Raw genomic sequence first — 461373 nt, 5'->3', positions numbered from 1 at the left:
CGCCCGCGCAGCACGGTTCCCGCCGCCACGGGTGAGCGAGCCTGCGTCTGGGTCTCGAGGGACCGCGTCGCTGCTGCCACGGGAGTGCCCGCAGCCTCGGTCCCCTCACCGAAGCCGTCGGCGAAGAGAGCGACGAGGCGCGCGACGACGCCCTCCGCGTCGGCCCCGGTCGCGGACAGCTCGATCTCGTCGCCGTGGCGAGCGCCGAGGATCAGCATTCGGGAGAGGCTCACGGCTGCGGCATCGGGTCCGTCCGGCAGCTTCCGGAGTCGCACGTCGGCGCCCACCGAGGTCTCGGCGATGAGAGCGGCCGGACGAGCGTGGATGCCGAGCGGATTCCGCACGGTCACCGTGCGTACGACGGCATCCGACCGGAGAGACGAGCCCTCGTCGAGGGACCTCGCATCGGCGACCGGACCGCTGTCGGCCTGACCGCCCTCGTCCGCGTCCGCCAACTGCCCGGTCTTCGCTCCGAGGGCGGCCGACGCCTCCTGGGCGACGACCTCGAGCGAACCGCCCGCCGCCGCCGACACGACCGCCGCGAGCAGACCTTCGACGAACGGTGCCGGAGCCAGACGCACGGGCACATCACTCATCCGGAGCTCGAGAGCGAGCTCCGCACTCAGCACGGCCGACCCCAGGTCCATCAGCACCAGCACGCCGTCGCACTCCGCCGCGAGTTCGTCGATCGCGGCCGCGACCGCGACCGCATCGGTCCCGAGGATCGGTGTGCCGTCGGGCTCAACGCCCGCGCCGGCGGCCACACGCACGCGCATCCCGTCGCCCTGCACCATCTGCAGGGCAAGCTCCAGCGCCGCCTCCCCGAGCCGTGCACTGTGGGAGACGGCGACGATGCCGATCATCAGGACGATTCCGCCGTCGCCTGCGCGAGGGTCTCGAAGAGAAGGGTCGTGGATGCCGATCCTGGATCGAGATGACCGGCGCTGCGTTCACCCAGATAGCTCGCGCGTCCCTTGCGGGCGACGAGCGGCAGGGTCGCATCTCGACCGACAGCCGCAGCCTGGGCGGCGGCCACGGTCGCCGCCGCGAGATCCGCTCCGCGGGCGACGGCCGCGTCGAGCGCGTCGACCGCCGGCGCCATCGCGTCGAACATGGTCTTGTCCCCCGCTTCGGCCTTGCCCCGAGCGACGATGCCGTCGAGCCCCGCCCGCAGCGAGGCTGCGAGCGCCGTCGCGTCGAGCTCGGTCACGGGCCCGGCGGCCATCCCCATGCGCAGGAACAACGTGCCGTACAGCGGACCGCTCGCGCCTCCGACCGAGCTCACGAGCGTCATGCCGACGCCCTTGAGCAGTTCGTCGACGGTGGCCGGCGTGCCCGCCTCGAGCTTCGCCACGACCGCATCCATCCCCCGAGCCATGTTCGCCCCGTGATCGGCGTCACCGATCGCTGAGTCGAGCTCTGTCAGCCAGTCCCGCTTGGCGGTGACGGCGTCGCGGAATCGGTGGATCCAGTCGACCAGTGCTGCGGTGTCGACGCTCGCCATCATGCTCCCCACCGCAGGCCGGGGGTGTTCACCGGAGCGTCCCACAGGCGCAGCAGCTCGTCGTCGGCCTTGAGCACCGTGAGCGAGCAGCCGGCCATGTCGAGCGAGGTGATGTAGTCGCCGACCAGGTTGCGGGCGATCTGCACTCCGGCCTTCTCGAGCAGCGGCACCACCTCGCCGTACATCAGGTACAGCTCGATCAGGGGCGAACCGCCCATGCCGTTGAGCATCACGATCGCCGGCCCTGCCGCGTCGAGGTCGGCGAGGATCGGTTCGACGAGCTGGCGGGCGATCTCGGATGCGGGTGCCAGAGGTTCACGGTGACGACCAGGCTCGCCGTGGATGCCGATGCCGATCTCCATCTGATCCTCCGGCAGATCGAACGTGGGCTTGCCGGCGGCGGGGACGGTGCAGCTCGTGAGCGCCATGCCCATCGAGCGGCCCTGGGCGTTGATCCGCTTCGCGAGCTCCACGACGGATGCGAGGTCCTGCCCCTCCTCCGCGGCCGCGCCGACGAGCTTCTCGAGAAGTACGGTCAGACCGACGCCGCGGCGCCCCGCCGTGTACAGCGAGTCCTGCACGGCGACGTCGTCGTCGACGATGACGGTGCCGACCTCGATGCCCTCCATCTCGGCGAGTTCGGCGGCCATCTCGAAGTTCAGCACGTCTCCCGTGTAGTTCTTCACGATGTGCAGCACCCCCGCGCCGCGATCGACGGCCTTGGTCGCGGCCTGCACGCGATCGGGGGTCGGCGAGGTGAAGACCTCACCCGCGACGGCGGCGTCGAGCATCCCCACTCCGACATACCCTCCGTGCAGCGGCTCATGGCCGGACCCACCGCCCGAGACCACCGCGACCTTGCCCGCGTCCTTCGGCGTCGCGCGGGTGATCACCTGGGTCTCGAAATCGACGGACAGCTCCGGATGCGCGAGGGCGACGCCCCGCAGCGATTCGGCCAGCACATCGGCGGGGTTGTTGATGAGCTTCTTCATCGTTCGATCTCCCTTGATCTCTGCGGTGGCGATCTTTCGCAATATTGGAAAGTTATTCGTCAATGTCGAATATGCTCGGGCGCAGTCGAGTTGTCAAGGTCCACTCAGACGACCGACGCGACCGCCCGGCTCGACGACGAACCGGAGGAGGAGGCCACTGTGATCCAGGCCATCGATCGCGCCGCCAAGGTGCTCGAGCTGCTGCAGGGCGCGCGCCACCTCGGCATCACCGATCTCTCCCTCGCCCTGGGTCTTCCCCCCTCGACCGTGCACGGGATCGTCAAGTCGCTGCGCGAGCACGGACTGGTCGCGAAAGAGCGCGGCGGGCAGCGCTACATGCTCGGGCCGACGCTGCTGCGGCTCAGCAACGTGTACCTCGACACCTTGGACGTCAGGGCGCGCGCCATGCGCTGGACGCAGGAGCTCGCCCGCCGGACGAACCTGCCGGTGCGCCTCGGGGCCCCGCACTTCCACGAGGTGCTGGTCATCCACCACGACCTGCGCCCGGACGACAGCCAGCAGATGCTCGAGACCGGCGTCGCGATCCCCGCGCATGCCTCGGCGATGGGCAAGGTGCTCCTCGCCCACGACCTCGGCTTCCAGCGCACGGTCTTCGAGCGTCCGCTGCGCAGCCTCACGGGCGACACGATCACCGACATCGCACGGCTGACCCTCGAGCTGCCCGCCATCGCCGAACGCGGCAGCGCCTCGGAGACCGATGAGGCGGTGCTCGGCGAGTCCTCGATCGCCGCCCCCGTCGCCGATGCCTCGAACGACATCGTCGCGGCGGTCGCGGTCGTGATGCCGACCTCGCACGCACCGGCCTCCGACGCCGTGCTCAACGCGCTCCGCGAGACCGCGCGCAACATCTCACGGGAGCTCGGCGCGACGTCATGGCCGCCGCGCGTCGCCCCCGCGGATGACTGAACGCCGCCGAGTGAGCGACGACGACCGGCCTACTCGGCCAGCAGCAGATCAGCCGCGCGCTCGCCGATCATGATCGAGGGCGCGTTGGTGTTGGCGCTGGGCACGAACGGCATCACCGAGGCATCCGCGACCCGGAGGCCTGCGATGCCCCTGACCCGCAGCTGCGGGTCGACCACCGCGAGCTCGTCGGTGCCCATACGGCACGTGCCGACCTGGTGGTGGTACGTGCCGACGGTCCGGCGGGCGAAATCGCGCAGCTCGTCACGGGTTGTGACACTCTCTCCGGGCGCGAACTCGGACGCGCGGAAGGGCGCGAACTCGTCGCGACCGCCGATCTCCCTGACGAGTTCGATCGCGTCGACCATCGCCTCGAGATCACGCTCATCGGCGAACACCTGCGGATCGACGAGGGGCGCCACCGACGGCTCGGCCGATGACAGACGGACGCTGCCGCGCGAGTGCGGCCGGACGATCCCCGCCGTGATCGTGTAGCCCTGCTCGGGTGCCGCTCCCCCATCCGTCGGATACGGCACATGGATGAAGAGCGGCTGGAGGTCGGGTGCATCGGAGTCGCTCACGATGCGGGAACGCGCGTACAGCTGGCTCTCGAGCAGGTTCCACTGCGGCGGGGCCACCGGGTCGAGGGCCTCGTACAGCACGCTGACCAGCAGGTGGTCGTGCAGGTTCTCCCCGACCCCGGGCACGTCGGCGACGACCTCGATGCCCAGCTGCTCGAGATCGCCTCGGGGTCCGATCCCCGAACGCAGCAGCACAGCGGGTGAGCCGATCGCGCCACCTGACAGCACGATCTCGCGCCGTGCCGTCGCCAGGTGGCGGACTCCGTCGACCTCGTATTCGACACCGACGGCCCGTCCCGCGTCGACGACGATCCGGTCGACCAGCGCGTTCGTGGTCACCGCCAGCGCCTCGTGCCCGAGGATCGGCGCCACGAAGGACTGCCAGGCCGATGCGCGCTTGCCGTCCTTGGTCGTCGTGTGGTTGAAGCCGGCCCCGTCGAGGCTGTCGCGATTGAAATCCTCGGTGCGCGGGATGCCGCTCGACACCGATGCCTCCACGAAGGCCGCCGCGAGCGGATGCCGGCTGTCGACGGGGATCCGCTCGACATGCAGCGGGCCACCGGCTCCGTGGAAGTCGTCCGCACCGTCGGCGTGGTCCTCGGACTTGCGGAAGTACGGCAGCACATCGTCCCACGACCAGCCGCTCGCGCCCTGGGCAGCCCAGCCGTCGTAGTCGCGGCGGTCGCCGCGCATGTAGATCATGCCGTTCAACGAGCTCGACCCTCCGAGCGTCTTCCCCCGCGGCCAGTACAGGACCCGTCCGTCGAGGTGTTCCTGCGGCGTGGTCATGACGGCCCAGTCGTTCGGAGACATGAGAAGCCCCGGCCACCCCTGGGGCGAGTGGATGTTCGGATCGCTGTCGACGGAGCCGGCTTCGATCACGTGCACGCTGTGCCCCGCATCCACGAGCCGGCGTGCGATCGCACTGCCTGCGGATCCCGCACCGATCACGACGTAGTCGGCCACTTCTGTGAGCTCGGTCATCACTCGTTCCTCTCTGAACGACAGACGTCTTCGTCTGCTCTCAGATCAGGATCGCCCTTCCGGAGCGCTTGCGACCGGCCACCGACGAACAGCGATATGCCGGATGCGCACGGATCCGTGGCACAGCGACCGCAGCAGCCCCCGGACTCAGTGCGCGACCGTGAGCGTCTGCGCGCGGTATTCGCTGGGCGTGATGCCGAACCGGGTGCGGAACGCTCGGGTGAACGCGGTCGCGTCGGTGAAGCCCCATCGCGCACCGATGGAGGAGATCTGCTGGGCGCTCTGCGTCGGGTTGCTCAGATCGCGCCTCGTGGCGTCGAGCCGACGATGCCGGATCCACGCGCTGACGGTGTCGTTCTTGCCCTCGAACAGCTTCTGCAGATAGCGCACCGAGATGTGGTGGGCCCTCGCGATCTCCGTGACGGTGAGTTCGGCATCGCCGAGGTGCTCCGCGATGTACAGCTCGATCCGGGTGAGCAGGGCTCGGCGTCCGACCTCCTCGCCACCGTCCAGCTCCAGCTCGAGCCGCTCGCCCAGAGCGGCGGTGAGCATGTCGAGCACCGCGTCCGACAACGGCATCCGATTCTGCAGTGTGCCGTTCTCGAGCGTCGCGTCATAGGCGCGCAGCATCGACGACGCGATCGCTCCGACGCCTTCGCGTCCGGAGAACCGCGAAGCGGTGAGGGCGCGCAGTCGTGCCCGATCGATGCGCAGAGTCTCGAGGGGGAACATCACCACGAGCATCCGGAACGGGCCGTCGAAGTCGAGCGCGTACGGTCTCGTCGTGTCGTAGACGGCGAAGTCTCCGGGCATCAGGATCGCCTCGCGACCGTCCTGACCGATCAGGCTGCGCCCCTGCAGCTGCACGCCGAGTTTGATGTGCCCAGGGTCGTCTCGGGCGATCTCCGCTCTCGTGCGACTCACGCGCACCGCTGATCCTGCGACGCTCGAGACCGACAGCGGGCCGACCGGCTGTGCGACGAGCTTGCCCTGGAAACCCGACCGCTCGGCCCGTTCGGACGACCAGGCCCGCAACGGCACGAAACTGCGGTTCACGGCATCCGTCCACATGTCGAACCGCTCGGCGGAGGGCACCGCACCGCAGTCGACGACGACTCTGCCAGCGACCGCATCGGGTGCGCGATCGTCCATTGGTCACTCCTCGCCTCATCGCGTGTCGGACAGCATACGCGCAATACATCGGCGCGAGTGGGGCTCAGCGGGACTGCAGTCCGTCCAGACTCACCCGCAGGATGTCCTCACCCAGCTCGTCGGGGTCGACGGGTCCACCGGGGCGGTACCACTCGACCACGGAGTTGATCATGCCGAAGATCAGCCTGGTGGCGACTGCGGCATCCACGTCGTCGCGGATCAGCCCTTCGGCCTGAGCCTCGGTGACGATGGCGGTGACCCTCTGATCGAAAGCGCGGCGACGGACGAGTGCGGACGTCTCGACGTCGCCGTTGCCACGGACGCGCAGCAGCAGCGTCACCGAGGGGAGCTTCTCGGTGAGCACATGCACCGCGCCGCGGATGATCGATCGCAGACGGTCGGAGGCGAGTGGATGCCGGGCTGTCGCGTCGTCGACGACGGCCTCGAGCGCGTCGAGGGCGTCGTTCAGTGCGAGTTCGAGGATCGCGGACTTCGATTCGAAGTGGTGGTAGAGCGCGGACTTGGTGAGCCCCAGCGTCGCGCTGAGGTCTGCGACACTCGTCGCGTCGTAGCCCTGCTCGTTGAACACCTTCACGGCGACCGCGAGCACCTGCTCACGGTCATAACCTGGCCGGCCGCGCTTGGGGGCCGGCGCATCGGATCGGGGCTGCGCCATGGGCCAAGTCTGTCATTCCCGGTGAGTTGCCATTCGCTCTGCGATCTGAGATCGTATTCCTGACCGATCGGTCTGAAATTATCGCCAGCGTTGGTGATCGAGAGGATGACGATGTCCGAGGCCTATCTCGTCGATGGCGTCCGCACCCCCGTCGGCCGGTACGGAGGCGCGCTCGCGTCCGTCCGCCCCGACGACCTCGCAGCCCTCGTGGTGGGTGAGACCGTCCGTCGGGCGGGCGTACCCGCCGAGGCGATCGACGAGGTCATCCTCGGAGCCGCGAACCAGGCCGGAGAAGACAACCGCAACGTGGCGCGCATGGCCGTGCTGCTCGCGGGTCTCCCCGATTCGATCCCCGGTCTGACCGTCAACCGCCTCTGCGCCTCCGGAATGTCGGCGATCGCACTCGCCGCGAACGCCGTGCGCGCGGGTGACGCAGACCTCATCGTCGCCGGCGGCGTCGAGTCCATGACCCGGGCACCCTGGGTGCAGGCGAAGCCGGAGCGCGCGTGGGCGAAACCCGGCGCCTCCTTCGACACGTCCATCGGCTGGCGGTTCACGAACCCGCGACTGAGCGCTCGGGACAAGGCGACCTTCTCGATGCCCGAGACGGCGGAAGAGGTCGCCCGCGTCGACGGGATCAGCCGTGGGGATGCCGACGCGTTCGCTCTTCTGAGCCATCAGCGGGCGATCGCCGCGATCGACGCCGGTCGGTTCGCCCCCGAGATCGTCGGAGTGGAGACGGGCCGCGGAGTCGTCGACACAGACGAAGGCCCCCGGCGCGACAGCACCCTCGATGCACTCACGGCCCTCCGCCCCGTCGTCGCCGGAGGCGAGGTCGTGACAGCCGGCAACTCCAGCTCACTGAACGACGGCTCCTCGGCGATCGTCGTGGCGAGCGCCGACGCTGTCGAGCGGCATGGACTGCGGCCTCGCGCGCGGATCGTCGCGTCGGCGACAGCCGCACTGGCTCCCGAGATCATGGGCCTCGGCCCGGTGCCGGCCACGCAGAAGGCGCTCGCGAAGGCGGGCCTGCAGATCGGCGACCTCGGAGCGGTCGAGCTGAACGAGGCCTTCGCCTCGCAGTCCCTCGCCTGCATCCGCCGCCTGGGGCTGGACCCCGCGATCGTCAACGCCGACGGCGGAGCCATCGCGCTGGGTCACCCGCTCGGCTCGAGCGGATCACGGCTCATCGTCACCCTGCTGGGCCGACTAGAACGCGAAGGGGCTCGATACGGACTCGCCACGATGTGCGTCGGCGTCGGGCAGGGCACGGCGATGATCGTGGAGCGTCTCCCGTGACCCTGCACATCGAGGAGCGCGACGACAGGGTCGTCGCCACGCTCGACCGCCCCGAGAAGCGCAATGCGATCGACCAGGAGACCATCGACGCCCTGCACGAGTTGTGCGCCGCGCTCGAGGCATCGCCGCGGACGCTCATCGTCACCGGCTCCGACGGGATCTTCGCGGCGGGCGCCGACATCGCCCAGCTGCGCGACCGCACCGCGGACGACGCCAGGCGCGGCATCAACGCGATGGCCTTCATCCGCGTGCGCGAACTGCCGATGCCGGTGATCGCGGCGATCGACGGCTATGCACTCGGGGGCGGCGCCGAACTCGCCTACGCGGCCGATATCCGCATCGCCACGCCGTCATTGCGCATCGGGAACCCCGAGACCGGACTCGGGATCATCGCCGCAGCAGGTGCGACATGGCGCCTGCCCGAGATCGTCGGCGACGCACGGGCGAGCGAACTGCTTCTCACCGGGCGCGCCCTCGACGCCGAGGAGGCGCTGCGGTGGGGGCTCGTCTCGTCGCTGCATCCCTCCGACGAGCTGCTTTCGGCGGCGCACGCGATCGCCGACCGCATCACGGCGAACGATCCGCTGGCGACGCAGCACACGAAACGCGCACTGCGCGCGCCGCGGGCACAGCATCCGGCGATCGAGTTCGAGCTGCAGGCCGAGCTGTTCGCGTCGCCCGAGAAGCATCGCCGCATGACCGCATTCCTCGAGAGGAAGAACCGATGAGCGAGACAGCGAAGGCACCGCGCGGGGTCGGGGTGCTCGGCGGGGGGCGCATGGGAGCCGGGATCGCCCACGCGTTCCTGCTCGCCGGCTCGCACGTGAGCGTGGTCGAGCGCGATGCGGCGAGCGCGGATGCGGCCCTGGCGCGCGTCAGCGACAGCATCCGCAGATCCGTCGAACGCGACCCCTCGCTGCAGGAGACAGAGATCATCGGGCGTCTCAGCGCAGGACGCGACATCGCGGCGTTCACCGACGTCGATCTCGTGATCGAGGCGGTGCCCGAGGATCGCGAACTCAAGGAGCAGGCCCTCGCCCGCGCCGAAGCGGCGATGCCCGCACATGCGACGCTGGCGAGCAACACGTCGTCGATCTCGATCGATGACCTGGCCGCGAACCGCGTGCACCCGGAGCTCTTCCTCGGCCTCCACTTCTTCAACCCGGTTCCCGCCTCCGCGCTGGTCGAGATCGTGCACGGAACAGCGACGGATGCCGCGGTGACCGACCTCGCCGGCCGGTGGGTGACGTCCCTCGGCAAGACGCCGATCGTGGTGAGAGACTCCCCCGGCTTCGCGTCCTCGCGACTGGGTGTGATGCTCGGCCTCGAGGCCATCCGGATGCTCGAGGAGGGCGTCGCGTCCGCGGCCGACATCGATGCGGCGATGACACTCGGGTACCGGCATCCGATGGGCCCGCTGCGCACCACCGACATCGTCGGGCTGGATGTGCGCCTGGGCATCGCGGAGGAGCTGGAACGTGCGCTCGGCGCCCGGTTCGCTCCACCGGATCTGCTGCGACGAATGGTCGCCGAGGGAAGACTCGGCCGCAAGAGCGGCGAAGGGTTCTACGCATGGAACGAGGAGAGATGACCGAGTATCTGCCGAGCTATGTCCAGGGCGAGTGGTGGACGCCGTCGTCGCCCGAACGCTCCACCGAGGTCCGCGATGCGTCCACGGGCGAGGTGGTCACACGCGTCTCGACCGAGGGCCTCGATCTCGCGGGCGCCCTGGAGCACGCACGCACGATCGGACAGCGGAGCCTCGGCGCGCTGACGTTCCACCAAAGAGCGGTGCTGCTCAAGCAGTTCGCTCTCGCCCTCACCGAGCGCAAGGACGAGCTGTACGCGCTGTCCTCTCGCACCGGTGCCACGAAGAACGACTCGTGGGTCGACATCGACGGCGGCATCGGGGTGCTGTTCTCCTACTCCGGCAAGGGGCGGCGCGAGCTGCCCAACAGCCGCGTGCACGTCGACGGCCCGGTCGAACCGCTCTCGAAGGACGGCTCGTTCCTCGGTCGCCACGTCTACACGACGCTGCCCGGCGTGGCCGTACAGATCAACGCGTTCAACTTCCCGGTGTGGGGATCGCTCGAGAAGTTCGCGCCGGCGTTCCTCGCGGGCATGCCGACCCTCGTGAAGCCCGCGACCCCCACGGGCTATCTCGCCGAGGCCATGGTGCGCATCCTCGTCGAATCCGGGTTGCTGCCGGACGGATCTCTGCAGCTGGTGAGCGGCAGTGTGCCCGACCTGTTCGAGAACCTGCGACTCGGCGACATCGTCGGCTTCACGGGCAGCGCGTCGACCGCGGAGAGTCTCAAGGCCCACCCGGCGGTGCAGACCGGCGGGGTGCGCTTCACGGCCGAGACCGACTCGATCAACGCCTCGGTGCTCGGCACGGACGCCGTCGCGGGCACGCCCGAGTTCGACGCGTACGTGCGCCAGCTCGTCACTGAGATGACGACCAAAGCCGGTCAGAAGTGCACGGCAATCCGCCGTGCGATCGTGCCGACCGGATCGGCGGACGCCGTGATCGCTGCGGTGCAGGCGCGCATCGCCGACAAGACCGTGCTGGGCGACCCGCGCACGGAGGGCGTCACCATGGGCCCTCTCGCCTCGATCGCGCAGCGCGACGAGGTGCTGCGCCAGGTGGGCAGGCTGCAGGCGGCGGGGGCGCAGATCGTCGTCGGCACGACGGATGCTCCCGAAGTTCGCCTCGCCGACGGCAGCACCGGCCTCGCCCCCGACGGCGCGTTCGTCTCGCCTCTGCTGCTGCGCTTCGACGACGCGCAGACCGAGGCGGCGCATTCGATCGAGGCCTTCGGTCCGGTGTCGTCGCTTCTCACGTACGACACCACCGCCGACGCCGCCGCGCTCGTCGCTCGGGGCGGCGGGTCGCTCGTCACCAGCATCGCGACGCACGACCCGGCGCAGGCAGTGGAACTGGCCACACGCATCGCGCCCTTCAACGGCCGCATGCTGCTGCTCGACCGCGACGACGCTCGATCGTCGACCGGTCATGGCTCACCGCTGCCCAACCTCGTGCACGGCGGCCCCGGCCGGGCAGGCGGCGGTGAGGAGCTCGGCGGCATCCGCGCCGTGCTCCATCACATGCAGCGCACCGCGGTGCAGGGGTCTCCCGAGATGCTCACCGCGCTGACCGGCGTGTGGCACGCGGGTGCTGCGGCGCGCAGCGACGGCCGGCATCCCTTCCGCAAGTCGCTTGCGGAGCTGCGGATCGGCGACCAGATCGTCTCGGCGTCGCGCGAGGTGACGCTGGCCGACATCGAGACGTTCGCGCACTTCACGGGTGACACGTTCTATGCGCACATGGACGAAGCCGCTGCTGCCGCGAACCCGTTCTTCCCCGGACGCGTGGCGCACGGCTACCTGCTCGTGTCCTGGGCGGCCGGCCTCTTCGTCGACCCGGAGCCCGGCCCCGTGCTCGCCAACTACGGCCTGGAGAACCTGCGGTTCATCACCCCCGTCTCCCCCGGCGACACGATCCGCGTCGAGCTCACGGCCAAGCAGATCACCCCGCGCGAGACCGACGAGTACGGCGAGGTGCGCTGGGATGCCGTGATCCGCAACCAGAGCGACGAGCTCGTGGCGACCTACGACGTGCTCACGCTGGTGAACAAGCAGCAGACGTCCGAGGGCGTGGCCGCATGAGACCGATGATGCAGCGCGACGCCGCCTCGGCGATGCTCGGCATGACCGTCGAACTCGACGCGCCGGGAGAGGCCGTCGTGTCGATGACGGTGCGAGACGACATGCTGAACGGCTTCGCGATCACGCATGGCGGTCTGGTGTTCACGCTCGCTGACACGGCCTTCGCGATCGCCTGCAATGAGGACGAGCGCGTCACCGTCGCCGGTGGCGCCGACATCACGTTCCTCAAGTCCACGACCGCGGGCCAGCGGCTGACGGCACGCGCCGTGCGTCGGGTCGTGAGTGGGCGCAACGGCCTCTACGACGTGACCGTGACCGACGAATCCGGCGACGTCGTCGCCGAGGTCCGAGGCCGCTCGCTCACGACGAACCGGTCGCAGGCGGGCTGACATCGTGCGGGAGGTCCTGCATGGTGAGGGCCGGAATCGGTGTGATCACGATTCCGGCCCCGGCCTGATTCCGCCCTGCGGTCTCCGCTCAGCGCTGGATGACCTTGGGGGCTGCGACCGCTTTGAGCCCCGCGACGCCGAACTCCTGCCCGTAACCGCTGGCCTTGATTCCGCCGAACGGCACGTGCGGGTTGATCGCTCCGTGCTGGTTGATCCACACGGTGCCGGCCTGCACCCGGCGGGCGACCTCGCTCGCCGCATCCGGGTCGTCCGACCAGACCGACGCACCGAGGCCCTGGGTCGAGTCGTTCGCGCGGCGAACGGCATCGTCGACGTCGGAGTACCGGATGACCGGGATGACCGGACCGAACTGCTCCTCGTCGACGAGGGCCGTTCCGTCGTCGATGTCGGCGACGACGGTGGTGCGGTAGAACAGCGGTCCGTGCTCGGGCGCGGGCTCTCCACCGGTGACGATCCGCGCACCGTGCTCCCTCGCGTCGTCGACGAGTCGGGCCACGATGTCGAACTGCTTCTCGTTCTGGAGCGGGCCGAGGACGTTCGCCTCGTCGAGCCCGTTGCCGAGCGGCATGGCGTCGGCCAGCTTCGCGAGCGTGTCCACGACCTCGTCGTACTGCGAGTCGTGCACGTAGAGCCGCTTGAGTGCGGCGCACGTCTGACCGGTGTTGATGAAGATCCCCCAGAACAGGTTCTCGGCGATCGCGGCGATGTCGGTACCCGGAAGGATGATGCCGGCGTCATTGCCGCCGAGCTCGAGGGTCAGTCTGGCGAGACTGTTCGCGGATGCCTCGACGATCCGGCGGCCCGTGGCCGTCGACCCGGTGAACATGATCTTGTCGAGGTCGGGGTGCGCGGCGATCGCCGCTCCCACCTCGCGGTCGCCCGAGATCACGGTCAGCACCCCGTCGGGCAGGTGCCGGTTGTAGATCGCGGCGAGCGCGAGCACCGAGAGGGGCGTGTACTCGCTGGGCTTGACCACCACCGTGTTGCCCATGCGCAGCGAAGGGGCGATCTGCCAGACCGTGATCATCATCGGCCAGTTCCACGGTCCGATGGCGCCGACCACTCCGAGCGGGTCGTAGTGCACCTCCGCCCGCGAGGCACCGGCTTCGAAGACGACCTCCGGCTCGAGGGGCGTGTCGGCGGCAGTGCGGGTCCAGGCCGAGCATGCCCCGACCTCGAAACGGGCATTCGGTCCGTTCAGCGGCTTGCCCTGCTCACGAGAGAGCAGCACGGCCAGCTCCTCGGCGCTCGCGTCGAGGTCGTCGGCGATCGCGGTGAGGATGCGGCTGCGTTCGGCGTGACCGAGCGCGGCCCACGCGGGCTGCGCGGAGCGGGCATTCACGATGGCGCGGTTCAGGTCGTCGACCGTATGCACGGGCGCATGGCCGATCACCTCACGGGTCGCGGCATCCGGGATGGGGCGGCCGACGCCCTCCGGCGCGGTGATGGACTCCAGGATCGTCGTCGTCGTGGTCACAGCATCCTCCTTGATCGCGGACAGCTCCGTCCGGTATCCGGAGCCTACGAGCGCCGGCGCGGGTCGGTACAGGCCCGGCGGCGCTTCGTGCACCCACGGCACAGGGCCGTACGCCTTCGGCAGATCGAGCCCTCGCGATCCGCGATCTGATGGAGAAGCCCCCCTTGCGACGAAGGAGTCGATGATGACCACGACAGACGCCCGCCCCGAGTTCGGAGCAGAGACGGAACTGCACTCACCCGAGGCGCTCGGCCGCCTGCAGTTGGAGCGTCTGCAGTGGACGGTGCACCACGCCTATGAGAACGTGCCGACCTATCGCCGCAAGTTCGACGAACACGGCGTGCACCCCGACGACATCCGCGCGCTCGACGATGTGCAGAAGCTTCCGTTCACCACCAAGGCCGACCTGCGCGAGAGCTACCCGTTCGGGATGTTCGCGGTGCCGATGGCCGACGTCCGCCGCGTCCATGCGTCGTCCGGTACGACGGGGCGTCCGACCGTGGTCGGATACACGGAGGGGGACCTCGGCCGATGGAGTGACCTGATCGCCCGGTCACTGCACGCCGCGGGCATCCGCGCCGGGATGAAGGTGCACAACGCGTACGGCTACGGGCTCTTCACGGGCGGACTCGGCGCGCACGCGGGTATCGAGCGTCTGGGCGCCACGGTGATCCCCGTGTCCGGCGGCCAGACGGCCCGGCAGGTGCAGCTGATCACCGACTTCGAGCCGGATGCCATCCTGTGCACGCCGAGCTACCTGCTCACGATCGCGGATGCGATGGAGGCGGCCGGGATCGACCCGAGGTCGACGTCGCTCCGAGTCGCGGTGCTCGGCGCCGAGCCGTGGACGAACGAGATGCGGCGGGAGATCGAGCGACGACTGAACATCGACGCGGTCGACATCTACGGGCTCAGCGAGGTCATGGGACCCGGTGTCGCGAGCGAGAGCGTGCTCACGAAGGACGGCCCGCACATCTGGGAGGACCACTTCCTGCCTGAGATCATCGACGGCGACACCGGCGGGCGGCTGGCGGATGGCGAGCTCGGCGAGCTGGTCTTCACCTCGCTCACCAAGGAGGCGTTCCCCGTCATCCGCTACCGCACGCGCGACCTGACCCGCCTGCTGCCCGGAACGACGTATCCCGCGCTGCGGCGCATCGAGAAGATCACCGGGCGCAACGACGACATGATCATCCTGCGCGGCGTGAACCTGTTCCCCACGCAGATCGAGGAGCTCGTGATGGGCATCGAGACGCTCACGCCGCACTTCGTGCTCGAGCTGCACCACGTCGCTCAGCTCGACACCATGACCGTGCGCATCGAGCGGCACCCGTCGTTGAGCGCCGAGGAGTGCGATGCCGCTGCCGCGGTGCTCCACCATCGCATCAAGATGCACATCGGCACGAGCGTCGATGTCAAGGTCGAGGAGCCCGGCACCCTGCCTCGGAGCGAGGGCAAGTACAAGCGCGTGTACGACCTGCGCTGAGATATAAATCGCTTATCCGCGATATCGCAGATAAGCGATATCATCGCTGCATGAGTCGCGCCGCCGAGCTGATCCGCTACGCCCGCCGCCAGAGCGGACTCACGCAGTCCGCTCTGGCTCGACTGGCCGGCGTGACACAGAGCGTCGTCAGCGAATATGAGACCGGCAGGCGCGAGCCGTCTTTCGACGCGGTCGACCGGCTGATCTCGGCCGCTGGGCTGATCGTCGAGGTCACCCCGCGCACTACGGAGGAGCAGAGCGCGCGCGACCGAGTGATCGCGCTGTCCGGTGAACTCCGGCGCGCACTCCTGCCGCTCGGGGTGCAGCGCATCCGCCTCTTCGGCAGCGTCGCTCGCGACGACGAGAGTGCGTCAAGTGACATCGATCTGGCCGTTGATGTCGCGTCGACCGTCGGCGTGTTCGATCTGCTGCGGATGCGGCGAGAGGCCGAGAAGGTACTCGGCCGACCGGTCGACCTCGTCCCCTCCGACGGCCTCAAACCCGCGGTGGCAGAAGCGGTCGAACGTGAAGCCGTCACGTTGTGAGCCGACACACGATCGAAAGGCTTCAGGACATCGAGGCCGCCTGTGACGCGATCGCTCGTTATGAGCGACGGATGGACAGCGATGACGAGATCGCGCACAGCTGTTCGGCGGATGAAGTCGAGAGAAACGGACGCATCGACGAAGCACTGACGGATGCTTCTGACACCGACCTCAGCCGCGGAGCGCGAGCACGAACGGAAGCACCTCGGTGGCACCGGCCTGACGGAGCGTGCGTGCAGCGACGGTGAGGGTCCACCGGCTGTCGGCCAGGTCGTCGACGAGGAGTACCGGGCCCTCGGGAATGTCGAGGCCCTGCGCGCTGAACCTGTCCCAGAGACCGGCGAGACGGAAGACGCTGTTGCCGCCGGGCTGCCCCGACGGTCCGCCGTTCACGAGATCGAGAGCGCCGAGGTACGGCAGTCGCCCGATCTCGGAGATCCCGCGGGCGAGAGAGTCGACCAGCAGCGGATGCGACCGCGACGGCATGGCGACCACCGCGACGGGGCGCTCCGTCCAGCCCCAGCCGGCGAGGACCCGCACACATCCCCCGAGCACCTGCGGCGTCACCGCGGCGTCGGGCGCTCCCGAGGCGAACAGCTCGCGCAGGGTGCCTCCCCAGCCGAGATCGGTCAGTCGCGCGAGAGCGCGCCCCTCTCCCGCCTGCTCACTCGCCGGGATGCGCCCCTTGACCGGGACGTCGAGCTTGTCGGCCCCTGTCGGCCAGGCGCGGCGCGGTTCGACGGGGACCCCGACGCGATCAAGCGACTCCGCCGCCTGAGAGGTGGCCGACTCTCCGATCTCGCTCGGGAACCAGATCCCCGCGCAGTTGTCGCACCGTCCACAGGGGGCAGCGGTGTCGTCGTCGAGTGAGCGCTGGAGGAACTCCATGCGGCATCCGTCGGTCTGCTCGTAGTCGATCATGTGCTGCTGCTCGGCGCGGCGCTCGGCGGCGATGCGCTCGTAGCGCTCGGCGTCGTACGTCCATGGCTGACCGGTCGCGACCCACCCGCCCTGCACCCGACGCACCGCACCGTCGACGTCGAGCACCTTGAGCAGCAGTTCGAGAGGGGTTCGCCGGATGTCGACCATCGCCTCGAGCGCCGGTGTGGAGATCGGCTGATCGCCGAGCGCCCCGATCACGCGTTCGGCCCGCTCGCGGTCGGGCATCGACGCGGTCGCGAAGTAGTGCCAGATGTCGCGATCTTCGACGCCCGGCAGCAGCAGGACGTCGGCGCTCTCGCTCGCGCGACCGGCACGGCCGACCTGCTGGTAGTAGGCCACCGGTGATGAGGGTGCCCCGAGGTGCAACACGAACCCGAGGTCGGGCTTGTCGAACCCCATGCCGAGTGCGCTCGTGGCGACGAGCGCCTTGACCTCGTTGCGCTTCAGCATCCCCTCGGACTCGGCGCGCTCGTCGGTGTCGGTCTGCCCTGTGTAAGCACGCACCTCATGACCGTGATCGCGCAGCAACCGCGCGGTGTCGACCGCGGCGGCGACGGTGAGCGTGTAGATGATGCCGGAGCCGGGCAGGTCGTCGATGTGGCTCAGCAACCACGCCAACCGGCTCGCCGAATCACGCAGCCGCAGCACACCGAGTCGCAGCGAGGTGCGCGCGAGCGGGCCTCGGATCGTCAGCACTTCGGGTCGGTCTTCCGTGGATTCCGCACCTCCGGTGCCGAGCTGCTCCGCGACATCCGCCACCACCCTGCTGTTCGCGGTCGCCGTGGTGGCGAGCACCGGGACCTGGGGAGGCATCTGCTCGATGAGGTCGCGCAAGCGCCGATAGTCGGGTCGGAAGTCGTGGCCCCAGTCACTGATGCAGTGCGCCTCATCGACGACCAGCATGCCGATCCGGCGCACGAGAGCGGGCAGCTGCTGCTCGCGGAAAGCGGGGTTGTTGAGTCGCTCGGGAGACACGAGCAGCACATCGACCTCGTCTCGGTCGAGCTGCTCCATCACTTCCGACCACTCATGCGCGTTGGTCGAGTTGATCGCGACGGCGCGAACCCCCGCACGCTCGGCCGCGGCGATCTGATCGCGCATCAGTGCGAGCAGCGGCGAGACCAGCACGGTGGGGCCGGCCCCCTGCCGCCGCAGGAGCAGCGTCGCGACGAAGTACACGGCCGACTTGCCCCACCCGGTGCGCTGCACGACGAGCGCGCGGCGCCGCCCCTCGACGAGGGCTTCGATCGCCTCATACTGCCCGTCGTGGAAGTCGGCATCGGGACGGCCGACCAGCTCGCGGAGCGCCGAGAGCGCAGCGGTGCGGGTGTCGACAGCGGCGGGGGAAGTCATGTCTCCACTGTGCCTCATGCCACCGACAGCCTGGCCCCGTTCATCCACAGCCGGATCCGCGCCCACCCTCGACGACGTCGTCTACCGTGGAGAGATGATCACCCGAGAACTGGCCGTATCCCTGCGCGACGCCGGTCTCGCGTGGCACCCGGCCGAGGGCGATCGGTTCCAGCTCGACCTTCCCGACGAGGTCGAACTCGAGGCCGAGGCCGACGTCTTCACGGTCAGTGAGATGACGATCGAGGCCCGTCAGACACCCAGCGGCACGGATCTGGCCTTCAACGGCACGACCGAGTGGGCTCTCGATGCCGTCACCCTCGCCGATGCGGTCTGGCTCCCCCGCGAGGACCAGCTGCGCGAGCTGCTGCGAGGCACCTTCCGCGCCCTGACCCGCGTCTCCGATGCGTTCGTCGTCGAGGTGGAGATCGCCGGAGAGACACTGCGGTTCGAGCATCCGGACCCCTCCGAGGCCTACGGTCGAGCGCTTCTCGACCTCGTCTCGCGCTCGCGCTGAGCGCCCCGCCTTGCGCGCCGACGACCTCCGTGTCAGAATTACCTAACGACCGGTCAGTAAAGAGGATCGGACACTGAGGAGTCGATGATGACCAGCCCCGCAGATCTCTCCCTCGTCGCAGACGAGCTCTCCGACGACGAGCGCCTGTTCGATGAGCTCATCGCGAACGAGCAGCGCATCGAGCCCCGCGACTGGATGCCCGACGCGTACCGCAAGACGCTGATCCGTCAGATCTCGCAGCACGCGCACTCCGAGATCATCGGCATGCAGCCGGAGGGCAACTGGATCACCCGGGCGCCGAGCCTCAAGCGCAAAGCGATCCTGATGGCGAAGGTGCAGGACGAGGCCGGTCACGGTCTCTACCTCTACTCCGCGGCGCAGACCCTCGGGATCACGCGCGACGAGATGATGGATCAGCTCATCAGCGGCAAGGCCAAGTACTCGTCGATCTTCAACTACCCCACTCCCACATGGGCCGACATGGGCGCGATCGGATGGCTCGTCGACGGCGCCGCGATCTGCAACCAGGTGCCGCTGTGCCGTGCGTCGTACGGCCCCTACGGACGCGCGATGGTGCGCGTCTGTAAAGAGGAGTCGTTCCACCAGCGCCAGGGTTTCGAGATCCTGCTCTCCCTGATGCAGGGCACCGACGAGCAGAGGCAGATGGCACAGGATGCCGTGAACCGCTGGTACTGGCCGAGCCTGGCGATGTTCGGTCCTCCCGATGACCAGTCGCCCAACTCCGCCCAGTCGATGAAGTGGAAGATCAAGCGCTTCACCAACGACGAGCTGCGCCAGCGGTTCGTCGGGATGGTGGTGCCGCAGGCCGAGATCCTCGGCGTGACCCTTCCCGACCCCGATCTGCGATTCGACGACGAGACCGGGCAGTACGTGATCGGCGAGATCGACTGGGACGAGTTCTTCGAGGTGCTGCGCGGCAACGGCCCGTGCAACGCCGAACGTCTCGAGCGCCGCCGTACGGCACACGAGGAGGGCGCGTGGGTACGCGAGGCCGCCGCCGAATATGCCCGCAAGCAGGCACTCAAGACGAAGGCGGTGGCGTGATGGCGACGCCGGGATCCGACGAACGCGAACCCTGGCCCCTCTGGGAGGTCTTCGTCCGCGCGAACCGCGGTCTGAGCCACGTCCATGTCGGGTCCCTGCACGCCCCGGATGCCGACATGGCCATCCGCAACGCACGCGACCTCTACACGCGCCGCGGCGAGGGCGTGTCGATCTGGGCCGTCCCGGCGGATGCGATCACCACCAGCGACCCCGATGCGAAGGGTGCCTACTTCGAGAGCCCCGCCGGCAAGAACTACCGGCATGCCGTCTACTACACGGCGTCCGAAGGGGTGCCGCACCTGTGAACGACATCCATGCAGACCTCCACGGTGACCTGCACGGGGACGTCTCGGTCGACGAGCTGCGACTGAGTGAGGAGCTCACCGGCACAGGCTCCGCCGCAGCATCCGCCGACGTCGCCGAGTACGCGCTGTGGCTCGGGGACGACGCCCTGATCCTCTCTCAGCAGCTCGGCGAATGGATCGCCCGCGCACCGGAGCTCGAAGAGGACGTCGCGCTCGGCAACATCGCCCTCGATCTGCTCGGCCACGCCCGCTCGTTCCTGCACTTCGCGGGGTCGTACGACGGACGCTCCGAAGACGACCTCGCCTACTTCCGCGACGAGCCCGAGTTCCGCAGCGCCTGGATCGTCGAGCAGCCCAACGGCGACTTCGCGCAGACCATCGCACGGCAGTTCATCGTGTCGACCTACATGTTCGAGCTCTACTCCGCCCTCCGGGCGAGCACGGACGAGACGTTCGCCGCGATCGCGGAGAAGTCCCTCAAAGAGGTCGACTACCACCGCGACCACGCTGTGCAGTGGGTGCTTCGCCTCGCCGGCGGCACCGACGAATCGAGGCGGCGGATCATCCGTGCGCTCGGCGATGTCTGGCCCTACGTCGACGAGCTCTTCCGCGACGAGCCCCTCATCGATCGCCTCGGCGATGCGGCTGTGCGGCCGTCGACTCTGCGCGCCGGTTTCGATGCGGTCGTCGACACCGTGTTCACCGAGGCGGAGCTCGAGGCGCCCACCGTCTCGGCATCGTCCGCCGGCGGCCGACGGGGAGCGCACGCGACACCCCTCGGCCACCTGCTCGCAGAGATGCAGGTGCTGGCCAGGCGCCACCCGGGAGCATCATGGTGACCGACATCCTGCGCCACGACACCGAGGCCGCCGCCTGGAGGATCGCCGCAGCCGTGGCAGACCCCGAGGTGCCGGTGCTCACGATCGAAGACCTCGGCGTGCTCCGGGCGGTCGCCGTCGACGGCGAGACCGTGCGAGTCGACATCACCCCGACGTACAGTGGATGCCCGGCGATGGACACGATCCGCGATGACGTCATCCTGGCGCTCACCGCGGCCGGATACGCACAGGTCGAGGTCCGTCTCGTGCTCTCCCCCGCCTGGACGACGGACTGGATGTCGGATGCCGGCAAACAGAAGCTGTCGCAATACGGCATCGCCCCGCCGTCTGGACGCTCAGCCATCTCCTCCGGCCCGATCCGCCTGGCGATCAGCGTGCGCTGCCCGCGGTGCGGCTCGCTCGACACCCGCGAGGTCTCGCGCTTCGGATCCACCTCGTGCAAGGCGCTCTTCGAATGCCGCGCCTGCCTCGAGCCCTTCGACCACTTCAAGGTGCACTGATGTCGCTGTTCGCTGTGTCCCGCCCCGCCCCGGCGGCGTCTCCGCACTCCGCCGCGTCGGCCACGAAGAAGCGCGCGCGCTTCCACACCTTGGCCGTCGAAGAGGTTCGCCCGCTCACCGACGACTCGGTCGAGGTGACCTTCACGGTTCCCGCCGCGCTGGCCGATGACTACGACCACCAGCCCGGACAGTACGTGGCGCTGCGCACGACCCTCGAGGGCACCGAGGTGCGCCGGTCGTACTCGCTGTGCCGCGCGCCCGAGCATCGCACGGACGAGCAGATCGCCGCCGGGATGCCGACTCGCCTCAGCGTCGCCGTGAAGCGCGACGAGGGCGGCCTGTTCTCCACCTGGGCGCAGACGGGCCTGCACCCGGGGTTCGAGATCGACGTGATGAGCCCGCAGGGCACGTTCACCTCGGGCCTCGACGACCTCGACCATCGCCACGTCGTCGGAATCGCCGCGGGCTCCGGCATCACGCCGCTCATGGCCCTCGCGCATACGGTGCTGACGCGCTCGGACACCTCCCGTTTCACGCTCCTCTACACGAACCGCTCGACGCTCGACGTGATGTTCCTCGAGGACCTCGCCGATCTGAAGGACCGCTATCCGACGCGCCTGACTCTGCACCACGTGCTCTCGCGTGAGCAGCGCACGGCTCCGGTGCTGTCCGGACGCATCGATGAAGAGAAGCTCCGCACCATCCTGGGGATGCTCATCGACCCGACCGATGTCGACGAGTGGTTCCTGTGCGGACCGCTCTCGCTCGTCGACCTGTGCCGCGAGGTGCTCGCCGACGTGGGAGTGCCCCGGGAGCACATCCGTTTCGAGCTCTTCACGACCGGCGATGAGCCGGTGCGTGCCGCACGCCCGGTCCAGGTGCGAGCAGGAGAGAAGACGATCCGGATCGAGGTGAACCTCGACGGCGTCTCCTCGACCGTCGAGAGTCCGGTCGACGCCCACGAGTCCGTGTTGAACGCCGCACTGCGGGTGCGCCCCGACGCCCCGTTCGCGTGCGCGGGCGGCGTCTGCGGCACGTGCCGCGCCCGCGTCATCGAGGGCAGCGTGACGATGACCGAGAACTACGCGCTCGAACCCGACGAGCTCGAACGTGGCTACGTCCTGACCTGCCAGTCCCACCCGACGAGCGACCGCGTCGTGGTCGACTACGACGTCTGAGGAGCATCCGATGATCGAGCTCACCATCGAGGACGACGTCGCGACGGTCGTCCTGAACGCACCGGCGAAGCTGAACTCGCTCGACGAGCAGGCGCTGCGCGATCTCGGGCGAGCCTACGACGAAGCCGATGCCGCGGGGGTGCGGGCGCTCGTGCTGCGCGGCGAGGGCCGGGCGTTCTGCGCCGGCCGTGACATTTCGGCGGTCGACCCGCGCGACGACGACGTCTCGGGCTACCTCGATGGCCTCGTCACGCCGCTGTTGCAGAGGATGTCTCGCTTCCCCGCGCCGACCTTCGCGGTCGCGCACGGCGCCTGCCTGGGCGTCGGACTCGGACTCCTGATCGCCACGGACGTCGTCTACGTCGCGGAGTCGGCGAAGATCGGTTCGCCGTTCGCCGCTCTGGGCGCCACGCTCGACTCCGGCGGTCATGCGCTCTTCGTCGAGCGGCTCGGCGCGCACAAGACGCTCGACCTCATCTACACGGGGCGGTTGATGAGCGGCTCCGAGGCCGTGGCGTCGGGGCTGTTCTCGCGAGTGCTCCCCGACGACGAGGTGCTGCAGACGACGACGGATGCCGCGGCGACCGCCGCTCGAGGGGCCACCGCAGCGTTCCTCGCGAGCAAGCAGCTGGTCGCGAGGATCCGCGACGAGCGGCTCGCCCTGTGGGACTCGATCGAGGTCGAGAACGCCGCGCAGGCCGCGCTCTGCGACACCGACGACTACCGCGAGGGCTTCGCGGCCTTCCAGGAGAAGCGGAAGCCGGAGTTCCGCGGGCGCTGAGTCCTCGCTGTTCTACTGCGACGGAGAGGGCGAAGGCAAGGGCTTCGCCGATGTCGGATGCCGGTGCCAGACTGCATCCATGTTGCTCTCGGAGCTCGTCTCCACCGCCGAAGAAGTCACCGCCACCTCATCACGTCTCGCCAAGATCGACGCGGTCTCGCGGCTGCTCGCACGAGCGGAGGCCGATGACGTCCCCGCCCTCGTCGGCCTGCTTCTCGCGACACCGCGTCAGGGCCGCCTGGGGGTGGGCTGGCGCGGGATCACCGCCCTCGACGTGCAGCACGCCGAGGGGTCGGCACTGTCGATCAGTGACGTCGATGCGGCCTTCGAGGCATTGGCCGGCTCATCGGGATCAGGGTCCGCAGCGGCCCGGACCGATCTGCTCTCGGCCCTCGCGGAGCGGGCCACCGCCGAGGAGTGGGACTTCCTGTCGCGCGCGATGCTCGGAGAACTGCGCACCGGCGCACTCGGCGGTGTCCTGCTCGACGCGATCGCCCGTGCCTCCGATCGCCCTGCGGCATCCGTGCGCCGTGCCGCGATGCTGTCCGGTGACCTGGGCGACACCGCGGTCCTCGCCCTCACCGGCACCGAGGCCGAGCTCGACGCGGTCGGCCTCGTGGTCGGACGCCCGGTGCTGCCGATGCTCGCCTCGACCGCCACGACCCCGACCGCTGCGCTCGAGATCACAGGCCCCGCCTCGGTCGAGTACAAACTCGACGGAGCGCGCATCCAGGTCCACCGCCACGGCGACGACGTGAGCGTCTACACCCGCAGCCTCGCCGACATCACGCACCGTGTGCCCGAGATCGTCGAGATCGTGCGCGGCCTTCCTGCGCACGACCTGATCCTCGATGGCGAGACGCTGTCGCTCGATGAGGACGGCGGCCCTCGCCCGTTCCAGGAGACCATGTCGCGGTTCGGAGCCGACGTCTCGCGCGACCTCGTGCTGCGGCCCTGGTTCTTCGACGTGCTGCATGTCGACGGTCGCGACCTGCTCGACGACCCCCTCTCCACCCGCCTGACCGAGCTGGAGAGTGTGGTGGGCGAATGGCGCATGCCGGGCATCGTGACAGACGATCCCGCAGCCGCCGAGCAGCTCTCCCGAGATGCTCTGGCAGCCGGGCACGAGGGAGTGCTCGTCAAGGGCGTCGACGCCCCCTACTCCGCGGGACGCCGCGGCAAGTCCTGGGTGAAAGTCAAACCCGTGCTGACCTACGACCTCGTCGTGCTCGCCGCCGAATGGGGTTCGGGTCGTCGCCAGGGGTGGCTGTCGAACCTCCACCTCGGCGCGCTCGATCCCGACGGGGAGTTCGGCGAGCCGGGCGGATTCGTGATGGTCGGCAAGACCTTCAAGGGACTCACCGACGATCTGCTGCGCTGGCAGACCGAGAATTTTCCTCCGCTCGAGACGCGGCGCACCCAGAGCACGGTGTTCCTGCGCCCCGAGTTCGTGGTCGAGATCGCCATCGACGGCGTCCAGCGATCACCCCGCTACCCCGGTGGCATCGCCCTGCGCTTCGCTCGTGTGAAGGGCTACCGACCTGACAAGACGCCGTCAGGCGCCGACACGATCCAGACGCTGCGCGCGCTGCTGCGAGGGTGAGACGAGCTCAGGCGCTCGGCGCGAGCCCGAGGTCCTCTTCGCGGACGGTGCCCTGGAACGACCACGGGAAGTTGATCCAGAGATCGGTGTCCTTCCACGCGTAGTCGGGCTGGATGATCGTCGACGGCTTGGTGTAGATGGTGACCGAGCGCACATCGGCACCCTTGTCCTTCAGCAGCTGCACGGCCAGGGCGAGGGTGCGCCCCGAATCGGCGACGTCGTCGACGAGCAGCACGCGCCGCCCGTCGAGGTAGGCCATGTCGAGCTCGGGCGGCAGCACCTCGGGCGCATCGAGCACCGTGCCGATGCCCGTGTAGAACTCGACGTTGATCGCGCCGCAGTTCTTCGCACCGAGGCCGTATGCGATCGCGCCGGCCGGCAGGAGTCCGCCGCGGGCGATCGCCACGACGACCTCGGGCATGAAGCCGCTGTCGAGGATGCTGCGCGCGAGGTCTCGCGTCGCGGATCCGAAGCCGTCCCAGGTGAGCGTCTCGCGCTCGATCGAAGCATCCGTCATCGTCTCATTCTTCCCCACTGCCGCACGCCGTCCGTCCACGTCGCGCAGATCACCCCAGGCGGGTGATCTCGACCGAGACGAAGAGCTCCGACGCACTGGGACCCGCGTACACACCGCGGAGCGGAGCGACGTCGGCGTAGTCGCGACCGTGCCCCACATAGACGTGCGACTCGCCCACCTCGACCAGGTTGGTCGGATCGTAGCCGCGCCATTCGCCGGAGTACCACTCCACCCAGGCATGCGACTCCCCCGTCACGGACTGCCCGATCGCCGCGGTCGGATCGGGGTGCAGATAGCCCGAGACGTACCGCGCCGGGATGCCTGCCGCCCGGAGCACCCCGAGCGCGACGTGCGCGATGTCCTGGCAGACGCCCGATCGCGTCGGCCACGCGTCACGAGCCGTGGAACTCACCCCGGTCACGCCGCTGCGGTACTCCATCGCCTCCCCCACCGTCTTGCAGATCTCGAACGCCGTCTCGTCGACCCCTCCGCCCTCGGCCTCGATCCGCAGAGCGAGGTCGCGCATCTCCTCATCCGGGTCGGTGGCCGGTGTCTGCGTCACGCATTCGGCCAGGGTCAGCGACTGCGGGATGCGCGCGGCGAGCTCGTCCCAGTCGATCCCGGCACCCGCGTGGGGCGACGGCCGGACATCGACCACACTGGTCGCCGTGACGGAGAGCTCCTGATGCGGAGTGAGCACCTCGAATGTCGAGACGCGCGTGTCCCAGTAGTCCGCATACGAGTGCTGCGTCGCGGTCGGGGAGATGTCGAGCGTCGCCTGCAGCACGAACTGGCCGTCACGGGAGTGTGGCAGCATCCGCGCCTCGTTGTACGAGGCCGTCGCCGGCTGCTCGTAGCGGAACCCCGTGCGGTGCACGATCCGGAGCCGGCTCACAGCGCCTCTCCGATCCACACCGGCATCGCGATCGACGGGAAGTACCGCTCCCTGATCGCGTCACTCGCCATCGACATCCCCACCTGGACCTCCTCCATGCTCTCGGACAGACGATGCACGGTGTCGCCGATCGGCCGGTACTCGAGCTCCGACCTCATACGACCGAGCACCCGGTGCGCGCGGTCCGGGGTTCCGAACGCACCCGCCGGATCGATCCCGCGCAGGCACTCCTCGGCCTGCAGGATGCTCGAGAGCACAGACCGCGGGAACAGCCGATCGACGAGCAGGAACTCCACTGCGGAGGCCGCGGTCGGTACGGCACGGTGACTGCGCAGATGGGCCTCGTACGCGCCGCAGCTGCGCAACAGCGTCGTCCAGCTGGGTCCACCGGCCTCCGTCAGCGACCGCGTGGCGAGGAGCCGAGCGGTCATGTCGGCGCGCTCGATAGACCGGCCGAGCACGAAGAAGTGCCACGCCTCATCCCTGCTCGTCGATGAATCCACGACCCCGAAGGCCAGCGCCGACCGGTCGCGCACCCACCGGAAGAACGGGTGCGTCTTGTCGGAGGCGATCCGCCGCGGCATCCGCGCGTTCGACTCGTTGAGCGTCTCCCAGAGATCCGTCGAGATGATCTCTCGCGCGCGGCGCGCATTCTCCCTCGCGGAGGCGATCGAATGCGCGATCGAGGCGGAGTGGTCCCGATCCAGTGCGAGCAGCCGCACCACATCGTCGCGGCTCAGCACCGCGTCGTCATCGGCCGTCGTGCCCATCACCGAGAGGAGCGCGCGGCAGGCGGTGTCCTCCTCCACCCACGGATCCTCGAGCAGCAGCTGCAGATGCACGTCGAGGATGCGCGCGGTGCCGTCCGCCCGCTCGACGTATCGCCCGATCCAGAACAGCGCCTCCGCGATGCGACTCAGCACGTCGCACCTCCCTGTTGCTGCTGCTGCTGCTGTTGCTGCTGGTGGTGACGCTGCTCGAGGTCCTCGTCCTGCGGAGACGAGAGGAACGGCTGGTGCGGCTCCTCCCGAGGCGGCGCCACGATCGCGATCGCCCCGGTGGCGAGCGACACCTCGTCGGCGGCGGGGTCGGCCTCCCCCGTCACCGTCGTCGTGGGCCCGGTGAAAAGAGACGGGTCGAGCACCCAGGTGTCCTTCGACCCTCCGCCCTGGCTCGAGTTCACGACCAACTGCCCCTCGGGCAGAGCCACGCGGGTGAGCCCGCCGGGGAGCACCCAGATGTCCTGCCCGTCGTTGACCGCGAACGGCCGCAGGTCGACGTGCCGCGGGCGGAACCCGTCCTCGACGAGCGTGGGGATCGTCGACAGCTGCACGACCGGCTGTGCGATCCATCCGCGCGGGTCCGCGAGCAGTGTCCTGCGGAGCGCCTCCAGTGTCTCGCGCGATGCGTCGGGCCCGACGACCAGGCCTTTGCCACCCGAGCCGTCGACCGGCTTCACGACGAGTTCATCGAGCCGATCCAGCACCTCCTCGAGAGCATCCGGCTCCTCGAGCCGCCAGGTGTCGACGTTCGGAAGCACCGGCTCCTCCCCCAGGTAGTAGCGGATCAGGTCGGGCACGTATGTGTAGACGAGCTTGTCGTCGGCGACGCCGTTGCCGACGGCGTTCGCGAGGGTCACGTTGCCGAGACGGGCGGCGAGCATCAGCCCCGGCGCCCCGAGCACGGAGTCCGGCCGGAACTGCTGGGGGTCGAGGAACTCATCGTCGACCCGGCGATAGATCACATCGACGCGGGTGGGGCCTGCCGTGGTGTGCATCCACACGCGACCGCCGGAGCAGAACAGGTCGCGCCCCTCGACCAGCTCGATGCCCATCATGCGGGCCAGCAGCGTGTGCTCGTAGTACGCCGAGTTGTGCACACCGGGCGTCAGCACCACGACCGTCGGATCATCGACGCCCGCGGGCGCGGCCGCGCGCAACGCCTGCAGGAGGTGGCCGGGATAGTCGACGACCGGTCGCACCCGCAGACTCGTGAACAGCTCGGGGAGCGTCTGGGCCATCACCCGTCGATTCGCGAGCACGTAGCTGACGCCGCTCGGTACGCGCACGTTGTCTTCGAGCACCCGCCACGCTCCCGCCTCATCGCGGATGACGTCGATGCCCGCGACGTGGATGCGGACGCCGTTCGCTCCCACGATCCCCGCGGCCTGCCGGTGGAAGTGCGACGACGAGCTGATCAGCGAGGCGGGGATCACGCCGTCCTGCACGGCGGTCTGCGGCCCGTAGACGTCGGCGAGGAACGCCTCGAGTGCGCGGACGCGCTGCTTCACGCCGGATTCGACCAGCGTCCAGTCGTCCGCGGCGATCACCCGCGGCACCACGTCGAGAGGGAACGGACGCTCCTCCCCGGCGAAATCGAACGTCACCCCCTGCGCGAGATACGAGCTGGCCAGTGCATCGGTTCGGGCCCGCAGCTCGGCATCGTCCATGCCGGCGAGCGCCGGATACATGTCCTTGTACGGGAGCCTCACGCCGCCTCCGTCGCGCAGGGCGTCCGCAGGGAACATCTCGTCCCACGGAGCAGCCCCCGCCCGCTCGGGTGATCGACGCGAGGTGTATCCGTTGAACAGCGACTCCATGACCGCATGTTTCCCTGTCACCGTTTCGGCGGTGTTACGCGCACGAGACGGAGCCGCGACAGCGACCGCGGCTGTAGGATCGACTCGTCCGGCGCACTCTGGTGCCGGTGCCTGAAAAAGAGGCACGAAGCACCCCACGATGACGCGGGGGCGAGACACATACGGAATCGCACGTTCTCCGTCCCTGTCTCGAAAGGCTTCCCCATGCCCACCGTCTCCGCGCACGTCGCCCTCACGCTCGCCCAGCACATCGACGCCGTCTTCGGCGTGATGGGCAACGGCAACGCCTACTTCCTCGATGCCATCGAGACGCAGACGGATGCGGTGTTCACCGCCGTCCGCCACGAACAGGGTGCGGTCGTGGCCGCCGACGCGCACTTCCGTGCGTCCGGACGCATCGCCGCAGGAACCTCGACCTACGGCGCAGGGTTCACCAATACGCTCACGGCACTCGCCGAGGCCGTGCAGGCCCATGTGCCGCTCGTGCTCGTGGTCGGCGACGAGCCGACCTCCGGCCCTCGCCCGTGGGACGTCGATCAGATCGCGCTGGCCTCTGCCGTCGGCGCCCGCACGTATACGGTCGGCCGAGCGGATGCCGCCGCGACCACCGTGATCGCGATCGAGCACGCGCTGACCTATCGAGTGCCGGTCGTGCTGGCCATCCCCTACGACGTGGCCGCCCTCGAGGCCGGCGCTGTGCCCGAGGCGCCGGCGCCCCGGCTCCCGGCGTCGCTCGCCCCTCGCGGCGAGTTCGCCGAGGGCACGCTGGGTGAGATCGCCGCAGCGCTGGCCGGGGCATCCCGCCCGTTCCTCCTCGCCGGTCGTGGCGCCTGGCTGGCCGGTGCCGGTGAGGCACTGGGCGAGCTCGCCCGCCTGACCGGTGCCCTCACCGCATCGTCCGCACTCGGTCGCGGGGTGTTCCCGGAGTCGCAGTACGACCTCGGAGTGACCGGGGGCTTCGGTGCCGACGGCGCCATGGAGCTGGTCCGCACCGCCGACGTCGCGGTCGTGTTCGGCGCATCCCTCAACCAGTTCACGATGCGCTTCGGAGAGCTCTTCGCGCCGGGCACCCGCGTGTTCCAGATCGACATCGCTCCGGCAGCCACGCACCCGCACGTCGGCGGCTTCGTCAGAGCGGATGCCCGTCTCGCCGCAGAGGATCTCGTCGCCCGGGTCGGCTCCGCCTCGCCGTCGGCACCGTGGCGCGAGACCGTCGACGTCGCCGCCGCCCGCACGTACGACGAGGGTGACGATCTCGCCGCCGACGGACGCCTCGACCCCCGATCCGCCGCACGCCGCATCGCCGAGCTGCTGCCGAGCGACCGCGTCGTCGTCTCCGACGGCGGGCACTTCATCGGCTGGGCGAACATGTACTGGCCGGTCGAGGCCCCCGACCGCATGATGATGGTCGGCACCGCGTTCCAGTCGATCGGACAGGGCTGGCCGAGTGTGGTCGGCGCGGCCCTCGCCCGCCGAGAGTCGACCGTCGTGCTGACGTCGGGCGATGGCGGCGGCCTGATGGCGATCGCCGACCTCGAGTCCGCCGTGCGCGCCGCCCAGGGCCGCGGCATCGCGGTGATCTGGAACGACGCGGCCTACGGTGCCGAGGTCAACCTCTACGGCCTCAAGGGGCTCGCCGAAGGCCCGATGCGCATCCCCGAGGTCGACTTCGCCGCGTTCGGCGCCGCTGTCGGCGCCGAGGGCGTCGTCGTGAAGACCCTTGCGGATCTCGACCGGCTGAGGACATGGGCCGACGAGGATGCCACGACGCGACGCTTCCTCCTGCTCGACCTCCGCATCTCGGGCGACGTCATCGCGCCGTACCAGCAGGAGATCATCCGCGTGAACTCGTGAGCGTCGTCACCCCCGCGCGCCACCTGCGTTAGCCTTCCGGGATGCCTGCCATCCGCAACATCGCCGTCGGTCTGCCCGTGAAAGACGGGCATGTGCTCGCCCTCGAAGGACACGACCGCTCGCGCGGACTCGACTTCCTCCGCGCGATCGGCGGCGGCATCGAGTTCGGCGAGACCGCGGCGGAAGCGCTCCGTCGAGAGTTCATGGAAGAGCTCGGCGTCTCGCTCCAGGATGCGGAGCCTCTCGGCGTCTTCGAGAACATCTTCACCTACGAGGGCGAACCCGGGCACGAGATCGCTCACGTCTTCGCAGTGACCTGTGCGGAGCTCGACGCCGTGCCTCTCGACGCCGAGCTCCGCATCCTCGATGAGGGCAGCCCGGTGCGCTGGGCGCCGATCGCCGACATCGAGTCCGGCATCCGCGTGCTGTTCCCGGTAGGCGCGCCCGAGGGGCTGCGCACGATCTCCGCACGCTGACGCTCCGCGCGCTGACCGCCGGCCGCCCGCCGCGTCAGGCCTGCGCGCTGTAGTCCGGCAACTCCTGCAGGGTCCAGGTGTTGCCGTCGGGGTCGTCGAACCAGACGAAGCGGCCCCAGCCCAGCTCTTCGACGCCCTTCGTCGTCACACCCACGGCCTCGAGTTGAGCCTTCGCCTCATCGGCGTTCGGCACCACCACCTGGATCGTCTTCTGCTGCCCGGGCTCGAGTGGAATCTCGAGCCCCGTGCCGAAGGCGATCGAGCAGGCCGAACCGGGCGGGGTCATCTGCACGAAACGCAGACCCTCATACGGCACCTGATCGTGGTCGGGGTTGAATCCGATCTTCGTGTAGAACTCCTTCGAGCGGTCGACATCGGTCACCGGCATGAAGATGAGCTCGATCTTCCAGGTCATCACACACTCCTCGTCGTGGGCGTCGGCGCCCATCGGCCCTCAGGCTACGCGGGACCTCCGACACCCACCAGGGCTCCCTCACCCGTTCGAGGCATCTCGCCTGATCGGCTTCGTCGCGTCACCTCGCTCGGGAGGAGAACTGCGCTTCGGGAGGAGGAATCTCGCCGAATCGTCCTCCCGAGCGCGCGTTCTCCTCCCGAACGGGCGAGGGATCCGCACGGCTTTCAGGACGCCGGCAGCAATGCTCCCTCGAAGAACGATGCCAGCTCATCGACGGCATCCAGCGGCAGGATCGCGGCGACGTACTGGTCGGGGCGCACCACCACGACGACACCGTCGCGCGAGAGCTCACGCGCCTCGAAGATGTCGGTCTCCGTCCACTTCGACGGGCCGGCGGCATAGACCTTCTCCCAGTCGGTGAGCCCGAGCGGACCGGTCTTCGGCTGGAACAGGGCGGGAGCCGACGTGACCTCGACCTGCTCATACGGCTGCTGGTAGATCGCCTTCACGTCGAAGACGGAATCCTGATCGGTATCCGCAGGCGTGAAGCGAGCGAGCACCGGCCCCGCCTCCGCAGCCCAGGTATCGAGCGTCGCGGCATCCCGACCGCCGAATGCGTACACGCGCCAGCGCCCGTCGGCCTTGGCATGGTGGCCGAGATGGATGACGTTGCCATCCCCCACCCGCACGACCTCGGCGGACTTGAAGCGCTTGCCAAGCGGGAAGCCTGCGGCGAGCGCCTGATGCGCGTCGGACCCCGTGATCATCGACGAGGTGTACTGCGTCATGAAGCCGGAGGGGAACTCCGCCGTGGCGAGGTAGTAGGTGGCGAGGTCGTTGGGATCGGTGATCTCAGAGGGCTTGCGCGCCATGAGCGTCGACCATTCGCGGTCGAAGTCGATGAGCTGCTGTGCGACCGGCCGACGCTCGGCGCCGTAGGTCGCGAGCAGAGCCTCGGGCGCCCGTCCGGTCAGGACGGATCCGAGCTTCCACCCGAGGTTGAAGCCGTCCTGCATCGAGACGTTCATGCCCTGGCCGGCCTTGGCGCTGTGGGTGTGGCAGGCATCGCCGGTGAGGAACACCCGCGGTGTGCGACCGGACTCGTCGATCACGTCGTCGAACCCGTCGGTGACGCGGTGGCCGACCTCGTACACGCTGTGCCAGGCGACCTCTTTCACATCCAGCGTGTAGGGGCTGAGGATCGCGTTCGCCTTGCGGATGATCTCCTCGATGGGCGTCTGACGCACACGGTGGTCATCGTCGTCCGCGACCTCGCCGAGGTCGATGTACATCCGGCTGAGGTAGCCGCCCTCGCGCGGGATGTGCAGGATGTTTCCCGCCTCCGAGTTGATGGCGCACTTGGTGCGCCAGTCGGGGAAGTCGGTGTTCACGAGCACATCCATGACGCCCCAGGCGTGCGCGGCGCTGCCGCCGACATGCGTCCGCCCGATCGCCTGGCGCACGCCGCTGCGTGCGCCGTCGCACCCCGCGACGTACTTGGCGCGGATCGTGCGCTCCTCTCCCGCGCGCTCCCCTGCGACGTAGCGCAGCGAGACCTCGACCGGGTACTCATCCTCGTCGTGCACCGTGAGGCCCACGAACTCGATGCCGTAGTCGGGGGCGATCCTGCCGGGCCCGTGCGCCGCGGCCTCGGCGAAGTAGTCGAGCACGCGCGCCTGGTTGACGATCAGGTGCGGGAACTCGCAGATGTCGTACGCGTAGTCAGCGGTGCGCGAGGTGCGCACGATCTCGCTCGGCGCATCGGGGTTCGGTCCCCAGAAGTTCATCCAGCCGATGTTGTACGCCTCGGCGATGATGCGCTCGGCGAAGCCGAAGGCCTGGAACGTCTCGACGCTGCGCGGTTGGATGCCGTCGGCCTGCCCGAGCACGAGTCGCCCGTCGCGCTTCTCGATGATCCGCGTGGAGACGCCGGGGTACTGCGACATCTGGGCGGCGAGCAGCATGCCCGCGGGTCCGGAGCCGACGATGAGGACGTCGATCTCGTCTGGCAGGTCTGCGGGGCGGTCTGTGCCGATACCCGCGGCATCCTTCACGCGGGGGTCTCCGGAGACATAACCGTGGTGGTGGAACTGCATCGTCGTCGATTCCTTCCGGACTTCTCTGTCAGGTGTTGCCATCGAACGAATCGTGTTCTATATTCGAACACAACGTTCTACTATTGAACACAGCTTAGAGACGCTCGTCTCGGAACGCAAGGGAGCCCCGCATGCCCGAAGGCACTCCGGCCTCGCAGACGCTCAGCCGCGGCATCCGGATCCTCGAGGTGCTGGCCGACGCGCGCGCTCCCCTCACGATCGACGAGATCGCCGCACGGCTCGACGTGCACCGCTCCATCGCCTACCGCCTACTGCGCACGCTGGAAGACCACCGGCTCATCGGCCGCGACGGCTCGGGCTCCGTCACTCTCGGCCCCCGTATGGCCGCCCTCGCGGCCGGCGTCGCCCACGATCTGCAGGCCGAGGCTCTCCCCGAGATCACCGCGATCGCGAACGAACTCGGCATGACCTGCTTCCTCGGCGTGCTCGACGGCGACGACTGCATCACGCTCGCGAGCATCGAGCCCCGCCACGCGATCGCGAGCGTCGCCCAGCGCCCCGGCGCGCGCCACTCCGTGACCGTCGGCGCACCGGGGAAGGCGATCCTGACGCAGCTCCACGCCGCCGAATGGCCGGCCGACGCGGGCAGCGCACTCCGAGCCGAGGTCGACGAAGCACGCACACGCGGATACGCGACGAGCCACGACGAGGTGATCCCCACCGTGCAGTCGGTCGCGGTCCCCCTCGTACTCCGCGGTCAGCGCCCCGCGGCGATCGCCGTCGTGCACGTCGCCACCGATCTCGACGACGCCGAGATCGCCGAGCGGCTCAGGCGTTCGGCATCCGCGATCCGCGACGCGCTCGAGGGCTGAGTCCCAGAAGACGAGAACGCACGCCCGCGCGGTGCGGACGTGCGTTCTCGATGCCTCAGCGCGATGCCTCAGCGCGGCGCTCGGGATAACAGCCGATATCAGGCCTTGGCGATGCCGTAGATCGGGCTCACCGACTGCTCCTCCTCATGGTCCGGTCCCAGCGGGATGCCCGAGCGGTCGCGCAGCAGCAGCGTGGCGATGAGGCCGATCACCGTCATACCGGCGAGGTACCAGGTGACCGCCTGCGTCGAGCCGGTCGCCTGCACGATCGCGGTCGCGATGGTCGGGGCGAACGCACCACCGGCGATCGCACCGATCGCGTACGAGATCGAGACACCCGAGAAGCGGATGCTGGCCGGGAAGAGCTCCGTGTAGAGCGCCGCCTGCGGGCCGTAGGTGAAGCCGAGGCCGATCGTGAGGATCGCGAGCCCCGCGAACAGCATCCCGATCTCTCCCGTGTTGACCAGCGGGAACAGCGTGAAGACACCCACGAGCTGCATGGCCCAGCCGATGATGTACGTGGTGCGGCGACCGATGCGGTCGGAGATCCACCCCGCCAGCAGCGTCGTGAGCAGCCACGTCACGGCGGAGCCGGCGACCGCCCAGAGCACGGCGCCCCGCTCGAGTCCGATCGGACCCTCGGGGTTGGTGGCGTACCCCTGGATGTAGCCGCCCGTCGTCATGTAACCGACGGCGTTGTTGCCCGCGAACACGAGAGCCGCGATGATCACGAGCAGCAGGTGCTTGCGGAACAGCTGCACGATCGGCATCTTCGCCTTCTCCTTGCGCTCGGCGAGCTCGGTGAAGACGGGGCTCTCCTCGACCTTGCGGCGCACGTAGTAGCCGACGAGGATCAGCACGACGCTGAGCAGGAACGGGATGCGCCACCCCCAGATCGCGAACTGCTCGCCGGGAGCGATCGCCGTCATCAGCGCCATGACGCCGGATGCGAGCAGCAGGCCGAGCGGCACGCCGATCTGCGGCGATGCACCGAAGATGCCTCGCTTGGTGCGCGGGGCGTGCTCGACGGCCATCAGCACCGCGCCGCCCCACTCGCCGCCGGCGGAGATGCCCTGGATGATGCGCAGCAGCACCAGCAGGATCGGCGCGGTGATGCCGATCGCGTCATAGGTCGGCAGGATTCCGATCAGCGCCGTCGCCGCGCCCATCAGGATCAGCGTCCACATGAGCACGGTCTTGCGTCCGAGCTTGTCCCCGAAGTGCCCGGCGAGGAAGGCTCCGAGCGGACGGAACAGGAAGCTCACACCGACGGTGGCGAAGGCGATGATGGCGCTGTTGGCGCCCAGCGGCTCGAAGAACAGCTGGCCGAAGACCAGGCCGACGGCCGTGGCGTAGATGAAGAAGTCGTACCACTCGACGGTGGTTCCGACGACGGTGGCGAACACGACACGGCGCCGATCGGCCGGGGTCGCGATGGTTCCGGTGGGTGTGAACCCAGCCTGTGACTGCCCACTCATAGGGGTGTCTCCTTTGGTTGTGACCGCATTGTCACGGCTCGCTCGCGAGATGATTTCGAGTTGCTTGCCGAGGGGTGACACGATGATATATGATTTCGAATACGACGCACAAGGCGTCGACCAAAGCGCGAGGAGGCGCACCGTGACGGCATCCATCACCCGCCCCGGAAAGATCATCGCGATCCACCTGAGCTACGCCTCACGTGCTGATCAGCGTGGCAGGCGACCCGCAGCCCCCTCCTATTTCTTCAAGCCGTCCAGCTCGGTCGGCGTCTCCGGCGGCACCGTCGAACGCCCCGCAGGCACCGAACTGCTCGCGTTCGAAGGTGAGATCGCCCTCGTCATCGGCACCGCTGCCCGTCGCGTCTCGCTCGACGATGCCTGGGATCACGTCGGGTGGGTCACCGCGTCGAACGATCTCGGGCTCTACGATCTGCGCGCCAACGACAAAGGATCCAACGTCCGGTCGAAGGGCGGCGACGGGTACACGCCCCTGGGCCCCGAGCTCATCGACGCTCGCACCGTCGATCCCACCGCACTCCGCATCCGCACCTGGGTCAACGGAGAGCTGCGGCAGGACGACACGACCGCCGGGCTGATCTTCCCGCTCGCCCAGCTCGTGGCCGATCTCTCCCAGCACTTCACCCTCGAGCCGGGCGACGTCATCCTGACCGGAACTCCCGCCGGGTCTTCTGTGATCGTCCCCGGCGACGTGGTCGAGATCGAGGTGGATGCTCCGGATGCAGCGGGCTCCCCCACCTCGGGCCGACTCGTGACGACCGTGACGCAGGGTGAGATCGCCTTCGATGCCGAGGTCGGATCGCTCCCCGCCGTCGACGATCTGCAGCGCACCGAGGCGTGGGGCTCCCGCGAGGAGGCCGGACTTCCCGCCGAATCGACCGCGCCCGCCCTCTCCCCCGAACTGCGCGCGAAGCTGATGGAGGCGCCGACCGCCGGCCTCTCGGCCCAGCTGCGCAAGCGCGGTCACCATTCGTGCTTCATCGACGGCGTCGCCGCGAACATCCCCGGCAGCAGGATCGTCGGCACCGCGAAGACGCTGCGCTTCGTTCCCTTCCGTGAAGATCTGTTCAAGACCCACGGCGGCGGTTACAACGCCCAGAAGCGCACCTTCGATGCCGTCGACGAGGGCGAGATCATCGTCATCGAGGCCAGGGGCGACGCGACGACCGGAACGCTCGGCGACATCCTCGCGCTGCGTGCTCGCGCCCGTGGCGCGGCCGGTGTCGTCACCGACGGCGGCGTGCGCGACTTCGACGCGGTCGCCGAGATCGGACTCCCGGTCTTCTCGCAGGGCGCGCACCCCTCGGTCCTCGGCCGCAAGCACGTGCCGTGGGATTCCGACATCACCATCTCGTGCGGCGGCGCGACCGTGCAGCCCGGCGACATCATCGTCGGCGACGGCGACGGTGTCGTCGTGATCCCGCCTGCTCTCGCCGAGCAGGTCGCGGACGACACTCTCGCGCAGGAGATCGAGGACGCCTGGATCGCCGAGCAGGTCGCCGCCGGTCACCCCGTCGACGGGCTGTTCCCGCTCAACGCCGCCTGGCGCGAGAAGTACGAGGCTTCGACCGGCGCGGCGTCCGACCGCGGAACGCGCGCATGACCACCGTCGCGAACGCAAGCAAGTCCGAGCAGGCGTACGCCTGGATCCGCTCCCGCATCTCGGGGCACGTCTTCGGACCGGGGTACCGGCTCGTGCTCGGCTCGCTCGCGGAGGAGCTCGGCATGAGCGTCGTACCCGTGCGCGAGGCCATCCGGCGCCTCGAGGCCGAGGGTCTCGTGACCTTCGAGCGCAACGTCGGCGCGCGCGTCACCCTCGTCGACGAGAGCGAGTACGCGCACACCATGCAGACGCTCGGGTTGGTCGAAGGCGCGGCGACCGCGCTCTCCGCGCCGCTCCTCGACGCTGCGGCGCTCGATGCGGCAGAGGCGGTCAACGAGCGGATGATCCGGATGCTCGATCACCTCGATCCCCACGCGTTCACGGAGCTCAACCGCCAGTTCCACTCGCTGCTCTTCGAGCCGTGCCCGAACCCGCACCTGCTCGACCTCGTGCACCGGGGCTGGGCGCGGCTGTCCGGCATCCGCGATTCCACCTTCGCGTATGTGCCGGGGCGCGCCCAGCACTCCGTCGAGGAGCACACCGAGATCCTCGAGCTGATCCGCGCGGGTGCAGACCCGCTCGACATCGAGCTCGCCGCCCGCAACCACCGTCTGCGCACGAGGGACGCCTTCCTCGATGCGCTTCACGCACGTTCTCATCACAACCCAGGAGACGAGTCATGACCGATTCCCGTATCCCCGCCGACCTGCCCGACCACATCCAGCACTACATCGACGGCGCGTTCGTCGACTCGGTCGACGGCGACACGTTCGATGTGCTCGACCCGGTGACGAACAAGACGTACACCACCGCCGCCGCCGGCAAGAAGGCCGACATCGAACTCGCCGTCGCCGCAGCGAAGCGCGCGTTCGACGAGGGCCCCTGGCCGCGCATGCTCCCCCGCGAGCGTTCGCGGGTGCTGCACCGGATCGCCGACCTCGTGGAGTCCCGCGATGCCCGTCTCGCCGAGCTCGAGTCGTACGACTCCGGCCTGCCGATCACGCAGGCTCTCGGCCAGGCCCGCCGTGCCGCCGAGAACTTCCGCTTCTTCGCCGACCTGATCGTCGCGCAGTCCGACGACGCCTTCAAGGTGCCCGGCAAGCAGATGAACTACGTCAACCGCAAGCCGATCGGCGTCGCCGGCCTCATCACGCCGTGGAACACGCCCTTCATGCTGGAGTCGTGGAAGCTCGGCCCCGCGCTCGCGACCGGCAACACGGTCGTGCTCAAGCCCGCCGAGTTCACCCCCCTCTCCGCCTCGCTCTGGGCCGGGATCTTCGAGGAGGCGGGGCTGCCTTCGGGCGTCTTCAACCTCGTGAACGGTCTCGGCGAGGACGCCGGAGACGCGCTCGTCAAGCATCCGGACGTCCCGCTCATCTCGTTCACGGGCGAGAGCTCGACCGGACAGCTGATCTTCGGCAACGCGGCTCCGTTCCTCAAGGGACTCTCGATGGAGCTCGGCGGCAAGTCGCCGGCCGTCGTGTTCGCCGACGCCGATCTCGAGGCCGCCGTCGACGCGACCATCTTCGGTGTCTTCTCGCTCAACGGCGAGCGCTGCACCGCAGGCTCCCGCATCCTCGTCGAGCGCTCGATCTACGAGGAGTTCGTCGAGCGCTACGCCGCGCAGGCGAAGCGTGTCACGGTGGGCTACCCGCACGACCCGGCCACCGAGGTCGGCGCGCTCGTGCACCCCGAGCACTACGACAAGGTGATGAGCTACGTCGAGATCGGCAAGACCGAGGGTCGCCTCGTCGCCGGCGGCGGACGCCCCGAAGGATTCGACGAGGGCAACTTCGTCGCCCCGACGGTGTTCGCAGACGTCTCCCCTGACGCCCGCATCTTCCAGGAGGAGATCTTCGGCCCGGTCGTCGCGATCACGCCGTTCGACTCCGACGATGAGGCGCTGGCCCTCGCGAACAACACGAAGTACGGCCTCGCCGCCTACATCTGGACGAACGACCTGAAGCGCGCGCACAACTTCGCGCAGTCCGTCGAGGCCGGCATGGTGTGGCTGAACAGCAACAACGTGCGCGACCTCCGCACCCCGTTCGGCGGCGTCAAGGCCTCGGGCCTCGGCCATGAGGGCGGCTACCGCTCGATCGACTTCTACACCGACCAGCAGAGCGTGCACATCACGCTCGGCGGTGCCCACAACCCGACCTTCGGCAAGAACTGAGCAAGGACCCTGCAATGACCGACAAGACTGCGAAGACGCTGACCTCATCGGGCTACTACGTGAGCCAGGAGGCTCCGATCCAGACCGACAACCCGGTGGCGACACCCGAGAGCACGCCCCCGGATGTACTCCGCTGCGCATACATGGAACTGGTCGTCACCGACCTCGCCGCCTCCCGGGTGTTCTACGTCGACGTCCTGGGCCTGTACGTGACGGAAGAGGACGACGAGGCGATCTACCTCCGCTCGACCGAGGAGTTCATCCACCACAACCTCGTGCTGCGCAAGGGACCGATCGCCGCGGTCGCCGCGTTCTCGTACCGCGTACGCTCGGCGGCCGACCTCGACCTCGCCGTCGCGTTCTACTCCGAGCTCGGCTGCGACGTGCGCCGCAACCCCGAGGGCTTCGTCAAGGGCGTCGGCGACTCGGTGCGTGTGGTCGACCCGCTGGGCTTCCCCATCGAGTTCTTCCACCAGTCCGACCACGTCGAGCGGATGTCGTGGCGCTACGACCTGCACATCCCCGGCGAGCTCGTGCGTCTCGACCACTTCAACCAGGTCACCCCCGACGTGCCCCGTGCGGTCAAGTTCATGCAGGATCTCGGGTTCCGCGTGACGGAGGACATCCAGGACGACGAGGGCACCGTGTACGCCGCGTGGATGCGCCGCAAGCCCACCGTGCACGACACCGCGATGACCGGCGGCGACGGGCCCCGCATGCACCACGTGTGCTTCGCCACCCATGAGAAGCACAACATCCTCGCGATCTGCGACAAGCTCGGCGCCCTCCGCCGCTCCGACGCGATCGAGCGCGGCCCCGGCCGCCACGGCGTCTCGAACGCCTTCTACCTGTACCTGCGCGATCCCGACGGCCACCGCGTCGAGGTCTACACGCAGGACTACTACACGGGCGACCCCGACAACCCCGTCATCACCTGGGACGTGCACGACAACCAGCGCCGCGACTGGTGGGGCAACCCGGTCGTGCCCTCGTGGTACACCGAGGCCTCGCTGGTGCTCGACCTCGACGGCAACCCGCAGCCGGTCGTGGCGCGCACCGACAGCTCCGAGATGGCCGTCACGATCGGCGCCGACGGTTTCTCGTACACACGGCCCGACGACGACGAGGCCATGCCCGAGTACAAGCAGGGCGAGTACAAGCTCGGCCACCAGCTCTGATCGATTCGCACGCAGGTCCAGACACAGAGGAGACACGGATGCTGTCCGCAGACACCGTCACGCAGATCGCCGAGGAACTCGCCGAGGCCGACCGGAGCCACTCCGTGATCCCTCGGATCACCGCGCGGTATCCGGAGGCGACGGTCGAGGACTCGTACGCGATCCAGGGCGTCTGGCGCGACTCACAGATCGCGGCCGGGCGCCGGCTGGTCGGCCGCAAGATCGGCCTGACCTCCAAGGCGATGCAGCAGGCCACGGGCATCACCGAGCCCGACTACGGCGTCATGTTCGACGACACCGTGTACGAGTCGGGAGCCGAGATCCCCGTCGATCACTTCTCGAACGTGCGCATCGAGGTCGAACTAGCCTTCGTGCTCAAGCATCCGCTGGAGGGCCCCGACTGCACTCTCGACGACGCCCTCGCGGCGATCGACTACGCGGTGCCGGCGCTCGAGGTGCTGAACTCGCACATCGAGCTCGAGGGGCGCACGATCGTCGACACGATCAGCGACAACGCCGCGTACGGCGCGATGGTGCTCGGAACCGTTCGCAAGCGCCCGGACGAGATCGACCTCCGCTGGGTGCCCGGCGTGCTGTCGCGCAACGGCGAGATCGAGGAGACCGGCGTCGCAGCCGGCGTGCTGGGGCACCCCGCCACCGGTGTGGCCTGGCTCGCGAACAAGTTCCACCAGCACGGCGCGCGTCTGGAGGCCGGGGAGATCATCCTGGCAGGATCGTTCACACGCCCGATGTGGGTGTCGCGCGGCGATCAGGTGCTGTGCGACTACGGACCGATGGGAACGATCGAATGCCGCTTCATCTGAGCCCCTCCTTCCGCGAGCAGCTCGCCACCTCCGACCGATCTCTGATCGGCATGTGGGCGTGCTCCGGCAGTCCTCTCGTGACGGAGGTGGCCGCGGGATCAGGCCTCGACTGGCTGCTGATCGACATGGAGCACTCGGCGAACACGCTCGAGTCGACCCAGCTGCAACTGCAGGTTGTCGCCGCGTATCCGATCACTCCGGTCGTGCGGGTGCCGTTCAATGACGCCGTCGCGATCAAGCAGGTCCTCGACCTCGGCGCACAGAACCTCATCGTGCCGATGGTCTCGTCCGCCGACGAGGCACTCGCCGCCGTCGCGGCGACCCGCTATCCGCCCGAGGGCGTGCGCGGAGTCGGCAGCGCCCTCGCCCGCAGTGCCCGCTGGAACCGCGTCGACGGCTACCTGCGGGACTCGGCGAAGCACACGTCCCTCACCGTGCAGATCGAGACGACGGCAGGAGTCGCCGCCGCCGGCGAGATCGCCGCGGTCGACGGCGTGGATGCGGTCTTCGTCGGCCCCTCCGACCTGTCGGCGTCGATGGGGCTGCTGGGTCAGCAGACGCACCCCGATGTCATCGCCGCCGTCGAGCGGGTCTTCGCTGCGGTGAAGGCTGCAGGCAAGCCCGTGGGCGTCAACGCCTTCGATCCGTCGGCAGCGGAGTCGTACATCGCAGCCGGGGCCGACTTCGTCGCCGTCGGCGCCGACGTGGCGATGCTCGCCCGAGCCTCCGAGGCCCTCGCCACGCGCTTCATCCCCGCCTCCGACGACACGGCCCGCGCCAGCTACTGACACCCTCGCCCCGCCTCACCGACGTGGGAGGATCGACGGATGCACACACGCGAGGCGCCGTCATGATCCGCGCCCTCGCGGCGATGCAGGACAAGGGATTCCGCTGGTTCTTCCTCGCCCGCGCGATCACGCTGATCGCCGGATCGATGTCGTCGATCGCCCTGGCCTTCGCGGTGCTCGAGATCGACAACGACGCCCGCTCCCTGTCGCTCGTACTCGCCGCCTTCACCGTCAGCAACATCGTCTTCCTCCTTTTCGGTGGAGTGATCGCGGATCGTCTGCCGCGCGCGCTCATCATCCAGTCCTGTTACGTCATCGACATCCTGACGGTCGGGGCGATGGCGGCGCTCCTGTTCAGCGGCACCGCCACGGTTCCCCTGCTGGCACTGCTGTCCGTCGTCAACGGCGCCTCCACGGCTTTCGTGCTGCCGGCGATGCAGGGGATCATCCCGCAGCTCACCTCGCCCGAGCATCTGCAACAGGCGAACGCGATGCTGTCATTCGTGCGCTCAGCGACCACGATTGGCGGCCCGATCATCGCCGGCATCGTGGTCGCCGCCGCCGGCCCCGCATGGGCGATGGTCGTGCAGGGGATCGGTTGGGTCGTCGCGATCCCCGTGCTGGCCCTGGTCAGACTCCCTCCTCCGGATCATGCCGGGGGCACGACGATGTTCCACGACCTCCGGGTCGGCTGGCGCGAGTTCTGGAGTCGCACCTGGTTGTGGGTGATCGTGCTCGCCTTCATGGTGATGAACGCGATCCACATCGGCGCCTGGGGCGTCGTCGGGCCGTACATCGCGAAGAACGACGAACGGCTCGGCATCGCCGGCTGGGGCTGGGTCGTCAGCGCCGAAGGCGTCGGCATCCTGCTGATGACCCTCGTCCTGATGTGGTTCCCGCTGAAGCGGCCACTGCGCTACGGGATGATCGGCATGGCCGCGTTCGCCATCCCCCTCACGACCCTCGGCGTGCACCCCGCCGTGATCCTGCTGGCCATCGCCGCCTTCATCGCCGGCGCGGGCGCAGAGGTCTTCAGCACGGGCTGGAACCTGGCGATGATGGAGAACATCCCGGGCGACAAGCTGTCACGAGTCTCGAGCTACGACATGCTCGGGAGCTACGTGGTGATGCCCATCGGCACCCTCGTCTACGGGTGGCTCATCACCCACAGCGACGTCACCACCGTGCTCGTCACATCGGGGATCCTCTATGCGGCGATCGCCGTGGTGACCCTGCTGGTGCCGAGCGTCTGGCGCATGGGACGCCCGGCCGACGCTGCGACCGAGCGCACGGAGTTGGCGGATTCATAGCAATCCGGGCGAGACTGGGCTCATGACCTTCGCCGCGCTCCAGCCGCTCGCAGACCGTGCCGCACTGTTCACCGCCCTTCGCCAGGATTCGCTGTCCACGGCTCTCGAGAGCCTCGGCGACAACCGCTGGGATGCCGACATGGCCGCGGGAACCCTCACCTTCACGTCGAACGACGACCCCTCGCGACAGCTCGCGACGCGCGCACACCTCGTCGCGACCATCGCCCCCGGGCCGCGCTCGCTGCTCTGGGCGTGGGCGCATCCGCAGGGAGACGCCGCCGGTGTCGCCGCGCAGCTGCGTGACTACGGCACCGAGCACGGCATTCCCGAACTCAGCCAGACCGAGCTCCCCTTTCCCGAAGACGCGGCCGGCGATGCCGAGTGGATCACGAAGGCCGCCCACACGGTCGGCGCGGTCGCCGTCGAGCTCACCGGTCGGGCGCCGTACTACCTCGCCCCGGTCGGCGGTGGCACGTACGCGGTGTTCCTGCTCGATGCGCCGCTCCCCCCGCTGACGGTCGCCTCCGCGGCCATCGTCCTCCCCCGCATCCTCTCGGGCCTGGCACTGCCCGACGCCCGCACCGCGGTCTGGGATGCCGCCCGCCTGGCCGGCTGGACACTCACCTGGACCGATGAGGCCTTCACGGGCGCCACGATCACCGACAGCACGGGCACGGCGACGTTCCGCTTCGACGAGCAGGCGCGCATCACCAACATCGAGAGCAGCCTGCACCCCCAGGGCTGATCCTCGTCGAAGACAGCGCGTCAGCGGCCCAGCCGCTGGCGCGCTGTCTTCGTTCCGGGCCCCACGGGTGCGTGCGTGGTGGCCGCCGCGAGTCCGAACGCCGGCATGTCGACGTACACGGCCTCGAGATCAGCGGTCGGGACCTGATACGTCTCGTGCCAGACACCCACGCTGCCTGTCCCCTGCAGCGTCTTCATGAAGTCGCGCCACGGCTGCAGGTGCGGCGCATCCCGGTCGGCGGCGAAGCGCTGCAGATGCTCGGGACTCTCCCAGTACGACAGCAGGATCGTCGTGCGGCCGAACCAGCTGTGGGCACCGAGCATGCCGGCATCCGCGTGCGTCGCGAGGTGACGCAGCATCGGCGGCATCTTGCTCGCGGTCCACATCACCCGGCCGATCTGCCACCACCTGTTCGCGCGCATCCCGATCAGGAACACGGTGACATCCGATCGGCCGGGGGCCGCGGTGAATCGGCCGGGAAAGACCTGCTGAGTCATGGCTCACTCCTTGGAACATAGTTATGTAACTGCGTTATGCAACAACGTTACGGTAAGCTCGATCCCATGGCAAGACCTCCTCTGTACGACGACGCGCTGCGTGACCGCCTCCTCGACGCGACCGCCATGATGGTCGACGAGAAGGGGCCTGAGCGGATCAGTCTCCGCGACATCGCGCAGAACGCGGGCACCTCGACCTCTGCCGTCTACTCCCTCTACGGCGGCAAGACCGAGCTTCTCGTCGCCGTGATCGAGCACGGCTTCGCATCGTTCGGCGACGCACAGGCAGCAGCAGAACCGCAGGGGCTGCGTACTCTGGGGCTCGCGTATCGGGAGTGGGCGATGGCCAACCCGGCGCTCTACCGCCTCATGTTCGGCGGCGGGGTGGCCACCGAAGACTGCCGCCCGGACGACGCGACCATGAGCACGGCGATGGCGCCCCTCGTGCGCGCGCTCGCGGCTCGGGTCGACGAGTCCGAGGTGATGGCCGCGGCACTCACCGTCTGGGCGCAGGTGCACGGTGCCGTGAGTCTCGAGCTCGCAGGCGTGACTCCCCCGATCGTGCCGTGGGACTCGGTGTACGGCGCTGTCGTGGATGCGGTCGAGCGCGCCTTCCCCGCACGCTGATCCGAAGGCGCTCGATCGAGAGGTGCCGCAGCGTCCAGGATTGTGGAATTCTGGTCGCATGAAGAACGGAATCGTCCGGTTCGCCGCCCTCTACGTGTTCGATGTCGCTGTGCTGCTGCTCATCGGCCTGTTGTCCGCCGGTGTCTCCGTCGGGTTCCACGCACTCTGGGCCGCTGTCATCCTGACTCTCGCCGCGCTGTTCGTGAAGCCGCTGCTCACCGGCGCCTTCCGCAAAGCCGCATCGAAGTCCGCGGCCGACCGCACGAAGACCGGCGAGAAGGTCGTGCAGTACGTCCTCGTCTACCTGGTCGAGCTGATCATCTGGGTGGCTGTCGTCTGGCTGAGCGGTGTGCGAGCCTCCGGCTTCTGGAGCTACGCGCTTCCTCCGCTGTTCCTGCTGTTCGGCTGGATGATCTACGACCAGGTCGACGACAGGCTGCGTGCGAAGGCCGGCGAGCTGTATGACGCCGTGCAGGGCAGAGTCTCGGGCAGGAAGGCCGCGCCCGCGTCGGCATCCGCCTCAACCTCCGCGGAGACGCCGGCCACCGCCGAGGCGCGTGAAGAACTCCAGGACGGGCTGACGCCGGAGCAGCGCCGGATGCTCGACGAGCTCGGCTGAACGCAGACGGTCCCGATCTGCGGACGTCGTCCCGATTCGTAGGCGAATCAGCGGGAGAGGTCAGCGGATCGGGACCGGATGCGCAGATCGGGACCGATGCTCGTCAGACGAGGCGTTCGGCCGCCTCGACCACGTTGGTCATGAGCAGTGCGACGGTCATCGGGCCGACGCCGCCGGGGTTCGGCGAGACCCAGCCCGCGACCTCTGCCACGTCGGGGTGCACGTCGCCGAAGACCAGGTTCTTGCCGGTCTCGGGATCGGTCTCGCGCGTCACACCCACATCGAGAACCGCGGCACCGGGCTTCACGTCCTCGGCGCGGATGAGGTGCTTCACGCCGGCCGCGGCGACGATCACGTCGGCCTCGCGCAGGTAGCGCGGCATGTCGACCGTGCCGGTGTGCGTCAGCGTGACCGTGGCGTTCAGGTCGCGGCGGGTCAGCAGCAGGCCGATGGAGCGACCGATGGTCACCCCTCGACCCACGACCACCACGTGCTTGCCCTTGAGGTCATAGTCATTGCGCAGCAGCAGCTCGATCACACCGCGCGGCGTGCACGGCAGCGGGGTGTGGATCGGGCTGTTGACGTTCAGCACGAGGCGGCCGAGGTTGGTCGGGTGCAGGCCGTCGGCATCCTTCGCCGGATCGATCCGCTCGAGGATCGCATCCGTGTCGATGTGCTTCGGCAGCGGCAGCTGCACGATGTAGCCGTGGCAGTCGGGGTCGGCGTTGAGCTCGTCGATCAGCGCCTCGACGTCAGCCTGGGTCGCATCGGCCGGCAGCTCGCGCTGGATCGAGTTCATCCCGATCGCCTCGGACTGACGGTGCTTCATGCCGACGTAGAGCTGGGATGCCGGATCGGCGCCGACGAGCACGGTCGCGATGCCCGGGACGATGCCCTTCGCCTTCAGCGCGGCGACCCGCTCGGTCAGCTCGGCCTTGATCGCAGCCGACGCCGCCTTGCCGTCGAGGATCGCAGCGGTCACTGCTGCAGGTCCGGGTAGAGCGGGAAGCCTGCGGCGAGCGCGTCGACGCGAGCGCGGAGGGCCTCGACGTCGGCACCCGGAAGCAGTGCGAGAGCGATCACGTCTGCGACCTCGGTGAACTCCGCGTCACCGAAGCCACGGGTCGCGAGCGCGGGCGTGCCGATGCGCAGCCCCGAGGTCACCATCGGCGGACGCGGGTCGTTCGGCACCGCGTTGCGGTTGACCGTGATGTGGATGTCGTGCAGCAGGTCTTCGGCCTGCTTGCCGTCGATCTCGGCCTCGCGAAGGTCGACGAGCACCAGGTGCACGTCGGTGCCGCCGGAACGGACTCCGATGCCGGCATCCTTCACGTCCTGCTGCGAGAGTCGCTCGGCGAGGATCGCCGCGCCGCGCAGGGTGCGCTCCTGGCGCTCCTTGAACTCGGGGGTGCCTGCGAGCTTGAACGCGGTCGCCTTGGCGGCGATCACGTGCATGAGGGGTCCGCCCTGCTGCCCGGGGAACACGGCCGTGTTGATCTTCTTCGCGAGGTCGGCGTCGTTCGTCAGGATGAAGCCCGAGCGGGGGCCGCCGATGGTCTTGTGCACGGTCGACGAGACGACGTGAGCGTGCGGCACCGGGTTCGGGTGCAGCCCGGCGGCGACGAGGCCGGCGAAGTGCGCCATGTCGACCCAGAGCAGCGCGCCGACCTCGTCGGCGATCGCACGGAAGGCGGCGAAGTCGAGCGTGCGGGGGTAGGCGGACCAGCCGGCGATGATGACCTTGGGCTTGTGCTCGATGGCGAGGCGACGCACCTCGTCCATGTCGATCGTCGAGGTCTCGGGGTCCACACCGTAGGCGACGATGTCGTAGAGACGGCCCGAGAAGTTGATCTTCATGCCGTGCGTCAGGTGACCGCCCTGGTCGAGCGCGAGCCCGAGAAGGGTGTCGCCGGGGCGCGCGATCGCGTGCAGCACGGCGGCGTTGGCGGATGCGCCGGAGTGCGGCTGGACGTTGGCGAACTCCGACCCGAACAGGTCCTTCGCACGCTGGATCGCGAGCTCCTCCGCGACGTCGACCTCTTCGCAGCCACCGTAGTAGCGGCGACCCGGGTAGCCCTCGGCGTACTTGTTGGTCAGCACGGAGCCCTGCGACTGCAGGACCGAGACGGGGACGAAGTTCTCGGATGCGATCATCTCGAGGAACGTCTGCTGGCGCTTGAGCTCACGATCGAGGACCTGAGCGATCTCGGGGTCGACCTCGGCGAGCGGGGCGTTGAAGTAACGGTCGGTCATGACATGCTCCTCTGACAACGGATTCGAAGGGGTATACCTATCGGCCCAGGCGCGCGGTCGAATTCCGTGGTCAGTCGCTCCCCGGTGGTAGTCCACCCAGACGCCAGTCGCGACGTGTGAAAGCATAGCCGATTTCCCTGTGCTCCCGGCGCGGCGCAGGGTAGGTTTTGTTCATGGTCCTTCCCCATTCCATGCCTCTCGTCCCCCTGCCCGCTTCCGTCGTCTCCGGCGAGGGCAGGATGCCCATCTCCGACAGCACCCGAGTCATCGGCGACTCCCCCTCCACGGCGCACCTGATCGACGCCGTGGCGCGGCGCACCGGTATCCGTCTCTCGCACGCCACCGCCACCGCCACCGGGGATGTCGTGATGCGGGTCGACCCGGCCTCCGCGGCGCCGGAGGGGTACACCCTCTCGATCGCGGATGCGGTCGAGATCGTCGGAGGTGACGAGGCGGGGCTCTTCTACGGCGTGCAGACTCTGCTGCAGCTGCTCCGCGAGGGTGATGACGGATGGGGAATCCTGCAAGCGGAGATCGCTGACGCGCCCCGGTTCGAGCGGCGCGGTGTGATGCTCGATGTCACGCGCCACTTCTTCGGCGTCGACGAGGTGAAGAAGTTCATCGACAGCACGAGCGCCCTGAAGTTCAATCACCTGCACCTGCACCTCACCGACGACCAGGGCTGGCGCATCCACATCGACTCGTGGCCGAAGCTGACCGAGCTCGCGTCGTCGACCGCATCGCTCGGCGACCGGGGTGGGTTCTACACGAAGGACGACTACCGCGAGATCGTCGCGTATGCCTCCCAGCACCACATGATCGTGATCCCCGAGATCGATCTGCCCGGTCACACTCACGCCATCGGCGTCGCCTACCCCGACCTCGTCGAGGCCCCGGTCATGAACGACAGCCTGATCGCCGAGTCGGCACGCCTCGGACAGCCGCTGCCCGTCGCCGGTGAGCCCTACCTCGGCTGGGGCGTGGGCCACTCGAGCGTTCGCATCCACGAGGAGCGCACCTACGAATTCGTCCGCGATGTCGTGAGGGAACTCGCAGAGATCACCCCGGGGCCGTACATCCACATCGGCGGAGACGAGTCGCTGGGCACTCCTCAGGCGGACTTCGATCTGTTCGTCGAGCGGGCGACCGCGATCGTGTTCGAGGAGGGCAAGATCCCGCTCGCCTGGCACGAGGTCGGCGCGGCGAAAGACATCGCCGAAGGGACCGTCGGGCAGTACTGGGGCAAGACGACACCCGAGGGCACGCATGCCGCAGAGGCCGCGCATTTCGTCGAGCGCGGCGGAGCGCTGATCATGTCGGCCGCCGACGCCGCATACCTCGACATGAAGTACACCGCCGAGTTCCCGCTCGGGCTCACGTGGGCGGCGATCATCGACGTCCGCTCGGCGTACGAGTGGGAGCCGACCCAGGTGCTCGACGTGCCCGACAGCGCGATCCTCGGTATCGAGGCGCCTCTGTGGAGTGAGACCACCCGCACGTTCAGCGATGTCGAGCAGCTGGTGTTCCCTCGCGCCGCGGCGCAGGCCGAGATCGCGTGGTCTCCTCGCAGCGCCCCGGAGCGCGAGTGGGAGTCATTCCGCGTCCGCCTCGGGTCGATGGCACCCCTGTGGAAGGCTGAGCACGTCGATTTCCACCCCGCAGAAGAGATCCCCTGGAGCGAGCGATGACACCCGACACGACGACGACGCGATCACTCGTCATCCACTCGGCACGGCTTGTCGACGACGGCACGATCGTCGAGGGTGCGTGGGTGCGGATCGAGCACGGCAGGGTCACCGCTCGCGGCGTGGGAGACACCTGGGCCCCGGCCGACGACATCGTCGACGCGACGGTCATCGCGGGGCCCGACGCTGTGCTCACCCCGGGCTTCATCGACATCCACGGGCACGGCGGCGCAGGCGCGTCGTTCGATGACGGGGTCGACGCGATCAGGACGGCGCGCGCGCTGCACCGCGAGCACGGCACCACCCGGGCGGTCGTCTCGCTGGTGACGGCACCCCTCGACGACCTCGCTCGACGAGTGGCCGACATCGCCGATCTGATGGAGACGGATGCCGACATCCTCGGCTCGCACCTCGAGGGGCCGTTCCTCGACCCGGCGCATCACGGCGCCCATGAGCCGACTCTGCTGCGCGACCCCGTCGCCGCCGACGTGTCACGCCTGCTCGAGTCAGGTCGCGGGACGATCCGCCAGGTGACGATCGCCCCGGAGTTGCCCGGCGGCCTCGACGCGATCCGACTCATCGTCGATGCGGGTGCCGCGGCCGCCGTCGGCCACACCAGCGCGGATGCCGCGATGGCCGTCGCCGCGTTCGAAGCCGGCGCTTCGGTACTGACCCACGCCTTCAACGCGATGCCCGGCATCCACCACCGCGCCCCGGGGCCTGTCCTGGCCGCTGCCGCAGATCACCGCGTGGTGCTCGAGGCGATCGCCGATGACGTGCACCTCGATCCGCACATCGTCAAGCTCGTCTTCGACTCCGCCCCCGGGCGCATCGCGCTCATCACCGACGCGATGGCGGCCGCCGGAAGCGCCGACGGGCACTACGACCTCGGAGCCGTCAGCGTGACGGTGAAGGACGGCATCGCGCGCGCGGACGACACCGGCTCGATCGCCGGATCGACCCTCACCCAGGATGTCGCTCTGCGCAGAGCGGTCGCTGCGGGTGCGACGCTGACCGAGGCGGTGCGGGCGCTCACCGAGACCCCGGCGCGCGCGATCGGCTATGCCGATCGTCTCGGCCGTCTCGACGACGGGTACGCCGGCGACGCCGTGCTGCTGGATGCGCAGCTGCGCGTCGTGCGCGTGTGGGTGGGCGACCGACCATAGGCGGACGCCGCGCGCGCATCGACGCGCAGCTCTGCGTTCTCCGGTCGCACTCTTCGTGGGTGAGGGGCCGCCGTTCCCCAGAGCGGCGGCCCCGTCACATTCCCCCCACGTCGAGAGCTGGCGGGCCGAGCGCTCCTCCCCCGAGGTGCCCGACCCGCCATGCCGGTGCACTTACCCCTTGCACCAGCGCCTGAGCTCCGCCCCCCGGTGGAGCTCGTCGGCTGTCTCTATGTGATGAGACGAAGGCACCCTCGATTCATTACGCGACTTCTCAGATTTTTTTCGAGAATGTTCGCCGTCGCGATTCGTTATCGCTCTGAACAGGGGTTTCTCGACAGCAGCCTCCGTGAACGAACTTTCCTTCAAGGGGTGGCGAGCCTGGGAGATTGGAGAGAGAATGGAGAAGGCGCGTGATGAAAATGGGGTTCACGCGTCTCTTCATGTGGAAGCGCACTCGCGCTCCGCGACAGATGGATGACTGTGGACCACGACGACATTTCGCACGACGAACCGATCGCAGACGCCGATCTCGTTCTGCGCACCCGCTCGGGTGACGCGGCGGCATTCGGCGAACTCTGGAGGCGGCACTATCCGTCCGGGATGTCCGTGGCCAGGTCGATCACGTCCTCCATCGACCCCGACGACCTCGTGCAGGAGTCGTACACGCGCATCTATCAGGCGATCATCAAGGGCGGCGGTCCGAACGGCTCGTTCCGCGCATACCTCTTCACGAGCATCCGCAACACCGCCGCCGCCTGGGGTCGCTCCCGCCGCGAGTCGGCCATCGACGAGCTCGACACCGTCGCCGACCCTGACAGCACCGAGCAGGCTGCCAGCGAGGCGCTCGATCGCAGCCTGACCGCTCAGGCGTTCCGCAGCCTCCCCTCCCGCTGGCAGGAGGTGCTCTGGTACACCGAGATCGAGCAGATGAAGCCGCAGGAAGCCGGGCCTCTTCTCGGCATGAAGGCCGGAGCCGTCTCACAGCTCGCGTTCCGTGCTCGCGAAGGACTTCGCGAGGCCTGGATCCAGGCCCATCTGCGCAGCGCCGCGGCCGGCTCCGACTGCCAGTGGAGCATCGAGCACCTCGGCGCGTACTCGCGCGGCAATCTCAGCACGCGCGACCACAAACGACTCGAACAGCACCTCGGCGAATGCGCCCGGTGCATGATCGTCGCCGCAGAGGCGAAGGACGTGTCGAAGCGACTGGCCCTCGTGCTTCTTCCGCTCGTGCTCGGCGTGGCAGGCTCCGCCGGTTACCTCGCGACTCTTCAGGGCAGCGGCACCCCGATCGTCGCTCTCGCGGCCATGCCTTCCGCTGTCACGCACGGCGCGGTCGTCGTCGCCGGTGGCGGCGCTGCGACCGGCGGCATCGCAGGCGCTGGTGCAGGCAGCACCGGAGGCGCAGCAGGTGGTTCGGCGGGCGGCGGAGCCGGCGGGACTGCGGGCGGTGGAATCCTGAGCGGCGTGGGCGCCCTCGTCGGCGTGGGCTCCGCAGCTCTCGTCGTCGCCGGCGTGGTCGCCGCGGCCACGATCATCCCCGGACTCGCGGGAGCCAATCCGGCGGCATCTCTGCCGAGCGCCGGCGACAGCGACTCCTCCTCGATCAGCTCCGACGTCGGACCCGACGCCTCGATGTCGGCTGACAAGCCGCTGATCATCGACGACACCAAGACAGAGGATGAGCCCGAGGCTCCTCCGGTCGAGGCGCCCGTCACTCCCGAGCCCGCAGAAGACACGGCACCCGCAATCGTTTCGCCCGCCGCGCCCGTCGAGACGGTGAAGCCCGCTCCCCCCGTCGATCCGGGCGGCGAGAACCCGGGTAACGGCGGCACCGACCCCGGCAACGGAGAGACCCCCGGCAACGGTGGCGAGACTCCCGGAGGCGGCGGCGAGAACCCGGGTGACGGCGGCGAGACCCCCGGAGGCGGCGGCGAGACCCCAGGAGGAGGCGGCACAGACCCGACAGAACCCGCTCTTCCCACCGGAACGCCCACTGTCACCGGCGCGTCCGCTTTTCTTGACGGGGCCGTTCTCCACTATTCGGTGTTCGTCACCGGAGACGCTGGCGCGACAGTGAGCGCGCTGCTGGACGGCAGCACCGACCGAAGCGGCTCGACGACTCTGTCCTCGCCACGAGCAGATGCGACCCTCGGTTATGGCGAGATCGATCTGCGCCCTTCACTGACCCAGCTCTGTTCCAACGCGACCGTCGACATCTTCTACAAGACGGAGACCGCGAGCGGTCCGTCGACATCGACCACGCTGTGGGATCTCGTCGACGTGCGCGAGTCGCTCGCCTTCAGTCTCCTGTGCCCACTCGTCGACGACGTCGCCGGCGACACCGGCACCACCCCGGCCGAGGAAGAGACCTCCGAGACCCCGGTCTCGGACCCCGCACCGGCTGCGGACACCCCCGCCGAGGTCGTCGAGGAGACGGCTCCCGTCGAGGAGACGACACCCGCACCCGTCGAGGAAACGGCACCCGTCGAGGAACCCGCTCCCGCTCCCGTCGAGACGACGGCTCCGTCCGAGCCCGCTGTCGTTCCCGACGCCGCGACCACCGTCGACGAGGCCGCTCCCGCACTCTGACGCGTCATCACGGCGAATAGACTGGATCCATGCCTCAGGATCCCGCTTCCGTCCCCGGCGTCGAGCGCCCGAAGATCGCTCCGCTCGACATCATCCGCTCGATCGTCCTGGTCGTCGCCGTGGGCAGCCTCGCGCTCTGGGGATTCTTCACGTGGCCGTTCCCCTGGAACATCGTCCTCGGCATCGGCACCCCGGTGGTCGTGATCCTGATCTGGGCTCTCTTCATCTCGCCTCGCGCTGTGCTGCGCCTGCACCCGTTCCTCCGCGCGGCCGTCGAACTGCTGATCTATGTCGGCGTCACGATCGCCTGGTGGCTCATGGACCAGCCGTTCATCGGCATCGCCTTCGCCGTGGTCGCCGTCGGCGCCGGTGTCGTCAGCGGACGGCGTCGCATCGCATGAGCGTGCTCGACCGGCTGACCACGGTTCTCGGCGCGCTCGTCGACACCGATCCTGCGTCGCTCGACGACGCCCGCGCTGATCAGTCAGGGCATGCCTCGACGGGCCGTCCGATCGCCGTCGTCCATGCCGAGACCGTCGAGCACGTCCAGTCCGTGATGCGCATCGCCTCCGAGACGCTCACGCCGGTCGTGGTGCGAGGGGCCGGCACCGGCCTCGCCGGTGCTGCCAACGGCGGCGCGGGCGAGATCGTCCTCTCCACCCGACGCATGACCGCGGTCCACGAGATCCGCGCCGACGACCTGCTCGCCGTGGTCGAACCCGGGATCCTGAACGCCGACCTGAACGACCTTCTCGCCGAGCACGGTCTGTGGTGGGCGCCCGACCCTGCGAGCCGGGCCATCTCGACCGTGGGCGGCAACATCGCCACCGGCGCGGGCGGTCTCCTCTGCGCGAAATACGGGGTGGTCCGCGATGCGGTGCTCGGCCTCGACCTCGTGCTCGCCGACGGCCGCCTGCTCCACCTCGGTCACCGCAGTGTCAAGGGCGTCACCGGACTCGACCTCACCTCGCTCGTGATCGGCTCGGAGGGAACCCTCGGCGTCGTCGTCGGTGCGACCCTGAAACTCCGCCGCCTCGTCGAAGGCACGACCTGCACGGTCACCGCGACGTTCCCCGACGTGCGCTCCGCAGCGGCGGCATCCGCCGCGGTGACGGCGTCGGGCGTCCAGCCCGCGATCATGGAGCTCATGGACGCGGCGAGCCTCGCCGCCGTCGCCGCGCTGCTCGATCTTCCCTCTCCCTCCGCGGGCAGCGCCCAGCTGACCATTCAGACCGACGGACCTGCGGCGATCACCGAGGCCGCCACGATCGAGTCGATCCTCACCGCGCACCACGGCGAGACCCAGGTCTCCCATGACCGCGAGGAGGGCGAGCGGCTGCTCGCCATCCGCCGTGCGATGCATCCGGCGATGTCCGCTCTCGGCACCACCCTCATCGAGGACGTCTCGGTGCCCCGCAGCGCCATGCCTGCGATGTTCGACGAGATCGCCCGTATCGAGAAAGCCCACTCGATGACCATCCCGACGGTCGCACACGCGGGCGACGGAAACCTGCACCCCAACTTCATCTTCGAGGGCGCGGAGCCTCCCGCAGAGGTCTGGGCGGCCGCAGACGAGCTGTTCCGCGCCGCGATCGCCCTGGGTGGCACACTCACAGGCGAGCACGGGATCGGGACCCTCAAGAGCCGCTGGCTGGCCGATGAACTCGGCGACGATCAGTGGGAGCTGCAGCGTCAGATCACCCGGGTCTTCGATCCGCACGGCATCCTCAACCCCGGCAAGGTCTTCGCGGTCGATGCCTGACATCCGGGTGAGTGCGGCGGTGATCGTCGACGACGCCGGCCGTGTTCTGGTGGTCCGCAAGCAGGGCACGACCCGCTTCATGCAGCCGGGCGGCAAGCCTGAACCGGGTGAGACCGCGTCGCAGACTCTGATCCGCGAGCTGCATGAAGAGCTCGGCCTTCGCCTCGACGAAGGCGACCTCGAGCCCCTGGGCACGTTCGTCTCCGAAGCCGCGAACGAACCCGGTCATCGGGTCGTGGCCGACGCGTTCTCAGTCTCGATCGCCGCTGCCGAGGTCGTCGTGCAGGCCGAGCTGGCAGAGCTGCGGTGGATCACCCCGGATGATGCCGAGACGCTGCCGCTGGCCCCGCTCAGCGTGGAGCACCTGCTCCCGATCGCGTGGCCCTCAGCCGGTCACTGACGGCCGAGGCCTCAGATCCCCTGCCACGCGGGCTTGTTCGCGTAGGTGTAGCGGTAGTAGTCGGCGAGCTTCAGGCGCGACGCAGCGGCCTCGTCGACCACGACGGTCGCGTGCGGGTGCAGCTGGATCGCGGATCCTGGGAGGATCGCCGAAAGCGGTCCCTCGACGGCATCCGCCACGGCCTGAGCCTTGCCCTCACCGAAGGCGAGCAGCACGAGGTGACGGGCGCGCAGGATCGTCCCCAGGCCCTGTGTGATGCAGTGGCGCGGCACGTCGTCGATCGAGTCGAAGAAGCGCGCGTTGTCTTCGCGGGTCTGCTCCGTGAGGGTCTTCACACGAGTGCGGGATGCGAAAGACGAACCGGGCTCGTTGAACCCGATGTGGCCATCGGTGCCGATGCCGAGGATCTGAAGGTCGACGCCGCCGGCCGCGTCGATCGCGTGCTCGTAATCGTCGCCCGCGTGCTGGATCGTGGCCTGCGCACCGTTGGGCACGTGGATGCGGGTCGGATCGAGGCCGAGAGGCTCGACGACCTCGCGAGTGATCACCGACCGGTAGCTCTCGGAGTGCGCAGGGTCGAGTCCGACGTACTCGTCGAGCGCGAAACCGCGCACCTGTGAGACGTCACGACCGGCGAGTCGGGCGCGCAGCGCCTGGTAGACCGGGAGCGGGGTCGACCCCGTCGCGAGACCGAGCACGGCGTCCGCACGAGCGTCGATCAGGTCGACGATCTCTGCGGCGACCAGGGCGCCCGCAGCTTCGGCGTTCTCGACGATGACGACTTCAGCCATGGGACACGATCTCCTTCGTGGGGGTGGTGGCGCCGACGACCGCCGCGCCGAAGGCGGCAGCGGGGGAACCGGCGGGGAGCAGTTCGATCCGCTCGTCGAGGTGCAGGGAACGCATGAACGCGGAGGCCTCGGCTCCGCTTCGGAGGGCGGCACGGATGCCGGCGTGGAGACGGTCACCGAGCGAGGTGAGCCCACCGCCGATGATGACGCGCTCGACATCCGCCGAGAGCACGAGCGCTCGCACCGCGGCAGCACCTCCGTGGAAGAGATCGGCACGGAGCGCCATCGCGTGCTCGTCGCCGGCGTCCGCGGAATCGAGGATGTCGCGCACCGGCAGCGCACCGGGTCGATCCCAGGCGCGTGCCAGCGCTCCTCCGCCGCAGAACGTCTCGATGCAGCCGCGTTGACCGCAGCCGCAGAGACGCCCGTTCGGATCGACCGAGAGATGCCCGACCTCGCCGGCGGTTCCTCGCGCTCCGCGCCAGATGGTGCCGTCCACGACGATTCCGGCCGCCACCCCGGTGCCGAGGTTCAGGTAGGCCATGGAGCCCTCGATGCCGCGCAGCACTGCGGCGCCGAGTGCGGCGGCCTTCACATCGTTCTCGACGCGCACGGGTATCCCGAGCTGACGACCGGCGAGTCCCGCGAGATCGAGCGACTCGACCCCGAGGTTCACCGCATGCAGCACTCGCCCCGTGTCGGCGTCGACGAGCCCCGGGATTCCGACACCCACCGACTCGATGGCCGAGCGGGTGAAACCGCCTTCGGCGGCCAGCGCGTCGACGGCCTCGACGACGCTGACGACGACCGCGTCCTCGCCCCATCCCGTCGGACGGCGAAGGCGTGCCAGGATCTCTCCCTCGGGCCCCACCGCCACCGCGTCGATCTTGGTGCCGCCGACGTCCAGGCCCACTCGAATCCGCCGACCGGCCAGGTCGACGTCGATCGCGGCCGTCATCGGATGATGCTCCTGCTCACGACGGGGGCCAGCTCGCGGGTCACGAGACGCCCAGCTGGCTGGAGAGGACCATCACCGCGGCGCCCCGCAGCACGATGTCGTCCTGATGGGTGCGCCGGATCAGTGCATCCTCGAAGACTCCCTCGAGCGTGCGCGCGTGAAGCGTCTCGACCGCCGCCTCGATGAGCACGCCGTCGAGCAGGTCGCCTGGTCCGGACAGCACCACCTCCGACAGGTCGAGTGCGGCCACGATCGGGGCGATCGCGATGCCCATCCGCGTGCCGGCGTCGCGCAGGATCTCGTCACGCGAAGTCGGCGCGGCATCGATCGCCGGGCGGAGCCGTGTCTCGCTCAGCCAAGCCTCGAGGCAGCCGTCCTTGCCGCAGGCGCAGCGGGGTCCTCCGTCGGTGCCGACCACGACGTGACCGATCTCACCGGCGGCGAATCGGCTGCCGAGCAGCGGCTGGCTGCCGGTGATGACGCCGGCGCCCACGCCTCGCCCGATCTTGATGAGCATGAAGTCGGCCTTGGCCTCACCGAACGTGTACTCGGCGAGCACGGCGGCGTTGGCGTCGTTGCGCACCAGCACGGGCAGGTCGAGATCGATCCCCAGCTTCGCCTCGAGCGGCAGGTTGCTCCACCCGAGGTTGGGCGAGCTGAGCACGACGCCGTCGGGGCGCACGACACCGGGAGTGCCGATCCCGACGCCGAGGACGGGCTGCGTCGCGGTCGCCGCGAGGGCGCGGGCGAGCTCGAGAGTCGCGGCGTATGCGGCGTCTCCGTCAGCCGTCTCGGGGCGTGGGACCTCCCGTCGCTCGAGCACATCGCCGTCGAGGCTCAGCAGAGCTCCGACGAAGGCGTGGGGTCCGGAGAGGTCGAGACCGATGATCTGGTGGCCGACGCGGTCGATGTCGATGAGGATGGGCGGCTTGCCCGGTCCGACCGTCTCACGCACTCCCATCTCGATCACGATGCCGTCGGCGATGAACTCCGCGACGAGGTCGGATATGGTGACGCGGGTCAGCCCGGTCTCCCGCGAGAGATCGGCGCGGCTCATCGCCCCCGAGTGGTACAGCGTCTGCAGCACGAGTGCGCGATTGTGACCGCGCGCGTGCTCCGGGAGGACCTTCGAACGGGAACGCAGATGGCGCCCGGGGCCGAAGGCGTGTGAGCTCGCACCGACGAAGTCTGGCGACGTCGATGAACGCGATTCATCCGATACGGACATGTTTGTTAGTAGACCTTACGAACAAAAATTACGCAACCCCTGCCCGCAGTGGCGCGGGGAGGGTTACCGAAACGTTACATCAGGATGAGGGCGACTCGGCCGCGGCGGGCGACCGCTCCCTCAGACGGGTGACGAGGCCGGCGACGATCTCCTCGCGCGCCTCCCTCGTCAGAGGCTTGCCTGGTACCCCGGGCCGTCGCTGCACAGGCGTCGGACCGTCGAGAGGACGATACCGCACCCCCGCATCCGCGAGCCGTCGAAGGTGCACGGGCAGCCGACGCGCGAACCCGTCGAACGGCGGAGGGTCACCTCCGTCCCACAGCCGCTCCGCGATCGCGGCGAGCCGCGGGAACAGCGCGAAATCGACCCGATCGCGGGTCGGCAGGTGCTCGGTCCAGACGTTGGCCTGTCCGCCGGAGGCGCCGTCCTCGACGCGCAGCGTGTACGCGCGTTCGATCGGCAGCGGCGGTCCGACCCGGATCGGCTCCTCGGCGGAATCCGCCTGCGGGTAATCGAGGTACACCTCGAGGTCCGGGCATGCGATCACCGGGATGCCACGTCGCAGCGCCTCCCGCATCGCGACGGGCCCGCGCCAGGCGAGGATCTCCACGCCGTCGGGCACATCCCCCTCGAGCACCTCGTCCCAGGCGAGAGCCGTGCGCCCGCGGGCGCGCACGTGCGCGACGAAGTGCGACGTGAACCACGGCTGCACGTCATGCGGGGTCGCGAGGCCGAGCTCGCGCATCCGCTCCCCCGCCGCGGCACTCCGTTCCCACTCGATCACGGGCACCTCGTCGCCACCGATCCCGATCCACGGCGAGTCGAAGAGATCGACCAGGGCGTCGATCGCGGCCCGACCGAACGCGAGAGCCGCATCCGTCGGGGCCAGTGTCCGCGGGTTCACGCCGAAGCGCTCCCACGGCGCGGTGACACGCTCTCCGACATCGGTGTTGCCGAGCTCCGGATAGGCGGCGAGGCCGGCCTGGATGTGTCCCGGCAGTTCGACCTCCGGCACGATCGTGACGAACCGGTCGGCGGCATAGGCGACGAGATCGCGCACCTCGGCGTCGGTGTAGTACCCCTCGTGGACGCCGGGCAGCACCGTGGCGAGCGGCCCGTGTCCGAGCTGCGTCGACTCGCGGCGTGCACCGATCTCGGTCAGCCGCGGATACCCGGGGACGGCGAAGCGCCACCCCTGGTCGTCGGTGAGGTGCAGGTGCAGAACCGTGAGATGGTGATCGGCGAGCTGATCGACCAGTCGCCGCAGGTCGGCGACCGGGCGGAAGTGCCTGGCGACGTCCAGCATCACCCCGCGCCATCCGTGGGCGGGAGCACTCTGCCAGGTCCCTGCGGGAATGCGTGCGCGAGCGACGCCCGGCTCGCGCAGCTGGCGCAGCACCGTGACGCCGCGGAAGACACCGGCAGGGCTCGCTCCACTGACGTCGATCCCCGTTGCGGACGCGGAGATCCGATACGCCTCTGATCCGACGCGTCCGGCGGCGAAAGGCTCGGCCACGAGGGACTCGTCGATCCGCAGCGAGATCGCTGGCCCCGACGCGTCGCCCGCGGAGACGCTTCCCAGACGCGACGCCGTCGTGGCGAGCACCGCAGGCGCGATGATCGGGGTGTCGTCGGTCCACTCGAACGGCGGCGCGGCCGGGTCGATCTCGAACGGAGCGAACGGCACTGTCGCACGATGCGCGGGAGGCGTCCTCCGCAACGCACGCCCTGGAGTGGCCCCCGTGACCGCTCCGTCGATCACGACCGGTACACCGTCGACCAGAACCTCGGCGATCCCGATCGGCGCAGCGTGGGGTGATTCGAAGGTCGCGCCCGCCGCGATGGTCTCGGGATCGAACAGCACCAGATCCGCGGTCGCCCCCTCGCGGATGACGCCACGAGGCGCGTCTCCTCGATCGAGGCCGAGCCGTGCGGCCGGCGTGCCCGACAGGTGCCTGACGGCCTCCTCGAGCGTGAGGACACCGAGGTCGCGCACGTAGTGTCCGAGATAACGAGGAAACGTGCCGCGGCCACGCGGATGCGGTCGAGCGCCGATCAGGATCCCGTCGCTGCCTCCGCTGTGGCGGGGGTGGCGCATGATGGCTCGGACGTTGTCCTCGTCGCCGATGTGCATGAGGATGCCGGTCGCACCGGCATCCGCGAGGATCGTGTCGAGGACCACGTCCACCGCGCGCCTGCCCGACGTGGCAGCGATCTCGGCGACTGTGCGTCCCACGAGATCCGCGAGAGCCGGATCGGCCGTTCCGGAGATCTGGATCGCTTCCCAATCGGCCCGCTCGCCGTGGAAGCCGTCGCAGCCGATCTCCTCCAACTCGACGCGCACGAGCTCGCGCCCCTCGGCGTCGAGTGCGGCGATCGAGCCCAGCAGATCACCTCTCTCAGCCAGCCTGCTGGGCAGTAGGGCCGCGAGTGTCGTCGCGCCCGGAAGATACGGATACGTGTCGAGGGTGACATCCACGCCGTCGTCGATGGCGGCGTCGACGAGCGCGAGCAGTTCGTCGGCGCGACCGCGGTTCGGCACGAAGTTCATGGTCGCGTGCGTGAGATGGATGGGGCATCCGGTCCGTCGACCGATGTCGAGCGCCTCGCGGTAGGCATCCAGTGCTGCCCCTCCGTAGCTGCGCGTGTGCGGCGCCCAGTATCCGCCCCGCTCGGCGACGACGCGACACAGCGCTTCGAGCTCGGCGGTGTCGGCGTACATCCCCGGCGTGTAGGTCAGTCCGCTCGACATCCCGAAGGCGCCGGCGTCCATCGCCGCGCCAAGGATGTCGGACATCGCGGCGATCTCATCGTTCGTCGCCGCACGGTTCTCGTGTCCGACCACCATCATCCGTAGGTTGCCCTGAGGTACCAGCACCGCCGCATTGACGACCGACACCGCGTCGATGGCGGTGAGGAGATCGTCGACCGTGCGCCACGGAACCTCATCGGGCGTGCCGTTCCAGCCCGCGATCTGCGCAGGGATGACCGTCGCTGTGGCATCGTCGAGAGGCGCGTAGCCCAGGCCGTCCTGCCCCAGCACCTCAGTGGTCACGCCCTGTCGGATCTTCGCCTCGTGCCTCGCACCCTGAAGGACCGCCAGCTCGCTGTGCGCGTGCATGTCGATGAACCCCGGCGCGAGCACCAGGCCCGTGGCGACGACCTCGACCGCCGCCGCCGGAAGCTCGAGCACGCTCTCGTCGCCCTCGCGGATCACCGCGACGACGCGCGCGCCTTCGACGGCGACATCGGCGATGAACCGGTCGACGCCCGTCCCGTCGACAACGGTGGCGCCCCGGTACACCCGCACCGGCTTCTCCGCACTCAGAAGCACGTGGCCACCGCCCCGAGCACTCGGGGATCCGTGGCATCCGGGTCGTCGATGATCGCGACCACCCGCCACTTGTCGAAGGCCGTGCACGGGTGCGAGAGTCCCAGACGCACGACGTCTCCCGGGGCGACGGAGGCCCCGGGGGCGAGGCTGAGGAAGGCGTGCTGATCGTTCAGTGCCGTGATCTCGCCGTCGACGCTCTGCGGAATCGGCAGATCGAGGTCGAACGGCACATCTCGCCGCCCCGCGTCGAGGAGAGCGAGCCCCTGCTCCGGCTGGGACACGACTCGCGACCACGCGTGCATCGCCGACCGAAGCGGAGCCGTCGAGGTCAGCGGACCGAACGGCGACATGCGCGAATAGAAGCCGTCGTCGTGGATCTGGAAGGCTCCCGACCGCAGCACGATGTCGGCGTCATCGCGGTGCGGGGCCAGAATCGCCGCCGCACGATCGGGGAAGGAGCTGCCACCGGCGCTGAGCACAGGTCGGACTCCGCCCGGATATGCGAGTCGTTCGTGAAGCGCGACGAGCGTCTGCAGATAGGCGTCGACGGCCTCGACGGACGCATCGCTGCGGTCAGGTCCGAAGGGGCCTTCATATCCCGTGACACCGGCGAGCCGGAGTCCGGGTGACGCGAGGATCGAGCGCGCGATGCGCTCCCCCTCCTCGATCGTGCGCGCTCCGGTACGGCCTCCGGCCCCGCCCATCTCGACGAGGACGTCGAGCGGTCTCGTCGCTCCGGCGAGCGCTCCGGCCAGGATCTCGACGGTCGCCACGGAATCGGCCCAGCAGAGGATCCGCAGTTCTGCGTCTGCGGCGAGCAGATCCGCCAGATGATGCGCTGCCGCCGTGTCGGTGACGGCGTTCGCGATCAGGACGGTGGAGACGCCCGCGTCCACGGCCACCTCGGCCTGCCAGGGCGTCGCGACAGAGATGCCCCAGGCTCCTGCGTCGAGCAGACGCTGCCAGAGCGCGGGCGCCATCGTGGTCTTGCCATGCGGTGCCAGAAGCACCCCGTGCGACGCCGCCCACCCGAAGACCGTCGACTCGTTGTGCGCGAGGGCCGACTCGTGGACGGTCAGCACCGGCGTCACCAGATCGGAGAGGTGCAGATCAGCGCCCGGCACCTCCGAGAGGCGCATCCCCGACGCATGCGCGGGGAAGCCCTTGGTCCAGGCGCCGAGTACAGGATCCGGGATTTGTAGAGGCATCTAACAAGGCTACTAGGCTGGTCGCATGACTGCGAAGATCCGCGTTTCGACCGACGCCGCCCCCGCTCCCGCCCACACGTTCTCGCAGGGCATCCGCAAGGGCCCGATCGTGCAGGTGTCCGGTCAGGGACCGGTCGACCCGCAGACCAACGAGTACCTCTTCCCAGGTGATGTCGCCGCCCAGACCACGCGCACCCTCGAGAACGTCAAGGCGATCGTCGAAGCCTCCGGCGCGACCTTCGACGACGTCGTGATGCTGCGCGTGTACCTCACCACGCGCGAGGACTTCTCGATCATGAACGACGCGTACGGCGCGTTCGTCACGGCTCACACCACCGACGGGGTGCCGTTGCCGTCGCGCACCACCGTGTTCACCGGTCTCCCCCGCGAGGAGATGCTCGTCGAGATCGACGGACTCGCTGTCGTCACCGACTGAACCGATCGGCGCGTCGATGCTCTGACGACCGTTGCCTCCCCGTTACCTGCGATCGCGTAGCATATCGCTAAGGGCACGCGAGAAACCGGGGGGTGATGTTCGTGACCGATCTGATCTCAGCGCAGGATGCGAAGACCGAGAAGCTGACCGAGGCGACCGCCTCCGGTGACCAGCTCACTGCCGTCGCGCCCACCCACTCAGGAGACGCCCCCACCGACTCCATGCCGCCCGACAGCGGCGACCCGGAGCTCGCCTGGGCGCCGATCGAGCCCGCGCCCAAGAAGAAGCGCCTCGGACTCTGGATCGGCCTGGGCGTCGGTGCCGTCGCACTCGGCGCCGGTGCCGCATCGATGATCCTGATCGCCCCCGGAACGACCGTCGCGGGAATCCCGGTCGGGTGGCTCACGCCCGGCGCCGCCGCCGAGGTCATCGACGCGCATGTCGCCGAGACCGAGGTCACGCTCACCGGAGCGGGTGACGACGTCGTGCTCTCCGGCGCCGACCTCGGCGCCACGATCGATGCCCGCGGGCTCGCCGACGAGGCCTTCGCCGAGCGTCCCCTCTGGAACATCGGCTCCTGGATGGGCGAACCGGTCTCGGGCGACATCACGCTCGACCCCGCCACGGCCGAGTCGGCGCTGCGTGCCGCCGTGCCGTCGAGCTTCGACGACCCAGTGGATGCCGGAGTCGTCTTCGATGCGAAGAGCGCGACGTTCGTCGTCACGCCGTCCGAACCCGGAACGGCCGTCGACGTCGACGCGCTCACCGCCGCGATCGTCGACACGGTCGCCGACGGCGGAAAGACCCTCGAGTTCCCCGGTGGACCCGCCGAAGCCGCCCCCGCCGTCACCGACGAGGCTGCCACCACCCTGGCCACGTCGATCAACACCATGCTCGGCACGATGGGCTTCTACATCGGCGACGAGCGAACGGTTCCCGTCGCCCCCGCTGTCGCGGCGACCTGGTTCACGGTGATCGACGACGACGGTGAACTTCGCATCCAAGCCGACGAGACGGCGATCCAGACGACTGTCGACACGCTCGCAGCCTCTGTCGACCGGGCCCCGGTCAATGCGACCAACATCGTCGACTCGGCAGGCAACATCCTTCGCACCGAGACCGCCGGGGTCAACGGCCGCGCACTGGGCGACACCTCGAACCTCGCAGCTGACGTCGCCTCGAGCATCGAGGGCGGCGAGGGCGCGTTCCCGATCGAGGTCGCGGAGACCAAGTTCGAGTCCGTCAACCTGCTGCGCAAGATCGACGTGAACCTGAGCCGCCAGACGGCGACGCTCTACGAGAACGGCGCGGTCGTGCGGTCGTGGGCGATCTCCTCGGGCAAGAGCGCGACCCCCACGGACGCCGGCAACTTCAAGGTCTACGCGCACGTGCGCGAGCAGACCATGAAGAGCCGCGAGCCGGACGGTTCGATCACCGAGACGCCGAACGTCCCCTGGGTCACGTACTTCAACGGCGACGAGGGATTCCACGGAACCTACTGGCACAACGACTTCGGCACCCCGCGCAGCCACGGCTGCGTGAACATGCCGATCGATGTCGCCCGGTACGTCTACGAGTGGTCCCCCGTGGGCCTCGAGGTCTCGGTGCACTACTGATCACGACCCCTGCGCAGACAACGCGGGGTACGGAAGAGGGGCCGGATGCTTTCGCATCCGGCCCCTCTTCTCGTCGGTATCAGTTCAGAGCGTCGACGATGCCGTTCAGCGTCGCGGACGGGCGCATCACGGCCTCCACGAGCGCGTCGTCGGGACGGTAGTAGCCGCCGATCTCGACGGCCTTGCCCTGCACGGCGTTGAGCTCGGAGACGATCTTCTCCTCGTTCTCGCCGAGCGTGGCCGCGATCGGAGCGAACGCCGCTGCGAGGTCGGCATCCTTCGTCTGCGTCGCCAGCTCCTGCGCCCAGTACAGGCCGAGGTAGAAGTGGCTGCCACGATTGTCGATGGTTCCGAGCGCACGGCCGGGCGAACGATCCTCTTCGAGGAAGGTTCCGGTCGCGGCATCCAGCGTCTCCGCCAGGACACGCGCCTTCTCGTTGCCGGTGCGGTCGGCGAAGTGCTCGAGCGACGCGGCGAGAGCGAAGAACTCGCCCAGCGAGTCCCAGCGCAGGTAGTTCTCCTCGACGAGCTGCTGCACGTGCTTGGGCGCGGAGCCGCCGGCGCCGGTCTCGAACAGACCTCCGCCCGCGAGCAGCGGAACGATCGAGAGCATCTTGGCGCTCGTGCCGACCTCGAGGATCGGGAACAGGTCGGTGAGGTAGTCGCGCAGCACGTTGCCCGTCACCGAGATGGTGTCGAGGCCGTGACGCATGCGCGCGAGCGTGTAGCGCGTCGCCTCTTCCGGAGCCAGGATCGTGATCGTGAGGCCCTTGATGTCGAGCGTCGCGAGCCCCTGGTGCACCTTGGCGATGATCTGCGCGTCGTGCGAGCGGTTGGCGTCGAGCCAGAACACCGCAGGGTCTCCCGTGGCGCGTGCGCGGGACACTGCCAGCCTGACCCAGTCCATGACCGGGATGTGCTTGGTCTGGGTCGCCCGCCAGATGTCGCCGGCGCCGACCTCGTGCTCGATGAGCACGGTGCCCTCGCTGTCGAGCACCTGGACGGTGCCCGCGGCGGCGATCTCGAACGTCTTGTCGTGGCTGCCGTACTCCTCGGCCGCCTGCGCCATCAGCCCCACGTTGGGGACGGTGCCGATGGTGGCGGGGTCGAGCGGGCCGTTCGCGATCACGTCGTCGATGACGGCCTGGTAGACGCTCGCGTACGAGGAGTCGGGGATGACCGCGAGGGTGTCGGCCTCGCCGCCGTCCTTGCCCCACAGCTTGCCGCCGTTGCGCACGAGCGCGGGCATCGAGGCGTCGACGATCACGTCGCTCGGGACGTGCAGGTTCGTGGTGCCCTTGTCGGAGTTCACGTACGACAGACGCGGCCCCTCGGCGATGGCCTTGTCGAACGCGGCCGCGATCTCGTCGCCACCGGCGATGCCGCCGAGACCTGCGAGGATCGAGCCGAGACCGTCATTGGCGTTGAGGCCTGCGGCGGCGAGCTTGTCTCCGTACTGCGCGAACACGTCCTTGAAGAACGCGCGCACCACATGCCCGAAGATGATCGGGTCGCTGACCTTCATCATCGTGGCCTTGAGATGCACCGAGTAGAGGACGTCATCCTTCTTCGCGGTCTCGAGCGTCTCCGCGAGGAAGGCGTCGAGGTGCTCGGCCGAGAGGAACGTGGCGTCGATGATCTCGCGCGGCAGGACCTTCAGGCCCTCCTTGAGGACCGTCACGGTGCCGTCTGCGGCTGTGTGACGGAAGCTCAGCACGTCGTCGTGTGCGGCGACCCAGGAGCGCTCGTTGTGCTTGAAGTCGTCGTGGCCGAGTGTGGCGACGCGAGTCTTCGACCCTTCGGCGAAGGGCTTGTTGCGGTGCGGGTGCTTCTTGGCGTAGTTCTTCACGGCGAGGGGTGCACGACGATCGCTGTTGCCCTCGCGGAGCACCGGGTTGACCGCGGATCCCTTGATGCGGTCGTAGCGCGCGCGGACGTCCTTCTCCTCGAGCGAGGACGGCTCGTCCGGGAAGTCCGGGATGTCGTAGCCCTGCGACTGCAGCTCGGCGATCGCGCCCTTGAGCTGCGGGATCGAGGCCGAGATGTTCGGCAGCTTGATGATGTTCGCCTCGGGGAGCGTGGCGAGTCCGCCGAGTTCGGCGAGGGAGTCGCCGACCTGCTGCTCCGGCGTGAGCTTCTGCGGGAACGCTGCGAGGATGCGTCCGCCGAGCGAGATGTCGCGGGTCTCGACCTCGATACCCGCCTGGCCGGTGTAGGCCTTGATGATCGGCAGGAAGGAAGCCGTGGCGAGAGCCGGAGCCTCGTCCGTGTAGGTGTAGATGATGGCGTCGTCGGTCACCAGGAGGTTCTCCGTTCGCGAGGGCATATTTGTCTCGATACCAAGATACCTGAGGCGCTCCCGACGCATGTCCGCCGACAGGTCGGGCTCGCATCGACTTCCGGCATTCCACACGCGACGACCCCTGACGAAAGTCGACGTTTCCGCACAGGTGACCACCGGAGGGGTTAGCCTGTGACTATGTCCGAACTGCGCATGGTCGAACTCTCCGCTGCGACGATCGTCGCCGTGAACAACCTGTCGCTCAAGCCCGGACAGGAGCAGTTCCTCGCTCCGGTGTCCTACGGGATCGCCGCGACCGTCATCAATCCGCAGACCTCCTGGCAGCGGGTCGTCCTCGACGAGGATCACGTCGTCGGGTTCGTCAGCGCCAACTTCGATGCGGAGGCTCCTGAGGAGCACTTCCGGTCGGTGCTGTGGCGCATCAACGTCGATGCCGAGGGCCAGGGCAAGGGTGTCGGCCGCTTCGCGGTCGAGAGCCTGCTCGAAGAGGCGCGCGCCCGCGGCTTCGACCACGTCAACGTCATCTACGAGGCCGGTGAAGACGGCCCGGAGGCGTTCTTCCTCCGCGTCGGCTTCACTCCGGTCGGCGAGACCGAGTACTCCGAAGTCATCGCCCAGATCCGCATCACTTCGTAGACCGGCGGCGGGGTCCCGAATCCCCTCCCCCATCGAGGCCCCGTCGCCCTGACCGGTCGGTCATGGGAACGCTCCCGCGCACGGAAGACGCATTTGTTGCGATCGACCACAAAAAGGTTGCGTTCACCGGTCGAGCCTGTCTATCATCGCTTTCAGAGGCGCGGAGCGAAGCGCTTCGACGATGCACCCGATAGCGACGATGGAGTCCTGATGACGACGATCCACCAGGTGGCCGAGGCCGCCGGAGTGTCGATCAGCACCGTCTCCTACGCGCTGAGCGGCAAACGTCCGGTGTCCGAGAAGACGCGTCGCCGCATCGAGGACGCCGTGAAGACACTGGGCTACGAGCCCGACGCGGGAGCGCGGATGCTCGCGGGTCGCCGCACGAACATCTTCGGACTGACCGAGCCCCTGCGCGCCGACACCCACGCGCCCACGCACATGGCGTTCGTGCTCGCGACAGCGGTGGCCGCTCGCCGCCGCGGGTACGACATCCTCCTCCTCACAGACGAGCAGGCCTCCGAGGGCATGAACCGCGTCGCCGCGAGCAACCTGGTCGACGCCATCCTCGTGCTCGACGTCGCCCCCGACGACGAGCGGGCCGACATCGCGCGCTCGGTGCACTCCCCCACGGTCTTCATCGGCATCCCCGACGATGCGCACGGCCTCACGTGCGTCGACCTCGACTTCGAAGCCGCAGGGCACATCGCCGTGGATCGACTCGCGGATGCCGGTCACACCGCCGTGACGCTGCTCGGACAGACCGAGGTCTCGTACCGCAGATCGAACTTCCCCCGCCGCCTCCTCCGCGGCGTGCAGGATCGGGCCGAGACACGAGGCCTCACCCTCGAATGGGCGACGACCGGCGTGACGACGACCGATGCATCCGCCGTGCGCTCAGCCGCGGAGCGGGCGCTGGAGCGCGGCGATCGAGCATTCATCGTGCATGCCGTCGGCGACGTGCACGAGGCGCTTCTCGAGACCCTCGCCGCCCGCGGACTGACCGTCGGCTCCGATGTCTCGGTGATCTCGGCCGCTGCCTCTTTCGACACCGCCGCGCTGCCCGTGCCGATCGACACCATCCCCCTCGTGCCGCAGCAGTCGTGCGAGCTCGCCGTCGATCTCGCCGTGCGGCATCTCGATGAGCCGGGCATGCCCGCCCGCATCCACCTCATTCCTCCCGAGTACCACTCCGCCGGCTCCGTCACCCCTGCTCGGGAGTGACCGCGGGCGGACATCTCTTCCGCATGGTCGGAGTCGAAACGCTTCGACGATGACCGACTCACAACTGAACAGACCGACCCACCGATGTGTCCGGCCTCAGGGCCACCGAGAAAGGAGTGCCGACGATGGCACGCAACATCCGCAGGACGAAGACGTTGGCGGCTCTGGCCGCCCTCACCGTGACGGGCATCGCACTGAGCGGCTGCACCGCCGGCTCCGCCGACGAGGGCGGAGACGGCCAGACGCTCAAGCTCTGGCACTACGAGGGCGCCGACAGCGCGATGGGCAAAGCCTGGGCCGAGGCGATCTCCATCTTCGAGGAGGAGACGGGCGCCAAGGTCGAGTTCGAGGAGAAGTCCTTCGAGCAGATCCAGAAGACCGCCAGCCAGGTGCTCGACACCGATGCCGCACCCGACCTCATGGAGTTCAACAAGGGCAACGCGACCGCCGGCTTCCTGGCATCGACCGGGTTGATCTCCGACATCTCCGACGCCGTCGACGAGTACGGCTGGGACGAGAAGCTCGCGCCGTCGCTGCAGACGACCGCGAAGTACTCCGAAGACGGCGTCATGGGCGGCGACACCTGGTTCGGCGTTCCGAACTACGGCGAGTTCGTCGGCGTCTACTACAACGAGGATGCCTTCGCCGCGGCGGGGCTCGAGATCCCCACGACCTACGACGAGTTCGTCGACGTCCTCGACGCGTTCGTGGCGAAGGGCATCACACCTCTCGCCGAGGCCGGCGCCGAGTATCCCCTCGGCCAGCTCTGGTACCAGCTCGCGCTGCTCGAGGGCGACCGCAGCTTCGTCGACTCGTACCAGCTCTACGACGGAGAGGTCGACTGGCAGGGTGCCGAAGTCACCTCGGCGACCGAGACCCTCCAGGAGTACGTCGACAAGGGCTACATCGCCTCGGACGTCTCGTCGGTGAAGGCCGAAGACGCGGGCGTCTCGTTCATCAACGGCACCTCGCCGATCTTCGTGTCGGGCTCATGGTGGTTCGGTCGCTTCGTCTCCGAGGCCACGGGCTTCGACTGGACGATGACCGCCTTCCCCGGAGCAGACCTCTCTCTCGGCTCGTCGGGCAACCTGTGGGTCGTACCCGAGAACGCCGCGAACAAGGAACTCGCCTATGAGTTCATCGACATCACGATGCGCCCCGAGATCCAGGCGATCATCGGCAACAACGGCGGTCTGCCCGTGGCCGCGGAGACTGCGGACATCACCGACGAGAAGAGCGCGGCCCTGATCGAGACGTTCAACGGCGTCCTCGAGGCCGACGGTCTCGCGTTCTACCCGGACTGGCCCGCCCCCGGCTTCTACGACGTGATCGTGCAGGAGCTGCAGGGCCTCATCACCGGTTCGCAGGATGCCGAGTCCACCAACAAGAACCTCGGCGAACAGTACGACGAGGGCACCTCGGAATTCCGTTGATCCACTCGCGGGGGCGGCAGCCGAACAGCGCCGCCCCCGCATCCTCCTGGAGGTGAACATGTCACTCGCCACACGCCGCGAGAGCCGCACCGCGCTGCCGCCCGAAGAGCCGTCGATCCCGCAGCGCAGCGGCGGGACCGGAGCGTACTGGATGTACCTGCTGCCCGGCTTCGTGCTGCTGCTCGTCGTCGTCATCGTCCCGCTCATCTGGAACGTGTACCTGACCTTCACGAAGTGGAAGGGTGTGCGCACGCCGGAGTTCATCGGACTCGAGAACTGGCAGAAGATCCTCACCGACAGCGACTTCTGGACCTCGTTCACGAACTCCGTGTGGATGATCATCGCCATGGTCGTCGTCCCGACGATCGTGGGACTGATCGTCGCCGCACTCCTCTTCGACGTCGTCGGTCGCAAGTTCGGCGGCAAGATCGGCAGCTTCCTGCGCGCCACGTACTACCTCCCGCAGATCCTCCCGATCGCGGTCGCCGGCATCGTGATCGGCTGGATCGTCCGACCGGGCGGCGACGGCGCCCTCAACCAGATCCTCGCGTGGTTCGGCATCCCCGCCTATGACTGGCTCGGCCAGATGCCGTCGGCCCTGATCGTGCTGATGGTCGTCATGGTGTGGGTGCAGCTCGGCTACCCCGTGGTCGTCTTCATGGCGGCGCTGCAGCGGGTCGACCCCGAGCTGTACGAGGCCGCGGAGCTCGACGGAGCCAACTGGTTCCAGCGGTTCACCGCGATCACCATGAGCATCATCCGTCCAGAGATCTTCGTCGTCACCCTGACCTGCACGATCGCCGCTCTGAAGGTGTTCGGCCCGGTCTACATCATCACGCGCGGTGGCCCTGCGGGCGCGACTCTCGTTCCCGCCTACTACGCGTACCAGGAGTTCTTCACGAAGCGGAACGTGGGCTATGGAGCGACGATCGCGACGGTCCTCACGATCGTCGTGGTGATCGTGTCGATCATCTTCATCCGCGTGCAGAACTCCCTCGAGCGCAAGGAAAGGGCGGGTCTGTGATGCACGCCACCACTGCCATCGTCACCGGCAAGCCGCAGAAGACCCGCCCCCGCGGCGGCATGACCAAGAAGCGCCCGGTCGACTGGCTGATGCTGGCGCTCGTGGTGATAGGCGCGCTCCTCGTGATCGCCCCGTTCTACCTGGTGCTCGTGAACTCGTTCAAGTCGCCGGTGGACTATGCGACCTCGGGTCCGCTGGCCTTCCCCGAGACCCTCGACTTCGGCGGGATCATCAAGTTCTGGGAGCGGGTGAACTTCCCCGAGAAGGTGTGGAACTCGATCTTCATCGCCGGCATCGTCTCGGTGCTCGCGGTGGTCATCTCGATGCTGAACGCCTTCGCGATCGGCATCGGACGGGTGCGCGGGCGGAGTTGGATCGTGCTGCTGTTCCTGCTCGCGAACCTCCTGCCGCAGGAGGCTCTGCTCTACCCGCTGTACTACATGTTCAAGTCGGTCGGACTCTACGACAACGTGTGGTCGGTCATCATCGTGTTCACCGTCATCCAGGCGGCTTTCGGAACCTACCTTCTGTCGTCGGTGTACGGCACGTTCCCGAAGGAGATCCTCGAGGCGGCATCCCTCGACGGCGCGAGCCGCTGGCAGATCCTCTGGCGGGTCGTCTTCCCGATCAGCCGCCCGACGCTGTCGGTGCTGCTCATCTTCTTCTTCATCTGGACGTGGAACGAGTTCCTCATCCCCCTGACGTTCCTCGCCTCGAACGCCAACCAGACCGTCCCCGTGGCGATCAGCGTGCTGCAGGGCGATCGTCTGATGGATGTGACCACCACGAGCGCGTCTGCGCTTCTGGGCATCATCCCCACGCTCATCTTCTTCCTCATCTTCCAGCGCACACTCACGCGCGGCATCACGGCAGGAGCAGTCAAGTAATGAAGTTCACCGACGGGTTCTGGCAACTGCGTCCGGGCGTCACCGCGCTGTATGCGCAGGAGGCCTACGACATCGCAGAGACCAGCGACACCCCCGACGGGCCGGGAATCGTCGTCACGGCGCCGACCATGGCCATCACCAAGCGCGGCGACACCCTGAACCGCCCGGTGCTCACGACGACGCTGTCGTCTCCTGCCGAGGGCATCGTCCGAGTGCGGATCGCCCATCACGAGGGCGTGCGGTGGCACGGCGGCTTCGGGCTCTCCGGAGTCAATTCGGGGCGTGCGACCGTGTCGCTGTCGCCGACTGGAGGAGTCCTCGATGCGGGATCGCTCGTGGCGCGCATCGCTCCCGGAGCACCCTGGGATCTCTCCTTCGAGGTCGACGGGCGCCGCGTCACGGGAAGCGGTCATAAGGCGCAGGGGTACATCCGGCTCGCTCCCGACGCCCAGGTGGATGCCGGCATCGTCGACAACGCTCGTCAGGGCGGCACCGCGCCGACCGCATCGACCTTCGTGCACGAGCAGCTCGAGCTCGGCGTCGGTGAACTGATCTACGGTCTCGGCGAGCGCTTCGGACCACTGGTGAAGAACGGTCAGTCCGTCGACATCTGGAACGCCGACGGCGGCACGTCGAGCGAGCAGGCGTACAAGAGCATCCCGTTCCACCTGTCGAACCGCGGCTACGGCGTGCTGGTCAACGACCCCGGTCATGTGGCGTACGAGATCGGGTCGGAATCCGTCGAGCGGGTGCAGTTCTCGGTCTCAGGCGAAGTGCTCGAATACTTCGTGATCGCGGGCCCCACGCCGAAGGACGTGCTGGGTCGCTACACCGCGTTGACCGGACGCCCGCCCGTGGTGCCCGCGTGGTCATACGGGCTGTGGCTGTCGACGAGCTTCACGACCGACTACGACGAGAAGACCGTGAACTCGTTCATCGACGAGATGGCCGCGCACGAGCTGCCCGTCTCCGTCTTCCACTTCGACTGCTTCTGGATGCGCGAGTTCAACTGGTGCGACTTCGAGTGGGACCCCCGGGTGTTCCCCGACCCCGAGGGCATGCTCTCGCGACTGCACGAGAAGGACCTGCGGGTGTGCGTCTGGATCAACCCGTACATCGCGCAGCGCTCTCCCCTGTTCCGTGAGGCGGCCGAGCAGGGGTTCCTCGTGCGGCGGGCCGACGGCTCCGTCTGGCAGTGGGACCTGTGGCAGGCGGGCATGGGGCTCGTCGACTTCACCAACCCGGATGCCACCGAGTGGTACCAGGGGCATCTGCGCCGCCTGATCGACCAGGGTGTCGACTGCTTCAAGACCGACTTCGGCGAGCGCATCCCGACCGAGGTGGTGTGGGCCGACGGCTCCGATCCGGAGCGGATGCACAACCTCTACACCGACCTCTACAACCGGGCCGTGCACGACGTGCTCACCGACGCGCGAGGAGCCGACGATGCCGTGCTCTTCGCCCGCTCGGCCACGGCGGGCGGGCAGAGCATGCCGGTGCACTGGGGCGGCGACTCGACCTCGACCTACACCTCGATGGCCGAGACGCTGCGTGGCGGGCTCTCACTCGCTCTCACAGGATTCGCGTTCTGGAGTCACGACATCGGCGGGTTCGAGGGAACCCCGGATGCCGGTGTCTTCAAGCGCTGGACCGCGTTCGGACTGCTCGGCTCGCACTCGCGGTTCCACGGCTCGAGCTCGTACCGCGTGCCGTGGATGTTCGACGAGGAAGCCGTCGACGTCACGCGCCGGTTCACGCACCTCAAGATGCGGCTCATGCCGTACCTCTACCAGCAGGGCATCGACGCGTCGCGCACGGGCGTGCCTCTGATGCGGCCGATGCAGCTGGAGTTTCCCGACGACCCCGCGGTCGGATATCTGGACCGCCAGTACATGCTCGGCTCGAGCCTGCTCGTCGCGCCCGTGTTCTCCGAAGACGGGGCCGTGGAGTTCTACCTGCCCGAAGGTGAATGGACCTCGCTCCTCACGGGCGAGACCGTGGTCGGCGGCGGGTGGCGCCGGGAGGTGCACGGCTTCGACTCCCTGCCGCTGTATGTGCGCCCCGGCACCGTGCTCCCGTGGGGCGCACGCTCCGACAAGCCCGACTACGACTATCACGACGGTCTGGAGCTGCGGGTCTTCCCCGGCGGGACAGGCTCCGCGACGGTGACCGTGACCGGACCGGACGGCGTCGTGAAGGACTACACGGCGAACCTGTCGGAGGTGACCGGATGAGCATCCTCTCCTCCGCAGGCGACCACCGCGGCTCTGGCCTCGTCCTCCCTGAGGGCTTCGTCTTCGGCTCGGCGACCGCGTCGTACCAGATCGAGGGGGCCGCCTCAGAGGACGGCAGGACGCCGTCGATCTGGGATACGTTCAGCCGGACTCCGGGCAAGGTGTGGAACGGCGACACCGGCGATGTGGCGTGCGACCACTACCACCGCGTGGAGCAGGACCTCGATCTGATGAGCGATCTCGGTCTGGAGGCCTACCGCTTCTCCATGGCCTGGCCGCGGATCGTCCCGACCGCAGACGGAGGGATGAATCAGGCCGGCATCGACTTCTACTCTCGATTGGTCGACGGGCTGCTCGACCGTGGCATCCGTCCGGTGGCGACGCTGTACCACTGGGATCTGCCTCAGTATCTCGAAGACGCGGGCGGGTGGACCTCCCGCGCCACCACCGACGCGTTCGAGCGGTACGCCGAGATCATGGGCGCAGCACTCGGCGACCGCGTGCAGACCTGGACCACCCTGAACGAACCGTGGTGCTCGGCGTACCTCGGCTACGGGCAGGGCGGTCACGCACCCGGTCGCCGTGAACCGGCATCCGCCCTCGCGGCCGTCCATCACCTCAACCTCGCTCACGGACGCGCGCTGCAGGCACTGCGCGCGACGTCGACGGGCGATCCCGACTACTCGGTCACGCTCAACTTCCACGTGCTCCGGGGCCAGGGCGATGGAGCGGACGAAGCGATGAGACGCATCGACGCTCTCGCCAATCGAGCCTTCACGCACCCGATGCTCCGCGGCGAGTATCCGGCGGACCTTCTCGACGACACCGCATCGGTCACCGACTGGTCGTTCGTGCAGGAGGGCGACCTCGCCACGGTGAACCAGCCGGTCGACGTGCTCGGCGTCAACTACTACTCCACCGCGACCGTGCGACTGTGGGACGGACTCTCGGAGAAGCAGCAGAATGACGGGCACAAAGGTGCGGCCGGCGGCACCGCCTGGCCGGGCAGCGATCAGCTGGTCGAGTTCGTCGAACAGCCCGGTCCGTACACGGCGATGGGGTGGAACATCGCACCGGAGGGCCTGGAGGAGCTGCTCGTCTCCCTGTCGGAGCAGTTCCCGGAGCAGCCGTTGATGGTCACCGAGAACGGTGCGGCGTTCGACGACGAGGTCGCCGACGACGGCGCGGTCCACGACCCCGAGCGCACCGACTACCTGCGCCGGCACTTCACCGCAGCGCATCGTGCACTCGAACACGGCGTCGACCTGCGCGGCTACTTCGTGTGGTCGCTGCTCGACAACTTCGAGTGGGGATACGGCTACGCCAAGCGATTCGGCATCGTGCGGGTCGACTTCGACACCCTCGAGCGCACCGTGAAGGACTCCGGGCACTGGTACCGCGAGCTCATCGCCTCACGCACGATCGGGGCCTGACGCCCCGTCACGAGCAGGACTGACCGCCGTCTTCTCTTCGGAGACGGCGGTCAGTGCTTGTCGGGGCGCTTGCGTGCGTTCCAGGCGGCGAGGGCGGATGCCGCGGCGCCCGCGGCACGATCGATGGCGTCGGTGGAGCGGCTGATCATGTCCTGCGCCGCATCCTGCCAGGCTGACGACGGCTGGGGCGCCTCGCCCGCCTGGACCCTCGCCGAATGCTCGGCGGCCTCGAAGGCGCGCTCGAGGTCGGCGACGGCATCGCGGTAGGCGGCGTAGTCCGTGGCACTGACTCGGCCCGTGGCCGCCCTGCGAACCTCGACCGCGTGCCCGGCAGCGCGCAGATACTCGGCCGTCGCCGGCTGCTTGACGTCGGTCATCGCCGGGTACGCGATCTGGAGCCCTGCGTCGGTCTCATACCGCATCCAGCGCACGACGATCGCGTCATGCTGCGCCTGCAGCCTTTCGAGCGGTCGAGGGGCGGATGCCGCAGGGATCGCCGCGCGCGCAGCGCTGAGCCGCACCTGCTTGGCGCGCACATCGGCGTTCGCGGCCTTGGCGTCGTTCTCCTTGGCGCGGAGCATTCTCTTGGCCCCGGCGACCTGTTCGGGTGTCGCGCGCCGCGCGCTGCGCTCGGCGGAGATCCGAGCGACGTCAGCCCTCGCCAGCTTCACGGCCATCCGTCGTTCGACCGCTGTCTGCTGCGCGGCCTTCAGATCGTGCCGGGCGGCGTCGTACTCGAGCCGGCGGCCGCTCTTCGTGCTGCGGCGACGGAGTCCGACCGCGCCGGCGACGGCTCCCCCGGCGGCGACGGGCGCGATCCACCACAACTCGACGGCGAGCAGCAGCGGGTCCATACTCCGATGCTACCCAGGCCGAGGCGTCACCGCTTCGGCATGCCGGCAGGCGAACGACCGAGGCCACGACCGATGATCGGTCGTGGCCTCGGTGTCAGGCGCCGGCTCGGGAGCCGGCCGATTCACACCAGGGTCTGCTGCCAGGCGGCATGCAGCTGGGCGAACTTGCCCGTGCCGCTGATCAGCGTCTCGGGGGTGTCGTCCTCGATGATCGCGCCGTGCTCCATGACCAGCACACGGTCGGCGATCGCGACCGTCGACAGACGGTGCGCGATGATGATCGCCGTGCGGTCCTTCAGCAGGGTCTGCAGAGCATCCTGGATCAGACGCTCCGAGGGGATGTCGAGCGATGCCGTGGCCTCGTCGAGGATCAGCACCGCCGGGTCGGCGAGGAAGGCGCGGGCGAAGGAGATCAGCTGACGCTGACCCGCCGACACGCGACCGCCGCGCTTGTTCACATCGGTGCCGTAGCCGTCGGGCAGCGACGAGATGAACTCGTCGGCGCCCACCGCGCGTGCCGCCGCCCTGATCTCGTCGAGCGACGCATCCGGCTTGCCGAGTGCGATGTTGTCGGCGACCGTGCCGCTGAAGAGGTACGCCTCCTGCGTCACCATGACGATGGCGCGGCGGAGATCCTTCGGATGCAGGTTGCGCAGATCGACGCGGTCGAGCGTGACCCTTCCGATCGACGGGTCGTAGAAGCGCGAGATCAGCTTCGCCAGGGTCGATTTGCCCGCCCCGGTCGTGCCGACGAGAGCGATCGTCTGACCCGCGGGGATGTCGAGCGAGAAGTTCGGCAGGATCGTCTTCTCGCCGTTGTACCCGAAGGTCACCTCGTCGAACTCGATGTGTCCGCGCGACTCCCACAGGTCCACGGGCTTCTCGGGGTCCGGAACCGTCGGCACCTCTTCGAGCACGCCGGACACCTTCTCCAGCGCCGCGGTCGCGGACTGGTAGGAGTTCAGGAACATCGCGATCTCCTGCATGGGTGCGAAGAAGTTGCGCACGTACAGGACCGCCGACAGCAGCACACCGACCGTGAGAGCACCCTCGGAGACACGGATGCCGCCCCACAGCACGACGATGCCGAGCACGAGTGCCGCGACGCCCATCAGGCCGGGCTCGAACGTGCCGAAGAGCAGCATCGAACGGCGGTTGACGTCTCGGTAGTCTCCTGCGATCTTCTGGAATGCGACGTCGTTGCGCGGCTCCTTGCGGAAGGCCTTCACGGCGCGGATGCCCGTCATCGTCTCGACGAACTGCACGATCACCTTGGCGCTGATCACGCGAGATTCGCGATAGACGAGCTGCGAGCGCGAGTAGAACCAGCGCATCAGGAAGAACAGCGGAATACCGCCGATCGCCAGGATGAGACCCGACTGCCAGTCCCACACGCACAGGGCGATGAAGGTGAAGAGTCCGAACAGCACCCCGGAGACGAGCTCGTTGAGACCGCCGTCGAGGAGCTCCCTGATCGAATCGAGGTCGCTCGTCTGCCGCGAGATGATGCGGCCCGAGGTGTACGACTCGTGGAACTCCAGGCTCAGGCGCTGGGTGTGCAGGAAGATCCGCTTGCGGAGGTCCAGCAGCACGGCCTGCGTGAGCTTGGCCGCGATGATCACGTACCAGGCGATCATCGCCGCGGCCACGGCACCCGCGAGCAGGTAGATGCCGCCGATCATGAAGGTCGGCATCCAGTCGGCACGCTCGAGCACGGCGGGGAGCGCACGGTCGAGACCGATGCTGATCAGGATCGGCCCCGCCACCTGCAGGGCGGTCGAGATCACCAGCACGACCGCGGCGAGTGCGATCCTCGGCTTCAGCGGCTGGACGAGCGAGCCCAGCAGGTGCAGCGACCGGCGACGGATCGCCCTGCTCTCCTCCTTGGTGTAGCGGGAGCGGTCTTCGTCCTGGGTTCCGGTGATGGCGGAGCTCATCGCTGCACCTCCTTCTCGGTGATGATGTCTTCGTCGGCGGACTCCTCGCGGATCCCGGCCTGGACTGCGGCGTCGATCTCGTCGATCTCGTCGTCTTCGTCGCGGATGATCGGGATCGCGCCGGTGCGCGCGGCCTCTTCCGCCTCGAGGCTCGAGATGACGTGACGGTAGTGGCGACTCGTCTTGAGCAGCTCGGTGTGGGTGCCGACGGCAGTGACCCGGCCCGCTTCGAGCAGCGCCACGCGGTCGGCGAGCGCCACGGTCGACGGACGGTGGGCCACGATCATCGCCGTGGTGTCGGCGAGCACGTGACGCAGAGCCTCTTCGACGAGCGCCTCGGTGTCGACGTCGAGTGCCGAGAGCGGGTCGTCGAGAACCAGCACCTTCGGGTTGGCCGCGACGGCTCGGGCGAGCGCCAGACGCTGACGCTGACCGCCCGAGAGGCTGAGCCCCTCCTCACCGATGACCGTCTCGACACCGTCGGGAAGAGAGTCCACGAACGCCGCCTGGGCGACGTCGAGCGCCTCGCGCAGCACACGCTCGGCCTCGTCGCTGTGCACGTCGAGGTCCGCTCGTCCGAGGAGCACGTTCTCGCGCACGGTCGCCGAGAACAGCGTCGCGTCTTCGAAGGCCATGGCGATGTGCTGGCGCAACTCGGCGAGCGGGAGGTCGCGCACGTCGACCCCGTCGAGCGTGACGCGGCCGCCGGTCACGTCGTACAGACGCGTCGGCAGCGTGGTCAGCGTGGTCTTGCCGCTGCCGGTGAGGCCGACGAGCGCCATGGTCTCGCCAGGGCGCAGCACCAGGTCGATGCCGTCGAGCAGGTCGCGCTCGTGCGCTCCCGCATCCTGGTAGCGGAAGTGCGCGCCCTCGAATGCGAGCTCGCCCCGGGGCTCCGCGATGTGCACGGGGTTCTCGGGATCGGTGATCGAGTTGGTCTCCGAGTAGATGTCGAACACGCGGTCTGTCGCCGTGCGCGCGTCGAGCATGAACGAGAACAGGAAACCGATCGACTCGATCGGCCACCGCAGCACGACGGCCATCGCGAAGAACGCGAACAGCTGCGCCTGATCGATCTCGCCCTGCGAGATCAGCCAGATACCGGACATCAGGCTCAGGCCGAAGGCGATCTGCGGCATGAGGTCGAGCCAGAACCAGATCGACGCGATCGCGCCGGCTTTGCTCATCTCGGTCTCGCGCAGTGTCTCGGCCTGGCGGCTGAAGCGGCTGAGCGCGTGCTTGCCGCGGCCGAACGCCTTGAGCACGCGGATGCCGTGCACGCTCTCCTCGACGCTGGTGGCGAGGTCACCCGCCTGGTCCTGGCTGCGACGCGTGAGCGCGCCGTAGCGCTTCTCGAACAGGTATCCGCGGATCCACAGCGGGATCGCGGTCACGATGAAGATGACACCCAGCAGCCAGTGCCAGCGGAACAGCAGCACCGAGCCGATCACGATCGTGAGGATGTTGACCACCAGCAGCACGAGCCCGAACGCCAGCCACCGGCGGATGAGGCCGATGTCCTGCATCATGCGGCTCAACAGCTGACCCGACTGCCAGCGGTCGTGGAACGAGACCGGGAGGGTCTGCAGGCGTGAGTAGAGCTCGGTGCGCATCTTGTACTCGACCTGCGTCGCGGGGTTGAGCACGAACTGACGGCGCAGCCACACCATCAGGGCCTCACCGAGCGCGAGGCCGAAGACGGCGAGGGCACCCCAGGCGATGCCCTCGAGGGCACCGGCCTGAACCGGTCCGCGGATGATCTGTTCGAGCACGATCGGGATCATCAGGGCGATGATCGCCGCGACCAGGGCACTCGCGGCGCCGCCGGCGAGCCTCCAGATGACCGGCTTGACGAAGGGCTTCAGGCGCCACAGTGCGGCGGGAGTGGAGAGAGCGGAGGACGGTGAGGCGTTCTGCGATGAAGGCGAGGAAGACATGTCTCTCAGACGAGTTTCGTATGGGGAAGCGGTTGCTGAAGGGGGCGGACGCGCGAAAGGACTCTCGGAGTCCTGCGTCCGGTGCAGTCGTGCGTGCGGAAAGAGCTCTAGCGGAGCGGGCGCACCGGGGTCGAGCCGAGAGCGGCGATCTGCACAGCGGCGATCGATGTCATGGTGTCCTCCTCAGGGGCTCGGCTGTGTCGTCCGGTCGGTGCGACAGCCCACCAGCCTATTCCTGTGAACCAGCTGACCGCAAGAGAGATTCCCGATTCAGCGAACTCCTGCCTCGCGCGCCAGGAGACTCGCCTTCACCTCGAGGCCCCAGGCGAAGCCGCCGAGCGTGCCGTCACTGCGCAGCACGCGGTGGCAGGGAACGAACAGTGCCGGGGCGTTACGCGCGCAGATCGATGCCGCGGCACGGACCGCGCGGGGGTTGCCGAGACGTGCGGCGAACGACGTGTACGTCAGCGGCTCCCCCGGTTCGATCTCGCGCAGCGCCGCCCACCCGGCCAGTTGCAGGGGCGTGCCGGTCTGCGCCACCGCGACCGTGTCGATCGCCGACAGATCGCCCTCGTAGAAGGCACGCACCGCGACGGCCGCCTCGGTCTCGCTCTCGCTGACCTCCGCCGGCCGCGCGGCCGCCGAGAGACGACCGGCGATCGCCGCCTGGTCGCTGGTCCACCCGGACGAGAGCACGCGCTGCCGGTCGTCGGCGAGGATCGTGAAGGGGCCGTCGGGGGTGTCGATTGTCTGGATGAGAGCGGTCATGACTTCTCCTTCGAAACGGCAGTCGCGACAGCGGTCGCGCTCGTGGTGGTGGATGCTCGTGTCGGTCGCGGCGGCGCCGCCCGCCAGAGGTGGGCGCTGAGGTAACTGCGCCACGGCGCCGCACGCTCGGCCCAGGCCACCAGCGGTGCCGGATCGCTGGGAAGGCCGGACGCCGCGGCGCCCGCCCGCAGCGCGACGTCACCGGGGAGCAGGATGTCGGGGTCGCCGAGCACGCGCATCCGCACGTAGTCGGCCGTCCAGGGGCCGATGCCGGGCATCGCGAGGAGGGCCGCGCGCTGCTCGACCCCGTCGTCTCCGACGGTGAGCGGCAGAGAGCCGTCGCAGAGCGCGGATGCTGCTCCGACGATCGCGCGGATGCGGGCGCCGGGCCCTCGGAGCACCTCTGCGCCGCGCTCGGCGATCGCAGACATCGTGGGGAAGAGCAGACCGTGCTCGGTCCGCTCCCCCAGTGCGTCGGTGAGCGCCGAGAGCGCGGTGCGCGCGGCCACGACCGTGATCTGCTGGCCGATCATCGCGCGGATCAGCATCTCGTGCGGATCGGCTGCCCCCGGCACGCGGATGCCGGGCGTGCGGGCGACGAGTGGAGCGATCTCGGGGTGCGCGCTCAGCGCCTGATCGACGGCGAGGGGGTCGGCGTCGAGGTCGAAGATGCGCCGTGCGGTCGAGACGAGCGGGGCGAGGTCTCCGAGCTGTGTCACCCGTGCGCGCAGGTGGAGGCGCGCGGATGCATCCTGACTCACCTCGAACCAGGCGGGGCCTCCCGCCATCCGCAGGTGCCGCGAGAACGACGTGTCGGTGACCTCTTCGACTCCGGTCACGGCGCGGGCAGACATCCACTGGAAGATTCCGGATGCGTCGAGCGGGCCGCGATACGGCAGGACGAGGTCGATCGATCCGGGGACAGCGGATGCCGGCATCCGCCGTCGGGCCCTGAGCTCACCCGGCGTGAGCCCGAACACCTCGCGGATCGTGTCGTTGCACTGCCGGATGCTCGCGAAGCCGGCCGAGAAGGCGACATCGGAGACGGGCATCTCGGTGCCGACGAGCAGCATCCGCGCGGTATGCGCTCGGTGCGCCCTGGCAAGGGCGAGAGGGCCGGCTCCGAGCTCGGTCGACAGCAGTCGGGTGAGGTGGCGCGTGGAGTATCCGAGGCGCTGGGCGAGCCCCGACACCCCCTCGCGCTCGACCACACCCGAGGCGATCAGCCGCATCGCCCGCGCGGCGACGTCGCTGCGAAGATCCCACGCCGGCGACCCGGGAGCAGCCTCCGGAAGACACCGCTTGCACGCGCGATACCCCGCCTCGTGGGCCGCGGCGCTGGTCGGATAGAACGTGACGTTCTGGGGCTTGGGCGTGCGCGCGGGGCAGCTCGGACGGCAGTAGATGCCGGTGGAGCGCACAGCCGTCACGAACTGGCCGTCGAAGCGGGTGTCGCGCGCACTGATCGCGCGATACCGCTCGTCGAAGTCGGTCACGGGGAAGCTCATGCCTCCACTCTGTCACGCGCCTCCGACACCGACTGGCGGAAATCGGACATCGCGGTGGAGCCGCAGGAACCGGTGCGCGGGCTCTGATCGGACGACGAGACCCCCTCCCGCTGAACACAGCAGAAGGGGGTCTCGTCGGTGATCGGCTCGGGATCGAGCGCGGCTCAGTGGAAGAAGTGACGCTCTCCGGTGAAGAACATCGTGACGCCGGCCTTGCGCGCGGCATCCACGACCTCTTCATCGCGCACCGATCCGCCAGGCTGCACGATCGCGGTGACGCCCGCATCGATGAGCACCTGGGCGCCGTCGGCGAAGGGGAAGAACGCGTCGGACGATGCGACGGATCCTGCGGCCCGGTCGCCGGCGCGCTCGACCGCGAGGCGGCACGAGTCGACACGATTGACCTGGCCCATGCCGACGCCGACCGTGGCGTTGTCCTTCGCGAGGACGATCGCGTTCGACTTCACGGCGCGGCAGGCCTTCCACGCGAAGATGAGGTTCTCCATCTCCTCGTCGCTCGGACGCTCACCCGAGACGAGCTCCCAGTTCTTCGCGACCGACACGATGTCGTCGGGGAACCGGTCGGCGTCCTGCAGCAGCAGGCCGCCCGAGACCAGACGCACGTCCATGCGCTCCTGCTGCCAGTCCTCGGGGAGCTGCAGCAGACGCAGGTTCTTCTTCGCCTTGAAGACCTCGAGAGCGGCCGGCTCGAACGACGGCGCGACGATGACCTCGGTGAAGATGTCCTTGAGGTTCTCGGCCATCTTGAGCGTCACGGTGCCGTTCGCGGCGATCACTCCGCCGTACGCCGACACCGGGTCGCACTCGTGGGCGCGGATGTGCGCGCTCGCGATCGGGTCGAGGGCGTTGGGTGCGGTGGTCGCGATACCGCACGGGTTCGCGTGCTTGATGATCGCCACTGCGGGCTTCACCATGTCGTAGGCGGCGCGCAGCGCGGCATCCGCATCGACGTAGTTGTTGTACGACATCTCCTTGCCCTGCAGCTGCGTGGCCTGGGCGATGCCGTGACCACCGACGCGCGTGTAGATCGCGCCGCGCTGGTGCGAGTTCTCGCCGTAGCGCAGCGTCGCGAGGCGCTCGGCCTGGATCGTGAGGTGCGTGGGCAGGTCTTCGCCGTCGCCCAGCGTGCCCTCGGCGAACCACGCGGCGACCGCCGTGTCGTAGGCGGCCGTGTGCGCGAAGGCGCGTGCGGCGAGCTCGCGGCGCTGCGTCAGGGTCGTGCCGCCGTTCTCGATCGCGGTGATGATGCCCTGGTACGACTGGGGCGAGACGACGATCGCGACGTTCGCGTGGTTCTTCGCCGCGGCACGCACCATGGCGGGGCCGCCGATGTCGATCTGCTCGACGACGTCGTCACCCTCGGCACCCGAGGCGACCGTCTCGACGAACGGGTAGAGGTTCACGACGACGAGCTCGAACGGCTCGATGTCGAGGTCGGCGAGCTGACGCTCGTGGTCCTCGAGGCGGAGGTCGGCGAGCAGACCGCCGTGGATCTTCGGGTGCAGCGTCTTGACGCGGCCGTCGAGCATCTCGGCGACACCGGTGACGGCGGCGACGTCGGTGACCTCGTATCCGGCCTCGCGGATCGTGGATGCGGTCGAGCCGGTCGAGACGATCTGCACACCCGCCTCGGAGAGGGACTTCGCGAGCACGAGCAGATCGGTCTTGTCGCTGACCGAGACGAGTGCGCGACGCACCGGGACGGTGTCGCGATCGCGGTACAGCGAGTGGTCGTGGCGGGGGCCGGCCATGATGGGCTCCTTCGTGCGAGGGTGGCGTGCGTGGATCGGGTCAGGGTGCGGACGACAGAGAGAGCTCGCCGGTCGCGATGCGGCGCACCACGTCGATGAGCAGTCGGCGTTCGACGGGCTTGATGCGCTCGTGCAGGCTGTGCTCTGTGTCTCCGTCGAGGACCTGCACGCGCTCCTGCGCCAGGATCGGCCCGGTGTCGACGCCGTCGTCGACGACGATCACACTGGCACCGGTCTCGGAGACACCCGCGGCGAGCGCATCGCGCACGCCATGGGCTCCGGGGAACTCCGGCAGGTACGCGGGATGCGTGTTGATCAGGCGGGGCGCGAGTTCCGCGACGAGTCCGGCGGGGAGCAGACGCATCAGGCCGCTGAGCACGACGAGGTCGGCATTCCAGACGGCGAGCTGACGTCCGAGCTCTTCACCCCACGACTCGCGCGACTCGTGCTCATGCCACGGAACCGTGAAGCTCGGGATGCCGAACTCCTCGGCGTGAGCGAGGCCGTCGGCTTCGCGATCGGCACCGACGACCACCACCCGCGCAGGAAAATCGGGGTGACGAGCGGCCTCGAGGAGGGCGCGAAGGTTCGAGCCGGTGCCCGAGATGAGAACGGCGACCGTGAGCACGCGCCCAGTCTACCGGGGCCGCAGCGGCGCCCCGACCCGCATGTCAGCGGAGCGGATCGCCGGGGTCCCGCGTCGGGAGCCGGAAGCCGCCGTCGTCTCCGAGAGGGGCGGTGTCGAAGGCGGAGGGTGTCGCCGGCCACGTCGTCGCGGCGGGCACACGATCGCCCCGGGCGTCGACGGAGAGCTCGGATGCGGTCATCTCGGCGACCCATCGATCGGTGCGCTCTTCGGCGAGCTCGTCACGGTGCCGAGGCGACAGCAGCAGGATCGCCGCACCGAGCAGCACCTCGCCGCCCAAGGAGAGCGCGAACGGGAGCACAGCGGGTCCGGCCTCGGCCAGACGGCCGGGGCCCATCGATCCGCCGCCGAGCAGTGCCGCAAGGGCGGCGACCGCGGCCGTCAGAAGGCCGATCCCCGCGGCGATCGCCGCACGAGGCCCCGTGCCGAGGGGCGTACCCTCCCACACGAGGCGGGAGCGCACGGCCCAGCCTGCGAACGCGCCGGCTCCGATCGGCAGGATGATCACGATCAGCATCCAGATAGAAGCGCTCTCGGGCAGCAGGCCGAGCACCGGGATCCCCGGGACCACGCCGAGCTGCGTGCCGGCAGGAGAGACGGCGGTGCCGACGCCGACGGCGAATCCGGGGCCGGCGAGCCAGGATGCCGCCCAGACGATGATCGTCGGCAGATAGGCGAGGTGCCCGAGCGTGATGACACCGGCCCCGAGGGCGTCGACGCGCGCGGCCTGGAACAGGGCGACCACCTCGCCGCCGCGGAACAGGGTCATGACGGCCACGGCGAGAGCCGAGACGGCGGTCACTCCGACGACGGCGAACGCCGCCCCGCGCACGGCGGCGCTCGGCACAGGACCCCAGTCGCCCCACGAGTCGACGACGTCGTGCACCCGATCGAGGAACCCGCCGTCGCCGTCCTCCCACGCGATGCGCACGGCACCGCAGACGGCGCCGACCAGGTAGACGGCGGTCGGCAGGAGGATGGCCGGCACGAGGGCGGTCTGAGCCGCCGAGAGGTCCGACGTCAGCGCCACGCCGGTCGCGATCACGCCGAAGGCGAGCGCACCCGAGAGCGCACCGAGCATCCATGCGCCCGCGCGTGCCGCGCGTGCACCGGAGCGTGCCGCGAAGAGCAGGGTGAACAGCAGGAACGCGAGCGGAGTCACGGAGAGCGTGAAGGCGGCCGCGTCCGGGGCGATGCCCGCGGCTCGGAGCACCCCGGTCGTGATGTCGACGTCGACGGGCACACCGTGGCCGAACTGCCACAGCGTCCCGGTGAGGGGCCAGAGGGCTCCCCAGTCCGCCGTCGCGCCGAAGGCGAGCGTCCACAGCAGCGTCAACGGGGCCAGGAGTACGACGAGGCCCACCGCCGCAGCGATGGCGGCGTCGAAGGCGGCGAGGAGCGCGACGAGGAGGCGTTGCATATCGAATCGAGACTACGACGAGAAGCCTGTGGACGCCTGGGGGCGCGCGCGGTGCGAGCGACACGATATCGTCTCCTGCGGAGGTTTCCCGATGACAACTGCCCCGTCCCCCACCACGTCCAAGGCCGAACCCACGAGTTCCTTGGACCGCTTCTTCGAGATCAGCAAGCGCGGATCCACGATCGGCACCGAGATCCGAGGGGGTCTGGTGACCTTCGTCACGATGGCCTACATCGTGATCCTCAACCCGATCATCCTGTCGACGCCCGACGTCGACGGCAACACCCTCGCCGGCACCGCCGTGGCCGCCGCCACCGCGCTGACCGCCGGTGTGATGACGATCCTGTTCGGTCTGATCACCCGCCTGCCGTTCGCCTTCGCCGCAGGCCTCGGCATCAACGCATTCATCGCATTCTCGGTGGTCGGCACGGTGACCTGGCCCGAGGCCATGGCCCTCGTGATGATCAACGGTGTGATCATCGTCCTCCTCGCGGCCACCGGGCTGCGGAAGATGATCTTCGACGCCGTGCCCGTGCAGCTCAAGCTGGCGATCACCGTCGGCATCGGCCTGTTCATCGCCTTCATCGGCTTCGTGAACGCCGGCTTCGTCACCGCCACCGGCAACGCGTCGCCGCCCGTCGACCTCGGCATCGGCGGCTCGGTCGCCTCGATCCCCACCCTGCTCTTCGTGATCACCCTTCTGCTCGGCGGAGTGCTCACCGCGCTGCGCGTGAAGGGCGCGATCCTCATCGCTCTCGTCGGCGGAACCGTGCTCGGCGCGATCGCGAACCTGATCTGGCCGTTCGGTCTCGACTTCGGCTTCACCGGCGCGATCGTCGGGCTTCCCGATCTCAGCCTCATCGGTCAGGTCGACTTCGGATTCGACCTGCAGAAGGTCAGCGTCGTCGCCCTCGTGATGTTCGTCTTCACCCTGCTGTTCTCGAACTTCTTCGACGCGATGGGCACCATGACGGGCCTGGCGAAGGAGGCCGACCTGGCCGACGAGAAGGGCGACTTCCCCCGCATCAAGTCGGCCCTGATCGTCGAGGGCATCGGCGCGATCGCCGGTGGTGGCACCTCATCGTCGTCGGCGACCGTGTTCGTCGAGTCCGGCGCCGGCATCGGCGAGGGCGCGCGCACGGGCTTCGCGACCGTCATCACGGGTGCCATGTTCCTCGTCGCGATGTTCTTCACGCCGCTCACCTCGCTCGTCCCGGGTGCTGTCGCAGCCGCCGCTCTCGTGCTGGTCGGTGCGCTCATGCTCGCGCAGATCAAGAACATCGATCTGAGCGACTTCCGTGTGCTGCTGCCGGTGTTCCTCACCGCCACCGTCATGCCGATGACCTACTCGATCGCCAACGGCATCGGGGCGGGCTTCATCAGCTGGATCGTCGTGAACGCGTTCTCCGGACGCGCCAAGACCATCCACCCGCTGCTCTGGGCGGTCGGTGTCGGCTTCGTGATCTTCTTCGCCCGCGGGCCGATCGAAGCGCTGTTCGGCGTCGCCTGAGCGACGACCAGACGACAGAGGGGCGGATGCGAGCTGCATCCGCCCCTCTGTCGTGTGCGGGACCCGTGGCGCCGCCCCTCGCGCAGTGCTAGACCGGAAGCACCCGAGGAGAGCAGGCACCGATGTCCGCGTCCACTGTCGCAGGCCGATACGTCACCGACGGCGGCCTCGAGACCGATCTGATCTTCCACCACGGCATCGATCTTCCCGACTTCGCCGCTTTCGTGCTGGTCGATCAGGATGACGGCCGCAGACTTCTGCGGGAGTACTACCGCCGGTACGTCGACATCGCCCGGGCGCACGATGCTCCGCTGCGCCTCGAGACGCCCACCTGGCGAGCCAGCGCCGACTGGGGCGCTCGGCTCGGGTACGACGCCGATGCGCTGCGCCGGGTCAACGTCGAGGCGGTGAGGCTGCTGCAGCAGATCGCTGATGAATCCGGTCTGCCTGCGGTGCGGATCGTGGGCCTGCTCGGCCCTCGGGGCGACGGCTACCGTTCGGGCGCGTGGGACCCCGCGACGGGGCCCGACGACGCCTACCGTTACCACCGCGCCCAGGTGCGGGCTCTCGCTGAGGCGGGAGTGGATGTGATCGCGGCGTACACCCTCAACGACGCGGCGGAGGCGCGCGGTGTCGTCCGCGCCGCGCGTGAGGCCGGCGTGGAGGTCGAGATCTCGTTCACGGTCGAGACCGACGGGCTGCTCGCGTCGGGTCGCACTCTCGCCGACACGATCGCGGAGGTCGATGCGACGGACGCCCCGGAGGCCTACTTCCTCAACTGCGCCCATCCCGACCACTTCGATCGTGCGGTGGATGCCGAGACGGCTCGGCGGATCGTCGGCATCCGCCCCAACGCCTCCCGCCTGTCGCACGCAGAGCTCGACGAGTCCGAGACCCTCGACGACGGCGACCCGGTCGAGCTGGCCGAGCGTGTGGCCGCGCTCTTCGAGCGGATGCCGTCGGTGCGGGTCATCGGAGGATGCTGCGGGACGGACTCACGGCACGTCGCGGCGATGTGGGAGCGACTCGGCGAGAACTCCGGCCGGGCATGAAAGAAGGCCCCGGAGTGGAGTCCAGGGCCTTCTCTTCGAGTATAGCGCTTAGAGCGACTCGACGATCTCACGCATCAGAGCGGCGGTCTCGGACGGCGTCTTGCCGACCTTGACACCGGCGGCCTCGAGGGCCTCCTTCTTCGCCTGAGCGGTACCGGCGGAGCCGGAGACGATCGCACCGGCGTGACCCATGGTCTTGCCTTCGGGAGCCGTGAAGCCCGCGACGTAGCCGACGACCGGCTTGGTGACGTGCGCCTTGATGTAGTCGGCCGCGCGCTCCTCGGCGTCGCCGCCGATCTCACCGATCATCACGATCGCCTTGGTCTCGGGGTCGGCCTCGAACGCGGCGAGCGCGTCGATGTGCGTCGTGCCGATGACGGGGTCGCCGCCGATGCCGATGGCGGTCGAGAAGCCCAGGTCGCGCAGCTCGAACATCATCTGGTACGTCAGGGTGCCCGACTTCGACACGAGGCCGATCGGGCCCTTGCCCGTGATGTTCGCCGGCGTGATGCCGACGAGCGCCTCACCGGGGGTGATGATGCCGGGGCAGTTCGGTCCGATGATGCGGGTCGTGTTGCCCTTGCTCTGCGCGTAGGCCCATGCCTCGGCCGAGTCGCCCACGGGGACGCCCTCCGTGATGACGACGAGCAGCGGGATCTCGGCGTCGATGGCCTCGATCATCGCGTCCTTCGTGAACGCGCCCGGCACGAAGGCGATCGACACGTCTGCGCCGGTCTCCTTCATGGCCTCGGCGACCGAGGCGAAGACGGGGAGCTCGACGGCGTTGCCGTCCTTGTCGGTGTGCGAGACCGTGGTGCCGGCCTTGCGGGCGTTCACGCCACCGACGACCTGGGTGCCGGCCTTCAGCATGAGTGCCGTGTGCTTGGTGCCCTCGCCGCCGGTGATGCCCTGGACGATGACCTTGGAGTCCTTGTTGAGGTAGATCGACATTTCTCTAGTCCTTGTGTCTCTCTGCGATCAGGCGTTGGCGAGTTCGGCGGCCTTGTCGGCGCCCTCGTCCATGGTGCTGGCGAGCGTGACGAGCGGGTGCGCGTACTCGGCGAGGATCGCGCGACCCTCGTCGACGCGGTTGCCGTCGAGGCGCACGACGAGCGGCTTGGAGGCCGCGCTGCCGAGGGTCTCGAGAGCGCCCTTGATTCCGTTGGCGACGGCGTCGCACGCCGTGATGCCGCCGAAGACGTTGACGAACACGCTCTTGACCTGCGGGTCGCCGAGGATGACGTCGAGGCCTGCGGCCATGACCTCAGCCGAGGCGCCGCCGCCGATGTCGAGGAAGTTGGCGGGCTTGACGCCGTTGTGGTTCTCACCGGCGTAGGCGACGACGTCGAGCGTCGACATGACGAGTCCTGCACCGTTGCCGATGATTCCGACCTCGCCGTCGAGCTTGACGTAGTTCAGGCCGCTCTTCTTGGCCTTGGCCTCGAGCGGGTCGGCTGCGTCCTTGTCTTCGAGCGCCTCGTGCTCCGGGTGACGGATCTCGGAGGCGTTGTCGTCGAGCGTGACCTTGCCGTCGAGGGCGATGATGTCGCCGTCTTCGGTGCGGACCAGCGGGTTGACCTCGACGAGAGTCGCGTCCTCGCCCTTGTAGACGTCGAAGAGCTTGACGAAGACGTCGGAGACCTTCTCGATCAGGTCTTCGGGGAAGTTGGCGGCGCGAGCGATCTCGACCGCCTTCTGCTTGTCGATACCCGTCAGCGGGTTGACCTCGACGCGCGCGAGCGCCTCGGGACGCTCGACCGCGAGCTCTTCGATCTCCATGCCGCCCTCGACCGAGCAGAGGCTCAGGTAAGAACGGTTGGCACGATCGAGCAGCACGGAGAAGTAGAACTCCTCGGCGATGCGCGCACCCTGCGCGACCATGACGCGCTTGACGATGTGGCCCTTGATGTCGAGACCGAGGATCGCCTTCGCGGCCTCGTAAGCCTCTTCGGGGGTCTTCGCGACCTTGACGCCGCCGGCCTTGCCACGACCACCGGTCTTGACCTGGGCCTTGACGACGACGACGCCGCCGATCTTCTCAGCGGCTGCCTTCACCTCCTCAGGGGTGTCGGCGACGATGCCGGCGAGGACCGGCACTCCGTACTTCTCGAAAACGTCTCGTGCCTGGTACTCGTACAGATCCACTGTGGTTCCTTCACTGGGCTGCTGTCTGGTAATTCTCTCGATGTCGAGACATCGACCAGTCGCCCAGCCTACTACCTCGAACTGAAAGCTCCCGGCGGCCCCAAGGCCGCCGGGAGCGCATATCGGTATGGCGACGGGGTCAGCCGAGCATGTCGCGACTGCCCGTCGCGACACCACGTCCGCGTCTTCTGCGGATGACGAGGATGAGCGTCACCGCCACGACGACCACGACCGCCCCACCACCTGCGAGCGCCCACGGCAGCACTCCCGGCCCGGCGTTGGCCTGCGCATTCGGCGCCTCGGATGCAGACGGCTCCGGCGCCGAATAGACCTCGTCGAACGTCGGCGACTGGCCGTCGGTGAACAGGGGATTCTCGTCCGGATACTGCGCTGGGTCCTCCTGCACCAACCGGGTCGCATTCGCGATCCCGTGGCCGAAGGTTCTGGTCCATTCGAGCTCATGCGGGGTCGATCCCGTGTTCCGGATCAGCGACTGCAGGAGCTGGGATGCGGTGGCGTCCGGCCACTTCTCTTTCGCGAGCGCCAGTAGCCCAGCGACGATGGGGGTGGCGGCAGAATTCCCCGACCATGTCGACATCCCCCAGGTCCTGTCCCATCCGAGTCCCGCCAGGTCGACCCCCGGAGCGACGATGTCGACGTCGTCGTTCGTCATGGGTGAGCCGTCGCGTCGTGTGGCCGCGTGCGCCATGGCGTCCACTGAAGCGACGTTCACGACGCCGTTGACTTCGCCGAGCTCGCCCTCCCACACGGAGTCGGCGTTCGGCAGGCCGGCCACGACCAGCACGCCCCCTCGCAAGGCCTCGGCCACAGCGTCGGCGGCAGGCTGGGACAGTTCATCCGCCAGACGCGTGTTTCCTCCGGACATCGAGACGATGTCAGCCCCCTCGGCGATCGCGTCGGCGACCGCAGCCGGGAAGGCGTTGCCGTCGCAGGAAGCCTGGAGCGCACCGTAGTAAAGGATCCGCGCACCGGGGGCGATTCCGACCGGGCCGCTGCCGCTGTCGGACGACCCGTTCCCGACGATCAGCGACGTGACGGAAGTACCGTGGCTCGACGCCTCGAACGCCGTCGGCACCGATGCGACCGGATCAGGGCACTGCGCAAGCTGCCGCACCTCGATGTCAGCGCCCCGAAGTGTTGCGACATCCGGGCTGATGCCAGCGTCGAGCACAGCGATCGTCACGCCCTCCCCCGTGATCCCGGCATCATGGATCGCCTGGATCTTCATCGCATCCACGTACCAGAGCGGACCCCCAGCCGAGAAGTCCTGCGCTACCGCCGCACTCGGCACCAGCACGACTCCCAGCACACACACCACCGCGGCAACCCGAGCAGTCCATCTACGCAACATCATCGCCAACCACTTCCCTACGTCCACGTCTTCCGCGAAGGACGACGATCAGAGTCACCGCCACGACGACCACGACGACCCCACCACCTGCAAGCAACCACGGCAGCACTTGCGGCCCGGCGCCGGCCTGCGCCTCCGGCATCTCGGATGCAGACGGCTCCGGCGCCGAGTAGACCTCGTCGAGTGTCGGCGCCTGTCCATCGGTGAACAGGGGGTTCTCGTCCGGATACTGCGCCGGGTCCTCCTCCAGCAGGCGGGTCGCGTTCACCGTCCCGTGGCCGAACGTGTTCGACCACTGCAGCTCATGAGGAGCAGACCCCGTGTTGCGGATCAAGGACTGCAGGAGCTGTGATGCGGTCGCGTCCGGCCATTTCTCCTTCGCCAGCGCGAGGAGCCCAGCGACGATGGGCGTGGCTGCGGAGTTGCCGGACCATGTGGACATCCCCCACGTTCGATCCCAACCCACGCCAGCAACGTCGACCCCCGGGGCCACGACATCGACGTCGTCGTTCATCATGTCCGAGCCGTCCCGTGCCTTAGCCGCCTGAGCAGTGGCATCCACGGAGGCCACGTTCACCACGCCGTTGATCTTCCCGAGCTCTCCTTCCCACACCGAGTCCACGTTGGGGAGACTCGCCACCACAAGGACGCCAGCTCGCAGCGCGGCTGCTACACCGTCGGCGGATTCCTGCGAGAGCTCTTCGACCAGTCGCCCGTTACCGCCGGACATGGTCACGATGTCTGCTCCCTGAGCGACCGCGTCGTCGAGCGCTGCCGGGAACGGATTTCCCTCGCATCCCTCCTGAAGCGAGCCGTAGTAGAGGATGCGGGCTCCAGGCGCGATTCCGACGGGCCCCTCCCCGCTGTCAGAAGTGCCATTCCCGACGATCAGCGACGCGACCGACGTGCCGTGCCGGAGTGCTTCGAAGTCCGATGCCGCCGCCGCGAGTGGATCCGGGCAGGCGTCGAGCTGCCGCACTTCTACCTCGGCCCCCTGAAGGTTCGCGATCTCCGGGTTGAGTGCGCCGTCGAACACCGCGATCGTCACGCCCTCCCCCGTGATCCCGGCGTCATGGATCGCCTGAATCTTCATCGCATCCATGTACCAGAGCGGCCCACCGCCCGAGAAGTCCTGCGCCGCCGCCGCACTCGGCACCAGCACGACTCCCAGCACACACACCACCGCGGCAACCCGAGCAGTCCATCTACGCAGCACCATCGTCATTCATCCCCCCTGGACGCATACCCGCTCATCGTAGACGCAACGTCGGCGGTGCTCGAAGCCGAGGTCTAGGCTCGTCCCATGCACGAATCCGCAGAACTGCGCACCGGCGTCGTGGCCGCTGCACTCGAGCTCTTCGCATCACAGGGCTTCGACCAGACCTCCGTCGAGCAGATCGCGAAGGCCGCGGGGGTCTCGCGTTCGACATTCTTCCGCCAGTTCGGCGGCAAAGAGGATGTCGTCTTCGCCGACCACGAGGTGCTGCTCGAGCAGCTGCGGTCATTCCTCGCCGAGGGGCACGACGATCCCTGGGGTGCAGTGTGCGCGGCATCTGAGTCGGTCTTCGCCCACTTCGCGCACGACCCGGAGCTCGCGCGTCGCCGCTATCAGATCGTCCGCCAGGTGCCCGTGCTCCGTGAGCGCGAGATCATCACCGTGTTCCGCTACGAGCGGCTGTTCGACGACTACCTGCGCAGTTCGCTTCCCGGCATCGATCCTCTGGATGCGGTCGGATTCTCCGCCCTCGTCACCGCCGTGCACAACCACGTTCTGCGCCAGCTGCTGCGCGGCAAGAAGAAGGTGCCGCTCTCGACGCTGCAGACGGCCCTCGCCGATGTCCGCCGCCGATACGGCGTGCCCTCCGAAGCAGTCGCCGAGGCGCCGGACGATGTCGTCGTCGCGGTGTTCCCCCGTTCGATGCCGATCGCCGAGGTCACCCGGCGCCTGCGCACGCAACTCGACTGATTCGCCACCCGACCGAGGCGCAACCCGCCTGACTCGCAGGTCCTCTGACCGCGCGCGGGCTTCGTCGCATCCGGAGTCGTGGAACCGAGTATCGAGGAGTACGATACTTGGTGCCACGAAGGAGTCACCATGAGCACCGCAGCCTCCCCCTTCCCCGGCGAGCGCGTCTCGTCGTACGACGTCACCGGACGACAGGACAGCGACTACTACGCCGTCTTCGCCGACATCCCCGACGCCGACCGCTCGGCCTGGGACCGCGCGAAGGCGTACATCGACGAGGTCGGGCCGCAGATGGCGGATGCCTGGGATCGCGCCGAGTACCCTCTCGACGCCGCCCGCCGCATGGGCGAGATGGATCTCGTCGTCGACGGCATCGAGCATCCGTCGCTGACCCGACTCTCTCCCCTCGCCGCCGGCCTCGTGAACATGGAGATCTCGCGCGGCGACGGGTCGCTCGGCACCGTGCTCGCCGTGCAGGGCGGTCTGGCGCTGCGCACCCTCGCGCTCTTCGGTTCGGATGAGCAGCAGGAGAAGTGGCTGACCGCTCTCGCCGACGGCTCGGTCTTCGGCTCCTTCGCCCTCACCGAGCCCGACCATGGGTCGGATTCCGTCTCGCTCGAGACGGTGGCCAGGCGCGACGGCGACGAATGGGTCATCCGTGGCGCGAAGAAGTGGATCGGCAACGGCGCCTCCGGCGGCATCACCTTCGTGTGGGCGCGCGTCGACGACGAGACCGCGGCAGAGCACGGCGCCGTGCGCTGCTTCCTCGTCGAGCAGGAGACACCCGGATACACGGGGACGCCGATCCGCGGCAAGGCGTCGCTGCGCGCCATCCACCAGGCGCACATCGTCTTCGACGACGTGCGCGTGCCGCTGAACTCCGTACTGCCGAGGACGAAGAGCTTCAAGGACGCCTCGATCGTGCTCTATGCGACCCGCTCGGGCGTGGCCTGGTCCGCGCTCGGTCACGCGACCGCCTGCTACGAGGCCGCCCTCGCCTACTCGAAGGAGCGCATCCAGTTCGGCAAGCCGCTGGCGAAGTTCCAGATGGTGCAGGAGCGGCTCACGCACATGCTCGAGGACCTCACCGCGATGCAGCTCTACTGCCGCCGCCTCGCCGACCTCGAGACCGCGGGCGAGCTCCGGCCCACGCAGGCATCGCTGGCGAAGTTCCACAACACGCGTGCCGCACGGCGCGTGGCGTCCGTCGCCCGTGACCTGCTCGGAGGCAACGGCATCCTGCTCGAGAACGGCGTGATGCAGCACATGGCCGACATCGAGGCGATCCACACCTACGAGGGCACCGAGAGCGTGCAGGCCCTGCTGCTCGGACGCGACATCACCGGGATGAGCGCCTTCGCCTGACCGGCCGGGCGGGTACGACGATCAGTCGCAGCCGCAGCCGCCGGCGGGCGTCTTCACCATGAAGCAGACGTCGCACACGCCGTAGTCGCGCTCGACGAACTTCGGGGTCCGCTGCACCTTCGGCGCCGCGGCGACGCGCGGCGTGGTCGACCGCTTGGCCTTGACGGGCGCGATGGGGCGGAACTCGCTCGGGTGCGTCACGTAGAAGAACGGTGCGCGGCCCTCGCTCGGCTGCAGACGCAGGGGCGTCGAGCCGATGACGACGACCTCGTCTTCCGTGAAACCGTTGGTGTAGGTCTTGCCGATGTGCAGGGCCGCGCCCTCACCACGGCGGATCGCCTCGATGTAGCGGCCTCGGTCGATGTAGGAGGAGATGCGGACGGCATCCATGATCGCGGTGATGAACTCGTGGTTCTCGACGGCGATGCGGTGCGCGCGGAGCGCCTCCGCGAGGGTGCGATACGGACGGGAGTTGCCTGTGGGGGTCGGGCCCTGAACTTCATTCATCTCCTCAAGGATCTCACGCCCAGACATGGAAGACTGGCCGCATGGCACGCGCGACGATCATCGGTTCCGGCCCGAACGGCCTCGCCGCCGCCGTGGCCCTCTCTCGCGCCGGCTACGAGGTGCGCGTCCTCGAGGCGGCGAGCACCATCGGCGGCGGTGTGCGCACCGCCGAATCCACGCTCCCCGGCTTCCGACACGACGTCTGCGCGGCCGTGCATCCGGCAGCGCTGTCGTCGCCCTTCTTCCAGGCTTTCGGCCTCGCAGAGCGGATCGAGTGGATCACCCCCGACATCTCGTACGCGCATCCTCTCGACGACGGTCGTGCCGGCATCGCCTGGCGCGACATCGAGCGCACCGCCGCGGGCCTCGGCGTCGACGAGCAGGCGTGGCTCTCACTGCTGCGTCCGCTGAGCACCCACGTCGAGGGTGTCGTCGACTTCACGGGCAACCAGATGCTCCGTGTTCCCCGCGAGCCGATCACAGCGCTGCGCTTCGCACTGCGGATGCTCGACCAGGGCACGCCGCTCGCCAGGCGCTCGTTCCGCACCGACGAGGCTGCCGGTCTGATGTCGGGGGTCCTGGCCCACGCCAACACCCCTCTCCCCTCGCTCGCTGGGGCGGCGGCGGGTCTGCTGCTGGCCGCACAGGCGCACGCCGGCGGATGGATGTACCCGCGCGGCGGAGCCCAGCGAATCGCCGACAGCATGGTTGCCGACATCGAGGCGCACGGTGGGTCCGTCGAGTCCGGCGCGCACGTCACGGACCTGAGTGCGCTCGACTGGGGCGACCCCGCCCGTGGCGACCTGCTGCTGCTGAACACCTCGCCGCGTCTGGCCCTCACCCACCCCGACATCCCCGCCGGATACGCGCGAGCGATCCGCGGGTACCGCTACGGCCCGGCCGCCGCCAAGGTCGACTTCGCGCTCGACGGCCCCATCCCCTGGACGAACCCGGATGTCGCACAGTCGCCGACCGTGCACATCGGCGGAACCGCGGCCGAGGTCTGGGAGAGCGAGAATGCGGTCGCCCGTGGCCGGATCAGCGATCGGCCGTATGCGCTCACCGTGCAGCCGTCGGTCTTCGACCCCAGCAGGGCACCGGAGGGCAAAGCCGTGCTGTGGGCCTACATCCATGTGCCGCAGAACTCCGACCTCGACGCGACGGAGCTGATCACCCGTCAGGTCGAGCGGTTCGCCCCCGGATTCCGCGACCTGATCCTGGCGCACCACTCGGTACCCGCCTCGTCTCGCGAGGCGATCAACCCGTCGGAGATCGGCGGAGACATCCTCGGCGGCGCCTTCACGATCCCGCAGGCGCTGCGCAGGCCGGTGCTCGGCCCCGCGCCCTGGCGCACGCCGATGCGCGGCGTGTACCTCGCCTCGGCCTCGACGCCGCCCGGCCCCGGCGTGAACGGCATGGCAGGGTGGCACGCCGCACGCACCGCGTTGAAGGATGCGGGCACCCGCGTGACCCTCGACGACCTCTTCTCCTGACGAACGTTCGCGAGCGACACCCCCTTCTGCCGCAGCGCTGGCACCGCCAGGATGGACCCATGCGCTACGACATCCCCTCCCCCATGCTGGCGAAGGCGGCAGCATCCGTCCCCGACCCCGCGAAGACGACGGGCGGGCTGCTGTTCGAGCCGAAGTGGGACGGATTCCGCGGACTGATCTCGTGGGACGGCGAGACCGTCGAGATCGGATCGCGCGGGGCGAAGCCTCTGACCCGGTACTTTCCCGAGCTCGTCGAGGCGATCCCCAGAGTGCTGCCGGGACCCTGCCTGCTCGACGGCGAGATCGTGGTCGCCACCGGACCCGACGGCGCGCAGCGCCTCGACTGGGAGGCACTGAGCCAGCGCATCCACCCCGCCGCGTCACGGGTCGCCAAGCTCGCCGACGAGACCCCGGCGATGTTCATCGCGTTCGATCTGCTCGCCCTCGGCGACGAGGATCTACTGAGCGCCCCGTTCGCCGAGCGACGCGCGCGCCTCGAGTCGCTCATGGCCGATGTCGAGCATCCGCTGCACATCACCCGCACCACCCGCGACCGCGACGCCGCCGTGCGCTGGCTCGCGGAGTTCGAAGGAGCAGGGCTCGACGGCGTCGTCGCGAAGCCCCTCGATCAGCCGTACGCCCCGGGCAAGCGCACTCTCATCAAGATCAAGCACGCGCGCACCGCCGACGTCGTCGCCCTCGGCTACCGCATCCACAAGTCGGGCTCCGGCGTCGGTTCGCTGCTCGTCGGCCTGTACGACTCCGACGGCACGCTGCGGCAGGTCGGCGGCGTCGCGGCATGGAGCGACGCGCGGCGCAGGGAGCTCATCGACGAACTCGCGCCGCTCGTGGAACGCGACGACGACGGCGACGCTGTCACAGGCGAAGGTGAGCGCTCGCGTTTCAGTGGCTCGAAGGACGTGTCGTTCGTGCGGCTTCGCCCCGAGCTCGTGCTCGAGGTGCGCTACGACCAGCTCGAAGGAGCCCGTTTCCGCCACACCGTGCAGTTCGAGCGCTGGCGTCCCGACCGCGACGCGCGCTCGTGCACGTACGATCAGCTCGACACCGTCGACGGGTACGACCTCGCCGACGTCATCGGCTGACGGTCACTCGTCGACCGGGTCGCCGTTCTCGTCCCAGTTCGCGGCGACCTTCTTGCTGGGCTGCACGCGTGGGGGCTCGCCCGGCATCTTGGGGAACTCGGGCGGGAACGACAGCTCGCCGAGCCCGGCCTCCCTGTCGCGCTCCCACCAGTCGAGCAGGGTGTCGATGCGGCCGGGCGCGCTCTGCTTCCCGGCCCACGGATCCCCGACCTCTGCGAGCCGCTTCGGGATGCTGCGGACCGTGAACGCCTGCGGGTCGAGGCCGTCGAGCTCCTCCCAGTGCACGGGCGTCGACACGGTCGCCTCGGGGAGGGCGCGGGGACTGTATGCGCCGGCCATCGTGCGATCACGGTTCGCCTGGTTGAAGTCGATGAAGATGCGCTCTCCTCGTTCCTCCTTCCACCAGTTCATCGTGACCTGTTCGGGCATCCGCCGCTCCAGCTCGCGCCCGGCCGCGATCACCGCGTGGCGGACGTCGAGGAACTCATGGGTCGGCTCGATCGGGGCGAAGACATGCAGCCCGCGGTTGCCGCTCGTCTTCACGAACGCCTCCAGCCCCACCTCGCGCAGCACCTCGCGCAGCGCGTGCGCGGCCGGGATCGCGTCGGCGAACCCGGTGCCCGGTTGAGGGTCGAGGTCGATCCGCAGCTCGACGGGGTTGTCGGGGTCGGAGGCGAGGGACGCCCACGGATGGAACACGATCGTGTTCATCTGCGCCGCCCAGACGATCGCGCTCGGGCGGTTGAGCACGATCTGCGGATGCCGTCGCCCGCTGTTGTACGTGACCGTCACCGCATCGACGTAGTCGGGCGTGCCCTTGGGCGGGTTCTTGGAGAAGAAACCCTCGCTGCCCATGCCGTCTCGGAACCTCTCGAGAGAGACCGGTCGATTGCCGTTCGCCTCGAGGAAGGGTGCGCCGACGAGCTGGAAGTACTCCGCGAGCTCGGCCTTGGTGATGCCGACCTTCGGCCACACGACCTTGTTCGGGCTCGAGAGCACGACCTCGCGCTCACCGTCCGGATCGACGACGGTCAGGGTCACGCGTTCTGAGGCCATGCTCCGACCCTAGGGCGCACGTGCGACGCGCGGAAGACCGTCAGGCGTCGAGGTCGACGGCCAGGATGAGCACCGAGGTCAGGGCGTCGCGCTCGACGACGATGCTCGGCCCCGCGGGGTCGATGATGACGCCCGCCATGTCGAGGTGACTCGAGAGCAGTTTGGCCAGCTGCTCGGGTTCGAAGGGCAGCGGGCGATCACCGCGGCCGAGCGCAAGCACCTCCAACGGGTGCGAGAAGAGCTGCAGGAATCGCTTGCCTTCGGGCGTCTGCGCCTCGGCGATGCCCACCTGTCCGCTGCCGTCGCCCTCGTTGACGGCGACCCACATGCGCTTCGTGGCGAGCGCCTCGCCGACCTTGGCCGCGGTGTCCTGCTCACGGGGCGCGGCGATGAGCGACTTGACCGTCATGTCGACGTCGGCCTGCTCGAGCGCCTTCTGCAGCAGCTCGGTGGGGAACACCACACGGTGCGGGGCCGACGCGTTGTCGACGATGAGACCCGCGAACTCCCCCGCGACGACCTGCTGCAGCACGGAGGTGGTCGGCTGCGCGACGGCGGACGTCGCGGCCGGGTCCTTCTCGAGCTGCACGGAGTCGCGGACGGCGGCGGCCGAGCTGAAGGCGAGCATGAACTGACGGTCGCCGTCTCGGACGACGGCGACGGCCAGGGGCTTGCCCTCGCTGATCTGGGCACGGGCGTCGCCGTTCACGCGGATGTACAGGTGCGCCTGCAGCGCCTGGCGCAGCACGCCGAGCAGCTGCTCGTTCGTGGCCCCCTGCTCGACCTGCTTGAGCGACTCGCGCAGCAGGACGTTGTCTTTCATGCCCGCGACCGTCTCGGTCTGCTCCGGCGGCAGTGTCGGGCCCAGCGGGAGGCGGCGCTCGGGCTCCGGCGCCGGGGCAGCCGCAGGCGCCGCCGGAGCAACCGGGGCTGTGGTCGCGGCGGGGGAAGCGGGAGACGCGTCGGTGCTCGGGAGCGAGACCTCGGGGCCTGCCTCGGCACCCACACCACGGAACGCCTGCACGGAGATCCCGATGGTCGGGGCGGCCTCGGCGGCCTCTGTCGCTTCGGACGCGGCACCCGTCTCTTCGGGAGCGTCGACGGCCGACCCCTCGGACTCGGTCTGGGTCTCGATCTGGTCGGCGACGGCGTCGTCAGCGGACTTCTTGCGGCGGGAGAACAGGGCCATATCAGCCAGCCTAACCCGCGAACCCGCTCAGATCTTCTCGATCGGCGCGACCTTGATCAGGAGCTTCTTCTGTCCTGCCGAATCGAAGCGCACATGCGCGATGCGCTTCGCGCCCTCGCCCGTGACCGCGTCGACGCGCCCCTCCCCGAAATCGGAGTGCCGGATGCGATCGCCCGTGGCCAGCTCGAGATCGCCGTTGTCGCGCATCTTCGCCGTCACCCGGTTGGGGAACTTGTCCATCGCGGTCGACAGCGGCTTGAGCGAGTCGCGTCCTGGGAGCTGCGTGACCGCGAAACGGTCGCCCGAGCCCGAGCCCGACCCGCCGAATCCTCCGGCGCGGCGCGCGTTGAGCGCGCGCGACTGCATTCCCCCACGCGAGTTCACATCGCCCGGCGACTGCCGCCAGTCGATGAGCCCCGCGGGGATCTCCTGCAGGAACCGGCTGGGCATCGCGACCGAGACCTCGCCGAACTGGGCGCGGGTCATCGCGAGAGACAGGTGCAGGCGCTTGCGCGCACGCGTGATGCCGACGTAGAAGAGTCGACGCTCCTCCTGCGGACCACCGGGCTCGCCCGCCGAGATGCGGTGCGGAATCAGATCCTCTTCGACGCCCGTGACGAAGACGGCGTCGTACTCGAGGCCCTTCGCCGTGTGCATCGTCATCATCGAGACCGAGCCGGACTCGTCATCGAGGTCGTCGGCGTCCGAGACGAGCGCGACCTCGGTGAGGAAGTCGACGATCGTTCCGTCGGGGTTGTTGCGGGCGAAGTCGCGCGCCACGGCGACGAACTCGTCGAGGTTCTCGACACGCGCCTCGTCCTGAGGGTCACGGCTCGCGCGCAGTGCGTCGAGGTACCCGCTCTTGGACAGAAGAACGTTCAGCCCGTCGGCGACCGCCGTCGGCGCGGGCACCTCACCGGAGGCGGGGAGCATGATCTCGGTCGCCTCGGCGAGCACCGCGTCGAGCTGAGCGATCCCGGCCTGGATCTTCGGACCGAAGCCGAGCTGATCGGGCACGGACAGCGCCTGGCGGAAGGTGATGCCGTGTTCCTCGGCGAAGCGCGCGATCGTGGTCTCGGTGACGTCGCCGATACCGCGTTTCGGCTTGTTGAGGATGCGCCGCACAGCCATCTCGTCTGCGGGGTTCGACACCGCGACGAGGTAGGCGAGCGCATCCTTGATCTCGGCGCGATCGTAGAACTTCGTGCCGCCCATGATCTTGTAGGGCACGGCCGAGCGGATGAAGATCTCCTCGAGCGCACGGGACTGCGAATTGGTGCGGTAGAAGACAGCCATCTCGGAGTACGGCATGCCCGACCGGCGCAGGGCCTCGACCTCGTCGGCGACGAACTGGGCCTCGTCGTGCTGCGAGTACCCGGTGAAGCCGACGATCATGTCGCCGTCGCCCTTGTCGCTCCAGAGCTTCTTGTCCTTGCGATCGAAGTTGTTGCCGATCACCGAGTTCGCAGCCGAGAGGATGTTCTGGGTCGAACGGTAGTTCTGCTCGAGGAGCACCACGCGGGCTCCGGGGAAGTCCCGCTCGAACTCGCTGATGTTGCGGATGTCGGCGCCGCGGAACGCGTAGATCGACTGATCGGAGTCGCCGACCACCGTGAGCGACGCGCCCTCGAGCTCGGGGGTCGTCTCGGGCTCGAAGATCATCATGCCGTTCGAGGCATATGGGTCGGGGGCGTCGCCCGACACCGGCCGGGTGAGCTCATGGATCAGCGCGTACTGGGCGTGGTTCGTGTCCTGGTACTCGTCGACCAGGATGTGGCGGAAACGCCGGCGGTAGGTGTCGGCGACCTGCGGGAACGCGCGGAACAGGTAGACCGTCTGTCCGATCAGGTCGTCGAAGTCGAACGCGTTGGCCTTCTGCAGCTGGCGCTGGTAGTCGGCGAACAGCTCGACGAAGATCCGCTCCGCCGGGTCGCTCATGTTGGCCTGGCGCGCATAGGCATCGGCATCCGACAGGTCGTTCTTGAGCTTCGAGATACGGGACTGCACGGACGCGGGGGTCAGACCGTAGGCGTCCGCCTCGTGCTCCTTGACGAGACGCTTGATGAGCGCACGCGAGTCGCCGGAGTCGTAGATCGTGAACGACTTGGTGAACCCGAACTGCTGGGCCTCTCGGCGCAGGATGCGCACGCAGGCGGAGTGGAAGGTCGAGATCCACATGCCTCTCGCCGCATCGCCGACGATCGCCTCGACGCGCTCTCGCATCTCGCCCGCCGCCTTGTTGGTGAAGGTGATGGCGAGGATCTGGCTCGGCCAGGCCTCTCGCGCACGCAGCAGCGAGGCGATGCGGCGGGTGAGCACGCTCGTCTTTCCCGACCCTGCTCCCGCGACGATGAGCAGCGCGGGGCCGCGATAGGTCACGGCTTCGAGCTGCTGAGGGTTGAGGCCGGCGAGAAGGTCGTCCTGCCCCTGTTCCCCAGTGGGGCGAGGGCCGACGGATCCGGGGACGATGAGGGGGGCTTCGGTCATGGCCTTATGAGTCTAAGCCGCGCCACCGACACCGACCGCGGGTGAGCGTCTCGTCCGCGAGCGCTCAGCATGTCGAGGCCCGCCCGGCGACGAGAGAGGATGCACGATTCCCCGCGCATCCTCCCCGTCGTCGTGTCGGAGGGGTCCGACTCAGAGGGTGCTCCTGCGTCGACGGACGATCAGCCCGCCGGCGACGATCAGCATCAGCGCGAGGGCGATCAGCGCAGCAGGCACGTCCGCGCCCGTCGCGGCGAGTCCGCCGGGTTCGGTGATGCGGATGTCGGCCCAGCCGATCAGGTCGCCCGTCGCGGAGTAGACCGCGATCCGATGAGCGCCGAGCGCGGCATCCGTCGGGATCGTCACCGTGAGCGCGCCGGATGCGGTTGCCGAGCCGGATACGAGCTGCACAGGGTCGGAGTACATCCAGACCGAGATCTCGTCACCGGCGCTGTCACCGCCCGCCGTCACCGTGACCTGCGATCCGCGCGCCGCGACCGCCGGGTTCACCGTGACGCCGTTGCGGTTGCCGTCGGTGAGCGCACTGCCGGGAAGCGCCGGATTCTCCCCCGGGTTCTCTCCCGGGTTCTCTCCCGGGTTCTCGCCGGGGTTCTCTCCCGTTGCTCCCGGAAGGGTCCCGACCCGCAAGGCCTCGGATGCGAAGCCGTCGGCGAACCACCACACCGGGCGCTGACCCCCGACCGAGAGCGAGGCAGGAGCGGTGGCGAAGCCCTCGTTGTTGATGTCGGGCATTCCCGCAGGGCGGGCGAAGTGCGCGATGCCGGGCGTCGCCGTGCCGTTCAGCGTGATCTGTGCGGACTGCCCGTGGCATCCGTCGTCGCAGACGGCCCAGAGCACGTCGAGCACACTGTCGTAGTCGAGGGCCATGACCCCCGCGAGACCTGGTGCGATCTCCGACACGAGCGTCGCCGCGCCGTCGGAACCGAGCGCGAACGCATAGACGTGTCCGTTGTCCTCGACCGCGACGAAGAACAGCCCGTCGCCGTGCCCGGCGTAGTCCGCCGAGTCGTAGGCCGCGCCCGTGTTGGTGTCGAAGAGTGCGCCGTCGAGTGCACTGTCGGGCACCCACTGCACGGCCTCCATGCCGAGGTTCGCACCCACCGCGGGCAGCAGCGAGGTGAGGTCCCACTCCTGCTGCGCGACGAGGTCGCCGTTGCCGGCTTCGGGGTCGACCCTGAGAACCGTGTTCTGGTTGACGCCCTTGGCGCTGTTGTCGCGCTCGGAGGCGACGTACACGAAGCCGTCACCGTCGACCGTGATTCCCTCGGTGTCGGGCCCCGCAGCGCCCGGGTTCGCCGCATCCCGCTGGAATCGCACGCGCTTGCCCGACTCCCACCCGTCGATCTGAGAGAACGACCCGTCTGCGTGAGCCTCGAGCTTCCAGATGCGTCCCTCACCGTTGTCGACCGCCCAGAGGAACGAGCCGTCTGCCGTCTCCTGCACGTCGAGACCGGAGCTGTCCTCGAGGAAGGTCGGCACGGTGTCGAGCACGCGGACGTCGGCAGAACCCGGCCACGTCGAGACCGCGATCTCGCCGGCGCAGACGTTCGCCGCACCCTTCGTGCTCTCCGCGGTCACGGCGAAGGCGCCGGTGATGTCGGGGCAGCGCCCCCACGTGGTCGCCGCATGCCCCGCGCCCCAGGTGGTGGAGTCGACGAGCAGGTCGCCGTCGAACACGCGCACGGTGTCGCCGTCGAACACGCGCACGGTGTCGCCGTCGCCGAGGCCGAAGCCGAGATCGGCGCCCTCGATGACGAGGTATCCGCCCGCGGCGATCGTGGTGGCGGCCGGGATGACGTACGAGTGGGTGTCGTCGTCGTCCTTCACGACCACTCCCGCGACGTCGAGGACCGACGAGGTCGGGTTGACGAGCTCGATCCAGTCGCCGGGCGATCCACCGTCGGACTCGACCTCGTTGATGCGCACCGGGTTGCCGCATGCGTTGCGCTGGCCCTTGGTCGAGACCGCGATGTCGACGAAGTCGCCGCTGCCGTCCGCGCAGCGCGCGAGGACGCCCGCCGCATGCGCCGCGTACACGTGCTCGTCGACGACGTTCAGGTTGGCGTCGCGCAGGGTGACCGTGTCGCCGTTGCCCAGGCCGAACACGAAGTCCTTCGGCTGGTCGAAGACGAAGTAGGCGCCGGGTGCGAGCACGGTGCCCGCGGGGAGCGGTGTCGTCTCGGCGGCGTGGCCGACGGGGTCGCCGTCCATCACGGTCCAGCCCGAGAGGTCGACAGCAGTGCTGCCGGCGTTGACGACCTCGACCCAGTCGGTCACGTCGCCATTGGACTCGATCTCGTTGATCACGACATCGGGCATGACGCAGGAGTTCGCCGCCCCCGGAGTCGAGTACGCGAGCACGAAGGCTCCCTCGCCGTCGGGGCAGCGCGCGAGCGTCGCGGCGATCACGTCGCCGTCGATCGCGGCGTGCCCGCTCCACGGGAGCGTGTCGTCGATCTGCACGCCGGCCTCATCGAAGAGACGGATGCGGTCGGCGCTGCCGATTCCGATCGGATCGCGGAACGCGGTCTCGACGCCGTCTACCAGTCCGATCGAGCCTTCCTCGACGACGAGGAACTCGCCCGCGGCGATCTCGGTGCCCGGCAGGAACTGCCAGCGGTGGTCGTCGGAGTTGTCGCGGATCTCGTATCCCGAGATGTCGAGAGCGGCATCGCCCGCGTTGTAGAACTCGACCCAGTCCGCCGGCTGCGAGTCCACCTCGTTGATGACGATGCTGCCGCCGAGCGGGTTGTCGGCCGCGAACACGTTCGCCGCGCCCTTCGTCGACTCGGACGTCTCCGCCCATTCCAGGGTGCCCTCGACCTCGCGCGCACCCCACGTGACCGCAGCGTGAGCCGCCCACGATGTCTCGTCGACGAGCGCGGTGCTCGGGTCGAACAGGCGCACCTGGTCTTCCTTGCCGAGTCCGAAGGTGAAACCGTCGCCTCCCGCCGCCACCTGGTCGAGCACGAGGTAGGCGCCGGGCTCGACGATCGTCCCCTCGGGGAACGTGTAGGACTCGTCCTCACCGTTGTCCTTGACGACGTAGCCGCTGAGGTCGACCGCGACGTCCGACGTGTTGACGAACTCGATCCAGTCCCCGGGTGTGCCCCCGTTGGACTCGACTTCATTGATGCGGACACCGGATTCGGCGCCGGTGGCGGCGAGCGGAACGGCGAGCAGAGCGGCGGCGCTGAGCGCGCACACCGTCGTGATCGCAGCCGCGGAGTGCAGGCGGGACATGGGGCTCCTGAGGAAGGCAGACGGGTATCACCCCACACCACCGATTCCGCATGGCGTCCCGACGTCTCCCCGGTGCACGGACGGTGAACGGCGAGTGGCCGTTCACCGTCCGCCGTCCACCGGCATCCGCTCAGGCGATGCGCGTCCCCGGGGGCAGCCGCGTGGCGGGAGTCCGGGTGCGCGACCAGGCCCCGGCGAACAGCGCGCCGGCGATCACGATCTGCACCCCCAGGCCCACGAACCAGCTCGGCACCGTGCTGTCGATGATCTCCTGCGGGGTCGGATAGTCGTACGGATCGGACGAGCACTCGTCCCAGCGCTGATCGATCGGGGATTGCTGCGCGCTGCGCACGCCGAGCTTGATCTGACCGAACATGTCGACGGGGTAGCCCTCCGGGCTGAACTCCGTCGGCGTCGCATCGGCGAGCACCACGAAGGGGTTCGCCGCGAGCACCCACCAGACGAGGTCGAAGCGGGGCACCTCGGTCGTGTAGGTGTCCCACGACTCGCAGTCGACGTTTCCCACATCGTCGTACGGCCGGCTGTACTGCGTCGTCTCGGTGCGGATCGCCATGCCGCCGAGCGCGAAGACGATCAGGGTTCCGATCGTGAGTCCGGCGACCACGAGGTACGTGGTCGCGACCGAGAACAGAGGGCGAGCGATCAGACCGCTGAGACCCACCCCGATCGCTGCGACGATGATGATCTCGACCACGAGCACGAGCAGCGACACGAGCAGCACGAGCGGGTTCGATCCTCCCCCGAGCAGCGAGATCGCCAGGAACGGGATCGCGACGATCAGGAAGGCGAAGCCGGTCGCCACGGCAGCGACGAGCTTGCCGAGCATGATGTCGCCGGTCGAGACCGCAGTCACCTGCACGGCTGCGAGGGTCGCCGCCTCGCGGTCGCCGTTGATGGCGTTTCCGCTCAGCGTGGGCGAGACGAGCGCGACCAGGAGGAGCACCATGTTCACGACGATCGAGAACACGCCGGCGCCGATGAACTCACCCCAGGCGTAGACCGCGAAGGAGAGCGCCGTCACACCGATCAGGACGACGGCGAAGACACCGAGCAGGATGTACCAGCCGACGCTGCGCAGCCGCTGGGTCAGCTCGAGACGGGCGATGATGCGGATGTTCGTGAGGCTCATGCTCCCGCCTCCTCGGCGCTCGGAACGGCGGGCGGGGGCGGCGGTGCCGTCGGTGGTGCGGTTGGCGCCGCAGATGCCGGTGGCGCCGAGGCGGCTGCGGCGGCCGCCGCCGCAGCCTGGTGGTTCAGGGCGAGGAACGTGTGCTCGAGCGCGCTCTGCGCCGGCGCGAACTCCGACACCCTGAGTCCTGCGTGCACCAGGGCGTGCAGACCGAGCGCGGCCGCATCCTCGGTCTCGAAGCCGACGAGCACTCCTCCACGGTCAGCACCGAGCGACTCGACGGGGATGCCGAGCGTCTGCGCCACCTGCCAGGAGTCCGCGTTCTGCCGCGCAGCATCCGCCCCCACGAGCCGGATCCGCCAGGCCCGACCCGTCGCCTGCGCGGGAGCGGCATCGACGACCGAACCCGCGACGAGGAAGACGGCGTCGTCGACGACCTCCTCCAGCTCCGAGAGGATGTGGCTGGAGATCAGCACCGTGCGCCCCTCTGCGGCGAATCGTCTCAGCAGCACCCGCAGCTGGATGCGCGCCTCGGGGTCGAGCCCCGACGCCGGCTCATCGAGCAGCAGCACCTGCGGATCATGCACGAGCGCGCGGGCGAGGCCGAGCTTCTGCTTCTGGCCGCGGGAGAGCACCTTCGCAGGCGAGTCGGCGAGAGCACCGAGATCCACCAGTTCGAGCAGATGCGATGCTCTGGCTGCGGCCTCCGCCGGCGGGATGCCGTACAGCCGCGCCGTCGTCGTGATCGTCTCGCGAGCGGTCAGCGAGGGCCAGGCGCCGAGCGAGTCCGGCATCCAGCCGAGCAGCCGCCGAGCAGCGAGCGGGTCCTCAGACGGATCCACCCCGCCGATGCGGATGGTGCCGGCGTCGGGAGCCAGCAGAGACGCGAGCATGAGCAGCAGCGTCGTCTTGCCTGCGCCGTTGGGGCCCACGAGTCCGGTCACCCGCCCCGGTTCCGCCCGTAATGTCGCGGCTCGCACCGCGTGGACGCTCCCGAAGGATCTGCTGACGCTGTCGACGATGATTCCGGTCATGCGGTCAGTCTGGCATCGACAGCGGCCCGATCCCGGGAGGCCGAAACGGATCCACGGCGAACCGGCAGATGCTCAGGCGACGGTGCGAGGATCGTGTCGTGCGCACGATCCTGAACATCATCTGGCTCATCTTCGCCGGACTCGGCCTCTTCCTCGGGTACATGCTCGCGGGAATCCTGCTGTGCATCCCGATCGTGACGATCCCGTGGGCGATCGCGTCGTTCCGCATCGCCCGCTACGCGATCTGGCCGTTCGGGCGCGAGATCGTGAGCAAGCCCACCTCGGGCGTCGGGTCCTTCCTCGGCAACGTCCTCTGGGTGATCCTGGCCGGCTGGTGGCTCGCCATCGGACACATCGTCTCGGGCCTCGCGCTGTGCGTCACGATCATCGGCATCCCGATGGGCATCGCCGACTTCAAGATGGTCCCCGTCTCGCTGATGCCGCTCGGCAAGGAGATCGTGTCGCGCAAGGGCGCGTTCGATCGCACCCTCTGACGGATCGCACCGTCCGACCTAGACTGGCCGGAATGGATGCAGACCGCCTGATCGCCTGGGACGAGGAACTGCGTCGGGCCCACACCCGACTCCGAGCGGCCCTGGAGGCGACGCGAGCGGCTCTCGACGAGGGCGACGACCGCCCGGATGCCGCCTCCGATCTCGCCCTCTTCTGCATCGGCTTCTGCTCCGCGCTCGACGGCCACCATCTGAGCGAGGACCGTGCCCTGTTCCCGGCCCTGCGTGCGGAGCACCCCGAACTCGGCGACGTGATCGACAAGCTCATGCAGGATCACTCGATGCTCGCGCACCTGCTCGGCGCGCTGCGGACCGCCGTCGAGGACGGCGAGAGGGCCGAGACGATCGAACGACATCTCGGCGGTGTCGCCGCGATCATGGAGTCGCACTTCCGATTCGAGGAGCGCGAGATCCTGGCCCCGCTGCGCGCACTGCATCTCGATCGCGCGGTGCCGGACGTGCTCGGCCCGCTCTGAGCACCCCGCTCAGTCTCGGAAGAACCCGACACCGAGATCCGGATGGTCGACGAACACCCCGTCGACCCCGGTGCGCGCGATGACTCCCCACTCGGCCTCGTAGTCGCCGTACGCGCTCTTGCCCCCACCCGCACGGAACTCCGACGCCAGGAACCTGTTCTCGGGCCGACATGTCCACGTGAAGACCGTGAGCCCCCTGGCATGGGCGTCTTCGACGATCGTGTTGCCCCGCGCGAGGAGCATCCGCTTGTCGACGCTGATGCCGTCGACAAGCCCCGCCCACCCGTCGAGGCCCTGGGCGGTGACGGCGTCCTTGTACGTCTGCCCCTTCGACCCGTGTGCGACGAAGAGGTCGTAGGGTCGCCCCGCGGCCTCGATCAGGTAGACGTAGGATGCCGCGACACCGCGTTCCTTGAGCTGCGCGAGCACCGTGGATTCGAACGACTCCACGATCAGCGGCAGCTCTCCGTTCGCCCACCCCGCGGCGCGCAGATCACGGTCGATGAGCGGCGCGAGGTCCAGGCCGACGCTCGCGAAGTACGTCGCGTGCTTGACCTCGAGCACGACGCCGATCTCACGGCCGTACTCGACAGACCCCGCTCGCACGATGTCGAGCACGTCGATGAGACGGAGGATCCCCTGCGACCCGTTGAAACTCGCACTCGACGCTCGCACCTCGGGGAGACGTTCGCGACTGCGCAGCGTCGCGAGCTCGTCCCACGTGAAGTCCTCGGTGAACCAGCCGGTGAGCGCCTCGCCGTCGACGCGCTTGGTCGTCTTGCGCTCGGCGAACTCCGGGTGCTCGGAGACATCCGTCGTACCCGAGATCTCGTTCTCATGCCGCACGACGAGCACGCCGTCCTTCGTCGCCACCACATCGGGTTCGACCGCATCCACCCCCATCGCGAGGGCGAGCTCGTAGGAGGAGCGACTGTGTTCGGGACGGTAACCGGGCGCACCGCGGTGCCCGATCACGAGAGGCGATTTCCTGGGCACGCTCTCAGCGTAGGACACCCTGATGAACCGGCATTCCGGCTATCGTTGAGGAAAGAGACCTACAACCCACTTTGGAGTGAGGCCCACATGAGCAACTTCGCCTTCAACAACCCGGCGTTCCAGCAGCAGGATCCGCGCAACGTCGCGACCTACCCGGGTGCGCCGCAGGGCGCTCAGGGCGCACAGGCCGCGTCGTTCCAGCACGGCACGATGGACGCTGCTGCGAACGCACAGCTGGAGGGCATGTACGCCGCTCCGCCCGCCGGCGCCATCGAGACCGACCGCATGTCCGTCGAGGACACCGTCTGGAAGACCGCCGGACTCTTCGGAATCCTTCTCGTCACCGCGGCCATCGGATGGTTCGTGACGCTCGGCGGCGTCGCGGCACCCGAGCAGAACCCCTACAACCAGTTCCAGCCGAACATGCTGCCGTGGATCGTCGGTGCACTCGGTGGCTTCGTGCTCGCGATGGTCATCTCGTTCACGTCACGCAAGAAGGTGCGCCCCGCGCTGATCTTCGCGTACGCCGCCTTCGAGGGTCTCTTCATCGGTGGCATCTCGGCGTTCTTCGAGGTGCTGTACCCCGGCATCGTCTTCCAGGCCACCCTCGCCACCGTCTCGGTGGTCGGCGTGACTCTGGCACTCTTCGCGAGCGGCAAGATCCGTGCGTCGAAGAAGGCCACCAAGATCTTCATGATCGCCATGATCGGCTACCTCGTCTTCTCGCTGCTCAACGTGGTCCTCACCTGGACCGGCGTCCTCGGCGAGGGAGCGGCCTTCGGTCTGCTCAGCAAGGTCGAGATCCTCGGCATCCCGCTGGGTCTCATCATCGGCGTTCTCGTGGTCATCATGGCCGCGTACTCGCTGGTGCTCGACTTCGACCAGATCCAGCAGGGCGTGCGCAACGGCGCTCCCCGCAAGTACGGCTGGCTCGGCGCCTTCGGCATCATGGTCACGGTCGTCTGGCTCTACGTCGAAATCCTGCGCATCATCGCGATCGCCCGCGGCAACAACTGACCCCCGGTCGATCGAAGAGGCCCGTTTCCTTCCGGAGGCGGGCCTCTTTGCATACTCGAAGGCCTCAGCGCAAGGGGTTGGCTGATAATCAGCTGGGAGGGCACAGTGGATCACACGAGCCCTGGCACCCTGGGGCTCACGAAACAAAGGAGCTGAACATGAGCTTTCTCGGATTCCTTCTTCTCGGCCTGATCGCCGGAGCCATCGCGAAGCTGATCCTTCCCGGCAAGCAGGGCGGCGGATGGTTCATCACCCTCCTGCTCGGCGTCGTGGGCGCGCTGCTCGGAGGATGGCTCGGAAGCCTGATCCTGAACCGTCCCCTCACGGAGTTCTGGGACCTCGGCACGTGGCTCCTCGCCATCGGCGGCTCGATCATCGTGCTGCTGATCTACGGCCTGGTCGTCAACCGCGGCAGCAAGGCCCGCAGCTGACCACATCGCGCACCGCGCGGTGAACAGAACCGCCCTCGTTCGAAGCACTGCTTCGAACGGGGGCGGTTCTTCGTGCGTCTGCCGTCAGCGCGCCGCGGCCTTGGCCTCGAGGAGCGCGCGTTCGCGATCGTTGCCCGCGAGGGCGGCGGCGACGGCGAACTCGCTGCGGGCCTCCTCGTCGCGTCCGAGCCGGAGCAGCATCTCGCCCCGCGTCGCGGGCAGCAGGTGATAGCCGGCGAGAGCTCCCGAGGCGGCGAGCTGATCGATGATCTGCAGAGCGGATGCCGGACCTGTCGCCATCGCCACGGCTGCGGCGCGGTTGAGCTCGACCACAGGTGACGGCGCGATGCGGCCGAGCGCCTCGTACAGCACCACGATGCGGTCCCAGTCGGTCTCGTCGACGGATGCCGCGAGCGCGTGGCACTCGGCGATCGCCGCCTGCAGGCCGTAGGGGCCGCGACCGGCGCCGAGCGAATCCGCGGTCGCCAGGGCGGCACGCCCACGTGCGATACGGCTGCGATCCCAGCGGCGCCGGTCCTGGTCGGCGAGCAGCACGGGTTGGCCGTGCGCATCGACGCGAGCGGGGAACCGGGTGGCGGTCAGCTCCATGAGCGCGAGGAGGCTGTGCACGTCGCGCTCTCGGGGCATCAGCGCCGCGAGCACGCGCGTGAGTCGGATCGCCTCGAGACTCAGCTCGGGGCGCATCCAGTCCGGACCGCTGCTGGCCGCGTGCCCCTCGTTGAAGATCAGGTACAACACACCGAGGATCGCGCCGAGTCGCGCGGTGTGCTCGTCGCGGGGAGGCATCTCGAAGGGCACGTGCGCTGCCGCGAGGGTCTTCTTCGCGCGGACGATGCGCTGCTGCACCGTGGCTGTCGGCACGAGGAACGCCCGAGCGATCTCCTCGCTCGACAGGCCGCCCACCACCCGCAGCGTCAGCGCTACCTGCGCCTCTCGCGAGAGCACGGGGTGACACGCGATGAAGATCAGCCGGAGCACGTCGTCGTCGACGGCATCCGGGTCCCACGGGGCGGCATCTGCGGCCTCGGCCTGCTCGCGCTCCAGGTCGTGGGCGAGCACAGCCATCCGGTCGTCCAGCCGCTCGCGGCGGCGCCAGCCGTCGATCGCCTTGCGCTTCGCGACGGCCGTGAGCCACGCGGCGCCGTTGCGGGGCACTCCATCGATCGGCCATTGCCGCAGAGCATCCAGCAGCGCCTCCTGCGCGAGGTCCTCGGCGAGGCCGAAGTCACCGACCGTCCTCGTCAGGGTGCCGACGATCTTCGCGGACTCGATGCGCCACACGGCCGCGACGGCGCGCTCTGCGGCACCCGTGTCGGATGCGGAGCGCGCCGTCTCGCTGTCGTGAGTCATCTCAGGCCCCTCCGAACTGTGCCTGAACGAGTGACGGTGGGCTCCGGTCATCCCGCGTCCAGAGATATGGCTTCTCCACCGCGGACTTCGCTAGGTCTGCTGGCCAAACCGGGTGCCCCGCCTGTCGCGCGGAGCCTCATCGGGAGTCCGAGTCCGAGTCCGAATCCTCCGTGCGCATCATCATCTGCAGTGTTTCAGGAAGCAATTCCAGCCGCCTGGCTGTCTGCTCTGCCCCTTTGGAACTGATCCCGTTCGTTCGAAGCTCAAACGCCAGCGTCGCCTTGACGAGTGCCATCGAGATCGCCCGTTCACCCGACGTGCCTTCGTCACCTCGCAGTTCCGCCAAGTACGCAGCACCTCTGCGCAGGTCTTCCGTCCTCTGGTTTCGATCGAACCGTGCTTTGAGAACCTGCTCTCTCACGAGCGCTGTGTCCCATCGGAGCTTCCTTGCATCTTGGAACTGTTTGACGACCCAGACGAGACTCACGACGCCACCTACCGCCAGCGGCGCGACCTCGAGAATCCACTCCAGCGGATTCCGGTAGTGAAGCTCGCGCGACCGTGATCTGATCTCCTCCCGTTCCCCGAGTCCCGCCAAGACCAACGGCACCGCTGTCACGGCGCGGGCGAGAGCTACGCCGGGCTTCTCAGTCCCGTTCAAGGCCGCTTGATGCATCGCGTGGCCCAACTCATCGACATCCGCCACGCGGATTCCCCATCGATCGAGTTCGCTCTCCAGTTGAGTCACCGTGAGATCCGCGTTCGAGGAGAGGGAGCTCTGGAGCTGACCAAGCGCCTGGCCCAGCAGACCGATCGCTGCGAACGACTGGACCGTCAGCGCCAGATTCTCGACGACCGATGCCAGGTGAATTGAGTCCACACTAGGGCCGAGGTCGGCCTCGATGAACAGTTCGGGCGTGCGCTGCCGCCGCTCCGTGTCTAGAGTCGTACTCAACTGAAGGCTCCGATCTCTGATGTGATAGCTGAAATGAACTGCAGAATACACGGTTCAATGACAGCGGCATCTTCGTAAGCAGTAAGCGATGAGGTGACGGTGGATATCCGATGATCGAGATCTCAGCCGAAGTGCGTCAGGTACTCGGGGACATCGTTGCAGATCGCATCAAGTCTGACCATGTCGACGCGATTTGCGACGTCGATGGCACGAGGGTGTCCAGCGAGCGAGGCGACGATATCGCGGTAATCGTCCATTGCTACCTCGACGAGACGATCGTGCGATTCGCACACGCAACCTGCGCGTTCTCAGAAGCTCTCTACTACTCAACTGCAGCGGCACCGATGAGCTTCGAGGATGTCCGGGTCTCCGCGGTCCTTCTGCCCGGTGCGGGCGGCTACCGCGCCGCAGTGATCATCGCTCCTCAGTCCCTGCAACGCGAATACCTGCCGTCCGGCGACTCGATGTCGCTGATCATGAACGTGTTCTTATCGTTAGGCATGGAACTGACTGGGAAACTTGGCGCGTCCGGCCCTCTCCTCTCCGACTGCGTTACCGTGATAAACCCATCACGCGCGTCAGGACGAATCGTCGGCCCAGAGGTAGGCCTCGACGTGCTTGAGTCTTTCGAATGGGCAAATCCCGAATGGCCGACGATCGCCGCGAGATCAGGCGAAATGACATTGTTCGTAACCGATGCAAATCTCGACGACATTGTTCAGGACGATCGGCAGGTGATCTTCCAAGTGCTCAACAACGCGGCCAAGCAGGGACGCGTTGCTGTCGCTCGACTCTCGGTGAAGATCGACTTCGAGCGAACGGTGCAGAGCGAAGTCGACAGCGTGATCGCGGCTGCCCACGATCTCGCCGACACCCTCGATTCATTTACCCGGCGGCGTGCGCCTTCGCTGGTCGCCGGCGACCTTCTGTTCGGGCACCGGCTTGCAACGAAGCCCGCTCTCTTACCTGTACGGATCGACTCCTTCGCGGTGCTGATCATCGACCTCAACGACCCGGACGAGTCGAGAGCTCGCTATTCGTTGGGCCTCATGCGCGATGCCGGCTTCCCTGATAACTCCGGGATCGACAACGATGACCTCATCCAGCCTGGCCCAGGGTGGTCAGCCGTCCTCTGGCCTTCACAGGTGCACATTTTCGCGCCGGGCCTCGATCAGCGGAAGCACGCGCTCCTGTTCGCATCGTTCGACGGAGTCGATGAAAAGTGGTTCGAGGCCGCGCGCCGATCGATGGCGTTCGCGATCATCGTTGGAAATCACATAGTCGACGCGGGTATGGATGAGCAGACCCTGATCGACCAACTGCGGTCCGGCGCCTGGCTTGGCGCTGCAATGCCCATACTGCCGTCGAGGTGACGCGCTCTGCGGCACCCGTGTCGGATGCGGAGCGCGCCGTCTCGCTGTCGTGAGTCATCTCACTGCTGGGCGCGACGCGCCTCTTCCTCCTCGCGCCAGCCCTTCTCCTTCTCGATCCACTCGTTGTCGGCCGGGAAGTCGGACTCGTCGGTCACTCGACGCACCTCGAGGAACGACCCCTTGCCGAGCGGTGCCCGGCTCGCCCACTCCGCCGCCTCTTCGCGACTGGACACCTCGAGGATCCAGAAGCCGTTGAACAGCTCCTTCGTCTCTCCGTAGGGCCCGTCGGTGATGAGCGGCGTCTCGGCGCTGAAGTCGACCACGAAGCCCTCGGCCGCGTCGCTGAGGCCCTCGCCCGCAGCCAGCACGCCGGCCTTGATCATCGACTCGTTGTAGGCGCCCATGGCCGCGATGACCTCTTCGAACGGCATCTCCTTGTATGCCTCGACTGCTTCGTCGTTCGAGCGCATGATCAGCATGTACTTCATGATGTTCTCCTTGGTGGGTGGGGCCGCTTCTCGACCCTCTCATTGAAGACGTCGAACGAGAACACCCCGGATCGACACGCTCGTCGAAGTTTCTCGAGATTCTTTCCGGCCGGGTCAGCCGAGCTCGTCGATCGCCGCCCGGATCGCGTCGGCGGAGGCCTGCAGCAGCCCTCGTTCGTGCTCGCTCATGGGCGTCTCCGCCAGCGGCACCGCACCCGCCGCACCCACGACCGACGGCACCGACAAGGCGACTCCCTGCAGACCGTATTCGCCGTCGAGCACCGTCGCGACCGGGAGCACGGCGCGCTCATCGTGCAGCACGGCCTCGGCGATGCGGGCGCAGCTGACACCGATCGCGAGGTTCGTCGCCCCCTTGCCGCGGATCACGGCGTAGGCGGCATCGCGCACCTCGATCGCGATGCGGTCGAGTTCCTCGACCGTGAACGGCTCCTCGGCGGGCCAGTCGAGAATGGGGACGGAGCCGATCGTGGCGTTCGACCACAGGGGGAACTCCGTGTCGCCGTGCTCGCCCACGATGTCGGCGTGCACGCTCGCAGTGCTCACGTTCGCCCGATGCGCGAGGCGCCAGCGCAGCCGCGAGGTGTCGAGCACGGTGCCCGACCCGAACACCCGATGGGGCGGGAGACCCGAGACGCGCTGCGCGACGACCGTCATCACATCGGCGGGGTTGGTGACGATGATGAAGACCGCGTCCGGGGCACGCTCGACGAGCTGCGGCATGAGCTTCTCGAGTAGACGAGCGTTGATCCCGGAAAGCTCCATGCGGGTCTGCCCCGGCTGCTGCTTGGCCCCCGCGGTCACCACGATCACGTCGCTGCCCTCGACGACGGAGAGATCGGAACCGCCGCTCACGGCCGCTGAGGTGAACTGCGTGCCGTGGGCGAGATCGAGCACCTCGGCATCCACCTTGTCTGTGGCGATGTCGTAGAGCGCGACCTCGGCCGCACTCCCCCGGATCAGCGCCGCATATGCGACGCTCACCCCCACGCTGCCCGCACCGATAACCGTGATCTTCGTCCGCGCCTTGGTCATAGGCTCATCCTGCCCGAAATACCGCGAACGGGCACGGACCGTGATGGTCCGTGCCCGTTCGAGGTCACCGCGGCGGGATCACTCCCACTCGCCCGCTGGCGCGTTCGAGTGCCACGCAGTGCCTAGGCGAGTGGGAGCTCCTGCGTCACTCCCACTCGATGGTTCCCGGCGGCTTCGAGGTCACGTCGAGCACGACGCGGTTGACGTCGCGGACGCCGTTGGTGATGCGGTTGGAGATCTTCGACAGCACGTCGTAGGGCAGGCGCGTCCAGTCGGCGGTCATGGCGTCTTCGCTCGACACCGGACGCAGCACGATCGGGTGGCCGTACGTGCGACCGTCGCCCTGGACGCCGACCGAGCGGACGTCGGCGAGCAGCACGACCGGGCACTGCCAGATGTCCTGATCGAGGCCTGCCTTGGTGAGCTCCTCGCGAGCGATCGCGTCGGCCTCGCGGAGGATCTCGAGGCGATCCTGCGTGACCTCTCCGATGATGCGGATGCCGAGGCCGGGCCCGGGGAACGGCTGACGCCCGACGATGGCCTCGGGGATGCCGAGCTCGCGGCCGATCGCACGCACCTCGTCCTTGAACAGGGCGCGGAGCGGCTCGATCAGCTCGAAGTCGAGGTCGTCGGGGAGACCGCCCACGTTGTGGTGCGACTTGATGTTCGCAGTGCCCGCGCCGCCGCCGGACTCGACGACGTCGGGGTACAGCGTGCCCTGCACGAGGAACTTGACCGGAGCGCCGCCCGAGGCCTTGGCCTCGGCGACGAGGTCGAGCTGCACCTTCTCGAACGCGCGGATGAATTCGCGCCCGATGATCTTGCGCTTCTCCTCGGGGTCGGTGACCCCCTCGAGGTGGCCGAGGAAGGTGTCGGCCGCGTCGACGGTGATCAGTCGCACACCGGTGGACTCGACATAGTCCTTCTCGACCTGCTCGCGCTCGCCCTTGCGCAGCAGACCATGGTCGACGAACACCGCAGTGAGCTGGTCGCCGATGGCCTTGTGCACGAGAGCCGTCGAGACGGCCGAGTCGACGCCACCCGAGAGTGCGGAGATGACGCGGGCGTCACCGACCTGCTCGCGGATGCGCTCGATCTGCTCGGCGATCACGTTGCCGCTGTTCCAGTCGGAGGCGAGCCCCGCACCCTTGTGCAGGAAGTTCTCCAGCACCTGCTGACCGTGGTCGGAGTGCTTGACCTCGGGGTGCCACTGCACTCCGTAGAAGCCGCGCTCCTCGTTCGCGAAGGCGGCGACCTTGGTGGCGTCGGTCGTGGCGAGCACATCGAAGCCCTCCGGGGCCTTGGCGACCTGATCACCGTGGCTCATCCAGACGTTCTGCTCTGCCGGCTGGCCGCCGAGCAGGGTTCCGCCGTCACCCGAGATGACGGCATCCGTCGCGCCGTACTCGCGGAGGCCGGTGTTCGCGACCTCGCCACCGAGGGTCTGCGCCATGTACTGGAAGCCGTAGCAGATGCCTAGCGTGGGAACGCCCAGGTCGAAGACCGCGGGGTCGAGGCGCGGAGCGCCCTCCTCGTACACCGACGACGGACCACCCGAGAGGATGATCGCGACCGGGTTCTTCTCGGCGATCTCGGCGGCCGTGGCGGTGTGCGGCACGATCTCGCTGTAGACACCGGCCTCACGCACTCGACGGGCGATCAGCTGCGCGTACTGCGCGCCGAAATCGACGACGAGCGCGGGGCGCTGCTGGGTCTCGGACTGTTCGGTCACCGGACACCTTCCGTGGCAGGGGCGGAGGCCTCGGAGGCCTCCCTCGAAGCGAGGTAGGCCTTGACGTCGCGAGCGACGATGGCCTCCATGAAGAACGACAGCAGCGGAATCACGCCGCCGAGCGCGAGCAGGATGAAGCGCAGGAAAGGCCAGCGCATCAGGCTCCACATGCGGAAGCACGCGAAGAGGTAGACGACGTAGAACCAGCCGTGCGCCACGAGGATCGAGAGCGAGATGTTGAGTCCGTCGCCGGTCGATTCGAGGCCCTCAGGGCCCTCGACGACGGGAGCGAACCACAGCAGGCCGCCGGATCCTCCCGCGAAGAGCTCGAGTCGGATCGGCGTGTACTTCAGCACCATCTCGGCGACCAGCAGGAGCAGCATGACTCCGGTGATGATCGACGCGACCTGGTAGAACTTCAGCGCACCACGGATCGCCGGAAAGCTGGCGACTTTCGGTTCGGGCATGACTCCAGTCTAGCCGGGGAGAATCCGCGTCGATTCCGGCCTCAGGGCGCCGGCGGACGTGCGACGAGCAGCTCACCCGCGCCTGTCGCCTCGAGTGCTCCGGCCGCGTGGGGCACGAGCAGGGTCGAGCCGCTGCGGAGTCGCTGCGCTCCGATCTCGGCCTCCCCCTCATTCACGATCACGATCGAGAAGCCCTGATCGACGGTCGCTGTCCCGTGCAGAGGGATGCGCTCGAGTCGGAAGTACTCATCAGCTGCCTCGGGGAAGGCCGATCCGGACTCGGGGGCGGTGGAGATGAGTGCGGCGAGGGTGCTGGCCGATCGTGCGCGGGTGGTCACCGCGGCGAGCGCGAGGTCGAAGCCGAGCCCGAGATGGCCGACCGCCGCGCCGTCGATCGCGAAGCCTCCCCACTCGAGCAGGATCGACAGATCTTCCGGCTGTTGCAGCTCGAGCAGCAGCACGCCCGCACCGATCGCGTGCAGCTCGCCCGGCGGCACCCACACCACGTCTCCCGCAGCGACCTCGACCTCGTGCAGCAGACCGAGCAGCGTCGTCGCATCCTGTCGCTCGACGAGGGTCGCCAGATCGTCTGCCTCGACATCCTGTCGAAGGCCGACGTGCACGGTGCCGCCCTGCAGGATGTACCAGGCCTCGGCCTTGCCGTGCGCTCGGCCGAGGTGCGTCGCCGCGAAGTCGTCGTGCGGGTGCGCGTGCACGGGCAGTCGCTGACCGGCATCCAGCAGCTTGACCAGGAGTCTCGTGTCGGCACCCCACCGTGCGACGTGCTCGTCGCCGAGCCAGGCGACCGGATCCCGCACGATCGCGTCACGAAGCACTCGCCCGTCGGGAAGCGTGGTGAGACCGAGCTCGGGTTCGCCGTTGACGGTGGTCGTCGAGCCGATCCAGTCCTCGGGTTCGCGGGGCTCGGCGGCGTCTTCGCCGCGGAAGGCGCTGATGCGCGCACCACCGCGGTAGAAGCGCTCGGCCGGTCTGTTTGAGGGCAACAGGACGGGGTTCATGCGTTCTCCTTCGAGAGCACGGCGCCGGCGAGGAAGCCGCCGACGAATGTGTCGCCGAGACCGACCGTGGTCGGCGTGGGGACATCGAGCGAGAACGCCGCGACGCCGACGGCACCGGGGAGCGCGGCCTCGACCGCGACGACGAGGGCCTCCCCTCCCCCGTGACGAGGCATCGCGGCCGTGTCATCGATGTCGGCCGAGGTGAGGGCGTCGCCCACGCGGTAACGGGTGGCGGCGACGCGCACGGCGGAGTCGAGCGCGGAGCGGTGGCGGCCGGCGTCCGGCCCCACCGCGATCGCCCAGTAGCGCGTGTGCACGACCAGCGCCCGCGCGGGGATGATCGTCTGAACCTCGCGAAGCGCGCGGATGACGTCGGCCGTATCGAGCAGGTTGACCGCGCGCCCGAGGTACTCCTGCAGCTCGTCCTCGTTCATGCCGTAGACGTCGATCTGCGGGAGCAGGCGTCGTCGCACCGTGTCGGCGAAGTCGCGGGTGTAGAAGCCCGCATCCTCGTAGTAGACGAGAGCGTCGGCGGGGAGGCTCTGCATCGCCCGATGCACCTCGGCGAGTCTGAGCTCGAGCAGGTCGTGATCCTGCATCGTGTTGAATCCCGAGACGAGGAACACCCCGGCGCCGGACAGGGACGCGGGCAGTTCGGCCGAGAGCAGCATCCGCCGGTTCGGCGGATCGTTCGCGAAGATCAGCCGGTTGGGCGCGGGCGAGAGCACATCGCCGTCGGTGAGCCGCACGTGCGCGCCGACCGGGTACTGCACGATCAGGTGCGGGTCGAGGGTGTCCTCGGTCGCCGAGCAGATGTACGAGATCGTGTCGGGCAGCAGCCGCCGGACGTTGTCGTCGATGCTCACGAGGTGTTGGGTGCTCGGGAGCCCGAGGGCGTCGAGCACGAGGCCCGCCCGCACCCCGGTGCCACCGAGAGTGATCGCGTAGTCGAAATGCGAGACGAAGTCCTCGATCACCTCGGACGAGGCGACGAATCGCTCCGCCCCCGTGCCCGAGGCGACGAATGCGAGCACTGCCACCAGCAGCGAGCGTTCGTCGACGATCGGCGCCGTGGTCGTGAGCTCGTGGCGCCGCACGCCGTGCGCATGCGCCAGCGTGTCGAACACCGATGAGTCCCACCTGAGCTCATAGTCGACGGTGCCGCCGAGTCCGAGTACGAGCGTTCTGTCCACGTCGCCGATCATCCTCTGATTGTCCGCAGTTCAGTACAGCGAGGCCTTGCCGTCTGCCCCGAACAGATCGATCTTCTCGGCAGCGGTCACCTTCATCGCCTCGAGCGCCGCCGGCTGGATCGCGTTCGGCTCGCGCAGACGCTCATCGGTGCCGAGCACCTCGCGCATGCGGTTGTGGTACGAGACCTTGATGTCACTGGAGATGTTGATCTTGTTGACGCCCAGCTCGACCGCTCGGCGGAGCTCCGCATCCGGGTTCGACGATCCGCCGTGCAGCACGAGGGGGATGCCGATCGCGGCCTTGATCTCCTCGAGCAGATCGTGGCGCAGCTCGGGGTTCTTGTCGCTCGGGTAGAGGCCGTGCGAGGTGCCGATCGCGATCGCGAGGCTGTCGACCCCGGTCTCCTCGACGAAGCGCACCGCGTCGGCGGGGTTCGTGTAGATGATCTCGGCTGCACCCGACTCGCCGTAGCTGTCGTTCGCGCCGATCGTGCCGAGTTCGCCCTCGACCTGGATGCCGACCGCATGAGCTGCGTCGACGACCTTGCGGGTGAGCGCCACGTTCTCGTCGAACGGCAGCAACGAGGCGTCGATCATGACCGAGGTGAAGCCGGCCTTGATGGCCGTGATGATCTGCTCGTAGCTTCCGCCGTGGTCCCAGTGGATCGCGACGGGCACGCTCGAACGGTGCGCACGCGAGTGCATCGCGGCGATCAGATCGGTGGTGATGTGGGAGACCTCGTCGGGGTGGATCGCGATGATGACCGGAGCGGCCTTCTCTTCACTGATGTCCATGATGCCGTTGAACATCGCCCAGTCGCTGATGTTGAACGCCGGGATGGCGAAGTTGTTCTCGTTGGCGACATCGAGGATGGATTTGCCGGTGTAGAGCACTTGATTCTCCTGTTTCGTGGTGGTCGTTGATCCGTCGGCGCTGCGTCAGCTCTTCACGGACCCCGCCGTGAGACCGCTGATGAAGTACCGCTGGAAGAAGAGGAAGAGGATGAGCACGGGGATGGACCCGAGCACGCTCATCGCCATGATCTGGTTCCACTCGTACGAGTGCTGGCCCATGAGCAGCTGGATGCCGATGGGCACCGTGCGCATGTCGATCGTGCGGGTGAGGGTGAGCGCGAACAGGTACTCGTTCCACGCGATCATGAAGGTGTAGATGCCGACGGAGACGATGCCGGGGATCGAGATCGGCACCAGGATGCGCCACAGGGCGGTCATGGACCCGGCGCCGTCGACGCGGACGGCCTCGTCGAGCTCCTTCGGCAGGGTGTTGAAGTAGCCGGTCATCATGATGATCGCGTAGGGCAGCGTGAACACCATGTAGGTGAGGATTAGCCCGAGGTACGAGTTGTAGAGGCCGAGCGCGACCATCAGCCCGAAGTACGGGATCAGCAGCGTGATCGGCGGCACGGCCTGCACGCTGACGATCACGACGTTCAGGATGCGCTTGCCGCGGAAGTCGAAGCGGCTGAACGCGTAGGCCGCCTGGATCGCCACGAGCAGGGTCAGGATCGTCACGGAGCCGGCGACGACGTAGCTGTTCAGGAAGAACCGCATCGTCTCGGGGTTCGTGAAGATCGCGACGTACGCGTCGAACGAGAACGTGTCGGTGACGAGTCGCGGCGGGAGCTCGAAGATCTGGGTGTTCGACTTGAACGAGCTCGACAGCATCCAGAGCACGGGGCCTGCGGCGAAGACGGCACCGAGGATGAGGCCGATCATCACGCCGGTCTTGGCGACGCGACGCTGGTTCTGCACGGTGAGAGCCATGATCAGTCCCTCGCTTTCTGGTGACGGACGTAGAAGACGGCGAGCACCATCGACATGAGCAGGACCAGCACCGCGGAGGTCGCCGCGAGCGAGAAGTCGTACTTGGCGAAGGCGAGCTTGTAGGTGAAGGTGCTGAGCACCTCGGTCACGTCGATCGGTCCGCCACCGGTGGTCATCCAGATGAGGGCGAACTGCTGCGAGGTCCAGATCAGGTCGAGCAGCACGAGGCTGACGATGATCGGTCGGAGCTGCGGGACCGTGACGTTCCAGAACCGCTGCACGGCACCCGCGCCGTCGACCGTGGCCGCCTCGTTCAGCTCGTTCGGGATGCCCTGGAGGCCCGCGAGCAGGCTCACCATGAAGAAGGGGTAGCCGGCCCAGATGTTGATGAAGATGATGGTCCCGAGCGCGAGCTGCGGTGACGCGAGCCACTCGATGTCGGTGTTGAGCAAGAAGTTCACGACGCCGTTCGGCGCGAGGAGCATGCGCCACAGGACGGCGATCACCGCCACGGTGAACAGCCACGGCAGGACGTACAGGGCCCGGAAGAAGGAGCGCGAGAAGCGGCCGAGCAGCGGGCTGTTGAGCATCATCGCGAAGGCGAGTCCGAGCACCAGGTGCGCGACCACGCTGGTCACCGTGAACAGGATCGTGTTGCCGGTGGCTTTCCAGAACCGGGGGTCCGAGAGGATCTCGACGTAGTTGCCGATGCCGATGAACTCGGGCGACTTGTTCAGGATCACGTTGTCCTGGAACGAATACCCGATCACCATGACGATCGGCACGATCATCAGGACGAAGAGCAGGATGATCGTCGGCGAGAGGAAGGCGTACGACTCGGTGGTCTTGCGCAGCTGCCGCCTGCGACGCGACATCGAGACCCCGGTGACGATCACCTCGGTGTCGTCGGATGTTCTCAGACTCATGGGAAGCGTGGCTCCTTGGTTGGTCGGGTGCCGCACCGCATCGGTCGCGATGCGGCACCCCGTTCATTCGGGAAGCGGGAGATCAGAACTCCGCTTTCCAGCTCTCCTGCGCCTTCTTGAGCGCGTCGTCGATCGACTGCTGACCGTCGAAGGCCGACTGCAGCTGCTCGCCGAGCTGACGCATCAGGTCCTCCGCCACGGGGAGTCCGGTGAACTCGTTCGCCGGGTATCCCGCCTGGTAGATGTCGAACGCCTGCTTGAACAGCTCGTCGTCGTTCACGAAGTCGGGAACGGACTTCGAGTTGCCGGGGAAGGCCTTGGCCATCGTCGAGAGCTCCGAGTTGGTCTGCTCGCTCATCAGGAACTCGACGAGCTTGAACGCGGCATCCTTGTGCTCCGAGTTCTCGGCGACGCCGATGCCCCAGGATGCGTACGGGATGCCCCGTTCGCCGTCGTAGCCGTCCTCGGCGGGAAGCGCCGAGATCGAGAACTTCAGGTCGGGGTTCGTCTCACGGATCAGGTTGATGTGCGCGAGCGAGTCGATCATCATGCCGACGCGACCGTTGGTGAACTCCTCGACCTTGTCCTGCTCCTTCATGGTGAAGGAGCCCGAGGCGATCGAGCCGTCATCCCACATGTCGCCGATGAAATCGACGGCCGAGGTGACGTCGTCGTTCGTCAGGTCGGGCTGGCCGTCCTTGAGCATCGAGCCGCCCGATGCCCAGACCCACGACATGACATCGTTCTGCACGCCGTTCGGTGCCTCCAGCGAGAGCGGGAGCACCCAGCCCGAGACGTCGCCGCCGAGAGCCGAGACCTTCGATGCGGCGTCCGCGAACTCCGAGCGGGTGGTGGGAGGTGCGGTGACGCCGGCGTCGGCCAGCAGGGTGTCGTTCGTGAACATCGGGTAGACGAAGTTCACGACCGGGATCATGTAGGTGCTGCCGTCGACCTGGATCTGGCTCGCCAGCTCACTGTCGTCGTAGTCGTTCTCCTTCATCAGAGCGGTGAGGTCGGCGATCACGCCCTGCGAGGCGAAGTCGTTCACCCACGCACCGTCGAGGCCGACGACGTCCGGCATGGTTCCGGATGCCGCTCCTGCGAACAGCTGCTCCTTGGTCGATGCATACGGTCCGCTCACGAGCTTGACCGTGATGCCCGGGTTGGCGTCTTCGAACTCGTCGATGAGCGCCCGGAACTCACCGTCGGGGAGCTCGGGCTCCCACCACTGTGCGAACTCGATGGTGACGTCTCCGCCATCCCCTCCATCGGTTCCGCTGTCGCCAGCCGCGCAACCTGCCACGGCCAGGACTGTCACGGCTGCTGTCGCTGCGCCGGCGAGCTTCAGAATGCGTCGCCCTCGCCCCACTGTGATCATCACTTCTCCTCTTCGAGATCGTGCCGCACACGCGCTTCGATGCTTGTTCGTGCGGTTTTAAGCCATGTTATGCCGACATTTGCGAGAACGTCAAGCACATATCTGCGTTTGTTCCTACATGTAACTACAGATTTGATGACTGTATCCCTGTTTTCCCGGCGAGAACCAAGTTGGTCATACCGAGATCTCGGATGCTGTTATCTGCTGAAGTCTGCCGACTTCTCTGCCGACATGTGCTAGAGATGTGTGCATGGAAGCATCTGCACCGTCGCCGAAGCGCCGACTCCCCGCTGGTCGGAAGGCCGATCTCGCCGCCTATGTCGAGCAGGTGGGAGAGGTGACCGTCGGAGGTCTCGCCGAGCACTTCAGCGTCTCCATCGACACGATCCGCCGCGATCTCGACCAGCTCGACCGCGAGGGCGTCGTCATCCGCACCCACGGCGGCGCCGTCAGCGCCGAGGGTCAGCTCAAAGACCGCGCGCTCGATGTGCGACTCCGGATGCAGATCGAGGAGAAGGAGAAGATCGCCCGCCTCGCCGCGGGGCTGATCGACGACGGCGCGGTCGTGATGCTCAACGCGGGGACGACCACCCTGGCTCTCGCCCGTGCTCTCCGCAATCACCGCGATCTGACGATCGCCACGAACAATCTCCGCATCCCTGCGGAGATCTCGCCCTCCGCCTTCCGCGACCTGTATGTCTTCGGCGGAGCCGTCAGGGCGATCACGCAGGCCACGACCGGACCCGTCACGTTCACGATGACCCCCGGTGGCCCGGAGGTCGACATCCGCTGCGATCTCGCGCTGATCGCCGTCGGAGCGATCGACGAGGCGGGGTTCTCGACGTCGAACATGGGCGACGCGAACATGATGTCCGAGATGATCCAGCGTGCCGAGCGCACGGCGATCCTCGCCGACTCCTCGAAGTTCGGTCGCCGCCTGTTCGCGCAGGTCACGACTCTGGACCGTGCGGACTACCTGGTGACGGACACTCCCCCGGAATCGGCGTTCGCGACCGCTCTCGCGCAGGCCGAGGTCGAGGTCATCTCCGCCTGACGCGGCGATCGCTCGCACGCACGACGAAGGCCGCCGGGATGTCTCCCGGCGGCCTTCGCCTCTGTCATGCCTGCGTCACACGCCCGATGGCGTCAGAACCACCCGTTGAGGAGGTCCCACAGCCAGTCGAGGATGCCACCGATGATGCCACCGATCCCGCCTGCGCGGTTCACGGTGACGGTGGCCGTGGCCGCGTCTCCGTCGGCCTGCGCGACCGCGACCGTGTACTTGCCCGGCTGCGTGCCCTTCGGCACGGTGACCGATGTCGAGAAGGTGCCGTCGGCCTTGACCTTGACGGTGCCGACCTCGGTGGCCGCACCCTTCTTGGGCCGCAGCTCGACGGTCACCGTCTCGCCGGGCTCGTAGCCCTCACCGGTGATCTTCAGCTTCTTGCCCGCGGTCACCTTCGAGGACCCGAGGTCGATGGAACCCGCGAACTCCGCCGGCTCCTCCCCCGCGATCGTGAACGGCACCTGCACCGTCGTCCCGGTCCCGGCCACGGCCACGGTGAGCAGCTGCTCCCCATAGACGCCCGAGGGAACCGTGAAGGTGAGCGACGCGCGACCGGCCTCGTCGGTGGCGTCGACGATCGTCGGGTCGACGGCACCGGCGGCGAGCTGCGTGTCACCGAGCGACAGCGTCACCTGGCCGGGAGCTTGCTCCCCCGCGCTGAAAGCCAACGAAGAGAGCGCTACGGTCACCTGGTCGCCGGCGCTGTAGCCGTCGGCATCCGGTGCGCTGACCGAGACACCCACCGCGCGCTGGGCGAGGTCGGGGGTCGCGGTCTTGTTCGCGTCGAACCAGTCGACCATGGACTGCAGGTCGATCTTGCCGGTGTCGCGCTTGCCCGTGCCCTCCTTGAAGGTGAGGAAGTTGTCTCCACCCGCCGCGAGGAACGAGTTGGCCGCCACCGTGTAGTTCGCCGCCGGGTCGATCGCGGTTCCGTTGAGCGTGATCGAGGTGACCCGTGAGCCCTGTGCGGCTGCGGGGTCGTACGTGTAGACGAGCCCCTCCGACACACCGAGCTTGAGGAACGGACGCGCGGAGCCTGCCGGCTGCCACTGCTCCTCGAGCACGCCCTTCAGCTGCGCGCCGGTGAGCGTCAGCGTCACGAGCGTGTTGGCGAACGGCTGCACCGTCGCCGCCTCGCGGTACGTGACGTTGCCGTTCGGGTCGCTGGCGTTCGACGAGGCGTACGTGAGGTTGGCACGGATGCCACCCGGGTTCATCAGCGCGATGTCCGCGCCGGTGGACCACTTCTGCACGTCGGCGACGAAGTTGCCGATGGTGGACTCGCCACCGCGGTTCTCCGACCCGTTCGCCTGGCGAGCGCGGTTGAAGTCGGCGGTGATGTCGCCGACCTTCACCGCTCCGAGCACATCGGCCTCCGCCTTCGCCTTGGCGACGATGTCGGCGACCTCAGGAACGGCCGGGTAGAGCGGCTTGCCGGCCGCGGTGAGGGGCTTGATCTCGTTCGTGATCGAGATGAGCTCCTTCGTCTTCGGGTCGACCTGGAGGTTCATGAGACCCAGGTTCTCGCCGTACTGCCCTGCCGAGACGACCGGTCGGCCGTCGATGACGTGGTTGTACGCGAGGTGGGTGTGCGCCGACACGATCGCGTCGACGTCGTCATCCACTCCGTAGACGATCTCGCCGAGGGGCGAGTCCGGAGTGATGCTCGACAGCTCGACGCTGGATGCGCCCTCGTGGACGAGGAGGATGACGACATCCGCCTCGCCGTTGGAGGGGTCTCCGTCGCGCAGGTCGTCGGCGACGGCGTTCACCGAGTCGGCGATGCTGCGGACCTCGAGGTCGGCGATGCCCTCGGGAGACACGAGCGAGTCGAGGTCCTCCGTGACGGCGCCGACGAAACCGACGCGCACGCCGTCGAGCTCCTTGACCCAGGCCGGGGCGAGCGCAGGCTCTCCGGTCTCGGTCACGAACACGTTCGACGAGATGTACTCCCAGTCCGCGCGGTCCTGCACACGGTCGCGCAGATCCTCCCAGCCCTGGTCGAACTCGTGGTTTCCTGCCGCGCTGACGTCGAGACCGGCGGCGTTGAGCGCGTCGATCGTCGGGTTGTCGTCGTTGATGAACGAGGTGAACGTCGAGGCGCCGATCAGGTCACCGGCTCCGGCGAAGATCGTGTTCGGGTTCTCCTCGCGGAACTGCTTCACGGCTCCGGCCACCACGGCGGCACCGGCGGCAGCGCCGTCGGCTTCGATCCGGCCGTGGAAGTCGTTGATCGTGACGATGTCGATGCTGACCGGCGGGATCTCGGACGCGACACCGACGATGATCGGGTCGTGATCGCTGGAGCGGAACGGCGTGCCCGCGTCGGTGGCGCCGAACGCGTATCCGCGGTCGCTCCACTCGGGCGAGTTGATGCTCCACACGCCTGCTCCGGTGATCGATGCGGCGAGCGACGGGGATGCCAGCACGTGGTCGAGCGAGCCGAGCTCACCGTCGAACGTGTAGGTGTGCTGCTCGGGGGCCTTCTCCCGAGCGACGTCGCTCCACCCCGCGGTCGTGAAGACCTCGATCGGGTCTTCCTTCGCGTAGGCGTTGAAGTCGCCGATCAGCAGGATGTCGCTGCTGCCGGTCGACTCTTCGATCTCTTCGGTGAAGCCCTTGAGCGAGTTCGCCTGCTTCACGCGGTCGGCGTTGAAGAAGCCCTGGCCGTCGGCCGGCTCCGCGCCGCCGCCCTCGGGTGCCGACTTCGACTTGAAGTGGTTCGCCACGACGGTGACGACGCGTCCGTCGATGTCGAACGCCTGCGCGATCGGCTCGCGGGCGTTGCCCCAGACGGTCTCGTCGGTCACGGTCAGGCTGTCGCCCACCGTCTCGACGGCATCCTTCTTGTAGATGATCGCGCTGGTGATGTAGTCCGTGGTCGCCGAGTCGTTCAGCTCGTCGGGGGTGCGGACGTAGTCCCACTCCTCGCTGCCCAGAGCGTCGTTGAGTCCGTCGACCAGATCGGCCAGCGCCTCGTCGAGCGAGCCGCCGAGCTTGATCGAGTTCTCGATCTCCATGAGCGAGACGATCTCCGCGTCCAGCCCGTTGATGGCCGCGACGATCTTGGACTTCTGGATCTCGAACTGGGCCGCGTTCGCGGCGCCCCGAGCGTTCGAGTTCTCGCTCTTGAGCGTCGTGAAGTAGTTGAACACGTTGAACGACGCGACCTGCACGTCGCCGCCCACGTCGGGTGCCGAGTCGGTGCGGGGGTTCGTCGCGGCGAAGCCGACCTTCAGGTCGTCGGACGAGGTGCTGTCGATCGGCACGACCGGCTGCAGACGCCAGTCGTCGAAGCCGTACTGCAGCACGTATCCGCTGTCGCTGAAGTCGACCGTGTCGCCGTTGCGGACGACGAGGTCCTTCGTGAAGTAGGGCTGGTCGTTCGGGTGACCGCTGTTCGTGACCTGGATCGACCAGCCGTCATCGAGGAGGATGCGGTTCGCGCGGTTCGCCGCAGCGATCGCCTTCGCCTCGTCGCCGGGACGCACGGTCTCGGTGTTCTTGACGTTGAGGTCGGCACCGGCGTTCAGCCAGAGTGCTCCGAAGTTGTAGAGCTGGTGGCTCGACGCGACGCGGTACGTGCCGGCGGGTGCGACGTACATGTTCTCGTACTGCTCGCGGTCCGCGCCCTCGACCGTGTCGGGAAGCGGCGTGAGCGCGGGGACCCCGACGCCCGCCTGCACCACCGAGACGCCGGAGAGTGCGGTCGGGTTGATCTGGGTCTGGCCGAAGTACTCGCTGACCGAGCCCGTGACCGAGACGAGATCGCCGATCTCGAGCGTGGGCGCGAGCGCGTTCAGGAAGACGAAGACGCCGTCGGATGCGCCGGGGGTGGCGTCGTTCTCTCCGCCCGACCCCTCAGTCTGGATGACGATGCCCTTGTAGCCGCCGGTGCGGTAGTCGGCCGTGACGACGCCCTCGACCGTGACGGTCTGGCCGTTGAGCGGCGAGACATCGCCCGTGCCCTGGACCTCGGCGATGGACACCTCGGTCGGGTCGGTGCCGGGGTCGGTACCCGGGTCGGTGCCGCCGGTGTTCTGAGGCGTGATGGTCGCCGAGAGGCTGAAGTCCGCCTTGTTGTCGTCGGTGTCCTTGCCGTCGGTGCGGTTGAGCGACTTGACGTCGGTGTTGCCGGTGGGCGGCGTCGCCGCCGCGGTCTCGAAGGTGTTCGAGGTGCCGTAGCCGAGCACGTCGATGACGCCGTCGACGCCGGTGACGGAGCCCGGAGTCAGCGCGACCGCTGCGGTGCCGTCGACGAGCGCGAGGGTGCCGTTGGTGCCGCTCGGGTTGAGGGTGCTCACCGCATCCGCGGTCGGCAGGGCGGCGCCGTTCGCGCCGTTGCTGCCTGCCTGCACGAGGTAGTGGCCGCCGGCCGGGATGACGCCGGTGAGCGGCGCGACGCCGTTGGAGTTGCCCGTTCCCGTCGCCGAGCGGTACTGCAGCGACATGCCGTCGAGCGTGACGGGCGATGCGGTGGGGTTGTAGAGCTCCACGAACTTGTTCGTGAAGGCTGCTCCGGCACTGCCCCCGGAGAGGTAGGCCTCGTTGATGACGACCCCCGTCCCGGAGACGTCGGCGGATGCGGGAGCCGCGATCAGGGCGCTGGCGCCCAGAGCGGCGACGCAGGTGGCGGCGAGGACGCCGAGACGCCCCCGACTTCTGCGAGCTGACCCGGGAACCTCGTGGTTCGCGGCGTCGGGAGCGGACATCATCTGTGTTGTCTCCTCGGGTATCGTCTGGCGACGGCTCTCGTGAAACCGTGGCTGCGCGCTCTCAGCTGACGCACATGTGAGCGAGCATACGGAGGCCCTCAGACAACCTCAACGGAGTTTTCCGATTGGTAACCAAGCCCTCACCGAACGTCGGAAACCACCCCTGACGAAGGTGGAATACCGTGGGCGTCAGCGCTCGGATGCGCATCGCTCCACGCGCAGGCGCGCGCGACGGGTCAGGCGGTCTCGGCCGCGGCGGCGTCTTCGAACTCCTCGACCTCGCGCTCCCAGGCGTCCTTCGCGAGTCGATACCAGAGGTAGAACGCGAACCCGGCGAAGATCGCCCACTCCACCGCATAGAAGATGTTGAGCCAGTTCACCGGAGACTGCTCCTCGGGCGCCGGAGACGAGATGTCGGCGAGTCCGGCCGATGCCGTCGTCGACGCCAGGTACGGCCGGTACACATCGAGCTGATCGACGTCGTGCCAGTGGCTCAGCAGGGCGGCGGTCGACATGCGGTCCATGCGCTGAGGGTCGTCCTTGGGCGGCGCCGACGGCCCTTCGTCCGAGATCAGACGCCCGGTGATCGAGGCTTCCGCCTCGCCGGCGTTCAGCTTCTCCACGGCGTCATCCGCGACGGACCGGTCGGCGGTCCATCCGATCGCGACGGCGATCGAGGTGCGCTCCGCGACGCGCAGCTGACCCGTGACCCAGTAGCCTTCGACATCGTCGTTGAACCGGCTGGACACCACGAGGAAGTCATCCGGAATCCAGGTTCCCGACGTCTCGACCTTCTGTCCGACGAGCGGCTCGGGCAGATACGCGCCCGGTTCGACCACGTCGGTCAGCGGACGCACCTGCTCGGTCGCTCCGGCGGGCGGCGGATCGGTCTCGATCGCACGCTCCAACTGCCACTGGCCGAGCCAGGCGAACACGCCGGCGACGACCAGGCACAGCACGAGCATCCCGATCCAGCGTCCCCGGAGCATGACCTCGCGAAGGGTCGGCGGGAACAGTACGGGAGAAGTCACGGTGTCGAGCGGAGCCTCAGGCCTCGTAGGGTGCGAGCACGACCTCGACCCGCTGGAACTCCTTGAGATCGGAGTATCCGGTGGTGGCCATCGACTTGCGCAGCGCCCCGATGAGGTTCGCCGTGCCGTCGGCGACGGGAGCCGGACCGTAGAGGATCTCCTCGAGGGTGCCGATGCCGCCGACCTCGACGCGACGACCGCGCGGGAGCTTCGGGTGGTGGGACTCGGGGCCCCAGTGGAATCCGCGGCCGGGCGCGTCGGTGGCGCGGGCGAGCGCGACGCCGAGCATGACGGCGTCAGCACCCATCGCGAGCGCCTTGACGATGTCGCCGGACGTGCCGACCCCACCGTCGGCGATGACGTGCACGTAGCGTCCGCCGGACTCGTCGAGGTAGTCGCGACGCGCAGCCGCGACGTCGGAGACGGCCGTCGCCATCGGAGCGTGGATGCCGAGCGTGGCACGGGTGGTCGATGCCGCTCCCCCACCGAAGCCGACGAGCACGCCGGCGGCACCGGTGCGCATCAGGTGCAGCGCGGCCGTGTAGGTGGCTGCGCCGCCGACGATCACCGGCACGTCGAGGTCGTAGATGAACTTCTTGAGGTTCAGCGGCTCGTCGACGCTCGACACGTGCTCTGCCGAGACCGTCGTGCCGCGGATGACGAACAGGTCGACACCGGCTGCGGCCACGGTGTCGTAGAACTCCTGTGTGCGCTGCGGAGTCAGCGAGCCGGCGACAGTGACGCCGGCCTCGCGGATCTCGGCGAGGCGCTGCGTGATGAGGGCGGGCTTGATCGGCTCGGCGTACAGCTGCTGCATGCGCGCCGTCGCCTTGCTCTCATCGAGACCGGCGATCTCGGCCAGCAGCGGCTCGGGGTTCTCGTAGCGGGTCCACAGACCCTCGAGGTCGAGCACGCCCAGACCGCCGAGCTGCCCCAGCATGATCGCCGTCTGCGGGCTCACGACGGAATCCATCGGAGCGCCCAGCACCGGGATGCCGAAACCGAAGGCGTCGATCGTCCAGGCGGTCGACACATCCTCCGGGTTGCGCGTGCGCCGGGACGGCACCACCGCGATGTCGTCGAACGTGTACGCGCGTCGCGCGCGCTTGCCTCGGCCGAGCTCGATCTCCATGGTCACCCCTCCAGACTACCGGGCGCGCGCGGAGGTGCCGACGGCTGGGAGACTGGAACCGAGATCGGGAGGCAGTATGTCGGTGGATGCCGTGGAAGTCGCCGTCGTCGGAGGCGGCGTGATGGGACTCGCCACAGCCTGGGAACTGACCAGGCGAGGCCACCGACCGGTGGTCTTCGAGCGCTTCGCCCGCGGGCACCGAGAAGGAGCCTCGCACGGTGCGACGCGCAACTTCAACAACGCCTACGACGAGGAGCACTACCTCGACCTCCTCGTCCGCGCACGAGAGGGATGGGAGGCGCTCGGCCCCGTCGACGGCGAGCCGCTGCTTCGTCTGCACGGCCTGGTCACGCACGGCGACGTCGATGTCGCCGCGATCGAACGCCGCCTCCATGAGCGAGGCATCCACGCCGAGATCCTTCCGCCGACCGAAGCCGCATCGCGCTGGTCGGGCATGCGATTCGACGGCCCGGTGCTGTACTCCCGCGACGCCGGCGTCGCCCGGGCATCCGCGGCACTGGAAGAACTCGAGAAGCGCATCGTCGCCGCCGGTGGCGAGGTCCGCTGGCAGACCCCGGTGACACGGATCGACGAGACCGACGCCGGCGTCGAACTGCTCCTCGGCGAGCGCCGCGTGCGCGCCGACGTCGCCGTCGTCACGGTGGGTGCATGGACCGAGAAGATGCTCCCCGGCATCGGGCTTCCCCGGCTCGAGGTCACCGAGGAGACGCCTGCCCACTTCCTGCCCGTGGACGGATCCGCCTGGCCGTCGTTCAACCACTACGTCGACACCGACCGCTATCCGGCGACGGTCTACGGCATGCCGACGCCGGGTGAGGGCGTCAAGGTCGGGTTCCACCGGGTCGGCGATGCCGTCGACCCTGATGCGCGCCCGCACCGGACGACCCATGCCGAGGCGCTGGCCGACTACGTGCGCGAGTGGATGCCGGGCCTCGACCCGGCATCCGCCTCGCCGATCAGCTGCACCTACACCTCGACCGACGACAGCGCCTTCGTGCTCGACCGGCGGGGACGGATCGTGGTGGGAGCGGGCTTCTCGGGGCACGGGTTCAAGTTCGCCCCGGGCGTCGGCGCCACGCTGGCCGATCTCGCGCTCGACCCGGCCGCGCACGCCGCCGCAGCGTTCCGGCTCGCCTGACGCCGGACGCGCTCAGAACGACCGATCTCAGCGGGCGCGTGCGACCCGGCGCTCGTCCCACACGGGAGCATCCGCCTCGTACACCTCCCCGTCCGACCCGAACACGAGGAATCGGTCGAACGAGCGCGCGAACCAGCGGTCGTGCGTGACCGCGAGCACAGTGCCCTCGAAGCGCACGAGTGCCTCTTCGAGAGCCTCGGCCGACTCGATGTCGAGGTTGTCGGTCGGCTCATCGAGCAGCAGCAGTGTCGCACCCGAGAGCTCGAGAAGAAGCACCTGGAAGCGGGCCTGCTGCCCACCCGACAGCGACTCGAACGTCTGCTGCGCCTGCCGCACGAGCCCGTAGCGGTCCAGCGCCGAGCTCGCGGCATCCCTCGGCATCCCCGCCCGACGTTCGTCACCGCGGTGCAGGATCTCGAGCAGCGTGCGCCCCACGAACTCCGGGTGCGCGTGCGTCTGCGCGAACAGCCCGGGGACGACTCTGGCACCGAGGATCGCGCGGCCGGCGTGAGCGACCTCCGCCAGCTGCTCACCCGTCGAGGTCACATGACCGAGTGTCGAGTCGGGGTCGCTTCCGCCGCGGGCCAGCAGGCGCAGGAAGTGGGACTTTCCGGACCCGTTGGACCCCAGTACGGCGACGCGGTCGCCGTACCAGACCTCTGCGTCGAAGGGCCGCATCAGTCCCGTGAGCTCCAACCGCTCCGCGACGACGGCCCGCTTGCCGGTGCGCGACCCCCGGAGGCGCATGTCGAACTCCTGTGCGGGTGGTCGTTCCTCGGGCGGTCCCGCCTCCTCGAACTTGCGGAGACGGGTCTGGGCCGCCTGATACCTCGAGGCGAACCCGTCGTTCGCCGACGCCTTGACCTTGAGATTCGCGACGAGGACGCGCAGCTTCTCGTGCTGCTCGTCCCACCTCCGACGCAGTTCGTCGAGGCGGTCCATCCGGTCGCTGCGCGCCTGGTGGCACGTCGCGAAGCCTCCGCCGTGCACCCATGCCGACGCCCCGGCCCCGCCCGGTTCGAGAGTGACGAGCCGGTCGACCGCGCGCGCCAGGAGCTCGCGGTCGTGCGACACGAGGAGAACCGTCTTCGGCGTCTGCCGCAGCTGATCCTCGAGCCAGCGCTTGGTCGGCACGTCGAGATAGTTGTCGGGCTCGTCGAGAAGGAGAACCTCGTCGGGGCCGCGCAGCAGCGCTTCCAGAGCGAGGCGTTTCTGCTCGCCTCCCGAGAGCGTGGTCAGCTCGCGGAAGCGCGCCCGGTCGTAGGGAACGCCGAGGGCCGCGACCGTGCACTGGTCCCACACCGTCTCGTGCTCGTAGCCGCCCGCGTCGGCGTACTCGGCGATCGCCGTCGCATACGCCATCTGCGTGTCGTGCTCGTCGCGCTCGATCAGCGCGTTCTCGGCTGATTCGAGCACTTCCGCCGCCTGCCTGATGCGCCGAGGGGCGACACGCACCAACAGCTCGTGCACGGTCTGCCCCGGCTCTCCGTGCCCGACGAACTGGTCCATGACGCCGAGTCCACCGTCGATCGTCACGACTCCGGCATCGGCAGCCTGCTCGCCGCGGATGATGCGGAGCAGCGTCGTCTTGCCCGCCCCGTTGGGGCCGATGAGCGCGCTCGTCGACCCCGATCCGACGCGGAACGTCGCGTCATCCAGCAACGGCCTGCCGTCCGGCAGGGTCAGTGAGACCCCGGCTACATCTATATATCCCACCGTGCGTGGCCGTCCTTCCGCCCGCATGGCGAGCCGACCAGGCTATCAGGTCGCAGCCCGGCAGACGGTCGCGGTCAGCGGACGACCTGGATGGCCTCGGTGCGCGCGGCGGCGGGAAGGAGCATCCGGAACTCGGTGCCGACGCCCTCCCTGCTCGTCACATCCATCGTGCCGCCGTGGGCCAGCACGATCGCGCGGGTGATCGTGAGCCCGAGCCCCACCCCGGGCACCGCGTTCTGCGTCGCCGTCGATGCGCGGAAGAAGCGTGTGAACAGCATCCCCTGCTCGTCCTCCGGGATGCCGACACCCGTGTCGCGGACGGCGAACTCAACGCCTCCGTCATGCATCCGCACGCTCGCGGTGACCCGCCCCCCTGATCCGGTGAACTTGAGCGCGTTCGAGAGCAGGTTGTCGAGCGCCTGACCGATCCGTCCCGAGTCGACCGACAGGTGCACAGGAGCCGTCGGGACCTCGGCGATGATCTCGATCCCCTCGCGCTGCGCATGGGGTCCGGCGGATTCCACGGCGTTGCGCACGAGCTCGACGACGTCGGCGTCCCGACGCTCGAGCGGGAACCTCCCCGATTCGACCTGAGCGGTGAAGAGGAGGTCTCCCACGAGGTTGAGCAGTCGTTGCGCGTTGCGCTCGATGATGCCGACGAACTCCTGCTGATCGGTCGTGAGGGGCTGCCCCGGGTCGTTCTGGAGCAGATCGAGGAATCCGATGATCGCGCTCAGAGGCGTGCGCAGCTCATGCGAGATCATGCCGACGAACTCGTCCTTCATGCGGGCGACCTCGACCGCCCGGGTCTCATCGGTGATCACGAGCAGGTACCCGTGTCGCGAGCCGTCGGAATCCTGGTACGGCGACACGGTGACCCGCGCCGGGACCGTCGACCCGCCGGTCGTCATGACGTCGATGTGCGAGTCGACCGACAGACCGGAATCGGCCTCGTCGAACAGTGCACGCAATCCGGGGTGCAGTCGATCCTCAGTCTCCACTGCCCCCTTCGGGGCGAACTGCGCGAGAGCGTTCGGTTCGAAGAATCGGTCGACGCGCACCTCGGCCAGCGCGTCGCGCACGGGCATGCCCAGCAACCGCACCGCCCCGGGGTTCCATGCGCTGATCGTGCCGCAGTTGTCGGTGGCGATGACCGCCTGACCGGTGATCGAGTTCCACAGACTCGTGAACGACTCAGACAGCGCTCGGTACTGCTGCTCGCTGGCGCTGAGCTTCTCGAGCATCGCCTGATTGGCGACGAGGGCGGCGGTCCGCTCGGCGACGAGAGCCTCGGCCTGCGACGTGCGCAGCCTCTGGAGCCGGGACAGCTCGTTCACGATCGCGCCCACCGTGGCGAACACGAGAGGACCGATGATGCCGCGCAGCCAGGCGGCCGAGTCCTCCGGCGGATCGATGATGTTCGGCATCAGGAGCGCGATCGACGTGAAGATGCCGACGAGGAAGACCTGTCTGCGTCCGGGAGCGGCCGCGATCCAGATCACCGGAAGCAGCACGAGCGAGGAGAAGAGCGACGTCGCTCCTCCGGTGCCCGCACGCAGCGCGCCGATCCCGATAATGCTGACGATCGGGATCAGCATCGTCACCCAGCCGTCGTACACGCCGCGAACGGAGAGGACGCCGGCCAGCGCGGTGACCGCCGCGACCGCGAGGATGCCGGTGATCGCGACGACCGCGTCGGTGACGGGGACCCCTGGGATCGCCCACATCAGCAGCGCCGCGATCCCGACCGCGATCGCCGTGGGGCCCTGCTTCATCAGCGGAGTGGGATTGTCGAAGTACTTACGCCATCCCCGCTCCATCGACGCCTGGACGACGTTCGTCGTGGTCATCGCGCCACGCCTCGGAGCAGTCGGCGGAGGTCCGCTCCGACGATCGGCTTCGGCAACGCCGCATCGGCATCCGGATAGTCGGCGACATCGAGCACAGAACTCACGATCAGGAAGCAGTCCGGAAATCTCGCCTGCACGAGGCGTGCGCACTCCTCACCCGTGATTCCGGGAAGCAGGAGGTCGACGACGGCCACGGACGGGCTGATCGTCGGGAACGCCGCGATGGCCGATTCCGCATCGATCGCTGCGAACACGTCGAACCCCTCGCGATCCAGGTACCGCTGGAGGAGGTCCATCTGATCCGCGCTGTCCTCGACGACGAGAGCCAGCGGCCGCCCGCTCATCGCAGGAACAGCTCTCTCACGATGACGACGACGACGACGATTCCGAGAGCGAGAAGCGCCTGGGGTACGAGGCGCTTCTCGCGACGGGCGTCCGTCGCGATCTCCTCCTGCTCCGCCTGGGGTGAGGGTGTGGCGGTCATGAGTCGACCCGTCCGATCTTCTCGGTCTTGATCCATGCGGCGTCAGCGCGACGCCACTCTTTGATGTACGAATCGACGGTGATGGCGCAGAGCAATGACCCGTAGCCGCACACGTAGAGGAGGAGCCCGGCGAAGAAGCGTCCGGCCGGCAGGGGTTCCACGGCACGGGCGAGCCAGATCCCGAGCATCGAGATCGGCCCCCACAGGTAGAAGATCACGGCCCACAGGAAGCGCGTCTGGTCCGTGACCGCGAGACCGAGCTCTTGCAGGCCGCTCTCGAACAACCACGGGAAGAGGGCGATCGCCATCAGGATCAGGGCGCCGAGCCCCGGGAACATGAGTGCCTCACGCCACGATTGACGACCGATCCGCGGATCCAGCTGCACCGAGTAGAGCATGGAGAACAGGTAGATGCACGCGGCGGAGATCCACATGAAACGGAACACGAAATCGGCGATGTCGCTGTGCAGCACGAGCAGGGCGAGCATCCCCGCGGCGGCGAGGACCATGAAGGCCGGCAGGAGCAGGATCGTGAACCAGGCGAGTCCGAAGGAGAAGCTTCCCAGGTTGTGCGCGCGGCTGGGTCGGAACCACAGCTTCCGATAGATCGACGTCAGCTGCACATTGCCTCGCGCCCAGCGCAGACGCTGCTTCCAGAGGCTGTCGATCGTGCGAGGCTCTTCGGCGAGCACGACGGCATGCGGTTCGAAGACCATGCGTCGGCCGGCCAGCTGCCCCTCGAACGTGGTCATGGTGTCCTCGGCGAGCGTGCCCGTCGGGATCCTCCCGCCGATCGCCTCGAGGTTGGCCCGCGAGTGCAACTGCGCCCCTCCGGCGAGACAGGCGATCGCGCCTCCCACGTTCTGCACGCGACGCGCGGACAGCTGTCCGATCACGTACTCGATCGCGATGAACCGGGTCAGGTAGTTGCGATCGCGACTGCCCTCGGCGATGTACGCCGTGACCGCGCCGACCTTCTCGTCGGCGAGGTGCCTGCTCATCTTGCGCAGCGAGTCGCGCGCGAAGATCACGTCGGCATCCATGATCAGCACGGCCTCGGTCCACTCGTCCGCGAGCACGATCTCGAGTCCGTGGTTGAGCGTGTGCGCCTTGCCCTGACCGCCCTGCTCGCGGCGCAGGTGCACGACCCGACCCGGATGCGCGTCGACCTTCGCCGCCACCACGGAGGGCGTGTCGTCGGTCGACGCATCGTCGATCACGAAGATCTTCAGACGATCGGCCGGGTACTCGAGCTGCATCAGCCGCTCGATCGCCGGACCGAGCACGAGCCCCTCGTTCCAGGCGGGGATCAGCACGGCGACCCGCGGATGGTGCGGCGCCGCCTTGCCGTAGTGGTTGCGGAACGCGTGCAGGGGCAGCGCGAGGAACTGAAGACCCGTGTTGATCACCGGCAGGGTGCCGACGAGCACGCAGAGCAAGAGGATGACGACGACTATGGTCTCGACCAGATTCAGCTCGGGCATCAGCGCGACTTCCGCTGCGAGAGGAGCTCGGCCACGCGCGCATAGCGCCCGACCTCGGAGGCGACGTGGCTGTCCGTGGATGCCACGAGCTCGGCACCCGCATCGTGCAGGGCGTCGAGCAGCAACGGCCCGGGGCAGCCCCACTTCTCGTTCACCTCGACCAGCGTGTGAGTCTCGGCTGCGGTCTTCGCCCACGCGGCCACCCGCTCGGCACCGAGGTCGTCTTCGGACACACCGATCTTGGGGAGGATCGAGAAGCAGTGGGCGAGCTGGTTGCCCGGATGACGGCGCATCCCGGCGTCCAGCGCCGAGACCAGCTGGTCGAGCACGTCGTCCGGCGCCCAGCCGTCCGCGATCCGCTCACGCACCGCGGTCGGGCCGAGCGGACCGTCGACGCCGGGGAACTGGTGGTCGGCGATGAGGATGCGGTCGATCCCTGCCGGGAGGTGGGGGATGTCGAGCTCGCCCGACGCGTCGAGGATCTTGGCCTCGACGCCCGTCAGGATCGTGAGTCCGTCGGGCACCTGCAGCTCGCCCACGGCGGCGAGGTAATCGGGAACCCAGGTCGTCGACCGGCGCACGTGATCGACGAGGCGGAGGGTCATGAGCCCTGCCGCCGCGGCGGCGGCCACGTTCTCGGCGAGGGTCGAGACGGCGTCGTCCGAGAACGTCGAATGGACGTGGTGATCGCCGCGCAGCAGGGGGTCGCTCACAGCTCCTCCTGATGCCCGGCGTGCTCCGACACGAGCACCTCGTCGACCTCGACGATGACGTCCTCGAGGAAGCGCACCGAGGCGATCTCACGGAAGGCGATCGACGACGGCAGCTCCCTGCCGAGGAACAGATCCGCGACGAGCGAGGGGATGTCGACGCCCGCCGCGATGGTGAGCGGCAGCGCCCCGGGGAACCGTGGGTTCACCTCGAGCAGCACGGCCCGCCCCTCGCGGTCACGGCGGAGCTGGACGTTCGCGACGCCGACGAGACCGATCGCCTTCGCGACGGCCGCGGCGGTCTCCTCGAGCTCGGGGTCGTGCACGGTGCGACCGGCGATGGCCACGCCCGAATCGACCCTCGCACGGGTGCGGGGCACCGCGGCGATCACCTCACCGGCAGCATCCGCGATCACGTCGACCGAGTACTCCTCGCCGGGGAGGTAATCCTGGACGATCAGGCCCTCGTCCAGCGGCAGCGCCTCGAGGGCCGCGCGATCGGGAACCAGGCGGATGCCCCGGCTGCCCGCGCCCTGACGAGGCTTGGCGAAGACGGGGAACTCCCAGTCGACGGCCACGGCGTCGGCGCCTGCGAGCACCGTGCGCGGGGTGCGACCTGTGGCCTCGCAGCGCTCGGCGAGCAGCAGCTTGTCGAGCGCGACCGACAGCGTGTCCTGGGAAGGAGCCGCGAGCACGGCGGGGGCGAGCTCGTCGCGGCGTCCGGCCAGCGCGATCAGTTCGACGTCGACCGTCGAGATCACCAGATCGAGTCGGTCCTCGGCCACCATCCGCGAGATCGCCGGCACGAAGTCCTCGTCTCGCCCCGGCGGTACGAGACGGCGATGCGTGGAGGGCACCAGGTAGATGCCACTCGCCCAGCCGTCCATATCGGCGGCGAAGACCTCGAGGTCGGAGCGACGCAGGAGAGAGCGGATCACGGCGACTCCGGCGGGCCCTCCCGCACCGGTCACCAGTACGCGTGCAGTCATCAGCTCTCCCGTCGTGCGAGCTCGTGGGCTCCGATGAACTCGGCGGTCTCGCGTACGACCTCGAGCGGCTCGACGGCCACGCCCCCGCCGAAGCGCGACCAGTACCGGGCGGTGGCGGTCACGAAGTCGGGCTCGAGATAGTCGCGCATCGCGGTCTGCGAGGCGAAGCACTCGAGCAGTCGGAGCTTCTGAGGGAGATCCTGGTCGATCCGCACGAACCGGGTCGGGCGGAAGTCGATCGTCGACGAGGGGCTCTGATAGCAGGCGACCGTTCCGACACGTCGGGTGGCGGCGATCGTCGCCTCGCTCACGGCCCGGTGGTCCTGATGACGGTCGTGGCTGGAGTGCGTGTAGACGATCGTCGGGCGCACCTCCTGCACGACCTCCTCGATCAGCCGCACCGTCGCGCCGCCTCCGGAGATCTCGGTGTCGACGAGATCCTTGAGGAAGAGGCGTGCCCCCAGCATGTCGGCCGAAGCGAGCGACTCATGCTGACGGCTCTCGGCGTCTCCCCCGCGCGAGCCGCGCGAGAGGGTGAGCACGGTGATCGAGTCGCCTGCACGCGCGTGAGCGGCGAGGATGCCACCGACGCCGATCTCGACGTCGTCCGGATGGGCGCCGATGGCGAGGATCACCTCCGGCGACCGGTTTGCCTCTCGCCTGGCGCGTCCCTCGGCTGCGAGTCGCGAGACCGCCTCGACCAGGCGCGCGTTGTCGAGCGGCTTGGTCAGGAACTCGTCAGCCTGCGCTCGCAGCGCCGAGACCGCGTACTCGACCGAGACGTGCGCGGTCATCACGATGACCGGGACCAGAGGGTCCTTCCGCCGGAGTTCCGCGAGAAGCTCGAGGCCGTCGAGGCCGGGCATCTCGATGTCGGTGACGACCACGTCGGGTGTGAAGCGTGTGAGGCGCTCGACGGCGGAGAGACCGTCTTGCGCGACCACGACCTCACAGCCGGCTCGTCTTTCGAGCACGGTCTTGACGAGGAGGGCGACGTCCGGGTCGTCGTCGACGACCAGGACGCGGGGTGCATCCTGAGGCATATCTGCAGCTCTCAATGGGGAGGTTCCCTGCCGGTCATGCTCCGGCATGCAGCTCCCGGCGCCCTTCGCGTCTGGAGCTCGAGGAAAATCGAGCGGGTATCTCTAAATACTGGCATACCGAATCGCCACCCAGTGCGCCGGGATTCCGCGCGCCCCGGTCGTGTCAGGATGCGGTCCGCGCAGCCCGCTTCTGCTCCTGGAACACGCGGATCGCCTCGTACCTCTCCGCCGAGCGTGAACGACGCTTGGTCGCCTCGTCCTCGCGGTTCTTGCGCGGCGCCGTGGTCGTCAGATCGTCGACGAGCGCTCTCGTGGCGCGAGCGATCTCCTCGACGGCGCGATCGAACACGGCCTGGTTCGCGCGGGACGGCGTCGTCGTCCCGGCGATCTTGCGCACGAACTGCAGGGCGGCGTCATGGCACTCATGGTCCGTGGCGGCGGGCTCGAGGTTGTTCAGGGGAACGATGTTGCGGCACATACCGGCACGGTACGCCGTGATGCGGGCATCCGGAAGGCCGCGAACACTGGATGGCGCGCACACCACGCCTCTCACTACGCTCGGCTACGAGTGCGGCCACCCCAGCGACCGCGCACCCCAGATCGGAGCGACACCATGACGAACCCGCCCTCTCCCGGCGACGCGCAGTACACGCCGCCCGCAGACCCGGCCACGAACCCCGCGGCGTATCCGGTCGCGGGGCCCGGCTACGCCACTCCGCCCGCCGCAGCGCCCGGGAACGGACTCGCGATCGCCGGACTCGTCCTGGCATTCGTGATCGCCCCACTCGGCCTCATCCTGAGCATCGTGGCGGCCGTCAAGCTCGGCAAAGCAGGTGCACCGAAGGGGATCGCGATCGCGGGCATCATCATCGGCGCGATCATCACCGTGATCGCGGTGATCGGCCTCGTGCTGCTCGTGACGGTGTTCGCGAACCTCTTCTCGATGTGCGCGGAACTCGGTCCCGGCGTGTGGCAGGTCGACGGAGTCACCTACACCTGCAACTGAACGCGCAGACGACGAAGGGGCCGGATGCGGATGCATCCGGCCCCTTCGTCGATCATGCTCAGCGCTTGTAGTTGGGCGCCTCGACGACGATCTGCACGTCGTGCGGGTGCGACTCCTTGAGCCCGGCGGCTGTGATCCGCACGAAGCGGCCACGCTCCTTGAGCTCCTCGATGGTGCGTGCGCCGACGTAGAACATCGACTGACGCAGTCCGCCGACCAGCTGGTACGCGACGGCCGACACGGGGCCGCGATAGGGAACCTGGCCCTCGATGCCCTCGGGGATCAGCTTGTCGTCGCTGGGGACGTCGGCCTGGAAGTAGCGGTCCTTCGAGTACGAGGTCTGCTTGCCACGGGTCTGCATGGCTCCGAGCGAACCCATGCCGCGGTACTGCTTGAACTGCTTGCCCGACTGGAAGACGATCTCGCCCGGCGACTCGTCGGTTCCGGCGAGGAGCGAACCGAGCATGACCGCATCTGCTCCGGCGACGAGCGCCTTGGCGATGTCGCCCGAGTACTGGAGCCCTCCGTCGGCGATCACCGGCACGCCGGCGGGGCGCGCGGCGAGCGACGCCTCGTAGACGGCGGTGACCTGCGGCACGCCGACGCCCGCGACGACGCGCGTGGTGCAGATCGAGCCGGGGCCCACGCCCACCTTGACGGCGTCGACGCCCGCGTCGACGAGCGCCTGGGCACCCTCGCGGGTCGCGACGTTGCCGCCGATGACGTCGATGTGCGCGAAGCTCTCGTCGGCCTTGAGGCGCTTGACCAGTTCGATCACGCCCTGCGACTGCCCGTTCGCGGTGTCGACCACGAGCACGTCGACGCCGGCGTCGCGGAGTGCCTCCGCGCGCTCCCAGGCGTCGCCGAAGAATCCGATGGCCGCGCCGACGCGCAGACGCCCCTGGTCGTCCTTCGTGGCGAGCGGGTACTTCTCGCTCTTGTCGAAGTCCTTGATGGTGATGAGGCCGGCGAGCTTGCCGTCCTCATCGATGAGCGGGAGCTTCTCGACCCGGTGGTGGGCGAAGAGCGCGATGACCTCGCCGGCGGCCACGCCGACGGGAGCGGTCACGAGACCCTCGGAGGTCATGACGTCCTTCACGAAGGTGGTCTGACGCTCGAAGCCCGAGACGAAGCGCATGTCGCGGTTGGTGATGATGCCCACGAGGCGTCCGTCGGCGTCGACCACGGGGAGGCCCGAGATGCGGTACTTGGCGCAGAGCGCGTCGACCTCTTCGACGGTCGCATCCGGCGTCGTCGTGATCGGGTCGGTGATCATGCCCGACTCGCTGCGCTTGACGCGATCGACGTGCGCGGCCTGGTCGGCGATCGACAGGTTGCGGTGCAGGATGCCGATGCCTCCCTCACGGGCCATCGCGATGGCCATGCGCGACTCGGTGACCGTGTCCATGGCGCTGGAGAGCAGCGGAGTCGCGACCGAGATCCGGCGAGTGATCCGCGACGAGGTGTCGGCCTCGCTGGGGATGACGTCGGTGTGCCCCGGAAGGAGCAGCACATCGTCGTAGGTGAGTCCGACGAAGCCGAAGGGGTCGTGCTGGTCCATGGATAGTCCTCCTGCGGGCGCGATCTGGGCGAGGGTGTACCAATTCTAAGCGTGGGGAGGCTGAGGAAATTCCCGGCGTCCGCCTCGGAAGAGCCTGCGCCGGGCTGCTCGGAGCGCGGCGTTTCGCAACTTCGTGATGGGATCGTTCTCACCGTGAGCAGATCGTGCCTTGGTTGAAACAGAGCCGACACATTACGCTCATACCGTCGTACATCAAGGCCGATGAACAACTCCGTCATGGCCTGTGTACTGGGCTGGAGGTTCTGTGCGTCCGACGATCTCGGCGAATCGAAGCGGAATGCGGTGGGTCATCATCCTGCTGGCGTCGCTCCTCGCCATCGCTTTCCTGTGGTTGCAGCCTCCGTCGGCGGCTTCCGCCGAAGAGACCGACGACGGCCAGGAGATCACAGACTTCTACTTCGCCGGTGTCATCACCTTCGACGACACCCCCGTCGAAGACGTCGTGATGACGATCAAGGGCAACGGTTTCGAGGGCGAGACGAAGACGGATGCCGAGGGCAAGTGGCGTCTGTACGTTCCCGAGAAGGAGACCTACACGCTCACCGTCGATGAGGAGACCCTCCCCGACGGTGTGATCGTCGACGCAGCGCAGCTGCCGGAGGGCACTCAGCCGATCTCGGGCACCACGGCCTCGTTCGAGGTCGAGTTCGGCCTGACCGGCACGAAGATCATGAACCTCTTCCTCGGCGAGGGCGAGCGCATGACGACATCGTTCATCGACCAGCTGGCCTCGCGCCTGGTGGGTGGACTCAACTTCGGCCTCCTGCTGGCTCTCGCATCGATGGGCGCGGCACTCATCTACGGAACGACCCGCCTGTCGAACTTCGCCCACGCCGAGATGGTCACGTGGGGCGGCCTGGTCGCCCTGGTGACGACGAGCTTCTGGCACCTCCCCCTCTGGCTGGGCATCATCGCGGCCGTGGTCGGCGGTGGCCTCTTCGGCTGGGCTCTGGACGCCGGCATCTGGCGTCCGCTCCGACGACGCGGCCTCGGAGTCGTGCAGCTCATGATCGTCAGCATCGGACTCTCGCTCGCCCTCCGGTACGCGTTCCAGTACCTGATCGGCGGCGGTACCCGCCAGCTCCCCGGCGCGAGCCCCGAGCCGTTCCGCTTCGGGCCGATCTCGCTCTCGTACATCGACATGATCGGCATGGGCGTGAGCATCGTCGTGATCGTCGGCGTCGCCTTCTTCCTCACCCGCACACGCATCGGCAAGGCCACCAGGGCGATCTCCGACAACCCGCAGCTGGCTGCGGCATCGGGCATCGACGTCGACAAGGTGGTCCGCTACGTCTGGATCCTCGCCGGAACGCTCGCTGCGATCTCCGGCATCCTGTGGGCGTACTTCCGCCCCGGCGTGAAGTGGGACATGGGCATGCAGATGCTGCTGCTCATCTTCGCCGCCATCACGCTCGGCGGACTCGGCACCGCGTTCGGAGCCCTCGTCGGCTCGCTCATCGTCGGCATCGCGGTCGAGATCTCGACCCTCTGGATCCCGTCCGACCTCAAGTACGCGAGCGCGCTCGTCGTGCTCATCGTGATCCTCCTCGTGCGACCCCAGGGTCTGCTCGGACGCAAGGAAAGGTTGGGCTGATCATGGACTTCGGAAGCATCTTCTCCAATACCGCGGTCTATCTCATCAGCCCGGTCACCATCGCCTATGCGCTGGCGGCGACCGGTCTGGCCGTGCACTTCGGATACGTGGGACTCCTCAACTTCGGTATGGCCGCCTTCATGGCCATCGGCGGGTACGGCTACGCCATCTCGGTCCTGACCTTCGGTCTTCCCTGGTGGATCGGCATGCTGATCGGGCTCCTGGGCGGCGCGTTCTTCGCGGTGCTCCTCGGCATCCCGACGCTGCGGCTGCGTGCCGACTACCTCGCGATCGCGACGATCGCGGCCGGTGAGATCGTGCGCTTGCTGTTCACCACTCAGATCTTCGACGAGTACACCAACTCGGCCGACGGTCTCGCGCAGTTCAACGGCGGATTCCGCGACGCCAACCCGTTCCCCCCTGGCACCTACGGCTTCGGTCCGTGGGTGCTCAGCGCGAACGACCTGTGGAACCGCGTCTTCGGGGTGATCGTGCTCGCCATCGCGATCCTGCTCGTATGGTCGCTGATGCGCAGCCCCTGGGGCCGTGTACTCAAAGGCATCCGTGAAGACGAGGACGCCGTGCGGTCGCTCGGCAAGAACGTCTTCGCCTACAAGATGCAGGCGCTCGTGGTCGGTGGCATCATCGGCGCAGCGGGTGGGATCGTCTTCGTCCTCCCCTCGGCCGTGGTCCCCGGCAGCTACACGACGTCGCTCACGTTCTTCCTGTGGACGGTGCTGCTCCTCGGTGGAGCGGCGACGGTCTTCGGCCCGACGCTCGGCGCGATCCTGTTCTGGGTCGTGTTCGCGTTCATGGCGAACCTGCTGCCGTCGATGGCCAAGGCGGGCATCCTGCCCATGTCCGACAGCCAGGCCTCGACCCTCGTGTTCATCTTCGTCGGCATCGCCCTGATGCTGCTCGTGATCTTCCGTCCTCAGGGCATCCTCGGCGACAAGAGGGAGATGACCTTTGTCAATTGAACCCACCCCCGACGAGAACGTCGAGACGGCGCCCCAGACCGGGAGCGTCCGTCGTCCGAAGACCACCGGTCTCGCGAAGGGACCGGCGGCCCCCGGAGTGCCGAAGGTCGATCCGATCCTCGTGGCCGACGCCGTGCAGCGGCGGTTCGGCGGCCTGACCGCCGTCGACGTCGATCACGTCGAGATCCCCCGCGGGGCGATCACTGCCCTGATCGGCCCGAACGGCGCGGGCAAGACCACCCTGTTCAACCTGCTCTGCGGATTCGACAAGCCCAACAGCGGCACGTGGTCGTTCGACGGGAAGAATCTCTCCGGCGTCCCCTCCTTCAAGGTGGCGCGGATGGGGCAGGTGCGCACGTTCCAGCTGACGAAGTCGCTGTCGCTGCTCACGGTGCTCGAGAACATGAAGCTCGGTGCTCCCGGCCAGCGCGGCGAGGGCTTCTGGTCGAGCCTGTTCCCGTTCCTGTGGCGCAAGCAGGATCAGGAGATCGAGGTGAAGGCGCGCGAGCTGCTCGCCCGCTTCAAGCTCGATGCGAAGGAGAAGGACTTCGCCGCATCGCTCTCGGGAGGTCAGCGCAAGCTGCTCGAGATGGCGAGGGCGCTCATGAGCGACCCGACGCTGGTGATGCTCGATGAGCCGATGGCCGGCGTGAACCCGGCCCTCACGCAGTCGCTCCTCGACCACATCCTCGATCTCAAGGGCCTCGGCATGACGGTGCTGTTCGTCGAGCACGACATGCACATGGTCCGCCACATCGCCGACTGGGTCGTCGTGATGGCGGAGGGTCGCGTCGTCGCCGAGGGTCCGCCCGATGAGGTCATGGAGGACCCTGCCGTGGTCGACGCCTACCTCGGCGCCCACCAGGACCTCGACCTCGGGGCCGTCACCGGTCGCATCCCCGTGATCGAGAACGCCGCCGCGGCGAAGCTCCGCGAGCAGATCGAAGCAGAGGCAGAGGCGGAACTCGAAGCGACGAGCACCGCCGATCCCGATCAGAAGGGCAACGCATGAGCGCCGACATCTCCGCAGGATCCACGCCGTCGACCGATGACGTCGTCGTCGAGCTCAAGGACGTCCACGCCGGCTACCTGCCAGGGGTGAACATCCTGAACGGCGCCAACCTCGTCGCGCGCCAGGGTGAGCTGATCGGCATCATCGGTCCCAACGGCGCGGGCAAGTCGACGCTGCTGAAGTCGATCTTCGGCATGGTCAACGTGCGAAGCGGCGACATCACCGTCAACGGCGAGAGCATCGTCGGGTTGAAGGCGGACAAGCTCGTCAAGCGCGGCGTCGCCTTCGTGCCGCAGACGAACAACGTGTTCCCGTCGCTCTCGATCGAGGAGAACCTGCAGATGGGGCTCTACCAGAACCCCAAGATCTACACCGAGCGGCTCGAGTTCGTCACCGGCATCTTCGCCGAGCTCGGCAAGCGGCTGAAGCAGCGGGCAGGCTCGCTGTCCGGCGGTGAACGCCAGATGGTGGCGATGTCTCGGGCGCTCATGATGGACCCGTCGGTGCTGCTCCTGGACGAGCCCTCGGCGGGCCTCTCCCCCGTGCGTCAGGACGACGCGTTCATCCGCGTCTCCGACATCAACAAGGCGGGCGTCACAACGATCATGGTCGAGCAGAACGCTCGTCGCTGCCTGCAGATCTGCGACCGCGGCTACGTGCTCGACCAGGGCAAAGACGCCTACGAGGGCACAGGACGCGACCTGCTGAACGATCCGAAGGTCATCGGCCTCTACCTCGGCACGCTCGGCACCGACGCCGCCTGAACTGCATACACAGAGAGGGGCGGATGCTGCGGCATCCGCCCCTCTCTCGTGCCCGAGCGCCGCGCCCGCACCGCACAGTGGACGGCACCTCAAGGAGCCCGGGCACGACGAAGGCCCCGGATGCTGCATCCGGGGCCTTCGCTCGTGATCAGTTGGTGCGGGTGATCAGGTTGTCGGCGCTGTACTTGTACGTGCCGATCGAGGCTCCCTGCGGGTCACCGTTCTCATCGAACGTGATCTCGCCGGAGTAGCCGTCGTAGTCGGCCGTGCCGCCGTCGTTGATGATCTTGGCGCAGTCGGCGAAGCTGGTGCACTTCTCTCCGTCGCCCGAGCCGCCCGAGACCTCTTCCATCTTGGCCGCGATGTCCGCGCCCTCGGTGGAGCCTGCTGCGAGCGAGGCGAGTGCCACGAGCACGACGGCGTCGTAGGCCTCGGCCGCGTACGTGAAGTCGTTCACCTCGGGGTTGCCCTCACCCGTCCAGAACGTCTGCAGACGACCGGTGAAGTCATCCTCGAGCGCCGGGCCCGGCTTGGTGCCCTGTGCGCCCTCGAGCGAGAACGGGAAGTTCGTGTCGGGCGAGGAGCCGTAGTCCGACAGGTTTCCGTCGACGAGGTACCACTTGTCCGGCGTGATGCCGGCGTTGACCAGCAGCGGGGCGATGGTCTTGAACTGGTCGAACGAGACGATCGCGACGGCGTCGGGGTTCTGAGCCTTGATGGTCTCGACCTGTGCGTCGAACTGACCGTCACCGACGTTGTACGACGCGTCGGCGACGACCTCGCCACCGGCGCCCTCGAACGTCGACTTGATGTTGTCGAAGAGGCCGGTGCCGTAGGCGTCGTTCTGGTAGATGACGCCGAGGGTCTTGTGGCCGTCCTCGGCGATCAGGTTGCCGAGCACCTCGCCCTGCAGCAGGTCGCTGGGGGCGGTGCGGAAGTACAGGCCGTTGTCGTCCCAGTCGGTGAAGTCCGGACCGGTGTTCGAGGCGGAGATCTGCAGGATTCCTGCGCTGACGTTTCCGTCGAGGATCAGGCGGGAGACGCCCGATGCCGCTGCGCCGACGATCGCGGAGACGCCTGCACCCTGGAGCTTGGTGATCGAGGTCTCGTACGCCTTGGTGTCGGTGTCGCCCTCGTCTTCGGCGGTCAGATTGATCGTGACGCCTGCATCGGCCTCGTTGACCTCGCTGACCGCGAGTCCGACGCCGGATTCCATGGGCGGGCCCAGGAACGACAGCGAACCGGTCTGCGGCAGCAGAGAGCCGAGCTCGAGGGTGAGGTCGGCGGCGGGCTTGCCGCCGTCGGACGGCTCGTCCGAGGGGGTGCTGCTACAGCCTGCGACGACGATCGCCGAGACGCTCAGCAGCGCGACTCCGGCGAGAATCTTGGCGCTGCGCGAGCGCGTGAATGCGGTCATGATGCTCCCTTGCGTGACTGGCCGTGGATTGTGACCACGGTCGGGTGCTCTAACACTAGGACCGAAAAGCTTCGCGTAGGGGTCGCCGATGTTTCGGTGCGTTAACGATCCGACACCGAGTTCCCGCAGGCTGATCCGGCCCTTCAGCCGAGACTCGTGTGAGCGCTCCTACGCCCTCGCCGAGCGGCGAGCACCAGGTCGACCACGAACACCGCGATGGCGATCCAGACGATGACGAATCCGATCCATCGCTCGATCGGCATGGGCTCCCCGAGCACGGCGGCGCCGATGATGAACTGCATCACCGGAGTGACGAACTGGATCATGCCGATCACGGTGAGGTTGATGCGTCTGGTGCCGGCAGCGAAGAGCAGCAGCGGCACCGCGGTGGCGACGCCGGCGAAGGCCAGGAGCACGGCATGCCATGTGCCGTTGGCGCCCATCGTGATGCCCTCGGGAGTCGTGGCGACGAGGATCAGCTGCACCACGGCGATCGGGATGAGCCAGAACGACTCGAGAGTGAGCCCGCTGATCGCATCGACCGACGGACCGATCTTCTTCTTGATGAGTCCGTACACGCCGAACGACGCCGTGAGCGACAGGGCGATCCACGGGAAGGACCGGTAGAAGAGGACGATCACGATCACCGCGACGGCGGCGATGCCGATCGCGGCCCACTGGAGCCTGCGGATCCGTTCCTTGAGCACGAAGACGCCCAGCAGCACGGTGGCGATCGGGTTGATGAAGTAGCCGAGGCTGGTCTCGACGACGTGACCGGTGAGGGTGCCGATCAGGAAGACCTGCCAGTTGACGTAGATGAGCACTCCGGCCAGTGCCGTCCACCCGAGCAGTCTCGGCTGCCGGATGATCGCGCCGATCGCCTTCCACCCGCGGGTGATCGTCAGCAGGAGGATGCAGAAGACGAACGACAGCAGCACGCGCCAGGCGACGACCTCCCAGGGTCCGGTCGGCACGAGCAGCAGGAAGTAGAGCGGCAGCACACCCCACAGCAGATACGCCCCGCCTGCATACGCGACCCCCGCGGTCTGCGTGGCTCTGGTGGTGGCAGCGTTCGTCAGGGTCACCGCACAACACTATTCCCAGGCCGACAGCCCGCCGTGCGACCGACGAGCTCCCCGCGGGTGAATGGCAGGAAACGGTCGACACCTGGCAGAGATGCAGAAAGGACCCGGATGCATGATGCATCCGGGTCCTTCCGAAGACGTTGTCTCAGCGGACGACGACTGCGAGCACGTCGCGAGCCGACAGGACGAGGAACTCGTCTGCGCCGAACTTCACCTCGGTGCCGCCGTACTTGCTGTACAGCACGCGGTCGCCCACGGCGACGTCGAGCGGGACGCGGTTGCCGTTGTCATCGATGCGGCCGGGGCCCACGGCCACGACCTCGCCCTCCTGGGGCTTCTCCTTGGCGGTGTCGGGGATGACCAGGCCACTCGCGGTGGTCTGCTCGGCCTCGACCTGCTTGATGACGATGCGGTCCTCGAGCGGCTTGATGGAAACCGACACGGTCTACCTCTTCTTTCTTGACGCTGACAGGAAGACTTTTTCGCACTCTCAACCCGAGAGTGCTAACAGTCAGTCTAGGGCGTGAGCTGGCACTCATGCAATGCGAGTGCCAATCGACGACAACCTGGGCCGCCTAAGCTGGGCGGGTGGAGATGTCCGAGCTGCGTGCCCTGCTCACCCCCGAAGGCCTCGACCTGCTGGACTCGCTCGGCCCCGTCGAGCAGGTCGCCGACGTGGCTCGTGCGGTGTCCCGGCTGCGCGCCGCCGGCCACTCTCCCGACCTCGTCTCGGCCGTGGTCGGACAGGCGCATCTGCGCGCCAAGGCGAAGGGCAAGTTCGGCGACTTCGCGGCCAGGATGCTGTTCACCCGCGCCGGTCTCGAGCAGGCGACGCGCCTCGGCGTCGCCGCGCGTCATGCTCAGCGGATCCGCCGAGCCGGGCTCACGAGCGTCGCCGACCTCGGATGCGGCATCGGCGGCGACGCGCTCGCCTTCGCGGGCGCGGGGCTCGACGTGCTCGCCGTCGACGCCGACGACGTGACTGCGGCGATCGCGGCGTACAACCTCGCCCCCTTCGGCGACAGCGCGGTGGTGAGACAGGGCACCGCGGAGGAGGCCGTGCCGACCGACGAGAGAGCGATCTGGATGGATCCCGCCCGTCGCACCTCGGGGCACAGCGAGACGAAGAGGGTCTCTTCCGAGGACTACTCACCGTCGCTCGACTGGGCGTTCGAGGTCGCCTCCCGCCGACCGACGGGCATCAAGCTCGGCCCGGGCCATGACCGCGATTCGCTTCCTTCCGACGCCGAGGCCCAGTGGGTCAGCGCCGAGGGCAGCGTCGTCGAACTCGTACTCTGGACCGGAGCGCTGGCCCGCGACGGTGTCCGCCGGGCAGCGCTCGTCATCCGCGGAGACCGCTCGCACGAACTCACGGCGGGGGCGGACGCGCTCGACGCTCCGGTGCGCGACCTCGGCGGCTTCCTCCATGAACCCGACGGAGCGGTCATCCGCGCGCGGCTCATCGGAGACGTCGCTCGAAGCCTGGATGCGGGGATGCTCGACGAGCGCATCGCATATCTGACCTCGGACGCCGCGCTCACGAGTCCCTTCGTGCAGTCGTTCCGGGTGCGCGAGACGATGCCCGCGAATCCGAAGGCGATCAGTGCTGTGCTCAAGGCCCACAGCATCGGAACGCTGGAGATCAAGAAGCGCGGGATGGACATCGATCCTGCCGCGTTCCGGAAGAAGCTGACCCTCAAGGGCGACCAGACGGCGACGTTGATCCTGACCCGCATCGGCGATCAGCGGCGGGCGATCCTGGCTGACCGGGTTCCGGCAGCGGACTAGCCGTTCATCCCTCGTCCTCGGAGGGGACCTCGACCTGGATCGGGTCCTGGTACTCCCCGCCGAGTTCCAGCGTCTCCCCGGGCTTCACGGTGGTATCCGTCGGGGACACCTGCCCAGGTGGCAGGTCGCCCGTGATCATGAGGTAAGGCGTCCCGTTCGGAGTGAACTCCAGCCGGATGCTCCACGGTTCGGTGGCGGCCGAACCGTCGGCCCAGTCTCCCTCGATGGCGATGCCGTCGCCGGAGGTCTGCGCCTCGCCCGCCGTCTTGCACGTGATCGCACCGAAGTGGTCCACGATGAGGCAGTCCGACGGGTCGCCGTCCTCGATCTTCTGTCCGAACCACACCGGAGCATCCTCGACGTAGCCCACGATCGAGACCGTGTACTCCTCGAACCCCTGACCGAGGAGCTCCTCCGCGCGATCCCTCTCGGCACCGGAGAACTGCGACAGCCAGTCCTGACCCCCGCTGTTCCACCGCTGAACGATCGCCAGGATCTCGCCCGTCGTCGCCCGCGCCGCCGATGCCCACACCTGGTCCGCGGATCCGTCATCGGCGGTTTCCGCCGTCACGCTCACACCGATCCCGTTGCCGTTGTCGAGGTCCTCGGCGGGCTGGCATTGGCTCGCCGACTTGTCTGCGGCGTCGAGGGTGAGGCAGATGGTCTTGCCGTCCTGCTTGGTCGCGAACCAGACGAGGGCATCCTCGTCTCGACCGATCGCACGGAGCGTGCCGGGGTCGAAGTCGCCGTCGCTCTGCAGCTGGGCCCGACGCTCCTGCTGCTCGGCCGTGAGGACGATGCCATCGCCTCCCCGACCGAAGAGTGCCCAGCCGGCGCCGAGACCGATCAGGACCAGCGCGACGGCAGCCGCGGCCACGAGCTTCCAGTGCTGTCGGACCGACCCACGCAGACCCGGTGAGGGGTGCGACTCGCCGTCGCTCGCGGCCGTTCCCGGATCCGCGGCGTCCCCGGAACCCCAGATCGTCCGATCCGCTCCCTCGACGCCGGACGCATCCGCGCGCGAATCGCCCTCTAACGCGACATCCCCGGCAGGAGGAATCTCCGCCGAGATCGGCGTCTCCGGGTCCGGCGGCGTCCCCGCCTCCACCCGAGACGATTCGAGCTCGCGCAGCCGCGCTGCATCCACCTCGGTCAGGCCGCCGTCTCGCCCGTACGCCTTCATCTGGAGGGCACGGAGCTCTGCGGCATCAGTCTCCTGAAGCATCCTCGCCTCCCAGCCCCTTCGTCACGGTCAGGTACTGCTGACCGTAGCCGAACCGGTACTCGTACCGGGTCGACTCTCCGTCCTTCGAGATGTCGAGCGTGAGGGTGCGATCGGCATCCGTCAGCATCAGGCTGTCGTCGCAGGACATCGGCGGATCGGGCATCGACCCGTCGAAGGCGAGGCAGTAGCGCTGGTCCTCCTTGTCCACTCCCACCCAGATCGGCACACCGTCGTCGTATCCCGCGACCATGATCGAGCGGCGATCCCAGCCGGTCTCCGTGGCGAGGGACGCCGCGGTGGATGCCTCTTCGGGGCTCGCGAACATCGTGGTCGACTGCGGGACCGTGATGTAGCTGCGAGCGATGACAGCCGGTTCGCCGTCGGCCGTCAGGAACATCTGGGCGTCGACGTCGTAGTTCTGGGTGTCGTCGACGACCTTCACGAGCGTCGCGCTGACGCCCTGGATCAGCGCCTGCTCACGGGTCGTGCATGCGGGAGCGGTCTGATCGCCGTCGCCGAGGACCAGGCACACGTCGGCTCCGTCCTTCTTCGTCGCGAACCAGATGACGACACCCTCCTCCTCGTCGATCGCGCGCAAGGATCCCGGGTCGAAGTCACCCGACGCGAGGATCGCGTCATGCCATCCCCGCTGCTCCGCGCTCAGCTGCATCGGCGCCGCACCACGATCCCAGAACAGCGACCAGCCGAGAGCGAGACCGATCAGCACGAAGGCGACGACGATGACCGACACGAGGCGCCAATGCCTCCGCAGTGTCGTCAGCGCGGATTCACGGTGCGGCGGTGGCGCATCACCGCTCTCGGCGACCTGCGAGTCGGCGGCGGCGGGCTGCGCGGCAGGAAGATCGACCGGATGCTGCGGCACCTGCGGAGCATCCGGAGCCTCCACCGCCGAGGGCGATCCGCTCTCCCCCGCTCGCGCATGCTCGAGCTCCTGCAGACGCGCGGCCTCGGATTCGCTGAGCGCCCCGGCACGCCCGTAGGCACGCACCTGCAGGGCCCGGAGCTCGACCACGTCGTCGGCGTCCGGCATCGGCTACCCGAGCCTCTCGAACTGCATGCCGGCCCACACCAGCCATCCGAGACTGTAGACGGTCGCGCACAGGCCGAGGACGAGCGCCCAGCGCGCGATCGCGCGGCTCTCGACCGGCCGCCGCAGCGACATGATCGACGCGATCACGGCGACGACCGCGATCGGAATGCCCCAGCCCACGAAGAACGAGGACGCCAGAGCCACGATCGCGGCCATGAGCGCCCACGGCGCGAGTCGGGTGTCATCGACGGCGGAGGCCCCGGTCGCCGGTTCCCAGTCCGCATCGTGCGCGACGTCGTCTGCCACCGGACCGCTGACGATGACGGGTTCGATCCCGACCGGCCCCGTGGGGAGCTTCGTGTAGCCGTCTCGTCGGGCTCCCGGGATGCGTGCCGATCCGGCGGGATGCTCGACCTCGCCGCTCGGCCCTTCGATGCTCGGGTTCGGGAGGGCAGGACGCGACACTCCGTCGACGCCGGCGCCGTCGGGGCGGGGAGAACGGGGCACGTCGCTCATCACATCACCGCGACGCGTTCATCGACCTGGATCTCAGTGACAGGCAGAGTGGAGTCCGCGCCGAAGGCGAGCGTCGACGGACGACGACCCGACGAGATCAGCTCGGCCGCGAGAGCCGCGATCATCGCCCCGTTGTCGGTGCACAGCGACAGCGGCGGAATGCGCACGGTGACCCCTGCGGCCTCCGCCCTGGCCAACGCCACCTCACGAAGCCGTCGGTTCGCGATGACGCCGCCGCCGAGGAGCAGCCGCGGGACGCCGAGGTCGGCACACGCAGCGAGCGCCTTGGTCACCAGCACGTCGACCACGGCCTCCCGGAAGCTGGCGGCGACGTCGGCGACGGGAACGGGAACCCCGTCGGCCTCGCAGCGCTCGACCCACCGCGCCACGGCCGTCTTGAGCCCGGAGAACGAGAAGTCGTAGCGGTGCTTCGCCAGGTCCGAAGCCCGCGAGAGGCCGCGGGGGAAGCGGATCGCGTTCGGGTCGCCGTCGAGTGCGGCGCGGTCGATCTCCGGTCCTCCCGGATACGGCAGAGACAGCAGGCGGGCGACCTTGTCGAACGCCTCACCGGCCGCGTCGTCCATGGTCTCGCCGAGCATCTCGACATCGGTGGTGAGGTCGCGCACGTGGAGAAGCGACGTGTGCCCGCCCGAGACCAGCAGTGCGATCGTCGGGTACTCCAGCGGCTCGGACTCGGGAGTCAGGATGTCTGCCGCGATGTGGCCCACCAGGTGATTCACCGCGTAGAGCGGCTTGTCGAGAGCCACAGCGAGACCCTTGGCTGCGCCGACGCCGACCATCAACGCACCCGCAAGGCCTGGGCCGCTCGTCACCGCCACCGCATCGAGATCCGCCAGCCGCACACCGGCTTCGGCGAGCGCGACATCGATCGACGGCTGCAGCGCCTCGAGGTGCGCGCGGGCGGCGACCTCGGGCACGACGCCTCCGTAGCGGGCGTGCTCGTCCATGCTCGACGCGATCGTGTTCGACAGCAGCGTGCGTCCGCGGACGATCCCGATGCCGGTCTCGTCGCAGCTCGTCTCGATGCCCAGCACCAGGGGCTCAGTCATGCGGTCGCCTCCTTCGCGGCATCCGTGACAGGCTCGTCGCGGTGAGCGGATCGAGGATGCTGCAGTGCGAGTCGCATCACGATCGCATCGATGTCATCGGGCTGGTAATACCTCGGACGACGCCCGATCTCCTCGAATCCCTCGGAGAGGTACAGCCCCTCGGCACTCGGGTTGTCGGCGCGGACCTCGAGGAACACCTCGCGCGCTCCGCGCTCTGCCGCGGTGTCGAGCAGCCCCCGAAGGAGCGCACGGCCTCGACCTGCACCGCGGTGCTCCGCGTCGAAGGCGATGGTCTGGATGTCGGCGTCGCGAGAGCCCTCGAGAGCTCGGACTCCCCCGTAGCCGATGATCGCGCCGTCGAGCTCGTCGACCAGGTATCGACCATGCGGGCTGGCGAGTTCCAGGGCCATGGCCTCGGCACTCCACGCGTCGGTGGGAAAGGAGCGATGCTCTATCGCCATGATCGCGTCGAGATCGTCCGGCGTCGCCACTCGGAGAGTCATCGCCCCACCTTCTTCGGAGCGCCCGGAACAGTGACATCAGGTTGCCGCAGGTACAGCGGCTCGTCACCGGCGAGAACGCGCCCCGCGGCGACGGCTCTCCCCCCGACACGGGCGAGATCGACGGCGGAGAGCGTCTCGATATCGATACGCCGGATGCCGTCGAGACGGTCGTCCGCGTCGACTCGGGGCACGAGCACGGTGTCGCGGGTCACGAGCGGGATGCCGTCGGCATCCGTCCCGTCGAACACCGTGATGGCCACCTCACGACGACGCGCGTCGGTGACGATCGCGAACGGCCCCGTGACGGCATCCTGTTCGATCGCGGTGAGGGCGGGCGCGAAGTGGCTCGGCACCGGGACGACCGCGATTCCGCGACCCAGCGCGAACGCGCGTGCCGTCGCGATGCCGATGCGGAGCCCCGTGAACGGACCGGGACCCATCCCTGCGACGACGTGCGTGACCGGCTGCGAGCCCGCGGCGTCGAGCGCCCCTACGAGCAAGTCGCCGATGACCTCCGCATGACCGAGCGGGTCAGCGGCCGATGCGTCGGAGCGACGGGTGCCGTCGTCGTCGATGAGCGAGACGGCGGTGCCCAGGGAGGTGTCGACGGCGAGGATCACCCCTCCAGGGTAGTCGGCCTTCCACCCGCGATCGCTGAGCGTCCGCTCCGCGTGATGGTGACATGCCGCGGTGCGTCGGCATCGAGCTCAGAGGGGTCGAGGTCGTCGTCGCCGCCGACCGGGCGCTCGAACTCGATGTCCCACCAGGTCTCGGCGAGGTCCTCGGCCATCCCGCGCCCCCACTCGATCACGACGACCGAGCGGGCGAGGTCCAGATCGAGGTCGTCGAGCTCGGCCCCCGAGCCGAGACGGTAGGCGTCGACATGGACCAGCGGCGCCCGCCCCACCAGCGACGGATGCGTTCGTGCGATCACGAAGGTGGGACTCTGCACCGGGCCACGAACGCCGAGGCCCTCGGCGAGCCCTCGCGTGAACGTGGTCTTGCCTGCGCCCAGCGGGCCGGTGAGGATCAGCAGGTCGCCCGGTTCGAGCTGCTCGCCGATACGGAAGCCAAGCTTCTCCATCGCCTCGGACGTCTCGATCTCACGGTGCCCGAGGAATGCGGGGTCGACGCTCATGCCGACCTCCGCGGCACGCGTGCGCCGATGCGGGTGACGATCTCGTAGTTGATGGTCGAAGCGGCGTTCGCCCATTCCGCGGCGGACGGCACACCGAGGGTCGAGTCACCGAACAGCACGACCTCGTCGCCGATCGACACGGGCGCGTCTCCGACATCGACCACGAACTGGTCCATGGCGATCCTGCCGACGTTGGTGTACCGGCGGCCGCCGATCGACACCGGCAGGCGGCCGGAGGCGTGTCGCGGAACCCCGTCGGCATAGCCGAGTGGCACGAGCACGAGGGTCGTGTCGTGGGGTGCACGGTGATCGTAGCCGTACGAGACTCCCGTGCCGGCGGGCACCCGGCGCACGGCGGCGATCGCGCCGCGCAGCGTCATGGCGGGGCGCAGTCCGAGTTCGGCCGACGAGCGGTCGTCGAACGGGGAGAGTCCGTAGATGCCGACGCCGATGCGCACGGCATCCAGCCGCATCTCGGGCAGGTCGATCGCTGCGGCAGTCGCCGCGATGTGCCGGATCTCGGGGTGGATGCCGAAGGATGCCGCAGCCGCGACGCCCTCTTCGAACTTCGCGAGCGCCTCGCGATCGTCCTGAGCGGAGGTGTTCGAGAGGTGGCTGAAGAGTCCGATGATCCGCAACCGGCCGATGCGCTCGAGTCGGGCCGCTTCCGCGAGCACTCGCCTCCAGTCGGCCGGTGCGATGCCGTTGCGCGAGAGCCCGGTCTCGAACTTGAGATGGACGCCCACCGGACGATCGACTGACGCCGCGGCGCCAGCTGCCTCGAGCTGGTCGAACGACGAGATGCCGACCTCGATGTCGTGCTCGGCTGCCTGGTCGAACCGCTCACCCGGCGCGTGCAACCACGCGACGATCGGTGCCGTGATTCCCTGCCGACGCAGGTCGAGCGCTTCCGGGATCTCGGCCACCCCGAGGCGCGTCGCACCGCCGGCGAGTGCGGCGACAGCGGCGGGAGCCGCGCCGTGACCATAGGCGTTCGCCTTGACCACCGCGATGACCTGCACTCCGGTCAGGCGACGGAAATGGCGGACGTTGTCGGTGATCGCATCCAGGTCGATGCGCGCCTCGCGGAACGGAACGGTCACAGCGGCTCTCCTTCGGCGACGACGAATGCGGCGGCGAGCCCTGCGTCGTGGGTGAGTGTGAGGTGGAGTCGAGTGATGCCCCGCGCGGCGACGACCTCGGCGGTGGTACCCGACAACACGAAGTGCGGACGCCCCGACGCCTCCGAGGCGATCTCGATCTCGATCCAGTGGACGCCGTCGGAACCGCCGAGAGTCTTGATCAGGGCCTCCTTCGCGGCATAGCGCGCCGCGAGGGAAGGCAGCCGCAGCGACCGCTCCCCCGGCGCGAAGAGGCGCTCCCGAAGCCGTGGCGTGCGCTCGAGCGTCCGCTCGAACCGCGGGATGTCCACGAGGTCGATGCCGGTCCCGATGATCACCCGTTCAGCCTAGTCGCGGCGGATGGACCGTTCGGCTGGGCTCGCCCCGCGCCTCCCCCGGCCACACCTCTCCGCCTCCCCGACTCCCGCTCCCGCTCCCGCTCCCCTCCCGCCCAATACCCCGACTCCCCGACTCCCACCCCCTCCCGCCCAATACCCCGACTCCGCGGCGCTTCGTCATATGCATGCCGAGATCACATACGTACGCTCGGATCCCAGTTTTCGACCTGCATCCGTCGTTCGAGCATGCATTTGTGCGGGTGACTTCGACTGCACACTCATCGTGACGTCGGCAGTCTTCCCCAACGCGCGGGTTTCTGCCATCCGGCGACACCACAGGCGTCGGATGCTCGGAGCATGATCGAACCGGCGGAGCTCCTCCACGTTCTCGGCGGAATCGCGCGCGGGCGGCATCTACAGCAGTTCGGATCGACCCGCGCTCAACTCTCTGTTGCCGCGCGCGCCGGCACCATCAACCGAGTCCGCCAGGGGGTCTACGCTCTGGCGACCACAGATCCGAAAGTCGTCGCCGCGGCGGCGCATGGCGGATCTCTCACGTGTGCGGATGCGCTCCGCGCGCACGGCGTCTGGGTGCTCCCGAGCGTCGATGCGATCGTGCATGTGTGGTTGGGCGGCTCCGGGCGCAGGCATCCGCATACCCCCTGCGAATGCATCCCGCATCACTCTCCCGGCACCGCGGGAGTCGGGCTGGCTCCGGTCGCGTCGGCTCTCGTGCATGCATACAGATGCCTCGATCAGGAGGCGTTCTTCGCGGCGTACGAGTCCGCGTGGAACCTGCGCCTGCTCTCCGCGCACGATCGCAAGAGGATCAGACGCGAGTTGCCGAAGTCAGCCCACAGGCTCCTCGATCTCGCACGTCCCGATGCCGAGAGCGGACTCGAATCGATCCTCCGACTGAGACTGCATCTGCTCGGGATACACCTCGACTGCCAGGTCGTCATCGAGGGTGTCGGTCGCGTGGACTTCGTGGCTGCGCGACGGGTGATCATCGAAGTCGACGGTCGACTCAACCACGAAGGCCCCGAGATGCGGCACAAGGATCTGACGAGGGATGCCGCGGCATCCCGCCTCGGATTCGAGACGCTCCGCTTCGACTACGCCATGATCATGCACGACTGGGACGCCGTCGCTCGCGCTGTCATCGCGGCGATCGCCCGGGCGCGCGGGCGCGCGGATGATGTGTCGCACAAACGCAGGTCGAGAAAACAGATGCATGCCCAGATCGCTCATCTGGGCATGCATCTGTGATTCTGACTTGCAGGTGTGCTGACCTGCCCCTGTGCAGGGGGGCTGAGAGCCAGCCGAGGACTACTCGACGGTGACGGACTTCGCGAGGTTTCGCGGCTGGTCGACGTCGAGCCCCTTGGCCGTGGCGAGGGCCATGGCGAAGATCTGCAGCGGCACGACCGCGAGCAGCGGCTCGAACATCGCGCCGGCGAGCGGGATGCGGATGACCTCGTCGGCGAACGGCAGCACCGCGGCGTCGCCCTCTTCGGCCACGACGATCACACGAGCGCCGCGGGCGCGGATCTCCTGGATGTTCGAGACGACCTTCGAGTGCACGACAGCCGAGTGGCGGGGCGACGGCACGAGCACGAACACGGGCTGACCCGGCTCGATCAGCGCGATCGGACCGTGCTTCAGCTCACCGGCGGCGAAGCCCTCGGCGTGGATGTACGAGATCTCCTTGAGCTTCAGTGCGCCCTCGAGGGCGATGGGGAAGCCGACGTGACGGCCGAGGAAGAGCACCGAGCGGGTGTCGGCCATCCAGCCGGCGAGCTGAGTGACGTGCTCCTGCTCGCTCTCGAGCACCTTGGCGATCTTCTCGGGCAGGGCGGCGAGCTCGGCGACGTCGGCGGACGCATCCGCGACGGATCCGCGGACGCGGCCCATGTGGAGTCCGAGAAGGAGCAGAGCCGTGATCTGGGCCGAAAACGCCTTGGTCGAGGCCACAGCGACTTCGGGGCCGGCGTGCGTGTAGACCACGGCATCCGACTCGCGAGGGATGGTCGCACCCTGCGTGTTGCAGATCGAGAGCGTGCGCGCGCCGCGCTCGCTGGCGTACTTCACGGCCATCAGCGTGTCCATGGTCTCGCCGGACTGGCTGATGGACACGACGAGCGTGTCGTCGCCGATCACCGGGTCGCGGTAGCGGAACTCGTGGGCGAGCTCGACGTCGACGGGGATCCGCGCCCACTGCTCGATCGCATACTTGCCGACGAGGGCGGAGTACGCGGCCGTGCCGCACGCGGTGATGATGATGCGGTTGATGCCGAGGAACAGCTCGTCGAGGCCGTCCAGCTCGGGGATCACGACCTGATCGCCCTGGATACGACCACGGATCGTGTTGGCGACCGCCTCGGGCTGCTCCGCGACCTCCTTGGCCATGAAGCTCGACCAGCCACCCTTCTCGGCAGCTGCGGCGTCCCACGAGACGTCGAACGGCTCGGCCTCGACGGGGGTGCCGGCGAAGTCGGTGACGGTGACGGCATCCGGGGTGATCGAGACGATCTGGTCCTGGCCGATCGCGAGCGCCTTGCGGGTGTACTCGATGAATGCGGCGACGTCGGAGCCGAGGAAGTTCTCGCCCTCGCCGAGGCCGATCACGAGCGGCGAGTTGCGGCGGGCTCCCACGACGAGGCCCGGGTGGTCCTGATGCATCGCGAGCAGAGTGAACGCGCCCTCGAGACGGTTGACGACGCCACGGAACGCGAGCTGAAGGTCACCGCCGTTGTTGCGGTACTCACGGCCGAGCAGCGCGGCCGCGACCTCGGTGTCGGTCTCGCTGCGGAAGCTCACACCGTCGGCGAGCAGCTCGTCGCGCAGCGCGGCGAAGTTCTCGATGATGCCGTTGTGGATCAGCGCGAGCTTGTCGTCATCCGCGAGGTGCGGGTGCGCGTTCTCGTCCGTCGGTCCACCGTGCGTCGCCCAGCGGGTGTGCCCGATGCCCGTGTTGCCGTCCGCGAGGGCTGCATCCTTGAGCGAGTCGCGCAGCACGGCGAGCTTGCCCGCCTTCTTGCGCATGCCCAGGGCCCCGTCGCCGTCGATGACGGCGACACCTGCGGAGTCATATCCGCGGTACTCGAGCCGAGCGAGGCCGGCGAGCAGGATGTCCTGGCTGGGCCGCGGGCCCACGTATCCGACGATTCCACACATGTGGTCAAGGATAAGCCGGGCATTTTGCGAAGGTTCCGAACGAACTCGCCGCGCCCGTCAGAGCTTGCGCAGCAGCACACTCTCGACGCTGTGATCGACGCCCTTGTTGAGCACGAGTCGTGCCCGATGCTTGGTCGGCATCACGTTCTCGACCAGGTTCGGCATGTTGATCTCGTTCCAGTAGCCGAGCGCCGTAGTGATCGCCTCCTGGTCGGTGAGATGCGCGAACACATTGAAGTACGAGGAGGGATTCGAGAATGCCCCCTCACGCAGGGCGAGGAACCGATCGACGTACCACTTCTCGATGTGCGCGGTGTCGGCGTCGACGAAGATCGAGAAGTCGAAGAGGTCGCTCACCGCGACGTCGTTGGGCGCGGGCGGCGGCTGGAGGACGTTCAGTCCCTCGACGATGACGACGTCCGGCCGCCGCACCACCACGTGCGCGTCGGGGACGATGTCGTACCGCATGTGCGAGTAGAAGGGGGCCCGCACCTCGGGCGCACCGCTCTTCACCTCGGTGAGGAACTCGAGCAGCGCGCGACGGTCGTAGGACTCGGGGAACCCCTTCCGGTCCATCAGCCCCCGGCGCTCGAGCTCCGCGTTCGAATGCAGGAACCCGTCGGTCGTGACGAGCTCGACGCGCGGAGTGCCGGGCCAGCGGCTCATCAGCTCCCGCAGCAGACGGGCGATGGTCGACTTGCCGACGGCGACCGAGCCTGCGACCCCGACGACGAACGGCGTCGTGGTGTCGTCCTCCTGGAGGAACGAGCTCGTGGCGGCCCCGAGGCGCTTGGTCGCCGTCGCGTACAGGCTGAGCAGACGACTGAGAGGCAGGTACACCTCACGCACCTCGGTGAGGTCGAGTCGGTCTCCGATGCCGCGAAGCTCGACGACCTCGGTCTCGGTGAGCGGCTGATCGAGGCCGGCTGCCAGTCGCGCCCATTCGTCGCGACCGATCTCTCGGTACGGAGACAGCGGCAGCGTGGGATCGGCGGTGGTCACGCATACATCGTAACGGCGCGCGAGTAGTCTCTATCCGTGCGCCTGGGAGTCCTCGACATCGGTTCGAACACCGTCCATATGCTCGCCGCCGACGTTCGACCCGGCGGCCGACCTCTGGCGACGACCAGCGACCGCACGGTTCTGCGGCTGATGCGGTACCTCGTGGACGACGGATCCATCTCGGAGGAGGGCGTGGTCGCCCTCGAAACGGCCGTTCGCCGGGCACGAGAGGTCGCCGAGTCCGAGAAGGTCGACGAACTCCTCGCCACCGCCACGAGCGCTGTGCGGGACGCTGCCGAGGTGATCGCTCGGATCGAGGCGGCGCTCGGTCAGCCGCTCCAGGTGCTCGACGGCGAGACCGAGGCCGAACTGACGTTCCTCGCCGTGCGGCGCTGGTTCGGCTGGTCCGCGGGCCAGCTCCTGTTGCTCGACATCGGTGGTGGATCCCTCGAGGTCGCGGCGGGTGGCGACGAGCTGCCGGATGCTGCGGCATCCGTCCCGCTCGGTGCCGGACGCATGACCGTGCAGTTCCTGCCGAACGACCCGCCGGGCGAAGACGACGTCGAGCGGCTCCGCGATCATGCGAGCGCGACGCTCGCCGAGGTGCTCCCCCGCTTCACCGCTCTTCCTTCGCCCGACCACGTGGTCGGCTCATCGAAGGCCATCCGCTCGTTGGCCAAGCTCGCCGGCTATCCCGTGCCCGGCTGGTCGGGCATCCAGCGCATGGTGCTGCCACGTGCGTCACTCGGCTCGTGGATCCCGCGACTCGCGCGCCTGCCCGCATCGGCGCGACAGGAGCTTCCCGGAATCACGGCCGATCGCACGTTCCAGATCGTCGCCGCAGCGGTCTCGCTGCACACCGCCATGACCGCGCTCGACGTCGACGAGCTCGAGGTGTCGCCCTGGGCGCTGCGCGAGGGCGTGCTGCTGCGATACATCGAGCAGTTCGACGGGAACGCGCCGCGCGGCTGACCGAGAAGACGGTGCCGCGCGGCGCGAGCCGTGGTTCAGGTGGTTCAGAGAGCGAGGCGCTCGCGCACCACGTCGACCAGACGATCGGCGTAGGCCTGGGCGGAGTCGGCGTCTGCCGCCTCGACCATGACGCGTACGAGCGGCTCCGTGCCGGACTTGCGCAGGAGCACGCGGCCGGTGTCGCCCAGCTCGGCCACGACCTCGGCGACGGCCGCCTGGACGACCGGGTCGCCGTCGACGGCGTCCTTGTCGACGTCGCGGACGTTGATGAGCACCTGCGGGTACACCGTCATGACGCTCGCGAGCTCGGCGATCGTCTTGTTCTGACGAGCCATCTCGGCGACGAGGTGGAGACCCGTGAGAAGGCCGTCGCCCGTTGTCGCGTACTCGCTCATGATCACATGCCCGGACTGCTCGCCACCGAGGGCGTAGCCACCCGCGTTCATGTCCTCGAGGACATACCGGTCGCCGACCGCGGTCTGCCTGACGGTGATGCCGTGCTCGCGCATCGCGACGTGCAGGCCGAGGTTGCTCATCACGGTGGCGACGAGGGTGTCGTCGGTCAGATGACCGCGCTCCTTCATGGAGACCGCGATGATGGCCATGATCTGGTCACCGTCGATGACCTTGCCCTGCGCATCGACCGCGAGGCACCGATCGGCGTCACCGTCGTGGGCGATGCCGATGTCGGCGCCGAGGCGCACGACAGTCTCGGCGAGCTGGTCGAGGTGCGTCGATCCGACGCCGTCGTTAATGTTCCATCCGTCGGGATCGGCACCGATGACGGTCACGTCGGCACCGGCGTCGCGGAACGTCTCGGGTGAGACTCCGGAGGCCGCGCCGTGCGCGCAGTCGAGGACGACCTTGAGGCCGTTCAGGCGGTTCGGGAGCGAGCCGAGGAGGTGCACGACATAGCGGTCCTCAGCGTCGGAGAACCGGATGATCCTGCCCACGCCCGCGCCGGTGGGGCGGAGCTTCTCGCCCGCCATCGCCTCTTCGATGCGCTGCTCGACGACGTCTGGCAGCTTGACGCCGCCACGCGCGAAGATCTTGATCCCGTTGTCGGGTGCGGCGTTGTGCGACGCCGAGATCATGACGCCGAAGTCGGCGTCACGATCGGCGACGAGGAACGCGAGCGCCGGCGTCGGGATGACCCCTGCCTCGAGCACGTCGACTCCGGAGGATGCGAGCCCTGCGGAGACGGCAGCGGTGAGGAAGTGACCGGAGACCCGAGGGTCGCGGGCCACCACCGCGGTGAGTCGCTTGCCTTCGGCTTTGCGAGCCTCCGCAGTACGGCCCTGGCCCAGGACGACAGCAGTCGCCTGGGCCAGGGTGAGCGCGAGGTCGGCGGTGAGGATGCCATTGGCAAGCCCTCGCACGCCGTCCGTGCCAAAGATCGGCATCGGAGCAGCGGACCTTAACGCTTCGAGTACTGAGGCGCCTTACGGGCCTTCTTGAGTCCAGCCTTCTTGCGCTCCTTCACGCGAGCGTCGCGCGAGAGGAAGCCGGCCTTCTTCAGGGTCGGACGGTTGTTCTCCTCGTCGATGCCGTTGAGCGAACGAGCGATGCCGAGGCGCAGTGCACCGGCCTGGCCCGAGGGGCCACCACCCGAGATGCGCGCGATGACGTCGTAGCCGCCGGCGAGGTTGAGGATCGTGAACGGGTCGTTGATCAGCTGCTGGTGCAGCTTGTTCGGGAAGTAGTCCTCGAGCGTGCGGCCGTTGACCGTGATCGTTCCCGAGCCGGGGACGAGACGCACGCGGGCGATGGCCTGCTTGCGACGGCCGACAGCGGCACCCGGGACGCTCAGCACGGGGCGGGGAGCCGCCTCGACTGCGTCGGTCTCGGGAGTCGACGTCGAGAAGTTCTGGGGGTTTTCGGTGGTGTCCTGGATGTCAGCCACGAGTATGTCCTTAAGTCTTTACGGCGCTTACTGGGCGACCTGGTCGAGGGTGTACGTCTTCGGCTGCTGAGCCGCGTGCGGGTGCTCTGCACCGACGTAGACCTTGAGCTTCGACAGCTGCTGACGGCCGATGCTGTTCTTGGGGAGCATGCCACGGATGGCCTTCTCCACAGCGCGGACCGGGTTCTTCTCCATGAGCTCGGCGTAGGTGACCGACTTCAGGCCGCCCGGGTAACCCGAGTGGCGGTAAGCCAGCTTCTTCTGGAGCTTCTGACCGGTGAGCGCGACCTTGTCGGCGTTCACGATGATGACGAAGTCACCCGAGTCGATGTGGTTTGCGAAGGTGGGCTTGTGCTTGCCACGCAGGAGCGTAGCGGCGTGCGAAGCCAGGCGGCCGAGAACGACGTCAGTGGCGTCGATGACGACCCAGTCACGCTGGACCTCGCCGGCCTTCGGAGTGTAAGTGCGCGTCACGATAGTGCTGCTTTCTTGTTCGAACGGAGAAGTTCGTGAATCCCACTCCGGGGTGGTTCTTCCCTAGAGGGAGGAACACGCCAGTGGAGGGCTCACGTTCGCGGCACTCGGCAGTCGAGTACCAAAGAGACAGCCTACGCCATTCCGGTCGTTCTCCCAAACCGGGCGGCGGCCGCGGGTCAGTCGAACCGGGTCGTCACCAGGATCGGCCGGTGATCGCTGAGCCCCTGGGGAAGGGTCGTGACCCGCTGGATCTCGAAACCCACCGATGTGGCGAAGTCGTAGTGACCGCGGAACACGCGGTACCGCGTGTAGGTGTGATCGTCGCTCATCGTGAGCGCGTAGCCGTGCTCGCGCACGGTCTTGCCCAGGTTCTCCTTGAAGACCGGGTAGTTGTAGTCGCCCACCATCAGCTGGGGCAACCCTTCGCCGAGCGTCGCGAGCTCGGTGAGCGCCGCCCGGATCTGATGGCGACGCAGCGAGTTCAGCGCTGTCAGGGGCGCCGCGTGGAACGACGCCGCGATGAAGTCCCGCCCCGCGTCGATGTCGTGGAGTCTCGCACCCAGCACACGCTCATGGGCGGGCTTGGCGATGCGGTCGTGGAGCGACTTCTTCAGTTCGATCGTGCGGATCCCCTGCAGATGGAACTCGCTCGCCCGATAGAACATCGCGAGTCCCAGCCGGTTGCCCTGCGTCGCATCCGCGAGCGTGAGGTCGCCGATGGTCTCGGGCAGGTCGGCGACATCGCACTCCTGGAGGCACAGGATGTCGGGATCGTGCTCGGAGGCGAGCACCGAGAGCTCCCCCGCTGCTCGGTGCTTCTGCAGGTTGTACGAGATGACCTTCATTCCACCTCACGGTAGTGCGTCAGCCTTGGATTCCGGTGGCAATCGTCCGTCCGTCCGGTGAACGCGCCGCAGCGGCGGCTCACTCGTCGTACCCCCAGCGGATCCCGATGACCCCAGGACCGAAACCGTGTCGCGCGAGATGGACGGAGCCGCCTCGCACGGAGCGCATCGACGACACGTACTCGTCGTCGGTCTCGATGTACTCCTCGCACCAGCTCGGCAGGGCGTCGGGATGGAATCGCACCCAGATGAGCGCCTCGCGCGCCGGCCGAGACGTGGCGTGCCACGCGGACTGCCTCGGCGGGTATCCGGCGGGGAAGGTCTCGGTGAACTCGAACAGCGTCGTCGCACCGGTCTCGATCGGCTCGTCGAGCGCGATCACGACTCCCGACAGCAGACGGCCCGGATGCTGGTACGCGCGGTCGACATGCCCGCCGACGACATCGGAGATCACCGACATCGCATCGGTCTCGATCGGAGCGACGTCGATGAGCGGCAGCTCGGAGATCGTCCCCTTCGTCGACTGCACGAGGGAGCGCATGATGATTTTCTCGACGGATCCCGCGGCCCCGACCGACACGGTCACGTGCGTGGAGAGATCGCGAAGCGCATCCTGCGGGGCCGCGCGCAGCTCCCGCAGCGTCTCCTCGGTCTCCCGCTGCTCCCGCTCCTCGTCGAAGGGCAGCCGCGGCGGCGCCACGGTGCCCAGTCGAGCCGACGCCCGGAGCAGACCGCCCAGATGCCCGCGATGCAGACCGAGGCGATCCTCTATGCCGTCGACGACACTCAGCGACTGCGGCCCTTCCGGCTGCCGATCGCCGGAGCGCCAGTAGCTCAGCGTCGCCATGGACACCGGGTTGCCGTCGTCGATCAGCTGGCTCCGCAGCCGCGCGAGGGTGACGCCCCGTTCGGAGATCGCCGCACGGAGCGCCGCGGCGAACGCGCCGCCCTGCTCATCGATCCGCTCCGTCACAGTTCCCCCGCCGCAGTGTGAACCTGCCCTCCGTAATATCAGCATACGATCCAGCAGCGCCTCCCCTCGGCCTGTGGATCGTCACCACCGCGTCGGTCTGGGGCCCGTCGTGGCGGCACTCCCGCATCGTGGCCGCCTTCGGGGGAAGGCGGCCACGAATGGGTCAGCGTCGTCGGCGGCGGCGCTTCCGTGCGCCCGTGCTCATCTCGTCGCCGATGGGCCCGACATCGCCCGGGAACAGCGTGTCCCTCGCGAGCTGTCGCTCTGTGCGACTGCGTGGAGCATCCGCCCAACCGACGACGAAACCGAGGGCGATCAGCACGACGGCGGCGAGGAGCACCGCCCGCGCGTCCATGGCCACCCACTCCGCCCAGAGCGACCCGGTGCCCACCACCGCCGCACCGGCGCCCGCGGCCGACAGACCCATCTGCAGGCGCACCATCGACCGGTTGCCCGAGAGCAGAGGATCTACCAGAGTCACGTCGACGCGGCGAGGCATGCCGTCCGACACCCACCGCGTCAGTGCGCGCTCCCTCCGGAACTGCAGCACGATGCCGCCGGTCCAGGCGAGGATGCCGAGCACGGCACAGATCGCGATCGCAGCCCCGCTGCTCAGGCTCAGCACATCGATGCCGTTCTCGATCGGCTCGTTCCAGTAGACCGGATCACAGGTGCGGCACTGCTGGCGCATGAAGACCGAGAGCATGAACGCCGCGAGCGAGACGAGCGTCGCGGTCAGCAGCACGTTCGCGATCCGAGCGATGGTTCGCGCGGTCGGAACCGAGAGCCAGCGGGGCACGACAGCGCGCATCGCGGCCTCCCGCCGATCCGCATCTGCTCTCTGCGCTCGCGGCACGAGCCGCTTCCACCGGGTCCACAGCTCACCCACACGAGCGGCGTCGCGCTCGACCATTCGTCGGCCGAGTCGCCGCACCGCCTCGGCTCCGGAGGCCAGCACGGCGATCACGAGGAGCGCGACCCAGCTCACCGCATCCTCGCGAAGGTCCTCGGTGAAGAACACCCCCAACGCGAAGAGTCCGCCGAGCCCCGCCAGGCACCAGAACAGAACCGCACCCGTCGTCTGCAGCAGGTCGGCCGGCGCGTTCTGGAGTTCGAGTCTCAGGGTTCGCTGCGGCACGGCATCCGGATTCCGTTGCGCGGCCGCCTCGACCGCGCGGAGTGCCGCGAAGCGCTCGGCGACCACGACGAAGGGCACGGCGATCGCCAACACGGCGGCGGCGACGAGGAACACCCCCATGCTCGCGCGGAAGAGGGGATCGAGGTCGACCTGCCAGTACAGGGATGACAGGGCCTCCTCCCCCACGATCCCGATCACGATGATGCCCACGAACGTGAAAGCCGTGCCGGCGATCAGGCCCACGCAGGTGTCGAGCAGAGCACGCCAGAACGCCCATCCACGCGATGAGACCTCGACGATCGTCGCCGTGGACGCGTTCATGCGCTCGTGCTGTCGCGGCGAGCGCGCGTCTGCTCCGCTCGGGTCGCGAGCAGCTCGTCGGCGGGGTATCCGACCTGGGTGAGCGTCAGCCCCCGTGCCGCCAGCACCTTGAACTCGCTGGTCCTCGTGAGTGCGTCGCGCAACACGGTCAGGTCGTCGACATCGAGGCGGCCCTCGCCCACCGCGGCGCACGCGCCCACCAGCGCACGCACCATGCTGTGGCAGAAGGCATCGGCCTTCACCTCGGCGACGAGCACGCCTTCGGCATCTCGCGACCAGCGATAGTCCAGCAGCGTCCTGATCGTCGTCGCCTCGTCGCGCGGCTTGCAGTAGGCCGCGAAGTCGTGGAGTCCGATGAGCGTGCGCGCTGCGGCATCCATCGCTTGGCCGTCGAGTACCCCGCGGTGCGTCGTCGTGTCGTGTCGGCGGACCGGGTCGTACCCCGACGCCTCGTCGGCGAGCCGGTAGCGGTAGCGGCGCCAGACGGCGGAGAAGCGGGCGTCGAATCCTTCAGGGGCGATCGACGAACGCGTCACGGTCGCATCGGGATACGCACCGAGCACCCCGCGCATGCGGCGAGCGATGGATGCCGCCGGGTCCTGCGGAGTGCGGCCCTGCCGAGATTCGATGCGTGCCCACTGCTCGTCGTCGAGATCGACGTGCGCGACCTGCCCCTGCGCGTGCACGCCCGCATCCGTGCGCCCGGCGACGACGAACTGCACGTCGGATCCGACGATGCGCGCGAGCGCCGCTTCGAGAGTCCCCTGCACGGTGCGCAGGGTGGGCTGCTTGGCCCACCCACGGAAGTGGGTGCCGTCGTAGGCGATGTCGAGCCGGATGCGCACGGATAAAGCCTAGGGCGTACCCGTGCGCCGCCCGATCCCGATCAGATGCCGCCGTCGATCGAGCGGATGAAGTCACCCGGCTCGTCAGGCACCATGACCTGCGTGTCGCGGTTGAGGCTCTCGCCTCGGAAGAACCGCTTCGAACGCGGGAACAGGTACCAGACGAACATCAGCACCAGGCCGATGGCCAGTGAGCCGATGCCGATCACGAAGGTGCCGCCGATTCCGAAGAGCACGGTGTAGCCGTAGTCGACGTCCCACATGTCGATCGCCGACTGCACGAATGCACCCGTGAGCATGAGCCCGCCGAGGAGCGGGAAGAGCCCCTTGAAGAAGAAGTCCCGCGCAGAGGTGGTGAGGTCCTTGCGGAAGTACCACACGCACGCGAAGCCGGTGATGGCGTAGTAGAACGCGATCGCGAGCCCGAGCGACAGGATCGAGTCCTGCAGGATGTTGTCGCTGATCAGGGTCATCCCGACGTAGTAGGCGGACGCGACGACGCCCATGACGATCGTCGAGAACGACGGCGTCTTGAAGGTCGGGTGCACGTCCTTGAACTTCGCGGGCAGAGCACGGTAGACGCCCATCGCGAGGGTGCCGCGCGCCGTCGGGAGGATCGTCGTCTGGGTCGAGGAGACCGCCGAGATGATCACGGCGACGACCAGCATCCAGCCGAAGGGTCCGAGCAGGCCGTCCTTGATGGCGAGGAAGAAGTCGTCGGCGTTCGCCTCGTTGCCGAGCCCGGTGCCGGTCTCGCCGAGGCCGGCGTACATCATGGCGGCGATCGTCACGCCGACGTAGGTGAAGAGCAGGATGACGGTCGTCAGCAGTGCGGCCCGCCCCGGGATGCGCTTCGGGTCTTTGGTCTCTTCATTCAGCGCCAGGCAGGTGTCCCAGCCCCAGTAGATGAAGAGGGCGAGCAGGATCGACTCGGTGAAGCCCGACCAGGACGTGAAGCCGAACGGGTTCAGCCACTCGAGGTCGAACGGGGTCGGGTTCGGCGCCGTCCCGGCGAAGAACTGCCAGAGCGCCGCCACCACGAAGATCGCGAGAGCGAGGTACTGGATGCCGAGCAGGATGTTCTGGATGCGCTCGCCGATCTCGACACCGCGCCAGCTCACCCACGTCATCGAGGCGATGAAGAGAACCGCGACGAGGATGATGCGCCAGTCGTTGTTCTCGAGGTCGAACCCGATCAGCGACCAGAAGTACACCGACGCGATCTGGGCGAGGTTGGCGAGCACGACCATGCCGGCGACGGCCACGCCCCAGCCGCCCATCCAGCCGACCCACGGACCGAACGCCTTCGTGCCCCAGGTGAATGTCGTGCCGCAGTCGGGCACGGCGTTGTTCAGCTCACGGTAGGCGAAGGCGATCAGCAGCATCGGCACGAACGCGATGATGAACGCGATCGGCGCCTGCGCTCCGACGGCGAGCACCACGAACCCGAGCGTGGCGACGAGCGAGTACACCGGCGCGGTGGACGCGAGACCGATGACCGTGGACCCCCACAGCCCCAGCGAACCGGTTGCGAGCCCCTTGCCGTCGGGGCGTTCCAGATGGATCGGCGTCGTAGCTGACATGCTCAGAAGATACGGCCACTACGGTTATCGCGTCAATCCTTTTCTCGGACCGACGGATTTCGTGGAGACGAGTCGTTGTCAACAACGGAATCCGTTGACCTATCGTCGAGCGGTCATCCCGTCGGCATGATCGGCCACCCACTCGACGAGCGGCAGCATCCGCTCCATCAGATCGCGGCCGAGCGGCGTCAGGCTGTACTCCACGTGCGGGGGCACGGTCGGGAACGATTCGCGGTGCACGAGTCCGTCATCAGCGAGGGTGCGGAGAGTCGAGGCCAGCATCTTCTCGCTGATACCGCCCACCTCGCGTCGCAGCTCGCCCCAGCGGCGCGTCCCGTCGGAGAGAGACGAGAGCACGAGCACACCCCACTTGCTCATGACGTGGTCGAGGATCACGCGGGTGCTGCATCCGGGCTCGAAGATCTGCGGGGTGGACTCCCTGATCTGCGCATAACTAACCTTCATGTACGTACCTTACTTCAAAGTGGGTACCGGTGGTCTGGAATGTTCCACTCCTACCCGACGGTTGTGGGTCATGTCACCTACGAAAGGACACCCCATGACCATCCTCGTCACCGGCGCGACCGGCAATCTCGGACGCCTCGTCATCGCAAGCCTCCTCGAGCGCGGCACGGACCCGCAGTCGATCGTCGCGGGTGCTCGTGACGTCACCAAGGCCGAGGGGCTGGGCGTGCGAGTCGCTCGCCTCGACTACACCGACCCCTCGTCGATCACGGCGGCACTCGACGGCGTCGACTCCGTCCTCCTGATCTCGGGTTCGGAGGTCGGACAGCGCGTCGCCCAGCACGAGGCCGTCATCGACGCCGCGAAGCAGGCCGGCGTCACGAAGTTCGTCTACACCAGCGCGCCGAAGGCGACGACGAGCGACCTGGTCCTCGCTCCCGAGCACAAGGCCACCGAGGAGCTCATCCAGGCCTCCGGGCTCCCGTCCGTGATCCTCCGCAACAACTGGTACACCGAGAACTACGCCGCAGACCTGGCCCGCGCCGCCGAGACGGGAGTCCTCGCCGCAGGCGTCGGCGACGGGCGAGTCGCCTCTGCGAGCCGCAGGGACTTCGCGGATGCCGCAGCCGTGGTGCTTCTCGAAGACGGCCACATCGGCGAGGTCTACGAGCTGGGCGGCGACGTCGCCTGGAACTACGCCGACCTGGCCGCGGCGATCGCGGAGATCTCCGGGCGCGACGTGACCTACCAGCCGCTGACTGCTGACGAGCAGCGCGCCGGCCTCCTGGCGGCGGGCCTCGACGAGGGCACCGCCGGCTTCGTGGTCGCCCTGGACGCCGGCATCGGCTCCGGCGCACTCGCCGACACCGACGGTACGCTCGCGCGCCTCATCGGCCGCCCGACCACGCCGCTCGTCGACGGCCTGCGCTCGATCGCCTGACCCCTCACCACCAGAACGCCAAGAGGCGCCGATCTTCACCCAAGATCGGCGCCTCTGCGTGCTCACGCGGACTCAGTCCGACGATGCCTCCCGAGGATGGACATACGCGATGGTGAGCACGATGTCGGCGAGCGCCAGGCCGTCAGCGGTGAGGGTCCGCTCGACCACCGCACGCACCTCGCGGAGCGTGGCGACGGCGCCCGCCGAGTATTCGATCCCGAGCGATGCTTCGACCTGCGCGGCATCGCCGGAGATCCGCACCGCGACGAGGGGTTCGTCGGAGCGGTTGATGCCGAGCGCGACCGCGCTCGTGCCGACGAGATTCGAGATCAGCGAACCTGCGCGATAGAGGCTGCGAACGCCCGTCGTCGCGAGCACCGCCGCCTCCACGCGCTCCGCGAGTCCCTCGTGGGTCACTGGGTTCGTCATGACTTCTCCTCGGTCGAGTCGCTGACCCTCTGGACATCACGCACCGTGATGTCGATCCCGGTCAGGGCGAGGTCGGTGTGCCGGTGCACCCGCTCACCCACCTCCTGCCGCAGCCGTTCGACGGCCGCGGGGATCGATTCGCCGTACAGGGTGTTGACCTCGATGGTGATCCGAATGGGCGCGCCCGCCGTCGTGACATCGCCCTCGAGCGTCGAGTGACCGACGAGGATGCCGGGAACCGCGTTCTCGGCAGAGCGGATCAGGCCGCGAACGGCTCCCTCGGTGATCCCGAAGTCGACACCCGCCTCTGCCTCCTCGAACGGGATGCGGCGACCGGCACGGGCATCCAGGGCGATCCCGCTGAGGATGCGGTCGACCCAGCTGTCGTCGACCTCGGGCATCGCCGCGGTATCCGCCTCCATCAGCTGCCCACCCAACCCGCGCAGACGTTCGAGCGCGTCGAGCGCGAGCTGACACCCGGGCGAACCCTCGATGTCAAGGTCGAGAGGCAGACGCCCTGCCTCGAGGTAGTCGGTCAGCTCCTCGAGCGTGTGTCCATCGAGATCACTCGGTTCGAGACCGAGCTGACGCACGTCGGGAGTCTCCTGCTCTTCAGTCATCGCCACGCCTCCATCCGCACGATCATGAACTTTCGGGCTCGGGCGAGCAGGCCTCGAGCGGTCGAGACGGAGATGCCCAGTTCCGCGGCGATCTCGTCGTAGGAGTATCCGCCCATCTCGCGGAGCACCCAGCACTCGCGCTGTGCGGCGGGAAGCTCCTGCAGAGCGGCTCCCAGGGCCGCGACACCCTCACGCGCCTCCACGACCCGTGCAGGCGAGTCCTTCGAGGGGGCCGCCTGCTCCATGTCATCCACGTCGAGTGTCGGGCGCAACGCCCGAATGCGATCCACGGCCTTGCGGCTCACGATCCTCATCAGCCAGCTCTTGACCTTCGCGGGGTCGTCGAGTTCCGAGAACCGCTGCCACGCGGTGACGAACGTCTCCTGCACGATGTCGTCGACGTCGGCGGAAGCGTTCAGCATCCGGTGCGTGTATGCGCGCATCATCGGCGTGTACCTGCGGACGAGCACCGCGAACGCGGCGACGTCGCCGTCCATCGCGCGTCCGGCGACGATCCGGTCGTCAGCCTGCTCGAGAGCAGAGCGAAATGGTTCCCCAGCCATGCGCGGACTCCTTTTTCCATGCCCCCGAATAGATTCGGAGCGAACCCGAGATCGGATGGGATGCCCGATCCGATCTCGAGTTCATGAGGTGCTGATCCGATCACTCGTCCAGACCTCGAGGGGTCACAGGACACGAGCCTCCGCACCGCCGTCGACGTCAACGTCATCGGCCGGCTCGTCGTCGGCCGGGATGTGCACGTCGTTGATGGTCACATTCACCTCGACGGCCTGCTTGCCGACGTACTCGGCCATCGCAAGGGAGATGGCGGCTCGGACCTCGTCGGCGACCTTGTGCAGCGCGGCCGGGTACTCGGCGACGATCGTGACGTCGACGGCGACCTGAGTTTCGCCGACCTCGACACTGACGCCCTGAGAGAGATCGGTGGAGTTGAGCGCGTCGCGGATGGCGCCCACCGCGCGAGCCGCTCCCCCACCGAGAGCATGGACACCCGGCACCTCCCGAGCGGCGATGCCCGCGATCTTCGCGACGACACCGTTCTCGATGACCGTCTGGCCCGTCGACGGCGCTGCCGTCTCGGTCGCTGCGACCTGAGCCTTCGACCCGGTGCTGTTCGTCACGTTCGCCATGGTGCGCTCCTTCATCCGAATGTCCGCCCCGTCGGGGGCGGGTCGCAGTGCCGCGACACCACTAAGACGGATGCTACGAACCATTCGTCACAAAGTGCTCCGAGATTTCTTCACAGTGCACTCTTAGGTTCAGAGTGCAATATTGCACTCTATGAGCCAGAGTGCAGATTCATTGCGGGGCCAGCGCAAGCGCGAGACATCGCGCGCGCTGACCGAGGCCGCCCGACGGTTGACCGCTGAACACGGGTTCGCCGGCTTCACGGTCGAGGAGCTGTGCACCGAGGTCGGCGTCTCGCGACGGACGTTCTTCAACTACTTCGAGAGCAAGGAGAACGCCGTCTTCGGCTTCGCCGCGATCGACCCCCGTCAGGAGGCACTCGAAGAGGACTTCGTGGCCCGTGCCGGTGACCTGCTCGACGACTTCATCGAGCTGACCATTGCTCGGTTCGACCTGTTCAATCCGCTCGACGACGCCCCCGCCATGTTCGCGATCATCGAGCAGGAGCCGCGCCTCATCAAGGCGGCGTTCGAGCAGATCGCCAAGAACGAACGTCGTGACATGGCGCTGATCGTCCGGCGAACAGGCGGCGGCGCCGGCGCCGAACTGCGCGCCGAGGTACTCGTCCATTCGGTCGGTGCACTGGTGCGCCTGAGCATGGACCAGCTGCTCCACCACCACTCGACCGACTCCTTCAGCGATCTCGTCAGCCGTCGGCTCGAAGTCGCTCGCACCGTGTACGCACCATCACAGAAAGCCGACTGAATGTCCGCCACCGCCACCAAGGATGCGCCCTTCCTGCTCACGAAGCGGCGCATCTGGATCATCTTCAGCGCCCTGATCGCGGGCATGCTGCTCTCCAGCCTCGACCAGACGATCGTCTCGACCGCGATGCCGACGATCGTCGGCCAGCTCGGCGGCGTCGACCACCAGGTCTGGATCACCACCGCCTACCTACTCGCGACCACCATCGTCATGCCGATCTACGGCAAGTTCGGCGATGTGCTGGGCCGCCGCAATCTCTTCCTCGTCGCGATCGCCCTGTTCACTCTCGCCTCCGTCGGATGCGCCTTCGCCACGGACTTCTGGATGTTCGTCATCTTCCGCGCCCTTCAGGGGCTCGGCGGCGGCGGACTGATGATCCTGTCGCAGGCGATCATCGCCGACATCGTCCCGGCCAACGAGCGTGGCAAGTACATGGGACCGCTCGGCGCCGTGTTCGGCCTGTCGGCTGTCGCCGGCCCCCTCCTCGGCGGCTTCTTCGTCGACCACCTCACCTGGCAGTGGGCGTTCTACATCAACATCCCGGTGGGTATCGCGGCGTTCATCATCGCCCTCGTGGCGCTCAAGCTGCCGAGCAAGAAGGCTCAGAAGCCGATCGACATCTTCGGCGTGATCTTCCTCTCGATCGCCACCACGTGCCTGATCTTCTTCACCGACTTCGGCGGCGACAAGGAGTTCGGCTGGGATTCGCTGGCCACCTGGGCCTGGGGTGCGGGGCTCATCGTCGCGGCCACCGCCTTCGTCATCACGGAGTCGAAGGTGCAGGACCCGATCATCCCGTTGAGCCTGTTCCGCAACCCGATCTTCGTGAACGCGACCGCGATCGGTCTCGTGCTCGGAATCGGCATGTTCGCCGCGATCGGGTTCGTGCCCACGTTCCTGCAGATGTCTTCCGGAACATCCGCGGCAGCATCCGGACTGCTGATGATCCCGATGATGGTGGGCCTGATCGGAACCTCGATCTTCTCGGGCATCGCGATCTCGAAGACCGGGAAGTACAAGATCTATCCGATCGTGGGCACGATCCTCACCGGCATCGCGATGGTCTCGATGACCACGCTGTCGGCCGAGACTCCGATCTGGCTGATCTGCACGTTCCTCTTCGTGTTCGGCGCAGGACTCGGCCTCATCATGCAGGTCGTCGTCCTGGTCGTGCAGAACGCGGTCCCGTCCGGCGAGATCGGCACGGCCACCAGCACGAACAACTACTTCCGCGAGGTCGGCGCATCGCTCGGCACCGCGGTGTTCGGCACGATCTTCACGACGCGCCTCACCGAGAACCTGCTCGGTGTGTTCGCGGACGCAGGCGCCTCACCGGACGCCGCATCGCAGGCCGCGTCGACGATCGACCCCGCGACGCTCAGCTCGCTGCCCGATGAGGTGCGAGACGGCATCGTGACGGCCTACGCGGATGCTCTCGCACCCGTGTTCTGGTACCTCGTGCCGTTCATCGTGCTCGCACTCGTGCTGTCGCTGTTCCTCAAGCAGATCCCCCTCTCGGATCAGGCCGGACTCGTCGCCCGGGGCGAGGCGATCAGCGGCGAAGAGGCCGAGCGTCTGGAGGCCGAGCAGCGCGGCCCCTCTGGACGACGGACTGACGCCGCGCCTGACGACGAGGACAGCGTCTCGGCCGGCCGGAGCGACGCCCCGCCCACCATGCGGTGACCCACTGGCACAGACCACGGGCCCGCTCCTCGGATGAGGAGCGGGCCCGTGGCGTCTGCGCGATCAGGGAAGGTCGCCGACCTCGAGCTCATCGGGGTGATCCGCGTTGTCGCCGTCGGCCTTCTGATCCTCTCCAGGGGTCGCGGGGTCGACCTCGGGATCCGGGTCGTTCGTCACGAAGTCGGCGTCCACGCCGACCGCTTCGATCCCGGAGCCTGATTCCGGTGTTGCCTGAGGGTCTGACATGTTCGCTCCGATCGTCTGTTGCAGCAAAGGACGTTCAGTCTCGCCGCCGCGCGAGTCGGACGGCATCCCCTTGACAGGGGATCGACCTTGCGGGGGTCTCGCCATGTCGACGATGACCATGCGACCATCGGACCATGAACGACACCCCGCTGGCCCTTCCGACCCTCATGGGCGAACGAACGCGCCTTCGAGAGTGGCGCCCGGAAGACGTCGCCGTCGTGCAGGAGGCATCCGGCGACTCCCTGATCCCGCTCGTCACGACTGTTCCGCGCACCAGAGGTGAGGCGGAGGCTCTGTCATTCATCGGTCGCCAACACGATCGACTCAAGTCCGGAGCTGGCTATGCGTTCGCCATCGCCGACCTCGAAGACCGCGCGGTCGGGCACATCGGCCTCTTTTTCGCCGCCGGCGCTCGCGCGAGCGTGGGCTACTGGATCGCTTCGTCGCACCGTCGCCGTGGGTATGCGCGCGATGCGCTGGTCACCGTGACGGCGTGGGCGATCAGACTTCAGCAACTGGATCGCGTCGAACTGTACATCGAGCCCGGTAATCACGGCTCCTTGCGCGTGGCAGCGCAGGCCGGTTACAAGCGTGAGGCTCTCCTGCGAGCCTGGATGCGGATCGACGGGCGACCCCGCGATATGTACATGTACTCGAAGCTCACCGAGCGCGCTCTGACTTCCTCGGACCGAAGCTGACAGCGGGAACGCAAAAACCCCCGGGAATCCCGGGGGTTTTCATCTGTAGCAGGAGCGGGGCTTGAACCCGCGACCTCACGATTATGAGTCGTGCGCTCTGACCAGCTGAGCTACCCTGCCACACCGCATCCGCATCGCAGATACGAACGCTGTGAGCCCCGAGTCAGGATTGAACTGACGACCCCTTCCTTACCATGGAAGTGCTCTGCCACTGAGCTATCGGGGCGTGCTGCCCCTCGCGGGGCAACCACACGAGAATACCATCACTGTGGCGTCCTCATGAAATCGAGGCGGGTCAGTACGAGTACCGGCCCGCGTTCTCGCGCAACCACGGCAGCGGATCGATCGTGCTGCCGTTGATGATGATCTCGAAATGCAGGTGAGCGCCGTACGAGCGACCGGTGTTACCCGTGTGCCCGACGATGTCGCCGACCTTGACGGTCTGCCCCGCCTTGACCTGGAGCGAGCCGTACTGCATGTGCGAGTAGTGGCTCGTGATGACCTGTCCATCGATCACGTGATCGATGTAGACGGTCACGCCGTAGGCGCCGCCCTGCTCGGTCGCGATGCGCACGACGCCATCCGCGATCGCCTGGATGGGTGCACCCTCGCCCGGGACGAAGTCGATTCCCTCGTGCAGACGGCCCCAGCGCATTCCGTAGCCCGAGCTCATGCCCACGCCGACCTTGAAGGGCCACTGGATGGCGGCCTCGGGGTCGTTGGTGAAGACCTCGTTGGAGTAGTTGATGCCCTCTTCCGACGCCACCTGGATCAGCGAGACGGTCGAGAAGCTGTCCGAGCGCGCGAGCGACTCGTTCTGCACATCGGACGAGGTGACGAACGCCTGGATCTCGTCGTCCGCCTCACCTGCGGCAGCCGATCCGGATGCGGCGACGAGAGACGTCGCTCCGACGGACTGCGCGCCCTGGACAGCAGCAACGGCTTCGGCGGGGAGCGTCATGCCCACGGCGAGGAGTCCTGCGATGCTCATCACGCCGACGGTCGCGCCGACGGCGAGGAACTTGCGGGCCTTCGGGCGGCGACGGGCAATGTGCTCGGCCGGCGCCTCGTCTGCGGCCGTTGCCTCGGGAGCGGGCTCGGTGACCGTGACGGTCTCGGTCGTGACGGCGCGGAACGCACGGGATGCGGACTCGAAAGCGTCGCCGACCGGTGCGTCCGCCTGAGCGGCGTCGCCTGCCTCAGCGAACACGGGCTCGGCGTGCGACTGCTCGGCGGCGTCGACGGACGGCTCAGCGACTTCCGTCGGGTCGATCACGTCGGTCGAATCAGAGGCAGCGGATGCCGCGGCGACTGCGGTCGCAGCGATGAAGACCTCTGCGGTGTTCAGTCGCTGACGAGCGGCGCGGCGCGAAAAGGGGGCTTCCGGGGTGGCCGGTGCGGCTTCGGAGACGGCTTCCGTCACTCCTGCCGCAGAGGCCTCGAAGGCCGCAGTGCGGGGACGGCTGGAGCGGCGCGTGGGCGCAGAGGCAGCCTGTGAATTCTCGAAGGGCAAAGCAGATTCTCTCGGGTTAAACGTCAAGCTCGGGGGCGCTTACAAAGTTCATCGATTCGGGCCGATGAAAGTAACGATCGGATAAACCCTAGCCTGCTCGACCTGGGAATGCCATGAATTCGTCACGTTTCATCTCGAAGAATCTCGAGGATGCGGTCGTGGACCCGGGTACCACCGGCGACGACCATGGGTCTCGGCGACGCGGTGTCGATGAGCGAGACCCGACCACCGGCTTCGCTGACGAGCAGTGCTCCTGCCGCATGATCCCAGGGCTTGAGCCCGCGCTCGAAGTATCCGTCCAGACGCCCGGCCGCGACGAAGGCGAGGTCCAGCGCTGCGGATCCGGCCCGACGAAGATCCCTCGCGATCGGCATGATCGCTCGAACGGTCGCGAGGTCGCCGTCATGCGTCGCCGGGTCGTACCCGAACCCGGTCGCCAGCAGCGCACCCGCGGGCGTCTCGGACGTGACCGCGAGCCGCTGCTCGCCGAGGAACGCGCCATGGCCCCGCGCGGCGGTGAACGTCTCTCCCGATGCGGGCGCGTAGACGGCTGCGGCGAGAGCGTTCCACTCCCCCGGCACGGCGGTGCCGCTCACGGCTGCGATGCTCACCGCATAGGAGGGGATGCCGTAGGCGTAGTTCACCGTTCCGTCGATCGGATCGACGACCCAGGTGATCCCCGTCTCTCCGGGATCGGCCTCGGACTCCTCACCGAGGAACCCGTCTCCCGGCCGGGCGGCCTGCAGGCGCGCACGGATGAGTGCCTCGACCTCGCGATCGGCATCGGTCACGATGTCGGCGAGTGTCGACTTCGTCGCTGCGAGGTGCACGCCCTCGGCGCGCCTCGTGCGTGCCAGGTCGCCGGCCTCGCGCGCGATCAGCGATGCGAGGTGGGCGAGTTCGAGCTCGAGGCTCACTGCGGCGGGTACGGCGGAGCCGGCGGGTACGTGGCCGGAGCCTGCGGATACGCGGTCGGAGCCTGCGGCGCGGGTGGGACGGCGGGGCCCTGCGCGTAGGGTTCGGGAGCGACCGGGAACGGAGCTGCCGGGAACTGCTGGGACGCCGGCGCGGCCGGCAACGCCGCCTGCTGCGGCGCCGACGGGTGTCCGGTGTAGTAGGCGTTCCAGTCCGGTGAGCCGTCGGGCAGGACGGGAAGCGGCGTGATGCCGTCGGCGTAGGACGGCCATGCGGGAGCCGCCGCGATTCCCTGCGCCGCCGCGGCCGCTGCGGGCTTGCGCGGAGCGAACAGCGCGTTCAGCAGGGGGATCAGCGTCGTTCCGACTGCCGCAAGGATCGTGAGCGCGACGACGATGCGCCAGTAGAGCTCTCCGTACTCGAACGTGTTCGGGAACGTGAGGAAGAACACGAGCATGCCCACGAGGCCGGCGAGGAACGCGACCGTGGCGATGTAGATGATACGCGTGAACGTCGTCACGTGACGCTGTGCTGCCGGAGTGAACAGCCGCACGTGCAGCAGCGCGAGCTGAAGGATGCCGACGACCAGCAGAAGCTGGAAGAAACGCTCCGCGCCCGTGAAGTACTGGTTGTCTTCGGGAAGCCAGATCTTCACCGCGCCGACCAGAAGGGCCACGATCCATGTGACCATGCTCGCCAGCGCGAGCCAGTCGGGACGATTCGGCGCCAGGCCCGCTTCGAGGATCGCGATCCCGGCGAAGGCCGCGAGCAGCAGGATCGTCAGGAAGGCGCGACCGATCAGGCCGTCCTGGTCGCCGACGAGCACCCACACGACGCAGACGAGCGCGGCAGCGATGAGCGCACCGATGGCGATCCAGATCGCCCCTCGGATCAGGAGGGACATGTTCTTCTTCTCGACCAGCGCCGACGGCTGCTGGGCGATCTCCGGCTGGGACATCGCATTCCTCTCGTTGAGCGGCGTTGCGTTCATCCTTGCACGCGGCGAGGGACGAGCCGGGTCGACGTCGCGAGCGGTGGACACATGAACCGCGTCAGGGGCGCTGCTGTGATCAGCTCTTCCGTGCCGACGAGGCCGCGAACGCGGCGATCCGGGCCTGCGCGTCGGGGGTCGCCATCGACGCCCCGATCGAGCGAGCCTCCTCGCTCAGCTGTGCGGCGAACGTGCGCTCGGGCTGCGAGCGCACGAGCCGCTTGGCGTGCCCGTATGCCTCGGCGGCCCCGGCGAGCCAGAAGCGGGCGACCTCTTCGGCTCGCGCGCGCACCTTCTCTGCTTCGTCCGACGAGTCGACCCCTTCGACGGCCTCCGCGACGAGCCCCCACTCGACGGCCTCTGCGGCCGAGAGCAGGCGATCCTGCAGCACGAGCTGAAGGGCCCGACGCTGCCCGATCGCGCGGGCGAGCTGTGCCGAGACGGAGAGATCAGGGGTGAGGCCGATGTTCGCATACAGACTGCCCAGGCGAGAGCGCGAGCCGACGACGGCGTAGTCGCTGCTGAGCAGGATGCCGAGGCCGCCCCCGGCCGTCGTGCCGTGGGCCGCCGCGACGACGGGCACCGCGGACTCGGTCAGCGACCGGATGCCCGCGTTGATGACCTCGGCGAGCGCGGTGATCTCGTCGCCCGATCCCATGGTCGTCGCCATCTCGATGACATCGCCGCCCGCGCAGAACGCCAGGCCCGCGGCATCCACCACGATCGCCTTCACGTCGGCCCGCGATGTCGCCTCCGCCGTCGCGTCACGCCACGCGTGGGCGAGATCAGCATTGAAGGCGTTGAGTCGCGCAGGGCGGTTCAGCGTGAGCCGGGCCAACCCCTCATCGACGGAAAACAGGATGGCATCGCTCATGGCTTCTCCTTCGAGCACAGGACGGATGCCCTCAGGGTAATCGCGATCAGGGTTCGTCCCGCACCCGCTTGGCGAAAGCCTCCATACGCCGCCTGGTGCCGTCGAGTCGCATGTCCACCTGTCCGGGTGCCAGCACCTCGTTGGGAGCGAGCGGGTGAGCGAGCCTCACATTCTCGTGGCACGAGAGGTCAGCGCAGATGTAGGTTCCCACAGAATCCCCTCGCGCCCCGGCGCCGCCCGCCCGCCGGGCGGAGAAGAGAGCCACCTGGTTGCCGGGCTGCATCGTGTGGCAGATGTTGCACATGCCCGCCCGGCCCCGGCCGGGATCCGAGACCCGCAGCACGAAGCCCGAGATCTCACCCTCGTGCTGGGTGAGGATGTAGCCGCGTCGACCGGCACTGGGGTCGCGCCAGGCGAAGAAGTCCAGATAGTCCCAGTCGATCAGGACGAAGTCGTGCGGCATCTCCATGACCCGCAGCTCATCCTCGTCCGCGTTGAGAAAGGACGCACGGATGTCTGCCTCGGTGAGCGCTCGCATCCGTCCAGTCTATGAACACCACGGGTCACCGGCGTCGGTGGTCCGCGACTACTCGGCGGCGCGCTGCATCGCCTCGTCCGCCTCCGAGACGATGTTCCGCATCGCGGTCGCCGCGGCATCCCCGTCACCGCTCGCCACCGCGAACGCGACATCGCGATGCCACTGGACCGCGCTCTGGTTCGCCACATGCGGCATCAGATCGTGCGCAGTCCTGCCGCGGAGGACCGCTTCGACCATGCCACCGAGAGCGGCGAGCATCCCGTTGCCCGAAGACTCGAGCAGCAACCGGTGGAAGCGGATGTCGGCGGTGAGGTAGCGTTCACGATCGGCGTCGTGGTCCTCCTGCCCCATCGCGACCACGAGTGACACGAGATCGACCTTCTGCTCGGAGGTCGCCGTGCCTGCGGCGAGCCTCGCAGCCAGGGGCTCGATCACCGAACGCAGCTGGCTGAGCTCGCGGAGCTGCGCGTCTCGCCCGGGCCCCGCCAGCGTCCAGGCGATCACCTCCGGCGCGTACACGTTCCATTCCGATCGAGGACGCACTTCGACGCCCGACTTGCGGCGCACCCAGACCAGCCCGAAGGACTCGAGAACACGCACGGCCTCGCGTGCGGCGGAGCGCGAGACTCCGCGCTCCTGGGCGAGTTCGACCGTGAGCATCCGCGAGCCCGGGGCATGCACGCCGTCGACGATGGCTCGACCGAGCTCCGCGACGAGGGAGTCGTGAACGGGGCTTCCGGCGCTGGAGACGGTCATATGTCGAGTATGCCCGCGCCGACCTCGTCACGCGGTACGTCTCACACCTTTGTTTCGATTATGTTGCGCATGACGTGCTATGCGTGCTTATTATGTACGGCATAAGGTCGTAAACCACGCCCGGATCAAGGAAGCTCATGGCACTCTTCACCCCCGCCGCTGACGCGCTCATGACGGCCGTCACCGACGCCGCAGCACCCGACCGCCCCGCGGGCCAGCTCATCACCGCCGCCGTGATCGGCATCGCAGTGATCATCGTCCTCATCACGTGGGTCAAGCTGCATCCGTTCCTGTCGCTCACGATCGGTGCACTCGCCACCGGCGCGATCGCCGGCATGGACATCGCCGCCTCCGTCACCAGCTTCTCGACCGGATTCGGCACGACCATGGGCGGCGTCGGCATCCTGATCGCGCTCGGAGCGATCTACGGCAAGCTCCTCGCCGATTCGGGCGGAGCCGACCGCATCGTCGACACTCTCGTCAGCCGGGCCAGCGCACGCTCCCTCCCCTGGGTGATGGGCCTCATCGGCGCCGTCATCGGGCTGCCGATGTTCTTCGAGGTCGGTCTCGTCCTGCTCGTACCGGTCATCATCCTCGTCGCGCGTCGCTCCGGCGCTCCCCTGATGCGCATCGCGATCCCGACACTCGCCGGGCTCTCGGCGATGCACGGACTCGTCCCGCCGCACCCAGGACCGCTCGCCGCCATCGACGCGCTCGGTGCCAACCTCGGCCTCACCCTCGCGTTCGGCGTCATCGTCGCGATCCCCGCCGTGATCATCTCCGGCCCCCTGTTCGCGCGGTTCGCGGCCCGCTGGGTCGACGTCCCCGTTCCTGAACTGTTCGTGACCGAAGAGGACGAGGGCGTCGACCAGCGTCGCCGCCCGTCGTTCGGCGCCACGCTCTTCAGCATCCTGCTCCCCGTGTTCCTCATGCTGGCGAAGGCCGTCGCCGACATCTCGGCCGCCGGATCCGACGCCCCCTGGAAGGTCGCCCTCGACTTCCTCGGCACACCCGTCATCGCACTGCTGATCGCCGTGCTCGCCGGATTCTTCATCCTCGGCCGCGGAGCCGGCTTCGACCGCACGAAGATCAACGACATCGTCGGCTCCTCGCTGGGCCCGATCGCCGGCATCCTGCTGATCGTCGGCGCCGGTGGCGGTTTCAAGCAGGTGCTGGTCGACACCGGCATCGGCGACGTGATCGCGCAGTTCGTCTCGGGCTCGTCGGTCTCCGTCCTGATCCTCGCCTGGCTGGTCGCCGTGGTCATCCGCGTCGCCACAGGATCTGCGACCGTGGCGACCATCACCGCCGCCGGCATCCTGCAGCCGCTCACCGAGACACTCGACTCCCCCATGGTCGCGCTGCTCGTGCTGGCGATCGGCTCGGGATCCGTGTTCCTCTCTCACGTCAACGACGCGGGGTTCTGGCTCATCAAGGAGTACTTCGGTCTCAGCATCCCGCAAACGCTGAAGTCCTGGACGGTGCTCGAGTGCCTGATCTCCGTCACGGGCCTTGCCGGCGTCCTCGTCCTGAGCATCTTCGTCTGAGCGCGCCATGATGATGTCCGTCAACGCTCCCGTCCTCGTCTTCATGGGCGTCGCCAGCACCGGCAAGTCCACGGTCGCCGCGATGCTCGCCGGCCGCCTCGGCTGGGCCTTCGAAGAGGGCGACGACCTGCACCCCGAGGCCAACGTCGCCAAGATGGCGGCGGGTCATGCGCTCAACGACGACGACCGCTGGCCCTGGCTCGACCGCATCGCCGAGTGGATCGACGAGCGCATCGAGGCCGGCGAACCCGGCATCGTCACGTGCTCGGCCCTGAAGCGCAGCTATCGTGACGTGCTGCGCCGCGATGCGGTCACGTTCGTCCACTTCGCCGGCGAACGAGAGCTGATCCTCGATCGGATGCTGCGCCGCCAGGGCCACTTCATGCCCGCGACGCTGCTCGACTCGCAGTTCGCGACGCTCGAAGCGCTCGGAGACGACGAGAGGTCGATCGAGATCGACATCGCTCTGACGCCCGCCGAGCAGGCGGCGCAGATCGCCTCGCGGCTGCGCCTGCATCCCGACTACTGATCGCTGCGGCGTCCGCGGAAGACGGCGAAGAACTCAGCCGAGCTCTCCTGACCCGTACGGCCGCACGGGCTGCTGCTTCTGGAACTCGTACTCGCCGCCCTGGCGTCCGCCGAAGGGGCGGCCGTGGTCGGCGAACTCCTCGCGGTAGTAGGCGAGCCGCCACGTTCCGATCTCGATCCGAGAACCGGTCCGAAGGATTCTGGCATCATCCTTGCTGTGCGGCAGGTTGGGGCGCCCGCCTCCGGTCGCGGCGAACGAGTACAGCACGTACTCGTCATCGTCGTTGTGCCGGATCTCGGCGTGACGCGCTTCCAGTCCCTCCAGGCGGAGATCCGCCTCAGGTCCGGACCCGAGGACGGTGCTTCCGGGGAGGAGGTCGAACTCTCGCGGCCTGCTGAAGTTCCAGTCACCTGAGCCGACCGCGAAGATCAACCGAGGGCGACCGGACCCGGGGAGGTAGTGGGTCGTCGTGACCCGCCGACGAACCCGCCTAGACACGGTGGGCACAAGGGGGAACAGCGTGGGCGGCGGCATCGGAAGCCGGAAGCCGTCGCCACCGTCGCGGTGGGATGCCTCGGACAGGAGGGTCGAGAGATGTCCGAGCTTGATGTGCGGCGAGCCGACGATCGCCCGCCCGACAGGACCAGGCTTCACGTCGCCGAACTGGACGAGAGTCCCCCGCGGACCTTCCACACGCACGGCGATTCCGCGCCGCGCGAGTCCGTCGGCGAGAGGGCCGAGCTCAGCCAGATCATGTCGGCTCATGCCGCCCAGACCCGGACTGGACTCGAAGGTCACGACGACCTCCGTACCCGCAGCGCGGACGCTGAACCGCGTCGGGGGGCCGCCGTCAGCGGCAGCCTGCTCCACATTCAGGTCGATATCGAGACGGAGCATCGGAGTGGGTCTTCCTCAGCGCGAGCCAGAGTCACCGGAGGCGCTGTCACTGGTCGTGACCCGCAGTGTGCCGTTGAACTTCCACGTCGCGCGCGGCGCATCCGGCCCGATGTCGCGGGGAACCTCGACGGTCATGTCGTCGAACGTGTAGTTGACGGCCGCACCTCTACCGGTGAGGTACGCCCACATCTCCCGCCCGAGGTCTGTCCAATCCGTGATCGATGCACCGGTGGGCCCGGATGTCGAGTCGAACAGTTCCGCAGGTTCGTTCGGATCGCTCATGGCGTGCTCCTTCGCTCGGTCCATGTCTGTGAGTCAGATTATGCGCCTGCATATTCCGGCTGTCCAGATATATCTGAACTCCGTCTAGAAATAGACGTCGACGCTGTCGGCGACTCGACACCGGATCGAGTCGGGCGACTACTCGATGCCGCAACGAGAAAGGCCCCGATCGCCGCGTGTCCGCGGGTATCGAGGCCTTCGTTCTGGTGGCGAGTGAGGGATTCGAACCCCCGAATGCAATGCAGTCTGATTTACAGTCAGATCCCTTTGGCCGCTTGGGTAACTCGCCAGAGCGCACCCGTCCGACTTCGACAGCCAACCGGGGGCACGATAGATAATCATACCTGCGAACGGCAGGCGCGAGAAATCGAGATGTCAGCTGCCGAAGACGCCTCTGTCGGCGTCCGTCAGAGACTCCGGAGTGCGCAGCAGACCGCCCTCCGCTCGGCACGTCGCCGCGGCCACATCCATCGCACGATCGAGCAGGCCCTGCCATCCCTCCGCATCCGTCGGCACGCCTTCAGCGAGCCCCGCCGCCACGGCTGCGAGCGTCGCGTCCCCGGCGCCGACCGTGTCGACCACGCGCCCGGGGAGCGCTGAGATGGGGGCTGTGACGACACCGGCATCCGACTCGAGTGCGGCGCCGTCAGCACCTGCTGTCGCGAGGACCGCGCCGACCCCGAGCCCGCGCAGTCGAGCACGGAGCGCGTCGAGGTCGCCGTCGTACAGCAGGGTCGCGTCATCTGCGCCCACCTTGACGATCGCCGCCCCTGCGGCCGCACGCTCGAAGCCCCGCACGAACTCCTCACGGTCACTGAGCATGCCTGAGCGTGGGTTGGGGTCGATGGCGAGACGAGCGTCGCCCGCGGCGGCGATGAGAGCGTCGACCTCTGCCGGCACATCGAACGGGAAGCAGCTGACAGCCACCAGACCGGCATCGGCCATAGCCCGCGCGGCCTCGGCGGAGTAGCGGATGCTGCGCTGCTGCGCCGCCTGATTGAAGACGTACACGGGCTCGCCGTCGGCTCCTCGCTGCACGATCGCCCGCGAGGAGCCGAGCGGAGCCTCACTCGCGATCAGACGGACGTCATGGTCCACGAGGTATTCGCGGATGTGCGCGCCCGCCTCATCGTCGCCGACCATCGCGATCAGCGTGGTCGGTACGCCGAGTCGTCGAAGCCCGACGGCCACGTTCAACGCGGCGCCACCGACGAGCTCGCGCACTCCGGCATCGTCACGGATCTCATCGATCAACGCGTCTCCGACGACGACGGCACCGGACGCACGGGAGGATTCAACGCTCATTCCGCCGACACTACCGCGCACACGACATCTTCGGCGCCGCGGTCTGCCTCTATCGCGCGGGTACTACCGACCATTACGGTGAGCGCATGAACGCGCGACTCGCCACCGGCGCTGGGGCCGTCTTGCTCATCGCACTGCTGACCGCCTGCGGTCCCGGCGGTTCCGGGGCCGATGGGCAGGGCACGTCGCCCAGCCCTTCCGTGACCTCGACGGCGGATGCGACGGCCGAACCCTCTCCGTCGCCCTCCCCCACTCCCACGACGGCGCCGATCACGCTGCCGACCGACTGCCGAGCGATCCTCTCGGACGACGTCCTCGCGCAGCTCGACGGAGTGCCGCTGAATGACGCGGCCTTCGGCCCCTCAGGAGTCGGCGATGACGGCAGCCTCACCTGCATCTGGGCCGACCCTGCAGCCGACACCACACGACTCGTCACGACCATCTCGCTCATGAACCGCGGTCCCGCCCTCGACATGCTCAACGCGCTCGTCGCCGACGAGGGCTTCACCTGCTTCACGCCGGACGACGGCACACGCTGCGAGAAGACCTGGCAGAACACGGAGTACCCCGTGACCGACGGCCGCACGCTGTTCTGGCGCGACGACGTGCTGATCGACTCCCAGTACTCGAACCTCGCCCCCGAGGGCTACACGTCGAGCATCATCGCCCACCTGTTCGACTGACGCGCCGCAGTCACCGCCGACCGGCCGCCTCCCCGGCATCCGGGCACGAAGAAGGCCCCGGGCGAATCACCCGGGGCCTTCTCACTCACTCAGTACGTCAGTTGTACGTACCCGGCGTGATGTCGTCCGTCGAGAACGCGTCGAAGTCGACGTAACCGAAGTCGCCGTCAGCGTACGCACCGTCGGATGCGAAGATCCGGTTCGGGTAGCGCTCGCTCTTGGCTTCTTCCGTCGCCTCGACCGTGACGTCGCGGTACTTCGAGAGACCGGTTCCGGCGGGGATGAGCTTTCCGATGATGACGTTCTCCTTGAGACCGACCAGCGGGTCGCGCTTGCCCTGCATCGCAGCCTCGGTGAGCACGCGGGTCGTCTCCTGGAAGGAGGCGGCCGACAGCCACGACTCCGTCGCGAGCGACGCCTTCGTGATACCCATCAGCTCCGAACGGCCCGACGCGGGGCGCTTGCCCTCTGCCACAGCCTCGCGGTTGATCGCCTGGTAGCGCTTGAGGTCGACCATCTCACCCGGGAGCAGGGTCGTGTCGGCGTGATCGACGACGGTGACCTTGCGGAGCATCTGACGGACGATGACCTCGATGTGCTTGTCGTGGATCGGCACACCCTGCGAGCGGTACACGCCCTGCACGCCGCCGACGAGGTAACGCTGCACCTCGCGGGCACCCATGACACGCATGACCTCCTTGGGGTCGAGCGTTCCGACCAGCAGAGGCTGACCGACGCTGACGTGCTGACCGTCCTCGACCAGAAGCGTCGCACGCTTCAGAACCGGGTAGATCACCTCTTCGTCACCGTTGTCGGGCGTCAGGATGAGCTTCTTCGCCTTGTCGGTCTCGTCGATCGTGATGCGACCGTCGGCCTCTGCGATGGGCGACGCAGCCTTGGGGGTACGCGCCTCGAAGAGCTCCTGCACACGGGGCAGACCCTGCGTGATGTCATCGGCCGAAGCCGAACCACCGGTGTGGAAGGTACGCATCGTCAGCTGGGTACCGGGCTCACCGATCGACTGGGCCGCGATGATGCCGACGGCCTCGCCGATGTCGACGGTCTTACCCGTCGCGAGCGAACGTCCGTAGCACTGCGCGCAGACACCGACGGCGGAGTCGCAGGTCAGGACCGAGCGCACCTTGATGCTCTCGACGCCCAGGGCGACCAGCTTGTCGATGAGCACGTCACCCACGTCGTCGCCGGCAGAGGCGAGGACCTCGCCCTTGCTGTCGACCACGTCGGAGGCCAGCGTACGAGCGAACACCGAGTTCTCGACGTTCGCGTCACGCACCAGCTCGCCCTGCGAGTTCGGAGCGGCGATCGGGAGCTCGAGGCCCTTCGACGTGCCGCAGTCCTCTTCGCGGATGATGACGTCCTGCGAGACATCCACCAGACGACGGGTCAGGTAACCCGAGTCGGCGGTACGCAGAGCGGTGTCAGCCAGACCCTTACGGGTACCGTGCGTCGCGATGAAGTACTCCGCCACCGACAGACCCTCGCGGTACGAGGAGATGATCGGACGCGGGATGATCTCACCCTTGGGGTTGTTCACCAGACCACGCATACCGGCGATGTTCCGGATCTGCAGCCAGTTACCACGGGCGCCCGACGACACCATGCGGTTGATGGTGTTGTCCTCGGGGAAGTTCGCCTTCATCGCGGCCTGGACCTCGTCGGTCGCCTCGGTCCAGATCTTGATGAGCTCCTGGCGACGCTCCGTGTCGGTCGTCAGACCCTTCTCGTACTGAGACTGGACCTTCGAGGCCTGCTTCTCGTAACCGGCGACGATCTCGGCCTTGTTCGGCGGCGTGAGGATGTCGCTCAGCGCGACGGTCACACCCGAACGAGTGGCCCAGTAGAAGCCGGCGTCCTTGATGCGGTCCAGCGACGCAGCCGTCTCGACCTTGGGGTACTCCTCGGCCAGCTTGTTGACGATCTGCGACAGCTTGTTCTTGTCAGCCTGCTCGCGGACGAACGGGTAGCCCTTCGGCAGCGTGTCGTTGAAGATCGCCTGTCCGAGCGACGCGTCGACGAGACCGTGGCGCTCGTAGCCCTCGGGCGCTTCGCCCTCGAGGAACGTCAGACCCGGGATGCGGATGCGGACCTTGGCCTGCAGGTCGAGGGTGCCCTCGTCCTTGGCCAGGATCGCCTCGCCCACCGAACCGAATGCACGGCCCTCACCGGCTGCGCCCGCCTTGACCGTGGTCAGGTGGTGCAGACCGATGATCATGTCCTGCGAAGGCAGGGTGACCGGGCGTCCGTCGGACGGCTTCAGGATGTTGTTCGACGCGAGCATCAGCACGCGGGCCTCGGCCTGAGCCTCGACCGACAGCGGCAGGTGGACGGCCATCTGGTCACCGTCGAAGTCGGCGTTGAACGCCGCGCAGACGAGCGGGTGCAGCTGGATGGCCTTGCCCTCGACGAGCTGAGGCTCGAACGCCTGGATGCCCAGACGGTGCAGCGTGGGTGCACGGTTGAGCAGCACGGGACGCTCGCGGATGATCTCCTCGAGCACGTCCCAGACCTCGGGACGGGTGCGCTCGACGGCGCGCTTGGCCGCCTTGATGTTCTGCGAGTGACCGAGGTCGATCAGGCGCTTGATCACGAACGGCTTGAAGAGCTCCAGAGCCATCTGCTTGGGCAGACCGCACTGGTGCAGCTTCAGCTGCGGGCCGACGATGATGACCGAACGGCCCGAGTAGTCGACGCGCTTGCCGAGCAGGTTCTGGCGGAAACGACCCTGCTTACCCTTCAGCATGTCGCTGAGGGACTTCAGGGCGCGGTTGCCGGTACCGGTGACGGGACGACCACGGCGACCGTTGTCGAACAGTGCGTCGACGGCCTCCTGCAGCATCCGCTTCTCGTTGTTGACGATGATCTCGGGGGCACCGAGGTCGATCAGACGACGAAGACGGTTGTTGCGGTTGATCACACGACGGTAGAGGTCGTTGAGGTCGGAGGTCGCGAAGCGGCCACCGTCGAGCTGCACCATCGGGCGCAGCTCCGGCGGGATGACCGGAACGACGTCGAGGACCATGGCGGCCGGGCTCATGCCGGTCTCCAGGAACGAGTTGACGACCTTCAGGCGCTTGATCGCACGGATCTTGCGCTGGCCCTTGCCCTCGGAGATCTGCAGGTGCAGGCTCTCCGCCTCGGCGGCCAGGTCGAACGCCGCGAGGCGACGCTGGATCGACTCGGCGCCCATGTAGGCCTCGAAGTACTGACCGAAACGGTCCTGCAGCTCGTGGAAGACGTCATCCTCGGGGCGCAGTGCACCGACCTCGAGGGTGCGGAAGTCTTCCCACACGCGCTCGAGCTTGGCGATCGCCTCGTCGGCACCCTTGCGGATGAGCGACATCTCCTTCTCGCCGGCGTCCTTGACCTTCTTCTTCGCGTCGGCCTTGGCGCCCTCTGCCTCGAGGGAAGCGAGCTCCTCCTCCAGGCGTGCCAGGCGCTCGGCGATCTTCGCGTCGCGGCGGTCTCCGAGCGTCTTCAGCTCGAGGCGGATGTTGTTCTCCTGCGTGCCCAGGTCGCGGTGACGAGCATCCTCGTCGACCGAGATGACCATGTACGCGGCGAAGTAGATGACCTTCTCGAGGTCCTTCGGCGCCATGTCGAGCAGGTAGCCCAGACGCGAGGGAACACCCTTGAAGTACCAGATGTGGGTGACGGGAGCGGCGAGCTCGATGTGACCCATGCGCTCACGACGGACCGAGGACTTGGTGACCTCGACGCCGCAGCGCTCGCAGACGATGCCCTTGAAGCGGACACGCTTGTACTTGCCGCAGGCGCACTCCCAGTCGCGGGACGGGCCGAAGATCTGCTCTCCGAAGAGACCGTCCTTCTCCGGCTTCAGGGTGCGGTAGTTGATGGTTTCAGGCTTCTTGACCTCGCCGTAGGACCAGGCGCGGATGTGATCCGCGGTGGCCAGGCCGATGCGAAGCTCATCGAAAGTGTTTGACTCGAGCACAAATTCTCCTGTGTAGGAATTCTTCTGAAGAAATCGGGGAGGTGGGCCGCCGCCGGAGCTGCACGCTCAGGCGGCGGCCTGAACCTTAGATCTCGTCGATCGAGGCGGCCTCGAAGCGGCTGGAGATGTTGATGCCGAGCTCTTCCGCAGCGCGGAAGGCCTCGTCGTCCGTGTCGCGGAGGTTGACCAGCGTGCCGTCGGCCGAGAGGACCTCGACGTTCAGGCAGAGCGACTGCATCTCCTTCATGAGCACCTTGAAGGACTCGGGGATGCCGGGCTCCTGGATGTTCTCGCCCTTGACGATGGCCTCGTACACCTTGACGCGGCCGAGGATGTCATCGGACTTGATCGTGAGGAGCTCCTGGAGCGCGTAAGCGGCACCGTAGGCCTCGAGGGCCCACACCTCCATCTCACCGAATCGCTGGCCACCGAACTGCGCCTTACCACCGAGCGGCTGCTGGGTGATCATCGAGTACGGACCAGTCGAACGCGCGTGGATCTTGTCGTCGACCAGGTGGTGGAGCTTCAGGATGTACATGTAGCCCACCGAGATCGGCGCCGGGAACGGCTCGCCGGAGCGGCCGTCGAACATCTGGGCCTTTCCGCTGGAGTCGATCAGACGGATGCCGTCGCGGGTCGGGATGGTGGAGTCGAGGAGACCTGCGATCTCCTCCTCGCTCGCTCCGTCGAACACCGGGGTCGCGACCTTGGTGCCGGGGGCGGCTTCGAAGGCATCCTTCGGGAGCTTGGTAGCCCACTCCGGGGTTCCCTCGACCTTCCAACCCTGCTTCGCGATCCACCCGAGGTGGGTCTCGAGCACCTGACCGAAGTTCATTCGACCCGGGATACCCAGCGGGTTCAGCACGATGTCGACCGGCGTTCCGTCCGCGAGGAACGGCATGTCCTCGATCGGGAGGATCTTCGCGATGACACCCTTGTTGCCGTGACGACCGGCGAGCTTGTCACCCTCGGTGATCTTGCGCTTCTGGGCGATGTAGACCACGACGCGGCGGTTGACGCCGGAGCCGAGCTCGTCGTCACCGTCTTCGGCGTTGAACTCCTTGACGGCGATGATCGTGCCCTGCTCACCGTGGGGCACCTTCAGAGAGGTGTCACGGACCTCGCGGCTCTTCTCGTTGAAGATCGCGCGGAGCAGACGCTCCTCAGCCGACAGCTCGGTCTCACCCTTCGGCGTGACCTTGCCGACGAGGATGTCGCCGGGGCGGACCTCGGCACCGATGCGGATGATGCCGCGCTCGTCGAGATCCTTGAGCAGCTCGGGGCTGACGTTGGGGAGGTCACGGGTGATCTCCTCCTTGCCCAGCTTCGTGTCGCGGGCGTCGACCTCGTACTCCTCGATGTGGATCGACGAGAGGGTGTCGTCCTTCACCAGGTCCTGGCTCAGGATGATCGCGTCCTCGAAGTTGTAGCCCTCCCACGTCATGAACGCGACGAGGAGGTTCTTTCCGAGTGCCAGTTCGCCGTTCTCGGTGGCGGGGCCATCGGCGATGACCTCTCCGACCTCGACGCGGTCGCCCTCGTTGACGACGACCTTCTGGTTGTAGGACGTGCCCTGGTTCGAGCGGTCGAACTTGCGCAGGTGGTAGTCCTGCGTGCCACCCTCGTCGAGCATGACCGTGACGCGGTCTGCGGAGACCTCGGAGACGACACCCGGCTTCTCGGCCGTGAGCACGTCTCCGGCGTCGATGGCGGTGTAGCCCTCCATACCGGTTCCGACGAGCGGCGAGTCGCTGCGGAGCAGCGGCACAGCCTGACGCTGCATGTTGGCACCCATGAGGGCGCGCTGTGCGTCGTCGTGCTCGAGGAACGGCACGAGCGAGGTCGCGACCGACACCATCTGGCGCGGCGAGACGTCGATGTAGCCGATCTCCTCCGGGAGGAAGAGGTCGACCTCACCGCTGCCGCCCTTGGGGCGTGCGAGGACGTGGCTCTCGCGGAAGCGACCGTTCTTGTCGAGCGGGGCGTTGGCCTGCGCGATGTTGAAGTCGACCTCTTCGGAAGCGGTCAGGTAGTCGATGTGCTCGGTGACGACGCCACCCTCGACCTTGCGGTACGGGGTCTCGATGAAACCGAACGAGTTGATGCGCGCGAAGGTCGCGAGAGCACCGATCAGACCGATGTTCGGGCCTTCAGGCGTCTCGATCGGGCACATGCGGCCGTAGTGCGACGGGTGGACGTCACGGACCTCGACACCGGCGCGGTCACGGCTCAGACCACCGGGTCCGAGGGCCGAGAGACGACGCTTGTTGGTCAGACCCGCGAGCGGGTTGTTCTGGTCCATGAACTGCGACAGCTGCGACGTTCCGAAGAACTCCTTGATCGCGGCGACGACGGGGCGCACGTTGATCAGGGTCTGCGGCGTGATCGCCTCGATGTCCTGCGTGGTCATGCGCTCGCGGACGACGCGCTCCATGCGGGAGAGACCGGTGCGGACCTGGTTCTGGATCAGCTCGCCGACCGCGCGGATGCGACGGTTGCCGAAGTTGTCGATGTCGTCGGTCGCGATCCGGATCTCGGCCTTCTTGCCCGAGCGGATGCCGGGGAAGGTCTCCTCGGTGCCTGCGTGCAGGCGGACGAGGTACTTGATCGTCGCGACGATGTCCTGAACCGTGAGGACGGAGTCGGTCAGCGGGGCGTCGAGGCCCAGCTTGTGGTTGATCTTGTAACGACCCACCTTCGCCAGGTCGTAGCGCTTCGGGTTGAAGTAGAAGTTGTCGAGGAGCGCACGCGCGGCCTCGGCGGCCACCTGCTCGCCCGGACGCAGCTTGCGGTAGATGTCGCGGAGCGCATCTTCCTTGGTGACGATCGTGTCCTTCGCGAGCGTCTCCTCGATGGAGGTGTAGCCGGCGAACTCCGCGAGGATCTCCTCGCTGGTCATGCCCAGCGCCTTGAGGAACACGGTGACGGACTGCTTGCGCTTGCGGTCGACGCGGACGCCGACCTGGTCGCGCTTGTCGATCTCGAACTCGAGCCATGCACCACGGCTCGGGATGACGCGCGCCGACACGATGTCCTTGTCGGACGTCTTGTCGGGGGTCTTGTCGAAGTAGACACCGGGCGAACGCACGAGCTGCGAGACGACGACGCGCTCGGAACCGTTGATGATGAACGTTCCCTTGCCGGTCTGAAGCGGGAAGTCGCCCATGAAGACCGTCTGGGTCTTGATCTCACCCGTGAGGTGGTTCATGAACTCGGCCTCGACGTACAGCGGAGCAGCGTAGGTCTTGCCGCGCTCCTTGCACTCCTCGATCGAGTACTTCTCCGGCTCGAGGTACGGGTTCGTGAACGACAGCTGCATCGTCTCGCCGAGGTCCTCGATCGGAGAGATCTCCTCGAAGATCTCGCCGAGACCGCTGTTCTCGTTCACGTCGGTGCGGCCGGCCTTCTTGGCCTCTGCGACGCGAGCCTTCCAGTCGTCGTTGCCGACGAGCCAGCCGAAGGATTCGGTCTGCAGAGCGAGAAGGTCAGGGACCGTCAGCGTGTCGGAGATCTTGGCGAACGAAAGACGGGATGCTCCGCGTCCGTTCTTAGTGGTGGTGGTGGTGGATGCGTTGCGAGCAGCAGCCAAGGGAATAACCTCCGTGAGCCCCGCAGGGCTTCTCGATTCCTTTGTCGTCAGGTGAGTGTGCGCCCGTTTGCTCAACGAGATGCCGACCACCATATGAGGGCACGGAGAAGCGAGCGCAACTACCAACTATACGCGCGATCTTGCGACATGGCAAGCTCGATCCTTGACCTTCTTCGGATGCTGCGGTATTGGCATCCGAAGAAGGTCGACCGGATCGCCTCAGGAGGCGATGTTGAGCTCGTTCCCGGGGATCGACGCCAGCAGACGTCGCGTGTACGGATCGCGTGGGTTCGTGAAGATCTCCTCCGACGAGGCCGCCTCCACGAGCGATCCGTCCTTCATCACGCACACGTAGTCGCTGATGAGGCGCACCACAGCCAGGTCATGCGAGATGAACAGGTAGCTGAGTCCGTACTCGCGCTGCAGGTCTCCGAGCAGGTTCAGGATCTGGTCCTGCACGAGCACGTCGAGAGCCGACACCGGTTCGTCGCACACGATGAGCTCGGGCGACAGCGCGAGCGCACGGGCGATCGCGACGCGCTGGCGCTGACCGCCGGAGAGCTCCGACGGGTAGCGCCGGAGCATCGACTGCGGCAGCGCCACATCGTCGAGCAGCTGGCGTACGCGCTTGCGGCGGTCGGCACCGCTCCCCCGCTTGTAGAAGTCGAGCGGCTCGGCGATCAGTCGCTCGATCGTGAACATCGGGTTCAGACTCGAGTACGGATCCTGGAAGATCGGCTGCACCTTCTGGCGGAAGTCGCGCGTCTCGGCCTTGGTGAGCGAGGCGACGTCCTTGCCCTCGTAGCGGATCAGCCCGCTGGTCGGCTCGATGATCTTCAGCAGCATCCGCGCCGTCGTCGTCTTGCCCGACCCCGACTCACCCACGATCGCGACCGTCTCACCGCGCGGGATCGCGAGAGACACGTCGTTCACGGCGACGAAGTCCTCCTTCTGCCCGCGCACCGGATACACCTTGGTGAGGTGCTCGAACTCGACGATGTTGTCGGCGGCGGTCGCGGTGCCCGGAGCCTCGGCGTCCGCAGACCCCTCGGCATCCGACGACGCAGCCTGCCTGTCCTCCACGCGGAAGGCCTCGGGCCGAAGACGCGCTGCAGCCACCGACGGCGCCGCCTGCACGAGAGACTGCGTGTACGGATGCTGGGGATCCTCGAGGATCTGCTTCGCGGGCCCCTGCTCGACGACCTTGCCGCGGTGCATCACGATGACCCGCTCGGCCCGTTCGGCCGCGAGGCCCAGATCGTGAGTGATGAGCAGCACGGCGGTGCCGAGCTCCCGCGTCATCTCACCGATCTGATCGAGGATCGTCTGCTGCACCGTGACGTCGAGCGCGCTCGTCGGCTCATCGGCGATCAGCAGACGCGGCTTGCACGCCAGACCGATCGCGATCAGAGCGCGTTGGCGCATACCGCCCGAGAACTCGTGCGGATACTGCTTCGCGCGGCGTTCCGGATCCGGCAGCCCCGCGGCGGTGAGGGCCTCGACGACCTTCTGCTGCACGTTCTGCCGTGTGGCGAGTCCGTGCGCGAGCAGCGTCTCGGCCACCTGAGTGCCGATCTTGGCGACCGGGTTGAGGTTCGACATCGGATCCTGCGGCACGAGCCCGATGTCGCGACCACGGATCATCCGCAGCTCGTTCTCCGGGGCGTGGGCGATCTCGCGACCGTCGAGGCGGATGCTGCCGGCAGCCACGCGCCCGCCGCCGGCGAGCAGGCCGATGATCGCCATCGCGGTCGTCGACTTGCCCGACCCCGACTCCCCCACGATCGCGACGGTCTGCCCCGGTGCGATCTCGAGGTCGACGCCCTCGACCGCGTGCACGACGCCGTCCATGGTGGCGAAGTCGACGGCGAGGCCCTCGACCGACAGCAGCGGTGCGTTCGGCACCTGGTTCTCTTTCGCAGCGCTCATCGTGCTCTCGTCCTCGGGTCCATGGCCTCGCGCAGCGCTTCACCGAACAGGGTGAAGCCGAGCGCGGTGACCGCGATGCAGATACCTGGCAGGAATGCCAACCACGGTGCGATGGCGAGTTCCGCCTGCGCGTATGTGAGCATGCGCCCCCACTCGGCCGTCTCGGGGCGACCGCCGCCGAGACCGAGGAACGACAGCGCCGCCGCATCGATGACGGCGGTGGCGAGCGTGAGTGTCCCCTGCACGATCACCGGGCCGATGGCGTTGGGCAGCACGTGCGACATCGTGATCTGGCCTCGACCGAGACCCAGGGTCTGGGCCGACAGCACGTAGTCGCTGGATCGCTGCTGCAGCATCGACGCGCGCAGCAGTCGGGCGAAGATCGGCACCTGCGAGGCACCGATCGCGATCATCACCGCGAACGGCGTCTGACCGAGGATCGCCGCGATCGAGACGGCCAGCAGCAGGTTCGGGACCGACAGGATGATGTCGACGATGCGCATGATCACCGTGTCGACCCAGCCGCCGAAGGTGCCGGCCAGAAGCCCCAGCACCATGCCGCCGACGAGACCCAGCGCCGTCGAGATGACGCCGACGAGCAGTGACGCCTGGGCACCCCAGATGAGCTTGGAGAGTACGTCGCCGCCGAAGCGGTCGAGGCCGAGCGGGAATCCGGGCAGCTCCCCTGGTCCGGGGATGTACGTCGGCGTGATGTACTTCGCCCCGGGCAGGGCCGTCTCGGGGTACGGGGCCAGAACCGGTGCGAGTGCCGCCACCAGAAGGAAGGCGAGCACGATGCCCGCGCCGATCCAGGCGGTGGGGTTGCGCCGGAGACGTCGGAACACGTCTCGCCAGAAGCCTCCCGGTCCGTCCTTCAGATCGGATTGGGCGATGGCGACGGTGTCGATGATCCCGCCGCCCTGTGCGGGTGGGAGTGCGACGCTCATGACGTCACCTCTTTTCGGAGAACGATCTTGCAGAGGCCGAGACGGGACATCACTGCACCCTCACTCTCGGATCGATGAAGCTGTACGACACGTCGACCGCGAGGTTGATCAGCGCGTACGCGATGGCGATGAAGATGATGAAGCCCTGCAGCACCGGGAAGTCCCTGGTGAAGATCGCTCGGGCCAGGAAAGAGCCGATCCCGGGGAACGCGAAGACGGTCTCGGTGAGCACGGCACCCGAGATCAGGAGTCCGGTCTGCAGGCCGATCGTCGTGATGACGGGCAGCATCGCGTTGCGCAGGATGAACCTGTTGCGCAGCGTCGACGATCCGACGCCCTTGGCTCGACCGGTGCGCACGTAGTCGGCGTTCTGCACCTCCAGGACACTGGCCCTGGTGATGCGGACGATGATGGCGAGCGGGATCGTTCCGAGTGCGAGGGCGGGAAGCACCAGGTGCAGCAACGCGTCCCACGACGCATCGAACTCCCCGGTGATGATCCCGTCCCACACGTAGAACCCCGTGGGATGCGTCGCGTCTATTCGCGGGTTCTGCCGGCCGTCGGACGGCAGCCAGCCCAGCTGCACCGCGAAGACGTACTTCAGGATGAACGCCAGGAAGAACACCGGGATCGTGATGCCGATCAGGCTCATGACCACGGAGGCGTGGTCGGTGAACTTGCCGTGGCGGCGGGCCGCCCAGTATCCGAGCGGTATCCCGACGCCGATCGCGAAGATGAGCGCCAGGACGCTCAGCTCGATCGTCGCGGGGAAGCGCCGGAAGAACTCCTCCGTCACGGGTCGGTTCGTCTGGATCGACGTTCCGAAGTCACCCTGAAGGAGTCGTCCGACCCAGATGAAGTACTGCTCGATGAGTGGCTTGTTGAAGCCGTAGAGCTCGTTGACCCTGGCGATGGCATCCGGAGTCGCCTTCTCACCGAGAAGTGCGACGGCGGGGCCGCCCGGCAGGGCCCTGACCCAGGCGAACAGCAGGATGCTGAGGCCGATCAGGGTGGGGATGAGGAAAAGCAGTCGCCTGCCGATGGTACGTAGCAAGAGGTCTCCGTTGATCAGAAGGTACGCCGGTCCCGGGCCCCCGCGACGAGCGCGGAGACCCGGGTGGGCATCTCAGTCGGTCAGACCTACTTGGTGAGGACGATGTCCGTGAAGACCTCGTCGTTCACCGGGCTGGCGGGGTAGCTCTTCACACGCGGGTCGAACGCCAGTGTGGGCGCCGGGTGCGCGAGCGGGACGCCCGGGATGAACTGCGCGACCATCTCGTTGATCTCCTCGTAGAGCGCGGTCTGGTCCTCGAGGTTCGAGACGCCGCGCGCTTCGTTGAGCTTCTGGAACAGCTCGGGGTTGTCGAAGCCCCACTCCGAGCTCTTCTGGCCGAAGAAGACGCCGACGAAGTTGTCGGTGTCGTTGTAGTCGCCGGTCCAGCCGAGCAGGTGGATGCCGTGGTCGGACGTGCCGGTGGTGCGGTCGAGGTACTCCACCCACTCCTCCGAGACCGGGGTGGTCTCGACGCCGACCTCGGAGAGCTGCGACGACAGCACCGTGAAGATCTGCTCGGGGTCCGGCATGTACGGACGGGAGACGTTGACCGGGTAGTTGAAGGTCAGCTTCAGCGGGTTCGACTCGTCGTACCCTGCCTCGGCGAGCAGTTCCTTGGCCTTCTCGGGGTCGTAGTCGTAGGTCGTGACGTCGGGGTTGTAGCCGTTGACGACCTCGGGAACGAACTCGATCGCCTTCTGCGTGCCCTCGGGGAGCACCTGGCTGATCAGCGCGTCTTTGTCGACCGCGTACGAGAGCGCTTCGCGGACCTTCGGGTCCTGCAGCTCAGGCACGGCCTGGTTGAACGCCAGGTAGAGGATCGTGAACGGAGGGCGCGACACCATGGTGAAGCCGTCGTCCTCGAGCGCCTTGGTGTCGGCGGGTCCGACGAGGTCGTACCCGTCGATCGAGCCGGACTCGAGAGCCTGGCGACGAGCGGTCGGGTCGTCGATCGTGCGGAAGATGATCTCGTCGATCTGTCCGGCGTCGCCCCAGTAGTCGTCGTAGGCCTTCAGCGTGACCTGCTCGCCCGGCGCCCACTCGTCGAACTGGTAGGGGCCGGTGCCGACCGGGTGACCCATCGCGTACTCGGAGAGCACGGGAGCCTCGGCCGAGCCGCTGACGTCATCGGCACCGAACTCCTGCAAGGCCGACGGGCTCTGCATCGAGAACGACGGAAGCGAGAGCGACGCGACGAAACCGGCGAACGGCTTGTTCAGCTCGATCGTGACCGAGAGGTCGCCGTCAGGCGTGCAGGACTTGTACACGGCATCCGCCGCGTTCTCCTTGTAGCCCTTGAAGAGCTTGTTGTAGTAGTAGCCGAAGGCTTCGGAGGCCGCGAGGCCCGTCCAGTTGTACCAGCGGTCGAAGTTCGCGCACACGGCCTCGGCGTTGAACGGGGTGCCGTCGTGGAAGGTGACGTCCTTCTTCAGCTCGAAGGTGTGGCTCATGCCGTCTTCGGACGATTCCCACGACTCGGCGAGGAGCGGAGCGGGGTCGGCCGTGCCGGGCTCGGTGCCCACGAGTCCCTCGAACATCTGTCGGGAGACGCGGAAGCTCTCACCGTCCTGGGCGAATGCCGGGTCGAGGCTGGCGGGATCCGACGATGCGGCGAACACGAACGTGCCGTCGACATCTCCGGATGCCTCTCCGCCGTCGTCGCCGCGCTCGCTGGCGACGCATCCCGAGAGGACCAGCGCGGCGAGCGCTGCTCCCGTGACGGCGATGAGACCTCGCCGACGCATGACTTCATGGTGCATTGTGTGACCTTCCTGTCGAGCGCTGCAGTGCGCGTTCCGGAGGCGTCGTCGACTCCGGAAACGGTGATGCCTCGACGCTACCCAGTGGGCATACCGATGCAAAACACTTCCAGGTTGCATTCCGGTATCGGAAGTTCCCCCCTCCGACCGATCCGGTAATGTCCAGAACGTGCCCGACACTTCCGCTCTCGCCGTCTGCGTCGGCGAAGGTCTGGTCTCCTTCGTCCCCGCCACGGCCGGCCCCCTCGAAGAAGCGCGGACGTTCCACCGCTCACTGGCCGGAGCGGAGTGGAACACGGCGATCGCGCTGGCTTCGGCCGGCATCCGCACCGCTGTCGTATCGAGGGTCGGTGACGACGGATTCGGACGCTTCCTCACCGCCGAGCTGCGTCAGCACGGGGTCGACGGCCGCGGCATCGAGATCGACCCGGATGCTCCCACCGGCCTCTATGTGAAGGAGCTTTCGTCGGGTCCCGACGGCTCGATCGACGGGACGATGCACTACTACCGCTCGGGTTCCGCGGCCTCGGCGATGTCGCCCGACACCTTCGAGTCGTCCCCCGCATCCGACCTGCTCGCCGAGTCCGCGCTGGTGCACACCTCGGGCATCACCCCCGCGCTCTCCGACTCGACGAGGGCTGCGCAGGATGCCCTGTTCGATGCACCGCGCGAGGGCCGCCTGATCAGCTTCGATGTGAACTGGCGGCCCGCACTGTGGCGAGGTCGAGAGGATGAGGGGCGCGCAGTGATCGCGTCCTATGCCCGCCGCGCCGACATCGTGTTCTGCACGCAGCCCGATGCCGAGGCCGTGTTCGGCACGGCCGACCCCGATCGCCTGCGCGAGCTGTTCCCCGAAGCGCGGTATCTGATCGCCACGAGCCGGTCCGGCGCCGTGTCCTTCGACGGGTCCGAGCGCACCGAGAGCGAGGCACTCGATGTGCCGGTCGTCGAGTCGATCGGCGCGGGAGATGCGTTCGCCGCCGGCTTCCTCGCCGGCATCCTCACCGGACTGTCACTCACGGGCAGCCTCGCCCGGGCTCATCGGATCGCCACGCGGGCGCTGATCAGCACCCGCGATCACGTGGTCTGACACGGGACCCCGCACGACAGCGCGGGGGTGTTCTCAGCGACGTCGTCTCGAGGCCGCCGCATCGTGCGTCAGCTGCAGCGGGATCACGACAGGCTCTCCCCTGTGCTGCACGACACGCACGAACAGGATGTCGACGAGGGCGAGCTGCGCGATGCGACTCGACATCGCCGCCATGCGGAACGGCGACTCCTGCGCGTAGGTGAGCAGCACGAGATCAGCCGCGAGGGCGAGCGTCGAGTCGGGCGCGCTGGTGACCGCGACCGACAGCGCACCGGCGTCGCGGGCGACCTCCACGGCACGAACGACCTCGTGGGTCTCCCCGCTGTGCGAGAAGGCGATCACCACATCCTCTGGCGTGCGCAGCGACGCGGTGGTCAGCGCGAGGTGCGGATCGGCCGAGTGCGCGACGGAGCATCCGATGCGGGCCAGCTTCTGCTGGAGGTCCTGCGCCGTGAGGGACGACGCCGCCTGACCGAACAGATCGACATGCCGCGCGGCGACCAGCGCGAGGGCGACACGGTCGAGGGAGGCGGCATCGAGGCCGAGCGCGGTCTTCTCGATCGCGTCGATCTCCTGTGCGGCGAGCTTGGCGGCGATCGCGGCCGGCTCGTCATCCGGATCGATCGCCGTGGTGTCGAGTCCGAAGCGTGCCTGCTGCGCCTGCGCGAGTGTCACCGTGCGGGCGACGGCGACCCTGAGCTCGCGATACCCGCTGAAGCCGAGGGACTGCGCGAACCTCGCCACCGTCGAGAGCGACGTGTGGCAGAGCTGGGCGAGGTCGTTGATCGCGAGGTCCACGACGAGCGTGGGGTCGCCGAGTATCGTCTCCGCGACTCGTGCCTCTGCGGCACTCAGGCGGGGAACGGATCGGCGCACCAGCGCGAGAACGTCTGCGTCCACGGTGTCATCCTGCCTCAGTCGGCCGGATCTGTGTCGGGGCGTGACGTCACATCGTCGTGGACCGAGCTCGCGATCAGTCGCTCGCGTGCCGCACGCGCGCCGATCAGGCTGGCCGCTCCGACCTCGACGACCGGTACGGCCAAGAGGCGCTGCGGTGCGAGTCCGACGTTGACGACGACCGCGCCGGGGTCCCGCGTCGCCGCTCGGTCGACCAGGGCACGTTGGGCCTCGTCCGCGTCGGCGCGGTCGATCAGGATCACCGTGAGTCCGTCGTCGTCGACGGCGGCGTCCAGAGCGGCATCCTGCTCTGCGAGCGGGGCACGGGCCACGTCGACGCGCACGCGATATCCGTCGCCGGCGAGCGCCTCGGCGACGTACGCGGACGCGCTGTCGACCGCGAGCGTGGATCGGCGCCGCGCATCGACCACGGCCAGCGCCTCGGCATCCGCGGTCGCACCCGTCACCGCGCGCCCGACGATCTCGCTCGCGTCGAAGTCGGACGGAGCGTCGGCCGAACCGGCGCGCCTGCGCAGCGTCGCAGCCAGCACTCCGACGCGGCGTGCCGCCTCCTCGACACGTGCGCGAGACAGCGTGCCGTCGCGCAGGGCGGCCACGATCCCGTCACGCGCCTCGTGGAAGTCGCGCTGGTCCTGATCGGGGAGAGTCGCCTCGCCGCGATTGGTGGGGTTTCCGATGCACAGCAGGTCGGCGCCGGCGGCGAGGGCCTTCGCTGCCCCCGCTCCGATGCCGACGGTCTCGCGGATCGCCGCCATGTCGAGGGCGTCCGTGATGATCACGCCGTCGAAGCCCCAGTCGCGCAGCATCCCGAGCACGCGGGCGTTGAGCGTCGCGGGCTGCGGTCCCCAGGCGGGGACGACGATGTGCGCGGTCATGATCGAATCGACGCCTGCGGCCACAGCCGCTCGGAAGGGCTCGAGGTGAACCCTCTCGAATTCCTCGATGTCGAGAGAGATCTCCGGCAGCGCGTGGTGCGAGTCCAGATGGGTGTCGCCGTGACCGGGGAAGTGCTTGACGCAGGCCGCCGCAGCACCGCTCTGGATGCCGTCGACGGCCGCCAGCACGTGTCGCGAGACGACCGCCTCGTCGCTGCCGAACGAACGGACACCGATCACCGGGTTGCGCGGGTCGGTGTTCACATCGGCGACCGGGCCGAGCACCACGTTGCCGCCGATCGCCGCGACACGTCGAGCGAGCTCCGCGCCCGACGCTCTCGTCGCCTCGACGTCGTCGACGATGCCCAGCTGAGCCGCGCCCGGGAGCGTCGACCCGGTGGCGGACTCGAGGCGGGTGACGTTGCCGCCCTCCTCGTCGATGCCGATCAGGGCGTCGGGGTTCGCGCGAAGGATCCGAGCACTCAACTCGGACAGCTCGTCGCCGATGTTCTGGCCGAAGTAGACCACACCGGCGAGGCCGGCCTCGAGCTCTGCGACGAGCCATTGCGGAGCCTCGGTTCCGAGGAACCCGGGCCACAGCACCGCATTCGCGAGTCGTTCGAGCTCGTCGGTCATCCCTTCACCGCTCCTGCCACCATGCCGGCCGAGAGCCGACGCTGCACGATCACGAAGAAGATCATGACGGGGATCGTGATGATCGTCGACGCGGCCATGATGCTGCCCCAGTCGTTGGAGTGCAGGCCGAAGAACGACTTGAGACCGATCGACACCGTGTACTGGTCGGTCGCGCTGCCGAGGATCGTCATCGCGAAGATGAACTCGTTCCAGGCCGTGATGAAGCTGAAGATACTGGTCGCGACCAGACCAGGCATCACGAGCGGCAGCAGGATCGAGCGGAACATCCGCCACCAGCTGGCACCGTCGATGTACGCGGCCTCCTCGAGCTCCACCGGGACGGCGGCGACGAATCCGCGCAGCATCCAGATTCCGAACGCGAGCGAGAGGGCGACGTAGACGACCATCAGACCCAGGATGCTGTTGAGCAGTCCGAGGCTCTTCACCTGGAGGAACAGCGGGATCACGAGGGCTTCGAGCGGCACCATCTGCACGACGAGGATCATCATGAGGATCGTGGTGCGGAACTTGAAGCGGAAGCGAGCGACCGCGACGGCAGCGAGCAGACACACCAGAGCGCTGACGAGGACCGTGACGAGAGCCACGATCGCGGAGTTGCGCAGGTAGGTGCCGAAACCGCCGTCGGTGAGCACGAACGCGAAGTTGTCGAATGTGAACTCCTGCGGCAGCAGGGACTGTCCTCCGCTGGACGCCTTGGCGTCGAGTGCGCTGGAGACCATCCAGTACACGGGGAAGAGCGTGAAGATCAGCACGGCCGCGATCGCGATACCGGTGCCGACCCGCGACATGACAGACGGGCGGGGGTTCACAGCTCGTCCTCCTTCATGAGGGAGCGGATGTACACGATCGTGATGCCGATCAGGACGAGGGTGAGGAGCACGGCGAGCGCGGCACCGAACCCGTAGCGGTTCTGCCCGAAGGACTCGACGTACGACCAGACTCCGAGGTTCAGCACGGATCGGTTGCCGCCGCCTCCGCCGGGCATCAGGTAGACCTGCGCGAAGACCTTGAAGTCCCAGATCGTCGACAGGATGATCACGACCGAGAAGACGGGCTTGAGGGTCGGGAAGATGATCTTCCAGAAGCGCATCCAGGCGTTGGCGCCGTCGAGGGCCGCCGCCTCGAGCATCTCCTTCGAGACGCCGAGGAGACCGGCGAGGACCGTGATGGCGACGAACGGGAAGCCATGGTGCACGACGTTCAGCAGCACGATCGCGTAGAACGACCACTGGTTGGTGAACCAGTTCACCGGGTCGTCCATCAGGCCGAGATCCTGCAGGACGGTGTTGAAGATGCCACGGTCGGCGTCGAAGATGAACGTCCAGACGTAGGTTCCGGTGACGGCGGGCATCGCCCAGGCCACCATGATGCAGCTCGAGACGATGGTTCGCCAGACCGGGCCCAGCTTCGCGAGCAGCAGGGCGACGAGCGTGCCGACGGCGACGGTGACGAACACCGCGACGGCTGCGAAGCCGACCGTGTTCGGGAGCACGACCGTCCAGAGTGTCGGGTTGGTGAGCGCCTCGACGTAGTTGTCGATGCCGATCCAGTTGTTCTCACCGGTGTTGATCTCGCGCAGGCCGTAGTCCTGCAGCGAGAAGATGAAGACCTGGATGAGCGGCCAAAGCATGAGCACCGCGAGGATGACCAGCCCGGGAGCGAGAAGGAGCCAGGGGCGGGCCGTGAGCAGCGAGAGTCCTCGCTTGCGCGGCCGGCCACCGGCCACGGAGGCGGAGGTGGACTCCGCCTTCGTGGCCGGCAGTGGCGCTTGCACCATCGACATGAAGGGATACAGCCTTACTTGTTGAGCAGCTCGGTCATCTCAGCAGCGGCATCCTTGGTCGCCGTGTCGACGTCCTTCTGCCCGCTGAGGATGGCCTGGATCATCGAGTTGGTCGTCTTCTTCGCCTGGACCGCACCGAAGTTCGGGGTGACCGGCACGGATGCGCCACCCTCGACCATCTGCTGCGCGAACGGAGCGACGAGCGGGTCGGTCGAGGCCAGTGCCTCTTCCATCGCGGACTGGACGCCCGGGAAGTATCCGGTCTCGTCGGCCCACTTCTCGGCGAACTCGCCCGTGGTCATGAGCTTGACGAACTCCCACGCGAGGTCGGCGTTCTTGGTGGTGTTGAAGACCGAGAGGTGCGAGCCGCCGAGCACGGACGGAGCGATGCCGCCGTCTTCGCCGGGGATCACTGCAGCGCCGATCTTGCCCTCGAGGTCGGGGTTCGCCTCGATGAGGGCCTTGGGGGTCCACGAGCCGGAGAGCATCATGGCGACGTTGCCCTGCGTGAACGAGTCACGGAGGTCGGTCTCCTTCCAGGTGGTCGCACCGGCGGACGAGAAGCCGTGCTCGGTCGCGAGACCGGTGTAGAACTCGATGCCGGCACGCGACTCATCGCTGTCGAGCTCGCTCGTCCAGGTCTTGCCGTCGAGAGTCGCGATCTCGCCGCCCGCACCCCAGACCCAGGGGTAGACCTGGAACTCGGCGTCGCCCGCGACGGGGAAGGGCAGCATGTCGGGCTTGGCTGCCTTGATGGCCTCGCCCGCGGTGACGATGTCGTCCCACGTCTTGGGAGCCTCGAGACCGAGCTCCTCGAAGACGTCGGTGCGGTAGACGATCGAACGCACTCCGGCGTACCACGGCATGCCGTAAAGCTTCTCGTCGTAGGTGCCGGCGACGGCGAGGCCCTCGACCAGGTCGTCGCGCAGGCCCTTCTCACCGTCGACGTACTCGTCGAGCTCCTCGAGCGCGCCTGCGTCGGCGAACTCGGCGGTCCAGGTCGTGCCGGTCTCGGCGATGTCGGGCGTAGTGCCACCGGCGATCGACGTGACGAAGCGGTCGTGGGCGTCGGCCCACTGGATCTCCTCGATCTTGACCGTGGCTCCGGTCTCGTCTTCGAAGGCGTCCGATACCTCGTCGTAGAACGCGCTCGCGTCGGGGTTGGTGCCCTTCATGATCCAGACGGTGAGCTCCTGGCCCTCTCCGTCGACGGCTCCACCGTTGTCTGCGCCGCCGGCGCAGGCCGCCAGCCCCAGGGTGGCCACGGCGCCGAGCGCCACGGCCGGAAGAATGCGCTTGTGCATCAGGGTTCTCCTCTTTGAACGTCCTGGCGGCATCGGGTGCCTACCACGTAGGAAAAAGTATTCATCACTAACTAATTCCCTGCAAGTTATTCTCAGAAACGTCATGCGGCCGTAACATCGCCATCCCCGGGTAGGCTCGCCGCATGCCAGGGCCTCTCGACGACCCGAAGCGCGCAACGGTCGCGCGCCATGCCGATCTGCCGACACCCAGCGCGCTGTCGACCTTCCTCAAGCTGTTGGCGGTGGCTCTCGGCGTGCTCTTGGTCTCCTCCGTCGCGGTCGCGAGCTTCATCGTGATCGACGTGCTCAACCGGGTCGGAGAGGGGGCGGTCGCTCTCGAGGATGACGCCGAGATCGCTCCCCCGTCACTGGGCGCCTACCCGAGCGACAAGGCCTTCAGCATACTCATCGTCGGCACCGACGAGTGCGGCGAGATCTCCACGCAGCTGCTCGGCGAGCGTTGCGAGAAGGCGGACGGCGGCAGCCGCAATGACGTGAACCTGCTCGTGCACGTGTCGGCCGCACCGCGCAACGTCACGGTCGTGTCCTTCCCGCGAGACCTGATGGTCGAGGTGCCGGAGTGCACGCGAGAAGACGGATCGACGGCGTCAGCCATGTCGAAGGCTCCGCTCAACTCGCTCTTCGACCACGCGGGCATCTCGTGCGTCGCGAAGACCATCAGCGACCTCAGCGAGCTCCCGATCGAGTTCGCCGCCAAGATCAGCTTCGACGGCGTGATCTCGATCACCGACGCGATCGGCGGCGTCGAGGTGTGCGTCGCGGGCGACGGGATCCACGACTCGAAGGCGGGCATCGATCTGCCCGTCGGCACCCACACCGTCTCCGGTGCGAGCGCACTGGCGTTCATCCGTACGCGTCACGGAGTCGGCGACGAGAGCGACCTCGCCCGCATCTCGAACCAGCAGCAGTACATGTCGCGACTCGCGAAGAAGATACTGAGCGCCGAGACTCTGACCGACCCTGCCAAGGTGCTGCGGCTGATGAACACCGTCGCCGACAACATCGTGCCGAGCGAGTCGTTGAGCAACCCGCTGACGCTGACTCAGCTCGCCCTCGCCCTGAAGGACGTGCGTTTCTCGGACTTCGTGTTCGCGCAATACCCGAACCTGGACGACCCCGACAACCCCGGCATCAAGGTCGTGCCGAACTACGATGCCGCCGCCCCGCTGTGGGCCGCGCTCGTCGCCGGGGAGCCCATCGCGCTCTCGGGCGATGTCTCCACTCACCGGAGCGTGGAGCTCGCGACCCCCGCCCCGTCCGAGGGCACGACGGAGACACCCGCGCCCACCGCGACGCCCGAGACGCGGGCGACGCTGCCTCCGGAGATCTCGGGGCAGAGCGTCGACCAGGACACCTGCTCGGTCGGCAACCAGGCGAAGTGAGCGCGTAGTCTCGGAGCATGGGCAGGACGCGAGCGCGAGACACCGAGCATCCTCAGGCCAGACTCGACCACGGCGGCGTCGCGCGGATCATCCCGTCGGAGTTCACCAGCGGATTCGAGCTCATCGTCGACGACACCCCGCAGTCGCACGTCGACCTGGATGACCCGACGCACCTGCATTTCGAGTACATCGTGCGCATGGGCGCCGTGATCGACCAGCTGCCCGCCGGTCCCCTCACCGTCGTGCATCTGGGTGCCGGCGCCCTGACGATCCCCCGCTACATCGACGCGACGAGACCGGGGTCTCGACAGCAGGTCATCGAGCTCGAGGCTCCGTTGGTGACGCTCGTGCGGGAGCATCTGCCGCTTCCCAAGGGCGCGGCGATCCGATTGCGGATCGGCGACGCGCGTGAGGGCATCACACGACTGCCCCCGGCCATCGTCGGCAGCTGCGATCTGGTCGTCTCCGACGTCTACTCCGGCGCTCGGACCCCCGCGCACCTCACGAGCCTGGAGTTCTACCACGAGCTCTCCGCACTCCTCTCCCCCGGCGGCGTGCTGCTCGTGAACGTCGCCGACGGCCCCGGCCTGGCCTTCGCACGACGTCAGGTCGCGACGATCGCAGAGGTACTCCCCGAGATCGGCGTGCTCGCCGACACCCAGGTGCTCAAGGGGCGCCGCTTCGGCAACCTCGTGATCGCGGCTTCGGCCGCCCCGCTCCCCACCGAATGGCTCCCGCGGATGCTGGCCGCCGGTCCGCATCCGGCGAAGATCGCCCAGGGCGCAGAGGTGACGGCGTTCGTCCAGGGTGCGCGGGTGGTGACGGACGCGGATGCCGTGGCGTCACCGCGTCCGGATGCATCGCTGTTCCTGCGCTGAAGGCACGGATCCGGTTCCGGATGCGGAGCCCGTGGGGCGTGCCGCCCCGACGACGAGACGGTCGCGAGGCACACTGGACGGGGGACGCTGCGGAAGGAGAGCAATGAGTTTCATCCAGGGATACGACCAGGAGAGCCTTCGCGAGCTGGTCGACCTCGACGAGTGTTCGGCACGACTGGAGGAGATCGAGAACCAGCGGAGCCTTCCGGCGCTGCTCGAACGGGTCTGGCTCCTCAAGGTGCTGGATCGACTCGACGAAGCTCTGCCGCTGGCCGATGAAGCCGTGCGCCAGTCTCGTATGGCGGGCACCCGCAAGGACGTCCTCCGAGCACGGGTCCTGCACGCGACCGTCCTCCAGCACCGCGGCGCCCACGCCGCCGCCGAGCAGGAGCTCGCCACGTGCGCCGCCGAGGCCGAAGGGCAGCGCTGGGCGTCGATCGCCGCGTTCGCCCACCACCACCACGGTAAGAACGCCTACGAAGCCGGCGACTACGAGACGGCCCGCGAGAGCTTCAAACAGTCTCTGTTCCTGCGTCGGGAAGCCGGAGCCCAGGATCGTGAGCTCGAGACCGTGCTCCTCGCGATCGAGGCCGCCGAGCGACGGCGCACATCGCAGCTGGTCGCCGGCTGACGCGCCCCTGCCCGCGATGTCGGCGGCATGGCTTAGCCTGATCGCATGGCCGAACTTGACCGTGTGCGCGTCTGGGGCGAAGCACTGATCACGATGCATCTCGACGACAGCTGGTCGTTCGACTTCGACCATGCGAAACGTCGTGCGGGGCAGTGCGACTATTCGAAGAAGCGCATCACAGTGTCGCGGTATCTGGCTGCGCGGTTCGACGACGACGAGATCCACCAGGTGCTGCTGCACGAGGTCGCGCACGCACTGGCCGGGCACGAGGCGGCGCACGGCTCCGCGTGGAAGCGTGTGGCCCGCGATCTCGGCTACGTGGGCGGAACCACGCACCACGGCGAGACGGCCGTGGAACTCGCCCCGTGGGTGGGGCGGTGCCCGTCGGGCCACGTCACCTACCGCCATCGGCGCCCGTCGCGTGCGACCTCGTGCGCACGCTGCTCACGCTCGTACGACGCTCGCTACCTGTTCGACTGGACCCGACGCGAGATCAGCGCCGACACCCGGCTCGCCGCCCAGATGTCACGCTGACCCGATCGGGGTCAGCGCGTCGGGGTCAGCGCGTGTGGGGGTCGGAATCCGGAACGGCGTCGGGCCCGGATGCGTCGGGCGACTGCTCCGCGGCATCCTCCGACGAGGCGACCACACCGTCGTCGATCCGCTCGCCGCCTGCCGCCTCGGCCGCATCCGCGCCGCCGCTCTGCCGCTCGCGATGGGCACGCCGACGCAGCAGCGCCGCCACGGCCCGCCAGCCGACGAGGAAGATCCCGAGCACGAGCGTCGCCACGATGATGAACGCCACCTGCGCGGTGTCTCCCGAGACGACCCGCAGCAGCATCCCTCCGACGACCGTGACAGCCCAGACGACCGCGCCCCAGCCGAGTGACCACGGCCGACGCGGTCTGCCCGGAAGCAGAGCGGCGACGAGATGGCCGAGCAGGAGGGCGACGATGAACGGCCAGGCCGTGAGCAGGAAGCCACCGGGATCCTCGTCGTGCGATGCACGACCGATCACGGCGAACACGAGCACCAGCACGGCGTCGAGGACGAGAGCGGGGACGAACCTCATCTCACGACCCTACGTCGGAGCGTTCGAATAGTCCGTCGGATGCCCGGCCTGTTGCCGAGTACACGATGACCGCTCAGCCGAAGGCGACGAAGACGCCCTCACGGAGCACGGGGACGACATCATGCGCGTCGAGCTCGGCGGCACCGGCGGGCGTCACCGGGAGGAGACCCGCAGCCGTGATCCGCTCGGTCGCGGCGACTCCGTCGGCGATCTCGCGCGCTGATCCGCTGGCGTTGATCATGTGACGCAGGGCGCGCCGGAGCGCGCGGAACCCTTCGGCGGCGACGGCGGCGTCGGGTGCGGTGTGGTCGATGCCCAGATCGGTCAGCGCGGCGACGATCGCGCCCGCGCCGAGCTGGTCCTCCACCGCAAAGCGCACGGCCCCGGCAGCGTCGGCCTCCCCCGCGGCGATCACGGCGACCGAGGTCCGCGCCTGTCTGCGCTCCTGCAGCTCGGCGATCGCTCGTGCCACCGCCGAGGCGTTGCGGAGGCATCCGAGAAGGACCACCGAATCCTTCGCAGCGGCGGCGACCGCTGCACCGTTGCGCGACCAGCGCTCGGCATCGTCGAGCGAGACCGAGGCGCCGGATGCGACGGCATCCGCAACGGTCGACGAGAACCGCAGGACGTCGACCACCACGACGACGTCGGCGGGCGCGAGACGCCCGAGTCCCTCGACACCCCACTCGAGGCGCACCTGATACGTGGACTGATCGAACGGAGACGGCATCCGTCCAGCCTAGGACGAGCCCGTGCACGACCATGCCCCGATGACGGCACGTGTCATCGGGGCGTGGGTGACGGCGAACGGATCAGTCCGCGGCGAGCGCCTCCACAGGCACCACACGGGTGGCGAGCCTGGTCGGAGCGGCGGCCGCGACCAGGGTGAGCACGGCGGTCGCGACGACGATGATCACGATGGGCAGCCACGGCACGTGCGGCGCGACGAGGCCCGCCGGTTCGAAGTCCGGAAGCGTCGGCGTGGAGCCGAGCAGCGACTGCGCGGCGATCCACCCGTAGACCGTCCCGAGCACGAGACCGGTCAGAGTGGCCGCCACCGTGATGTGCGCGGCCTCGAGCAGCACCATGCGGCGCACCTGGCCGTTGGACAGACCGATGGAGCGCAGCAGTCCGAGCTCGCGACGGCGCTGGACGACTCCGATCGTCAGCAGGTTGACCAGGCCGACCGCCGCGATCACCGCAGACACGGCGACGAGCACCATCATCACCGCGGCGAAGGCGTCGAACGGCGTGAAGAACTCGGCCGGCGTCTCGCCGTCGACCTGACTGATCAGCATCTGCTTGACCGATTCGAGCGCGACGGCGAACATCGTGACCAGGGTGACCCCCATGACCACGCCGATGGCCATGCGCGACGAGCGCTCGGGGTAGCGCAGCGCGTTCTCGGCGGCGAGCCGGGCGGTGGCGCTCGACCCGAACATCCGCCCCACCAGTCGCAGCACGGGAGGCATGAACAGCACCGCTCCGAGCGCGAGCCCGGTGAACGACAGCAGCCCGCCGACGAACGCGACGACGACACCGAGCGGATGCACCAGCCCCACGACGACACCGGCCGCGAGCAGGAGCGCCCCGGCCACGAGCAGCACCCAGGCACCGACGTGACGGCCTGCGCGCGAGACCTCGTCGTGCGTGCGCTCGACCGAGCCGCCGATCGCCTGCAGCGGCGTGACGTCGAGCACCCGGCGCGACCCCGCCCAGGCAGCAGCCCAGGTCGTGAGGGCGACGCCGACAGCCGGCAGAGCGATGAAGGGCTGTGCGAGCGAGAAGCCCTCGGGAACGTTCGCGATCAGCTGGGAGCCGATCTGCACGCCGACCGCGGCGATCAGGAGACCGGCCAGCAGCCCCAGTGCGGCACCGATGACGCCGACGACGAATCCCTGCGTGCCCACCTCCGCGCGCTGTGACCGAGCGGTCGCACCGATCAGGCGCATGAGCGCGATCTGACGTGTGCGGCCGGCGATGATCGTCGAGAACGTGTTGGCGGTGACGATCGCCGCGACGTACATCGCGACTCCCGTGAGAAGGACGGAGAGCAGGCCGACGATGAAGGCGAGGGTCTCGCTGTCGCCGATGAACGGGTCGGCCTGCAGCACGGCGCCGAGGTACGCGGTGGTCTCGACCAGCACGACTCCGAAAGCGGCCGAGAGAGCGGCGACGAGGATGCTGGCGCCCATGCCCCGGTCACGCAACCATCCCAGGCGCGGTCCCGTCGCCGCGGTCTGCGGGACGACCGTGCGGATCGGGGATTCGACGGCGGTCATGCCGCCACCTCGGCAGCGAGCATGTAGGCCGAGATCTCCTCGGCGCTCTGACGGGGGTGGTCGGCGACGATGCGTCCGTCGCCGAGGAACAGCACCCGATCCGCGTGACTTGCCGCGATCGCGTCGTGGGTGACCATCGCGATGGACTGCCCGTGCTCGCGGCTCGCGGCGGCGAGCAGCTGCAGCACCTCTCGCCCGGTCTTCGAGTCGAGGTTCCCGGTCGGCTCATCGGCGAACACGAGGTCGGGCGCCGTCGCCAACGCCCGCGCGATCGCGACACGCTGCTGCTGGCCGCCCGAGAGCTGATGCGGACGATGCTGCAGCCGCGAGCCGAGCCCGAGGGTCTCGATCAGACCGTCGATGCGGGCCTTCTCGATCGCGCTCGGGCGCCGCCCGTCGAGTTCGAACGGCAGCATGATGTTGCCGTGCGCCGTGAGAGTGGGCACGAGGTTGAAGGCCTGGAAGATGAACCCGACGCGACGGCGTCGCAGGATCGTCAGATCGAGGTCGCCGAGGCCCGTGATCTCGGTGTCGCCGATCCACGCTCGCCCCTGCGTCGGGCTGTCGAGCCCCGCCATGATGTGCATCAGCGTGGATTTGCCCGAGCCGGAGGGGCCCATGATCGCGGTGAACTGACCGCGGCGGATGCCGACGCTGACGTCGTCGAGCGCGCGGACGGTGCTTTCGCCTGCGCCGTAGGTCTTGTCGAGGTGCTGGACGCGGGCCGCGAGGCCGAGGTCTGTGGTCGTGATCTCCATGCCTTCGACGCTACGGAGCACGACCACGCTGCCGCGTCGCCCTGACGGCGCATCCGTGTACATCGCAAGGATGATCTCGAGACGACGCGTGTCGTGTTCAGGCGAGTCCGTGCTCGAACGCGAACACCACGAGCTGCACTCGATCACGCAGCGTCAGCTTGGTGAGGATGCGGCTGATGTGGGTCTTCACGGTGGCCTCGCTGAGGTACTCACGGGCGGCGATCTCGGAGTTGGACAGGCCCCTCGCCGCCAGGGCGAAGATCTCGCGCTCTCGATCGGTCAGCGCCTCGAACTGCGCCGGCACCGGCTTCGGCGCCTCGGCGAAGTGCGCGAACAGCTCGCGGGTCGCGGATGCCGCGATGACGCTCGACCCCGAATGGACGGTGCGGATCGCGGCGAGCAGGAACTCGGGATCCGCGTCCTTCAGCAGGAAGCCGCTGGCGCCCTGCCGGATCGCGCGGGCCGCCGCCTCATCGAGGTCGAACGTCGTCAGCATCACGATACGAGGAGGGTCGGGCTGGGTCAGGATCTCGGCCGTCGCGGTGAGTCCGTCCATCACCGGCATCCTGATGTCCATCAGAACCACATCGGGGCGGGTCGCGCGGACGAGCTCGATCGCCTCCCGTCCGTCTCCGGCTTCGCCGACGACATCGATGTCGGGCTGAGAGGCGAGCAGCATCCGGATGCCGGCGCGGAACAGCGCCTGATCGTCGACGAGGACGACTCTGATCATTCGGCTTCTCCGATCGGGAGCGACGCTCGGACCACGAACTGCACGCCCTGGCGCTCCGCCTGCAGGCTACCGCCGACCAGCTGCGCACGTTCCCGCATACCGATCAGGCCGTGCCCACCGCCGGACTGCGTCTGCTCGCGGCCGACGGTGTTGCGCACCTGGATGTCGACGCGCTCGGGAAGCCAGGCGAGGTGCACGTCGACGGCACCGTCGCCGTGCCGGATGGCGTTGGTGAGCGCCTCCTGCAGGATCCGGTAGACCGCGAGCTGAATCGCTCCGGGCGGTTCGCCGGGTGGTGTGGGGTCGACCGTGATGCGCGGCTCGATGCCCGCCTGCCGCACCTGCGCGAACAGGGCTTCGAGGTCGGCGAGAGTGGGCTGGGGGCCGTCGCCCTGACGGTGGCGCAGCTGGGTGAGCAACAGCCGGACATCGCTCAACGCGCCACGGGCCGTCTGCGCGATCGTGCCCAGCGCTTCGGTGGCCACCTCCGGCTTCGCGGCCGCGGCATACCGGGCGCCGTCGGCCTGTGCGATCACCACGGCCAGCGAGTGCGCGACGATGTCGTGCATGTCACGGGCGATTCGCACACGCTCCTGCTCTTCGGCAGCGAGCGACTCCGCCTGCAGCTGAGCCGATCGGGTGCTCCGCGCCCGCAGCACCACGCGCCACAGCAACCCGCACACCCAGGCGAATCCGAGCGCGAGCACGGAGACCGCGAGGAGCAGCGTGCCGGTGGTCAGCTGGTCCCACCCGCTGGCACCGGAAGCGACCCCGGTGACGACGACCAGGAAGCCGGCCGCGACGAACCCACCGAAGAGCGCTGATCCGAACCCCCACCACAGCACGGCCCGTGAGCCCCAGGCGGCGGTCGCGTACAGCACGAGAAGGATCGCGAGGTCGATGGGCAGGGGGCCGTATCCGGCGAGCATCTGGACGATCGCACCCGCCCAGGCCGCGGCGAGCGCGAGCCCCGGCGCGAGCCTGCCGATCGCCACGCCGCCGAACATCAGGATGCCCGGCACCACGACCGCCACGACCGCCATCCCGTCGACACCCTCGCCCAGGGCCCCCGGGCCGTAGAACACGATCGAGAACGGGGTCAGGATGACGAAGAGCAGCGCCGCCCCGACGATGTCGAGGATCAGCGCCGTGCGGGAGAGCGGGCGGATCACTCCTCCACGCTACGCGGCACGGCTTCCGCCCCGCATCCGCCTGCAGATGTATCCACCGGGTGGATCAGGCGCGCGCGATGATCTCTCCGTGCGGCACGAGATACCAGCCGTCGCCGTCATCGGCCCAGCGCTTCCAGGCGTCGCTGATCGCCTGCAGGTCTGCGGACGTCGCCATGTCGCTGTCGACCAGCTGCCGGGCGAGCGCGGACTCGAGGATGCGGTCGGCCCACATGCCGCCCCACCAGGCGCGGTCCTCCGGTGTCGCGTACGTCCAGTTCGAGGTCGTCGCCGTGACGTCGTCGAATCCGGCTGCCCGCGCCCAGGCGAGCAGGCGCCGCCCTGCATCGGGCTCGCCGCCGTTCGCTCGCGCCGCCCGTCGGTAGAGGTCGAGCCACCGGTCGAGTTCCGGGAGCACCGGGAACCAGATGAAGCCTGCGTAGTCGGCGTCGCGCACGGCGACGATCCCGCCGGGTGCCGTCACCCGACGCATCTCCCGGAGTGCCTGCACCGGATCGCCGACGTGCTGCAGCACCTGGTGCGCGTGCACGATGTCGAAGCTGTCGTCGGCGAAGCTCAGTGAGTGCACGTCCTCGACGCAGAAGTCGAGGTTCGTGAGCCCCTTGCTCGCCGCGAGATCGCGCGACAGCGAGAGGGCGTTCTCGTCGATCTCGGTCGCCGTGACGTGACCGACGACGCCGGCGAAGTCGACCGTGATGCTGCCGGGGCCCGCTCCGACATCGAGGAGTCGTGCGCCCGCGGTGAGGTGCGGTCGCAGGTACTCCGCCGAGTTCGCGATGGTGCGGCTGCTGTGTGAGCGGAGGACGGTCTCGTGATGTCCGTGCGTGTAGGTGGCCATGCCCCACTCTGGCAGGAGAGTTCCCGCCGCGGCGAATCGACCGTCAGTGCAGTTCTGCGACAGCTCGCCTGATGGACTCGCGGTCAGGTTTTCCTGACGAGAGCACGTCGAGCTCGTCGACGAGGATCAGCCGCGCGGGTCGGGCGTGCTTGCCCAGCTCTTCCGCGACCACGTCACGCGCGTGCGACAGCTGCTCGGACTCGCTGCGCCGCAGCGCCTCACCTCGAGGCGCCACGATCACCGATGCCTCGCCCCAGCGCTCGTCCTCGACACCCACCACGACCGCTCCCGTGAGACCGGGGATGCGGCGCACGAGCCTCTCGACCCGGTCGAGGGAGACATTGATGCCGCCGGAGACGATCACGTTGTCCGCGCGGCCGTGCACCCGCACCACGCCGTCGTCGAGGAGCCCGAGATCACCCGTGTGGTACCAGCGGATGCCGTGCTCGTCGCGCGAGAAGTTCTTCGCCGTGAGCTCTCCGTCGCCCAGGTACCCGTCGGCGAGCATCGGGCCCGCGATGCGCAGCTCGCCGTCGACGGTGCGCGCGCCGACGGTGTCGAGCGGCACGCCGTCGTACACGCATCCTCCGCTGGTCTCTGTGGATCCGTACGTGCGCACGAGGCGGACTCCGAGATCTGCGGCGCGATCGCGCAACGGCTCCGGCAGCGCCTGCCCTCCGACGAGGATCGCACGGTACGCCCGCAGGGCGGCGAGCACAGGGCCGTCATCCGCCGCATCGAGCAGTGTCGAGAGCTGCGCGGGGACGAGAGACGTGTAGAGGTCGGGGATCGAGCCTGATGCCGCGGACGACGGACGGAGCATAGACAGGGTCGACTCCGCGAAGGATGCGGGTGAGAACCGGCCGCTCAGCGCGACCGGATGCGTGCCCGCGACCAGCGACCGCACGATGACCTGGAGTCCCGCGACGTAGCCCGCGGGCAGAGCGAGCAGCCAGCGGCCGGCGCCGATCCTCGCTGCCGTGGCGTCCGCGCTCGCGCGCAGAGCCTCGCCGCTCAGGGCGACCCGCTTGGGGATGCCGCTCGACCCCGAGGTCGCGATCACGACCGCAGTGCCCTCGGGCACCCAACTCGGGGCGTCGCCGAGCATGCCGAATCCCAGCGCAGGCCCGCCGTCGAGCGCGCGCTCGAGAGCGTCGCGGAGCTCGGCCGGATCCTCGGCATCCGTCGATCTCAACGCGACCATGTGATTCCCGTTCCGCTCCGCAGTGTCAGGCGTTCAGTAGTGCCAGGGGAAGGACGTCCAGTCCGGATCCCGCTTCTCGAGGAACGAGTCGCGCCCCTCCACAGCCTCGTCGGTGCCGTAGGCGAGACGCGTGGCCTCACCCGCGAACACCTGCTGGCCGACGAGCCCGTCATCGACCGCGTTGAAGGCGAACTTCAGCATCCGGATGGCGGTCGGCGACTTGGTGAGAACGGTGCGCGCCATCTTCAGCGCCTCGCGCTCGAGCTCGGCGTGCGGCACGACGCGGTTCACCGCACCGGCCTCGTAAGCACGCTGCGCCGAGTACTCCTCGGCGAGGAAGAACACCTCTCGCGCGAACTTCTGCCCGGTCTGCCGCGCCATGTAGGCCGAGCCGTAGCCGGCGTCGAAGCTGCCCACGTCGGCGTCGGTCTGCTTGAACCGCGCCTCCTCGGCCGACGCGATCGTGAGATCGCACACGACGTGCAGCGAGTGTCCGCCGCCTGCCGCCCACCCAGGGACGACCGCGATGACGACCTTGGGCATGAAGCGGATGAGTCGCTGCACCTCGAGGATGTGCAGTCGGCCGGCTCGCGCCGGGTCGTGCACGGTCGTCTCATCGTCGGAGTACTTGTAGCCGTCGCGTCCGCGGATGCGCTGATCGCCCCCGGAGCAGAAGGCCCAGCCGCCGTCCTTCGGGCTCGGGCCGTTGCCCGTCAGCAGCACGGCTCCGATACGGGGGTTCTGCCTCGCGTCATCGAGCGCACGGTACAGCTCGTCGACCGTGTGCGGTCGGAAGGCGTTGCGCACCTCAGGACGGTTGAACGCGATCCGCGCGACTCCGCCGTCGGTGCTCACGTGGGCGGTGATGTCGGTGTAGTCCTCGGCCCCGGGCGCGAGCACCCATTCGTCCGGGTCGAACAGGTCTGAGACGAATGCGCTGGTCACAGCATCCAGCCTATTCCCGACGAGGTTGCAGACGCAGACGGCGCCGCCTGCGAGAGCAAGTACCGTGGGCGCATGGCCATCGAGATCTCGCGCATCGACCCTCTGCACGATGCCGACGTGGACGCGTGGTGGAATGCGTACGCGACCGCCGAGCGTGCCGACCGCGGCACGGATGCCGTCGTCTGGTCGCTCTCCGAATGCCGCAGCGAGCTGCAGCAGGAATCCGCCGTGGTCGATCGGCGCGCATACCTGCTGCGCGCCGACGATCAAGTGGTCGGCTCCGCGAGCCTCGCGCTGCCACTCAAGGACAACACGCACGTCGCGCACCTCGCGGTCAGCGTGCCGCCGCGCCACAGACGGCGCGGCATCGGCTCGGAGGCGCTGGCGTTCCTCGAGGGCGAAGCCGTGGCATCCGGCCGCACCACGGCACACGGATCGACTTCCTGGCCCTACGAGCGCGGTTCGGAGGGGACTGGGTCGCCCGGGCGCGAGTTCGCCCGAGCCCGCGGATACGCGCTCGCCCTCGGCGACGTGCAGAGCCGACTCGTCCTGCCCGTCGAGCCCTCGCTGCTCGACCGCATCGAGGCCGAGATCGCCGGCTCCACCGAGGGATATGAGATCCGCAGCTGGGTCGGCCGGATCCCCGACGAAGTCGTGGAACGCTGGACGATCCTCGACGCCACGCTCGAGACCGAGGCACCGACCGGCGACCTCGACATCGAACCGCAGAAGCCCGACGTCGACAGCATCCGCGAGAGCGAAGATCTGATCGAGCGACAGCGGCGCCTCTCGTTCGGGACCATCGCCCTCGCCCCGGACGGCGGTGCGGCCGCATACTCCCAGCTCGTCGTCTCCGCCGATGACGGAAACGCGTACCAGTGGGGAACTCTCGTGCGCGCGGCGGATCGCGGGCATCGTCTCGGCATGGCCGTGAAGGTCACCAATCTGCGGACGCTGCACCGCGAGGCGCCCCGGACGACAGCGGTCTACACCTACAACGCCGAATCGAACGCGCACATGCTCGCCGTCAACACGCTGCTCGGCTTCCTGCCCAGCGAGCGACTCGGCGAACTGCAGAAGCGACTGATCTGACTCACTGCCTTCGGCACGGCGGATGCCATCGGCGAGCGGGCACGGAGCAGAATGAGCACATGCTCCCACCGCTCGCAGACCTGCTCAGCTCGGCCCGGGTCGTCTCCCTGCCCATGCACACCCGATTCCGCGGTGTCGACACCCGCGAGGCGCTGCTCGTCGAGGGACCGCAGGGGTGGGCGGAGTTCTCGCCGTTCCTCGAATACGAGGACGCCGAGGCGGCGACCTGGCTCGCCGCGGCGATCGACTTCGCCTGGAGACCGCAGCCCGAACCTCTCCGCGAGCGGATCGGGGTCAACGCCACGATCCCTGCGATCGACGCCTCCCGGGTCGCCGAGGTGCTGGCGCGATTCGCCGGCTGCCGCACCGCCAAGGTCAAGGTCGCCGAACCCGGGCAGACTCTCGCCGACGACATCGCACGGGTGCGAGCGGTGCGCGAGGCCATGGGGCCCGAGGGCCGCATCCGCGTCGACGCCAACGGACTGTGGAACGTCGATGAGGCCGAGCACGCGGTGCACGCGCTCAACGAGTTCGACCTCGAGTACGTCGAGCAGCCGTGCGCCACGGTGCCCGAGCTCGCCGAGCTGCGCACGCGGGTGAAGTACATGGGCATCCCGGTCGCCGCCGATGAGAGCATCCGCAAGTCGTCCGACCCGCTCGCCGTCGCTCGCGAGAAGGCCGCCGACCTGCTCGTGATCAAGGCCCAGCCGCTCGGCGGCATCACGCACGCACTGCAGATCGTCACGGCCGCCGGCCTGCCCGTGGTCGTCTCGAGCGCGCTCGACACCGCGATCGGGCTGTCGCAGGGCGCGGCGCTCGCTGCGGCCCTGCCGACCCTCGACTACGACTGCGGCCTCGGCACCGCGTCGCTCTTCCTCGACGACGTCGCCGACCTCCGTCCGGTCGACGGATCGATCCCCGCGGCGCGGGTCACGCCCGATGAGGCGGCGCTCACCCGCCTCGCGGCATCGAGCGACCGCCGCGACTGGTGGCTCGAACGCCTCGCGCGGTGCTACGCCGTGCTCGACGCACGCTGATCGACGCTCATCTGCATGCCGAGAACACGGATGCAGGTCGAAACGGGCCCTTTCGGCATGCAGGTGTGATCTCGGCATGCATCTGCGGGTCCCGGGTCACTCGGCGAGCAGCAGCTGCACGAGCCTGCCCAGCTCCTCGCTGCCGGAGTGGCGCAGCTGATCGGAGTCCTGCCCGGCCATCGCGCCGCGAACGGTCATGCCCTCCCAGATGATCATGAGCATGCGCGCGGCCTCTTCGGCCGGAACCTTCAGCTCGAGCGAGCTCACCGAGACGATGTCGGTGATGATCGTCGCGATGCTCGAGACCATCTCGCGCTCCTGCACGAGGTAGGCGGCGCCGAACTGCGCGTCCCGCAGAGCGCGGATGCGGATCTCGCTCATGAGCATCACGCCGAGGCGGTCGTCGCCGCCGGCATCCATGATCTGCTGCACCAGCTCGACCGGGTCGCATCCTTCGGAGAGACCGCCGTCCGCGGCGATCTCCTCGACACGGGCGCGCACGGCACTGACGCGCTGCTCTGCGACGCTCCCGGCGAGCATCAGGAACAGCTCGTCCTTCGACTCGAAGTTCGAATAGAACGCGCCGCGTGTGAACCCGGCGCGGTCGCAGACCGCTTCCACGGATGCTCCGTCGAGGCCGACCTCGGCGAAGACCTGGGCTGCGGCATCCAGAAGCCTGGCTCGCGTGTTCTCGCGACTGCGGGTGGCGGGCGTCGTCATCGAATCCTCCTGCCTCTCATTCTCACACCCCGTACACAGACTCCGGGGCTCGGATCACCTTACGATACATCTATGTATTGGATACACCTGTGTATCCAGCCCGCATTCCCTGAGGAGTTCCGTGTCCACCCTCCTGTCTTCGCTCGGCCGCTGGTCGTACCGCCACCCGTGGCGCGTCCTCGTCTCCTGGCTCCTCGCGCTCGGCATCGCCGGGGCCGGCGCGCTCGTGCTCGGAGCGGGCACCGACAACTCCTTCTCGATCCCCGGAACCGAGTCCCAGGCCGGTCTCGAGCAGCTCAACCGGTCGTTCCCTCAGGTCAGCGGAACCAGTGCGCAGATCATCGTGGTCGCGGCTGACGGCGACTCCATCACCGACGACGCCTATCGGAACGACATCGAGGATGCCGTCGCCGAGCTCGCCGATCTCGACGACTCCGTGCTCTCGGCCACGTCGCCGTTCGATGAGATGGTCAGCGGCATGATCAACGACGACGAGACCGCCGGGATCATCCGCATGCAGTTCGACGGCCAGGCGAGCGACGTGTCGGACAAGACGCAGGACGACCTCCGGGCGGTCGTCTCCGATCTCGCCGACGAGCTCCCCGCAGGCTCCCAGACCGCGCTCGGCGGCGACCTCTTCGCGACGTCGGTCCCCGGAGTCACCCTCACCGAGGCCGTGGGTCTCCTCATCGCCCTGCTCGTGCTCATCGTGACGTTCCGCTCGTTCGTCGTCGCAGGGCTGCCGCTCCTCACCGCCATCCTCGGTGTGGGCATCTCGATGGCCGGCATCTTCGCGGCCACCGCCTTCGCCACCGTCTCGTCGACGACTCCCCTGCTCGCGCTCATGCTCGGGCTCGCGGTCGGCATCGACTATGCGCTGTTCATCATGGCCAGACATCAGGATCAGGTCCGCGAGGGTGTCGACCCCGAGGAGTCGACGGCCCGCGCCGTGGGCACCGCAGGCTCGGCCGTCGTGTTCGCCGGCGTCACGGTGCTCATCGCCCTGATCGGCCTCGGCTTCGCAGGCATCCCGTTCCTCACGACCATGGGCATCGCCGCATCGGCGGCCGTCGCCGTCGCCGTCGCGATCGCGGTCACCCTCACTCCTGCTCTGCTCGGCTTCATGAAGGGCCGCGTCGCAGGGCGCCCTCGCAAGGCACCGAAGGCGAAAGAGGGAAAGCCTGCTCCCGCCCCTCGCCGCCGCTTCAGCGAGCGCTGGGTGACCGGAGTGACCAAGCGCCCGATCCTCGTCTCTCTCGCCGTCGTCATCGGTCTCGGCATCGTCGCGGTGCCGGCGCTGAGCCTGAACCTCGCCCTGCCCAACGCCGGCGTGCTCCCCAAGGACTCCGAGGCCCGTCAGAGCTACGACCTCGTCGGCGAGGAGTTCGGCCCCGGTTTCAACGGCCCGCTGATCCTGACCGGCACGATCGTCACGTCCACCGATCCGGTGACCCTGATGGACGATCTCGGCGACGCAGTGGCCAAGATCGACGGCGTGAAGGAGGTCGCCCTCTCGACCCCGAACGAGACGGCCGACACCGGCATCGTGCAGATCATTCCCGAGACGGCGGCCGACGACCCGGCGACCGCGGATCTCGTGCGCGAGCTGCGATCGCACCACGACGAGTGGCTCGACGAGTTCGGCATCGACCTGAAGGTCACCGGTTTCACCGCCGTGGGGATCGACATCTCCGATCAGCTCGGAAACGCCCTGCTCCCCTTCGGCATCTTCGTGATCGGCCTGTCGCTGGTCCTGCTCACGATCGTGTTCCGCTCGCTCTGGGTGCCGATCACCGCCGCCGCCGGCTACCTGCTGTCGATCGTCGCCGGATTCGGCGTCGTCGGTGCGGTGTTCGAGTGGGGCTGGTTCGCCGATCTCCTGCACGTCGCGAAGGTCGGTCCGATCATCAGCTTCATGCCGATCATCCTGATGGGCGTGCTGTTCGGCCTCGCGATGGACTACCAGGTCTTCCTCGTGTCGCGCATGCGAGAGGACTTCGTGCACGACCCCGAGGGGAAGAGCCCCGATCGGGCGACCCGTCGCGCCGCTGCTCTGCGTGCCGTGCGCAGCGGCTTCACCGGATCGGCCAAGGTCGTGACGGCAGCCGGACTCATCATGTTCGCGGTGTTCGTGGCGTTCGTGCCCGAGGGCGACTCGTCGCTCAAGCCGATCGCGCTGGGCCTCGCCGCGGGTATCGCGATCGACGCGTTCCTCGTGAGAATGACGCTCATCCCCGCGCTGATGGCGATCCTCGGCGAGCGCGCCTGGGAGATCCCGGCGTGGCTGGAGAAGATCCTGCCCAGCGTCGACATCGAGGGCGAGGCGGTCGAGCGCGAGCGCCATCTGGCCGCGTGGCCCGGAGACGACTCGGTCGTCGCGGCCGACGACCTGACGATCGCGGATGCCGGCATCGACGGGCTCCACGTCCGCCTCGCTCCGGGTGCGGCCGCGGTGTTGACCGGATCATCACCCGGCGCGCTGCGCGCCCTGTCTCTGAGCATCGCAGGCCGCGTGACACCCGACGACGGTCGCCTCCGGGTGGCGGGCCACCTGCTTCCCGGCCGCGCCGCCTGGGTGCGCGCGCATGTCGGTGCGGTGATGATCACGGATGCGGGCGATCTGTCGACCGATCTGTCCGAGGCTCTGCGAGGACGCCCCGCCCTCGTCGTGATCGACGGCATCGATCGCCTGGCGCCCTCCGAGCGCGACCAGCTCGCCGCCCGCCTGCGCGATGCGCGCCGCTCGACCGCGGTGCTGCTGACCGCGCTCACTCCCGAGATCGCCCTCGATGTGCTCACGGACGCCGGGCGTGGCCCCGCGGACGTGATCGCCATCGACGCACCCGCCGCACTCGCTTCCGCGCCCCACAGCGCCGACGAATCCTCCGAATCGACCGAGGTGACCGCATGACCCTCCCCATCGAGCGCGCACGCTCACGCAAGCCCATCACGTGGCTGACCATCCTCGGCATCCTGATGCTGCCCGCGGCTGTCGGCGGCATCCTGGTCGCCGCGTTGCAGAATCCGACCGAGCGACTCGACTCGATGACCGCTGCGATCGTCAACCTCGACGAACCCGTCGAGATCGATGGACAGCTCACCCCCCTCGGACGCCAGCTCGCCTCTGGTCTCGTCGAGGGCTCGGACGACCTCGACTCGAACCTCACCTGGGTGATCTCGAACGAGGACGACGCTGCCGAGGGACTCGCCGACGGCTCCTACCAGGCGGTCATCACGATCCCCGAGGACTTCTCGGCGGCCGCGACCTCCGCGGGTCAGGCGATCTCGGACGGCGGTGGCGACGCCGAGCAGGCGACCATCAAGGTCACCACCCCCGATGACGGGCTCGTCGCCGACGACCTCATCACGAGCCAGATCGCGAACGTCGCGGCCTCGAGCATGGGCACGCTTCTCTCGGAGGCGACGACCGAGAACATCCTGGTGGGCTTCACGACGATCGGCGACCAGATCGGCGACGCGGCGGACGGAGCCGTGAAGCTGGCCAGCGGAGCACGGGATGCCGCGACGGGCGCCGCAGCCATCCCGGACGGGGCCACACAGCTGGCGTCGGGTGCCGCCGAACTCGGAACGGGAGCCTCGTCGCTCGCATCCGGTCTCGACACCCTCGCTTCGAAGACGCGCGATGCCGCCGGCGGCGCATCCACTCTCGGTCAGGGCCTGACCGACGGTGCGGCGGCGTTGAGCGACCAGGCGGAACAGATGCCGGCACTCGTCGGGGCCATCAAGACCGGTACCGCCTCGGCGACGGATGCGGGGACGAAGTCTGCCGCCCTGGCGCAGAAGCTCGGTGAGATGGCCGCGAGTTGCGACCCTGCCGTGTCGGGGGATCTCTGCGCAGAGCTGGCGACCGAGGCCGCGAACGCGGCGGCCGTCGCGAAGTCGGCGGGAACCGCCTCGGGCTACCTCACGAAGGTCGCGCCGAACATCGCGACCCTTCCCTCCGCATTCACCACTCTCGCCACGCAGATGGGCCAGGCAGGAGCCGGCGCGACGACGCTCGCCGACGGTCTGAGGCAGCTCGCCTCGGAGGGACTGGACCAGTCCGCCGCCGGTGCGCGTGCGCTGTCGACCGGAGCCGACCAGCTCTCCAGCGGTGCGACCGAACTCGCGACCGGCGCCACGGAACTCTCGACAGGGCTCGACACCCTCGCCACGGGAACCGGCGACCTCGCGGGTGGCCTGCGCACGGCATCCGATTCGCTCCCCTCGTTCAGCGACTCGGAGTCGACCTCACTCGCGTCTGTCATCGCCGACCCGGTCGCGTCGAAGGGCGCCGACGGCACGACGATCTTCGGCCCCACCGCGATCCCGCTTCTCGCCGCCGTCGTGCTGTGGTTCGGCGCTCTCGCCTCGTTCCTCGTGATGCGCGCCCACACCGCCCGCACACTGACGTCACGCCGCTCGTCGGCCGGACTCGCGCTGCGCGCGTTCGCGCCCGCCGCGGCGATCGGTGCGGCCCAGGGTCTGCTGGTCTCGCTCATCGTGCAGATCGTGGCGAGCTACGACGCCGGCACCTGGTGGGCGTTCGCGGGCATCGCCGTGCTCGCGGGCATCGTCTTCGCCGCCGTGAACCAGGCCCTGGTCGCGGTGTTCGGTGGCATCGGACGCTGGATCAGCGCGCTCGTCGGCGTACTCGCGATCGCGACCGGCCTGATCTCGACGGTGCCAGGGTGGCTCGCCGACCTCGGTGCGGCGTTGCCGACCGCTCCGGCCTTCACCGGGCTGATCGCCGCGAACGGAGGCGCCGCCGCCGGACTCATCGTGTGGGGCGTGCTGTCGCTCGTCGCGACGACACTGGCGGTCACGCTGCGGCGCACGACCTCGACGAAAGCGGCCCTCGCGACCGCCTGAGCATCCCGACCTCGGCTCCGATTCCGTGCCCGCTCGAGACGCCACGGTCAGCGCGCACCTGTCGACGCACGTACGATCAGGAGATGCGCCGCCCGTTCATGTCCTCGCCCGCCCAGCTCGCATCGCTGGAAGGGCAGCAGTACCTCGTGCTGCGCCCGACCAGAGCCGTCTCCGACGTCTACCGAGCGGAACAGAGATCTGCGCTCGGGCGGATGGATGCTCCGCACCCGCACACCGAGCACGTCACGCTGCGCGCCTTCCACGAACCCGAGCGACGTGAAGAGCTCCTCACGCTGATCCGTGAGTGGGCGGTGGCGCAGCGCCCCGTCGAGGTCATCGCGGAAGCCGTCGACGTGTTCCCGACCCCCTGGCAGACCGTGATTCTGCGGCTCACGCGCACGTCATCCCTCGTGTCCGCGTATGCGAACCTCAGCACGGCACTCGAGACCACCGACTTCCGTCGCCTCGACGAGCGCAGCACCGCCGAATGGACGTTCCACCTCTCGGTGATCTACGCGAAGACCCTGTCGGTCGCAGCCTGGACCGAGCTGTCGCACAAGTCGCGCCGATCGCTCAGCAAGCGCCCCGCAGAGACCATCTCCGAGGCGGAGTTCGTCTGGTACGAAGACGGCGTCGAGCACGCCGAGGTCATCCCCTTCGGACTGCGCTCGTTCCGCTGAACGTGCTCGGGCGGTCTAGCTCAGGCCCGAATAGGCGTGCAGTCCCTTGAAGAAGACGTTCACGATCGTGAAGTTGAACATCACGGCCGAGAAGCCGACGATCGCGAGCCATGCTGACGGGTTGCCGCGCCAGCCACGGGTCGCACGTGCGTGGATGTACCCGGCGTAGAGCACCCAGATCACGAACGTCCAGGTCTCCTTGACGTCGAAGCCCCAGAAGCGGCTCCAGGCGTAGTAGGCCCAGATCGACCCGGCGATGAGCGTGAACGTCCAGAGGATGAACCCGATGATCGTGAACCGGTAGGCCATGCTCTCGAGACGCTCGGAGCCGGGGAAGGTGCGGAGGAATCCGGGCCCCGTCTTCTCGGCGCCCTCGGAGATCAGACGCTCACGGCGGGACTGCATCAGCTGGATCACCGACAGGGAGAAGGCGAGTGCGAAGAACGCGGTGCCGAGCGACGCGACGAAGACGTGGATGACGAGCCACACGCTCTTGAGAGGGTCCATCAGCGGCGAGACGTCGACGTAGAAGTTCGTGGCGGCGAGCCCGAGCAGGATCACGACGAGCCCGGTGATGAACGTGCCGAGGAAGCGCAGATCGACGCGCGTCAGCACCACGAGGAACACCGCGACGATCAGAAGCGTGCCCATCATCGCGAATTCGTACAGGTTGGCCCAGGGCACACGACCGGCGGCGAAACCACGGGTGAGCGTGGCCGCGAGGTGGAAGACGAAGGCCAGAGCGGTCAGCGAGGTGCCGATCCGGGCCATCACGAAACGCTGCGGTGCGGCGTCGGATGCCGTCGAGGCACCCTTGGCCGCCTTGCCCCCTCGGGCTCCGGAGCCGGCACCGACGAGTTCGAACTCGCGGACGCTCGCCGCATCGGCCGACAACTGCGACCGGCGGGCGAGATCGAAGGCGAAGGCCACGAAGGCCGCCGCGTAGATCGCGATCGCCGTCCACAGCAGGATCGGCGAGATCACTTCGAGGTCGAACATGATGTCAGTCTACTTTCGGGATGTCGGATGCGGGGCGGTCGGGATCGCCCTCGGAGTCGGTGTCAGGGGTGCCGTCGGGCTCGGTCTCAGCGGCACGAGGCGCGGCGGGCGCGGCGACGTCAGCGGCCGCGGACTCGTCGGCATCCTCGTCCTCGGGTATCGCCTCGGTGACCCCGGCGGCGTCCAGCAGCCGGGCGTGACCCGCCACCAGATCGTCGACGGCCGATGCGAGCGTCGGATCCTCGCCGCGGGCGAGACCGGCGTACTCGAACGAGACGACTCCGTCTGCGGCGGTCGCCTTGACCCAGACGCGGCGACGAGGGATGAAGAGAGCGAGCATCAGGCCGCCGAGGGCGAGCAGCGCGAAGCCGAGCACCCACGGCCCGGAGGCGTCGCGGTGGATCTGCAGCGACGCGAAGCGCTTGACCGACTGCGAGGCGTCGGTGGCCCCGGCCGGCGACTCATCGTCGAAGGTGACGGTGCCCATGCCGTTCGGCAGGTCGGCGGTCTGGCCGGGTGTCAGCTCGATCGACTCGAGATCGGTCGTGCGTCCGGTGACCTTGGTCATGCCGGTCGTGTCGAGCACGTAGACCGACCGCGGGATGCCCTCGTTGATGCCGAGGTCTCCCGTGTAGACGTCGAGCGTGAGCGTCGGGTTGGTCAGTTCGGGGAAGCCCGAGAAGAAGGCGCCCGTGTCGAGCACTGCGGTGGTCGGGTAGAAGAAGCCGACGAGGCCGACCTGCTCGCTGAGGCCGTCGGGGATCTTGATGACGCCGAGCGAGGTCATGTTGTTGTCCTGCGGCAGGAACGGGGTGCTGTTGGTGAACACCACCTCGCCGTCGGGGTCGCGCACGGTGATGGTCGGCGCGTAGCCGTTGCCGAGCAGGAACACGTTGTCGTCGGCGACCGCCAGCGGCTCGTTCACCTTGACCGCCCCGGTGCGCTCCTCGCCGTTCTCCTGGACGGTGACGTTGGCCGAGAAGTTGCCCGCCTGCCCCGATCCGGCTTCGCCGAACGGCTGGTACGTGACGTCGAAGCTGTCAAGACGCATCGAGTACGGAGCGAGGGCACCGTCGCCGACGAAACGTCCGCGATTCATCGAGTCGTAGTCGAGCAGGGTGTTGGCGAAGGTCTCACCCTCGACCAGCACGCGCTGACCCGTGTAGGCGAATCCGCCGCCCACGCCGACCGTGATCAGCACGCCGACCAGAGCCAGGTGGAAGAGCAGGTTGCCGGTCTCGCGCCAGTAGCCGCGCTCTGCCGAGACCGAGGACGACCGCTTGTCGTCGTAGCGCTCGACCCGGTATCCGAGCGCCTTGAGCTGCTTCTGGGCGATGTCGATCGACGCGGCCGCGTCAGCGGGAGCATCCGTCGAGGTGCGCTCGAGCGCGCGGAAGTCGGCGAGCCGCTTCAGCCGCGCAGGGGTGCGAGGCGGTCGGGCCTGCAGGGCCTTGGCATGGTGGCGGATGCGCGGGATGACGCAGCCGACCAGCGAGGCGAACAGCAGCAGGTAGATCGCCGAGAACCACGGCGACAGGTAGACGTCGAACATCTTCAGCCCGTCGAGCACGGGGAAGAGATCGGGGTTGTCGCGCTCCCACTGCGTGACGCCGTTGGGGTCGGCCATCCGCTGCGGGAAGATCGAGCCGGGGATCGCCGCGATCGCGAGCACGAGGAGCAGGATCAGCGCGGTGCGCATCGAGGTCAGCTGACGCCATCCCCAGCGCAGCCAGCCCACGAAGCCGAGGCGCGGCTGGGTGATCGACTCTTCGCCGTCGACGTGGTCTGACGGTCGGAGCGGATCGCTGGACCTGTCGGTAGTGCTGCTCACGTCATCCTTCCGATGCGTCTTCTTCTGATCAGAGCGGGAGGACGACACTGTTCATCACCGCCGTCAGTCGCGACATGATGTCGGTCCAGAGCCCGGTCACCATCAGCAGGCCGAGCACGATCAGCAGCACGCCGCCGATGACGTTGACCACGCGGATGTGACGGCGCAGGAAACCGATGGCCTTGGTCGCCCATCCGAAGCCGAGAGCGACCAGGAGGAAGGGGATGCCGAGGCCGAGCGAGTACGCGAGGCCCAGCAGGCCGGCACGCACCGGGTCTCCCTGGTTGAACGAGAGGGCGAAGATCGCGGTGAGAGTCGGGCCGAGGCAGGGCGCCCAACCGATGCCGAGCGCGATGCCCAGCAGCGGTGCGCCGATCAGCCCGGCCTTCGAGTCGACGTGGAAGCGCAGCTCGCGCTGGGCGAAGCCGAACAGGCCGAGGAACACGAGGCCCATCAGGATGATCACGCCGCCGAGGATGCGCGTCACCAGCTCACCCCACTGCAGCAGGAAGACGTTGGCGAGCCCGCCGAGTGCTGTCAGCGAGACGAACACGAGGCTGAACCCGAGGATGAAGAGGAGGACGCCGAGCACGAGTCGGCTGCGAGGAGGGGCCTCGACCGTCGCGACGGCGGTGCCGTCCGTGGTGGTCGCCGCACGGCGCGGAGTGACAGCTCCCCCGAGGAACCCGAGGTAACCGGGCACCAGCGGCAGCACACAGGGCGACAGGAAAGACACGAGGCCGGCGAGCATCGCGACGGGGATCGCGAGCCACAGGGCTCCCGATCCGATGATGGCTTCGGGGTTCACGCCGCTCCCGCGAGACTCACGAGTCCTCCGCGAGCGCGTCCTTGACGAGCGTCGAGAGGATCGAGGTGCCGTCGATGGGGCCGATGATGCGGGCCGCGACCCGGCCCTGCTTGTCGAGCACGAGCGTGGTCGGCGTCGCCTGGATCGGAACCGATGCCGCGAACGCGAGCTTCGCCTCGGCGGTGTCGACGTCGATCAGGCTGGGGTAGGTCACGCCGAACTCAGCGGAGAAGGCCTTGGCGGTGTCGGCCTGATCGCGGGTGTTGATGCCGAGGAAGGCGACGTCGTCGCCGCCCTGGTCCTGCCATACGCTCTCGAGATCCTTCGCCTCGACGCGGCACGGCGCGCATCCGGCGTACCAGAAGTTGACGACCGTGACCTTGCCCTCGAGCTCGGCGCTGCTGAAGTCCTCGCCGTCCTCGGTGACACCGCCGAACTCTCCGACGGGCTCGCCACGATCGGCGACAGGGATCTCGACGATCGCTCCGTCTGCCGCCACGTAGCCAGGGTTGTCTCCGCTGAGGAACGAGTCGTTCACAGGATCGGGAGCGCAGGCGCTCAGACCGATGGCGAGCACCGCGGCGAGCGCGGCACCGACCGCGCGGCGAGAATGCCGGATGCGGGAGGAGCGGCCGCTGCGGACCGGAAGAACCGTCGAGACGCGTGGCACGATTCCCAGTTTACGCAGGGGTTCCTATGCGTGGGCCGGGCGCCGCAGGGCGGTAGAACGCGCCCCGCCATGGCATGACGCGAGACCACTCAGCGTTGGACCGGGTCGACTCTCAGCGTGTCATCCGCGGCGTGCAGATCATGCATCCTCAGCGCCCCCTCCCAGTCCCCCGGATGCTGACAGGCAGCCGCTCCTGTCTTCAAGGCACGGTCGAGCGCTTCGCTCACCGTCGCATGGTTCAGGCGTGCGGAGATGTACCCAGCGACGAAGGCGTCGCCAGCTCCTACAGTGTCGATGACGCGGGCTGGCTGGGCGGGTCTTTCGAGCCAGGCTCCGTCTGCAAGAACACCCGCACCGCGATCTCCGAGCTTGACGACCACTTCGCCCGGACCCTGCGCCGCGATCTGGGCAGCAAGCTGGTGAGGAGTGGAGTCGTCCGGAGCGGTCACCATAGCCCGCAGTTCGTCGTCGCCGCCAAACACGACGGACGCGGTGGCGGCGACTCTTCGGTACCAGGGCGCAGCGTCCGAGTATCCCCAGAGACTTGCCCTGTGATTGACATCGAACGATATTGAGACGTCGTTTTCCACGGCAACCTGCACGGCATGAAGGATCGCGTCGCGAGCGGAACCCGAGATGCCCAGCGCGATGCCGGTGATATGCAGCCAGGAGGCCGATGAAATATCGAGTCGAGACACATCCGCTACTTCTAGCCGACTGCCAGCACTTCCTTCGCGGTAAAAGCGAACAGTGGTGCGACCGGGGCGCGAAGAGTCCTTCAACATGAGCGCAGTCGGCGCGGCGGCGTCCTGGATCGCTGCGGTATGCACGCCCTCGGCGCGCAGCTCACGCACGATACGTCGCCCCAGTTCGTCTTCCCCGACACGTCCAAGCCAGGCGACGTCGATCCCGAGACGGGCGAGTCCGATGGCGACGTTCGCTTCAGCTCCGCCAGTAGCGATGCGAGCGTGTTCTGCTCGGTCTAATCCGTCAGGACCCGCCGTGCTGAACAATCCCAGCGCTTCGCCGAGTGTGACTACCCGTGGTGCGCTCATCTATGGGTCCGAGCGGACGCGACGGCGGTCAGAGCTACCTGAGCACGCGTGGCGAGTTCGCGAAGGTCGCCGCCAACCAAGCTATCCCCGAGGAGCGGCCCGCCAAGGCTGACCGCGACGGCCCCCGCTCCGATCCAGTAGGGGATGTCATCAAGGCCGACTCCCCCGGAAGGCATGATCGTGAGCTCAGGGAACGGCCCTGCGAGTTGACGCAGGTAGTCGGCTCCGACCGTCGCCGCGGGGAAGATCTTGACCGCTGAGGCACCAGCCGCCCAGACGGCATGCACTTCCGTGGGGGTGAAGGCACCGGGAATGATAGGCGTGCCACGACGGATGGCAGCGTCGACGAGCTGCGGGTCAGCGATGGGCGTGACAATGAACTCTGCACCTGCATCGATTGCGGCGTTGACGTGAGCACCGGTCAGCGCGGTGCCGACGCCGATAGTTGCCTCCGGGAGATGGGCACGGAGATACGGAAGGGCGCGGAGGGTTCCGGGAGTCGTCAGAGTGAGTTCGATGGCGTTGATGCCTTCGTTCATGAGTATTTGGCATGCTGCCAAGTACGCATCGGCGTCCGGCGCACGGAGGACGGCAACGATTCCATCGCGCTCGATGACGTGGGGGAGGGCAAGACGGGCGGTCATCGGGCCCCTCGAGCAGACTCGATGAGTTGCAGGCCTCGAATGCTGTCAGCTGGATCGACGGGGAGGGGCCGACCCGCAGTGAGTGCCTCGAGGAGCAGCGCGTAGAACGCGCGATGCTCGCCCGCACACAACGGCAGGGGCTGGTCGCCGTCGGCGGTGCTGAGGGTGGCGACGCGTCCATCGTCGTGTACCCCGAACCCCGCCTCGGTCGGGTGCATCCCGGCGATGGCCTGCTGTTCTTGCGGGTCGAGCCCATGGGACTCGAAGACACCAGTCGAGCCGACGACGCGGAACCGCGGCCGGTTGGACGGTGCGATGGCACTCATCCACAGGCGCGAGCGAACGCCCGATGCATGAGTGAGCGAGACGAACGCGTCGTCGTCAGCACCCCCGCCGCGGCGGTTATCGAGTTCGCCGTGCACGTCGATGACATCGCCGAAGAGCATGAGCGCCTGGTCGATGAGGTGCGGTCCGAGGTCGAAGAGGATCCCGCCGCCCTGTTCGGGGGAGGCTGTGTCTTTCCAACGGGCGCCTAGCTCCGGTGCCCACCACTCGAAAGCAGAATCGAACTGGTGGATATCGCCGAGAGCGCCCTCAGCGATGACCTCTCGCAGCGTGAGGAAGTCGCCGTCCCAGCGCCGGTTCTGAAACACCGTGAGAAGCACGCCAGCGCGTTCGGCATCGTCGACGATCGCTCGTGCGTCGTCGACCGAGGTGGCGAGCGGCTTGTCGAGCACGACGGGAATGCCGGCGTCGACCGCGCGTCGCGCGAAGGGCACGTGGGTCTCGTTCGGGCTGGTGACGACGAGGAGGTCAAAGCCTCCTGCGGCGAAGAGCGCATCCACGTCGTCGAACACGGCGGCACGCGGATAGCGCCCCTGCGCGTGCTGTGAGCGGTCGGGGTTCGAGGTGACGATGGCCGACACCTCGAGTCCTTCCGTGGCGTCGATGAGGGGGCCGTGGAAGACGCGTCCCCCGGTGCCGTAGCCGATGATGGCGGTGCGGATCGTCATGATGTCTTTCTCAGCGGGGGCCGGCGAGGTCTGCGGGCAGGTCGGCGACGATGCGGTCGACCTCTGCGAAGAGTTCGTCGGAGATGTCCTGGGTGATGGCGGCGACGCTTTCGTCAATGCGCTCGGGACGAGAGACGCCGACGATGGTCGTGGCGATGCGCGGGTCGCGGGCGGAGAACTGCAGTGCGGCCGCTGCGAGGGTGACGTCGGCGTCGGCGCAGAGCTGTTCGATGCGACGGATGGCGGCCAGGAGCTCTTCGGGTGCCTCGCGGTACCCGTAGCGTGACGAGGAGCCTGCACCGGTGGCGAGAATGCCACCTCCGAGCACAGCGGCGTTGACGACGCCCATGCCGCGCTCCACGGCGGTGTCGATCATCCGATCCGCCCGTCGGTTGACCAGCGTGAAGCGGTTGTGCGTGAGCAGGACGTCGAAGAAGCCGGTCTCGACGTACTCGGTGATGATGGTCGTGTCGCCACCGGCGACGCCGATGGCCCCCGCGATGCCCTCGTCCTTGAGCGCCCGCACGACCTCGACCGCACCACCGGGTGCAGTCGCCTCGGAGAACGTCGTGTTCTCGGGGTCGTGAAGGTAGAGGAGGGGCACGCGGTCCACGCCGAGCCGTTCGAGGCTGCCCTCGATGGCGCGACGCATCTGGGCGCCTGAGAAGTCGCCGGTTGTGAGGTCGCGCGTGACCTTCGTTGCCAGCACGAAGTCGTCGGGCACACCGCCGATCTGCGCGATGGCTTTGCCGATGCGGCGCTCCGACTCCCCGTCGCTGTAGGCGCAGGACGTGTCGATGGAGCGGATCGGGCCGGTGAGCGCGGCCAGCGCGGTGGCGATTCCCTGCTCCTCCGCGACGTCGTAGCCGAAGTTCTTCGGCATCGACCCGAGTGGGGCGCCGCCGACAGTGAGCGGGGTGATCTGCAGTCCTGTGCCTCCGAGGGCGCGCAGGTTCCATTCCATGGGTCAGTGCTCCTTGATGTTCCAGTCGAAGAAATCCTCGGCGCCCGGCTCGAGGTGCGCGGTCGCGGCTTCGCGGTCGAAGTCGACGCCGAGTCCCGGTCGGTCGCCGACGCGGACGTGACCGTCGACCACGATGGTGTCGTCGAAGCCGTCGAGGATGTCGTACCACCAGGCATCCGCTGACACCGGGTATTCGAAGGCGATGAGGTTGTCGGGCAGAGTCGCGGAGAGCTGGATGAGCGCCGCGAGGCCGAGGAGTCCGCTGCTCACACCGTGCGGGGCGACCTGTACGCCGTGCAGGTCGGCGTACTCGGCGATCCACTTGAACTCCGCGAGCCCGCCGACGTCTCCGGGGTCCGGGCCGATGATTCGGACGGCGCGCTGTTCGATGAGCTCCCGGAAGTTCTGTCGCAGATACAGCTGCTCTCCCGTATGCGTCGGTACCGTCGTTGCGGTCGTCACCTCGCGATAGCCCGCGACATCGTTCCAGGGTACGAAGTCGCCGGTGAGCAGGTCCTCCGCCCACGCGATGTCGAAGGGCTCGAGGGCGCGCAGCAGGGTGATGGCATCGGGTACCGTGAACCCAGGCCCCATGTCGAGCGCGAGGCGGCGGTGCGGGCCGATGACGTCCTTCATCGCCGCGACGCAGTCGACGATGTGCCCGATGCCATGCGGGGTGAGGGACCCACGATTCGGGTGCAGAGGTCCCTCACGCAGCTCGCCGTAAAGGAAATCGGGCGTGTTCGGCGCCATGAAGCCGTGCAGTCCGACGCCTTCCTTGAAGATCGAGAATCCCTCAGGCGAGTCGACCATGAACTGCATCGACGCGGCGTAGTCCTCCGGCGTGTGGTTGCCGAGCGTCGTGCGGATGCCGCCGTTGTAAACGCGGATGCGGTCGCGCACCTTGCCGCCGAGGAGCCGGTGGATGGGCACTCCGAGCGCGCGCCCGGCGATGTCCCACAGCGCGATCTCGATGGCGCTGACCACGGCGCCCCAGGGCTTGGACGCCCCGTAGCGGCGGATGCGGATCATGCACCGCTCCACCTCGGTCGGGTCTTGCCCGATGAGCAGGGACCGGTAGAGGTCGACAGATCCGGCGACCGCGCGCGGCTTGGAGAACTCGATCTCGGCGAAGCCGTCGATGCCCTCGTCGGTGAGGACGCGGATGATCGGGCTGCGGCCGATGCGGGCACAGCGGATGTCGACGATCTTCATCCCTTGACCGCCCCTCCGGTGAGTCCGCCGACGAAGTAGCGCTGCAGAGCGATGAACGCGATGACGAGGGGCACGGTGAGCACGACGGATGCCGCCATAGTGGCGCCCCAGTCGACGCTGAACTCGTTCGCGAACTCGGTGAGCGCGACGGGTGCAGTGCGCGCCGCGGTGGAGCTCGTCATCACCGAGGCGAAGAGGAACTCGTGCCAGGACTGCAGGAAGGCGAACATGCCGGCGGCGACGAGTCCCGGCGCGCAGATCGGCAGGGTGATGTAGGTGACCGCGTCGAAACGGCTGCCACCGTCGATCTGCGCGGCCTCTTCGAGATCGACCGGGATGGCCGCGATCTGGTTGCGGACCATCCACGTCACGAGCGGCACTGTGATGGCGAGGTGCGCGAACGCGAGGCCGATGGTGGTGTCGAGCAGTTGCATCGACGACACGATCTGGTACAGCGGCAGTAGGACGACGGTCAGCGGCACGACCTGGCCCAGCAGGATGAACAGCGCCATCGGGCGGGCGCCGCGGAACTTGAACCGCGCGAGCGCGTAACCGGCGCTGAAGCAGAAGATCAGGGTCGCTGCCGCGACGAGGAGCCCGACGACGATGGAGTTCAGGAGCGCTCCTGGCATGTTGGATGCCGTGAACACGGTGACGAAGTTGTCCCAGGTCCACACGTCCGGAAGGAGACGGGTGGGGACCTGGAAGATCTCGTCGCGGGGCTTGAACGAGGTGAAGACCATGACGACGACGGGTGCGAGCGACCAGACGAGGATCAGGGCGAGGATGAACCAGACGCCGATGACGGCGAATGGGCGGGCGAGGGCGCGATTCTTCATGACTGCTCCTCGATGTCGGTGCGCATCGTTCGTGCGAAAAGGACGGCGAACACCGCACCGATGATGAGCTGGACGAATGCGACGGCATAGACGAGGGTCTGGTCGCCCTGCTGGAAGGCCTGATAGAGCAGGATCGGCAGGATCGTCGAAGCTCCCGCCGGTCCACCGCTCGTGGTGACGTAGATGATCGTGAACGAGTTGAGCGCCCAGATCGCGAGGGTCAGGATGCAGATTCCGGTGGTCGTGCGGATCGCGGGAAGGATGATGTGCCACAGGATCGTGGCGCTGCCGGCACCGTCGAGCCGGGCCGCCTCGTAGCGCTCCTCGGGTATGCCGGTGAGCGCGGCCGAGACCATGAGCATGACGAATGGTGCGGTCACCCAGATCTGGATGAGAGCCACGGCGATGAGCACGATGTCGGGGTTGGAGAGCCACCGCACCGGGGAATCGATCAGGCCGACATCGAGAAGTGTCTGATTGAGGATGCCGTAGTCCGTGGAGAGCGTCCATCGCCACACGGTCGCGGCGACGACACCCGGGATGATCCAGGGGATCATGACGAGACCTCGCCACAGTCCGACGAGCCGCAGGTGCTTCGACTGGAGCACGAGAGCACCGAGGTAGCCGATGACGATCCCGCCGATCACCGACCCCACAGTCCACACCAGGGTGTTCCACATCACCGGCCCGATGTTGGGCGCGGCGAACAGTCGGACAAGACCCTCTCCCCCGTCCGCGATGACCCGTACGATGGTGGTGCCGATCGGCACCACCATCAGCACGACGGTCAGCACGAGCGCAGGGAGCATGAGGGCCACCGGGCGGCCGGACCGGCGGCGTGCCCCGGTCGTCCCCGTGATGATGCTCTGCGTCGACATCTTCTCTGCTATCTGTCTCGGGTATTACTCGGCGAACGCCTGGTCGACGATCTGCTGGATGTCGGAGGCGGCCTGCTCAGCTGTCTTGCGGCCGAGGGCGACCTCCTGGATCTGGTCGTGCACGGCCTGCACCGAACCGGTCCAGCGCGGATCGTTCGGGGCGGGCACCGAATGCTCCGCGAGCTGCTCGGCATACGCGACCCGCTCGGGCGTCTGGAACTTCTCGTCCTCCGAGGCGCTGATGCGGGCGGGGAAGGTCAGGGTGAGCGCGGCCATGCTCTCGGGCTCGGCGAGGAAGGCGACGAAGTCCTTCGCGGCATCGAGATGCGCGCTCTTCGCCGGAACGAGGTGGGCCCAGCCGACGCCGAGGGCCGTGCCCGCCCCGTCCAGGCCGGGAAGCACTGCGGTGGCGATGGGGGCGCCCTGTGCCTGGGCCTCCGCCACGTCGAACACACCACCGGGGTACATCGCCACGCGACCCTGGAGGAACAGTTCACGGATCGCCGTGTTGTCGAGTTCGAATGAACTCGGGCTCGCCCAGCCGTCCAGGACCGATCCGCCGATCATCTCGACTGCCGCCTGGGTCGAGTCCTCGCTGAGTTCCGGTGCGCCGTCGACGATGTCGGCGCCGTCGGAGACCGCGAACTCGAGGAATCGCAGCGTGAGATCGCTCGGCTCACCCTGCATCGGCCACGCCGTCCCCACGACATCCCCCGAGGTGAGCATCTTGGCATCCTCCACGAACTCGTCCCAGGTCGCGGGCGGAGCGTCGATGCCGGCCGCCGCGAACAGCTCGGGGTTGTAGATGAGGGCGTTGGTCGCCCACCGGTACGGCATCGCGTAGGTCTTGCCGTCGAAGGTCAGGGCGTCGACGAGACCGGGCGCGAAGTCGTCGGTCGGGATGTCGGCGCCGAACAGGCCGCTCAGGTCCGCGAGCTGTTCTTTATCGGCGTAGGTGCGCACGCGCGAGATCGACTCGGTGATCACGTCGGGGACGTTGCCCGAGTCCAGGGCGACCGCGGTGCGGTTTGCGACCGTGTCGCCGGTGGTCTGGACGATCTCGACGCTCACGTCCGGGTTGTCCGCTTCGTAGGCGGCGACGAGCTCCACCGCTGCGTCGTAATCCCAGTCCGGAACCCACCAGGTGACGACGTTCTCGTCGCCGCCAGAGTTGTTGACGACGTTCACGACGACGGTCGCTGCGATTGCTGCGACGGCGACGCCGGCGACACCCAGGAGGATTCCTGTCCGCGGCTTGATTGCCATGTTCTGCTCCATTGCTCGAAACGAGCCCCTCGGGTGGGGCTGACAAGTCAATGATGCAATTGGTAATTACAGGATGTCAACTCCGGGTGTGTTGCACTTCGACATCGAGGCGACTCAGATCGCCCCGATGGAAGCCTGCGAACCGCTCTACAGCGCGACCGGATTCGTCGAAGGACACGCTCCTCATCGCGAGGATCGGCGAGCCGAGATCGACACGCAGCGCGTCGGCGACCTGCTGAGATGCCAGCTCCGCGACGAAGGAGCGCCGCGCCCGGTCGAAAGTGACACCGAACTCGCGCTCCAGGATCCCGAACAGCGATACGTCCTCGAGCGGCACGTCGAGCAGAGGGCGTCCGATGTCGAGCGGCAGGTGGGTGCGCGTGAACGCCCAGGGCACTCCGTCAACTTCGCGGATGCGCTCTATCTCGACGACCTCTGCCCCCTCATCGAGGCTCAAGTCGTCGGCGATGCGCGGCGGCGCAGGCACGATCCCCCGGCGGATGACTCGAGAGTGCTGATGACCTTCTTCGCTCTGGATGTCCTCAAATGTTCCGACGAGCGCCCCACCGAATCCGGCTGACGACCGCCGATCCGCCAGAAAAGTGCCGCGCCCCTTCTCTCGACTGATGACGCCTTCATGCTCCAACTCGAGAAGGGTCTGGCGCACCACGGTGCGCGACACGTCATAGGTGTCACAGAGCTCTCGCTCGGTGGGGATGCGATCCCCTGGCTCGAGTCCTCGCGCGGCGATGTCGGCGAGCATCAGCGATTTCAGCTGAGAGTAAAACGGCACCGGTGAGCGCCGGTCGATCGTCATGACATCATCGCGCATGGCAGAACCCTATGGCCTCTCCGTCTCGCCACGGAGCACGTCCAGCGCTGACATCGCAAGATCATGGTCCCCCTCGGGCGAGGTGACGATACCGGAGACCGTCACGATGCCCACGACGCTGCCCGCGATGAAGAGGGGAACCGCGCCGCCCGCGACGGCGAACTCGGTGGGATCCAACCAGTCGGGCACTCGGCCGGACTGCCGCTGACGCAGGAGGAACTCATAACTCGGAACCTCATGTCGTACGGCGGTGTGCACTTTGCGACGAACCCAATCGTCATGCTCTGCAGTAGTGCCCGAAAGCGCCGCATGGAACACGATCTGCTCCCCACGCCGGACATCGACCACAACGGACAGACCCTGGTCCTCCGCCAGCTGCAGGGCCCGCTGACCCACAGCGATGGCCTGGTCGTGCGCAAAACGCGAGAACTCAAGCGCTTTCCGCTGACCTCGCACGCGCGTCAGCTCGCTGCTAACGAAGGACTCGTCCATACCACTCCTGTCATTGGTAATGACAGGATACCCTCAAACATGTCCTGTCATTCCACGTACCACTGACGAGAGCGGCACGACCGAAGAGGCACCATTGTTCGGCCTTCGGTCCCATATCGAAAGCATCGCCCGATGACAGCCGAACTCTGCGAAGGCGCCAGTGGTCGGGCGACCTTTCTCAGGTGAGGGCGATGCGGTCGCGGCTCAGAAGCGCGCCATGACGTCCTCGACCCCGGCTCGGAAGCGCGGGCACGTCGCGATGTCATGGGATCGACAATTCATCGCGTGTTCAGCCATCGCCCGCGAGCGTCGCATGTCTTCCATGCGTCGGTCAAGGTCATCGAGATGCTTCCGCAGAATTTCGTGCCGCTCCCTGGCACCGTCGTTGAGCATGACCCCGACCTGCTCCAGCGACATCCCCGCACCCTTGCTCCGCTGGATGACTGCGATTCGAACGATCTGGTCTTCGTCGTATTGCCGCCGCCCACTGCCATCCCGCTCTGGCGACAGCAAGCCCACGGTCTCCCAGTGCCGGAGGACGTTGGTCGGTAGCCCCATCACACGAGCCACGTCGCCTATGCTCATGATCTTCACGCGCGCCGACCGCCAGCTCCGCGAACAGGCCACAGCGGGATATCCAGCCCCTTTTCAAGCCGCACAATTGTTCGCAAATCAGGCCAGCAAACCCCAGTCAGGATGTTCCGGATCGTTCCCTCATCAGCGCCGGCGATGTCGGCGGCCTTCCGTACGCTGCGATAGGGGATCGCGTCTGGCACTCGGAGAGCCAACAGTCGTGCGGCCTCCCCGTCACCGTCCGCCGACGGCGAGTCCGGCCAAGAAGGAGACAGATCGGCGGGAGTAGCGCACTGCGACTCAGGTATGACACTTTCCCATGGAGAGTGTCGAAACAACGGAATGACGATTGATGCATCGAAGCGGCCCGCGACCTCGCCGACGGACCACGGATTCTCGAGGCTTGACTTCATGTTGACATGAAGTCACAGACTGGGGACGAACGCAAGCGCGACCCCTCGGAAGGACCCCACATGTACGACGCGATCGTGATCGGCGCAGGCCCCGCCGGCCTGCAGGTGGCACTCACACTCGGGCGGATGCACCGGAGCACACTGCTGCTCGACTCCGGCGAGTACCGCAACGGCACCGTGCTGCACATGCACAACGTGGTCGCGAACGACGGCACTCCGCCCGCGGAGTTCCGTGCGACGGCCAAGGCACAGCTCGCCGAGTACTCCGACGTCGAGATCCGCGACGTCGGCGCCCGGACCGTCACCGCGACCGAGGGCGGCTACGCCGTCTCACTCGCCGACGGGGATGCGGTCGATGCGCGCCACGTGATCCTCGCCACGGGCGTGGCCGACGATCTTCCGTCCGTCGACGGGCTGCAGGAGCTGTGGGGCACGAAGGCGTTCAGCTGCCCGTTCTGCGACGGCCACGAGCACGCGGGCCGGTCCATCGGCATCCTCGGACCCGCTCCCCGCGCCGAGCACCTGATCGGCCTCCTCGGCCGGATCGTCTCGGACATCACCGTCTTCCCCGTGGAGGCCGCCTTCACCGCCGACGAAGCCCGGACGCTCGAAGAGTCGGGCGCGCGAGTCAGCCCGGAGCCCGTGACCGCGGTCGCCCCGGATGCCGACGGCGTGCGCGTCACCACGGCATCCACTGAGCACTCCGTCGCCGGCGTGTTCGTCGCTGCCGCCTCCCTGCGGCACCGCGCACCGTTCGCCGATCAGCTCGGTCTGCAGATGCTGCCGTCCGGGTCGATCGAGATCGACGAGTTCGGTCGCACGTCGTTGCCTGGGATCTTCGCCGCGGGAGACCTCGCGCACCGCGCATCCCTGCCCGGTCCGATGGCCTCCGTACTGCTGGCCGCCGCGGCAGGTCAGATGGCGGCGGTCGGGGTCATCCAGTCGCTGATGACCTGACCCCCTGAAATGCTTCGAATCGCGCAATTGGCAAATATCGAGAAGCAGAATCTGCCAGGTGCGCGATTCGAAGGCGGAGGCGAACGCGAAGGAGGTCAGACCGCTCCCACGTCGACCGCGCCGCCGGTCGCCGCCGGCTCCGCGTACGCGACCTCGCGCCACACATCGCCGACGAGCTCGAACGACGTGACGCTCGAGAGAGCGCAGCGCCGCGTGCGCGGATCGTGTCGGAGCGGCAGACCCGCGACCCGAAGATGGGTGATCCAGATCGGCGCCTGGTGCGACACCATGACGACATCACCGCCGTCCGCCGCCTTCCAGGCCTCGCCCATGGCCCCCAGCATCCGCTCGGCGATCGACGTGTACGGCTCGCCCCAGCTGGGAAGAGCCGGCTGCCGCAGATGCCACCAGTTGAGCGGGTTCATCAGCGAGCGCCGCATCTGCGTGCCCTCGAACACGTTCGTCGGCTCGATGATGCGGATGTCGATCTCGGGCACCAGATCGAATCCGGACGCGAAAGGCTCCGCTGACTCCTGCGCGCGCTCCAACGGCGAGGAGTACAGCGCGGCCACCGGCCTGTCGAGAGAGGCGACATGATCGGCGGCCGCCTGCGCCATCTTCCGACCAGCCCTGCTCAGGTGGTAGTCCGGTAGGCGACCGTAGAGGACGCGCTTCGGGTTGTGGACCTCGCCGTGACGGACAAGGTGCAGTCGTGACGCCGCCACGTCAGATCTGACGGTAGCGGGAGCTGCCGAAGCCGATGATCAGATACCCGATGTACTGGAAGACGAACAGGAGGAAGAACGAGAAGAGTCCGCCCTTGCCGAAACGCTCGCCGAGCTTGATCGCGACGACGATCCCGAAGATGAAACCCACGATCGGGATGAGGTAGAGCAGCGCGAGCCACCCGGACATGCCGGCGATCTTCACGAGGAACACCACGTTCACGATCGGGATGATCGCGAGGATGCCGGGGTACCCCGCCTTCGTGAACACCTTCCACAGGCCGATGACGACGAGCACGTAGAAGACGAGGGCGATGAGGCCCGTCGTGCCCGAGAAGATCGAGGCGTACAGATCCGAGATGCCGTTGGAGTCCATGGTGACCCTTTCGCTGGTCGAGCGGCTGTCGTGGCGATCCTACTGAGCGATATGCCGCGGGCGGAGGAGGCGGCACCTGCCCACGTAGAATGGGCGGGTTCACCATTTCCCAGATCAGGAGGAATCCTCCGTGCTTCGCACCCACTCGGCAGGCTCACTGCGAGCCGAGCATATCGGTCAGACCGTCACCCTCTCGGGTTGGGTCGATCGCCGTCGTGATCACGGAGGAGTCGCGTTCATCGATCTTCGGGATGCGTCGGGCATCGCCCAGGTCGTCATCCGCGATGAAGAGGTCGCGCACCCGCTGCGCAACGAGTTCGTCCTCAAGGTCACCGGCGAGGTGTCCCGTCGCCCCGAGGGCAACGCGAACCCGAACCTGCCGACCGGCGACATCGAGCTCATCGCGGCCGACGTCGAGGTGCTGAACGAGTCCGCTCCTCTGCCGTTCCAGGTGTCGACCGCCGTCGCCGACACCGAGACGGTCGGTGAAGAGGCCCGCCTCAAGTACCGCTATCTCGACCTGCGTCGCCCCGCCGCGGCATCCGCTCTGCGTCTGCGCTCGAACGTCTACAAGGCCGTCCGCGACGTGCTGCACGGCGAGGACTTCACCGAGGTCGAGACGCCGACCCTCACGCGCTCCACGCCCGAGGGCGCCCGCGACTTCGTCGTGCCCGCTCGCCTGCACCCCGGTAGCTGGTACGCGCTGCCGCAGTCGCCGCAGCTGTTCAAGCAGCTGCTCATGGTCGGCGGCGTCGAGAAGTACTACCAGATCGCTCGCTGTTACCGCGATGAGGACTTCCGCGCCGACCGTCAGCCGGAGTTCACGCAGCTCGACATCGAGATGAGCTTCGTCGACCAGGAAGACGTCATCACGCTGATGGAGTCGCTCATCCAGGCGATGTGGAAGACCATCGGCGTCGAGGTGCAGACCCCGCTTCCGCGCCTGACCTACGCCGACGCCATGGCGAAGTACGGCTCCGACAAGCCCGACCTGCGGTTCGGACTCGAGCTCGTCGAGGCCACCGAGTACTTCGCGAACACCCCGTTCCGCGTCTTCCAGGCCGAGTATGTCGGTGCCGTCGTCATGCCGGGTGGCGCGAGCCAGCCCCGCAAGCAGCTCGACGCATGGCAGGACTGGGCCAAGCAGCGCGGCGCCCGCGGCCTCGCGTACGTGCTCTTCAACGAGGACGGTTCGCTCGGCGGCCCCGCCGCCAAGAACCTGTCCGAAGCCGAGCAGGCGGGTCTCGCAGAGTTCGTCGGCGCGGCCGCGGGTGACTGCGTGTTCTTCGCCGCAGGGTCGACGAAGGAGAGCCGTGCGCTCCTCGGTGCTGCTCGCGTCGAGATCGGTCGCCGCCTGGGTTACCTGAACCCCGACGAGTTCGCGTTCACGTGGGTCGTCGACGCACCGATGTTCGAGCCTGCGGCGGATGCCGTCGCATCCGGTGACGTCGCTGTGGGCGCCGGCGCCTGGACCGCCGTGCACCACGCGTTCACCGGCCCGAAGCCGGAGTTCCAGGACACGTTCGACACCGACCCCGGTTCGGCCCTGGCCTACGCGTACGACATCGTGTGCAACGGCTCGGAGCTCGGCGGCGGATCGATCCGCATCCACCGTGAAGACGTGCAGAAGCGCGTGTTCGAGGTCATGGGCATCAGCGACGAGGTCGCGCAGGAGCAGTTCGGCTTCCTGCTCGACGCGTTCAAGTTCGGCGCCCCGCCTCACGGTGGGATCGCGCTCGGCATGGACCGCGTGCTCCAGCACCTGTCGAAGACCGAGTCGATCCGCGACGTCATCGCGTTCCCGAAGTCGGGCAACGGCTTCGACCCGCTGACTGCGGCCCCTGCTCCGATCACCGCGGAGCAGCGCGCCGAGGCCGGGGTGGACTTCGAGCCCGAAGACGACGAGGCCTGACCTTCGCATCATGAGGCCCTCTCCTGCTCCGCAGGAGGGGGCCTTCGCGTCGGAGGCGCGATCGCGGGACGGATGCTCAGCGCAGGGCGGCGAGCGCCGGCGCGATGTTCTCGTTCCATACGTCGACGCCGAGCTTCGCGATGAGGGCGACCACCACGACGAGGAACACGACGCGGATGAAGGTCGTGCCCCGCGAGATCGCCATGCGCGAGCCGAGATAGCTGCCCGCGACGTTGGCGACCGCGAGGATGCCGCCGAGCAGCCACAGCACGGCGCCGTGGGGGATGAAGAGCAGCAGAGCGCCGGTGTTCGTGGCGAGGTTCACGATCTTCGCCTTCGCGCTCGCCTGCAGGAAGTCGTAGCCCAGCAGCGCGACGAGCGAGATCACCAGGAACGTGCCGGTGCCCGGCCCGATCAGCCCGTCGTAGAACCCGATCACGAGACCTGACAGCCCCGCCATCACGTGATGCTTGTGACCGCTGAAGCGCAGCCGCGTCGCGGCCCCCATCTGCGGTCGAAAGGCGGTGAGGAGCGCGACGGCGAGCAGAGCGACCACGATGATCGGCTTGAACGCGGCAGCGGGCAGCACGGTGGCGACGGCGGCTCCGCCGAAAGATCCGACGAGCGCGATCGCGGCCATCGGCAGAGCGGTGCGGATGTCGGGTTTCGCGCGTCGATAGTAGGTGACGCTGCTCGTGGCGGTGCCGAAGACGGAAGCGAGCTTGTTCGTCGCGAGCGCCTGGATCGGTGAGATGCCGGGGATCAGCAGCAGGGCGGGAAGCTGCAGCAGCCCCCCACCGCCGACGACGGCATCGATCCAGCCCGCCGCGAACGCCGCGACGACCACGAGGATCAGCGTGCCCCAGGTGAGCTGCTCGAGCCCGAGCACACTGCCGATGTCCATCCGTCCAGGATGTCAGACTGAAGACATGCTCGACGCTCTCCCCCTGTCCTCCTCCATCGACTCCCGAGCGGGCGCCGCGTCCTTGCGCCGAGCGGTGGCCGCAGATGCGGATGCCATCATCGGCCTGTTGTCGGATGACCCCATCAGCGCCGCGCGGGGCGACGTCGCCTCCGCTGAGGACCGCCCTGCGTACGCATCCGCGCTCGACGAGATCCTCGCCGATCCGTCGAACGATCTGCTCGTGGTCGAGTTGGACGGAGTCGTCGTCGGCACTCTGCAGCTCACCTCGATCCCCGGAATGGCCCGACGGGGCGCGAAGCGGCTTCTCGTCGAGGCCGTGCGGGTCCGCAGCGACCTGCGCTCGTCAGGCATCGGATCAGCCGTGATGCGCTGGGTCTCCGATCACGCCGCGCCGGCGCTGGGCGCCGCGATGGTGCAGCTCACCTCGGATGCCGCCCGCACTGACGCCCACCGGTTCTACGAACGTCTCGGCTACGTCGGCTCGCACGTCGGTTTCAAATACACCCTGCCGCACGGCTGAGTGCCCTGCGCCGACCCGCCACACCCCGGACACCTCGCGTTCACCCGCGCCGGGATCATCGGCAACCCGCGGCTCATAGTGTCCTCTCGCAACCCGAATCCGGCTCACAGCGCCGGGCACCGAGAGGACCCTGATGACGAACTTCCACCGCCGCGCGCGCATCGGCGCCGGCATCGCCCTGTTCACCACCGCCGCGCTCGGCCTCACCGCCTGCGCCACCGGTTCTGAGGCGCCCGCTGCCGGCAGCGAGGCGGTCGACGCCGCCGCTGCGACCTCGGTCGAGGACTTCGGCACGTTCGCCGATCTCGAGGAGGCCGCGAAGGCCGAAGGCCAGCTCAACGTCATCGCGCTTCCGCGCGACTGGGCGAACTACGGCGAGATCCTCGACCTGTTCGCCGAGAAGTACCCCGAGATCACGATCAACGAGGCCTCCCCCGACGTCTCGAGCGCTGAGGAGATCCAGGCCGCGAAGACCAACGAGGGCCTCGACACGGCACCCGACGTGTTCGACCTCGGCCTGACCGTCGCGCTGCAGAACACCGACGTGTTCGCGCCGTACCAGGTGCAGACGTGGGACGAGATCCCCGACGCACTCAAGGAGAAGACCGGCCTCTTCGTCGGCGACTACGGCGGATACATGTCGATCGGCTACGACTCCTCGAAGTTCGACGCCCCCGAGTCGCTCGACGACCTGAAGGACGCCGCGTACAAGGGCGCCGTCGCCATCAACGGCGACCCGACGCAGGCCGGTGCGGCCTTCGCCGCCGTCGGTCTCGCCACGGTGCAGTCCGACGGGTCCCTCGACGACTTCCAGCCGGGCATCGACTTCTTCTCCGACCTGCAGAAGGCCGGCAACCTGCTCAAGGTCGACGTCACCACGGCGACCGTCGCGAGCGGCGAGACCCCCGTCGTCTTCGACTGGGATTACCTGAACGCCGCTCACGCCCAGGGCGACGACGGCAACAAGGACTGGAAGGTCGTCGTCCTCGACGGCACCGGCTACGCCGGCTACTACAACCAGGCGATCAACAAGGATGCCCCGAACCCGGCCGCCGCACGCCTGTGGCAGGAGTTCCTGTACAGCGACGAGGTGCAGAACCTGTGGCTCAAGGGCGGCGCCCGCCCGGCTCGCATGGAGGCCATGACCGAGGCCGGCACGATCGACGCCGACCTCGCAGCGGCCCTTCCCGAGGTCCCGAGCGAGACGGTCGTCCCGACCGAAGAGCAGTCGACGAACGCCGGCACGCTTCTCGGCGAGAAGTGGGCAGCGGCGGTCCAGTGACCATTGCCACCGCAGCGGGGGCGGATGCGTCGGCATCCGCCCCCGTCTCCCCCGCAGCGCACAGCGCTGGGCCCGCGAACTCCTCGCGGGCCCAGCGCTCCGCGCCGTCCGTCGCGTGGCTCGGCCTCGTGCCGTTCGCCGCGTATGTGCTGCTCTTCCTCGCGGTGCCGACCGTGCTCGCGATCGGCTCCGGCTTCTTCACGAAGGACGGGACGTTCACATGGTCGAATGTCTCCGCTCTCGGGGATCCCGTCGTCCTCAACACCTTCGCGAATTCCGCCGGAGTGTCCCTGCTGACCGCCGTGATCGGCGCCGTCGTCGGTGCCCTGGTCTGCTACGCACTGCTCGGCATGAATCCCGACGGCGCCGTGCGCTCGACGGTGGATGCCGCGGCCGGCGTGCTCGCCCAGTTCGGCGGCGTCATGCTCGCCTTCGCCTTCATCGCCACGATCGGCATCCAGGGCGTGCTCAAGCTGTTCCTCCAGGACACCTTCGGCATCGACATCTTCGCGAACGGCACCTGGCTCTACGAGCTCCCCGGTCTGATCCTTCCGTACATCTACTTCCAGATCCCGCTGATGGTCATCACGTTCATGCCCGCCCTCGCCGCGCTCAAGCCCCAGTGGGCCGAGGCGAACCTCACACTCGGCGGCACGCGCTCGAGCTTCTGGCTGCGCATCGGCATCCCGGTGCTCGCCCCCTCGTTCCTCGCCAGCCTGCTGCTGCTGTTCGCGAACGCATTCTCGTCGTACGCGACCGCCGCAGCCCTCGCCAGCCAGGGCGCGCAGATCGTGCCTCTGCAGATCCGCGCCGCGCTCACGAGCGAGACCGTGCTCGGCCGTGAGAATCTCGCCGGTGCCCTCGCGCTCGGCATGATCGTGATCGTCGGAGTCGTCATGGCCCTGTACTCGCTCGTCCAGCGCCGGGCAGCGAGGTGGCAGTCGTGAACCGCCTCGCCCCCTCCCCCGTCACCCGCTGGGTCATCGGCATCCTGGTCGGCGCATTCTTCGCGATCCCGCTGATCTCGACCTTCCTGTACACGCTGCGCCAGACCGACGGGACCCTCGGCTTCGAGCGCTGGGTCGCGCTGTTCGATCCGGCGAAGTCGGCAGCGATCAAGCCGATCTGGATGGGTCTCGGCAACTCGCTCATCCTCGCCGTGGTCACGGTCGCCATCGTGCTCCTGCTGCTCGCCCCGACCATGATCCTGGTGAACCTGCGCTTCGCGAAGCTCAAGCCGCTCTTCGAGTTCGCGGTGCTGCTGCCGATCTCGATCCCGGCCATCGTGCTGGTCGTCGGCCTCGCGCCGATCTACCTGCAGATCGGTCGCTCCCTCGGCACCGGCACCTGGACTCTGGCCTTCGCCTACGGCATCACCGTGCTGCCGTTCGCGTACCGGTCGATCCAGGCGTCGATCGACGCCGCCGACCTGCGCACCCTCGCAGAGGCCGCACGCTCGCTCGGGGCGAGCTGGCCGACGGTGGTGCTCAAGGTGCTCGCCCCGAACCTGCGCCAGGGCCTGCTCGCTGCCTCGCTGATCTCGATCGCGGTCGTGCTCGGCGAGTTCACGATCGCCTCGCTCCTGAACCGCCAGGTGTTCCAGACCGCCATGGTCGTCGTCCAGAAGCAGGACCCGTACGCGCCGGCGATCTTCACCCTGCTGGCGCTGCTGTTCGTCTTCCTGCTGCTCCTCGTCATCGGCCGCGTCGCCCGCGGCACCGGAAAGGCCCGCTCATGACCCTCCCCCAGACCGCCGACAACATGCTGCTCGCCGAGGCCGGTGAGGGCACGCGGGTGCAGCTTCAGGACATCGTGAAGAGTTACTCCGGCACCACCGTGCTGCACGGTGTCGACCTCGACATCGCGCCCGGTGAGTTCGTCTCGCTGCTCGGCCCGTCCGGATGCGGCAAGACCACGCTGCTTCGGGTGTTGGCAGGGCTCGAAGGCCTCGACAGCGGCGCCGTGCTCCTCGACGGCGGCGACGTCTCGCGGGTCCCGACGAACAAGCGCGACATCGGGATGGTCTTCCAGTCGTACTCGCTGTTCCCTCATCTGCGCGTCGCGGAGAACACCGCTTTCGGTCTGCGTCGCCGCGGCGTGGGCAAGGCTGAGGCGGCGAAGCGGGCACTCGACGCTCTCGCGCTCGTGGGTCTCGCCGACTTCGCCGACCGCTTCCCGCATCAGCTGTCGGGCGGACAACAGCAGCGTGTGGCACTCGCCCGCGCCTTGGTCACCGAGCCGAAGGTGCTGCTGCTCGACGAGCCGCTGTCGGCACTCGACGCGAAGGTACGCGTACAGCTGCGGGACGAGATCCGCCGCATCCAGCTGCGACTCGGCATCACCACCGTGTTCGTGACGCACGACCAGGAGGAGGCGCTGGCCGTCTCCGACAGGATCGCGGTGATGAACTCCGGGCGGATCGAGCAGATCGGCACGCCCGAGCAGCTCTACACGACGCCGTCGACCGCAGGGGTCGCCGCGTTCGTCGGCCTGTCGAGCGTGGTGTCGGGCGTCGCCGAGGGCGACCACGTCGTCGTCTGGGGGCAGCGCCTGCCTCTGCAGTCTCCGGCCGACGGTCCCGTCGACGTCTACCTTCGCCCCGAGAACGTGCACTTCGCCTCGGAGGCGGATGCCGCGACCGACGCACTCGTGCAGGAGAGCACGTTCCTGGGCAGCATGCGCCGCACGCTCGTGCGCACCGAGTCGGGCGAGCTCGTGCGTCTGCAGCACGCACCCGGCATCCACCCGGCGTTCGGCGACCGGGTGCGGATCGCCGTCGCGCCCGAGCCCGTGGCAGTGCACCCTCGGGGCTGAACCGCCCTCTTTCCCTGAGCCAGTACTCCGGGATACCGTGAACCCGAGGGCGTCGCTCCCTCGACTCCTGAGAGAAAGGACGCCTCATGGCAGGCAAGTTCGAGCTGTACACCGACAAGTCCGGCGAGTACCGGTTCCGCCTCAAGTCCGGCAACGGCGAGGTCATCGCGATCAGCGAGGGCTACTCCTCGAAGGCCGCCGCGCTGAACGGCATCGACTCGGTGCGCCGCAACGCCGCCGATGCCGAGGTCGTCGAGGCCTGACGCCGCCACCCGACACTCCACACAGCGACCCCCTCCTGCTGATTCAGCAGGAGGGGGTCGCTGTATGAAGAGATCGGACGATCAGAGCACGCGGGCCAGGAAGTCCTGGGTACGCGGATGCTGCGGGTTGGCGAGCACCTCGCGCGGGTCGCCCTCTTCGACGATGTGACCGCCGTCCATGAAGATCAGACGTGACCCGACCTCGCGGGCGAAGCCCATCTCGTGCGTGACCACGAGCATGGTCATGCCCTCGTCCGCGAGCGAGCGCATGACCTGCAGCACCTCGCCGACGAGTTCGGGGTCGAGCGCCGAGGTGGGCTCGTCGAACAGCATCATGTCGGGGTTCATGCAGAGTGCGCGCGCGATCGCGACGCGCTGCTGCTGTCCGCCGGACAGGTGGCCCGGGAAGGCGTCGGCCTTCTCGGCGAGCCCGACACGACCCAGCATCTCCTTCGCGATCCGCTCGGCCTCGGCCTTGGAGCGCTTCTTCACGCGCTGCTGCGCGATCATGAGGTTGCCCATCACGTCGAGGTGCGGGAACAGGTTGAAGCTCTGGAACACCATGCCGATGCGCGTGCGCACCCGGTCGATGTCGACGTCGGGGTCGGTGATGTCGATGCCCTCGATGAGCACCTTGCCGCCCGTCGGCTCCTCGAGCAGGTTCACCGAACGCAGCAGCGTCGACTTTCCCGAACCCGACGGGCCGATGATGCAGACGACCTCGCCCTTTGTGACGGTGAGGTCGATGCCCTTGAGTACCTCGTTGTCGCCGAAGCTCTTCACGAGCCCCTGCAGATCGATCGCAGGAGCGTGGACATCAATCAGATCGGTGATCATCGCTGCTTCGCCATCCGTCGTTCCAGGTACGCGCTGAAGCGCGTGAGGGGGATCGTCACGATCAGGTAGAGGATCGCCGCCATGATCAGCGGCGTCGCGTTCGTGTTCTGCGTCGCGGCGTCACGGGCGAAGTTGGTGAGCTCCTTCGACCAGATGAACGTCCCGGCCACGAACAGCAGCGAGGTGTCCTTCAGCAGCAACACGAACTCGTTCGTGAGCGGCGGGATGATGATGCGGAACCCCTGCGGCACGATGATCCAGAACGTGGTCTTCATCGGAGACATGCCGAGCGAACGAGCCGCCTCCGTCTGCCCCTTGGGAACCGCCTGGATGCCTGCCCTGATCGTCTCGGCCATGTAGGCCGACGCCACCAGGATGAGACCGACGAGTCCGAGTACGACCGGGCCGCCGAGGTCACGCCCCGAGATACCCAGCGCGATCGGAAGGATGAATGCGACGCCGAAGATCGTGAGGATCGCGGGAAGCCCGCGGAACAGCTCGATCCAGGCCGTGGCGATCCACCGGAACGGCCCGATGCTCGACAGCTTCAGCAGTGCGAGCACGACTCCCAGCAGAAGACCGGCCACGAATGCGACCGCCGTGAACCACAGCGTGTTGACGAGTGCGGTCGTGATGATCCCGGGGAACATCTTGGCCGCGATCTCGGGGTTGAAGAACAGCGGACCGATCTTCGCCCAGTCGGTGCTGACCGCCGCCCAGACGACGATGGCGATCAGCACCGCATAGACGGTGTACCGATACAGCTTGCTTTTCGTGGTGCGCCTCAACGCCATTGTCAAGGTCTCCCTGCTCTACGTCGCTCGCCGATTACTTCGCGGTGAAGTAGTTGTCGTAGATGGTCTGGTAGTCGCCGCTGTCGCGCAGGTCCTGCAGCGCGCCGTCGATCGCCTCGCGCAGCGTGTCCTTCTCGCCCTTCGCGAATGCGAAGCCGTAGGACTCCCCGGTCTCGTACTCCTCGACGATCTTGTAGGCGCTGTCGGCCTTCTCATGCTCGAGGTTCACCGGCTGGTCCTGCAGGATCGCGTCGATCTGACCGGCCTGCATCGCGGGCCACAGTTCGCCGTCGGACGGGTACTGCACGAGCTCGGCGCCCTTGGCGTTCTCGGTCGCGTAGGCCTCGCCCGTGGTGCCCTGCTGCACGCCGACGTTCTTGCCCGACAGGTCGTCGATCGACTTGATGCCCGAGTCCGTGCGCACGAGGAGAGACTGCAGCGACTCGTAGTACGGCTCGGAGAAGTCGATGTTCGCCTTGCGCTCGTCGGTGATCGTCATCGCGGATGCGCCCACGTCGCAGGTGCCTGCGGCGAGCGTGGTCCCAGACTGCAGCGCGTCGAAGCCGACGTCCTGCACGGAGAGCTTGAGGTCGAGCTCCTTCGCGATCGCGTCGAGCAGATCGATGTCGAAACCGGTGTACTCACCGTTGTCTCCCTCGAACTCGAACGGCGCATAGGGGATGTCGGAGCAGACCGTCAGGGTACCTGCCTCGACGAGGTCGTACTCGTCGCCGGCCGCCGGCTCACCGGATCCGCCGCTTCCTGCTCCGCCTGCACAGCCCGCGAGAGCGAGGGTGGCGGTCGCGGCGAGCGCGATCCCGGCGATGATGTTGCGACGCTGCATGTCAGCTCCTGAAGGACGAGGGTGTGATCCCCACGGACGGGTAGGAGAACATCTAAACATGCGCCCACAGGCCGAACAGGCCGTGGGTGGCCCTCCGCGGATCACATTTGTGTTGCAAGTGTGACCGAATATGACGGCCGTGTTACAGGTCAGACCTCGAAGTCGACGGCCACCCGCGAGGCGACCACGGAACGCACGTATCCGACGACCTCTTCATGCGCAGGGTGCACCTGGTACTCCTCGAGCGCGGCGAGGGAGTCGACGTCCGCGACGAGGGTGACGTCCCAGTTGGCATCGGGATAGGCGACATTCGCACCGGCAGAGATCGAGCGCAGCTGCGGCACGACTCCGTCGAGGGCGTTCAGTCGACGGGCGACCTCGGCGGCCTGCTCGGCGCGCTCCTCGGCATCTTCTGCGGCGAGCTTCCAGGTGACGACGTGACGGATCATGCTTGTTCCTTCTTCAGTGCGTCGTCGAGCACGGCCGCGTCGAGCGCTTCGCGCAGGCGGTCGGCCGACAGACGCCAGTGCGCGTGCAGGTCTCCGTCGATCAGCACGACGGGGATCTTCTCCCACCACAGCTCATACAGAGCGGGGTCGTCCTGGATCGACGCCTCGACGATCTCGATGCGCTCTGCAGCGGCATCCGGCATCTCGGCGACGACCGCGTCGATGATCTCGGATGCCACGTCGCACAGATGGCAGTCGGGCTTGCCGATGAGGGTCAGCGTTGTCACGCCGACGGCAACTCGACAGCGCGACCCTGGGCGATCCACTCTCCTGTGCCGCCCTCGACGTTCGTCGCGTCGTAGCCACGCGACTCGAGCGCCTCGACGACGCGGGCCGAGCGGCCGCCGGCCTGGCAGATCACGTCGAACGACTCGGCCGGAAGCTCTTCCAGACGGTTGCCGATCTCGGACATCGGGATGTTGACGGCTCCGGGCACGTGGCCTGCGGCGAACTCGCTCACCTCTCGCACATCGATGAGCGGGGTGTTCGAGCGCTCGGCGAGCTCGGTGACGGTGATCGACTTCATGGCGTGCTCCTGCGACGAGGGGGAATCCGGGGGTAGAGACACAAAGCGCCCGTCCGGAGACAGGCGCTCGTGTCTGGTCGCTTACTTCTTGTTGCGACGCTGGTGGCGAGTCTTACGAAGCAGCTTGCGGTGCTTCTTCTTCGCCATGCGCTTGCGGCGCTTCTTGATGACAGAACCCACGGAAACCTCACTAAGTCAGTGGCTGGGTGTCGTCGGTGACGGACACCCGGGTACGGGCACGGAAAAATGCCTCGGATCAGTCTAGCAAACTGAACGGGCCTCTCTGTCACCGTACCGGTGAAGTGCGAGACACGCACATCGCAGAGCTAACCCACGTCGGCGATGGGACGCTGCAGTGCGTCGGCGACCGCGGACTCCGGCACTCGGAAACTGCGACCGAAGCGGATGGCGGGCAGCTCCCCAGCGTGCACCATCCGATACACGGTCATCTTGGACACGCGCATGAGTTCGGCGACCTCAGCCACCGTCAGGAACCGGACATCAGGAACCTCGGGCATCCCACGTACCCCTTTCTGGATTTGAGCACACTCTATGGGGAACCTGGGACGCGTGTAAACCCATGTGGCCTGTGTGATCAGTGAGCATCCGCGACGGGAGTCCCAGCGGAGACATAGGATGTATGCCGCATCCGCTCAGACTGCTCTGAGAAGGTGAGCCCAAGACTCACGATGGCACCATCCGAGTCGACGCGGGCTGGGGCCCGCGGCTTCGCCCCTGACGAGAGCCCCCCGATCGTCAGGGGCGACGTGTGTCCGGGCTCGGAGTCAGCCCCCGAGGCGCTTGAGAGCGTTCGCCACGACGTGCTTCGCGGATGCCGCGGCGCGACCCACGACCTCTGCAGCGTGCGCAGCGCCGTCGGGCAGCGGCTGCCCGGGGTAGTCGATGTCGGGCGCGTCGTCGCCGTACGCGTCCATCAGGAACGGCACGAGCCAGTCGTCCACGACCTCGAGAGGCTCCACGGCGAGACTGTAGAAACGGCGCTGGCCATCCTCACGCACGCTGACGAGCTCTGCCTCGCGCAGCACCTTCAGGTGCTTCGAGACGGTGGGCTGGCTGATGCCCAGGTCGGCGACGATGTGGCTGACGCTGGTGCCGGCATCCCCTTCGGTGGTGCGACGCAGGAGGAGCTGGAGGATGTCTCGCCTCGTACCGTCTGCGATCACGTCGAAGATGTCCGTCATGTGATCAGGGTAGTCGTCCCCGGCACGGAGTACCATGACGAAGGCTCGGCGATCGGCGTCGTGCGTCCGCGGATCGCGCGGCAGGAGAACGAAGGGGGACGCGATGTCGGGCATCGTTTCGGCGTCGTCTCCTCGACAGCGGCTCCAGAACGCCGCCTCCTGGGGCAAGCACATCATCACGTCGTCGCCCTCTCGGTTCGCGATCGTCATCTTCGCGCTCCTCATCCTCGTCTTCACCGTGCTGCTGTCGCTGCCGATCGCCTCCGCCGACCGCACGGTCACGCCACTCGCCGATGCGCTGTTCACCGCGGTGTCCACGATCTGCGTCACGGGCCTCTCCACCGTCGACATGGCCACGCACTGGTCGCCGTTCGGTCACGTGCTGATCTTCGTCGGCGTGAACATCGGCGCGCTCGGTGTGCTCACGCTCGCATCTCTGATGGGCATGCTCATCTCCAAGCGACTGGGTCTTCGAGCGAAGCTCATGGCCGCCGGCGACACGAACCCCATGCGGGCCCATGGCGGCGTGGTCAACGAGAGCCAGACCGTGCGCCTCGGCGAGGTCGGCCAGCTTCTCACGACGGTGGCCGTCTCGGCGCTCATCATCGAGGGGGCACTCGCGATCCTCCTCTACCCCGCCCTCGTGATGGCCGGAGTCGAGCCCATCGCCGCCCTGTGGGAGGCGCCGTACTTCGCCGCGATGGCGTTCACGAACACGGGCTTCGCCCCCAATGCCGGCGGCGTGGCCGTGTTCGCCGACGACTACCTCGTCCTGTCGCTGCTGATGGTCGGAGTGTTCCTCGGCAGCATCGGCTTCCCGGTGATCTACACCCTCGCCAAGCACGTCTGGCACGTGAAGAAGTGGTCGCTGCACACCAAGCTCACGCTCGTCACCACCGTTCTCCTGTTCGTGCTCGGAGCCGCCGTCTTCCTGATTCTCGAATACGCCAACCCGAAGACGTTCGGATCGATGGATGCCGCGGACACCACGTTCCAGGCCTTCTTCCTCTCGGCGATGACGCGGTCCGGCGGCTTCAACGTCATCGAGATGGACGACCTCAACGGATCGTCGCTGCTCGCCGCCAGCATGCTGATGTTCGTCGGCGGCGGCTCGGCCTCGACCGCCGGTGGAATCAAGGTCACGACGCTCGCCGTGCTCGCCATCGCCGTGTGGTCGGAGGCGAAGGGGCGCCAGTCGGTCGAGGCGTTCGGCCGCCGCATCCCGAGCGACGTGCAGCGCGTCGCCCTCAGCGTCGTGGCGTGGGGCGCGACCATCGTCGCGCTGTCGACCATCATCATCTCCCAGATCACCAAGGCCGACATCAGTCACGTGCTCTTCGACGTGATATCGGCGTTCGGCACCGTCGGACTGTCGACCGGTCTCACCGCAGAGCTCCCCGACTCCGCGACCTACGTCCTCGCGACCACCATCTTCATGGGGCGCGTTGGTACAGTGACTCTCGCCGCGGCCGTCGCCGCGACATCGCGAACGCAGTACTACTCACTGCCCGTGGAAAGGCCGATCGTTGGTTGAAGTCCTCCGGGGCGACGCGCCCGTCCTCGTCATCGGTCTCGGCCGGTTCGGCGCCGCCTGTGCGGGCGAACTCGACCGCCTCGACCGCGAGGTGCTCGCGATCGACGACAACCTCGAGCTCGTGCAGAAGTGGTCGGATCGCGTCACGCACACCGTGCAGGCCGACGCGAAGAACATCGACGCGCTGCGCCAGATCGGTGCGCAGGACTTCCAGGTGGCCGTCGTCGCCGTCGGCTCCTCGATCGAGGCATCGGTGCTGATCACGGCGAACCTCGTCGACCTCAAGGTCCCGCAGATCTGGGCGAAGGCCGTCTCGCAGTCGCACGGCAAGATCCTCGCCCGCGTCGGCGCGAACCACGTGATCTACCCCGAACGCGAGGCCGGCGAGCGCGTCGCACACCTCGTCTCGGGGCGGATGCTCGATTTCATCCGCTTCGACGACGACTTCGTGCTGGCCAAGATGTACCCGCCGAAGTTCATCCGCGGCGTCGGCCTGAACGAGTCGGGCGTGCGCAGCAAGTACAAGGTCACGGTCGTCGGCGTGAAGAGCCCTGGCAAACCGTTCCGCTACGCCGAGGCGAACACGATCGTCACCAACCACGACCTGATCATCGTGTCGGGCACCAACAGCGACATCGAGCGTTTCGCCGCCCTCGACCGCTGAGCGGCATCCGCTCGCGCGTCAGGCGTCGATGTCGAGGGTGATCTCGACGACGTCGTCGATCGTGACGCCCTCGCGGTCCTGCAGAGCCTTCTTGATCGGCACGATGTACCCGCCGTCCTTCGGCCAGAGCGCGGTCGTCAGCGTCGTGCTCCCGATCGTCACGGACGCGGGGATCATGCCCCACCCGTAGGTGACGACGCTCGCGACGTCGCCGATCATCTCGCTCTCGGCGGGCGGCACGGTGACGAAGTGGAACGGCGCGGGGCCGCGCCAGAACCAGATCTCTCCCGAGAACCGCAGCTGCATGTCAGGCTCCGGCCGCCAGTTCCTTCGCCCGAGCGAGAGCCGCAGCCGCGGCATCCGCGAACGTGCGCTCGAGGTGCGCCTCCTGCAACACGGCGACGGCCCGCTCCGTGGTGCCCTTCGGGCTCGTGACGCGGCGACGGAGCTCGGAGGGCTCCTCCCCCGATGCGTCGAGAAGTGCGGTGGCTCCGATGAAGGTCTGCTCGACCATGGTGCGTGCGTCGGTCTCGCTGAAGCCCATCCCGACGGCGGCCTTCGTGAGCTCCTCGATCAGCAGGTAGACGTAGGCCGGGCCCGAACCCGAGATGGTCGAGAGCGCGTCGATCTGCGACTCCGGCACCTCGACGACCGCACCGACCGTCTCGAACAGAGAGTGCACGAGTGCGAGATCTTCAGCGGATGCCGCCGCACCGGCCGCGAGCCCGGTGACTCCCTTGCCCACCGTCGACGGGGTGTTCGGCATCGATCGGATGACCCGGACGTCGGCGCCGAGGTTGTCGGCGAAGGTCTGGAGGGTGACGCCCGCGGCGAGGCTCAGGACGATCGCATCGTCGGCGAGGTGCGGCCCGATCTCACGGAGCAGATCCGGCACCATCGCCGGCTTCACCCCGATGAGCACGATGCGAGCCTCCGACACCGCATCGGCGTTGCCGTCGGCGGCCTCCGACAGGGCGATGCTCGTCACGCCGTCGAGGTCGGCGAACGCCGCGGCCTTCTCGGGGGTGCGGTTCGTCGCCGTGATGCCTCCGTCGACGCGGATGCCGGACGCGACCACCCCTCGGAGGATCGCACCGCCCATAGAACCGGCACCGAGGAACGCGAGAGCGGGGAGAGAGTCAGCCATGTCGTCATCCTACGGCGGGCGTACCCGGCGTCAGCGGGGTAGTCGATCTAGACTCGTCGCATGAGTGCATCGGGCGGAAGCAAGGCGATCATCGCGGCATTCCTGGCGAACCTGGGCATCGCCCTGGCGAAGTTCCTCGCGTGGGCGCTCTCGGGGTCGGCATCCATGCTCGCCGAGGCCATCCACTCGGTCGCCGACTCCGGAAACCAGCTGCTGCTCATGCTGGGCGGGCGGAAGGCGAAGCGGGAAGCCGATCGGGCTCACCCGTTCGGCTACGGGCGCGAGCGCTATGTCTACGCGTTCGTGGTCTCGATCATCCTGTTCTCGGTCGGCGGCCTGTTCGCGATCTACGAGGCGATCGACAAGCTCACCCACCCTCACGAGCTCGACAAGACGTGGTGGTGGCTCCCGATCGTCGTGCTGGTGGTCGCGATCGGCCTGGAGTCGTTCTCGCTGCGTACCGCGGTGAAGGAGAGCAACCTGGTCCGTGACAAGGACCAGTCCTGGGTGTCGTTCGTCCGGCGCGCGAAGGCACCCGAGCTGCCGGTCGTGCTGCTCGAGGATGTCGGGGCCCTCACCGGACTCACGTTCGCACTGCTCGGCGTGGGCCTGACCGTGATCACCGGAAACCCGGTCTTCGATGCACTCGGCACGCTGATGATCGGCATCCTGCTCGTGGTCATCGCGATCGTGCTCGGGGTCGAGACCAAGAGCCTCCTCGTGGGCGAGGGAGCGACCTCGGCCGATCACGACCGCATCGTCGACGCGATCAACGCCGGCGACGAGATCGAGAAGATCATCCACATGAAGACCCTGTATCTCGGACCCGATGAGCTGATGGTCGCGGCGAAGATCGCCCTGAACGCCGACAAGCCCCTGCGTGAGGCGGCGGTGGACATCGATGCGATCGAGGCACGGATCCGTGAGGCGCTGCCGATCGCGCGGGTCATCTACATCGAGCCGGACGTATACCGACCGTCGCTCGACCCCGAGCCCTCGACCGACGTCTTCGTGCTCAAGTCCTCGGACTGACGCTCGTCCTGCCTGCTCACCGGCGCTGCTCGAAGAAGTCCCGCAGCAGCGCCGTGGCGGCGTCCGCCTCGACGCCGCCGACGACCTCGGCGCGATACGGCAGCCGCCTGTCGCGAAGCACGTCGTACATCGATCCCGCAGCACCTGCTTTGTCGTCCCATGCCCCGAACACGACTCGACCGATGCGCGCCTGCAGGATCGCCCCCGCGCACATGAGGCAGGGCTCGAGAGTCACGACCAGAGTGTGGCCGTCGAGATTCCACGAACCGACGGATGCCGCTGCTCCCCGCAGCGCCTCGACCTCGGCGTGACCTGTCGGGTCGTGCGTCGCCTCGCGGTTGTTGCGCCCCTCGGCGACGATGCGCCCGTCCGCATCGAGCACGACCGCACCGACGGGGATCTCGGATGCCGCCGCGGCATCTGCCGCGAGCTCGAGTGCGCGAGCCATCGCGGTGCGGTCGGCAGCGGTCATGGGTCGAGCCTACGACAGCGCGGCCGCGCCGCCACGGGGCCGTCCCGCGGATCCGATGTCGTGCGAGGGCGTCCGGCGCATTAGCCTGTATCCATGCGTGTCCACGTCGCCGACCACCCTCTCGTCACTCACAAGCTCTCGGTCCTGCGCGACCACCGCACACCGTCGCCCGTCTTCCGTCAGCTGACCGAGGAGCTCGTGACCCTCCTCGCGTACGAGGCGACCCGCAATGTGAAGGTCAGCCCCATCGAGATCACCACGCCGGTGACGAAGACGATGGGTGTGAAGATCTCCGAACCCCGACCGATCGTGGTGCCCATCCTGCGCGCAGGACTCGGCATGCTCGAGGGCCTCGTGAAGCTGCTGCCGACCGCAGAGGTCGGCTTCCTCGGGATGGTCCGAGACGAGACGACCTTCGAGCCGACGACATACGCCGAGCGCCTTCCCGACGACCTGAGCGACCGCCAGTGCTTCGCGATCGACCCGATGCTCGCGACCGGCGGCTCTCTCGCCGCTGCGATCCAGTTCCTCTTCGACCGAGGAGCCAAGGACGTCACGGCGATCTGCCTGCTGGGCACGCCCGAGGGTGTCGCCGCGATCGAGGCGCTCGTCGGCGACCGCGATGTCACACTCGTGCTCGGAGCTCTCGACGAGCGCCTGAACGAGAAGGGCTACATCGTCCCGGGTCTCGGCGACGCCGGAGACCGCCTGTACGGCACGGTCTGAGGGTCTCGCGCCGTCGTTCGCGACCGGAGTGTCCCTCAGCCACGCTCACACCTTCAGCAGGTACGCGCGTTCGTCTCCGTAATGCGTGAAGCCGGCCCGAGCGAGGATCGGCGCAGACGTCGCCGTGCGTCCTTTGACGAGCGCGGTGGTCGCCCCGAATGACGCGCTCACGCGAAGGCGCTCGGCGAGGACGGCGCGATAGGTGCCTCGACCACGGGCGCTCTCGAGGGTGGCGGCGCCCCAGAGTCGAGAGAATCCGTCGACGACCGTGCACCCTCCGGTGCTCACCGCCCGACCGTCGAGGCGAGCGAGCACACGGACCTGCGTTCCGGCGTGGAGCGTCGAGGTCACCTCGTCGAGCTCCGTCTTGAGCCCATCGTCGTCGAGTGGCTGCTGCTGCCACACGGGGACGTTGATCGCGTCGACCTCGCGCACCTGATCGAGCGTGCACACGACCTCTGCCCTCACGTCGTCGGGGACGTCGACCGAGAGAGCGTCGATCGAGCGCGCGAACACGGCCACCGTGTCGATGTGCTCGGCTCCGCGACGACGAAGAGCGTCTTCGACGTCGGGTGCGTCCGAGGCGTTGGTCCAGAACCGCAGCTCGGATTCTCCCCACGAACGCGTGCGTTCGACGGCGCGCTCCACGACGGCGACCGCATCGGCGTCGGAGGCGACCTGCGATCCTCGCACGCCCCCACCGAATCGCTCGGGGTACCGCACCAGCTGGAGATCGGCCTTCTCATGCTCGCTGTCGCGAGGGAACCACACCCACGCGGCCGAAGCACGGAGGATCTCGTCCGTCGTGTGCATCGTCTTCCTCTCCGTCACGCGGCGCCCGGTTCAGCCTGCGGCGCCGACCAGTCGGGCGAAGGCGCTGAGACGCGCCACGCCCTCAGGCGTGCGAGGCAGATCGTCGAGGAGCGCCGGCGAGTGGATCAGGTACGCCGCGACCTGCGCTCTCGAGATCGCGACGTTCAGCCTGTTCTGCAGCAGCAGGAACTCGGGGCCGCGCGGGGCGTCTCGGCCGCTGGATGCTGCGAGCGAGGTGATCGAGACCACCGCCTCCTTGCCCTGGAAGTTGTCGACGGTGCCGACGGGCACATCCGGAAACCCTGCTGCCGCGAGTGCGTCGAGAACCAACTGACGCTGCGCGTTGTAGGGCGCGACGACGATGATGTCGCTCTGCGCGAGCGGCCGTGTCGTGGCATCCGCGTCGTTGTCGGTGAAGGGTCGGCCGACGAGGTCTCGCACCAGCGAGACGACCTCCGCCGCCTCCTCGGGAGACTGCGTGGCGTTGCCGCGATGACGCAGCGGGGCGACATGCAATCCCGGGTCGATTCCCTCGAGCGATCTCAGCTCGGTTCCCGGCGCTGACGCCAGCTGGCCGGCGTAGGCGAGTGCCGAGACGGGTGCCGCGACGAACGGGTGCATGCGCCACGACCGTGCGAGGAAGTAGCCGTGATCGGGCTTGACGACCGCGTCGCCGTCCATGACCCACCCCAGGGCCGAGGTGTCGACTGGTTCGGGGTGCGCACCCTGACTCACCTGCGGAAGCTGCTGCGGGTCGCCGAGCAGCAGCAGGCGCTTGGCTCCGGCCGCGACGGCGATGGTCGAGGCGAGGGAGAACTGCCCGGCCTCGTCGATCACGAGCAGGTCGAGGCCGGCTCGGTCGACGCGCGACGTGTTGCTGAAGTCCCAGGCGGTTCCTCCGACGACCGCGCCGTGATCGGTGTGCTCGCCGAGGAAGGACGCCATGCCGTTCTTGGGTATCACCGTGTACGACGGGTCGATCGAGGGGTCCTTCGGCGCTTTCGCCACCTGCGCCGCGGGCACGCCGTCTGCGACCACCCGCTCGAGCAGGTTCTCGATGATCGCGTGCGATTGCGCCACCACACCGACGGTGAAGCCGTGGTCGTTGACGAGGCGTGCGATCACCTGGGAGCCCGTGTAAGTCTTGCCCGTGCCCGGAGGGCCCTGCACCGCGAGATAGCTGCGATCGAGGTCGAGGATGCCGCGCACGATCGCGTCGATCGTGTCGTCGTCGTTCGCCGGAAGCGCGTCTCCCGATATCGTGCGCGGCGGGATGCGGCGCAGGATGTCGGTCGCGGCGTCATGCGGGAAGCCCGGTGCGGCGGCGTGCACGGTGTCGGCCCACTCGTCGATCGCGCCCTGCAGCGAGACGACGCGCGGAGGTGCGGCGGGTGTCAGGGCGAGCGGCAGCTCGTCCCAGGTCTGCCCCTGAATCGCCGTCTCGGTGATCAGATAGCCGTCGTCGAGCACCTCGGCGACCGTCACGGTGTGCGGCACGTGCACGGCACGCGAGGGAAACTCGGTGTCGAACGGGGCGGGCACCGCATAGAGCGCGAACGGCTGAGAGCCGGCACCGAGCGTGGTGCCCGGCGACACCTCACCGCGCACCTCGATGTCGCGTGACATCACACGACGCCCCTCCGCGACGCTCCAGTCGCGCCGAACGGTCGACGTGGTGCTGTCGATCCGCACCACGTCGCGCGTGGCGTCCCACATCGTCACGGGCTCACGCAGCCGCTGGAAGTGCGACACCCAGAAGCTCTTCGCCTCGCGGGGGAAGTAGTCGATCGCAGCGGCCGCGATGCGATGCACCTGCCCGTCTCCGCCTGCATCGACGGCACGTTCGGCATCGCTGAGCAGCGCGACCGACCGCGGCGAGGGCTCGTAGATCACCTCGTCGGCCTGATCGGGCGGTGCGGGGTTCACCCCCTCCTTCTTCGCGATCTCGATCAGCCAGTTGCGCAAGCGCCGCGTCGACACGCAGTCATACCGGTTGTAGTCGGCGAGATCGGCGAACACCGCATCAGCCTCGGTCTGCTCCCCCGCTGCGGCCAGTTCCTTCGCGGCGACGTACTGGACGATCGAGTCATCGCCCTTCTGCACATCGCTCGTGCGCACATCGTCGCCCATGTACAGCGGCTCGAGCTTCTTGATCGAGTACGACCTCGACCCCACCCGCACGGTGCGCAGCACCAGCGGATACAGGTCGACGAACACGCCCTCGCGCAGCAGCCGGTCGATCTCCCCCTCGCGCACTCCGTGCCGAGCCGCCATCGCGACCAGGTGCGAGGTCTCGTAGGGCGCGTAGTGGTAGATGTGCATCCCGGGATGAGCGGCGCGCCGCACCGCGACGAAGTCGAGGAACCGCTCGAACGCCTCACGCTCGGCGGCGAAGTCGTGCGCCCAGAGCGCGGTGTACTGGTCGGCGTTGTCGACCCATCCGAACAGGTAGTCGATCCCCCAATGCGCGGCGCCGTCCGGCGCGGGCTCGGTGTAGAGCGGGTCGCCCTCGAAGTCGAAGAAGATGTCGCCGTGACTCGGAACCGGCAGCGTATGGATCGCCGCCGCGTAGTGCACGTCGTATGTCGTGGCGCCCTCGGCATCCGCCCTCAGCTGCAGCTGCGCCTGCGCGCGCAGCGTCTCGAAGGTGTCGACGTTCATGCCTTCCGGCGCAACCGCTGCGGCGGCCAGCGCGTCGATCGTCTCGATGCCGGCCGCGCGCAGCCGAGCGCGCTGCACGGGCCGCATGCGCGCGACCATGAGCAGATCACGGTGGGCGATCACCTGCTCTTCACAGGTGGCGCAGCGACCGCATGCCACGATCTCGAGGTCGCCGCGGTCGTCGCCCCACGCCAGGGCCGTGTCGGGCGAGGGGTCATCGATCCTGCGGTCGGCGATGAGCGCTCGCAGACGAGCCCTTCTGACCTGGAAGAGCGGAAGCAGGTCGTCGACGGCATGCGTGCTGATCGAACCGTCGCCGAGGATGAGGTCGACCTCGTCGGAGCGAGGGATCGCCAGTCGGTCGAGCTGGTCGACGTATGCCGCGAGCTGCATGAGAGCCGTGACCCGAGCCTTGCGCGCGAGCTTGGAGTCCTGCACCCGCCAGCGCCCGTCGTCGTCTCGCTTCAGGAAGTCGGCGAACCCGACGAACTCGGGTGTCGCGAATGCCGCCTGGAACACGACCACCGCGTCGGACTCCAGTGCGCGCACCGTCTCGTCGACAGCGGCCGCGAGGGCCTCGGCATCGACCGACGACACCTTCTCGATGCGGTGCACCCGATCGTCGCCCAGGTCGTCGATGTACCGCGCGAGGACGTTCTGCTCGTGGACGTCTCCGAGCAGCGCGGCGCGCGCGAGAGTCGCGTCTTCAGGCTCTTCGACGGCCGGCACCCGGCCGAGCTTGGCGTCGATCGCGCGACACCAGGCGAACTCGCATTCGGCGGCGGCCTTGAGGTCGCTGGCGCTCCAGATGACGCGCTGCGCCTGGGTGTCGATCCGCACGATGCTCCCGTTCTCTCGGATGCTTCGACACTAGCCGCGGCATCCGACACGGGCTCACCGTGCGGGCCGTGTCAGCGCCACCAGGTGTCGTCGGGAGTGACCGGAAGGTGACGCTTGTGCTGGGTCGCGAGGTAGCGCGATTCGATGCGCCCCGCGACCTCGGGGTCGACGGATCGCCCCTCGAGGAAGTCGTCGATCTGCTCGTACGTGAGCCCCAGCTCGTCCTCGTCGGCTCGGCCGGGCTGGCCGTCGAGGAGGTCGGCCGTCGGCACCTTGTACGCGAGCCGATCGGGCGCTCCGAGCAGGAGGAGCAGCGAGCGCCCCTGGCGCTTGCTGAGGCCCGACAGCGGAAGGATGTCGGCCGCGCCGTCACCGAACTTCGTGTAGAAGCCCGTGACCGCCTCAGCCGCATGGTCGGTGCCGATGACGATGAGACCGTCGTGCCCGGCGAGCGCGTACTGCGTCACCATGCGCACGCGCGCCTTGATGTTTCCGCGGTTGAAGTCGCTGATGTCGCTCGTGACGGCGAACTCGATGTCCTCCTCGACGCCGTCGACGCCGTTCTGGATGTTCACCTCGACCGAGGCGTCCGGTGCGATGAACTCGAGCGCGGCCTCGGCATCCGCCGCATCCTTCTGCACCCGGTACGGCAGGCGCACCGCGAGGAACTTCGCCTCTCCGCCCTCGGCGCGCACGCGCTCGACCGCGAGCTGCGCCAGGCGACCGGCGAGGGTCGAATCCTGCCCGCCGGAGATCCCGAGCACGAAGCCCTTCGCTCCTGTCGTGCGCAGATAGTCGACGAGGAACCCCACCCGGCGCTCCACCTCGACTTCGGGGTCGATCTCGGACTTCACACCGAGTGCTTCAGAGATCTGCTGCTGCAGGGTCATGTCTTCCTCCGGTCTGGCCGACGTCAGTATCCTCCCCCAGTGTTACATCGAGATGACGTCGACGGCGCGCGGTCGGCTCCGCGGCGGTCGATCCACCTGAGAGGATGGCGGGGTGAAACTTCTCGTCGCAGCCATGGCCTCCGAACTCGCAGCGTTCCCCGAGGAGCTCGAGGGGTTCGACCAGCTCGTGACCGGCGAGGGCAAGATGCAGGCCGTGTTCGCGCTGACGCGTGCGCTCGATGCCAAGGAGTACTCCGAGGTGGTGGTCGTCGGGACCGCCGGCGGCATCGACCCTGAACTCGACGCGACCGCGCATGAGATCGGCAGCGCACTGCAGCACGACGTGTTCGACCTCGACGGTGTCGCAGGTCAGCATGTGTCTCTGCCCGCTCGCGTGTCGACCGGCCGCGAGGGCGTGCTGATCGCGACCGGCGACAGTTTCGTCGGAGATGCCGGGATCACCGCCGTCATCCGACCGTCCGGCGCAGGCCTGGTCGACATGGAGACCTATGCGTACATCTGGGTCGCGCAGCAGTTCGGTGTGCCGATCCGCGCGTTCCGTGCGATCTCCGACCGGGCCGAAGACGGCGCACTGGTCGACTTCCGCGAGGCGATCGCGCGGTGCAGCGTGCAGCTGCGAGAGGTGATCCGCCGGGAGTACGGCGTCTGAGGATGATGGCACGCTGACCGAGGGGCGGCGAGGATGGCGCGGACCTCAGCGTGATTCGATGACGCTCGGCCCCTCCGACGTCGCACGCACTCGGAGCTGCGCCGGTATTTGCTCCTGCATCGCCTCGACGTGACTGATCACGCCCACCGTGCGGCCGCCCTGCCTGAGCTCGTCGAGCGTGCGCATCGCGATGTCGAGTGTGTCGCCGTCGAGGGACCCGAACCCCTCGTCGATGAACAGCGTGTCGAGACGGATGCCGCCCGCACGCGCCGTGACGACCTCGGCGAGACCGAGTGCCAGCGCGAGTGAGCTGAGGAACGTCTCTCCGCCGGAGAGCGACTGCGCAGGGCGCGTCTGTCCGGTGAAGGCGTCGAACACGACGATGCCCAGGCCCGACGCCGCTCCGCGCGCGGCGAGGGCGTCGGAGTGCCGGAGCTGATAGCGCCCGGTCGACATGTCACCGAGGCGACGGTTCGCGGCGTCGACGATCTCTTCGAGTTCGGCAGCGAGGACGAACGTCTCGAGGGTCATCTTGCGAGTGTTCGCCCCGCGGCCCGCGATGGTGTCGGCCAGTCCTCGAAGGATCTCGAAGTCGGCGGAGTCGCCTGCGACGCGCGCGTGCTCGGCGGCGGCAGAATCGATGATCGCGGTGAGCTGGTCGGCCACGCCCGCGGCTCTCCCGGCGTCGTCGACCGCCGTCGTCCACCTCTGACGTGCGGCCCGTGATTCGTGCTCCGCGGGTTCGAGGTCGATCGGCTCCTCGGGAAGCGTGCGGAGCTCGAGATCGAGAAGGATCGCCCGCTCCTTCTCGCGTTGCACCGCGTGCGTGGTGATCCGGTTCTCGAGTGCGGTCATCGCGGCCGCGGATCGCAGGGCCGCCTCTGCATCCGCAGCGTCGTCGAAGACCGATGCCTCGAGCGCGGCGTCCTGTTCGGCCCTCGCCGCCGTCGCGGTCTCGGCTCTGCGCACCGTTTCCGCAGACGTCTCGACCAGTGAGACGGCCGCACCGATCTCGGCGGTCGTCGCGGCCAGCCGGTCTGCCACCGAGGAGAACTCGCCCCGGGCTTCGGCGACCGCCGCGCGCGTCTCGGACACTCGCTGTGCGAGCAGCACCTGTGTCTCGCGGGCCGTGGCGAGAGCCGTGGCATCGGCGTCGTGTTCGGCGTCGAGTCGGTGGATGCGCTCGATCAGCGTGTCGCGCACCTCGTCGAGCCTTCGCATCTGCTCGATCGCGGCGATGCCCTGCGCATGCTCGTCCGTCGCGAGCGAGAGCTCAGCACCCGCGGACTCAGCATCTCTGCCATCTGCCCTCGTCACGGCCGCGGCGAGCTCGGCGCGCAACGTCGAGACGAGCTCCGACGCCTCTCGTTCGCCCCGGGCGAGGCGGTCGCGTTCGGACTCCGCCTCATCGATGTCATCCGCGGAGACGGGATCTGCATGGACGGCCGGCGCCGGATGCTCGCGCGAACCGCAGACCGGACACGCGTCGCCCTCGCGCAAGGCGGTGGCCAGCTCACCGGCGAAACCGTCGAGTCGACGCTGTCGCAGCCGCGCGAGCAGCGACTGCGCGGAGGCCAGCGAGGCGCTCGCGTCGGCGAGCGCCCGTTCCGCCGCGATGCGGTCGACCTCGAGCCGGGCCACCTCGAGCGCAGCCGCATGGCGTGCGGCTGCGGCGTTTCGCGCCGTGGCCAGGTCGTTCGTGCGGTCGGCGACCCGGCGCGCCTCGTCGCGCTCACGAGTGAGCTCGTCGAGCTGCGCGGGAAGCGCCGCACGCTCGGCCGCGCCCGCCTCGACGCGAATCTTCGCCTCCGTCAGCACATCGACGGCTGCGGCGAGCTCCGCGTCGAGCCCTGGGGCCGACCTCTCCAGCTCCGCCGCCCGCTCCCATGCCCCCGTCAGCTTCGTGCGTTCGGCAGCCCAGACGGCAAGGTCACCGACGTCGATTCCGTGCGATTCCCAGGCGGCTCGAGCCCGTGCCTCCGCCTCGACCGCAGCGTCGAGCGCGGCACCCGCCTTGACCGCCGCGTCGATCGGGCCGCGCAGCACGTCGGCCGCTCTGGCGTTCTCCCACTCCATGCGTGCGTCGCGGATCGACGGCTCCTCGGCCTCGAGGCGCGCGAGTGCGAGTCTGGCGCGGTCTCGCTCGACCTGCGCGCGCTGCTCGTCACGCAGCGTCGCAAGCGCCGCATCGGCCTCGACGGAGCGCCTCTCGGCATCGAGGCGCTCAGCCGCCCGCCGCTCGGCGCGATAGTCCGCGCGCGCCTTCGCCTGTCTCAAGCCGTCGAGACGCTCGTCGGTGGTCGCCACCGCACCCGGCTCTTCGGTGCTGACCTCGCCGTCCGGCGAGTCGACGGCGCCAGGACCGAGCTCGGCCTTCGACACGAGCCGCTCGCCCTCGTCGAGCCTCGCCGAGACGGTCGCCAGTCGTGCGCCCAGCGCGTGTTCCGTGGCCTTGCGTCGCTCATCGAATCGGGCTTGCACGTCTTCGAAGCGCTCCGTACCGAAAAGACGCCGCAGCAGCGCCTGCCGATCTTTGCTTCCTGCGAGCAGGAACTCCGAGAAGCGGTTCTGAGCGAGCAGGATCACCTGGAGGAACTGCTCACGACTCAGCTGCAGGATCTCATCGAGCTCGTAGGCGGCTTCGCGCTCTTTCGCGGCCATCCCCACCCATTCCCCGCCGACGAGCGTGTCGAGCTGCACGGCGGCGGGCTGCACCGTCAGGCCTCCGCCGCGCTTCTTGGGCCGCTCGTACTCGGGCGACCGAGTGACACGGTAGCGTCCTGCCGAGGTGCTGAACTCGACCACGACCTCCGTCACATCGTCGGGTTCGCAGTGATCGCTGCGGAGCCGCTTCTCGCCCCCCTCGTATCGCGGCACCCCGCCGTAGAGTCCGAAGCACACGGCATCGAGGATGCTCGATTTTCCGGCGCCGGTGCGCCCGGCGATCAGGAAGATGCCGTCGTCGGCGAATGCGTCGAAATCCACGACCTGACGGTCACGGAAGGGGCCGAATCCCTCGACCTGGAGTCGGTGCAGCTGCATCAGCGCACCGTCTTCGCTGTCAGAGCGTGGCCATGGCGAATCATCACCGGACTAGATCAGCGCTTCTGCGCGCACGCGGTCGTCGAGCACCTCGCGGATCAGCTCGCCCTCGCGCGCACTCGGACCGTGCCCTGATCGGACATGCTCGAGGAAGGCTTCAATGCGCTCGGGGTCGGTGACCGCACCGCGGAGTCGCTCGACGTAGGAGCGTTCGATCCGCTCCGCCGTCTCGGACGGCTGGTGCTGCACCATCGCGCAGTGCGGATACCGGTCGCGGAGTCGACGCATCGGTTCGGTCTGAGCGAGCGCGTCGGTGTACACCGCGCACACCCAGTCGCCTGCGTGCGCCGCCACGTTCTCGTCGGACAGGATCTCGTCGAGCATGCCGGTGAGCGTGACCAGCCGACGAGGGACGGGCAGGTCGAGCCAGTCGATCGAGGCGAGCCCGGCCGCGTCGAGCTCGACGAGCCATGATCCGCGCGGCTTGCTCTTCTCGCCGAAGCTGTAGTGCAGGGGTGCCCCCGAATAGCGCACGCGGTCGCTGATCTGCTGGCGCCCGTGGATGTGACCGAGGGCGACGTAGTCCGGCCCGTCGAAGACCGACAGCGGAACGACGTCGAGCCCGCCCTGGCGGACCTCGCGCTCCAGGCCCAGAGTCGCGTCGACCCCCGCCGCGAAGCAGTGCGCGATCGCGACGGATCGACCGGGGTGCTCCCCCATACCGGCACGGACGAGATCCATCGCATGCGCGAGCGTCTGCGCCTGGGTGCGCAGCTCGACCCCGCTCCAGTGCTGACGCACGATCGCGGGCTCGAGGTACGGGATGCCGTAGAAGTGCACCGGCCCGTCGGCATCCGCCAGCGTCACCGGTGTGCCGATCGCGAGTGGGTCGGTGAGGACATGGATGCCGTCGCGCAGCAGACGCGCCTGGAATCCGAGGCGAGCGGCGGAGTCATGGTTGCCGCTCGTGACGATCACCCGCGCGCCCGTCTCGTGCAGCGCGACCAGGGCGTCGCCGAGCAGCGTGTACGCAGCGCCCGCCGGCGTCGCGGAGTCGAAGACGTCACCCGCGACGATCACGACGTCGACCGCGTTCTCCCGCACCTGCTCGGTGAGCGCCCCGAGCACCTCGGCCAGCGCGTCCATGGTCGAGTTGCCATGGAAGGTGCGGCCGATGTGCCAGTCGGAGGTGTGCAGGATGCGCATACTCACACGGTACGAAGCCCCACCGACATTCGGTCCGAGGCGTGCCGCGGCATCCGTTCCTGACGCCGGATCCGACCGGATCGCGAGCGGAACGGACGCCGCGAGCGCCTCAGTGCGCGCCGACCGCCATTCCCGGCTGCGCCGGCATCAGTTCGTCCTTCGTGCCGCGCACCATGACGGCGGCGATCACGGCGGCCACGACCATGAGGATCGACGCGACGATGAAGATCCAGCCGTACGCCTCGGTGAGCTGCCACGGCGTGAGGTCCGCCTGCGCGTGCCCGCCCACCGAAGCCGCGTACACCGCGGTGAACACCGACAGGCCGATCGATCCGCCGATCTGCATCGCGGAGTTGGCGACGGCCGATGCGACGCCCGCATCGTGCGGTGCCACTCCCGTCAGGGCGAGGTTCTGCAGCGGGATGAACACGAAGCCCATGCCCACTCCGAGGAGCACGAGCGCCGGGGCGATCTGCACGATGTACGCCCCGTCCGGGGTGATTCCCGAAAGCAGGAACAGACCGGCCGCGGCGATCAGCGGCCCCACGATCAGCATCGGACGCGGGCCGATCACGGTGAGGAGCTTCGTCGCGACGGGGGCGATGATCATCGTGGCGATCGGCAGCGGAAGAGTCGCTGCGCCCGCCGGGAGTGCGCCCATGCCGAGCACGAACTGGAGGTGGAACGTCAGGTAGAGCGTCGCACCGATCATGATCGCTCCGGCGACTCCCTGGATCAGGAACGCACCGCCGCGCACGCGGTCCGCGACCACTCGCAGCGGCAGCAGCGGCTGCGAGACCCGACTCTCGACCCACACGAACACGCCGAGCAGCACCACGCCGAGCGCGAGGAACGTGATCGTCAGAGGGTCTCCCCAGCCGTTCTCCGCGAGGCTAAATCCGTACACGAGAGCTCCGAGTCCGAGGGTCACGGTGATCGCACCCCAGACGTCGTAGCGGTTGTCGCCCTCGGCGCGACTCTCGGTGAGGAAGAGCGCACCGCCGACGAGACCGACGGCGACGAAGAAGAGGTTGACCAGCAGGCACCAGCGCCAGTCGGTGAACTCGGTGAGGAATCCGCCCAGCAGCAGTCCGATCGCGGCGCCCGTTCCCGCGACCGTTCCGAAGACCGCGAACGCGGTGTTGCGCTCGCGTCCGGACGGGAAGGTGACGGTCAACAGAGCGAGCGCCGCCGGGGCGAGGAGCGCGGCGAACACGCCCTGCAGACCGCGCGCGAGGATGAGCTCCCATCCCTGCTGCGCGAGACCGCCGAAGAGGGATGCCGCGCCGAACCCGACCATGCCGATCATGAACGTGCGCTTGCGCCCGAGGTAGTCGGCGATGCGACCGCCGAGCAGCAGCAACGCTCCGAACGCGAGGGCGTAGGCGGTGACGACCCACTGCCGTTGGCCGTCGCTGAGGCCGAGATCGGCCTGGGCCCGCGGGAGGGCGATGCTGACGATGGTGCCGTCGAGGACGACGATCAGCTGCGTGAGAGAGATGACGGCGAGCGCCCACCACTTGGTCTGGGGGCGGGCGCGCAACGACGATGACATGGAAGAACCTCCGGTGTCGGGAACGATGCCGGAGGTTTCGAGCCTCGGACCAGCGCGCTGAGAGCGCCTGACCACCTCAGCCGACGGGGCTGAGCAGAAGATCCATGTTACCCGAGGTGAGGCTGTGTGAGTACGAGCGGAAGGTCCCCTGACCCACCCTCGTCACGATGATCGGCACGTGGTGATGCGAGATGCGCGATGCGCGATCACATGTGCGGGGTGCGGGGCTACGCGATGCGAATCTGGGCTGCCCTCCGCCCGACATGTGCCGGAATTGCCCCTCCGGCTGGGGTTGTGCCCGCCTCGTCGTGACTACCGACTTCCGCTCTTCACTCCTTCAGGTCGTGCAGCCAGTTCGCCTGCTGGATCCGATTGTCGAGTTCGCGCAGCTCCTGCGCAACCGCATCCGCGCGCGAGCGCAGGTCGGCCACGGGGAGCGCGGAGATCTGCCGCAGCTCCGACCGCATCTGCCGGAGGAACTGGTCGTTCGCGCCGGATGCCGCAGCGGCGGCGTCCGCGAGCAGCGAATGCTGCAGACGGAGCACATCACGCGCGGCGAGCGCATCCGTCATCGTCCCGTCCGCGCCGAGGTCGAGCCGCGAGTTCGTTGCGTTGATCCGTCTGATCAGGTCGCGGAGCTGCTCCAGGGCGGCGTCAGCTTCGACGAGCAGAGCCGACGCATCCTCCGCCGGTTCCTCGCCTTCCTGATAGCGGGCGTTCGCGGTGATGCGCGCGCGCAGCTGCTCGATGCGGCGCTGCAGATCGGCGCGGGCAGTGAGGGCCTCTGCGAGTTTCATGCCTTCATCCTGGCAGGACGCCGCGCCGTAACACAGCGTCACACGATCAAGATCAGCGCGAACGCAGAAGCGTCGCGTGTTCAGGGTGTGCAGAGAACCAGTCCGAGACGTACCAGCAGACGGCGTCGACCTTGCGATCGCCTCGCGCCTCGATGTCGGCGACAGCACCCTCGACGACCGTGCCCGCGTAGCCGTGACCGCGGAAAGTCGGGATTGTGAACGCTCTCGTGAGCGCGATCGTGCGTCCGTCGTCACGGTAGTCGAGCACGCTGACGAGCTGGCCGTCTCGCGTCAGCGTGTACCGCGATGCGTCCTTCTCGTCGGTCAGGATGAAGCCGGAGGCGAGGGTCGAGGTGGTCACCCGAACCACGTTACGCCCGCACCTGGCACCGACGGCCGTTTTGACACGCGCGGACTTCTTCCGACATAATCCCCCCATGACTACCAACGCAAGCCCTTTGTCCGCCCAGGAGGCGAACAGGACTGCCGGGATGATGATGCCCGGTCGCGTTGGCATGTGTTGCCGAATGTGTCGCTGAACGAACAGCCACTCCGTCTGACCTGACTTCTCGCGATCTGCGAGGTACAGGTCTTCGAGCATCCACCCTTTGCTCGCTCTTCCGGCTCGCCCGGTCATTCATGCAACGCATCAGAGCCTCTCTCCGGCTCACGTCCTGAGGACTTCATCATCATGTCGAACATCGCACTTCTCGAGCGTCCCGCCGCCACCTCCGCCGTCCGCACCGTGTCTTCGGAGCCCGCGGCCGCGCAGCTCGATGCTGATCTTCCCGCCGTGCGCTCGCCCCGCGGCTTCGCCCTCTACGTCGGACTCGACGAGATCAAGGCGGCCGAGGCCGGCGTCAGCCTTCCGCTTCTCGTCGACGCTCTGCGTCGCACCCTCGCCGAACTGGCACCCGGTGCCGAGACCCACGCCACCGTCGCCCTCGCACCGCACGGGTCCGGAGGCCGTGACCTCGACGTCGTCCGCCTCGCACTGCACGAGCCCGGCGCGATCGCCCGCACCAAGGCCGCGGCCGAGGAGGAGACCACCGACGAAGAAGGCGGCGTCGTCGTCGACATCTCGCGCAAGCGCGTCCTGATCGACGGAGAGTCCGCGGCGTTCACCTACAAGGAGTTCGAGCTGCTGCAGTACCTCGTGCTCCGCGAGGGACGCACGATCGAGCGCAGCGAGCTCGTCTCGGCGCTGTGGCAGGCGCAGGACGACGAGACCCCGGGTGAGCGCACCATCGACGTGCACGTGCGGCGCCTTCGCGCCAAGCTCGGCCGCTACGAGGACATCGTGCGCACCGTGCGTGGCATCGGCTACCGCTTCGACCGTCACGCCGACGTCGTCATCCGCTACGGCCACGGCACGCCTTCGCCCGACCGCTTCTGATCCGAGTGTCAGCCCCGCCACGTATGGTGGGCGCATGACCCTGACCGCGGATGCTGGAGCTGCGGACGCAGCACCGCAGAGCCCACCGCGGACGACCGTCTACCGCCCGGTCGCGCCGGTCGATCTGCGCGCCACGGTGGGGATGCTTCGCCGTGGTCCCGGCGACCCGACCATGGTGTACGACGGCCCCGTCATCTGGCGCGCGTTGCGCACACCCCTGGGTCCGACGACGCTCGCGCTCCGCGCGCACGGCGACGAGATCAGGGCGACCGCGTGGGGAGCAGGAGCCGAGCATGCTCTCGACAGCGTGCCCGCCCTCTGCGGTGCCGACGACGACCCCTCAGGTTTCGACCCGTCGCCTCATCCGTTCATCGCCGAGGTGGCCCGCCGCACGCGCGGATTGCGTCTCGCCCGCACCGGTGTCGTGTTCGACGCTCTCGCGTGCGCGATCATCGAGCAGAAGGTCACGGGTCTCGAGGCCTTCCGCGCCTGGCGACAGCTCGTCACGAAGTTCGGCGAACGTGCGCCGGGGCCGTCGCCGAGACCGATGTACACCGCGCCGACGGCCGCGGAGTGGCGCCGCATCCCCTCGTGGGACTGGCATCGCGTCGCGGTGCAGCCGCCGCAGTCGAAGACGATCGTGCGAGTGGCCGAACGCGCCGACAGCATTTCCCGTGCCCTGTTGGCCGCCGCAACCGGCGACGACCGAGACCGCGTGCTGACGAGCTTCCCCGGCGTGGGGCTGTGGACCTCGGCCGAGACCCGCATCCGAGCCCTCGGCGACCCCGATGCGGTGAGCGTCGGCGACTACCACCTCGCCCACGAGGTCGGCTACGCACTCACGGGTCATCGCACCGACGACGACGGGATGCTCGAGCTCCTCGAGCCGTGGGCCGGGCACCGGCAGCGGGTCATCCGGCTGATCTTCGCGAGCGGAGTCAGCGAGCCGCGCCGCGGACCGCGCCTCTCCCCCGAAGACCACCGCGGTCGCTGACCCGCGCGCCGGAACAGGATCGCCTCTAGGCTGAGGCCATGTCCCGCCGCACCCTCCGCTTCCTCGTCACCGCCGGGCTCCTCATCCTCGGCATCGTGATCGGCCTGATCTTCCAGAACGTGTGGCTCGGCATCCTGCTGGCCGCGATCGTCTGGCTCGGCTGGTTCATCGGCTACGAATCCCGCCGCGGCCGCAACGCGGGTGTCAACGACGAGGACCACGGCATCGAGCTCTGAGCGCCTGCGAGATTGATCGCATGGCGCTTCTCGATCACCTGGGCATCACCGTCGGCGACCTCGAGCGCGGGCGCGCACAGTTCCACCCCGTGCTCACCGCTCTCGGGTACGAATTCGGGTCCGAAGCCGAGGGCGGGATCTCGTGGCACCACGGCGAGGAGACGGAGATCATCGTCTTCGCCCCGCGCGAAGAGCGTGGCGGTCCGCACGTGCACGGTCGCGTCGGATGGCAGCACCTCGCGTTCGCGGTCGAGTCCCGCGACGAGGTCGACCGCCTGCACGCCGTCGCGGTCGCCGCGGGGTGGACCGTGGTGCGCGAGCCCAAGATCTACGAGCGGTTCAGCGAGACTTATTACGCCTCGTTCGTCGAGGACGACAGCGGCATCCGCGTCGAGTTCATGCACAACCCGCCGCGCGTCTCCGCTTGACTCCCGGGCGTGTCGCGCCCTAGTGTGGCAAAGCTGTGCCGATCGCGCACAGCATTCACGCCGAGGAGACGACGGATGACCGCCCTGCGGAACTTCCCCTTCACCGCGGTCTTGCCGCTTCAGTCGAAGCGCAATGACCGCTACGAGTCGTACCCTCCGGCGCGCGCCGTGTGACAGCATCCGCTGTCCTCATGCCCCGCACCGTCAGGTTCGGGGCATTTCTGTTTCTCACGAGATCCCCGACCTGTGGCTGAACATCACATAAGGAAAGGAATCATGGAGAGGCTCTCCACACGGCTGCTCTCGTGGGCGTCGCTGATCGACGAGAAGACGCTCGATCAGGCGATCACCACCGCGCGCATGCCGTTCATCCACCCGCACCTGGCGCTCATGCCCGATGCGCATCTCGGCAAGGGGGCGACGGTCGGCTCGGTCATCCCGACGCTCGGCGCGATCATCCCCGCCGCCGTCGGCGTCGACATCGGCTGCGGCATGATCGCCGTCCGCACCCAGTTCACGAAGGACGACCTCGCCGGTCGCGATCTCGCCGAGCTGCGCGAGCAGATCGAGCGCGCGATCCCGCTGTCGGCCGGACGTTACAACAACAAGGTGGTCGCGACCGCCGAGCCCCGCATCGCGGAGCTCGAGGCGCTCGCCGAGACGAACGGTTTCGACCCGGAGTCGTACGCGAAGAACTGGCGACTGCAGCTCGGGACCCTCGGCTCGGGAAACCACTTCATCGAGGTCTCGGTGGATGAGCTCGACCGGGTGTGGCTGTTCCTGCACTCCGGATCGCGGGGCGTCGGCAACAAGATCGCCGGCCACCACATCACCGTCGCGCAGAGAGCGGCGAAGCAGTGGTGGATCGAGCTGCCCGACCCCGACCTGGCGTACCTCGTCGAGGGGACTCCCGAGTTCACGCGGTATATCCGCGAGCTGCGGTGGGCACAGCGCTTCGCTCTGCTCAACCGCGAGGAGATGATGGATCGGGTCGCTCGGCAGCTGTCGGAGTTCCTCGGAACGCCGGTGGACGAGCAGGAGCGCATCAACTGCCACCACAACTTCACCGAGTCCGAGAGGCACTTCGGCAAGCAGGTGTGGGTGTCGCGGAAGGGTGCGATCCAGGCGGATGCCGGTCGTCCCGGGCTCATCCCCGGCTCGATGGGAACCGCGTCGTACGTGGTCGAGGGGCTCGGCGACCCCCAGTCGCTGAACTCGTCACCGCACGGCGCGGGTCGTGAATACTCACGGTCTGCGGCACGGCGCACCTTCTCGCACGAGCAGCTGCGCGAGGCGATGACGGGGATCGAGTTCCGCGACACGGACGCGTTCATCGACGAGATCCCCCAGGCGTACAAGCCGATCGATCAGGTGATGGCGGATGCCGCGAGCCTGGTCGAGATCAGGCACACGCTGCGTCAGCTCGTCAACGTCAAGGGCGATTGAGTGGAGGGAGGAGCCGGCGGACCATGTCCGTCGGCTCCTCCTGCACATCCGTCCCGTCGCGAGAGTTCTCCCCGCACGACGGGATGGCGGCATACAGCCGACCGATTCGGGTTTCCTCCCTGGAAGGATGCGAGGATGACACGGTGCACCTCATGAACGACGCTCAGATCTGGACGATGATCGGCTCTTTCATTGCGCTCATGCTCAGCATGATGACCGTCGTCTCGACCCTGTTCATCCGCGTCGTCCGCACCGAGATCGGCGGCCTCCGCAACGAGATGAACGCCCAGATCGGCGGTCTCCGAGGAGAGATGAACGCTCGCTTCGACACCGTGAACACGCGCATCGACGGACTCGACCGCGACATGCAGGCCGTCGTCAAGCGCACCTTCGGCCTCGACCGCGACTGACGTCAGACCACCGGGGCGGTCACCGCCTCGGCATCCGTCCGGTCGGTGAACGCCTCCTTCGGCACGAAGACGAGAATGGCGGCCGCGACGAGTGCGGTGACGCCGCAGACCACCCAGACGGTGATGTACCCCGCGAACGATCCGGCGGTGCCCTCGACTGCGCCGCTCGCGCCGTTCAGGAGCGCGATCCCGAAGACGCACGAGGCGATCGCCCCACCGACCGTCTTCACGGAGTTCGTGAGTCCGGTCGCGACGCCCGTCTGCGTGGCGGGAGCCGCCGAGGCCGCGGCGGCCGGAAGAGCCGCCACGAGTGCCCCGGATCCGAGTCCGACGACGACCATGTTCGTCACGACCTGCAGGTACGAGTCGTGGAAAGGAAGGAACAGCAGGAACCCGATGCCCACCAGCAGGGATGCGCCCATCAGCGTGATCCGCGGAGTGAGGAGGCGGGCGAACACCGGGAAGAGCAGCGCACCCGCGATCATCGCGATCAGATACAGGCCGATGATCAGCGAGGTCGCGAAGCCTGTCGTTCCGAGTCCATAGCCGTACACGCCCGGGTTGGTGCGAGCGAAGGTCGACAGCGGCGCCTGCGCGCCCAGGACGCTCACGCCGAACAGTCCGGCGGTCAGGAACACGGGGCCGAGCGCCGGCGAACGGAACATGCGCACGTCGATGAGCGGATCGTCGCAGCGGAGCTCCCAGAGCACGAACGGGATGACGAGCAGAAGACCGAGGACGACGACGGCCCACGACCACGGGTTGACCAGCCCGCCCTCGAGGCGCAGCAGGCTGAGTCCACCGGTGAAGCAGATGAGCGCCATCGAGATGAGGACGACACCGACCGTGTCGAAGACACCGCCGGTCGGATCGGGCGACTCCTTGACCCCGAACAGGATCACGAAGAAGCACACGACGATGAGCACGGCGGGGATCAGGAGCACGACCGTGAGGGGCAGCACATCGATGAGCGCGCCACCCACCAGAGCGCCGATGATCGCTCCGCCCTCGAGCGCCGCCACCAGGAGCCCCGCGGCCTTCGCCGTGATCGACGAGCGCCCTTCCATGCGACGCGAGCGCGACCAGATCAGGGCGATCTCGAGTGGCAGCCACACGACGTAGAAGCCCATCAGCGTCCAGCCGATGAGGAACACGGGGAACGAGTCGGTGAAGGGCAGGACGAGCGCCGCCGCAGCGGTCAACGCGGTCGAGATCAACAGCATCCGCTTGTGGCCGACCATGTCGCCGAGCTTCGCGAACGCGGGCACGACGAGAGCCGACAGCATGAGCTGCGTGCCCTCGAGCCAGTTGACGTCGGCATCGTGGATGCCGAGGTGCCGCGCGATGTCGGTGAGCATGGGCGTGTAGTAGCCCTGCAGGACACCGCTGGTGAATTCGACGAAGGCCAGGAACCCGACGACTGTCGCCAGGGTGCCCAGAGTCCGACTGCGCGTCATCGCGGCTCCTCGAGAAAAAGGCTGATCCGAGCGTTCAGGCGCCCGGACAAGGGTGAGATCACCCTAGCCGCTCGAGGAGAGCGCGATGGAACCGCTCCCCCCGCTCGAGAGCGGCGATCTCGACGTTCTCATCGACGCCGTGGATCGACGCCCGTTGCGCGTTCGACATGTCGAGCGGCGCGAAGCGATAGACGGCGGGCGCGAACCGGTGGAAGTGACGCGAATCCGTCGCCGCCATCATCACGTACGGCACTGCGGGGACGCCGGGGTGCGAGACCGCGAGCGCGTCCGCGAGCAGAGCGAACTGGACGTTGTCGGTCGAGGACTCGGGAGACGGCTCGCTCGCCTCCTCGACGATCACGCTCACGAGCGGATCCCGGATGCGTCGGCGCACCCGGAGCACTGTCTGCTGCGTCGTCTCGCCCAGCGCGATCCGCAGGTTCACGGTCGCCGTCGCCTGCGAGGGCAGGACGTTCGCCGCCGTTCCTCCCGACTGCATCGTGGGCGCGACGGTCGTGCGCACCAGCGCGGCCGGCTCGCCGCCGAGCGCCGCGAAGACCTGCCCGGTGAGGAACGGCGCGGATCCGAGCAGACGGAGAAGGTGCCGAGCGGGCCCGGGGGTCTGAGCGCCGAGCTGGGACAGCATCCGTCCGATGGCTTTGGAGGCCCGAGGACGGAACGTGGTGGGACCGAGCCGGTCGACCGCGCGTGCCACTCGGCGCACCGCAGTCAGCGCCGGGGGCGCCGATGCGTGACCGCCCTCGCCGCGCGCCGAGAGCGTGAGCGTCATGACGCCCTTCTCCCCCACGCCGATCATGGCGGCGCGTCCGGGGACGAAAGGCAGCGGAGCATCGACGACCGCACCGCCCTCATCGACGACCAGCCACGGGACGATGCCGCGGTCACGGAGCACCCGCGCGATCTCCTCCGCCGCTCGCCCGTAGGTCTCCTCGTTCCCGCCGAAGGACAGATAGACGTCGCGAGCCGGGACGAAGCCGTCGGCGAGCAGGTTCTCGACCGCCTCGAGCACGACGATCAGCGGCCCCTTGTCGTCGAGCGCCCCGCGCCCGTACACGACGCCGCCTGAGACGACCCCGGCGAACGGCGGATGCGTCCACGCGTCGCTCTCGTCGACCGGCACCACGTCATAGTGAGCCATCAGCACGACGGGCCCGTCGGACGCGGGACCGCTGCCCGCCCAGTGGAACAGGAGCCCGAAGTCGGTGTGCCGCTCGAGCGTCAGCTTCTCGTGCACGAGCGGGTAGAGGTCGGCGATCAGCGTGACGAAGTCCTCGAACGGCCCGGGTCCGCGCTCCTCGAGCTCGGCCGAGACCGTCGGCAACTGGATCATCTGCGAGAGGCGCTCGGCGATTCCGGGGCGAGGTTCGGTCACGTCGGCCATCGTAGCGCCGGCCCTCCGACGCATCCGCGGGGGCACTCCGGTCGCAGTTCGTGCCGTGCGCCGCCGAGTCGCGCGGCACGAACTGCGACCCGAACGATGCGGCCGAGTCATGAGGGGTGCGTGAGCCGCGAGACAATGGAGGGATGAGTCTGTTCGCCCTCGCCCCCAAGCGCGGTCCGCGCTGGCACCTGGCGACGCAGGCCGCGCTCGGAATCGCCGTCCCGATCGCGGTCATGACCCTTCTGGGCGAACCGTCGCTCGGCTACATCGCGGCATCCGGCGCCTTCACCGTCCTGTTCGCCGGCACAGCGCCCGTCCTCGACCGGGCGAGGATCCTGCCGTTCGTCGCGGCGGGCCTGATCGTCAGCGCCGCCCTCGGCGTCGCAGCCTCTGCGAACGCCTGGCTCGTGAGCATCGGGGTCGTCGTGGTCGCGATCGCCAGTGCGGCGCTCGCATTCGGGTTCCGCCTCGGCCCGCCCGGTCCTCTGTTCTTCGTGCTGGTCTTCGGCCTCTCCGCCCACGTCATCGCCAGTTCGCCGATCGCACCGCTCGTCTACATCGCAGCGCTCGCGGCAGGCTGTCTGTTCTCGTATCTGGTCGCGATGGCGCCACTGCTGCGTCCTCGTACACGCGCGATGAGCGCCCGACCGCTCCGTGAGCTGCTGCCCGGCCCCGCCTTCACCGCCGATTCGCGCATGCTGCTCCTGCGGGTCGCCATCGTCGCGGTCATCGGAGTGCTGCTCGGCCTGGTGATCGACCCGACGCGGACATACTGGATCGTCGGCTCCGCCGTCGCCGTGATCGGCGTCGCCGCCGCGCGTCGCGCCGCCGTGCAGCGCGGACTGCACCGCATGCTCGGCACCGTCGTCGGCGCCGGTGTGTATGCCCTCCTGGCGCTGCTGCATCCGTCCGGGCTGTGGCTGGCGCTGCTGCTGGGCGCACTGCAGTTCACGATCGAGCTCGTCGTCGTTCGTCACTACGCCTTGGCGCTCGTCTTCATCACCCCGCTGGTGCTGCTGCTCACGGGCGCCGCGACCGGGGACATCGGATCGATGGACGTCGCGTTCGAGCGCATCGTGGACACCATCGTCGGGGCGGCTCTCGGTGCCGCATCGGGCCTGCTCCACCCGCGCGCCGACACGAAGACCGACTGACTCTCGACGCCGGCCGAGGCGCGGGCCATACTCACACCATGAGCCGCGCACCCGAGATCGACGACTACCACGGCAGACTCGCACCCGAGGACAGGGAGATCTGCGATGTACTCGCCGCCGAGATCGAGCAGGGACTCCCCGAGGCCTCGGGCAAGGTGTGGCACGCGCATCCGGTGTGGTTCCTCGACGGCAACCCTATCGTCGGCTACCACCGACTGAAGGATGCCGTCCGCCTGATGTTCTGGAGCGGACAGTCATTCGCCGGCGACGGCTTGACCGCGTCAGGGACGTTCCAGGCTGCGGAGGCGAGGTACCTCGACGCCACCGAGGTCGACACCGCTGCGCTCGCCGGCTGGCTCGCCGAATCGCGCCTGATCCAGTGGGACTACGAGCACATCCGCACGAACCGCGGGCTCGTCAAGCGCACCGAGTTCTGAGCATCTCGGGGAACATCCGGGTCACTCCGCCGGTTGCATCAGGAAGACCGAGAGGGGCCCAATGGAACTGACGCTCGTCACCTCCGCATTCTGCGGAGCCTGCTCACGCACCCGCGCGGTGCTCACCGACGCCGCACGATTCCTCCCGGATGCCACCATCACCGAGATCGACGTCGCGCGCGAGCCCGACGCCGCCGAGGCGCTCGACATCCGCTTCACCCCGACCGTCATCATCCGCGACGTCTCGGGCACCGAGGTCTTCCGCGCCGAGGGTGTTCCGACCGTGCCCCAGGTGCTCACGGCGGCGGTGAAAGCGCTCCCCGTCTGAGCCGCAGCGCACGCTCTTGCGGATGTCCGACCCCCGGCGAAGAATGAGCGTGCAGCGGGGTCGACGGCGACTCCGCATCACATCACTGGGGGCAGTCATGGCGAATCTCAACCCGTATCTCTCGTTCCGCACCGAGGCGCGGCAGGCGATGGAGTTCTATCAGGGCGTGCTCGGCGGTGAGCTCGTCATCAACGTGTTCGGCGAGTTCCCCGACATGGTCCAGAACCCCGATCAGAAGGATCTCGTGATGCACGCACAGCTCACCACGCCCGACGGGCTTGTACTCATGGCGTCGGACACCCCCGACGGCATCCCGTTCGAACCGCCCCAGGGATTCTCGGTGTCGCTCAGCGGCAACACGCAGGAGCGCACCCAGGAGGTCTGGGACGCCCTGGCCGACGGCGCGGCGATCACGATGCCGCTCGACACCCCGCCGTGGGGCGGCACCTTCGGAATGCTCGTCGACCGGTTCGGCGTGCCGTGGATGCTGCACGGCGACCCGGCCTGACCTGCTGCCGACCCGGCCCGATCCAGTGAACGCGAGACCCCTCCTGCCGTGATCGGCAGGAGGGGTCTCGATGGTCGCTGTTGCGGTGTCGACTCAGCGCAGCGCCTTGGCCTCGATGAAAGCACGGAGTTCGTGCTCGTCATCGGCCATCTCGGTCGTGCGCTGCGGGGCGTCGAGCATCGCGCGCAGCTCGGACGAGTACTCCAGCTCGACGCCGATCGCCTCGCGGATCGTCTCGGCGAACTTCTGCGGCTTCGCGGTCTCGAGCACGAGCATCGGCACTCCGGGCTCGAGGTACTCGCGGGCGACCTTGACCCCGTCCGCGGTGTGCGGATCGACGATGTCGCCCGAGGCGTCGTAGACCGCCTTGATGGTCGCGAGCCGATCGGCGTGGGTGGAGGTTCCGCTGACGATGCCGAACTCCTCGACGAAGCGCTCGAGATCCGCGGTGAAGTCGAAGTAGCCCTGCGTGTCGAGCTCCTGCCAGGCGCTCACGACGCGAGCGGCATCGCGGCCGACGAGCTCGAAGATGAAGCGCTCGAGGTTCGACGCCTTCGAGATGTCCATCGACGGGCTCGATGTGGCGAGGGTCTGAGCGGCGCTGCGGGGTCGGTAGACACCGGTGCGGAAGAACTCGTCGAGGACGTTGTTCTCGTTCGCGGCGAGCACGAGACGACGGATCGGAAGACCCATCTGCTTCGCGAAGAAGCCCGAGAGGATGTTGCCGAAGTTGCCCGACGGCACCGTGAAGGAGACCTCTGTCCAGCCGCCGGCATCCGTCGCGCGCAGCCATGCCCAGAAGTAGTAGACGACCTGAGCGGTGATGCGGGCGAGGTTGATGGAGTTGACGGCACCGAGGTGCTGGGCGCGCTTGAAGTCCAGATCGCCCGCGAGATGCTTGACGAGGTTCTGGCAGTCGTCGAAGACGCCGTCGACGACGATGTTGTGGATGTTCTCGTCATCGAGCGAGAACATCTGGGCACGCTGGAAGGCGCTCATGCGCCCCTTGGGAGACAGCATGAAGACCGAGATGCGGTCCTTGCCGCGCAGAGCGTGCTCGGCAGCAGAGCCGGTGTCGCCCGAGGTCGCACCGAGGATGTTGAGCACCGAGCCCTTGCGCTCCAGGGCGTATTCGACGACCTGGCCGAGGAACTGCATGGCCATGTCCTTGAAAGCCAGAGTCGGTCCTTCAGACAGCCCCACGAGGGTGAGGTCGTCATCGATGGACCGCAGCGGAACGACCTCTTCGGGGAACGGCTCGTACGCGGCAGCGGTCATGCGTGCGAGGTCGACCCGCGGGATGTCGGTCGCGAAGAGAGCCAGCACCTCCGTCGCCAGCTGTGGGTACGTCAGCGCACGCCAGCGCTCGAGGGTCTCGCCGTCGACCGTGGGCATCGTCTCGGGAACAGCCAGACCACCGTCGGGCGCGAGCCCTTCGAGCAGGGTCTCGCAGTACGGCATCGGCGTCATGCCGCCACGGGTGGAGATGTACTGCACGGGTGCTCCTCGGTTCGGAATCGGCACGGGACTTCCATTGTCGCAGGTGGCCGGGAGCTGATTTCACGAAGAGCGGCGGCCCGCTCGATCAGAACAGGGATGCGGGCAGCGCGCCCTCATGCTCGAGCAACCAGCGCTTGGTCGCGAGCCCCTGGCCCGGGGCACCTCCGGAATAGCCGCCCAACCCGTCGCCCGCGACGACACGATGACATGGCACGATGATCGGCACGGGATTCGCGCCCATGATCGCCCCGATCCCCCGCGCGGGAACCTCGGTGCCGCTGCGTCGAGCGAGACCGCCGTAGGTCAGCGTCTCGCCATGCCCGACGGTCTCGTGGAGCGCCATCAGCACCGCGCGGGTGGTGTCTGTCTGCCGCCCGAGATCGACGGGCAGGTCAAACTCCCGCAGCGCTCCGCCGAAGTACGCGGCCAGCTGATCGAGCGCCTCCGTGAGGAGAGGATCAGGCTCGGTATCCGTGTCGGGCGGCGGATCAGACCTCCAGGTGACCCGTCGGATCGCGGTCCCGTCACTGACGACGCCGATCTCACCGACGGGAGACAGCACGGTTCCGAACGAGGACATGGCGAGAGGCTACCGCGCCCAGGGGAAGTCATCCGTGGACCTAGCGCCTTTGACGCGCGGAGGCAATGGTATTCCGCTTCCGGTTCTCACCTCTTAGCGTGGAGTCCATCAACAGAATCAGGAGCCCTCATGACTGCGAAGACCCATACCGCGCATGACCACCAGCCCGTAGAAGGCCAGGCTCCCGCGAAAGCACCGACGCCGGTCGAGCCCCTGTACGAACGCGTCGACCTCGACCGCTATGCCGTCCTCCACGAGGGCCCGGTAGGCTACGTGGAACACGTGCATCCTGTGTTCGTCTGCTACGTCGGACACCCCTATCACCAGGCCGATGAGGTCGCCCAGGTGCATGACTTCCATGACGCGGTGAAGACCGTGCTGCACCGCGCCGTCGCGACTCGGCGCGCTCTGTGAGCCACGACGTCTGGCCCGGTTCGCCGTATCCACTCGGGGCCACCTTCGACGGACAGGGCACGAACTTCGCGCTGTTCAGCGAAGGCGCCGAGAAGGTCGAGCTGTGCCTCTTCGACGACGACGGCGCCGAGGAGCGCGTGCTTCTCGAAGAGGTCGACGCATTCGTGTGGCACGGCTACCTGCCGTCGGTGCAGCCGGGGCAGCTCTACGGATACCGCGTGCATGGCCCGTACGACCCCACCCAGGGCCAGCGGTTCAACCCGAACAAGCTCCTGCTCGACCCGTACGCCAAATCGGTGGCGGGGAGCATCGACTGGGGCCAGCCGCTCTTCGGCTACGACTTCGGCGACCCTGATTCGCGCAACGACGAGGACTCTGCCGCGACGATGGTCAAAGGCGTCGTCATCAACCCCTTCTTCGAGTGGGCAGGCGACCGCCTGCCCAAGATCCCGTACGCGCAGACGGTGATCTACGAGGCGCACGTCAAGGGCCTCACCGAGCGGCATCCCGACGTCCCAGAGGAGCTGCGCGGTACCTACGCGGCGATCGCGCACCCCTCGGTCATCGACCATCTCGTGCACCTCGGAGTGACCGCGATCGAGCTGATGCCGGTGCACCAGTTCGTCTACGACTCGACACTCCTCGAGAAGGGGCTGACGAACTACTGGGGCTACAACACCCTCGCGTTCTTCGCGCCGCACAACGACTACGCCTCGAGCGGGCAGCACGGTCAGCAGGTGCAGGAGTTCAAGGCGATGGTGCGCGCTCTGCACGCGGCGGGCATCGAGGTCATCCTCGACGTGGTCTACAACCACACCGCCGAGGGCAACCACATGGGCCCGATGCTCTCGATGAGGGGCATCGACAACGAGGCGTACTACCGCCTCGAAGAGGACCGCCGCTACTACACCGACTACACCGGGACCGGGAACAGCCTCAACGCGGGCAACCCCCATGCGCTGCAGCTGATCATGGACTCCCTGCGGTACTGGGTCACCGAGATGCATGTCGACGGCTTCCGCTTCGACCTCGCCTCGACCCTCGCGCGCGAGTTCTACGACGTGGACCGGCTCGCGGCCTTCTTCGAGCTGGTGCAGCAGGATCCGATCGTCTCCCAGGTGAAGCTCATCGCCGAGCCGTGGGACGTCGGTCCCGGCGGATACCAGGTGGGCAACTTCCCTCCGCAGTGGACGGAATGGAACGGCAAGTACCGCGACACCGTGCGCGACTTCTGGCGCGGAGAACCGCAGGCTCTCGGCGAGTTCGCCTCGCGCCTCACGGGCTCGGCCGACCTGTACGAGCACTCCGGTCGGCGTCCGGTGGCATCCATCAACTTCGTCACGGCCCACGACGGCTTCACGCTGCGCGACCTCGTCTCGTACAACGAGAAGCAGAACGACGCGAACGGCGAGGACAACAACGACGGAGAATCGCACAACCGCTCCGAGAACAACGGAGTGGAGGGGCCGACCGACGACGAGGCCGTGAACCGCATCCGCGCACGACAGCAGCGCAACTTCCTGGCGACGCTGCTGCTGTCGCAGGGCGTGCCGATGATCGCCCACGGCGACGAGCTCGGCCGCACCCAGGACGGCAACAACAACGGCTACGCCCAGGACAACGAGCTGACCTGGGTCGACTGGGATGCGGCGGATCGCCCGCTGATCGAGTTCACCGCGGCCGTCGCCAGACTCCGCCGCTCGCATCCGACCTTCCGGCGCAGTCGCTTCTTCGACGGGCGCCCTGTGCGCTCCGACGACGGCGAGCGCGTCCCCGACGTCGTGTGGCTGCGACCCGACGGACGTCGCATGGAACCGGAGGATTGGGACTCCGGCTTCGGTCTCGCGATCGGGATGTTCCTCAACGGGCAGGGTATCCGCGAGAAGGACCGCCGCGGCCGGCCCGTCGCAGATCAGAACTTCCTCGTCTACTTCCACAGCGGTGCGGAGGCGATCGACGCCGTGCTTCCGGATGACCGGCACGGACGCGCCTGGGAGGTGGCGATCGACACCGCCTCCGACCGGGCGGGTGGTGAGCCGCTCGACGCGGGAGCGCCCGTGACTCTCGAGGCGCACTCCCTGCTGGTGCTGCGCGAGGTCGACCAGACCGAGGTGCCGACGGACGACTCCGTCGAGGCCTCCCTGCGTATCCAGACCGAGCGCGCCGAGACGCCCTCACCCGCACCGAGCCCGGAGCTGCCTCGATGACCCAGCGCCCACGGTCGACGTATCGCCTGCAGATCCGCGCCGGGTTCACTCTCGACGACGCCGCGGCGGTGACCGAGTACCTCGCCGATCTCGGCGTGTCCTGGGCGTACCTCTCGCCGCTGCTCGCAGCGGTGCCGGGGTCTGATCACGGATACGACGTCGTCGACCACTCGCGGGTCGACGACGCTCGCGGCGGCCCCGAGGGCCTGGAGCGCTTCGCCGCCGCCGCGCGCGCGGCCGGACTCGGCATCCTGGTCGACATCGTGCCGAACCACGTCGGAGTGGCGATCCCGCGCGCCAACCTCTGGTGGTGGGACATGCTGCGGCTCGGTGCCGCATCACGTCACGCCGTGGCCTTCGACGTCGACAAGCGTGTCGCCGAGGGACGTGTGCGGCTGCCGATCCTGGGGTCGACGCCCACCGAGGCCCTCGCCGCGGGAGAGATCGTCATCGACACGACCCCCGCCGACGATGCGCCGGACGGGACCCTGAGCTACTTCGATCATGTGCTGCCTCTGGCTCCCGGGACGGGAGCTCTGGCCGACGACCTTCCGGCTCTCCTCGACGCCCAGCACTACGAACTGCGCTTCTGGGAAGACCAGAACACCGACCTCGACTATCGCCGCTTCTTCGCGGTGTCAGAGCTCGCGGGCATCCGCGTCGAGCTCCCCGATGTCTTCGACGAGTCGCACCGGGAGATCGCCCGGTGGATCACCGACGGGCTCGCCGACGGACTCCGGGTGGATCACCCGGACGGGTTGGCGCACCCCGGAGACTATCTGGAGCATCTCGCCGACGTGACCGGCGCCGCCTACACCCTGGTCGAGAAGATCCTGGAGCCCGGGGAGGAGCTGCCCTCCTGGTGGCGAACCGACGGCACGACCGGCTACGACGCTCTGGTCGAGATCGACAGGGTCCTGATCGACCAGAACGGCGTCGACGAACTCGACGCCCTCGATGCCCACCTGCGTGCGGAGACCGGTCTGCCCGCCGCGCAGTCGTGGCACGACCTGATCCTCACCACCAAGCGGAAGATCGCGGACGAGCTGCTGCAGTCCGAGATCCGCCGACTGGTGCGCGCGCTGCCGTTCGGCATCGTCGGAGCGGAGGATGCTCTGACCGAGATCGTCGCGAGCTTCCCCGTGTACCGCGCGTATCTGCCGGCGGGGCGCGAACACCTGCAGCACGCGATCGACGACGCCGCCCGCCGACGGCCCGATCTCGCCGAGTCGATCGCCGAACTCGCGCCGCTGCTCTTCGACACGACGCTCGAGGTGGCTGAGCGGTTCCCGCAGGTCACCGGAGCGGTGATGGCGAAGGGCGTGGAAGACACCGCGTTCTACCGTTTCACCCGACTGGGAACGCTGACCGAGGTCGGCGGCGACCCCTCGATCGGCTCGATCTCAGTCGATGCGTTCCATGACGCCCAACGCTCGCGACTCGCCTCCTGGCCGCACTCGATGACCACGCTGTCGACGCACGACACGAAGCGCTCCGAGGACGTCCGTGCCCGACTGTCGGTGCTCGCGGAGGTCCCGGAGCGCTGGTCCGAGACTCTGACGGAGCTCCGTGCCGTCGCCTCGACCGGGCACGGCCCTCTCGACGCGCTGCTCTGGCAGGCAGCTGTGGGTGCGTGGCCGATCTCGACCGAACGGCTGACCGCGTACGGACTGAAGGCCGCTCGTGAGGCGGCCGAGGCCACCGGATGGCAGCATCCCGACGCCGCGTTCGAGAAGGGCGTCACGGCGATCGCCGAGGCTGCCAACGGACCCGCACGCGAGATCGTCGAGCGCTTCGTGGCCGAGATCGTCACCCCCGGCCGCATCAACTCGCTGTCCGCGAAGCTGCTCCAGCTCGCGGCGCCCGGTGTTCCCGACGTGTATCAGGGCACCGAGCTGTGGGACCACTCGCTGGTCGACCCCGACAACCGTCGACCGGTCGACTTCGCCGAGCGAGCCGCGCTGCTGCGCCTCCTGGACGAGGACGCCGCCCAGGGCATCCTCCCTCCGATCGACGACTCGGGCCTCGCGAAGATGCTCATCACCTCGAGAACCCTGCGGCTGCGGCGCGATCACGCAGACCTCTTCGACCGGTACCGTGCCGCGGGCGTCGCCGGCGAGGCGTCCGACCATGCGATCGCGATGGATCGAGGCGGCGTGATCGCCGTCGCCACTCGACTGCCGGTGGGTCTGGCGCGGCGAGGCGGTTGGGGCGACACCGTCCTGATGCATCGTGATCTGCCCTCGGTGGATGTCCTGACCGGTCGGAAGATCGACGGCGGCCCCGTCCGACTCACCGACCTGCTCGACACCTATCCGGTGGCGCTCCTGGTGGAGGATCGGTGATCCCTGTCTGGGCGCCGCGCGCGCAGAGCGTGCGCCTGCGTCGGCTGACCCCTGCCTGCGTGCTCATCTCGGAGCACGACATGACGCCTGCCGAATCGGATCCCGGCTGGTGGCGGACCGACGTGGCCATGTCAGAGGGCGAGCGGTACGGCTTCCTCCTCGACGGCAGCCACGATCTGCGACCGGATCCCCGATCGCGGCGACAGCCGCGCGGCGTGCACGGACCATCCGCCCTGTTCGACGCCTCGCGCTTCGAGTGGACCGACACGAGCTGGACGGGGCGGCCGCTGGACGGCGCGGTCATCTACGAACTGCATGTGGGCACGTTCACTCCCGATGGCACCCTCGACGCACTGATCGGGCGCCTCGATCACCTGGTCGGGCTCGGGATCACGCACATCGAGCTGCTTCCGGTCAACGCGGTCAGCGGCGAGTGGAACTGGGGCTACGACGGCGTGCTCTGGTACGCGGTGCACGAGGGCTACGGCGGCCCCGCCGGCTACCAGCGCCTCGTGGATGCCGCGCACGCCCGCGGCCTCGCAGTGATCCAGGACGTGGTCTACAACCACCTGGGCCCGAGCGGCAACTACCTGCCCGAGTTCGGGCCGTACCTGCGTGACGGCGAGCACACCGCGTGGGGCGACTCGGTGAACCTCGACGAGTCGGCGGTGCGCGAGTACATCATCGAGAACGCACTGATGTGGCTGCGCGACTTCCACGTCGACGGGCTGCGTCTCGATGCCGTGCATGCGCTCCAGGACGAGCGCACGCCGCACATCCTGCAGGAGCTCGCCGAACGCGTCGACGCGCTCTCCGCTCGGCTCGAACGACCGCTCAGCCTGATCGCGGAGTCCGACCTGAACGACCCGACCCTCATCCTTCCGCGCGACGCCGGCGGGTACGGACTCACGGCGCAGTGGTCGGACGACTGGCATCACGCCGTCCATGTGGCCCTCACCGGTGAAACCGACGGCTACTACGAGGACTTCGCCGCACCGGACGCCATGGTCAAGGTCTCCGAGGGCGGCTTCTTCCACGACGGCACGTACTCGTCGTTCCGCGGTCGCGCTCACGGCGCTCCCCTGCCTGCGAGCGTCCCCGCCTGGCGCCTCGTCACCTTCGCGCAGGATCACGACCAGATCGGCAACCGTGCTGCCGGTGACCGCCTCTCGGCGTCGCTGTCGCCCGGCCGTCTCGCGGTCGCCGCAGTGCTCACTTTGACCGCCCCGGGCACACCCATGCTGTTCATGGGCGAGGAGTGGGGAGCGTCGACGCCCTGGCAGTTCTTCACCTCGCACAAGGAACCGGAGCTCGCCCGGGCCACCGCCGAGGGGCGCATCGCCGAGTTCGCCCGTATGGGCTGGGACCCGTCGCTGGTGCCCGATCCACAGGATCCGGCGACGTTCGAGCGCTCGCACCTCGACTGGAGCGAGGTCTTGACTCCGGCGCACGCCGAGCTGCTCGATCTCTACCGCCGCCTGATCTCACTGCGGCAGGAGCGCGCCGAATTCACTGACCCCGACATGGCGCACACGACCGTCACCGTCTCGCACCGGGATGCAGCTCCGGATGCGCGGGCGTACCGCATCGATCGCGGGCACCTCTCCGTGCTCGTGAACCTCACCGGCGAGGAGGTCGAGTTCGAGCTGGAGCCCGACGCCCGGGTGCTGCTCGAGACGGCCCCCGGCCGGATCGGCGCGCGGATGATCGCGCTCTCGCCCGAGTCGGCCGTGATCGTCGGCCCCGCCGACTGATCGGGGCGGCTCGTCTCTGCGGAGCTCACGCCGCGGCGAGCGCCTTCGCGAAGCAGAGCGAGAGATCGCTGCCGATGTAGTGCCCGTAGAGCGGGATCGGGGCGTAGCCCTCCCGTTCGTAGAAGCGCACCGCATCGGGCTGAGCCGTGCCGGTCTCGAGCACCAGGAGACGCAGGCCGAGCTCGCCGGCGGCCCCTTCGAGAGCCCTCAGCAGCGCGGTGGCTGCTCCCGTGCCACGCGCCTGCGGGGCGGCGTACATCCGTTTGATCTCGGCGACACCGTCGCTGAGCGCCTCGTCGTCGAGCAGCCGCAGTCCACCGCACACGATCGCCTCTCCGTGCGCGTCGCGCGCGAGCAGGAAGACCGGCACGTCGTCTGCCGAGGGAACGATCCCCGGCTCGTGATCATCGCTGCCGTAGCGAGCGTCGAGCTCGACCCTCTGAGCCGCGCGAAGCCGCTCGGCATCCGGATGCGTCCAGGCCACGCGCTCGATCGTCACGCTCATGCTGCTCGTCTCCTCGTTCTCGGCGTCCGTCGCCTGTGCCACGGTACCGAGCGGACGTTTCGCCGATGTTGCCGACGCTCGATTCAGATTTCGCTGAGTTCATCATCGGCTGTACTGTGATGACCGTGACTCTCACGGCTTCGCCCACCCACACCGCAGCACTCGCCCGGCTGGGGCACGCTCTGTCGGATTCGACGCGCGCGGCCATCCTGCTGGCGCTCCGCGACGATCCCGCGTATCCCTCCGATCTCGCGGAGCAGCTCGGTGTCAGTCGACAGCTCCTGTCGAATCATCTCTCGTGCCTTCGCGGCTGCGGACTGGTCGAGAGCGTTCCGGACGGGCGACGCAGCAGGTACCAGCTGGCGGACCCCCATCTCTCGCCGGCCCTCGACGCACTGCTGCAGGTCGTGCTGATCGTCGAACCCGACTGCTGCGACGGAGAAGGATGCACCTGCTGATGACGACGACCGCACTCACTCCCGCACGCCGCGCGACGCTCCATCGCCGCATCCGGCTCATCGTGGCATTCACCATCGCGTACAACCTGATCGAGGCGGTGGTCGCGATCACGGCCGGGTCGGTCGCATCCTCCGCGGCTCTGATCGGATTCGGGCTCGACTCGAGCATCGAGGTGCTGTCGGCCGCGGCGGTCGCCTGGCAGTTCACCCGACGCGACCCCGAACGATGGGAGAAGCCCACACTGCGGGTGATCGCCGTCGCCTTCTTCGCCCTCGCGATCTACGTCGCGGCATCGTCGGCACTCTCGCTGATCAGCGGCGATCGCCCCGCGCACAGCACCGTCGGACTCGTCCTGACCGCGCTCAGCGTCGTCATCATGCCCCTCGTGTCCCTCGCGGAGCGGCGCGCCGGGCAGGAGGTCGGCTCGGCCACGGCCATCGCCGATTCGAAGCAGACGCTGATCTGCACGTATCTGTCAGCTGCGGTGCTGATCGGCCTCGCCCTCAACAGCCTGTTCGGCTGGTGGTGGGCGGATGCCGTCGCCGGACTCGTCATCGCGTTCTTCGCCATACGCGAAGGCGTGGAGGCGTGGAAGGGCGACGCCTGCGCGACATCCGTCGGCATGATCCTGGAAGACGAGCACGACCACGAGCACGACCACCACGACCACCACGACCACCACGAAGGCCGCTGACGACGCGGTCTGCGGAGATTTCCGCCACCCGCGTCACGATCCTGCGATCTGCGGGTCTTGCATGTGAGACGTGGAGTGAGGCTGGGGGTAAGCGCTCGCTCCACGTCCGGGCCGCGCTCTCCCCTTTTCCGCGTGGCTCGCGGGTGGGGCCACCTCCCACGGCCTCACCCGCCCTCCGTCTCCCGGCTCGGGCGCAGCGCTCTCGCGTTCAGATCCAGCCGCGCTCTTCGGCGAGGAGCACCGCCTGCTGCCTGGTTCCGACCGACAGCTTCGCGAGCACCGCGGAGATGTGGTTCCGCACCGTGCCGGGCGCCAGCGACAGCGTTTTCGCGATCTGCCCTGTCGTCTGGCCTCGGCGGCCCGCCCGCAGCACGTCGAGTTCACGATCGGTCAACGGCGACCGCTCGTCGCTGAGCGCATCCGCCGCGATCTCCGGGTCCACATAGCGCGCGCCCGCCGCAACCCTGCGGATCACGTCGGCGACCTGATCGGCTCCACGGGACTTGGGCAGGAAACCCGAGACCCCCGAGGCGAGCGCCCGCCTCAGCACGCCGGGCCGGGCATGACGGGTCACGACGACGCAGCGGGTGGGGATGGACCTGTTCAGCCTCTCGGCGACCTCGACGCCGTCGAGCCCCGGCATCTCGAGGTCGAGCAGGCACACGTCGGGCATCAACCGCAGCGCCTCGGCCACCGCCTGCTCGCCGTCGGCGCATTCCGCGACGACCTCGATGTCGCCCTCGAGTCTCAGCAGCGCGGCGAGCGCCGAACGGATCATCCCCTCGTCATCGGCCAGAAGCACGCGGATCATCGTGAACCTCCTCGAGCGAACGACGCATCGTCGCCCGCCGGCACGGTCACCACGACGACGAAATCGCCTCCCGCCGCATGCACATCCGACGTGCCACCCACCTCCGCGATGCGGCGCCGCACTCCGTCGAGCCCCGAGCCGACAGACTCGGCGACGACCTCGACGCTCATGTCGTTCACGACCTCGTAGCGCCACCCCTCGGGCACCCTGGTGAGGGTGAGCCGCGCGTGGCGTCCGCCGCCGTGGCGCAGCACGTTGGTGGTCGTCTCTCGGATCACGGGACCCAGAGCGGATGCCGGTGCGTCATCGGCATCCGTAGCGATCTCTGCCTCCACCTCGAGTCCGGCAGCGCTGAGCAGGTCTCGAGCGTTGGCCACCTCGTCGCCCAGCGGCACCGAGCGGAACCGTGTCGCGAGATCGCGCGTGCCCTGCCGCGCCTCGTCGACGCTCACCCGGGCGGCCTGCAGCTGCTCGAGGGCAGCCTCGGCATCGCGCCCCATGAGTCGCTCGGCGAGTTCGAGCTGCAGCGCGATCACCTGGAGATGATGCCCTTGGAGGTCGTGCACATCGGTGGCGACCCGCAGACGTTCCTGGGTCGCCGCGAGCCGCGCCTCCGATGCCCTCGCTCGATCGAGTGTGACGAGCACGTCCCACCACCAGAGCGAACTCACCGACATCGCGGGGATGAGAATGGCATACAGAGCGGGCAGCCATCCGGGCGCACCGGGCTCCATCGCGCCGCGGGCCCCGTCGATGAACGCGAGCGCGAAGAGCAGCGCGGTCGTCAGGACCACGATCCGCAGCCGCACTCCGCGCGGCCAGTTGAGGAGCACGACCGACTGCGCGATCGGCATGAGCGCGAGCAGCCAGCTGTCTGCCACGATCCCGGCCAGTGCGCCGTACCCCGTGGCGACGAGCAGCGGAGGGACGATGCGCGCCCACGGGATGCCCGGCTCGGCGTCGACGCGGTGCCGGTAGGCCCAGAGAAGGATCATGGTCGACAGCCACCAGACGATGCCACCGAGGCCGACGACCACCGGTGCGATCGCGTCTCCGGGTGCAGCGAACGCCTCGAGTGTCCACACCAGCACGAGGAAGAGCTCGAGGAACACCACGGCGGAGAACGTGTACCACCAGGTGGCGGTGATCCCGCGGGCGAGCTGACGGGCTCCGAGCGACGGATCGCCGAGCGGCTCGACGACCGAGGAAGGGCTGTGCATGCCCCCACCATACGGGCGTGACAGATGTCACGGATGCGGCGGGTGAAGCACCCGGAAAAGAGTGACGGCTCGACACTGCCGCTCTGCGAGGGGACGCGATGAACTGGATCCATCGCGTCGGGGACTCCGGCGCTCACACCGTCAGGAGCACTCCATGAACCTCATCGAGACCTTCCAGGGCTTCGTCGCCCAGGTGCCCGAACTCGTCCAGCCGCTCATCGTCGCCCTGGCCGGGGCCATCCCCTTCATCGAGGGAGAGGGCGCCGTGTCGATCGGCATCATCGGCGGCATCCACCCCGTCGTCGCCGCCATCGCGGCGATGGTGGGCAACTTCCTCTGCGTGGCCGTGCTGGCGATCGCCAGCTCAGGGGCCCGCACCGCGATCGTGAACCGCAGTCGCAGCCGCGAGGCGGTGCTCGCCGGCACGAGCGGCGGCGTCGAGTCGGTCCCCGCGGAGTCCGAGCGCGGCGGCGCACGCAGGGAGAAGTTCCAGAGGGCGTTCGAGCGCTACGGCGTTCCCGGGGTGAGCCTGCTCGGCCCGCTGCTGCTGCCGACCCAGTTCACCGCCACGATGCTCGCCGCCGCCGGCGTCGGCAAGGTGCGCATCCTCATCTGGCAGGCCGTCGCGATCATCGGCTGGACCACCATCGTCGCCGTGATCGTGGGCAGCGCGGTCTACGCGATCCGCTGATCTCGTCACCGCACCGACAGCGGGTGGTCACCACAGGGTGACCACCCGCTGTCGGGTTCGTGCTGCGGTCAGCGGCGTGCGGCGCTCGACCTCCGCTTCGCGGCGATCCCGGTCGCGAGCCCTCCGCCGACGATCAGGGCGACCGCGAGAGCCAGGAATCCGGAACCGTTGTCACCGCCGGTCAGTGCCAGCGACCCGGGCACCGTGACGGGCGTCGGCGTCGGCGTCGGCGTCGGAACGTTCGCGGGTGTCGGCGCCGGAGTGGGCTTCACGACAGGAGTCGGGTTGGCGACGTTCGTGAGCGTGAGAGTCACCCCCGCAGCGGATCCGGGTGTCACCTCGTAGGTGCCGTTCCCCGCATCGACCACCCCGTCGCCGGAGATGCTCCAGGCACCCCAGGTCACGCCCGAAATGACGGGAAGGTCGATCTCCTCGATCACGAAGGTCGATCCGAGGGGCGCACGATCACTCACCACCGCCTGCCCGACCGGGACGACCATGGTCTTCGCCGGAGCATCCGCTCCCTTGATGGAGTACTTCACGGTGTAGGTCGCGGTGCGCGCCGCGTCGGCCTGCGCCCCCGTGAGCGTCTTCGAGATCCCGAAGGTCGTGTAGACGACTCCGCTGCCGTCTCCTCCGCCGGATTCGGTGACCGTGTGGGTCGCAGACGTCTCCACCGTGTCGACGATCGCGTGATTGCCGAACACCTCGCCCTTCACCACCGGACCGTCGGCCTGCGTGTAGTACAGGAGCTCGTAAGCGAAGCCACCGGCCGGCAGACCTGATGCCGCGAAGTCGAATGAGCCGCCGTCGTCTGCGACGGTCATCTGGTACTTCGCGGGGTCGACGACCGTCCAGTCGCCGACCAGCACCCCGTTCGCGACCGCACGCTGGCTGAGACGCACGTCACCGGTGTAGTGGTGCCCCGTGAGTCCTGCGTCGAGGGTGTCCGCGATCGTGAAGGTTCCGTCGTGGACGAAGCCGCTCGGGATCCCCACGACCCACTTGAGCAGCCCATCGGTCGCCGTCGCATCGCCGTACTTGTAGGGCTGCTCCTCTTCCGCGGGGTTCACCGGGACGACGCCGCCGTCGCCCGGAAGGTCGACGATCTCGATGGTGTCGCCGAGGTCGAACGAGACCGTCTCGGACGTGGTGCTCTGCGAGGCGGTCGCCTGCATCCAGAACGATCCGCGGACGTCCTCCTTGCCGTTGACGGCATCGGTCAGAGTGCACACCAGATCAGGACCCTGTCCGGCAGCGACCGTGCAGTTCGCCATGATCTCGCCGGTCACCGGATCGGTGATCGTGAAGACCCCCGCCGCCTGTCTGCTGAACTCGTCCGGCAGTGTCATACCGAAGGTCTCACCCGCCTGAGCTCCCGCAGGAACCGCCCACTCACCGGTGATCCGCACGGTCTGCCACTGCCCCAGCGGCCCGTCGCCGTGCTGATTCTCGAGCGCCACGGCGCTGATGGCTCCGGGGTAGGTCACCGTGGGTGCTGCCGCAGCCGGCGACGCGGCCCCGAGCATCCCCACGACCGCCACGACCATCCCCACGATGATCGAGACGACTCGCCCCCGAAGCGCCTTCTTCTCTCCGCCGATCGCCGTTCCTCGGCCGATCGTCGTTCCGTGCGCGCGCACGGCAATGTTCTCCCCGGTCATCGTCATCCCCAGTCCGATTTCGAGTCGCTCCCAGTCGCGACTCATCTAAGAGATCAGAGAAAGGCCGGATGATTACGCGATTACCGGAATACAGTGCCGATATTCCAGTACTGCGTCGTCCACGAGGGGGTGCTCGCGCGGCGTCGTGGACCCGCTACGTCACCGCGTCTGTGCGGGCGCCGGCGCGGTGCGCGAGACTCCCACGCGTTCGAGACGCGCGACCAGACGTGCGGAGAGGAATGCGCCGGCCCAGGATGCGACGATCCGCGCGAGCAGCGTCAGGGCGACGACGACAGGGCCGAGATGGTCGAGAGACATCACGGGCAGGGAGACGACGAACAGGGCGGTGCCGACGACCAGTCCCACGACGACAGCATCCTTGCGCTCACTCCATGCCCGGCGTCGCGCCACCGTCAGGGCGATGTCGAACAGAGCGCCCGCCGCCATGAGCGGCACGGCCAGAAGCCACCCGATCGCTGTGAAGGGGCCGCAGACGAGCGCGGTCAGACCGGCCGCCAGCGTCGCTCCCCAGCCGATGCCGGTGAACCTCCGAGCCGCGAAGATCATCAGGGTCTGCACCCCGGCGACAAGCGCGTACGCCGGCGGGAACCACGCGGCGATGTGCGGGGTGATCGGTGCGATCGCGATCACGATCACGGCCTGGACGGCCGAGAACGCCGCGACCTGGAGGTACGCCCTGGTGCTCGGCGCTCCGCGACGGTCGGGGGCCTCGTCGGCGGAGGTCTGCATACACCGATATTACGGCTGCGAAAGCATCCACGGCACACGCAAGTCCCCCGGTCGGTGTCGACCGGGGGACTTCCGCTCAGGCCGCTTCGGGTCAGTCCTGAACCTGCCGGCGACGCCGCACCGCGACGAGGGCGCCACCCGCGATGAGCAGGCAGAGCGCGAGGATCGCGGCCCCCCACGCGAGCGTGCCGCCCGTGACCGCGAGCCCTGCCCCCTCGGGCGATTCGGCCGTGACCACGTCATCGATCCGCGCCGTCGACGGATCCGACGAGACCGCCGTGCCGTCGGGGGCGATGCTCTTGGCACTCGCCGTGTTGATCAGAGCGCTGCCGTCGAGGTCTGCCGCGGTCACTGTGTATGTCGCGGAGCAGACCACGACCTCCCCGGGAAGCAGCACCTCATCCGTCGGGCACGCGACCACGGGGTCGTCACCGTGACCGGTGAAGGAGTCCTCGCTCACCGTCACCGCCCGTGCCGTGGTGTTGCCCGTGTTCGTGATCGTGAACGTGTAGCTCACGATCTGACCCGCCTCGCTCACCGTGGTGGCGTCGGTGCTCTTCGCGAGCGAGAGGCTCGGGTTCGCCGGCGCCGGCAGCTCGACGGTCGAGGGCGTCGAGGTCGGCGGCTCGGTGCCCTCGGGCCCTGATCCGGTCACGGTCGCCGTGTTCGCCAGCTCGCCGGCATCCACGTCGTCCTGCGTCACGGTGTAGTCGAGCGAGCAGATCAGCTGGTCGCCGGGTGCGAGCGGATCGTCGCTCTCGCACGTCAGGTCGCCCAGATCACCCGTTCCGGTGAACGTTCCCTCGACCACCTGAGCATCGGAGACCGTGACGTTCCCGGCGTTCGTGACCACGAACGAGTACGTGATCACATCGCCCGCCCGGATGTCCTCCGGATCGGCGACGTCGGCCGACTTCACCAGCGAGAGCTCCGGCTGGCGCTCGACGGCGACGAGCGCTGTCGATTCCTCCGAGCTCACGTCCGCACCCGAGCCGGATGCCGTGGCCGTCGCGGTGTTCGAGATCTCCCCCGCGTCGACGTCCGCCTGAGTCAGCGCATACCTGACGTCGCAGGTCGCGTCCTCGCCCGGAGCGAGGGTCGCTCCGCAGTCCGGGGTCACCAGAGCACCCGTCCCGGAGAACGCCGTCTCGGCGATCGCAAGCCCCGTCAGGGTGACGTTGCCCGAGTTCGTGACGTGGAAGCTGTAGACGACCTCGTCGCCCGCCGCATCCGCGTCCTGTGGTGCGACCGTCTTCTCGAGGATGAGCTCGGGCGCCTGAGCCGCTGCCACAGTCACGGTCGATGGGTCGGAGAGAACCGCGCCGCCCGCTCCGGTCTCGGCCGAGGCCGCCGCCGTGTTGGCGATCGATCCGCGATCGACGTCCGCCTGGGTCACCTCGTAGTCCGAGGTGCAGGTGGTGGACTCCGCCGGCGCGAGCTCGGACACCGGGCAGGCGATGCTGCTCAGGGCTCCCGACCCGGTGAAGACACGCTCGGCGATCTCCATGTTCTCGACCACGACGTTGCCGGTGTTCGTGACCAGGAACGAGAAGGTCATCGCGTCGCCGACCTCGCTGTACGAGGTGACATCGGCCGTCTTCACCACCGAGAGCGCGGGCGCGGCGTTCGCGACGACCCGAGCGGTCGACTCCTCCGACTCGACCGTCTCATCGGCGGTGTCGAGCGCGATCGCGCGAGCGGTGTTCTCGAGCCCGCCGTCGTTCATGTCGGCCTGCGTGACCGTGTAGTCGGCCGAGCACACGAGCTGCTGTCCGGGCGCGAGGCTGTCGGACGGGCAGGAGACGACCGGAGTGCCGCCGCTGCCGCTGAAGCCGGTCTCCTCGACGTCGACGTCATGGAGCGTGACGTTGCCGCCGTTGCGCACGGTGAACGTGTAGGTCACGACGTCGCCTGCCGCGTTCACGAACCCCGTGCTCGCGGTCTTCGTCAAGGTCAGGCTCGCGTCGGCCACCTGCGGGGTGCGGACGGTCGACTCCTCCGAAGTGACTGCGCCATCGGGGCCGCTCCCCGACGCTTGGGCCGTGTTGGTGAGCGACCCGGCATCGACGTCGTCCTGGGTGAGTGTGTAGGTCGCCGTGCAGGTGACCTGCTCGGTCGGCGCCAGCGCATCTGCAGGGCAGTCGATCGCAGACAGCGCATCGGACCCGGTGAAGGCCATCTCGTCGACGGTGATGTCGGTCACCGGCACGTTGCCGGTGTTGGTCACGACGAACGAGTAGGTGATCTCCTGCCCCGCATCGTACGCCGCGGCACCCGAGGGCGACGCGGACTTCACGAGACCGAGCGAGGCGACCTGGTCGACCTCGACGGTCGCGGTCGAGGTGGGCGACGCGACGGATGCGCCTGCCGGGTCCTTTGCCGAGGCGGTCGCGGTGTTCTCGATCGAGCCTGCCGTGAGATCCGCCTGAGTCACCGGATACGAGGCCGTGCACTCGGCGGATGCGCCGGGCGCCAGCGGCGCGGTCGGGCACGAGATCGCCGACAGCGAGCCGCTGCCACTGAAGCCCGTCTCATCGATCGCGAGGCTCCGCAGTGTCACATTGCCCGAGTTGGTCACGGCGAAGATGTAGTCGATCACATCGCCCACCGAGTCGACCGTCGCCTGTTCCGCGGTCTTCGACAGTGTCAGCGCTCCGTTCTGCGCGGCGGTCACCTTCACGACGCCCGTGCTGTTGCTGAGAGCGGGTCCCGTCGGCGGCGTTCCCGTGGCGGTGGCCTGGTCCGAGACCGAACCGTGGTCGAGGTCTGCCTGCGTCGTGACATATGTCGCGGTGAAGACCGCCGACTGACCGGCTGCGAGAGTCGTCGATGCGCCCGAGCACGTACCGGCCGGTGTCGTGAGCGACGAGCACACCGGCGTCGGCGCGACGCTCGACATTGCCGAGTTCAGCAGCGCGTCGGTGACCCGCACGTCGCTCAGCGTCACCGCGGTGTTGTTCGTCACCGTGAAGGTGAAGACGACGGGCTGCCCGACGGCATCCACCGTCGTGCGGTCCGCGGTCTTCGTGATGGCGGGATGCGCGCTCTGCGCCTGGAGCCCGGTGAGGGATGACTCGGCCTTGCCGACGAGAGCATCACCGGCCGTGACGTTCGTGCCGATGCTGTTCCAGGCGACGTTGCCCGCGGCCGACGCCGGCGTGCTCACCGAGTAGGTCGCCGAGAAGCTCGAGCCGACGCGGATGTTGCCGCTGTAGACGAACTTGAGAGCGGTGACGCTCGCAAGCGAGCCCGGTGCCGTGGTGGTCCAGTCGTCGACGCATCCCGCGTTCGGGGTCAGCACTTCGGGTCGGCACGGGTTCGTGGCCCGCGAGTACGCGACGGTCAGTCCGGTGGGAAGCGCGTCGATGTCGGTCAGCGTCACGGCGAACTGCGATCCGCGCGGTGCCGTCGACGATGCGCGGGTGTCTCCGATGCGGGGCAGCAGGTCGTACATGACCGGGTTCGCCAGGGTCGACTCGCCCGTGTTCTTGAACGTGACCGTGTAGGACGCCTGTCCCCCGTCGACGCTCACATGACCGGTGCCTCCGCCGCCGATCGGCGCGGCGTCGAGATTGCCCTGCACGGTCTTGTCGACCGTGAACCCGGGGTTGATCGCGGCGATCTGGATGTTGCTCGAGTAGCCGCAGTAGTTGTTCGCGATGGGTGAGGCGTTCGCACGCAGGTCTGCCGTGCCGAACGGGTACATCGGCGCCGGTTCGATGTGCGCGCTCACGTAGTTGTTGAAGTAGCACTGGGCGATCGGCGCACCGTAGCCGACCGTGATGTCGCTCGTGTAGGTCCCCGCGCATCCGGGCTCCAGAGCGAGCGTGGAGAGCGTCGTGGCGGATCGGATGTTGTAGTACCCGGGGACCGTCACGACACCTGCGGGAATGGTCCATCGCACGAGGGTTCGCCCGGTGCCGTTGTAGTTCTGGGTCGTGGTCGGAGCGACCGCCGACGACGTGTGTGTCTTGCCGCCACTGCCGTTCGGGTTGAGAGAAGCGAAGCTGAAGGCCGTCGTCGCCGGAGTCACCGTCACTGCGCCCGCGGGCGCCAGGTAGTCGATGTACACCGCGTTGGAGGGAGCCGTCGGCATCTCGATGCGGTTGCTGTACGCGCCGTTGGTGCTGCTGTTCAGACTGACGGTCGCGTTGCAGGTCGCTCCGACCTGAGACGTCGTCAGCCCGGGGTAGATGAAGGCGGCGTCGTTCGCCGGGGGCATCTCCACCTGGAGGCGCGAGGTCGCCTTCTGCGCGGCGACGATCGGGGTGCTGAGATCCTCCGACAGATACGGCGTCGACGACACCTGGTTCGTCAGCACCGCAGGTGCGGGCACACCGCTCGCGGCGTAGCCGAGGATGCGCAGTCTCATGGTCGCCGCGGTGTTCGTGCCCTGCGCCGCGAACGGCGGGACGTCGATCTGAGCGACCGCGGGGGTCGTCGGGACGACCCACCCTCGGCCCGCCGTGTAGGGAATGCTGGCGCTGGATCCGTCGGTGCGGATCACGGTGATCGCGTCTGCGGTCGTCACGGTGAACCCGAACGGGACGACGAGCGTGGGGACGAAGCCGGGGTTCTGACAGTAGGCCCCCACGGCGTTGGACGAGTAGTTGTTGTTCGCCCCGTTCGTGAGACACGGCATAGGGTCCTCGATGTCGTAGGACACTCCTGCGTTCGTCGTCGCAGGCACAGTGTTCATCGTGATGTCGTAGTAGGCGGACGCTCCGGTGCGGTCCCAGTCGCCCGGGTAGGTGTGCGAGGCGCGAGTGCCGGCGTCGGCCGCGGTGAAGTACCCGATGTTGCTCATGGTCGAGGGGGCGGTCGTCGATTTGGCGACGGTGGTCGCCAGCGTGATGACCGGGCTGCACACGCGCGTTGACGTGGCCGATCCGGGGGTGCCGTCGATGTACGTCCACGACGCGGTCGACGAGTTGCAGACCTGGCTTCCCACAGGGTTCGGCACGCCGTTCGTCGCCGCCTTGCCCGACACGTAGATGGTGATCATGTTGCCGTTGTTCAGCGGCGGGTTTCCGCAGGCGGTGCCTGTGGGGTCGGAGTACGAGAAGACCCGCGTCGCCGGGTCGTACGAGACCGTGCCGGGGACACCGGTGCGCAGGCGGTAGGACTGGTACTCGAAGTTGCTGGGGAGCGTGCTGGACATCCTGATGGCCGAGACCCCGATGTCGCCCGTGTATGCACCGTTGAGACCGCAGTACAGGGTGACCGTGTACTCGAAGGGCAAGCCGGAGATGACTCGGGCCGGGGTGCCGTTGGTGAGGCTCACGTTGTAACCGGCCGTGATGGTGTGGGTCAGCGGCGTCGCCGTGCTCGAGTCGGAGTTGGAGCTGGCGAGGGTCGGTGTGATCGTGGCGACGGTGTTGTTCAGCGTCTTGTACTCGGGGGCCGTGACCGTGAAGGTGCACTGCTTCGAACCGGTCGGCAGGGTGCCGTAGGTGAACACCACTTGCCCCGCCGTCACGGTCTTGGTGACGCCCGCGCACGAGCTGTTCCCGATCCACGGACCGAAATCGGTGATCGAGGGGGTCCCGGTGATCGTGGTGGTGGGGATCGTCACCGTCGAGTTCGTGCAGCCGCCGTCGGTGCTGCAGCTCACCGTCATGGTGAACGTGGTCGCGGTGCCGCTCTTCGCGGTGGCAGCCGCCGAAGTCAGGGTGATCGCTGTCGCCGCGGCCATCGCGGGAGCGGGTGTCAGGGTCGCGAAGGCGACGATCAGAGCGGCGAGGAGTCCCACCCATCCGGTGCGACGACGAACTCCCTCGATGGAGAGGTCGCGCCTCTTCCTGCGCTGCCGCTGCGCGCGGCGGATGACTGATTCGGCCACGGCCGTGTCCCCTCTCGATGCTGCTCGGGGCGCGCGGACCGCACCTCCCCCGGGCGAAACGTTATCGGCGGAGATACTCCGAAATATCGGTTTTCACCCCGCTTTCACCCCGGGCAGCGCGCGGCCCTGTGCAGCGAGGGGACGATCACTCCGAAGGGGCCAGGAGATGGCGTTCGAGGGCGACCGCGATCGCATCCTCGCGGTTCGAGACCCCGAGCTTGCGATAGATGCTGCGCACCTGCGACTTCACGGTGTTCGACGACACGACCAACGCCGCAGCGATCTCGGAGATCGACGCCGTGTGCACGAGCTGCGCGAGCACGGCGAGCTCGCGCCTGCTGAGCATCCCACCCGGCTCGACGTCCGGGAGCAGAGAGCGGAGGGAGGAGTCGGACGCCACGTGGGCGAACCCCGCCTCGCCCAGAGCCTCGAGCACGCGCTCAAGATCAGAGGGCGGGAGCAGAGCGAGAGGAAGACGCAGCTGTGATCGATCGAGGAGTGCCCCCAGCCTTTGCACGACACCGGCCCGCCGCGGCGTCGGCGAGATCCGCAGCAGCACGGCCGCGTCGATCGCGGCCGCCTCGGCCGACTGCCTGGTCGAGAGGTGCTCGGCCGCGATCGCACGCAGCTCGGTGAGGGCTGTCCCGGTCTGACCGAGCGACAGGGCGATCCGCGCGCGCTCGATCCGGGCGGTGGCCTCGTCGGGAACGTCGCGCTTGAGGACGCCGGCGGCTCCGTCCGGATTGCCGAGCGCGAGCTGCAGCAGCGAGCGGATGCGTGCGAGACGCGCCCTGGCCCGGTGCGATCCCTCGGCGCCTCGGAACTCCACCATCTCGTCGAGCTCCGCCAGACCGCGTCCGGGGTGTCCCTCGACGAGCGCGGTCAGAGCCTGCGTCTCGACGATCGTCGTCCAGTGCTCGTTCGCGTGCCGTCCCGTCGTGGTGGCGAGGAGACGATCGAGCTGACTCCGCGCCGTCTGCGCGTCGAAGCCCTCGAGCGCGATCGCCGCCTCTGCGAGCCGGTAGAAGACACCGGAATAGGAGTTGCGCTGCGTGTCGGACCACGGGCCTGTGCGGGCGTACTCCAGGTGTTCCCGAGCATGGGCGAGGTCTCCGCGCAGAGCATGGATGCCGCACAGCAGCGCCAGCGCTCCCATGCCGTTCGACGGCGCGGTCGTGGGCGCTTCGGCCAGCCCGAGGGCTGCCGCGTGCAAGGCCTCGCTCGTGAGACCGCCGTGGTGGAACGAGACGCCGAGCACGGCGAAGATCCGAGGCAGCTCGGTGATCGACGCGCGATCGTCGTCGCTCAGGGCGTGGGCGAGCTCCATCGCGGCCCGTGCTGCGTTCACTGACAGATTCGTGCGGCCGAGCAGGCGGAACGCGGCCGACTCGGACGAGCGGATCATCAGGCGATCGACGGGGTTGAGCTCGGTGTTGCGCCCCGACCTCGCCGCCCGGACCGCCATGATGAAGTACCTCAGCGCCCGGAGCCGGTGGAATCGCGTCTGGTTCAGCAGGATGCCGAACTCCATCGCGAGCAGCGGCTCGCCGCGCAATGCACTTGGCGGAACTCGGTCGAGGAGCTCACGGGCGGCATCCGCCGCGTCGGGGCCTGCGAGCACGAACCATCCGTCGCGCACGGCACTCGTGGCAGCCGGCCAGTCGGCAGCTTCGATCGCCTGCTCCAGAGCGTGCAGTGGGGAAATGCGTCCGACCGAAGGGGCGTCGGTTGCATCGTTCAAGATGGCCTCCCGGCATCGAGCTCGATGATCACCAGGACTCGAGGGGTGTTCCCCAACACCGGGCTTCCGACCTGCATCCGCGTGCTGCGACGGCGGACAATCGCAATCCTAGAGCTGCTTCCCCACGCCCCAGGCCATCATGACGCTGAGCGCGATCTCCCGGTGTCTCAGCGCACTGCGCCCGTCGTCAGACCGCCGACGAGCCAGCGCTGGAAGAACACCGCGGCGGCGAAGACCGGGATCACGCCGATGAACGACGCGGCCGCGATCTTGCCGAAGTGCGGCGTGCGATGAACGGTCGGCCCCCGGACTTCGTCTGGGTTGTCGGAGAATCGAAGGCTCCCGCGGCGAGCGCTCTGCCCGTCTGACCACGCAGTGATATATGCAAAATTAATACTTTAGAATTGATGCGCGGTCGTTCGTCCTGTCGACGGGCGCCGTGTGCGATGCCGCTCGGTGCGCACTCGACGACATCTGACGCGGAGGTCTTCATGCCCGTACCCACATCGTCGAAGCCCGAGCTCAAGCGCCGACTGCTGAAGGACGAGGCGTACGACGCGATCCGCGACGCGATCATGGACGGCTCCTTCCAACCGGGCGAGCACCTCGAAGACGTCGCCCTGCAGGAGTGGCTGGGCATCTCGCGCACTCCCATCCGCGATGCGCTGATGAACCTGCAGCGAGACGGCCTCGTCGAGATCGTTCCCCAGGCGCACACGAAGGTGGTCGACGCGCACCCCGAGGTGGTCGAAGCCAACATCCAGACGCTCGGCGTCGTGCTCGGCGGTGTCGTGCGCGTCACTGTGCCGACCCTCGATCCGGCGGCGATCCCCAGGCTCCTGTCGGTGGTCGCCGACGCACGCGACGCCGTGACCGCGCGGAACGCTCGAGCGCACATGGATGCCGCGCTCCGGATCTACAGCACCATGATCGGACTGTGCCCGAACACCGTGCTCAAGGGCGTCGCCGTCGAGACCGTCGCTCGGCTGACCTTCCAAGTGCAGCTCACCATCGACTCCCGTGAGCCCAACTGGGATCTCCTCGCCGACTGCTGGCAGCGCTTCGACGCCGCGATCACCGCCCAAGACCCGATCACGGCCGAGCTCGCCTTCGAGGAGTTGCACCGTCTGCCGCTCCCCTACGCGACACAGTGGGCTCCGGCGACCTGGGCGAAGAAGTAGCCGCCGGCCTCCTCGGCGTCGGCGTCGGCGTCCGTCTCTTTCGTTCTGCCCGTCGACCACCGCGCATTCGCGGGCCTCTTCACCGCCCGACCTGGTCGTGAGGCGTCACCGGGTCAGGAGCTCGTCGGTGTCGACTCAAGGGTGACGACGAGTTTCTGCGCGGACACGCCGGCGCGAAGCGTGTCGATCGCTCCCTGAACCGCAGGGAGCCCCTCCCCCGCGATGCGGGGTCTCGGATACGCACGATGACGGCCTGAGGCGAGCGCTGCGCCGAGGTAGTCTCCCCAGACGGCGGGGCCGACGAGAGACGTCGCGATAGCGCTCCCCCAGATGAACGAGGCTCGGATCCCTCGGGCTCGGCTGCGCAGTTGCAGCATCGCCGTTCGCGTTCCCAGGCGCAGGAACAGGCGCATCCGGGTCAGGGAGAGGCCAGGTCGACGGGGCTGTTCGTAGAAGGAGACAGGAGGGCTCGCCATCGCGATCCGCGTGGCGCCTGTCGCGCGCGCGATACGCAGACAGGGTTCTGCCGACCCGACTGCGACGGCGAGAATGCCCGCGATGACGGATCCGTTCGCCGCCTCGACGATCCGGTCGGCTGCCTCCGGATCGTGGTAGTCGAATGCGGCCTCTGCGCCGAGTTGGCTCATCCGGTCGTGATTATGGGCGGACGCCGTCGTGATGACGCGGTAGCCGGCAGCTCGAGCCAGTTGGATCGCGTTGCCGCCGACAGCGGTCGCACCGCCCCACACCACGACGATCTCATCGCGTGGTGCGGAGTTCGCGAGGCCTGAGTAGTCCAGGCCGAGCTGCTCGCTCTCGAAGAGACCGGCGGCCGCTGTCGACACGGCCAGGGGCAACACGGCGGCTTCCTCGAAGGGCAAGGTGTCGGGCAGAGCGGCGGCGAGGGCCGCATCGACGGCGACGTAGGCCTGGAACCCGCTCTCGGAGATCGCGTCCCGGCCCTTCTCCAGACCGATCGCGTACGCGACGATGCGATCGCCGACGGAGAAGTTCGTCACCTCGGCGCCGACCCCGACCACGACGCCCGCGACGTCTTCTCCGAGGATCACCGGGTAGCGCAACCATCCGTACATGACGGCACCGTTGGACTGGATGATCGCATCGAGAGGATTCACCGCGACCGCCCGCACCTCGACGAGCAGCCGTCCGGGCTCGAGCTCGGGCATCGGTGCGTCTCGGACCACCAGGTCGGCGTAGGGGGAATCGATCCACGCCGCAGTGTTGACTCTCATATCCGTCCGCTCTTCGCAATCGATGACATCTCGTGTCATCACTGTACACCTGACGACACGTTGTGACATCATGGTCAGATGCCACGATGGTCACCGGACGCTGCACTGCGGCTCGAAGCTGCGGCGATACTCCTCTTCGAAGGACAGGGGTTCTCGGCGACGACGGTTCCGCAGATCGCCGAAGCGGCCGGTTTGACCACTCGGACGTTCTTCCGGCACTTCGCGGACAAGCGCGATGTCCTGTTCCTGCGCGATCGCGAGTTTCCGCACGCGATCAGCGACTTCATGGCGGCGGCCCCACCCGAGAGTTCGGCGCCGGCCACGGTGCGGGCCGGCCTCAGTGCGGCGGCTCGTGGCATCCAGGACTGGCGGCAACCGATCGCACGTCGTCGCAAGGTCGTCCACAGCGAGCCTGCGTTGCACGAGCGTGAGCTTCTCCAACGCCAGCATCTCGCCCGCGCGATCGAGCAATCCCTGCGTCAGCGCGGCATCGACCCTCGGCAATCGCACACGCTGGCAGCTGTAGCAGTGACGTGCTTCGACCTGGCGATGGAGCGGTGGCTCGAAGGGCCACCCGAGCTCTTGTTCGAGGAGTGCGTGACGTCCGCGTGGAACGACATCCGCGACTGCGTCGACGGGTGATCCGACTGTCCGATCACGGACCCCGAACATTTTCGTGACCAAACCGTTGCATTCGTTATCTCGCCGTTATAGAGTGATCGCACGGTGAATGTTTGCTGTGGCATACACCGCATGTGATTGCAGGACACTCTTGGTGCAAGGGACAAGGGCCGGTCGGGAGCCTCTCCGACCGGCCCTTTACTGTTGCCGTAATCTGTTCTCCATGACCGATCGCAAGCTCGCCCTCGAGGCATGGGAGAGCCTGTTCCGCGCGCAGCACGAGCTGTTCACCGAGATGAACGCCGACTTCGAGGACACGGATCTCGGTCAGGCCGAGTACGACGTGCTGCTCACGGTCACCCGCTCCCCCGGCATGTCGGCGCGACTGCGCGATGTGACGGCGAACATGCTCATCAGCCAGCCGAGCGTCTCGCGCCTGATCGACCGCATGGTCTCCCGCGGCCTGGTCTCGAAGTGCCCCGACCCGGACGACGGGCGCGGCGCTCTGATCACGGCGACCGAGGCAGGCGCGAGGGAGTTCCGCAGCGTCGCCACCGTTCATGGTCGATCGATCGCCAAGCGCATGTCTGTGCTCGACGACGCCGAGCTGAAGACGCTCCACGACTTGGCTGAGAAGCTCCGCGGTCGCTGACCCTTTCCCCGGTGCCGCAGTTCCCGAGACGGGGATTCGTGCCCCCGACGGCTCCTGCGCTTTTCTGGCAGGGTGGAGCGTGAACGCCCGCGCGGCCGCGCCGGCATCCAAGACCGCCCCCTCGGGGGGAACCAGGGAGGTCATCCATGGAGATCGCCGGAATCGTCGGCATCCTCGTCATCGTCGGAATCGCAGTCGTCGCCGCCGTCGTCGTCCTGCTCATCCTGCTGCTGTTCGCACGCAGCTGGATCAAGGTCGCGCGTGCCGATGAGGCGCTCGTCATCTCGGGACGCAAGCAGAAGGTGCAGCGCGCCGTCATCGCCGCCGACGGCACGACCAGAGACGAGATGTCGGAGTCGCCCGTCACGGTCATCGTGAACGGCAAGTCGCTGGTGAACCCCATCACGCAGCGCCACGAGATCATCTCGCTGCGCTCGCGTCAGGTCTCACTCAACGCCGAGGCCCAGTCGCTCGACAGCGTCACGCTCAACGTCGACGGCGTCGCGATCGTGAAGATCGGCTCAGACCCCATCCTCGTGCGCCGCGCCGCCGAGCGTTTCGCCTCGCAGGACAAGGCCATCGAGCAGTTCACCACCGAGCAGCTCGAGGGTGCGCTCCGCGGCATCGTCGCGACCCTCTCGGTCGTCGAGCTCATGCGAGAGCGCAAGAAGTTCTCCGACCAGATCGCCGCCGACGTCTCGCAGGAGCTCGCCGAGCAGGGTCTGATCCTCGACTCGTTCCAGATCAAGGGCATCACCGACAAGGTCGGGTACATCCAGTCGCTCGGAGCTCCCGAGATCCAGGCGAAGCGTCAGTCGGCGGAGATCTCGCAGACCAACGCCGACCGTGCGATCAACCAGAAGAACATCGCCAACCAGGAAGCCAACCTGGTCGAGCAGACCGCTCTCGACACCAACACCGCCAACGCCAACGCCGGCATCGGCCGTGCGCGCGCCGAGGCCGAGCAGGCCGAGAACCTGGCCCGCGAGCAGGCTCAGCAGGCCGTTCTGCAGCAGCAGGCCGAGAACCGTCAGGCTCAGCTCGACGCCGACGTCAAGCGCGTCGCCGACGCCCAGCGGTACGAGGCCGAGACCCGCGCACAGGCCGAGCTCTACACCCGTGAGCGTGCGGCCGAGGCCGGCGCGATCGAGCAGGTCAAGCAGGCCGAGGCCCGCACTCGCATCGCCGAGCAGCAGGCACAGGCCGACAAGGCCAAGGCCGACGGTGAGGCCGCAGCCGCGATCGCCCGTGCGACCGGTGAGGCCGACGCGCTGCGCGCCCAGGCCGAGGCGGAGTCCGAGGCCCGTCGTCTGCGTGCGAACGCCGAAGCCGACGCCATCCGCGCCGAGGGTGAGGCGCGAGCCGCAGCCGTCGAGGCCGAGGCGAAGGCCATCGCGTCGAACCAGGATGCATTCCTGTCGCAGCGCGTGCTCGATGTGCTGCCGTCGATCATGGCGGAGTTCTCGAAGGGGTACGCCGCGATCGGCAACGTGTCGATCATCGGCGGCTCGAGCGAGGACGGCGCATCGAACGTCGTCGGCGCCGACAGCGCGAAGGCGCTGAAGTCGGTGTTCGACAGCGTCAGCTCGGCCACCGGGCTCGACCTCGCGTCGATCATCCAGGGCCAGGCCGTCGGTCGCGGCATCGGGGAGGGCGTCGCTTCGGCATCCGCGCCCGCTGCTCCGACGACGCGCCGCTCGGCCCCGACCACCCCGCCGCCGCCGGCCCCGCCGGCTCCCGCAGCGGAGTAGTCAGCACACAGAACACAGCGGATGCCGCGGCCGGATCGGTCGCGGCATCCGTCGTCTCCGGCATCGTGGAGAACAGGCAGACTGGACGGATGACGCCCGCCCCCGCCTTCGACCTCGCCACCATCGGCGCAGGCTTGTCGTTCGCGGCCGCCCTGGACGAACTCTCCGGAGCGCTCGATGCCAGTCGGTCGGTGGTGGTGAGCGCTCCCCCCGGGACGGGGAAGACCACGCTCGTGCCGCCGCTCGTCGCTTCGAGGATGACGGGTCGAGTGATCGTCACCCAGCCCCGCCGCGTCGCCGCCCGAGCGGCCGCCCGGCGACTCGCTCACCTCGACGGCACACCGCTCGGCACCCGGGTGGGCTTCACCGTCCGCGGCGAGCGCTCCGCAGGACGCGAGACACGGGTCGAGTTCGTCACGGCCGGAGTGCTGCTGCGGCGCATGCTCGACGACCCGGGTCTCGACGGGGTGGGCGCCGTGATCATCGACGAGGTGCACGAGCGGGCACTCGAGACCGACCTGCTGATCGGCCTGCTCTCGGAGGTGCGCGAGCTGCGCGACGACCTCACGGTCATCGCCATGTCGGCGACCCTCGATGCGCCTCGCATCTCGGCCGTCCTCGGCACGGACGAGTACCCCGCACCGATCATCGACCACGACGTCCCCGCCTTCCCGCTCACCGAACGCTGGGCTCCGAGTCCCGTGCCCCGACTGGACGAGCGCGGGGTCACCTGGGGGTTCCTCGACCACGTCGCCGCGACCACGGCATCCGCCGCCCGGGAGCTCATCAGCGACGCCCCCGAGGCCGACGTGCTGGTGTTCGCACCGGGCGCTCGTGAGGTGTCGGAGATCGCGCGCCGCATCCGCGACACGAACGGCGCGTTCGACGTGCGCGAGCTGCACGGGCAGATCCCGGCCGCTGAGCAGGATGCCGTGATCCGAGGCCGCGCACCGGACGCTCCTGCGCGCATCATCGTCACGACGTCGCTCGCCGAGTCCTCGCTCACGGTGCCGGGCGTACGTCTGGTCGTCGACAGCTGCCTGTCGCGGCAGCCGCAGCGCGACGCCGCCCGCGGGATGACGGGCCTGGTGACCGCCGCCGCCTCCCGCTCGTCGTGTGTGCAGCGTGCGGGGCGCGCCACCCGCCAGGGCCCCGGCACGGTGATCCGCTGCGCCGACGAGCGCACCTATGCGGCGGCTCCTGCGCGTCCCGCTCCCGAGATCGCGGTGACCGACCTCGCGGATGCCACCCTGCTGCTCGCCTGCTGGGGTGCCCCTGGCGGCGCCGGTCTGCGGATGATCGACCCGCTGCCCGCTCAGAACCTGGCCGATGCGACCGAGGTGCTGCGCAGTCTCGGAGCGATCGACGACGAGGGGCGCGCCACCGCGGAGGGCCGCATCCTGGCTCGTATCCCTACCGATCCGCGGCTCGCCCGCGCTCTGCGCGACGGCAGCCCCGTGGTCGGGACTCGACTCGCCGCCGAGGTCGTCGCTCTCCTGGGTGGCGACCTGCGCATCGCCGAAGCCGACATCGCCCAGGCGATCATCGCGCTGCGAGGCGGTCGCGCCCCTGATGCCCGCCGCTGGCGCACCGATGCCGATCGTCTCGAGCGCATGGTCGCGGCGACGCCGGGCGCGCGCTCGGGCCTCGATGGGGTCGGCCTCGTGATCGCGCTGGCCTTCCCCGAGCGGATAGCCCACCGCGTCGAACGCACCGCCGAGGGTGCGACGTTCCTGCTGGCATCCGGCACCCGCGCAGGAGTGCGTGGACCGCTCGCGGCGGTCGAGTGGCTCGCTGTCGCCGACGTCGCGCGCGCCTCGGCCCGTGCGGCAGCGGGATCCGGCGCGATCATCCGATCCGCGGCTGTGCTCACCGAGACGCAGATCGAGAGCGCCGCGAGTCACCTCATGACCGACCGCGTCGAGGCACAGTTCGCCGCGGGCCGCGTCCAGGCGCGACGCGAACGACGCCTCGGTGCGATCCTGCGCTCCTCGTCACCGGTGCGCGCATCGGCCCAGGAGGGGCGGGATGCCGTGCGCCGGGCGATCCGACGAGATGGCCTCGGCATGCTGTCGTGGTCCGAAGGCGCCGACGGCCTCCGTCGCCGTCTGGCTCTGGTGAGACGAGAATTCGGCGATCCCTGGCCCGATGTCTCGGATACCGGGCTCACCGAGGCGGTCGATGTCTGGCTGGCGCCGGAGCTCGATGCCCTCGCGGGTGGCGCGCCCGCGAGCCGGCTGGATCTGACGTCGGCTCTTCGCCGACTGCTCCCCTGGCCTGACGCGACGCGCCTCGACGAGCTCGTTCCCGACCGGCTGGAGGTGCCCACCGGCTCCCGCATCCGCATCGACTACCCGCCACACGACGATGCGACCGCGCGTCCTGTCGTCGCAGTGAAGCTGCAGGAGTGCTTCGGCTGGGCGGAGACCCCGCGGCTGGTCGACGGTCGCGTGCCGGTGCTGTTCCACCTGCTGTCTCCCGCAGGGCGTCCGCTCGCGGTCACCGACGACCTCGCCTCGTTCTGGTCGGGCCCGTACTCCCAGGTGCGCGCCGAGATGCGCGGACGCTACCCGAAGCATCCGTGGCCGGAGGACCCCTGGGCCGCGGTGCCGACCAGGCACACCAAGAACCGCTCCGCGCGCTGAGTGGTTCTCGAGCAGGTCTCAGGGTGTGCGGCGCCGCAGAGTCAGCGACGCGAGCACGAGCGCGCCGACCCCGAACGCGACGACCACCAGTAGCGGTCCGTAGACGTCCCACCCGTCGTCGCCTGCGGTCACTGCGTTGATCGTGTCGATCGCGTAGCTCAGAGGCAGCCAGTCCGAGATCGCGTGCAGCACGTCGGGCATCTGGTCGCGCGGCATGAAGAGCCCGCCGAGGATGATCTGCGGGAAGACCAGCAGGGGCATGAACTGCACGGCCTGGAACTCTGTCTGGGCGAACGCGCTCGCAAGCAGACCGAGCGCCGTGCCGAGAAGCGCGTCGACCACCGCGACGAGTCCGAGCTGCCACAGTTCGCCCTCGACGTCGAGACCACACACTCCGACCGCGAACGACACGGTGATCACGGCCTGCAGCAGCGCCATGAGGCCGAACGCCAGGGCGTACCCGAGGATGAAGTCGGCCTTGCCCAGGGGCGTCGTCATCAGCCGCTCGAGCGTGCACGAACGCCGCTCTCGCAGAGTCGTGATCGACGTGATCAGGAACATCACGATGAAGGGGAACAGTGCGAGGATCGCACCGCCGAACTGATCGAACACTCCGTCCTGGTCGCTGAACAACCAGGCGAAGAGACCCACGAGCAGGCTCGGGGCGATGAGCATCAGAGCGATCGAGCGTGGGTCGTGGCGCAGCTGGCCGAGTACCCGTGCGGCGGTCGCGAGCATCCGTCGGCCGTTCATTGCGCCGTCCCCCGTCGCTCGCGCCGTGTGGCGGGCGGTGCATGGCCCTCGTGCTCACGGCTGTCTCGTTCGATCAGGGCGAGAAACGCCGCATCGGGGTCTGCGGTGCCGGTGTCAGCGAGCAGCGCGGAAGGATTCGTGTCGGCGATGATGCGCCCGCTCCTCATCAGCACGAGTCGATCGCACCGCAGCGCCTCGTCCATCACATGGCTCGACACGATCATCGTGACTCCGCGTTCAGCGAGCCCTCGGAACAGGTCCCAGAGCTCGACACGCAGCACCGGATCGAGGCCGACGGTCGGCTCGTCGAGCACGATGAGCTCCGGCGTGCCGATGAGGGCCATCGCCAGCGAGATCCGCGTGGTCTGACCCCCGCTGAGCGATTCGACGAGCTGACCGGCCTGCGCGCCGAGCCCGACCTCCTCGATGACCCGGTCGACATCGCCCTTCGGCGCCTTCAGCACCGCGGCGAGATACGAGAGGTTCTGTCGCACGGTGAGGTCGCCGTACACGGCCGCGCCCTGCGTGCCGTACGCCACCCGGTGTCGCAGCTGTCGAGAGCCGCCGGGCTCCCCCAGCACTGTCACCGTGCCGTCGGCGATCCGCTGCACCCCGACGATCGAGCGCATGAGCGTCGTCTTGCCGCACCCGGACGGCCCCAGCAGGCCCGTGATCTCACCGCGCGGGATCGTCAGGTCGATGCCGTCGAACACCGCGGTCTTCCCCCGGCGCACACGGAGTCCCGTGATCTCCACCGCCGTGTTATTCATCATGTGATGAATTATGCGCGCGGAGGTGACGGAGGTCAATGGGTTCGCGGTGCGTTCATGCGTGCCGGGCACAGCTCCCATCGGCACGCTCGCGGACAGAGCGGGACGGACCGTGGAATCGCGGGTGTCCGGACTACTCGAACAGGTAGCGCTGCACCGTGGGGCCGACGTGCGAGACGATGTCGTCGACGGATGCCGTGGCGATCGGCGCGAGCTTCAGCACGTACCGGGTGAGCAGCAGACCAGCGATCTGCGAGGCGACGAGGGTGGCGCGCAGATCGGCATCCGCGACCCCGATCGACTTCGCGATCTTGCCGATGAGCTCGCGCGCGAGAAACTCTGCCAGCAGCGGCGTCGTGAGCCGGCTGCCGATCGCGGTGCGGATGAGCATGACTCCGCGGCGGCGGATGTCCGGCTGCTCGAACGCCTCGAGCACGTAGCGCACGAGACGCTCCCCGACGGCGTCACGCGGACCCGCCACGATGGCGGGCACGTCGATGTCGGGGCGCAGCGGGATCCCGACCGCCTCGGCGAACAGGTCGGCCTTGGTGCCGAAGTAGTGGTGTACGAGAGCGGAGTCGACGTCGGCGCGGGTGGCGATCGAACGGATCGTCGAGCCGTCGTAGCCGTGCTCGCCGAACTCGTCGACGGCGGCGGCGATGATGCGTTCGCGTGAGTCGGAGACGCCGCGGGGACGCCCGCGCTTCTTCGGCACACGCTGCTCGGTCATGGCGCCAGCCTACGACGACGACCAGGCGGCGTCGTCAGTCGAGCAGATGCCGCAGGTACCGAGGTGGGTCCTGCAGGAACGAGCGCCAGTGGTTCACCAGCTCGAGATCGTTCCACTCTGCCGGGCGGATGCCCCACTCGCCGACCTCGAGGATCTGTGCACCGGGAAGTGCGGCGAGCACCGGCGAGTGCGTGGCGCACAGCACCTGCCCTCCGTCGTCGACGATCCGCTGCATCACAGCGATCAGCGCGAGCGTCGACTGGAACGACAGCGCGGCCTCGGGCTCGTCGAGACAGTAGAAACCGGGCGAGTCGAAACGGCTGTCGAGCAGCGCGAGGAAGGACTCCCCGTGGCTCATCTCGTGGAACGGCACGTCGCCACTCGGCGACGGATTCTCTTCGAGGTACGTGTAGAACGAGTGCATCGTCTCGGCCCGCAGGAAGAAGCCCCACCGATCGGCACCGACGCCTCGCTGCAATCGCAGCCACTCCGACAGGGGCGATTCGGTGGCTCGCGTGCTGTGCCTGGCGAAGCGCGAGCCGCCCTCGGGCGAGAGGCCGTAGGCGATCGCGATGCCCTCGACGATCGTCGACTTGCCGCTGCCGTTCTCGCCGACCAGAAACGTCACGCCGGGAGACAGTTCCATCCCCTCGCGCAGCACCTGGGCGACGGCGGGGATGCTCGTGGGCCAGAGCCGACCGGGCTCGGGAGCGTCGTCATTCGCGCTCACCGCCACGACCGGCTGCTCGCGCCGCCGACGACTGCCCGGTGTCCAGATCGATTCCATGCTCGCCTCCCTCTGCAGAAGGCTAGCCGCGGTCGCCGACACGGCCGCGGAGCCGTCGGCTCAGCACTCGATGACGTTGACCGCGAGGCCGCCCTCACTGGTCTCCTTGTACTTCGTCGACATGTCGATGCCGGTCTGACGCATGGTCTCGACGACGGCGTCCAGCGAGACGTAGTGACTGCCGTCGCCGCGAAGGGCGAGGCGTGTCGCCGTGACCGCGGTCGAGGCGGCGATCGCGTTGCGCTCGATGCACGGGATCTGCACGAGACCGCCGATGGGGTCGCACGTGAGTCCGAGGTGGTGCTCCATCGCGATCTCGGCGGCGTTCTCGATCTGCCGATTCGTGCCGCCCATCACGGCGGTCAGGCCGCCGGCGGCCATCGCGCACGCCGAGCCGACCTCGGCCTGGCATCCGCCCTCCGCCCCCGAGATCGACGCGTTCGCCTTGAACAGGGAACCCAGCGCGGTGGCGGTCAGCAGGAAGCGCCGGATGCCGCGGCGTCGGTTCGCCTCGGCGACCGCGTCGGGGTCGTCGATCGCTCCGACCGCGACGAGCGACGCCTCCGCGCCGAAGCCGAGCAACGCGCTCCCGACGAGCTCGCCGTACGGGGTGACCGCATTGCCGGCTCCGAGGCCGGAATCGGCCAGGAACCGCCACCAGTACATCGCGACGGCGGGAAGGATGCCGGCGGCGCCGTTCGTCGGCGCCGTGACGACCCGCCCACCGGCCGCGTTCTCTTCGTTGACGGCGAGCGCGAAGGCCCCCAGCCACTCGCCGGGAAGTTCGCGATGCCCACCGGCCTCGGCCTCTTCGAGCTGACCGCGGATCGCGCTCGCGCGGCGCTTGACCTTGAGCATCCCGGGGAGCACGCCGTCGGAGTGCAGGCCGTTGTCGACGCAGGAGGCCATCGCATCCCAGATCGCGTCGAGTCCCGCGGCGACGTCCTCTTCCGAGCGCTGCGCGGTCTCGTTCAGGCGGGCGATCTCAGCGATCGACAGCCCGTGTTCGTCGCACAGCGCGAGCAGCGATGCGGCGTCCGCATACGAGTACGGCAGCGGAGCCGTCGAGATCGCCGCCTCCTCACCATCGCGACGGATGAACCCGCCGCCGACGGAGTAGTAGGTCTCCTCCGCCACGATCTGCCCGTCGGCATCCCCTGCGACGAGCGTCATGGCGTTGGGGTGGCCGGGCAGGCGGGTGCGCGGCTCGAACACGATGTCGGTCTTGGAGAACGGGATCTCGTGCACGCCGTCGATCCGTACAGTCGCCCCCTCGCGCAGATCGGTCCAGGCGGAGCGCACCTCCGACGGATCGCAGGTCTCGGGAGCGAGTCCGCGGAGTCCCGCGACGACGGCATCGGGCGTTCCGTGTCCGATTCCCGTGGCTCCGAGGGAGCCGTAGAGGGTGCAGCTCACGCGTGCGACGCGTGTGATCGCTCCGGTCGACCGCAGGCGGTGGGCGAACTCGAGAGCGGCCCGCATCGGCCCGACCGTGTGGGAACTCGAGGGGCCCACTCCGATGGAGAAGAGATCGAAGGCCGAGACGTACGCTGTCACCTCCCCAGCGTACGTCGTGAACCGTCGTACAGACGATCCCGACGCCGCCGTCAAGCCCCTTCATCCCCGCGCGTCGACGCCTCAAGCTGGTGACGCACTCGATGCGAAAGGGACGATCATGACGAACAGCACACCCGCCCAGGACCCGACGGCAGACCTCGACCCCGAGGCCCAGACGCCGACCCCGACCCCGTCGTCCGGCGACGCCGGGGAGTTCAAGACCCCGGGGCAGAGCACGGACGCACCCGCAGAGGCCGAGTCGCCCGAAGACGCCGATCCGTCGGAGATCCCCGCCGACGACGAGCTCGAAGAGCCCAGCACCGAGAAGGACCCGTCGGAGGAGCCGAAGGCCCCGACACGCAACGACCCCGAGCCCGACCATGAAGCGGTCGGGATCGGGGTCATCGACGGTCCGGAGACCGACGAGGGCGACTGAGCGACTCCTACCCCGCTCCCGCCGCGAGCCCTGCCGCCGGAGGGCGATCACGTCGACAGGGCCCGCGCCGGGAGCGGGGGCGGATGCCGACTACTACTCGACGAGCTTGCCCTCGGTGTCGACCTCGCGCATGAGCTCCGCGATCTCCGCGGGGATCTCGGGGATCGGCTCGTGCGTCACTCCGCCGGTGGGCGACCACACCAGGTTGACCTGCAGCGTGGGGTCGGTGTCGGGGTAGTCGCTGCGGTTGTGGCATCCGCGTGTCTCCCGACGTTCCAGCGCCGCCTCGATCGTGGCGCGGGCGGCGAGCACCGACGCTTTGAGATCGAAAGCGTGGGCGAGGTCCTGGAACCCGGCGATGTCGGGGTGGATGCCGATGTCCTCCATCCGCCCCTCGATCATGTCGAGGTCGGCGAGGCCCGCTCGCAGTCCCTCCTCGGAACGCACCACGCCCGCGTGCTGGGTCATGGTGTTGCGGATCGCGCGTTGCAAGGCCCTCACGTTCTCACGACCGTCCGCGGCGAGCAGGTCGTCGATCTCGGCGCGGGCCTGAGCCACGGCATCCGCCGACCGGCGCTGGGCGTCGAGACCCGCCGCATGTTCCATCGCGGCCTGACCGACGATGCGGCCGTAGACGAGCAGCTCGATCAGTGAGTTGCCGCCGAGCCTGTTCGCCCCGTGCAGTCCGCTGGAGGCCTCGCCGATCGCATAGAGCCCGTCGACATCGGTCTGGTGGTCCTCCGGACGCACCCACACACCACCCATCGAGTAGTGCGCGGTGGGCGCGATCTCGATCGGATCGGTGGTGATGTCGAGCATCTGCAGCTCCATCATCGTCTGGTAGACGCGGGGCAGCCGGGTCATGATCGTCTCGCGCGGCAGGTGCGAGACGTCGAGCCAGACGCCGCCGTTCTCGGTGCCTCGCCCCTCGGCGATCTCCGTATACGCGGCGAGCGCGACGCGGTCGCGGGTCGACAGCTCCATGCGCTCGGGGTCGTACTTCGACATGAACCGCTCGCCGAGCGCATTGCGCAGGATGCCGCCCTCACCGCGCGCCGCCTCGGAGATGAGGGTGCCTGCGGCGTTCTCGGGCTCGATGATGCCTGACGGGTGGAACTGCACGAGCTCGGGGTCACGCAGTCGCGCACCGGCCTCGACCGCGAGGCGGAACGAGTCGCCGGTGTTCTCGTCGCGGCGAGACGACGTCCGGCGCCAGATGCGGTTGTGTCCGCCGGCCGCGAGGATCACGGCATCCGCGTGGATCAGGTAGCGCGTGCCGTCGGACTGGTCGAACCCGTAGGCGCCGAACACGACGTTGTCGCGCACGAGCAGGCGCGTGATGTACACGTGGTCGAGGATCGGCACCTCGAGCTGTTCGGCCTTGGCCACGAGCGTGCGCTGGATCTCGAGGCCGGTGTAGTCACCGGCGAACGCGGTGCGACGGAAGGTGTGCGCTCCGAAGAACCGCTGCGAGATGCGGCCGTCGTCTTCTCGGGCGAAGTCCATGCCCCAGCGTTCGAGGTCGCGGATGCCGCGCTCGGCGCCCTGCGTCACGATCTCGACCGTGTGGGGGTTGGCGAGCAGGTAGCTCTCCTTGATGGTGTCGGCGGCGTGCTGCTGCCAGCTGTCGCCTTCGTCCATGGTTCCGAGAGCGGCGTTGATGCCGCCGGCGGCAAGAGAGGTGTGGGCATCCTGTCGGGGGCGTTTGCCGACGGCGAGGACGTCGATGCCGTGTTCGGCGATCTCGATCGCCGCGCGCAGCCCGGATCCGCCGGTCCCGATGACGAGGACCGTGGTGGAGATCTGACGTTCGCGAGTACTCATGCATTTCACGCTAGTTAGGGCGTCCTAATAACTCCAATGCATAGTTCTACTGGAATCGATAGACTGCAGACATGAACCTCGAGCAGCTCCGCGGGTTCGTCGAGGTCGCCCGCCTCGGCCATTTCACCCGCGCCTCCGAGTCGCTGCACCTCGCGCAGCCATCGCTGAGTCGGCAGATCTCGACGCTCGAGCGCGAGCTCGGCGCCGAGCTCTTCCACCGCGCGCGCGGGCACATCGCGCTCACGGCAGCGGGCGAGGCGCTGCTCCCCCGCGCCCAGCGGATGCTCGCCGAGGCAGAGGCCATCCGTGACGAGATGGGTGAGCTCGCGGGGCTCCGTCGGGGGCGTGTGCGGCTCGGTGCTCCGCCGACCCTCTGCATCAGCCTCGTCGCCGAGGCGATCAGCGCGTTCCACGCGGCCCACCCCGGTGTCGACCTGCACCTCGACGAGAGCGGGTCACGGCTGCTGGTCGACCAGCTCGCGGTCGGCGCCGTCGACATCGCACTGATCACCGAGTCGACGGGCCCGCCCCCGTCGGGGTTCAGTCTCACGCGCATGCCTCTGCTCACCGAGGAACTGGTCGTGGTCTCCGCGGCATCCCAGCCTCCCGTCGCGATCACGCCCGCGATCGGTCTCGAGCATCTCGCCACGCTCCCACTGATCGCCCTCGACGAGACCTACGAGCTGCGCGCGACCACCGACGCCGCGTTCCGCTCGGCGGGCATCACCCCGAATCACGTCCTGGAGGGGGCGGAGATGGATGCCGTGCTTCGCTTCGTCGAACGCGGGGTGGGCGTGGCCGTGGTTCCGGCGATGGTGCTGTTCGACCAGCCGGCGCTCCGCTCGGTGCGACTCACGCATCCGATGATGAGGCGCACCGTGAGTCTCGCGCATCGCGCGGATGTCACTCCTGCGGTCGCCGTCGCCGCGATGCGCGATGTGATCCTCACCACCGCCGCCGACTACGCGCGACGAGACCCCGCGATCACCAGCCTGCTCGACTGATCCGACTCAGGCGTCCTCGTATTCGTCGGGCGACCACTCCTCTCGCCACTCGATGATCGGGCGATCGCCGGCGAAACGGATCGGCAGCCAGACGTAGTCGGCGATCGAGGTGTCGACGTAGGCGAACTCCTCCATCGGCTCATCGCCGTCCCTCCCCGGTGCGAAGTGCTCGATGAATGCCTGACGAGCGCGATCGCCGTGCTCGAGGTATCGCGGGAGCCAACGGTCGGCGATCGCGATGTAGAGGTCCTTCTTGCCCGGGTGGCGGAACACCGACGAGATCTGCGAATGGAACGACGTGCGCGAATCATCGTCGGGGTGCAGGTCGCCGAGCACCTCGAACGGGCCGTGATAGCTGCGCGAGACCGCCGATTCCGAGGGGTTCGGGTAATACCCGGTCGTGCCGGAGGTCAGCAGATAGTGCAGGCCGCCCCTCTGGAAATGGGCGGGCGCCTCTCGCACGAAGGGAGGCTGCGGCTGGGGGAAGTGCGTCGAGTAGTACCCGGTGACGTCGGTGTAGTCGCTGGTGAGATCGGCGCAGATCATCTCGGAGTGCACCCGCTCGAAGTAGTAGTACCCCTTGCCGTCGTGCGGGTCGACGACCAGATCGAAGTCGCCGGCGCTCATGTCGAGGGGTCGCAGCCAGGTGCGCTGGATCTCGTACGGACCGAGGATGCTGTCGGCGGTGAGTACCGTCGAGCGCTGCACCGACCCCTTCGTCATCACCTTCACCCAGCACACGAACTTTCCGGTCTCGGCGTTGAAGATGATGTGCGGACGATCGAGGCCCTGCGCCGGATGCAGCGGCGAGGACTCGTCATCCTCGTCGGGCGGGATGATGACACCGCGGTCGTCCCAGTTGACGAGGTCGGTCGACGAGTAGCACCGCACGCCCCAGTGCCAGACGCCGCTGCCGGGGGTGGAGAACTCCTTGTTCTCGCCGTACCAGTAGTGCACGCCGTCGACCGTGAGGACGGATCCGCCATGCGCATGGATGCGCTCGCCCTTCGTGTCGAGCCACACCTGCCCCGGTCGGATGTGCTGCTGCGTCATGCTGCTCCCTCAGTCTCGAGGACGGGTTCGGGTCGGCGCCAGCCGAAGAACGGGCGCTCGGGGTCGTCGTCGACGGACCGGAATGTGGTGGTGAACGAGTGTCGGCCGGGGCCGACGGGAACCTGCTCATCCGACCCCGGCAGCACCAGCACGCCGGCGGAGGCCGCAGGCACCTCGAGCTCGATCGACAGCTTCTCGCCCTCGCGCTTCCACGAGATCGACGCAGCACCTCGCACGCTGTCGTACCGGGCACTCGCGTGGTCGAGACCTCCACCGGGCCGCGGCTCGAAGCGGATGCGCTCCCAGCCCGGCGCATCGGCTGCGAGCCCCGCCACCGCACGGTGGAGGAAGTCCGCGACGGCACCGAGCGCGTAGTGGTTGAAGGACGTCATGTCACCGGGGTTGATCGACCCGTCGGGGAGCATGCTGTCCCATCGCTCCCAGATCGTCGTCGCCCCCATGCTGACCGGGTACAGCCACGAGGGCAGCTCGTCCTGCAGCAGCAGGTGATAGGCGTAGTCCATGCCCCCGGCGCGCACGAGCGCATCGCAGATGATCGGCGTCCCGACGAACCCCGTCGAGATGTGGAACCCGCCGGCACCGACCAACTCCTGCAGCCGGGCTCCGGCACGGACCACCTGCTCGTCGTTCTCGAGCAGGTCGAAGACCAGCGCGACGGCGATGGAGGTGGGGGTGTCGCTGACGACGCGTCCGGTGTCGCTGAGGAACTCGTTCTGGAACGCCCGTGCCGCGCGATCGGCGATCGCGCGATAGTGCGCGGCATCCGCCGTCTCGCCGAGCAGCGCTGCCGTGTCCGCCACGATGCGCGCCGTACGCACGTGATATGCGGTCGCGACCAGGTACTTGTCGGTGTGCGACTTGCCCGGGTCCTCGGGCGGCGCGGTCGGGTCGAGCCAGTCTCCCAGCTGGAAGCCGGTGTTCCAGAGTCCGGTGTGGCCGGTGAGGTCGTCGACGAGGTCGACCCAGCCGCGCATGCTGGCGTACTGGTCGGCGAGGATGCGCAGATCGCCGTCGTTGCGATACATCTCCCACGGCACGATCACGGCCGCGTCGCCCCAGGCAGCGGTGGGGAAGTTCGGGAAGCCGCACTCCACCCAGGGCACGAAGTTGGGCACGTGCCCCTGGTCGGCCTGCTCGAATGCGAGGTCGCGCAGCCATCCGGTGAGGGTGCCATGCGCGGCGAACAGCCGAAGAGCCGTCGGTGCGAACACCTGGATGTCGCCCGTCCACCCCACCCGCTCGTCACGCTGCGGGCAGTCGGTCGGCAGATCGACGAAGTTGTCGCGCATGCTCCAGACGACGTTGGAGTGTAGCCGGTCAAGTCCCTCATTCGACGACTCGAACCACCCCGTGCGGCGCATTCCGGTGTGGATCACGACCGCTTCGACGTCTCCGTCGCGCAGTTCGCCCGGCCAGTTCTCGAGCTCGGCGTACTGGAATCCATGGATCGTGAACCGAGGACTGTAGATCTCCTCGCCGATCCCCGCGGCCGTGTAGCTATCGACCGAGGTCGCCGCGCGCAGCGGGCGGGTGCCGAGCTCTCCGTTCTCGATCACCTCCGCGTGGTGCAGCGTCACCGTGTGCCCGGCATCCGCTCGGACCCGGATGCGCAGGACGCCCGAGATGTTCTGACCGAAATCGAGGCGGATGCGCCCGCTCGGCTGGCGTGTGATCGCCGCCGGCCGAAGGGTCTCGGTCTCCTGCACGGGCAGCGCGGTGGGCGGTTCGATCGCCGCACGGAAGTCGGTTCGGGGCAGCGTGACCGCCGGCGTCCAGCCCGAGGCGTCGAACTCCGGTGCGGACCATCCGTCCTGCGCGAGCCGGGCGTCGAAGGCCTCCCCCTCGTACAGACCGACCGAGGTGATCGGCGACGGCGCTGCACTCCAGGTGAGCGGCACGTGATGTGTCGTGCCGTCTGCCGTGGTGACCTCGAGCTGCGCGAGCAGGGCGACGTCGGATCCGTAGATGTCCCAGACCCCGCCGTCGAAGCCGATGTGACCTCGGTACCAGCCGTCGGCGAGCCAGGCGCCGAGCACGTTCTCGCCACCGCGCAACGCCGCGGTCACGTCGTGCGTCTGATAGCGGACGCGGTGGCTGTAGCTCGTCCACCCCGGCGCCAGCACGTCGTCGCCGATGCGCTCTCCGTTGACCTCGAGCTCATAGACGCCGTGCGCGGTCGAGTAGACCCGCGCCCGTGCGATGTCCTCGGGCAGCGCCCCCTCGGCGATGACGGCCCGCAACAGGTATGCCGGCCGGGGCGAGTCACGGTCGGCTGCGACCGACGGCGACACGAAGTCCACCTGCCAGTCATCGCCGAGACCGGCCTCGATCCTCATCGGCTCGCTCCAGGACTCGGCGTCCGAGGCGCGGATACGCAGTTCGCCTCCGTCTCGCGGAGCCAGGGGTGCGAAAGGCCATGCGATGAGCTGGGTCGTCGTGACCTGCGCGGTCTGTGCCGCGCCGCCCTCGAGGGTGAACTCCACCTCGAACGCCGACGCCACGGCATCCGCCACGAAGGATATCCGCGGTTCAGCCTCTCCGATCCCGACGGTTGCCCCGCCTCGCCTGTTCTCCAGCCAGATCTCGATGATGTTCGTCATGTCAGCCCTTCACCGATCCTGCGGTCAGGCCCTTCATGACCTGCTGGTTGAGGAACACGTAGATGAGCAGTGTTCCGAGCACGTTGACCGAGATCGCGGCGAAGGTCGGTCCGTACTGCACAGCCCCGTACTCCCCCGTGAAGTTGAGCAGTCCGACCTGGATCGTGCGCAGATCGCTGCTGTTGGTGAACGTCAGCGCGATCAGCAGGTCGTTCCAGAGGAAGAAGAACTGCACGAGCCCGATGGTGAACAGCGCGTTCTTGACCAGAGGGAGCCCGATCGAGAAGAACGACCGGAAGATCGACGCTCCGTCGAGCGTCGACGCCTCGAAGATCTCGCGAGGCACCGACCGGAAGAACGTCGCCATCATGAACACGGTCAACGGCATGCCCAACGCCACATAGGTGATGATGAGCGGCCACAGCGTGCCGGTCATGTTCGTGCGGAAGTAGATCGTGAACAGCGGGAGCAGGATCATCTGCGCGGGCACCATGATGCCGGCGAGGAACAGCAGCAGCACGGTGCCCCTGCCCTTCCAGACCATGACCTCGAGTGCGAAGCCGGCCGCGGTTCCGAACACCAGGATGATCGCGAGCGACGGGAACACCGCGATCACGCTGTTGACGATGTACTTGCCGAACTCGCCGGTGGTGAACACCTCGATGTAGTTGACGATGTCCCACGACTGCGGCAGGGCCCAGAACGGCTCGTTGAGGAACTCGCTCTGGGTCTTGAACGATCCGAGGAGCATCCAGAGGATCGGGTAGACCTCGACGATCAGCAGAACGGCGATGAGCAGGCGGATCGGGAGCCGACGCAAGAAGTCGCGGACGCCCCGTCTGTTCGGGTCGACGTCGCGTCGGGTGGGCAGCGGGGTGCCTGTGACGATGGCGGTCGTAGCGCTCACTGGTTCAGTCCTTCGTCAGGTCGCGGCGGGTGGAGCGGAAGATGAAGACCGTGAACAGCAGGCACAGGATCGTCAGCATGAGCGCGATCGTGCTGCCGTACCCGTAGTCGCCGTAGGCGAAAGAGGTGCGGAACATGTACAGGGTCAGCGGCGTGGTGGCGTTGCCCGGCCCGCCGTTGGTCAAGGCCACGACGGTGTCGAACACCTTGAGCGTGCCGTTGATGCTGAAGATGATCGACGACAGCAGCACCGGGAGCGACAGGGGCAGGACGATGGTGCGGATGAGCTTCCACCCGGATGCTCCGTCGATGCGTGCCGATTCGATGAGCTCGTCGGGGATGTCGACGAGGCCCGCATACAGCAGCACCGCGTAGAAGCCCATGGACCGCCAGAGGTCCATGGCGATGATGACCCAGAAGGATGCGTCGGGGGTGCCGAACCAGTCGAGGTTCTGGACGCCGAGGATGCCGAGGAACGAGTTCACCGGTCCGACGGTCGGCGCCGCCTCGAACAGGCGCTGGAACAGCAGCGCGACCGCCACCGTGGGCAGCACGACGGGGAAGAACACGATCGTGCGGATGAGGCCCGACCCCTTGCGGAGCCAGAAGACGTACATCAGGGAGAGCAGGTACCCCACGATCACCTGCAGCGCGGTGAGGATGAGCGCGTACCTCAACGTGAAGAGGATCGCGTCCCATGCGGCGGGGTCCTGGAAGAACTTGATGAAGTTGTCGAAGCCGTTGAATGTGAAGCCGGTGATGGGGTTGCCGTCCTGCACGGTGTAGAACAGCGACCACACGATCGGGACGAGCATGACGAGCGAGTAGACGAGCAGCGCGGGTCCGAGGAGGACGAAGATGGCGCGCTTGTCACCGAGGACTTTGTGCATGGTGGATCTCCTGATGCGACCAGAGCGATCCCGGGGCGAGCGATCGCCCGCCCCGGGAGAGGTCAGCCTTCGTCGTTGGCTGCCTGGACGAGCTTCATGAACTCTTCGCCGGACAGGCTGCCGTTGGCGAGGCCCGCACCGTTGTTCTGGCTGATGCCGGTGGCCTTGGGCGTGAAGAGCGCTTCGAACCACAGGACGCTCGAGGGTGCGTTCGCGATCTCCTCCTGCACGATCTTGGTCGTCTCGGGAAGATCTGCCGGCGGGTTGTCGACCACGAAGCCCGAGACCACGCCGCTCTCGTTCAGCGCGGTGTCACCGTATCCTTCAGCGATGCACTTCAGCCACGCGGCCGAGTCATCGTCGTAGTTCTTCTCGGCGAACATCACCGGGATGCCGACGTTCGCCGGGATCTCGTCGATGCTGCCCTTTCCGCCCTCGACGTCGGGGAAGCGGGCGAAGCCGATGTTGTCGGCTCCGATCTGGTTCTGCTCTTCGTCGTTGAAGTTCGCGAGAGCCCAGCTGCCCATGTAGAAGAAGGCGGCCTTGCCCGTGAGGAACAGGTTCATCGAGGCGTTGTAGTCGATCGATCCGACCGCGTCACCGAAGAATCCGTCCTTGCCGAGTTCGGCGACGGCATCGGCCGCGGCGACGTACTCGGGGTCGGTGAGTTTGGCGTCGCCGTCGGCGACCTTCTGCAGGGCGTCTGCGCCGAGCGTGCGGAAGATGTAGTCGCCGACGAGGCGGGTGACGGGCCAGCCGTCCTTGCCTGCCGTCGCGAACGGCTGCACACCGGCATCCTTCAGCGTCGAGGCGGCGTCGACGAGGTCGTCCCACGTCTCGGGAACCTCGACGCCGTTGTCGGCGAGGAGCTCCTTGTTGTACCAGAAGCCCTCGATGTTGAACTCGGTCGGCAGCGCGTAGAGCGCACCGTCGCCGTAGAGGGCCTTGACCGTGGATTCGGCTGCGGGCACGAGTCGGTCCGAGACGCCGAGGTCATCGAGCGCCTTCGAGAGGTCGAGCACCTTGCCCCCGTCGATGAACTCCGACATGAGCGCCGGGGTGCCGGCGGCCATCTGCATGTCCGAGAGACCGTCCTGGCTGGCGAGCAGCTGCAGCTGCTGGTCCCACTGGGTGCCCGAGATGTCGTCGGACGTCAGCGGCGCTGCCTCATCGGCGGCCTTGCACTGGTCGCCGGCGAGGCTCTCGAGCGTGTTGATGATCGTGGTGTTCTCGGTCTGACCGAGGTAGGTGAACTCTCCGTCACCGGCGCCCGACTCCGATGACCCCGAGCCTCCTGAGCAGGCCGAGAGTGCGAGAGCACCGACGCCGATGAGCGCGATTGCGGGGGCCAGGCGACGGGCGCGCCTCATTGCTGTGGTCACTGTTCCTCCTTGAAGAGCGACGCCTCTTTTGAAGCGCTTCATTCACACCATGCCATACGAAAAAAGGGCATGTCAAGACCGTTACGAATCAGAAATGAAGCGCTTCATGACATCGGATGCTCTAGAGTTGAAGAACCAGGTCATGGCGACGACGCCGAGGAGGATGACGTGACCGACACTCCCCCGTCAGGGCGCACGAAGCCCAGCATGGCGGACGTGGCTGCCCACGCAGGGGTCGCCCTCGGCACCGTCTCCAACACCCTGAACAACCCCGAGAAGGTGCGCGAAGCGACGCGACGCAGGGTGCTCTCATCGATCGCCGAGCTCGGCTTCGTGCGCAACGATGCCGCGCGGTCGCTGGCTGCGGGCAACAGCACGTCTGTCGGCCTCGTGCTCGCCGACCTCGGGAACTCGTTCTTCGTCGACATCGCCCGGGGCGCCGAACGCGCCCTGCGACGCCACAAGATGGACGTCCTCATCGTCAACTCGGACGTCGACCCCGATCGCGAGATCCACAATCTCGAGCTGCTCGATCGCTCACGTGTCGCCGGCATCATCCTCGCTCCTCTCGACACGGCCCTCGCGAAGTCGCCGCATCCGGCGAACCGCACGACACCGACAGTGCTGGCGAACTTCGAGTCCCCCTCGCTCGCGTACCCCGGGGTCATCGTGGACGAACGCCACGGCGGCGCACTGGCGGCCTCGCATCTGATCGCCCTCGGTCGACGGCGGCTGCTGTTCGTCGGCGGGCCCCGATTCCTCACGGCGGTCAACCAGCGCTGGGAGGGCGCGGAGCAGGCCACGGCCGCGCATCCGGACGCGTCGATCGACATCCTCGAGACCCGAGGAGTGAACATCCGTCACGGCCGGGATGCCGGGCGGCAGATCCTGGAGCGCGGTGCGGGAACATACGATGCGATCGTCGCGGCATCCGACCTCGTCGCGATCGGCCTCATCCAGATCCTCAACGAGGTGCCGGGCTTCTCGGTACCCGGCGACATCGCCATCACCGGCTACGACAACAACCACTTCGCGTCTGAGAGCGCCATCCCGATCAGCACGGTGAGCCAGCCCGGCGAGGAGATGGGCGCCGTCGCCGCAGACCTGCTGCTCGAGCGCATCGCCAACCCGGGCGCCCCGTCACGCAGCGTGACGCTCGAGCCTCGCCTGCTCCCCCGTACGTCCACCCTCGGCGAGATGTGGCGCAGGGACTGACCCGAGCGCCGACGCACCCGTTGCGAAGGAGAACTCTCTTAACAATGGAGGACTCCTGGCGAGAGGTCCTTCGCTGCGCGTCTTCTCCTTCGCTCCGTGCGCGCCGGATGCAGTCGAGCACTCCGCAAGAAACGCAAAACCCCCGCCGCTTTCGCGACGGGGGTTTCAGCTGATGTGCGCCCGAAGGGACTCGAACCCCTAACCTTCTGATCCGTAGTCAGATGCTCTATCCATTGAGCTACGGGCGCTCCTGGACCGCTCAGCGGGCCGTGGAACAGCCTATAACAGTCACCACTCGAATGCGAATCGAGCAGGTCACTCGTCGTGTTCGGCGGCCTTCTGCTTCTTCTTCCGCTTCGCCTTCGCACGCTGCAGGGACGACAGAGCCTGCAGGTCGACGAGCCGAAGAGCCTGCATCCGGGCCTCGCGCATGCGATCGTAGTCGGGGTCCTGGTCGGGACGCATGCCCTCGACGCGGAGCCGACGATCGAGGTTGTGGCGCACGTCGGCCCAGGCGCCCTCTCGGGCCTCCTCCACGATGGCACGCAACGCGGCTTCGTTCTCCATCGTCTCGCGCAGCTTCGTCGCGACGCCGCGCGACTGCTTGGCCCGGCGTCGGAGGTTGCGCACATCGCGGTCACGGTAGTCGTGCGTTCCCGAAGGGTCGGAGTGGCGACCGCGAGCGCGCTTGCGCAGCTCCGTCAGGTTGCGCTCGACCTCTTCGGACTCCTCGGCCATCGCCCGCAGCGCTTCGCGCGCATCGGCGACGTACTTGTCGGTGTCGAACACGCCGTTCTCGGCGATCGTGCCGATGAGGATGTGATTCTTCACGGCGAGGCGCGCGGCAGCGGTCGCGATCGCAACGCCTTCGGCGATGGCATCCGCAGTTCGTCCCACCGCTACCTCCTCTCTTCGAGCGTACCGGTATCGCTCCCCGATGCAGTGGGCCAGAATGGATCGGAATCGGGTCGCACAGACCTGCTCGATCACCTGCGGCACTCCCGGTCGCCGCCAGGAGGAGTGCAATGACGCGTCTCACCCTCACCGGAAGCACCACGGTCATCACGGGAGCCGCGAGCGGAATGGGCGCCGAGATCGCCCGGATCCTCGCCGCGGACGGTGTGCACCTCGCGCTGATCGACCACAACGCCGAGGCGCTCGGGATGCTGGTGGCAGAGCTCGCCGGTGCCACGGTCACCACGCACATCGTCGACCTCCGAGACGATGAGGCCGTGTTCGCGACCGCTCGAGAGATCATCGCGTCGCATCCGCGCATCAACGCGCTGATCACCTGTGCCGGCTCGTCGATGCTCGGCACCCTCGAGCAGCTGACGATGGAGGAGATGCGCTGGTTGACCGACGTGAACCTGTGGGGCACCGTCTCGATCACGAAGGCGCTGCTGCCCGCGCTGCGCACCGCGCCCGCCGCGCACGTCACCCACCTCGCGAGCGTGTACGCCCTGGCGGCTCCTGCGGGGCGGATCCCCTACGCGCTGACCAAGTACGCGGTGAGAGGCTTCTCGGAGGCGCTCAGGCACGAGCTCGAGGGCACGTCGGTCACGGTCGGCGCCGTCTACCCGGCCGGCGTGCGTACGGGCATCATCCTGCACGGACGGTATGCCGCGGCGATCGATCCCGCCGTGGCGGCGAGAGCGGCAGCCGCGCAGGCGGCGATGTACCACACCGAGCCGGTGGATGCCGCAGCCCTCATCGTTCGCGCGACCGAACGACGCCGGGCTCGCACGATGGTCGGCAGGGAGGCTCGACTCGTCGACGTGTTGGTGCGGCTCGCGCCGGCGGGCTACTGGCGCGTGATGCGTCGCCCGCTGCGAGAGGCGATCGACACCACGACTCCGGCCCGGTGACTCACCTGACCGACCCGACCCAGATCGCCGACGCCCACGTCTGTTGGTCGCCGTCGCATCCGACCGCACCGGGGAACCCTCTGACCACGGCCATGCAGTTGGCGAGGAACTCGGGGTCGCCTCCGAAGAGCGAGCCGTACGTCCCCGACGACGTGAGGGCTCCCCAGACGCGGAACTGGTAGATGTGGGCGAGCTCGTGCGCCATAGCCCATCTCAGCCGCTCGGGGCTCCAGTCCACGATGTCGGCCCGGTATTTGATGTACCCGTTGCTGTTGGCGCAGGCGGGAGCGGATCCCCCTGCGCACGAGGCTGATTCGTAGAGCCCCACGCCTGTGCCGCCGACCACGTCGAGAGCGGCACGCACCCTCGCGTATCCGTCGGGTCCGCTCGACGACCAGGCCGGCCCTGCGGGCGCGGCGTACTGCGCCGCCTCCCAGGTGGTCACGTCGTCGCCGACCTTGTCGATGAGCGCATGGACGGTGGCGGTCGCCGCGATCACGGTGGCCGGGCTCTTCCGCTCATCGAGCACGGTCTGCTGGGCCGACAGTGCCGCAGCCCGATGCGCGGCGGTGTCGACCTTGCCGTCGGCGGCCGCGATCGCGGCGCTGAGCGCGTCGATCTCGTCGACGAAGGCAGGACGCACCGCGAGCACCGCCGCACGATCGTCCGTCTCCTTCTCCGCGATGTCGATCGCTCCCTCGAGGTGATCGGTGCGCATCTGGGCCGAACGGGTCGACTGCGACAGGCTCTGCAGCTCGGCGATCGCGGCAGCTCTGTCTTCGTCGAGAGCCGCGGCACGCCCCACGACGCCCGAGGCGAGGAGCACGGCCGCGACCACGCTGACCGAGAACACCCTCCGGATCACGACTGTCGCCTCATCGCAGGAAGCCCGTCGTGTCGGAGAGTTCGGTCTCCTGCTCGGCGATGGTCGCACGCAGAGCGGTCAGCTTCTCGGCGAGCAGGTAGTTGGCGTCGCGGGTCGCGTCGAGGTTCTCCTCGGCCCGCGTGACGGCTGCTCGCACCTCGTCGAGGGAGTCGACCCGTTGCTGGTCGGCGACCACGACGAGCACCGTTCCGCCGATCAGCAGCAGCCCCCCGGTGACGACAGCGACAGCCCTCATATCGCTCCCCAGAACAAGACGATTATCCGGAACGATTCCGTAGGCTCAATATATCCCCGCGACAGGGGCCTTTCTAGCGCACCATCTCGCCCGCCGCGCTCCGGAAACGACGAAGCCGGAGACTGTTGAGAACGACGAACACGCTCGAGAACGCCATCGCCGCGCCGGCGAGCATGGGGTTCAGCAGACCCAGCGCCGCGAGCGGGATCGCCGCGACGTTGTAGGCGAGTGCCCAGAAGAGGTTGCCGCGGATCGTGCCGAGGGTCCGCCTCGCCAGGCGGATCGCGTCGACCGCCCCCCAGAGGTCACCTCTCACGAGCGTGAGGTCTGATGCCTCGATCGCGGCGTCGGTTCCGGTGCCCATCGCGATCCCGAGATCAGACTGTGCGAGGGCCGCCGCGTCGTTGACGCCGTCGCCGACCATGGCGACGACGGCACCGCGTGCCTGCAGAACGGTGATCACCTCGACCTTGCCCTCGGGAAGGACTCCTGCGCGCACCTCGTCGATGCCCACCACGCCGGCGATGCTCCGCGCCGCGCGCTCGTTGTCGCCGGTGAGCAGCACCGGACGAAGCCCGAGCTCCCGCAGCGCGGCGATCGCGTCGGCACTGGTCGGCTTCACCTGATCCGCGACCACGAGGACACCGCGCACGCGGCCGTCCCACGCCACCACCACGGCAGTGCGTGCGTTCGCCTCCGCGCTGTCGAAGGCGGAAGCGAGCTCCCCGTCGAGGCGCAGCGCCCAGTCCTCCAGGAGCGAGGGGCGACCGGCGATCACCGCCCGCGAATCCACGATGCCGGTCACACCTCGGCCCGGAAGATTGCGGAAGTCCGCGACGGCGGGCAGGTCGCCGAGGCGCTCGGTGGCGCCCCGCACGATCGCCTGCGCGATGGGATGCTCGGATGCCTCTTCGACCGCGGCCGCGTAGCGGAGAACGTCGGAGGAGTCCTCCCCGTCCGCGACGATGATGTCCACGAGTGTCATCCGCCCCGTGGTCACAGTGCCGGTCTTGTCGAGCACGATCGTGTCGACGCGTCTGGTCGACTCGAGCACCTCCGGTCCCTTGATGAGCACACCGAGCTGGGCACCTCGACCGGTGCCGACGAGCAGTGCCATCGGCGTCGCCAGACCGAGGGCGCAGGGGCACGCGATGATCAGGACCGCCACGGCTGCGGTGAACGCGGCAGCCGCACCGCCGCCGACCAGCAGCCACACCACCAGGGTGAGGGCCGAGATGGCGAACACGATCGGCACGAACACCGCCGAGAGCCGGTCGGCGAGACGCTGGGCCTCGGCCTTGCCCGATTGGGCCTCTTCGACGAGGCGTGCCATGCGAGCGAGCTGGGTGTCGGCACCGACCCGTGTCGCGGCGACGACCAGGCGTCCACCCACGTTCACGGTGGCGCCGGTGACCGAATCCCCGGCTCGCACTTCGACCGGGACCGATTCGCCCGTGAGCATCGAGGCATCGACCGCAGACGACCCCTCTCGCACGATCCCGTCGGTCGCGATCTTCTCGCCGGGTCGGACGACGAACAGCTCCCCCACTGCGAGCCGCTCGAGCGGCATCCGCTCTTCGCGCCCGTCGCGCAGGACCGAGACGTCCTTGGCGCCGAGCTCGCCCAGAGCGCGGAGAGCCGCTCCGGCACGACGCTTCGAGCGCTGCTCGAGGAACCGGCCGAGCAGGAGGAACATCGTCACGCCCGCGGCCACCTCGAGGTAGATGCTGCCGAGGCCGTCGCCGCGTTCGATCGTGAATCGGAACGGATGGGTCATCCCCCACATGCCCGCGGTGCCGAAGAACAGCGCATACAGCGACCACAGATAGGCCGCTCCGACACCGACCGAGATGAGCGTGTCCATCGTGACGGCCCGGTGGCGCGCGTTCAGCACCGCCGCCCGGTGGAACGGCCAGGCCGCCCAGGTGACGACCGGCGTGGCGAGGGCGAGCGACACCCACTGCCACCCCGGGAACTGCAGTGGCTCCGCCATCGCGAGCACGATCACCGGAACCGCGAGCACGGCCGCGACGATCAGGCGGAGCCGCAGGAGGCGGTAGGCGGGATCGACGTCGGGCGCGTCGTCCTCGCGCGGGAGTGCCGCTGCGTATCCGGTACGGACGACCTCCGAGATGAGGTCTTCGACGGCGATGCCGGGCGCGACCTCGACGTGCGCCTTCTCCGTCGCGTAGTTGACGGTCGCAGCCACACCCTCCATGCGGTTGAGTCGCTTCTCGATGCGCGAGGCGCACGACGCGCACGTCATGCCCTCGATCTCGAGGTCGTACGACACCGCCTCGGCTGACATGATCGCCCCTCAGGCGCGGACGGCGCTGTAGCCGGCCTCATCGACGGCGGCGAACACAGCGGCGTCGTCGAGCTCGGTGGCCGATGTCACGACCAGGCTGCCCGACGCGGCGCTGACCTCGATGCCGGTCACACCGTCGAGCTTCGCGACCTCGCTGCGGACCGAGCCCTCGCAGTGCCCGCAGGTCATACCGGTGACGGAGTAGGTGGTGGTGCTCATCAGTGCGTTCCCTCTCGACTGTTCCTGACAGAGTCAGATACCCCCCTGGGGTATCTCTCTCGTCACAACAGTACCCCGCGTCGGGGTATTCCTCAACGCGGGGATGCCTCAGATCGAGTACGTGGGCGAGGCAAGACGACGCTCAGCCGCCGCCTGGCCACTCGCGAGGTGGCGCGGAATCAGCCAGCGCAGCTTCTCGACATCGCGCGCGACGACCGCCTCGAGGATCACCCGATGCTCGTCCGCCATGGCGAGAAGGTCATCGTGCTGTCCGAAGAGCCACCGAAGGCGCGTGACGAACACGCCGATCAGCTCACCGAGCATCTCGTTGCCCGCGAGCTCGGCCGAGATCTCGTGGAACTCCCCTGCCGCGATCCGCGCCGCCTCGACATCCCCCGCCTTCGACGCCGCGAGTTCACGCTCGTACGACGCCTGCAGCCGTGCGATCCCCGCATCGTCGTGACGTTCGGCCGCGAAGACGAAGATCAGGGTCTCGATCGCCTCGCGCACCTCGCCGAAGTCCTGGATGTCACGGTGCGTGAACTCGCGCACGACGGCCCAGGTGCGCGGCCTCGCGACGACCACTCCCTCGCCGACCAGCGTGCGGATCGCTTCGCGCACGGGCAGCCGCGACACGTTGAGCTCCGCTGCGATATCGCGTTCGACAAGCCGGGATCCGGGCACACGACGCCCGAGGATGATGTCATCACGCAGAATGCGCGTCACCCTCACCGACTCGAGTTCGCCGGCAGTCCCCACCCCCGCCATACCGAGATTGTCCCACCCGGAGAGCGGATCGACAAGTTTTGGTATCCCAACGGGGGATTTATTTCGTCTGCGCACCACTCACGCGCGGACGAGACAGAAGAGGGCGCGGATGCCGCAGCATCCGCGCCCAGTCCGCCTACGCTCAGGGCAGGCGGTTCGCGATGGCGAGGTTCGCGGTGAGCTCCTCCGCGGTCTGCTTCACGACGTAGGCGGGACGATCACGCTCGACGCGCCAGGACTCGCTGAGCGGACCGACGTTGACCGTGTCGAAGCCGACCTCGTCGTAGAAGCGCGTGACGAAATCGACAGCCTCGGCGTCATCGCCCGCGGTCGCGAGCGCGCGGCGCCCCTCGGTTCCGGCCGGGGTGCCGTCGGTCGTGATGTCGGCCGCGTAGATGTGGTTGAAGGCCTTGGCGATCCGCGACGTCGGCAGCTGCTTCTGCAGGAGCTCCGAGGTCGTCGTCTCCCCCTTGTCGAGGGCGTCAATGTGACCGTCGCGCTCGAAGTAGTAGTTGTTCGTGTCCAGCACGATCTTGCCGGCGAGCTCCTCCACGGGGAGAGCGTCGATCTTGCCGAGCGGCACCGTGACGACGGCGACATCACCCGCCGCAGCGGCCTCCGCGGCCGTCGCCGCCTTCGCCCGCGGGCCGAGCTCGTCGACGAGACCTGCCAGTGTCTCCGGGCCGCGCGAGTTGGCGATCACCACGTCGTAGCCGTTCGCGACCGCGACGCGCGCGACCTGGCTGCCGATGTGTCCTGCACCGATGATTCCGAGAGTTGTCATGCTCGGGGCAACGCCTGGGCGACGGGGCTATTCCCTCCGTGACGCTGCGAGTCGCACGATCAGACGGTGAGGAGGAAGCGCTCCTCGACGCGGCGATACCCCAGACTCTCGTAGAGCCGGATGGCGCCGGTGTTGAAGCCGAAGACATGCAGGCCGATCGAGTCCGCACCGAGCCGACGGGCCTCCCGCTCGGCCGCATGCATGACGTCGCGACCGTACCCTCTGCGGCGATGCCCCTCGGCGATCTCGATGTCGAGGATGAAGGCGTGCGGGCGTCCGGCACGAGCTCGGACACCGATCCAGAGCACCCCGACCTCATCGCCGTCGACCTCGGCGACGAACAGCTCCTGCCCCTCCGACGCGACTCCGTCAGGGAGTTCGAGCTGCATCTGTCGGTGCGACTCGACCGCCGCATCCTCCTCCGAGTATCGGCCTGATGCGGCGAGATCCGCGGCGAAGGCGGCTTCGGATGCCACGGCGAAGCTCGTGAAGCGCTCCGCGGTCATCGGGCTCACGACCACACGCGAGCGCCCCTCGCGCGACGGGAGCGGTTCGAGGAGCATCTGGATCGAGGCGACCTCGAATCCACCGCTCTCGACGAACGCGCGGCTCTCACTGTCGGAGGCGTAGACGCCCATGCTGATCCGCGTGACCTGCTGTGTACGGGCGAGGGTCCGCAGTTCCGCGAGCAGTCGGCCGCGCTGTGCTTCGCTCGGGCTGACGCCGAAAGCGAGATCCACGAGGAACAGCACGCCGTTGTTCGCGGCCAGCCAGGCCGTGCCCAGAGCGACTCCGTCGTCCTCGATCTCCAGGATCAGCGACGTCGGCGTCTCGTGGCCCTCCGCGAGCAGCTCGCCGACGAACTCATCGACACGGGCCGCAGCGTCTTCGCCGACGAGCATCCCCGACTCCCGCCTGAGCGCGATCAGTCGCACGCGAGTGGTCGCGAGCCAGTCGTCGAAACGGTCGGCAGGCAGAGGAGTCAGAAGAAGCGGCATGGTTCCATCCTGCACCTCACCGCGGACGACCCATGCCTCGCCTTCACGCCTTGTGCAGCGCGTCCTCCACGGCGACCCAGGCGAGCATCGCGCACTTCACGCGGGCCACGTACTTCGAGACTCCACCCAGGGCTGCGACGTCGCCGAGCAGCTCCTCGTCCGGCTCGATCTTGCCTCGCGAGCGCATGGCCTCGCGGAACGCCGCGATCCGCACCTCGAGATCCTCGACCGTCAGCCCCTCGGCGAGCTCGGCGAGAAGCGACGCGGATGCCTGTGAGATGGCGCAGCCGTGGCCCTCCCACGCGATCGCCTCGATGCTGCCGTCGCCGGCGCGATGCACCTGCAGGGTGACCTCGTCACCGCAGGTCGGGTTCACCTGGTGCGACTGCGCCGCGACCTCGCCGCGGAGCCCGAACCCGTGCGGGGTGCGGGAGTGGTCGAGGATGAGTTCCTGGTACAGGTTCTGCAGGTCGCTCATGCGCCCCTCCGGAAGAAGTCGATGGCACCCTGAACGCCGTCGAGCACGGCGTCGATCTCGGCATCGGTCGTGTACAGATACGTGCTCGCCCTGGTCGACGAGGTGACACCGAGGCGTCGGTGCAGCGGCTGGGCGCAGTGGTGCCCGACTCGCACGGCGATGCCGCGGTCGTCGAGGAACTGGCCGAGGTCATGCGAGTGGATGCCGTCGACGTCGAAACTCGCGAGCCCCACGCGCGGCAGGTCGATGCCGGCTCCGAGCACGCGGACGCCGTCGATGGCGCTCAGTCCCTCGACGAGACGCGCCCCGAAGGCGGCCTCGTGCGCGGCGATGCGCGGCATCCCCACCGCCGTCAGGTAGTCGATGGCCGCGGCGAGCGCGATCGCCTGCGACACCCGCTGGGTGCCGGCTTCGAATCGCTGCGGCGGTGGCAGGTACGACGCCTCCGTCGTGGTGACGGTGGTGATCATCGAGCCGCCGGTGAGGAACGGCGGCATGGCCTCGAGCAGCTCGCGGCGGCCGTAGAGTGCACCGATGCCGGTCGGCCCGAGCATCTTGTGCCCGGAGAGCACGGCGAAGTCGACATCGAGAGCCCGGACGTCGAGCGGCAGATGGGGAGCCGACTGGCAGGCGTCGAGCACGACGAACGCGCCGACGGCGCGCGCCAGGGCGACGAGCTGCTCGACGGGGTTGATCACGCCGAGCACGTTCGACACGTGGGTGAACGCGACGAGCTTGGTGCGCGCGGTGATGAGCTCGGCAGCGGCGTCGAGACGCAGCGCACCGTCGTCGTCGAGCGGGATCACCCGCAGGGTCGCCCCGGTGCGCGCCGCGAGCTCCTGCCACGGGATGAGGTTGGCGTGGTGCTCCATCTCAGTCGTGACGATCTCGTCGCCCTCGCGCAGGCGCAGTCGCTCGGCAGCCGCTCCGCCTCGTCCGAGCGACGCGTTGGAGATCGAGTAGGCGACGAGGTTCAACGCCTCTGTGGCATTCGAGGTCCAGACGATCTCGCCCTCGTCGGCGCCGATGAACCGGGCGACGGTGGCACGGGCATCCTCGAAGACCTCTGTGGCCTCTGCGGCGAGCGTGTGCGCCCCGCGGTGCACCGCCGCGTTGAGCGTCGTCGCGAACTGGCGTTCGGCATCGAGCACCGCGAACGGACGCTGCGATGTGGCGCCGGAATCGAGGTACGAGAGAGGATGCCCGTTGACCTCGACCTGCAGGATCGGGAAGTCCTCGCGCAGCCGCCGCACCTCGCGATCCGTCAGAGGAGCGTCGCTCGGCGGGGCGACCTGATCGGAATCGCGGGGAGTGCTCATCGTTCAAGCTTCTCATCTGGCGCGGGCTGCGGGGTCACGGCGGAGCGACCCCGCAGCTCATGGAGAGACGAGGATGCGGTCGACCTCGGCCACCCCGAGGGCTCCGGTCACGGGGTCGACGTATCGCACCGTGACCCGATGGAGCCCGGGCCTGACGTCGAGGAGTGTCGCGACCGTGGACGCGTCGGACAGCAGCACCGTCGATGCGGCGCCGCCGTCGAGCGAGACCGAGACCGTCGCGCCGACGATGCCCTGCACGACGAGCGCGAGATCGTCATGCTCGCCGTCACCGTCGATATCCGTGCGGGCGAGGAACCCATTCGAATGATCGGCGAGCACCGGGGTGTCGAAGCCGATCGGCCCGATCGGGTCGCTGACGGTGACCTCCCCGGTGACCGGCGCCGTGTGACGCACGGAGACGGACATGTCCTGGTGCAGCGCGTCGGCGTCGGGCACGACCGAGAACGTGCCCGCCTCGTCCACGATCGCGGTCGCGACGACGAGACCCCCCTCGTCGATGATCGCGATCTGCGCACCGGGGGTACCGGATCCGGTGATGGGAGGGATGTCTGTCGATCCGGGCGCGATGATCCAGGAGATCGTCACCGGCACCTCGTCGATCGGCTCGACGACGGGCGGGGCCGCCGGGGGACGCACCTGCGGACGCGAACGTGGTTCGAGCGGAGTCGTCGCCTCATCGATCTGCGGAGAGGGTGCAGGCTCGACGACCGAGTCCGGCGCGGGCTCCGCCGGCGATTCCGGGAGCGTCTGCGCGTCCGGGTCGGTCGCGGGCGGAGCAACGGGAATGACCGGGACCGTGGGCACGACCGGCGCCTCCTGCGAGACGGGTGTCGAGATCGGTGCCGGCGACTCGACGACGAGCGCGGGGGCTCCGTCGGCTGCCGGGGTCTCGCTCGGTGCGAGTTGAGCGGCGACCGCGACGATCGCGGCCGCAACCGTCACGACGACGACCGTGCCCCCCACGACGAGCCATGGCATCGCGCCCCTGGGCATGGCTCCGGCAACGACCGCGGCCGAGGCGGGCGCCGGGGATGCCGCCGAGTATGCCGCGGCGGCAGGGCCGCCGATGATCGCCGGCAACAGCACGGCGCGCAGCTTCGATGACGCCTGGGCGACCTCCGCGCTCGCCATCGTGCACCGACGGCAGCTCTCGAGATGCGACTCGAACCGTGCGCGATCCGCACGCGCGACGTGCCGCTTGCGGCCCTGAGCGACGATGCGCTCGCAGGTCCAGCGGCACTCGGCCTCGCGCCCGGGCTCTTTGATGTGCGCATGCAGCCAGGCGACCTTGAATCCCTCGCGGGCTCGTGTCGCGAGCACGGAGACGGCGTTCGGGGTCATCCCCATGAGCGGCGCGATCTCGCGGGGCTTCATGCCCTCGACCTCGAGGTACCACAGCAGCGTGCGCCACCGCTCGGGGAGGTCCTTGAACGCCGAGGTCAGCAGTGCGCGGTCGGAGAGGAGATCGAGGGAGTCTTCCGTGTCGTCGACCGGGAGCTCATCGATGTAGTCGAGGGCCAGATCCTTCTGCTTCCCTCCCCACGTGGCGGCCGCGCTGCGTACGGCGGCGAAGAGATACGGGCGGAACGCCTCGGTCGGGCCGCCGCCGTTGCGGATGGCACTGAAGGTCTTCGCGAACGCCTCGCTGACCAGATCGTCGGGGTCGATCGAGCTCGTGATCGAGCGGGCCGCTCTCAACGCTGCGGGCGAATGACGATCCCACAGCACCCCGTAGGCACGGCTGTCGCCCGCTCTGGTCGCCCTGACGAGGTCGTCGTCGCTCGTATCCGGGTCGATGCGTGTGCGCACGTCGACAGGCGTCGCCGCGCTCATCATCGCGCCCCTTCCGGCGCCGGTTCCCCCGCGCCGAACGCAGCGGCCCCTGCGACGGTGCTCACTGCGACGCCTCGATCGCTGCGACCGCGGCCTCGAGACGCAGCCCCGTCGAATCCACGAGGGTGCAGGGCATCTCGTCGACGCGCGTCACACCGAGGAAGCCCATGACCGTCAGGAGCTCGTCGTGGAGCACCTCGAACGCGCGATCGACCCCGGCCTGGCCCGCCGCCGCCAATCCGAGCGCGAACGGGCGACCGGCCGCGGCGGCGTCGGCCCCGAGGGACAGCGCCTTCGCGATGTCGGATCCTCGTCGTACGCCGCCGTCGACGATCACCGCCGCCCGTCCGTCGACCGCATCGACGACCCCTGGGAGTGCCTCGATCGTGGCCTGCTGGCTGTCGAACTGTCGACCTCCGTGGTTCGAGACGAAGACCCCGTCGGCGCCGTGCTCGATCGCGAGGCGCGAGTCCTCGGGTGTCATGACGCCCTTGACGACGATGTTCCCCGTCCAGCTGCTGCGAAGTCGGGCGATGTCATCCCACGTCGCCGTCTGGTTCTCGTTGCGCTCCATCCACGCCTCCATCTCGCGCATGCGGATGGCCCTCCCGTCGATGCGGTAGTTCCCCCACGTCATAGAACGCCCGAGGAGCCAGCGCAAGACCCAGCCGGGGTGGAGCGCCGTGTTGACGACGTCGCGCAGGGGCGGCCGTGGCGGCATCCCCGTCCCATGCCTGAGGTCTCGGTCGCGCTTGCTCGACACGGCCACGTCTCCGGCGACCACGAGCGTGTCGATTCCCAGCACCTGGGCACGATCGATGTGACGTCTGGTCTCTGCGGCATCGTTCCAGAAGGCGATCTGAGCCCACACGCGCCCCGGCGCGGCATCGGTCACCTCTTCGAGCGAGCAGCCGGACCACGGACTGTGCACGAAGACACTTCCTGCGGTCGCGGCTGCCCGCGCGATGGCCACGTCGGCGTCGGGGTGGCACACCGTCAGGAGACCCATGGGGGAGACGACCAGGGGAAGGTCGAGTCGGGTTCCGAGGATGCTGGTCGTCGCGTGGCGCTGCGAGGTGTCGACGAGCACCCGCTGGGTGAGCAGGTGGGCGTCGAGTGCCTCACGATTGCGTCGAAGGGTGAGCTCGTCCAGAGCCCCGCCTTCGATGAAGTCGAACACCATGGCCGGCAGCCGTCGGCGGGCGCGGTTCCTGAGGTCTTCGATGCTGTGGATGTTGTGCACGTCGTGCTCCTGTGAGGTATGGGTCAGTGCAGGATTCGGGAGAGGAACGCCTGGGTGCGCTCGTGCTGCGGTCGAGCGAGGACCTCGTCGGGCGCTCCGCTCTCGACGACGACCCCGTCGGCCATGAAGACGACCTGATCGCTGACCTCTCGGGCGAAGCCGAGCTCGTGAGTGACGACCATCATCGTCATGCCCTCATCGGCGAGGTCGCGCATGACGGCGAGGACTTCTCCGACCAGTTCGGGGTCGAGTGCCGAGGTCGGTTCGTCGAAGAGCATCAGCTTCGGCTTCATCGCGAGCGCCCTGGCGATCGCGATGCGCTGCTGCTGTCCGCCCGAGAGCTCCTGCGGGTACGACACCGCCTTGTCGGCCAGACCGACCCGCTCGAGGAGCACCATCGCCTCGTTCACGACGTCAGCGCGCGGACGCCCCAGCACCTGGGTCGGCCCCTCGATCACGTTCTCGAGCACGGTGCGGTGCGGGAAGAGGTTGAATCGCTGGAACACCATTCCGGTGTGACGCCTCGTCTTCGCGATCGCGGACTCCTTGGCCTCGAGCAGCCGCCCACGATGGCGCGTGGCCCCGACGAGCTCGCCGTCGACGAGGATGATGCCCGCGTCCACGGTCTCGAGCCGGTTCACGCATCGCAGCAGCGTGGTCTTGCCCGACCCGCTGGGGCCGATCAGGCACGTCACCGACCCCGTGGGGATCTGCAGCGAGACGTCCTTGAGCACGGTGTTGTGGCCGAAGGCCTTGCGCACCCCGCGGATCTCGACCATGTTGCGCGTCATGCGACCGGCTCCTTCGTCTTCTTGACCCGCACGACCCGCCGCGGTGTGAAGCCTCGCCCGTATCGCTCCTCGAGCCGGGACTGCACGATGCTGAGCACGGTGGTCAGCACCAGATACCAGATGCATGCGACGAGAAGCAGCGGGATGACCTCGTAGTTGAGGGAGTAGATGGACTGCACCGCGTACAGCAGATCGGAGATCGCGAGCACACTGACGAGCGACGTGCCCTTCAGCATCGAGATCACCTGGTTGCCCGTGGGCGGGATGACCACCCGCATCGCCTGCGGCAGCACCACACGGCGCAGCAGCTTCGATCGGGTCATGCCGAGCGCTCGTCCCGCATCCAGCTGGCCCTCGTCGACCGACGAGATGCCACTGCGGATGATCTCGGCCATATACGCCGCCTCGTTCAAGGACAGCCCCAGCAGGGCCGCGCCGAGCGGGGTGATCAGGACGTTGGCCGACCCCAGGACGATGCTCGGGCCGCCGAACGGCAGGCCGAAGGCGATGACCGGGTAGAGGGCTGCGATGTTGTACCAGAAGATGAGCTGAACCAGCAGCGGGGTGCCGCGGAAGAACCAGACGTAGACACCGCTCACCCCGGCGAACACGGGGTTGCCCGAGACCCGCATGATGGCGAGGACCACACCGAGGATGATGCCTGCCGTCATCGAGACGACCGTCAGGATGAGGGTCAGCAGCATGCCCTGCAGCACCTGCGGATCGAAGAGGTAGGCGCCCACGACGGGCCAGCCGAACCGCGGATTCGTGGCGACGTCGATCAGGAAGAAGACGACGAAGAGGCAGAACAGAGCGCCACCGATGAGGATGCCGAACCGGCGCCTCTTGTGGACCTCCAGCGAGGTGAGCGTGCGCTGAAGCCCGGTGACATCGCCTGCGGGCTCTCCCCCCGGGGAGGCACCCTGATCGATCGTGGTCATCGGGTCAGCCCTGCGCCACGTTGACACGGGCGTCGGTGACGGCCATCGACTCGAGGCCGTAGTCGGCGAGGAGCTTCTCGTACTCGGGCGAGGCGATGACCGCGTCGAGAGCGGCGGCGATCGCATCGAGAGTGCCCGCGTCGTGGGGGATGCCGACGGCGACGGGCGCGAAGTCGTTCTCGTCTCCGACCTCGAGCTTCGAGTCCTGCGACACGGCGTACCCGAGGATCGGCGAATCCGCGTAGACGACATCGGCACGGTCGCTCAACAGCGCCGAGACGGCCTGCCTCGTGTCCTGGAACTGCAGGATGTCGAGCGGCTTCTCCCCCGCATCCTGGCAGGCCTGGTCGAGGCCGGGGACGTTCACGGTGAGCTGATACGACCCCTTGAGCACAGCCACGCGTTTGCCGCAGAGCCCGTCGAAGGAGAGGTCCTGAGGATTGCCCGTGGGCACGGCGAGCGCGCTTCCCATCTGCACGTAGTCGACGAAGTCGAGCTGCTTCATGCGCTCCTCCGTCGGCGTCATGGATGACACGGTGAGGTCGTAGCGACCGGCGCTCATGCCGGGGATGATCGTGTCGAACGTGGTCACATCGATCTCGAGATCGAGGCCGAGCGCCCCGGCGATCAGTCGCGCGATGTCCGGGTTGATCCCCGTCATCTCCTGCGTGCCCTCGCGATAGAACTGCGTGGGCGGCTCGTTCGTCGGGATGGCGACACGCAGCGTCCCCCCGTCCTGCAGGGCGTCCGGAAGGAGCGCGACGGCGTCGGCGACCGGCTTCATCGTGATCTCGTCCGCGGGCGGCTCGGTCGTGCCCTGTGCCGCGCAGCCGCCGAGCAGGATCGCCGCGCCGAGCATGGCGACGGTCGTCATCGACCGGCGCCGGAAAGCGTGAGTGCTGTTCATAGGAGTGTCCTGTCGGGGCGACGGTGCCCGGAGTCCATCGGCACGGGAAATGCGAGCGATGGTCGGATTTCTCACGAGGTGCCCCTTCGACCTCGTACTCTCAGTCTTACGGGCAACCGATCTGACCGATATGTAGATTGCTATGAGAGTTGCCTTCCTCGAATGGAGAAGTTTCCATGGATGTACCTTTGGATCCTCCCGACGACAGTTCACCGACATTGCGCGATGCCCTGCTCGTCGGCGACGGTGCTCTCTCGTCGTCGTCCGGCGACGCCGAGGCCACCGCGACCACGTTCACCGGGGTGGACTTCTACGATCCGGCGGTCGACGTGGCCGACTATCGCGATCGCATCGTGCTCGCGGCCGGGGTGGCCCCGACCGATCTGCCTGCGCTGGCCACCGCTCTCGCTGCCGCAGGGGCTGCCGCGCTGGTCGCCCGCCGCACGGAGGACGCGACCCCGTCCGGCGAGCACCCCGACTGGGAGCGTTCCCTCCCCGTGCTCCGCCACCTCGACGGCGACTGGGCACAGCTCGCGGACATCCTCAGATCGCTGCTCAGCGCCCACTCGATCGGGCATGTCACCGGAGTGCGGATGGGCGACCTCTTCGGCCTCGCCAATGCACTCGCGACTCTGGCGGACGGCGCGGTCAGCGTCGTCGACGCCACCGGTCAGGTCGTCGGCTACTCCACACACAGCGAACAGCCCATCGACGACGTCAGGAGACGCACGACACTGCTGCTGCAGGAGGAGATCCCCATCTCGTCCGACGTCGAGTACCAGTCGCTGCTTCGCGCTCACGATGCCCGGCACTTCCCGTCCGACACCGATCAGTTCGGCCGGGTCGGCATCGCCGTGCGGGCGTCCGGTGAGCTCCTCGGCTCTCTGTGGGTGATCCAGGTCGATCCGTCGCTCTCGGCGCGCACCCAGCGACTGCTCGAGGAGATGGAGCCGATCGCCGCGCAGCACCTGCTTCGGGCCCGGGAGGACGCCGCCGATCGAGATCAACGCAATTCGAGCCTCCTGCGCACTCTTCTCGAAGACGAACGCCACGCCCGCAGCGCGGCGTCGCAGCTGCTCATCCGCCCCGAGGCCGGCTGCACGATCGTGTGCTTCCGGGTGGACACGTTCGACGGGGTCGATGCGATGCGCGGCCTGCACCGTCTGCTGCATCTGGCGACCAGCGTGTCGAGCGCCGCCTTCCCCGGCTCGCACAGCGCCGTCATCGGAACGCAGGTGGTGACTCTGATCCCCGGATCGATCGCGGCGCGAGCCCACACGTTCGCCCACTCGGTCATCCGCACCGACGCCGCGCTGCTCGCCGGGATCGGCACCCGCGCGTACGACATCAACGGCATCGCCAGGTCCCACCGCGAGGCGGGCGCCACCGCAGGCGTACTGATGGCCTCGCCGATATCGGGTGATCGACACAGGCAGGTCCGCATCGCCACGTTCCACGAGATGCGCGACCGCCTGGCGATCCTGCAGGTCACCGACCTGATCGAAGGACTCGACGCGGCCGTCGGCGACTCCGCGAGCATCCTCGCCGAGCACGATGCCGCGCAGGGAACCGACCTCTCTCGGACCATGCGCATCTACCTCGATCATCTCGGCAGCGTTCGGGAGACGGCCACCGCTCTGCACGTTCACCAGAACACCGTGCGGTATCGCCTCGACGTCGTGCGCAACGACCTGGGGATCGATCTCGATTCGCCGGATACGCGCCTGTGGCTGTGGCTGCGACTGTCCGTCGCGTCGCGCGGATCCGCCTGATGCATCATCCGACGGCCTCCGGCAACGAGACCGTCACTCCGGAGCGCCCCGTCGACGGGTCGACGTACCGGGCCGCGACGATGGGCGCTGCGACACCCAGGTCGACCCGCCCGGACGCCGCGGTCGCCGGAGGCATCAGGATCACCTGCGACCGCCCCTGCGCGTCGAAGAACTCGACCCAGGCTCCGCGCTCTGCACGGAGGCTCAGACAGGCCCCGCCGAGTTCGGATGGCAGCCGACACAGGTCGGGGTCGCCGATCGCCACGTCCGGGACCGCGAACACCAGCGGGCCCATGCCGTCTGCCCACTCGGTCATCCCGGTGCGCGGGTCATGCTGCTGCACCCGCACGGTCATTCCCTGATGCACGCGATCGCCCGACACATCGAGCACGAACTCGCCGTCGTCATCGACCGTCGCGGCGTCGAGGGGCTCGCCGTTCTCGTCGAACGCCGTGATGCGCGACCCCGGAGTACCCGTCCCCTCGATGCGAGGGGGCACTCGCGTGCCAGCGGGGATCGACCGCGTGATGCCGAAGACGTGGCCGTCGAGGGACGAGGCGTCGACGTTCGAGTCGGTGCCGGTACCGGTACCGGTGCCGGTGCCGGTGCCGGTGCCGGTGCCGGTGCCGGTGCCGGTGCCGGGCGACGATGATCCGCCCGGCTCCGTCGTGAGCTCCGACGCCACGGGCCCGGGCGACGCCACCGGAGCCGGCGATGCGGGTGCGCCGCCGAGATCGGGATCGCCGCGCATGACCAGGACCGACGATACGTCGCGGGTGTCCGGCGTGTCCGGCATCACGGGAGACGGGGAGGGAAGCGGTGTGACCTCGGCCGGATCCGGAGCGTGGCCGCCCGCGGGATGCTCCTCGGCCGGCAGCTGCGTCTCGATGATCGACGAGGCATCACCGGTCGCCTCGGGGGCGGGCACGACGAGCAGCGCGCCGGCGACGACGACCGCCCCGGCCGCGACCACCGTGGCGGCGACGAGAGCCGCCCACCCACCCACCGACACGGCGACGGATGCGGCAACATGCGAGGCGAGGCCGACGCCCTCGGTCAGCGCCGTGACGGTGGGTATCGACAGGGCGTGCGCGGCCGACGCGGACGAGCCTGACGTCACGAGCTCCGACCACGGCTCCGCATCCGGGAAGTCGTCCGCCGACGCCGCGTCGTAGTCGGGGTACAGCCCCGCCGCGACTCCACCCAGGAGAGCCGCGGGAAGAACCGTGCGGAGCCGCTGAGACACCGTGTCGATCTCGGCCGCGACGAGCTGACATCCACGGCAGGTGCTCATGTGCGCCCGGAATCGAACGGCGTCGTCACCACGCAGACGACGCTCTCGCTGCGTCACGACTCGCTCGCAGAACCAGCGGCAGTCGTCGGAACGCGAAGGGTCGTGGATGTGCGCCTCCAACCACGCCCGGCGGAAGCTGTCGCGGGCACGGAGCGCGAGCGCCGACACCGCATTCGGTGTGATTCCCATGAGCGGCGCGAGTTCGCGTGGCTTCATGCCCTCGACCTCGAGATACCAGAGCAGCGTCCGGTGCCGAGCCGACAGCGTGCCGAAGACGGCCGCGACGCTCGACCGCTCGGAGATCCGCTCGATCGGGTCGTTGCCTTCGGGAGCCAGCTCGAGCTCTGACACGACCTCGATCGAGAGCATCCCCGCCCCTCTCGACCATCGAGCGGCGGTGTTGCGCAGCGTCGCGAGGAGGTAAGGGCGGAAGGCGTCGCTCGGGCCGCCACCCGCCTTCGTCACCCGCAGGATCGACGCGAACGCCTCGCTCACGAGGTCGTCGGGATCCGCGGAGGGAGAGATGGCGCGGGCGGCACGACGGGCGGCGGCCACGTGTCGCCGCCACAGGAGCGCGAAGTCCCCGATGTCGCCACCGCGCACGGCGCTGATGATCTCATCGTCAGCCGGTTCGGTCGGCAGTTCGTCGTCACCGTCGAGGGGGGTCGTATGGTTCATGCTGCTCCGGAGAGAAGGGGCATCCACCGAGAGGCCGGCGCCTTCGTGGCGGGTGAGGGACGAGGCTTTGGGGGTGCCTCGTCCCTCCGACTCTCGTAAGGGTCGATTCCGCAGTGCGTGAGTCGGCCGGGGAGTGGACGAGTCTCGCGAAGCGGCGCGTCGGCCGGGAAACCGACGCAAGGCCGATGGCCATACTTACAAGACCCTAACGACCGAGAATCGTGACGAATCGCCCGGAAATTCGCTGCGCCGGGGTTCATCAGCCGGCGTCGGACGGCGTGCCCACGGGCGCGAGGGCGAGGAAGCGCATCTTGTTCTCGCCGTAGAAGCAGGTCTGCACCATGAACTCGCCGGACATTCCGACCAGCTCTTCGACATTCGACCATTTGGGCGTGTGCCGCTCCTCTACGACCTCGTAGACGACGTCGGAACCGTCGACCCTGACACGCTGACCGATCTCCCACCCGAGGATGACGTCGCCCCCGCAGTTGTTGTGCGCGGCGAAGAGAGGTGGGACGCCGTCGATCCGGTAGCTGATCATCTCGGTGAACGTGCCGTCGCAGTGGTCCAACTCGACCATGCCGCCTTCTGCGCCGAGCCGGATCACCGGCAGCTCATCGGGGGCGAAGATCTGCTGCAGCTGCTTCTGCACGCTGACCTTGATGTCTCCGGTCACCCTGTCGACCATGGCGGGCGCGAAGATCGACGCGGTGAGGAAGGCGATCCCGACACCGACGAGCAGGATGCTGCATGCGAGCAGTCCCACCCGTCGTCGGCGCCGTCGCGGCACGGGTTCCGGCTCGGAGATCGGAGCCCGACCGACGCTTCCGTCGACTCGGCTCGCTTCGGCGTCCTCCGCAGGCATGCGGGCCGTCACCATGCCGTCCGTCACGATGCGGGCCGTCACGATGCCGGCATTCCCTCGACGTGGGTCGCGCGGCGCCGCGAGCGCCGATCGCGAGGACGACGCGGCATGACGATGATGGCCGTGAGGGCAGGAACCCCGACGACGAGCAGCGCCCACCACGGGAACCCCGCCGGCCCGGTCGCGTCGTCGATCGTGGTGACGGCCGATGCGTCGGAGGGGGCGTCGACGCGCTCCGCGCGCACCAGCAGGCGGTGCGTGTTGACCCCGGTGGGGGTGCATGTCACGAGCGTGAGGTAGTCCTTGCCCGGCACCTGGCGGAGCGCCTCGGTGTCGTCCGGAAGCACGGTCATGGTCTGGTCGACCTCGTAGTAGAGGTCTTCGCCCAGGGTCGTGACGACGATGACGTCGCCCTCGACGAGTTCGTCGATGTCATCGAACAGGGTCGCCTGCACGAACCCGTTGTGTCCGGTGAGCACCGTGTGCGTCCCCGGTCCGCCGACGGGGAGCGACGATCCGTAGAGATGGCCCACCCCTCGTGCGAGGGTGTCTTCGCTCGTTCCGTGGAAGATCGGCAGGTCGACGTGGATCTTGGGGATCCGCACACGCGCCATCGCGTCGGTGCCGTCGGGGTTCAGGGTGTCGAAGTAGGCAGCGGCTCCCTCGCCGATCGCGGTCTGCTGGCCGTCGGCTCCGAGCGCGTACGGATCGCGCAGCGGCCCGGTCGGAAGGTTCTCGTTGTAGGTCTTCGCATCCGCGAGCATCCGCGTGATCGCCTCGTCGGGGACCTGCTCGACGGACTGCACGTACCCGTCGACGTCGGTGTCGTGACTCCATGCCGAGAACCATGACGCAGCAGTCGGGTAGACCAGCACGACGATTCCGATCGTGGCGATGAGCATGACGATCGTCTGGCTCCACCCCCAGCGCGCGCGCCGCGCGCGGACACGTGCGGGAGGCGTCGTGCGGGCATCCGGAGCGGATGCGTCGATGAGGGTCATGCGGAGCTCTCCGAGTGAATGAGAAGTGGAGGTGGGGCGGATGTGTGCGGATGTGGTGCGGACACGAATGGGCCGTGCGGGGGAAGGGACCTCAACACCTCCCCCGCACGGCCGGTCTTCGGCTTACGCCTCGGCGTTCGCCTTGCGACGGCTGCGGATAGCGAGGAGCACGGCTCCGGCCAGGAGCAGGATGCCACCGGCGAGGAACAGGGTCGTTCCGGCGCCACCGGTCAGCGGGAGCTTGAAGCCCGCGTTCGAGGGGACGTTGACGACCTCGAGGTCGACTCCGACGGCCGTGGTGGCCGCGGTGACGGTGAACTCGATCGGCGCTGCGAGCAGCTCGAATCCGTCAGGTGCGACGGTCTCGGCGAGCCAGTAGGTCTGGTATCCGTCGTCGCCGACGGCGACAGCGGCGTTGTCGGCCCAGTCGGAGTAGCGCAGACCCGAGATGGTCACGGTGCCGTCAGCGGCGACCGCGAAGTCGGTCGATCCGCCGAGTGCGATGGCGTTGGTGCCGTCGATCGCGTCCTGCTGCGTCGGGTACACCGAGAACACCGCACCGGTCAGCGGAGCGCCGGCCTTGTCGGTCTTCTCGACCGTGATGTCGCCCCACTTGGTGATGACCTCAGGGGTGACCGTGGGGCCGCCGGGCTGGCCCGGGGCGACCGTGTAGGAGCCGAGGTTCGGGTACAGCACCGCGGTGTTGGCGATCTCGCCGACCGTGTTGACCTCGGCCGTGAGCACGACCTGCACCTGGGTGGTCGGGTGAGCGGCGAGGACAGCGAGGCCCGACGCGGTGAACTCGACGGTGACGGCGTTCGTCGCGGCATCGTGCACGACCGTGTAGTCGGTCGCTGCCAGCGGGGTGCCGTCGACGAGCGTGACGGCTGCGCTGACGTAGTCGAGCTTGGCATCGAGCGTGTCGACGATCTTGTAGCCGTCGATCGTCGCGACGTTCGGGATGTCGGTCGTGATCGTGTAGTCGATGTCGTCGCCGAGCTTGACGTCTTCTGAGTCCTCGACCGTCTTGGTCGCGCTGGTCAGAGCGTTCTTCGGGTACACGTGCACGTCGTAGAGCCAGTTGTCGTCAGACGCCGGGTCGGTCAGCGGCACCGTGACGAGGAACGGGGCGACCGCGGTCGATCCGCTCAGCGGTGCCGTCTCGACCACGAAGTACAGACCGAGGTCGAGGTTCGCGAGGGCGATCTCGCCGTTCGCGTCGGTCAGGGTCTGACCGCCGACGGCACTGGCCGTGTAGCCGGCCGCCGTGATGTCGGCGACGCTGTCGGGAGCGAGGTCTGCGAGGTCGTTCGCGTCGACCCATCCCTGGTTGCTCGTGAGGTCGATCGTGTCGACCTTGTAGACCGTGAAGCCGACGCCGGGCAGAGGAGCCAGGGCGACGTTCTGCTCGGTGCCGTCGTTCGGAAGACCGGTCGGCGTCTCGGGAGCCTCGAACTTGTGGATCGTCAGCGAGCCGGTGGCGTCGGGGTCGACGAGGTTCGGGGTCGCAGCGCTCGCCGGTGCGGCCAGGGTCAGGGCGGCGACGCCTGCGACGAGCAGGCCTGCCGGGACGCGGGAGCCGCGCCAGGTGTTCGGATTGTTCACTGTGTCTCTCTCTCGGTGGCCAGGTCGCCCTGGCGGTTTCAGGTGATGGGGGTCAGGAGGTGCAGATCAGCTCTGCGGGTCGTGCGCATCGGCGCGGGCATGACGACGACGGATCCGGAAGGCGAGTCCGCCGGCGATGAGCACGGTCAGGGAACCGGCGAGGATGTAGGGCAGCGGCCCCGTCCCTCCGGTGGTCGGCAGGTTCATCGCCGGCACGTCGTGCACGGTGATGATCTGGCCCGCAGCGGTCACGGCGGCGTCGCCACCCGAGACGATGCTCACGGTGCGGTCGGCGTTGATGATGAACTTCACCGGAGCTGCGAGCAGGCTGAATCCGTCTGGTGCGGTCAGCTCGCTCAGCCAGTACGTGCCCGCCGGGATGCTGTCGATCTGGAACAGTCCGGTCTCGACGTCCTTGATCGTGAACGGGAGGGCGGCGCCCGGGGCTCCGTTCGCGTCTGCGAGCACCGCGAACGAGGATCCGTCCATCCGCACCCACGTGTCGGCGGAGGATTCGCCGACCTTCTCGATCTTCAGCGGGATGCGGAAGGGCTCGATGGGGGTCTGGGTGCTGTCGTCGTTCGACCGAACCGGTCCGCCGTCGGGGTCCTTGCCCGTCGAGTAGGCCGTGTTGACGACCTTCTTCGCGTCGACGTCGGCCTGGGTGATGACGTAGGGCGCGTTGGCGACGCAGTGCGCGATCTGGGTCGGCGCGATCGTGGTCGGAGTGCAGGTGACGGTGATGTTCCGCTGCGTGAGCCGGTCGTCGATCACGGTGATGTTCGCGACCGTCACGTTGCCGGTGTTGGTCACGTCGAAGGCGTACATGATGTGATCACCGAGCCCGGTCACTCCGTCGTGGTCGACGTCGACGACCGACGCGGTCTTGTCGAGCACGATGGTGGGAGTCCATACGGCCGGGATGATCTCGTCATCCGTGTCGGTGACATCGGGCCCGACCGCCGGTGTTCCGGTGGCGCGTGCGACGTTGGTCAGCGGTGCGTTGTCGAGGTCGGTCTGCTGCACCACGTAGGTCGCCGTGCAGGTCATCGTGGCCCCGCTGGCGAGCGTGGATCCCTGTGCCGGGGTGCACGACAGCGTCGTCATGTCGCCGACACCCGAGAAAGCGTCCTCGGTGATGCGCACGTTGCTGAGGTTCGTGTTGAGCGTCGTATTGGTCGCGGCTTTGGGAGTCGTGTTGGTCGCCACGAAGGAGTAGGTGATGACGTCCCCGACCTTGCTGTACACCTTGTCCGGGTCGGTGTCGCTGGTGACGGCGACACCGTTGACCGCGGTGATGCGCTTGACGATGTCGATCGACGGCTGGATCACCTCGAGCGACGCGTTGGCCGGCGGGTTGAGGTTCGTGGTGATGTTCGCCGGACCGTTGATGTACGTGCCGTTGACCGTCGAGGTCACATCGACCGTGATCGTGCAGGAGGCCGCGCCGAGCGCGAGGTCACCGCCGGTGACCGAGACCGAGGTTCCACCGGCCGGGGCTGTCACCGCGTACGCCGCGCCCGCGCGCTGCACGCAGGTGCCACCGACGTTGGGCGCTGCGGCGATCTTGAGGTTCGCCGGCAGCGCGTCGGTGATGAACCAGTCGGTCTTGGCCATCAGGTCGCTCGTGTTGGTGACGGTCAGCGTCATCTTCGACGTCGCGCCGTTCAGGATCACGGTCGGGCTGAACGACTTGTCGAGCTGGGGCGTGACGTCCACGATCTGCGGGAGATCGAAGGCCACGTCGTTGCCGTTTCCGGTCGCGGTCGCGTTGTAGAGCTCGAGGCCGAGGTTGGCGGAGGTGCCGACCGGCACCATGTATGCCGCCGACTGCAGCTTCGCGGTCTGCGTCTGCCACGGCGTCGGGGACGCGGGGTTGCAGGGGTTCAGGCCGGAGCTCAGGACGAGCGGGCTCCCGTTGACGATGAGACTGAAGCGCTCGCTCGGTCCGGCGGCCGGGCAGTTCACCGCGGCGAAGTACGCCGAGACGGCGTAGTAGTGCCCACCCACCGCCGGGATGGTGTTCACGGTGCGGAACTGGGTGCCCGCGGCGATGACGCCGGTCGTCGCGTTCGTGTACGACGTGAGCACCTGGTTCGTCGTGGCCTGGGCGGCCGTCTGCCCCTGTGCCACGCCGAGCGCGGTGGCCATCTGCTGAAGAGAGGGCCACGTCGTACCGACGTTGTTGAGGCAGCCGAGGTCGGTGAGGGGCGCGGTGGGGGTGACGCTGCTCATGACCCAGCCGTCGCACTGGTTGCCGGCCGGCAGGTACTGCGTCGAGGCGGTGTACGTCGAGTTGGCCGCCGCAGCGCCGCCGGTGTAGTTGAGCAGGCTGATGGCGGCGAGAGATGCGTTCTGGTTCGAGAAGTTCTCGGTGTACACCGGCGTTCCCGCCTGCGGGGTGCCGGGAGTCCCGGGAACGGTGGCCGCAGCCGTGATGCCCGTGTTCGGAGCCAGCGTGCCTCCTGCGACGAGCACACCGGCGACGGCGAGCACGCCGAGAAGGCGTGTGAACGCCCGTCGGCGCGGCACGGCCGCTGTGCGCGACGAGCTGGGCGTCGTGCGGTGAAGTGAGCGAATGCTCATGTGTGTCCCAATCCCGGTACGCCGGACGCGCCACCGCGTACGGCGAAGCGACGTCGGCGTGAGCCTTGTCCCCGAAGTTCTTGTGTTGTCCCCAGTGCGATACAGGCAACAGAGGCTGCCCGTCACATACCCAGACCCCGGCGCGGAGCTTTCATGACGGTCCCGCCGAAACTTTTTCGGATCGGCTCGGTGGGAGCTGCCCTAGGCTCGCAGCATGTTCAGCGTCGAGACCCTCACGACCTTCGTCGTCGCGGCGTTCATCATGGTCGTGATCCCGGGTCCGACCGTGCTGTTCACGATCGGGCGAGCGATGTCCCTCGGCAGGCTCGGCGGGTTCCTCAGCATCGTGGGCACGGCGATCGGGTCGATCGTGCTGGTCGTCGCCGTCGCGCTGGGCGTGGGCACCGTCGTCGCGCAGTCGGTCGTGCTCTTCACGATCGTGAAGGTGCTCGGCGCCGGCTACCTGATCTACCTCGGCATCCAGGCCATCCGGCATCGGCGGGACGCCGCCGAGGCGATGACCGGGCCCGTGCCGCGAAGGTCAGGCCCTCGTCTGCTGGTCGAGGGGTTCGTCGTCGGGGTCACCAACCCCAAGTCGATCGCGTTCTTCCTCGCGATCCTTCCTCAGTTCGTCGACCTGCACGCAGGGTCGGTGCCGATGCAGCTCTTCGTGCTCGGGGCGATCGTCGTCATGATCGGCGTCGCCTGCGATGCGCTCTGGGTGTTGCTGGCGAGCGCCGCGCGCGAGTGGTTCGGTCGATCCCCGCGCCGCATCGAGGCGATGAGCGCCACGGGTGGCGGGCTCATGATCGGACTCGGTGTGTTCCTGCTGGTGTGGAGCGAGAAGCCTGCGAGTGCCTGAGGCCTCGCGTCACATCCGCGCGAAGCGCGCGCGGACGATCGAGAAGACGCCGTAGACGGCGAGGCCCACACCGACCAGCCACAGCAGAGGTTCACCGAGGGGCAGATCGGTGATGCTGCGCAGCGCGCCGTCGAGGCCCGCCGCCTTGTCGGGGTCCTGAGTCCAGGCCGCGACGACGAAGAGCGAGCCGGTCACCATGATCGCGATCCCCTTCGCGATGTAGCCGACGCTGCCGAGCGCGACGATGCCGACGCGAGACGGCCCCGCCGGTATGTCCATGGTCTTCTCGAAGCCGCGCGTGCATCCGATCACGAAGAACCCCGCGCCCGCTCCGGCGACACTGAGGCCGAGGATGACGAGCAGGACGATTCCGCCCGGCGCGGCGAGTATCGCTCTGCTGAGGGTCTGCATCGTCTGCTCGGATTCGATGTTTCCTCCGAAGGCGAACACGAGTGCGAGCCCGGCGATCACGAGGTAGGCGGCGGCGATGCCGAGCATCTTCAGTCGCAGCCCCCAGCGGCGGGCGTCGTCTCGGTTGGCGGAGAGCAGTCCGCTCGTGACCTCCCACACCGCCAGCGCGATCAATCCCGCAGCCACTCCACCCAGCAGCAGTCCGCCGACGGGTGTGGACCGGATCACCTGCATCGCGCCGTCCTGATCGGCATCCCCTCCTCCGCCCGTGGCGATGGAGACGGCGAGGGCTCCGATGATGATGTGGACGAGCCCGACGACCACGAACCCCGCGCGAGCCGTGCGTCGGAAGCCGTCAGAACGCTGCGCCGTGCGTGCGACGTCTTTCGGGGTGCCCATCCTCGAAGGATATCGCCGGACGCGAACCGCCCCGTGGGGGTTGCGCCGACGCGCGGCAGGTCAGCCGATGCGCGCGACGGGCTGCCGAAGGATGGTGCGGAGCTTCGCCGGTTCGACCCGACGGACATCGCTGAGGTAGATCTCGTGATGCAGCCCCGTCATGCCGAGGCCGCTGCTGGGGATGAAGCGATGGTGCAGATCGTCGAGCACAGGAGCCTCGTCGTCGTACGAGCCGACGTGCAGGGTCTGCACACAGAGTCCCTCGTGGAGGGTCTCGAGGCGCACCGATCGCAGAGCCGGAGAATCCTGCTTCTTCTTCGCGAGCTTCGCGGCCACGGCATCGACGGCGTCATCGAACATGACGCGCGTGACGTGGTCGGGGACCATGATCATCAGCGTCCACATCCACTCGGACTTGTCTCGCCTCGTGGTGAACGACTCCATGTCGGGTGCGTGCCACAGTCCTTCCAACGGCATCACGACGGTGTCGATCCCGAGCTGCTTCCTGCTCTCGAACTTGAGCGTGTAGGCGAGGGGGAACAGCGCCGTGACGGCATCCGAATAGGCCGTCGCCGTATTCGGATCTCCCGCGCCGTCGATCATCAGGTACTGCATCGCCGGGACCTCGAGGATGCGGAACTCGCCCTTCTTCGCGCGATACGCATCCAGCGACTTCTTCGGATCGACCGCGGTCATCCCCGTGTCCTCTCTCCACCCTGAGGCGGCGCGTGGCCGCCCGCACAGTGTCGCACGTCCGGCGGACATCGGGTGGGTGATGCGCGTCACGACGCCTCACCCACCCGATCACGGTCAGTCCTGCTCGACGGCGAGCCAGAGCTCGCACGCCGCGTGCGTGCCCGTGAACTCGAGGTACCGGACGATCGAGGGGCCCGGTCGGAGCCTCCACGGGTTCGACGGGAACCATTCGGTCGCCGTCGCCGCCCAGAGATCCTGCAGGGTCTCGGGGAACGGGCCGGACGCGGCGAAGACCGCCCAGTGACCGGCATCGACCCGGAGGATGTCGAGGTCATCGGGAACCGCAGCCGTCGGATGCACGGAGACTCCGTGCAGATAGGTCAGCTCCGTGCCTTCGGCCGCATCCGGTTCAAGGTCGCCGGTGACAGCGAGGATCCCCGCGGGCTCTCGGTCGCTCAGGTGCTTGAGCCTGACGTGCTCCTCCGGCGCGATCGAGGCGATGTGAGCCTGGATGTGCGGGTTGACTCCGACATGGATCAGGGGGACTCGTGCGGCATGCCCCACGAGCACGAGCTCAGGCATGGTGGTGATGGTGACGTCCATCGGGGTACTCCCTTCGACGCTCAGGCGGAACCGGAGCGTGGGTTGTGTGCGGAGAGGACCCCCGTCCCGGCGTGCGTCGGCGGTGCTGATCCCGTGCACAGCACGGAACGCGCGGCCGAACGCCTCGGTCGAGCTGTAGCCATGGCGCACGGCGACGTCGAGCATGTTCGGCGCACCCGAGACGAGTTCGGCTCCCGCAAGCGTCATCCGACGGCGTCGGACGTATTCCGACAGCGGCATGCCGGCCAGGGCCGAGAACATGCGCCGAAGGTGATACTCGGTCGTGCCGTGCGTGCGGGCGAACTCGGCGACGTCGATCTCCGACACCTCCGCCTCCACGAGATCGACCAGGGCGTTGAGCATTCCGATCATGAGGTCCTCCTTTCCCCACCATCGTCCGTCGAGCGCGTCCCGCACCACCCGATCATCCGCGTCGGATGCGATCAGTCGCGGCGACGGATCAGCCGCGCTCCCCCGGATCGGCCAGCAGCTCGGCGAACGCCAGTTCGGCCGCACCGATGAGGAGCCGGTCGGCACCGAGCGCTGCCGCGCGGATCTCGAGCCCCTCGACACTCTCCGACATCGCGAGCATGCCGACGTCGGCGGTGATCTGCTCGGTGCGCAGGTCGGCGATCGTGGCGAGGAATCCGCCGAGCACGACGAGCGCCGGGTTGAGCACGTTCACCGCGTTGGCCAGTGCACTTGCGAGCACGTGCGCCTGCCGGGTGACCTCGTCGGCCACCGCGGACGACTCCGACGAGGTCAGCTCGGCGTCGAGCGTCTCGTCGTCGGCGGCGTCGAGGCCGACGGCTTCGAGCAGCAGCCGACGGCTCACCTCGGTCTCGAGCACGCCGTCGGCGGTACGACGGTCGTCGTCCGCCGAGATGCGCGGACGATTCTGCCCGAACTCCCCCGCATACCCTCCTGCCCCCGCGACCGGGCGTCCGTGGATGATGAGGCCGCCACCGATGCCCGAGGCCCCGCCGTTGAGGTAGACGATGTCGTCGATTCCCCGGCCCGCGCCGTAGCGGTGCTCTGCGATCACCCCGAGGGTCGCGTCGTTGTCGACGTAGGTCGGCGCTGCGGTCGCGGTGCGTACGAGGTCGGCGAGAGGCACGTCGCGCCACTCCAGGTGCGGGGCGTTGCGGACGACGCCGTCCGAAGTCCGGACGAGACCGGGCACGGCGATGCCCACCGCCTCGATTCGTGCATCCGCGAGCACCCCCTGCCGCCATGCGTCGATACGCGATGCGATCGTCTGCGTCACCTCACCGGGCGAGGGCACGCTCGCGTTCGGCAGTCGCTCGCGCACCAGGATGCTGCGGTCGAGGCCGACCGCGGCGATCTCGACGGCATCCACCTCGGGGTTCACCGCGATCGCGACGACTCGCGCGGATGCGGTCACCACGGGCGAGGGGCGCCCCACGCGGCCGGGGAGATCAGGCACCCGTTCGTCGACGAGACCACGTCTGACCAGCTCGGCGACCAGATCGGCGATCGTCGACCGGTTGAGCCCGGTCGCTTCGGTCAGCGCCGCCCGCGACTGCGCGCCGTCTTCGTGCACGAGCCGCAGGATGCGGGCGAGATTGTGCGGGCGGGTGCCCAGCGCGGGGCTCGGCGGTGTCGGCATCCCTTCACTGTAAGGGGTGGACGCATCTTCTGTCATGAGATATGTTGTCAATCACAACTTATCCGCGAACTGCACAGGAGCAGCCATGCCAACCCCTACCCGTGACGACAAGTTCTCCTTCGGCCTCTGGACGATCGGATACAACGGAGCCGACCCGTTCGGCGGCCCGACCCGCCCCGCCCTCGACGTCGTGCACGCGGTCGAGAAGCTCGCCGAGCTCGGCGCCTACGGCCTGACCTTCCACGACGACGACCTGTTCGCGTTCGGTTCGACCGACGCCGAGCGCCAGACGCAGATCGACCGCCTCAAGGGCGCGCTCGCCGACACCGGCCTGGTCGTGCCGATGGTGACCACCAACCTGTTCAGCGCACCGATCTTCAAGGACGGCGGCTTCACCTCGAACGACCGCGACGTGCGTCGCTACGCGCTGCGCAAGGTCTTCCGCCAGCTCGACCTCGGCGCCGAGCTGGGTGCGCAGACATTCGTCATGTGGGGCGGCCGCGAGGGCGCCGAATACGACTCCGCCAAGGACATCCGTCAGGCCCTCGAGCGCTACCGCGAGGCCGTGAACCTGCTCGGCGACTACGTCACCGACAAGGGCTACGACATCCGCTTCGCGATCGAGCCCAAGCCGAACGAGCCCCGAGGCGACATCCTGCTGCCGACGCTCGGCCACGCGATCGCGTTCATCGACTCGCTCGAGCGCCCCGAGCTCGTCGGCGTGAACCCCGAGGTCGGTCACGAGCAGATGGCGGGGCTCAACTTCACCGCCGGCATCGCGCAGGCGCTCTTCCACGGCAAGCTCTTCCACATCGATCTCAACGGTCAGCGCGGCATCAAGTACGACCAGGACCTCGTCTTCGGTCACGGCGACCTGCACAACGCCTTCTCGCTCGTGGACCTGCTCGAGAACGGCGGACCCGGCGGCGTGCCCGCCTACGACGGCCCCCGCCACTTCGACTACAAGCCCAGCCGCACGGAAGACGAGAAGGGCGTCTGGGACTCGGCGGCCGCGAACATGCGCACCTACCTGCTGCTGAAGGAGCGGGCGGCGGCGTTCCGCGCCGACCCCGAGGTGCAGGAGGCGCTCGCCGCCGCCCGGGTCGACGAGCTCTCGACGCCGACCCTCAACCCCGGCGAGTCCTACGACGACTTCCTCGCCGACCGCTCGGCGTACGAGGAGTTCGACGCGAACTCGTACTTCGGAGGCAAGGGCTTCGGCTTCGTCCGACTGCAGCAGCTCGCGACCGAGCACCTGCTCGGCGTCCGCTGATCGTCATGCCGCTGGTTCTCGGGGTCGACTCGTCGACCCAGTCCTGCAAGGTCGTGGTCGTCGACACGTCGACCGGAGCGGTCGTCCGCTCCGGCCGCGCGTCGCATCCCGACGGGACGTCCGTCGACCCCGAGTCCTGGTGGCGCGCGCTGAGCGCGGCGATCGCTGAGGCAGGGTCGCTCGACGACATCGCGGCGTGGTCGATCGGCGGTCAGCAGCACGGCCTCGTCGCACTCGACGAGACGGGCGCCGTGATCCGCGACGCTCTGCTGTGGAACGACACCCGGTCGGCCGGAGCGGCGCAGGATCTGATCGACGAATTCGGTGCCGAGGAGCTGGCTGCCCGCACGGGGCTCGTGCCCGTGGCATCCTTCACGATCACGAAGCTGCGCTGGCTTCGCGACCACGAGCCCGAGAATGCCGCGCGGGTCGCCGCGGTGGCGCTGCCGCACGACTGGCTGACCTGGCGGCTGCGCGGCTTCGGACCCGAGAATCCCGCCCTCGACGAGCTGGTCACGGACCGGTCGGATGCGTCGGGAACCGGATACTGGAATCCCGCGACCGGAGAGTACGACCGTGAGCTCCTGGCCGCCGCCCTGGGCCACGACGCCGTCCTCCCCCGCGTGCTCGCGCACGACGAGGCGGTGACGGATGCGGCCGGGCGACGCGTCGGCACGGGAGCGGGCGACAACGCGGCAGCAGCCCTGGGACTCGGAGCCGTGCCGGGCGACGTCGTCGTGTCGATCGGCACATCGGGAACCGTGTGCGCCGTCAGCACGACGGCGATCGCAGACCCGACCGGAACCGTGGCCGGCTTCGCCGACGCCTCGGGCAACTTTCTTCCGCTGGTCGCGACGCTCAACGCGGCTCGAGTGGTCGACGTCACGGCTGCGCTGCTCGGGGTCACGCACGATGAGTTCAGCGCTCTCGCCCTGCGGTCGACTCCCGGTGCTGACGGGCTGACGCTGCTCCCCTACTTCGAGGGCGAGCGCACGCCCAATCTGCCGGATGCCACGGCATCCCTCACGGGCATGACACTCGCGTCGACGACCAGGGAGAACCTCGCCCGCGCCGCCGTCGAGGGGATGCTGCGGGGCCTCGGCGCCGGACTCGACGCGCTCCGCGACCTCGGCATCCCGCTCGAGCGCGCCCTGCTGATCGGCGGCGGCGCGCAATCGGAAGCCGTACGTCGGATCGCACCGGAGATCCTCGGTCTCACGGTCGAGGTCCCGGAGCCCGGCGAGTACGTGGCCCTCGGCGCCGCGCGTCAGGCGACCCAGCTCGTCGGCTGACCGGCTCGTCGCGCGGCAGACACCCGCTCGGGAGGAGGACTGCGCTTCGGGAGGAGCGATGCACAGCATCCGTCCTCCCGAAGCGTCGTTCTCCTCCCGAGCAGGTGAAGGCGGATGCCGTCAGCCGGCGAGCACCCGCGCATCGCGCTGTGCGATGATGCTGAGCTCCGCCGCCGTGAAAGCGTGCGCCTGGGTCATCGCGTTCTCGGTGCGATCGAGGCAGTCTCGGATCAGCTGCCCGAAGAAGGGATACCCCGTCTGACCGGTCGCATCGAACCGGAACTGACCGTCCTGATTGACGAGCAGCACCTGCCCTCCCCCGGTGTCGGTCGTGATGTCGACGTACTTGCGCAGTTCGATGTAGCCGTCGGTGCCGAGCAGCACGGTGCGGCCGTCGCCGAACACGTCGAGCCCCGCCGGGGTGAACCAGTCCACTCGCACATATCCGGTGGTGCCGTTGTCGAGCACCACGTGCGCATCTCCGAAGTCCTGCAGCCCGGGAGTCTCGGGGTGCGCGTAGTTGGCGACCGTCGAACTGACGATCTCTCCGTCGGTCGCGCCGGTGTAATAGAGCATCTGCTCGAAGTTGTGGCTGCCGATGTCGCAGATGATGCCGCCGTACTGTTGGGGATCGTAGAACCAGTCGGGGCGCCCGGTGCCGATGCGGTGCGGCCCGAAAGAGGCCACCTGCAGAACGGTGCCGATCGCACCCTGCTCGATCAGCTGGCCCGCGAGGATCGCCGCCTCGGAGTGCACCCGCTCGCCGTAGTACACGGCGAATTTGCGGCCGGTGCGCTCGACGGCGTCACGAGCAGCCGTGAGGTCGTCGATCGTCGTGATCGCCGGCTTGTCGGCGAAGAAATCCTTGCCCGCATCGAGCACGCGCACCCCGAGCGGCGCTCGCTGATTCGCGATCGATGCACTCGCGACGAGCTGCACCTCGGGGTCGTCGAGCACCTCCTGCTCGCTCGCGGCCGGGCGGGCCTGCGGGAACCGTGCGACGAAGTCCGCGACCTTCGCGGGATCGTCGTCGAAGACGAGCGAGAGGGTCGCGCCGGCGTCGATGAGCTGCTCGACCATCCCGTGGATGTGTCCGTGCGCCAGCCCCACGGCTGCGAAGACGAACTCGCCGGGGCCGACGACCGGTTCGGGCAGCGGATCGAAGGTGTACGTGCGGGTCATCGGTCAGTCTCCTCGTCGGTCACGTCATAGGTTCGCAGGCGTCCGCACATGCCGAATCCGCGCTCCCCCACCGAGGGTAGGGCCTGGTGGACCCGGGCGCCGGCGAGGTGCGTCACAGAACCGGATGCCACCGCTTCGGCGAGCGCGAGCGACTGCTCGGCCTGGGCGAGCGGACGCTCTCGCACGAGATCGCCCCAGGCTTCGGCACGATCACGCACGAGCGCACCGGCCGCAGCGCGGAAGGCGTCGAGCGCGGCACGGTCGCCGGCGACGACCGCATCACGCAGAGTCTCGAACCCGGTCACGGCGAGATCGCGGCGTGCGGATGCTCGCTCTGCGCGCCCGTCTTCGGCTCCGAGTGACGCCGCTGCCGCATAGGCATCCGGGGCGGCCACGATCTCTGCAGGGAAGGTCATCACGGCATCGCCCGCCTCGGGCAGCCCGGCATTGCTCATCAACACGACGACGCGCAGGTCGCCGCGGTTCACCGCACGGTGGATGGTGCCGGGGGTGAACCAGACGACCGCTCCCGCCGACAACGGCGTCTCTCGGAAGCCGTCGCCATCGATGGTCTGCAGCGCGCCCTCCCCCGAGATCACCACGTACGCCTCGGTCGAGACGAGGTGCATGTGGGGGCTGCCTCCGCAGATGCCGTCGGGTGCGGCATCCGTGTAGACGTCGAGATGAGACAGCGAGGTGCCGCCGGGGAACGAGGATGCGGTCACGATGCCGCCTCGATCAGTGAGGCCTTCTTCTCGAAGAAGTGCGGTGCGTTCGCCACGAGCTGGCCGGCCCGGTAGTACGGGTCGGACGCCGAGATCGGGAGGGAGACGAACTGCCTCTCGAACCCGGCTTTGTAGATGGCCGTGACGACCTCGACCGCGTTGCGTCCGTCGTGCCCGCCGGCGATGGGCGACCTGCCGTCGCGGATCGCGCCGAGCAGGTCGCCGATCTGCCCCTCGTGCCCGAGATGAGCAAGAGGAGTGCGGTCGGCGACGAGCGCCTCGATGCGCGCCACCACCTCAGGATCGCCACCCTGCTCCGGAAAGCCGTCGGCGCGAGCGCGCTCTGCGACGACCGAGAACGGCTGCGAGACCCGAGCATTCGCGCCCTGGATCACGATCGCCTGCTCCTGTCCGTGGTGCACGACCGAGCTGGTCAGCTGCGCGAGGCCCCGGTCGTAGCGGAACACAGCGACCGAGAGGTCTTCCACCTCGGCGTTGTCGTGCTGCGCGTTGGCCAGCATCGCGGTGATCTCGGTGGGACTGCCGAGCAGCCACAGCAGCAGGTCGATGTGGTGGATGGCGTGGTTGAGAGTGCATCCCCCGCCCTCTTTCTCCCATGTCCCTCGCCACCACAGGTCGTAGTAGGGCAGCCCCCGCCACCACGCCGAATCGACGCGGACGTGCGAGATCGACCCGAGCAGCCCCGAATCGACGACGTCCTTCAGGGTTGCGAGGTCGTCGCGGAACCGGTTCTGCGCGACGACCGAGAGCACTCGTCCCGAGCGCTCCTGCGCCGCGAGCATCGCATCGCACTCTTCGAGCGACGGGGCCATGGGCTTCTCGACCAGCACGTCGATGCCGGCGTCGAGGGCGGCGATCGCGAGGGCCGCGTGCGTCGAGGGCGGGGTGGCGACGCTCACGAGGTCGACCAGACCCGAGGCGATCATGGCGAGCGGGTCATCGAATGCCGCGGCTGCGAGCTCGAAGGTCTCAGCCTTCTGCGCCGCCTTGCCGGCGACCACGTCGGCCAGCGCGACGATCTCGCACTCGCCCGGGAAGGCGAGGTATCCGTTGATGTGCGCGTCGGCGATCCCGCCGGTGCCGATGATTCCGACCCTGAGCATCTTCTGCCTCCTCGATGAGGTGTTACTACGTATTACTAAGACGTAGTAGATACTATCGAGGGAGACACCGGCCACGTCAACCCCCGAGAGGATGGATGCCATGGAGAAGCGCCCGACGAGCCATGACGTCGCCCATCTGGCCGGGGTGTCGCAGTCCACCGTGTCGTTCGTCTTCACCGGCCGCGCCGGGATCTCGGAAGCGACGCGTGAGAAAGTCCTGCGCGCGGCATCCGAGCTCAACTACCGGCCCAACCTCGCCGCACGATCGATGCGCACGCAACGCACCGGTCGCCTCGCTGTCGTCGTGCCGATCACCACGATGAATCCGCTCACTCTGCTGTCGGGCGCGATCGCCGCTGCCCGCGACGAGGGGTACGTCGTCGAAGTGGTGACCCTGCCCGACGACGCGGCAGAACGCGTCGAGCGTCTGGCCGAGGTCGTCGACTCGGGGCAGTACGAGGGCGTGCTCGGCTTCACCCCACTGCCCTTCACCGACACGACGGGCGGCGGGCCGATCGTGCTCTCGGTGGGCGAGTTCGACGACGCCATGCACATGACAGGCGAGTTCACCGACTCGCGCCCAATCGTCGAGATGATCGAGCGGCTCGCCGCCCAGGGGCACCGGCGCTTCATCCACCTCGCCGGCGCTGAGGACTTCCCCTCTGCCCGAGCCCGCAGAGACGCCTACCTCGCGACGATCGATCGACTCGGACTCGAGTCCCTCGGCGTGACCGGCGGCGACTGGAGCGGGAAGGCGGGAGAGGATGCCATCGACGCACTGCCCGACGACACTCCCCCGCTCGCCGTGATCGCCGCGAACGATGTCATCGCCACGGGCGCCATCCGAGCCGCCACGCGCCGCGGATGGAGGCTCCCGCAGGAGGTCGCCGTGACAGGGTGGGACGACCACCACCAGAGCGCGTTCCTCGTCCCGTCGCTCACGAGCGTCGTGCAGGACCGCGAACGCCTCGGTGCGTACTCGATGCAGCGGCTCATCGCCGCCGTGCGGGGCAGCGAGCCACCCCGGAAACCCGACGGCCTGCTCACGATCGTGTGGCGTGAGTCGACCGAATCCCCTCAACGACCAGCGTGAAAGCGGAGTCCCCATGAAGATCCTGATCCCGAACACCATCGACCTGCCGGTCACCGCCGACGTCGAGACCGTCGTCTACGACATCGATGCCGCGATCCCCGCCGAGCACCGCGACGCCGGGGTGCTGGTCGTCTGGCACAACTCGTCGGCCTGGCTGCAGGATGCTGCCCGCGCGCTGCCGAAACTCAGGCTCGTGCAGGCGCTCGCCTCGGGTGCCGATGCGGTTCTGAGCGCCGGGTTCGGTGACGAGGTGCGGATCTGCTCGGGTCGCTCGCTGCACGACGGACCGGTCGCGGAGCACGCGCTGGCGCTGATCCTGAGCGCGGTGCGGCGTCTCGACCGTCTGCACGACGCGCAGCGCGACCACCGCTGGGACGACGACTTCAACGACGCGCAGAGCGCGCCCGACACGCAGCGTTCATACACGCTCGCCGGCGCGCGGGTGACGATCTGGGGCTTCGGCTCGATCGCCTCGACGCTCGCGCCGTTCCTCACGGCCCTGGGCGCCGATGTCCAGGGCATCGCCCGCACGGCAGGCACCCGGTCGGGCTACCCGGTGCACGCGGATGCCGATGCCTCGGCGATCCTCGCGAAGACCGATGTGCTCGTGTCGATCCTCCCCGCGACGGCCGAGACCACCGACCTGTTCGATGCTGAGGTCTTCGGCGCGCTCAAGCCCGGCGCTGCGTTCGTGAACGTCGGCCGCGGTGCGACGGTCGACGAGGGCGCGCTGATCGACGCACTGGCCTCGGGGCGGCTGCGGGCGGCCGCGATCGACGTCACAGAGTCCGAGCCGCTTCCGGCATCCGATCCGCTGTGGGATGCGCCGAACCTGCTGATCACGCCGCACATCGCCGGCAACCGCCCCGTCGGCGCCGCACAGTTGGTCGACCAGAACGTCACCCGGCTCGCCGCCGGAGACGACCTCGTCAATCAGGTGCACCCATAGGGTCTGGACACCGCGCGACGAGCGGCGCATGCTGAACGCATGACCGCCTTTCAGACCACGCACGCGTTCAGCGGATTCAGCGTCGACGACATCGACGCGGCCCGCTCCTTCTACGGCGACACCCTCGGGTTCGACGTCACGACCAATGCCATGGGCTTCCTCGACATCCATCTGCCCGACGGCGGATCGATCCTCGTCTACGCCAAGCCGAACCACACCCCGGCGAGCTTCACGATCCTGAACTTCCCCGTCGACGACATCGACGCAGCCGTCGACGAGCTCAACGGACGCGGCGTCGTGACGAAGATCTACGACGACTCGGAGTTCGCCACCGACGAGAAGGGGATCCTCCGCGGCGGGCCGGATCGAGGACCCGACATCGCGTGGTTCACCGACCCTGCGGGCAATGTGCTCGCGGTGATGTCCGCCGCCTGAGCAGACCAAAAGAGCGGAAGGCCCTTCCCACCATCTTCGGGACCGGGGCCTTCTGGGCAGTCAGGATGCCTGGGCGAGTTTGCGGATCCAGTCCGGCGTCTCGGCCTTGAGTCGTTTGTCTGCACGCATTCGAATCGTGGCAGCAAGCTGTCGCTCGACCTCAGAGGGAACCGGCCGTCCAGCTCGCTTTTCGAACTCACTTTTCGTCATCCGTCTCCTCCTTCGCTTCTTGATCCGAGTATGACTCATCCAGGCAGCGATCTCCAGATTCTGTCGATGTGCCCGCCACTGCGCCGATATCTCCCAGATCGTCGCTTTCGGCACCATCCCCGAACAGGTCCAAAGTGTTCGCGTCGACGATCCGTCTGACCAGTTCCTGTTCGCCCCTGCGGGCCAGTCGGCTCTGCTGCAGCGCTGCGATGGCGGCCAAGCCGGTGATTCGCTCCCGCTGTGAACTGTTCGACCCGGTGTAGAGATTCAATGCCCATTCGATGCGCTGCCACCATGCGTTCAAACGTGCCTGATGCCTGGCGCCGGCGAACGCAAGCGTGGCAGCGATGACGGCCGCGAAGCCGGCGAAACCGGGGCTCTTCATCCATTCGCTGATCCAGCGCCAACCGTCGCCGTTCACCAGAGAACGACGCCCTCCCACCAGTCGGCGATACCCATGGACGCGACCGTACCTGCAGCATCCGACACGGCGCTCGGTGCCGGCGTGCTCGCGGTGATGTCCGCCGCCTGAGCAGCGCCGTCAGGCGAGCAGGCGGTCGAACAGCGCGTCCATGGCGGGGTCTACGCGCTGCAGCTCGGGGTGCGCATCGTGCCAGTCGATGATCTCCCGCGCCGCGGTGTGCAGGGGGACGACCGGGTTGAAGTCGGGCACGACTCGACGGATCTTCGTGTTGTCGAAGATGACCGAGTGCGCCATGTCGCCGGTGAGCTGACCGGCGCGCTCGGGCGCGGCAGCCTCGATCGCCGCGCTCGTCGCGTATCGGATCTTCGGCTCGGCGCCCGCCGCTCGTCCGAGGATCGAGTAGATCTCGTTCCAGGTGTAGACGAAGTCGCTGGTGATCTGGAAGGTGTCACCGTATGCCAGGGGGTTGCCGAGGAGTCCGGCGAAGCCCACCGCGAAGTCGCTCGAATGCGTGAGCGTCCACAGCGAGGTGCCGTCGCCGTGCACGATGATCTCCTCACCGCGGCGGATGCGGTCGATCGCCGTCCACCCGCCGAAGGCCGGGATCGTCCATCTGTCGTATGTGTGCGAAGGACGCAGCACCGTGACCGGGAACCCGCGCTCACGATACGCGGCGGAGAGCAGGTCTTCGCAGGCGATCTTGTCGCGCGAGTACTGCCAGTGCGGGTTGCGCAGCGGCGTGGACTCGGTGATCGGCAGGCGCGCGACCGGCTTCTGATACGCGGATGCCGAGCTGATGAAGACGTACTGACCCGTGCGTCCCTCGAACCGGTCGATGTCGCGCTGCACCTGCTCGGGGGTGAAGGCGATCATGTCGGCGACCACATCGAACTCACGACCGGCGAGAGCAGCGTCGACCGCCGCGGCATCCGACACATCCGCCGTCAGCACCTCGACGCCCGGGGCGGGCTCACGGCGCGACTGCCCTCGATTCAACAGCGTGACCTCCATCCCCCGAGATGCGGCGAGCGCACTCGCCGCCGAGGAGATGATTCCGGTCCCACCGATGAACAACACCTTCGTCGCAGTCATGCATGCGACTCTATCGAGGCGTCAGGCGGCGGGCTCCACATCCCGAAGACGGGACGGAGCTGATCTCGAGACAGCAGCCGAGGACTCCGCGAGATGCTCGAAGAGCGTGCGAACGGCCGCCTCGGTGAGGTCCGGATCCGCTGCCCGCATCGCGTGCCCGACGGCTTCGGCCGCGCGGAACGGCGCCGGCGTCGACTCGTCTCGGCCTGCGACCTCGCCGAACTGCAGCGCGCACTGGGCCAGGATCGTCGTCTCGACGAGGTGGATGGCCCGCCGCGGATGCTCCATGAGGTCGGCCACGGCGGTGAGAAAAGCGATCACCGCGGCGTTACGGCCATCGACCCCGTCAGCCTCGCCGATCTCCTCGGCACAGGCCACGAGATCCGACAGCCCTTCTGATGAGATCGTCGGCAGGATCGCCTTCAGCGCCGTGCCGGCCAGCACGCCCGCGTAACCGATGGCCGCGCGCGACTCGTCCGCGGTGAAGTCCGCGACCTTCGTGTAGCGGGCGGGAGTGACCTCCACCAGTCCGATGTCGCGAAGCCGGATGATCGCTTCGCGGATCGGGTTCAGCGACATGTGAAGCTCCTCGGCGAAGCGCGCCGTGTTGAGCCTGTCGCCCGGCGAGTACTCGCCTCGGAGGATCGCCGCGAGGATGTGGTGGAAAGCCAGCTCGGGCAGCGGAAGCGGGCTGCGGTGAATCCACTGGCGCGCACGTAACTCGGCGTCTGCGACTGTCATCGGTACTCCCCAGGTCGGTTCCGGGTGCTCCCTGAAGTCAGGTGCCCCGATAACCAGACGCGGCAACGCCCCGATTCATTACGCGAAGCCCGCAGAAAAGTCCTGCCGCACGCTCTGACGAGACGAGCGTGCGGCAGGACTCGCCGCGGCATCCGACGCGCGGATGCCGATCAGACGACGGTCGCGCCGGGCGTGGCCGCGAACTCCTCGAGGGCGGAGATGACGTCGACCGAGAGCACGACCTGGCTCGCGGCGACGGCGTCATCGATCTGACCGGTGCGCGATGCGCCGATGATCGCGGTCGTCACCACCGGGTCGCGCAGCACCCACGCGACGGCGAGCTGCGGGATCGAGAGGCCCGCCTCCTTCGCGACGCGGTCGATACCGCGGATGCGCTCGAGGTAGCTGTCGGTGAGCGCCGATCCGTTGAGGAAGTGGCTGTTGGCCGCGCGCGAGTCGGCAGGCACGTCGCCGTCGATGTACTTCGCCGTGAGGAGGCCCTGCGCGAGCGGCGAGAACACCGCGCTGCCGACCTGCAGCTCACGCAGCGCCGGGAACAGCTCGGCCTCGGGCGTGCGGTCGAACAGCGAGTAACGGGGCTGGTGCAGCAGCAGCTTCACTCCCTGCTCGGCGAGAAGCTCGTATGCCCGACGGGCGAGCTCAGCCGGGTAGTTCGAGATGCCGACGTACAGCGCCTTGCCGCTGCGCACGATGTCGGCGAGTGCCGTGACCGTCTCTTCGAGAGGCGTCTCGGGGTCGGGGCGGTGGGAGTAGAACACGTCGACGTAGTCGGTGTTCATGCGCGTGAGGCTCTGCTCGAGCGAGCGCGTGAGGTACTTGCGGGATCCGCCGTCACCGAACGGCCCCGGCCACATGTCGTATCCGGCCTTGGTCGTCACGAACAGCTCGTCGCGGTAGCGCGCCAGGCCGCTGTCGAGCACCGCTCCGAACGTCGACTCGGCCGAACCGTAGGGCGGGCCGTAGTTGTTGGCGAGGTCGATGTGCACGACGCCGCGGTCGAAGGCGTGCAGCACGATCTCACGCTGGCTGTCGAAGGTGCGGTCGCGACCGAAGTTCTGCCACAGCCCCAACGAGACCTTGGGCAGCTGCACGCCGCTCGCCCCGGCGCGTTGGAACGGGACGTCGGTGTAGCGGGTGGATGCGGCGTCGTAGGCCTGCGTCAGGCGGGGGTCATCAGCGGCGATGGGCATGGAGGATGCTCCTAAGTGCGAGACGGGGGAAGGGCTTCAGGATAACGCTTGCCACGACCTAGACGGCCACGCGTCGCGATCTGCGATCGTCACGGCGCCGGGCCGAGATCGTCGGGTCGGACAGCCCGCTGTCAAGGACTCCGACGAAGTCCGACGGGCCGGGTAGCGTGGCGCAGTGTCGGCGATCGTCGCATCCACCCCGCGGTCCGCGGGAAACGAGAAGAGGTCCATGATGGGCGGGACCCCACCGTCGAAGCTCTCGGGCACGTCGAACGCCATCGTCGTGACCGGCGCACGTGTGCACAATCTTCGCGACGTGAGCGTCGGGATCCCCCGCGACGCCCTCGTCGCGTTCACGGGCGTCTCGGGCTCGGGCAAGAGTTCCCTCGCGTTCGGCACCCTGTACGCCGAGGCCCAGCGTCGATACTTCGAGTCGGTCGCGCCCTATGCGCGGCGCCTGATGAGCCAGGTCGACATCCCCGACGTCGATGCCATCGCGGGGCTGCCGCCTGCGGTCGCCCTCCCCCAGCAGCGCACCGCCGGCAGTGCTCGGTCGACCGTCGGCAGCGCCACGTCGATCGGCAACGTCGTGCGCATGCTGTTCTCGCGCGTCGGGACGTACCCGCCGGGGGCGGAACCGCTGTTCGCCGAGGACTTCTCGGCGAACACCGTCCAGGGCGCGTGCCCTCGGTGCCACGGGATCGGGCAGGTCTACGACGTACCTCTGCACCTCATGGTCCCCGACGAGTCGCTGACGATCCGCGACCGTGCTCTCGACGCCTGGCCGAGGGCATGGCACGGCAAACAGCTCATCGACAGCCTGATCTCTCTCGGTTACGACATCGACATCCCCTGGCGCGATCTGCCCGAGGAGCAGCGTGAGTGGGTGCTGTACACCGAGGAATCCCCTCAGGTTCCGGTGTTCACCGACCGTGGTCCGGCGCAGGTGCGCAAGGCCGTCGCGGCCGGGATCGAGCCGTCATACATGAGCACGTTCGTCGGCGTGAAGCGGTACGTGCTCAACACCTTCGCCCACTCGAAGAGCGCGAAGATGCGCGAGAAGGCGGCGAGCTTCATGGTCAGCGTCCGGTGTCCGATGTGCAATGGACGGCGGCTGAAGCCCGAGGCTCTCGCCGTGACGTTTGCGGGTCTCGACATCACAGAGATGGCCGGGCTGCCGCTCGCCGATCTCGCGACTCTGCTCGAGACAGCCCTCGACCCGTCCGGCGACCAGTCGAGTGCCGGCGGGCCTGCTGGCGAGGCGCTCTCACCCGAGAAGCGCCTCGCGGCGCACCGGCTGGTCGACGAGCTGCGCGATCGGGTCTCGCCCATCGTCGAGCTCGGTCTGGGCTACCTCTCGCTCGACCGTTCGACGCCCACGCTCTCCTCAGGCGAACTGCAGCGCATGCGGCTCGCCACCCAGGTGCTCTCGCAGCTGTTCGGGGTCATGTTCGTGCTCGACGAGCCGTCTGCCGGGCTGCATCCCGCCGACGGCGAAGCGCTCGTGCGCATCCTCCGCTCGCTCAGAGACTCGGGCAACACGGTGTTCTTCGTCGAGCACTCCCTCGACGTGATCCGGCATGCGGACTGGATCGTCGACATCGGCCCCGGTGCGGGAGCGACCGGGGGCGAGATCGTCTACTCCGGGCCGATCGACGGGCTCCGAGAAGCCGAACGCTCCCAGACACGGCGATACCTGTTCGCCGACGACCCGCGCACCGAGCAGCCGGCGACACCGAAGCCTGCCGCTCGCGAGCCGGATGGCGAGCTCGTACTCACCGATGTCTCGCGCAACAACCTCCGTAGCGTGTCGGTGTCGATCCCCCTCGGCTGCCTCACCGCCGTCACAGGTGTCTCAGGCTCGGGCAAGTCGTCTCTCGTCACCCAGGCCCTTCCCGACCTGCTGCAGAGGAGCCTGTCCAGCGAGGTGGACAGCGCGTCGGTCGACGCGTCGGAAGGCGCGCAGAGCACGACAGCGGACCCACTGTTCACCTCGCCGACGAGCGAGACGACGGGGCGTGCGTCCGGCCCCGCCGGCCGGGTGCGTCGCGTCGTGCAGGTCAGTCAGAAGCCGATCGGTCGCACGTCACGATCGAACGTGGCGACGTACACGGGGCTCTTCGACCGCGTGCGCGCTCTGTTCGCCGCGACTCCGGAGGCGCGCCGGCGGCGCTACGCCGCGAGCCGGTTCTCGTTCAACCTCCCGAGCGGACGATGCCCCACCTGCAAGGGCGAGGGCACGGTCGAGGTGGAGCTGCTCTTCCTCCCCACCGTCCATGCCCCGTGCAGCACGTGCGGCGGCACGCGCTACAACCCGGAGACCCTCGAGATCGAACTCCACGGGCACACGATCGCCGAGGTCCTCGCCCTGAGCGTGAACGACGCGCGTGTTCTGTTCGACGACGACGCCGACGTCGCGCGACACCTCGACGCCCTGCTCGACGTGGGACTCGGGTACCTGCCGCTGGGCCAGTCGGCGACGGAGCTCTCCGGCGGCGAGGCGCAGCGCGTGAAGCTGGCGTCAGAGCTCCGGCGTGCGCAGCACGGAGACACCCTCTATCTGCTCGACGAGCCCACCTCCGGGCTGCATCCGTCCGACACCGATCGGCTGCTCGTCCACCTTCAGCACCTGGTCGATGCCGGCAACACGGTCGTGATGGTCGAGCACGACATGCGCGTCGTCGCGCAGGCCGACTGGGTGATCGACATGGGGCCCGGAGCCGGAGACCTCGGCGGTGCTGTCGTGGCCGAGGGAACTCCTCGGGCCGTCGCCTCGGCGAGCGACAGCACGACGGCGTCGTACCTTGCGGATGCCCTCACCGCGCAGGAGATCCGGATCACCTCCTGAACGCAGAAAATCCCTGCCGGAGCAGGGATTCATACTGCGGAGACGAGGGGATTTGAACCCCTGGTCCCCGTGAGGGGACTCCACCTTAGCAGGGTGGTGCACTCGGCCGGACTATGCGACGTCTCCAGGCATCCGACTCGTGAAGAGCGGATGCACCTTGCAAGCATAACGGGTTCCCGTGGCTGGAACGAATCGTGAACCGGCAGTCACGAATCCGACCTCAGGCTCCGCCGGAGCTGGACTCCCGCACGACGAGCTCGGGCTGGAATCGCACGCGCCGGTCGTGTTCGACGCCGTCGAGCTCCTTGAGCAGCAGATCCACCCCGGTCCAGCCGAGCAGCCGAGCCGGCTGCCTCACCGAGCTCAACGGCACGACGGTCGCCGAGGCGAAGTCGATGTCGTCATAGCCGACCATGGCGATGTCGTCGGGCACGCGGATCGCGGAGCCGAAGCTGAATGCCTGGAGAAGTCCGACGGCCAGGAGGTCGTTCGCGGCGAAGACGGCGTCCGGTCGCGCGTCAGCGGGCCGTGCCGCGATGGCCTCACCCGCAGCCCTCCCCTGAAGGACCGTGAGGGCAGTCTGCTCGAAGACCTCGAGCGTCACCTCGGGGTGCGCGGCGACGGCCGCCTGCACACCGCGAAGACGATCCGCGACCTGGTGCACCGACTGCGGTCCACCGACGAACGCCAGTCGGCGTCGTCCGGATGCGAGCAGGTGCTCGGCGGCGAGTCGGCCGCCCTCGACGTCGTCGACCGAGACCGATGGAAGAAGCCCCTCCTCCACCTCGCGGTCGACGAGGATCACCGGCATGCCACCCGCGGCGAAGCGGTGCACGGCCGAGAGGTCGTCGGAGGCGGGCGTCAGCAGCACGCCGTTCACCCGCTGCTCCTGGAACAGCTCGAGATGCGCCAGCTGGCGCTCATCCCGCTCGTCGCTGTTGCCGAGCAACACGGTCATGCCGGCATCCGCTGCTCTGTCTTCCGCCCCGCGCACCACCTCGGCGAAGAACGGGTTTCCGATGTCGGGCACGACGAGTCCGATGCTGCGGCTGCGGCCTGCTCGCAGCTGCCTGGCCGCGTCGTTGCGCACGAAGCCGAGCTCCTGGATGACCCGCTGCACGCGCTCGACCGTCTTGGCCGAGACGCGTTCCGGCTGGTTGAGCACGTTCGAGACGGTGCCGACCGAGACGCCGGCCGCAGCCGCGACGTCTTTCACCCCTACCGCCATGGCGTGCCTCCGTCCGTCCGCGCGTGCGCCAACGACTACCTTCTCATCCCGCGCGGTTCTCTCCACGCCTGCGACGCGCGGGCACGGCGACCACGGCGAGCGCCGCGCACCCGATTCCGGCGATGAACAGGGGCGCGAGCGCCCAGGTCACGACTCCGGTGAAGACCGCGGCGGCCGCGATGTACGCGGCGCCGGCGGCATCCGCCCTGATGGCTCCGGGCACCGCACGCACGGCGTCCTTCCATCCGAGCGTCGGCGACCAGGCACCTGCGGCGAGCAGCACGGCGACGGCGAGAGCGAGCAGCCCCGCCCAGCCGACGACCGCGATGGCCTCACCACCGGGCAGCGCACCCGACCCCGCGAGCACGACGTCGATCGTGAGCACCGTCGCGATCAGCGCAGCCGGCACACCGACGGCGAGCGACGGCAGGATGCCGGCGCGCACGTCCTCCCAGAACAGCGCGGTGCGCGAGTCCTCGGCCGCGACGAAGCGCCGCAGATGACGGATGCCGGCGGCCAGCGCGATCGGCAGGGTGACGACGCCCAGGGCGATGATCGTCATGAGCAGCCCGACCGTGAGCACCTCGCCGAACAGACCGAACTTCGCCGTCGCGCCGGGGTTCACCCCGGGTTCGACGCCGGCGACCGTGGGGCCGGCGCCGGAGCGCGCCTCACGCTTCGCCGCCCGGTGGGCCCGACGGTCTGCGCTGATCACCGACATGACTAACCCTTCAGTCCCTGGGTGGCGACACCGTCGACGAGGAAGCGCTGGAAGACCACGAAGAACAGCAGCACCGGCAGCAGCGCGACGAACGAGGCCGTGACCGTCGCGCCGTAGTCGGACGACGAGGTCTGGTCGTTGTAGAGACGCAGCGCGATCGGCAGCGGGTAGTTCTCGGGGCTCGTCAGGTAGAGCAGCGGGCCGAGGAAGTCGTTCCACGCCCAGATGAACGAGAAGATCGCGCAGGTGATCAGCGCCGGCTTGATGAGCGGGAGGATGATCGACCAGAAGATCCGCAGATGCCCCGCACCGTCGATGCGGGCCGCCTCGTCCATGTCGCGCGGCATCTGACGGATGAACTGCACGAGCAGGAAGACGAAGAACGCCTCGGTGGCGAGGAACTTCGGCAGGATCAGCGGGATGAACGTGTCGACCCAGCCGAGCTGATTGAAGATGATGTACTGCGGGATGATCACGACGTGGAACGGCAGCAGCAGCGTGCCGATCATCGCGGCGAACAGCACACCCAGACCCTTGAACTGCACGCGGGCGAACGCGTACGCCGCGAGCGCCGACGAGAGCACCGTGCCGACGACCGCGGAGACCGCGAGGATCAGCGAGTTCAGGAAGAAGCGCCACATCGGCACTCCGGCGATGCCCTCCATCACCTTGCCGTAGTTCTCGACGGTCGGCGCCTGCGGGAACAGACCGGGGTTCTGACCGAACTCGGAGTTCGGCTTGAACGTCGACAGGAACAGCCATAGCAGCGGATAGAGGACCACTGCGGTGAGCACGATCAGACCGATGAACCAGATGACGGTCTGCCAGGTCTTGCGCTTGATCCTGCGCCGAGGCGTGGAGGCGGATGCAGTGACGACGGCCTCGGTGGTGGGGGTGGTGATGCTCATTTGTCGTCTCCCGAGTAGTGCACCCACGACCTCTGGGTGCGGAAGAGGATGAAGGCGATGATCGCGACGACGACCAGCAGTACCCAGGCGATCGCCGCGGCGTAGCCCATCTGTCCGTCGGAGAATCCGCGCTTGTACAGGTACACGGTGATGAAGTTCGTCATGCCGGCGGGACCGCCGGTGCCGTTCGAGATGATGTACGCCGAGGCGAACACCTGGAAGGCGCCGATCAGACCGAGCAGCAGGTTGAAGAACATCACCGGCGAGAGCATGGGGATGGTCACCGCGCGGAACCGGCGGTAGGCGTTCGCGCCGTCCATCTCGGCCGCCTCATACAGCTCCTTGGGGATCTGCTTGAGACCGGCGAGGAAGATCACCATCGTGGCGCCGAACTGCCACACCGCGAGCAGGATCATCATCGGGAGCACGAGGCTCGGGTTTCCGATCCACCCTCCGAGGTCGACGCCGAAGATCTGCAGGCCGCTGTCGACCGGGCCGTCGGTGGAGAACATCGCTCGCCACACGATCGCGACCGAGACCGAACCGCCGATGAGCGACGGGGCGTAGAACGCCGAGCGGAAGAAGCCCGCACCCTTGTCGCGGTAGTTCAGGAGCATCGCGACCGCGAGCGCCGCGGCGAGGGTGATCGGGGTGCCGATGAACACGTAGACCAGGGTGATCTGCGCCGACTGGATGAAGTTCGGATCGCTCGTGAAGAGACGGATGTAGTTGTCCAGGCCGATCCACTTGGGCGGCTGGAAGATGTTGTACTTCGTGAAGGACAGGTACAGGGAGTACACCATCGGCACGCCGGTCAGCCCGAAGAAGCCGATCAGCCATGGGGTGAGGAACGCATAGCCGGTCGCGGTCTCGCGACGCAGACGCGCGCGCTGGCCGGGCCGTGCGGGCTCGTTCTCGGGGCGGCGGCCGCTGCGCAGCGCCCGCCCTCGCCCGGACTTCTTGCCCGTGACGATCGTCCTGGTCGCCGTCGTGCTCATGACAGCTCCTTCCGAAGTGGGTGGGGTGCGGTGGGCCGGGCGGACATCGCCCGGCCCACCGACGGAATCACTGGTTGAGGACGACGTCCATCTCGGAGAAGAACTGCTTCACGGCCTCGTCGACCGTCGTCGTGCCGAAGTTCAGCTCGGTGCCCAGCACGCGGAACTTCTCCTCGAGGGTGCCGTAGCCGACGATCGGCACGGGCGGGGCGTCGCCGAGACGGTCGGCGATGGAGTCCTCGTAGTCCTTGACGAGCTGGCTCATCGGGTCGAGGTCGGCCGCCTCAAGAGCGGTCTCGGATGCCGGGAGACCACGGTTCGTGCCGAAGATCTCACCGGACTCGGGCGAGTTGACCAGGAAGTTGACGAGCGTCGCCGCCGCCTCCGGGTGCTTGGTCTTGGCAGAGATCGTGTGGAGCATCGACGGCTTCAGGTAGAGGTCCTTCGCGCCGTCCTTGGTGACGGGAGGAGCCACGAGGCCGAGCTCGGTGTAGTTCTCGCCGAGGTTGGCGAGGTAGCCGGCACCGAAATTGTCCCAGGTCAGCTCGCTGGCGTTCTTCGCCGCATCGAAGGCACTGAGCGGGTTGAGCTCCTCGACCGTCTGCTGTGGAACCACAGCACCGTCGCGGATGTCGTCGCCGGACTCCCAGAACTCCTTCAGACGGTCTTCGTCGAAGCCGGGGGTGCCGTCCTCGTCGAACAGGTTCTTGCCCTCGCTGCGCAGCTGGATCTCGAAGTTCTGGATGCGGCCGGTCCAGTCCGACCCGCCCCAGAACGCGCCGCCGCTGGCGTCGGTGACCTCGCCGATCCACTCGTCGTAGTCTTCCCAGTCGCCGCCGGCGAACTCCTCGACGCCCGCGGTCTCGAGGAGCGCCGGGTTCGTGAACATGCCCCACGCGTTGGTGGAGGTCGCGATGCCGTAGGTCGTGTCGTCGACGACGCCGATGCCGAGGATCTTCTCGGGCAGCGGGTCGGTCTCGATGACGGATCCGAGGTAGGGCTCGAGGTCGAGCAGCAGGCCGTTCTCGGAGTACTGACGCAGGTACGAGTAGTCGAACTGCATCACGTCGGGGAGTCCGCCACCGGCGGCCTCGGTCTGGCGCTTCTCCCAGAACTCCGGGAACCCGAGGAAGGTCGCGTTGACCGTGATGTTCGGGTACTCCTCGTTGAACGCCTCGATCGCCTTGTTGTACAGGTCGGCGCGGACGTCGTTGCCCCAGAAAGCGAGGTCGAGCGTGACCTTCTCATCCGGGTCGTAGGTGGCCCCTGCCTCGGGGGTTCCGCCGGCGCAGCCGGCGAGCACCAGCGCTGCGCTGGTGGCGACGGCCGCTGCGGCCGCCAGACGCTTCTTGCTGAACATCGTTGTCCTCTCTGGTGAACGTCCTCGTTCGGCAGTGCCGCGGAACGCCTGTGTCCATGTGGTGCGGGATGCGATCTCCGAAGTGCGGGGAAAACGCTTACCTGCACGCTAATCCAGATTGAAACGTTTCGCAACCGGCAATTCTCACCAGGATTACATCGATTACCGTCCGGGTTTCCAGTCTTCCACGACCAGGTTCCCGGCATCGACGTCGAGACCCAACCGATATACCGCCGCGCGCCGCTGCTCCCCTGTCGCCGCGTGCACGGGAGCGTCATGGGCGGTGCCGAAGAAGTAGAACCACAGCTCATCACCGTCGCGCACATGAGCGCCGTGGTTGCCGTGCCCTCCGCCGGGAAGGTCGGCGAGGATGACAGCATCCTCTCCGCCCTGACGCACCCAGCCGATGCCATCATCCGAGCGATACACGCCCATGCCGCGCCACTCGTCGACGATCATCCACCAGAAGCCACCGAGCTCGAACACGGTCGGGCCCTCGTGCGGTCGCCCACCGACGGCCACGCCGTCGAGACTCCACTCACCGAGGTCGGCGGATGACGCGACCATCGTGACCGAGTCCGCCGCCTCGTCCTTGTACCAGAGCCGCCAGAGCCCGTCAGGCGTGCGAGCGACGGCCGCGTCGATCACGCGGTCGCTGCTCAGCGCCAGCGCGCCGCGACGGCTCCAGTGGCGAAGGTCGTCCGAGACGTACTCGACGATCTCGCGCACGAACCCGGGCCACCGGTCGGGGATGCCGTCGATCTCGGTCAGGTACATCCGCCACCGCGCGCCGTCCCAGACGACCTCGGGAGCCCAGTGCGTGCGGTCGACTTCGGCCGGCGGCGGCCCGGACTCCAGGACGAGGCCGGATGCGGCGGGCTCGAGAGTCCCGTCGTACGTCCACTCCACGCCGTCGGCGGAGGTGGCGACACCGATCCTGCTGCCGTGGATCCACGAGACACCGGGGCCCGAGTCCTCGAGGCTCGCCCGTCGCTGCGTGTAGAACATCCACCAGAGGCCGTCCGCGTCGATCACGACACGCGGATCCGTCGCGCCGTCGTAGACGGGGTCGCGGTAGAGCTCGATCATCGGCGCAGGTCTGCGACCGGGCTCGCGAAACCTGCCCGATGCGTCGGGTGAGCGGCCAGCAGCTCGGGCGTGATCACCGCGCCGTCAGCTGCGGCCGACGCGTAGATCCCCGCCACGATCTCGAGCGATCGGGAGGGAGCATCCGCGGTCGACGGCAGGGACCCGCCGTCGAGCAGAGCGTCGAACACGTCGCGCAGCAGCGGTTCGTGGTCGCTGCGCTCCTCGGCATCCGGGAACACCCACCCCTCGGCCTCGGCCTCGAACCCTGGGGCCGGGGTGATCCGCCAGTTCTCATGCCCGTGTCCGTAGACATGGTCGACGGTGATCGTGGCCTTCTGCGTGTCGATGCGGATCGAGCTCGTCTCTCGAGGCGACACCGCGCTCGTGACGACCTGCGCGACCACGCCCTGCTCGAACACGATCGTGGCGGTCGAGACGTCCTCGGTCTCGGTCTCGCGGTCGAGCCGCCAGAGCCGGCCCTGCACCGACGACCAGTCGCCCAGCAGATGCGCGAGCAGGTCGATCTGATGGATGCCATGGCCGAGCGTCGTGCCGCCACCCTCGGTCTCCCACTTGCCCCGCCATGGGACGGCGAAGTAGTCGGCGCCACGGAACCACAGCGTCTGGCACACCGCGACCAGCGGACGACCGAGCGCGCCGCTCTGCAGCAGCCCCCGGACGTGTGCGGCGGCCGTGCCTGTGCGCTGCTGGAACACGACGGCGAGCTGCCTGTCGGCCGCGAGAGCGCCCGCGCGCATCTCGTCGAGTTCATCGAGGGAGGGTGCCGGTGGCTTCTCGACGATCACGTGGGCTTCCGCGGCGAACGCGGCCAGCGACTGCGCCCGGTGCGGTGCGGGAGGCGTGCAGATGAGGACCACGTCGGGGTGCTCGGCGGCGAGCATCTCCTCGAGATCGCCGTAGGCCGCGGCGATGTCGTATCGGCCGGCGAACTCCTGGGCCTTCTCGAGGCTGAGGTCGGCCACGGCGACGAGCTCGGCTCGCGGATACGCGGCGACTGCGCGGGCGTGCGAGTTCGCGACGGATCCGGTACCCACCAGGGCAGCGCGAAGGGTCTTCTCGGAAGTCATCGGTCCTCCTCAGGACGGTGAGTCGGTGTCATCTCAGGCCGTTCTGCACCAGGTGCAGCCGAGCGTAGCGCCCGTCGGCGGCGAGCAGTTCGTCGTGCGAGCCCTGTTCGACGATGCGTCCGTGTTCGAGGACGATGATGCGGTCGGCCTGACGGATCGTCGACAGGCGGTGGGCGACGACCAGGGTCGTGCGCCCGCGCATGAGCCGTTCGAGAGCCTCCTTCACGAGCCCCTCGGACTCGGGGTCGAGGGCGCTCGTCGCTTCGTCGAGCAGCAGGATCCTGGGGTCTCGCACCAGTGCGCGGGCGATCGCCAGTCGCTGACGCTGCCCACCCGAGAGCCGTGCCCCTCGCTCGCCGACGACCGTGTCCCACCCGTGAGGCTGCTCGCTGACGAACTCCCACGCGTTGGCATCCCGCAACGCCTGCTCGACCCGATCCGGAGTGACGTCGGGCATGCCGTAGGCGATGTTCTCGAAGACCGACCCCTCGAACAGCACCGACTCCTGAGGGACGACCGAGATGGATCGACGCACCGTCCGGAGGTCGAGCTCCTGCATGTCCTGCTTGTCGAGCATGATCCGGCCGCTCGTCGGTCGGACGAAGCCGAGCACGAGGTTGAGGAGCGTCGACTTGCCCGACCCCGATGACCCGACGAAGGCGACCGTCTCCCCCGGCGCGATGCGCAGGTCGATCTCGAACAGGGCATCGTCCTCGGCATCCGCGTATCGATGGGTCGCCGACTCGAGCACGATCTCGCCGGTGACGGCCGCGACCGTGCGCTTGCCGGAGTTCTGCTCGACGTCGGGCTCCTGCAGCACCTCGGCGATCGAACGGACGGACTCGAGACCGCGGGCACCGACGGGGATGAGCATGAGCAGCTGCGTGAGTCCGCCGGTCAGCAGCGTGAAATAGCTCGAGAGCATCACGACCTCACCGGGCGTGATGGGCAGGAAACCCGTGAGCGCACACACGGCGGCGAGCATGAGGCACGCGACCCCGAGCAGCTGCATCGCGACCCACGAGATCGAGGCGACGCGGCCGTTGAGAAGATCGAGGTCGAGGCCCGCCCGGCGCACTCCGTCGGCGCCGCCCGCGACTCGCGTGATCGCCGTCTCCTCGAGGCCGTGGGCCCGGGTCACCGGGATCAGCGAGGCCATCTCGCCGACGCGCGCCGACAGCGTCTCGATCTCTCGGCGGAACACCTCGTTGCGGCGCTTCGAGCGGTTGCGCATGCCGTAGCGGATGCCGATCGCGATGGGCACGGCGAGAGCATAGACGGGCAGGAACTGCGGCACCGTGACCGCCGTCATGGCGAGCGCTCCGAGCATGACCATGGTCGACGAGAGCAGTGGATGCGTGACCTGCTGCAGCATGAGCTCGACGTTCTCGACGTCACGCACGACCTTGGTCTGCACGATCGATGAGCTCATGCGCGTGTGATAACCGATCGACAGGCTCTGCAGGCGGGCGGTGAGGGCGTTGCGCAGATCGGCGCCGAGGTCGCGCACCACGGTCATGAAGTTGCGCGTGTAGATGATGTGGTTCGGATAGTTCTGGAGCAGGAGGACGGCGGCGAGCGCGAACCACCAGAGCACCTCGGTGACGTCGCCCTTGCTCGCCACGACATCGATGATCGCGGCGGTGATCACCGGCAGGAACCACAGCGGGATCTCCTTCACCGCGAACGCGGTGATCGCGAACGTGAGGCGCCAGGGGCGGCGCGCGACGAGACGCAACACAGAACGGGTCGGGTGCTGACCGTCGATGAGCGCGGCCGGGTGGGAAAGCGCTTTCTGTGTCATGGTCCTATCGTAGAGTCACCATCGTCGCCAGGGAAGCGTGACGACCTGATCCGGCCGGGAGCACACACATGACCTTCGACGCAGCGTTCGACTGGGCCCGCCGCCACGTGGATGCGGAGAGGCTGCCCACCGCCGTCGTCGGTATCGCGACGGCCGACGGCATCGTCGGCCTCGACGGGTTCGGCGCCGCCACGGATGCCGTCTACCCGCTGTTCTCGATCACGAAGGTCCTCACGGGCATCACCGCAGCGAGGGCGATCGAGCGCGGCCGGCTCACCCCGAACACTCCGTTGACCGACGCACTCCCCGACTTCGGGTCGTCTCGCGATGACATCGTGCGGCTGTGGCATCTCGCCTCGCACACGTCGGGAATCTCCGAGCCGGCACTCGACACGGCGCTGTCGCTGCGCCACGAACTGCTCACCCGCGGGCGGGACTTCGCGGCGGGAACCGCGTCGCGCTATTCGACACTCGCCTTCGAGGGCATCGCGGCACTGATCGAGCATGCGACGGACACGACCTGGGATGACGGCACTCTCGAGTGGGCCGCGCAGATCGGCGCGATCGGCCTGACCCTCGACACCGCGGAGTCGATCGGAGTGCCGGATGCCGCGTCGGGAGGCCTCGACCTCGACCGGTTCCACGCGACGCGGGCCCCGGGTGCGGGCCTGCTCGGCAGAGCCGAGGACCTGCTGCACCTCGGCACCGAGCTGCTGCGCATCGACAAGGGCGGCCGCAACGGCATCCTCTCTCCGGCCGGTCTCGCCATGATGCGGCGTCCGCTTACGGGCGACATCCCCCGCCTCGACCCGTACCCCGACGAGCGCGGTCAGGACTGGGGCTTCACGTTCAATCTGCGCTCCCGCGCCCCCGGGCTCGTCGACCGCGACGTCTTCGGCCACGGCGGCTGGGCCGGCACCGAGTTCTGGGTGCACCCCGGTGCCGGAGTGGCCTGGGTGCTGCTCACCAACGCCGCCGTCCGCCCCGGTGTCGACGCCGACGAGCTCGACAACGCGGTGATCAGCGCGCTCTAGCGCGTCCCGCCCGCAGGACGGTCGGCACCCGCGCGAGCCTCCGGGCTCCCATCCGAGAGCCGCCCTGAAACGTCTCAAGAAAGTTCTTGCCACTGCGTCCGGCCGCATGCAAGGATCGGTGCCAACCCTCGGGAATACGTTTTCCGGGGCAATTCGGATCCATCAATCGGCCGAGACGCAGTGGTCTCTTCGCCTCGGCTCCCCCTTTTGATATCCGCACCGACGCGGGTCTCTCAGTCGTACCCCTTAGCCAGTGATGTCCAAGGAGGAACCGTGGAGCATTCCACCCGTTCTGCACGAAAGTCCCGTCCGTTCTCGCGCCTGCGCGCAGGGTTCGCCGCCGCCACGATCGCCGCCGTGATCGGGGCGACCATGACCGCCGTCCCGGCGTCGGCCGCACTCGAACCGGCCGCCGACGGCGCCTGGCGCTTCGACTTCGGCACGGCCACGAGCCCGGTCGCCGAAGGATACGAGCCGGTGCTCACGACCTCGCTCTACACCGCCGCATCCGGGTGGGGGGTGACGGTTCCCGGCGGTGTCGCCCTGTTCGCCCGTGACCGCACCGGCAACCGCACTCCGGCAGACCCGGTCGCCGAGGACTTCGTCGCGGGGACCTCGTGGGGCTTCCTGATCGACAGCGTGCCCGCCGGCGAGTACGACGTGACCGTGACGATCGGCGACGCCCTCGCGACCGCGTCGAGCACCAACGCCACGCTCACGCTCGAGGGGGTCGCGCAGACTCGACTGCTCTCTTCCAAAGGCGGCTCCGCCACCGAGACGTTCCGCACGAAGGTCGAGGACGGCCAGCTGACCGTGGGCTTCACGGGAAGCGGCCTCGGGGCCTACGTCAACGGACTCGTCGTCGCCCCGGTGCTCCCGGCCGTCCCGGCCGAGCTCGCGGTGGCCAAGGTCGCCTGGAACACGGTCGATCTCTCCTGGGCTCCCGCGGATGGCGCCACCTCGTATCGCGTGCTCCGAGCCGATGTCGACGGCGATTCGGTCGGCGACTTCAGTCGGATCGCCGAGATCGAGACGACGACGTTCTCCGACACCGCAGTCGCCGAGGGCGACTCCTTCGCCTACGCGCTGGAAGCCGTCAACTCCTACGGGCTCGTGTCCGCCCGCACCGCCGAGGTGCGCAGCGGCGCGATCCCGGCTCTCGCCCCGCCGGCGGCGCCTGAAGGACTCGCCGTCGCGCAGGTGACCAAGGAGAGCGTCGCACTGACCTGGACCGCGACGCCGAACGCCGACGAGTACGTCGTCGAGAGGGCGGGCGCCGACGGTCCCTTCGCCGCCGTCGCCACGGTGTCCGCTCCCGCATTCACCGACACGGTCGACACGTCCGAGAAGTGGTCGTACCGCGTCATCGCACGCAATGCGGCCGGTGCCTCCGATGCATCCGTCACCGTCGACTCCGCGGTCTACGCGGCGCCGGCGCCCCTGCCCACCGGCGACCGGATCGTCTTCGACTTCGGCCCCGGCGCCCTCGCCGACGGCGCCGTCGGCGTCACCTCGACGGTCGGGTTCTCCGACGAATGGGGATACGGCTTCAGTACCGCTCCGACCTCCGCCGAACCCGATGTCGATCGTGGCGGCGACGACCCGCTGCGGGGAGACCACGTCGCAGCGCAGGGAGGCACCTTCGAGGTGCAGCTCGGGGCGGGCGACTACCTCGTCACCGTCATCGCGGGCGACCGCAGCGCGGCGAGCGAGATCGCGATCACCGCGGAGGGCATCGCCAAAGTGCAGACCACGGCCAAGCCCGCAGGTGAGTATCTCGAGATGGCCTTTCCGATCGCTCTCATCGACGGGCGTCTGACCCTGCAGGTCGGCGGCTCGGCGGCAGCGCTCGACGCGCTCACCATCACGCGCCAGACGAGCCGGGTGCCCGGGGCGCTGCCGACGGTGTACCTCGCCGGTGACTCGACCGTGCAGACGTACACCGACACGTTCGCGCCGCAGGCGGGCTGGGGTCAGATGATCGACCGCTTCTTCGCGGATGACGTCGCGTTCGCGAACCACGCGATCGGCGGACGGTCGTCGAAGAACTTCATCACGCAGGGCCGCCTCGACGAGATCCTGCGCGGAATCCGCCCCGGCGACTATCTGTTCGTGCAGTTCGGGCACAATGACGCGACTCAGGGCGTCGACGACCGCTACGCGTCTCCCTCCGACTACAAGGAGTACCTGCGCAGCTATGTGCAGGGGGCCCGCCAGCGCGGCGCCACCCCCGTGCTCGTGACCCCGGTCTCTCGCCGCAGCTTCAATGCCGAGACGGGTGCTGCCAACGTGAGCTTCCCCGAGTACGTGGCCAAGATGATCGAGCTCGCGCACGAAGAGGGCGTCTCGCTCGTCGACCTGTCGGCGTCGAGCCGTGCCTACCTCGACGAGATCGGCCCGGAGGCCGCGAAGTCGGTGTTCCTCTGGGTCGATCCGGGCATCTTCCCCGGACGCCCGTCCGGCACCCAGGACGACACGCACTTCCAGGACTACGGTGCGATCCAGATGGCTCGTCTGATCGCCCAGGATGTCGCCGCGCTCGACGACCCCCTCGCCGCGAAGGTCGTCGACGTCGAGCCGCCCGCCGCGGTGCCGGCCGCACCCGCGAATCTCGTGGCCGGCTCCATCTCGAATGCCGGTGCCGTGCTGCAGTGGAATGCGTCTTCGGGCTCAGACATCTACCGCATCGAACGCCAGGCCACCGCCGACCCCGAGCAGGTCTGGTCGTTGGTGACCACGACCACGCAGACGAGCGCCATCGTGCAGGGCCTCGCCGAGGGCACGGGGTACCGCTATCGCGTGTTCGCGGTGAACGGCCGGGGTGTCTCGGACGCGTCGAACACCGTGAGCTTCTCGACCAAGCAGGCGAAGTGGAAGTTCGACTTCCAGCTCACCGGCGGTGTCGTGATGCCGGGCTACACCGAGGTGAACCCCGACGACGGGTACACGGATGACGCCGGATTCGGGTTCGCGACCCCGCTCGCCGCGAACGCCGGGCGCGACCGCGGGACCGCGGGTGGCGCGAGCGACCTCGAGCGGGACTTCATCCTCCCCGGGGACTCGAGCGAGTTCCTCCTCGACGTGCCGAACGGCACCTACTCGGTCAAGACCTACTCGGGCGACTGGATCGGCTCCACCCGGACCAACTTCGACATCGAGGGCAAGGCCTTCGGAACGGGCAATGCGGGCTCCGGCTCGGTGAATTCATCGGTCCGCGGCCCTGTGCTCGTCACCGACGGTCAGCTCACGGTGCGGGTGCACGGTGCCGCCGCAGGAACACGCCTCAACGGCATCGAGGTGACCCCGATCCTGCTGGGCCCGGCGGGGCTCGAGGTGACGGACGTGGACGCGGATCCTGCGGCGCCGACCGTCTCCCTCGCCTGGGCGGCCGAGCCGGGGATGAGCTGGAAGGTGTACCGCACCTCGGCGTTCGACAGGTCGTCGACCCTCGTCGGCGAGACGACGACGGCCTCGTTCGTCGATGCCGGCGCCCGCCTGGGACTCGACTACGTCTATCACGTCACCGCTGTCGACCAGACCGGACTCGAGTCGGTGCCCTCGGCATCCGTCGACGTCTCGCTGGTGGACTCGGCGGTCGACGTGCCGTCGGCGCCCACCGCGCTCGCGGTCGACCGGCTCGAGAAGCGCGAGGTCGAGATCTCGTGGGCGCAGCCGAGCACCGCCGTGTACACGATGGTCTTCCGATCCGAGATCGAGGGGGAGCGCGGTGAACTCGCCGGCTTCGCCAGCGCGAACCGCTTCGTCGACACCGACGTGCTGACCACGATCCCGTATCACTACACGGCTGTCGCGGTGAACGCCGGTGGTGCAGGACCCGACTCCGCGCAGCTGAGCACGGAGGCGGCCACCGTGCTGCAGCGGCAGGCCGAGTATCTCGACCGTGCCCCCGCGGCAGTGCAGACGGACGACGGCGTGCTGGTCAGCTGGCGCATGCTCGGCACCGACCCGGATGCGATCGCCTTCCATGTCTACCGTGACGGCACCCGCATCACGGACGAGCCGATCACCGACTCGACCAACCTCCTCGACGCCGACGGCTCGGGCGACTCGACGTACTTCGTCACGAGCCTCATCGACGATCGCGAGGTCACGGTGACGGACGAGTTCGGAGTGCAGGACGGCGACCACCTCTCGATCCCTCTCGACAAGCCTGCCGACGCGTACACGAAGGACGGACAGCCGTACTCGTACCGCGCCAACGACGCGAGCGTCGGCGACCTCGACGGCGATGGGCAGTACGAGATCCTCGTCAAGTGGGACCCCTCGAACTCGAAGGACAACTCGCAGTCGGGTTACACCGGCAACGTGTACCTCGACGCCTACCGTCTCGACGGCACGCGCCTGTGGCGCATCGACCTGGGCGTGAACATCCGGGCGGGCGCCCACTACACGCAGTTCCAGGTGTTCGACTACGACGGCGACGGTCGCGCCGAGGTGATCATGAAGACCGCCGACGGCACGATCGACGGCGTGGGACAGCCCATCGGCAACGCGAGCGCCGACCACCGCAACAGCACGGGCTACGTGCTGACCGGGCCCGAGTACCTCACCGTCTTCCACGGCCTGACGGGGGCTGCGGTCGACACCGTGGACTACGTGCCGGCCCGAGGTGACGTCGGATCGTGGGGCGACACCTACGGCAACCGGGTCGACCGGTTCCTCGCGGCGACTGCGTACCTCGACGGCGAGCACCCGAGCGCGATCTTCAGCCGTGGGTACTACACCCGCGCCGTGATGGCCGCGTACGACTTCGACGGCACGACGCTCACGCAGCGCTGGGTGCTCGACTCGAACGAGGCCGGCAACGAGGGCTTCTACGGGATGGGCAACCACAACCTGTCGGTCGCCGACGTCGACGGCGACCAGAAGGACGAGATCGTGTACGGATCAGCCACGGTCGACGACGACGGCACGCTCCTGTATTCGACAGGGCTCGGTCACGGCGACGCGATCCATGTCTCGGATCTCGTTCCGTCGAACCCCGGCCTCGAGGTGTTCGCCGCGCACGAGGAGATGAAAGCCTCGGGCAACTCCGGCGCGACGATGCGCGATGCCCGCACGGGTGAGGTGCTGTGGTCGATTCCCGCGTCCAAGGACACCGGCCGCGCCGCCTCCGGCGACATCGATCCCCGGCATGAGGGCGCCGAAGGCTGGGCGATCGGCGGTGACGCCGCGTGGAACTCCCCCGTCGGCCAGCTGCGGTCGTCCTCGGGTGAGCTCATCGGCGAGCGCATCCCCGCGGCGAACTTCCTCGCCTGGTTCGACGCAGACCCGCTGCGGGAGATCGTCGACCACGACTGGAACGCCGAGACGTCCACAGGCGTGCCGACCGTGTCGAAGTGGAATTGGGAGACTGAGTCGAGCGACGTCATCCTGGAGGCCGACGGGGCGCTCTCCAACAACAGCACCAAGGGGACGCCGAACCTGCAGGCGGACCTCTTCGGCGACTGGCGGGAGGAGATCGCCTGGCGCTCCGACGACTCGACCGAGCTCCGGGTCTACTCGACCATCGACGAGACGGATCTGCGCCTGCGGACCCTGATGCACGACCCCGTGTACCGGCTCTCGGTCGCCTGGCAGAACACCGGCTACAACCAGCCGCCGCAGACGAGCTTCTTCCTCGGCGAGGGCATGGAACAGCCGCCGGCTCCGCGCATCGCGGTCACCGGTGACCCGTCGGGGGCAGTCGACCAGACGGCTCCCGTCATCTCGGGGCTGCCGGCGGACGGCACCCTGCTCCCCAGCACCTCGACGTTCACGGTCGACGTGACCGCCGAGGATCCGGAGTCGGGCGTGCGCACACTCGACATCACGTTCGACGGCGAACCCATCGCGCCGGGACAGAGCATCGATCTGGCCGACCTCGCCGGAACGCACACCGTCACGGTCAACGCGGTCAACCACGACGGCCTGGTCACCCGTGCCGAGGCTCAGATCCTGGTCTACGACGACGAACGCCCTGCGGCGAAGCCCGCCCGAGGCACGCTGTCGACGGACTCGGGCTGGGACACCGGTCTGCACGACGGTGAGTTCACCGTGTCGATGAACCTCTGGCACGGTGTGAACGGCGCGGTGTTCCGGCTCTACGAGAACGGGACGCTGATAGCGACGAAGCTGCTCGACGCCGATTCGCCGAAGGCCCAGCTCACCACGGTCGCGGTGAGCGGCAGAGCGAACGGCACCTACGTCTACACGGGCGACCTGATCAATGCGAAGGGGACGACAGCGACGACATCCGTCACGGTGAAGGTGAAGGACGCAGCCCCCGGGGTCCCCGTGGTCAGCCATGACAACTGGGATCGCGACGGCAGCTACACGGCGACCACCGATCTCTGGTGGGGCACGAACGGCACCGAGTACCGGCTCTACGAGAACGGGGTGCTGATCGACACGCAGGCACTGGTGGCGGCCTCCCCCTCGGCGCAGCGCGCGAAGACAGCGATCACCGGACGCGCACCCGGCACGTACGCATACATCGCCGAGTTCTCCAACGCCGCAGGCACCACGGCCTCGAGAAGCGTGACCGTGACGGTGCGGTGATCCGCGGCTCCATCCGAGACATGGCCGGTCGCTTGACAGAGCGGCCGGCCATGCTAGTGTTGAGACATTGAATGAAACGATTCAAAACCACTCGATGAAGAGAGAACGATCATGACCCGCGTCGCGTTCCAGTTGCAGGTACGTCCTGAACTGCTCGACGAATACCTCGCCCGTCACTCGCCCGTGTGGCCCGAGATGCTGGCCGAGATCGCGGCCGCCGGCCGCCGCAACTACTCGCTGTTCCTCGCCGACGGCGGCACGCTGATCGGCTACTACGAGGTCGACGACGACGACGCCGCACAGGCCTACCTCGCCGCATCCCCCGTCGCCGCCCGCTGGGAGGCCGAGATGAGCCGCTTCTTCATCGGTCTCCACGGCCGCCCCGATCAGGCGGCCACGACACTCACCGAGGTGTTCCACCTCGAAGACCAGCTCGCCGATGCCGGCGACTCCACAGCATCCGACACAGACAGCCGCAACGACACCGAAGGCAGCGCCTCATGAGCATCCTCTCGTCCGACAACCTCGCAGCTCTCGAGCAGCAGGGCATCGAGCTCCCCAGCTGGGCGTTCGGCAACTCCGGCACCCGCTTCAAGGTGTTCGGCACGCCGGGCACCCCGCGCGATCCGTGGGAGAAGATCGCGGATGCCGCACAGGTCAACAAGTACACCGCGCTCGCTCCCGCGGTCGCCCTGCACATCCCGTGGGATCTCGTCGACTCGTTCTCGGATCTGCGCAAGCACGCTGAGGATCTCGGCGTGACCCTCGGCACGGTCAACTCCAACACGTTCCAGGACGACGACTACAAGTTCGGCGCCCTGACGCACGAGGACGCGGCGATCCGCCAGAAGGCGATCGACCACCACCTCGCCTGCATCGACGTGATGGATGCCACGGGCAGCCGCGACCTGAAGATCTGGCTCGCCGAGGGCTCGAACTACCCCGGCCAGGCCGACCTGCGCGGCCGCCAGGACCGCCTGCAGGAGTCGCTGCAGCAGATCTACGCCCGCCTCGGCGACGACCAGCGCCTCGTGCTGGAGTACAAGTTCTTCGAGCCGGCGTTCTACCACACCGATGTTCCCGACTGGGGCACGTCGTACGCCCAGGTCTCGTCGCTCGGCGACAAGGCGATGGTGTGCCTCGACACCGGCCACCACGCCCCCGGCACCAACATCGAGTTCATCGTCATGCAGCTGCTGCGCCTCGGCAAGCTCGGCTCGTTCGACTTCAACTCGCGCTTCTACGCCGATGACGACCTCATCGTCGGCGCAGCCGACCCGTTCCAGCTGTTCCGCATCCTGTTCGAGGTCGTCCGTGGCGGCGGCCTCAACAACCCCGATGTGGCGTTCATGCTCGATCAGTGCCACAACGTCGAAGACAAGATCCCCGGCCAGATCCGTTCGGTGCTGAACGTGCAGGAGATGACGGCCCGCGCGCTGATCGTCGACCGCGACGCCCTGGCCGCGGCGCAGAAGTCCGGCGACGTGCTGGCTGCGAACGCCGTCTTCATGGACGCGTTCTACACCGACGTGCGCCCCGCCCTCGCCGAGTGGCGCGAGTCGCGCGGTCTGGCCGCCGACCCGATGGCGGCCTACGCCGAGTCGGGCTACCAGCAGAAGATCGCCGCCGAGCGCGTCGGCGGCGTCCAGGCCGGCTGGGGCGCCTGAGCGCATCGACCCGTTCGGGTGCGGGAGCCGATCCCCGCGCCCGGACGCCCCATCGACAGAACGGATGATGCTGTGAGCGATCAGGTTCTCGACGGACCGCACGGCCCGCTGCGTGTGCGCGTGTACACGCCGGAGAACCCCGCGGGTCCTGGACTCGTCTGGGTGCACGGCGGCGGGTTCGCCGCCGGCGAGATCGAGATGCCCGAGGCCGACTGGGTCGCGCGGAGCTTCGCGGACCGCGGCATCGTGGTGGTGTCTGTGGACTATTCCCTCGCACCGTTCCCCCGCGCCTGGGCCGAGGCCGCCGGAGCCCCCGAGCGCGACGGCGTGCACTACCCCGTCGCCTCCGACGAAGTCGAGGCCGCCTTCCGCTGGGCCGTCGACTCCGATCTCGCAGACGGTCCGTGGTCGATCGGCGGAGCGAGCGCGGGCGGCAACCTCGCGACCGGTGCGGCGCTCCGCCTCAGCCACGGTTCCGGACCCGTCCCCGCTCTCGCGGTGCTCGCGTATCCGACGCTGCACGCCGTGCAGGGAACACCGGATGCTGCGCTGCGCGCGGCGCTCGACGCGGATCCGGAGGCGGACACGTTCGGCCCCGACCCGGTTCGCGTCATGTACGAGAACTACCTCGGCGGCTCTGTCGACGACGCCGAGGTCTACGCGGTGTCCGGCACCGCATCGGTCGAAGAGCTCTCACGCTTCCCCGCCACGATCATGATCAACGACGAGGTCGACGAGCTGCGCGTCTCGGGTGAGGCCTTCGGCGCCTCGCTGACAGCCGCCGGTGTCGATCTCGACATCTCGACCGAGCCCGGCACCCGCCACGGCCACCTCAACCGACCGGAACACGCGGGGGCGACAGCATCGATCGACCGCTTCGCCGCCCGCATCCTCGCCACTTCTCCCGAGAACAAGGAACAGCCATGACCAACCCCACCGCCGCCGCCCTCATCGAGCGGTCGAACCGCCTGGGCGCCGACCCCAAGAACACCAACTACGCCGGCGGCAACACGTCGGCGAAGGGTACCGAGACCGACCCGGTCACGGGGCAGCCGGTCGAGCTGATGTGGGTCAAGGGATCCGGCGGCGACCTGGGCACCTTGAAGGAGCAGGGGCTCGCGGTGCTGCGCCTCGACCGCATGCGCGCGCTCGTCGACGTCTACCCCGGCCTCGAGCGCGAAGACGAGATGGTCGCCGCGTTCGACTACTGCCTGCACGGCAAGGGCGGCGCCGCCCCGTCGATCGACACCGCGATGCACGGCCTCGTCGACGCCGCACACGTCGACCACCTGCACCCCGACTCCGGCATCGCGATCGCGACCGCCGCCGACGGCGAAGCACTGACCACGAAGATCTTCGGCGACAAGGTCGTCTGGGTGCCGTGGCGTCGTCCCGGCTTCCAGCTCGGACTCGACATCGCCGCGATCAAGGCGAAGAACCCGCAGGCGATCGGCACGATCCTCGGCGGACACGGCATCACCGCCTGGGGTGACACGTCGGAGGAGGCCGAGGCCAACTCGCTGTGGATCATCGACACCGCAGCCGCCTACATCGAGGCCAACGGCAAGGCCGACCCGTTCGGCGGTGTCCGTGCCGGCTTCGAGGCCCTCCCCGAGGCTGAGCGTCGCGAGCGCGCCGCCGCCCTCGCCGGCACCATCCGCGGCATCGCATCGACCGACAAGCCGATGGTCGGCCACTTCACCGACTCCGACGTCGTGCTCGACTTCCTCGCCTCCGACCGCGCCCCCGAGCTCGCGGCCCTCGGCACCAGCTGCCCCGACCACTTCCTGCGCACCAAGGTCAAGCCGCTCATCCTCGACCTTCCGGTCACGGCATCCGCCGACGAGCAGATCGCCCGTCTGCACGAGCTGCACTCCGAGTACCGCGCCGACTACCAGGCGTACTACGACGCACACGCGACGAGCGAGTCGCCGGCGATCCGCGGCGCCGACCCGCTCATCGTGCTCGTGCCCGGCATCGGCATGTTCTCGTACGGCGCGAACAAGCAGACCGCCCGGGTCGCCGGAGAGTTCTACGTCAACGCGATCAACGTGATGCGTGGCGCCGAGGCCCTGTCGACCTACTCCCCCATCTCCGACGCCGAGAAGTTCGACATCGAGTACTGGGCTTTGGAAGAGGCGAAGCTGCAGCGGATGCCGAAGCCGAAGTCGCACCAGGGCCGCATCGCGTTCGTGACCGGTGCTGCCAGCGGCATCGGCAAGGCGATCGCCACCCGTCTCGCAGCCGAGGGCGCCTGCGTCGTCATCGCCGACCTCGACCTCGAGAAGGCCAAGGCCGCTGCCGCCGAGCTCGGAAACACCGACGTCGCGATCGGCGTCGCGGCGAACGTCGCCGACGCGGATGCGATCCAGGCCGCGCTGAACGACGCCGTGCTCGCCTTCGGCGGCGTCGACCTCGTCGTCAACAACGCCGGACTCTCGCTGTCGAAGCCGCTGCTCGAGACCACCGAGAAAGACTGGGACCTGCAGCACGATGTCATGGCCAAGGGCTCGTTCCTCGTGTCGAAGGCCGCGGCACGCGTGCTGATCGACCAGAAGCTCGGCGGCGACATCATCTACATCTCGTCGAAGAACTCCGTCTTCGCCGGCCCGAACAACATCGCCTACTCGGCGACGAAGGCCGATCAGGCGCACCAGGTGCGGCTGCTGGCCGTCGAGCTCGGCGAGTTCGGCATCCGTGTCAACGGCATCAACCCCGACGGCGTCGTGCGCGGCTCGGGCATCTTCGCCTCGGGCTGGGGTGCGAACCGCGCCGCGACCTACGGCGTCGCCGAAGAGGACCTCGGCCAGTTCTACGCGAACCGTACGATCCTCAAGCGCGAGGTCGTTCCCGAGAACGTGGCGGATGCCGTGTACGTGCTGACCGGCCCCGAACTCAGCCGCACCACCGGGCTGCACATCCCGGTCGACTCCGGCGTCGCCGCGGCGTTCCTGCGATGACGGTCCGGTCCGTCGCCGCCGTCGACCTCGGGGCGACCAGCGGTCGCGTCATGATCGGGCGGATCGGCGACGGCCGGCTCGACCTCGAACTCGTCTCGCGGTTCCCGAACGGACCCGTCGAGCGCGAGGACGGCCTACACTGGGACTTCGGCGCTCTCTACGAGCACGTCGTCGAAGGCCTCGCCGAGGCCGTGCGCCGCGAGCCGGGAATCGAGAGCATCGGCATCGACTCGTGGGCCGTCGACTACGGCCTGCTGAACGACGGCGCGCTTCTCGCCGAGCCGTTCCACTATCGCGACGACCGCACCGTGCGCGGCGTCGACGAAGTGCACGCGATCGCTCCGTTCGCCGAGCTGTACCAGCGCAACGGACTGCAGTTCCTGCCGTTCAACACGCTGTACCAGTACCGTGTCGACACCCGTCTCGCCGACGCCAATACCGCCCTGCTGATCCCTGATCTCATCGCGTTCCTGCTCACCGGAACGGCCGTCGCCGAGCGCACGAACGCGTCGACCACGGGTCTGCTCGGCGTCGAGTCGGGCGAGTGGGACACCGAGCTGGCAGATCGCCTCGGCATCCCGTCGGGGATCCTGCCTCCGCTGGTCGACCCGGGCGCGACGATCGGCATGCTCCGCGCCGACCTGGCTGAACGCATCGGCAAGGACCTGCCCGTGATCGCGGTCGGCTCGCACGACACGGCATCCGCCGTCGTCGCCGCTCCCCTGTCGACCCCGCACTCCGCGTACATCTCGTGCGGCACCTGGGGCCTGGTCGGCGTCGAGCTGACAGACCCGGTGCTGACGGATGCCGCGCGCGAGGCGAACTTCACGCACGAGCTGGGAGTCGACAGCCGCTACCGCTTCCTGCACAACGTGACGGGACTCTGGCTGCTGAGCGAGACCGTGCGCGCGTGGGAGGCGGAGGACGGCTCGTCGATCGACCTGCCCGAGCTGCTGGCTGCGGCATCGGCGGTCGACGCCGACGTGCCGCTGTTCGACGCGAACGACGCGTCGCTCGCCGCACCGGGCGATATGCCGGCGCGCATCGCGGCGCTCCTCGGGGCGGATGCTCCGTCGACGCGGCCGGCGTTCGCCCGCTCGATCGTCGAGTCGATCGCGACGGCGTTCGCGGACGCCGTGCAGACGGCATCCGATCTGTCGGGGCGCGAGCTCGACAGCATCCATCTGGTCGGTGGCGGTTCGCTGAACCGCCTGCTGTGCCAGGCGACGGCCGATCGCACCGGCCTTCCGGTGCTCGCGGGGCCTGTCGAGGCGACCGCCCTCGGCAACGTGCTCGTGCAGGCGCGTGCCCTCGGCGCCGCGCCGTCGACGCTCGAGGAGCTGCGCGCGCTCGTCGCGGCAACCCACGAGCCGGAGCGCTTCGACCCGCGCTGACCCGCCTCTGCTCTCGGGCGACTGACGCCGCTGCGTACAGTTGGCTGCCCGGATCACGGATGGATGCCGAGAACACCCTTTCTCGGCATCCATCCGTACTTTCGGCAGCCATGTGTATCAGGCATGCCGCCCCGAGCGGGATCTACGCCCCGCGGGACGGATGCAGCGGCGGACGTCCGTCGATCGGGTTGCCCTCGACCCGCGCGGACCCGCCTCTGCTCTCGGGTGACTGACACCACAGTGCACAGGTGGCTGCCCGGATCACGAATGGATGCCGAGAACACCCTTTCTCGGCATCCATCCGTACCTTCGGCATGCAGGTGTGTCGCTCGGGACACGCGCAGGACGGGCGGAGAGCTGCGGCCTGCCCCCGGACACACGAAAGGGGCGCCGGGCCGAAGCCCGACGCCCCTCATGAGGTGACTCAGAAGTCGAAGTCGCCGATGTTGTCCGCGTTGAACTCGAACGGGTCGCCGAGAAGGACGACGCCGTCGGCGCCGACGGTGTACTCGCCCAGGTCTCCGGCGTCGAAGGTGTCGCCCTCTTCACCGGTGATGTCTCCCGCGATCAGCGCCTTGGCAGCGAATGCCGCCAGGTAGCCGAGGTCGGCCGGGTTCCACAGCGCGAACGCGGTGACGGTGCCGTCCTCGACGTACTCGCGCATCTGGTTCGGCGTGCCGAGACCCGTGATCGCGACCTTGCCCTTGTAGTCCGAGGTCGACACGTAGCGTGCCGCAGCGGCGATGCCGACCGTGGTGGGCGAGATGATGCCCTTCAGGTTCGGGTGGCTCTGCAGCAGGGCTGCGGTCTTGTCGAACGACGTCTGGTCGTCGTCGTCACCGTAGACGGTCTCGACGATCGTGATGTCGGGGTACTCGCTGGCGACGTACTCCTTCATCAGGTCGATCCAGGCGTTCTGGTTGGTCGCGTTGGCGGATGCCGACAGGATCGCGACCTCGCCCGCGCCACCGATCTGGTCGGCGATCAGGTCGACCTGCACCTTGGCGATGCCCTCGGAGTCGGCCTGGTTGATGAACAGGTCGCGGCACTCGGGGTTCGTGTCGGAGTCGAAGGTGACGACCTTGACGCCGGCGTCGCGCGCCTCGTTCAGCGCGTCGCAGATCGCCTTCGGGTCGTTGGCCGAGACGACCAGCGCGCCGACGGCCTGCTGCGTCGCGGTGTTGATGTAGCTGACCTGCGCGTCAGGGGTGGCCTCTGCCGGACCGACCTCGGCGAACGTGCCGCCGAACTCGTCGACGGCCTTCTTGCCGCCCTCGCTCGAGGTGTCGAAGTACGGGTTGCCGAGGTTCTTCGGCAGGAACGTGATCGCGAAGTTGTCGGACCCGCCGTCGCCCTCCGAGCCGGAGCCGCCGGAGCCGCCGCTGGTGTCGGCGCAGCCGGTCAGCACGAGCGCTGCGGCCACGGCGACCGCCGCGAACGCAGCGATCTTCTTACGTGCAAACGTCATTGTTCTTCCTTTCGTGATGATCACCGCAGGCGGATGCCGGCGATGAGAGGCTGCCTCATGGTGCGGGGGAGGCTGCGACGCGGAGCGGCGGACCGGCCTTCGCACGGGCGCGCTGCGCCCAGGCGAGGACGCTGGCTGCGACGACCGAGAAGATCAGCAGACCGCCGGTGATGATGTTGATGACGTCGGAGGTGACGCCGGCGAGGCGCAGGCTGCTGCCCAGGACCCCGATCAGGAGCACGGCGGCGACGACGCCGTGCAGGTGCCCTCGTCCGCCGAAGACGGAGACCCCGCCGAGCACGACGGCCGCGATCACCTGCAGCTCGAGCCCGGTGGCGTTGTCGCCTCGGGCGCTCCCGAAGCGCAGCGTGTAGAAGATGCCGGCGAAGGCTGCGACCACGCCCGAGAGCACGAACAGGATGAACTTCGTGCGCTCGACGTTGACTCCCGAGAAGCGGGCGGCGTCCTTCGAGAGTCCGATCGCGAACACCCCACGGCCGAACGGCGTGAAGTGCAGCAGCACGACGAACAGGACGAGCAGGATCAGGAACGGGATCACGATGTACGGGATCGTCGTGCCGGCGATCTTCGCCTTCGCGAGCGCCGTCCAGGTCTCGGGGAAGTCGGTCACGGCGGTGGTGCCAAGCAGTCCGACCGCGAGACCGCGGAAGAGCGCGAGGGTACCGATCGTCACGGCGAGCGACGGCAGACCGACGATCGTGACGAGGAACCCGTTGAACGCGCCGCCGACCACACCGACGAGCAGAGCCGCGAGGGCCGCGACCTCGAACGGCGCACCGGATTCGGTGAGCACGCCCGTGACGACGCTCGCGAGCCCGACCATCGAGCCGACCGACAGGTCGATCTCACCGGTGATCATGACGAGCGTCATCGGCAGGGCGATGAGCAGGATCGGCGCGACGTCGAGCAGCAGGTAGTTGGCCGTGATCGGCTGTGCGAAGCCGCGGATCGACACTGCGGCGACGATCGTCACGAGCACCAGCAGGGCGATGATCGCGAACTCGCGGTTGACGAACACGCGCCGCCAGAGCGGGCGGTCGTAGTCGCGGATGACGCGGGTGGACGAGGTGGTCGTCGTCGTTGTCATGATTCGTCCCTTGCCTCGATGAGCTGGCGTCTCTGCCGCACGGCGAGCACGCGGTCGAGCACGATGGCCCCGATGATGAGCACGCCGACGACGGCGCGCTGCCAGAAGTCGGGGATGCCGAGGATCGGCAGCGCGCGGTTGATGGTCATCAGGAGCATCGCGCCGATGGCCGCTCCCCAGACCGTGCCGACGCCGCCGGTGATCGCGATGCCGCCGATGACGGCCGCGCCGACCGCATCCAGCTCCCATCCGGAGCCGGCCTGCGAGCTGATCGACCCGTACCGCGCGGCGTAGAACACACCGGCGAGGCCGGCGAGCGCACCCGAGAGGATGAACGCCGACAGCACGCGGCGGGTGACCTTGAGTCCGTAGAGCTCGGCGGCCGAGGGGTCGGATCCGATCGCGTAGTACTCGCGGCCGCCGCGGGTGTTTCGCAGGTACCAGGCGGCGAGCGCGAGGACGATGACCGCGATGATCGACAGCACGGGGATGAACAGGATCTGCTGCGTGCCGAGCCCCAGGAAGTCCTTGGGCATGTCGGAGGCGTTGATGCGGTCGCTGCCCGTCCACAGCACGTTGATGCCGCGGTAGGCATACAGCGTGCCGAGCGTGATCACCATCGCCGGCACCTTCGCGAACGCGACCAGCGCGCCGTTCACGAGGCCGAGGAAGGCGCCGAGCAGCACGGCCGCGATCACGACGACGACGATCGGGATGCCGGGGACGTCGACGAACAGCCGCCCGGTCAGATACGCCGTCAGGCCCATCACCGACCCCACCGAGAGGTCGACGTTGCGCGTGATGATCACGATCGCCTGGCCGACCGCCACGAGCATGAGGATCGAGGGGGTCAGCAGCAGGTCGCGCCAGCCGTCGGCGCTGAACAGGAAGGCCGGGTTCTTCACGGTGGCGGCGATCACGACGAGCACGAGGGCGGCGAGGATCCCGAACTCGCGCGCGCGACCGATGCCGCCCGGCTTCTTCGCGATCGCCGGAGCGGCGGCCGCGGGGGCTGTGGTGAGGCTCATGAGTGCTGCTCCGATGAGTGAGTGGCGGCGAACATGACGTTCTCGCTGGTGGCGTCGTCGCGGGAGATCTCGGCGGTGATGCGGCCTTCGCGCATCACGAGCACGCGGTCGGCCATGCCGAGGACCTCGGGGAGCTCCGACGAGATCATCAGGATCCCCATGCCCTCTCCCGCGAGCTGCGAGAGAAGGCGGTGCACCTCGGACTTCGTGCCGACGTCGATGCCGCGGGTCGGCTCGTCGATGATCAGGACACGCGGGTCGGTGGCGAGCCACTTCGCGAGGACGACCTTCTGCTGGTTTCCGCCGGAGAGGGTGGATGAGACGGTGTCGAGCGCGTGGGTCTTCACCTCGAGGCGCGACGCCCACTCGCGGGCCGCGCGGTTCTCGATGCCGCTCGTGATCAGGCCCCACTTCGACAGACGACGACGGATCGCCAGCGTGATGTTGCCGCCGACGCTGGCGTCGATGACGAGCCCCTGCTTGCGGCGGTCCTCCGGCACGAGAGCCAGTCCGCTGCGCATCGCGGCGGTGGGGTTGCGGCGCGCGACGGCTGCGCCGAGCATCCGCACCTCGCCCTGGCCGTACGGGTCGACGCCGAAGACGGCGCGGGCGACCTCGGAGCGACCGGCTCCGACGAGTCCGGCGAGCGCGACGATCTCTCCCGCTCGCACCGTGAAGGAGATGTCGTGGAAGACTCCGGGGCTGGTCAGCCCCTGCACTTCGAGCAGCGGTTCGCCGAGCGCGGCCTCCTGCTTGGGGAAGAGCTCGGTGACGTCACGGCCCACCATCTGGCGGACGAGGTCGTCGACGGTCGTCTCGGCGATCGACGTGGTGTCGATGTAGGCGCCGTCGCGCATGACCGTGACGGTGTCGCACAGATCGAACACCTCGTCGAAGCGGTGCGAGATGAACAGGATCGCCCTGCCCTCGTCGCGCAGGCTCCGGGCGACGGTGAACAGGCGATCGACCTCGACACCGCTGAGCGCCGCCGTCGGCTCGTCCATGATCAGAACGCTGGCGTCGAGCGAGATGGCCTTGGCGATCTCGATGATCTGCTGGTCGGCGATCGACAGCCCCTCGGTGATGCGGTCCGGGTCGAGCGCGACACCGAGGCGGCGGAAGATCTGGTCGACCTCGGTGCGCATGGCCTTGCGGTCGATGCGTCCGAGGAAGCCTGTGGGCTGGCGACCCATGAAGATGTTCTCGGTGACCGAGAGGTCGGGGAACAGCGTGGGCTCCTGGTAGATGACCGCGATGCCCGCGGCCTTCGACTGGGCGGTGCTGGTGAAGTCGACGTCTTCGCCGTGCAGGCGGAAGTCGCCCGAGTCGCGGCGGTACAGACCCGCCATGATCTTGACGAGCGTCGACTTGCCTGCGCCGTTCTCGCCGATGAGGGCGTGGATCGACCCCGAGCGGAGTGTGAGGCTGCCCGAGCGGAGGGCGACGACGGGTCCGAAGGACTTGACGACCCGATGAAGCTCGAGAGCGGTGGGGGGAGCGCTGCGGGCGGAGGCTGCGTCTACCACTGGCTTTCCTCTCCGTTGAGGGGGATGATGATCGGAATGAACTTTACCTGAATCGATTCAAGCTCGTTTCAGGCTAGTGTATGTGATGCCGGTCGCAGGTCAACCCCTGATGCCGAAGCGTGATCCGCCCGACGACGAGAGGACAGCCGAATGCCCGTCAGCATCCGCGATGTCGCCGTCCGTGCGGGCGTCTCCGTGGGCACGGTCTCGAATGTCCTGAACCGTCCGGACGAGGTCTCCAGCGACTCGGTCGAACGGGTCACCCAGGCGATCGAAGAGCTCGGCTACGTGCGCAACGACGCGGCGCGCAAACTGCGCGCCGGGGTGAGTACGACCGTCGGATTCGTGGTGCTCGACGGACAGAACCCGTTCTACAACGACGTCGTGCGCGGCGCGGAGGACGAGGCATCGAGCCACGGCATCGCGATCCTCTACGGCAACACCGACGACGACCCTTCCCGCGAGAAGGTCTACCTCGACCTGTTCCGTGAGCAGCAGGTGCGCGGTCTGCTCATCGCCCCGTACGGCGATGTCATGACGCAGCTGCGCAAGTTCCGCGCGAGCGGTATCGCGACCGTGCTGGTCGACCGGTTCAGCGCCGACAGCGGGTTCTCGTCGGTCTCGGTCGACAGCGTCGCCGGTGGCCGGTTGGCGGTCGAGCACCTGATCGAGGGCGGGCGTCGGCGCATCGCCTTCGTCGGCGGCCCCTTCGACATGCGTCAGGTCACCGACCGCCTCGCCGGAGCCCGCGCCGCAGCCGAGAACGCGGCGGTGCACGTCGAGCTCGAAGTCGTGCCGACCTCGGCGATGACCGTGGAGGAGGGTGTCGCCGCCGGCGCGAGACTGCTCACCCGGCCTCGTCGCGAGTGGCCGGATGCCCTCTTCGCCGCCAACGATCTGCTGGCACTGGGACTCCTGCAATCCCTGGTCTCGGGCGGACGCGTGCTGGTGCCCGACGAGATCGCGCTGATCGGCTTCGACGACAATCCGTTCGCCGCCGCGGCCGCCGTGCCGCTGTCATCGATCCGCCAGCCCAGCCGCATGATCGGGCGCACGGCGTTGCGGATCGTGCTCGAAGAGGCGGCCGATCCCGAGAGCATCCCCCGGCAGACCGTATTCCCGCCCGAGCTGATCGTGCGGCGCTCGACCGGCGGCTGATGCAGGCCGTCTTCTCCGGCCGACCTCGGCAGCTCACGCACAGCTGCATGCCGAGAACACAGATGCATGCCGAGAGCGGCGATCCCGGCATGCATTCGTGATCTGAGCCTGCATCTGGGCCCGGTCGCTCGCTGCTGCGCGGATCAGACCCCGTACGCCCGTGCGACCGGGCGTCGCAGCCCCGCGTACTCGACCGACGGCCAGCGCTCGTCGACCGTGAGCACCTCCCAGCCCGCCGAGGTGCGCAGCATGGTGTCCTCGACCTTGACCCCGGGCGCGGTCGGGTTCCAGGCGAACGCCTGATCCTCGACGAGCAGATCGGTCGTGGATGCCGTGGCGCGGGGGTCGCGTCCGGCGTAGCCGGTCGGCCCACCCTGGTGATGCCGCTGCCACTCGTCGACGTCGAACCCGAAGCGGGCGTATGCCGCCGTGCCGGCTGCGAAGGCGTCATCGAGGTGAGCGCCGGGAACGGAGGCGTCGAGGAATGCGCGCTCGACTCCGAGGATCGGCTCCTCATCGACGGATGCGCCGACCCATCGTGTCGCGTTGGCGATGAGCCCGTCACGGCGACCGCAGACGACGATCATCGCGCGATCGCCCAGAACACCGGCGGTCGGAAGCGGATGCCGGTACGCACCGCGACCGGCGCCCGAGACGAGCACGACGAGCGGATCAATGCCCCGGGCGATGAGCTCGGCAGCGGCGACGGCCGCGACCGCACGCTCGCTCTCGTCGGGCCCGACCCGGCTGAGCACATCGGTCAGGGTCTCGGCCGTCTCACGCCCCAGCGACCGATATCTCGCAGTCTCGGCCGGGAGCATCCGGGCCCTCGCCGCACGCAGCCGAGGCGCCGCCTGCGATTCCGACACCGCTGCCTCTTCGGCGGCGGCCGCTGCCGGGGGGATCCACCAGGGCACACGGACGATGCGCTCGGCATCCTCGGGCAGCAGCTCCTCGGCGATCATCCGGTCGGCCTCGTTGTCGGCGACGAAGAGAACGTCCCCGCGCTCCTCCGCCCGCACCGCGAGCACCGGCGGGCCCGCGAGCGACACGTGCGTGTGCACGCCGTCGAGGTACCACGACACGGCCTCGTGCGAGGCGAGCACGAGTGGGCTGCCATCGAACTGACGGCGCACTCGGGCGACGCGCTCCTGCTTCTCGATACGGTCCTCGGATGCTCCGACCATGCGACTCTCCCCTGCAAAACGTTTTCTCGTAGTATGACGACAGCCGCGACCGATCGCGGAACGAAGGGATGCTGATGGCACGCGAATCGTCACGCCCGGGCATCACCGACGTCGCGAGACTCGCCGGTGTCTCGCTGTCGACCGTGTCCCGCGCGATGAACGGCAACCCGACCGTCGACCCCGCTCTCGCCGAGCGCGTGCTGGCCGCCGCCGCCGAACTCGGATACACCGCCAACCCTGTGGCCCGCAGCCTCGTACTCGGCCGCACGCAGACCGTCGCCGTCGTCATTCCCGACCTCGAGAACCCGACGTTCCAGGCGATCCTACGCGGACTCAGCCGCGCAGCCACCACCGACGGCTATCACGTGCTCATCGCCGATTCGCGCGAAGACCTCGACGAAGAGCACGCCCTCGCCAGGGCCACCAGGCTGCGTACCGATGGGGTGATCCTCTGCGCACCGCGCATGCCCGAAGAGGAACTGGCGACGCTTCTTCCCGCACTCTCCCCCGCCGTCGTGATCAACCGGGGTCCGCAGGTCAGCACTCCCGTCGTCGGCGCCGACTACGGGTCGGGCATGCGCGAGATCGTCGACCACCTCACCTCGCTCGGTCACCGTCGTCTGGTGTATCTCGCCGGCGCGACCCGCAGCGTGACACACAGAGCTCGACAGGAGGCGATCGCCGCAGCGGTCTCGAGAACAGCGGGACTCGACGTCGAGGAGATCAGCGCCGGGGTCGATTTCGACAGCGGCACCGCGGTGGCCGACCAGGTGCTCGCGAGCGGAGCCACGGCGGTCATCGCCTACAACGACCTCGTGGCGATGGGCCTGCTCTCCGCGCTCACGGTGCGGAGGGTCGACGTGCCGGAGCGTCTCTCGATCACGGGCTTCGACGACATCCCGTTCGCCGCCTACACCTCGCCGCCGCTCACGACGGCAGCCGTTCCCGCGGTCGAGATCGGCGCGGCCGCGTGGTCGGCGATGCACGCTCAGCTCACGGGCGGCGAGCCCACTCCGGCTCTTACCCTGACCCCGAGCCTGGTCGTGCGCGGAAGCACCGCCGCCCCGCACGACGTCTGAGCAGAGCTCGACAGGTCGCACGGCATCCACCCCTGTGTTATCGTCGAGAAAACGTTTCCTGAGTTCGAGATCAAAGAGGGATCACGATGACGAAGACCCGCTACGCCCTCGCCGGAGCCGGAGCCCGCGCCCAGATGTACATCGAGGGGATCCTCGGCGCCCACCGTGATCGCGCCGAGCTCGTGGCGATCGTCGAACCGAACCCGGTGCGCGCCGCGCACTACGCCGACCGCATCGCCGAGGTCGGGGCGCCCGCTCCCCGGCTCGCGACGCCGGACGAGCTCGAGCAGGTGATCCGCGACGAGCGCGTCGACCGGGTCATCATCTGCTCCCGCGACGACCTGCACGCCGAACTGATCGTCCGGTCGCTCGAGGCGGACGCCGATGTCGTGGTCGAGAAGCCGCTCACCATCGATGCGGCGAGCGCAGCCCGCATCGAGGACGCGGTCGAGCGCACGGGCCGTCAGGTCGTCCTGACCTTCAACTATCGCTACTCGCCGCGCAACAGCGCGCTGCGCCAGGTGATCCAGGACGGCACGATCGGTCAGGTCACCTCGGTGGACTTCTCGTGGATGCTCGACACCAACCACGGCGCCGACTACTTCCGCCGCTGGCACCGTGAGAAGCAGAATTCGGGCGGACTGCTCGTGCACAAGTCGAGTCATCACTTCGATCTGGTGAACTGGTGGATCCGCTCGCAGCCGACCCGTGTCTTCGCCTCGGGCGGTCTGCGCTTCTACGGTGCCGACAACGCCGCCGCCCGCGGCCTGGGCGAGCGCCCGGCCCGCGGCACCCACGACGGCGGCGACCTCTTCGAACTCGACCTCCGCACCGACGAGCGCCTCGCCGCGCTCTACCTCGACGCCGAGGAGCATGACGGATACCGGCGCGACCTCGACGTGTTCAGCGAGGGGATCACGATCGAGGACAACCTCGCACTCGTGGTGGACTACGCCTCGGGTGCGACCATGTCGTACTCGTTGAACGCGCACTCTCCGTGGGAGGGCTATCGGGTTGCGGTCAACGGCACGCTCGGCCGGGTCGAGCTCGAGGTCGTCGAGCGGGGCGCCGTTCTCGCCGGCGAGGGCCTGCATCCGCACATCGACCCCAGCCTCTCGGGCAGCGACGGCACCACCTCCCTGCGCCCGGAGGGCGAGCGACTGATCGTGCAGCGGCACTGGGAAGAGGCCTACGAGGTCTCGATCGACGGCGGCGACGGCGGCCACGGCGGCGGCGACGAGCTGCTTCTCTCGGATGTCTTCGAGGGCCCTGGCGACGACCCGCTCGCACGCCCGGCCGACTGGACCGACGGCATCCGTTCGATCGCGGTCGGCATCGCCGGCAACCGTTCGCTCGAGACGGGCCTGCCGGTGAAGGTCTCGGAGCTCGGCATCGCGCTGCTGGAGCACTGATGAGGATCGTCGTCACCGGAGGGTCCGGCCGACTCGGGCGATCGCTGTCCGCGGGTCTCGCCGAGGCGGGGCACGAGATCGTCTCGATCGACCGAGAGCCCACCGACGACCTCGATCGCCCGGGAATCACCCAGTTCTCGCTCGATCTCACCGATGCGGATGCCACGGCATCGGCGCTCGCGGGCGCCTCAGCCGACGCGCTCATCCATCTCGCAGCGATCGCGGTGCCCTTCAGCGCGCCGGAGGACGTCATCCTGCGCACCAACGGCGCGCTCGCGCAGTCGGTGCTCGGCGGAGCGGTCCGCGCCGGCATCCACCGCGTGGTCGCCGCCTCCAGTCCGACCGTGATCGGCTACGGCGCTCCGCGCGGATGGACGCCCGAGCGGCTGCCCCTCGACGAGACTTCGCCCGCCGAGCCGTGGAACGCCTATGCCCTGTCGAAGCTGCTCATCGAGCAGACCATCGACATGCTGCGACGCCAGACCGGCGACGACGTGCGCTTCGCGTCCTTCCGCCCCTGCTATGTGATCGCCCCGGAAGAGTGGGCCGGAGCTCCGACGCAGCAGGGCCACACCGTGCTCGAGCGACTCGACGACCCGGCACTGTCGGCTCCCGCTCTGTTCAACTACGTCGACGCCCGGGACGTCGCCGGCTTCGCCGACACCCTGCTCGCCGCTCTCGACGACATCCCGAACGGTGAGGTCTTCTTCGTCGGCGCCGACGACGCGCTCGCCCGTCGTCCTCTGAGCGAGCTGCTCCCCCGCTTCCACCCCGGCACCGAGCACGCGGCTGCGGCATTGACCGGCAACACCCCCGCCTTCAGCTCCGCCAAGGCTGCGCACCTGCTGGGCTGGCGCCCGACCCGCAGCTGGCGGACGGAGCTCGACCCCGCCGCCGCGTCCGTCACCGCACCCGCCACCGCATCCGTCTCCTGAAAGGCTCGACATGGACTTCGATGGAATCCTCTTCTTCCCGGTGACCCCGTTCGCCCCGGACGGCACGATCGACCATGGGCTGCTCGCCGCCCATGTCGCGACCGGCGTCGAGGCCGGAGCCGGCGGGGTGTTCCCCGCGTGCGGCACGGGCGAGTTCCACGCCCTGTCGGCGAGCGAAGCCGCCGCGGTCACCCGCACGGCTGTCACCGCTGTGGCCGGACGCGTGCCCGTCATCGCCGGCGCCGGTGGCCCGCTCGGCCACGCGATCGAGGTGGCGACGGCCGCAGCCGATGCCGGCGCCGACGGACTTCTCGTGCTGCCGCCCTATCTCGTCGGCGGCACGCAGGCGGGGCTCGCCGCCTATGTCGAGCAGATCGTCGAGGCAGCGAGCCTGCCCGTGATCATCTACCACCGCGGCAGTGCGCAGTACTCGGTCGAGACGGTGCGCCGGCTGGTCGCCAATCCGAAGGTCGTGGGCTTCAAAGACGGCACCGGCGACATCGGCGCGACGCAGCTGATCGTCCGCGCCGTCGCCGAGGAGGGCCGCTCGGACTTCGCGTTCTTCAACGGTCTCCTCACGGCCGAGCTCACCCAGGGGGCGTATCGCGGCATCGGCGTGCCCCTGTATTCCTCGGCCGCCTTCGCGATGGCGCCTGACATCGCCGACGCCTACTACCGGGCCTATGCGGACGGTGACGAAGCGCGGCGCCTCGCTCTGCTCGACGGCTTCTATCGACCTCTCGTCGAGCTGCGCGACGAGACCCCGGGGTTCGGGGTCTCCCTCATCAAAGCGGGCCTGCGGCTCTCGGGCCTCGCGGTCGGGTCGGTCCGCGCACCGCTCGTCGACCCGACTCCCGCGCAGGAGGCACGCCTCGCCGAGATCCTCGCGGCAGGACGCGCACTGCTGTGACCACGATCCGGAGTCTGACGACGCGTCTGCAGCGGGTGTCGTTGACGCGCCCGTGGGCTGCCGATGTCACCTCCGTCGGCGTCATCGCGACGCACGTCGTCCGCTCCGACGGAGCCGAGGGCTGGGGCTTCTCGTGGAGCCCGCAGATCGGGGCGCCTGCGGTGAACGCTCTGCTCGAACACGACATCGCACCGGCCGCAGTCGGGCGATCGGCAGTCCCCGGCGAAGCCTGGCAGGGGCTGTGGGAGCACCTGCATGAAGCCGGAGGCGGAGGGATCACGACCATCGCGCTCGCCGGACTCGATCTCGCGCTGTGGGACGCCGCGGCTCGGTCAGCCGGCGGCACGGTGTCCGGATCGATCGGCCGCCGCCGCGATCGCGTGCGCGCCTACGGCTCGGGGGTGAACCTGCACTATCCGCTCGATGACCTGCTCGCGCAGGTGCAGCGGTGGATCGATTCGGGGTTCGACGCCGTGAAGATCAAGGTCGGCAAGCCCGATCTCGCCGAGGACCTCGACCGCGTCGCCGCCGTCCGCGAGCTGTTGGGACCGGATCGATCGCTGATGATCGACGCGAACCAGCGGTGGGATCTCGACCGGGCGGCCATGTCGGTCGACGCGCTGTCGCGTTTCGACCTCGCCTGGATCGAGGAACCGCTGCGAGCCGACGACCTCGACGGCCACACGGAACTCGCACGACGCATCGATGTACCGATCGCGCTCGGCGAGAACCTGCACACCGTGCACCGCTTCGGCGACTTCCTGCGCTCGGGTGCGGCGCAGATCGTGCAGCCCAACATCGTGCGCGTGGGCGGCATCACCCCGTTCCTCCGCATCGCCGAACTGGCCGCATCGCACGGCGCCGCCCTGCACCCGCATCTGCTTCCCGAGCTCTCGGGACAACTCGCGCTGACTCTGCCCGACACCGCATCCGAGGTGCTCGTCGAAGATGTCGAGGACGCCGGGTTCGGCTCCCTCGGCGCCCTGGTCGACCCCGCGCCGGTGACGATCGCCGACGGCTGGCTCACCGAGAACGCGCATGACGGCCTCGGCATCCGGTTCGCCCCTCTGCTCACCGACGACCCCGCACGCATCGACGACCCCGCGTTCACCGCAGGAAAGGACCCCTCGTGACCACGTCTTCCGAAGATCTCGACGCGATCGTCCACGCGGCAGCCGCCGCCGCTCCGATCTGGCGTCGTTCATCGGCCGCGGATCGTGCGCGCTGGCTGCGTGCCGCCGCCGATGCGCTCGACGCGAACGTCACGGAGCTCGTCGCGATCGCCGACGAGGAGACCCGCCTGGGCGCCACCCGCCTGACCGGCGAGGTCGCCCGCACGAGCGGTCAACTGCGACTCTTCGCGACGGTCGTCGAGGAGGGCTCCTACCTCGAGCTCACGATCGATGACGCGGATGCCACGGCGACGCCGCCGCGACCCGAGCTGCGCCGCCTGCTCACCGCGCTGGGCCCGGTGGCGGTGTTCTCGGCCTCGAACTTCCCGTTCGCGTTCTCCGTCGCGGGAGGCGACACGGCCTCGGCCCTGGCCGCCGGCAACCCCGTCGTCGTGAAGGCGCACTCGGGCCATCCTCGCCTGTCGCTCCGCACGGCCGAGCTCGTGGCAGCCGCGCTCGAAGGCGCGGGAGCACCTGCCGGCTCGCTCGCACTCGTGGAGGGGCGAGAGGCAGGTAACGCGCTCGTGCAGCATCCGCTCATCCGCGCCGCAGGCTTCACGGGTTCGGTGTCGGGCGGACGCGCGCTGTTCGACCTCGCCTCCGGCCGCCCCGACCCCATCCCGTTCTACGGCGAGCTCGGCAGCATCAACCCGGTCGTGATCACCGAGGCCGCGGCCGCCGCGCGTGGGGAGTCGCTCGCTCAGGGGCTCGTCGGATCCTTCACGCTCGGCGTCGGTCAGTTCTGCACCAAGCCGGGCGTGGTCTTCGTACCGGCGGATTCCGGTTTCGAAGATGCCGTCGCGTCAGCCCTCCCCGCGACTGCGGGCGGCCCGCTGCTCACCGACCGCATCACCGAGGCGTTCCCGACCGGGCTCGCCCACCTCGAGGACGACACTTCGGTCTCGATCGTCGCGGAGGGTGCCGAGGTGGACGGGGTCCGCCCTGTCGCACTGCGCACGGACGCGCGTGCCGTCGCCGAGCGCCCGGAGGTGCTGCTCGAGGAGTGCTTCGGGCCGGTCACCCTCATCGTGCGCTACGACTCGCAGTCCGACCTGCACGCGGCACTCGCGACGGTTCCGGGCAGCCTCACCGCGACCCTGCACTCCGAGCCCGGCGAAGACTCCACCACGACCCTCGAATTGCTGCAGGAGCGTGCGGGACGCGTGCTCTTCGCCGGCTGGCCGACCGGGGTCGCCGTGACCTGGTCGCAGCAGCACGGCGGACCGTGGCCGGCGACCACATCGCTGCACACGTCCGTCGGCGCATCAGCGATCCGCCGCTTCCTGCGCCCGCTGGCATTCCAGGACGCGCCGGAGCCGCTGCTCCCTGAGGTGCTGCGCGACGATTCGCTCGCTCGCCTGCCGCACCGCCGCAACGGCGTGCTCGTACTCCCCGCCTGACCTCAGCCGAACGGAAGCACCCGGGCGAGATCGAAACGCCCTCCCCGTCGCGCGCCAGGGAGGGCGTTTCGGCATCCGGGTGCGAGTCAGCTCTGCGGCAGCACTCCCGCGTTCGCCCCGGCGAGCAGCTGCTCGATCTGCTCGTACGTCACGTCGACACCGGGGAAGCCGATGAGGCGTCCGATCGGGAACGACGCCATCATCTTCTCCATCGCCTCATCATTCGGCATCATCGATGCGGCCGATGAGTCGGCTCCGGTGAGGCCGTCCATCACGCCACCGAGCGCGGCCATCACGATCGGGCCCGCGACGGGATGCCCGACGACGTCGCCGATCGAGGAGTTCATGGTGAGGGGCAGTGAGACGGCGTCTCCCTCGACCTCGACCGTTGACGATGAGCGGATGTCGCGGCTCGATGCGGCGACCTCGACCGTGTACTCCCCGCCCTCGACGATGAACCGATCGACGCGGACGTCCCAGTAGGCGAGGTCCTCGCGGCGGACGACGAGCTCGACAGCGCGGGTCTCCCCTGCGGCCAGCGCCACGGACGAGAACGCCTTGAGCTCACGCGGTGCACGCTGCACGACGGAGCGCACCGGGGCGACGTACACCTGCACGACCTCGCGGCCGTCGCGCGCGCCCGTGTTGGTGACCTTGACGGTCACGGCGATGTCGCCGTCAGCTGTGACCGACACCGAGGCCTCCCCGTACGAGAACGTCGTGTACGACAGGCCGTGACCGAACGGGTAGGCGACCTCGAGGCCCTTCGCGTCGTACCACCGGTAGCCCACGAGAACGCCCTCGCCGTAGCGGACGTGACCGAACTCGCCGGGGAAGTTGCCGAACGAGGGGTTGTCCTCGATCCGCACGGGCACGGTCTCGGTGAGCTTGCCCGACGGGTTCACGGCGCCGTACAGCACGTCGGCGACGGCACCGCCGCCTGCCTGCCCCAGCAGCCAGGTCTCGACGATCGCGGGCACCCGGTCGGCGAAGGGCAGCGCCACGACGCCGCCGTTCGAGAGCACGACCACGGTCGTGGGGTTCGCCTGGATCACGGCGTCGAGCAGCGCGAGCTGGTCGGCGGGAAGGTCGATGTGCTCACGGTCGAAGCCCTCCGACTCCTCCGCGGCGGGAAGCCCGAGGAAGACGACGGCCACATCGGCTGCGGATGCCACGGCCACGGCCTCGTCGCGCAGGTCGTCGTCGGAGCGCCCGGATGCTGCGACGGCCCCGCCCGCGACCGCGAAGCCCGGTGCGTACGAGACGTCGTCGCCGGCGACGGCGCGCAGCTCGTCGAGCGTCCCGTCGACCCGGGTCGGGTTGATCAGAGACGAGCCCGCGCCCTGGAAGCGCGGTTCGGTGGCGAACGCTCCGATGACGGCGATCTTCTGTCCCTCACCGAGCGGAAGCACATCGCCGTCGTTCTTCAGCAGGACGATGGAACGGCCGGCGGCCTCTCGTGCGAGTGCGTGGTGCGCGTCGACGTCCAGCGGACCCGACACGGCCGGGCGCCGACCGGCCTTGCGCACCAGGTCGATCGCGCGGGCGGCCGCGGTGTCGAGCACGCTCTCGGCGAGCTCACCCGCGCGCACGGCGGCGACGAGCTGAGCATCCGTGCGGCCGCCTGACGAGGGCATCTCGAGGTCGAGTCCGGCGGCGACGCCGGCCACCCGGTCGTTCACCGCACCCCAGTCGGAGACCACGAGCCCGTCGAAGCCCCAGTCGTCGCGCAGCACCTGCGTGAGCAGCCACGGGTCCTCCGAGGTGTACACGCCGTTGAGACGGTTGTACGAGCACATGACGGTCCACGGTTGGGCGTCCGTGACGACGCGCTCGAAGCCGCGGAGGTAGATCTCGTGCAGCGGACGAGGGTCGACGTCGGAGCTCGCGCGCATCCGATCGAACTCCTGGTTGTTCGCCGCGAAGTGCTTGAGCGAGGAGCCGACTCCCCGCGACTGCACGCCGCGCACGGACGCCGCCCCGAGGATGCCCGACACGATGGGGTCCTCGGAGAAGTACTCGAAGTTGCGTCCGCACAGCGGCGAGCGCTTGATGTTGATGCCGGGGCCGAGCACGATCGCGACATCCTCGATGGCCGCCTCGACGCCGATGGCCGCGCCGACGCGCTCGATGATCTCCGGGTCGAAGGACGAGCCGATGCCGACGGCGGGCGGGAAGCAGGTGGCGGGGACACTGCTCGCGAGACCGAGGTGATCCGTGCGTCCGGACTGCTTGCGGAGGCCGTGCGGGCCGTCGGTCATCATGATCGACGGAAGGCCGACGCGATCGATCGACTTGGTCGTCCAGAAGTCCGCACCGCTCGTGAGCGATGCCTTCTCTTCGAGGGTGAGGTCGGATGCCGAGATCTCGGTCATGGTCTTCCTTTCGCAGGCGACGTCAATGTCTTGCGAAAACTATATGCGAGTAGGTATTGGATTTCAAACGTTGTTCAGGATTAGTCTCGAGAGATGGCACGACGAGGTTCATATGCGAAGGGCGTCGCCAGACGCGGAGAGATCCTCGAGAGCGCGCTCGATGTGATCGGCCGCAAGGGATACCAGAACGCGTCGCTCAAACAGATCGCCGAGGTCGTCGGGGTCACCCCGGCAGCGCTCCTGCACTACTTCGGGAGCAAGGAGGAGCTGTTCACCGAGGTGCTCCGCACCCGCGACGAGCACGACCTCGACACTCCGCAACCGGTGGATCCGGTCGACGCGAAAGCCGCGTTCGTCGACGTGATCCGCCGCAACGCCGAAGTCCCGGGCGTCGTCGAACTGTTCTCCCGCCTGGCTGTGGATGCCGTCGATCCGGAGCATCCCGCCCACCGCTACTTCCTCGATCGCAGCGAACGACTCCGGGAGAGCATCGCGGTCGCGTTCGAGCGCGACGAGCAGCGGCGCGCGACCCTCGACCCCGACACCATGGCCAGGGTGATCCAGGCCGTCTCCGACGGGCTCCAGCTGCAGTGGATGATCGACCCCACCGTCGACATGCCCGGCATCATCGAGTCGCTGATGGACGTGCTCTACCCGCCGTCGCCGCGAGCGACGCCACCGCCCGCGGCGACGCAGGAGGACTGAACGAGAGAACCGCCCTCTCCCGGCAGGGAAGGGGCGGTTCTCTGATCAGAATGCGCGAGTCAGTTCACGTTTCCGTTCGAGCAGGTCTGCTGCGCGGCCGAGTTGCCCTTGATCGTGTCGGGCAGCGCCACGACGTTGTCGGGCGTGGCCGCAGGGTCGGGGGTGGCCGTGCCGGCATCAGCGGGCGTGGGCTCGGTCACGACGACGCCGTCGCTCTCGGTGTTCTCGTGCGTGACCTGCAGCTGGGCGTTCGCGTTGATCGCGTCCCACATCTCCTGAGCCGCGGATTCGTTCGCCACGACCTTGTTGGGGTTCTCCGAATCGGATCCGGTCGGGTACTGCAGGAAGACGATGTCCTCGAAGGGAACCGACTTCACGGCCAGGGCGATCTGGACGATCTTCATCGGATCCGCGAGCGAGTTGCTGGCCTTCACGTTGCTGAGACCGGTGTTCGCGAGCTTCAGCATCATCGGGACGTTGCCGAGCGTCTCGCTGCTGATCAGCTTTCGCACGAGGCTCGACATGTACTGCTGCTGGTTGCCGATGCGCCCGAGGTCGCTGCCGTCTCCGACGCCGTGCCTGGTGCGGAGGAACTGCAGCGCCTCCAGGCCCTTGATCGTGTGCGTCCCCGCCGTCATGTTGAGGTTGGTGTACTTGTCCTTGATGCCGGTCGCGAGGCACACGTCGACGCCGCCGATCGCGTTGGTGATCTCGATCACGCCGCCGAAGGTCACGGACGCCGCGAACTGGATCTCCTGGCCGGTGAGCTCGGTGATCGTCTTGGCGACGCAGTTGAGGCCGCCGTCGGTGTAGGCGACGTTCAGGGGCTGCTTGCTCATGGCGGAGTGCACGTTGCCCTGGTCGTCTTCGCACTCCGGGATCGCGAGCATGAGGTCGCGGGGGAAGCTGACGACCGTGATGCGACGCGGCTCCTGCGAGACGTGCACGAGCAGGTTCACGTCGTTCAGGGTGCCCTCGGAGTCGCCGCCGTCGCACCGAGCACCGAAGTACTCCGCATACGCGTCTTCGCACGTGTCGACGCCGGTCAGCAGAAGGTTGAACCCTTCCTTGTACTCGCCGATGTTCGGCGGGAGCGCCTCTTCGCCCTCGAGCTCGACCGCGTTCGCCGTCACCGTGCTGGAGAGGTCGTAGACCACGTAGGCCGCGACGCTGACGCCGCTGACGAGCACGACGGCGAGACCGATCGCGATGAACATCAGCAGCTGGCCGAGCGGACGGGGAGTACGCAGCTGGCCATGTCGCGCGACGGTGCGACGGCGTCGGGTGCTAGGACTCACTCGGGGCCTTTCGGTCAGCGTGCGGTGCGGGGGACACCGTTCCCTGGAATGCGGAGGGTGTGGGATTCGAACCCACGAGACATCTCTGCCCACTGGTTTTCAAGACCAGCTCCATCGGCCGCTCGGACAACCCTCCCGACAGAACAATCTGCCGACAAGCCGTGAGTCTAGCCGAGTTCTATTCTCCCGCGCTGACCTGGGCAGGTGCTGGAAGCGTGTTCAGCGCTGTCGCCAGCCCGCCCTCCTCGACGTCCGCCGTCACCTCGCCGGCGGCTTCCTTGACCTCGTCGGGCGCCTGCCCCATCGCCACAGCACGACCGTCGATCCCGAGCGCCCACCCGAACATGCCGATGTCGTTGCGACCGTCTCCGGCGACGAGCACCTGGCCCCGCTCGAACCCCAGCTCGGTGCGCACGCGCTCCAGGGCCGTCCCCTTGTCGACGCCCTGCGGCGCGATGTCGAGCCACGCCGTCCAGCCGATCGCGTACGAGACCTCATTGAGTCCTGCGTCGGCGACGAGTCGGTGGAAGTCGTCCTCGTCGTGACCGGGAGAGACGACCACGATGCGCGAGACCGGCTCGGCCGCGAGTTCCTCGAAGCTCACCTGCCGGCCCGCGTCGAGCGTCCAGTCGTCCATGTGCTCGGTGTAGAGCCGCTGGCCCGACCCGAGCTCCACCATGTACCGCGCCTCGGGCAGTCGCTCGCGCAGCAGCGCGAGAACGGGCGCGGGGTCGAAGACCTCGATGTGCCACCGCTCCCACTCGTCACCGACACGCCGCATCGTCACGGCACCGTTCGAGCACACGACGTACTCCGCCGTCAGGCCGAGCATCTCCACATATCGACGCGTCGCCATCCAGCTGCGTCCGGTGGCGATGGTCACCTCGTGCCCGGCGTCACGCAGCCGAGCGACGGCTTCAGGCACCCCGGGGCTCATCGTCTCGTCCTGCAGCAGGATCGTGCCGTCGACGTCGAGGCCGACGAGCCAGGGAGCGGTCATGCCTCGGGCTCCAGGACCTCGAGTCCGCCCAGGTAGGGCCGCAGCACCTCGGGCACCCGCACGGAACCGTCGGCCTGCTGGTGCGTCTCGAGCAGCGCGACGATCCATCGGGTGGTCGCGAGGGTGCCGTTGAGCGTGGCCACCGGCTGCGTCTTCGCGGTCTGACCGTCCTGCGCCTCCGGCCGGTGGCGGATGTCGAGGCGGCGTGCCTGGTACGTGGTGCAGTTCGACGTGGAGGTCAGCTCACGGAAGGCACCCTGCGTGGGGACCCACGCCTCGATGTCGTACTTGCGTGCGGCGCTCGACCCGAGGTCGCCCGCGGCGACGTCGATGACGCGGTACGCGAGGCCGAGCGAAGTCAGCATCTCCTCCTGCAGTGCGACGAGACGCAGGTGCTCCGCCTCGGCATCCTCGGGGTTCGTGTAGACGAACATCTCGAGCTTGTTGAACTGGTGCACCCGGATGATGCCGCGGGTGTCCTTGCCGTGCGAACCCGCCTCGCGCCGGTAGCACGTCGACCAGCCGGCGTAGCGCAGCGCGCCCTTTCCGAGGTCGAGGATCTCGTCCTTGTGGTACCCGGCGAGCGCGACCTCGCTGGTGCCGACCAGGTAGAGATCGTCATCCTTGTCGAGGTGGTAGACCTCGTCGGCGTGCTCACCGAGGAAGCCGGTTCCCTGCATGATCTCCGGTCGCACCAGGGTGGGCGTGATCAGCGGCACGAAGCCGTTCTGCAGAGCCTTGTCGAGCGCGAGGTTCATGAGGGCGATCTCGAGGCGCGCCCCGATGCCGCGCAGGAAGTAGAAGCGGGCACCCGAGACCTTCGCGCCGCGCTCCATGTCGATCGCGCCGAGGATCTCGCCGAGTTCGAGGTGATCGCGCGGTTCGAAATCGAAGGCCGGCACGTCTCCGACGCGGCGGAGCTCGACGAAGTCCGCCTCACCGCCGGCGGGGACGCCGTCGACGACGACGTTCTCGATGCGGGCGAGCGCGGCGGATGCCGCCTCTGACGCCTCGTTCGCGGCCTGCTGTGCCTGCTTGACGCGCTCGGCGAGGTTCTTCACCTGCGCGACGAGCGCGGCCTTCTCCTCTTTGGGGGCCTTCGCGACCTGCTTGCCGAACGCGTTCTGCTCGGCACGCAGCTCTTCGAATGCGGAGAGTGCCGCTCGGCGCGATCGGTCGGCCTCGAGTGCGATGTCGACGGTGCCCTGGTCGTTGCCACGGGCGGCCTGAGAACGGCGGACGATCTCCGGGTTTTCGCGGAGGAGTGCGAGGTCGATCATCCACCAAGTCTATGGTGCGTGCCGGGCGCGTCCGCCGCGGCCGGCACGGCGCATCCGCCGCACTAGAGTAGCGCCATGACGATGAGCGCCCCCGCCCGGCGACAGGCGGCGCTCGTGTACAACCCCATCAAGGTCGACGAGAAGCATCTGCGCGCCAGGGTCCGCACCCTGTCGAGCGAAGCCGGGTGGGAGCATCCGGCGTTCTATCCGACGACCGTCGCGGATCCCGGCCAGCGGGCGACGGCGCAGGCGCTCGAGCGCGGAGTCGACGTCGTACTGGTCGCCGGAGGTGATGGCACGGTGCGCGCGGTGTCCGAGGCCATCGCGAACACCGGTGTGCCGCTCGCGATCCTCCCCAGCGGCACCGGCAACCTCCTCGCCCGCAATCTCAACCTCCCGCTCAGCGACTCCGACGAGATGATCAGAGCGGCCCTGGGCGGTTTCCGACATGCGATCGACATCGGGTGGGCGCGACTCACCCGCGAGAGCGGCGAGCACGAAGAGCACGCCTACGTGGTCCTGGCCGGTATCGGCCTCGACGCGGACATGATCGCCAACACCCGCTCCGACCTGAAGAAGTCGGTCGGGTGGATCGCATACGTCGACGGCGCCGCACGGTCGCTGGTGTCCGCGGAGCCGTTCCGAGCGGTGTTCCAGATCGACGACGGACGTCTGCACACCACGAAGGTGCACAGCATCCTGTTCGCCAACTGCGGCACGCTGCCGGCCGGTATCGCCCTGATCCCCGATGCCTCCATCGCAGACGGCATCCTCGACGTCGCCGTGATCCAGCCGACGGGCGTGCTGGGATGGCTCGGCGTGTGGCGCAAGATCTGGTGGGACAACTCGGTGCTCCGACGCTCCCGCGCAGGACGTCGCGTGCTCGAGCGCCGGGGCAGGGATGCGTCGGTGCACTACTTCCGGGGACTGGTCGCCGAGGCGGCAGCTCCCCGACCGATCCCGATCGAACTCGACGGCGACGAGTTCGGCCTCGCGGTGCGCGTCACCTGCAGGGCGGACCCGGGCGCGCTGCTGCTCGCGCTGCCCGCCGGACATCCGGTCGCGGCCCTCTGAGAACGCCGCGACACACGATCGCGGCGCCCCTGTCTGATCAGCGCTCGGTCCGGATCAGCGAACCTGGACGGTGCCGTCCAGGCCTCCTCCGACGAGGGTCAGGGTGAAGTCGTCGTCGTCGACCGCGTCGTCGCCGAACGCGATGACCGTCGCCCGAGGCGCCATGTCCATTGTGCAGACCTGCGTGTCATCCGTGACGAAGGTGGCTGTGCCCGTCGCGCCCGAGCCCTCGAGGCTCTCGACGACCGGGGCGCAGCTCGACGAGCCCCACGTGAGAAGCACGAGCGAGCCGTCGTCGAACCAGCCGGCGCTCGGCGTGTACTCGGTCGATGACCCAGGCGTGCCCGTGAACGACGGGTCGCCGTCGAGATCGGCGTCGTCGACGACGTCACCGTAGGTCACCTTCAGCGTGATCTCCTTCGTCGGATCGACTCCCTCAGGAAGCGCTCCGACGCTCGCACGAGGAGCGAGGTCGGCCGTGCAGGCCTTGTCGGCGTCCTCGGAGTCGACGAGGGCCACCGTGACGGTCTGCCCTTCGGCCGACACCTGGTCGACCTGCGGAACGCAGGTCGAGGACCCCCAGGTGACGACGCCGAACATCCGGCCGTCGTCGAGAAGGACCCCCTCGATGTCATCGGCGTCATCCGTGCTCCCCGCCGTGGGCGAGGTCGACGGCGCGTCGGTGGGAGCATCCGCACCGGGAGTCGAGGTGCATCCGGCGATCAGCAGGGCGGCCGCGAGCGCGGAGAGAGCGGCGATGACGCGAGTGGGGGTGGCCATGCACAACAGGGTACCGGCCGGTGCGATCCGCGGGCACCCCCGCGCGCATGCCTGAACGGTCTACTGAAGTGCCGAGGTGAGGCGTGCGAGGTTGTCGAGCACGGTCGACCGCAGCGGCTGCTGCATCCACTCGTCCAGCGTCAGCTCCCGGCTGAGCGAGCGGTACTCGTCTTCGACCTCGCGCATCTCGGCGACGAACTCCTCGCCGCGCACCAGCATCGACACCTCGAGGTTGAGACCGAACGATCGCATGTCCATGTTGCTCGAACCGATCACCGCGACCTGGTCGTCGATCGTCAGGCTCTTCGTGTGCAGGATGTACGGCTTCCGGTACATCCAGATACGGACTCCCGCCTTCAGCAGCACCTCGTAGTAGCTGCGCTGCGCGTGGTAGACCATCGCCTGGTCGCCCTCTTCGGAGACGAACAGCTCGACCTCGACGCCACGATCGACCGCAGCGGTCACCGCGAGCAGCAGCGCCTCGTCGGGGACGAAATAGGGGCTGACGATCATGATCCTGTCCTTGGCCGCATACAGCAGCCCGAGGAACAGACGCAGGTTGTTCTCGACCTCGAACCCCGGCCCGGACGGCACGACCTGGCAGTCGAGATCGCCCGACCCGGCCTCCGCATGCGAGATGTCGATCTCCTGCAGCACCTCGTCGGTCTCGCTGTACCAGTCGCTGAGGAAGATCGCGTTGACGCTCAGGACGACCGGACCGTCGATGCGCACCATGAGGTCGACCCAGTGCAGCCCGCGCTTGATGTTCTTCGGCAGGTTGTACGTCGAATCGGTGACGTTCTGCGAACCGAGGAACGCGACCTTGCCGTCGACGACGAGGAGCTTGCGGTGGTTGCGGAGGTCGGGGCGCTGCATCCGCCCCTTGAGCGGCTGCACCGGCAGCATCAGGTGCCAGTTCGCCCCCATCCGGTTGAGGCGCGCGATCGTGTCACGGTACTTCGGCTTCCACCGGTTCGCCCAGTGGTCCAGCAGCACTCGCACCTGGACGCCGCGTGCGGCGACCTCTTCCATCGCCCGGAAGAAGTTGTCGGTCGACGCGTCGGACTGCAGGATGTAGAACTCGACGTGGACGTAGTCCTCCGTCTTGCGGATCTCGTCGGCCATCGCGTCGAGCGACTCCTGGTACCCCGAGATCAGATGGGCGCCGTTGTCGCCCGAGATCGGAAGGGCACCGAGCCGATGGTTCATCTCGACGAGCGGAGGGAACCAGCTCGGGGCATTCGGTCGCAGGGTGCCGAAGTGCAGGTGCTCGCTCGTCTCGGCGATGTACTCGTTGATCTGGTCCTGCTTGCGGCGGCGGGCGCGCGGCAGTCGCGGGTTACCGATCAGCAGGAACAGGAACACCCCGACGAACGGGATGAAGAACACGGCGAGCAGCCACGCCATCGCCGCGGTGGGTCGCCGGTTGCGTGGGATCACGATGATCGCGGTGATGCGGATCGTCAGGTCGAGGGCGACCAGGAATGCCGTGATCCACCACGCCCAGGTCTCGGGTGTCATCCCTCGTCCTCTCGGCGGGTCGGCACATCGGCGACGAGCGCCTTCGTGGGCACCTGCAGGGGTGCGCTGGCTACACAGTAGCCGATGGTGCGGACGCCGCTCAGGACCGCGGCGGCAGGCCGCGAGCGGCCCGCTCCTCGGCCTCGATGCGCGCGTGCACCTTGCGCTCGGTCCGATCGAAGCGAAGGATCCCGCGCAGCACGAAGAAGAACACGACGCTCACCCCGATGGTCGGGATGATCGACCATGCGGCTGCGAGCCAGAAGTTCTCCATGACTCCATGGTACGCGGTGCGCGACCCACTGCTCCTCCACATTCGCGGGTCCACGGAGGCACCGGGCCAGCCCTGTGGAAACGCGGGTTCGGAAGTTCCCTCGCGATGACACTCGCAGGATGACCACACTGCTCAGAGCCTCCGGCTCCGCTGAGTTCCTCAGCATCGTCCCGTCCCTCGCCGGCTTCACCCCCACCGACAGTCTCGTCCTGCTGCCGTTCCACGGCACTCGTACGTGCGGGGCGATGCGGCTCGACCTCCCCGACGACGAGGTCTCGCTCGACGACTACGTCGACGCCTCGATCGGTCTCGTCTCGCGCGTCGACGGGACGGATGCGGTCGCCGTCGTCGTCTACACCGATGACGAGGTGCACGAGACCCGCGACGGGCTCGTCCTGCCGCTCGTGGTCGAAGTCGACGAGTTGCTGGGCCGTGCCGAAGAGGCCGGCCTGCGCATCGTCGATGCCCTCTGCGTCACGCCGTCCGGCTGGTCGAGCTATCTCGATCGCGACCCCGAGGTGCGGCGTCTCGACGAGGCGCCCCCTGCGGTGCCGGGCATCGGTGATGTCTCGGGCGACCAGCTGTCGGGCGTCGCGCTGCCGACGGTCGACTTCGCGGAGAAGGAACGCGTCGGCCGGGCACTCCGCGAGATCTCCGATCTGCTCGAAGGCGCCAGGAGCGATGCCCTCGCCGGTCGACGGAATCCGCAGGCGATCGCCGCCCTCGTGCTCCTCGAAGACATCCCCGCATTCTTCGAGGCGGTCCTCTCACCATCCGACGATCTGCCGCCGTTCGCGACCGCGGCGCTGCTCTGGTGTCTGGACCGGCCCCTTTTCCGCGACGTCGCCCTGACGCAGTGGGCCACGGACGCCGTCGGCGGCGCTCGGACCCTCGCCGCGCAGCTCGCCTTCGCCGACGCTCGCACGGCTGTGCCCGACGACCTCGGAGACGTGTTCCTCGGCAGGGGGCCGTCGCCCGACCCCGATCGCCTTCGCCGCGCGCTGACGCTCGCGCGCGCGACGGCGGCTCGCGCACCGCTGGCCTCCCGGCCCGGCCCGCTCACCGCCGCGGCGTGGCTGTCGTGGGCGCTCGGCCGAGCGAGCCACGCCGCCCATTACCTCGAGCTCGTGCGCGAGATCGATCCCCGTTACGGTCTCGCCGCCCTGCTCGACACGATGATCAACGCCGCAGTGCTGCCCGAGTGGGCGTTCCGCCGCGGCGCGACCTCGACTACTTGACCAGGGGGAAGAGGATGGTCTCGCGGATTCCGAGCCCGGTGATCGCCATCAGCAGGCGATCGATCCCCATGCCCATGCCACCGGACGGCGGCATGCCGTGCTCGAGAGCCCGCAGGAACTCCTCATCGACCGGCATCGCCTCGACGTCGCCTCGCGCGGCGAGCTTCGCCTGCTCGACGAAACGCTCGCGCTGGATGACGGGATCGACGAGCTCGGAGTATCCGGTCGCGAGTTCGAAGCCGCGGATGTACAGGTCCCACTTCTCGACCACGCCGTCGATCGAACGGTGCTCGCGCACCAGGGGCGACGTGTCGACGGGGAAGTCCATCACGAAGGTCGGGCGCACGAGGTCGCCCTTCACGAAGTGCTCCCACAGCTCCTCGACAAGCTTGCCGTGCGTCGCCTGAGCCGGAAGGTCGACGCCGTTGGCCTCGGCGAACGCGATGAGGTCCTCCACCGAATCGCTCGGGGTGACCGTGCGACCGGATGCGGCCGACAGCGACTCGTACATCGAGATGCGGTCCCACTCACCACCCAGGTCGTACTCGGTGCCGTCGGCCCAGGTCACGGTCGTCGATCCCGACACCGCGATCGCCGCCTTCTGCACCAGCTCCTGTGTGAGGGCGGCCATCTGGTTGTAGTCACCGTAGGCCTGGTACGCCTCGAGCATCGCGAACTCGGGGCTGTGGGTGGAGTCTGCGCCCTCGTTGCGGAAGTTGCGGTTGATCTCGTAGACCCGCTCGATGCCGCCGACGACGGCGCGCTTCAGGTAGAGCTCCGGCGCGATGCGCAGGTACAGCTCGGTGTCGAACGCGTTGGAGTGCGTGACGAACGGACGAGCCGAGGCACCTCCGTGCTGCACCTGCAGCATGGGCGTCTCGACCTCGAGGTAGTCGTGGCTGCCGAACGTCGCGCGCAGGCTGGCATTGACCGCGGCACGGGCGCGGACGGTGGTGCGCGCCTGCTCGCGGACGATCAGGTCGAGGTACCGGCTGCGCACGCGACCCTCTTCGCTGAGCTCGGAGTACGCGTTCGGAAGCGGCAGGATCGCCTTCGAGGCGATCGCCCATCCGTCGGCCATGATCGACAGCTCGCCTCGGCGGCTGGAGATGACCTCGCCATGGACGAACACGTGGTCGCCCAGGTCGACGTATTCCTTCCAGTCGGCGAGCGACTCCTCACCGACGTTCGCGAGCGAGATCATCGCCTGGATGCGCGAACCGTCACCCGCCTGGAGGGTCGCGAAGCACAGCTTGCCGGTGTTGCGACTGAAGACCACACGGCCCGCGACGCCGACCACGACGCCGGTCTCGGCTCCGGCTTCGAGCTCGCCGTACTCGGCGCGCAGGGCAGGGATCTGATGCGTCACCGGAACGCCCACGGGGAACGCTCCCCCACCGGCATCCGTTCGATTCGCGACCAGGCGCTCGCGCTTGGCGAGACGCACGGCCTTCTGCTCGTGGACGTCTTCTTCGGTGGCGGCCGTGGCCGTCTCGGGCGCGGCAGACGCGTCAGTCATTCGGGGCTCCTTGAAAAGTCGTCTCCAGTTTACCGAGGTCGAGTCGCTCGTCCCGCGGTCGAGCCTGGGTAGCCTCGATGCATGGCAGCCATCAGACTCGCCCACGCCCTCGCCACCATCGGACTGGCCACGATCGGCCTCGCCGCAGCGGTCACCCCGACTGCCGCCGCGGGTGCGGCCCCGGCTGCCTCGGCGGCCGCTTCCGCCGCCGGCAACACTGGCACCGGCACCCGCGCCGAAATGCTCGCCGACGCGAGGTCCGCGAGCGCCGACGTGGACGACTTCTCGTATGAGAAGTGGGACGCGCGTTTCGACGTGTCGCTCGATGACGAAGGCCGTGCGCGGATGCACGTCACCGAGACGCTGACGGCGAGGTTCCCGGACTTCGATCAGAACAAGGGCATAGTCCGCGGAATGCCGACCAGCTACGAGAATGCGTGGCTCGAACTGCAGATCCTGTCGGTGACCGACGGAAGCGGCGCCGAGGTGCCGTACGAGACCGACGAAGACGACGGTCTGCTCTACGTCCTCACAGGCGACGACGACTATGTGCAGGGCACTCAGACCTATGTGATCGAGTACGAGATGCGCGATGTCGTCCTCTCGGCCGACACCGGCGTCGACGAGTTCTACTGGGATCTCCTCCCCCTCGACAGCACGCAGCCCGTCGAGGAGTTCAGCGCCGACGTCGTGTTCGACGCGCAGATGACAGACCGGATGACAGGCGCCACGCGCTGCTACGTAGGGTATGCGGGTTCGACCGACGAATGCCCTCTCGCTGAGTCGGCCGACGGATCAGCGTTCCATGTCGAGGCGAACGAGCTGTCCCCGGGGCAGGGTGTCACCGTCGCCGTCGGCTTCGAGGCGGGCACCGCCGCACAGCCGTCAGCTCGTGAACCGGATCCTGTGACCGACACCGTGCCCGCGATCGCCGCGCTCGGCGGACTCGGTCTCTCGGTCGGCGGCTGGTTCGCCGTGTCGTCTTTCAAGAGATCCCGACGAACCGCCGACGGCATCGTCGTCGCCCAGTACGACGTGCCGGATTCCCTGCCACCCCTGCTCGCCGCAGCGATCGTGCCGGGGGCGAAGGCTGCGATCCCCGCCGAGATCGTCCACCTCGCGGTGCGTGGCACGGTGCGCATCGAAGAGGGGACGGAGGCCGAAGAACCGCGGCTACGGCGCCTCCCCGGAGGCCGCATTCCCGATCAGCTCGATGTCGAAGCGCTCGATGCCCTGTTCACGGATGCCGACGCCGACGGCGTCGCCGAACTCCCGACCTCGAGTGAGGAGTTCGCCGCACGTATGACGGCCCTGTCGAAGAGCGGCGCCGAGGCGGCAGAGTCTCGGGGGCTGGTGACGAAGGCGCGAAGCCGCGGCGCGATGATCCTGCAGTGGTGCGCGATCGCCGTCGTCGTCACGGGGTTCGGACTCGGCCTGTGGGGGATCATCGCGGGGAGGGTCACCGCGCTGCCCGCCTTCGTCGCGATCGCGTTCGGGCTGTTCCTCGTGCTGCTCTCGTCGCTCTACAGCTTCTCGAAGCACACGGTGCTCACCACAGAGGGAGCCCGACAGTACGAGTACCTCATGGGGGTCAGGGAATTCATCCGCGTGGCAGAAGCCGATCGACTGCGGATGCTGCAGTCGTACTCGGGTGCGGAGCGCCGTCATGACGGCGGGGCGAACGTGATCGTCGTCTACGAGCGTCTTCTGCCCTACGCGATGCTGTTCGGGATGGAGGACGAGTGGGGTCAGGTGCTCGAGACGGCGTACACCTCCGCCCAGCGCGGGGCGACCTGGATCGGTGACCCCACCGCACCGTTCGTCCGAGGGCAGCTCGTGGCTTTCGCCGCCTCGTCGAACGCTGCCGCGACCTACTCGGCGCCGAGCGCGAGCAGCTCATCGAGCGCCGGCGGATCGTTCGGCGGGGGCTTCTCCGGTGGCGGCGGAGGCGGCGGATTCTCGGGAGGCCGCTGACCGCAGAGGGCACCTGAGGTCAGAGAGACATCTGACCTCAGAGGGGCGGCGCGGACGTCCGGCCTCAGAGCAGGGGCGAGGGGCCGGATGCGTCGCGCAGCGCCCTCTCGACGGTCGACTGCACCAGAGCCGACAGGTATCCACCGGGGTTCTCGACGCCGATCTCACCGAGGCGGGTGGTCGACTGCACGATGATCGACCGCGAGAATTCGGTCGCCGCCTGGATCGCATCGGCATACGCCGCACGATCGGCCTCGGCGATGACGACGGGCTCGCACCCCATCTCGACCGCCAGCGCCTGGGCGATCGGGAGCACGGCGGCGGGCGCCGTGACCGCGGCGTAGCTCGCCTGCAGCTGACGCAGGTCGATCGTCGTGCCCGTGAACGTGATGGCCGGGTGCACGGCGAGAGGGATCGCCCCCCGCTCGGCGGCGGGGCGGAGCACCTCGATCCCGTGCCCGGGGTCGGTGTGCAGCACGAGCTGGCCGAGCTGCCAGCCGCCGACCTCGGCGATACCCGCGATCAGAGCGGGCAGCTCGTCATGAGGAACGGCGACGACGACGAGTTCGCTGCGCCGCACGACTTCGAGCGCGTCCAGGATCGGCACGTCGGGCAGCACGGCCGACGCACGATCGTCGTCCGAACCGCTCGTGATGCCCGTGACTGCATGGCCGGCGCCGGCGAGCGCCGCACCGATGACCGGTCCGACACGACCGGCTCCGATGATGCCGACCCCGAGGCGCCCGTCACGGCGCGACGGATCACTCACGGTTCGGAGCCGGGGGCGCAGGAGGCACAGACGGGGCAGGAGGCGCAGCCGGAGGAGCAGACGGGACAGCCGGCAGCTGTACCGGCGGGACCGGCGGAGCAGGCGGAGCAGCGGGCGGCACCACCGGCGGAGCAGGCGGAGCAGCGGGCGGGACCACCGGCGGCGCGGGCGGCTGCGCGGGTGGCACAGGCGGTACAGACGAAGACACGGGCGGAACAGGAGGCGTGACCGGAGGCGCGGGTGGAGCAGGCGGCGCCCCATACGGTGCGGGCGGCATCGGCGGCTGTATAGGTGACGCCACGGGCGGCGCACCGAGCTCACCGACCCCGACCTCGCTGCCGGCCCCCGGATACCCGCCGGGAACCTGCTCGCCCTCGGCATCCGTCACGTACTCGCCCCAGCGGTGCGTGTGGTCGCGGGCCGCCGCAGCGACGGCGGCCGAGCTCACGCCGTCGAGAAGGAACAGGGCGTCGTCGCGCTCGAGACCCGAGAGGTATCCGGTGATGAGCCCCTGCACCGAATGCACCTGGGCGCCCGACACGCGCTGTGCGCGGTCGATCGGTCCCTGCGAGAGCGAGACGCCCTGCAGCCGCGCGAGCGGGAAGATCGCCAGCTTGCGCCAGACCGTTCCCCGCCGAAGCAGCAGACCGAAGTCGGTGAGCGCATATCCGTGCCGCTTCCACGACAGGGGCCTGCGCCACCAGGCCCGGCGCGCCATCGTCCGGTACGGGTCTCCCTCGACGGGGCCGAGGATTCCGTGCTCCCACACGAGTGGGATGTCGGCGACCGGCGCGTCGGGCAGGATCAGCGCGAGCACACGTTCGACATCGGCGCGCTTGCCGACGGGGAGCACCACGTTGAACTGCTGCGCGGAGCTCGACGACTGCTGCGCCGCGCTCTTGCCGCTCATGCGGTTGATCTTGATCGTCCACCAGCCGAACGGGCGCCACAGCAACGACTGCGTGACCTCGACCGCGAAGATCCGCCCCGGCGGCAGCGTCTCGGTGACGGTGGTGAGCAGGCCGTACGTGATGCGCACGCCGTCCGGCGTCGGTGCGATCGAGTAGCGCAGCGACTTGGAGATCTGCGCCCACGTGATACCCACGACCGCGATGATCATCGGGATTCCGATTCCGAGGGTGATCCCGAGACCGAGGAACCCTTCGATCGGATCCCCATCGACCATCGACCCGATCGCCACGCCGCCGACCGCCACGCCGAAGATGACGCCGAAGAACGCCAGCCACAGCACACTCGAGATCACCTGCGATCCGATGAGGCGCCCTGCGGGGATCTTCACCACGCTCTCGGGCTCGACGTCGGCGAGGTCGACACCGCCGATGAGTCCGTTGACGCCGGCGTTCACGGATCCGACGAGCTGAGCCCGGGTCGACGCGGGAGCGCCCGGTGCGCCGAGTGCGGCTCCGGGCGCGGTGGGCACGTGCACCCCGGATGCCGCGTCCGCCGCCGTCTGCCGCGCGGCGCGAGCACCCGAGGCGAGCCGCAGGATGTCGGCCCGCACGGACTCCGCACGTGGCGTGGCGAGGTACTCGAGCTCGACGTTCGAGTCGGTGCCCGCGCCGACGACCTCGAGCTTCGCGAGCCCGATGATGCGCGCGGGGAAGGGCCGCGTGAGGTTCACACCCTGCACGCGGTCGAGCGGCGCCCGCCGGTGGGAGCGGAACACGATGCCCTTGCGCACCTCGACATGGTCACCCGTGATGCGGAACTGCTGGAAGCGCCACACGAACCAGAAGATCGCGACCAGCACCACCGCCAGTGCCAGCACACCGAGCAGCACGACGAGCACCAGGTTGTTGGCGAGCACCCAGTCGACGGGATCGCCGCCGGTGTAGTCGTCGTAGTGCGCCTCTTCCGGGGTGAAGAGATCCACGAACCACGCGATGAGACGGTCGCGCAGGTTTGCGATCGCGATACCGGCGACGATGATGAGCGCCAGACCGCCCTTGAAGAGCGGTGTGAGCGGATGCATCCGATGCCACTCGCCGTCTGCGAGTGTCGTCCGATCCCCCTCCGCCGGCCCGCCCGCAGTCGGAGGCGCCGGGAGCTGCTGCTCGCTCACAGGCCCGTCCGGCGGGTCTCGGCCACGTGGATGAGGGTGTCTCGCAGCGCCTCGGCTGCGGCCTGCGTGAGGCCGGGGATCTGCACGCCGGTCGTCGCGGCGGCCGTCACCATCTTGAGCTGGGTGACTCCGAAGGCGCGGTCGAGAGGCCCCTGGGTGATGTCGACGAGCTGCATGCGTCCGTACGGCACCGCGATCATGCGCTGCCACAGGATGCCCTTGCGGAAGACGATGTCGTCGGTGCGCAGCATGTAGCCGATGGCCTTCGCCTGACGCGGCAGGATGACCAGGGTGATCAGCGTGATGAGCACGACGACACCGGCGGGGATCCACACCCACGTCTGGTGCAGCACCAGCGCGAGAACCAGCGCGACGGCGAGCACGAACGCCACGAAGATCAGGTTCTGCACGATCTGCGACACGACGTAGCGCGGCGAGATCTGGTGCCAGCTTCCGTCGAGCTCGAGTCTCGCCTCGCTGCGGGCGGTGCGCAGTTGCGCGTACGTCCCCTGGTCGAGGGCCGTGAGGTCAGTGACCTCCGCCGAGTTCAGCGGGGCCGGGATCCCCGGCTCGATCTCTGGGTTCTGAGTCATCAGGATCCTTCGGAAGTATGCAGAACTGTTCGGCGATGAGCGCGGCGACCGCGAGCACGATCGCGCTTCCGATCAGTGCCAGCATCGCCACAGTCGACCCTACCGGGGGATCTATCGGCCTGGTCAGAAGGAACACCAGGAGCCCGGCACCGAACCCCGCCATGAGCGCTCCCACCAGGCTGGACGCGCGGGCGAGGGTGACCGCTCTGGTCGCACGGAAGGGATCGATGCGGATGCCGTTGCGCACGCTCGACCGCACAGGCCACGCCACTCCGAGCGAGGCGGCCGCGATCAGCAGAAGCAGCACGGGCAGCAGGAGCGACGGCGTGAAGGTGGTGCGCCCCATCGCGGTGAGCATGTGGTCGAGCACGAAGCCCGCAGCCCCCGCGAGAATCGCGAGGACCACGAGCAGACCGACGGAGGTGCGCTTCATCGCTCCCCCTGGTCATGCAGGCGGGCGACCAGGTCGGCGACCCTGCCGTGGTCGGGAAGGACTGCCCCGGCATCGAGCGCGAGCCACGGCTCGAGCACGAAGAGTCGCTCGAAGGCCCGCGGATGCGGCAGCTGAAGGCGGTCATCATCGGACCTCTCATCGCCGTACGCGATCAGATCCAGGTCGAGCGTGCGGTCACCCCAGCGCTCGTGACGTTCCCTGCCATGCTCGTCCTCGATCGCGTGCAGCATCCCCAGCAGGATGCCGGGCGCGAGCCGTGTGGTGACCAGCGCCACCGCGTTGACGTATCCGGGGGCCTCGGGGTCTGGGCCGTCGAGGCGAAGAGCGACCGTCTCGACGAGCGGGGACAGACGGACGTCGCTGACCAGAGGCAATCTCGAGATACGCTCGGCGGCCGCGCGGATCGTACGCTCACGGTCGCCGAGGTTCGCCCCGAAGGCGACCACGGCCACCGCGTCTCCCCTGCCGGGGCGGGGACCGGGGATGCTCGGCGGGTTCGCCAGGTTGCGGCTCATCGCGAGATCTCACTGGCCGGGTGCTTCTGCGCGCGGTGCACCGTCACGGCGACGTCGCTGAAGGTGAGGGCGATCGGGGCGTGCGGCTTGTGCACCGTCACGCTCACGGAGTGCACGCGCGAGTCCGACAGAGCGACGTCGGCGATGCGCTCCGCCAGCGTCTCGATGAGGTTGACGGGCTCCCCGGCGACCACGGCGGCCACCTTCTCGGCGAGCTCGCCGTAGTGCACGGTGTCGAGCACGTCGTCGGATGCCGCGGCGGCGCCGAGCGGCATCATCAGGCGCAGATCGATCGTGAACTCCTGCCCGTTCTCGCGCTCGTGGTCGTAGACGCCGTGGCGACCGAACACCGTGAGCCCCGTCAGGACGATCTCATCGAGGAAATCCATGCTCTAACCCTCCCAGGCGTGCGCGATGGCGAGAGCATCGCGTGTGGCACCGACATCGTGCACCCGCACCGCCCAGACGCCCGCTCGCGCCGCCAGCGCGCTCGTCACGGCGGTCGCGAGATCGCGGCGGGCTTCCGAGACCTCGGCGGGGTCGGCTCCGAGCGTCTCGGCGAGGAACCTCTTACGGGAGGTGCCGATGAGGACGCGCGGTCCCAGAGCGACGATCTGGTCGAGTCCTCGAAGGACGCTCCAGTTCTGCCCGCCCTTCTTCGAGAAGCCGATGCCCGGATCGACGATGAGTCGAGACGGGGCGATCCCGGCAGCGGCGGCGGCTCCCATGCGCTCCTGCAGCTCCCCCGCGACTTCTCGGGCGGCACGGCGGTACTCGGCGTGGGCGTACATGTCGTCGGAGAAGTCCCGCCAGTGGCCGATCGCATAGTCGGCGCCGGACTCAGCGACGGCCGCGAGCATCTCCGGGTCGGCGAGGCCGCCGGAGACGTCGTTCACGATCCGCGCGCCGGCCCGCACGGCGGCCGCGGCAGTCGACGCGTTGAGCGTGTCGATGCTCACGGGCACGCCCTCGGCGGCCAGCCGCTCGATCACGGGCAGCACGCGCCTCTGCTCCTCCGCGGTTCCCACCCGCTCGGCACCGGGCCTCGTCGACTCGCCACCGATGTCGAGCACGGTGGCTCCCTCGGCGCGCAGCCGCAGGCCGTGCGCGACAGCATGGTCGACGTCGAGATACCGCCCGCCGTCGCTGAACGAGTCGGGGGTGACGTTGACGATGCCCCAGATGCCGGTCATGCGTGCGACGCTCCAGAACCGGATGATGCGCCGATGAGAGCGATGAGCTCTGCCCGCGCGACGGCATCCGTGTACTCACCGCGCGCGGCGATGGTCAGGGTCGATGCCTCGGGCTGGCGTCCGCCGCGCATCGTGACGCAGCCGTGGCTCGCGTCGAGCACGACCAGCACGCCGCGGGTGTCGAGGTGCTCGGCGATCGTGTCGGCGATCTGCTCGCCGAGTCGCTCCTGCACCTGCGGCCGCGCGGCGAGCGTCTCGACCACGCGCACCAGCGCCCCGAGGCCGACGACCTGCTCACCCGGAAGATACGCGATGTGCGCGCGACCGGCGAACGGCAGCAGGTGGTGCTCGCACACCGAGCGGAAGCGGATGTCACGCAACAGCACCGCGCCGGACGGAAGCGTGTCGGGCGCGGGGCCGCGGGCGACGCTGATCGTGTGCGCGAGGGGTGCCGCGGCATCCTCCCCGACTCCGGCGAAGAACTCCGCGTACAGCTCGCCCATGCGCGAAGGAGTCTGCTTCAGACCGGGGCGATCCGGGTCCTCCCCGATCGCCTCGAGCAGTTCCCGTGTGAGCCGCTCGACACGTGCACGGTCGACAGACACGGGTCAGGCCGTCGCGGGTCGTGCCTGACCGGCGTTCGCGGATCCCTGCTGCGTACGCGCAGCCGCCGAGGGAGCCTCGACCGATGCGGCGAGCGAGACGTCCTTCTTCGGGACCTCGATCGGAGGCCGCTCCGACACCGGGCGGGCCTCGCTGGAGAGCCAGAGCGGACGCTCGGGGAGCTTCTTCACCTCGGTGAAGATCTCCGCGATCTGGTTGTGATCGAGCGTCTCCTCCTCGAGCAGTGCCAGGGCGAGCCTGTCGAGGATGTCGCGGTTGGCGCTGATGACCTCGTAGGCCTCGTTGTGCGCCTGCTCGATGAGCGCTCGCACCTCGGCATCCACCCGCTCCGCGACCTTCTCGGAGTACTCGCGGCCGCGTCCCATGTCGCGTGCGACGAACATGTCGCCGCCCTCGGAGCCGAGCTTGACCGGACCGACCTGGGTGGTCATGCCGTATTCGATGACCATCTTGCGGGCGATCGACGTCGCCTTCTCGATGTCGTTCGACGCGCCGGTGGTCGGGTCGTGGAAGATGATCTCCTCGGCGACGCGTCCTCCCATGGCGTACGTGAGCTGATCCTGCAGCTCGTTGCGCGTGACGGAGTACTTGTCGTCGAGCGGCAGCACCATCGTGTAGCCGAGAGCCTTGCCACGGGGCAGGATCGTGATCTTCGTCACGGGGTCGGTGTAGTTCATCGCCGCTGCGGCGAGAGCGTGCCCGCCCTCGTGGTACGCGGTGATGAGCTTCTCTTTGTCCTTCATGACGCGGGTGCGCCGCTGAGGACCGGCGATCACGCGGTCGATGGCCTCGTCGAGGGCGCGGTTGTCGACCAGCTGCGCGTTCGAGCGAGCGGTCAGCAGGGCGGCCTCGTTCAGCACGTTCGCGAGATCGGCTCCGGTGAAGCCGGGGGTCTTGCGGGCGACGACCTCGAGGTCGACGCTCTTCGACAGCGGCTTGCCCTTGCTGTGCACCTCGAGGATCTTCTGGCGGCCGCGCAGGTCGGGGGCGTCGACGCCGATCTGACGGTCGAAACGACCGGGGCGGAGGAGTGCGGGGTCGAGGATGTCGGGACGGTTCGTCGCCGCGATCACGATGACGTTCGCGTTCGGGTCGAAGCCGTCCATCTCGACGAGCATCTGGTTGAGCGTCTGCTCGCGCTCGTCGTTTCCGCCGCCCATGCCGGCACCACGGTGGCGACCGACGGCATCGATCTCGTCGATGAAGATGATCGCGGGAGAGTTCTCCTTGGCCACGTTGAAGAGGTCGCGCACGCGGGATGCACCGACACCGACGAACATCTCGACGAAGTCAGAACCCGAGATCGAATAGAACGGCGCTCCGGCCTCGCCGGCGACGGCGCGGGCGAGCAGCGTCTTTCCGGTTCCGGGAGGGCCGTACAGCAGCACGCCCTTCGGGATGCGGGCACCGATGGCCTGGAACTTGGCCGGATCCTGCAGGAATTCCTTGATCTCGTGGAGCTCCTCGATCGCCTCGTCCGCACCGGCGACGTCGGCGAAGGTGACCGTCGGGGTCTCCTTGTTGACGAGCTTGGCCTTGGACTTGCCGAACTGCATGACCTTGCCGCCTCCGCCCTGCATCGACGACAGCAGCCACCAGAAAAGCAGGCCGAGGAGCACCAGGGGAAGAAGAAGGGAGAGGATGCCGTCGAACCAGGTCGCACGCGGCACCGCGTCGTTGAAGCCGTCCTTCGGGTCGGCGTCGTTGATCGCCTTGACGACCTCGTCGGCTCGAGCGTCGACGTAGTAGAACTGCACGTTCTCGGAGCCTTCGAACGCCTTCGACAGCGTCATGTCGACCCGCTGGTCGCCGTCGGTGTTGACGACCTCGGTGACCGACTCGCCGGCGAGCAGCTTCAGACCCTCCTGGGTCGTGATCTGCTTCGGCGCGCCGAGGTTCGAGATCAGCAGGAAGCCGCCGAACAGCAGCAGACCGATCAGGGCGACGTAGATCAGCGGATTCCGAGTGAGCTTCTTGACATCCATGGTCGGATCAGCGTATCGCGCGTGCCCTAAGTGGCCGCTGTGCGTTCACCCACGGCGTATCGGTACGCCGAGGAAGGGCGTCAGCTGTAGACGTGCGGCGCGAGCACGGCGACGTCGCGCAGGTTGCGGTAGCGCTCGTCGTAGTCGAGGCCGTAGCCCACGACGAAGTCGGTGGGGATGTCGAAGCCGACGTACTTGCAGTCGATGACCACCTTCGCCGCCTCGGGCTTGCGCAGCAGCGCGAGCACCTCGATCGACTCGGCACCGCGAGACTCGAAGTTCTCGAGCAGCCAGCTGAGGGTGAGTCCGGAGTCGATGATGTCCTCGACGATCAGCACGTGCTTGCCATTGAGGTCGGTGTCGAGGTCTTTGCGGATCTGCACCACGCCGCTCGACTTGGTGCTGGCGCCGTAGCTCGACACCGCCATCCAATCCATCGGCGCGTGGAAGGGCAGCGCACGGGCGAAGTCGGCCATGACCATCACCGCGCCCTTGAGCACGCCCACGAGGATGAGCTCCTTGCCCTCGTAGTCGATGGCGACCTGAGTCGCGAGCTCATCGAGCTTCGCGATGATCTCCTCCTCGGTGACGAGGATCTGAGCAAGGTCGTCCTGGATTTCCGCGGCGCGCATGGATCGATTTTAGGTGACGCGCACCGATGCTCCCGCACAGGATCCGCAGATCGGCAACCAGAATTCCAGGCGCACCGCCCGCATCCGCACTACTCTGAGCCGTGACACGGGCGGATGCCCCAGACGGAAGGAATCTCCATGGCTCTTGACGACATCCTGAAGCAGGTGCCGATCGACGACATCGCCGCGAAGCTCGGAGTCTCCCCCGACGTCGCCAAGTCCGCGGTCGAGCAGGGCGGCGCGGTGCTGCTCGGCGGGCTGGCGAAGAACGCATCCACCGCCGAGGGCTCCTCCGCGATCGAGAACGCGCTCAAGCGTCACGAGGGCACGACCGGCGCAGCGAAGGTCGACGACATCGACCAGGCCGACGGCGGCAAGATCGTCTCGCACATCCTCGGCGCCGACGAGAAGAAGGTGACTCAGAAGCTCACCGAGTCGAAGGAGACCGCAGGCATCGACTTCGGCAAGCTCCTCCCGATCCTCGCTCCGATCGTGATGGGCCTGATCGCCAACGCGAACAAGGGCACGTCCACGAAGTCCGGGACGGCAGAGGCGCAGTCGGGCGGCGGCGGCATCGGCGATGTGATCGGCGGACTGCTCGGCGGCGGCAGCTCTTCGGGCGGCGGCGGCATCGGCGACCTGCTCGGCGGGCTCCTCGGCGGCGGCAAGTCCTCGGGCGGCGGCGGAATCGGCGACCTGCTCGGCGGGCTGCTCGGCGGCGGCAAGAAGTAGCCGACAGCTCGGCGGACCTCGAGAAGACCTCCGTCGCCTCATCCCTCGGATGCGGCCACGGAGGTCTTCTCCGTTCTCCGGCGAGGCCGCGATTCAGCGCGCGGTGAAGACGATGCGCCCGCCCTGTCGAGCGGCGGAGCACTCCGGAAGGTCGATGGGTCCCTGACCCGACCAGTCCGTCACGAGACGGGCCACCTCAAGGGTCTGCAATCGCGTCAGGCTCACGCCGAACTCGCTGTCGACGACGAGGCGGATGATGCGGTTGCGCAGTGCGGCGGGATTGGCGGCGAGCGCTGCGACGCTGACGGATATCCCCGCCTCGGCGTGCTCGACGATGTCCTCGATGGTCTCGTGGATCATCTCGTCGAACGCCTCGGCATCCTCGCGCAGCTGTTCCGCCGTGCGCACGAGCGCCTCGGCGATGCCCGGTCCGAGTTCGGATTCGAGAACCGGCAGCACACGGTCACGGACGCGCACCCGAGCGAAGCGCTCCTCGGAGTTGTGGGGGTCGTCCCAGAACTCGAGATCGGATGCCGCGCAGAATGCCCGGGTCGTCGCGCGCCGGACTCCGAGCAGCGGACGCACCCAACGGACGCCGTCGTCGTCCTCGCGCACCGGGGCCATCCCCTGCAGGCTCGCGGCACCGGAGCCGCGGGCGAGGCCGAGCAGCACCGTCTCGGCCTGGTCGTCGAGTGTGTGGCCGAGCAGCACGGCGGTCGCCCCGGCGTCCGCCGCCGCGCCTTTCAGCACCCGGTAGCGGGCGTCTCGCGCCGCGGCCTCCGGCCCTCCTTCGCCACCGACCTCGACGCGGACGATGCCGGCCTCCAGCCCGAGAGCCGTCGCGGTGCTCGCCGCACGCGTGGCGACGGCATCCGAGTCGGCCTGCAGACCGTGGTCGACCGTGACGCTCCGCACACGCACCCCGAGCTTGGCTCCTTCGAACGCGGTCGCCGCGGCGAGCGCGAGAGAATCCGCGCCCCCGGAGAGAGCGACGACGACGGTCGACCCCTCGGGCAGATCGGCGAGCGCGGTGCGCACGGCGAGTCGGATCTCGGCGATGACGGGTGAGAGCGAGGGCACAGCTCCACGGTAGATCACCACGAGGGATCGCCGCGTGATGGTCGCGCTGAGCACTCGTGTGGTTCTAACCTGACGCCGTGACTGATCACACATTGCGGTTCCGGACCGAGCGGTTCAAGGCGTTCGTCGACGCGGTGGTGGCGATCGCGATGACGCTGCTGATCCTGCCGCTCATGGAGTCGGTGTCGGATGCCGCGTCGAACAGGCTGAGCACCGCGGAGTTCTTCGACGAGCACTCCGGCCAACTGCTGAGCTTCGGGCTCAGCTTCGTCCTCATCGCGACGTTCTGGATGGGGCATCACCGCCAGTATCGCGACGTGGAATGGATCACGAGTCCCCTGCTGTGGATCAACATCGCGTGGATGGCGACCATCGTCTGGCTGCCCGTGCCGACCGCGATGATCGGTCAGATGGACACCGACCTGCTGCAGCCGGTGGTCTACATCGGCACCCTGATCCTCACCCAGGTCACGACTCTCGCCGGCTGGGTGTTCCTGCTGCGCCACCCTGATCTCACCACCACTCCCGTCGAGACGCTGCGGGCGGGAGTCATCGGCGATCTTGCCGCCATCATCCTGTTCCTCGTCGCCCTCGCGATCGCGGTCTTCGTCCAGCCCTACGGGTATGCAGGACTGCTCGTCCTGCTCCTGAGCGGCGTGGTGACGCAGCTGCTGGACCGCGTCGCGCGGCGCCGCACCACAGCGAACTGACCGTCTCGCTGCGGAAGAGGTCCGAGGCGCTCGGCCACCCCCGGCTAGGCTAGTGCGCGGCATCCAACCGTCATTTCTGAGGAGCACACGCATGGGCGCACACGACGCCGTCATCGAGATCCCGCGCGGCAGCCGCGTGAAGTACGAGGTCGACCACGAGACCGGACGAGTGCACCTCGACCGCGTGCTCTACACGACCTTCGGGTACCCCGCCGACTACGGCTACTTCGACAACACGCTGGGCGAGGACGGCGATCCGCTCGACGTGCTCGTGCTCCTCGACCACGCCATCTACCCGGGCGTCGTCGTCGAGGTCCGCCCCGTCGCCGTGCTCAAGATGAGCGACGAGGCCGGCGGAGACGACAAGCTCGTCGCCGTGCTGTCGAAGGACCCGCGCTGGGCCCACATCCAGGACATCGACGACATCGCCGAGTACACGAAGAAGGAGATCTCGCACTTCTTCGAGCACTACAAGGACCTCGAGCCCAACAAGTGGGTCAAGGTCGACGAGTGGGGCGATGCCGCAGAGGCGCAGCGCCTCCTCGACGAGGCGATCGTCCGTTTCGGCGAGCAGGGTCACTGACCCTCTGACGACGAAGAAGACCCCCGGTTCCGCTCAGCGGCCGGGGGTCTTTCTCGTTCCGACGGCGAGATCTCAGACCGAGATGCCGCGGTTGGCCAGGAAGGTGATCGGGTTCGTGTATGCCCCGTTGATGTAGACCTCGAAGTGGAGGTGGCAGCCGACGGATGCTCCGGTGTTGCCCGCGTACGCGATGACCTGACCGGCGCTCACCCGCGAGCCGTTGCGCACCGCGAATCCGCCGTTCCTGATGTGCGCGTAGCCGGATGCGACTCCGCCACCGTGCTGGATGCGGATGTAGTTGCCGTAGTTGCCGTTGGGGCCCGCGTAGTCGACCGTGCCCGCGTGGGCCGCGTAGATCGCCGCGCCGCAGCCGTTGGCCAGATCGACGCCGTAGTGGAAGGCGGAGCAGGCCGGGCAGGGCCGCGGACGCGATCCGAAGCCCGCGCTCCGGTGTCCACCGTGCGGGCGGACCCAGCCGCCGGTACCGGCCGACCCTCCGGTTCCACCGCCGCCACCACCGCCGCCGTTCCCTGCCGCGGCGGCTGCGGCCTCGGCCGCCTCCCGACGCTTGCGTTCCTCTTCGGCCTTGCGCACGCCTTCTTTGTAGCTGGCGACGGTGGTCGCCGTCGTGCTCTTCAGCGCGGCGAGCTGCGCCTGCATCGTGGCGAGGTTGGCCGACTGCTCGTCGAGGGCGACCTGGGCGGCGTCGGCCGCGGCCTGAGCCTCGATCATCTTCTGCTCGGCGAGCTGCTGCAGGCGGTCGCGCTCGGTACGGGCGACGACGGCCTGATCGCTGAGCGACTGCGCGGAGTTGCGCGCGGCGACCGCGTTGTCGTGCACCGTCTGGTTGTACTGGTAGACCTTGTCCATCGTGCCGAGGCGCGAGAGCAGCTCGTCGGCGTTGTCGGCGGACCCGGCGAAGAAGAGCTCGAGGGCGGTGTCGTCGCCGCCGTTGCGATAGATCTGCGCTGCGAGCTGCGCGGCCTTCGTGGTGGCGTCGTCTGCGACGACGGCCTGCGCGTCGGCCTGGCTCTGCAGCTCCTCTGCCACGGCGATCGCGTCGAAGTACGCCAGCTGCGCGGCGTTGTACTCCTCGCCCGCGAGCTGGGCCTTGGCCTGCGCATCGGCCACCCGCTGCTTGAGCGACTGGATGAGCCCCTCGATGCGAGTGACCTCGGATGCCTTCGCCGACTCGTTCTTCATGGCGTTCTGCACGTCGTCCCAGCTGGGGTACGACGCCGCATACGCGGCGGTCACGCCGGAGGAGACGCCGAAGGCGCTGAGCGCGACGACGCTGAGGGCGCCGAGAGTGATGGCGCTGCGACGGCTGACCGAGCCGTTCTTCCAGAAGGCGCGGCTCTCCGCGGCCGTGGGCGCGCAGCCGCAATCGTCGGATGCCGCCGCAGCAGCATCCGTCGTGGAGTGCTTGTCGTTCACACGGCCCCTTCCGCCGGTTTCACAAATGCCACAGTAACAACATCCTTCACATCCGCACCAGGCAGCGGACAGTGTTCACGGGCACAGTGATACGGGTCCATCGTCCTCCCGAACACGCCCGGGAGACAGCAGGCTCGCCCTCGATTCGCGTTTTGCCCGAATCTTCCCTTATGCTTGAGCGTCGGCAAGGAAGTCCCCCGGGACAGACTTCGGCCCCATCGTTTAGCGGCCTAGGACGCCGCCCTTTCACGGCGGTAGCACGGGTTCGAATCCCGTTGGGGTCACTCCTTCCGGTACAATTGAAAACAAGTATGGCCCTGTAGCGCAGTTGGTTAGCGTGCCGCCCTGTCACGGCGGAGGTCGCGGGTTCAAGTCCCGTCAGGGTCGCTCTAAGCGACGGGCCCTTTTCTTCGAGAAGGGCCTTTCGCCTAGGTGCGACAGGTTCGCCGGTCGCACGGCTCTGTAGCTCAGTTGGTAGAGCGCACGACTGAAAATCGTGAGGTCACGGGATCGACGCCCGTCGGAGCCACAGGGTGATCATTACAATCACCTTAGAAACCCTCGCCTAGCTTCTACATGGCGGGGGTTTTGCCTTGCCCGGGCGAAGACTGCTTCTGAGCCACTCCCCGCGCTGTCCCGCCCCGGTCGTGTGACGCCCTCCGCAGAGTCACCCGGTGACGGCGACCGCGACGACGCATGACGCCGTCTCATTCCGCATCCTCAGCGTTTTCTTTGTTAAGCACCCTAAAATATCGATATGGGACCTGAACTGCCCGTTGCGCCTGGGGCGCAGCGGAACCTGGGGCCGGACGAGCTCTTCCGTCGCCTCGCGACGTCGATCGCGGACGGCACGTACGCCCCCGGCGCGAAGCTGAGCGACAAGGCGATCGCCGACGATCTCGGCGTCACGCGCACTCCGGTCCGCGAAGCCGTGCAGCGCCTCGCGCGCGCAGGCCTCATGGAGGTCCACGCGAATCGCTACTCGATGGTCACCGACATCACCGATGAGCGTTCGCGCATCACACGTGAGTTCGCGGCGTCACAGGGGGGCGAGATCATCCGAGAGGCCGCCCTCGCACTGTCCGACAGCGACCTCGTCATCGCCTGCGACCTGATCCAGGAGGCGATCGAGTCTGTCGAGTCGGGCGAAGGATGGATCGAGGCCCACGTCGAACTCTTCGAGTTCCTCACCGACCGCGCTCTCAACGATCTGTACCGGCTGATGCTGAGCGACTTCTGGTACCTCGTCTTCCGCGACCTCTACCTCGGCGCACCCCGTGTGGACACGAGGGAGTCGCTCGAAGAGCTCGAATCGGCGATGCGCGCCCGCAGCGCGAACGCCGGCGTGAAGGCCGTCCAGCGGATGCTCCGCTTCAAGTAGCGGAATCGAAGACGTGGTTCCGGCCCTCCCGCGCCCGAACGGGGAGGACCGGAGCAGCCGATGAGAAGGTCCGCAAGCGCACCCACCCCCATGTGGGCGCTCAAGACCGAGAGAACTCGAGGGCACCGTCTGGTTCGACCGACGGAGAGCGGCGTGACGCGGCTCGTCTGTACTGCCAGCGTAAGGTGGCAGCCCGATTGACGCTCATCGGCGCTCGACCGTTGACGCGGGCGCGCTCCGACTGCTATCGCGCCGGGCGCCGTGCAGATCCCGAGCGATGACGACGAGATCGTCGGCGTGTCAGTGGATGAGGCGATGCCCGTTCCAGCCCGTGCCGGCCTTCACCCTCGCACCGAACCCTGATCCGCGCCACGGGTAGAGCCACAGGACGCCCGCGGCGTCGCGCGCGATGAGGTCGGGGTAGCCGTCGCCGTTGTAGTCAGCGCCGCCGGTGAGAGCGGTCAGGCTGCTCCAGCCCTTCCCGATCTGCACCCGCGCGGTCACTCCTGAGCCGTTCCCCGAAGCCAGCAGCAGCCTGCCGCCCGCGTCGCGCCCGATGACATCCGCGATCCCATCCAGGCCGAAGTCGCCGACGATGATCACGTCGACCTCACCCCAGCCGTAATCGATCTGCACCGGTGAGGCGAAGCTCCCGTCGCCGTTGCCCGAATGCAGATAGAGGTATCCGTCCGCCGCGATGCTGACGAGGTCCATCCGTCCGTCGCCGTTGAAGTCAGCGCCGCCGGCGACGATCCTGGCACTGTTCCAGCCGGCGCCGACGAGCGTGGCTGTGAACGAGTTCTTCCCCGCACCGCGATAGAACCAGAGGTTCCCGTCGGTGCGCACGGCCACGAAATCGCCCTTGCCGTCGCCGTTGAAGTCTCCGTGCACGATCGCCCTCGTCGTCCCCCAGCCCGCGCCGAGGGTGACGGTCGCCCATCCGCCCTTGCCGTTGCCGTTGTAGACCGACATCCGCCCCGCTGACGAGAGGGCGATGAGGTCGGCCTTGGCGTCGCCGCTGATATCGGCGTTGACGGAGGTGGACGGTCGCGGCATGAGTGGTGCCAGAGCCGTGACGTTGCGCTGACCGCACGAGAAGTACGTGTTGGTGAGGTTGACGCCGTTGCGGAGCAACTCGAAGTGCAGGTGCGCGCCCGTGCTGTTGCCGGTGCTCCCGACCTTCCCGAGCAGCGCCCCCTGCGCCACGGTCGCACCCACCTTCAGCTTCACCGTCCCGTAGACGAGGTGCGCGTACCGCGTCGTGTACCCGTTGGCGTGCGTGATCACGACCTGGCTCCCGTAGCCCGTGGTCGCGTTGGAGTTGACGGCAGTGGTGACCTTGCCTGCGGCGGTCGAGTACACGTTGGCGTTGGCGTTCTGATTGATGTCCACGCCGGTGTGGGTGGGGCGAGCCCCTGCCGGACAGCCCCGGACGATGTCCGCGACCCGCCCACTCACGGGGGTGACGAACTGAGAGGCTGCCTGCGCCGCAGGTGCGGGGATGAGAGACCCCACCACGATGGCGATCGCCGCGATTGCCCCCACGAGCAGCCGGGACGAGCGAGGCGCAGAGGTCCCTGAGCGGCGATTCGATTGATTCATGAGTACAAACGTATGGAAAGTCTCATGATCCGCAAACATCCGACCGAATGTATACGCTCGAATCATGCTCGACACGCTCACCGGATTCGCCGTCGTGGGTGTCGCGATCGCCCTGGGTTACGTGCTCGGGCGGATCGATCTGCTCGGCCCGCACGCCCGGCATGTGCTGGGTCGTCTGATCTTCTTCGTGCTCTCCCCCTTCCTGCTGTTCACGGTGCTCGCCCACGCCGATGCGAAGATGCTCTTCTCCTCCCTTCTGCCGGTCTCGGCGATCGCCGCGGTCGCGATCATCGCCGTCTACGCGCTCGTCGCCCGGCTGTGGTGGAAGCGTTCCGTCGGTGAGACGCTGATCGGCGCGCTCTCCGCGGGCCAGGTCAACTCGAACAACATCGGCATCCCGCTGTCGCTGTACCTTCTGGGCAGCGCGGCCTACCCCGCTCCCGTCGTGCTGATGCAGCTGCTGGTGTTCACGCCGATCTCGCTGACGATCCTCGACGCGGTCACCAGCGACCGCGTCTCCCTGCGCAGGACGCTCGTGCGCACCGCGACGAACCCGATCATCATCGCCTCCCTGCTGGGGACGCTCGTGTCGGTGCTGGGGATCACCCTGCCGCCGATCGTGATGCAGCCGGCGCAGCTGATCGCGGACGCCGCGGTGCCCGTGCTGCTCATCAGCTACGGCATCTCGCTGCACGGCCAGCGAGTCCTCGGGGCACCGGGGCATCGCCGCGACATCATCCTCGCGACGACGCTCAAGCTCATCGCGATGCCCGTGGTCGCCTGGGTCGTGGCCGATTTCGTCTTCGGCCTCTCGCCTTCCGAGGTGCTGATCGTCGTCATCCTCGCCGCTCTCCCGACCGCGCAGAACGTGTTCAACTACTCACAGCGCTACGACATCGGCGAGACGATCTCACGCGACACCGTGTTCCTCACCACGCTCGGATGCCTTCCCGTGCTGATCCTGATCATGGTCCTGCTGGGCTGAGGCTCCCGGCCTCATGCCGTCTGCCCGCGTCCGACAGGACGAGCGGAAGGTCGCGCATGACGACCACGCTGTCGAAGACTGCGGATCCCTCAGGGAGGGCGTCGAAGAACGACGACCGGAGGTGGTGCAGGTGCGCCGCCTCGACCTTCCAAGCGTCGGTCTCGAGTGCGACGGGTTCGACACTGCGTCCGTCCCGGCCCCGTGACCACCCGATCCGACCCGCACGATAGAAGTCCGATGCCGCATCGAGGGATTCGAAGACCCCGCTCGACCAGTCACCGCTCACTTCGACATCCGCGTCGAGGCTGTGCTCCCCCGCCTGCATCGTGACGGCGTATCGGTCGCCCGATTCCTGAATGCGGAATCGCGCCTTGCGATGGACCCCGGGGAACAGTCGCCCACCGAAGAGCACCGGATGCCACGCCGAGCTGTGCCGTCCGATGATGAACACCCCGCGCTCGACGCCGTCGGGGCCGTCCCATTCGACGGCGATCCGATGAGCGGCGTTCTCGGAACGAAGGCCCCAGCGGCGCGGCATCCATTTCGGCCTGATCGATTCCAGCCCGAGGACGCACACCCCGGCGAGCGCGGATCCGCCGACCAGCTGGGGGCGGAACCCCTCAGGGAGCAGTGAAGAGGCCACCTCGGGGTCGACGCGGTAGCTGATCAGGAGTCGTCTGCGGAGCTGCGCTCGGACATCGCGGATGATCGTCATGTTCCGAATCTAGCACTGTAGCTAAATTACTCCAATGAGTTCCTCTCGATGAGCGCCCCCGTAGGTTGGAGCCGTGGACAGTCCGCTCTTCTTCATCGTGGTGATCATCGCCGTCATCGTGCTGGCGATCTTCCTGCCCCGGTGGGTCCGCCGATCGAGCGGCTCCGCCGGAGACCGCGAGAGCCGGCGAATCAGCGCATCCCGGCTCGACGAGGCCCTCCACGAGCTCGGGACCACCATCGTGCTCCGCGCGCCCGAGGCCGTGACCCGCGAGATCGTCGACAGCATCGTGCTGCAGCAGCCGCGGAAGTTCACCGTGTTGCCCGACGGCGGCTACGGCATCCGCTTCGTCGAACCCGACGACACCGTCATGCGCCTCATCGCGGCCGAAGACGGCACGCGTCTTCAGGTCGAGGGGTTCCGCGAATACCTCGGAGCACCGAAGACCACTCAGTTCTGGGCGGAGCTGCGTTCGCGGGTCGCCGCTGCGGCGACCGCTCGGAGCATCGTGGCGGATGCAGGACAGGATGTCCGTCACCGTCGCGACGCCACCACAGGATCCTGGACCCTGCACTAGTCAGCGTCGAGAAGATGCTCGGGCGGTCGGCGCTGATGCACCGACCGCCCGAGTCTTCACGGGTCCGCCCGTCGTTCAGTCCTCGACGAAGGTCGCCTGACGCCGACGCGAACGCAGAACGATGGTTGCTCCGCCGAGCATCGCCGTGAGAGCGGCCATCAGTACGATCGGCGAGATGGGCTCCGCGCCGGTGGAGGCCAGGCTGTCCTGAGTGGAGCCCGCTCCGCCGGAACCGTTGCCGGTCTCGCCTGCGCCGGTGTTGCCGCCCGAACCGGCGTCACCGCCACCGGCATTTCCTCCGGCGCCCGCGTCGCCGCCGCCCGCATTGCCGCCACCGCCTGCGTTGCCGCCGCCGCCCGTGTTGCCGCCATCGGTGCCCCCGTCCGTCTCCGCGACGAAGGTCGCCGATGCCGCGCCGTCGAGAACGACCTGGTCAGCCAGGTGGAAAGTCGCGAAGACCTGGCACGGCTTGCCGTCTGCGGCGAGCGCCGGGCTCTGATTCCATCCGATGTGCGTCGTCGCCGCCGGCGTGGCCCGCACCGCGAGATCGACTGAGCCGCCCGAAGTCGCAGTCAGACCGAGCACCACCGTCACAGGATCTCCGGATCCCGTCACCCGCAGGTCGGTGCCGCTGAGCGCACCGGGGCCGCTGACCACCGACAGCGTGCCTGCGACGCCGGCCGTCGACACCGTGAGAGGCGAGGTGAAGACGTCGGTCGTGACCGTGAACTCGGCGGTTTCTCCGACAGTGAGCGGAGCTGCGGGCCCGACGATCGACAGGGTCGGGTCATCGGGGAGCTCGGCCAGTATCTCGGCCTGGCGAGCAGCGCTCATGTTCGTCTCGCAGGTGGCCGCGCGATCGATCTCGGCCCCGGTCGGCGCCGCGGCGACGGGATCGCTGATGCACCAGACGAGGACCTGGAGCGCAGCCCGCTCCCAGGACGTCGCATCGGTGACCGCACTCGAGGCGTTGTTGAAGTTGAAGTACCCGGTGCCCGCATATGTCTCTTGTCCGTGCTGGATCAGGTATGCGATCAGCTTCTCCTGCTCGGCCGTCAGCTTCGGGTTGGGCGCGTCGAGGGCATCCATCCCCTCGATCGGCGTCCCGTCGATGTCGACGAGCTCACCGCTCTCGTTCACTCCGCTGCACACATGCGAGAAGTAGTCGGTGCAGAACATCCACTCCGAGACGGCGCCGACGCCGTCGACGTATCGCGTGCCGCAGACGGCGGGGTACCCGTTGAGCTCATTCGCCCCGAAAACGTCGTACAGGGGAACGACGTTGCCCGCGTTGTACTCGACGAGCCGCTCGCCGAAGACGGAAGCGAGGTTCTGCACGACGCCCGTCGAGTTCGTGGGGTCGTCCAGTGTCATTCCCTCACACAGCGGGGCGGTGAACTCGACCGCCGGTTGCCCGGGTACGTCCGCGCTCGCCGGCGCTGCCACACCCCACAGCCCGAGCGTCACGATGGCACCGATCGCGACTGCCGTGACCCTCCGCATCAGCGGTGTCTTCCTGTTTTTCATCCGATGACCTCCCCATAGCGAATGAGCGAACGCACGCCGGCCGTGCGCATCTCCCCACGATAGAGATGCATATCGGTATGTTTCATTACGCGATTGCGACAATCGAATGTCCTCCGTCGATACGTCCGGCCCGAATCGACCGCCCGATACCACCCCTGCGAAGGCCCAGGCACACAGCGAACCGGGTGCATCTCACAGCCGGCGCAACTAGGCTGTGGTATTGCCAACGACGCGTCCGGCCCCCTTTTCGGGCGGGCAGCGGCGGCACCACTTCTCATCACAGTCCTCAGTCCCTGTGACCTGCGCCGGAAAGGCTGACCCATGAGTGAAACTCCCGAGAACGACCGCACCCCCGACTTCTTCGACAAGCTGATCGAAGAGAACCCGCGTGAGCAGTCCGGCTTCACGGCCTCGTTCCGCGGCTACGACAAGGCCGAGGTCGACTCGGCTCTCAGCACCCTGCGCAATCAGCTGAAGCAGGCGAAGGCCGATCTCGCCGCGACAGAGGCACGTCATGAGGACGCGGTCGAGGCTCTCCGCGACGAGGAGCGCATCGCTCGCAAGGAGCTCGAGGCCGAGCTGCTCGCCGCCAAGGCCAAGGCCGCCGAGACCGAGCAGCAGGTCGCCACGCTCACGAACGAGCTCGTCGACACTCCCCGCGCCGACGGCCAGGAGGCCCCCTCGCGCGAGCAGTTCGAGGCCATCCTCCGTGTCGCCGAGGAGCAGGCGAACGTCCTGATCCAGAACGCGGCGGTGCAGGCCGACCGGCTGATGGCCGCCGCTCGCGAAGAGGTCACCACGCAGCGCGCCGAGGCGGATGCCGATGTCACGCGCATCATCGCCCAGGCTCAGCACGACGCCGACCAGGTGCGTCTCAAGATCGACACCGAGTACACCGCGCACGAGGCGACGCTCGAACGCGAAGCCGCGCATGCCGCGGAGAAGGTGCACCAGGCCACGCAGGAGGCCACGGCGATCCGCACCGAAGCCGAGAAGGGCGCTGCGGCGCTGCGCTCCCTCGTCACGCGGGAGACCACGCAGCTGCGCGCGGACGCCGAGCGCGAGGTGCGCGAGATGAACGCTCGAGTGCTCGAGTTCGAAGAGACGCTCACCCGTCGCCAGGACGACGCCCAGCAGGAGTTCCTCGTGCTGCACAACCAGGCCGTCGCCCATGCCGAGCGCATCACCACCGACGCCAACGAGCAGGTCGCGGCGTCGCTCGAGCACGCGCAGCGCATCTCCGGCAAGGCCGACGACTATGAGCGCCTGATGCGCTCGCAGGCGCAGACCATCGAGGCGGATGCTCAGGTGCGCGCCCGCGACACGCTCGACCGCGCTCGGGTGAAGTCGCAGAAGATCGTCGACTCCGTCACGAGCCACACCTCCACGGTGCTCCGCGACGCTGAGGACCACGCCCGTCAGCTGCGGTGGCAGCAGCAGCAGCTCGCCAGCTTCATGGCCGAGGTGCGCGAGCTGATCCGCCCCGACGGCATCTTCAGCGACGAGGCGTCGACACTCGGAGCCGTCACGAAGGCAGCGGATGCCGACGAGGACGCCGAGCTCGACACCGTGGATGCCGAGCTGATCGACGAGTCCGACGTCACCGAGTCCGCTGAGGAGTTCCACGGCGACGAGGGATTCCGCGGCGACGAGGCACTCGATGACGAGCTTCTCGACGACGACGCGGAGACCATCGACGGCAAGATCACGATCGAGGTCGTCGAGAGCGACGAGAAGGCATCGCGCTGAGCATCCTCTCCTGACATCTCGGGGCGCAGGCGGATCATCCGTCTGCGCCCCGAGCCGTCTCCGGTGCATCTGCCGCCCGGTGGATGCACCGCTTCGCCGTTCCACGGCTTCCGCTCACGCCCCGCCCAGGGCACGCTGTACTCATGACAGACAGCGTGATCACGGTGCGGGACCTGCGCAAGGACTACGGCGGGTTCACCGCCGTCGACGGCATCAGTTTCGACATCCGCCGGGGTGAGACCTTCGCGCTGCTCGGACCCAACGGCGCCGGCAAGTCGACGACGATCGAGATCCTCGAGGGATACCGGCATCGCACGTCCGGCGATGTGCGGGTTCTCGGTGTGGATCCGCAGCGCGGCGGCCTCGAGTGGAAGGCGCGCCTCGGCATCGTGCTGCAGTCGACGGGCGAGGCCGGCAACTTCACGGTGCGCGAGCTGCTGACCGAGTTCGCGGGGTACTACCCGAATCCTCGAGACGTCGATGAGGTGATCGCCGCCGTCGGCCTGGAGACCAAGCAACGAGCGAGGGCGGGCAAGCTCTCGGGCGGCCAGCAGCGCCGCCTCGACGTGGCACTGGGGATCATCGGTCGCCCCGAACTGCTCTTCCTCGACGAGCCGACCACGGGGTTCGATCCGGAAGCTCGACGCCAGTTCTGGGGACTCATCCGCACGCTCAAGGCTGAGGGCACCACCATCCTGCTCACCACTCACTACCTCGATGAGGCGGCCCAGCTCGGCGACCGTGCCGCTGTGATCACGAACGGTGTCATCGTCGCGATCGGACCGATCGACGAGATCGGTGGATCCGATGCCCGCACGCCGAAGGTGCGCTGGCTGGATTCGCAGGGTGTCCGCCAGGAGCGGCGCACGACGACTCCGGGCGCGGTCGTGTCGGCGCTCCACGAGGCCGGAGGCGAGCCCGACGGCCTCGAAGTGGTGCGGCCCACGCTCGAGGACATCTACCTCGGTCTCATCCGCGAGCACAGCGCGGATGCCGACGAGGATCCGACCGACGATCTGCGCGCCGATGTGAAGGAGCCGGCATGAACGCCGCGAGCACACCCGTCGCCTTCGGCCCGTCACGGACCGTGCGCCTCGGCATCCGGCGCATCGGCTTCGAGCTGCGCCAGTACTTCCGTGCGAGCGACCAGGTCTTCTTCACGTTCCTCTTCCCGACCCTGATGTATCTGATCTTCGCGACGATCTTCACCGGCGACGTCGGCGAGGGTGCTGACAAGATCAGCATGGCGACCTATTACCTTCCCGGCCTCGTCGCCGGCGGGATCTTCCTCTCCGGGATGCAGGGTCTGTCGATCGAGATCGCGGTCGAGAAGAGCGACGGCACGCTGAAGCGTCTCGGCAGCACGCCCATCTCGCCCGTGACGTACTTCATCGGCAAGATCGGAGAGGTCTTCGTCACCGCCATCCTGCAGATCGCGCTGCTGTTGATCGTCGCGGTCGTCCTCTACGGCGTGGAACTTCCCTCCGATGCCGACGCCTGGGGTCGCTTCGCCTGGGTGTTCGTCCTGGGGCTCCTGACCTGCACGATGCTCGGGATCGCGCTGTCGGCCCTGCCACGCTCGGGCAAGACCGCCTCAGCCGTGGTGATCCCGGTCGTGCTCCTGCTGCAGTTCATCTCCGGCGTCTACATCGCCTTCTCCTCGCTGCCCGAATGGCTCCAGAACGTCGCCTCCGCGTTCCCGCTCAAGTGGATCGCCCAGGGCATGCGCTCCGCCATCCTCCCCGATTCCTTCGGGGCGGCGGAGCCGAACGGCGGGTGGGAGCTCGGACTCGTCGCCATCGCCCTCGCGGCCTGGCTCGTGGCCGGGATCATCCTGAGCCGCGCGACCTTCCGCTGGATCCGACGCGACTGACACCTCGCTTCGCAACGCGAAAGGCCCCCATTCCGAAGGATGGGGGCCTTTCGATGACTCGCGCCGGGTGTCTACGCGCGGACGAACTGTGCGGCTGCGGGGCAGTCGAACGGATCAGCACCGGCGGCGAGACCGACGCGGTTGAGGTACTGGATGACGATCGCGTACGACCGGCCGAGGCTGGTCTCGGTGTACGGCACGTTGTTGGCTGCGCAGTAGTCGCGCACGACCTCGCGAGCCTTCGAGAGGTGCGGGCGGGGCATGTTCGGGAACAGGTGGTGCTCGACCTGGTAGTTGAGTCCGCCCATGAGCCAGGTGGCCCACCATCCGCCGCGGATGTTACGCGAGGTGCGCACCTGCTTCGAGAAGAAGTCGAGGCGGGCGTTCGGGTCGATGATCGGCATGCCCTTGTGGTTCGGGGCGAACGACGCGCCCATGTAGACGCCGAAGACGGCGAGCTGGACGCCCATGAAGGCGAAAGCCATGCCGAGCGGCAGCATCAGGAAGACCGGGACGAGCACGATCGCGAAGCGGAGGGCGATGAGCCCGAGCTCGATCCAGCGACCCTTGGCCTTCTTGCTGGTCACGAGGTGCTTGACGCCGAGGTAGTGCAGGTTCAGTCCCTCGAGCGTGAGCAGCGGGAAGAAGAACCATCCCTGCTTGCGCGTGATGAGACGGACCAGGCCGCGCGACTGCGCGGCATCCGTCTCGAGGAACGAGATCGTGTCGACCTCGATGTCGGGGTCCTTGCCGACCTGGTTCGGGTTCCCGTGGTGCTTGGTGTGCTTGGAGTCCCACCAGGAGTAGCTGATGCCGACCACGCCTGCGGCGAGGATGCGGGCGAGGCGGAAGTTCGCCGGGCCCGTCGAGAGGATCTGGCGGTGGGCGGCCTCATGGGCGAGGAACGCCACCTGGGTGAGGATGATGCCCAGCGCGCCGGCCATCAGCAGCTGGAACCAGCTGTCACCGAGAAGGATGAAGCCGGTGATGACTCCACCGAGGGCCACGGCGAGGCCGGCGGCCACGAAGATGTAGAACCATCCGGCACGCTGCAGCAGGCCGGTCTCGCGGATGACCTGCGACACCTGCTTGTAGGCGTGCGTCATCGGGGGGATCTCTGCATTGCCCGAATACGTCTGACGTACCGGTCCGAGAACTGCGTCGGTCTTTTCGACCTGTGAAATGGAGATGGTGCTCTCCCGTCGATCGGAGCCCTTGAGCTGTGGAAAGCCCAAGGCAGATCGCCGAACGCTTACCTCAACATAACCCCCCGCACATGCGCTGTGGGGAATACGTCGCGGACTCTGTGACGACTCTGTGGCACGTCACAGGCGATGGTCAGGCGCGCGCCCGATGCGGGCCGCGGCGCAGAACCTGACGCAGCCGCCGCGAGAACGCCGACGGGCGCCGTTCCGGCGTGTTCGCGCCCTCGAGGGCGTCGCGGGCATCGTCGAGGGACTCGAACGAGCCGAGCTCCGTGCCCCGCTGATCGCGGGCGAGGTGGGTGGTGCCGTCGAACTCGACGAAACCGGCGAATTCGCCGGCGCGGGTCGCGACGTGCACGTCGGTGTCGGCCTGTTTCCAGGTCAACGGATCGGACGGAGGAAAAGTGGTCATGCTCATGGTCATACTCATTGCTGTGTGACGGGCACGCGCTGTCGCGACCCGCAAGATGATGAGATCGAGGGCGGATGCCGCGCGCATCGATGCGCTTGGTCCGTGATGGCCCTGATCAGTGGCTCCGTGGTGGCCTAGAGGGGGGCCAGAACACACGTTGCTCCATCAGTCTAACAGATCGACGTCTTCCGAACGCGGTTCAGTTCTCCTCGGGCACCC

At 68.3% G+C, this 461373-nt stretch carries 414 protein-coding genes, 9 tRNA genes and 1 riboswitch (2 of these 424 running past the window's edge); of the genes, 159 read left to right on the top strand and 264 right to left on the bottom strand.

Annotated elements, in window-relative coordinates; translation table 11 throughout:
• The 3 genes in view from ptsP to dhaK are tightly spaced (each overlapping or abutting the next) and all read right to left on the bottom strand, a layout consistent with a single transcriptional unit that may run on beyond the window.
• Positions 1-863 carry the start of a phosphoenolpyruvate--protein phosphotransferase gene (ptsP, locus tag JOF42_RS07670; protein ID WP_210097318.1) on the bottom strand. It extends 1630 nt beyond the left edge of the window, so only the first 863 of its 2493 coding nucleotides appear in the window; it begins with the start codon at positions 861-863; its stop codon lies beyond the left edge, outside the window.
• A complete protein-coding gene (gene dhaL / locus JOF42_RS07665) occupies positions 863-1504 on the bottom strand; it encodes a dihydroxyacetone kinase subunit DhaL (protein ID WP_210099123.1) in 642 nt (213 codons plus the stop codon). The genes ptsP and dhaL overlap by 1 nt, the downstream gene beginning before the upstream one ends.
• Positions 1504-2496 (bottom strand): dihydroxyacetone kinase subunit DhaK, encoded by a 993-nt coding sequence (gene dhaK / locus JOF42_RS07660; protein WP_210097317.1) that lies wholly within the window; start codon positions 2494-2496, stop codon positions 1504-1506. Before dhaK ends, dhaL begins: the two co-directional genes overlap by 1 nt.
• Positions 2497-2586: 90 nt before the next feature.
• On the opposite strand from dhaK, the gene JOF42_RS07655 reads away from it, so the two are divergent.
• Positions 2587-3423, top strand: coding sequence for an IclR family transcriptional regulator (locus JOF42_RS07655; RefSeq protein ID WP_245340751.1), 837 nt, complete (start codon positions 2587-2589; stop codon positions 3421-3423).
• A 29-nt stretch (positions 3424-3452) separates the two neighbouring features.
• On the opposite strand, the gene JOF42_RS07650 is transcribed toward JOF42_RS07655, so the two are convergent.
• The 3 genes from JOF42_RS07650 to JOF42_RS07640 all read right to left on the bottom strand — a co-directional run bounded on the left by JOF42_RS07650 (position 3453) and on the right by JOF42_RS07640 (position 6813).
• Positions 3453-4985, bottom strand: a complete 1533-nt coding sequence (locus JOF42_RS07650) for a GMC family oxidoreductase (RefSeq protein WP_210097316.1) — start codon at positions 4983-4985, stop codon at positions 3453-3455.
• A gap of 147 nt (positions 4986-5132) precedes the next feature.
• The gene (locus tag JOF42_RS07645) at positions 5133-6137 is read right to left on the bottom strand and encodes an AraC-like ligand-binding domain-containing protein (protein ID WP_210097315.1); all 1005 of its coding nucleotides are present in this window, start codon (positions 6135-6137) and stop codon (positions 5133-5135) included.
• Positions 6138-6201: 64 nt separating this feature from the next.
• The gene (locus JOF42_RS07640; protein ID WP_210097314.1) at positions 6202-6813 is read right to left on the bottom strand and encodes a TetR/AcrR family transcriptional regulator; all 612 of its coding nucleotides are present in this window, start codon (positions 6811-6813) and stop codon (positions 6202-6204) included.
• Between the two features lie 111 nt (positions 6814-6924).
• Between JOF42_RS07640 and JOF42_RS07635 the strand changes: the two genes are divergently transcribed.
• From JOF42_RS07635 to paaI, 5 genes are read left to right on the top strand one after another with little or no spacing between them, the layout of a single operon-like run.
• The gene (locus JOF42_RS07635) at positions 6925-8112 is read left to right on the top strand and encodes a thiolase family protein (RefSeq protein WP_210097313.1); all 1188 of its coding nucleotides are present in this window, start codon (positions 6925-6927) and stop codon (positions 8110-8112) included.
• Positions 8109-8840 carry an enoyl-CoA hydratase/isomerase family protein gene (locus JOF42_RS07630; protein WP_210097312.1) on the top strand — a complete coding sequence of 244 codons (732 nt, stop codon included), beginning with the start codon at positions 8109-8111 and terminating at the stop codon, positions 8838-8840. Before JOF42_RS07635 ends, JOF42_RS07630 begins: the two co-directional genes overlap by 4 nt.
• Positions 8837-9703, top strand: a complete 867-nt coding sequence (locus JOF42_RS07625; RefSeq protein ID WP_210097311.1) for a 3-hydroxyacyl-CoA dehydrogenase family protein — start codon at positions 8837-8839, stop codon at positions 9701-9703. Before JOF42_RS07630 ends, JOF42_RS07625 begins: the two co-directional genes overlap by 4 nt.
• Positions 9700-11781, top strand: coding sequence for a phenylacetic acid degradation bifunctional protein PaaZ (gene paaZ / locus JOF42_RS07620; RefSeq protein ID WP_210097310.1), 2082 nt, complete (start codon positions 9700-9702; stop codon positions 11779-11781). The genes JOF42_RS07625 and paaZ overlap by 4 nt, the downstream gene beginning before the upstream one ends.
• Positions 11778-12170, top strand: a complete 393-nt coding sequence (paaI, locus tag JOF42_RS07615) for a hydroxyphenylacetyl-CoA thioesterase PaaI (RefSeq protein ID WP_210097309.1) — start codon at positions 11778-11780, stop codon at positions 12168-12170. Before paaZ ends, paaI begins: the two co-directional genes overlap by 4 nt.
• Positions 12171-12258: 88 nt before the next feature.
• Here paaI and JOF42_RS07610 read toward each other — a convergent pair whose 3' ends face one another.
• Positions 12259-13668 (bottom strand): aldehyde dehydrogenase family protein, encoded by a 1410-nt coding sequence (locus tag JOF42_RS07610; RefSeq protein ID WP_210097308.1) that lies wholly within the window; start codon positions 13666-13668, stop codon positions 12259-12261.
• A gap of 181 nt (positions 13669-13849) precedes the next feature.
• On the opposite strand from JOF42_RS07610, the gene paaK reads away from it, so the two are divergent.
• Positions 13850-15154 (top strand): phenylacetate--CoA ligase PaaK, encoded by a 1305-nt coding sequence (gene paaK, locus JOF42_RS07605; RefSeq protein WP_210097307.1) that lies wholly within the window; start codon positions 13850-13852, stop codon positions 15152-15154.
• A 50-nt stretch (positions 15155-15204) separates the two neighbouring features.
• Positions 15205-15699, top strand: a complete 495-nt coding sequence (locus tag JOF42_RS07600) for a helix-turn-helix domain-containing protein (RefSeq protein ID WP_210097306.1) — start codon at positions 15205-15207, stop codon at positions 15697-15699.
• A gap of 171 nt (positions 15700-15870) precedes the next feature.
• Here the strand turns inward: JOF42_RS07600 and JOF42_RS07595 are convergent, their stop codons facing one another.
• Positions 15871-17994 carry a RecQ family ATP-dependent DNA helicase gene (locus JOF42_RS07595; protein WP_210097305.1) on the bottom strand — a complete coding sequence of 708 codons (2124 nt, stop codon included), beginning with the start codon at positions 17992-17994 and terminating at the stop codon, positions 15871-15873.
• 94 nt (positions 17995-18088) lie between these two features.
• Here JOF42_RS07595 and JOF42_RS07590 point away from each other — a divergent pair, with 94 nt between their 5' ends.
• The 8 genes from JOF42_RS07590 to JOF42_RS07555 all read left to right on the top strand — a co-directional run bounded on the left by JOF42_RS07590 (position 18089) and on the right by JOF42_RS07555 (position 24779).
• A complete protein-coding gene (locus JOF42_RS07590) occupies positions 18089-18508 on the top strand; it encodes a pilus assembly protein CpaE (RefSeq protein WP_210099121.1) in 420 nt (139 codons plus the stop codon).
• A gap of 87 nt (positions 18509-18595) precedes the next feature.
• Positions 18596-19573, top strand: coding sequence for a 1,2-phenylacetyl-CoA epoxidase subunit PaaA (paaA, locus tag JOF42_RS07585; protein ID WP_210097304.1), 978 nt, complete (start codon positions 18596-18598; stop codon positions 19571-19573).
• On the top strand, positions 19573-19878 hold the full coding sequence (gene paaB, locus JOF42_RS07580; RefSeq protein WP_210097303.1) for a 1,2-phenylacetyl-CoA epoxidase subunit PaaB: 306 nt from the start codon (positions 19573-19575) through the stop codon (positions 19876-19878). The genes paaA and paaB overlap by 1 nt, the downstream gene beginning before the upstream one ends.
• Positions 19875-20717 (top strand): 1,2-phenylacetyl-CoA epoxidase subunit PaaC, encoded by an 843-nt coding sequence (paaC, locus tag JOF42_RS07575; RefSeq protein WP_372443547.1) that lies wholly within the window; start codon positions 19875-19877, stop codon positions 20715-20717. The genes paaB and paaC overlap by 4 nt, the downstream gene beginning before the upstream one ends.
• Positions 20711-21217, top strand: coding sequence for a 1,2-phenylacetyl-CoA epoxidase subunit PaaD (paaD, locus tag JOF42_RS07570; RefSeq protein WP_210097302.1), 507 nt, complete (start codon positions 20711-20713; stop codon positions 21215-21217). Before paaC ends, paaD begins: the two co-directional genes overlap by 7 nt.
• A complete protein-coding gene (gene paaE, locus JOF42_RS07565; protein ID WP_210097301.1) occupies positions 21217-22395 on the top strand; it encodes a 1,2-phenylacetyl-CoA epoxidase subunit PaaE in 1179 nt (392 codons plus the stop codon). Before paaD ends, paaE begins: the two co-directional genes overlap by 1 nt.
• A gap of 10 nt (positions 22396-22405) precedes the next feature.
• A complete protein-coding gene (locus JOF42_RS07560) occupies positions 22406-23176 on the top strand; it encodes an enoyl-CoA hydratase/isomerase family protein (protein ID WP_210097300.1) in 771 nt (256 codons plus the stop codon).
• Between the two features lie 79 nt (positions 23177-23255).
• Positions 23256-24779: an ATP-dependent DNA ligase gene (locus tag JOF42_RS07555; protein WP_210097299.1), complete on the top strand. Its 1524-nt coding sequence runs from the start codon at positions 23256-23258 to the stop codon at positions 24777-24779.
• A gap of 7 nt (positions 24780-24786) precedes the next feature.
• Here the strand turns inward: JOF42_RS07555 and JOF42_RS07550 are convergent, their stop codons facing one another.
• From JOF42_RS07550 to JOF42_RS07535, 4 genes are read right to left on the bottom strand one after another with little or no spacing between them, the layout of a single operon-like run.
• Complete coding sequence (locus tag JOF42_RS07550) at positions 24787-25296, bottom strand: phosphoribosyltransferase (RefSeq protein ID WP_210097298.1); 510 nt, start codon at positions 25294-25296, stop codon at positions 24787-24789.
• Positions 25297-25345: 49 nt separating this feature from the next.
• On the bottom strand, positions 25346-26191 hold the full coding sequence (locus JOF42_RS07545; RefSeq protein ID WP_210097297.1) for a transglutaminase family protein: 846 nt from the start codon (positions 26189-26191) through the stop codon (positions 25346-25348).
• Positions 26188-27114, bottom strand: a complete 927-nt coding sequence (locus JOF42_RS07540; RefSeq protein WP_210097296.1) for an alpha-E domain-containing protein — start codon at positions 27112-27114, stop codon at positions 26188-26190. The genes JOF42_RS07545 and JOF42_RS07540 overlap by 4 nt, the downstream gene beginning before the upstream one ends.
• Positions 27108-28790: a circularly permuted type 2 ATP-grasp protein gene (locus tag JOF42_RS07535; protein ID WP_210097295.1), complete on the bottom strand. Its 1683-nt coding sequence runs from the start codon at positions 28788-28790 to the stop codon at positions 27108-27110. The genes JOF42_RS07540 and JOF42_RS07535 overlap by 7 nt, the downstream gene beginning before the upstream one ends.
• A 204-nt stretch (positions 28791-28994) precedes the next feature.
• Here JOF42_RS07535 and JOF42_RS07530 point away from each other — a divergent pair, with 204 nt between their 5' ends.
• Complete coding sequence (locus JOF42_RS07530; protein ID WP_210097294.1) at positions 28995-30644, top strand: thiamine pyrophosphate-binding protein; 1650 nt, start codon at positions 28995-28997, stop codon at positions 30642-30644.
• A 41-nt stretch (positions 30645-30685) separates the two neighbouring features.
• Positions 30686-31120 (top strand): NUDIX hydrolase, encoded by a 435-nt coding sequence (locus JOF42_RS07525; RefSeq protein ID WP_210097293.1) that lies wholly within the window; start codon positions 30686-30688, stop codon positions 31118-31120.
• 34 nt (positions 31121-31154) lie between these two features.
• Here the strand turns inward: JOF42_RS07525 and JOF42_RS07520 are convergent, their stop codons facing one another.
• The gene (locus JOF42_RS07520; RefSeq protein WP_210097292.1) at positions 31155-31535 is read right to left on the bottom strand and encodes a VOC family protein; all 381 of its coding nucleotides are present in this window, start codon (positions 31533-31535) and stop codon (positions 31155-31157) included.
• 224 nt (positions 31536-31759) lie between these two features.
• Positions 31760-33631: an FAD-dependent monooxygenase gene (locus JOF42_RS07515; RefSeq protein WP_210099119.1), complete on the bottom strand. Its 1872-nt coding sequence runs from the start codon at positions 33629-33631 to the stop codon at positions 31760-31762.
• A gap of 131 nt (positions 33632-33762) precedes the next feature.
• Between JOF42_RS07515 and JOF42_RS07510 the strand changes: the two genes are divergently transcribed.
• Entirely contained in the window at positions 33763-34464 is a 702-nt protein-coding gene (locus JOF42_RS07510; RefSeq protein WP_210097291.1) for an IclR family transcriptional regulator, read from the top strand.
• 98 nt (positions 34465-34562) lie between these two features.
• On the opposite strand, the gene JOF42_RS07505 is transcribed toward JOF42_RS07510, so the two are convergent.
• Positions 34563-35942 carry an MFS transporter gene (locus JOF42_RS07505; RefSeq protein ID WP_210097290.1) on the bottom strand — a complete coding sequence of 460 codons (1380 nt, stop codon included), beginning with the start codon at positions 35940-35942 and terminating at the stop codon, positions 34563-34565.
• 142 nt (positions 35943-36084) lie between these two features.
• On the opposite strand from JOF42_RS07505, the gene JOF42_RS07500 reads away from it, so the two are divergent.
• The 8 genes from JOF42_RS07500 (at position 36085) to JOF42_RS07465 (ending at position 44587) form a co-directional block, all read left to right on the top strand.
• Positions 36085-37566, top strand: coding sequence for a fumarylacetoacetate hydrolase family protein (locus tag JOF42_RS07500; RefSeq protein WP_307803563.1), 1482 nt, complete (start codon positions 36085-36087; stop codon positions 37564-37566).
• Positions 37563-38249: a GntR family transcriptional regulator gene (locus tag JOF42_RS07495; RefSeq protein WP_210097288.1), complete on the top strand. Its 687-nt coding sequence runs from the start codon at positions 37563-37565 to the stop codon at positions 38247-38249. Before JOF42_RS07500 ends, JOF42_RS07495 begins: the two co-directional genes overlap by 4 nt.
• On the top strand, positions 38246-39742 hold the full coding sequence (gene hpaE / locus JOF42_RS07490) for a 5-carboxymethyl-2-hydroxymuconate semialdehyde dehydrogenase (protein WP_210097287.1): 1497 nt from the start codon (positions 38246-38248) through the stop codon (positions 39740-39742). Before JOF42_RS07495 ends, hpaE begins: the two co-directional genes overlap by 4 nt.
• 14 nt (positions 39743-39756) lie before the next feature.
• Positions 39757-40920, top strand: a complete 1164-nt coding sequence (hpaD, locus tag JOF42_RS07485; protein ID WP_210097286.1) for a 3,4-dihydroxyphenylacetate 2,3-dioxygenase — start codon at positions 39757-39759, stop codon at positions 40918-40920.
• Between the two features lie 38 nt (positions 40921-40958).
• The gene (locus JOF42_RS07480; protein ID WP_210097285.1) at positions 40959-41744 is read left to right on the top strand and encodes a 2-keto-4-pentenoate hydratase; all 786 of its coding nucleotides are present in this window, start codon (positions 40959-40961) and stop codon (positions 41742-41744) included.
• On the top strand, positions 41729-42532 hold the full coding sequence (locus JOF42_RS07475; protein ID WP_210097284.1) for an HpcH/HpaI aldolase family protein: 804 nt from the start codon (positions 41729-41731) through the stop codon (positions 42530-42532). The genes JOF42_RS07480 and JOF42_RS07475 overlap by 16 nt, the downstream gene beginning before the upstream one ends.
• A gap of 62 nt (positions 42533-42594) precedes the next feature.
• The gene (locus tag JOF42_RS07470) at positions 42595-43842 is read left to right on the top strand and encodes an MFS transporter (protein WP_210097283.1); all 1248 of its coding nucleotides are present in this window, start codon (positions 42595-42597) and stop codon (positions 43840-43842) included.
• 22 nt (positions 43843-43864) lie between these two features.
• Positions 43865-44587, top strand: a complete 723-nt coding sequence (locus tag JOF42_RS07465; protein ID WP_210097282.1) for a DUF6882 domain-containing protein — start codon at positions 43865-43867, stop codon at positions 44585-44587.
• A 20-nt stretch (positions 44588-44607) separates the two neighbouring features.
• Here JOF42_RS07465 and JOF42_RS07460 read toward each other — a convergent pair whose 3' ends face one another.
• On the bottom strand, positions 44608-45084 hold the full coding sequence (locus JOF42_RS07460; protein ID WP_210097281.1) for a DUF4188 domain-containing protein: 477 nt from the start codon (positions 45082-45084) through the stop codon (positions 44608-44610).
• 66 nt (positions 45085-45150) lie between these two features.
• Between JOF42_RS07460 and JOF42_RS07455 the strand changes: the two genes are divergently transcribed.
• Together JOF42_RS07455 and JOF42_RS07450 are read left to right on the top strand one after the other, a co-directional pair.
• Positions 45151-45711 (top strand): TetR/AcrR family transcriptional regulator, encoded by a 561-nt coding sequence (locus JOF42_RS07455; RefSeq protein WP_245340749.1) that lies wholly within the window; start codon positions 45151-45153, stop codon positions 45709-45711.
• A gap of 58 nt (positions 45712-45769) precedes the next feature.
• Positions 45770-46330 carry a hypothetical protein gene (locus JOF42_RS07450; protein WP_210097280.1) on the top strand — a complete coding sequence of 187 codons (561 nt, stop codon included), beginning with the start codon at positions 45770-45772 and terminating at the stop codon, positions 46328-46330.
• Between the two features lie 103 nt (positions 46331-46433).
• Here JOF42_RS07450 and JOF42_RS07445 read toward each other — a convergent pair whose 3' ends face one another.
• The gene (locus JOF42_RS07445) at positions 46434-47312 is read right to left on the bottom strand and encodes a bifunctional methylenetetrahydrofolate dehydrogenase/methenyltetrahydrofolate cyclohydrolase (RefSeq protein ID WP_210097279.1); all 879 of its coding nucleotides are present in this window, start codon (positions 47310-47312) and stop codon (positions 46434-46436) included.
• Positions 47309-48583, bottom strand: a complete 1275-nt coding sequence (glyA, locus tag JOF42_RS07440; RefSeq protein ID WP_210097278.1) for a serine hydroxymethyltransferase — start codon at positions 48581-48583, stop codon at positions 47309-47311. The genes JOF42_RS07445 and glyA overlap by 4 nt, the downstream gene beginning before the upstream one ends.
• Positions 48584-48619: 36 nt before the next feature.
• Positions 48620-48704: riboswitch (ZMP/ZTP riboswitch) on the bottom strand.
• A gap of 52 nt (positions 48705-48756) precedes the next feature.
• On the opposite strand from glyA, the gene JOF42_RS07435 reads away from it, so the two are divergent.
• The 6 genes from JOF42_RS07435 (at position 48757) to JOF42_RS07410 (ending at position 56185) form a co-directional block, all read left to right on the top strand.
• On the top strand, positions 48757-50271 hold the full coding sequence (locus JOF42_RS07435; protein WP_210097277.1) for a beta-N-acetylhexosaminidase: 1515 nt from the start codon (positions 48757-48759) through the stop codon (positions 50269-50271).
• A complete protein-coding gene (gene nagA, locus JOF42_RS07430; RefSeq protein WP_210097276.1) occupies positions 50268-51434 on the top strand; it encodes an N-acetylglucosamine-6-phosphate deacetylase in 1167 nt (388 codons plus the stop codon). The genes JOF42_RS07435 and nagA overlap by 4 nt, the downstream gene beginning before the upstream one ends.
• A gap of 474 nt (positions 51435-51908) precedes the next feature.
• On the top strand, positions 51909-54023 hold the full coding sequence (locus JOF42_RS07425; protein WP_281070719.1) for a sigma-70 family RNA polymerase sigma factor: 2115 nt from the start codon (positions 51909-51911) through the stop codon (positions 54021-54023).
• 29 nt (positions 54024-54052) lie between these two features.
• Positions 54053-54424, top strand: coding sequence for a YrdB family protein (locus JOF42_RS07420; protein ID WP_210097274.1), 372 nt, complete (start codon positions 54053-54055; stop codon positions 54422-54424).
• Positions 54421-55785 (top strand): FAD-binding oxidoreductase, encoded by a 1365-nt coding sequence (locus JOF42_RS07415; protein WP_210097273.1) that lies wholly within the window; start codon positions 54421-54423, stop codon positions 55783-55785. The genes JOF42_RS07420 and JOF42_RS07415 overlap by 4 nt, the downstream gene beginning before the upstream one ends.
• The gene (locus JOF42_RS07410) at positions 55778-56185 is read left to right on the top strand and encodes an NUDIX hydrolase (RefSeq protein ID WP_210097272.1); all 408 of its coding nucleotides are present in this window, start codon (positions 55778-55780) and stop codon (positions 56183-56185) included. Before JOF42_RS07415 ends, JOF42_RS07410 begins: the two co-directional genes overlap by 8 nt.
• An 11-nt stretch (positions 56186-56196) precedes the next feature.
• Here the strand turns inward: JOF42_RS07410 and nagB are convergent, their stop codons facing one another.
• From nagB to JOF42_RS07385, 5 genes are all read right to left on the bottom strand, one after another.
• Positions 56197-56976 carry a glucosamine-6-phosphate deaminase gene (nagB, locus tag JOF42_RS07405; RefSeq protein ID WP_210097271.1) on the bottom strand — a complete coding sequence of 260 codons (780 nt, stop codon included), beginning with the start codon at positions 56974-56976 and terminating at the stop codon, positions 56197-56199.
• Positions 56969-57934 carry an ROK family protein gene (locus JOF42_RS07400; RefSeq protein WP_245340748.1) on the bottom strand — a complete coding sequence of 322 codons (966 nt, stop codon included), beginning with the start codon at positions 57932-57934 and terminating at the stop codon, positions 56969-56971. Before JOF42_RS07400 ends, nagB begins: the two co-directional genes overlap by 8 nt.
• Positions 57935-57974: 40 nt before the next feature.
• A complete protein-coding gene (locus JOF42_RS07395) occupies positions 57975-59162 on the bottom strand; it encodes an ROK family transcriptional regulator (protein WP_210097270.1) in 1188 nt (395 codons plus the stop codon).
• A 79-nt stretch (positions 59163-59241) separates the two neighbouring features.
• Positions 59242-62496: a family 20 glycosylhydrolase gene (locus JOF42_RS07390; protein WP_210097269.1), complete on the bottom strand. Its 3255-nt coding sequence runs from the start codon at positions 62494-62496 to the stop codon at positions 59242-59244.
• Complete coding sequence (locus tag JOF42_RS07385) at positions 62487-63704, bottom strand: alanine racemase (RefSeq protein WP_245340747.1); 1218 nt, start codon at positions 63702-63704, stop codon at positions 62487-62489. The genes JOF42_RS07390 and JOF42_RS07385 overlap by 10 nt, the downstream gene beginning before the upstream one ends.
• Positions 63705-63729: 25 nt before the next feature.
• On the opposite strand from JOF42_RS07385, the gene JOF42_RS07380 reads away from it, so the two are divergent.
• Complete coding sequence (locus JOF42_RS07380; RefSeq protein WP_210097268.1) at positions 63730-64140, top strand: RidA family protein; 411 nt, start codon at positions 63730-63732, stop codon at positions 64138-64140.
• A 95-nt stretch (positions 64141-64235) separates the two neighbouring features.
• Entirely contained in the window at positions 64236-65756 is a 1521-nt protein-coding gene (locus JOF42_RS07375; RefSeq protein WP_210099115.1) for a L,D-transpeptidase family protein, read from the top strand.
• A 79-nt stretch (positions 65757-65835) separates the two neighbouring features.
• Here the strand turns inward: JOF42_RS07375 and JOF42_RS07370 are convergent, their stop codons facing one another.
• Positions 65836-68055, bottom strand: a complete 2220-nt coding sequence (locus tag JOF42_RS07370; protein ID WP_210097267.1) for an NADP-dependent isocitrate dehydrogenase — start codon at positions 68053-68055, stop codon at positions 65836-65838.
• Positions 68056-68235: 180 nt separating this feature from the next.
• Between JOF42_RS07370 and JOF42_RS07365 the strand changes: the two genes are divergently transcribed.
• From JOF42_RS07365 to JOF42_RS07335, 7 genes are all read left to right on the top strand, one after another.
• Complete coding sequence (locus JOF42_RS07365; protein WP_210097266.1) at positions 68236-68694, top strand: GNAT family N-acetyltransferase; 459 nt, start codon at positions 68236-68238, stop codon at positions 68692-68694.
• A gap of 210 nt (positions 68695-68904) precedes the next feature.
• Positions 68905-69918, top strand: a complete 1014-nt coding sequence (locus JOF42_RS07360; protein ID WP_210097265.1) for a LacI family DNA-binding transcriptional regulator — start codon at positions 68905-68907, stop codon at positions 69916-69918.
• 125 nt (positions 69919-70043) lie between these two features.
• Positions 70044-71351, top strand: a complete 1308-nt coding sequence (locus tag JOF42_RS07355; protein WP_210097264.1) for an ABC transporter substrate-binding protein — start codon at positions 70044-70046, stop codon at positions 71349-71351.
• Positions 71352-71409: 58 nt separating this feature from the next.
• Complete coding sequence (locus JOF42_RS07350; protein ID WP_210097263.1) at positions 71410-72375, top strand: carbohydrate ABC transporter permease; 966 nt, start codon at positions 71410-71412, stop codon at positions 72373-72375.
• The gene (locus JOF42_RS07345) at positions 72375-73262 is read left to right on the top strand and encodes a carbohydrate ABC transporter permease (protein ID WP_210097262.1); all 888 of its coding nucleotides are present in this window, start codon (positions 72375-72377) and stop codon (positions 73260-73262) included. Before JOF42_RS07350 ends, JOF42_RS07345 begins: the two co-directional genes overlap by 1 nt.
• Complete coding sequence (yicI, locus tag JOF42_RS07340) at positions 73262-75496, top strand: alpha-xylosidase (protein ID WP_210097261.1); 2235 nt, start codon at positions 73262-73264, stop codon at positions 75494-75496. The genes JOF42_RS07345 and yicI overlap by 1 nt, the downstream gene beginning before the upstream one ends.
• Positions 75493-76929, top strand: a complete 1437-nt coding sequence (locus JOF42_RS07335; RefSeq protein WP_210097260.1) for a GH1 family beta-glucosidase — start codon at positions 75493-75495, stop codon at positions 76927-76929. The genes yicI and JOF42_RS07335 overlap by 4 nt, the downstream gene beginning before the upstream one ends.
• Positions 76930-76979: 50 nt before the next feature.
• Here the strand turns inward: JOF42_RS07335 and JOF42_RS07330 are convergent, their stop codons facing one another.
• From JOF42_RS07330 to JOF42_RS07295, 8 genes are all read right to left on the bottom strand, one after another.
• Positions 76980-77783, bottom strand: coding sequence for a hypothetical protein (locus tag JOF42_RS07330; protein WP_210097259.1), 804 nt, complete (start codon positions 77781-77783; stop codon positions 76980-76982).
• A gap of 122 nt (positions 77784-77905) precedes the next feature.
• Entirely contained in the window at positions 77906-79720 is a 1815-nt protein-coding gene (locus JOF42_RS07325; protein WP_210097258.1) for an ABC transporter ATP-binding protein, read from the bottom strand.
• Positions 79717-81657: an ABC transporter ATP-binding protein gene (locus tag JOF42_RS07320; RefSeq protein ID WP_210097257.1), complete on the bottom strand. Its 1941-nt coding sequence runs from the start codon at positions 81655-81657 to the stop codon at positions 79717-79719. The genes JOF42_RS07325 and JOF42_RS07320 overlap by 4 nt, the downstream gene beginning before the upstream one ends.
• Positions 81658-81927: 270 nt before the next feature.
• On the bottom strand, positions 81928-82425 hold the full coding sequence (locus tag JOF42_RS07315; RefSeq protein ID WP_210097256.1) for a methylated-DNA--[protein]-cysteine S-methyltransferase: 498 nt from the start codon (positions 82423-82425) through the stop codon (positions 81928-81930).
• Positions 82422-83933, bottom strand: a complete 1512-nt coding sequence (locus tag JOF42_RS07310; protein WP_210097255.1) for a DNA-3-methyladenine glycosylase 2 family protein — start codon at positions 83931-83933, stop codon at positions 82422-82424. Before JOF42_RS07310 ends, JOF42_RS07315 begins: the two co-directional genes overlap by 4 nt.
• A 164-nt stretch (positions 83934-84097) precedes the next feature.
• The gene (gene purH / locus JOF42_RS07305) at positions 84098-85705 is read right to left on the bottom strand and encodes a bifunctional phosphoribosylaminoimidazolecarboxamide formyltransferase/IMP cyclohydrolase (RefSeq protein WP_210097254.1); all 1608 of its coding nucleotides are present in this window, start codon (positions 85703-85705) and stop codon (positions 84098-84100) included.
• A gap of 40 nt (positions 85706-85745) precedes the next feature.
• Positions 85746-86333 (bottom strand): phosphoribosylglycinamide formyltransferase, encoded by a 588-nt coding sequence (gene purN / locus JOF42_RS07300; protein WP_210097253.1) that lies wholly within the window; start codon positions 86331-86333, stop codon positions 85746-85748.
• Positions 86334-86376: 43 nt separating this feature from the next.
• The gene (locus JOF42_RS07295; protein ID WP_210097252.1) at positions 86377-87771 is read right to left on the bottom strand and encodes a cell division protein PerM; all 1395 of its coding nucleotides are present in this window, start codon (positions 87769-87771) and stop codon (positions 86377-86379) included.
• A gap of 91 nt (positions 87772-87862) precedes the next feature.
• On the opposite strand from JOF42_RS07295, the gene JOF42_RS07290 reads away from it, so the two are divergent.
• Both JOF42_RS07290 and JOF42_RS07285 read left to right on the top strand, forming a co-directional pair.
• Complete coding sequence (locus JOF42_RS07290) at positions 87863-89281, top strand: NCS2 family permease (protein WP_210097251.1); 1419 nt, start codon at positions 87863-87865, stop codon at positions 89279-89281.
• Positions 89282-89403: 122 nt separating this feature from the next.
• Positions 89404-90333 carry a homocysteine S-methyltransferase family protein gene (locus tag JOF42_RS07285; RefSeq protein ID WP_210097250.1) on the top strand — a complete coding sequence of 310 codons (930 nt, stop codon included), beginning with the start codon at positions 89404-89406 and terminating at the stop codon, positions 90331-90333.
• Positions 90334-90381: 48 nt separating this feature from the next.
• Here the strand turns inward: JOF42_RS07285 and sucD are convergent, their stop codons facing one another.
• The 4 genes from sucD to JOF42_RS07265 form a co-directional block, all read right to left on the bottom strand.
• Positions 90382-91284, bottom strand: a complete 903-nt coding sequence (sucD, locus tag JOF42_RS07280) for a succinate--CoA ligase subunit alpha (RefSeq protein WP_056309120.1) — start codon at positions 91282-91284, stop codon at positions 90382-90384.
• A 27-nt stretch (positions 91285-91311) separates the two neighbouring features.
• The gene (sucC, locus tag JOF42_RS07275; protein ID WP_210097249.1) at positions 91312-92478 is read right to left on the bottom strand and encodes an ADP-forming succinate--CoA ligase subunit beta; all 1167 of its coding nucleotides are present in this window, start codon (positions 92476-92478) and stop codon (positions 91312-91314) included.
• Positions 92479-92617: 139 nt separating this feature from the next.
• On the bottom strand, positions 92618-93817 hold the full coding sequence (locus JOF42_RS07270; protein WP_210097248.1) for a S8 family peptidase: 1200 nt from the start codon (positions 93815-93817) through the stop codon (positions 92618-92620).
• Positions 93818-93839: 22 nt separating this feature from the next.
• A complete protein-coding gene (locus JOF42_RS07265; RefSeq protein ID WP_210097247.1) occupies positions 93840-95075 on the bottom strand; it encodes a S8 family peptidase in 1236 nt (411 codons plus the stop codon).
• Positions 95076-95153: 78 nt separating this feature from the next.
• Here JOF42_RS07265 and JOF42_RS07260 point away from each other — a divergent pair, with 78 nt between their 5' ends.
• Both JOF42_RS07260 and JOF42_RS07255 read left to right on the top strand, forming a co-directional pair.
• A complete protein-coding gene (locus tag JOF42_RS07260; RefSeq protein ID WP_056508423.1) occupies positions 95154-95816 on the top strand; it encodes a TetR/AcrR family transcriptional regulator in 663 nt (220 codons plus the stop codon).
• A 129-nt stretch (positions 95817-95945) separates the two neighbouring features.
• Complete coding sequence (locus JOF42_RS07255) at positions 95946-97181, top strand: acyl-CoA dehydrogenase family protein (RefSeq protein WP_210097246.1); 1236 nt, start codon at positions 95946-95948, stop codon at positions 97179-97181.
• Positions 97182-97202: 21 nt separating this feature from the next.
• On the opposite strand, the gene JOF42_RS07250 is transcribed toward JOF42_RS07255, so the two are convergent.
• On the bottom strand, positions 97203-97688 hold the full coding sequence (locus tag JOF42_RS07250; RefSeq protein ID WP_210097245.1) for a hypothetical protein: 486 nt from the start codon (positions 97686-97688) through the stop codon (positions 97203-97205).
• 41 nt (positions 97689-97729) lie between these two features.
• On the opposite strand from JOF42_RS07250, the gene JOF42_RS07245 reads away from it, so the two are divergent.
• Both JOF42_RS07245 and JOF42_RS07240 read left to right on the top strand, forming a co-directional pair.
• Positions 97730-99181 carry a phytoene desaturase family protein gene (locus JOF42_RS07245; protein WP_210097244.1) on the top strand — a complete coding sequence of 484 codons (1452 nt, stop codon included), beginning with the start codon at positions 97730-97732 and terminating at the stop codon, positions 99179-99181.
• A gap of 59 nt (positions 99182-99240) precedes the next feature.
• The gene (locus JOF42_RS07240; RefSeq protein ID WP_210097243.1) at positions 99241-100284 is read left to right on the top strand and encodes an ATP-dependent DNA ligase; all 1044 of its coding nucleotides are present in this window, start codon (positions 99241-99243) and stop codon (positions 100282-100284) included.
• Between the two features lie 3 nt (positions 100285-100287).
• Here JOF42_RS07240 and ligD read toward each other — a convergent pair whose 3' ends face one another.
• The 6 genes from ligD to JOF42_RS07210 form a co-directional block, all read right to left on the bottom strand.
• On the bottom strand, positions 100288-101340 hold the full coding sequence (gene ligD, locus JOF42_RS07235; protein WP_210097242.1) for a non-homologous end-joining DNA ligase: 1053 nt from the start codon (positions 101338-101340) through the stop codon (positions 100288-100290).
• Between the two features lie 40 nt (positions 101341-101380).
• A complete protein-coding gene (locus tag JOF42_RS07230) occupies positions 101381-102529 on the bottom strand; it encodes an SseB family protein (RefSeq protein ID WP_210097241.1) in 1149 nt (382 codons plus the stop codon).
• A gap of 27 nt (positions 102530-102556) precedes the next feature.
• Complete coding sequence (locus JOF42_RS07225; RefSeq protein ID WP_210097240.1) at positions 102557-105016, bottom strand: ATP-dependent helicase; 2460 nt, start codon at positions 105014-105016, stop codon at positions 102557-102559.
• A gap of 150 nt (positions 105017-105166) precedes the next feature.
• Positions 105167-108277, bottom strand: a complete 3111-nt coding sequence (locus tag JOF42_RS07220; protein ID WP_210097239.1) for a lamin tail domain-containing protein — start codon at positions 108275-108277, stop codon at positions 105167-105169.
• 130 nt (positions 108278-108407) lie between these two features.
• Positions 108408-109427, bottom strand: coding sequence for an ABC transporter permease (locus tag JOF42_RS07215; RefSeq protein ID WP_210097238.1), 1020 nt, complete (start codon positions 109425-109427; stop codon positions 108408-108410).
• A complete protein-coding gene (locus JOF42_RS07210) occupies positions 109424-110461 on the bottom strand; it encodes an ABC transporter ATP-binding protein (RefSeq protein ID WP_210097237.1) in 1038 nt (345 codons plus the stop codon). Before JOF42_RS07210 ends, JOF42_RS07215 begins: the two co-directional genes overlap by 4 nt.
• A gap of 98 nt (positions 110462-110559) precedes the next feature.
• On the opposite strand from JOF42_RS07210, the gene JOF42_RS07205 reads away from it, so the two are divergent.
• Both JOF42_RS07205 and JOF42_RS07200 read left to right on the top strand, forming a co-directional pair.
• Complete coding sequence (locus tag JOF42_RS07205; protein WP_210097236.1) at positions 110560-110955, top strand: YccF domain-containing protein; 396 nt, start codon at positions 110560-110562, stop codon at positions 110953-110955.
• 32 nt (positions 110956-110987) lie between these two features.
• Positions 110988-111449 (top strand): hemerythrin domain-containing protein, encoded by a 462-nt coding sequence (locus JOF42_RS07200; RefSeq protein ID WP_153302145.1) that lies wholly within the window; start codon positions 110988-110990, stop codon positions 111447-111449.
• 9 nt (positions 111450-111458) lie between these two features.
• Here JOF42_RS07200 and JOF42_RS07195 read toward each other — a convergent pair whose 3' ends face one another.
• Positions 111459-112445, bottom strand: coding sequence for a glycerophosphodiester phosphodiesterase family protein (locus JOF42_RS07195; RefSeq protein WP_042539452.1), 987 nt, complete (start codon positions 112443-112445; stop codon positions 111459-111461).
• An 87-nt stretch (positions 112446-112532) separates the two neighbouring features.
• Between JOF42_RS07195 and JOF42_RS07190 the strand changes: the two genes are divergently transcribed.
• Both JOF42_RS07190 and JOF42_RS07185 read left to right on the top strand, forming a co-directional pair.
• Positions 112533-113462: a Bax inhibitor-1/YccA family protein gene (locus JOF42_RS07190; RefSeq protein ID WP_210097235.1), complete on the top strand. Its 930-nt coding sequence runs from the start codon at positions 112533-112535 to the stop codon at positions 113460-113462.
• A 158-nt stretch (positions 113463-113620) separates the two neighbouring features.
• Entirely contained in the window at positions 113621-113893 is a 273-nt protein-coding gene (locus tag JOF42_RS07185; protein ID WP_210097234.1) for a GlsB/YeaQ/YmgE family stress response membrane protein, read from the top strand.
• An 84-nt stretch (positions 113894-113977) separates the two neighbouring features.
• Here JOF42_RS07185 and JOF42_RS07180 read toward each other — a convergent pair whose 3' ends face one another.
• Together JOF42_RS07180 and JOF42_RS07175 are read right to left on the bottom strand one after the other, a co-directional pair.
• On the bottom strand, positions 113978-115264 hold the full coding sequence (locus tag JOF42_RS07180; RefSeq protein WP_210097233.1) for an RNA polymerase sigma factor: 1287 nt from the start codon (positions 115262-115264) through the stop codon (positions 113978-113980).
• Positions 115265-115400: 136 nt separating this feature from the next.
• Positions 115401-116219, bottom strand: coding sequence for a hypothetical protein (locus JOF42_RS07175; protein WP_210097232.1), 819 nt, complete (start codon positions 116217-116219; stop codon positions 115401-115403).
• 110 nt (positions 116220-116329) lie between these two features.
• Here JOF42_RS07175 and JOF42_RS07170 point away from each other — a divergent pair, with 110 nt between their 5' ends.
• Positions 116330-117592, top strand: coding sequence for a hypothetical protein (locus tag JOF42_RS07170; RefSeq protein ID WP_210097231.1), 1263 nt, complete (start codon positions 116330-116332; stop codon positions 117590-117592).
• Positions 117593-117651: 59 nt separating this feature from the next.
• Here JOF42_RS07170 and JOF42_RS07165 read toward each other — a convergent pair whose 3' ends face one another.
• From JOF42_RS07165 to JOF42_RS07120, 10 genes are all read right to left on the bottom strand, one after another.
• Positions 117652-118080, bottom strand: a complete 429-nt coding sequence (locus JOF42_RS07165; protein ID WP_210097230.1) for a YciI family protein — start codon at positions 118078-118080, stop codon at positions 117652-117654.
• A 114-nt stretch (positions 118081-118194) separates the two neighbouring features.
• The gene (locus JOF42_RS07160; protein WP_210097229.1) at positions 118195-119133 is read right to left on the bottom strand and encodes an L-lactate dehydrogenase; all 939 of its coding nucleotides are present in this window, start codon (positions 119131-119133) and stop codon (positions 118195-118197) included.
• Between the two features lie 145 nt (positions 119134-119278).
• Complete coding sequence (guaA, locus tag JOF42_RS07155; RefSeq protein ID WP_210097228.1) at positions 119279-120865, bottom strand: glutamine-hydrolyzing GMP synthase; 1587 nt, start codon at positions 120863-120865, stop codon at positions 119279-119281.
• Complete coding sequence (locus JOF42_RS07150) at positions 120862-121332, bottom strand: DUF3817 domain-containing protein (protein WP_210097227.1); 471 nt, start codon at positions 121330-121332, stop codon at positions 120862-120864. The genes guaA and JOF42_RS07150 overlap by 4 nt, the downstream gene beginning before the upstream one ends.
• Before the next feature lie 41 nt (positions 121333-121373).
• Positions 121374-122351, bottom strand: a complete 978-nt coding sequence (locus JOF42_RS07145; protein ID WP_210097226.1) for a class I mannose-6-phosphate isomerase — start codon at positions 122349-122351, stop codon at positions 121374-121376.
• Complete coding sequence (locus tag JOF42_RS07140) at positions 122348-123556, bottom strand: ADP-dependent glucokinase/phosphofructokinase (RefSeq protein WP_245340745.1); 1209 nt, start codon at positions 123554-123556, stop codon at positions 122348-122350. The genes JOF42_RS07145 and JOF42_RS07140 overlap by 4 nt, the downstream gene beginning before the upstream one ends.
• An 18-nt stretch (positions 123557-123574) precedes the next feature.
• Positions 123575-124438, bottom strand: a complete 864-nt coding sequence (locus JOF42_RS07135; RefSeq protein ID WP_210097225.1) for a ketose-bisphosphate aldolase — start codon at positions 124436-124438, stop codon at positions 123575-123577.
• Positions 124439-124483: 45 nt separating this feature from the next.
• Positions 124484-125329 (bottom strand): carbohydrate ABC transporter permease, encoded by an 846-nt coding sequence (locus tag JOF42_RS07130; RefSeq protein WP_210097224.1) that lies wholly within the window; start codon positions 125327-125329, stop codon positions 124484-124486.
• Positions 125330-125331: 2 nt separating this feature from the next.
• Positions 125332-126255 (bottom strand): carbohydrate ABC transporter permease, encoded by a 924-nt coding sequence (locus JOF42_RS07125; protein ID WP_210097223.1) that lies wholly within the window; start codon positions 126253-126255, stop codon positions 125332-125334.
• Positions 126256-126337: 82 nt separating this feature from the next.
• Positions 126338-127633: an ABC transporter substrate-binding protein gene (locus JOF42_RS07120; RefSeq protein ID WP_210097222.1), complete on the bottom strand. Its 1296-nt coding sequence runs from the start codon at positions 127631-127633 to the stop codon at positions 126338-126340.
• A gap of 250 nt (positions 127634-127883) precedes the next feature.
• On the opposite strand from JOF42_RS07120, the gene JOF42_RS07115 reads away from it, so the two are divergent.
• Positions 127884-128687 (top strand): DeoR/GlpR family DNA-binding transcription regulator, encoded by an 804-nt coding sequence (locus JOF42_RS07115; protein ID WP_210097221.1) that lies wholly within the window; start codon positions 127884-127886, stop codon positions 128685-128687.
• 92 nt (positions 128688-128779) lie between these two features.
• On the opposite strand, the gene JOF42_RS07110 is transcribed toward JOF42_RS07115, so the two are convergent.
• The 3 genes from JOF42_RS07110 to JOF42_RS07100 all read right to left on the bottom strand — a co-directional run bounded on the left by JOF42_RS07110 (position 128780) and on the right by JOF42_RS07100 (position 135577).
• Positions 128780-133411, bottom strand: a complete 4632-nt coding sequence (locus JOF42_RS07110) for an ExeM/NucH family extracellular endonuclease (protein ID WP_245340744.1) — start codon at positions 133409-133411, stop codon at positions 128780-128782.
• Between the two features lie 239 nt (positions 133412-133650).
• Positions 133651-134403 (bottom strand): SURF1 family protein, encoded by a 753-nt coding sequence (locus JOF42_RS07105; RefSeq protein ID WP_210099113.1) that lies wholly within the window; start codon positions 134401-134403, stop codon positions 133651-133653.
• Positions 134404-134461: 58 nt separating this feature from the next.
• Complete coding sequence (locus tag JOF42_RS07100; RefSeq protein ID WP_210099112.1) at positions 134462-135577, bottom strand: GuaB3 family IMP dehydrogenase-related protein; 1116 nt, start codon at positions 135575-135577, stop codon at positions 134462-134464.
• A gap of 76 nt (positions 135578-135653) precedes the next feature.
• Here JOF42_RS07100 and JOF42_RS07095 point away from each other — a divergent pair, with 76 nt between their 5' ends.
• On the top strand, positions 135654-136736 hold the full coding sequence (locus JOF42_RS07095) for an FAD-dependent oxidoreductase (protein WP_210097219.1): 1083 nt from the start codon (positions 135654-135656) through the stop codon (positions 136734-136736).
• 27 nt (positions 136737-136763) lie between these two features.
• Here JOF42_RS07095 and JOF42_RS07090 read toward each other — a convergent pair whose 3' ends face one another.
• From JOF42_RS07090 to JOF42_RS07050, 9 genes are all read right to left on the bottom strand, one after another.
• Positions 136764-138452, bottom strand: a complete 1689-nt coding sequence (locus JOF42_RS07090) for an ABC-F family ATP-binding cassette domain-containing protein (RefSeq protein ID WP_210097218.1) — start codon at positions 138450-138452, stop codon at positions 136764-136766.
• Between the two features lie 74 nt (positions 138453-138526).
• Positions 138527-140302, bottom strand: a complete 1776-nt coding sequence (locus JOF42_RS07085; RefSeq protein WP_210097217.1) for a sensor histidine kinase — start codon at positions 140300-140302, stop codon at positions 138527-138529.
• Complete coding sequence (locus tag JOF42_RS07080) at positions 140299-140646, bottom strand: response regulator transcription factor (protein ID WP_210097216.1); 348 nt, start codon at positions 140644-140646, stop codon at positions 140299-140301. Before JOF42_RS07080 ends, JOF42_RS07085 begins: the two co-directional genes overlap by 4 nt.
• Positions 140643-140786, bottom strand: a complete 144-nt coding sequence (locus tag JOF42_RS07075) for a hypothetical protein (protein WP_210097215.1) — start codon at positions 140784-140786, stop codon at positions 140643-140645. The genes JOF42_RS07080 and JOF42_RS07075 overlap by 4 nt, the downstream gene beginning before the upstream one ends.
• Positions 140783-142270 (bottom strand): glycosyltransferase family 2 protein, encoded by a 1488-nt coding sequence (locus JOF42_RS07070; RefSeq protein WP_210097214.1) that lies wholly within the window; start codon positions 142268-142270, stop codon positions 140783-140785. The genes JOF42_RS07075 and JOF42_RS07070 overlap by 4 nt, the downstream gene beginning before the upstream one ends.
• Positions 142270-142983, bottom strand: coding sequence for a PHP domain-containing protein (locus JOF42_RS07065; protein WP_210097213.1), 714 nt, complete (start codon positions 142981-142983; stop codon positions 142270-142272). The genes JOF42_RS07070 and JOF42_RS07065 overlap by 1 nt, the downstream gene beginning before the upstream one ends.
• A complete protein-coding gene (locus tag JOF42_RS07060) occupies positions 142980-143969 on the bottom strand; it encodes an ATP-grasp domain-containing protein (protein WP_210097212.1) in 990 nt (329 codons plus the stop codon). The genes JOF42_RS07065 and JOF42_RS07060 overlap by 4 nt, the downstream gene beginning before the upstream one ends.
• Positions 143969-145012: a response regulator gene (locus tag JOF42_RS07055; RefSeq protein WP_210097211.1), complete on the bottom strand. Its 1044-nt coding sequence runs from the start codon at positions 145010-145012 to the stop codon at positions 143969-143971. Before JOF42_RS07055 ends, JOF42_RS07060 begins: the two co-directional genes overlap by 1 nt.
• A gap of 163 nt (positions 145013-145175) precedes the next feature.
• On the bottom strand, positions 145176-145490 hold the full coding sequence (locus JOF42_RS07050; RefSeq protein WP_210097210.1) for a DUF2277 domain-containing protein: 315 nt from the start codon (positions 145488-145490) through the stop codon (positions 145176-145178).
• Positions 145491-145625: 135 nt separating this feature from the next.
• Here JOF42_RS07050 and JOF42_RS07045 point away from each other — a divergent pair, with 135 nt between their 5' ends.
• Positions 145626-146018 (top strand): DUF4190 domain-containing protein, encoded by a 393-nt coding sequence (locus JOF42_RS07045; protein ID WP_210097209.1) that lies wholly within the window; start codon positions 145626-145628, stop codon positions 146016-146018.
• 58 nt (positions 146019-146076) lie between these two features.
• On the opposite strand, the gene guaB is transcribed toward JOF42_RS07045, so the two are convergent.
• A complete protein-coding gene (gene guaB, locus JOF42_RS07040; RefSeq protein WP_210097208.1) occupies positions 146077-147579 on the bottom strand; it encodes an IMP dehydrogenase in 1503 nt (500 codons plus the stop codon).
• A gap of 298 nt (positions 147580-147877) precedes the next feature.
• On the opposite strand from guaB, the gene JOF42_RS07035 reads away from it, so the two are divergent.
• The 4 genes from JOF42_RS07035 to JOF42_RS07020 are packed head-to-tail and all read left to right on the top strand — an operon-like array spanning position 147878 to position 151950.
• Complete coding sequence (locus tag JOF42_RS07035) at positions 147878-149194, top strand: branched-chain amino acid ABC transporter permease (protein ID WP_210097207.1); 1317 nt, start codon at positions 147878-147880, stop codon at positions 149192-149194.
• A 2-nt stretch (positions 149195-149196) separates the two neighbouring features.
• The gene (locus JOF42_RS07030) at positions 149197-150174 is read left to right on the top strand and encodes a branched-chain amino acid ABC transporter permease (RefSeq protein ID WP_210097206.1); all 978 of its coding nucleotides are present in this window, start codon (positions 149197-149199) and stop codon (positions 150172-150174) included.
• Positions 150164-151186: an ABC transporter ATP-binding protein gene (locus tag JOF42_RS07025; RefSeq protein ID WP_245340742.1), complete on the top strand. Its 1023-nt coding sequence runs from the start codon at positions 150164-150166 to the stop codon at positions 151184-151186. The genes JOF42_RS07030 and JOF42_RS07025 overlap by 11 nt, the downstream gene beginning before the upstream one ends.
• Positions 151183-151950 (top strand): ABC transporter ATP-binding protein, encoded by a 768-nt coding sequence (locus JOF42_RS07020; RefSeq protein ID WP_210097205.1) that lies wholly within the window; start codon positions 151183-151185, stop codon positions 151948-151950. Before JOF42_RS07025 ends, JOF42_RS07020 begins: the two co-directional genes overlap by 4 nt.
• A gap of 148 nt (positions 151951-152098) precedes the next feature.
• Here JOF42_RS07020 and JOF42_RS07015 read toward each other — a convergent pair whose 3' ends face one another.
• The 3 genes from JOF42_RS07015 to groES all read right to left on the bottom strand — a co-directional run bounded on the left by JOF42_RS07015 (position 152099) and on the right by groES (position 154894).
• A complete protein-coding gene (locus JOF42_RS07015; protein WP_210097204.1) occupies positions 152099-153367 on the bottom strand; it encodes an ABC transporter substrate-binding protein in 1269 nt (422 codons plus the stop codon).
• Between the two features lie 143 nt (positions 153368-153510).
• On the bottom strand, positions 153511-154446 hold the full coding sequence (gene rarD, locus JOF42_RS07010) for an EamA family transporter RarD (RefSeq protein WP_210099110.1): 936 nt from the start codon (positions 154444-154446) through the stop codon (positions 153511-153513).
• A gap of 151 nt (positions 154447-154597) precedes the next feature.
• Positions 154598-154894: a co-chaperone GroES gene (groES, locus tag JOF42_RS07005; protein WP_017203655.1), complete on the bottom strand. Its 297-nt coding sequence runs from the start codon at positions 154892-154894 to the stop codon at positions 154598-154600.
• Positions 154895-155040: 146 nt separating this feature from the next.
• On the opposite strand from groES, the gene JOF42_RS07000 reads away from it, so the two are divergent.
• Positions 155041-156240, top strand: coding sequence for a class I SAM-dependent methyltransferase (locus JOF42_RS07000; RefSeq protein ID WP_210097203.1), 1200 nt, complete (start codon positions 155041-155043; stop codon positions 156238-156240).
• Between the two features lie 4 nt (positions 156241-156244).
• Here the strand turns inward: JOF42_RS07000 and JOF42_RS06995 are convergent, their stop codons facing one another.
• From JOF42_RS06995 to JOF42_RS06955, 9 genes are read right to left on the bottom strand one after another with little or no spacing between them, the layout of a single operon-like run.
• Entirely contained in the window at positions 156245-157465 is a 1221-nt protein-coding gene (locus JOF42_RS06995; RefSeq protein ID WP_210097202.1) for a hypothetical protein, read from the bottom strand.
• Entirely contained in the window at positions 157449-158516 is a 1068-nt protein-coding gene (locus JOF42_RS06990; RefSeq protein WP_210097201.1) for a hypothetical protein, read from the bottom strand. The genes JOF42_RS06995 and JOF42_RS06990 overlap by 17 nt, the downstream gene beginning before the upstream one ends.
• A 3-nt stretch (positions 158517-158519) precedes the next feature.
• On the bottom strand, positions 158520-159032 hold the full coding sequence (locus JOF42_RS06985; protein WP_259160175.1) for a hypothetical protein: 513 nt from the start codon (positions 159030-159032) through the stop codon (positions 158520-158522).
• Complete coding sequence (gene tsaD, locus JOF42_RS06980) at positions 159032-160102, bottom strand: tRNA (adenosine(37)-N6)-threonylcarbamoyltransferase complex transferase subunit TsaD (RefSeq protein ID WP_210097200.1); 1071 nt, start codon at positions 160100-160102, stop codon at positions 159032-159034. The genes JOF42_RS06985 and tsaD overlap by 1 nt, the downstream gene beginning before the upstream one ends.
• Complete coding sequence (rimI, locus tag JOF42_RS06975) at positions 160099-160605, bottom strand: ribosomal protein S18-alanine N-acetyltransferase (protein WP_210097199.1); 507 nt, start codon at positions 160603-160605, stop codon at positions 160099-160101. Before rimI ends, tsaD begins: the two co-directional genes overlap by 4 nt.
• Positions 160602-161225 (bottom strand): tRNA (adenosine(37)-N6)-threonylcarbamoyltransferase complex dimerization subunit type 1 TsaB, encoded by a 624-nt coding sequence (gene tsaB, locus JOF42_RS06970; RefSeq protein ID WP_210097198.1) that lies wholly within the window; start codon positions 161223-161225, stop codon positions 160602-160604. The genes rimI and tsaB overlap by 4 nt, the downstream gene beginning before the upstream one ends.
• A complete protein-coding gene (gene tsaE / locus JOF42_RS06965; RefSeq protein ID WP_210097197.1) occupies positions 161222-161743 on the bottom strand; it encodes a tRNA (adenosine(37)-N6)-threonylcarbamoyltransferase complex ATPase subunit type 1 TsaE in 522 nt (173 codons plus the stop codon). The genes tsaB and tsaE overlap by 4 nt, the downstream gene beginning before the upstream one ends.
• Positions 161740-162846 carry an alanine racemase gene (gene alr / locus JOF42_RS06960; RefSeq protein WP_210097196.1) on the bottom strand — a complete coding sequence of 369 codons (1107 nt, stop codon included), beginning with the start codon at positions 162844-162846 and terminating at the stop codon, positions 161740-161742. The genes tsaE and alr overlap by 4 nt, the downstream gene beginning before the upstream one ends.
• Complete coding sequence (locus JOF42_RS06955; protein WP_210097195.1) at positions 162843-163202, bottom strand: holo-ACP synthase; 360 nt, start codon at positions 163200-163202, stop codon at positions 162843-162845. Before JOF42_RS06955 ends, alr begins: the two co-directional genes overlap by 4 nt.
• Before the next feature lie 357 nt (positions 163203-163559).
• Between JOF42_RS06955 and JOF42_RS06950 the strand changes: the two genes are divergently transcribed.
• Positions 163560-164471, top strand: coding sequence for an endonuclease domain-containing protein (locus JOF42_RS06950; protein WP_210097194.1), 912 nt, complete (start codon positions 163560-163562; stop codon positions 164469-164471).
• Between the two features lie 60 nt (positions 164472-164531).
• Here the strand turns inward: JOF42_RS06950 and glmS are convergent, their stop codons facing one another.
• Both glmS and coaA read right to left on the bottom strand, forming a co-directional pair.
• A complete protein-coding gene (gene glmS, locus JOF42_RS06945) occupies positions 164532-166379 on the bottom strand; it encodes a glutamine--fructose-6-phosphate transaminase (isomerizing) (RefSeq protein WP_210097193.1) in 1848 nt (615 codons plus the stop codon).
• Positions 166380-166436: 57 nt separating this feature from the next.
• Positions 166437-167381: a type I pantothenate kinase gene (coaA, locus tag JOF42_RS06940; RefSeq protein ID WP_210097192.1), complete on the bottom strand. Its 945-nt coding sequence runs from the start codon at positions 167379-167381 to the stop codon at positions 166437-166439.
• A gap of 36 nt (positions 167382-167417) precedes the next feature.
• Between coaA and JOF42_RS06935 the strand changes: the two genes are divergently transcribed.
• Positions 167418-168353 (top strand): Ppx/GppA phosphatase family protein, encoded by a 936-nt coding sequence (locus tag JOF42_RS06935; protein ID WP_210097191.1) that lies wholly within the window; start codon positions 167418-167420, stop codon positions 168351-168353.
• 44 nt (positions 168354-168397) lie between these two features.
• Here the strand turns inward: JOF42_RS06935 and glmM are convergent, their stop codons facing one another.
• The 9 genes from glmM to JOF42_RS06890 all read right to left on the bottom strand — a co-directional run bounded on the left by glmM (position 168398) and on the right by JOF42_RS06890 (position 176903).
• Positions 168398-169756: a phosphoglucosamine mutase gene (glmM, locus tag JOF42_RS06930; protein WP_210097190.1), complete on the bottom strand. Its 1359-nt coding sequence runs from the start codon at positions 169754-169756 to the stop codon at positions 168398-168400.
• 14 nt (positions 169757-169770) lie between these two features.
• Positions 169771-170256 (bottom strand): 30S ribosomal protein S9, encoded by a 486-nt coding sequence (gene rpsI / locus JOF42_RS06925; protein ID WP_042539158.1) that lies wholly within the window; start codon positions 170254-170256, stop codon positions 169771-169773.
• Positions 170257-170283: 27 nt separating this feature from the next.
• Positions 170284-170730 carry a 50S ribosomal protein L13 gene (rplM, locus tag JOF42_RS06920; RefSeq protein ID WP_210097189.1) on the bottom strand — a complete coding sequence of 149 codons (447 nt, stop codon included), beginning with the start codon at positions 170728-170730 and terminating at the stop codon, positions 170284-170286.
• A 179-nt stretch (positions 170731-170909) separates the two neighbouring features.
• Entirely contained in the window at positions 170910-171578 is a 669-nt protein-coding gene (locus tag JOF42_RS06915; RefSeq protein WP_210097188.1) for an endonuclease/exonuclease/phosphatase family protein, read from the bottom strand.
• A gap of 79 nt (positions 171579-171657) precedes the next feature.
• On the bottom strand, positions 171658-172551 hold the full coding sequence (locus JOF42_RS06910; RefSeq protein WP_210097187.1) for a hypothetical protein: 894 nt from the start codon (positions 172549-172551) through the stop codon (positions 171658-171660).
• A 163-nt stretch (positions 172552-172714) separates the two neighbouring features.
• On the bottom strand, positions 172715-174010 hold the full coding sequence (locus JOF42_RS06905) for a hypothetical protein (RefSeq protein WP_210097186.1): 1296 nt from the start codon (positions 174008-174010) through the stop codon (positions 172715-172717).
• Positions 174007-174855 (bottom strand): tRNA pseudouridine(38-40) synthase TruA, encoded by an 849-nt coding sequence (gene truA, locus JOF42_RS06900; RefSeq protein WP_210097185.1) that lies wholly within the window; start codon positions 174853-174855, stop codon positions 174007-174009. The genes JOF42_RS06905 and truA overlap by 4 nt, the downstream gene beginning before the upstream one ends.
• 41 nt (positions 174856-174896) lie before the next feature.
• A complete protein-coding gene (locus tag JOF42_RS06895; protein ID WP_210097184.1) occupies positions 174897-176438 on the bottom strand; it encodes an APC family permease in 1542 nt (513 codons plus the stop codon).
• A gap of 99 nt (positions 176439-176537) precedes the next feature.
• Positions 176538-176903 carry a winged helix-turn-helix transcriptional regulator gene (locus JOF42_RS06890; RefSeq protein ID WP_210097183.1) on the bottom strand — a complete coding sequence of 122 codons (366 nt, stop codon included), beginning with the start codon at positions 176901-176903 and terminating at the stop codon, positions 176538-176540.
• A 94-nt stretch (positions 176904-176997) separates the two neighbouring features.
• Between JOF42_RS06890 and JOF42_RS06885 the strand changes: the two genes are divergently transcribed.
• A complete protein-coding gene (locus JOF42_RS06885; protein ID WP_210097182.1) occupies positions 176998-177843 on the top strand; it encodes an SDR family oxidoreductase in 846 nt (281 codons plus the stop codon).
• Positions 177844-177915: 72 nt separating this feature from the next.
• Here JOF42_RS06885 and JOF42_RS06880 read toward each other — a convergent pair whose 3' ends face one another.
• The 4 genes from JOF42_RS06880 to JOF42_RS06865 form a co-directional block, all read right to left on the bottom strand.
• On the bottom strand, positions 177916-178272 hold the full coding sequence (locus JOF42_RS06880) for a hypothetical protein (RefSeq protein WP_210097181.1): 357 nt from the start codon (positions 178270-178272) through the stop codon (positions 177916-177918).
• The gene (locus JOF42_RS06875) at positions 178269-178892 is read right to left on the bottom strand and encodes an Asp23/Gls24 family envelope stress response protein (RefSeq protein WP_210097180.1); all 624 of its coding nucleotides are present in this window, start codon (positions 178890-178892) and stop codon (positions 178269-178271) included. Before JOF42_RS06875 ends, JOF42_RS06880 begins: the two co-directional genes overlap by 4 nt.
• Positions 178889-179455, bottom strand: coding sequence for an RNA polymerase sigma factor (locus tag JOF42_RS06870; RefSeq protein ID WP_210097179.1), 567 nt, complete (start codon positions 179453-179455; stop codon positions 178889-178891). Before JOF42_RS06870 ends, JOF42_RS06875 begins: the two co-directional genes overlap by 4 nt.
• Before the next feature lie 123 nt (positions 179456-179578).
• Positions 179579-180043 (bottom strand): Asp23/Gls24 family envelope stress response protein, encoded by a 465-nt coding sequence (locus tag JOF42_RS06865; protein ID WP_210097178.1) that lies wholly within the window; start codon positions 180041-180043, stop codon positions 179579-179581.
• Between the two features lie 151 nt (positions 180044-180194).
• Between JOF42_RS06865 and JOF42_RS06860 the strand changes: the two genes are divergently transcribed.
• Entirely contained in the window at positions 180195-180806 is a 612-nt protein-coding gene (locus JOF42_RS06860; RefSeq protein ID WP_210097177.1) for a TetR/AcrR family transcriptional regulator, read from the top strand.
• A complete protein-coding gene (locus JOF42_RS06855) occupies positions 180807-182489 on the top strand; it encodes an MDR family MFS transporter (RefSeq protein ID WP_210097176.1) in 1683 nt (560 codons plus the stop codon).
• 63 nt (positions 182490-182552) lie between these two features.
• On the opposite strand, the gene JOF42_RS06850 is transcribed toward JOF42_RS06855, so the two are convergent.
• Positions 182553-182735, bottom strand: coding sequence for a hypothetical protein (locus JOF42_RS06850; protein WP_210097175.1), 183 nt, complete (start codon positions 182733-182735; stop codon positions 182553-182555).
• Positions 182736-182869: 134 nt separating this feature from the next.
• Between JOF42_RS06850 and JOF42_RS06845 the strand changes: the two genes are divergently transcribed.
• Positions 182870-183433, top strand: a complete 564-nt coding sequence (locus JOF42_RS06845) for a GNAT family N-acetyltransferase (RefSeq protein WP_210097174.1) — start codon at positions 182870-182872, stop codon at positions 183431-183433.
• A gap of 46 nt (positions 183434-183479) precedes the next feature.
• On the opposite strand, the gene JOF42_RS06840 is transcribed toward JOF42_RS06845, so the two are convergent.
• The 8 genes from JOF42_RS06840 to JOF42_RS06805 form a co-directional block, all read right to left on the bottom strand.
• Positions 183480-183553: transfer RNA gene (locus tag JOF42_RS06840), tRNA-Met, on the bottom strand.
• A 34-nt stretch (positions 183554-183587) separates the two neighbouring features.
• Positions 183588-183659: transfer RNA gene (locus tag JOF42_RS06835), tRNA-Thr, on the bottom strand.
• Positions 183660-183728: 69 nt separating this feature from the next.
• On the bottom strand, positions 183729-184946 hold the full coding sequence (locus tag JOF42_RS06830; protein WP_210097173.1) for a M23 family metallopeptidase: 1218 nt from the start codon (positions 184944-184946) through the stop codon (positions 183729-183731).
• Between the two features lie 122 nt (positions 184947-185068).
• The gene (locus JOF42_RS06825; RefSeq protein WP_210097172.1) at positions 185069-185863 is read right to left on the bottom strand and encodes an inositol monophosphatase family protein; all 795 of its coding nucleotides are present in this window, start codon (positions 185861-185863) and stop codon (positions 185069-185071) included.
• Complete coding sequence (locus JOF42_RS06820) at positions 185860-186819, bottom strand: hypothetical protein (RefSeq protein ID WP_210097171.1); 960 nt, start codon at positions 186817-186819, stop codon at positions 185860-185862. Before JOF42_RS06820 ends, JOF42_RS06825 begins: the two co-directional genes overlap by 4 nt.
• Positions 186820-186931: 112 nt before the next feature.
• On the bottom strand, positions 186932-187726 hold the full coding sequence (locus tag JOF42_RS06815) for an enoyl-CoA hydratase/isomerase family protein (protein ID WP_210097170.1): 795 nt from the start codon (positions 187724-187726) through the stop codon (positions 186932-186934).
• A gap of 46 nt (positions 187727-187772) precedes the next feature.
• Entirely contained in the window at positions 187773-188264 is a 492-nt protein-coding gene (locus JOF42_RS06810) for an FBP domain-containing protein (protein WP_210097169.1), read from the bottom strand.
• A gap of 48 nt (positions 188265-188312) precedes the next feature.
• The gene (locus JOF42_RS06805) at positions 188313-189020 is read right to left on the bottom strand and encodes a FadR/GntR family transcriptional regulator (RefSeq protein ID WP_210097168.1); all 708 of its coding nucleotides are present in this window, start codon (positions 189018-189020) and stop codon (positions 188313-188315) included.
• Between the two features lie 137 nt (positions 189021-189157).
• On the opposite strand from JOF42_RS06805, the gene JOF42_RS06800 reads away from it, so the two are divergent.
• Both JOF42_RS06800 and JOF42_RS06795 read left to right on the top strand, forming a co-directional pair.
• Positions 189158-190567 carry a GntP family permease gene (locus JOF42_RS06800; RefSeq protein WP_372443546.1) on the top strand — a complete coding sequence of 470 codons (1410 nt, stop codon included), beginning with the start codon at positions 189158-189160 and terminating at the stop codon, positions 190565-190567.
• A gap of 7 nt (positions 190568-190574) precedes the next feature.
• Positions 190575-191096: a gluconokinase gene (locus JOF42_RS06795; protein ID WP_245340740.1), complete on the top strand. Its 522-nt coding sequence runs from the start codon at positions 190575-190577 to the stop codon at positions 191094-191096.
• 33 nt (positions 191097-191129) lie between these two features.
• Here the strand turns inward: JOF42_RS06795 and JOF42_RS06790 are convergent, their stop codons facing one another.
• The 4 genes from JOF42_RS06790 to JOF42_RS06775 all read right to left on the bottom strand — a co-directional run bounded on the left by JOF42_RS06790 (position 191130) and on the right by JOF42_RS06775 (position 193580).
• Positions 191130-191993: an FHA domain-containing protein gene (locus tag JOF42_RS06790; protein WP_210097167.1), complete on the bottom strand. Its 864-nt coding sequence runs from the start codon at positions 191991-191993 to the stop codon at positions 191130-191132.
• Between the two features lie 15 nt (positions 191994-192008).
• Positions 192009-192275, bottom strand: a complete 267-nt coding sequence (locus tag JOF42_RS06785; RefSeq protein WP_210097166.1) for a hypothetical protein — start codon at positions 192273-192275, stop codon at positions 192009-192011.
• Positions 192276-192479: 204 nt separating this feature from the next.
• A tRNA-Tyr gene (locus JOF42_RS06780) sits at positions 192480-192564 on the bottom strand.
• A gap of 86 nt (positions 192565-192650) precedes the next feature.
• Entirely contained in the window at positions 192651-193580 is a 930-nt protein-coding gene (locus tag JOF42_RS06775; protein ID WP_210097165.1) for a PfkB family carbohydrate kinase, read from the bottom strand.
• Between the two features lie 86 nt (positions 193581-193666).
• Between JOF42_RS06775 and JOF42_RS06770 the strand changes: the two genes are divergently transcribed.
• A complete protein-coding gene (locus JOF42_RS06770; protein WP_210097164.1) occupies positions 193667-194263 on the top strand; it encodes a hypothetical protein in 597 nt (198 codons plus the stop codon).
• A gap of 97 nt (positions 194264-194360) precedes the next feature.
• On the opposite strand, the gene rpoC is transcribed toward JOF42_RS06770, so the two are convergent.
• The 6 genes from rpoC to JOF42_RS06740 all read right to left on the bottom strand — a co-directional run bounded on the left by rpoC (position 194361) and on the right by JOF42_RS06740 (position 207515).
• Positions 194361-198236, bottom strand: a complete 3876-nt coding sequence (gene rpoC, locus JOF42_RS06765) for a DNA-directed RNA polymerase subunit beta' (RefSeq protein WP_210097163.1) — start codon at positions 198234-198236, stop codon at positions 194361-194363.
• 85 nt (positions 198237-198321) lie between these two features.
• Positions 198322-201825 (bottom strand): DNA-directed RNA polymerase subunit beta, encoded by a 3504-nt coding sequence (rpoB, locus tag JOF42_RS06760; RefSeq protein WP_210097162.1) that lies wholly within the window; start codon positions 201823-201825, stop codon positions 198322-198324.
• A gap of 219 nt (positions 201826-202044) precedes the next feature.
• Positions 202045-203754 carry an ABC transporter ATP-binding protein gene (locus JOF42_RS06755; RefSeq protein ID WP_210097161.1) on the bottom strand — a complete coding sequence of 570 codons (1710 nt, stop codon included), beginning with the start codon at positions 203752-203754 and terminating at the stop codon, positions 202045-202047.
• Positions 203751-204701 carry an ABC transporter permease gene (locus tag JOF42_RS06750; RefSeq protein ID WP_210097160.1) on the bottom strand — a complete coding sequence of 317 codons (951 nt, stop codon included), beginning with the start codon at positions 204699-204701 and terminating at the stop codon, positions 203751-203753. Before JOF42_RS06750 ends, JOF42_RS06755 begins: the two co-directional genes overlap by 4 nt.
• Positions 204702-204750: 49 nt before the next feature.
• Complete coding sequence (locus JOF42_RS06745) at positions 204751-205755, bottom strand: ABC transporter permease (RefSeq protein WP_210097159.1); 1005 nt, start codon at positions 205753-205755, stop codon at positions 204751-204753.
• A gap of 86 nt (positions 205756-205841) precedes the next feature.
• The gene (locus tag JOF42_RS06740) at positions 205842-207515 is read right to left on the bottom strand and encodes an ABC transporter substrate-binding protein (protein WP_210097158.1); all 1674 of its coding nucleotides are present in this window, start codon (positions 207513-207515) and stop codon (positions 205842-205844) included.
• 169 nt (positions 207516-207684) lie between these two features.
• On the opposite strand from JOF42_RS06740, the gene JOF42_RS06735 reads away from it, so the two are divergent.
• Entirely contained in the window at positions 207685-208605 is a 921-nt protein-coding gene (locus JOF42_RS06735; RefSeq protein WP_210097157.1) for a sugar kinase, read from the top strand.
• 33 nt (positions 208606-208638) lie between these two features.
• Here JOF42_RS06735 and JOF42_RS06730 read toward each other — a convergent pair whose 3' ends face one another.
• The 5 genes from JOF42_RS06730 to JOF42_RS06710 are packed head-to-tail and all read right to left on the bottom strand — an operon-like array spanning position 208639 to position 214142.
• Entirely contained in the window at positions 208639-209505 is an 867-nt protein-coding gene (locus tag JOF42_RS06730; protein ID WP_210097156.1) for a MurR/RpiR family transcriptional regulator, read from the bottom strand.
• Between the two features lie 14 nt (positions 209506-209519).
• A complete protein-coding gene (locus tag JOF42_RS06725) occupies positions 209520-211034 on the bottom strand; it encodes a glycoside hydrolase family 3 protein (RefSeq protein WP_210097155.1) in 1515 nt (504 codons plus the stop codon).
• Positions 211031-211864, bottom strand: coding sequence for a carbohydrate ABC transporter permease (locus JOF42_RS06720; RefSeq protein WP_056515922.1), 834 nt, complete (start codon positions 211862-211864; stop codon positions 211031-211033). The genes JOF42_RS06725 and JOF42_RS06720 overlap by 4 nt, the downstream gene beginning before the upstream one ends.
• Entirely contained in the window at positions 211861-212838 is a 978-nt protein-coding gene (locus JOF42_RS06715; RefSeq protein WP_210097154.1) for a carbohydrate ABC transporter permease, read from the bottom strand. The genes JOF42_RS06720 and JOF42_RS06715 overlap by 4 nt, the downstream gene beginning before the upstream one ends.
• 14 nt (positions 212839-212852) lie before the next feature.
• On the bottom strand, positions 212853-214142 hold the full coding sequence (locus JOF42_RS06710; protein ID WP_210097153.1) for a sugar ABC transporter substrate-binding protein: 1290 nt from the start codon (positions 214140-214142) through the stop codon (positions 212853-212855).
• A gap of 143 nt (positions 214143-214285) precedes the next feature.
• On the opposite strand from JOF42_RS06710, the gene JOF42_RS06705 reads away from it, so the two are divergent.
• The 4 genes from JOF42_RS06705 (at position 214286) to JOF42_RS06690 (ending at position 217588) form a co-directional block, all read left to right on the top strand.
• Positions 214286-215545: an LCP family protein gene (locus tag JOF42_RS06705; RefSeq protein ID WP_210097152.1), complete on the top strand. Its 1260-nt coding sequence runs from the start codon at positions 214286-214288 to the stop codon at positions 215543-215545.
• Between the two features lie 17 nt (positions 215546-215562).
• Positions 215563-216423 (top strand): spermidine synthase, encoded by an 861-nt coding sequence (locus JOF42_RS06700; RefSeq protein ID WP_210097151.1) that lies wholly within the window; start codon positions 215563-215565, stop codon positions 216421-216423.
• Between the two features lie 103 nt (positions 216424-216526).
• Positions 216527-217054, top strand: coding sequence for a hypothetical protein (locus tag JOF42_RS06695; RefSeq protein WP_210097150.1), 528 nt, complete (start codon positions 216527-216529; stop codon positions 217052-217054).
• A 45-nt stretch (positions 217055-217099) separates the two neighbouring features.
• A complete protein-coding gene (locus JOF42_RS06690) occupies positions 217100-217588 on the top strand; it encodes a SprT-like domain-containing protein (RefSeq protein WP_210097149.1) in 489 nt (162 codons plus the stop codon).
• Positions 217589-217613: 25 nt separating this feature from the next.
• Here the strand turns inward: JOF42_RS06690 and JOF42_RS06685 are convergent, their stop codons facing one another.
• The 9 genes from JOF42_RS06685 to JOF42_RS06645 all read right to left on the bottom strand — a co-directional run bounded on the left by JOF42_RS06685 (position 217614) and on the right by JOF42_RS06645 (position 226076).
• Positions 217614-218126 carry a DUF3054 domain-containing protein gene (locus JOF42_RS06685; protein ID WP_210097148.1) on the bottom strand — a complete coding sequence of 171 codons (513 nt, stop codon included), beginning with the start codon at positions 218124-218126 and terminating at the stop codon, positions 217614-217616.
• A gap of 73 nt (positions 218127-218199) precedes the next feature.
• Complete coding sequence (locus JOF42_RS06680; RefSeq protein WP_210097147.1) at positions 218200-218856, bottom strand: 2-phosphosulfolactate phosphatase; 657 nt, start codon at positions 218854-218856, stop codon at positions 218200-218202.
• 82 nt (positions 218857-218938) lie between these two features.
• Positions 218939-220408 (bottom strand): ABC transporter permease, encoded by a 1470-nt coding sequence (locus JOF42_RS06675; RefSeq protein WP_210097146.1) that lies wholly within the window; start codon positions 220406-220408, stop codon positions 218939-218941.
• Positions 220405-221166 (bottom strand): ABC transporter ATP-binding protein, encoded by a 762-nt coding sequence (locus JOF42_RS06670; RefSeq protein ID WP_210097145.1) that lies wholly within the window; start codon positions 221164-221166, stop codon positions 220405-220407. The genes JOF42_RS06675 and JOF42_RS06670 overlap by 4 nt, the downstream gene beginning before the upstream one ends.
• Positions 221167-221263: 97 nt before the next feature.
• A complete protein-coding gene (locus tag JOF42_RS06665) occupies positions 221264-221899 on the bottom strand; it encodes a response regulator (RefSeq protein WP_210097144.1) in 636 nt (211 codons plus the stop codon).
• Positions 221896-223071, bottom strand: coding sequence for an ATP-binding protein (locus JOF42_RS06660; protein WP_210097143.1), 1176 nt, complete (start codon positions 223069-223071; stop codon positions 221896-221898). Before JOF42_RS06660 ends, JOF42_RS06665 begins: the two co-directional genes overlap by 4 nt.
• Positions 223072-223135: 64 nt before the next feature.
• Positions 223136-223927, bottom strand: coding sequence for a class I SAM-dependent methyltransferase (locus JOF42_RS06655; RefSeq protein ID WP_210097142.1), 792 nt, complete (start codon positions 223925-223927; stop codon positions 223136-223138).
• A gap of 43 nt (positions 223928-223970) precedes the next feature.
• Positions 223971-225131, bottom strand: a complete 1161-nt coding sequence (locus JOF42_RS06650) for an AMP-binding protein (protein ID WP_210097141.1) — start codon at positions 225129-225131, stop codon at positions 223971-223973.
• 33 nt (positions 225132-225164) lie between these two features.
• Positions 225165-226076 (bottom strand): 1,4-dihydroxy-2-naphthoyl-CoA synthase, encoded by a 912-nt coding sequence (locus JOF42_RS06645; protein ID WP_056515875.1) that lies wholly within the window; start codon positions 226074-226076, stop codon positions 225165-225167.
• A gap of 72 nt (positions 226077-226148) precedes the next feature.
• Between JOF42_RS06645 and JOF42_RS06640 the strand changes: the two genes are divergently transcribed.
• Together JOF42_RS06640 and JOF42_RS06635 are read left to right on the top strand one after the other, a co-directional pair.
• The gene (locus JOF42_RS06640) at positions 226149-227168 is read left to right on the top strand and encodes a GNAT family N-acetyltransferase (protein WP_210097140.1); all 1020 of its coding nucleotides are present in this window, start codon (positions 226149-226151) and stop codon (positions 227166-227168) included.
• A gap of 59 nt (positions 227169-227227) precedes the next feature.
• Positions 227228-228205, top strand: coding sequence for an o-succinylbenzoate synthase (locus JOF42_RS06635; RefSeq protein WP_210097139.1), 978 nt, complete (start codon positions 227228-227230; stop codon positions 228203-228205).
• Between the two features lie 96 nt (positions 228206-228301).
• Here the strand turns inward: JOF42_RS06635 and JOF42_RS06630 are convergent, their stop codons facing one another.
• Positions 228302-228925, bottom strand: a complete 624-nt coding sequence (locus JOF42_RS06630) for a TetR/AcrR family transcriptional regulator (RefSeq protein ID WP_210097138.1) — start codon at positions 228923-228925, stop codon at positions 228302-228304.
• A 121-nt stretch (positions 228926-229046) separates the two neighbouring features.
• Between JOF42_RS06630 and JOF42_RS06625 the strand changes: the two genes are divergently transcribed.
• The 3 genes from JOF42_RS06625 (at position 229047) to JOF42_RS06615 (ending at position 234477) form a co-directional block, all read left to right on the top strand.
• The gene (locus tag JOF42_RS06625; RefSeq protein WP_210097137.1) at positions 229047-231836 is read left to right on the top strand and encodes an MMPL family transporter; all 2790 of its coding nucleotides are present in this window, start codon (positions 229047-229049) and stop codon (positions 231834-231836) included.
• Positions 231833-233797, top strand: coding sequence for a YhgE/Pip domain-containing protein (locus JOF42_RS06620; protein WP_210097136.1), 1965 nt, complete (start codon positions 231833-231835; stop codon positions 233795-233797). The genes JOF42_RS06625 and JOF42_RS06620 overlap by 4 nt, the downstream gene beginning before the upstream one ends.
• 83 nt (positions 233798-233880) lie before the next feature.
• A complete protein-coding gene (locus tag JOF42_RS06615) occupies positions 233881-234477 on the top strand; it encodes a 2'-5' RNA ligase family protein (protein WP_245340739.1) in 597 nt (198 codons plus the stop codon).
• Between the two features lie 15 nt (positions 234478-234492).
• On the opposite strand, the gene ccsB is transcribed toward JOF42_RS06615, so the two are convergent.
• From ccsB to JOF42_RS06540, 15 genes are all read right to left on the bottom strand, one after another.
• Positions 234493-235476 carry a c-type cytochrome biogenesis protein CcsB gene (gene ccsB, locus JOF42_RS06610; protein WP_210097135.1) on the bottom strand — a complete coding sequence of 328 codons (984 nt, stop codon included), beginning with the start codon at positions 235474-235476 and terminating at the stop codon, positions 234493-234495.
• A 4-nt stretch (positions 235477-235480) separates the two neighbouring features.
• On the bottom strand, positions 235481-237307 hold the full coding sequence (resB, locus tag JOF42_RS06605; RefSeq protein WP_307803561.1) for a cytochrome c biogenesis protein ResB: 1827 nt from the start codon (positions 237305-237307) through the stop codon (positions 235481-235483).
• Between the two features lie 28 nt (positions 237308-237335).
• A complete protein-coding gene (locus tag JOF42_RS06600; RefSeq protein ID WP_210097133.1) occupies positions 237336-238115 on the bottom strand; it encodes a cytochrome c biogenesis CcdA family protein in 780 nt (259 codons plus the stop codon).
• Positions 238116-238131: 16 nt separating this feature from the next.
• Positions 238132-238785: a TlpA family protein disulfide reductase gene (locus tag JOF42_RS06595; protein ID WP_210097132.1), complete on the bottom strand. Its 654-nt coding sequence runs from the start codon at positions 238783-238785 to the stop codon at positions 238132-238134.
• An 89-nt stretch (positions 238786-238874) separates the two neighbouring features.
• A complete protein-coding gene (locus JOF42_RS06590) occupies positions 238875-239840 on the bottom strand; it encodes a sugar kinase (RefSeq protein WP_210097131.1) in 966 nt (321 codons plus the stop codon).
• On the bottom strand, positions 239837-240484 hold the full coding sequence (locus JOF42_RS06585) for a bifunctional 4-hydroxy-2-oxoglutarate aldolase/2-dehydro-3-deoxy-phosphogluconate aldolase (RefSeq protein ID WP_210097130.1): 648 nt from the start codon (positions 240482-240484) through the stop codon (positions 239837-239839). The genes JOF42_RS06590 and JOF42_RS06585 overlap by 4 nt, the downstream gene beginning before the upstream one ends.
• Complete coding sequence (locus tag JOF42_RS06580; protein WP_210097129.1) at positions 240481-241497, bottom strand: Gfo/Idh/MocA family protein; 1017 nt, start codon at positions 241495-241497, stop codon at positions 240481-240483. The genes JOF42_RS06585 and JOF42_RS06580 overlap by 4 nt, the downstream gene beginning before the upstream one ends.
• 10 nt (positions 241498-241507) lie before the next feature.
• Positions 241508-242461: an aldo/keto reductase gene (locus tag JOF42_RS06575; RefSeq protein ID WP_210097128.1), complete on the bottom strand. Its 954-nt coding sequence runs from the start codon at positions 242459-242461 to the stop codon at positions 241508-241510.
• A 3-nt stretch (positions 242462-242464) separates the two neighbouring features.
• Positions 242465-243676, bottom strand: coding sequence for a mandelate racemase/muconate lactonizing enzyme family protein (locus JOF42_RS06570; RefSeq protein WP_210097127.1), 1212 nt, complete (start codon positions 243674-243676; stop codon positions 242465-242467).
• On the bottom strand, positions 243673-244515 hold the full coding sequence (locus JOF42_RS06565) for a carbohydrate ABC transporter permease (protein WP_210097126.1): 843 nt from the start codon (positions 244513-244515) through the stop codon (positions 243673-243675). The genes JOF42_RS06570 and JOF42_RS06565 overlap by 4 nt, the downstream gene beginning before the upstream one ends.
• Positions 244512-245393 (bottom strand): carbohydrate ABC transporter permease, encoded by an 882-nt coding sequence (locus JOF42_RS06560; RefSeq protein WP_210097125.1) that lies wholly within the window; start codon positions 245391-245393, stop codon positions 244512-244514. The genes JOF42_RS06565 and JOF42_RS06560 overlap by 4 nt, the downstream gene beginning before the upstream one ends.
• Before the next feature lie 24 nt (positions 245394-245417).
• Positions 245418-246659 carry an ABC transporter substrate-binding protein gene (locus JOF42_RS06555; RefSeq protein ID WP_210097124.1) on the bottom strand — a complete coding sequence of 414 codons (1242 nt, stop codon included), beginning with the start codon at positions 246657-246659 and terminating at the stop codon, positions 245418-245420.
• Between the two features lie 76 nt (positions 246660-246735).
• A complete protein-coding gene (locus tag JOF42_RS06550; RefSeq protein ID WP_210097123.1) occupies positions 246736-247491 on the bottom strand; it encodes a GntR family transcriptional regulator in 756 nt (251 codons plus the stop codon).
• 9 nt (positions 247492-247500) lie between these two features.
• On the bottom strand, positions 247501-247983 hold the full coding sequence (locus JOF42_RS06545; RefSeq protein WP_210097122.1) for a heme-binding protein: 483 nt from the start codon (positions 247981-247983) through the stop codon (positions 247501-247503).
• A 204-nt stretch (positions 247984-248187) separates the two neighbouring features.
• Complete coding sequence (locus JOF42_RS06540) at positions 248188-248568, bottom strand: helix-turn-helix domain-containing protein (RefSeq protein WP_210099105.1); 381 nt, start codon at positions 248566-248568, stop codon at positions 248188-248190.
• Positions 248569-248975: 407 nt separating this feature from the next.
• On the opposite strand from JOF42_RS06540, the gene JOF42_RS06535 reads away from it, so the two are divergent.
• Positions 248976-249926, top strand: coding sequence for an NAD(P)/FAD-dependent oxidoreductase (locus JOF42_RS06535; RefSeq protein WP_245340738.1), 951 nt, complete (start codon positions 248976-248978; stop codon positions 249924-249926).
• A 95-nt stretch (positions 249927-250021) separates the two neighbouring features.
• Here the strand turns inward: JOF42_RS06535 and JOF42_RS06530 are convergent, their stop codons facing one another.
• Both JOF42_RS06530 and JOF42_RS06525 read right to left on the bottom strand, forming a co-directional pair.
• A complete protein-coding gene (locus JOF42_RS06530) occupies positions 250022-250651 on the bottom strand; it encodes a histidine phosphatase family protein (RefSeq protein WP_210097121.1) in 630 nt (209 codons plus the stop codon).
• Position 250652: 1 nt separating this feature from the next.
• Positions 250653-251027, bottom strand: a complete 375-nt coding sequence (locus JOF42_RS06525) for a DUF5684 domain-containing protein (protein ID WP_210097120.1) — start codon at positions 251025-251027, stop codon at positions 250653-250655.
• A 130-nt stretch (positions 251028-251157) separates the two neighbouring features.
• On the opposite strand from JOF42_RS06525, the gene aspS reads away from it, so the two are divergent.
• Positions 251158-252939 (top strand): aspartate--tRNA ligase, encoded by a 1782-nt coding sequence (gene aspS / locus JOF42_RS06520; protein WP_210097119.1) that lies wholly within the window; start codon positions 251158-251160, stop codon positions 252937-252939.
• A gap of 76 nt (positions 252940-253015) precedes the next feature.
• Here aspS and JOF42_RS06515 read toward each other — a convergent pair whose 3' ends face one another.
• On the bottom strand, positions 253016-253843 hold the full coding sequence (locus JOF42_RS06515) for a sulfite exporter TauE/SafE family protein (protein ID WP_210097118.1): 828 nt from the start codon (positions 253841-253843) through the stop codon (positions 253016-253018).
• A gap of 25 nt (positions 253844-253868) precedes the next feature.
• Between JOF42_RS06515 and JOF42_RS06510 the strand changes: the two genes are divergently transcribed.
• The 6 genes from JOF42_RS06510 to JOF42_RS06485 all read left to right on the top strand — a co-directional run bounded on the left by JOF42_RS06510 (position 253869) and on the right by JOF42_RS06485 (position 258743).
• Complete coding sequence (locus JOF42_RS06510) at positions 253869-254384, top strand: GNAT family N-acetyltransferase (RefSeq protein ID WP_210097117.1); 516 nt, start codon at positions 253869-253871, stop codon at positions 254382-254384.
• Positions 254385-254517: 133 nt separating this feature from the next.
• The gene (locus JOF42_RS06505; RefSeq protein ID WP_210097116.1) at positions 254518-255666 is read left to right on the top strand and encodes an ABC transporter substrate-binding protein; all 1149 of its coding nucleotides are present in this window, start codon (positions 254518-254520) and stop codon (positions 255664-255666) included.
• Positions 255663-256613: an ABC transporter permease gene (locus JOF42_RS06500; protein ID WP_210097115.1), complete on the top strand. Its 951-nt coding sequence runs from the start codon at positions 255663-255665 to the stop codon at positions 256611-256613. The genes JOF42_RS06505 and JOF42_RS06500 overlap by 4 nt, the downstream gene beginning before the upstream one ends.
• On the top strand, positions 256610-257404 hold the full coding sequence (locus JOF42_RS06495) for an ABC transporter permease (protein WP_210097114.1): 795 nt from the start codon (positions 256610-256612) through the stop codon (positions 257402-257404). The genes JOF42_RS06500 and JOF42_RS06495 overlap by 4 nt, the downstream gene beginning before the upstream one ends.
• Positions 257401-258480 (top strand): ABC transporter ATP-binding protein, encoded by a 1080-nt coding sequence (locus JOF42_RS06490; protein WP_210097113.1) that lies wholly within the window; start codon positions 257401-257403, stop codon positions 258478-258480. Before JOF42_RS06495 ends, JOF42_RS06490 begins: the two co-directional genes overlap by 4 nt.
• An 86-nt stretch (positions 258481-258566) precedes the next feature.
• A complete protein-coding gene (locus JOF42_RS06485; RefSeq protein WP_082488216.1) occupies positions 258567-258743 on the top strand; it encodes a YegP family protein in 177 nt (58 codons plus the stop codon).
• An 81-nt stretch (positions 258744-258824) separates the two neighbouring features.
• Here the strand turns inward: JOF42_RS06485 and JOF42_RS06480 are convergent, their stop codons facing one another.
• The 9 genes from JOF42_RS06480 to JOF42_RS06440 all read right to left on the bottom strand — a co-directional run bounded on the left by JOF42_RS06480 (position 258825) and on the right by JOF42_RS06440 (position 263455).
• Positions 258825-259580 carry an amino acid ABC transporter ATP-binding protein gene (locus JOF42_RS06480; protein ID WP_210097112.1) on the bottom strand — a complete coding sequence of 252 codons (756 nt, stop codon included), beginning with the start codon at positions 259578-259580 and terminating at the stop codon, positions 258825-258827.
• The gene (locus JOF42_RS06475) at positions 259577-260320 is read right to left on the bottom strand and encodes an amino acid ABC transporter permease (protein ID WP_307803560.1); all 744 of its coding nucleotides are present in this window, start codon (positions 260318-260320) and stop codon (positions 259577-259579) included. The genes JOF42_RS06480 and JOF42_RS06475 overlap by 4 nt, the downstream gene beginning before the upstream one ends.
• An 88-nt stretch (positions 260321-260408) precedes the next feature.
• Positions 260409-261218 carry a basic amino acid ABC transporter substrate-binding protein gene (locus JOF42_RS06470; RefSeq protein WP_210097111.1) on the bottom strand — a complete coding sequence of 270 codons (810 nt, stop codon included), beginning with the start codon at positions 261216-261218 and terminating at the stop codon, positions 260409-260411.
• Positions 261219-261367: 149 nt separating this feature from the next.
• Positions 261368-261667: a Dabb family protein gene (locus tag JOF42_RS06465; protein WP_210097110.1), complete on the bottom strand. Its 300-nt coding sequence runs from the start codon at positions 261665-261667 to the stop codon at positions 261368-261370.
• A complete protein-coding gene (locus JOF42_RS06460) occupies positions 261664-261954 on the bottom strand; it encodes a glutaredoxin family protein (protein ID WP_210097109.1) in 291 nt (96 codons plus the stop codon). Before JOF42_RS06460 ends, JOF42_RS06465 begins: the two co-directional genes overlap by 4 nt.
• Complete coding sequence (locus tag JOF42_RS06455) at positions 261951-262253, bottom strand: rhodanese-like domain-containing protein (RefSeq protein WP_210097108.1); 303 nt, start codon at positions 262251-262253, stop codon at positions 261951-261953. The genes JOF42_RS06460 and JOF42_RS06455 overlap by 4 nt, the downstream gene beginning before the upstream one ends.
• Before the next feature lie 81 nt (positions 262254-262334).
• The gene (locus tag JOF42_RS06450) at positions 262335-262433 is read right to left on the bottom strand and encodes a 30S ribosomal protein bS22 (protein ID WP_003792170.1); all 99 of its coding nucleotides are present in this window, start codon (positions 262431-262433) and stop codon (positions 262335-262337) included.
• A gap of 146 nt (positions 262434-262579) precedes the next feature.
• Positions 262580-262771: a helix-turn-helix domain-containing protein gene (locus tag JOF42_RS06445; RefSeq protein ID WP_042538977.1), complete on the bottom strand. Its 192-nt coding sequence runs from the start codon at positions 262769-262771 to the stop codon at positions 262580-262582.
• A gap of 267 nt (positions 262772-263038) precedes the next feature.
• On the bottom strand, positions 263039-263455 hold the full coding sequence (locus tag JOF42_RS06440; protein WP_210097107.1) for an ArsR/SmtB family transcription factor: 417 nt from the start codon (positions 263453-263455) through the stop codon (positions 263039-263041).
• A gap of 103 nt (positions 263456-263558) precedes the next feature.
• On the opposite strand from JOF42_RS06440, the gene JOF42_RS06435 reads away from it, so the two are divergent.
• Both JOF42_RS06435 and JOF42_RS06430 read left to right on the top strand, forming a co-directional pair.
• Positions 263559-264989: a TrkH family potassium uptake protein gene (locus JOF42_RS06435; protein WP_210097106.1), complete on the top strand. Its 1431-nt coding sequence runs from the start codon at positions 263559-263561 to the stop codon at positions 264987-264989.
• Entirely contained in the window at positions 264982-265653 is a 672-nt protein-coding gene (locus tag JOF42_RS06430; protein WP_047520565.1) for a potassium channel family protein, read from the top strand. The genes JOF42_RS06435 and JOF42_RS06430 overlap by 8 nt, the downstream gene beginning before the upstream one ends.
• Positions 265654-265671: 18 nt before the next feature.
• On the opposite strand, the gene JOF42_RS06425 is transcribed toward JOF42_RS06430, so the two are convergent.
• Both JOF42_RS06425 and proC read right to left on the bottom strand, forming a co-directional pair.
• A complete protein-coding gene (locus JOF42_RS06425; protein ID WP_210097105.1) occupies positions 265672-265959 on the bottom strand; it encodes a DUF1905 domain-containing protein in 288 nt (95 codons plus the stop codon).
• A 1-nt stretch (position 265960) separates the two neighbouring features.
• Positions 265961-266800, bottom strand: coding sequence for a pyrroline-5-carboxylate reductase (gene proC / locus JOF42_RS06420; protein WP_210097104.1), 840 nt, complete (start codon positions 266798-266800; stop codon positions 265961-265963).
• Between the two features lie 60 nt (positions 266801-266860).
• Here proC and JOF42_RS06415 point away from each other — a divergent pair, with 60 nt between their 5' ends.
• Positions 266861-267832, top strand: a complete 972-nt coding sequence (locus JOF42_RS06415) for a cation diffusion facilitator family transporter (protein ID WP_210097103.1) — start codon at positions 266861-266863, stop codon at positions 267830-267832.
• Between the two features lie 16 nt (positions 267833-267848).
• Here the strand turns inward: JOF42_RS06415 and JOF42_RS06410 are convergent, their stop codons facing one another.
• Entirely contained in the window at positions 267849-268304 is a 456-nt protein-coding gene (locus tag JOF42_RS06410; RefSeq protein ID WP_210097102.1) for a nucleoside deaminase, read from the bottom strand.
• A 93-nt stretch (positions 268305-268397) separates the two neighbouring features.
• Here JOF42_RS06410 and upp point away from each other — a divergent pair, with 93 nt between their 5' ends.
• Positions 268398-269030 carry a uracil phosphoribosyltransferase gene (gene upp / locus JOF42_RS06405; RefSeq protein ID WP_210097101.1) on the top strand — a complete coding sequence of 211 codons (633 nt, stop codon included), beginning with the start codon at positions 268398-268400 and terminating at the stop codon, positions 269028-269030.
• Between the two features lie 45 nt (positions 269031-269075).
• Here upp and JOF42_RS06400 read toward each other — a convergent pair whose 3' ends face one another.
• The 3 genes from JOF42_RS06400 to nadE all read right to left on the bottom strand — a co-directional run bounded on the left by JOF42_RS06400 (position 269076) and on the right by nadE (position 274234).
• A complete protein-coding gene (locus JOF42_RS06400) occupies positions 269076-269843 on the bottom strand; it encodes a hypothetical protein (RefSeq protein ID WP_210097100.1) in 768 nt (255 codons plus the stop codon).
• A 30-nt stretch (positions 269844-269873) separates the two neighbouring features.
• Positions 269874-273344 carry a TM0106 family RecB-like putative nuclease gene (locus tag JOF42_RS06395; RefSeq protein WP_210097099.1) on the bottom strand — a complete coding sequence of 1157 codons (3471 nt, stop codon included), beginning with the start codon at positions 273342-273344 and terminating at the stop codon, positions 269874-269876.
• A 71-nt stretch (positions 273345-273415) separates the two neighbouring features.
• The gene (nadE, locus tag JOF42_RS06390) at positions 273416-274234 is read right to left on the bottom strand and encodes an NAD(+) synthase (RefSeq protein ID WP_210097098.1); all 819 of its coding nucleotides are present in this window, start codon (positions 274232-274234) and stop codon (positions 273416-273418) included.
• A gap of 112 nt (positions 274235-274346) precedes the next feature.
• Here nadE and JOF42_RS06385 point away from each other — a divergent pair, with 112 nt between their 5' ends.
• On the top strand, positions 274347-274904 hold the full coding sequence (locus tag JOF42_RS06385) for a phosphorylase family protein (RefSeq protein ID WP_210097097.1): 558 nt from the start codon (positions 274347-274349) through the stop codon (positions 274902-274904).
• 45 nt (positions 274905-274949) lie between these two features.
• Here JOF42_RS06385 and JOF42_RS06380 read toward each other — a convergent pair whose 3' ends face one another.
• The 5 genes from JOF42_RS06380 to JOF42_RS06360 all read right to left on the bottom strand — a co-directional run bounded on the left by JOF42_RS06380 (position 274950) and on the right by JOF42_RS06360 (position 281865).
• Positions 274950-277946: an AAA family ATPase gene (locus JOF42_RS06380; RefSeq protein WP_210097096.1), complete on the bottom strand. Its 2997-nt coding sequence runs from the start codon at positions 277944-277946 to the stop codon at positions 274950-274952.
• A 51-nt stretch (positions 277947-277997) separates the two neighbouring features.
• A complete protein-coding gene (locus tag JOF42_RS06375; protein ID WP_210097095.1) occupies positions 277998-279152 on the bottom strand; it encodes an exonuclease SbcCD subunit D in 1155 nt (384 codons plus the stop codon).
• A 109-nt stretch (positions 279153-279261) separates the two neighbouring features.
• Positions 279262-280707 (bottom strand): MFS transporter, encoded by a 1446-nt coding sequence (locus JOF42_RS06370; protein ID WP_210097094.1) that lies wholly within the window; start codon positions 280705-280707, stop codon positions 279262-279264.
• A gap of 329 nt (positions 280708-281036) precedes the next feature.
• On the bottom strand, positions 281037-281504 hold the full coding sequence (locus JOF42_RS06365; protein ID WP_210097093.1) for a DIP1984 family protein: 468 nt from the start codon (positions 281502-281504) through the stop codon (positions 281037-281039).
• A gap of 52 nt (positions 281505-281556) precedes the next feature.
• Positions 281557-281865: a GNAT family N-acetyltransferase gene (locus tag JOF42_RS06360; protein WP_307803559.1), complete on the bottom strand. Its 309-nt coding sequence runs from the start codon at positions 281863-281865 to the stop codon at positions 281557-281559.
• Positions 281866-282195: 330 nt separating this feature from the next.
• Between JOF42_RS06360 and JOF42_RS06355 the strand changes: the two genes are divergently transcribed.
• From JOF42_RS06355 to JOF42_RS06330, 6 genes are all read left to right on the top strand, one after another.
• Positions 282196-282900, top strand: coding sequence for a winged helix-turn-helix domain-containing protein (locus JOF42_RS06355; protein ID WP_210097092.1), 705 nt, complete (start codon positions 282196-282198; stop codon positions 282898-282900).
• 34 nt (positions 282901-282934) lie between these two features.
• Complete coding sequence (locus JOF42_RS06350; protein WP_210097091.1) at positions 282935-283894, top strand: DNA-3-methyladenine glycosylase family protein; 960 nt, start codon at positions 282935-282937, stop codon at positions 283892-283894.
• A 38-nt stretch (positions 283895-283932) separates the two neighbouring features.
• Positions 283933-284130, top strand: coding sequence for a hypothetical protein (locus JOF42_RS06345; protein ID WP_210097090.1), 198 nt, complete (start codon positions 283933-283935; stop codon positions 284128-284130).
• 20 nt (positions 284131-284150) lie between these two features.
• On the top strand, positions 284151-284558 hold the full coding sequence (locus JOF42_RS06340) for a VOC family protein (protein ID WP_210097089.1): 408 nt from the start codon (positions 284151-284153) through the stop codon (positions 284556-284558).
• Positions 284559-284834: 276 nt separating this feature from the next.
• Positions 284835-286004, top strand: a complete 1170-nt coding sequence (locus JOF42_RS06335; protein ID WP_210097088.1) for an RtcB family protein — start codon at positions 284835-284837, stop codon at positions 286002-286004.
• A gap of 152 nt (positions 286005-286156) precedes the next feature.
• On the top strand, positions 286157-286414 hold the full coding sequence (locus JOF42_RS06330; RefSeq protein ID WP_245340737.1) for a hypothetical protein: 258 nt from the start codon (positions 286157-286159) through the stop codon (positions 286412-286414).
• A gap of 2 nt (positions 286415-286416) precedes the next feature.
• Here the strand turns inward: JOF42_RS06330 and JOF42_RS06325 are convergent, their stop codons facing one another.
• Together JOF42_RS06325 and JOF42_RS06320 are read right to left on the bottom strand one after the other, a co-directional pair.
• A complete protein-coding gene (locus tag JOF42_RS06325; RefSeq protein WP_210097086.1) occupies positions 286417-287871 on the bottom strand; it encodes an MFS transporter in 1455 nt (484 codons plus the stop codon).
• A 58-nt stretch (positions 287872-287929) separates the two neighbouring features.
• Positions 287930-289273, bottom strand: a complete 1344-nt coding sequence (locus JOF42_RS06320; RefSeq protein ID WP_245340736.1) for a M20/M25/M40 family metallo-hydrolase — start codon at positions 289271-289273, stop codon at positions 287930-287932.
• A gap of 143 nt (positions 289274-289416) precedes the next feature.
• Between JOF42_RS06320 and JOF42_RS06315 the strand changes: the two genes are divergently transcribed.
• The 4 genes from JOF42_RS06315 (at position 289417) to JOF42_RS06300 (ending at position 291700) form a co-directional block, all read left to right on the top strand.
• Entirely contained in the window at positions 289417-290427 is a 1011-nt protein-coding gene (locus JOF42_RS06315; protein WP_210097084.1) for an FUSC family protein, read from the top strand.
• A gap of 38 nt (positions 290428-290465) precedes the next feature.
• Positions 290466-290864 carry a DUF1801 domain-containing protein gene (locus tag JOF42_RS06310; RefSeq protein ID WP_210097083.1) on the top strand — a complete coding sequence of 133 codons (399 nt, stop codon included), beginning with the start codon at positions 290466-290468 and terminating at the stop codon, positions 290862-290864.
• Between the two features lie 61 nt (positions 290865-290925).
• Positions 290926-291192 carry a thioredoxin domain-containing protein gene (locus JOF42_RS06305; protein WP_210097082.1) on the top strand — a complete coding sequence of 89 codons (267 nt, stop codon included), beginning with the start codon at positions 290926-290928 and terminating at the stop codon, positions 291190-291192.
• 97 nt (positions 291193-291289) lie between these two features.
• On the top strand, positions 291290-291700 hold the full coding sequence (locus JOF42_RS06300) for a VOC family protein (RefSeq protein WP_210097081.1): 411 nt from the start codon (positions 291290-291292) through the stop codon (positions 291698-291700).
• 93 nt (positions 291701-291793) lie between these two features.
• Here the strand turns inward: JOF42_RS06300 and thrC are convergent, their stop codons facing one another.
• Both thrC and JOF42_RS06290 read right to left on the bottom strand, forming a co-directional pair.
• Positions 291794-293197, bottom strand: a complete 1404-nt coding sequence (gene thrC / locus JOF42_RS06295; RefSeq protein ID WP_210097080.1) for a threonine synthase — start codon at positions 293195-293197, stop codon at positions 291794-291796.
• A gap of 88 nt (positions 293198-293285) precedes the next feature.
• Complete coding sequence (locus JOF42_RS06290; protein WP_210097079.1) at positions 293286-293780, bottom strand: methylated-DNA--[protein]-cysteine S-methyltransferase; 495 nt, start codon at positions 293778-293780, stop codon at positions 293286-293288.
• A 129-nt stretch (positions 293781-293909) separates the two neighbouring features.
• Between JOF42_RS06290 and JOF42_RS06285 the strand changes: the two genes are divergently transcribed.
• The 4 genes from JOF42_RS06285 to treZ are packed head-to-tail and all read left to right on the top strand — an operon-like array spanning position 293910 to position 300500.
• Positions 293910-294194, top strand: coding sequence for a hypothetical protein (locus JOF42_RS06285; RefSeq protein WP_210097078.1), 285 nt, complete (start codon positions 293910-293912; stop codon positions 294192-294194).
• On the top strand, positions 294191-296401 hold the full coding sequence (gene glgX / locus JOF42_RS06280) for a glycogen debranching protein GlgX (protein ID WP_210097077.1): 2211 nt from the start codon (positions 294191-294193) through the stop codon (positions 296399-296401). The genes JOF42_RS06285 and glgX overlap by 4 nt, the downstream gene beginning before the upstream one ends.
• Entirely contained in the window at positions 296398-298746 is a 2349-nt protein-coding gene (gene treY, locus JOF42_RS06275; protein ID WP_210097076.1) for a malto-oligosyltrehalose synthase, read from the top strand. Before glgX ends, treY begins: the two co-directional genes overlap by 4 nt.
• On the top strand, positions 298743-300500 hold the full coding sequence (treZ, locus tag JOF42_RS06270; protein ID WP_210097075.1) for a malto-oligosyltrehalose trehalohydrolase: 1758 nt from the start codon (positions 298743-298745) through the stop codon (positions 300498-300500). The genes treY and treZ overlap by 4 nt, the downstream gene beginning before the upstream one ends.
• A gap of 25 nt (positions 300501-300525) precedes the next feature.
• Here the strand turns inward: treZ and JOF42_RS06265 are convergent, their stop codons facing one another.
• The gene (locus tag JOF42_RS06265) at positions 300526-301047 is read right to left on the bottom strand and encodes a GNAT family N-acetyltransferase (RefSeq protein ID WP_307803558.1); all 522 of its coding nucleotides are present in this window, start codon (positions 301045-301047) and stop codon (positions 300526-300528) included.
• Between the two features lie 77 nt (positions 301048-301124).
• Between JOF42_RS06265 and JOF42_RS06260 the strand changes: the two genes are divergently transcribed.
• Together JOF42_RS06260 and JOF42_RS06255 are read left to right on the top strand one after the other, a co-directional pair.
• Positions 301125-301463 carry an ArsR/SmtB family transcription factor gene (locus JOF42_RS06260; protein WP_210097074.1) on the top strand — a complete coding sequence of 113 codons (339 nt, stop codon included), beginning with the start codon at positions 301125-301127 and terminating at the stop codon, positions 301461-301463.
• The gene (locus JOF42_RS06255) at positions 301463-302158 is read left to right on the top strand and encodes a cation diffusion facilitator family transporter (protein WP_210097073.1); all 696 of its coding nucleotides are present in this window, start codon (positions 301463-301465) and stop codon (positions 302156-302158) included. Before JOF42_RS06260 ends, JOF42_RS06255 begins: the two co-directional genes overlap by 1 nt.
• A 208-nt stretch (positions 302159-302366) precedes the next feature.
• Here the strand turns inward: JOF42_RS06255 and JOF42_RS06250 are convergent, their stop codons facing one another.
• Both JOF42_RS06250 and JOF42_RS06245 read right to left on the bottom strand, forming a co-directional pair.
• A complete protein-coding gene (locus JOF42_RS06250; RefSeq protein WP_210097072.1) occupies positions 302367-302969 on the bottom strand; it encodes a response regulator transcription factor in 603 nt (200 codons plus the stop codon).
• On the bottom strand, positions 302966-304189 hold the full coding sequence (locus tag JOF42_RS06245) for a sensor histidine kinase (RefSeq protein ID WP_210097071.1): 1224 nt from the start codon (positions 304187-304189) through the stop codon (positions 302966-302968). Before JOF42_RS06245 ends, JOF42_RS06250 begins: the two co-directional genes overlap by 4 nt.
• Positions 304190-304343: 154 nt before the next feature.
• On the opposite strand from JOF42_RS06245, the gene JOF42_RS06240 reads away from it, so the two are divergent.
• The gene (locus JOF42_RS06240) at positions 304344-304880 is read left to right on the top strand and encodes a small multidrug efflux protein (protein WP_210097070.1); all 537 of its coding nucleotides are present in this window, start codon (positions 304344-304346) and stop codon (positions 304878-304880) included.
• 68 nt (positions 304881-304948) lie between these two features.
• Here the strand turns inward: JOF42_RS06240 and JOF42_RS06235 are convergent, their stop codons facing one another.
• From JOF42_RS06235 to JOF42_RS06220, 4 genes are all read right to left on the bottom strand, one after another.
• A complete protein-coding gene (locus tag JOF42_RS06235) occupies positions 304949-306544 on the bottom strand; it encodes an Ig-like domain-containing protein (protein ID WP_210097069.1) in 1596 nt (531 codons plus the stop codon).
• Positions 306545-306703: 159 nt separating this feature from the next.
• Complete coding sequence (locus tag JOF42_RS06230) at positions 306704-307294, bottom strand: hypothetical protein (protein ID WP_210097068.1); 591 nt, start codon at positions 307292-307294, stop codon at positions 306704-306706.
• Between the two features lie 91 nt (positions 307295-307385).
• Positions 307386-313136: a CLIPPER-2 domain-containing protein gene (locus JOF42_RS18185; RefSeq protein WP_210097067.1), complete on the bottom strand. Its 5751-nt coding sequence runs from the start codon at positions 313134-313136 to the stop codon at positions 307386-307388.
• Between the two features lie 145 nt (positions 313137-313281).
• Positions 313282-314877 carry a helix-turn-helix transcriptional regulator gene (locus tag JOF42_RS06220; RefSeq protein ID WP_245340735.1) on the bottom strand — a complete coding sequence of 532 codons (1596 nt, stop codon included), beginning with the start codon at positions 314875-314877 and terminating at the stop codon, positions 313282-313284.
• A gap of 491 nt (positions 314878-315368) precedes the next feature.
• On the opposite strand from JOF42_RS06220, the gene JOF42_RS06215 reads away from it, so the two are divergent.
• Positions 315369-316058 (top strand): GntR family transcriptional regulator, encoded by a 690-nt coding sequence (locus JOF42_RS06215; protein ID WP_210097066.1) that lies wholly within the window; start codon positions 315369-315371, stop codon positions 316056-316058.
• A 113-nt stretch (positions 316059-316171) separates the two neighbouring features.
• Here the strand turns inward: JOF42_RS06215 and JOF42_RS06210 are convergent, their stop codons facing one another.
• The gene (locus JOF42_RS06210; RefSeq protein ID WP_210097065.1) at positions 316172-317311 is read right to left on the bottom strand and encodes a zinc-binding alcohol dehydrogenase family protein; all 1140 of its coding nucleotides are present in this window, start codon (positions 317309-317311) and stop codon (positions 316172-316174) included.
• A 78-nt stretch (positions 317312-317389) separates the two neighbouring features.
• Between JOF42_RS06210 and JOF42_RS06205 the strand changes: the two genes are divergently transcribed.
• The 4 genes from JOF42_RS06205 (at position 317390) to hrpB (ending at position 322980) form a co-directional block, all read left to right on the top strand.
• Complete coding sequence (locus JOF42_RS06205; protein WP_210097064.1) at positions 317390-317953, top strand: TetR/AcrR family transcriptional regulator; 564 nt, start codon at positions 317390-317392, stop codon at positions 317951-317953.
• Positions 317954-318155: 202 nt separating this feature from the next.
• The gene (locus JOF42_RS06200; RefSeq protein WP_210097063.1) at positions 318156-318584 is read left to right on the top strand and encodes a MarR family winged helix-turn-helix transcriptional regulator; all 429 of its coding nucleotides are present in this window, start codon (positions 318156-318158) and stop codon (positions 318582-318584) included.
• 146 nt (positions 318585-318730) lie between these two features.
• Positions 318731-320335, top strand: a complete 1605-nt coding sequence (locus JOF42_RS06195; protein WP_210097062.1) for an SPFH domain-containing protein — start codon at positions 318731-318733, stop codon at positions 320333-320335.
• A gap of 89 nt (positions 320336-320424) precedes the next feature.
• Positions 320425-322980, top strand: coding sequence for an ATP-dependent helicase HrpB (hrpB, locus tag JOF42_RS06190; protein ID WP_210097061.1), 2556 nt, complete (start codon positions 320425-320427; stop codon positions 322978-322980).
• A gap of 18 nt (positions 322981-322998) precedes the next feature.
• Here hrpB and JOF42_RS06185 read toward each other — a convergent pair whose 3' ends face one another.
• From JOF42_RS06185 to JOF42_RS06165, 5 genes are all read right to left on the bottom strand, one after another.
• On the bottom strand, positions 322999-323733 hold the full coding sequence (locus JOF42_RS06185) for an ABC transporter permease (RefSeq protein ID WP_210097060.1): 735 nt from the start codon (positions 323731-323733) through the stop codon (positions 322999-323001).
• Positions 323730-324506 (bottom strand): ABC transporter ATP-binding protein, encoded by a 777-nt coding sequence (locus JOF42_RS06180; protein WP_245340734.1) that lies wholly within the window; start codon positions 324504-324506, stop codon positions 323730-323732. The genes JOF42_RS06185 and JOF42_RS06180 overlap by 4 nt, the downstream gene beginning before the upstream one ends.
• Positions 324507-324636: 130 nt before the next feature.
• The gene (locus tag JOF42_RS06175) at positions 324637-325233 is read right to left on the bottom strand and encodes a TetR/AcrR family transcriptional regulator (RefSeq protein ID WP_210097059.1); all 597 of its coding nucleotides are present in this window, start codon (positions 325231-325233) and stop codon (positions 324637-324639) included.
• A gap of 34 nt (positions 325234-325267) precedes the next feature.
• A complete protein-coding gene (locus JOF42_RS06170; protein WP_210097058.1) occupies positions 325268-326020 on the bottom strand; it encodes an AAA family ATPase in 753 nt (250 codons plus the stop codon).
• Between the two features lie 60 nt (positions 326021-326080).
• Positions 326081-327577, bottom strand: coding sequence for an L-serine ammonia-lyase, iron-sulfur-dependent, subunit alpha (locus JOF42_RS06165; RefSeq protein ID WP_210097057.1), 1497 nt, complete (start codon positions 327575-327577; stop codon positions 326081-326083).
• A 118-nt stretch (positions 327578-327695) separates the two neighbouring features.
• Here JOF42_RS06165 and JOF42_RS06160 point away from each other — a divergent pair, with 118 nt between their 5' ends.
• Positions 327696-328013, top strand: a complete 318-nt coding sequence (locus JOF42_RS06160; RefSeq protein WP_210097056.1) for a hypothetical protein — start codon at positions 327696-327698, stop codon at positions 328011-328013.
• A gap of 93 nt (positions 328014-328106) precedes the next feature.
• On the opposite strand, the gene JOF42_RS06155 is transcribed toward JOF42_RS06160, so the two are convergent.
• Positions 328107-329837 (bottom strand): L-aspartate oxidase, encoded by a 1731-nt coding sequence (locus JOF42_RS06155; RefSeq protein WP_210097055.1) that lies wholly within the window; start codon positions 329835-329837, stop codon positions 328107-328109.
• Between the two features lie 71 nt (positions 329838-329908).
• Between JOF42_RS06155 and JOF42_RS06150 the strand changes: the two genes are divergently transcribed.
• Entirely contained in the window at positions 329909-330841 is a 933-nt protein-coding gene (locus JOF42_RS06150; RefSeq protein WP_194762796.1) for a LysR family transcriptional regulator, read from the top strand.
• A gap of 6 nt (positions 330842-330847) precedes the next feature.
• On the opposite strand, the gene JOF42_RS06145 is transcribed toward JOF42_RS06150, so the two are convergent.
• From JOF42_RS06145 to JOF42_RS06125, 5 genes are all read right to left on the bottom strand, one after another.
• Entirely contained in the window at positions 330848-331894 is a 1047-nt protein-coding gene (locus tag JOF42_RS06145) for a family 43 glycosylhydrolase (protein WP_210097054.1), read from the bottom strand.
• A complete protein-coding gene (locus JOF42_RS06140) occupies positions 331891-334515 on the bottom strand; it encodes a family 78 glycoside hydrolase catalytic domain (RefSeq protein WP_210097053.1) in 2625 nt (874 codons plus the stop codon). The genes JOF42_RS06145 and JOF42_RS06140 overlap by 4 nt, the downstream gene beginning before the upstream one ends.
• A 1-nt stretch (position 334516) precedes the next feature.
• On the bottom strand, positions 334517-335422 hold the full coding sequence (locus JOF42_RS06135; protein WP_307803557.1) for a carbohydrate ABC transporter permease: 906 nt from the start codon (positions 335420-335422) through the stop codon (positions 334517-334519).
• A gap of 4 nt (positions 335423-335426) precedes the next feature.
• Positions 335427-336311, bottom strand: coding sequence for a carbohydrate ABC transporter permease (locus JOF42_RS06130; RefSeq protein WP_210097052.1), 885 nt, complete (start codon positions 336309-336311; stop codon positions 335427-335429).
• Between the two features lie 62 nt (positions 336312-336373).
• On the bottom strand, positions 336374-337693 hold the full coding sequence (locus JOF42_RS06125) for an ABC transporter substrate-binding protein (RefSeq protein WP_307803556.1): 1320 nt from the start codon (positions 337691-337693) through the stop codon (positions 336374-336376).
• 168 nt (positions 337694-337861) lie between these two features.
• On the opposite strand from JOF42_RS06125, the gene JOF42_RS06120 reads away from it, so the two are divergent.
• The gene (locus JOF42_RS06120; RefSeq protein WP_210097051.1) at positions 337862-338908 is read left to right on the top strand and encodes a LacI family DNA-binding transcriptional regulator; all 1047 of its coding nucleotides are present in this window, start codon (positions 337862-337864) and stop codon (positions 338906-338908) included.
• Between the two features lie 175 nt (positions 338909-339083).
• Here the strand turns inward: JOF42_RS06120 and JOF42_RS06115 are convergent.
• Positions 339084-339156: transfer RNA gene (locus JOF42_RS06115), tRNA-Arg, on the bottom strand.
• Positions 339157-339223: 67 nt separating this feature from the next.
• Entirely contained in the window at positions 339224-339805 is a 582-nt protein-coding gene (locus tag JOF42_RS06110; RefSeq protein ID WP_210097050.1) for an asparagine synthase, read from the bottom strand.
• 128 nt (positions 339806-339933) lie between these two features.
• Here JOF42_RS06110 and JOF42_RS06105 point away from each other — a divergent pair, with 128 nt between their 5' ends.
• Positions 339934-340773, top strand: a complete 840-nt coding sequence (locus tag JOF42_RS06105) for an SDR family NAD(P)-dependent oxidoreductase (RefSeq protein WP_210097049.1) — start codon at positions 339934-339936, stop codon at positions 340771-340773.
• Position 340774: 1 nt separating this feature from the next.
• On the opposite strand, the gene JOF42_RS06100 is transcribed toward JOF42_RS06105, so the two are convergent.
• The 14 genes from JOF42_RS06100 to JOF42_RS06035 all read right to left on the bottom strand — a co-directional run bounded on the left by JOF42_RS06100 (position 340775) and on the right by JOF42_RS06035 (position 354504).
• A complete protein-coding gene (locus tag JOF42_RS06100) occupies positions 340775-341638 on the bottom strand; it encodes a hypothetical protein (protein ID WP_210097048.1) in 864 nt (287 codons plus the stop codon).
• A gap of 10 nt (positions 341639-341648) precedes the next feature.
• Positions 341649-341894, bottom strand: a complete 246-nt coding sequence (locus JOF42_RS06095) for a hypothetical protein (RefSeq protein WP_210097047.1) — start codon at positions 341892-341894, stop codon at positions 341649-341651.
• Positions 341895-341967: 73 nt separating this feature from the next.
• The gene (locus JOF42_RS06090; RefSeq protein ID WP_210097046.1) at positions 341968-344202 is read right to left on the bottom strand and encodes a heavy metal translocating P-type ATPase; all 2235 of its coding nucleotides are present in this window, start codon (positions 344200-344202) and stop codon (positions 341968-341970) included.
• Positions 344203-344211: 9 nt separating this feature from the next.
• Positions 344212-344421: a heavy-metal-associated domain-containing protein gene (locus JOF42_RS06085; protein ID WP_210097045.1), complete on the bottom strand. Its 210-nt coding sequence runs from the start codon at positions 344419-344421 to the stop codon at positions 344212-344214.
• A 108-nt stretch (positions 344422-344529) separates the two neighbouring features.
• Positions 344530-345147, bottom strand: a complete 618-nt coding sequence (locus tag JOF42_RS06080; protein ID WP_307803555.1) for a GntR family transcriptional regulator — start codon at positions 345145-345147, stop codon at positions 344530-344532.
• Positions 345148-345331: 184 nt separating this feature from the next.
• The gene (locus tag JOF42_RS06075; RefSeq protein ID WP_210097043.1) at positions 345332-345973 is read right to left on the bottom strand and encodes an NADPH-dependent F420 reductase; all 642 of its coding nucleotides are present in this window, start codon (positions 345971-345973) and stop codon (positions 345332-345334) included.
• Between the two features lie 59 nt (positions 345974-346032).
• Positions 346033-346971, bottom strand: coding sequence for a GNAT family N-acetyltransferase (locus JOF42_RS06070; protein WP_210097042.1), 939 nt, complete (start codon positions 346969-346971; stop codon positions 346033-346035).
• Between the two features lie 43 nt (positions 346972-347014).
• The gene (gene sufU / locus JOF42_RS06065; RefSeq protein ID WP_210097041.1) at positions 347015-347449 is read right to left on the bottom strand and encodes a Fe-S cluster assembly sulfur transfer protein SufU; all 435 of its coding nucleotides are present in this window, start codon (positions 347447-347449) and stop codon (positions 347015-347017) included.
• Positions 347446-348768, bottom strand: coding sequence for a cysteine desulfurase (locus JOF42_RS06060; RefSeq protein WP_210097040.1), 1323 nt, complete (start codon positions 348766-348768; stop codon positions 347446-347448). Before JOF42_RS06060 ends, sufU begins: the two co-directional genes overlap by 4 nt.
• 57 nt (positions 348769-348825) lie before the next feature.
• Positions 348826-350622, bottom strand: coding sequence for a sigma-70 family RNA polymerase sigma factor (locus JOF42_RS06055; RefSeq protein ID WP_210097039.1), 1797 nt, complete (start codon positions 350620-350622; stop codon positions 348826-348828).
• Between the two features lie 61 nt (positions 350623-350683).
• Positions 350684-351865 (bottom strand): alpha-hydroxy acid oxidase, encoded by a 1182-nt coding sequence (locus JOF42_RS06050; protein WP_210097038.1) that lies wholly within the window; start codon positions 351863-351865, stop codon positions 350684-350686.
• Positions 351866-351888: 23 nt separating this feature from the next.
• Positions 351889-352656, bottom strand: a complete 768-nt coding sequence (locus JOF42_RS06045; protein WP_281070713.1) for an amino acid ABC transporter ATP-binding protein — start codon at positions 352654-352656, stop codon at positions 351889-351891.
• Positions 352653-353597: an amino acid ABC transporter permease gene (locus tag JOF42_RS06040; RefSeq protein WP_210097037.1), complete on the bottom strand. Its 945-nt coding sequence runs from the start codon at positions 353595-353597 to the stop codon at positions 352653-352655. Before JOF42_RS06040 ends, JOF42_RS06045 begins: the two co-directional genes overlap by 4 nt.
• A 4-nt stretch (positions 353598-353601) precedes the next feature.
• Positions 353602-354504 carry a transporter substrate-binding domain-containing protein gene (locus JOF42_RS06035; RefSeq protein WP_210097036.1) on the bottom strand — a complete coding sequence of 301 codons (903 nt, stop codon included), beginning with the start codon at positions 354502-354504 and terminating at the stop codon, positions 353602-353604.
• Between the two features lie 176 nt (positions 354505-354680).
• Between JOF42_RS06035 and JOF42_RS06030 the strand changes: the two genes are divergently transcribed.
• Positions 354681-356276 carry a PucR family transcriptional regulator gene (locus JOF42_RS06030; RefSeq protein ID WP_210097035.1) on the top strand — a complete coding sequence of 532 codons (1596 nt, stop codon included), beginning with the start codon at positions 354681-354683 and terminating at the stop codon, positions 356274-356276.
• A gap of 4 nt (positions 356277-356280) precedes the next feature.
• Here JOF42_RS06030 and JOF42_RS06025 read toward each other — a convergent pair whose 3' ends face one another.
• The 5 genes from JOF42_RS06025 to JOF42_RS06005 form a co-directional block, all read right to left on the bottom strand.
• Positions 356281-358248, bottom strand: coding sequence for a sigma-70 family RNA polymerase sigma factor (locus tag JOF42_RS06025; protein WP_210097034.1), 1968 nt, complete (start codon positions 358246-358248; stop codon positions 356281-356283).
• A 259-nt stretch (positions 358249-358507) separates the two neighbouring features.
• A complete protein-coding gene (locus tag JOF42_RS06020) occupies positions 358508-359155 on the bottom strand; it encodes a hypothetical protein (RefSeq protein ID WP_210097033.1) in 648 nt (215 codons plus the stop codon).
• On the bottom strand, positions 359152-360114 hold the full coding sequence (locus JOF42_RS06015) for a class C sortase (RefSeq protein WP_210097032.1): 963 nt from the start codon (positions 360112-360114) through the stop codon (positions 359152-359154). The genes JOF42_RS06020 and JOF42_RS06015 overlap by 4 nt, the downstream gene beginning before the upstream one ends.
• 123 nt (positions 360115-360237) lie before the next feature.
• Entirely contained in the window at positions 360238-361719 is a 1482-nt protein-coding gene (locus JOF42_RS06010) for a SpaH/EbpB family LPXTG-anchored major pilin (protein WP_210097031.1), read from the bottom strand.
• Between the two features lie 66 nt (positions 361720-361785).
• Positions 361786-364305, bottom strand: a complete 2520-nt coding sequence (locus tag JOF42_RS06005; RefSeq protein WP_210097030.1) for a prealbumin-like fold domain-containing protein — start codon at positions 364303-364305, stop codon at positions 361786-361788.
• Positions 364306-364519: 214 nt separating this feature from the next.
• Here JOF42_RS06005 and JOF42_RS06000 point away from each other — a divergent pair, with 214 nt between their 5' ends.
• Entirely contained in the window at positions 364520-365167 is a 648-nt protein-coding gene (locus JOF42_RS06000) for a LysE family translocator (protein ID WP_210097029.1), read from the top strand.
• Between the two features lie 9 nt (positions 365168-365176).
• On the opposite strand, the gene JOF42_RS05995 is transcribed toward JOF42_RS06000, so the two are convergent.
• From JOF42_RS05995 to JOF42_RS05980, 4 genes are all read right to left on the bottom strand, one after another.
• Positions 365177-365977, bottom strand: coding sequence for a DUF1206 domain-containing protein (locus JOF42_RS05995; protein WP_210097028.1), 801 nt, complete (start codon positions 365975-365977; stop codon positions 365177-365179).
• Positions 365978-366037: 60 nt separating this feature from the next.
• Positions 366038-366673: a GyrI-like domain-containing protein gene (locus JOF42_RS05990; RefSeq protein WP_210097027.1), complete on the bottom strand. Its 636-nt coding sequence runs from the start codon at positions 366671-366673 to the stop codon at positions 366038-366040.
• A gap of 114 nt (positions 366674-366787) precedes the next feature.
• A complete protein-coding gene (locus JOF42_RS05985) occupies positions 366788-367648 on the bottom strand; it encodes an AraC family transcriptional regulator (RefSeq protein ID WP_210097026.1) in 861 nt (286 codons plus the stop codon).
• Between the two features lie 88 nt (positions 367649-367736).
• Positions 367737-368906 carry an ROK family transcriptional regulator gene (locus JOF42_RS05980; RefSeq protein ID WP_210097025.1) on the bottom strand — a complete coding sequence of 390 codons (1170 nt, stop codon included), beginning with the start codon at positions 368904-368906 and terminating at the stop codon, positions 367737-367739.
• Positions 368907-368991: 85 nt separating this feature from the next.
• On the opposite strand from JOF42_RS05980, the gene xylA reads away from it, so the two are divergent.
• Together xylA and xylB are read left to right on the top strand one after the other, a co-directional pair.
• On the top strand, positions 368992-370179 hold the full coding sequence (gene xylA / locus JOF42_RS05975; RefSeq protein WP_210097024.1) for a xylose isomerase: 1188 nt from the start codon (positions 368992-368994) through the stop codon (positions 370177-370179).
• 5 nt (positions 370180-370184) lie between these two features.
• Positions 370185-371471 (top strand): xylulokinase, encoded by a 1287-nt coding sequence (gene xylB / locus JOF42_RS05970; protein WP_210097023.1) that lies wholly within the window; start codon positions 370185-370187, stop codon positions 371469-371471.
• Positions 371472-371591: 120 nt separating this feature from the next.
• Here the strand turns inward: xylB and JOF42_RS05965 are convergent, their stop codons facing one another.
• From JOF42_RS05965 to JOF42_RS05955, 3 genes are read right to left on the bottom strand one after another with little or no spacing between them, the layout of a single operon-like run.
• On the bottom strand, positions 371592-372653 hold the full coding sequence (locus tag JOF42_RS05965) for a Gfo/Idh/MocA family protein (RefSeq protein WP_210097022.1): 1062 nt from the start codon (positions 372651-372653) through the stop codon (positions 371592-371594).
• Complete coding sequence (locus tag JOF42_RS05960; protein ID WP_210097021.1) at positions 372650-373378, bottom strand: cupin domain-containing protein; 729 nt, start codon at positions 373376-373378, stop codon at positions 372650-372652. The genes JOF42_RS05965 and JOF42_RS05960 overlap by 4 nt, the downstream gene beginning before the upstream one ends.
• Positions 373375-374502 carry a Gfo/Idh/MocA family protein gene (locus JOF42_RS05955; RefSeq protein ID WP_210097020.1) on the bottom strand — a complete coding sequence of 376 codons (1128 nt, stop codon included), beginning with the start codon at positions 374500-374502 and terminating at the stop codon, positions 373375-373377. The genes JOF42_RS05960 and JOF42_RS05955 overlap by 4 nt, the downstream gene beginning before the upstream one ends.
• 100 nt (positions 374503-374602) lie before the next feature.
• On the opposite strand from JOF42_RS05955, the gene JOF42_RS05950 reads away from it, so the two are divergent.
• Genes JOF42_RS05950 through JOF42_RS05940 form a run of 3 tightly spaced genes read left to right on the top strand, consistent with a single transcriptional unit; the run spans position 374603 to position 376979 of the window.
• Positions 374603-375595, top strand: a complete 993-nt coding sequence (locus JOF42_RS05950; protein ID WP_210097019.1) for a LacI family DNA-binding transcriptional regulator — start codon at positions 374603-374605, stop codon at positions 375593-375595.
• 13 nt (positions 375596-375608) lie between these two features.
• A complete protein-coding gene (locus JOF42_RS05945) occupies positions 375609-376544 on the top strand; it encodes an NAD(P)-dependent oxidoreductase (RefSeq protein WP_210097018.1) in 936 nt (311 codons plus the stop codon).
• A 39-nt stretch (positions 376545-376583) separates the two neighbouring features.
• A complete protein-coding gene (locus JOF42_RS05940; protein WP_210097017.1) occupies positions 376584-376979 on the top strand; it encodes a VOC family protein in 396 nt (131 codons plus the stop codon).
• A gap of 196 nt (positions 376980-377175) precedes the next feature.
• Here JOF42_RS05940 and JOF42_RS05935 read toward each other — a convergent pair whose 3' ends face one another.
• The 4 genes from JOF42_RS05935 to JOF42_RS05920 all read right to left on the bottom strand — a co-directional run bounded on the left by JOF42_RS05935 (position 377176) and on the right by JOF42_RS05920 (position 380657).
• The gene (locus JOF42_RS05935; protein ID WP_210097016.1) at positions 377176-377610 is read right to left on the bottom strand and encodes a hypothetical protein; all 435 of its coding nucleotides are present in this window, start codon (positions 377608-377610) and stop codon (positions 377176-377178) included.
• Between the two features lie 120 nt (positions 377611-377730).
• A complete protein-coding gene (locus tag JOF42_RS05930; protein WP_210097015.1) occupies positions 377731-378705 on the bottom strand; it encodes an NAD-dependent epimerase/dehydratase family protein in 975 nt (324 codons plus the stop codon).
• Positions 378706-378726: 21 nt separating this feature from the next.
• Positions 378727-379446, bottom strand: coding sequence for a GntR family transcriptional regulator (locus JOF42_RS05925; RefSeq protein WP_210097014.1), 720 nt, complete (start codon positions 379444-379446; stop codon positions 378727-378729).
• Between the two features lie 170 nt (positions 379447-379616).
• Positions 379617-380657, bottom strand: coding sequence for an aldo/keto reductase (locus JOF42_RS05920; protein ID WP_210097013.1), 1041 nt, complete (start codon positions 380655-380657; stop codon positions 379617-379619).
• 229 nt (positions 380658-380886) lie between these two features.
• Here JOF42_RS05920 and JOF42_RS05915 point away from each other — a divergent pair, with 229 nt between their 5' ends.
• Positions 380887-383505, top strand: coding sequence for an excinuclease ABC subunit UvrA (locus tag JOF42_RS05915; RefSeq protein ID WP_210099096.1), 2619 nt, complete (start codon positions 380887-380889; stop codon positions 383503-383505).
• 37 nt (positions 383506-383542) lie between these two features.
• Here the strand turns inward: JOF42_RS05915 and JOF42_RS05910 are convergent.
• From JOF42_RS05910 to JOF42_RS05870, 9 genes are all read right to left on the bottom strand, one after another.
• A tRNA-Ser gene (locus JOF42_RS05910) sits at positions 383543-383631 on the bottom strand.
• A gap of 94 nt (positions 383632-383725) precedes the next feature.
• Positions 383726-384733, bottom strand: a complete 1008-nt coding sequence (locus JOF42_RS05905; RefSeq protein ID WP_210097012.1) for a LacI family DNA-binding transcriptional regulator — start codon at positions 384731-384733, stop codon at positions 383726-383728.
• Positions 384734-384776: 43 nt separating this feature from the next.
• Complete coding sequence (locus JOF42_RS05900) at positions 384777-385454, bottom strand: hypothetical protein (RefSeq protein ID WP_210097011.1); 678 nt, start codon at positions 385452-385454, stop codon at positions 384777-384779.
• Positions 385455-385456: 2 nt separating this feature from the next.
• A complete protein-coding gene (locus tag JOF42_RS05895) occupies positions 385457-386362 on the bottom strand; it encodes a carbohydrate ABC transporter permease (protein WP_210097010.1) in 906 nt (301 codons plus the stop codon).
• Complete coding sequence (locus JOF42_RS05890) at positions 386359-387360, bottom strand: carbohydrate ABC transporter permease (protein ID WP_210097009.1); 1002 nt, start codon at positions 387358-387360, stop codon at positions 386359-386361. Before JOF42_RS05890 ends, JOF42_RS05895 begins: the two co-directional genes overlap by 4 nt.
• 67 nt (positions 387361-387427) lie before the next feature.
• Complete coding sequence (locus tag JOF42_RS05885; protein WP_210097008.1) at positions 387428-388720, bottom strand: ABC transporter substrate-binding protein; 1293 nt, start codon at positions 388718-388720, stop codon at positions 387428-387430.
• Positions 388721-388882: 162 nt separating this feature from the next.
• The gene (locus JOF42_RS05880; protein WP_210097007.1) at positions 388883-389809 is read right to left on the bottom strand and encodes a glycoside hydrolase family protein; all 927 of its coding nucleotides are present in this window, start codon (positions 389807-389809) and stop codon (positions 388883-388885) included.
• Positions 389806-390897 (bottom strand): Gfo/Idh/MocA family protein, encoded by a 1092-nt coding sequence (locus JOF42_RS05875; RefSeq protein ID WP_210097006.1) that lies wholly within the window; start codon positions 390895-390897, stop codon positions 389806-389808. Before JOF42_RS05875 ends, JOF42_RS05880 begins: the two co-directional genes overlap by 4 nt.
• Positions 390898-390925: 28 nt before the next feature.
• Positions 390926-392701 (bottom strand): ABC transporter ATP-binding protein, encoded by a 1776-nt coding sequence (locus JOF42_RS05870; protein WP_210097005.1) that lies wholly within the window; start codon positions 392699-392701, stop codon positions 390926-390928.
• Positions 392702-392769: 68 nt separating this feature from the next.
• Between JOF42_RS05870 and JOF42_RS05865 the strand changes: the two genes are divergently transcribed.
• From JOF42_RS05865 to JOF42_RS05835, 7 genes are all read left to right on the top strand, one after another.
• Positions 392770-393735 carry a serine hydrolase domain-containing protein gene (locus JOF42_RS05865; protein WP_210097004.1) on the top strand — a complete coding sequence of 322 codons (966 nt, stop codon included), beginning with the start codon at positions 392770-392772 and terminating at the stop codon, positions 393733-393735.
• A 273-nt stretch (positions 393736-394008) separates the two neighbouring features.
• Positions 394009-400296, top strand: coding sequence for a rhamnogalacturonan lyase family protein (locus tag JOF42_RS18065; protein WP_343847735.1), 6288 nt, complete (start codon positions 394009-394011; stop codon positions 400294-400296).
• Between the two features lie 111 nt (positions 400297-400407).
• Entirely contained in the window at positions 400408-400800 is a 393-nt protein-coding gene (locus JOF42_RS05855) for an L-rhamnose mutarotase (RefSeq protein WP_210097003.1), read from the top strand.
• Positions 400797-401963 carry an L-rhamnose isomerase gene (gene rhaI, locus JOF42_RS05850; protein ID WP_210097002.1) on the top strand — a complete coding sequence of 389 codons (1167 nt, stop codon included), beginning with the start codon at positions 400797-400799 and terminating at the stop codon, positions 401961-401963. The genes JOF42_RS05855 and rhaI overlap by 4 nt, the downstream gene beginning before the upstream one ends.
• Positions 401964-402035: 72 nt before the next feature.
• The gene (locus tag JOF42_RS05845; protein ID WP_307803554.1) at positions 402036-402890 is read left to right on the top strand and encodes an alpha/beta hydrolase; all 855 of its coding nucleotides are present in this window, start codon (positions 402036-402038) and stop codon (positions 402888-402890) included.
• On the top strand, positions 402887-404923 hold the full coding sequence (locus tag JOF42_RS05840) for a bifunctional aldolase/short-chain dehydrogenase (RefSeq protein WP_210097001.1): 2037 nt from the start codon (positions 402887-402889) through the stop codon (positions 404921-404923). Before JOF42_RS05845 ends, JOF42_RS05840 begins: the two co-directional genes overlap by 4 nt.
• On the top strand, positions 404920-406317 hold the full coding sequence (locus JOF42_RS05835) for a rhamnulokinase (RefSeq protein ID WP_210097000.1): 1398 nt from the start codon (positions 404920-404922) through the stop codon (positions 406315-406317). Before JOF42_RS05840 ends, JOF42_RS05835 begins: the two co-directional genes overlap by 4 nt.
• A 424-nt stretch (positions 406318-406741) precedes the next feature.
• On the opposite strand, the gene rhaS is transcribed toward JOF42_RS05835, so the two are convergent.
• From rhaS to JOF42_RS05815, 4 genes are read right to left on the bottom strand one after another with little or no spacing between them, the layout of a single operon-like run.
• Entirely contained in the window at positions 406742-407785 is a 1044-nt protein-coding gene (gene rhaS, locus JOF42_RS05830; RefSeq protein ID WP_210096999.1) for a rhamnose ABC transporter substrate-binding protein, read from the bottom strand.
• A 55-nt stretch (positions 407786-407840) separates the two neighbouring features.
• Positions 407841-408893 (bottom strand): ABC transporter permease, encoded by a 1053-nt coding sequence (locus tag JOF42_RS05825; protein WP_210096998.1) that lies wholly within the window; start codon positions 408891-408893, stop codon positions 407841-407843.
• The gene (locus JOF42_RS05820; RefSeq protein ID WP_210096997.1) at positions 408890-409921 is read right to left on the bottom strand and encodes an ABC transporter permease; all 1032 of its coding nucleotides are present in this window, start codon (positions 409919-409921) and stop codon (positions 408890-408892) included. The genes JOF42_RS05825 and JOF42_RS05820 overlap by 4 nt, the downstream gene beginning before the upstream one ends.
• Positions 409918-411447: a sugar ABC transporter ATP-binding protein gene (locus JOF42_RS05815; protein WP_210096996.1), complete on the bottom strand. Its 1530-nt coding sequence runs from the start codon at positions 411445-411447 to the stop codon at positions 409918-409920. Before JOF42_RS05815 ends, JOF42_RS05820 begins: the two co-directional genes overlap by 4 nt.
• 150 nt (positions 411448-411597) lie before the next feature.
• Between JOF42_RS05815 and JOF42_RS05810 the strand changes: the two genes are divergently transcribed.
• Complete coding sequence (locus JOF42_RS05810; protein ID WP_210096995.1) at positions 411598-412605, top strand: LacI family DNA-binding transcriptional regulator; 1008 nt, start codon at positions 411598-411600, stop codon at positions 412603-412605.
• 143 nt (positions 412606-412748) lie between these two features.
• Here the strand turns inward: JOF42_RS05810 and JOF42_RS05805 are convergent, their stop codons facing one another.
• Positions 412749-413792 (bottom strand): M24 family metallopeptidase, encoded by a 1044-nt coding sequence (locus tag JOF42_RS05805; RefSeq protein ID WP_245340732.1) that lies wholly within the window; start codon positions 413790-413792, stop codon positions 412749-412751.
• 74 nt (positions 413793-413866) lie between these two features.
• Here JOF42_RS05805 and JOF42_RS05800 point away from each other — a divergent pair, with 74 nt between their 5' ends.
• From JOF42_RS05800 to JOF42_RS05775, 6 genes are all read left to right on the top strand, one after another.
• The gene (locus JOF42_RS05800; RefSeq protein ID WP_210096994.1) at positions 413867-414871 is read left to right on the top strand and encodes a LacI family DNA-binding transcriptional regulator; all 1005 of its coding nucleotides are present in this window, start codon (positions 413867-413869) and stop codon (positions 414869-414871) included.
• 86 nt (positions 414872-414957) lie between these two features.
• On the top strand, positions 414958-416283 hold the full coding sequence (locus JOF42_RS05795) for a Gfo/Idh/MocA family protein (RefSeq protein ID WP_210096993.1): 1326 nt from the start codon (positions 414958-414960) through the stop codon (positions 416281-416283).
• A complete protein-coding gene (locus tag JOF42_RS05790) occupies positions 416280-417218 on the top strand; it encodes an NAD-dependent epimerase/dehydratase family protein (RefSeq protein WP_210099092.1) in 939 nt (312 codons plus the stop codon). The genes JOF42_RS05795 and JOF42_RS05790 overlap by 4 nt, the downstream gene beginning before the upstream one ends.
• Before the next feature lie 10 nt (positions 417219-417228).
• Positions 417229-418128, top strand: coding sequence for a 5-dehydro-4-deoxyglucarate dehydratase (locus JOF42_RS05785; RefSeq protein WP_210096992.1), 900 nt, complete (start codon positions 417229-417231; stop codon positions 418126-418128).
• A complete protein-coding gene (locus tag JOF42_RS05780; protein WP_307803553.1) occupies positions 418125-419261 on the top strand; it encodes a mandelate racemase/muconate lactonizing enzyme family protein in 1137 nt (378 codons plus the stop codon). The genes JOF42_RS05785 and JOF42_RS05780 overlap by 4 nt, the downstream gene beginning before the upstream one ends.
• Positions 419258-420700 carry an aldehyde dehydrogenase (NADP(+)) gene (locus JOF42_RS05775; RefSeq protein WP_210096991.1) on the top strand — a complete coding sequence of 481 codons (1443 nt, stop codon included), beginning with the start codon at positions 419258-419260 and terminating at the stop codon, positions 420698-420700. Before JOF42_RS05780 ends, JOF42_RS05775 begins: the two co-directional genes overlap by 4 nt.
• An 86-nt stretch (positions 420701-420786) precedes the next feature.
• Here the strand turns inward: JOF42_RS05775 and JOF42_RS05770 are convergent, their stop codons facing one another.
• Entirely contained in the window at positions 420787-423075 is a 2289-nt protein-coding gene (locus JOF42_RS05770) for a glycoside hydrolase family 3 C-terminal domain-containing protein (protein ID WP_210096990.1), read from the bottom strand.
• Positions 423076-423168: 93 nt separating this feature from the next.
• Between JOF42_RS05770 and JOF42_RS05765 the strand changes: the two genes are divergently transcribed.
• Positions 423169-423780, top strand: a complete 612-nt coding sequence (locus JOF42_RS05765; RefSeq protein ID WP_210096989.1) for a TetR/AcrR family transcriptional regulator — start codon at positions 423169-423171, stop codon at positions 423778-423780.
• A gap of 59 nt (positions 423781-423839) precedes the next feature.
• Here the strand turns inward: JOF42_RS05765 and JOF42_RS05760 are convergent, their stop codons facing one another.
• From JOF42_RS05760 to serS, 4 genes are all read right to left on the bottom strand, one after another.
• Positions 423840-425078: an LCP family protein gene (locus tag JOF42_RS05760; protein WP_210096988.1), complete on the bottom strand. Its 1239-nt coding sequence runs from the start codon at positions 425076-425078 to the stop codon at positions 423840-423842.
• 51 nt (positions 425079-425129) lie between these two features.
• Positions 425130-425214 (bottom strand) — tRNA-Ser (locus JOF42_RS05755).
• Positions 425215-425256: 42 nt separating this feature from the next.
• Positions 425257-426078, bottom strand: a complete 822-nt coding sequence (locus JOF42_RS05750; protein ID WP_210096987.1) for an HAD family hydrolase — start codon at positions 426076-426078, stop codon at positions 425257-425259.
• Positions 426075-427358 carry a serine--tRNA ligase gene (serS, locus tag JOF42_RS05745; RefSeq protein ID WP_210096986.1) on the bottom strand — a complete coding sequence of 428 codons (1284 nt, stop codon included), beginning with the start codon at positions 427356-427358 and terminating at the stop codon, positions 426075-426077. Before serS ends, JOF42_RS05750 begins: the two co-directional genes overlap by 4 nt.
• 75 nt (positions 427359-427433) lie before the next feature.
• Here serS and JOF42_RS05740 point away from each other — a divergent pair, with 75 nt between their 5' ends.
• The gene (locus tag JOF42_RS05740; protein ID WP_210096985.1) at positions 427434-428432 is read left to right on the top strand and encodes a diacylglycerol/lipid kinase family protein; all 999 of its coding nucleotides are present in this window, start codon (positions 427434-427436) and stop codon (positions 428430-428432) included.
• A gap of 54 nt (positions 428433-428486) precedes the next feature.
• Here the strand turns inward: JOF42_RS05740 and JOF42_RS05735 are convergent, their stop codons facing one another.
• From JOF42_RS05735 to JOF42_RS05725, 3 genes are all read right to left on the bottom strand, one after another.
• Entirely contained in the window at positions 428487-429212 is a 726-nt protein-coding gene (locus tag JOF42_RS05735; protein ID WP_210096984.1) for a hypothetical protein, read from the bottom strand.
• A gap of 60 nt (positions 429213-429272) precedes the next feature.
• Positions 429273-430733, bottom strand: coding sequence for a cardiolipin synthase (cls, locus tag JOF42_RS05730; protein ID WP_210096983.1), 1461 nt, complete (start codon positions 430731-430733; stop codon positions 429273-429275).
• Between the two features lie 100 nt (positions 430734-430833).
• Complete coding sequence (locus tag JOF42_RS05725) at positions 430834-431007, bottom strand: hypothetical protein (RefSeq protein WP_164481682.1); 174 nt, start codon at positions 431005-431007, stop codon at positions 430834-430836.
• A gap of 119 nt (positions 431008-431126) precedes the next feature.
• Here JOF42_RS05725 and JOF42_RS05720 point away from each other — a divergent pair, with 119 nt between their 5' ends.
• Complete coding sequence (locus tag JOF42_RS05720) at positions 431127-432245, top strand: DUF4192 family protein (protein WP_210096982.1); 1119 nt, start codon at positions 431127-431129, stop codon at positions 432243-432245.
• Here JOF42_RS05720 and lysS read toward each other — a convergent pair.
• Complete coding sequence (gene lysS, locus JOF42_RS05715) at positions 432238-433764, bottom strand: lysine--tRNA ligase (RefSeq protein ID WP_210096981.1); 1527 nt, start codon at positions 433762-433764, stop codon at positions 432238-432240. The two genes, JOF42_RS05720 and lysS, sit on opposite strands and share 8 nt — an antisense overlap.
• An 81-nt stretch (positions 433765-433845) precedes the next feature.
• Here lysS and JOF42_RS05710 point away from each other — a divergent pair, with 81 nt between their 5' ends.
• On the top strand, positions 433846-435738 hold the full coding sequence (locus tag JOF42_RS05710) for a DUF2207 domain-containing protein (protein WP_210096980.1): 1893 nt from the start codon (positions 433846-433848) through the stop codon (positions 435736-435738).
• Between the two features lie 64 nt (positions 435739-435802).
• Here JOF42_RS05710 and JOF42_RS05705 read toward each other — a convergent pair whose 3' ends face one another.
• The 10 genes from JOF42_RS05705 to hpt form a co-directional block, all read right to left on the bottom strand.
• Positions 435803-436507 carry a DUF2520 domain-containing protein gene (locus tag JOF42_RS05705; protein WP_210096979.1) on the bottom strand — a complete coding sequence of 235 codons (705 nt, stop codon included), beginning with the start codon at positions 436505-436507 and terminating at the stop codon, positions 435803-435805.
• Positions 436500-438590, bottom strand: a complete 2091-nt coding sequence (locus tag JOF42_RS05700) for a PH domain-containing protein (RefSeq protein ID WP_210096978.1) — start codon at positions 438588-438590, stop codon at positions 436500-436502. Before JOF42_RS05700 ends, JOF42_RS05705 begins: the two co-directional genes overlap by 8 nt.
• On the bottom strand, positions 438587-439183 hold the full coding sequence (locus JOF42_RS05695) for a PH domain-containing protein (RefSeq protein WP_210096977.1): 597 nt from the start codon (positions 439181-439183) through the stop codon (positions 438587-438589). The genes JOF42_RS05700 and JOF42_RS05695 overlap by 4 nt, the downstream gene beginning before the upstream one ends.
• Positions 439119-439616, bottom strand: a complete 498-nt coding sequence (locus JOF42_RS05690) for a DUF3180 domain-containing protein (protein WP_210096976.1) — start codon at positions 439614-439616, stop codon at positions 439119-439121. The genes JOF42_RS05695 and JOF42_RS05690 overlap by 65 nt, the downstream gene beginning before the upstream one ends.
• On the bottom strand, positions 439613-440152 hold the full coding sequence (gene folK / locus JOF42_RS05685; RefSeq protein WP_210096975.1) for a 2-amino-4-hydroxy-6-hydroxymethyldihydropteridine diphosphokinase: 540 nt from the start codon (positions 440150-440152) through the stop codon (positions 439613-439615). Before folK ends, JOF42_RS05690 begins: the two co-directional genes overlap by 4 nt.
• Positions 440149-440541 (bottom strand): dihydroneopterin aldolase, encoded by a 393-nt coding sequence (gene folB, locus JOF42_RS05680; protein ID WP_210096974.1) that lies wholly within the window; start codon positions 440539-440541, stop codon positions 440149-440151. The genes folK and folB overlap by 4 nt, the downstream gene beginning before the upstream one ends.
• A gap of 3 nt (positions 440542-440544) precedes the next feature.
• Positions 440545-441345 (bottom strand): dihydropteroate synthase, encoded by an 801-nt coding sequence (folP, locus tag JOF42_RS05675; protein WP_210096973.1) that lies wholly within the window; start codon positions 441343-441345, stop codon positions 440545-440547.
• Positions 441342-441950, bottom strand: a complete 609-nt coding sequence (folE, locus tag JOF42_RS05670; protein WP_210096972.1) for a GTP cyclohydrolase I — start codon at positions 441948-441950, stop codon at positions 441342-441344. The genes folP and folE overlap by 4 nt, the downstream gene beginning before the upstream one ends.
• Positions 441951-441953: 3 nt before the next feature.
• Positions 441954-443954, bottom strand: a complete 2001-nt coding sequence (gene ftsH / locus JOF42_RS05665; RefSeq protein ID WP_056515315.1) for an ATP-dependent zinc metalloprotease FtsH — start codon at positions 443952-443954, stop codon at positions 441954-441956.
• 80 nt (positions 443955-444034) lie between these two features.
• Positions 444035-444586: a hypoxanthine phosphoribosyltransferase gene (hpt, locus tag JOF42_RS05660; RefSeq protein WP_210096971.1), complete on the bottom strand. Its 552-nt coding sequence runs from the start codon at positions 444584-444586 to the stop codon at positions 444035-444037.
• Positions 444587-444724: 138 nt separating this feature from the next.
• On the opposite strand from hpt, the gene JOF42_RS05655 reads away from it, so the two are divergent.
• Positions 444725-445318 carry a DUF937 domain-containing protein gene (locus JOF42_RS05655; RefSeq protein ID WP_210096970.1) on the top strand — a complete coding sequence of 198 codons (594 nt, stop codon included), beginning with the start codon at positions 444725-444727 and terminating at the stop codon, positions 445316-445318.
• 93 nt (positions 445319-445411) lie between these two features.
• Here the strand turns inward: JOF42_RS05655 and tilS are convergent, their stop codons facing one another.
• Positions 445412-446398: a tRNA lysidine(34) synthetase TilS gene (gene tilS / locus JOF42_RS05650; RefSeq protein ID WP_307803552.1), complete on the bottom strand. Its 987-nt coding sequence runs from the start codon at positions 446396-446398 to the stop codon at positions 445412-445414.
• A 77-nt stretch (positions 446399-446475) separates the two neighbouring features.
• Here tilS and JOF42_RS05645 point away from each other — a divergent pair, with 77 nt between their 5' ends.
• Together JOF42_RS05645 and JOF42_RS05640 are read left to right on the top strand one after the other, a co-directional pair.
• Positions 446476-447108 (top strand): TMEM175 family protein, encoded by a 633-nt coding sequence (locus tag JOF42_RS05645; RefSeq protein ID WP_307803551.1) that lies wholly within the window; start codon positions 446476-446478, stop codon positions 447106-447108.
• A 91-nt stretch (positions 447109-447199) separates the two neighbouring features.
• Entirely contained in the window at positions 447200-447691 is a 492-nt protein-coding gene (locus JOF42_RS05640) for an inorganic diphosphatase (protein WP_210096968.1), read from the top strand.
• 72 nt (positions 447692-447763) lie between these two features.
• Here JOF42_RS05640 and JOF42_RS05635 read toward each other — a convergent pair whose 3' ends face one another.
• The gene (locus JOF42_RS05635) at positions 447764-449128 is read right to left on the bottom strand and encodes a peptidoglycan DD-metalloendopeptidase family protein (RefSeq protein WP_210096967.1); all 1365 of its coding nucleotides are present in this window, start codon (positions 449126-449128) and stop codon (positions 447764-447766) included.
• A gap of 211 nt (positions 449129-449339) precedes the next feature.
• Here JOF42_RS05635 and JOF42_RS05630 point away from each other — a divergent pair.
• The 4 genes from JOF42_RS05630 to JOF42_RS05615 all read left to right on the top strand — a co-directional run bounded on the left by JOF42_RS05630 (position 449340) and on the right by JOF42_RS05615 (position 450509).
• Positions 449340-449412 (top strand) — tRNA-Glu (locus JOF42_RS05630).
• Positions 449413-449441: 29 nt separating this feature from the next.
• Positions 449442-449515 (top strand) — tRNA-Asp (locus JOF42_RS05625).
• A 69-nt stretch (positions 449516-449584) separates the two neighbouring features.
• A tRNA-Phe gene (locus JOF42_RS05620) sits at positions 449585-449657 on the top strand.
• Between the two features lie 228 nt (positions 449658-449885).
• Positions 449886-450509, top strand: a complete 624-nt coding sequence (locus JOF42_RS05615) for a GntR family transcriptional regulator (protein ID WP_210096966.1) — start codon at positions 449886-449888, stop codon at positions 450507-450509.
• Positions 450510-450809: 300 nt separating this feature from the next.
• Here the strand turns inward: JOF42_RS05615 and JOF42_RS05610 are convergent, their stop codons facing one another.
• Positions 450810-451901, bottom strand: coding sequence for a VCBS repeat domain-containing M23 family metallopeptidase (locus tag JOF42_RS05610; RefSeq protein WP_210096965.1), 1092 nt, complete (start codon positions 451899-451901; stop codon positions 450810-450812).
• A 274-nt stretch (positions 451902-452175) separates the two neighbouring features.
• On the opposite strand from JOF42_RS05610, the gene JOF42_RS05605 reads away from it, so the two are divergent.
• A complete protein-coding gene (locus tag JOF42_RS05605) occupies positions 452176-453096 on the top strand; it encodes an AEC family transporter (protein WP_210096964.1) in 921 nt (306 codons plus the stop codon).
• Here JOF42_RS05605 and JOF42_RS05600 read toward each other — a convergent pair.
• Positions 453077-453811 carry a DUF2071 domain-containing protein gene (locus JOF42_RS05600; RefSeq protein WP_210096963.1) on the bottom strand — a complete coding sequence of 245 codons (735 nt, stop codon included), beginning with the start codon at positions 453809-453811 and terminating at the stop codon, positions 453077-453079. The genes JOF42_RS05605 and JOF42_RS05600 overlap by 20 nt on opposite strands.
• A 73-nt stretch (positions 453812-453884) precedes the next feature.
• On the opposite strand from JOF42_RS05600, the gene JOF42_RS05595 reads away from it, so the two are divergent.
• Positions 453885-454388, top strand: a complete 504-nt coding sequence (locus JOF42_RS05595; protein ID WP_210096962.1) for a hypothetical protein — start codon at positions 453885-453887, stop codon at positions 454386-454388.
• A gap of 75 nt (positions 454389-454463) precedes the next feature.
• On the opposite strand, the gene JOF42_RS05590 is transcribed toward JOF42_RS05595, so the two are convergent.
• A complete protein-coding gene (locus tag JOF42_RS05590) occupies positions 454464-455891 on the bottom strand; it encodes a hypothetical protein (protein ID WP_210096961.1) in 1428 nt (475 codons plus the stop codon).
• Between the two features lie 345 nt (positions 455892-456236).
• On the opposite strand from JOF42_RS05590, the gene JOF42_RS05585 reads away from it, so the two are divergent.
• The 3 genes from JOF42_RS05585 to JOF42_RS05575 all read left to right on the top strand — a co-directional run bounded on the left by JOF42_RS05585 (position 456237) and on the right by JOF42_RS05575 (position 459537).
• On the top strand, positions 456237-457664 hold the full coding sequence (locus JOF42_RS05585) for a cell division initiation protein (RefSeq protein ID WP_210096960.1): 1428 nt from the start codon (positions 456237-456239) through the stop codon (positions 457662-457664).
• Between the two features lie 143 nt (positions 457665-457807).
• Positions 457808-458710, top strand: a complete 903-nt coding sequence (locus JOF42_RS05580; protein WP_210096959.1) for an ABC transporter ATP-binding protein — start codon at positions 457808-457810, stop codon at positions 458708-458710.
• On the top strand, positions 458707-459537 hold the full coding sequence (locus JOF42_RS05575; RefSeq protein ID WP_210096958.1) for an ABC transporter permease: 831 nt from the start codon (positions 458707-458709) through the stop codon (positions 459535-459537). Before JOF42_RS05580 ends, JOF42_RS05575 begins: the two co-directional genes overlap by 4 nt.
• 71 nt (positions 459538-459608) lie before the next feature.
• Here JOF42_RS05575 and JOF42_RS05570 read toward each other — a convergent pair whose 3' ends face one another.
• The 3 genes from JOF42_RS05570 to JOF42_RS05560 form a co-directional block, all read right to left on the bottom strand.
• Positions 459609-460727: a fatty acid desaturase family protein gene (locus JOF42_RS05570; protein WP_307803644.1), complete on the bottom strand. Its 1119-nt coding sequence runs from the start codon at positions 460725-460727 to the stop codon at positions 459609-459611.
• A 148-nt stretch (positions 460728-460875) separates the two neighbouring features.
• Positions 460876-461160 (bottom strand): hypothetical protein, encoded by a 285-nt coding sequence (locus JOF42_RS05565; RefSeq protein WP_210096956.1) that lies wholly within the window; start codon positions 461158-461160, stop codon positions 460876-460878.
• 193 nt (positions 461161-461353) lie between these two features.
• Positions 461354-461373, bottom strand: partial view of a Sec-independent protein translocase subunit TatA/TatB gene (locus JOF42_RS05560; protein ID WP_210096955.1) — the 3' portion only. It continues 403 nt past the right edge of the window; the window shows 20 of its 423 coding nt (coding positions 404-423); its start codon lies off the right edge, out of view — the gene reads right to left on this strand; its stop codon occupies positions 461354-461356.

The organism is Microbacterium phyllosphaerae (assembly GCF_017876435.1).
In the GTDB taxonomy this organism is placed as follows: Bacteria; Actinomycetota; Actinomycetes; order Actinomycetales; family Microbacteriaceae; genus Microbacterium; species Microbacterium phyllosphaerae.
Note: the sequence above shows the minus strand (reverse complement) of the source record. Positions and strands in the feature narration are given on the sequence as shown.

Bases quoted from the DNA above. Each gene is read 5' to 3' on its own strand.
- JOF42_RS06740 (WP_210097158.1), bottom strand. From the start codon at position 207,515: ATGCACCATGAAGTCATGCGTCGGCGAGGTCTCATCGCCGTCACGGGA.
- JOF42_RS06905 (WP_210097186.1), bottom strand. From the start codon at position 174,010: ATGAACGCGTCCACGGCGACGATCGTCGAGGTCTCATCGCGTGGATGG.
- tsaE (WP_210097197.1), bottom strand. From the start codon at position 161,743: ATGAGCGTCGACCCCGCATTCCTCGGGCACCGTGAGATCGAGACGTCC.
- JOF42_RS06805 (WP_210097168.1), bottom strand. From the start codon at position 189,020: ATGACCGTCTCCAGCGCCGGAAGCCCCGTTCACGACTCCCTCGTCGCG.
- hpt (WP_210096971.1), bottom strand. From the start codon at position 444,586: ATGCGCGCCGCGGAAATCCAGGACGACCTTGCTCAGATCCTCGTCACC.
- folK (WP_210096975.1), bottom strand. From the start codon at position 440,152: ATGAGCCGCAACCTGGCGAACCCGCCGAGCATCCCCGGTCCCCGCCCC.
- JOF42_RS06620 (WP_210097136.1), top strand. From the start codon at position 231,833: ATGACCCTCCCCATCGAGCGCGCACGCTCACGCAAGCCCATCACGTGG.
- paaA (WP_210097304.1), top strand. From the start codon at position 18,596: ATGACCAGCCCCGCAGATCTCTCCCTCGTCGCAGACGAGCTCTCCGAC.
- JOF42_RS06680 (WP_210097147.1), bottom strand. From the start codon at position 218,856: ATGCCGTCTCCGTTCGATCAGTCCACGTATCAGGTGCGCCTCGAGTGG.
- JOF42_RS06895 (WP_210097184.1), bottom strand. From the start codon at position 176,438: ATGTCAGCTACGACGCCGATCCATCTGGAACGCCCCGACGGCAAGGGG.
- JOF42_RS06070 (WP_210097042.1), bottom strand. From the start codon at position 346,971: ATGCCGCTTCTTCTGACTCCTCTGCCTGCCGACCGTTTCGACGACTGG.
- JOF42_RS07450 (WP_210097280.1), top strand. From the start codon at position 45,770: ATGAAGAACGGAATCGTCCGGTTCGCCGCCCTCTACGTGTTCGATGTC.
- cls (WP_210096983.1), bottom strand. From the start codon at position 430,733: ATGACACCCGAGACCTGGGCGTGGTGGATCACGGCATTCCTGGTCGCC.
- folB (WP_210096974.1), bottom strand. From the start codon at position 440,541: ATGGATTTCCTCGATGAGATCGTCCTGACGGGGCTCACGGTGTTCGGT.
- JOF42_RS06820 (WP_210097171.1), bottom strand. From the start codon at position 186,819: ATGTCCCAGCCGGAGATCGCCCAGCAGCCGTCGGCGCTGGTCGAGAAG.
- glmS (WP_210097193.1), bottom strand. From the start codon at position 166,379: ATGTGTGGAATCGTCGGATACGTGGGCCCGCGGCCCAGCCAGGACATC.
- JOF42_RS05835 (WP_210097000.1), top strand. From the start codon at position 404,920: ATGACGGTCCGGTCCGTCGCCGCCGTCGACCTCGGGGCGACCAGCGGT.
- JOF42_RS07320 (WP_210097257.1), bottom strand. From the start codon at position 81,657: ATGTCTTCCTCGCCTTCATCGCAGAACGCCTCACCGTCCTCCGCTCTC.
- JOF42_RS05880 (WP_210097007.1), bottom strand. From the start codon at position 389,809: ATGATCGAGCTCTACCGCGACCCCGTCTACGACGGCGCGACGGATCCG.
- JOF42_RS06315 (WP_210097084.1), top strand. From the start codon at position 289,417: ATGAGTCTGTTCGCCCTCGCCCCCAAGCGCGGTCCGCGCTGGCACCTG.
- JOF42_RS07200 (WP_153302145.1), top strand. From the start codon at position 110,988: ATGGATGCAGACCGCCTGATCGCCTGGGACGAGGAACTGCGTCGGGCC.
- JOF42_RS07365 (WP_210097266.1), top strand. From the start codon at position 68,236: ATGTCCGAACTGCGCATGGTCGAACTCTCCGCTGCGACGATCGTCGCC.
- JOF42_RS06160 (WP_210097056.1), top strand. From the start codon at position 327,696: ATGACGAACAGCACACCCGCCCAGGACCCGACGGCAGACCTCGACCCC.
- JOF42_RS06775 (WP_210097165.1), bottom strand. From the start codon at position 193,580: ATGAGCGTTGAATCCTCCCGTGCGTCCGGTGCCGTCGTCGTCGGAGAC.
- JOF42_RS07160 (WP_210097229.1), bottom strand. From the start codon at position 119,133: ATGACCAAGGCGCGGACGAAGATCACGGTTATCGGTGCGGGCAGCGTG.
- JOF42_RS05825 (WP_210096998.1), bottom strand. From the start codon at position 408,893: ATGACAACGACGACGACCACCTCGTCCACCCGCGTCATCCGCGACTAC.
- JOF42_RS05915 (WP_210099096.1), top strand. From the start codon at position 380,887: ATGATGGGCGGGACCCCACCGTCGAAGCTCTCGGGCACGTCGAACGCC.
- JOF42_RS05980 (WP_210097025.1), bottom strand. From the start codon at position 368,906: ATGCCGACACCGCCGAGCCCCGCGCTGGGCACCCGCCCGCACAATCTC.
- dhaK (WP_210097317.1), bottom strand. From the start codon at position 2,496: ATGAAGAAGCTCATCAACAACCCCGCCGATGTGCTGGCCGAATCGCTG.
- JOF42_RS07415 (WP_210097273.1), top strand. From the start codon at position 54,421: ATGAGCGTGCTCGACCGGCTGACCACGGTTCTCGGCGCGCTCGTCGAC.
- JOF42_RS05990 (WP_210097027.1), bottom strand. From the start codon at position 366,673: ATGACCGCGGTCGATCCGAAGAAGTCGCTGGATGCGTATCGCGCGAAG.
- JOF42_RS06710 (WP_210097153.1), bottom strand. From the start codon at position 214,142: ATGCACAAGCGCATTCTTCCGGCCGTGGCGCTCGGCGCCGTGGCCACC.
- JOF42_RS06105 (WP_210097049.1), top strand. From the start codon at position 339,934: ATGACGCGTCTCACCCTCACCGGAAGCACCACGGTCATCACGGGAGCC.
- JOF42_RS06310 (WP_210097083.1), top strand. From the start codon at position 290,466: ATGAGCCGCGCACCCGAGATCGACGACTACCACGGCAGACTCGCACCC.
- JOF42_RS07560 (WP_210097300.1), top strand. From the start codon at position 22,406: ATGATCGAGCTCACCATCGAGGACGACGTCGCGACGGTCGTCCTGAAC.
- JOF42_RS07425 (WP_281070719.1), top strand. From the start codon at position 51,909: ATGACTGTGGACCACGACGACATTTCGCACGACGAACCGATCGCAGAC.
- JOF42_RS06485 (WP_082488216.1), top strand. From the start codon at position 258,567: ATGGCAGGCAAGTTCGAGCTGTACACCGACAAGTCCGGCGAGTACCGG.
- JOF42_RS07375 (WP_210099115.1), top strand. From the start codon at position 64,236: ATGTTCGTGACCGATCTGATCTCAGCGCAGGATGCGAAGACCGAGAAG.
- JOF42_RS06575 (WP_210097128.1), bottom strand. From the start codon at position 242,461: ATGGAATGGAACCTGCGCGCCCTCGGAGGCACAGGACTGCAGATCACC.
- JOF42_RS06525 (WP_210097120.1), bottom strand. From the start codon at position 251,027: ATGGACTCCAACGGCATCTCGGATCTGTACGCCTCGATCTTCTCGGGC.
- JOF42_RS07420 (WP_210097274.1), top strand. From the start codon at position 54,053: ATGCCTCAGGATCCCGCTTCCGTCCCCGGCGTCGAGCGCCCGAAGATC.
- JOF42_RS07595 (WP_210097305.1), bottom strand. From the start codon at position 17,994: ATGACTTCCCCCGCCGCTGTCGACACCCGCACCGCTGCGCTCTCGGCG.
- JOF42_RS05890 (WP_210097009.1), bottom strand. From the start codon at position 387,360: ATGAGCACGACGGCGACCAGGACGATCGTCACGGGCAAGAAGTCCGGG.
- JOF42_RS06800 (WP_372443546.1), top strand. From the start codon at position 189,158: ATGGCACTCTTCACCCCCGCCGCTGACGCGCTCATGACGGCCGTCACC.
- JOF42_RS05920 (WP_210097013.1), bottom strand. From the start codon at position 380,657: ATGCCCATCGCCGCTGATGACCCCCGCCTGACGCAGGCCTACGACGCC.
- JOF42_RS06185 (WP_210097060.1), bottom strand. From the start codon at position 323,733: ATGAACGGCCGACGGATGCTCGCGACCGCCGCACGGGTACTCGGCCAG.
- JOF42_RS07125 (WP_210097223.1), bottom strand. From the start codon at position 126,255: ATGAGTCTGAGAACATCCGACGACACCGAGGTGATCGTCACCGGGGTC.
- JOF42_RS06650 (WP_210097141.1), bottom strand. From the start codon at position 225,131: ATGGTCGCGTTGAGATCGACGGATGCCGAGGATCCGGCCGAGCTCCGC.
- JOF42_RS06785 (WP_210097166.1), bottom strand. From the start codon at position 192,275: ATGAGCGATCCGAACGAACCTGCGGAACTGTTCGACTCGACATCCGGG.
- JOF42_RS07530 (WP_210097294.1), top strand. From the start codon at position 28,995: ATGCCCACCGTCTCCGCGCACGTCGCCCTCACGCTCGCCCAGCACATC.
- JOF42_RS05855 (WP_210097003.1), top strand. From the start codon at position 400,408: ATGACCCGCGTCGCGTTCCAGTTGCAGGTACGTCCTGAACTGCTCGAC.
- JOF42_RS06215 (WP_210097066.1), top strand. From the start codon at position 315,369: ATGCCCGTACCCACATCGTCGAAGCCCGAGCTCAAGCGCCGACTGCTG.
- JOF42_RS06410 (WP_210097102.1), bottom strand. From the start codon at position 268,304: ATGACCGCTGCCGACCGCACCGCGATGGCTCGCGCACTCGAGCTCGCG.
- JOF42_RS06335 (WP_210097088.1), top strand. From the start codon at position 284,835: ATGGAGAGGCTCTCCACACGGCTGCTCTCGTGGGCGTCGCTGATCGAC.
- JOF42_RS07250 (WP_210097245.1), bottom strand. From the start codon at position 97,688: ATGAATGAAGTTCAGGGCCCGACCCCCACAGGCAACTCCCGTCCGTAT.
- JOF42_RS05895 (WP_210097010.1), bottom strand. From the start codon at position 386,362: ATGAGCATCACCACCCCCACCACCGAGGCCGTCGTCACTGCATCCGCC.
- JOF42_RS05805 (WP_245340732.1), bottom strand. From the start codon at position 413,792: ATGGTCGGAGCATCCGAGGACCGTATCGAGAAGCAGGAGCGCGTCGCC.
- JOF42_RS06415 (WP_210097103.1), top strand. From the start codon at position 266,861: ATGAGTGCATCGGGCGGAAGCAAGGCGATCATCGCGGCATTCCTGGCG.
- JOF42_RS06325 (WP_210097086.1), bottom strand. From the start codon at position 287,871: ATGACGCGCAGTCGGACTCTGGGCACCCTGGCGACAGTCGTCGGGTTC.
- JOF42_RS06180 (WP_245340734.1), bottom strand. From the start codon at position 324,506: ATGATGAATAACACGGCGGTGGAGATCACGGGACTCCGTGTGCGCCGG.
- JOF42_RS06990 (WP_210097201.1), bottom strand. From the start codon at position 158,516: ATGCCGGACGCCGACGACGTGGTCGAGCTCCGGGCCCTGCAGGTGCGT.
- JOF42_RS05720 (WP_210096982.1), top strand. From the start codon at position 431,127: ATGACCACACTGCTCAGAGCCTCCGGCTCCGCTGAGTTCCTCAGCATC.
- JOF42_RS07525 (WP_210097293.1), top strand. From the start codon at position 30,686: ATGCCTGCCATCCGCAACATCGCCGTCGGTCTGCCCGTGAAAGACGGG.
- JOF42_RS06675 (WP_210097146.1), bottom strand. From the start codon at position 220,408: ATGACCGCCGTCGAATCCCCGATCCGCACGGTCGTCCCGCAGACCGCG.
- JOF42_RS06055 (WP_210097039.1), bottom strand. From the start codon at position 350,622: ATGAGCGCGGCGACGCCTGTCGACGTGCGCACACGCATCGACCCGGAT.
- JOF42_RS06985 (WP_259160175.1), bottom strand. From the start codon at position 159,032: ATGAGCGACGTGCCCCGTTCTCCCCGCCCCGACGGCGCCGGCGTCGAC.
- JOF42_RS06375 (WP_210097095.1), bottom strand. From the start codon at position 279,152: ATGCGCATCCTGCACACCTCCGACTGGCACATCGGCCGCACCTTCCAT.
- JOF42_RS07355 (WP_210097264.1), top strand. From the start codon at position 70,044: ATGGCACGCAACATCCGCAGGACGAAGACGTTGGCGGCTCTGGCCGCC.
- JOF42_RS06350 (WP_210097091.1), top strand. From the start codon at position 282,935: ATGACCCTGACCGCGGATGCTGGAGCTGCGGACGCAGCACCGCAGAGC.
- treY (WP_210097076.1), top strand. From the start codon at position 296,398: ATGACCCAGCGCCCACGGTCGACGTATCGCCTGCAGATCCGCGCCGGG.
- JOF42_RS05740 (WP_210096985.1), top strand. From the start codon at position 427,434: ATGACGATGAGCGCCCCCGCCCGGCGACAGGCGGCGCTCGTGTACAAC.
- JOF42_RS06445 (WP_042538977.1), bottom strand. From the start codon at position 262,771: ATGCCCGAGGTTCCTGATGTCCGGTTCCTGACGGTGGCTGAGGTCGCC.
- JOF42_RS07075 (WP_210097215.1), bottom strand. From the start codon at position 140,786: ATGACCGCCACACCCTCACCCCAGGCGGAGCAGGAGGAGATCGCGACG.
- JOF42_RS06570 (WP_210097127.1), bottom strand. From the start codon at position 243,676: ATGAAGATCGTCGACATCCGCTGTGCCCGCATCGGCCGCAGCCCGATC.
- JOF42_RS07120 (WP_210097222.1), bottom strand. From the start codon at position 127,633: ATGATCACAGTGGGGCGAGGGCGACGCATTCTGAAGCTCGCCGGCGCA.
- sufU (WP_210097041.1), bottom strand. From the start codon at position 347,449: ATGAGCGACCTGCAGAACCTGTACCAGGAACTCATCCTCGACCACTCC.
- ligD (WP_210097242.1), bottom strand. From the start codon at position 101,340: ATGGCCTCAGAACGCGTGACCCTGACCGTCGTCGATCCGGACGGTGAG.
- JOF42_RS06045 (WP_281070713.1), bottom strand. From the start codon at position 352,656: ATGACGCGCAACATGGTCGAGATCCGCGGGGTGCGCAAGGCCTTCGGC.
- JOF42_RS05870 (WP_210097005.1), bottom strand. From the start codon at position 392,701: ATGACACAGAAAGCGCTTTCCCACCCGGCCGCGCTCATCGACGGTCAG.
- JOF42_RS05590 (WP_210096961.1), bottom strand. From the start codon at position 455,891: ATGCGGAGGGTCACGGCAGTCGCGATCGGTGCCATCGTGACGCTCGGG.
- xylB (WP_210097023.1), top strand. From the start codon at position 370,185: ATGCCGCTGGTTCTCGGGGTCGACTCGTCGACCCAGTCCTGCAAGGTC.
- JOF42_RS06795 (WP_245340740.1), top strand. From the start codon at position 190,575: ATGATGATGTCCGTCAACGCTCCCGTCCTCGTCTTCATGGGCGTCGCC.
- JOF42_RS06320 (WP_245340736.1), bottom strand. From the start codon at position 289,273: ATGGCCGACGTGACCGAACCTCGCCCCGGAATCGCCGAGCGCCTCTCG.
- JOF42_RS07295 (WP_210097252.1), bottom strand. From the start codon at position 87,771: ATGCAACGCCTCCTCGTCGCGCTCCTCGCCGCCTTCGACGCCGCCATC.
- JOF42_RS05950 (WP_210097019.1), top strand. From the start codon at position 374,603: ATGGAGAAGCGCCCGACGAGCCATGACGTCGCCCATCTGGCCGGGGTG.
- JOF42_RS07110 (WP_245340744.1), bottom strand. From the start codon at position 133,411: ATGTCCGCTCCCGACGCCGCGAACCACGAGGTTCCCGGGTCAGCTCGC.
- JOF42_RS06005 (WP_210097030.1), bottom strand. From the start codon at position 364,305: ATGAGCATTCGCTCACTTCACCGCACGACGCCCAGCTCGTCGCGCACA.
- JOF42_RS06205 (WP_210097064.1), top strand. From the start codon at position 317,390: ATGCCACGATGGTCACCGGACGCTGCACTGCGGCTCGAAGCTGCGGCG.
- serS (WP_210096986.1), bottom strand. From the start codon at position 427,358: ATGATCGACCTCGCACTCCTCCGCGAAAACCCGGAGATCGTCCGCCGT.
- JOF42_RS07480 (WP_210097285.1), top strand. From the start codon at position 40,959: ATGCTGTCCGCAGACACCGTCACGCAGATCGCCGAGGAACTCGCCGAG.
- glmM (WP_210097190.1), bottom strand. From the start codon at position 169,756: ATGCCGATCTTTGGCACGGACGGCGTGCGAGGGCTTGCCAATGGCATC.
- JOF42_RS06130 (WP_210097052.1), bottom strand. From the start codon at position 336,311: ATGCACAAAGTCCTCGGTGACAAGCGCGCCATCTTCGTCCTCCTCGGA.
- JOF42_RS05985 (WP_210097026.1), bottom strand. From the start codon at position 367,648: ATGATCGGAATGCTCAACGCCCTGGTCGATCTCGTGGAGGCGGAGGTG.
- JOF42_RS05955 (WP_210097020.1), bottom strand. From the start codon at position 374,502: ATGCTCAGGGTCGGAATCATCGGCACCGGCGGGATCGCCGACGCGCAC.
- JOF42_RS06855 (WP_210097176.1), top strand. From the start codon at position 180,807: ATGTCCGCCACCGCCACCAAGGATGCGCCCTTCCTGCTCACGAAGCGG.
- JOF42_RS05725 (WP_164481682.1), bottom strand. From the start codon at position 431,007: ATGGAGAACTTCTGGCTCGCAGCCGCATGGTCGATCATCCCGACCATC.
- JOF42_RS06195 (WP_210097062.1), top strand. From the start codon at position 318,731: ATGGAGATCGCCGGAATCGTCGGCATCCTCGTCATCGTCGGAATCGCA.
- JOF42_RS06300 (WP_210097081.1), top strand. From the start codon at position 291,290: ATGGCGAATCTCAACCCGTATCTCTCGTTCCGCACCGAGGCGCGGCAG.
- JOF42_RS07170 (WP_210097231.1), top strand. From the start codon at position 116,330: ATGATCGAGATCTCAGCCGAAGTGCGTCAGGTACTCGGGGACATCGTT.
- rhaI (WP_210097002.1), top strand. From the start codon at position 400,797: ATGAGCATCCTCTCGTCCGACAACCTCGCAGCTCTCGAGCAGCAGGGC.
- JOF42_RS07385 (WP_245340747.1), bottom strand. From the start codon at position 63,704: ATGCCTCTACAAATCCCGGATCCTGTACTCGGCGCCTGGACCAAGGGC.
- JOF42_RS06510 (WP_210097117.1), top strand. From the start codon at position 253,869: ATGCTCGACGCTCTCCCCCTGTCCTCCTCCATCGACTCCCGAGCGGGC.
- JOF42_RS05640 (WP_210096968.1), top strand. From the start codon at position 447,200: ATGGGCGCACACGACGCCGTCATCGAGATCCCGCGCGGCAGCCGCGTG.
- JOF42_RS06715 (WP_210097154.1), bottom strand. From the start codon at position 212,838: ATGTCGATGGTGCAAGCGCCACTGCCGGCCACGAAGGCGGAGTCCACC.
- JOF42_RS07260 (WP_056508423.1), top strand. From the start codon at position 95,154: ATGCACGAATCCGCAGAACTGCGCACCGGCGTCGTGGCCGCTGCACTC.
- JOF42_RS06240 (WP_210097070.1), top strand. From the start codon at position 304,344: ATGAACCTCATCGAGACCTTCCAGGGCTTCGTCGCCCAGGTGCCCGAA.
- JOF42_RS05875 (WP_210097006.1), bottom strand. From the start codon at position 390,897: ATGACTTCCGAGAAGACCCTTCGCGCTGCCCTGGTGGGTACCGGATCC.
- JOF42_RS06890 (WP_210097183.1), bottom strand. From the start codon at position 176,903: ATGAAGGTTAGTTATGCGCAGATCAGGGAGTCCACCCCGCAGATCTTC.
- JOF42_RS05940 (WP_210097017.1), top strand. From the start codon at position 376,584: ATGACCGCCTTTCAGACCACGCACGCGTTCAGCGGATTCAGCGTCGAC.
- JOF42_RS07180 (WP_210097233.1), bottom strand. From the start codon at position 115,264: ATGACTCACGACAGCGAGACGGCGCGCTCCGCATCCGACACGGGTGCC.
- JOF42_RS05865 (WP_210097004.1), top strand. From the start codon at position 392,770: ATGACCTTCGACGCAGCGTTCGACTGGGCCCGCCGCCACGTGGATGCG.
- JOF42_RS07045 (WP_210097209.1), top strand. From the start codon at position 145,626: ATGACGAACCCGCCCTCTCCCGGCGACGCGCAGTACACGCCGCCCGCA.
- JOF42_RS06025 (WP_210097034.1), bottom strand. From the start codon at position 358,248: ATGAACCATACGACCCCCCTCGACGGTGACGACGAACTGCCGACCGAA.
- JOF42_RS07105 (WP_210099113.1), bottom strand. From the start codon at position 134,403: ATGCTCCGGGGACGCTGGATCGGGATGCTCGTGCTGTGCCTGGTCGTC.
- JOF42_RS06455 (WP_210097108.1), bottom strand. From the start codon at position 262,253: ATGAAGTCGATCACCGTCACCGAGCTCGCCGAGCGCTCGAACACCCCG.
- paaD (WP_210097302.1), top strand. From the start codon at position 20,711: ATGGTGACCGACATCCTGCGCCACGACACCGAGGCCGCCGCCTGGAGG.
- JOF42_RS06155 (WP_210097055.1), bottom strand. From the start codon at position 329,837: ATGAGTACTCGCGAACGTCAGATCTCCACCACGGTCCTCGTCATCGGG.
- JOF42_RS07360 (WP_210097265.1), top strand. From the start codon at position 68,905: ATGACGACGATCCACCAGGTGGCCGAGGCCGCCGGAGTGTCGATCAGC.
- JOF42_RS06545 (WP_210097122.1), bottom strand. From the start codon at position 247,983: ATGGACGAGTCCTTCGTTAGCAGCGAGCTGACGCGCGTGCGAGGTCAG.
- sucD (WP_056309120.1), bottom strand. From the start codon at position 91,284: ATGTCGATCTACCTCAACAAGGACTCCAAGGTCATCGTCCAGGGCATC.
- JOF42_RS06640 (WP_210097140.1), top strand. From the start codon at position 226,149: ATGGCCATCGAGATCTCGCGCATCGACCCTCTGCACGATGCCGACGTG.
- glyA (WP_210097278.1), bottom strand. From the start codon at position 48,583: ATGACCGACCGTTACTTCAACGCCCCGCTCGCCGAGGTCGACCCCGAG.
- JOF42_RS06230 (WP_210097068.1), bottom strand. From the start codon at position 307,294: ATGCAGACCTCCGCCGACGAGGCCCCCGACCGTCGCGGAGCGCCGAGC.
- JOF42_RS06915 (WP_210097188.1), bottom strand. From the start codon at position 171,578: ATGAAGGTCATCTCGTACAACCTGCAGAAGCACCGAGCAGCGGGGGAG.
- rimI (WP_210097199.1), bottom strand. From the start codon at position 160,605: ATGACTCTCCGAGTGGCGACGCCGGACGATCTCGACGCGATCATGGCG.
- JOF42_RS07225 (WP_210097240.1), bottom strand. From the start codon at position 105,016: ATGACCGAAGCCCCCCTCATCGTCCCCGGATCCGTCGGCCCTCGCCCC.
- JOF42_RS07330 (WP_210097259.1), bottom strand. From the start codon at position 77,783: ATGGACCCGCTGCTGCTCGCCGTCGAGTTGTGGTGGATCGCGCCCGTC.
- JOF42_RS05580 (WP_210096959.1), top strand. From the start codon at position 457,808: ATGACAGACAGCGTGATCACGGTGCGGGACCTGCGCAAGGACTACGGC.
- paaK (WP_210097307.1), top strand. From the start codon at position 13,850: ATGATGACCACGACAGACGCCCGCCCCGAGTTCGGAGCAGAGACGGAA.
- JOF42_RS07265 (WP_210097247.1), bottom strand. From the start codon at position 95,075: ATGACGATGGTGCTGCGTAGATGGACTGCTCGGGTTGCCGCGGTGGTG.
- JOF42_RS06305 (WP_210097082.1), top strand. From the start codon at position 290,926: ATGGAACTGACGCTCGTCACCTCCGCATTCTGCGGAGCCTGCTCACGC.
- JOF42_RS07590 (WP_210099121.1), top strand. From the start codon at position 18,089: ATGATCACCCGAGAACTGGCCGTATCCCTGCGCGACGCCGGTCTCGCG.
- JOF42_RS07080 (WP_210097216.1), bottom strand. From the start codon at position 140,646: ATGAGCGGGCGGCCGCTGGCTCTCGTCGTCGAGGACAGCGCGGATCAG.
- JOF42_RS07285 (WP_210097250.1), top strand. From the start codon at position 89,404: ATGTCCGCGTCCACTGTCGCAGGCCGATACGTCACCGACGGCGGCCTC.
- xylA (WP_210097024.1), top strand. From the start codon at position 368,992: ATGCCAACCCCTACCCGTGACGACAAGTTCTCCTTCGGCCTCTGGACG.
- JOF42_RS05785 (WP_210096992.1), top strand. From the start codon at position 417,229: ATGGACTTCGATGGAATCCTCTTCTTCCCGGTGACCCCGTTCGCCCCG.
- JOF42_RS05995 (WP_210097028.1), bottom strand. From the start codon at position 365,977: ATGGGCACCCCGAAAGACGTCGCACGCACGGCGCAGCGTTCTGACGGC.
- paaE (WP_210097301.1), top strand. From the start codon at position 21,217: ATGTCGCTGTTCGCTGTGTCCCGCCCCGCCCCGGCGGCGTCTCCGCAC.
- JOF42_RS06480 (WP_210097112.1), bottom strand. From the start codon at position 259,580: ATGATCACCGATCTGATTGATGTCCACGCTCCTGCGATCGATCTGCAG.
- JOF42_RS06140 (WP_210097053.1), bottom strand. From the start codon at position 334,515: ATGACGAACATCATCGAGATCTGGCTGGAGAACAGGCGAGGCGGGGCA.
- JOF42_RS06700 (WP_210097151.1), top strand. From the start codon at position 215,563: ATGGGCAGGACGCGAGCGCGAGACACCGAGCATCCTCAGGCCAGACTC.
- JOF42_RS05605 (WP_210096964.1), top strand. From the start codon at position 452,176: ATGCTCGACACGCTCACCGGATTCGCCGTCGTGGGTGTCGCGATCGCC.
- dhaL (WP_210099123.1), bottom strand. From the start codon at position 1,504: ATGGCGAGCGTCGACACCGCAGCACTGGTCGACTGGATCCACCGATTC.
- JOF42_RS05770 (WP_210096990.1), bottom strand. From the start codon at position 423,075: ATGACCGAGATCTCGGCATCCGACCTCACCCTCGAAGAGAAGGCATCG.
- JOF42_RS06845 (WP_210097174.1), top strand. From the start codon at position 182,870: ATGAACGACACCCCGCTGGCCCTTCCGACCCTCATGGGCGAACGAACG.
- ftsH (WP_056515315.1), bottom strand. From the start codon at position 443,954: ATGGATGTCAAGAAGCTCACTCGGAATCCGCTGATCTACGTCGCCCTG.
- JOF42_RS07015 (WP_210097204.1), bottom strand. From the start codon at position 153,367: ATGACCGCATTCACGCGCTCGCGCAGCGCCAAGATTCTCGCCGGAGTC.
- paaI (WP_210097309.1), top strand. From the start codon at position 11,778: ATGAGACCGATGATGCAGCGCGACGCCGCCTCGGCGATGCTCGGCATG.
- JOF42_RS07020 (WP_210097205.1), top strand. From the start codon at position 151,183: ATGAGCGCCGACATCTCCGCAGGATCCACGCCGTCGACCGATGACGTC.
- JOF42_RS05750 (WP_210096987.1), bottom strand. From the start codon at position 426,078: ATGACCGCTCCCTGGCTCGTCGGCCTCGACGTCGACGGCACGATCCTG.
- JOF42_RS06515 (WP_210097118.1), bottom strand. From the start codon at position 253,843: ATGGACATCGGCAGTGTGCTCGGGCTCGAGCAGCTCACCTGGGGCACG.
- JOF42_RS07255 (WP_210097246.1), top strand. From the start codon at position 95,946: ATGAGCACCGCAGCCTCCCCCTTCCCCGGCGAGCGCGTCTCGTCGTAC.
- JOF42_RS06000 (WP_210097029.1), top strand. From the start codon at position 364,520: ATGTTCAGCGTCGAGACCCTCACGACCTTCGTCGTCGCGGCGTTCATC.
- JOF42_RS06550 (WP_210097123.1), bottom strand. From the start codon at position 247,491: ATGCGCGATGATGTCATGACGATCGACCGGCGCTCACCGGTGCCGTTT.
- paaB (WP_210097303.1), top strand. From the start codon at position 19,573: ATGGCGACGCCGGGATCCGACGAACGCGAACCCTGGCCCCTCTGGGAG.
- JOF42_RS06400 (WP_210097100.1), bottom strand. From the start codon at position 269,843: ATGCACACGACGGACGAGATCCTCCGTGCTTCGGCCGCGTGGGTGTGG.
- JOF42_RS07150 (WP_210097227.1), bottom strand. From the start codon at position 121,332: ATGCCCGAACCGAAAGTCGCCAGCTTTCCGGCGATCCGTGGTGCGCTG.
- JOF42_RS06615 (WP_245340739.1), top strand. From the start codon at position 233,881: ATGCGCCGCCCGTTCATGTCCTCGCCCGCCCAGCTCGCATCGCTGGAA.
- JOF42_RS06870 (WP_210097179.1), bottom strand. From the start codon at position 179,455: ATGGCTGGGGAACCATTTCGCTCTGCTCTCGAGCAGGCTGACGACCGG.
- JOF42_RS06085 (WP_210097045.1), bottom strand. From the start codon at position 344,421: ATGAGCACCACCACCTACTCCGTCACCGGTATGACCTGCGGGCACTGC.
- JOF42_RS05945 (WP_210097018.1), top strand. From the start codon at position 375,609: ATGAAGATCCTGATCCCGAACACCATCGACCTGCCGGTCACCGCCGAC.
- JOF42_RS07060 (WP_210097212.1), bottom strand. From the start codon at position 143,969: ATGACTGCACGCGTACTGGTGACCGGTGCGGGAGGGCCCGCCGGAGTC.
- JOF42_RS05820 (WP_210096997.1), bottom strand. From the start codon at position 409,921: ATGAGCCTCACCACAGCCCCCGCGGCCGCCGCTCCGGCGATCGCGAAG.
- JOF42_RS06250 (WP_210097072.1), bottom strand. From the start codon at position 302,969: ATGATCCGCGTGCTTCTGGCCGATGACGAGGGGATGATCCGTTCGGCG.
- JOF42_RS07380 (WP_210097268.1), top strand. From the start codon at position 63,730: ATGACTGCGAAGATCCGCGTTTCGACCGACGCCGCCCCCGCTCCCGCC.
- JOF42_RS06850 (WP_210097175.1), bottom strand. From the start codon at position 182,735: ATGTCAGACCCTCAGGCAACACCGGAATCAGGCTCCGGGATCGAAGCG.
- JOF42_RS06290 (WP_210097079.1), bottom strand. From the start codon at position 293,780: ATGTCCTCGTTCGGAACCGTGCTGTCTCCCGTCGGTGAGATCGGCGTC.
- JOF42_RS06330 (WP_245340737.1), top strand. From the start codon at position 286,157: ATGAACGACGCTCAGATCTGGACGATGATCGGCTCTTTCATTGCGCTC.
- JOF42_RS07130 (WP_210097224.1), bottom strand. From the start codon at position 125,329: ATGGCTCTCACCGTGCAGAACCAGCGTCGCGTCGCCAAGACCGGCGTG.
- JOF42_RS05965 (WP_210097022.1), bottom strand. From the start codon at position 372,653: ATGACCCGCACGTACACCTTCGATCCGCTGCCCGAACCGGTCGTCGGC.
- JOF42_RS07095 (WP_210097219.1), top strand. From the start codon at position 135,654: ATGTCGGTGGATGCCGTGGAAGTCGCCGTCGTCGGAGGCGGCGTGATG.
- JOF42_RS07460 (WP_210097281.1), bottom strand. From the start codon at position 45,084: ATGACTCAGCAGGTCTTTCCCGGCCGATTCACCGCGGCCCCCGGCCGA.
- JOF42_RS06245 (WP_210097071.1), bottom strand. From the start codon at position 304,189: ATGCACAGCCCTTCCTCGGTCGTCGAGCCGCTCGGCGATCCGTCGCTC.
- JOF42_RS06865 (WP_210097178.1), bottom strand. From the start codon at position 180,043: ATGGCGAACGTGACGAACAGCACCGGGTCGAAGGCTCAGGTCGCAGCG.
- JOF42_RS06860 (WP_210097177.1), top strand. From the start codon at position 180,195: ATGAGCCAGAGTGCAGATTCATTGCGGGGCCAGCGCAAGCGCGAGACA.
- JOF42_RS06585 (WP_210097130.1), bottom strand. From the start codon at position 240,484: ATGACCGCCCGTCTTGCCCTCCCCCACGTCATCGAGCGCGATGGAATC.
- JOF42_RS06690 (WP_210097149.1), top strand. From the start codon at position 217,100: ATGGCCGAACTTGACCGTGTGCGCGTCTGGGGCGAAGCACTGATCACG.
- JOF42_RS05765 (WP_210096989.1), top strand. From the start codon at position 423,169: ATGGCACGACGAGGTTCATATGCGAAGGGCGTCGCCAGACGCGGAGAG.
- JOF42_RS07115 (WP_210097221.1), top strand. From the start codon at position 127,884: ATGGAAGCATCTGCACCGTCGCCGAAGCGCCGACTCCCCGCTGGTCGG.
- JOF42_RS06030 (WP_210097035.1), top strand. From the start codon at position 354,681: ATGGATGTACCTTTGGATCCTCCCGACGACAGTTCACCGACATTGCGC.
- JOF42_RS06790 (WP_210097167.1), bottom strand. From the start codon at position 191,993: ATGCTCCGTCTCGATATCGACCTGAATGTGGAGCAGGCTGCCGCTGAC.
- upp (WP_210097101.1), top strand. From the start codon at position 268,398: ATGCGTGTCCACGTCGCCGACCACCCTCTCGTCACTCACAAGCTCTCG.
- yicI (WP_210097261.1), top strand. From the start codon at position 73,262: ATGAAGTTCACCGACGGGTTCTGGCAACTGCGTCCGGGCGTCACCGCG.
- JOF42_RS07515 (WP_210099119.1), bottom strand. From the start codon at position 33,631: ATGCAGTTCCACCACCACGGTTATGTCTCCGGAGACCCCCGCGTGAAG.
- JOF42_RS07555 (WP_210097299.1), top strand. From the start codon at position 23,256: ATGTTGCTCTCGGAGCTCGTCTCCACCGCCGAAGAAGTCACCGCCACC.
- JOF42_RS06705 (WP_210097152.1), top strand. From the start codon at position 214,286: ATGCCAGGGCCTCTCGACGACCCGAAGCGCGCAACGGTCGCGCGCCAT.
- JOF42_RS06590 (WP_210097131.1), bottom strand. From the start codon at position 239,840: ATGAGCGCACCACGGGTAGTCACACTCGGCGAAGCGCTGGGATTGTTC.
- JOF42_RS07100 (WP_210099112.1), bottom strand. From the start codon at position 135,577: ATGGAGATCGAGCTCGGCCGAGGCAAGCGCGCGCGACGCGCGTACACG.
- lysS (WP_210096981.1), bottom strand. From the start codon at position 433,764: ATGACTGACGCGTCTGCCGCGCCCGAGACGGCCACGGCCGCCACCGAA.
- JOF42_RS05690 (WP_210096976.1), bottom strand. From the start codon at position 439,616: ATGAAGCGCACCTCCGTCGGTCTGCTCGTGGTCCTCGCGATTCTCGCG.
- JOF42_RS07335 (WP_210097260.1), top strand. From the start codon at position 75,493: ATGAGCATCCTCTCCTCCGCAGGCGACCACCGCGGCTCTGGCCTCGTC.
- JOF42_RS07455 (WP_245340749.1), top strand. From the start codon at position 45,151: ATGGCAAGACCTCCTCTGTACGACGACGCGCTGCGTGACCGCCTCCTC.
- JOF42_RS06440 (WP_210097107.1), bottom strand. From the start codon at position 263,455: ATGACGGACATCTTCGACGTGATCGCAGACGGTACGAGGCGAGACATC.
- JOF42_RS06210 (WP_210097065.1), bottom strand. From the start codon at position 317,311: ATGAGAGTCAACACTGCGGCGTGGATCGATTCCCCCTACGCCGACCTG.
- JOF42_RS07215 (WP_210097238.1), bottom strand. From the start codon at position 109,427: ATGAGCCTCACGAACATCCGCATCATCGCCCGTCTCGAGCTGACCCAG.
- JOF42_RS06345 (WP_210097090.1), top strand. From the start codon at position 283,933: ATGTCCCGCCGCACCCTCCGCTTCCTCGTCACCGCCGGGCTCCTCATC.
- JOF42_RS05710 (WP_210096980.1), top strand. From the start codon at position 433,846: ATGGCAGCCATCAGACTCGCCCACGCCCTCGCCACCATCGGACTGGCC.
- JOF42_RS06200 (WP_210097063.1), top strand. From the start codon at position 318,156: ATGACCGATCGCAAGCTCGCCCTCGAGGCATGGGAGAGCCTGTTCCGC.
- hrpB (WP_210097061.1), top strand. From the start codon at position 320,425: ATGACGCCCGCCCCCGCCTTCGACCTCGCCACCATCGGCGCAGGCTTG.
- JOF42_RS06665 (WP_210097144.1), bottom strand. From the start codon at position 221,899: ATGATCAGAGTCGTCCTCGTCGACGATCAGGCGCTGTTCCGCGCCGGC.
- JOF42_RS05810 (WP_210096995.1), top strand. From the start codon at position 411,598: ATGCCCGTCAGCATCCGCGATGTCGCCGTCCGTGCGGGCGTCTCCGTG.
- JOF42_RS06170 (WP_210097058.1), bottom strand. From the start codon at position 326,020: ATGGAATCGATCTGGACACCGGGCAGTCGTCGGCGGCGCGAGCAGCCG.
- JOF42_RS07395 (WP_210097270.1), bottom strand. From the start codon at position 59,162: ATGTCCGTATCGGATGAATCGCGTTCATCGACGTCGCCAGACTTCGTC.
- JOF42_RS05800 (WP_210096994.1), top strand. From the start codon at position 413,867: ATGGCACGCGAATCGTCACGCCCGGGCATCACCGACGTCGCGAGACTC.
- JOF42_RS06150 (WP_194762796.1), top strand. From the start codon at position 329,909: ATGAACCTCGAGCAGCTCCGCGGGTTCGTCGAGGTCGCCCGCCTCGGC.
- JOF42_RS07650 (WP_210097316.1), bottom strand. From the start codon at position 4,985: ATGACCGAGCTCACAGAAGTGGCCGACTACGTCGTGATCGGTGCGGGA.
- hpaE (WP_210097287.1), top strand. From the start codon at position 38,246: ATGACCGATTCCCGTATCCCCGCCGACCTGCCCGACCACATCCAGCAC.
- JOF42_RS07470 (WP_210097283.1), top strand. From the start codon at position 42,595: ATGATCCGCGCCCTCGCGGCGATGCAGGACAAGGGATTCCGCTGGTTC.
- JOF42_RS07220 (WP_210097239.1), bottom strand. From the start codon at position 108,277: ATGTCCCGCCTGCACTCCGCGGCTGCGATCACGACGGTGTGCGCGCTC.
- JOF42_RS06995 (WP_210097202.1), bottom strand. From the start codon at position 157,465: ATGCTTCAGGAGACTGATGCCGCAGAGCTCCGTGCCCTCCAGATGAAG.
- JOF42_RS07625 (WP_210097311.1), top strand. From the start codon at position 8,837: ATGAGCGAGACAGCGAAGGCACCGCGCGGGGTCGGGGTGCTCGGCGGG.
- JOF42_RS07140 (WP_245340745.1), bottom strand. From the start codon at position 123,556: ATGATCGGCGACGTGGACAGAACGCTCGTACTCGGACTCGGCGGCACC.
- JOF42_RS06060 (WP_210097040.1), bottom strand. From the start codon at position 348,768: ATGAGCACTCCCCGCGATTCCGATCAGGTCGCCCCGCCGAGCGACGCT.
- JOF42_RS07240 (WP_210097243.1), top strand. From the start codon at position 99,241: ATGCGCTACGACATCCCCTCCCCCATGCTGGCGAAGGCGGCAGCATCC.
- JOF42_RS06235 (WP_210097069.1), bottom strand. From the start codon at position 306,544: ATGACCGGGGAGAACATTGCCGTGCGCGCGCACGGAACGACGATCGGC.
- JOF42_RS06340 (WP_210097089.1), top strand. From the start codon at position 284,151: ATGGCGCTTCTCGATCACCTGGGCATCACCGTCGGCGACCTCGAGCGC.
- JOF42_RS07190 (WP_210097235.1), top strand. From the start codon at position 112,533: ATGAGCAACTTCGCCTTCAACAACCCGGCGTTCCAGCAGCAGGATCCG.
- JOF42_RS05585 (WP_210096960.1), top strand. From the start codon at position 456,237: ATGAGTGAAACTCCCGAGAACGACCGCACCCCCGACTTCTTCGACAAG.
- JOF42_RS06175 (WP_210097059.1), bottom strand. From the start codon at position 325,233: ATGACCGAGCAGCGTGTGCCGAAGAAGCGCGGGCGTCCCCGCGGCGTC.
- JOF42_RS07510 (WP_210097291.1), top strand. From the start codon at position 33,763: ATGCCCGAAGGCACTCCGGCCTCGCAGACGCTCAGCCGCGGCATCCGG.
- JOF42_RS07290 (WP_210097251.1), top strand. From the start codon at position 87,863: ATGACAACTGCCCCGTCCCCCACCACGTCCAAGGCCGAACCCACGAGT.
- JOF42_RS06355 (WP_210097092.1), top strand. From the start codon at position 282,196: ATGTCGAACATCGCACTTCTCGAGCGTCCCGCCGCCACCTCCGCCGTC.
- JOF42_RS05615 (WP_210096966.1), top strand. From the start codon at position 449,886: ATGGGACCTGAACTGCCCGTTGCGCCTGGGGCGCAGCGGAACCTGGGG.
- JOF42_RS06505 (WP_210097116.1), top strand. From the start codon at position 254,518: ATGACGAACTTCCACCGCCGCGCGCGCATCGGCGCCGGCATCGCCCTG.
- JOF42_RS06540 (WP_210099105.1), bottom strand. From the start codon at position 248,568: ATGAGCATAGGCGACGTGGCTCGTGTGATGGGGCTACCGACCAACGTC.
- JOF42_RS06535 (WP_245340738.1), top strand. From the start codon at position 248,976: ATGAAGTCACAGACTGGGGACGAACGCAAGCGCGACCCCTCGGAAGGA.
- JOF42_RS06285 (WP_210097078.1), top strand. From the start codon at position 293,910: ATGACTGCGAAGACCCATACCGCGCATGACCACCAGCCCGTAGAAGGC.
- JOF42_RS07495 (WP_210097288.1), top strand. From the start codon at position 37,563: ATGACCACCGTCGCGAACGCAAGCAAGTCCGAGCAGGCGTACGCCTGG.
- JOF42_RS06145 (WP_210097054.1), bottom strand. From the start codon at position 331,894: ATGACGCAGCAGCACATCCGACCGGGGCAGGTGTGGCTCGACACGAAG.
- tsaD (WP_210097200.1), bottom strand. From the start codon at position 160,102: ATGACTGAGCCCCTGGTGCTGGGCATCGAGACGAGCTGCGACGAGACC.
- JOF42_RS05885 (WP_210097008.1), bottom strand. From the start codon at position 388,720: ATGTTCAGCAAGAAGCGTCTGGCGGCCGCAGCGGCCGTCGCCACCAGC.
- JOF42_RS06365 (WP_210097093.1), bottom strand. From the start codon at position 281,504: ATGAAACTCGCAGAGGCCCTCACTGCCCGCGCCGATCTGCAGCGCCGC.
- JOF42_RS07085 (WP_210097217.1), bottom strand. From the start codon at position 140,302: ATGACCACGACGAACGTCGTCCAGGCGTCGATGGAGCGGGGATGGCGT.
- JOF42_RS07210 (WP_210097237.1), bottom strand. From the start codon at position 110,461: ATGACCGGAATCATCGTCGACAGCGTCAGCAGATCCTTCGGGAGCGTC.
- JOF42_RS07465 (WP_210097282.1), top strand. From the start codon at position 43,865: ATGACCTTCGCCGCGCTCCAGCCGCTCGCAGACCGTGCCGCACTGTTC.
- JOF42_RS06035 (WP_210097036.1), bottom strand. From the start codon at position 354,504: ATGAACAGCACTCACGCTTTCCGGCGCCGGTCGATGACGACCGTCGCC.
- JOF42_RS06655 (WP_210097142.1), bottom strand. From the start codon at position 223,927: ATGGCCACCTACACGCACGGACATCACGAGACCGTCCTCCGCTCACAC.
- JOF42_RS05575 (WP_210096958.1), top strand. From the start codon at position 458,707: ATGAACGCCGCGAGCACACCCGTCGCCTTCGGCCCGTCACGGACCGTG.
- JOF42_RS05655 (WP_210096970.1), top strand. From the start codon at position 444,725: ATGGCTCTTGACGACATCCTGAAGCAGGTGCCGATCGACGACATCGCC.
- JOF42_RS05840 (WP_210097001.1), top strand. From the start codon at position 402,887: ATGACCAACCCCACCGCCGCCGCCCTCATCGAGCGGTCGAACCGCCTG.
- JOF42_RS06810 (WP_210097169.1), bottom strand. From the start codon at position 188,264: ATGCGAGCGCTCACCGAGGCAGACATCCGTGCGTCCTTTCTCAACGCG.
- JOF42_RS07550 (WP_210097298.1), bottom strand. From the start codon at position 25,296: ATGACGGATGCTTCGATCGAGCGCGAGACGCTCACCTGGGACGGCTTC.
- JOF42_RS07230 (WP_210097241.1), bottom strand. From the start codon at position 102,529: ATGGCCCTGTTCTCCCGCCGCAAGAAGTCCGCTGACGACGCCGTCGCC.
- JOF42_RS07050 (WP_210097210.1), bottom strand. From the start codon at position 145,490: ATGTGCCGCAACATCGTTCCCCTGAACAACCTCGAGCCCGCCGCCACG.
- folP (WP_210096973.1), bottom strand. From the start codon at position 441,345: ATGACCGGCATCTGGGGCATCGTCAACGTCACCCCCGACTCGTTCAGC.
- JOF42_RS06875 (WP_210097180.1), bottom strand. From the start codon at position 178,892: ATGACTGAAGAGCAGGAGACTCCCGACGTGCGTCAGCTCGGTCTCGAA.
- JOF42_RS06380 (WP_210097096.1), bottom strand. From the start codon at position 277,946: ATGCAGCTGCACCGACTCCAGGTCGAGGGATTCGGCCCCTTCCGTGAC.
- guaB (WP_210097208.1), bottom strand. From the start codon at position 147,579: ATGGACCAGCACGACCCCTTCGGCTTCGTCGGACTCACCTACGACGAT.
- paaZ (WP_210097310.1), top strand. From the start codon at position 9,700: ATGACCGAGTATCTGCCGAGCTATGTCCAGGGCGAGTGGTGGACGCCG.
- JOF42_RS06255 (WP_210097073.1), top strand. From the start codon at position 301,463: ATGACGACGACCGCACTCACTCCCGCACGCCGCGCGACGCTCCATCGC.
- JOF42_RS06095 (WP_210097047.1), bottom strand. From the start codon at position 341,894: ATGAGGGCTGTCGCTGTCGTCACCGGGGGGCTGCTGCTGATCGGCGGA.
- JOF42_RS06885 (WP_210097182.1), top strand. From the start codon at position 176,998: ATGACCATCCTCGTCACCGGCGCGACCGGCAATCTCGGACGCCTCGTC.
- JOF42_RS07165 (WP_210097230.1), bottom strand. From the start codon at position 118,080: ATGAAGTACATGCTGATCATGCGCTCGAACGACGAAGCAGTCGAGGCA.
- proC (WP_210097104.1), bottom strand. From the start codon at position 266,800: ATGGCTGACTCTCTCCCCGCTCTCGCGTTCCTCGGTGCCGGTTCTATG.
- JOF42_RS07520 (WP_210097292.1), bottom strand. From the start codon at position 31,535: ATGACCTGGAAGATCGAGCTCATCTTCATGCCGGTGACCGATGTCGAC.
- JOF42_RS07475 (WP_210097284.1), top strand. From the start codon at position 41,729: ATGCCGCTTCATCTGAGCCCCTCCTTCCGCGAGCAGCTCGCCACCTCC.
- JOF42_RS06040 (WP_210097037.1), bottom strand. From the start codon at position 353,597: ATGACCACGATCGATCAGGGTGCCTCCCCGGGGGGAGAGCCCGCAGGC.
- JOF42_RS07645 (WP_210097315.1), bottom strand. From the start codon at position 6,137: ATGGACGATCGCGCACCCGATGCGGTCGCTGGCAGAGTCGTCGTCGAC.
- JOF42_RS07315 (WP_210097256.1), bottom strand. From the start codon at position 82,425: ATGACCGCTCTCATCCAGACAATCGACACCCCCGACGGCCCCTTCACG.
- JOF42_RS06425 (WP_210097105.1), bottom strand. From the start codon at position 265,959: ATGCAGCTGCGGTTCTCGGGAGAGATCTGGTTCTGGCGCGGCCCCGCG.
- JOF42_RS05795 (WP_210096993.1), top strand. From the start codon at position 414,958: ATGACGAAGACCCGCTACGCCCTCGCCGGAGCCGGAGCCCGCGCCCAG.
- JOF42_RS06755 (WP_210097161.1), bottom strand. From the start codon at position 203,754: ATGAGCGCTGCGAAAGAGAACCAGGTGCCGAACGCACCGCTGCTGTCG.
- JOF42_RS07145 (WP_210097226.1), bottom strand. From the start codon at position 122,351: ATGAACCCCGTCCTGTTGCCCTCAAACAGACCGGCCGAGCGCTTCTAC.
- JOF42_RS06075 (WP_210097043.1), bottom strand. From the start codon at position 345,973: ATGACAACTCTCGGAATCATCGGTGCAGGACACATCGGCAGCCAGGTC.
- nagB (WP_210097271.1), bottom strand. From the start codon at position 56,976: ATGGCTGAAGTCGTCATCGTCGAGAACGCCGAAGCTGCGGGCGCCCTG.
- JOF42_RS07600 (WP_210097306.1), top strand. From the start codon at position 15,205: ATGAGTCGCGCCGCCGAGCTGATCCGCTACGCCCGCCGCCAGAGCGGA.
- purH (WP_210097254.1), bottom strand. From the start codon at position 85,705: ATGGCCGGCCCCCGCCACGACCACTCGCTGTACCGCGATCGCGACACC.
- JOF42_RS06015 (WP_210097032.1), bottom strand. From the start codon at position 360,114: ATGACCCTCATCGACGCATCCGCTCCGGATGCCCGCACGACGCCTCCC.
- JOF42_RS06435 (WP_210097106.1), top strand. From the start codon at position 263,559: ATGTCGGGCATCGTTTCGGCGTCGTCTCCTCGACAGCGGCTCCAGAAC.
- JOF42_RS07345 (WP_210097262.1), top strand. From the start codon at position 72,375: ATGCACGCCACCACTGCCATCGTCACCGGCAAGCCGCAGAAGACCCGC.
- JOF42_RS07535 (WP_210097295.1), bottom strand. From the start codon at position 28,790: ATGGAGTCGCTGTTCAACGGATACACCTCGCGTCGATCACCCGAGCGG.
- JOF42_RS07030 (WP_210097206.1), top strand. From the start codon at position 149,197: ATGGACTTCGGAAGCATCTTCTCCAATACCGCGGTCTATCTCATCAGC.
- JOF42_RS07410 (WP_210097272.1), top strand. From the start codon at position 55,778: ATGCCTGACATCCGGGTGAGTGCGGCGGTGATCGTCGACGACGCCGGC.
- JOF42_RS06370 (WP_210097094.1), bottom strand. From the start codon at position 280,707: ATGTCATCGTCGTTGCGCGCCCGCCCCCAGACCAAGTGGTGGGCGCTC.
- JOF42_RS06695 (WP_210097150.1), top strand. From the start codon at position 216,527: ATGAGTTTCATCCAGGGATACGACCAGGAGAGCCTTCGCGAGCTGGTC.
- JOF42_RS06725 (WP_210097155.1), bottom strand. From the start codon at position 211,034: ATGACCGACGAGCTCGAACGACTCGCGAATGCGGTGCTGTGGCCCGGG.
- JOF42_RS07435 (WP_210097277.1), top strand. From the start codon at position 48,757: ATGGTCCTTCCCCATTCCATGCCTCTCGTCCCCCTGCCCGCTTCCGTC.
- JOF42_RS07245 (WP_210097244.1), top strand. From the start codon at position 97,730: ATGGCACGCGCGACGATCATCGGTTCCGGCCCGAACGGCCTCGCCGCC.
- JOF42_RS07400 (WP_245340748.1), bottom strand. From the start codon at position 57,934: ATGACGGCCGCGATCGACGTCGACCTGGCCGGTCGGCGGATTCGAGTG.
- JOF42_RS06260 (WP_210097074.1), top strand. From the start codon at position 301,125: ATGACCGTGACTCTCACGGCTTCGCCCACCCACACCGCAGCACTCGCC.
- JOF42_RS06770 (WP_210097164.1), top strand. From the start codon at position 193,667: ATGAACGCGCGACTCGCCACCGGCGCTGGGGCCGTCTTGCTCATCGCA.
- JOF42_RS06950 (WP_210097194.1), top strand. From the start codon at position 163,560: ATGATCGAACCGGCGGAGCTCCTCCACGTTCTCGGCGGAATCGCGCGC.
- JOF42_RS06580 (WP_210097129.1), bottom strand. From the start codon at position 241,497: ATGACGATCCGCACCGCCATCATCGGCTACGGCACCGGGGGACGCGTC.
- JOF42_RS05600 (WP_210096963.1), bottom strand. From the start codon at position 453,811: ATGACGATCATCCGCGATGTCCGAGCGCAGCTCCGCAGACGACTCCTG.
- JOF42_RS07505 (WP_210097290.1), bottom strand. From the start codon at position 35,942: ATGAGTGGGCAGTCACAGGCTGGGTTCACACCCACCGGAACCATCGCG.
- JOF42_RS06670 (WP_210097145.1), bottom strand. From the start codon at position 221,166: ATGGAGATCACGACCACAGACCTCGGCCTCGCGGCCCGCGTCCAGCAC.
- ccsB (WP_210097135.1), bottom strand. From the start codon at position 235,476: ATGTTCGACCTCGAAGTGATCTCGCCGATCCTGCTGTGGACGGCGATC.
- JOF42_RS07035 (WP_210097207.1), top strand. From the start codon at position 147,878: ATGCGGTGGGTCATCATCCTGCTGGCGTCGCTCCTCGCCATCGCTTTC.
- JOF42_RS05925 (WP_210097014.1), bottom strand. From the start codon at position 379,446: ATGACAGTCGCAGACGCCGAGTTACGTGCGCGCCAGTGGATTCACCGC.
- JOF42_RS05905 (WP_210097012.1), bottom strand. From the start codon at position 384,733: ATGGCGGTAGGGGTGAAAGACGTCGCGGCTGCGGCCGGCGTCTCGGTC.
- JOF42_RS06685 (WP_210097148.1), bottom strand. From the start codon at position 218,126: ATGAGGTTCGTCCCCGCTCTCGTCCTCGACGCCGTGCTGGTGCTCGTG.
- JOF42_RS05565 (WP_210096956.1), bottom strand. From the start codon at position 461,160: ATGAGCATGACCACTTTTCCTCCGTCCGATCCGTTGACCTGGAAACAG.
- JOF42_RS07185 (WP_210097234.1), top strand. From the start codon at position 113,621: ATGAGCTTTCTCGGATTCCTTCTTCTCGGCCTGATCGCCGGAGCCATC.
- JOF42_RS06090 (WP_210097046.1), bottom strand. From the start codon at position 344,202: ATGTCAGCCGAGGCGGTGTCGTACGACCTCGAGATCGAGGGCATGACG.
- JOF42_RS07640 (WP_210097314.1), bottom strand. From the start codon at position 6,813: ATGGCGCAGCCCCGATCCGATGCGCCGGCCCCCAAGCGCGGCCGGCCA.
- JOF42_RS06635 (WP_210097139.1), top strand. From the start codon at position 227,228: ATGCTCCCACCGCTCGCAGACCTGCTCAGCTCGGCCCGGGTCGTCTCC.
- hpaD (WP_210097286.1), top strand. From the start codon at position 39,757: ATGACCGACAAGACTGCGAAGACGCTGACCTCATCGGGCTACTACGTG.
- JOF42_RS07325 (WP_210097258.1), bottom strand. From the start codon at position 79,720: ATGAGCTCCGCCATCACCGGAACCCAGGACGAAGACCGCTCCCGCTAC.
- JOF42_RS07055 (WP_210097211.1), bottom strand. From the start codon at position 145,012: ATGCCTCAGGATGCACCCCGCGTCCTGGTCGTCGACGACGACCCGGAC.
- JOF42_RS06470 (WP_210097111.1), bottom strand. From the start codon at position 261,218: ATGCAGCGTCGCAACATCATCGCCGGGATCGCGCTCGCCGCGACCGCC.
- JOF42_RS06630 (WP_210097138.1), bottom strand. From the start codon at position 228,925: ATGACGACGCCCGCCACCCGCAGTCGCGAGAACACGCGAGCCAGGCTT.
- JOF42_RS06750 (WP_210097160.1), bottom strand. From the start codon at position 204,701: ATGAGCGTCGCACTCCCACCCGCACAGGGCGGCGGGATCATCGACACC.
- nadE (WP_210097098.1), bottom strand. From the start codon at position 274,234: ATGACCCTGCAGCAGCAGATCTCTGAAGCACTCGGTGTGAAGTCCGAG.
- JOF42_RS06465 (WP_210097110.1), bottom strand. From the start codon at position 261,667: ATGATCCGTCACGTCGTCACCTGGAAGCTCGCCGCAGAAGATGCCGAG.
- rhaS (WP_210096999.1), bottom strand. From the start codon at position 407,785: ATGACGTTTGCACGTAAGAAGATCGCTGCGTTCGCGGCGGTCGCCGTG.
- JOF42_RS07350 (WP_210097263.1), top strand. From the start codon at position 71,410: ATGTCACTCGCCACACGCCGCGAGAGCCGCACCGCGCTGCCGCCCGAA.
- JOF42_RS06565 (WP_210097126.1), bottom strand. From the start codon at position 244,515: ATGAAGAATCGCGCCCTCGCCCGCCCATTCGCCGTCATCGGCGTCTGG.
- JOF42_RS06560 (WP_210097125.1), bottom strand. From the start codon at position 245,393: ATGTCGACGCAGAGCATCATCACGGGGACGACCGGGGCACGCCGCCGG.
- JOF42_RS07310 (WP_210097255.1), bottom strand. From the start codon at position 83,933: ATGAGCTTCCCCGTGACCGACTTCGACGAGCGGTATCGCGCGATCAGT.
- JOF42_RS07070 (WP_210097214.1), bottom strand. From the start codon at position 142,270: ATGCCCGAGCTGAATCTGGTCGAGACCATAGTCGTCGTCATCCTCTTG.
- JOF42_RS07635 (WP_210097313.1), top strand. From the start codon at position 6,925: ATGTCCGAGGCCTATCTCGTCGATGGCGTCCGCACCCCCGTCGGCCGG.
- JOF42_RS06880 (WP_210097181.1), bottom strand. From the start codon at position 178,272: ATGACGAACCCAGTGACCCACGAGGGACTCGCGGAGCGCGTGGAGGCG.
- JOF42_RS06490 (WP_210097113.1), top strand. From the start codon at position 257,401: ATGACCCTCCCCCAGACCGCCGACAACATGCTGCTCGCCGAGGCCGGT.
- JOF42_RS05735 (WP_210096984.1), bottom strand. From the start codon at position 429,212: ATGGCCACCCCCACTCGCGTCATCGCCGCTCTCTCCGCGCTCGCGGCC.
- JOF42_RS05930 (WP_210097015.1), bottom strand. From the start codon at position 378,705: ATGACTGCGACGAAGGTGTTGTTCATCGGTGGGACCGGAATCATCTCC.
- JOF42_RS05695 (WP_210096977.1), bottom strand. From the start codon at position 439,183: ATGACTCAGAACCCAGAGATCGAGCCGGGGATCCCGGCCCCGCTGAAC.
- JOF42_RS06555 (WP_210097124.1), bottom strand. From the start codon at position 246,659: ATGGCAATCAAGCCGCGGACAGGAATCCTCCTGGGTGTCGCCGGCGTC.
- nagA (WP_210097276.1), top strand. From the start codon at position 50,268: ATGACACCCGACACGACGACGACGCGATCACTCGTCATCCACTCGGCA.
- JOF42_RS06815 (WP_210097170.1), bottom strand. From the start codon at position 187,726: ATGAGCGATGCCATCCTGTTTTCCGTCGATGAGGGGTTGGCCCGGCTC.
- JOF42_RS05900 (WP_210097011.1), bottom strand. From the start codon at position 385,454: ATGTCGGTGATCAGCGCAGACCGTCGGGCCCACCGGGCGGCGAAGCGT.